A 419,443-nucleotide genomic window follows, 5' to 3' on the forward strand; every position below is an offset into this window, starting at 1 on the left:
ACATGAACGCCGACGGCGCCTCGCTGGCGCCGCTGGCCCGCGACCTCACGGAGGCCTACGCCGCCCGTGCCGCGGGTCGTACGCCGCGGCGTCCCGACGGCCCGGGCGTCCCCACCGAGATCGACTACGCCGACTGGACCCGTTGGCACGGTGAGCGACTCGCGTCCGCGGGTCCGGACGGTGTGACCGAGGAACAGCGCCAACTCGCCTACTGGGGTGAGCGCCTGCACGGCGCCCCCGACCGCAGTGAGCTGCCGACCGACCGGACGCGCCCCGACGGACCGGGGGAGGCCGCGGCGGTCGACGTGGTCATCCCGCCGGCGGTCCTGAACGGTCTCGAGGGCGTCGCCCGGTCACACGCCGCGACCCTGTTCATGGTCGTCCACGCCGCCTGGGCGGTGCTCCTGGCCCGGCTGTCGGGCACCACGGACGTCGTCGTCGGCACACCACACGCGGGCCGGGACGACCGTCGTCTCGACGACGTGGTCGGCATGTTCGTCACGACGGTCCCCCTGCGCACACGGATCTCGCCGCACGAGCCGTTCACCGACCTGCTCGCGCGGGTCCGCACCGAGGACCTCGCCGACCTCGCGCACGCCGACGTCCCGTTCGACCGCATCGTCGACCACGTCCTCGGGCGGTCGCCGTTGACGCTGCACACCCCGCTCTTCGGGGTGATGCTCGCGTTCCAGGACCTCGACGTCCCACCGCTGACGCTCGACGGCATCCGCGTGACACCGCGACACGCGGACACGCGGACGGCCAAGGTGGACCTCGAGATCGCGCTCTTCCCCGGTGACCTCGACGGCGTGGACCGTGCCGGCGGACTCGGCGGTCGCATCACCTACGACACGGCCCTGTTCGACCGGTCCACCGTCGAGACGCTGGTGCAGCGCTGGGTGCGGTTGCTCGAGGCCGTCGTCGCCGATCCGGCGACCCCGGTCGGCGACCTGACGCTGATGACGCCGACGGAGGAGTCCGCGTCGGTCACCGCCTCGGGCCCCGACGGTGCCGACCGGTCCGGTCGGGGTGCACTCGTGGGGGCCTCGGCGGCTGCCGGTCTGGTGTCGGCGGCGGCCGCGGCCCTGCCCGACGTCGTCGCGGTCGAGCACGACGACGTCGCGGTGACCTTCCTGGACCTCGAGGCGTCCGCGGTCGCGATGGCCACGGCCCTGCCCGACACCGATGCCGGCACCGCGCTGGTCGTCGCACTGACCAGCCTGCTGCCGACCCTCGGGGCCGACGAGCCGGACGGTGTGGAGGCCGCGATCGACGGGATCGCGCGACACGCGGCGGCGCTCATCGACGCGGTCGGACTGGCCGGGCCGGCCGTGACGGCGGCGGACGGGGCCGAGTCGGCGTGACCGTGACCGGCACCGGCGCGCATCGCGTGCCCCCGCGGTCGCGTGACCGTCCGGCGTTCGTCGACCTCCTCGCCGTCGCCGCACGGGTGGCACCGGATCTCCCGGCGATGGAGGGCGCCGCGGGCGCGGTCACCTTCGCGGACCTGCACCGACGGGTCGCGGCAGCCGCGACGGCACTGGCGTCCCGGGGCGTCGACCCCGACGCGGCCGTCCGCGCCACCGTCACCGCCCTCATGCCGCGCACCGGACTGGCGCCCGCGGACATCGCGACCGCGGCGACGTCACGCACGGCGGCCGTCGTCGACGCGGCCGTCGCGGCCGTCGGCACCTCCGACTGGCGCACCGTCCCCGGCCTGGTCCGTGGCGCTGCGCGCCGCCGACCGGACGCGATCGCCGTGACCGACACCGCCGGTGGCGAACTCACCTACGCAGCACTCGACGCCGCGGCGGACGGCCTCGCCCGCGCGCTCGTCGCCGCCGGGGCGGGCCCGGGACGATTCGTGGCCGTCGCCCTCGGCCGTGACGTCGACCTGGTCGTGACCCTGCTGGCCGTGATGCGGTCCGGTGCCGCGTATGTGCCGCTGGACCGCGCCCATCCGTCGGCGCGGCTGCGGACGATCCTCGACACGGCCCGGCCCGTCCTCGCCGTGGTGGGCGATCCCGACGACCTCGCCGGGACGACGGCGGTGCCGGTCCACACCCTCGACGAGCTGCGTGCCACCGACCCCGCCGACGACGTGACCCTCGTCGACCCGGACCCGCGCGAGGCGGCGTACGCGATCTTCACCTCGGGGTCGACCGGCGTCCCCAAGGGCGTCGTCGTAGAACACCGTCAGGTCACCTCGCTGCTGTCCGCCCTGCACCAGACGGTGCCGGCGGACGAGGACGATGTCTGGTCGATGGTCCACTCCGCGGCCTTCGACGTCTCCGTCGCGGAGCTGTGGACACCGCTCACCGGCGGCGGGCGACTCGTCGTCGTCGACACCGACACCGTCCGCAATCCCGTCGATCTCGTCGACACGCTCGACCGGCAGGGTGTGACCCTGCTGGCCGCGACGCCGTCGCTGTTCCACCCCGTCGCCGATGTGCTGCGCGCCCGGGGCATCCCGACCGCGCTGCGACGGATCGTGCTCGCCGGGGAGTCCTTCGATCCCGCCGCCGCCCGCCGCTGGCACGGCGATCACCCGGGGACGACCACCGCGCTGGAGAACCTCTACGGGCCGACCGAGGCGACGGTGTACGTGACCGGGCGGGCCATGACGGCCGAGTTCTCTCAGGCGGCAACCGAACCCGACATCGGGGTGGCGTTCCCGGGGTCCCGGGCGACCGTCCTCGACGCCCGTCTCGCGCCCGTCCCCGACGGCGTCCCGGGCGAACTCCACCTGGCCGGGGGACAGCTCGCCCGCGGCTATCTGGATCGACCCGATCTGACCGCCGTGCGGTTCGTCGCCGACCCCGCCGGACCGCCCGGATCGCGGATGTACCGCAGCGGTGACGTGGTCCGCCTCCGCGACGGGTCGCTCAGGTTCGCCGGTCGCGCCGACGACCAGATCAAGCTGCGCGGGTACCGGATCGAGCTGGGCGAGGTCGAGTCCGCGGTGTACGCCGCGCCGGGGGTCTCGTCGGCCGTGGTGACGGTCCACCGGCCCGACGGGGAGTCCCTCGACGGGTCCACCGACCGTCTCGTCGCCTACGTGACGGGGGCGGGCGTCGAGGCCGACGCGGTCCGCGCATCCGTCGCGGCGGTCCTGCCGGACTACATGGTGCCCTCGGACATCGTCGTCCTCGACCGGCTGCCGCTCACGGTCAACGGCAAGGTGGACCGCGCGGCGCTGCCGGCCCCGGCGCCCGTCGTGGTCGCCGCCGACGCCCCGCCGGCGACCGCCACCGAGGAGACCCTCGCCGCGATCGCCGCCGAGATCCTGGGCGTGCCGGACCTCCCGGTGACCGTGTCCGTCTTCGACCTGGGCGGCAACTCGTTGGCCGCCGCCCGGTGGGCGGTCGCGGCCTCCGAGCGTCTCGGCGTGGCCGTCTCCGTGCGCGACGTGTTCGCCCACCCGAGTGTGCGCGCCCTCGCCGCCGCCGTCGCCGGCCGCGCCGGCGGTCCCGACCGCGCGCCGCTCGTGCCGATCGACCGTGACCGCACGGTGCCGTTCGAGAGCCCGTTGTCGCCGGCACAGCAGCGCATCTGGTTCCTCGACACGATGGACCCCGGCGGCCCCGGTTACGTCATCCCGTTCGCGCTGCGACTCACCGGCGCACTGCGACCGGACGTCCTCGCCGCGGCCGTCCGGGACCTCGTGGACCGCCACGAGACGCTGCGTACCCGGTTCGTCGCGCACGACGGCACGCCCGTCGCGGTCGTCGCCCCGTCCGGGATCGACACTTCTGGGGTCGATGAGCACGCCGCCGACGTGGTGGTCGACCCGCCGATCGAACTCCGCTCGACCCCCGACGCGGTGGATCGGGTGATCGCCGAGACCGCCTGTGCCGGATTCGACCTCGCCGAACGCCCCCCGCTGCGGGTGCGACTGGCCCGCGTCGCCGACGACTCCTGGGTGCTCGTCGTCGCGATCCACCACATCATCGGCGACGGCGCGTCGGTCGCACCGATGGTCCGCGACCTCATGGCGTTCTACCGTGCGCGGCTCACGGGCACACCCGCGGACCTGCCCGCCCTGCGCGTGCAGTACACCGACCACGCCGCATGGCAGCGCGACCTCCTCGGCGACCCGACCGACCCGTCGTCCCTCGCCGCGGCACAGCTCGCCCGCTGGCGCATGCGGCTCGGTGACGTCGAGGGGGTGACGGACCTCCCGCTCGACCGCCCTCGACCGCCGGTGTGGACCGATTCCGGTGCGCAGCTGACGTTCTCGATCGACGGCGACACGTGGACCGCGCTGTGCCGCCTGGCGCACGACCACGGCGCGACACCGTTCATGGCGATGCACGCGCTGCTCGCGGTCACGCTGGCGCGGTCGGGCACCGACGACGACATCGTGGTCGGCAGCCCCGTCGCCGGCCGGGGAGCATCCGGTGTCGACGACCTGATCGGCATGTTCGTCACGACCGTCGCGCTGCGGACGCCGGTCGACCGGTCCGCGGGGTTCGTCGACCTGCTGCACCGTGTCCGCGACGTCGACATCGAGGCGATGGCCGACGCCGACGTCCCGTTCGAGATGGTCGTCGCGGACCTCGCCCCCGAACGCAGCACCGCCCACCCGCCGATCTTCGGTGTGGCACTCGCGTTCCAGAACCACGACCGGCCCGATCTGGACCTGCCCGGGGTCACCGTCGACCTCGTCGACGTCCCGACCGGCACCACGAAGGTCGACCTCCAGATCACCGTCGACGCGCCGGACGGCGATCCCGACGCCGACACACCCGTCTCCGGGGTGATCACCTATGCGACGGCGCTGTTCGACGCGGAGACCGTCGCCGAGTTCACCGACCGCATGCGGGCGCTCGCCGCGGAGATGGTCACGGCACCGCACGCGCCGGTCGGGGATCTGCCGCTGCCAGGCGCTGTCGCACCTGCGGTCGGCACACCCGACGCCGTCTCGACCGGTCGACGGCTCGCGGACGTCCTCGACGCCGCTGTCGCAGCCCATCCCGAGCGGGTCGCTGTCGTCGGTGGGGGAGAGAGCCTGACCTACGCCGAGATGTCGGCGCGGGCGAATGGGCTGGCCGGGCGCCTCACCGCGATCGGGGTCGGCCGGGGCGACGTCGTCGCGGTGGTACTGCCGCGCGGGGTCGACGCGACGGTGGCGTTCTGGGGCATCACACGCACCGGAGCCGCCGTCCTCCCCATCGATCCGACCGCACCGATCGAGCGCATCGCCGCGATGACGTCGCTCGCCGCCGTGCGCGTGGCCGTCACGGACACGGACGTGCTGCCCAACGGAGTGACCGGTGTCCCGGTGCGCGGAGGGGAGGGCGAGGCCCCTGCCCGGCCGCATCTCACCCCAAACGACGTCGCCTACGTCGTGTTCACGTCCGGATCCACCGGCATGCCGAAGGGTGTCGAGGTCACCCACGCGGGCATCGCCGCCCTCGCGGCCGAGGCGGTCCGTCGCCTGGCGCTCACCGAGGAGTCCCGGGTGCTGCGGCTCGCCGCACCGGGTTTCGACGCGGCCGTCTTCGAGACCGTCATCGCGGCCGCGGCGGGCGCCGCGCAGATCGTCGTCGACCCCGGCGTCGTGGGTGGTGCGGAGCTGGCCGACGTCCTGCGATCCGAGCACGTGACCCACGCCGTGATCACACCGGCCGCACTTGCGACGGTGCCGCCGGACGGACTCGACCACCTCGCCGTGCTGTGTGTGGCCGGTGACGCATGCGGTCCGGAACTGGTGCGTGCCTGGGCGCCCGGCCGCACCATGCTCAACCTGTACGGCCCGTCGGAGGCGACGGTCTGGTCGACGGCGAGCACTCCGATGACGCCCGACCGCCCGCCGACCATCGGCACCCCGATCGAGGGTGTCGGTGTCGAGGTGCTCGACGCGCGCCTGCAGCCGGTCCCGGTCAACGTGGCCGGCGAGCTGTACCTGTCGGGCGCCGCCCTCGCCCGCGCGTACCGCGGTCGCCCCGACCTCACCGCCGACCGGTTCGTCGCCGGGCCGGACGGTCGCCGCCGCTACCGCACCGGCGACCTCGTCCGTCGTACGCGATCGGGTGAGCTCGTGCATCTGGGGCGCAGCGACTTCCAGCTGAAGATCCGCGGTGTCCGCATCGAACCGGGTGAGGTCGACGCCGTGCTGACCGCGCGCGCCGACGTCGCCCGGGCGTTCACCGGCCCGCACCGTCTCGGCGGCGATATCGCGCTGGTCTCCTGGGTCGTCCCGGCCGGCCACGATGTCGACACCGCGGAGCTGACCACCGCAGTGGCACAGCGTCTACCGTCGGCGATGGTTCCGTCGACGATCGTCGTGGTGGACGCGCTGCCGCTCACCCCGGTCGGCAAGATCGACCGGCGCGCGCTGCCCGCCCCGGTGGCGGCGCGGGCCGTGTTCGTCGCCCCCGCCGACGAGCGCGAACGAGCCGTCGCCGACGTGGTCGCCGCTGTGCTCGACGTCGACCGGGTCTCGGTGACACGACTTCTTCGCCCTCGGTGGGACGTCCCTGTCGGCGACACGCGTGGTCGCCCGTGTCGGCGACGCCTTCGGTGTCGACGTCGGTGTCCGAGACCTGTTCGCCCACCGGAGTGCTCGAGCGCTGGCCGCAGCACTGGCGGGACGGGCCGCCGCGACGCGCATCCCCACCGGACCCCGTCCCCGACCGGACCGCATCCCGCTGTCCCACGCACAGCGCCGCATGTGGTTCGTCAACCAACTCGACACCGACTCGTCGGCGTACACGATCCCGGTCGTCGTGACGCTGCACGGCATCCTCGACGCCGCCGCGATGTACCGCGCGGTGCGCGATGTCGTCGACCGCCACGAGGTGCTCCGCACCGTGTACCCCGCGTCGTCCGACGCGGAACCGGCACAGGTCGTCCTGCCGACGTCGGCCGTCGACGACCGCCTCGACTGGGAGTCGCTGCGCGGCCCCGACTCCGAGAGCGCAGCGCGCGCCGTGCTGGGCCGCGGCTTCGACGTGACCGTGGACCTCCCGCTCCGCGGCCGGATCGCGTCGCCCACGCCGACCGACCATCTGCTGGTGCTCGCCGTGCACCACATCGCCGCGGACGGGCAGTCGGCGCCGATCCTCGCCGCGGACATCGCGACCGCCTACGCCGCGCGCGTCGCCGGCACCGCCCCGGACTGGGCGCCGCTGCCGATCCAGTACGCCGACCACGCGCTCGCCGAGCGCGAGACCCTCGGCGACGCCACCGATCCCACGTCGGACCTGGCGCGGTCGCTGTCGCACTGGCGCACCGTGCTGGACGGCGCACCCGACCTGCTGCCGCTGCCCACCGACCGCCCGCGCCCCGCCGTCGCCGACGCGCAGGGCGACACGATCACCTGGACGCTGGACGCCGAGATCCGGGACCGCCTCCGGGCGCTCGCGACCGGGCGCGGGGCGACGCTGTTCATGGTCGTGCACGCCGCTCTGGCCGCCGTCCTGGTCCGGATCACCGGAACCGACGACATCACCGTCGCCACACCGGTCGCCGGGCGGGGCCGCGCCGAGATCGACCCGCTGGTGGGGATGTTCGTCAACACCGTCGTCCTGCGCACGGTCCTGCACCCCGCCGACGACCTCGACACGCTCCTCGGTGCGGTCGCCGACGCCGACCTGGACGCGTTCGCCCACGCCCACGTCCCCTTCGAGCGTGTCGTCGACGCGCTCGACCCGGTGCGGTCGGAGTCGTTCGAACCGCTCGCCCAGGTGATGCTGGTCCTCGACGAGGGCACCACCCGAGCGGCCCTCTCCTCCACGGTCGGCGACCTGACCGTCACCCTCGCGGATCCGGGACCCGAGCCCGCCAAGGTGGACCTGACCATCGGCGTCACCGACACCTCGGATGGGCTCGACGGTGTGGTCACCGTGGCGCGCAGTCTCTTCGACGTCGAGACGGCGACGACGATCGCCCACGCCCTGACCCGGATGCTCGTCGCGCTCGTCGAGGAGCCCGTGTCGACCGCGCTCGGCGACGTGGACCTCCTCGAGTCCGAGGGACGCGTCGCCGCTCTCGCCGCGGCTGACGGCGGGCCGGGGGTCACCGGCGACGACACGCTGTCCTCCGTGGTCACCGACGCGGTCGCCCGCCACGCGTCGCAGACCGCCGTCGTCGACGGGACGAGCGGGGCGGCGCTGACCTTCGGCGAGTTCGGTTCTGCGGTGGCCCGTCTCGGACGTGTGCTGCTCGACGCGGGGGTCGGGCCGGAGACCGCGGTCGTGGTGAGCCTGCCGCGGTCGGTCGAGATGGTCGTGGCGATCCACGCGGTCCTCGCCGCAGGTGGGCGCTACGTCCCCGTCGACCCGACGTCGCCGCCGGACCGCGCCTCCCATGTGCTGGCGACGAGCGGGGCCACGCTGGCCCTGGTCGCGGGTGACCTCCCGTCGGCGCTGCGCGACAGCGGCGTCCGCGCGATCCCCGTGGTGGTCGACACCCGTCCCGCACCGACGATCACCGACGTCGAGCGCGGTGCGCCGGTGCACCCGGACGCCGCCGCCTACACCCTGTTCACCTCCGGCTCGACGGGACGCCCCAAGGGCGTCACCGTGTCTCACCGCTCGGTGCTCAACCGGATCCGCTGGGGTCTGCGGGCGTTCCCGCTCGACTCCGTCGACGCCCTCCTCCTCAAGACACCGGTCACCTTCGACGTCTCGGTCCCCGAACTGATCGCCCCGCTGGTGTCCGGCGCACGGATGGTCGTGGCCGGGCCGGACGGCCACACCGACCCCGAGCACATCGCGGCCGTGGTGGCCGAGCACGGTGTCACGTCCATCCACTTCGTCCCGTCGATGCTGTCGGTGTTCCTCGACGTCGTCGGTGCGGACCGGTTGGCCGGGTTGCGGGCCGTCCGGTACCTGTTCTGCTCCGGTGAGGCGCTCACCCCCGCAGTGGCCCGCGCCGCTCGCGCCGCGCTGCCCGGCGCCGCCCTGCACGATCTCTTCGGACCCACCGAGGCCGCTGTCGAGGTGCTCCACGCGCCCCTCCCCGTCGTCGCCGACGTCGTCCCGATCGGCCGCCCGGTCCCCGGGGCGCAGGCGCATGTACTCGACGCGCGCCTGCACCCCGTCGCCGACGGTGTCGTCGGTGAGCTGTACCTCGGTGGCATCCAGCTCGCCCGGGGGTACGCCGCCCGCCCCGACCTGACCGCCGAACGGTTCGTGGCGCACCCGTTCGCGACCGGCGAGCGGCTCTACCGCACAGGCGACCTCGTGCGACGCACCCGCGACGGGGACCTGCAGTACCTGGGCCGCAGCGACTCCCAGGTGAAGATCCGCGGCCAGCGCGTCGAGCTGGGGGAGATCGAGGCCGTCCTCGCGACCGTCCCCGGCGTCACCCACACCGCGGTCGTCGTCGCCCGCGCGCCCGCCGGCGTCGACCATCTCGCCGCCTACCTCGTCGCCCCCGATGACGATGCCGTCCTCGACACCGCGAAGGCCGCTGTGGCGCAAGCGCTTCCCGCGTACATGCGGCCGACGGTGTGGACGGTGCTCGGCGATGCGCCGATCGGGACCAGCGGCAAACTGGACCGCCGTGCACTGCCGGCGCCGGACCTCACCGTCGTCGCCGGGGACACCCAGGTCGATCCCGCGACCCGGGACGAGCAGGTCGTCGCCGACATCGTGGCCGGCGTGCTCGGCGTCGACGCCGTGTCGGTGACGACATCGTTCTTCGCCGCCGGTGGCGACTCGATCGCGGCGATCCGTCTCACCTCACTGCTGCGGTCGGCCGGGTTCACCGTCACACCACGCGACGTGTTCGCCGCCCCGACGGTGCGCGAGCTGGCCCACCGCATCCGGGGTGTGGAGACGGCCACACTGGCCGAACCCGCCGACGGACCGACGGGCACCATGCCGCTGCCGCCACAGGTGGCGTGGATGCTCGACCTCGCCGGAGACCCGGCCGATCTCGCCGCGGTACGGGACTTCTCGCAGTCGACGGTGCTGTCGCTGCCGGAGGGCGTCACCGAGGACGATCTCCGCGCGGTGCTGACCGCCGTCGTCGCCGCCCACCCGATGCTCACGGCGTCGCTGACACGGACCGACGGCATCTGGACCGTCACGGCCGGTGCCGGGGATCCGGCCGATGTGCACATCGGCCTGTCCGGTGTCAGCCAGACGGTCGGACATGACGATGTCCGGCGAGCCCACGAGACCGCCCTGTCGACACTGGATCCCGCGCGGGGCGTCCTGGTCGCAGCCGTCGGCGTCACACCGATCGCCGGTCCCGGCCGGCTCGTCGTCGCCGTCCACCACCTCGCCGTCGACGCCGTGTCCTGGCAGGCGATCGTGACCGGGCTCGCGACCGCCTGGTGGCAGCACACCTCGGGCGCGGACATCGACATCCCGGTGCGGGGGACGTCGTTCTGTCGGTGGTCGCAGGTACTCGCCGACCTCTCCGCACGGACCGACGAGATCCCGCTGTGGCGGGAGAGGTTGTCGGTGCCGGCGCTGGTCGTCGACGGGTCACCGATCGTCGTCGATCCCGCCCGCGATCACCAGATCGACGCGCGCACCGTCGCGTCGACGCTGGACGCTGAACTGTCGGAGGACCTGCTCGACGGCGTGACCGCAGCATTCGGCACCGGCATCGACGTGCTGCTGCTCGCGGCCGTCCTGGGCGCCCTCGGTGCCGGATCCGACGCGGACCGTGTCGCGGTCCTCGTGGAGAACCACGGCCGCGAGGAGAGCATCGCGCCCGGCGCGGACCTGTCGAGCACGGTCGGGTGGTTCACCGCGTTCGCCCCGGTCGCCGTGCACCTGCCACGCGCCGACCTCCCACGTACCGGGGTCGACGCCGCGATCCGTCTCGTCCAGGCGACCAAGGACGCGGTCGTCCGCACCCCCGATCGTGGTGTCGCGTTCGGATCGCTGCGCTGGTCGCCGGACTCGCCGCTCCGTGACGTCCCGCTGCCGTCGGTGACCGTCAACCACCTCGGGACGCTGCAGCGCAGTGGGTCCGACACCGCAGCGTTCACGCCCGTCGCCGACGCGCCGTCGCTGCCCGCCGTCGTCCACGGCGACATGGCCGCACTGGCGGCCGTGACGGTCACGACCGCGATCGTCCACGACGAGAACGGGCGCCGGGTGCGTGCCGAGGTCACCGTCGCCCCCGGTGCGCTGGGAGGCGACGAGGTCGCGGAGCGACGCGCCCGGGTCCTCGTCGACGGCTGGGTCGACGCACTGCGGGAGATCGTCGCGGCGGTCCGGGCGAGCACCCCCGGTCCCAGCGAGACCGACGTCGCGGCAACCGGTCTCGTCCAGGACGAGATCGACGACCTCCTCCGCCGACGACCCGGCGCCCGCCTGTGGCCGCTCACCCCGCTACAGCAGGGCCTGTTCTTCCAGGCCGAGCTGGCGGGTGGGGGGCTCCACGGACCGGAGCCGCAGGAGACCGATCCCTATGTCACGCAGTCGGTGATCACGCTCGGCGGCGGCCGGACGCCGGATGGCCTGCGCGCGGCGGCCGCACGCGCCCTCGTCCGGCACCCGGCGCTGCGGTCCACGTTCCACCGCCTCACCTCGGGTCGCGCCGTGGTCGTCGTCGACCCGGACACCCGACCGCACTGGCGCGAGGTCGATCTCACCGCCGACACCGCTGCGCAGAAGGCGATCGCCGCACTCGCCGACGACGAGCGTGCCCGTCCGTTCGACCTCGCCGCCCCGGGGCTGATCCGCTTCGTCGCGGTACGCCACGACGAGCCGGACACCGGCGAGCCGCTCGTCTCGCTGATCATCACCGCTCACCACCTCCTGCTGGACGGCTGGTCCGGGCCGGTACTCCTGACCGACCTCCTCGGGGGAGCTGCGGACGGTGAGGGAGTCGGTGACGAGGGGGACGGGGTCGCCGTCGAGGTCCTCGACTTCGAGCGCCATCTCGACTGGCTCGCGCGGCAGGACACCGCCGCCGCGCTCGCCGCGTGGCGCACGGCGTTGGCCGGGGTCGACGGACCCACCCTCGTCGGTCCCGTCCTGCCACCGCCCGACGACGCGACCGCCGGTCCCGACCACCGTGAGGTGACGCTCCGTCTCGACCGGGAGACCACCGATGCGCTCGTCACCCGCGTCCGCGACCTCGGGGCCACAGCCGGATCCGCGATCCACGCGGCCTGGGCGGTGGTGCTCGCGCGACTCACCGGCGAGGACACCGTGCTGTTCGCCGAGACCGTCGCCGGCAGGTCGCCGGAGGTCGTCGACGTCGACCGCATGGTGGGGCTGTTCATCACCACCGTCCCGGTCGCGGTCACCGCAGCCCCGGGCGACACCGTCGCCGACGTCGTCCGCGGCGTGCACCGCCACCGCACGGCTGTCGTCGACCACCAGTTCGTGGGCCTCGACGACATCGCACGGGCCGTCGACGTCGACGTGGCCGTCGACAGCCTCGTGGTCTACGAGAACTTCCCCGTCGACTCCGAATCCCTGGCGAGCGGAGCCGGCCCCGACATCCGTGCGATCCGGACGGCCGACGCGACGCACTACCCGGTCGCGGTCGTCGCGGCGCCCGGCGACGACGGGCTGACACTCACGCTGAAGTACCGGCCGTCGCTGGTCGCCGACGGGGCCGCCGCCGACATCCTCGACCAGATCACCGCGGTGCTCACCGCCCTCGTCGATCGCCCCGACATTGCGGTCGGCGATCTGCACAGCATCGACAGCGCCACCGCCGATCTCGTGGCCACGTGGGGGCGCGGACCGGCTCTCGACGTCCCCGATGCCCGCCTCCCCGACCTCGTCGTCGCCCGGTGCGCCGCGGCGCCGGAGGCGATCGCTCTGCGCCACGGCGACCGGGTGATGGACGCCCGCGGGTTCGGGGCGCATGTGGCCCGTCTCGCGCGTGACCTCATCGCCGTCGGTGTCGGACCCGATGTCGCTGTCGCCGTGTGTATCCCGCGGTCGATCGAGATGGTCGTCGCCGTCCATGCCGTCGTCGCGGCCGGTGGTCACGCGGTCCCGGTCGATCCCGATGCACCCGCCGACCGTGTCGAGTACATCTGCGCCACGGCATCGGTCGTCCGGATGCTCGTCGGACCCGACGGGCCGACAGTAGCGGCATCGGTGCCGCAGACGATCGTCGACTGCACCGGCGAGGTACCCGACACGGCACCGGTCACCGACGCCGACCGGATCGCCCCGCTGCGCGGCGCCGACGCCGCATACACGCTGTTCACCTCCGGATCCACGGGTCGCCCCAAGGGCGTCACCGTCAGCCACGACGCCGTCGTCAACCGGATCGTCTGGATGCAGCGGGATCTCGACCTCGACGACAACGACGTGGTCCTGCAGAAGACGCCGCTGACCTTCGACGTGTCGATGTGGGAGGTGTTCCTGCCGCCCATCGCGGGGGCGACGATGGAGATCGCCGACCCCGACGGACACCGCGACGCCGCCTATCTCGTCTCCCTCGTCGAGCACGCCGGGGTGACCTGCCTGCACTTCGTGCCGTCGATGATGGCCGTCTTCACCGAGACGGTGCGGGCAGCCGACACCGCGACGACAGCGGGGGATCCGCGACTGCGATCACTGCGGCACGTCATCGCGTCGGGCGAGGCCCTGCCCGCCGCGACGGCGACGGCGGTGCTGGCCGCGGCGCCGGATGCGCGGCTGCACAACCTCTACGGCCCGACCGAGGCGGCGATCGACGTGACCGCCCACGAGGTCACGATCGACGCGACCACCGTCCCGATCGGACGGCCCGTCGCCAACACGCGGGTCGCGGTCCTCGACCGTCGCCTGCACCCCGTCGAACCCGGCACGACCGGTGAGCTGTACCTCGCCGGTGTGCAGCTGGCCCGGGGGTACGCCGGACGCCCCGATCTCACCGCCGACCGGTTCGTCGCCGACCCGTCGGGTACCGGGGATCGCCTCTACCGCACCGGCGATCTCGTCCGGTGGACCGTCGACGGTGAGCTGGAGTATCTCGGGCGCAGTGACTTCCAGGTGAAGCTGCGCGGGCAGCGCATCGAGCTCGGGGAAGTCGAGAACGTCGTCGCGACGGCCGACGGTGTCGTCGCCGCCACCGCGGGCGTCGTCGCCGACCGTCTCGTCGTGTGGGTGGCCGGCCCGGGTCTCACGGCGCAGACGCTCGCCACACACACCGCGGCGATGCTCCCGCCCGGCCTGCGTCCCGACACCTGGGTCGTCCTGGACCGCCTGCCGTTCACCGCATCCGGGAAGGTGGACCGCAGGGCGCTCCCGGATCCCACGTCCACGGCGGACGAGGCGCGGGTCACGCCCTCGGGTCGCACCGAGCAGGTGATCGCCGACGTCGTCGCCGAGGTGCTCGGTCTCGACGCCGTGTCGGCGACGGCGAGCTTCTTCGACCTGGGCGGCACGTCGCTGTCGGCGACGCGCGCCACCGCTCGTATCGGCGCCGCACTGGGTACCCGGATCGGCGTCCGGGACCTGTTCGACGCGCCCTCCCCGCGGGAGTTGGCACGCCGTGTGATGACCGCGCCCGGCGCCGCCACACGGCCCATCGTGGGCGGGCCACGTCCCGAGCACATCCCGGTCTCCCCGGCGCAGCGCCGGATGTGGGTGCTCAACCGTCTCGACCCGACGTCGCCCGCCTACAACATCCCGTTCGCGCTCCGGTTGCACGGCGACCTCGACGTCGCGGCGCTGCGTGCGGCGATCGGGGACGTCATCGCCCGCCACGAGAGCCTGCGCACCGTGTTCCGGCAGGACGACGCCGGCAGGGTCGACCAGCACGTCCACGACACCGTCGACGAGGCGTCGTGGTGGGTGACCGAGGACGTCGCGGCACTCGCGACCCGGCCGTTCGACGTGACGCGCGACCTCCCGATCCGCGCGGGGATCCGCCGGATCGACGCCGGCACCCAGGAACTCGTCGCCGGAGACGAGCACGAACTCATCGTGGTGTTGCATCACATCGCCTCCGACGGCGAGTCGGTCGGGCCCTTCACCCGTGATCTCGTCGCCGCGTACCGGGCCCGCGTCGCCGGTGCCGCACCGACGCTGTCGCCGCTGCCCGTGCAGTACGCCGACGTCACCCTCTGGCAAGCCGACACCCTCGGTGACCCCGACGATCCGTCGTCGCCCGTCGCGCGCCAGATCGACTGGTGGATCGGGGAACTCGACGGGGTCGCCGACCCGATCGCCGTGCCGTCCGACCGTCCACGACCGCCCGCCCCGACGGGACGGGGTGGTGCCGTCGACATCCCGCTGTCCGATGTCGACGCCGCGGCCATCGACCGGTGGTGTCGTGACCGTGGGGTCAGCGTGTTCATGGCGGTCCACGCGGCACTCGCCGTCGTCCTGGCCCGCCGCGCGGGCCGGACCGACGTGACGATCGCGACGCCGGTGTCCGGGCGCGGTCGGGCGGAACTCGACGACCTCATCGGCATGTTCGTGAACACCCTGGTCCTGCGGACCGCCGTCACCCCCGACGCCACCTTCGACGACGTCCTCGGTGACGTCCGGGCCGTCGACCTCGCCGCCTTCGATCACGCGGATGCGCCGTTCGAGGTGCTCGTGGAGCGCATCGCCGACCGGGACGCGGACACGCCACCGCTGGCGACGGTGATGCTCTCGGTCACCGAGCACGGTCTGGGCGGTAGTGCCCTGGGCAGCATGGATGTGGACGGCCTCACCGTCACGCCGGTCGACGCGGGCCCGCCCGCCGCGCGGTTCGACCTCACCGTCGGCATCACCGCGGCCCGGCAGTCGGACGGGACGCCGTCGACGCTGGAGGGGGCGATTGCCTACGCCACCGACCTGTTCGACGTCGCGACAGTGGATGCGGTCGCGCGGGAACTCGCCGACGTCCTCGCCGAGGGAATCGCGACCCCTCACCGGGCGGTCGGTGACCTCGCGGTCCCGTCGTCGACGGGATCGCCGACGGTCCCGGACGCCGCGCCGGTAGCGCCCGTCGATCTGGCCGACGTGCTCCCCGGGCCGCGGGGACTGCGCATCACGGCCATCGCCGACGACCTCGCCCGCCGCGGTGTGCGACCCGGAACCGCGGTCGCCGTGCGGATCCCACCGTCCGACGACCTTGCCGTCGCGCTCGCGGCGACGCTGGTCGTCGGTGGACATCTCGTCTCCGGCGACCACCCTGCCGCGATCCCGGTCACCCCCGCCGACCTCGCCACGTTCGGCGCCGGCAGCGTCGCCGATCCTGCTGTCGTCGAGTCACCCCGGCCGCCCCTCGATCCGGCGCTGCCCGCAGTGGTCGTCGACGGCCACGTCGTCAGCCGTGCGGCGCTCGCCGCGTACCTCACATGGTTGGCGGAGCGGATGCCCGTCGACTCGCGCGACGAGGTCCTCATCGCCCACGCCGTGGGCCGAGATGACCTGGGCGCGTCGGGGATCGCCGCCGCGCTCTGGAGCCTGATCGGTGGGGCGACCGTCACTGCCGCGGCGGCGGGCCAGACCACGGTCGTCGTGGCCGATGCGGACCGTCTGACCGACGCCCTTCCGGCCGACGCCGATCTCCCGTTCCTGCGGCTCGCGCTTGCCACGGGCGCTGCGGCGACCGTCCGCGCGGCGACGGACGTGTTCGACCGGTTCCCGCGCGTCCGCCTGCACGTGCTGGTCCGTGCCGTCGACGGCGGTCTCGGCGTCCTGCACCGCGAGGTCTCCCCGGACGACACGACCGCCGCCCTCGGTCGTCCCGTTGCCGGTGTGGAGGTGTGGGTTCTCGACGCGCGTCTGCGCCCGGTCGCGCCCGGTGCCGTGGGTGAACTGTTCCTGGGCGGGGATGCCGTCGGGTGGACGGTCGGCGACGCCGTTGAGTCCGCGTGCAGGCTCGTCGCCGCGCCGCACGGCCGACCGGGGGAGCGGCTGGTCCGTCTCGGCCTGGCGGTGCGACGGTCGCGCACCGGGGAGCTCCTCCCCGCCGCAGCCGCGCCTGACGTCGTCCGGCACACCCCGCGCGACATCGCCGACACCCCGGCGACGGGCAGCCAGCTCGCCGAGATCGTCCGCGGCGTCGTCGCCGACGTCCTCGGTCTCGGCGTCGTCCCGGACGACGCCGGCTTCATCGACCTCGGTGGCACGTCGCTAACCGCCGCGCGGGTGGCGGGTCGACTCTCGGCGGTGCTGGGCCACGACATCGCGGTACGGGCGGTGTTCGAGGCGTCGACGGTGGCCGACATCGTCCACGCGGCCGACGCCGCCGTCGCCGCGAGTCGACCCACGCCCTCGTCGCCGGTCCCCGTCGACCGCACCGGTCGCATCCCGCTCTCCCATGCGCAGCAACGGATGTGGTACCTCAACCGTCTCGACGAGGACCGGACGACCGCCGGGTACGTCATCCCCCTCGCGGTGCGGGTGCACGGTGTCGTCGACGTCGCAGCGGTGCGGGCCGCGGTCGTCGACCTCCTCGCACGCCACGAGGTGCTGCGCACCGTCTACCCGGAGGACGCCGCCGGTCCGATGCAGCGCATCCTGGACGCGGACACCGCGGCCGGCCTCGTCGACGTGGCGACCGTCGAGAGCGAGGGCGGCGCGCTGTCCGTGCTCGGCTCACCGTTCGACCTCCGCACCGACCTGCCGATCCGCGTCCGCGTCGCACCCGGTGACCCGACCGCCCTGGTGGTCGCGGTCCATCACATCGCCGCCGACGGCGAGTCCGTCCCGATTCTCCTGCGCGACCTCCTCGCGTCCTACGCCGCGCGGATCGGCTCGCCCGCAGCACATCTGCCCCAGTTGCCCGTCCAGTACGCCGATTACGCCGTCTGGCACCGTGCCCTCGTCGAGGCGGACACCCCGGCCGACGGGGAGCGCGCCGAGGCGGGTGACCTGGCGTTCTGGACCCGGACCCTCGCCGACGCCCCGGCCGTCGTCGACCTCCCGCTCGACCGACCGCGCCCCGCGACGCCGACGGGCCGGGGCGCCACCGTCGAGATCCCGGTACCGGAGCCCGTCTCGCGCGCGGTCGAGGCGCTCGCGCGACGTCACGGGGCGTCGGTGTTCATGGTCGTCCACGCGGCGCTGGCTGCGCTGCTCGCGCGGATCGCCGCCACCGACGACGTCGTCGTCGGGACGCCGGTGGCCGGTCGCGGGCGTGCCGAGATCGACGATCTCATCGGCATGTTCGTCAACACCGTCGTTCTCCGCACGCCGGTGCACCCGCACGACTCCGTCGCCGAACTCATCACCCGGGTCCGCGGACGTGACCTCGATGCGCTCGCGCACGACCGCACCCCGTTCGAGCACCTCGTCGACCGGTTCGCCGGTGCCACCGGTCGGTCGGCGTCCGTGCCGCCGCTGGTCCAGGTGCTGCTCACGGTCGCCCACGAGACGCCGCTCGCGACGGCGTCGGTGCCAGGGGTGACCGTCGAGCCGATCGCCGTCCCCGCCGACGACGCGAAAGTAGATCTGCTGGTGGGTGTCCTGACCGCACCCGACGCCTGGCGCGTACGCGTCACCGGTGCAGCGGATCTCCTCGACACCGACTCGGTGCGGGCGCTCGCCGAGCGGTTCGTCGCGGTGCTCACGGCGTTCGCGGCCGACCCCGACGTGCGCGTCGGCGACATCGACGTCCTCCTCCCCGCCCACGACACCCCGGTGCTCGCCGGACCACCGGCACCGCCGGCGCTGCTGCTCCGCGACATCCTCTCCGGCGAGATGTGCACCGCAGGGCAGGATCCCGACGCCGTCGCCGTGGTCGACGCCGACGGCACCTGGACCCACCGGGAGCTCGACGCCGCGGCGACAGCCCTCGCGCGCGACCTCATCGACATCGGCGTCGGGCCGGAAACGGTGGTCGCCGGCCTCCTCCGCCGGTCCGCCGCGGTCCAGGTCGCACTGCGGGCAGTGGCGTTCGCGGGAGCGATCTGGTGCCCGGTCGATCCGCGGTACCCGGCAGGGCGCCGACGGATGGTCCTGGAAGAATCCGGTGCACGCGTGGTCCTCGTCGGTGCCGATGTCGACCCCGACGGCGCGAGCGGCGGACACATCACCCTCGACGCCGCCGCCCTCACCGCGCTGCGACTGAGTTCCAGTCCGCAGACGACGTGGCCGACGGTGTCGGTCGAGGCCGGCGCGTATCTGATCTTCACGTCCGGGTCGACCGGGACCCCCAAGGGTGTGCTCGTCACCCACACGGGACTCACCGCCGTGGCGGCCACACTGCGCGACCGACACGCCTCCACACCGGGTGCGCGGTGGCTGGGGATCAGTTCGCCGTCGTTCGACGCCGCGATGCTCGAGGTGCTCGGCGCCGACGTCTCGGGCGGACCACTGGTCGTCGCACCCCACGACGTCGTCGGGGGACCGGATCTGCAGCAGTGGATCTCGCGGCATCACCTCACCCACGCGTTCCTCGTCCCGTCGGTGGCGGCGTCTCTTCCCGATCCCGCGTCCCTGCCGTTGGTGCACCTGCTCGCCGGAGGCGAGGCCGTACCGCAGGCGGAGGTCGGGCGGTGGCCCGGTGCGGTCTACGACGGCTACGGACCCACCGAGACCACGATCCTCGCGGTGACCAGTTCCCCTCTCGCGGTGGACGAGTCGGTCCCTCTGGGCACGCCGATGCCCGGGGTGACCGCACGCGTTCTGGACGCCCGGCTGCGGCCCGTGCCCGACGGCACGCTCGGCGAGCTCTACCTGTCCGGGCCCGGTCTGGCGCGGGGCTATCACGGCCGCCCCGACCGGACCGCCGAACGATTCGTCGCCGCGCCCGACGGCACCCGGATGTACCGCACCGGTGACCTCGTCCGCCACCGCGGTGACGTGCTCACCTACGTCGGCCGATCCGACGGTCAGGTGAAGCTGCGTGGCCAACGACTCGAGCTCGGGGAGGTCGAGACCGCGATCCTGCGCCATCCCCGGGTGCGCCGCGCCGCGGTCCAGATGGTCGGCGACGGTGCTGCGGCATCGCTCGCCGCATGGATCGAGCCGACGAGCGGGACGGACACCGCAGGACTCGCCGCCGACGTGCGCAGTGCCCTGTCGGCGACACTGCCCGCGTACATGGTCCCCGCGACCGTCACGGTGCTGGACGCCATGCCGCTGAGCCCCGTCGGCAAGCTCGACCGGTCGGCGCTGCCCGCCCCGATCGCGACGACCACCGCGGCCGTCGCACCCGTCGACGAGTACGAGCGCGTGGTCGCGGGCGTCGTCGCCGACGTGCTCGGTGCCGCGGAGATCGGCGCGACGGACGACTTCTTCGACGTCGGCGGCACCTCGCTGTCGGCCACGCGGGTCGTCGCCCGCGTCACCGAGGCGTTCGGGGTGCGCGTCGGGGTCCGTGACCTCTTCGACGCGCCCACGATCCGCGGCCTCGCCGCCCGTGTGCGCGCGGGGGAGGGCGGTGCAGCGCTCCCGCCCATCACCCCGCAGCCCCGGCCGGAGCACATCCCGCTCACCACCGCGCAGCAGCGCATCTGGTTCCTCAACCGGTTCGACCCCGAGTCGACGGCGTACACGATCCCGCTGGTCCTGCGCGTGACGGGGACGGTCGAGGCCGATGTCCTGCGGGGAGCCCTGCTCGACGTCCTGGGTCGACACGAGGTGCTGCGCACCGTGTTCCCGGAACACGCGGGGCGCGCGACGCAGCTGGTGCTGCCGCTCGCCGAGGCGGCGCAGCGGCTCGTCCTCGAGGTCGATGCACCGGCCGCCGCGGACGGCGTGCGGGACCTCCTGGCCCGGCCGTTCGACCTCACGACCGATCTCCCGCTGCGCGCGAGGATGATCCGCGAGGGCGCCGCCACGACCGTTGCGCTCGCGATGCACCACATCGCCGTCGACGGTGAGTCGATGCGTCCCCTAATCGCCGACCTCGTCACCGCGTGGTCCGCGCGATCGGCCGGCGTCGCACCGGATCTGCCGAGGTTGTCGCTGCAGGTCGCCGACGTCGCGTTGTGGCAGGAACGAGTTCTCGGATCCGTCGACGACCCCGCGACACCGCTCGGATCGCAGGTCGCCCACCGGGTCCGCGTGCTCGACGGTCTCCCCGACGTGCTGCCGCTCCCGACCGACCGTCCGCGGCTGCCGCGTGCGTCGGAGCGCGGCGACCGAATCCGGTTCACGGTGCCTGCCGCACTCGCGGAGCAGGTGCGGTCCGCGGCGCGGCGTCACGCGGCCACCGAGTTCATGGTGGTCCACGCGGCGCTTGCGGTGCTGCTGGCACGGCTGTCGGCGACCGACGACATCGCCGTCGTGACCCCGACCGCGGGGCGCGGCCAGGCCGACCTCGACGCCGTCGTGGGGATGTTCGTCACCACCCTCGTGCTGCGCACCGCCGTCACCCCCGACACGACCGTCGCGGGGCTCCTCGCGGCGGTCCGCGAGGCCGACCTCGACGCGGTCGCCCACGCCGACGTGCCGTTCGAGCATCTCGTCGAGCGTCTCGCGCCCGCACGGTCGCAGGCGTACGCCCCGCTGGCGCAGGTGATGCTCTCGCTCGACCAGTCGCCGGCGCCGGATCGGTTCGACGGGATCGAGGTCCTCGACCCCGGCCCCCCGCCCGCAAGACTCGACCTGGCCGTCACCGTGTCGACCGCGGGTGCAGCGGACTGGCCCGGTGAGATCGTCTACGCCACCGACCTGTTCGACCCCGACACCGTCCTCGACCTCGCCGACCGACTGCTGCGTGTCCTCCACGCCGTGACCACGGGACCCGACGAGCTCGCGGTCGGCGACATCGACCTCCTTGCTGCCGCGGACCGCGCGGCCATCGCCGTCGCCGAGCAGGGCCCGGTGGTCGACCGGGCGCCGGACACCCTCGCGGACGTCCTCACTGCGGCCTACACCGCCGACCCCGAGGCCGTCGCGCTGGTGGCCGACGGGACGCCGATCACGATGGGGGCGTTCGCGGCCCGCGTGCACCGGCTCGCCCGACGGCTGATCGCCGAGGGCGTCGGTCCCGAGGACGCGGTCGCCGTGGTGCTCCGCCGGTCCGTGGACCTGGTGGTCGCGATCCACGCCGTCGTGGTCGCCGGCGGGCAGTACGTCCCCGTCGACCCCGAGGCGCCCGCGGACCGCCTGGCCGACATCCTGACCACCGCCGCTGTGCGCGTCGTCCTCACCAGCGAAGCCGACCGTCGCGACACCGGTTCCGTCCACGCGACGACCGTGCTCGTCGAATCGATCGGCGACGCCGACGATCCCGGTCCGCTGACCGCCGCCGACCGTCGATCGGTGCTCCGCCCCGACTCCGCGGTCTACACGATCTTCACGTCCGGGTCGACGGGACGACCCAAGGGTGTGACCGTCTCCCACGCCGCGGTGCTCAACCGACTCCGCTGGGGGCTGGAAACCTTCCCGCTCGATGCGGGCGACGGTGTCGTCCTCAAGACCCCCGCCACCTTCGACGTCTCCGTCCCCGAGCTGTTCGCACCGGTGATCGCGGGCGCCGCGATGGTCATCGCCGACGCCGACGGCCACACCGACCCCGCGTACCTCGTCGACCTGATCGCGGACAGCCGCGCCGTCTCGGTCCATTTCGTGCCGTCGATGCTGTCGGTGTTCCTCGACGTGGTCGACGACAGCGGGCTGGCCCGGCTGACGTCACTGCGATATCTGTTCGTCTCCGGTGAGGCACTGTCCGCGGCGACCGCCGTGCAGGTCCGCGCCCGGATGCCGTGGGTGGGCCTGCACGACCTGTTCGGCCCCACCGAGGCGGCCGTCGAGGTCACCCACCAGGCGCTGGTCGACGTCGGCGACACGGTCCCGATCGGCCGCCCGATCGACAACACCGTCACCCGCGTCCTCGACGCGCGCCTCACCCCGGTGCCCACCGGCGTGCCCGGGGAGCTGTACCTCGGCGGCGTGCAGCTGGCCCGCGGGTACGCGGCCCGGGGTGACCTGACCGCCGACCGCTTCGTCGCCGATCCGCATGGTCCGGCCGGTGCCCGGCTGTACCGCACGGGCGATCTGGTCCGTCGCGGCCGCGACGGTGCCCTCGAATACCTCGGACGCACCGACTTCCAGGTGAAGCTGCGCGGGCAGCGCATCGAACTCGGCGAGGTCGAGTCGGTGCTCCTGCGCGCCGATGGTGTCGTGCACGCTGCGGCGACCGTCGTCGAGACCGCCGGTGGGGCACAGCACCTCGTCGCGTACCTCGCCGGGCCGGCCGTCGATGTCGACGCCGTGACCGTGGTCGCCCGAGCGGCGCTGCCCGAGTACATGGTGCCCACCCGATGGGTGGTCCTCGACGACGTCGTCCTCTCGACCGCCGGAAAGCTCGACCGCCGGGCGCTGCCCCCGGTCGACGACCTCGACACGACACACGACAGCGCCGAACCGCACGGCACATCGGTGCCCCCCGCCACCGCGGACGAGCGGGTCGTCGCCGACATCGTCGCCGCCGTCCTCGGTCGCCCGTCGATCTCGGTGACCGACTCGTTCTTCGCGCTCGGCGGCGACTCGATCATGTCCATCCGCCTGGTCTCTCTGCTGCGGGCGGCCGGGTACACCGTGACCCCGCGCATGGTGTTCGACCACCGGACCGTCCGCGCGATCGCTGCCGCCGCCCGCGAGGCCGCGACGCCGGTTCTCGCAGAACTCCCCGGCGGCGCTGTCGGTCCCGTGACACCCACGCCGACCCTCGGATGGATGGCGGACCTCGTCCCCGACGACGATCCCGACGCCGTGCGCGACTTCTCCCAGGCGATGGTGTTCACCCTCCCGGACGATCCGGTCGACGTCGGCGCCGTTGTGCGGGCCGTCGTCGCCCACCATCCGATGCTCACCGCGACGCTGGTCCCGATCGACGACCGGCACCGATGGCAGGTGATGGCAGGTGGCGGCGACCCCGCGCACGTCGACGTCGTCGAGTCGGCGTCGGTCGCGGACACTGATGTGGGGCAGGCGATCCGGAATGTGCACGCCCGTGCTCTCGCCGACCTCGATCCGCAGCGAGGCCGTGTGGTCGCAGCTGCTCGCATCGCGGTCACCGACGGCCCCGACCATCTCGTGCTCGCAATCCACCACATTGCCGTCGACGCGGTGTCCTGGCAGATCCTCGGCACAGATCTCGCCGTCGCGTGGTCGGCGCTGCGCTCGCGCACCCCCCTGGTGCTCCCGGATCCGGTGACGTCGGCACGCCGGTGGGCCGACGTCGTCGCCGGTCTCGCGGACTCCGAGGACCCACGGCCCTGGCGTCGCGCTGTCGCGCCCGGGGCCATCGGCACCGGGGCGGGCCCCGAGGCGCACCTCGACCCTGCGCGCGACCGCCAGGGGACCGTCGTCGGACTGCACACCACGGTGCCGCCGGAGGTCGGCGAGGCGGTGCTGACCACCGTCGCGACGGCGTACCGCACCGGCGCGGACACGATCATGCTCGCGGCTCTGGCCCACGCCCTCGTCGACGTTCTCGGGGGAGCAGCGGGGGAGCAGCGCGTGGCGATCCTCACCGAGACGCACGGGCGGGAGGAATCCCTGGCTCCCGGTGCTGATCTGACCGGGACGGTGGGGTGGTTCACCGGACTCGTCCCGGTGGGGGTGACCGTGGCGGGGCGCGACGCCGCTGCGACGGTGAAGGCCGTCAAGGACACCCGTGCGCGGATGCGCCACCGCGGCCTCGGGTTCGGCGCATTCCGCTGGTCCGGCGACCGCGACCCGGCACTGGCGACGCCGGCGATCGCGTTCAACTACTTCGGTGCGGTCGGGGCCGCGACCGGCGACCGGCCGACCACGCCCGACGTCCCGGTCCCGGACCCGACAGCCCCCGGCCTGCCCGCCACCGTCCGCGGCACGATGCTCGCGACCGCGGCGCTCACCGCGTCGGTGACCACGACGGCGACGCCGGGGGGTCGAGCACTGCACCTCGACCTCTCCCGGCCCGCCGCCCTCCTCGACGAGGCGACCACCGCGGCTGTCGCCGATCGGTGGCAGCACCACCTGCGCGCCGTCGTCGACCACGTCGCGGCGGTGGGCGACCCCGGGCCGAGTGAGACCGACCTGGCGACCACCGGTCTGACGCAGGACGAGATCGACGCCCTGCTCGCCCAGCACCCCGGCGCGACGCTGTGGCCGGCCACGCCGCTGCAGCAGGGGATGCTCGTCGAGTCCGAGGCCGCCCGTGGCGGATCGGGCGACCGCGACGCGCTCGACGTCTATGTCATCCAGACGACGCTCACGCTGGGACCGGGCGCAGACCCGCAGCGGATGCGGGATGCCGCCGATGCGCTCGTCGCCCGACACCGCGTCCTGCGATCGGCCTTCGTGCGCGCCGCGAGCGGCCGTCCCGCGGTGGTCGTCGCACCGACCGCCCGTCCGCGCTGGACCGCCGACGACCTGACCGACCTGTCCGGCGACGAGATCGACCACACCGTCGCCGCACTCGCCGAGTCCGATCGCGTCGACCCGTTCGACCTGTCGTCGGCACCGCTTCTCCGGTTCCGTTGGATCGCCCACCCGCTGCCGGACGGGGGATCCGGCGCCTCCCTGGTCATCACGGCCCATCACCTCGTCCTCGACGGCTGGTCCGCGCCGCTGGTGCTGGCCGACCTGCTCGCCGGATACGCCGACCCGAGAGCACTCGCGACGCCCCCGGCGACCGACTTCGCCGACCACCTCGACCACCTGTCCCGGGCCGACCGCGACACGGCCGCGCGGGCGTGGGCGGAGGCCCTCGCCGACGTCGACGACCCGACGCTGGTCGCGCCCGGGGCGCGTGTCTCCGCGGGCACCGCGCCGCGCACCCTCGAGATCCCGGTCGCCGACGACCTCCCTGGAGCGCTCGCGGCCACCGGCAGACGGCTCGGCGCGACCACCAACACCCTCGTGCAGGCGGCGTGGGCGATCCTGCTGTCGCGGATGACGGGCACCGAGCGGGTCGTGTTCGGCGAGACGGTGTCCGGGCGGCCGCCCGAGCTGCCCGGCGCGGAGACGATGATCGGACTGTTCATCAACACCGTCCCGGCGACGACCCGGGTGGCCCGCGACGGGACCGTCGGCGAAATGGTCACCGACCTGCAGTGGTCGAAGACCGCGATGCTCGACCACCAGCACCTCGGACTCGCCGACATCGCGGCCGCCTCCGGTCGCGGACAACTCTTCGACACCGTGACGGTGTACGAGTCGTTCCCCGTCAGCCCGGACGCCGTCGACACCGGCTCCGGCGGGGGAGATCTCGACATCCGCGGACTCACGTCGACCGACGCCACGCACTACCCGCTCACCCTCGTCACGATCCCGACCGGCGACGGCCTCGTGATGCGACTGAAGTACCTGCCCGACGCGATCACCGATGCCCGCGCGGCGGTGGTCGCCGAAGCGCTCACCCACCTCCTCGAGACCGTCGCGCACCGTCCCGCCACCCGCATCGCCGAGGTCACGACCCTCGCCCCGTCGGCCTGGGATCGCCTGCGCGCGTGGTCCACCGGACCATCGCTGCCCCTCGGTGACGACACCCTGGCCGACCTGTTCGCCGCCCGCGTCGCGCTCGGCGGCGACGACGATGCCGTCCGCGGCGGGGGCCGCAGCTGGACGTGGTCGCAGCACGCAGCACGGGTCCACGGACTGGCCCGCGCGCTCGTCGCCGCCGGGGTCGGCCCGGACGACGCGGTGGCCGTGGCACTCCCGCGGTCACCGGAGCTCGTCGTCGCCCTGCACGCGGTCGTCGTGGCGGGCGCGCAGTACGTCCCGGTCGACCCGGACGGTCCCGGGGGCCGCGTCCGGATCATGCTCGACACCGCCGGCGTCCGCGTCGTCCTCGGCCGTGGCCTGTCGGGGGATCTCGTCGCCGGACGCACAGTCATCGACATCGACATCGACATCGACGCGACCGACGGCGCGGGCCCATACGTGCCCCTCACCGACCGTGATCGTCGGGCGCCGCTCCGCGCGGACAACGCCGCCTACACGCTGTTCACCTCCGGCTCCACCGGGACGCCGAAGGGCGTCACGGTCACCCACCGCGCCATCGTCAACCGCCTCGCGTGGATGCAGCACACCGACCCGCTGGGCTCCGGCGACCGGGTGGTGCTCAAGACCCCGGCGACGTTCGACGTCTCGGTCCCGGAGTTCTTCGGGCCCCTCGTGTCGGGTGCGACGATCGTCGTCGCCCCTCCGGACGCCCACCGCGATCCCGACGCCCTCGCCGACGTCCTGCGTCGTGAGGACGTGACGTCGGTCCATCTCGTCCCGTCGGCCATGGCGGCGTTCGCCGACGTGATGCGCGTGGGTGGTCACACCTTCCCGGCGCTGCGACACGTGTGGTCGTCGGGGGAGGCGTTGCCCGCTGCGACCGCGCGCACGATGGCCCACGCCGCCCCGAACGCGCTCGTGCACAACACCTACGGCCCCACCGAGACGATCGTCGAGGTCACCGGGCGCGCCCTCACCGCGTCCGACCTCGACGGTGACGCCGTCGCACTCGGCATCGGCGGCCCCGCGGTCAACTGCACCGTCTGGGTTCTCGACGACGTGTTGCGGCCCCTCGCACCGGGTTTCGTGGGCGAGGTCTACGTCGGCGGCGTCCAGGTCGCGCGCGGCTACGCGTCGCGACCGGACCTGACCGCCGAACGGTTCGTCGCCGACCCGTTCGGGCCGCCCGGTGCGCGGCTCTACCGCACCGGTGACCGCGTGCGGTGGACCACCGACGGCGACCTCGACTACCTCGGTCGCGTCGACACCCAGGTCAAGATCCGGGGCCATCGGGTCGAGATCGGCGAGGTCGAAGCCGTGGTCGCCACACTGCCCGGCGTGACGGGGGTCGCGGTCGCGGCGGTCACCCGCGACGCCGAGGGCAGCCGGCTGGTCGCGTCGGGGCGGGCGGACCACCTGGCCGCCTACGTGTCGGGCGATGTCGACGAGGCAAATCTCGCACAGCGTGCCGCCGATGCACTGCCCGGCGCGCTCTGCCCGGACAGCTGGACCGTCCTCGACGCCATCCCCGTCACCGCGACCGGCAAGCTCGACCGCCGCGCCCTGCCGGTGCCCGCAGCTGCCGTGGGCGCGCACATCGACGCCGTCGGGGACCTCGAGCATCTCGTCGCCGACGTCGTCGCCGAGGTCCTCGGGATCGAGACCCCCTCGGTGACGGCCTCCCTGGCCGACCTCGGCGGGAACTCGCTGTCCGCGGCGCGCATCGCCGCGCGGGTCTCGGCCGGTGTCACGGTCGCGGTCGGTGTCCGCGACGTCCTCGAGGCCGGTTCCGTCCGTGCCCTCGCCGCGCGTGTCGGTGAGCGGGGTGGTGCCCGTGCCGTCGATGTCGACGCGATCGTGGCGGGGCCGCGTCCCGACCGTGTGCCGCTCACGCCGGCGCAGGCGCGGATGTGGTTCGTGAACCGGTGGGACCCGACCTCAGCCGCGTACACCATCCCGTTCGCGCTGCGGCTCCACGGACACCTCGACGTCGACGCGCTGCGGTCGGCCGTCGGCGACGTCATCTGGCGCCACGAGGCCCTGCGCACCGTCGTCGCGCAGGATGCGGACGGGGCCGCCTGGCAGCGAGTGCTCGACGCGGACGCCGTTGTCGCCGAGGCGTCGTGGTGGATCGACCCGACCACCGACCCGACCACCGACCTCCTGGCCGTCACCCGGCGAGGGTTCGACGTCTCCCGCGACGTGCCGATCCGCGTGGGTGTCACCGGAACCGCCGACGACCACCTGCTGGTCCTGGTGCTGCACCACATCGCCGCCGACGGCGAGTCCCTCGCCCCGCTCGTCGCCGACCTCGGCAGCGCCTACGCCGCACGCGTCGGCGGACACGCACCCGCGTGGGATCCACTGCCCGTGCAGTACGCCGATGTCGCCCTCTGGCAGCTCCGGCGCCTCGGCTCCCTCGGCGATCGCCGGTCGGAACTGTCGGTGCAGGAACGGTACTGGCGGGACCGGCTCACCGGACTGCCGGACCTGCTCGACCTGCCCACCGACCGTCCGCGACCCGCGGAGGCGTCGCAGCGCGGCGGGGTCGTCCGGATCGAGATCCCGGCGGCGGTCCGCGACGGCGTCGACGCCCTGGCGCGACAGCACGGCGCGACCGTGTTCATGCTCCTGCACACCGCCCTCGACGTCGTCCTCGCCCGAACCGCGGGCACCGACGACATCGCCGTCGCCACCCCGGTCGCCGGACGCGGCCGGGCCGAACTCGACGGTCTCGTCGGCATGTTCGTCAACACCCTCGTCCTGCGCACACGGGTCGACCCGGCGCGACCGTTCGCCGCCCTTCTCCGCGACGTCGTCGCCGACGACCTCGACACCTTCGGGCACGCCGACCTGCCGTTCGAGCACCTCGTCGATGTTCTCGCCCCCGTCCGGTCGACGGCGTTCGCACCGCTCGCCCAGGTGATGCTGACGCTCACCCAGCACCGCGGGCTCACCATGGCCCTGCCCGGCCTCACGGCGACGCCCGTCGATCCCGGTCCGCCCGCCGCACGGTTCGACCTGTCGATCGGGTTCTCCGCGGACCGCGGCGACGACGGTGCGCTGCGGGGCCTCGACGGCGAGATCGTCTACGCCACCGACCTGTTCGAGCCCTCCACCGTCGAGGTCCTGGGCCGTCGGATCATCGCGGTGCTGCGCGCCGCGATCGCCGACCCCGACGTGACCGTCGGCGACATCGAGCTGCTCACCCCCGACGAGGCGACGGCCGTACGGACGCTCGCGACCGGTCCGACGCGCGAGCGGACCGCGACGACGTTCGGCACGGCGCCGTCCGACCTGACGTCTCTCGTCGCCCGTCAGGTCGCGGCGACACCCAGGGCGCCCGCCCTCGTCGCGCCCGACGGGTCCGTCGTCGACTATGCGCAGTTCTGGGCACGCGTCGGGGCGGTCGCCGACGACCTCATCGCCCGCGGCGTCGAGCCGGGGGACGCCGTCGGTGTCTGCATCGACCGGTCCGTCGCGCTCGTCGTCGCCGTCCACGCGGCGGTCGCTGTCGGCGCGCGGTACGTCCCGATCGCGGTCGACGCGCCGCCCGCCCGTGCCGGGTACATGCTGACCACCGCCGGCGCGCACGTCGTCCTGGTCGACGACGGGGTGTGGCCACCGGCACTGTGGGACAACGATGTCGACGCGGTGACGGTCACCGACCGCGCCGTGACGGCCTGGGAACCGCGACCCCACCACCTTGACGAGGGCGCCTACACGCTGTTCACGTCGGGGTCGACGGGCCGGCCCAAGGGGGTCACCGTGCCCCACCGGGCCGTGGTCAACCGCCTCGCGTGGATGCAGGACGACCACCGCATCGACACCGACGACGCGGTCGTCGGCAAGACCCCGGTCACGTTCGACGTCTCGGTGTGGGAACTGTTCTGGCCGTTCGTGGTCGGATCCCGACTGGCCCTGGTGGAACCGGGGCGACACGGCGACCCCCGACACCTCGTCGACGTCATCCGGCGCACCGGCGCCACCGTCATGCACTTCGTCCCGTCGATGCTCGGGGTGTTCGTCGACGAGATCGGCAGCAGCGTCGACGACCTCGCGTCGCTCCGGACCGTCGTCACCTCCGGCGAGGCTCTCACCCCGGCGACCGCGGACGCGCTCCTGCAGCGTCTGCCGGGGGTGGCCATGCACAACCTGTACGGACCCACCGAGGCCGCGGTCGACGTCACCGCCCACCACGTCCTCCCCGGGGGCGACACGGTCCCGATCGGCCGCCCGGTACCGAACACGACGACCTGGGTCCTCGACGACCGCCTCGCGCCGGTCCCACCGGGTGTCGCCGGTGAACTGTACCTCGGGGGCGTGCAACTCGCCCGCGGATACGAGTCGCGCCCCGACCTCACCGCCGAACGGTTCGTCGCGAACCCCCTCGGCGAGCCGGGCTCCCGGCTCTACCGCACCGGCGACCGCGTGCGATGGTCGGCCGCGGGGACCCTCGACTACCTGGGCCGCATCGACTTCCAGGTCAAGCTGCGTGGTCAGCGCATCGAGCTCGGCGAGATCGAGGCGGCGCTGGCCGCCTCGCCCGCGGTGCGGGCCGCGGTCGTGACGGTGACCGGGACCGGTGACGCGGCACGCCTCGTCGGGTACGTCGTCAGCAGCGGGGACGAGGTCGCTGAACCGGAACTCGCCGACGCCGTCCGCGACCTCCCGGCCTACATGCGCCCCGCGGTGTGGGTCCACCTCGACGCCCTGCCGCTCACCGCGTCCGGCAAGGTCGACCGTCGCGCCCTGCCGGATCCGACGCCGACCGCACCGGTCGAGGTCGTCGCACCCACCGGTCCGATCGAGGCGGGCGTCGCCCGCGTCGTCGCGGAGGTCCTCGGCGTCGACACCGTCTCGGCCACGGCCGACTTCTTCGCGCTCGGCGGCACGTCGCTGTCGGCCACCCGCGTGGTCGCGCGCCTCGGTGCGGAGTTCGGTGTCGATATCGGCGTGCGGGCGGTGTTCGACGCACCCACGGTCGCCGCGCTCGCGGCCCTGGTCGCGGCGGCGCCTCGGACCGGGCTCCCGGCCCTGACCAGACGGCCACGCCCGGACCGGGTCCCGCTGTCCCCGGCGCAGCGCAGGATGTGGTTCGTCAACCGTCTCGACCCCACCCGGGCCGTGTACTGGATCCCGTTCGCCCTCCGGATACGCGGCGGGGTGGACCCGACGGCGATCCGGGCGGCGGTGCTCGACGTCCTCGACCGCCACGAGGTGCTGCGGACCGTCTGTCCGAGCGGACCCGACGGTGAACCGTGGCAACGCGTCCTCGCACCGGCCACCGCGGCGCAGCGTCTCGACTGGGCGCTCGTCGACACCGTCGAAGACGCGCTGGCCGTGGTCGAGACCGGTGTCGACGTCACCGCCGACCTGCCCGTCCGGGTCCGCCTCGTCGACGACGACCCCGCGACGCTGGTCATCGTGGTCCACCACATCGCCGCCGACGGCGAGTCGGGTCCGGTCCTGCTCCGAGACCTGCTGAGGGCCTACGAGTCCCGCCGGGACGGCGCCGCCCCGGACTGGGCGCCCCTGCCGATCCAGTACGCCGACCACGCGCTCTGGCAGCTCGACGCACTCGCCACGGACGGCGCCCTCGACGACCACCACGCCCACTGGGAGACGACCCTCGCCGGTGCGCCCCCGGTGACCGATCTGCCCGCGGATCGGCCCCGGCCGGCGGTGGCCACCGGACGGGCCGGGACCGTCGCGGCGACGATCCCCGCCCGCGTGGCCGAGGCCGTCGAGACGGTGGCGCGGGACCACGGCACGACGCCGTTCATGGTGCTGCATGCGGCGCTCGCCGTCCTGATCCATCGCCTCGCCGGTACCGACGACGTCGTCGTCTCCACCGCGGTGGCCGGTCGAGGGCGAGCCGAACTGGACGACCTCGTCGGGATGTTCGTGAACACCCTCGTCCTGCGCACACCGGTGGTCGGCGCGCACACCTTCGCCGACGTCCTCGCCGAGGTGCGTCGTGTCGACCTCGACGCCCTCGCCCACGCGGAGGTCCCGTTCGAGGACATCGTCGACAGGGTCGGCGCCGTACGGTCCGAGGCGTTCGCGCCGCTGTCGCAGATCCAGCTGACCGTCGCCGACACCGCCGCGACCCCGACGACGATGCCGAACGTCGAGGTGATCGAGGCACCCACCACGACGACCCCGGTGGACCTCACCCTCGCCGTGGCGACCGCTCCGGCCGGCGACTGGCGCGTCGGGGTGGTGCACGCGCTCGACCTGTTCGACCTCGACACCGCCGACCGCCTGACCCGCCGATGGATCGCGCTGCTCGAGCGACTCGTCACCGCACCGGACGCGGTCGTCGGTGACGTCGACATCCTGCTCGACGGGGAGAGTGCCGCCGCCGTTCCCGCAGGTGTGCCCGGGCCGGATCCGCTGCTGCTGCCCGACGTCCTCGCCGCGGCCGCGATCCGTGACCCCGATGCCCCTGCGGTCCTCGACGCCGGCGTGCTGTGGACCCACCGCGAGATCGATGCGGTCAGCTCGGTGCTCGCCCGCGATCTGATCGCGCGGGGGATAGGCCCGGAGGACGTCGTCGTCAGCGCCCTCCCGCGGACCGCGATCGTGCAGCTGGCCGTCTGGGCGGTGGCGAAGGCCGGTGCCGTGTACTGCCCGATCGACCCGCGCCACCCCGAGAAGCGCATCCGGACCGTCGTCGCGAGCAGTGGTGCCGTTCTCGCGCTGCGCGATCCGTCGGTGCAGCTCGGCTCGACCGTCGACGACCTCGTCCTCGACGTTGCGGCCGTCGAGGAGCTCCGTCGTCGCGGCGCCGAGCACCCCGACCTCGCGGCGCCGATCGGCGACGACGACCGCGTCCGTCCGGTCCGAGACCACAACGGCGCCTACCTGATCCACACCTCCGGCTCGACCGGCGCACCCAAGGGTGTCCTCGTCACCCACACCGGACTCGCCGGGATCGCCGTGACACTGCGCGATCGCCACGGCGTCGACGACTCCACACGGTGGCTGGGCATCAGCTCGCCGGCCTTCGACGTCGCGATGCTCGAGGTGATGGGCGCCTACACCGCGGGCGGCGCGATGGTGGTCACCCCGCCCGCGGTCATCGGCGGCGACGAACTCGCCGCATGGATCTCCGCGACAGCACCCACCCACACCGCGATCGTCACCAGTGTCCTGGCGTCCCTACGGGATCCGGCCCGCATCCCCATCACCCATCTCCTGGTCGGTGGTGAGGCCGTGCCCGACGCGGAGATGCGTCGCTGGGCCGGTGACCGCGCCTTCTACGACTCGTACGGACCCACCGAGACGACGATGGCGTGTCTCACGTCTACCCCGGCCGACCCCGGATCGTCGGTCCCGCTGGGTCTTCCGATGCCGGGATCGACCGTCGTCGTGCTCGACAGCCGCCTGCGACCGGTTCCCGACGGCGTCCGCGGCGAGCTCTACGTGATCGGAGACTGCCTCGCCCGCGGCTACCACGATCGCGCCGACCTCACCTCCGACCGATTCGTCGCCTGCCCGTTCGGACCGCCCGGATCTCGGATGTACCGCACCGGCGACCTGGTCCGGCGCCGCGTCGACGGGTCCCTGTACTCCGACGGGCGCACGGACCACCAGGTCAAGATGCGCGGTCTGCGTATCGAACTCGGCGAGGTGGAGGCCGCACTGACGGCACATCCGCGGGTCGCCGCGGCCGGGGTGATCGGCGTCGGCGATCCCGTCACCGCGCTCGCCGGGTTCGTCGAGGCCACCGGACCGCTCACCACCGACGACCTCCGCGCCCACCTCGTCGAGACACTGCCCGCACATCTGGTCCCCGCCACCCTGACCGTCCTGCCCGCCCTGCCGCGCACCCCCGTCGGCAAGATCGACCGCGCGGCACTGCCGGCGTCGCCCGGTGCGACGCCTGCCGGCCCGCCGCCGGCCGCGGTCCGACCGCTCGACGACGACCTCGACCGGCGCGTCGCCACACTGGTCGCCGAGGTGACCGGTACCGATCCCGGCGCCGTGGGACCCGACCGCGACTTCTTCGCGCTCGGCGGCACGTCGTTGTCGGCGACGCGGCTGCTCGCCCGGATCGCCGACGACCTCGGCGTCGCGGTCGGGGTGCGCGACGTGTTCGACGCACCCACGATCGGCGGGCTCGCCGCGCGGATCCGGAGCCTCCCCGCGAGTGCCGGGCCACGCCCCGTCCCTGACGCCGCACGGCCCGAACACATCCCGCTGTCGATTGCCCAGGAACGCATCTGGTTCCTCAACCAGGTCGACCCCGACTCGACCGCCTACACGATCCCGATCGCCGTGCGCCTGCGCGGCCGACTCGACGTCGACGCCCTGCAGAGTGCGGTCGGTGACGTCGTCGCGCGCCACGAGATCCTGCGGACCGTCTTCCCGTCGGCGGCGGGCGAGCCGTACCAACGCATCCTCGACGCCGCCGATCCCGCAGCGGTCCCCGGCGTCGAGGTCGTCGACAGCGTCGACGCGGACCCCACAGGGGACGTGCGCGTCGCCGTCGCGCCGATCGCGCGTTTCGACGTCACCCGGGATCTGCCGATGCGGGTTCGGCTGATCCGTCGGGCCGACGACGACTGGCTGATCGCCCTCGTCGCCCATCACATCGCCGTGGACGGACAGTCCGCCCGGCCGTTGATCGGCGACCTCGTCGCCGCCTACACGGCGCGCGCAGCAGGCCGCGCGCCGCTCTTCGTGCCTCTGCCCCTGCAGTTCGCCGACCATGCGCTGTGGCAACGCGCGGCGCTGGGCTCGGCGGACGACCCGTCGTCGACGATGGGCCGCGACGTGGACTGGTGGCTGCACCGGCTCGCGGACATGCCCGACGTCCTCGCGCTGCCCACCGACCGGCCCCGTCCCGCGGTCGCGTCCGGCGCCGCGGGCGTGGTGCGGACGCGGGTCTCCTCCGATGTCGCCACCGCCGTCGACAGGGTCGCCCGTGGACACGGGGCGAGCACGTTCATGGTCGTGCACGCCGCCACCGCCGCGCTGCTCGCCCGCCTCACGGGCACCGACGACATCGCCGTCGCCACACCGGTGTCCGGACGCGGTGGCGCGAGCGTCGACGTCCTCGTCGGCATGTTCGTCGGGACACTCGTGCTCCGGACGGCGGTCGACGCCGACGCATCCCTCGACGCCCTGATCGGGTTGGTCCGCGACGACGACATCGATGCGTTCGACCGCGCCGCGGTGCCGTTCGACCACCTCGTCGAGCGCCTGGCGCCGGTGCGGTCGGAGGCGTTCGCCCCGCTGGCGCAGGTGATGCTCGCGATGAACCACGCCGACGTCATCGATGCGGGGGCTGCCATGGTCGAGCCGACAGCGGCGGGCGTGACGATCGAGCCCGTCGACGCCGGGGTTCCTGTCGCGCGGTACGACCTCGCCGTCACCGTCACCGCCGACCCCGAGGGCTGGGACGTCGAGATCGTCCACGCCACAGACCTGTTCGACACCGCGACGGTCCGCGACTGGGCCGACATGCTCACCGACGTCCTGGTGACCGTCGTCGAGCGGCCGGACACCCGAATCGCCGATCTCGATCTCGACCTCCCCGCTCTGCAGAGCCCCGTCGTCGAGCGGGCCGTGGTCGGCGCCGTCGCACGGCCCGCGGCCCCCGTCGAGGCCCCCCGGACGCAGTCCACCGACGCGGTGACGGCGACCATCGCGCGGATCGTCCACGACGTCCTCGGGGTGTCGACGGTCGACCCCGACGCCGACTGGTTCACCCTCGGCGGCACGTCGCTCTCGGCAGTACGGGTCGCCGGACGCGTCGGGGAGGCGTTCGGCGTCGACCTCGGTCTCCGGGAGTTCCTCGCGGCCCCGAGCGTCGCCGGTCTCGCCGAGACCGTCCGCAGTGCACGTCGGGTCGCGCAGCCACTGCAGCCCCACGGTCCCGGTACCGTCGTGCCCCTCGGCCTGGCGCAGCAACGGATCTGGTTCCTGAACCAGCTCGACCCGTCGTCGACGACGTACCTCATGCCGGTCGCGCTCGACATCGCCGGCCCGCTCGACGCCACGGCGATGCGGGACGCCCTCGGCGACGTCGTCGCCCGTCACCAGGCACTGCGGACGGTGTTCCCGACCGACGACGACGGCATCCCCCGACAGGTCGTCGTCGACAGTGACGTCGCACGGGATCGCCTGGTGTGGCGGGAGTGCGACAGCGTCGACGACGCGATGGCGGTGTGCAGCAGCGGCTTCGACGTCACCCGCGACATGCCGATCCGTGCCGCACTGAGTCGTCCGACGGAGTCCGGCGCCGCGTCGATCGGTCGTCTCGTCGTCGTGGTGCACCACATCGCGGGCGACGCCGCCTCGGGGGAGATCCTCGCCCGCGACCTCGCCGAGGCCTACCGACGCCGGATCGCGGGCGAGGGCCTCGCGCCACTCCCGGTGGGCTACGCCGACCACACCCTGTGGGAGCGGGCGGTTCTCGGCGATCCCGCGAACCCGACGTCGGTCCTCGCCGACCAGTCGGCGTTCTGGCAGGCCCGCCTCGACGACCTGCCGACCCGCACGGACGTGCCCACCGACCGGCCGCGCCCGCGTGTCGACGACAGCACCGGTGGACGGATCCCCGTCGACCTCGGGCCCGATCGCTCGGCAGCGCTGCTCACCCTCGGCCGCCGCCGGGGTCTCACCACCTTCATGACACTGCACGCCGCGCTGTCGGTGACCGTCGCGGCGTTCACCGGCAGTGACGACGTCGTGATCGGCGCGCCCGTCAGTGGGCGGCGACATCCCGCCACCGCCGACATGGTCGGCATGTTCGTCAACACCGTCGTGCTGCGCACGACGCACCGTCCCGACGACACCGTCGCCGACCTCCTCGCGAGGGTCCGCGAGGACGACACCGCCGCCTTCGCCCACGCCGATCTGCCGTTCGACCTCCTGGTCGAGATGGTGGCCCCCGACAGGTCCGATCGCCGCCCGCCCATCCATCAGGTCACCCTGAACGTCCTCGAGGACGCCGCCGACGTCACCGATGCCCTCGAGGATGTGGGGCTGCGCATCACCGGCGTCGACGTCGGTCCCGAACCGGCGAAGGTCGACCTCGCCGTGGGCATCAGCGAGACGGCGCACGGACTGCGCGGGTCGATCACCTACGCCGCCGCGCTCTACGACGCCGCGACCGTCGAACGGTTCCGCGACGTGTTCGTCCGCGTCGTCGACGCGATGGTCGCGGGTGTCGACCCGATCGACGCTGTCGCGGGAACGACCCTCCCGGTCGCGGCCGATCCGTCCGCACCCGTCGTGCTCGACCGGCGCCTCCGACCGGTCCGGGCCGGCCTCGTCGGCGAACTGTGGCTGCGTGGCGGCGCTGTCCCGCCGCTCGTCGCCGGTGCCGCGACCGCCCTGCGGGTCGTGGCCGATCCCGTCGGCCCGCCGGGATCGCGGATGTACTGCACCGGGGACCTCGCGCGCCTCCGGACCGGCGGCGTCGAGATCCTCGGTCGCGAGCCGGTGCGTGCCGTCTCCCCGCCGCCGGAGGTGCCCGATGTCGAGGGCACCGGCGGGGGCGTTGTCGGCGAGACCGAGCGGTGGATCGCCGACGTGCTCGCCGAGGTCGCCGGTGTGACCTCGATCGGCCCGGGCCAGAACTTCTTCGACGTGGGTGGCACCTCGCTGTCGGCGGCGCGGGCGGTGGCGAAGCTGCGCCGGCAGGGGATCGTCGTGGAGCTGCCGTGGTTCTTCGCCGACCCGACCCCGCGCGGACTCGCCGCGCGGGTGGCCGGCGGCGACGAGACCGGCCGTGTGCTGCTCACGCTGCGGTCGGAGGGCTCGGGTCCCCCGCTGTTCTGCATCCACCCGGCCGGCGGTCTGGCGTGGATGTACGGCGGGCTGGCGCCGTACCTGCCCGACCGGCCGATCCACGCCCTGCAGGACCCGCACGTGGTGGCGGGCGAGCCGGCGTTGACGTCGGTCGACGCATTCGCCGAGAGGTACGTCGCCGAGATCCGAGCCGTCGCGCCCCACGGCCCGTACCACCTGCTCGGATGGTCGCTGGGTGGACACATCGCCCACGCTGTGGCGGAGCGTCTGGAGGCCGCCGGCGAGACGGTCGCACTGCTCGGACTGCTCGACACCTGGGTCGGCGACCTCGACGTGCTCGCCCCGGCCCCCGACACCGCCCTCGACACCGACGAGGCCGTCGACCCCCTCGACGGGTGGCGCACCCTCTTCGATCTCGGCGACGACGTCCGCGCGACCACTCCCGACGAGGTCGCCGCGGTCGTCCGTGATCACCTCGCGCGCAGTGGCCTGCTGCCGGCCGACCGCGTCGACGCGATCATGGACAGCTTCGCCGGTGCCGACGCGATCGCGGCCGGACACCGACCCGGACGGGTCGTCGCGCCCGCGGTCGTCGTCGTCGCCACGGCCGACAAGTCCGACCCGGATGCGGTCGCCGCGAGCTGGGAACCGCACTGCGGCAGCGTGACCCGGGTCGACGTCGATGCCGGTCACCTCCAGATGGGTGACACCGATGTCCTCGCCGTCGTCGCCCTGAACCTCCGACCACCCCGATCCTGACCCGCCCCTCACCCGTCGAGTGGGCGTTTACCGACGTCGGTTGGGCGTTTGCGGACGTCGGTTGGGCGTCAGGTGGCCGCAACCGCCCACTCGACGTCTCCAACCGCCCACTCGACGTCTCCAACCGCCCACTCGACGGGTGGGCGCTCGACCGGTGCGGGCGTCGAGGGGTCGCTACACTCGTCCGCGACATCCGGGGGATGCGATCGGGGGGTCGATCAGATGACAGCAGGGACGCCGTTCGGGCTGACCGCGGCGCAACGCAGCATGTGGGACGCCGAGCACCTGCAGGACGACTACTCGGTGACGGTCGCGCACTACCTCGACATCCGCGACACCGGTCGCACCTTCGACCGCGACCTCTTCCGGGCCGGTGTCCGTGAGGGGTCCCGACTGCTCGAGACGGCCTACTCGCGGTTCACCGTCGTCGACGGCGAGCCCCGACAGGACGTCGACCTCGGCCGACCGTTCGACGTCGTCGACGTCGACCTGCGCCACGAGTCCGACCCCGTCGCCGCCGCCCACGCGTGGATGGCCGCCGACCACCAGGGCCTCATGGACGTCACCCGCGATCCGGTGGCGGTGTCGGCGTTCATCCGCGTCGCCGACGACCGCACCTTCTGGTACCTGCGGGGCCACCACATCGCCTTCGACGGATTCGCCGCACTCACCTGCCTGCACGAGGGCGTCGACCGCTACAACGCGGCCGTCCGCGGGGAGGACTACGTCGTCGCCCCCCGTGCGACCCTGGCCGAGGTCACCGCCGACGACGAGCGCTACCAGGCCGGGAGTCGCCGCGCCGTCGACGAGGAGCACTGGCGGGAGAAGGTGGCCGATCTGCCTGCGCCGCCGACACTCTCGGCTGTCGAACCGACGTTGCGGTACACCCCCGACCACGTCGTGTGCAGCCGGACCATGGACGCCGGGTTGCAGACCCGGCTCGAGACCGCCGCGGTCGACCTCGGCGCGTCGACCGCCGCGGTCCTCGCGGCGGCGTTCGTCGCGTACCTCGCGACCGCCGGAGGTCGGCAGGACATCGTGCTGACCCTGCCCGTGACCGGACGGGCGACCGCGAAGATCAAACGCGCCGGGGGGATGGTCGCGAACATGCTGCCCGTCCGACTCGACGGGGTGGCCACGCACACCCCCGCGTCGCTCGTCGAGGCGGTCACCCTGGAACTGACGGGATGTCTGCGCCACCAACGGTTCCCGTTCGCCGACATCGCCCGCCTCGCGGGGATCGACGACCCGCGGGTGACGGCGTTCGGACCGATCGTCAACCTGGTCTTCTTCGACAAGCCCCTCGAGCTCGACGGTGCCGACGTCGCCTACCAGATCTTGTCGTCGGGAATCCTGCAGGACCTGCGCGTCAACCTCTACCAGGCCGGCGCCGGGCTGCCGATCGTCGTCGACCTGCACGGGAACTCGACGATGTACTCCCACACCGAGATCGACGCCCACGTCGACGGCATCCTCGCCGTGCTCGCGGCGATGCTCGACGCCCCCGAGAAGACCGTCGCCGAGATCGCCGATGCCGTCGGGCTCTCCGCGGCAGCGGTGTCAGTCGGCTGAGAGCGTCCCCAGCAGCGCGCGACGCAGCAGGTGCATCGCGACGGTCACCGACCGCTCCCGGACGTCGGCGCGGGATCCGGCCAGGACGAGCCTGCGGGTGACGACGTCCCCGTCGGCGCGCGCGAGCCCGAAATAGACGGTCCCGACGGGCTTCTCGGCGGTTCCGCCGCCGGGGCCCGCGATGCCGGTCGTCGAGACGGCGATGTCCGCGCCGAGTCGCGCGAGCGCGCCGCGCGCCATCGCGGCGGCGACCTGTTCGCTGACCGCACCGTGCTCGGCGATCATGTCCGACGGCACGTCCAGCAGATCGGACTTCGCGTCGTTGCTGTAGGAGACGACGCCACCCATGACGTAGTCCGACGACCCGGCGCGATCGGTGAGGCGGGCGGCGATCATTCCGCCGGTGCACGACTCGGCCGTGGCCACGCGGTGGCCTGCGACCAACGTGGCCACCTGCTCGGAGAGGGTCGACCCGTCGGTGGAGAACACGGTGTCCCCGTGACGATCGAGCACCATGTCGGCGACGGCCCGGTAGGCCTCGGCCGCGGGCGGGGCGTGGCGGGTGACCATCTCGAGTTCGCCGTCGCGCAGGCACGTCGTGATCTCGAGCTCGGCGAACCCCGCGATCGTCTCGGCCTCACGGAGGGTCTCGGCGAGTTCGGACTCGGCGGTGCCGTACATCCGGATCGTCTCGGTGCTCAGGTCGACGCGACCGGCGATGGCGTCGACGACGGTCGCGGACGCGATCGCGTCGGGCCACATCGCCTGCAGTTCGCGGGGCGGGCCGGGCAGCACGAGGACCACCGGGGTGTCGGCGCCGGCGGGGACGACGACTCCGGGTGCGGTCCCGGCGGGGGAGAGGACGACGGCACCGTCGGGCACCATCGCCTGCTTGCGTGTGGCGGCGCGGACCGATTCCCGGTCCGGGTCGACGCCTCGCCGCAGGCTCCACGACCGCACGATGTCGGTGATCGTCGCCTCGACGGCGGAGTCGAGAACGAGGGTGCGCCCGCAGAACTCGGCCACGGTCGCCACCGTGAGGTCGTCGGCGGTGGGCCCGAGACCGCCACTGGTGACGATGAGGTCGACGCCTTCGCGCGCGAGGAACGCCAACGCCGCGGTCAGGTCGGCCGGGCGGTCCCCGCAGACGGTGATGTGGGCGACGTCGACGCCGAGATCCAGCAGCTGCGTGGCCACCCAGGGGCCGTTGCGATCGGAGATCTGGCCGGTGAGGACCTCGGTCCCGGTGACGACGATTCCCGCGCGAGCACTCACGCCGACGACACTACGCGGGCCCCCGTCACGTCCCGGCGCCGCCGGATCCGCGCAGCGCCTCCCGCGACCGCGGGTGGTCCAGGTGATCGGCCCAGTCCCCGGGCGTCGCGTCGAACCGGGCGTCACGGATCGTCGTGTCGGCGCCGTGCTCGATCAACCAGCGGATCAGCTCGACGTCGTCGCGCTCCACCGCGGTGTGCAGCGCCGTCTGCCACGGCTGGTCGATCGGAGCGTCGCCGCGTCCGAGTCCGTCGATGTCGACGCCGGCGGCGATCGCGGCGGACACGGCGGGCACACCCCGCGTCGCGGCCCACGCGGCGAGACCGGGGTGCCGTCTGCGGGCGCGCTCGCGGACCGCCGGGTCGCTCGCGTCGACGGCGTCGGTATCGCCGGAGAGGATCGCGGCGGTCAGCGCCTGCACGTCGTCGAGGGCCGGTTCCTCGGCGCCGCGCTCGCGGAGGAGGTCGACGAGGTCGGCGTGGCCACCCTGCGCGGCCACCGCGATCGGTGTGCCCCGGACGCGCAGCGGTCCCGGCCCGTCGGGAAGCGGGGAGATGACGTCGACCCCGTGGTCGGCGAGCAGGGCGACCCGGTCCCGCTGTCCGTGGACGACAGCCCACGCGAGCTGCTGACGCAGGATCACGTCGGGTGCAGGGATCAGGTCGGGGAGACGACGTCGCCACGGACCGCCGTCGCCGGTGCCGAGCCCGAACGGCAGCAGGAGACGCAGATGTCCGTCGTCGTCGCCGAACATCCGGTTGTAGAGGACCTGCGCGTCGGTCGGCTCCGCGCCCGCCCGCAGGAGCATCGGCGCGAGCACCTCGAGGTGGGGGTGGGGTGACTCGTCGTTCTCGCCACCGCCGAACAGTCCGGTGAGAACGGTGAACGGTGTCGCGTGACCGACGACGTGGCGTCCGCCGTCGGGGTCGGCTCCGGCGTCGAGGAGCGCGGCGACGACCGCGGCGGCGGCCGATTCGTCTGTGGGCCACCGGGAGTACGCGAGGTACATGAGCATCGGCCACCCGAACGGGCCACACGCTGCATCGGCCTCGTGGGTGGTCAGATGGTCGCGCACGGTCGCGACGTCACCGGTGATGGCCGCGACGGCGGGATCATGTCCGATGTCGGGATGCCCGGCCCGGATCGCCTCAGCCGCCGCTAGGTCGGGCGGCGTGCCGGTCCAGGTCTCGCAGGCCGCACGGACGAATGCGTGTTCCGGCGGCTCGTCCGCGGTGTGCGGCGTGGGCGTCCACGTGCGATCGGCGATGGCGCGCACATGGGACCGCAGACGCGGCCAACTCGCGAATCCGTGGGAGCGTGCCACCCACCGCTGCGCATCGGCGAGCCGGAAGGCCGGGTCGGGACCGTCGAGGCCGACGGTCTCCAGCACACTCGCATCGCCGCCGCGGACACCGCGCGCGATGTCGCGGGCATGCCTGCGGAGCCAGTCGAGGTCGGGTCGTTCGGGAAGGGTCGCCACCGCGCACTCCTCTCGCGTCCCCGTGGTCCGCGTGACGGGGCGAGAAGAGGTGACGACGGGCATGGGTCGAGAACCTGTGCAGGTGGGCTCTGCCCTCTCCGCGGACCCGGTGGCGTCCTGCGCGCCGGGTGCGAGAGTACCGCCGTCGGCCGCTCGCCGCGACAGCCGCCGCGACTACTCGGCGCGGTGCATGAGGGTGAGGAAGGTCAGGGCGATGATCTTCAGATCGAGTGCGATGGACCAGTTCTCGATGTAGTAGTTGTCCCACTCGGCGCGGTCGGCGATGGACGTCTGGCCGCGCAGTCCGTGGACCTGGGCCCATCCGGTGACACCGGCCTTGACGCGGTGTCGCTCGCCGTAGCGTCGGATCTGCATCTCGAACAGTTCCACGAACTCGGGGCGTTCGGGGCGCGGTCCCACCAGGCTCATGTCGCCGCGGACGACGTTGATGAGCTGGGGGAGTTCGTCCATCGACGTCGACCGCATGATCTTGCCGATCTTCGTGCGGCGGTCCACGCCCTCGACCCCGCCGGGCGCTGCGCCGGCCTTCAGTTCGAACGCCGCGTCGGCCTCGGTGGGCGGACGCATCGACCGGAACTTCAGGCACCCGAACGGGCGACCGTTGCGGCCGACGCGCTCCTGGGAGAAGAAGATCGGGCCGGGCGAGCTGAGCTTCACGAGCAGCATGAGGGTGAGGAAGATCGGTGAGATCAGCAGCAGACCCATCGCCCCGGCGACGCGGTCGAACCCGTGCTTCACGGCGAACTGCCAACTGCGGGGGTTCACCCGCGGCAGGATCAGCAGCGGGACGCCACCGAGATGATCGATACGGGCCCGTGCACCGACGGCGTCATGAGCGCGCGGGAGCACCCAGGCTCGGATTCCCCAACGGTGCGCGGCGCGTACCACGCGCGCGAGTTGGTCGTCGTCGATGTCGTCGGCGGCGATGATCACCTCCTCCGCCGCGGTGGCGGCGATCGCGTCGGCGATGGCACGGGGCGGCCCCAGGCGCGGGATGTCCGGCGACACGGCGTCACCCGCGGGCCCGCTGCCGGCGACACGCAGCGGTGCGGCGGCGAGGATGCCGACCGGACGCAGCCCGTACTCCGGCATGTCCTGCATCCGGGCGATGAGCTGGTGGGCGATGGGTCCGTCACCGACCACGAGCGTCGGCGAGAGAGAACCGCGACGTGTTCGCAGGTTGCGCTGCACCACCGTGCGGACGAAGCGCCCGCCGGTCACGAGCACGACGCCGCACACCCAGACCTTCGTGGTGGTGATGCCGGTCTGCGACGCCTGGGTGATGAACGTGACGATGTACGCGAGGGTGAGGACAGCGGCGACGGCCAACGCGGTCTGCACGGGAGCGAGTTCGTCGAGGAAGTTCCGCCGCAGCTGTCTCCGGTACATCTGCTGGAGGGCGAACGCCATCACCATGTTCGGCACGAAGAACCACAGCGCCCAGAACGGGGGGTGGTCGGGCTGGGTCGTGGCGGCCCACACCGACCCGATGGCGACGGCCACCGAGGCGGCCAGCACGTCGATGACGACGGTGACGAGCGAGTGGCCCGGATCGCGGCGGATCCTGCGGAGGAACGCCGACTGTTCTGGGTCGGCGGGCGTCGGGGACGGTGCCGCGGTGCGGGCGGGCGTGGACGTCGTCTGGAGAGCCATCGACGACTCAGCTCTCGGTGCCTGTCATGGGTTCACAATAGTGAATTGCACCATGGCAGATGGGGGATTTGCCAGTTCAGCCGTCGAGGACGTCGACGCCGAAGATGCGTTCCCGCACGATGTCGGCGAGATCCTCGAGGGTCGCGACGTGTCCGGTCGTCCACTGCCTCGGACGACCGTCCCAGGCGCAGAGGGTGCCGATGGTGTGACCGTGCGCGTCTGTCAGGGGGATCCCCGCGTAGGCGACGACGGTGCCGTCGGCCACGATCGGATGGTCGGCCAGCGTCGGGTGCAGCCGTGCGTCCTCGATGACGAGCGGGGTCCCCGCGGACACCGCGTACTGGCACAGCGACCGATCGAGGGGGACGGTCCGTGTCTCCTCCAACTCGCCTGAGATCCCGGCCGCGCTGCAGAACCACTGCTTCTCATCGGAGACGAGCGACACCCCTGCACTGGGCACGTCCAACGCATCCACGGCCATCTGGGCGATCCGGTCGTAGGTCGCGCCGGGTCGGGAGTCCATCAGGCCGGTGTCGAACAGCGCCCGCAGCCGCTCGGCATCACGGATGACGGGGTCGGTGGCGACGGCCGGCGGCGTCGCGATCGGCTGACCTCCGGAGAACAGCGTCCCCGACGACGCTGCGCCGCCCGCGGATCCACCGGTCCCGCCGGTGAGGCCGCCGTCTCGCAGCGCGGTGACGGCTGCGGCCAGATCCGGGTCGTCGGACCCGAGCAGGTCGGCGGCCAGACGTGAGGCGACGGCACGACCTATGTAGACGTCGACGTCCTCACCGGTCGACCGGGCCGCGCGGGACAGGACGTCGGCGATCACGGGATCGATCCCGGACACAGCGCTTGACATGAGGTTCACGATAGCGAACCGGGGGTGTCGGGTGGGCCGGTGTCACAGGTCGGGACAGGAATCCGGTGCGCGGACCCCCGCGGCGCGGTCGTCGACCCAGTCCTGCGGGGCGGGCCCGAGGTCGAGCGTGCCGTGCGGTTGGCCGCGGACGACCCGCAGGTCGACGACCGCCCCGGCGCGACAGGAGCGGCGCACGGCGTCGACGGTCCACCGCGGGTCGATGAGGGTGTCGTCGGTGCCGTAGGCGACGAACATCGGTGCGCTCGCGCGCTGCCCGGACACCGGGACCGCGAACCGGCCGAGCTCCTCGCGCAGGCGGTCCGCCGCCGCCGCGGACGACGGACGGAAGTCCGACACCGGTGCGGCGGTGGCGATCCCGACCTTCGCGGCCTCCTGATCGCCGGTGCACGAGAGGAACACCGGCCGTGCAGCGGCCATCGATCCCCGCAGATAGTCGGCCACCCGGAACCCGGGGGACGCCGCACTGACCCCCTCGAGCACCACCGGCAGCGCCACGCGTTGGGCAGTGCTCAGGGTGCCGGCGACCATCTTGTCGACGAGTCCTCGCAGGTCGGCCGACGGAGAGATGCTCAGCGACCCCAGCAGTCGGAGTCCCGCGCCGTAGGACGTGGCGAGCTGGTTCGCCGCCCACGAGGCCTGCCCTCCCTGCGAGACGCCATAGGCGACCCACTCGGTCGACGTCCTCGCGACGGTCGCGCGGGCGGCACGGACACCATCGATCAGTGTGTGTGCGCTGCTGTAGGGCTCGAGGAACGGATGCGGACGCCCTCCGGCCCGACCCGTCTCGGCGGAGAGCGCGCCGGAGTCGTCGGACGTCACGGGGTCCTCGGTGAACACGACCACGTAGCCCGCCGCCAGGAAGTAGGCGACGGATCCGAGACTGCCCAATAGGCCCGGGTATGACGTCGGCGCGCAGTCGCTGGAGGCGCCGGTGTTGGGGTGGGCGATCGCAGCGACGCGGTAGCCGCCCGGCGGCGGGTCGTCACGCGGGGTGAACACGATCCCGTTGGCGGTGCGTGGCGTGCCGTCCCGTGCCGTCGTGCGGTAGCGGATGGCGGAGATGTCGCGCGTGACGTCGTCGAGTGCGGGATACCCGTCGCCGCGGGTCGGCGGGCTCACCAGGGCACCGGGTGCCACGGAACTCGCCGGGGCCGCGACCTCCGCGGGAGTGTCTGTCGCACAGGCGGACACGGTCAGCAGCATCGCGAGCAACAGCGGAGCGCGAACCCTCACCGTCCCCCGCCGACCCTTACGACCCCGGCGACGTTCACGACCCTGCCGACTCCAGTACGGCGAGGGGGTCCCGGCACATCGCCGTCAGCGCTGCGGAGACGGCCGAGGCGTCGAGGACGTCGGCATGGAACGTCGCCGACATCGTGCGTGCGCCCCCGACCTCGCTGACGAGCAGCGTCAGTGCCTCCGGACCGTCCGGGTCGATGCCGGCGCCGAGCTGGGGAGGCGGCGCCGGGGGAGCGGGGATGACGCCGTCGAAGACCGACACCCGCCCGATGTCGCTGATGGACAGCCGCGTTCGCGCCGACGTCCGCACCGCGTCGGCGGTGGGCGCCGGCGAGGCGACCCCACCCGGTCGCACCCGGGCACGCGCGGAGGTGAGACCGAGGACCGCCAGAGGCCAGGCGGAGCCCGTCGCATCCCGGACGCGGCTGCGCACCGCGGCGGGGGTGACCGGAGCGGGTACGCGGATCGGCAGCGCGATGGCCAGGTTCCCCATGCCCGTGTCGGCGCGGCGTAGATATCGCCGACAGTCGACGAGGACCTGGACGACGTCGTCGGTGACGATCCCGGCCCGGTGCAGGGCGGCGACCCACATGGCGACGGTCGCCGACGCGTCCGACGCGCCCTCCATCCCCGCGATCCGCTCGCGCAGCGCGGCGACGCCGTCTTCGGGAAGCGTGGCGGACAGAGTCAGGATCTGTCGTGGGTCGACCGGTGTGGGCTCGGCGACGACGTCGGTGCGGGCGTTGTCGGATCGCTGCCGGCGGACCTCGGCCAGCCGGCCGGGGTGGCGGATGATCTGGTCCACCAGTGCCCGCCGGACCGACCCCGCGGGCGCGTCGTGGGCGAGGGCCGCGCCGACCGCGGGCGGCGCGGACCCGAGCAGGACCGCGAGAAGTGCAGGCGCCAGCCGCCCGTCGCCGAGGCCGTGGGAGTGGTCGACGACCAGGTGATCGCCGCAGACCGCGACGCGCAGCGGTACCGGGTCGTGACGGCGGACCACCGTGGCGATCTCGCCGAGCGCCGATCCGGGCAGATCGCCTGCGGCGGTGGCGGCCCTGGGGTCGTCGATGGTGTCCACGACGAGGCTGTCGGTGCGGCGCGTCCAGGTGCCGTCGGCGGAGAACGGGTCGAGTCGCAACCGGGGCACCGCCGCCGCCGCCGAGCGCAGTCGCATGGTGAGGAGATCGGGGTCCAGACCCGGCACCGGACCGAACACGGCGACGTTGCGGGAGTGTGCGAGCGCGCGGTCCAGTGCGCTCGGTCGATGCTCAGCGACGTCGCGGGGAACCGCCTGACGATCGGGTCGCCGCGCGGCCTCGGCCTCGTGCTCAGACCGCCGCGCGGGCTCGGCCTCGTGCTCAGATCGCGGCATCGACGACCTCGCGCATCCGGCGGCGGAACTCCGCCCGGGAGAAGCCTTCTGCCCACCGGCGGATGGCGTCCCGGTCGAAGGCCGCGGGATCGAAGTCCCGCATCGCCGAGGCGAACCGGTCGACGATCTCGTCGTCGGTGCCGGGGTCGACCAGCAGGCCGGTCTCGCCGGGTCGCACCGAGTCCAGGGCGCCACCCTCGCCGAGGGCGATGACGGGGGTCCCGGTCGCCATCGACTCCACCGGGACGATGCCGAAGTCCTCGATACCGGGCATCAACAGTGCGCGGGTGCGGCGGTGCAGGTCGAGCAGTTGATCGTGCGGGACCCGTCCCAGGAACGTCGTCTTCGGTCCGGCGATGGCCCGGCACGCCTCCATCGCCCGGCCGTCCCCGGCCACGACGAGGGGGACGTCGGCCCGCGCCACCGCCCGGATGGCCAGATCCGGGCGCTTGTAGGGGACAAGTCGGCCGGCGAGGAGGAAGAAGTCCTCGCGCTCGACCGCCGGGTCGGGGGTGAAGCCCTCGGTGTCGACGGGTGGGTGCACGACGACAGCGTCGCGGCCCCACCAGTCGTGCACACGGCCCGCCACGGCGGAGGAGTTCGCGACGATGGTGTGCAGTCGCGGTGCGGCGCCCACCTCGCAGCGTCGAGCCACCACCGACAGCGCCGTCAGGATCCCGGCGCCCACTGCACCGCCGCCCTCCCCGGCCCGCAGGCTCGGGTCCCAGGCCCATCGAGCGGGGCTGTGCACGTAGGCGATGACCGGTGCGTCGGTCGCGTGGACGACCTGCGTGGCGAACGCGTGGTGGCTGGTCACGACCACCTCGGGGTCGCCGCCGGGCCCGCGGAGGTCCATGTGCCGAAACGCCAGCGGCATGAGCGGCAGCGTCGGCGCATAGCTGCGGTGTCCCAACCCCCGGTACAGCCCGTTCAGCCAGGTGGTGCGGGGTGGGCTCGGCAGGTCGCGCGGGATGCCCTGCTCGCGGGCGATCGGGGCGTGGACGCTTCCCTCGGGCCATTCGAGGGCGAGTTGCTCGACGACGTGCTCGGAGCCGGCGATCTCGGTGAGACGTTCGTGGACGACGGCGACCCGCCGCGTCGCGCCGCGGTCGGCGGCCGGACTGCTCTCCGGGGCACTGGTCACTGTGTCTCCTTCGTCCCCCGACGGGACCGGCCTCCCCGCCGGGTCTGCAGCACGAGATACCGGGTGGCTCCCAGATCGGAGAGCTGCGCGAGGGTCGCCTCGGTGGCGGCGCGATCGCGGCCCTTCTGCGACACGACGACGACGGCGACGACCAGATCGCCGAGATCGATGTCGCGCCACCAGTCGTCGGAGAGGGACCCGCGTTCGACCGCCTGTCCCCGCTCCTCGGCCGTTCCGCCGGGGACGACGACGTCGACGACGTCGGTGGCCTCGCCGGTCAGCAGGACCGCGGCCCGACCACGACGGTGTCGATGGGCCAGCTCGGCGTAGAGGACCTTCGACGGGTCGAACGGTTCCGGCCCGACCACCAACAGCCGGGCGCCGTGGCGGTGGGCGATGCGACGAGCCCAGATGCGGTTGTTGCTGGTGCCGAGCCGCCCGCGGGCGAGCACCAGGAGTTCGGCGGCCACGATGACCCCGACGATCGCGGCGACCAGGGCGGTCGACATGGGCTTCGGGGACACCGGCGACGAGGACGCCGACGGCACCGACAGGACGGTCAGCTGGTTGCCGCCCGCGCCGGCGATCTGGTCGCGTTGCGCGCGGAGCTCGGCGAGGCGTGCGTCGGACTGGGTCCGGGCGTCGCTGTTCGCCGCGAGACGACCGTTGCGGGCCTGCTCGAACGCGATGGAGGCATCGATCTGGTCGACGCGTCGGGAGACGTCGCGAGCCGCGTTCGCCTCGTTGGCCTGGGCGACGGCGGCGACCATCGCGCGCGCGATCTGCTGTGCGGTGCGGGGGTTGTCGGCGGTCGCGGCGAACGTCAGCAGGGACGGCGCAGTGCCCGGCGTCAGCGTCACATGGCTGTGGAGTGTCGCGGTGTCCCAGCCGGTGTCGACCTGGGTGAGGACCTGCGCGAGCACGCCGTCGTCGTTCGCGAGTTCCTCGAACGGTGCGCGGAGTTGCTCGACGAAGGCATCGCCCGCGACGACCTCGTTCTGCGTCGTCACCTGAGTGACCACCGAGGCGGAGTACTCCTTGGTCTGCGTCGACAGGTAGGCGAAGACCGCGCCGCCGATCAGTGCGCCGATGATCAGCGCAGGGAGCAGCATGCGAGCCAGGTCGCGGAAGTGTCCGGCGAGGTCGATGGGTGGGGGCGCGTCGCGATGGTTCGTCGCGGCATCGACGGTCACCGGGGGACTCCTTCGCGCGACGGCTTACGAGATCAAGAATCTGCAGTTTGCCAATAATAACTAGCGTTCCGGGGGCAGACGGGGAAACCGACACGCGCGTGTGCGATGAGTTCCGGCCCGCCGGTGGGTCTGTCCAGGCGACTGCACCGACATCTCGAGGAGCCCGCATGGCCGTCGACTACACCGTCGACCTGTTCAGCACGCTGGACGGGTTCGCCGCTCCCGCCCCCGGGACGTGGGGCGGTTACTGGGGCAAGGACAGCGAGGAATGGCTGGCACACCGGACGGCGGGGTTCTCCGAGCCGAGTCGGATGGTGTTCGGCGCGAACACCTACCGACTGTTCCTGCACTTCCAGACCATCGGCGTCGAGCCGGACACCTGGGTCGCGCGCATGCTCGGATCGCCGACGACCGTGGTGTCGACGTCGCTGTCCGCACCGCTCGACTGGCCCGACGCCGAACTGGTGGCCGCCGACGCCGTGGACGTCGTGGCCCGCATGAAGGACGAGTCCGACCTCCCTCTGCGATCGCACGGGAGCGTGTCCATGAACCGGGCGCTGCTGGCAGCGGGTCTCGTCGACCGGCTGCACCTGACCATCTTCCCCGTCGTCACCGGACAGACCGGCGACGACCCGATCTACCGCGGGGGACCGGACCTCGACCTCGACCTGCTCGAGAGCCGCAGCTTCGCCGGTGGGATCCAGGAGCTGATCTACCGCCCGACCGTCCACCGCTGAATCCGACGCACTTCTTCCCGCTCAGCGGGAGAAACCGCGTCGGATCGGCTCAGCCAGCGGCGCGGTCATAGTGCGTGCGAACGGCTGCCGACGTCCTCAGGGTCACGTCCGATCGAACACCCTTGCGAATGTCGTACGCCTGTTCTATGATGTATGCGTTGCTGCAGTCGGGGGGAGGTGCATCGTGGACGACGGTCTGGTCGCGAGATACGAAGCGTTACATCGCCTTCTGGGTGAGATCGCGGAGGCGTCGTCGGATGCGTGTTCGGAGCGTGAGGTCGCGGAGCTGGCGATCACCCACGAGCAGGCAGTTCGAATCATGGGGTCGATCGGGCTGCGGCGGATTCTCGATGTGAGTGATCGTGATGCCCATGCGTCGGTGCAATCCCCGACATTGACGCACTTTGTCGCTGAGCGCCTGCGGGTGCCGAACCCGAAGCGGCGCCTGAAGCAGGTGCTGGCGCTGTCGGAGATGTTCTCCGTGACCGGTGACAAGCTGCCGGCGAAGTGCCCGGAGACCGCGGCGGCCATGGCCGATGGTGACCTCAGCCACGAGCACGTCGACGCCGTTCTCGGCGTAATGGACAAGGTCCCTGCAGCGACGTCACCGGAGGTGCGGGAGAGGGCCGAAGAGCAGATGGCCGACATCGCCCGACACCACTCGCCGAAAGACATTCACCGCGCTGGTGCGCGGCTGCTCGCTCACATCGACCCCGACGGTGCAGAGCCGTCGGATCGTGATCGGGCCCGGCAGCGGTCGCTGTCGCTGGGCAACCAGGATCCGCAACTCATGTCCAAGCTGCGCGGGAATCTGGACCCCGTCACCCGAGCCCTGTTCGAGGTGGTCCTCGCCAAGTGGGCCAAGCCCGGCATGAACAATCCTGACGACGAGGCCTCACCGCGCGGTGGGGTCGATGACGCCGACATCGACACCGACGCCATGAAGGCTGCTGCGGAGCGGGATTCGCGGTCGCAGCAGCAACGCAACCACGACGCGTTGCAGGCGCTATTGCGGGCAGCCGCCGATGGTGGGTTGCTCGGGGAGTCTCACCGTGGGTTGCCGCCGCACCTGATCATCTCCATCACCGACACCCAGTTGCGGGAACGGGCGGGGATCGGTCGCACCGCCACCGGCACCGATCTCCCCATGGGCGACATCATCAGCTTGGCCGCGCAAGCGCAGATGCATCTGGCCGTGTTCGACGACATCACCGGCGAAGCCCTGTTCTACGGCCGGTCACGCCGCCTCGCCTCCGAGGCACAGCGGTTCGTGTCGTTCGCCCAGTACGGCGGCTGCTCGATGCCCGGCTGCCCGGCGCCGTTCTCCCACACCGAGGCCCACCACGCCGAACAGGACTGGGCCCAGGGAGGGTCGACCGACATCACCGACCTCGCCCCGGCGTGTGGGCCGCACAACCGGGCCGTCCACGACAGACCCGGCGGATGGCAGACCCGCAAGATCACCGAGGGTCCCGACCGGGGGAAGTTCGGGTGGACCGCCAACGGCACCACCGACCCACCCCGCACGAACCACCTGCACCGACCGGATCAGATACTCGCCGACCACGCCCGACCGGACCCGCACTGGTCCGACATCGAACACCGCCTCGAACTCATCCTCGCCGAACACAACTCGGCTCGAGACGAGCCGCACATCATCCGGGTGATCGACTACCGCTCGCCCGTGTGAGCGCTCAGGTGTAGGACGCGAGCACCTGATAGGCGGGCTTGGGGGCGAAGTCGCGGTAGAGCATGCCGAAGTTCTGCTCGGGATCAGTCGGGTCGCTACCGGCGTCGCGGATGCTGTAGACGTACGCCGGGCCCAGCCAGGACGTGCCCTTCGCCGCGTCGAGGATGATCCGGACCGTGTCGGCCTGCGTCTGCGGCGTCACCGACACCGGCGACGTCCCCGTCGGTGCGCCGTACTCCGTCATCCAGATGCGTTTCGCCCCGTCACCGCGGTTGACCATGATGTCGTGCATCGGCCACATCTGTTGCGCCGCACTGAACGAACTCGTCGAGGGGTCGTTCGGCAGATAGGGATAGGTGTACGGGTGCATCGCCACCGCGTCGAACGATCCTCGCGCGCCCGCGTCGTACATACCGGCGAGAAAGGTCTGCGGCGCGATGTCACGCCCGTTGTCTGCCGCGGGCGCCATGCCCGCCGAGATCACCCCGAGCGACGTGCTGACACCCTTCACCGCCGCGTACCCCGCGCGGAGCAGTTGTGTGTAATACGCAGCATCGGTGTGGGGTTCGAAGAAGTTCAGCGTGTTCGGTTCGTTCCAGATCTCCCACGCGGACACCGCGGAGCGGTATCGCTGCGCCGCCGTCCGCACGAACTGGCCGTACCGGGCGGGATCCGCGGGCCGGTAGTGACTGTCGGTGGCGTTGTCGGCGGGGTTCGTCGCCCACTTCGGGGTGAAGCCGATCAGACCCAGCGGACACATCCCGGCGTTCGCGACCGCGGTCATCGCCCGGTCCGTCGACGCCCAGTTGAAGACGCCCGGCGCGGTCTCGATGGCGGACCAGTCGACGTCGACGCGGACCGTCCGCACACCGGCTTTGCGTGCGGCGCTCACCTCGGCGGACTGATCGGAGTTCGAGAGGTAGAGGAACCCGGCGCCGGGGGAGGCGCCCTTCACCACGCCGCCACCGCTCAGACCGGGTGCGGGGAAACACGACGACGCGGCTGCGGCACCGCCGGCACCGACGGCGCCGACCGACACGGACACGATAGCCGCGACCACGGCCACGGCCACGACACGGAACCGGTGCACCGAACCACCCCTCTGCGCTGCGACGGTCGCGACGACCGTCGGCCCGACCCCGATCAGGCGAGCAGCGCGGCGAGCATGGCCGGCAACGTCCGCGAGAGATCGTGGTCGTCTGCGACACGTCGACGCGCTGTTGTGATCATCGTCGCACGCAGCTCCGGGTCGGACAGCACCCGGCGGATCGCTGCCGCGAGCGCCTCGGGATCTCCGGGTGGCACGAGCACCCCCGCACCGCCGGTCAGGAACTCGGTGGTGCCGCCGTGATCGGTGCCGATCACCGGCTTGCCGTAGGCCATCGCCTCCAGCACCGACAGCGGTCCGGCCTCGGGTTCGACACTGGCCGAGATCACCACGTCCCAGCGCTCCAACGCGGCACGCAGATCGGTGTGCCCGAGGAACCGCACCCGACCGTCGAGGTCGGAGGCCGCGGCGCGCACGTGCAACTGCCCGACATGGTCGATGTCGCCGGGGAACTGACCGCCGGCGAACTCGACCTCCACCTCGGGTACGGTCGCCGCCGCGTCGAGCACCACCATGTGCCCCTTCCACGGTGTGAGGAGCGCGAGCATCCCCACGACGGGTGGGTCGTGGAGCTCGGTCGGCAGGGCGTCCACCGGCCAGGTCACCCCGTTGTGCGCGACCGTCACCGGCACACCCATCGCGCGCAGCGGCGCGGCCGTCGCCGAGGACACGGCCACCGCCTGCCGGATCCGCGGCGTGGCCGCACGGACCACCGCGCGCTGCCGACCGGACACAGCCGTGTCGTGCACCAGCCACGACACACCCCGTGGCCCTGCGGCCCACCGCATCGCGGGCAGCGCGTACAGCGAGTTGACGACGGTCGCGGTGTTCGACGCGGTGACCAGCGGGGCCAGCATGCGTCCGACCGACCGCCACCGTGCGACCAGCTTCGCCCCGCCGACGAGTCGTGCGGCGCCGCTCTCGCCGGTCAACCCGAGGTGGTCGATCCCGATGTGCGTGACCGTCGCCGGGAGCCGATCGACGAGAGGTCCGTCGGCGCAGGCGACCCGGACCTCGAGACCGTCGGCCAGCGCCTGCCCGACCAGGTCGAGCATGACCTTCTCCGCCCCCGAGACCTGGCCGGAGTGCGCGACGAACAGCACGCGCTCGATGGTGTCCGTCGATGCGGTCACAGCGGACTCACCTGCACTTTCGTGTGTCGGCCCGGCGTACGGGCCGCGGAGCGGAACAGGGGCAGGGCGACTGCGGCGACGACCACGACCGCCGCGGCGGACACGACGGGCCACGGCACCACGTGCGTGAGCGGGGTGCCGACGAGACAGATCGCCGTCGTCACCACCGCGAGACTCCCGAGCGCACCGAGGGGCAGCATCCCGATGATCGGCAGCGTCCGGATGACGACGATCCACAGCGCCACGAGGGTGGTGGCCAGTGTCGCGACCGTCGCGATCGCGGCCCCGTCATAGGACAGCCGGGGGATCAGCACCACGTTCAGCACGATGTTCAGGGCCAGACCGCCCAGCGCGACCAGGGGATAGCTGCGTGCCCGCCCCGCCGACGCCAGCAGGTAGATGCCCAGGACGATGAGCGCGGTCAACGCCGCGCCCAGCACGAGCAGGCGGGCGGCGAACGCACCCTGGACGAACCGGTCGCCGTAGAGCAGGCCGACGACCTGCGGGGCCGACGGCCAGAACGCGGCGACGGCCATCGCGCCGCCGGCGCCGAACGCGGCCGCGGCACTCCGGCACCGTTGGCGGAAGACGCCCGGCTCGTCCGGCCAGGCCGCCACGAGCAGCGTGGCGATCGGACCCGCCGCGGCCAGGACGAAGGTGTCGAGGATGTCGGAGAACTTGTAGCCGATGCCGTAGATGCCGACCGCGTCGAAGGTGTCCATGATGCTGAGCAGCAGCATGTCGACCTTCTGCAGGGCGACGGTGAGCGCGAACCCGATCGCCAGCGGCGCCGCGTCGAGCAGCATCGACCGCCAGCGCGCGAACTCGATGTGCCGCGACGGCCGGAGCCCGCCGTCGCGTCGGATGATCCCGACCGTCTTGGTGGTCAGGGCCAGGATCTCGTTGAGCACCGGGGCGAGCACGAAGATCAACAGATACGGCGCGACGACGGCGGCTGCGATCGTCACGGCGAGTTGCACCGCCTGGCCGAGACTCTCGGCCACCGCGGACAGCATCAGCCGGTGCCGGCTCTGGAAGACGACGGTCAGGGCGTGGCCCGGCGTCGCGAACACGATCACCAGTCCGGCGACGGCCGTCGCGCGGATCACCTCCCCGGGGTAGCCGAGGGCGACGACATAGAGCAGTGCGATGACGTATCCGCCGAGGCCCAGCACCACCCGCAGCGCGATGAACGCCGACGCCGTCCGCGCCACCTCCTCGGGGTCGTCGACGATGAGCTTGGCCATCACCGCGCGACCCACCCCGAGGTCGGTGAAGATCGCCATCAGTCCCAGCAGCGCGAACACGAACGTGTAGTGACCCCACGCCTCCGGCGACAGGATGCGCGCGATGATCACGCTGCCGGTCCACCCGAGCGCGGCGATCACGAGGCGGCTCGCGAGCATCGCCCCCGTCGCCCGTGCGGCGGCGCGACCGTCGGAGGCATCCGCGCCCGGTCCGCCCGGCCGGACGACGGCCGGGTCGAGCTCGGCGATCTCCGGGTCCGGCGGTGGCGGGGCGACCTGCGCGACCGACTCCATGCTCATGGCCGCGGCCCCCGGCCGATCACGGTGACGCCCCGGTGATCACGAGAGGATCCCTTCGCGGCGGTAGACGTCGACGGTCGCCCGCGCGGTGCGTTCCCAGGTGATCGGCGCCATCGTCGCGACGGCAGCCCGGGTCAGTTCGTCGCGTGCGGCGGCGTCGTGCACCAGCGGGCGCATGGCGGCGACCCAGTCGTCGACGTCGTCGGAGGCGACCAGATGCGCACCGTCCCCGACGACCTCGGGCAGCGCGCCGACCGCGCTGGCCACCACCGCGCCACCGCACGCCATCGCCTCGACCGGCGGCAGGCCGTAGCCCTCGTAGTGCGATGCGTAGGCGGTGACCGTTGCCGCGCGGTACAGCGCGGGCAGGTCCTCGACGTCCACGTAGCCGAGCCCGATCGCCGAGGCGGGGGCGTCCGGTCCGCGGGAACCGCCGCCCGCGAGGACGCAGGGCACCCCGAGCTCCTGCGCCGCCGCGGCCACGAGAGCCACGTTCTTGCGCGGTTCCACCGTGCCCACCTGCAGGATGAACTGCTCCGGGAGATCGTGTGCCGCCCGGACGCGGTCGACGTCGGCGTCCGACGGCGGCCGAGCCCACACCGCCGGCGCCAACTCGACGACGTGCGCGGTCCGACCGGCGATGGCCTCGATGCGGTCGGCGGTGAACCGCGACACCGCGATCAGGACGTCGGCCGAGCGCAGGGCCCGGCGCACCAGCACGTTCTCACCGGCCGCGCGGAAGCGGCTCGACGCCGACGGCATGTCGATCACCGACAGGTCGTGGACGGTCGCGACCGTCGTGCGTGGTCCGGCGAGGGGCAGGTCGACGTCGAGACCGTGGAACACCGGCGTCCGCAGCGGCGCCGCACCGTAGATCGCGCGGCGCGCCCCGTCCGCGACAGGCCGTGTGACCGCGCGCATCCCGGCGGGCAGGTCGTCGACGGCGTCGGCCTGGACGAGCGCGGTGACCGGCGTCGGCGCGAGCAGTTCAGGCATGTACCTCAGGAGCTCACGGATATAGGTCTGGACCCCACTTCCGCCGGGTCGGAGTGCGAGCGCACCGAATGTGAACCCTGCTGTGCCGTCGCGCATCCCACCACTCCCAGGAGAAGCCAGAAATGAACATCCATCGGAAAGATCTCGAAGTACGTCGCCACCAGGCTCGCGACCATCGCGGCGACGATGGAGGCGCTCACCCCCAGCGACAGGGCGCTGTCGCGGCCGGGCAGGGTCCGCGACGAGCGCACACACCAGACGAGCGCGGTGATGATCAGGGCCAGGAACACCCACAGGCCGATCGGGCCGAGCTCGAGCAGCGTCTTGATGTAGTAGTTGTCGGGCTGGTAGTTCGCCGAGCCCGACTGGATGGTGCCGCCCGCGCCCGCGGTGACCGTCGTCGTCGACTGCCCCTGGGCCGTCGAGATGCGGTCAGCCGCAGCGCCGCTCGACCCCAGGCCGCGACCCAGCGGGTGCACCAGGATGCTGGAGATGATGTCGCTCCACCCCGCGCCGCGCTGGCCCAGGCTGCTGGAGGAGAAGAACACCGACGTCGCCGACTTCGGGAGCAGTGGGAACGCCGACACCGCCACGACGGCGATCGTCACGAGCGGCGCGATCAGGTACCGGAAGCGCAGCGCGGCCAGCCAGATCACCCCGACGACGAGCCCGATGATCGCGGCCCGCACCACCGACGTCGCCATCACGACGGCCATCACCGGCCACAGGTACAGGAAGACCCGGTTGCGGCGTCGACGCGGATCCGACAGTGCGACAGCGCCGCCGACGAGCAACGCCACCATCACGTACAGACCGAACCCGAACGGCTGGTTGAACGTGCTGAAGGTGCGGAACAGCGGCCCGCTCGTGCGCACCTGTTTGCCGAACTCGTAGCCGAGGTTCACCAGCTCCCCGGGCCCGACGATCTGCTGCGCGATGCCGACGAAGCTCACGAAGATGCACATCCCCATGAGGATCGACATGAGGTGGTCACGGTCGCGGGCGTCGAACGGGGCGAACCACAGGATCAGCAGGACGAAGATCATGTAGAAGAACGTGACCTTGGCCCCGACGAGCCCGAACGGCCCGTAGGTGACCACCGCCGAGACCAGACCGAACGCCACGAACGCGGCCACCGCCGGCCAGTACGGGATGTGCAGGGGAGGCCACGACCGCCGTCGGTTACGTTGGGCGAACGCGCAGACGAGCGTCAGCGCGACGAGGCCCTCCTTCCACGCCGCCGCGACGTGCGGCACCGGGGCGATGTCGAGCAGACCGTGCAGGGGCGTGAACGCGGCCAGCAGGAGCAGCCCGCGCTGGGGGCGGATCCAGATGAACCGGATCGCGGTGACCGCCACGACGAGGACGACGACACCGAGCGCTGCGTCCAGGACGTACCGCACCGGTCACCGCCTCTCGCCGCGCCGGCAGGTCGACAACTCGCCGGATCAATTCATTTTGGCGAACTCGGCGGCCGTTCGTGTGCATTCGCCGGTACCGCGAATGTCGGCGCCGCTGCGATCGGCGGGTCAGCGCGAGGTGCGGGGAGTCCGGACGGGGACGACCACCCGCTGCCCGTCGACCGTCGCGACGGTCATCGGCACGCCGTAGACGTCGGAGAGGAGGGCGGCGGTCAGGGTCGACTCCGGGGTGCCGTGCGCGATCAGCCGTCCGCGGGCCAGTACCGCGACACTGTCGCTGTAGGCGGCCGCGATCCCGAGATCGTGCACGACCGCCACCACCGCGCACCCGTCGTCGCGGCGGGCGGAGACGATCCCCATCACCGCCTCGGCGAAGTGTGGGTCCATGGCGGCGGTCGGCTCGTCCAGGATCAGGACCGGGGTGCGTTGGGCGAGCACCCGGGCCAGGGCGACGCGGGCACGTTCGCCGCCGGACAGCGTCGCGAACGGTCGGTCCGCGAACGCCTCGACGTCACAGCGCGCCAGGGCCTCGGCCACGGCGTCGTCGTCGTCGGCGTTGCGATCGGTGCGGTTCCACGGGTAGCGGGCCATCTGCACGACCTCGCGGCAGGTGAACGCACCGCCCACCACGTGGTCCTGGGGGAGGATCGCGCGGCGCCGTGCCTGCTCCACGGGCGACAGCGCGGTCACGTCGTCACCCTCGAGCGCGACGGTCCCCGAATCGACGGTGAGCGACCCGGCCATCGCCGCGATCAGCGTCGACTTGCCCGCGCCGTTCGGCCCGACGACGCAGAGGAGTTCCCCCGCGCCGACGGTGAGGTCGACGTCCGAGAGGACCGGTGTGCCGCCCCGGCTCACCGTGAGCGACGAGACCACCAGTGGGGCGGTCACGTCCAGCCTCCGCGTCGCGACCGGGTCCGTCGGAGCAGGTACAGGAACGCCGGGCCGCCGACGAGGCTGGTGATCATGCCCAGCGGGAGGTCGGCGTAGTCGACGAGCGTGCGCGCGGCGAGGTCGGCGAGGACGAGGCCCACAGCACCGGCCAGCGTGGCCGCGGGGACCAGGACGCGGTGCGCGGGCCCGACGACCAGGCGCATGAGGTGGGGCATCACGAGCCCAACGAACAGGATGATCCCGCAGAACGCGACCGCCGCGGCGGTCAGCAGCGCGACGATCACGATCGCCACCCGGCGCAGTGCCTCGACGTCGACACCGAGGTGGCGGGCCGAGTACTCCCCGAGGGCCAACAGGTCCATCCGGCGTGCGATGGCCAGCGCGGCGACGATCCCGACGGCGACGATCCCGATCACCAGCCACACCTGGTCCCACGTCGCACGGTTCAGTGATCCCAGCTGCCAGAACACGATCTGGTCGCGGGCGGTGGGCGTCGCGCGGAACGTGAAGAAGGCGATCAGGCCGCCCGCGAAGGCGTTGACCGCGATACCGGTCAGGACGAGCGTGACCACCTCGGTCCTACCGGCCGATCGGGAGAGCAGATAGACCGCCGCAGCGGTCACGAGACCGCCCGCGAACGCGCCCCCCGCCACGGCGTAGCCCGCGATGCCGACTCCGCCGAGCGCGATGACCCCCGACGCCCCCGCGGCCGCACCCGACGAGACGCCGATGATCCCGGGTTCGGCGAGGGGGTTCGCGAACACGCCCTGCAGGACCGCGCCGGCACAGCCGAGCGCCGCCCCGACCAGCAGTGCGAGCACCACCCGCGGAAGGCGGACGTTCCACAGGGTGTTCTCGCCGACCTGGTCGGGCAGAGGGCCCACCGGCAGGTGCAGGTGGTGCAGCATCGACCCGATCACCTCGGTCACCGGCACCGGGTTCTGGCCGATCGCGGCCGCGACGACCGTCGAGGCGATCACGGCCAGGACGCCCACGACGAGCACGACGGCCAGCGGTACCCGCCGCGCGTGCGGGGCGGCTCCCCGTCGTCGGACCCTGGTCAGCAGGGCCGTCATCGCGGGCCGTACAGGGCCCGGGACAGTGCGGTCACGACGTCCGCCGTCCTGGGTCCGAAGGAGAGCAGCTCGCCGTCGTCCATGTCGACGACGGTCCGCGTCCGGCCCGCCGGCGTCTCGCTCACGCCCGGGACACGCAGCAACCCGTCGACCCCGCCGACCGAGCGCAGTCCGTCGGTCATCATCAGGATGACGTCGGGGCGGGCGCGGATCAGGCCCTCCGACGTCAGCGAGGTGAAGGCGTCGGTCAGTCCGGCAGCGGTCCCGGCGTCACGCCCACCGACGGCGTCGATGAGCGAGTCCGCCCCCGACCCCGGACCACCGAGGATGAGCAGGCCGGTTCCGCGTGCGTAGAGGAACGCGATGCGGGGACGGTTGGACTCGGCGACATCGGGTCGACGCGCGCGCTCGGCGGCGACCCGATCCTGCGTCTCCTGCGCGAGGCGGTCGCCGGCGTCGGGGACGCCGAGGGCGCGGGCCACGAAGCGCAGTTGTGCGGGTGTGCCCGCGGCGCTGCGGCTCTCGTCGCCGACGACGACCGGGATCCCGGCGGACGCGAGCTGTCGGACGACGGTCGACGCCGACGGCAAGGATGCGTCGGTCAGGACGACGGTGGGGCGCAACGCGATGATCGCCTCGACGTTGGCGTCGGTACCGCCCAGCGTGAGGACGGGGATGCGCTGCGCGGCCGGGAACTTCGTCGCGATGTCACGGCCGACGAGGTTGCCACCGAGCCCGAGGGCGAAGACGGTGGTTCCGTAGGTGCCGTACCGGTCCAGCGCGACGATCCGGCTGACGTCGGTGACGGTCACCCGCCGGCCGTCGGCGGTGTCGACGGTGACGGGCAGGCGGGGGAGCGGTGTCGGTGTCACTACCTGCGGGTCCGCGGAGGCGAGCGTCGCGGTTCGCGGCCCCTGCGTCACGCGCGGCGCCGCGGCCTGCGATCCGACGTCGAGCGGAGCCGTCGAGCAACCCGCGAGCGCGACCACCGCGGCGACCAGCGCGGCCGCCGCGGCGAACGGACGCAGGGGAGACGTGCGGGTCAGCGTGGCCCGCTCGCCATCCCGAGCAGTGACTGCACGGCATCCGACGACAACTTCCACGCCCCGGCGACCCGGGTGTACCCGTACTGCACCGAGACCGGTGCGGGGGTGTGCGGGCTTGCGACGGACACCGTCGCCTGCGCCTTGTCCGTGCCGTCGGCGCGGACACCGGTGACGGTGAACTTGTCGGGGGTGTACCCGCCCTGCGCGGCACCGCGGGCGAAGCCGTTCAGCGTGGTGCCGACGGTGGCGTCACCGGAGTCGACGAGTCCCGCGATGACCTGCGGCGACGTCGTCGGGTCGAGGACCGTACGAAGGATCTGTTGCGCGGCCGCGGAATCGAGGCCGGCGGGTGCGTCCGCATCACCGCTGGCGGGCCCGGCGGCCTGCGAGGCGGACGAACTGCCAGCGGCGGTCGACGACGAGTCGTCGCTGCAGGCGGCGACCGGCAGCGCGACCAGCAGGCCGGCGGCCGCGACAGCGACCAGACGCGCGCGACGGCGATGGGCGGCGGTGAGTGCGTGCACTGCGGACTCCTCGGGAGGGCGGATCTGACCACGGCTGACTTAGGTCATCCTAACGACCGATCCTGGCAGCGCGGTCAGCGGTCCGGGAGGAGATCCCCCGGTGGGGCCGAAGGACCCTGACAGCAACGCTTCGTAGCGTCGTCCCCAGTCCGGTCGAGGTGGCCGGTGGATGACACGAAGGTGGTTGTGCGACATGGGATTCACGAAGAACAACGGCGTCCGGAAGATCGCGGTGGGCACGATGGCGGCGGGCAGCATCGCGCTCACGTCGCTGGGGGTCGGCGCGGGTGTCGCGTCCGCTGCGCCCGCGCATCCGACCACGCAGCAGCACCAGCAGGTCGGGCAGCAGCGGCCGACGACCCAGCCGGGTGCGGTGAAGCGGCCCGACCATCGCGCGTTCACCTACCGCGGTCAGCGGGTGACGCCGCAGTACAGCGCAGCCCACCACGGCTGGGGCTTCTGGTTCTTCGGGTTCTGGATCCCCGTGGTCCCGGGCTGAACTTCCCGGGGCTGACCCGGGACGGACTTTCCGGCCGGAGGAGTCCGGTGGACCGGCGGTGCGTCCTAGCGGCCGAGCAGGCCGCCGAGCGCACCGCCGACACCGGACTGCTCGCCGGCGCCGGTGCCGCCGATCATCCCGCCCGGCGGGAGTTCGGAGGGCTGGACGATGACGAACCCCTGCCCGGAGAACGAGAGCGTGAAGCGCTCGCCGGTGCTGCGCCCGATGAGGGTGCCGAGGTTGAACGAGTCGTTCTGCTTCACCCCGGTCCGCAAGCTCGACGACCACGCGACGGCGGCCTGCGGATCGGCGTAGGTCGGCTGGTCCACGTTCAGCACGACCGGCGTCCCGTCGGTGGTGATCGCGATGCGGCCGCGGCCGGTGAACACGCAGTTGAAGAGGCCGGCGTTGCTGGCCATCGCCGCGCCCTGCACGCGCCCGATCTGGTACGACAGCGTCGACTCGAACGCGAGGACGTTGGCGCCGTTGATGGTGAGGCCGTCGCTCCCGTCGAGATCGATGAGGTGCACGTCGGACGACGCGTTGGCGAGGAACAGGTCGCCGCGGCCGACGACCTTCATCAGCGGCACACCCTCGCCGGACAGGCGTTGGCGGATCATGTTGCCGATCCCGCCGGACCCCTGCGCCTCGAACCGCAGGTCGCCCTGGTAGGCCACCATCGACCCGGTGCGGGCCATGACCTCACCGTTCATGGCTACCTTGCACATCTTGCTGCCCTGCTTCTGGATGCCGGGCTCGGAGCTCTCGGCGTACTGGGGTGCGAAGAGTTCGCTCTGCATCGGGGGACCTCCGTACGAAGCCGTCTGGTGGGCGGCAGGAACCGTCTGGTGGGCAGGCGGAGCCGCCCGTTGGGCGGCGGGGACCGTCTGTTGGGCGGCGGGAGCCGTCTGTTGGGCGGGCGGCTCGTCGTCGACGTCGATGCCGTAGGCCGACGCGATGCCGGCGAGGCCGTCGTCGTATCCCTGCCCGATCGCGCGGACCTTCCAGGCGTCGCCGCGGCGGTAGATCTCGACGCAGACGACGGCCGCCTCGGTGGTCAGCCCGGTCATCTCGAAAGTGACGGTCTCCGCACCCGACGTCACCGACGCCGTCAGCGTCGGAGCCGCGCCGAACGTCGCCGGCCCGGAGCCGTCGAGGCTGGCCGTCACCGCGACGGTGGTGACATCTGCGGGGATCGCGGCGGTGTTCACCGCGACGACATCGGCGGCGCCCGCCCCGTGGCGGTACTCGACGCCGGGGCCCACGGGATTGTTGAAGAAGACCAGGTCCGCGTCGCCGCGGACGCGGCCGTCGGCGGCGAGCAGCAGTGCGGACACGTCGACAGCCGCTGCGCACGCGACCGTGACCGACACGGTCGTGGCGGGCAACGGGCGGTTCTCCCCGGGGCGCAGGACGCTCACGCCGGCCAGTCTGTCATCGAATCCGGCGAACCGGGAGACCGATGTGACCGGGTTTGCCCCCGACCTGCACGTTCGCCTAGCATGGGGCGGTTGCCTGCGACGCCTGTGCGTCGCGAGTCGGCACACGAACCCATCGCGGTCTCTCCGGAGGTGCGGGCAGGCGTGTGCTCGATGGTGACAGACCGTGCGCGTCGGGTCGGAAATCCGGCGGGCAGACAAACCAGGTCGAGGAGACACAGTGATCCAGCAGGAGTCACGCCTGCGGGTCGCCGACAACACCGGTGCCAAGGAGATCTTGTGCATTCGGGTGCTCGGTGGCTCGTCCCGCCGCTACGCGGGAATCGGCGACGTCATCGTCGCCACCGTCAAGGAAGCCATCCCCGGTGGCAACATCAAGCGGGGTGAGGTCGTTAAGGCCGTCATCGTCCGCACCAACAAGGAGCGTCGCCGTCCGGACGGCTCCTACATTCGTTTCGACGAGAACGCCGCGGTCATCCTCCGTAACGAGAGCGATCCGCGCGGTACCCGCATCTTCGGGCCCGTCGGCCGTGAACTGCGCGACAAGCGCTTCATGAAGATCGTCTCGCTGGCTCCGGAGGTGCTCTGACATGAAGGTCCACAAGGGCGACACCGTGATCGTCATCTCCGGCAAGGACAAGGGCGCAAAGGGCAAGGTCATCGAGTCCTACCCGACCCGCCAGCGCGTCCTCGTCGAGGGCGTCAACCGGATCAAGAAGCACACCTCTGCGACGCAGACCGAGCGCGGTGCCTCCTCGGGCGGCATCGTCGTGACCGAGGCTCCCATCCACGTCTCGAACGTGATGGTCGTCGATTCCGACGGGACGCCGGCTCGTGTCGGCTACCGGAAGGACGAGGAGTCCGGCAAGAAGGTCCGCATCTCCCGCAAGACCGGGAAGGACATCTGACATGACCACCACCGAGAACGCACAGCCGCGCCTGAAGGCGCGCTACCGCGCGGAGATCAAGGACTCGCTGCAGCAGGAGTTCTCCTACGCGAACGTCATGCAGATCCCCGGCGTCGTGAAGGTCGTCGTCAACATGGGTGTCGGCGACGCCGCCCGCGACGGCAAGCTGATCAACGGGGCCGTCAACGACCTCGCCCTGATCACCGGCCAGAAGCCCGAGGTCCGTCGGGCCCGCAAGTCGATCGCGCAGTTCAAGCTGCGTGAGGGCATGCCCATCGGCGCGCGCGTCACCCTCCGTGGCGACCGCATGTGGGAGTTCCTCGACCGTCTCGTGTCGATTGCGCTGCCCCGTATCCGCGACTTCCGTGGTCTGTCCGACCGCCAGTTCGACGGTCACGGCAACTACACGTTCGGTCTGAACGAGCAGTCGATGTTCCACGAGATCAACATCGACAACATCGACCGCCCCCGCGGCATGGACATCACCGTGGTGACGACGGCGACCAACGACGACGAGGGCCGGGCGCTGCTGCGTCACCTCGGCTTCCCGTTCAAAGACAACAGCGTGAAGGACAACTGACATGGCAAAGAAGGCTCTGGTCAACAAGGCCAACAAGAAGCCGAAGTTCGCCGTGCGCGGGTACACCCGCTGCCAGCGCTGCGGCCGCCCGCACTCGGTGTTCCGCAAGTTCGGCCTGTGCCGTATCTGCCTGCGCGAGATGGCGCACGCGGGCGAGCTGCCCGGCGTGCAGAAGTCCAGCTGGTGATCTGACGCTCGAACCCCACGGCGACCCCCGACCACATCGGTCGGGGGTCGTCGTGCGTCCGGGGTCGGTCAGCGTCGGCGCCGCTTCCGCGCCCGGCGGGCAGCGCGGTTCGGTCCGCCCGCAGAGCGGATGACCCGCGGCCCCGCCGCGCGGTGGGAGGACGCCGTGTCGGGGATGCCGTGGATCTGCTGCTGCTCGGGGAGCAGCGTGTAGCCCTCATCCCACGGGAAGAGCAACTTCTCGTCGGCCCAGACGACCTGCAGCGCAGGCACATCGGGGAAGACGGCGCGGGCGTGGATCAGGTCGAGGGTGTCGACCATCTCGATGAGGCGGACCGGGGCGTCGAGGGCGTCGAGCGTGATCTCCTCGCAATCCTCGACGAGCTGCTTCCAGTCCTCGACGGCGAGGAGGTCGACCATCTCGCTCAGCACCGCGTACGCGGACGCGCACGTCAGCCCGTAGACGGCGAGTTCCGGGGAGCCGTCGAGCGTCAGGCCCACCGTGTAGGCGAAGGTGCGGTCCGGCATCTCGCCCGCGGCCTCGCAGTCCTCGCAGATGTCGGAGACGGCGTTGACGACCCATCCGAAGCGCCGGATGCGGGTGATCGTCTCGCGGACCCGCGGGTCCGGATGCCAGCGCGGCAGTCCGGGGGCGGTGATGTCGTGGTCGGCCATGGGGTCCTCCTCGATTCGAACATGCGTTCTGTTGTGAGCAGGGAATCAGGTCCCACCGACAGACCCGGGAGAGGATGATCGCGACCATGTCCGACTTCGTGTTCGCGGTCTGGGGCGACGACCGGCAGGTCCTCCTCGACCCCGCCCTGCACCGACGCGCCGGTGCCCGTGTCGTGCAGACCAACCTCGCCGGCGACCCGCGGTTCGCGGGGGCGTTCGCGCTGCAGGCGATGCCGGAACCGATCGACGCGGTGGTGACCGTCGTCGACGCCGACGACCCGGCTCGCGTCGAGTCCGCCTTGCGGGAGGTCGCACGACGCGTGGTGGGGTGGGAGGTACAGCGACGCACGCCCATCCCGCCGCCGCCCAGCGACGACGGTGAGCCCGCCGATGCGATGGCGAACGTGGCCTTCCTGCGTCGACCCGCCGACATGGCCCACGAGGCCTGGCTCGCGCGGTGGATCGGGCACCACACCCCGGTCGCGATCGCCACCCAGGGCACGTTCGGCTACGTCCAGAACATCGTCGTCGCGCCCGTCACCGACGACGTCGAGCACGTCGACGGGATCGTCGAGGAGCTGTTCCCGGTGGCCGCGGCGAGCGATCCGCACGCGTTCTACGGCAGTGGGGGCGACGAGGACGAGCTGTCACGACGGATGGCGGCCATGCTGGACAGCGTCGTGGCGATCGGTGCGCACCGCGACATCGACGTCGTCCCGACGATCCGGCGCGTGCACACGGTCCCGTCGCCGGGCTGACCTCGGCGGATCCCCGCGTGACTGATTTGGCCAGGCGGGCCCGCTTCTCTACACTTGAGCGGTTGCCCGAACCTGGGCGGGTCGCGTCATGCGCTTCTCGCTTTCTCCTGGGCGACCGACGTCTTCTCGGCCTGACGGCCGCAAGATGCCGGCGGTGCTCCTCTGCACCGTCGGAGTACGGCCCCGCACCGGCACGCCTGTCGGTGCGGAACACGAATCCGACTTCGTGGAAGGCCCACCACGTCACGGGACAGGCCGCCGGTGTCACACGACATCGACGGAACCGGCGCGAGCGTGCTGCATGGGAACCGCCGCGAGAAAGGTTGACGGTCACTCATGACCATGACTGATCCGATCGCAGACTTCTTGACACGTCTGCGCAACGCCAACTCGGCGTTCCACGACGAGGTGACCCTGCCGTCGTCGAAGATCAAGGTGAACATCGCCGAGATCCTCAAGCGCGAGGGCTACATCACCGAGTACCGCACGCAGGACGCGGCGGTCGGCAAGAGCCTCGTCGTCACCCTCAAGTACGGCCCGAGCCGGGAGCGGAGCATCGCCGGTCTGCGGCGCGTCTCCAAGCCCGGACTGCGGGTCTATGCGAAGTCCACCAACATGCCGAAGGTGCTCGGCGGCCTCGGCGTGGCCATCATCTCCACGTCCTCGGGTCTGCTGACCGATCGCCAGGCAGCGAACCAGGGCGTCGGCGGCGAAGTCCTCGCCTACGTCTGGTAAGGGGCCAACACAATGTCGCGTATTGGAAAGAACCCGGTCGCCATCCCGGCCGGAGTGGACGTGAAGATCGAGGGCCGCGATGTCCTCGTCAAGGGCCCGAAGGGTGAGCTCGCGCTCACCGTCTCGGAGCCGATCGACGTGGCGACCGAGGACGGCTCCATCGTCGTCACCCGCCCCGACGACGAGCGTCGCAGCCGTGCCCTGCACGGCCTGTCGCGCTCGCTGATCAACAACCTCGTCGTCGGTGTGACGCAGGGCTACACGACGAAGATGGAGATCTTCGGCGTCGGCTACCGCGTGCAGCTCAAGGGCCGCGACCTGGAGTTCGCACTGGGTTACAGCCACCCGGTCCCCATCACCGCGCCCGAGGGCATCACCTTCGCCGTCGAGACGCCGACGAAGTTCTCGGTCTCGGGCATCGACAAGCAGCAGGTCGGCCAGATCGCCGCCAACATCCGCCGCCTCCGGCGCCCGGACCCCTACAAGGGCAAGGGCATCCGTTACGAGGGCGAGCAGATCCGGCGCAAGGTCGGAAAGACGGGTAAGTGACATGAGTGACACGACAACCAAGAAGCACACACCGATCGGCAAGGACGTCTCGACACGTCGTCGTCGGTCCGTGGCACGTCGCCACTTCCGCCTCCGCAAGAAGATCAGCGGCACGCCCCAGCGGCCCCGCCTGGTCGTGAAGCGGTCGTCGCGGCACATCCACGTGCAGCTCATCGACGACCTCGCCGGCAAGACCCTCGCCGCCGCCTCGACCATCGAGGCCGACGTGCGGGCGTCCGGCGGCGACAAGTCGGCGCAGAGCAAGAAGGTCGGCGAGCTGATCGCCGCCCGCGCCAAGGCAGCAGGCGTCGACGCCGTCGTGTTCGACCGCGGTGGTCACGACTACCACGGGCGCATCGCGGCTCTGGCCGACGCCGCCCGCGAGGGAGGGCTCCAGTTCTGATGAGCACCCACACGATCACCACAGCTCGTTCCCACGGAAGGACCATCTGATGCCGGGACGTCAACGGCGTGACGGCGGAACCGGACCCGCCACCAGCACCGATCCCAACGCCCCCGCGGGCGCTGCCGGCGGCGGCGACCGTCGCGGCGGCGGCGGCCGGGGCGGCAACGATCGTCGCGACAACCGCGGCGGCGGACGCGACAGCGACCGCAACCAGCTCGAGCGCGTCGTCGCCATCAACCGTGTCTCCAAGGTCGTCAAGGGCGGTCGACGGTTCTCGTTCACCGCGCTCGTCGTCGTCGGTGACGGCCAGGGCATGGTCGGCGTCGGCTACGGCAAGGCCAAAGAGGTCCCCGCGGCCATCCAGAAGGGTGTCGAGGAGGCCCGGAAGAACTTCTTCCGCGTGCCGCTGATCGGCAGCACCGTGACCCACCCCGTCCAGGGTGAGGCCGCGGCCGGTGTCGTCATGCTGCGTCCGGCGTCGCCCGGTACCGGTGTGATCGCCGGTGGCGCGGTGCGTGCCGTGCTCGAGTGCGCGGGCGTCCACGACGTCCTCGCCAAGAGCCTCGGCTCCGACAACGCCATCAACGTCGTCCACGCCACCGTGGCGGCGCTGAAGATGCTGCAGCGTCCCGAAGAGGTCGCTGCCCGTCGTGGTCTGCCGATCGAGGACGTCGCCCCCGCGGGCATGCTCCGCGCTCGCGCCGGCCAGGGAGTGTGAGCACCATGGCAGAGCTGAAGATCACCCAGATCAAGGGCACGATCGGAACCAAGAGCAATCAGCGCGACAGCCTGCGCACCCTGGGTCTGCGCAAGATCCGCCAGAGCGTCGTGCGCGAGGACACCCCGGCGAACCGCGGTCTCATCAACGTGGTCCGTCACCTCGTCACCGTCGAAGAGGTTGAGAAGTCATGACCATCAAGTTGCACCACCTGCGACCCGCACCCGGGTCCAAGACCGACAAGACACGCGTCGGCCGCGGTGAGGGCTCCAAGGGCAAGACCGCCGGTCGCGGTACCAAGGGCACCAAGGCACGCAAGAACGTGCCCGCCGGCTTCGAGGGTGGGCAGATGCCCATCCACATGCGGCTGCCCAAGCTCAAGGGCTTCACCAACCGCAACCGCGTCGAGTACCAGGTCGTGAACCTCGATGACATCGCGCGGCTGTTCCCCGAGGGGGGCACCATCGGCGTCGACGACCTCGTCGCCAAGGGTGCGGTCCGCAAGAACGAGTTGGTCAAGGTCCTCGGCGACGGTGACCTCTCGGTCGCCGTGCAGGTCTCGGCCAACAAGTTCTCGGCATCGGCCACGGAGAAGATCACCTCGGCGGGTGGCACCACCACGCTGGTGTGACCCCACGCCGGCCCCGCGGGGACCTCACCGGGCGCACTCGTCGCCCGGGAGGGTCCCTGCGGGACCACTGTTAGAGTTCAGAACCATCCCTGATCGGTGCTGTCGGCCGCGCGCGGGGGCGTGTTCGTTGGGCAGGAGGAATTAGTGCGATCGTCCGTTGTCTCGGCCATCCGGACACAGGACCTGAGGCGGAAGATCCTCTTCGTCATCGGGATTCTCGTCCTCTACCGCCTGGGCGCGACGATCCCGTCGCCCGGCGTCGACTACAAGGTCGTCCGCGGCTGCATCAACGAGGTGTCCAGTGGCAACTCGGCCGGGATCTACTCGCTGATCAACCTGTTCTCCGGTGGTGCGCTCCTGCAGCTCTCGGTGTTCGCGATCGGCATCATGCCGTACATCACCGCCAGCATCATCGTGCAGCTGCTCACCGTCGTCATCCCCCGGTTCGAGCAGCTCCGCAAGGAGGGCCAGTCCGGCCAGGCGAAGATGACGCAGTACACCCGCTACCTCACGGTGGCGCTGGCACTGCTGCAGTCGACCGGCATCGTCGCCCTCGCCGACCGCGGTGACCTCCTGCGCGACTGCTCGCGCGGCACAGAGATCCTGCGCGACCAGTCCATCTTCGGGCTCATCATCATCGTGCTCGTCATGACCGCCGGCGCCTGCGTCGTCATGTGGTTCGGCGAGATCATCACCGAGCGCGGCATCGGCAACGGCATGTCGCTGCTGATCTTCGCGGGCATCGCGGCCCGCATCCCCGCCGAGGGCAAGCAGATCCTCGACACCCGCGGCGGCCTGGTCTTCGGCCTCGTCATCCTCGCGGCGATCATCATCGTCGCGGGCGTGGTGTTCATCGAGCAGGGCCAACGCCGGATACCGGTGCAATACGCCAAACGCATGGTCGGTCGGAAGATGTACGGCGGCTCGTCGACGTATCTCCCGCTGAAGGTGAACCAGGCGGGCGTCATCCCGGTCATCTTCGCGTCGTCGCTGCTCTACCTGCCGAACCTCATCGTGCAGCTGACGCAGAGCAGCACCGGCGACCAGCCGGCGTGGCAGCGCTACATCCAGCAGTACCTGGTGGACCCCAGCAACGGCGTCTACATCGCCGTGTACTTCCTGATGATCATCTTCTTCACGTACTTCTACGTGGCGGTGACCTTCAACCCGGCCGAGCGCGCCGACGAGATGAAGAAGTACGGCGGGTTCATCCCGGGCATCCGTCCCGGTCAGCCCACGGCCGACCACCTCGGTTACGTGCTGAGCCGCATCACCCTGCCGGGGTCGATCTACCTCGGTGTGATCGCGGTCCTGCCCAACCTGTTCCTCGAGATCGGCAACTCCGGCGGCGTGCAGAACCTGCCGTTCGGTGGCACCGCGGTGCTCATCATGGTGGGCGTCGGCCTCGACACGGTGAAGCAGATCAACAGCCAGCTCATGCAGCGCAAATACGAAGGGTTCCTGAAGTGAGACTCGTGATCCTCGGCCCCCCCGGCGCCGGCAAGGGCACACAGGCGGAGATGCTGTCCGAGAGCCTCGGCATCCCGCACGTCTCGACGGGGGATCTCTTCCGCGCGAACATCTCCGAGGGCACGTCCATCGGCCTCGAGGCGAAGAAGTACCTCGACGCCGGTGACCTGGTGCCGTCGCAGATCACGGTCGACATGGTCAAGGCCCGTGTGCAGGAGCCCGACGCGACCAACGGCTTCATCCTCGACGGCTTCCCGCGCTCGACCGAGCAGGCCGACGCGCTGACCGAGATCCTCGGCGAGCTCGGCACCTCGCTCGACGCGGTGCTGTCGTTCGTCGTCGACGAGGACGTCGTGGTCGAGCGGATGCTGGCCCGGGGTCGCGCCGACGACACCGAAGAGGTCATCCGCAACCGCATGCAGGTCTACGTCAAGGAGACCTCGCCGCTGCTCGAGTACTACGGCGACCAGGTCACCGTCATCGACGCCGTCGGCGACGTCGGCGAGGTGCACCAGCGGGTCCTGCGCGCCCTGCACTCCTGACCCGATGGGCCTCCGACGCACGAAGACCGTGCCCTTCCGCAGTGCCGGTGAACTCGACGCCATGGCGTCCGCCGGTGCGGTGGTGGGTGCCGCCCTCGTCGCGGTACGTGCCGCGGCCCGGCCCGGTGTCAGCACCCTCGAACTCGACGAGGTCGCCGAATCGGTGATCCGCGACGCGGGTGCCGTGCCGTCGTTCAAGGGCTACCACGGGTTCCCCGGATCGATCTGCAGCTCGGTCAACGACGTCGTCGTGCACGGGATCCCCAGTGCCGACGTGGTCCTCGTCGAGGGCGACCTCGTGTCCATCGACTGCGGGGCGATCCTCGACGGCTGGCACGGCGACTCGGCGTGGACGTTCGGCGTCGGTGACCTGTCCGCCGCCGACGAGGACTTGTCCGCGGCGACACGGGAGTCGATGGAGGCGGGGATCGCGGCCATGATCCCCGGCAACCGCCTGACCGACGTGTCCCACGCCATCGAGACCGAGACGCGCGCAGCCGAGAAGCGATACGGCCGCGGCTTCGGCATCGTGTCGGGTTATGGCGGGCACGGCATCGGACGTCAGATGCACATGGACCCGTTCCTGCCCAACGAGGGCAAGCCCGGTCGCGGGCCGCAACTCGTCGTGGGCAGCACGCTGGCCATCGAGCCGATGCTGACGCTCGGCACCACCGAGACCTCGGTCGAGGACGACGACTGGACGATCACCACCGACGACGGTTCGCGCGCCGCGCACTGGGAGCACACCGTCGCCGTCACCGAGGACGGCCCGCGCATCCTCACCGTCCGCCCGAGCTGAGCGGCGCGTCGGCCACTGTTCACCTGATGGCGGATCCGTCGTCACCATTCGTTCGATCTCTGCGTCGACGCTGCCGAGGTGCCCGCAGACACCGAACGGACCCTGCCGCGGTCCGGAGGTGGGTCGCCGTGGAACCGCCCCTGGCGTGACTGGGCACTCTTTCTCGCCATCGTCGGTCCCAACCTCGTGCTGCTGGGCGTTTTCACCTATCGCCCGCTGATCGAGAACATCCGCCTGTCGTTCTACGACTGGAACATCTCGTCGGACACCATCAGCTTCCTCGGGTTCGACAACTACGTCGAGTGGTTCACCCGCGACGACACCCGCACAATCGTCGTGAACACGGTGATCTTCACGGCCGCAGCGGTTCTCGGGTCGATGGTCATCGGTCTGGCCCTCGCGCTGCTGCTCGACCGCACGCTGCGCGGCCGGAACCTCGTGCGGTCGGTGGTGTTCGCGCCGTTCGTCATCTCCGGCGCGGCGATCGGGATCGCGTTCCAGTTCGTCTTCGACCCGAACTTCGGTCTCGTGCGCGACCTCATGCACCGCCTCGGCCTGGGCTCGCCGCCGGACTTCTACCAGGACCCGCACTGGGCGCTCTTCATGATCACGGTGACGTACCTGTGGAAGAACGTGGGCTACGCCTTCGTCATCTACCTCGCCGCGCTGCAGGGACGGCGGGAGGACCTGGCCGAGGCCGCCGCCGTCGACGGCGCGTCGCCGTGGACCTACTTCCGCCGAGTGCTCGTCCCGCAGCTGCGTCCGACCACCTACTTCCTGTCGATCACGGTGATGCTCAACTCGCTGCAGGTCTTCGACATCATCAACGTGATGACCCGCGGCGGGCCGCTCGGCACCGGCACGACGACGATGGTCTACCAGGTCTACGAGGAGTCGTTCGTCAACTTCCGTGCCGGCTACGGGGCGACCGTCGCGACGGTGATGTTCGTCGTCCTGCTGGTGATCACCGTCGCCCAGGTCCGGATCATGGACCGGGGGCGGGACTCGTGACCCGCCCGCGCGCAGCACAGCTCGCCGGCTACGTCGCGATGGTGCTCGTCGTCCTTGCCATCGCGGTGCCCCTGGCGTGGGTGGTGCTCACCTCGTTCAAGGAGCGCGGCGACATCTACTCGCAGCCCGCGATCTGGTGGCCCCGGGTGTTCGCGGCCTCGAACTACTCCGACGCGACGACGTCGGTACCGTTCTGGCGGTTCCTCACCAACTCGGTGATCGTCACCGGCGCACTGGCGATCATCAAGTTCGTGCTCGGCATCGCCTCGGCCTACGGCCTGGTCTTCCTGCACTTCCCGTTCAAACGGTTGATCTTCGTCGTCGTGATCGCCGCGTTGATGGTGCCCAACCAGATCACCGTCATCGTCAACTACTCGCTAGTCGCGCAGCTCGGCTACCGGAACACGTTGCTGGGCATCATCGTCCCGCTCGCCGGCGTCGCTTTCGGCACGTTCCTCATGCGCAACCACTTCCTGTCCATCCCGGCCGAGATCATCGAGGCCGCGCGGATGGACGGTGCCGGACACATGCGCCTGCTGTGGCGGATCATCCTGCCGCTGTCGGGCCCGACGATGGTCGCCTTCGCCGTCATCACCATCGTCAACGAGTGGAACGAATACCTCTGGCCGTTCCTCATGGCCGACGACTCCTCGGTCGCGACACTGCCCGTCGGCCTGACGAAATTGCAGAACAGCGACGGTCTGACCAACTGGGGCCCGGTGATGGCCGCGACGGTCCTCGCGATGATCCCCGTCCTCGCCGTGTTCCTGGTGCTGCAGCGCCAGATGATCCGCGGCCTGACCTCCGGTGCGGTCAAGGGATGACCGCACCGACGCACCACCCGTTGCCGTCCGGAGAGAAAGAGTCATCACCATGGTCGAACTGAGCCGTCGCGGTTTCCTCGCCGCGAGCGTCACCGCAGCCGCAGGTGCGGTCCTCACCGCGTGCGTGGGCTCCGGCAACTCCGGGAGTGGTTCCAGCGGAGGGGATTCGAACACCATCACGTGGTGGTCGAGTCATCCGGGCAAATCGACGGACGTCGAGAAGGAGCTGATCACCCGGTTCCAGCAGGCGAACCCGTCACTGACGGTGCAGCTGGTCGACGGCGGCAAGAACTACGAGGAGGTGGCGCAGAAGTTCAACGCGGCGCTCTCCGGCGGCGCCGTGCCCGACGTCGTGATGCTCTCCGACGTCTGGTGGTTCAATTTCGCGCTGATCGGTGCGATCGCGCCGCTCGACGACCTGTTCGGCAAGGCCTCGGTGAACACCTCGGACTACGTGGACTCGCTGTACAACGACTACGCGTGGAACAACAAGCACTGGGCGCTGCCGTATGCGCGGTCGACCCCGCTCTTCTACTACAACAAGGCCCTCTGGCGGCAGGCCGGACTGCCGGACCGCGGACCGACGAGCTGGCAGGAGTTCGACGAGTGGGGGCCGCGACTGCAGTCCGTCGTCGGCTCGGGCAAACTCGCCCACGGCTGGGGCAATGCCACCGACTATCTCGGGTGGACGTTCCAGGGCCCCATGCGCACGTTCGGTGGACGGTACTCCGACCAGTTCGACCTGAAGTTCACCGAGCCGGGCTCGATAGCGGCCGCGAACTACCTCCGCAGCTCGATCCACGAGAAGCGCTACGCCGCCATCTCGAACGACATCGCCAACGACTTCGGCGCCGGGATCATCGCCTCGACCATCGCGTCCACGGGTGACCTCTCGGGCATCGCGAAGAACGCGGGGTTCGACGTCGGCACCGCGTTCCTGCCTGCGCCGAACGGCCCCGGTTGCGTCACCGGCGGAACAGGTCTGGCCATCCCGGCGAAGATCAGCGACGAGCGCAAGGTCAATGCGCTGACGTTCATCGACTTCATCACGAACACCGACAACACCTCGTACTTCTCGCAGAAGGTCGGGTACATGCCGGTGCGGAAGTCGGCGTTGTCGTCGGCCTCGACGCAGCAGTTCCTCGCGAAGAATCCGAACTTCGCGACCGCGGTGAACCAGTTGCCGAAGACGACGTCGCAGGACTACGCGCGAGTGTTCGTCCCCGGCGGCGACAAGATCATCGGCACCGGGTTCGAGCAGATCGGTCTGCGCAACGCGGACGTGAACTCCACGATGACGTCGGTGCAATCGCAGATCCAGCAGATCATCGACCGGCAGATCACGCCGAAGCTGCCGAAGTAAGCCGTGGCGTCCGTCGAATTCGATTCGGTCACCCGTGATTTCGGGTCCGGCCGTCCTGCGGTCGACCAGCTCTCGCTGTCCGTCGCCGACGGTGAGTTCCTGGTGCTCGTCGGCCCGTCGGGCTGCGGGAAGTCGACCAGTCTGCGCATGCTCGCCGGCCTCGAACCGATCCAGTCGGGCCGAGTGCTCATCGACGGGACCGACGTCAGCGGCCGGGCACCGAAGGCGCGCGACGTCGCCATGGTGTTCCAGAACTACGCGCTGTACCCCAACATGACTGTCGCCGACAACATGGGCTTCGCGCTCCGCAACGCAGGGATGAACAAGGCGGACACTGCGGCCGCCGTCGACGAGGCCGCGACGATGCTCGAGCTGACCGAGGTGCTCGGACGGAAGCCGTCGGCACTGTCGGGAGGGCAGCGACAGCGTGTCGCGATGGGCCGTGCGATCGTGCGCCGGCCCAAGGTGTTCTGCATGGACGAGCCGCTGAGCAATCTCGACGCCAAACTGCGCGTGAGCACGCGGTCCCAGATCGCCTCCCTGCAACGACGACTCGGCACCACCACCGTCTACGTCACCCACGATCAGGTGGAGGCGATGACGATGGGGGACAGGGTCGCTGTGCTGCGCGACGGCGTCCTGCAGCAGGTGGCCGCACCCCGGACGCTGTACCTCGATCCCGACAACGCCTTCGTCGCCGGGTTCATGGGATCGCCGGCGATGAACCTCGTTGACAACCTCTCGGTGCACGATCGCACGATCCGCCTGGGTGGCCTCGCGGTGCGGGCGCCGTCGGCGGTGTCGACCGCGACGGCGACGGTGGGGGTTCGGCCCGAGTCGTGGGAGGTCACCGCGCCGGGTGACGAGGCGTTCGATTGCCGGATCGACCTGGTCGAGGAACTCGGCGCCGAGCAGTTCGTCCACTGCGTCCCGCTCGACGAGTCCCTCGCCGTGCGGGGCGGCAAGGTGGTGGTCCGCGTCGACCACCGCCGCATCATGACCGTCGGCGACACCGTCGGACTCACCGCAGTCGACGACGACGCCTACTGGTTCGACGCGACGTCGGGTGATCGCATCCGCTGACGCTCCACCTCTGGTGTAGCCGCTCCGCCTACAGGGGGCAACGCTGGGACCGGAGCGGGGATGTGTGTCAATCCTCGGCGCGGGCCCATCTCGCTCCCACGAAGTCGCGGTTGCGGGCGGTCTCGACGAGCGTCCACCGGGACGCGGTGGGCATGACCGGACGCCCGGAGCCGAGGGTGCACGGCGCGTAGTGGACGACCATCTCGTCGACGAGGCCCGCGGTGACGAACTGCGCCGCGAGGTCACCGCCGCCCACGACCCAGACGTCGCGGCCGTCGGCGGCGTCCACGAGCTGCGGGTGGAGGTCCACGACGTCTCCCGCGAACGTGCGCACACCGGGGGCGACGACCTCCGCCGGGTGGTGAGTGACCACCCAGGTCGGTTGCTCGTAGGGCCACACGTCCGGCTCGTGACGGATCAGCCAGCGGTGGGTGGAGGCGCCCATCGCGATCGCGCCGACGCCGGTGATGAAGTCGTCGTAACCGCCGAAACCGGTGCCGTCGACGTCGTTGCGCATGAGCCAGTCGAGGCTGTCGTCGGCGTCGACGACGAAGCCGTCGAGGCTGGATGCGGTGTAGTAGATGGTCGCCACGGCGTGTCCCTCACATCTCGACGAGGATGGTCACCGGCCCGTCGTTGACGCTGTGGACGCGCATGTGCGCGCCGAACCGGCCGGTCGAGACGGTAGCGCCGAGGTCCGACACAGCGGTCACGAACCGGTCGACGAGCGGCTCGGCGACAGGACCCGGCGCGGCCGCGTTCCACGACGGCCGGCGGCCCTTGCGGACGTCACCGTAGAGCGTGAACTGGCTGACCACGAGCAGGGGAGCGTCCCGATCCGCCGCCGACGTCTCGTCGTCGAGGATCCGCAGGGTCCAGATCTTGTCGGCCATACGCCGTGCGGTGTCGGCGGTGTCGTCGTGCGTCACGCCGAGCAGCACCACGAGCCCCTGCGCGCCGGGTGCGAGGTCGAGCGCACCGACCGTCTCCCCGTCGACCTCGACGTGTGCCGCCGTCACCCGAGTCACCACTGCCTTCATGCCGCGAACGCTAGCGAGCGCGCCGACACCCGCCGACGAGCAGGTGGTCCGGTGTCAGCACCGCGTCAAGATCGCGCCGTGGGCCGTCAGGAGAGCGTTCAGATCGTGGTCGCGCGCGGGGGAGTGGGGCGACGGTGGTGAGGTGACCACCGCGCACCGCATCCATCCGACCTGCACCTCCGACATCGCGCTCTCCGCGCGCGGGGTGGTGGTGATCCCCGTCGACGACGTGACCGCGCTCTGCCACGAGGCCGTCGTGCGGGCGCGCTGTTTCGGTCGGATGGTGCGGGCTGTGCATGTCTGCGCCCGCGGCACCGACCACCAGCAGCTGCGCCGGCTCTGGCACGGCGAGCACCCTCTGGTCGACCTCGTCGTCCTCGACGCCGACCCGGGGGAGTCGCCGGCGGCGATCCTCGCCGAGTGGGTCGCGGTCATGGGGACGTTCGACGACATCCTCGTCGTGCTGGCCGATGGATCCCGGGAGAGCGAGGCCCGCGCGGTGTCCGTCGACCTCGCCGTGCGGCTGTCGCGGGCGTTCGCGGCGACACCGGCCACCCTCGTGGCGCGGATGCACTCGGTCTGAGCCGCGTATCGACCGTGCGTGTCCCGCAGGAAGCAACCGCACGGTGCCGGCGTTGGACGACGGCATGAGCACACCGACGGACAAGCACTCATTCGGTACGCACGGACTGTGGATCTGGCACGGCGGTCTCACGCCGGACCAGGCAGCGCGGGTGGAGCAGCTCGGCTACGGGACCATCTGGCTGGGCGGGTCGCCCGAGGACCTCGCCCCGGCACGCACTCTGCTCGAGGCGACCGACCGAATCCGCGTCGCGACCGGCATCACCAACATCTGGAACACCGACCCGCTGGCCATCGCCCGGGAGTTCGCCGACCTCGACAAGGACTTCCCCGGCCGTTTCTACCTCGGCGTCGGCGTGGGCCACCGCGAGGCGACCCAGGAGTACGCGTCGCCGTACGAGTCGATGGTCGACTACCTCGACAAGCTCGACGAGGGTGGCCTGCCGGTCGAGCGGCGTGTCCTCGCCGCACTCGGCCCCAAGATGTTGCGTCTCTCCGCCGACCGCGCGCTCGGTGCGCACCCGTACCTGACGCCGCCCGCGCACACCGAGTACGCCCGCGAGATCCTCGGTGCCGACGCGTTCCTCGCCCCCGAGCACAAGATCGTGCTCGAATCCGACCCGGAGACCGCACGGTCGATCGGTCGGCCGCCCGTCGACACGCCGTACCTGCACCTGCGCAACTACGTCGCCAACCTCAAGCGTCTGGGCTGGTCCGACGACGACATCGCCGACGGCGGCAGTGATGCCCTCATCGACGCGCTCGTCGCGCACGGGACGGGTGAACAGATCCGCGATCAGGTCGACGCGCATCTGGCGGCCGGGGCCGACCACGTCGCGATCCAGGTGCTGGGGGTCGAGGACGTCACCGATGTCCTGGAGCAGCTCCCCGCGGGCTGACCGCCGGCGGGCGCGATTTGGCCCATACCAGCGCAGACGCGTACAGTGGAGCGCTGGTGCGTGTCCACCGTTGCTGCCTGCCGTTCTCGGTCGGGAGACGGGTGGATCTGCACGTACCGACAAGGTAGACGACGAGTCCGCATCGCGGGCGGTGCCGCACGGCATCCGACCGGGTGTGGACGAGATTGTGGAGGACATGGCAAAGAAAGACGGCGCCATCGAGGTCGAGGGTCGCGTGGTCGAGCCTCTGCCCAACGCGATGTTCCGCATCGAGCTGGAGAACGGGCACAAGGTGCTCGCTCACATCAGCGGCAAGATGCGTCAGCACTACATCCGCATCCTCCCCGAGGATCGCGTCGTCGTGGAGCTCTCGCCCTACGACCTCGCCCGCGGCCGCATCGTCTACCGCTACAAGTAAGCGCCACACACCCCATCCCGAGAGGCACCGACGTGAAGGTCCAGCCGAGCGTCAAGCCGATCTGCGAGAAGTGCAAGGTGATCCGTCGTAACGGTCGGGTCATGGTGATCTGCGACAACCTGCGCCACAAGCAGCGTCAGGGCTGATCTGCACCGGACCCGTCGCGGTCCCGCAGTCGCTTGAGTGACACACAACTGCATATCGAACACATGAGACTCCCAGCGCCACCGGGGACAGACGCGTCCCCGGCCACCTCCGGACGAAGGCCGGAGCCCCACACGGGGGACGGACCGGGAGCAGACCTTCGAATCGAAAAGGAATCACCACATGGCACGTGTTGCCGGTGTGGATCTCCCGCGCGAGAAGCGCCTGGAGATCGCACTGACCTACATCTACGGAGTGGGTCGAACCACCTCGCAGCAGATCCTCGCGGGTACCGGGCTCAGCCCCGACCTGCGCGCGAAGGATCTCACCGACTCCGACGTCGCGAAGCTGCGCGAATACATCGAGGCGTCCGTCCAGGTCGAGGGTGACCTGCGCCGTGAGGTGCAGGGCGACATCCGCCGCAAGATCGAGATCGGCTGCTACCAGGGCATGCGTCATCGCCGTGGTCTGCCCGTGCGCGGTCAGCGGACCAAGACCAACGCCCGTACCCGCAAGGGCCCCAAGAAGACCATCGCCGGGAAGAAGAAGTAACGCATGCCTCCGAAGTCACGCGCTGCCGGCCCCAAGAAGGGCACGTCGCGCCGTCGCGAGAAGAAGAACGTCCCGCACGGCCACGCGCACATCAAGTCCACGTTCAACAACACGATCGTCTCGATCACCGACCCCGCAGGCAACGTGATCTCCTGGGCGTCCTCGGGCCATGTCGGCTTCAAGGGTTCGCGCAAGAGCACCCCGTTCGCCGCGCAGCTCGCCGCCGAGAACGCTGCCCGCAAGGCGCAGGAGAACGGCGTCAAGAAGGTCGACGTGTTCGTCAAGGGCCCGGGTTCGGGCCGTGAGACCGCGATCCGTTCGCTGCAGGCCGCCGGCCTGGAGGTGGGCACCATCTCCGACGTCACCCCCGCCCCCCACAACGGTTGCCGCCCGCCCAAGCGGCGCCGGGTCTAGTCGGGAAGGGAAGGAACCCACTCATGGCTCGTTACACCGGACCCGCCACCAAGAAGTCGCGCCGACTGCGCGTCGACCTCGTCGGTGGAGACCAGGCATTCGAACGTCGCCCCTATCCGCCCGGCCAGCACGGCCGCGCGCGGATCAAGGAGAGCGAATACCTCATGCAGCTGCAGGAGAAGCAGAAGGCTCGCTTCACCTACGGCGTCATGGAGAAGCAGTTCCGTCGCTACTACGAGGAGGCGAACCGTCGTAACGGCAAGACCGGCGACGAGCTGCTCCGCATCCTCGAGACCCGTCTGGACAACGTCGTCTACCGCGCGGGCCTGGCCCGCACGCGTCGTCAGTCGCGCCAGCTGGTCAGCCACGGCCATTTCACCGTCAACGGTGTGAAGGTCGACGTGCCCAGCTACCGCGTCTCGCAGTACGACATCATCGACGTCCGTCCGAAGTCGCTGCAGACCGTGCCGTTCCAGATCGCCCGCGAGATCCAGGGTGATCGGCCCGTTCCGGGCTGGCTGCAGGTCGTCCCGTCGACGCTGCGGATCCTCGTGCACCAGGTGCCCGACCGCGGTCAGATCGACGTGCCGCTCACCGAGCAGCTGATCGTCGAGTTCTACTCGAAGTAACGCGTGTGCTCCCCGCCGGCCTGTCCGGCGGGGAGTGCCTCGCCCGTCGGCAGACGTCGACGGGTTCTCTCGGGCGTCATATGGCGGATGCCCACACAGGAGGAATCACCACCCAATGCTCATCTCACAGCGACCCACCCTGTCCGAAGAGGTGCTGGCCGAGGACCGCTCGAAGTTCGTCATCGAGCCGCTCGAGCCCGGCTTCGGCTACACCCTCGGCAACTCGCTGCGGCGCACCCTGCTGTCGTCCATCCCGGGCGCGGCGGTCACCAGCATCCGCATCGACGGCGTGCTCCACGAGTTCACCACCGTCCCGGGGGTGAAGGAGGACGTCACCGACATCATCCTGAACCTCAAGGGCCTCGTGGTGTCCTCCGAGGAGGACGAGCCGGTCACCATGTACGTCCGCAAGCAGGGACCCGGCACCGTCACCGGCGCCGACATCGTCCCGCCGGCGGGTGTCACCGTGCACAACCCGGATCTGCACATCGCGACCCTGAACGACAAGGGCAAGCTCGAGATCGAGCTCGTCGTCGAGCGGGGCCGTGGCTACGTGCCGGCCGTGCAGAACAAGGCGTCGGGCGCCGAGATCGGCCGCATCCCGGTCGACTCGATCTACTCGCCCGTGCTCAAGGTGACCTACAAGGTCGAGGCGACCCGTGTCGAGCAGCGCACCGACTTCGACCGTCTCGTCCTCGACGTCGAGACCAAGAACTCGATCACCGCGCGGGACGCGCTGGCCTCGGCCGGCAAGACCCTCGTGGAGCTGTTCGGTCTGGCGCGGGAGCTCAACGTCGAGGCCGAGGGCATCGAGATCGGTCCGTCGCCGGCCGAGGCAGACCACATCGCCTCGTTCAGCCTGCCGATCGAGGACCTCGAGCTCACGGTGCGCTCGTACAACTGCCTCAAGCGCGAGGGCGTGCACACCGTCGGTGAGCTCGTCGCCCGCACGGAGTCGGATCTGCTCGACATCCGCAACTTCGGGCAGAAGTCGATCGACGAGGTGAAGGTCAAGCTGCACACGCTGGGCCTGTCGCTGAAGGACAGCCCCGCCAGCTTCGACCCGACGCAGGTCGCCGGGTACGACGCGAGCACGGGTACGTGGTCCGACGACGCATCGTTCTCCGATGCCGACGCGGGCGAGGATTACGCAGAGACCGAGCAGCTCTGACGAGCTGCCCTACCCTTCCCCTCCCGGCCGAGAGGCCGTGAGCGTCTTACAAGGAGACATCGATGCCCAAGCCCACCAAGGGCGCCCGTCTCGGCGGGTCGGCTTCGCACCAGAAGGCGATGCTGGCGAACCTCGCCACGTCGCTCTTCGAGCACGAGCGGATCACGACCACCGAGGCCAAGGCCAAGCGGCTGCGGCCCTACGCGGAGAAGCTGATCACCCACGCCAAGGCGGGCAGCCTCGCCCACCGTCGTGAGGTGCTCAAGGACATCCGCGACAAGGACGTGGTGCACAAGCTGTTCGCCGAGATCGGCCCCTCGTTCGCCGAGCGTGACGGCGGGTACACCCGCATCGTCAAGACGTTGCCCCGCAAGGGCGACAACGCGCCGATGGCCGTGATCGAGCTGGTGTCCGGCCCGACCGCGTCCAGCGAGGCCAGCCGGGCCACCCGTGTGGCCGCGTCGCAGAAGGCTGCCGCGCAGCCTGCTGCCGGCAGCTCCGCCGCCGACACCGCCGCCGAGGCCGCCGAGGACGAGAACAACGTCGTCGCGCAGGTCGAGGCGCAGGCGTCCGACGAGGCCGTCGAGAACGCCGACGCGGTCGCCGAGGGCGCCACGGAGGAGTCCTGGGCCGAGAGCGCTGCGGAGATCGTCGACGAGAAGGGCGCGGTCGCGGCCGAGCAGTCCGCCGACGAGAAGTCCGCTGACGACAGCAAGTGATCTCACGCCTCACGTGAGGACATCGAGCGAGCCCGCCCCCGACACCGTCGGCGGCGGGCTCGTTCGTCTGCGCCTGCAGATCGGCTACGACGGAACCGATTTCGCGGGGTGGGCCCGTCAGCCCGGGTTGCGGACGGTGTGCGGGACGCTCGAGGAGCACCTCACGACAGTCCTGCGCGTCCCGGTGTCGCTGACGGTCGCCGGTCGCACCGATGCGGGCGTCCACGCGACGGGTCAGGTGGCGCACTGCGACGTGCCCCTGAGCAGCCTCGAGACGCGCTCGGTGGACGGTGACCCCGCACGTCTCGTACGGCGGTTGACGAAGCTCCTCCCCGACGACGTGGTCGTCAAGGCGGTCGATGCCGTCGACCCCGCGTTCGACGCCCGGTTCGCGGCGCTGCGCCGTCACTATCGGTATCGGCTGACCGACACACCGTGGGGCGCCGAACCCGTTCGCGCGCGGGACACGTCGGTGTGGACGCGGCCGCTCGACATCACGGCCATGGAGGCCGCGAGTGCCTCCCTGTGCGGCCTCCATGACTTCGCGGCCTTCTGCCGCCGCCGGGAGGGCGCCACCACCGTCCGCGACCTGCAGCGGTTCACCTGGCGTCGCGACGCCGACGGGGTGCTCGTCGCCGACGTCAGCGCAGATGCGTTCTGCTGGTCGATGGTGCGGTCGTTGGTGGGTGCGGTGGCCGCGGTGGGCGAGGGGCGGCGCGATCTCGCCTGGTGTGCCGCACTCGTGGATCGCACCAGCCGGGCGGCCGACGTCCCGGTCGCACCGGCCCGTGGCCTGACGTTGATCGGCGTGGACTACCCGCCCGCGCACGAGTGGGCCCGACGCGCCGAGGTCACGCGCGACGTGCGCGACAGCCCCGACACCCCGGGCTGTTGCTGAGCGGTCAGGACCGCAGCAGCAACCCCCGTCCGTCCCGGGGACTGCCCACGAGGATGACGATGGCGTCGATGAACGCCCACAGGGCGACCGCGAACCACAGGAACACCCCGATGATGAAGACGAACGTGACCATCGCGACCAGGAACAGCACGAGCTGACACACCGCGATGGCCGTCGACCCCATGTAGAAGCGCCCGATGCCCAGCCATCCGAGGAAGAACTGCAGAAGGCCGGCGACGACCTTCGACCTGTCCGACAGCGGCTGGCCGGTCAGCGGATCACGTCCGTACGGGGCTCCGGCGTCGTATCCGCCGACGGGATGGCCGCCCTGTGCGTACGGCTGACCGTAGGGGTTCTGCGGGTAGGGGTTCTGGGCGTACGGGTTCTGCCCGTACGCGCTCGCGCCGTACTGGTCCTGCCCGTACTGCGGTGAGCCCGACTGCGGGTGGTCCGCGGGAGGCGGGTACGCGGCGGGCGGTGGGTAGGCCGCCGGCGGGGGATACGCGTCGGGGGCGGGTGTCCATGCCGTCGGGTCCGGGTCGCCCTTGCCCAGCGACACGCGGTCGTCGCCGCCGGGGGTGTTCGGTTCGCTCATGCGTGCAGTCTGGCAGATCGCTCGGACATCGGCGCCTGTGTCGTCAGGTGGCGCTGCGCTCCGATGCGAGCTCCTCGAGCACCGCTTCCTGGACCCGACGGGGACCCGTCAGGTCGTCGGGTCGGGCGCCGATCGTCAGCAGTTCCGACCACTCGTCGGTGTCGTGCTGCATGGGGGAGGTCGACGCCATGAAGCGTCGGACCGCGGCGACGAACCGCAGCGGATCGTCGTGGTGGGGGAAGTGGCCCGCGCCCTCGAAGCTCTCCAGCAGGGAGTGGGGCATGGCCGAATGGGCCAGCAGCGCATGGTGATGCGGGATGACGGTGTCCCCGGTGCCCCAGACCAGCATGACCGGCAGACGCACCGTCAGGTAGGACCGGTCGAGCATGGTGACGACCTGACCGCGCCAGTCGACGACGGCGCGCAGGGTGCGGGTGAAGGCCGCGTGGGCCGTCGCCTCGGCGAGACCGTCGACGATGCGCATCACCTCGGGGGCGTCGTGCAGGTGTTCACGCACGCGTCGCGGCAGGACCCGGGCGACGGGCGCCACGGCCCGGCCGCCCACGGTGCCCGCGAGATGGGACGCGGGTACCAGACCCGGGATGCGCAGGCCCGCGATGGCCGCGTTCACGCCGGGCAGTGCCAGCGCGCGCAGCATCGGGCTCACGTCACGGGTGACCCCGCCGGTGGACACCAGCACCAGTCGCTCGACGAACTCGGGGAACTGGTAGCAGAACTGCATCGCCACGCCGCCACCCAGGGAATGACCGATGACCGTCACCCGTCGGATGCCGACGACGGACAACAGGTCCCGCATCGCGTTCGCGTAGGCGGCGATGGAGTAGTCGGCGCGAGGCTTGTCCGACAGGCCGTGACCGAGCAGGTCGGGAGCGATGACCGTGTGGTCCGTCGCGAGCATGTCGATGATGTCCGACCACGCCGAGGAGTTGTCGCCGATGCCGTGGATGAGCAGCACCGCGGGTCCGTGTCCGGCCATCCGGAACGCCCGCCGGTAGCCGTGGATCGTCCGGTACTCGACGGTCTGCGTGCTGTCGGGCACGGCCTGCAGCACGGCGGGCTCGGCCCCGGGGGCCGTGACGTCGCGTCGCACCATGTCCGACTCCTCTCCGTGCTCGTCGGTCGGTGTCAGTGAACCGCAGTTCACGACGATCCGCGCGGTGAGATCACCGGGGACACGGGGATGAACGCCGTGCCACGCGCCGGTGAACCCTCGCCGCGGGACCGTCCCGGGACGGGCCCGGTCGAGGTGGGCGTGCGTATCGTCGGGTGGCGTGAACCCGTTCGACGTGTCCTCGTTCCTCGCGACGGGCGGGTTGATCGGACTCTGCGTCCTGGTGTTCGTGGAGACGGGACTGTTGATCGGCTTCGTCTTCCCCGGCGACTCCCTGTTGTTCACCGCCGGGATCCTCGCCGCCGCACCCGACCCCTATGCGCCACTGTGGGTCCCGTGCGTGCTGGTCCCGCTCTCGGCGGCGCTCGGCGACCAGTGCGGCTACCTCATCGGCCGTCGTGCCGGCGAGGGCGTGCTGCGCGGGCGGGTCATGCGGTTCATCGGCGACGGTCCGGTGGAGAAGACCCACCGCTTCTTCCTGCGGTACGGCGCGACCACGGTGTTCTTCGGGCGGTTCATCGGGATCGTCCGCACCCTCGTGCCGGTGCTCGCCGGGTTCACCGGCATGCGTCACCGCGACTTCACCGTGTTCAGCATCCTCGGCAGCGTCGTGTGGGGCGCCGGGATCATCGTCCTCGGCTACCTGCTCGGCAACGTGCCCGTCGTCGCCGACAACATCGACTGGTTCATCCTCGCCTCGGCATGCACCGTGATCGTGCCCATCGCCGCGCACCTCGTCCATCGCGGACTGCGTGCGCGGCGGGGCTGATCGGACCGGGCTGATCGGACCGGGGCTGATCGGACCGGGACCGGTCGACTAGCCGAGGAACGGGTCGACCCGGCGCAGGGTCGTCGACGAGAAGTCGTCGGCGACGACCGCGGCCAACTCCACCAGCGAGCGGTGTGTGTGCTTGTTCAGCAGGTCGAGGTCGACCTCGGCCCCCTCCGCGAGATGATCGTCGAACGGGATCATCTGCACCGCGCGGCACCGCGTCAGGAAGTGTTGGATGAGCTGCTTGGTGTCGATGGTCGACGAGCCCGACCGTGACGAACTGAGCACCACCACAGCACGACTCACGAGGTGTCCGTATCCGTGCGCCTGGAGCCAGTCGAGGGTGGCGCCGGCACTGCGGGCGCCGTCGATCGCCGGTGAGCTGACCAGGATGAGCGCGTTGGCCAGGTCGAGGACACCGTTCATGGCCGAGTGGCTCAGCCCGGTCCCGCAGTCGGTGATGATGATGTTGTAGAAGCGCTGCAACACCTTCATGACGCCGCGGTAGTCCTCCTCGCTGAAGGCCTCGGCGACAGCCGGATCCCGTTCGGAGGCGAGCACCTCGAGGCGACTCGGTGACTGCGAGGTGTGGGCGCGGACGTCGGAGTACCGATAGATCGAGTTGTCCGCCAACAGATCCCGGACGGTGGACCGGGTCTGCTGCGGGACCCGCTGTCCCAGGGTGCCCAGGTCGGGGTTGGCGTCGACGGCGATCACCCGATCACCCCGCAGCGACGAGAAGATCGACCCGAGGCCGACGGCGGTGGTGGTCTTGCCGACGCCCCCCTTGAGGGAGAGCACCGCGATCCGGTAGTCGCCGCGGACGGGTCGGTTCACCCGCTCGATGAGCTCCGCATAGTGCAGTGCGTCGGGGGAGTCGCCGGGGTTGATCGAGCCGCCCGACATGCGGTGCACGGCGCGACGCCATCCGCTGTGGGGTGCGCGACGGGCCTTGCGCAGCAGGGCGACCTCGTCGAGCGCGGCCGGCGACGAGTGCTGCCCGGTGAAGGCGCCGGGATGCGGCGGCGAGCCGTACGGTGCGCCCGGCGGGGGACCCGGGAGTTCGCCGTGGCCGGGTGCGCCCGGGAACGGGCGGGGACCGGAGTCCGGATGCTGGGGCGGCGGTCCCCATGGTGCACCCTGCGGTGGGACCGGGCCGGGACCACCGGGGCCCGGCGGCGGGAACTGTTGATCGGGGAAGCCCGGGTCCCGGAAGCCCGGGTCTCTGAAGCCCTGATCGGGGAAGCTCTGGTCGGGGAATCCCTGGCCCCGGAGGTCCGGGCCCGGGAACTCCTGGCCGCGGAAGTCCGGGCCGGGGAATCGCTGGTCGGGGAAACCCTGATCCGGGAAACCCCGATCCGGAAAGTTCTGGTTAGGGAAACCCGGGTCGGGGTATCCCGGATCGGGGGCGTTCTGGTCACGCGGGCCGGGCGGCGGCTGCGGTGCGCCCGCCCACGGTGGTGGCCCACCGGGGAACTGTCCGAACGGCGGCATCGGGCCTGCCGGGGGGCCCTGCTGGAACGGGCCCTGGTCGAGCGGGGCCTCGGTGAACGGGCCCTGATCGAATCGGCCCTGGTCGAACGGGGCCTCGGTGAAGGGGCCCTCGGTGAACGGAGGGGGTCCGCCGTCGCCGGTGAACGGCGGTGGTGTCGGCTGCTGGGGCACCTGTCCGGACGGGCCGTCGGTGTGGCGGTCGGGGTCGTCGCCGGGGGACCGCCCGCCGCCGGCGTCCTCACCCGGCCACGGGGCCGTCACCCACCGAGGGGTCTCGGGCTCCCAGGGCAGTTCGGAGCGGGTGCCCACCTGATCGGACGCGTCGACGTCGTCGACGTGGCGGCCGTGGTCATCGCGCCCCGTGTCGTGGTCCGTGGGCGCCGCGTCGGTGCCGTTCCCCGCGTCGGACCCGGACGGGCCGGTCTCGGTGTGCGGGTTCGACTGCAACCACGGCGGCGTCGCCGGGATGCCTCGATTGTCGGAACTCACGTGACATCATCCCCTGTGTGAATCGGTGCGCCGCGCATCGGCGCCGATGGGTCCGCCGAACTCCCGAGCCCCTCCCCGGACCCGGAACCGGTCGGTGACCGGGCGGACGACACCGACGAGTTTACTATCGCGCAGCGGTCCGGTTCGGGCCGACGAGTGGAGAGAGGTCAGCGATGTCGTCCGAGGGCTCCACCAAGGCGATCCTCGCCGCCCTGACCGCGAACGCGGGGATCGCGGCGGCGAAGTTCGTCGGGTTCGCCGTCACGGGGTCGTCGTCGATGCTGGCCGAGGCCGTCCACTCGGTGGCCGACACCTCCAACCAGGGCCTTCTGCTCGTCGGGCAGCGGTCCGCGCGCAAGGCGGCCGACCGGTTGCACCCGTTCGGCTACGGCCGTAGCCGGTACTTCTACTCGTTCGTCGTGGCGCTGGTCATCTTCTCGCTGGGTTCGCTGTTCGCCCTGTACGAGGGCATCGAGAAGGTCACCCATCCCCACGAACTCGAGTCGCCCGTCGTCGCGCTCGTCATCCTGCTGGTCGCGGTCGCGCTGGAGGGCTACAGCTTCACCACCGCGATGCGGGAGTCCCGCCCGCTCAAGGGCCGTGCGTCGTGGTGGCAGTTCATCCGGACCTCCCGCAACCCCGAGCTGCCGGTGGTCCTGCTCGAGGACGCCGGTGCCCTGGTGGGGCTACTGTTCGCCCTCGCCGGCGTCGGGTTGGCGACGGTCACGGGTGACGCGGTCTGGGACGGTGTCGGCACGATCGCGATCGGTGTGCTCCTCGGCGCGATCGCCATGATCCTCATCGTCGAGATGAAGAGCCTGCTCATCGGCGAGGGCGCGACGCCCGAGCAGGAGCGCGCGATCGTCGACGCGCTGACCTCGGCCGACGGCGTCGAACGGGTCATCCACTTCAAGACCCAGTACCTCGGCCCCGAGGAGATGCTCCTCGCCGCGAAGATCGCGATCCCGCCGGGCGCGAGCGCCACGGCCGTCGCCGACTGCATCGACGCGGCCGAGGCGCGGGTGCGGGAAGCGGTACCCGTCGCGCGGGTCGTCTACCTCGAGCCCGACATCGACCGCGGCTGACCTCGTCGCAGTCGGGTTCGTTCCGGTCGGGCCGTCCCGGTCCGGTCACGACCCGGCGTACCGGGCACTTCGGACGGCGGGTCGTGTCTAGAGTTGCCCCTGCACCGAATCCGACATTTCCGATCGTGATCGGTCCACCCGCGACACAGGAGGTCCGCATGACGCGGTCGCAGGATCCGGGGAGGTCGTTCCTCGGCTCACTGTCCCGGACGAAGTCCGTCGAGCAGTCGATGGCCGACACCGACGAACCCGGCTCACAGCTGAAGAAGAGCCTGTCGTGGTGGGACCTCACCGTGTTCGGGGTCTCGGTCGTCATCGGTGCGGGCATCTTCACCATCACCGCCTCGACAGCCGGCGACAAGGCCGGACCGGCCATCTCCATCTCGTTCGTGATGGCCGCCATCGCCTGCGGCCTCGCCGCGCTCTGCTACGCCGAGTTCGCCTCGACCGTCCCGGTCGCCGGGTCGGCGTACACCTTCGGGTACGCGACGTTCGGTGAGTTCCTCGCGTGGGTCCTCGGATGGGATCTGATCCTGGAGTTCGCGGTCGGCGCCGCGGTGGTCTCGAAGGGGTGGTCGAGCTACCTCGGCACCGTCTTCGGGTTCTCCGGCGGCACCGCCGACATCGGGGGACTCGACGTCGACTGGGGTGCGCTCGTCATCGTCGTCGCGATCACCGCGTTGCTGGTGCTGGGCACCAAGCTGTCGTCGGGGGTCAGTGCGGTCATCACCGGCATCAAGGTCACCGTCGTGCTGCTGGTGATCGTCGTCGGATTCTTCTACATCAAGACCTCGAACTACGGCCCGTTCATCCCGAAGTCCGAGCCGACCGAGAGCGGGGGGAGCTCGGTCGAGTCGACCCTGTTCTCGCTCATGACCGGCGGCGGCGACTCGAACTACGGCTGGTACGGACTGCTGGCCGCGGCGTCGATCGTCTTCTTCGCCTTCATCGGGTTCGACGTGGTCGCGACGACCGCCGAGGAGACCAAGAACCCCAAGCGCGACGTGCCGCGCGGCATCCTCTTCTCGCTGGGGATCGTGACCGTGCTCTACGTGCTGGTCACGATCGTGGTGACCGGGATGGTGTCCTACAAGGACCTGGCCACCTCGGCGGGTGACGGCGAGGCCAAGAACCTGGCGTACGCGTTCGGGCTCAACGGCGTCACGTGGGCCGAGAAGGTCATCTCGATCGGTGCGCTGGCCGGTCTGACGACGGTCGTCATGGTCCTCATGCTCGGCCAGTCGAGGGTCCTCTTCGCGATGGCACGCGACGGCCTGCTGCCCCGCGGACTGTCGAAGACGAGCAGGTTCGGCACCCCGGCGAGGATCCAGATCATCGTCGGCGCCGTGGTCGCGCTGGTGGCGGCGTTCTTCCCGATCAACAAGCTCGAGGAGATGGTCAACGTCGGGACGCTGTTCGCGTTCGTCGTCGTGGCGGCGGGCGTGCTCGTCCTGCGCCGGAAGCGCTCCGACCTCGAGCGCGGGTTCACCGTGCCGTGGATGCCGGTCATCCCGATCCTGGCGATCGTGTCCTGCGTCTGGCTGATGCTGAACCTCTCCGCGCTGACGTGGATCCGGTTCGTGATCTGGATGGTGATCGGCGTGGCGTTCTACTTCCTGTACAGCCGCGGGCACTCCATGGTCGGTCGGCGCGAGCGTGGCGAGGTCCCGAGTGCGCCCGAGAAGACGCTCACCTGAGCCCGCCCCGGCACCGCGCGCCGACGGGACCTGTCGAGCGTGTGGTGACGCGAAGGCCGACTTCGTGATGGTGGCGGCCGCGCGTGGGTGACGATCGTTCGCCTCGCTAGGATCAATGGCGTGTCCGACCAGCAGCGATCGCCGCGCACCGCGCCCGCACGCCGGGCGCGCGGCGGGGTTCACCAGCCGGCGTCCAGGACACTGCTGCGCGACGCTGTGCTGGACGCGATGCGCGAGCGGTGCCAGGAGTCGGACTGGTCGACGGTGACGATGACGGCGGTGGCCGACGCGGCGGGCGTGTCCCGGCAGACCGTCTACAACGAGTTCGGCAGTCGGCAGGGCCTCGCGACGGCGTACGCGATCCGCCTCACCGACGAGTTCTGCCGCGCTCTCGACGCCGCGGTCGACGCCCACGTCGGCAACATCCGCGCCGCGCTGCGAGAGGGCTACGAGACATACTTCGGTCTCGCCGCGGCGGACCCGCTGGTGCAGTCGTTGCTCTCGGGGGAGGCGAAGCCGGATCTGTTGCGGCTCATCACCACCGACGCCGCGCCGCTGCTGCTGCACGCCACGGAGGCACTCGCGGCGACCCTGCACCGCTCCTGGATCGGCGCCCCCTACGACGAGGCCCGACGGGTGTCGTCGTCCATCGGTCGCATGGCGCTGAGCTACATCGCGATGCCCCCCGAGGACGACGGCGACGTCGCCGACCATCTGGCGCATCTGTTCGAACCCGTCATCGCCGCCGTGGCCCGGTCCGCCGCCTGACCGACGCGCGCCGCGCGCCGGGTCTTGTCAGAGGTCACAGCACTCGGCCCGCTGGACAGGTCGTTCATGATTCGCCTTTCGCGACCAGGGCCTGTGTTCGTTAGCCTGATAGTCGACATCCGGGTACGCCCGGGTAGCCGCCATCCGGGCCCGCCCGGGAGACGCCGGGGACGACCCCGCCGCAATCGCCAGACCAGGAGTGATCGATGACATCGGTGCAGACAACCTTGACCGCGGACAGCAAGGGGGGGATCGACTACAAGGTCGCCGACCTCTCGCTGGCCGCGTACGGCCGGCTGGAGATCGACCTCGCCGAGGCCGAGATGCCCGGACTGATGGAGCTGCGTCGTGAGTACGCCGAGGTGCAGCCGCTCAAGGGTGCGCGCATCTCCGGGTCGCTGCACATGACCACCCAGACCGCCGTCCTGATCGAGACCCTGACGTCGCTGGGCGCCGAGGTCCGCTGGGCGTCGTGCAACATCTTCTCCACCCAGGACCACGCCGCAGCCGCGATCGTCGTCGGCCCCCACGGCACCCCCGAGGAGCCCCAGGGCGTCCCGGTCTTCGCCTGGAAGGGCGAGAGCCTGGAGGAGTACTGGTGGTGCGCCGAGCAGATGCTCACCTGGCCCGGCGAGCCCTGCAACATGATCCTCGACGACGGTGGCGACGCCACCATGATGGTGCTGCGCGGCGCGCAGTTCGAGAAGGCCGGCGTCGTGCCGCCCGTCGAGGACAACGACTCGGCCGAGTACACGATCTTCCTCAACCAGCTGCGTGAGCGCTTCGAGACCGACAAGACCAAGTGGTCGACCATCGCGGAGTCGGTCAAGGGCGTCACCGAGGAGACCACCACCGGCGTCCTGCGCCTGTACCAGTTCGCCGCCGCCGGCGAGCTGACCTTCCCGGCGATCAATGTCAACGACTCGGTCACCAAGAGCAAGTTCGACAACAAGTACGGCACCCGCCACTCGCTGATCGACGGCATCAACCGCGCCACCGACGTCCTCATCGGCGGCAAGAAGGTCCTCATCGCCGGGTACGGCGACGTGGGCAAGGGCTGCGCCGAGTCGCTCGCCGGCCAGGGCGCCCGCGTCCAGGTCACCGAGATCGACCCGATCAACGCGCTGCAGGCGCTCATGGACGGCTTCGACGTCGTCACCGTCGACGACGCGATCGGTCAGGCCGACATCGTGATCACCTCGACCGGCAACAAGGACATCATCACCCTCGATCACATGAAGGCCATGAAGGACAAGGCCATCCTGGGCAACATCGGCCACTTCGACAACGAGATCGACATGGCCGGCCTCGAGAGCTCCGGCGCCAAGCGCGTCATCGTCAAGCCGCAGGTCGACCAGTGGATCTTCGACTCCGGCAAGTCGATCATCGTGCTCTCCGAGGGTCGTCTGCTGAACCTGGGCAACGCCACCGGCCACCCGTCGTTCGTGATGAGCAACAGCTTCTCGAACCAGGTCATCGCCCAGATCGAGGTGTGGACCAAGAACGACGAGTACGACAACGAGGTCTACCGCCTGCCCAAGCACCTCGACGAGAAGGTCGCCAAGATCCACGTCGAGGCACTCGGCGGCAAGCTCACCAAGCTGACCAAGGACCAGGCGGAGTACATCAACGTCGACGTCGAGGGCCCGTACAAGCCCGAGCACTACCGGTACTGAGTCGGCTCGGCCGACGCGGTACTGAGTCGGCTCAGCGGTCTGACACCGCTGCCGCGACACGAATCCGCTCCCGCGACTGTGACCACAGTCGCGGGAGCGTTTCGTTGTCGCGGGTGGAGGATCTAGGCGGGAATCGAGGCCGAGGTGCAGGTGTTGTCGCGCACCCCGACGATCACCGCCTCGAGCCGCGCCCGTGTCGCGGACAGGTCGTCGATCTGCGCCGTCAGCCGCGTGTGCGCCTCGACGAGGCGGTCCAGGGTGTTCTCGGTGGCGACCCCGGTGTGCACGCACGGCAGCATCTCGCCGATGTCCCGGGTCGGCACCCCGGAGTCGATGAGGCAGCGGATCACCGACACCCGCTGTGCGGACTCCTCGTCGAACCGCCGTTGCCCACCGACGGTGCGATGCGCCCGGATCAACCCCTGCTCCTCGTAGTACCGCAGCGACCGCACCGACGTCCCGGTCGCCTCCGACAGCTCTCCGATGCGCATGACCGCCTCCTGTGACGCACGTCTCACCGTGAGGACTTGAACCTCACATCGGTGTCAGATCCTACGGTCGAGGCATGGAACTCACCACCGCCACCGTCCTCGTCACCGGCTCCAACCGCGGCATCGGCCTCGCCCTCGTCCGCGCATTCCTCGACGCGGGGGCCGCCCGCGTCTACGCGTCCTCGCGATCGGGCGCGGCGCCCGTCGACGACGAGCGGGTCGTCCCGCTGACCCTCGACGTCACCGACGCCGCCTCGGTCGAGAACGCCGCCCGCCTCGCCGACGACGTCGACATCGTCGTCAACAACGCCGGTGTGACGGCGATGCAGTCACTGCTGACCGGCGATCTCGACGCGATGCAGCGCGAGATGGACACCAACTTCTGGGGGCCGCTCCGGGTGACCCGGGCCCTCGCCCCGACGCTGGCCCGACGCGGCGGTGGGGTCGTCGTGACCGTCGCGTCGGCGTTGTCGCTCATCACGGTGGCCCAGGCCGGCTCGTACTCGGCGTCGAAGGCGGCGGTGTGGTCGGCCTCGGACGGGTTGCGCCTCGAACTCGCCGATCAGGGGACGCGGGTGATCACGGCGTTCCTCGCCGCGACCGACACCGACATGATGGCCGGTGCCGACATCCCGAAGAACGATCCGGCGGACGTGGCCGCCGCGATCCTCGCCGCCATCCGGGACGGGTCCGACGAGGTCTTCGTCGACGACGACAGCAGGGCGGCGAAGGCGGGCCTGTCGGCGCCGGTGGACGTGCGTTATCCGGGACTGGCGCAGACGCGACGCGCCCGTGCGTCAGACCAGGGTGTGCAGAACGGCGTCGTCTGAGTCGCTGATCGCCGTCCACGGCGAGCGCCACGAGCGCGCCACCAGATCGCGGTAGACGGCGAAGGTCGCGTGCTGCAGGGCGGTGTCGCGCTCGTAGGCGTCCAGCGCGCGGGACTCGTCGTCGGCCGCGCGGGACGTCGCCCGTGCGCGGGCGAGCTCGGGATCGGTCCCGAGAAGGATCTGCCGGTCCGGCACCGGCAGGGCGAACCGGTCGAACTCGAGCCGGGCGACCCACTCCACCGCGTCACCGTCGGCGGACTCCCCGAGGCGGGCGGCGGTGTACGCCGCGTTGGAGGCGACGTAGCGGTCCAGCAGCACCACGTCGTGCGTCGCCAGCAGGTCCCGGATCGCGTCGGCGGCGTCGCGCCGGTCGAGGGCGAACAGCATCGCCATGGCGTATGCGCTGGACCGGAGGTCACCGTGCTCGCCGTGCAACGCCTCGGAGGCGATGTCGGCGTGGACGGACTCCCCGTAGCGGGGGAACGCCATGGTCGCGACGGTGCGACCGTCCGCCTCCCACCGCGTCGTCAGGGTGTCCGCCATCGTCCGCTTGCCCGCGCCGTCGAGGCCCTCGACGACGATCAGTGTGCCCACACCCCCGGATGCTAGCGGCGCGTCACCGTGGACTGGGGGTGCACCAGTGTCACGATGGACGCCATGAAGCCCAGGATCCTTGTCGTCGACGACGACGCGGCGCTCGCCGAGATGCTCACCATCGTGCTCCGGGGTGAGGGCTTCGAACCGTTCGTCGTCGGTGACGGCACCCAGGCGTTGTCCGCCGTGCGCGACATCCGGCCCGATCTGGTCCTGCTCGACCTGATGCTGCCGGGCATGAACGGCATCGACGTGTGTCGCGTCCTGCGCGCCGACTCCGGTGTCCCCATCGTGATGCTGACGGCCAAGAGCGACACCGTCGACGTGGTGCTGGGTCTCGAGTCCGGTGCCGACGACTACATGGTCAAGCCGTTCAAGCCCAAGGAGCTCGTCGCCCGCGTCCGTGCCCGCCTGCGTCGCACCGACGAGGAGCCGGCCGAGCTGCTGTCGATCGGACCCGTGGAGATCGACGTGCCCGCGCACAAGGTCACCCGCGAGGGCACCCCGATCTCGTTGACACCGCTGGAGTTCGACCTCCTGGTGGCCCTGGCGCGCAAGCCGCGTCAGGTGTTCACGCGCGACGTCCTGCTCGAACAGGTGTGGGGCTACCGGCATCCCGCCGACACCCGCCTCGTGAACGTCCACGTGCAGCGACTGCGCGCGAAGGTCGAGACCGATCCCGAGAACCCTGAGGTCGTGCTGACGGTGAGGGGGGTCGGCTACAAGGCCGGCCCGCCGTGATCGGCCGCGGACGCCGGCGGATCAACCCGGCGTTCGGGCGGACCCTGCGTCGGTTCGCACTCGTCGGCCGCTTCATCGGGCGACGCTGGCGGCGATCGCTGCAGCTGCGCGTCGTCGTGTCCACGATGGTGCTGTCGCTGGCGATGCTGCTCGTCCTCGGGTTCGTGCTCACCAGCCAGATCACCGACCGTCTGCTCGAGCTGAAGCTGCGCGCGGCGACCGAGGAGATCGACCGCGCCCGGACCTCCGTGGAGCGTGACCTGTCCGGCGGCGACTCCAACGCCTCCATCGCCAACCGGCTCCGCCAGACCCGATCCATCCTCACCGACCGTGACGTCGACACCACGCCGTCGTCGGGCGTGGTCGGCACGTTCGACACGGTGCTCCTGGTGCCCGGCGGCGGCCCACGCGACACCGCGTCGGTGGGGCCGGTGGAGGAGATCCCGGACAACCTGCAGCGGATGGTGCGCGGCGGGCGGATCGCCTACCGGTACTCGTCGGTGTCCGGGACGTCGGGGGAGCGCACCCCGGTGCTCATCGTCGGCACCCCCACCTCGACCGGGATCGCCGGACTCGAGCTGTACCTGGTGTTCCCGCTGACCAACGAACAGAACACGGTGTCGCTGGTGCGCGGGACGCTGACCACCGGTGGCGTCGTGCTGTTGCTGCTGCTCGCGGCGATCGCAGGTCTGGTGTCGCGGCAGGTCGTGATCCCGGTGCGGTCGGCCTCGCGGATCGCGGTGCGTTTCGCCGACGGCCGGCTCAAGGAACGCATGCCGGTGCGCGGCGAGGACGACATGGCGCGACTGGCCATGTCGTTCAACGACATGGCGGAGAGCCTGTCGAAGCAGATCACCCACCTCGAGGAGTTCGGCGGGCTGCAGCGGCAGTTCACCTCCGACGTCAGCCACGAGCTGCGGACGCCGCTGACGACCGTGCGGATGGCGGCAGACGTCCTCTACGAGGACCGCGAGGAGCTCGACCCGGTGCGCAAGCGGTCGGTGGAGCTGATGAACAAGGAGCTCGACCGGTTCGAGACCCTGCTCAACGAGCTGCTCGAGATCTCGCGCCACGACGCGGGTGTCGCCGAGCTCGCCGCCGAGAAGGTCAGCATGAGCGTGCCCATCGACGGGGCGCTCGCCACGGTGCGTCACCTCGCCCAGGACACCGACACGCCCCTCGTGCTGGACCTGCCCGCCGAACCGGTCATCGCCGAGATCGACCCGCGCCGCGTCGAACGGATCCTGCGCAACCTGCTGGCCAACGCCATCGACCACGGCGACCAGAAGCCGGTGACCCTGACGATGCGGTCCGACGGCGACGCCGTCGCGATCACCGTGCGCGACAGGGGGATCGGCCTGCGCCCCGGCGAGGAGAAGTTGGTCTTCAACCGCTTCTGGCGGTCGGACCCGTCGCGGTTCCGCCGCTCGGGCGGCACCGGCCTGGGCCTGGCCATCAGCATCGAGGACGCCCGTCTGCACAACGGACGTCTCGAGGCCTGGGGTGAGCCCGGGCAGGGGGCCAACTTCCGGCTCACACTGCCCCTGGTGCGCGGCCACAAGATCCTGGGCAGTCCGTTGGCGCTCAAGCCGATCGGCCCTCGTAAGGTGTCCGGGCGTGAGTGACCTCGGGGGCCGTGCGACGGCGGGTCGTCGGACGGTCGACCGCCGGCGGACGGCGGTGCTGCTGATCCTGGCCGTGGTCGCGACGGTGCTGTCGGGGTGCGTGTCCATCCCGACGAGTTCCAGTCCCCAGCCGATCGGGACGCTGCCCAGCCGCGGTCCGTCGGCGGCGGTCCCGATCCCCCGCGCGGGGATGTCGCCCGAGGCCCTCGTGCGCGACTTCCTCAAGGCGACAGCCAATCCCGGGTCGAACCACCAGGCCGCCCGGCAGTACCTGACCGAATCCGCCGCGGCCGCATGGGACGACCGTGGTGACGCGCTCATCGTCGACCAGATCAGTGTCCTCACCGACACCCGTACCGACGACTCGTACTCGGTACGGGTCATCGCCGACAACACCGGCGCGCTGGCCACCGACGGCCATCTCGCACCGTCGACGGGTCGGGTGGAGAGCAGCCTGCGGTTGACCAGCGTCGACGGTCAGTGGCGTATCGACGGTGCGCTCCCGCGCGGCGTGATGATCGACCGCACCCAGTTCACGTCGAGTTACCGCACCCACGAGGTCTACTTCCCGTCGCCGTCGGGCGATCGCCTCGTGGCCGACCCGCGGTGGGTCTACGCGACCGGCGGCAGCCTGGCCGATCAGGTGGTCGACCTCGTCGTCGGCGGTCCGTCGGCGGAACTGGCCCCTGCCGTCGACCCCGTCCTGCCCGGTTCGGACTCGGTCCGCGCCACGGTGACCTCGACGGGATCGGGCGGGCGGGCACTGCGTTTCGCCGGCCTCGGCGGGCTCGACGCCCGCGGACGCGCGCTGTTCGCCGCCCAGCTGATCTGGTCGCTCTCGGCCGCCGACATCCCGGGCCCCTATGTCATCGAGGCCGACGGCGCCCCGCTCGACGAGCGGTACGCGGACGGCTGGACCACCGCCGACGTCGCCACACTCGACCCGTCGTCGTCGCCACGCTCGGCGACCGGGCTGCTCGTGATCCGGTCCGGCTCGCTGTTCCGCGTGTCCGACACCGCGTTGACGCCCGTCGGCGGTCCCCTCGGCAGCGGCGGGACGGTCCTGTCGGCGGCGGTCTCCGCCGACGGCGAACGGGTCGCGGCGGTCACGCGCACGACCACGGGACAACAACTCGTGCTGGGCGACCTCAACGGTCCGACGACCTCGGTGGCCTCCGGGCAGGTGATCACGCGCCCGTCGTTCGGGGCGGATCGCGACACGGTCTGGGCGGTCGTCGACGGTCAGGTGCAACGCTTCCGGCGGGACGCGACGGGCGCGGTGACCGGCGGGACCCCGATCGCGTCGTCGGGCGTGGCGGCCGTCGCCCGCGGGGACATCACCGAACTGCAGGTGTCCCGCGACGGCGCGCGGGTCGCCGCGATCGCCGGTGGGGTACCCGTGCTCGGCGTGGTCGCGACCGCCGCGGACGGCACGGTGTCGCTCACCGGCGTGCGTGTGGCGGCGTTCAACATCGGGTCCCAGACCGCGTCGCTGGACTGGGTGTCCGGCGACACCGTCGTGATGGCCCGGCGGACCTCCGACTCGCCGATCATCCAGGTGACCGTCGACGGCACCCCGGCGGTCGGTCTCCTCAGCGGGAACCTGACGCCGCCGGTCACCGCCGTCGTCGGCGACAGGTCCACGCTGTACGCCGCCGACGCCCGCGGGGTGCTGCGTCTCGGGAGCACCAACGGTGATCCCGACCAGTACTGGAACGAGGTCGGCCCGACGGTCGGCACCGGCGCCGTCCCGGTGATCGCGCAGTAGCGCTGCCTCATCCGGCAGCTGTGGACGCGGTGTCATCCGGGGATCGTGGCGGTCCGTGGTGGCCGACATGACCTGACGGCCCCGGCCGGCGGGGGACAGTGATCGCATGGCGTCGCAGGTGCCTGCGGGCCGACGGACCACGGGCGTGCGCGCCGTCCTGGCCGCTGCGGCGGACCTGGCCGCGCCGGTCCGCTGCGGTGGATGTGGCGAGCACGGCGCGCGCTGGTGTCCGCGGTGCGCCGACGTCCTCGCCGACGATCCCCTCGAACTGTCCCCGCGTGTCGACCCGGGTGTCCCCACGTGGGCGATGGGCCGGTACCGCGGTGTGCATCGCGCCGCCGTGCTCGCGCTCAAGGAACGTCGCCGCGGCGATCTCGTCCCGCCGCTCGGTGACGCGCTGGCCCGCGGTGTCCTCGACCTCGCGCGCTGGTCTGAGATACCGGTCGACCGGCCCCGGCTCGCACTCGTCCCGGCCCCGACCCGGTGGCTCTCGGCGAGGCGACGCGGCGGTGACCCGGTGACCGCGCTGGCGCAGCACGCCGCGGGTCGGCTCGGACGCGGCGTGGACGTGGAACCGGTTCTGCGGACGTCGATGTGGGCCCGGGACTCGGCGGGGCTCGACGCCCGCGACCGCGTCGCGAACCTCGACGCGGCGATCGCCGCCCACGCGTCGCCGACCCGCCTGCGGGCACTCCGCGACGACCGCTGTGCGGTGTTGCTCGTCGACGACGTGATGACCACCGGGGCCACCGCGGCCGAGTCGGTCCGGGTGCTCGCCGCCGTCGGCGTGACGGTGCACGCGGTGCTCGTCGTGGCCGCTGCCTGAGCCCCGTCTGAGCACCGCCTGAGATGACGATGTCGACATGACCCCGTGGTGGATCGGTGATGTCCAAACGATGGCGGGAGGCGGTCCCGGGGGCTACGGTCGGGGCACGGTGAGCGCACCGGCCGGCACCTCGTCGGTCGTGACGCTGGAGCCACGGAGACAACCGGCAACCCTTGGAGGTGAGGCCACTCCCGCCAGAAGTGTCGTCGCGGTGCGCGCAGTCGGAATCCCCGGTGATCCCTCATCAGATCCCTCGTGCACAGGTGGAGCGTCGTGGCCTCACCGCGCGGTGGCACCGACCCCACTCGTCGGCGTCACGCCTGCCGTGTGACGCCCGACGTACACCCCACACAGGAGGTCATCGCGTGTCGACTACCACCCACGTCACCCCGTCCGCAGAGGCCGACGCCTTCGATCGCCGTTCGGCGTTCGTGGCCGACGGCGACACCACCCCCGCGCAACCGACGGCCGAACTGATCGTCACCGGACGCAACGTCGAGATCCCCGACCATTTCCGCGTCCACGTCGGCGACAAGCTCGCCCGCGTCGAGCGGTTCGATCCCTCGATCTACGCGTTCGACGTCGAGTTGCACCACGAGCGGAACCGACGACAGTCGAAGGCCTGCCAGCGGGTGGAGATCACTGCACGGGGACGGGGTCCGGTGGTCCGCGCCGAGGCCTGCGGACGGAACTTCTACGCCGCGCTGGAGGAGGCGGTCGACAAGATGCAGTCCCGACTGCGCCGCACGAAGGACCGTCGACGCGTGCACCACGGCCTCCGGACGCCGACCTCGGTCGCCGCGGCCACCGCGGAACTGCCCCCGCCGCTCGACGGGACCGAGCAGCCCGCCTGGGCCGCCGACCTCCCCGAACCCGACGAGCCCGGTCGCATCGTGCGGGTCAAGGACCACCCCGCGGTCCCGATGACCACCGACGACGCCCTCTACGAGATGGAGCTCGTCGGACACGACTTCTTCCTCTTCCACGACGCCGAGACCGACCAGCCGTCGGTGGTGTACCGCCGCCATGCGTTCGACTACGGCCTCATCCGACTGACCCCCGCGGCGCGGGGCTAGACCCGGGCGGGCCGGCCCGCGGCGGGCGCGTCACGCGACGCGCCCGCCGCGTGGATCGGCTCCCGGGCACGGGCGGCCGGGATGGTGGTGGGTCGGTCAGTACCATGGACGCGACCTGTGCGCGCATGAGGTTCTCACCTGCGCCGACACGACACAACGTCTCACGACAACACCCAGGGGATCATCAGTGCTCAACAAGATGCTGCGGATCGGCGAGGGCCGGATGGTCAAGCGCCTCGACGCGATCGCGTCGGTCGTCGAATCGCTGTCCGACGAGTTCGAGGCCCTCTCCGACGAGGATCTCCGCGCGAAGACCGGCGAGTTCCGCGACCGGTTGGCGAAGGGCGAGACCCTCGACGACCTGCTGCCCGAGGCGTTCGCCGCCGCCCGCGAGGCCGCGTGGCGCGTGCTGCAGCAGAAGCACTTCCACGTCCAGATCATGGGTGGTGCGGCACTGCACTTCGGCAACATCGCCGAGATGAAGACCGGTGAGGGCAAGACCCTCACCTGTGTCCTGCCCGCCTACCTCAACGCCCTCGCCGGCGAGGGCGTCCACGTCGTCACCGTCAACGACTACCTCGCCAAGCGCGACGCGGAGTGGATGGGCCGTGTGCACCGCTTCCTCGGCCTGGAGACCGCCGTCATCCTGACCGGCATGACGCCGGACGCCCGCCGCGAGGCCTACGCCGCCGACATCACCTACGGCACGAACAACGAGTTCGGGTTCGACTACCTGCGCGACAACATGGCGCACTCGCTCGACGAACTGGTCCAGCGGGGCCACACCTTCGCCGTCGTCGACGAGGTCGACTCCATCCTCATCGACGAGGCGCGTACGCCGCTCATCATCTCGGGTCCCGCGGACTCGTCGAGCAAGTGGTACGCGGAGTTCGCCCGGATCGCACCGCTTCTCAAGCGCGACGTCCACTACGAGGTGGACATCAAGAAGAAGACCATCGGCGTGCACGAGGCCGGTGTCGAGTTCGTCGAGGACCAGCTCGGCATCGACAACCTCTACGACGCGGCCAACTCGCTGCTCGTCAGCTACCTGAACAACGCCATCAAGGTGAAGGAGCTGTTCGAGCGCGACAAGGACTACATCGTCCGCAACGGCGAGGTCCTCATCGTCGACGAGTTCACCGGGCGCGTGCTCGACGGCCGTCGCTTCAACGAGGGCCTGCACCAGGCGATCGAGGCCAAGGAGGGCGTCGAGATCAAGGCCGAGAACCAGACGCTCGCCACGATCACGCTGCAGAACTACTTCCGCATGTACGACAAGCTCTCGGGCATGACGGGCACGGCCCAGACCGAGGCCGCCGAGCTCGACCAGATCTACAAGCTCGGCGTGCTGCCGATCCCGACCAACAAGCCGATGATCCGCGGCGACCGCACCGACCTCATCTACAAGACCGAGGAGGCGAAGTTCGACGCCGTCGTCGACGACATCATCGAACGTCACCAGGCCGGTCAGCCGGTCCTCATCGGCACCACGAGCGTCGAGCGCTCGGAGTACCTCTCGCGTCAGCTGGAGAAGCGGGGCATCGAGCACAACGTGCTCAACGCCAAGTTCCACGAGCAGGAGGCGCAGATCATCGCGGAGGCCGGCCGGTCCGCCGCCGTGACCGTCGCGACCAACATGGCCGGTCGTGGCACCGACGTCGTGCTCGGCGGCAACCCCGACATCATCGCCGACACCCGTCTGCGCAAGCAGCGCCTCGACCCGGTGGACACCCCGGAGGAGTACGAGGCCGCGTGGGACGAGGTCATCGAGACCGTCCGCGCGGAGGTCGCCGCCGACGCGGAGAAGGTGCGCGAGGCGGGCGGGCTCTACGTGCTCGGCACCGAGCGTCACGAGTCCCGCCGCATCGACGACCAGCTGCGTGGTCGCTCGGGCCGCCAGGGTGACCCGGGCGAGTCGCGGTTCTACCTGTCCCTCGGCGACGAGCTCATGCGCCGGTTCAACGGTGCCGCGCTCGAGACGATCATGAACCGCGTCAACCTGCCCGACGACGTTCCGATCGAGGCCAAGATGGTCACCCGCGCGATCCGCAGCGCGCAGACCCAGGTCGAGCAGCAGAACTTCGAGATCCGCAAGAACGTCCTCAAGTACGACGAGGTCATGAACGAGCAGCGCAAGGTGATCTACGCCGAGCGCCGCCACATCCTCGAGGGCGAGGACCACTCGGCGCAGGTCGCCAGGATGGTCGACGAGGTCATCGCGGCCTACGTGGTCGGCGCGACGTCGCAGGGCTACGTCGAGGACTGGGATCTCGAGGGGCTGTGGACGGCGATCCGCACGCTCTACCCGATCACCCTCGACCCGGCCGAGATCGTGCCGGAGAACGAGATGGGGGAGCGCGAGGACATCTCGGCGCAGGAGCTCACCGAGCTGCTGCAGGCCGACGCGCACAAGGCCTACGCCGAGCGCGAGAAGGAGATCGACGCGGTCGCCGGCGAGGGCGCGATGCGTCAGCTCGAGCGCACCATCCTGTTGTCGGTCCTCGACCGCAAGTGGCGCGACCACCTCTACGAGATGGACTACCTGCGCGAGGGCATCCACCTGCGGTCGATGGCCCAGCGTGACCCGGTCGTGGAGTACCAGCGCGAGGGCTTCGACATGTTCTCGGCGATGCTCGACGCCATCAAGGAGGAGTCCGTCGGGTTCCTGTTCAACGTGGCCGTCGAGTCGACACCGCCGTCCGAACAGGAGCCGGTCGCCGCTCCCGCGGCCCCCGTCGCCGCGGCACCGGCCCCCCGTCCGCTGCCGACCGAGGAGGCCGCCGCGGCCCAGCCGACCCGGACGAGCGCCCCGACCGCGCTGCGTGCGAAGGGGTTCGAGGACGAGCAGCGTGACCTCGTCTACACCGGTCCGGCCGAGGGCGGTGGCACCCGCGAGATCTCCGACGGCGCCGACACCGCGGGTGTGTCGGCCAGTCGGCGCGAGCGACGGGCTGCCGCTCGGCAGTCGGGTCGGTCGACCACGAAGCCGCCGAAGTCGCGGCGCCAGCGATAGAGGGGAACCGGACGCGCGTGTGCTGCGTCCAATCGCCAGAGGGACGACACCGAGGGACGGTGTCGCCGGGCGAGGGAGACGCACATGCACGCACCGACAACCACCGGACTGACGTTCCGCGAGATCCCGCGGTGTGCACCGGAACCGTCGGATCAGCCGGCGCCGGGCCTGCGCGCGGGCGCCGTCCCGCGTCGTGTGACCGACACGGTCGACCCGGCGGCGCGCGCGTTCGCGGTGTCGGCGCTGACGATGGTTCTCGAGGTGATGGACCGTCGGCGTCCGCTCGCGCACCTGACCGGTGTCGCGGTGGGGCACATCGTCGACCAGATCGCCGTCCTCACCGCCGCGCGGGTCGCCCAGGTGCGTCCGGGCGCGCCGACCCCCACGACCGCATCGTTGGCGCGGGTGCATCTGCAGTGGGCCGGTCCGGACGCGGCCGAGGTCACCGCGACCTACGCGCGGGGACCGCGGGTCCATGCCGTCGCCGCACGCATCCAGCAGATGCCGGTACGCGTGCGACCGGCCACGCCGAACGGTCCGCGTCGCACCCGGGTGCAGTGGATGCTCGTCAACGTTACGACGGTGTGAGCGCTTCGGTCGGCGACGGGGAGCGTGAGGTCGCCGCCGGCGGACTGGGGGCGGGGCACCGTCCACCTGTGGTCGACATGCGTCCGATGGTCCTGCGCCGCCTACGATGAGTGCCGAGGCGGAAGAGGTGGTCTGCGAGTGGTGACACGACTGTCGACGCAGGACGCGCTGTTCTACTACCTCGACGAGCAGAGCGCGACGTCGCATCTGGGGTCGCTGCTCATCCTCGATCGTGGCGCCGACGAGCTCCAATACGACCGGTTGCTGGCCACGGTGGAGAGTCGGCTGGGTGCTGTGCCGCGGTACCGCCAGCGGATCCGTGAGGTCGGTCTCGGTATCGGCCGCCCGGTCTGGGTGGACGACACCGGCTTCGACATCACCTATCACGTCCGTCGGTCCGCCCTGCCCAGCCCCGGAGCCGACGACCAACTCCACGATCTCGTCGCACGCCTGATGTCGCGCCCGCTCGACCGGTCGCGCCCGCTGTGGGAGATGTACCTCGTCGAGGGTCTCGCAGAGAACCGGATGGCCGTGCTGACGAAGACCCACCAGGCACTGGTCGACGGCCACGACGCCGTCGAGATCAACCAGGTCCTCGTCGACGCCCACCCCCAGGCCCCGGACGCCCCGCAGGACATCTGGCTGCCGGCGCCCGAACCGTCGGATGCCTCCCTCGTCGTCGGCGCCCTCACCGACGTCGCCTCCCGACCCTGGGAACTCGTCGGGGCCGTGCGGGTCCTGTCGGCACCCGTCGCCGGTATCGGGTCGGCGGTGTCGGGGTCGCTGCGGCGTGCCGGGTCGATGCTGCGGTTCGCCACCGACGGTGCCCCCGACAGCCCCCTGAACGGGCAGACCAGCGGACGGCGACGGTTCACCGTGTCCTCCGCCGACGCCCGCGACTGCGCGCGGATCGCGCGCCGGCACGACTGTTCGATGACCGACGTCGTGTTGGCCGCGATCGCGGGCGCCCTGCGTCGGTGGTTGCTCTCCCGCGACGCCGTCGTCGACTCCTCGGCGACGGTCCGCGCCCTCGTCCCGCTCGGCGCCTACAACGGCACCGGCGACGCCGGTCACGGCGACCGCGGCCGCGCCGACGGCCGGCGCGACGAGGGGTGGGACCAGATCGACGAATCGGAGTGGACGGCGGCCGGGGTCCGCGGGTTCGTCACCGACCTGCCCGTCGGCGAACCGAACGCCGCGGTGCGGCTGTCCCAGGTCGCCCATCTCACCGGCCGTCATTCGACGTCGGGGCGCCGCGTCGCGATGGCCGCGCGGTCGTGGCTCCCGGAGATCGGGCCCGCGACCTTCCACGCGATGACGTCGCGGGCAGCGGCGACGGTGTCCGGACGGTCCTTCAACCTCCCGATCAGCATCGCGGGTGGGGGATCGGCCCCGCAGTACCTCGCCGGCAACAGGATCGTCGCCGCCTACCCCGTCCCGGCCCTGGTGCCGCAGCGGGCACTCGCGATCGGGTTGAATCACTACAACGGTCGGATCTTCGTGGCGTTCAACGCCGACCGGGACATCATGTGGGACCTGGCGTCGATGCCGGAGTACTTCGCCGAGGCCGTGGGCGAACTCGCCGCGCGGACGTCGATCCCCTGACGCGCAGGAGGCTGCACCGGTGAGGGTCTACATCCCCGCGACGTTGACGATGGTCGCCGACCTCACGACCTCCGGGACGTTCGAGTCGGTGGGCGGGACGGCGTTCGCCCTGACCCCGGCGTTGCGGGAGTCCTACACCTCCGGCGACGACGAGGAACTCGCCGAGGCCGCGATGCGGGAGGCGGCACGCGCGTCCCTGCGCCTGCTGTCGGCCGAGGCGGACGCGCCCCCGCGCACCGCCGCCGACGACGACACCGACGGCGACCGCGCCCCGATGCCCCCGCGCCGCGTGGTGGTCGCCGCCGACGTGGAGCCGGTGACACTCCGACCGGACCTGGACACGGCCGTGGTCAAGATCCCGCCGTCGGTGCCGCGGTCGGCGATCGCCTCGGTCCACGTGGACGTGTCCGAGGCGGAGGCGGCGGTCGTGGCGGCGATGTCGGCCGTCGACGCGGCCGATCTCGGCGACGAGGACGCCGAACTCGCCGTCGGCGACGTCGACGACCACGACCTCGCCTGGTACGCGACCCAGGAGATCCCGTTCCTCCTGGAACTGCTGTAGTCGCACATCCGGCGAGTGTGTCGGCACCCACCGACGCCGCGATCCGCCTGTGATCTGTCCCGCGTCCGGGGCGACCCCGTAGACACCTACGGTTGCGTAACCTACGCTTTCGTAGGTACTGCTGCCGAGGCTCCCGGAGGACACGTGGCCATCACCAACATCCCCGAATACGCGCACCTCACCGATGCCGACATCGAGGAACTGGGTCGCAAGCTCGACGCGATCCGCGCCCACATCGAGGCCTCACGCGGCGAGCGCGACGCGCGCTACCTGCGCAACACCATCCGCTTCCAGCGCGGTCTCGAGGTCGCCGGACGGGCGATGATCGCCGGCGGTCGCAACCGCACGCTCTGGTGGGCCGGTGCGAGCGCACTGGGCGTGGCGAAGATCGTCGAGAACATGGAACTCGGCCACAACGTGATGCACGGCCAGTGGGACTGGATGAACGACCCCGAGGTCCACTCGACCAGCTGGGAGTGGGACAACGCCGGCGCGTCCGAGTACTGGAAGCACACCCACAACTTCGTGCACCACAAGTACACGAACGTCCTCGGCATGGACGACGACGTCGGCTACGGGACACTGCGCGTGACGCGCGACCAGCGCTGGCACCCCTTCTACCTCGGCAATGTCGTCTACATGACGCTGCTGCAGGTGCTGTTCGAGTACGCCGTCGCCATCCAGCACCTCGAGATCGGCCGTGCCGTGAAGGGCACGATGCCGCGCGAGGAGTTCCGGTCCCGCGGCAAGGTCGTCGCGAACAAGATCGGCCGGCAGGTCCTCAAGGACTACGTCCTGCACCCCGCCCTCGCCGGGGGTCTCACCCGCTCACGCTCGGGAGCCCGCAAGGCGCTCACCGCCACCGTCATGGCCAACGTCATCCGCAACGTGTGGAGCAACGCGATCATCTTCTGCGGTCACTTCCCGGACGGCGCGGAGAAGTTCACCAAGCAGGACGTCGACTCCGAGACCCGCGGCGAGTGGTACCTGCGCCAGATGCTGGGCAGCGCGAACTTCGAGTGCGGCCCCGTGCTGGCGTTCATGAGCGGCAACCTGTCGTTCCAGATCGAGCACCACATCTTCCCCGACCTGCCCAGCAACCGCCTCCGGGAGATCTCGCTGCAGGTCCGGGCACTGTGCGACGAGTACGATCTGCCGTACACGACGGGGTCGTTCCCGCTGCAGTACGCGAAGGCCTGGCGCACCATCGCCAAGCTGTCGTTGCCGGACAAGTACCTGCGCGACACCCGGGACGACGCGCCGGAGACGGCGTCGGAGAAGCGATTCGCCGACCTGTCGTGGGACGACGATCCCGCCGCGATCGATCCGGGCACCGGCCGCCGACGCGGTCTGGCCTCGGCCATCGCAGCGCTGCGGGCGCGTCGTCGGGACAAGCGGGCGGGGATCGTGACCATCGGTCGCCGCGCCGAGCAGGAGCGGTCCGCGGCCTGACGGCCGTCAGGCCGGTCCCACCACACATCGATCGTCCGAGAGGGCTGGTTTCCCATGGCCATCACCGACATCAACACCTACGCACACCTCAGCGAGGCAGACGTCGCCGCGCTCGGGCGGGAGCTCGACGCACTCCGGCGCGAGGTCGAGGCCGATCGCGGCGCGCGGGATGCGAAGTACCTGCGACGCACGATCACGGCACAGCGCGTCCTCGAGGCCGCGGGTCGGCTGGTGCTGTGGAACAACCGCTCCCGGACCGAGTGGCTCGCCGGTACGGCACTGCTGTCGGTGGCGAAGATCATCGAGAACATGGAGCTCGGCCACAACGTCATGCACGGCCAGTGGGACTGGATGAACGACCCCGAGGTCCACTCCTCGTCGTGGGAGTGGGACATGGTCTGCGCAGCCCCGCACTGGAAGCACTCGCACAACGTGGTCCACCACAAGTACACGAACGTGTGGGGCATGGACGAGGACCTCGGCTACAAGGTCATGCGCGTGACCCGCGACGAACCGTGGCAGCCCAAGCACCTCGGCGGTCCGTTCATCAACATCTTCCTGGCCGCGACCTTCGAGTGGGGCATCGCCCTGCACGACCTCGACCTCAAGGAGGTCGTCACCGGCAAGAAGCCCTGGGCCGAGTCCCGGGAGGAGGTGCTGACGTTCCTGCGCAAGGTCCGTCGGCAGATGGTCAAGGACTACGTCCTGTTCCCCGCGCTGTCGGGGCGTCGCGCGCCGCGGACCGTCGGTGCGAACCTCACCGCCAACCTCGTCCGCAACCTGTGGGCCTACGTCGTCATCTTCTGCGGACACTTCCCGGACGGGGCCGAGAAGTTCACGGTCGAGTCCCTCGACGACGAGACCCCCGGTCAGTGGTACCTGCGTCAGATGCTGGGGACGGCCAACTTCCGCGCCGGGCCGGCGATGGCGTTCATGAGCGGGAACCTCTGCTACCAGATCGAGCACCACCTGTTCCCGGACCTGCCGAGCAACCGGTACGCCGAGATCGGTGAGCGCGTGCGGCAGCTCTGCGACGAGTACGACCTGCCGTACACCACCGGCTCGCTCGTCGGGCAGTACGGACAGACCCTGCGGACGATCTGGAAGCTGTCGCTGCCGGATCGTTTCCTGCGCGCCACCGCCGACGACGCACCCGAGACCGCGTCCGAACGCCGCTGGGCGTCGATGCCCGAGGGCACGTCCGACGACCCGTCGCGCCGCACCCGCCGCATCCAGAGCGGGTTGAGGAGCGCGATCGCCCGTCGGCGTCAGCGCGTGGCGGCCTAGGTCCCGCTCTCCTCACCGGTCCCGATCAGGTGGCGGGTGAAGAACCTCGCGACCTCCTCGCCGGCCCAGGGCGGGACGCCGGTGTGACCGCCCATGTTGGCGGCCAGCGTCTTCTGCGCTGATCCGAGAGCGTCGAACAGGTCGAGCGCCCTCTGGCGGTCGTGGCCCGCATCGTCCCACTGGAGCAGGACGTGCATCGGGATCGTCACCGAGCGGGCCTCCTCGACGATCGACGTGGGGACGACGCTGCCGGCGAACAGGCCGGCCGCGCGGACCCGGTTGTCGACGCGCGCCATCCGGACGCCGATCGACACGACCCCGCCGGAGATCCCCACCGGCCCGCGCAGTTCGGGGAGTTCGAGCAGCGCGTCGAGTGTCGCCTGCCACTCGGGGACCGCGCGGTCGACCAGCGGCAGTATCAAGCGCTCGATGAGCGCGTCGCCCGGCGTCTCGCCCGCACCGATCGTCCTGCGAACCTCGGCGCGGGCGTCGTCGAGATCCGCGATCCGCGGCCGCACACCGCTACCGGGGAGTTCGACGGTCGCAGTGGCGAACCCGCCCAGTGCGAGCGCCCTGACGCGCGGGAGGAGCCGCGGATACATCTGCTCGAGCCCGCCCTGCTGGCCGAGCAGGATCAGCGGGGCGGGTGCCGTGATCGCAGAGGGCGGTGTCCAGAGGATCCCGGGGGTCTCGCGGAGGGTGAAGCGACTCTCGACGAGCTGGTCGTCGTGGCGGAATTCGTCGGTGATGATCATGGTCGTGCCTCTCGGGGTGCCGTGTGATCGGCGCTCCCGGGCGACCTACCGCCCGACCGTGACCTCGCTGAGGAGCACCCAGGTGTTGTGGCTCACGGGTACCACGTCCTCAGTTCGTGCACGGACCCGCCGAGGCTAGCAGCGCAGTCGGACGCAGACGCCTGTTCGACGGCCCCCACGTGGGCCGGGACGCCGTCGACAGCGGCTAGGTCCCGCTCTCCTCACCGGTCTCCGCACGACCCGATTCGGTCGGTGCCGAGCGGCCGGTGTCGCTCGTGACGGCCAGCAGCAGGTGTCGCACCGCGTCGGCGCGGCGCGCGGCCTCACCGGTCAGCTGATCCAGCGCGCACTCGGGATCCGAGGGCGGTCCGAGATGGCGACACCCCCGCGGGCAGTCGGTGACGACCTCGGCCAGATCGGCGAAGGCGCGGACGACGTCGTCGGGGGAGACGTGCGCGAGCCCGAACGAGCGGATGCCGGGGGTGTCGATCACCCACCCGCCGCCGGGCAGCCGCAACGCCACCGACTGCGTGGAGGTGTGGCGTCCCTTGCCGACGCCGGAGACCACCCCGGTGGCGCGGTGAGCGTCGGGCACCAGCCTGTTCACCAGGGTCGACTTGCCGACGCCGGAGTGTCCGATGAGGCATGTCGTCGTGCCGACGAGCATGTCGGCGACGACGTCGGTCGGGTCGTCCTGGCCGGCGAGCACGATCGGCAGGTCGAGGTCGGCGAACGACGCGGTGAACTCGGCGGGGTCGGCGAGGTCGGACTTCGTGAGGCAGAGGATGGGTCGGGGACCGCCGGCGTACGCGGCCACCAGCGCTCGCTCGACGAAACCCGTCCGCGGCGGGGGATCGGCCAGGGCGGTGACTATCAGGAGTTGCTCGGCGTTGGCCACGACGATCCGCTCGAAGGGATCGGTGTCGTCGGCGGTGCGCCGCAGCACCGTGGACCTGTCGGCGACGCGGACGATCCGTGCCAGCGAGCCCTCGTCGCCGCTGAGGTCGCCGACCACCGACACGTGATCGCCCACGACGACCGGGGTGCGACCGAGCTCGCGGGCCCGCATGCACACGACCTCGCGCGCGTCGGGGGTGTCGAGCACGCAGCCCCATCGGCCGCGGTCGCGCGAGACCACCATCGCCGAGACGGCGTCGTCGTGCGCCGGCCTGGTCTTGGTCCGGGGGCGGCTGCCCTTGCCGGGCCGGACGCGGACGTCGCTCTCGTCGTATGTGCGGGCCATGCGTCCCGGTCCGGCGTCAGCCACCGAGCATCGCCGACCACATCGCGGGGAAGTCCGGCAGCGTCTTGGACGTGCACCCGATGTCGTCGACCTCGACCCCGTCGACGGCGAGGCCGACGATCGCGCCCGCCGTCGCCATCCGGTGGTCGGCGTAGCTGTGCCACGTCCCGCCGTGCAGGGACGCCGGGTCGATGCGCAGCCCGTCGGCGGTCTCGGTGCACCGACCGCCGAGGCCTGTGATCTCCGCGGTCAGCGCCGCGAGCCGATCGGTCTCGTGCCCGCGCAGATGGGCGATGCCGGAGAGCGTCGACGGGGAGTCGGCCAGCGCGCACAGTGCGGCGATCGTCGGCGTGAGCTCACCGATGTCGCGGAGGTCGACGGCGATGCCCGACAGGCGATCCGGACCGGCGACGGTCAGTGTCCCGTTGTCGACGGATGCGGTCGCCCCCATCTGCGCGAGCACGCCGACGATCTGGGCGCCCGGCTGCGTCGTGTGGGCGGGCCACAGCGGCACCGACACCGAGCCGCCGGTCGCCGCGGCGGCCGCGAGGAAGGCTGCGGCGTTGGACAGGTCCGGTTCGATCCGCCAGTCGGTCGCGGCGATCGGCCCCGGGGCGACACGCCAGCGGTCGGCCTCGCCGTCGTCGACCACGACACCCGCGGTGCGCAGCATCTCGATCGTCATGTCGATGTGCGGTTGCGACGGGACGGGGTCACCGACGTGGTGCACGGTGATGCCGTCGTCGAATCGGGCCGCGCTGAGCAGGAGTCCGGAGACGAACTGCGACGACGAGGACGCGTCGATGGTGACCGCGCCACCACGGACCGACCCGGTGCCGGTGATGGTGAACGGCAGAGCGTCCCCGTCCACGACGACACCGAGCTCGCGCAGGGCGCGCAGGATCGTGTCGACCGGCCGGGCGCGCATCTGCTCGTCGCCGTCGACCGTGACCGCGCCGTCGGCCAGTGCGGCGAACGGCGGCACGAAGCGCATCACGGTGCCGGCCAGCCCGCAGTCGATGTCACCGCCGTGCAGCGGCCCCGGTGTCACGGTGATCGTCGTCGGGTCGGTGCCGTCGGGGTCCACCCCGGCACCCACCGCGGCGAGCGCCGCGAGCATGAGGTCGGTGTCCCGACTGCGCAGCACACCATGCAGGGTGCTCGGGCCGTCGGCGAGTGCGGCGAGGATCAGCGCGCGGTTGGTGATCGACTTGGAACCGGGCAGCGTCACCGTCGCCGAGACGGGGGTGGTCGCGGTCGGGGCGGGCCAGGAGGTCATCGGGGCCGATTGTCCCACGCCCGGGGTCGTCGACGGCGGCGGTGGACGACGGCCCACATCAGTGCGCGACGGCGACCTTGATCGCGACGATCGCGGTCGCGACGGCCGCGGTGATCAACGCCCCCACGAGCAGCTGCACCGTCATGGGCCGGTTCTGCAGTCTCTGGATCGCGACCTCCGCGACCGCGATCCGTGCGATCGGCCCGGCGCCGGCGAGGATGTACGCCCACGTCGGCGACAGCACCTCGAGCCAGCCGAGCGCCAGGATCGCGGCCGGGAACGCCCCCGACGACGCGATCGGGAGGGCGTCGCGCAGTTCCTCGAGGGCCGCCCGGGCCTGCACCGGGTGGGGCCGGTCGTCGTCGGTGTCGACCATGACGCGGTGGGCGACGATCTCGGCGAACACGTGCGCGAGGAACGTCGTGGCCGTCGTGCCGACGACGACGAGCACCGCGGTGCCGTCCTCGATCGCCGGCGGATCGACCACGACGACGGCGGCCAGCGCCAGCAGGGTGCCGTAGACGTAGGCGGACATCCGCGCCCGCGCCCGCGCCGGCTCCAGGGGGCCGTGCGCACGGTGGACCACTCGTCGGTAGCCGCGGGCGACGGCGGAGCCGGAACTCATCGTCGGATGCTCGCACGACGGCCGCTGTTCCGCGCGCATCGTGTCGGGGAGGGGTGTCAGCATGGACGCCATGTGTGGACGGTATGCGGTGACCACGGACCCGGCGACGCTCGCAGCCGAACTCGACGCCGTCGACGAGGTCTCGTCGCCGGCGTCCGCGCGGACCGAGGCGGACGTGCAGGAGGCGGCGGAGTCCGATTCCGGCGACCGGGCGGCGGCCGCGAAGCGGGCCCCGGGGGTCAACTACAACGTCGCCCCGACCACCACGATCATGACCGTCGTCTCCCGCCACGACCACGACGATCCCGACGACGACCCGCGGATGCGGGTGCGCGCGATGCGGTGGGGACTGGTGCCGCCGTGGACCAAGGACCTCGCGAAGGCGCCGCTGCTGTTCAACGCCCGCGCCGAGAGCGTCGCCGAGAAGTCGTCGTTCAAGACGTCGCTGAAAGGTCGTCGCGCGCTGATCCCCATGGACGGCTGGTACGAGTGGCGCAAGGACACCGGTGCCGACGGCAAGCCGGCCAAGACACCGTTCTTCATGTGCCCGGTCGACGGGACCCGCCTGTTCATGGCCGGACTGTGGACGACCTGGCGACCGAAGGACGCCGACGCCGACACCCCACCCCTGATGAGCTGCACCATCATCACGACCGACGCGGTCGGGGAGCTGCGCGACATCCATGACCGGATGCCGCTGATCATGCCGTCGGAGAACTGGGGGGCCTGGCTCGATCCCGACGCCCCGCCCGCCGAGTCGTTGCTGGCGCCGCCGTCGCAGGAGATCGTCGACGCGATCGCGCGACGCGAGGTGGCACCCCTGGTCAACCGGGTCGCGAACAACGGACCCGAACTCCTCGCGCCCGTCGGCGACCGCCCGGAGCAGCAGACGCTCCTGTAGCCCGGAACCCCCCGCCGAGTGGGCCACAACCCCACGCCGAGTGGGCCGACGTGGGAGGCCGGTTCAGGCGGAGATGTCGGCGACGACCGCCCCGGTCACGGCGACGAGGTCGGCCGGGGACAGCTCGATCTCGAGCCCGCGCCGGCCCCCGCTGCACAGGACGGTCGGGAACAGGGTGGCCGTCTCGTCCAGGACCGTCGGAAGAGCCCGTCGCTGACCGATCGGGGAGACGCCGCCGAGCACGTACCCGGTCGACCGGGTGACGACAGCGGCCTCCGCCATGTCGACCCGGGGTACACCGAGCGCGGCGCCGACCGCCTTCGGCGCCATCCGTCGGGGGACCGCGAGCACGGCGACCGCCAGACCGGTCCGTCCGGCCCCCGGTGCGGACACGACGAGGGTCTTCAGGACCTGCTCCTCGTCGACGCCGATGTCGCGGGTCATGTGGTCGACGGCGTCGTCCCCGAAGGACCGCCCCGACATCACGGGACGATAACGATGCACCGCGAATGCGATCCCCGCTGCCTCGAGCGCAGCGGTCGCGGGGGTGCTCACGCCCACGTCAACGTCCTTTTGTGGCTGCTCACGGACCTGAGCGTAACGGGGTGGAACATTCACGCGGGTGTCGCTGTTGTGGATTTCGACAGTCCGGATCGGCTTGCGACATCGCGAGATGTTCACCATCTCGTTATCGATTTGCCATCGCGGAACCGGCACGACCGTCCCCAGGACGGCGACAGCGAGGAGGGGCGTCATGGTCGGCAGTACCGTTATCGACCGCATCGATGTCCTGCCCATGTTCGTGCACCACATGACCTCGGTAGTCTCGGACGATGGTCGCGACCCGAACCGGTCGCGCACGAGTGGATCCGAGAGGGTGTTGGTGAGCGATCGGGAGGCGACGGCGGCGGCCGATGTGGACGTCGTCGACCAGGAGGTCGAGACGCAGGCGGAGCGGGATGCCCGCTTCGAGCGGGATGCTCTGCCCCTGCTGGACCAGATGTACGGGGCGGCCCTGCGGATGACCCGCAACCCGGCCGACGCCGAGGACCTGGTGCAGGAGACGTTCGTCAAGGCGTTCTCCGCGTTCCATTCGTTCAAGGCCGGCACCAACCTGAAGGCCTGGCTGTACCGGATCCTGACGAACACCTACATCAACGGCTACCGCAAGCGTCAGCGGCAGCCCGCGCAGTACCCGACCGACGAGATCACCGACTGGCAGCTCGCCGCCACCGCGGAACACACGTCGACCGGTCTGCGCTCGGCGGAGATCGAGGCGCTCGACGCCCTGCCCGACGACGACATCAAGAACGCTCTGCAGGAACTCCCGGAGGACTTCCGGATGGCGGTGTACTACGCCGACGTGGAGGGCCTGCCCTACAAGGAGATCGCCCAGATCATGGACACTCCCATCGGGACCGTCATGTCCCGCCTGCACCGGGGCCGCAAGCAGCTCCGGGTGCTCCTGGCCGACGTCGCCACCGAGCGTGGGTTCGTCCGCCGCTCCGGCGACGACACCTCGGAGGTGACCCGATGAGCGCCGAGAACACCGATCCCGTCGCCCCCGGCGAGCTGTCGGACGCCGAGAACGCCGAGTTCGAGCAGCTCGACTGCTCCGCGGTCATCGCCGACGTGTGGCTCCTGCTCGACAACGAGTGCGATGCCGACGTCCGTGACCGGCTGCAGTCGCACATCGACGAGTGCTCGAGTTGCCTCGCGCACTACGGCATCGAGTCGCAGCTGAAGAACCTCATCAACCGCAAGTGCGGCGGGGACCGGGCACCGGACTCACTGCGCGACCGTCTGACGGGGGAGATCCGCAAGACGGTGATCACCCGCGCGACCGAGGGCTGACGGCCCGCCACACCCAGAACGAACGAGGGCCGGACCTGTCATCAGGTCCGGCCCTCGTGGCGTCTACACCGTCTCAGGCGTTGGGGCGCTTGCCGTGGTTGGCGGCATTCTTCTTCCGCGCGCGCTTCTTGCGTCCTCGCTTACCCATGGTGACTCCCTTCGTCGCGCGCCATTCTCCCACGTCCGTGTCACCGCATCCCAATCCGTCGCGATAGGGTCGGGTGCGTCAACCGGGCCCGCGGTTCCCCACGGTGCCCCCGCAGCGGCGTGGAGGATGCTCGTGGCAGAACCAGTGGTGGCCGAGATCGTGGCGAGTGTGCTCGAGGTCGTGGTGTCGCCCGGGCAGCAGATCGCCGTCGGTGACACCATCGTGCTGCTCGAGTCCATGAAGATGGAGATCCCCGTGCTCGCCGAGGAGCCCGGCACGATCGGCGAGGTGAAGGTCGCCGTCGGCGACGTCATCCAGGCCGGCGACCTCATCGCCACCATCGACGACTGACCCGTCCGATCCCCATCGCACTCCGACCGGGAGCAGGCGGATGTCGACACTGACCGACCTCCTCGCCGACCACACCCACCTCTCGGGAGCCGTCGCGGGGCACCTGCAGCGCGTCGTCGCCGAATGGCAGCTCCTCGCCGATCTCTCGTTCGCCGACCTGCTCATGTTCGTCGCCGCCGCCGACGACACCGTCATCTGCGTGGCCCAGTGCCGGCCGAACACCGCACCCACCGTCTTCCCCGTCGACGAGGTGGGTCGATCGGTGCCGAGTGCGGTGAACCCGCAGGTCGGTACGGCGATCGCCGGTCGGCGCATCGTGCGCGACGCGGGGCCGACGACGATCGGCACCGAGGCCCGACGGGATTCCGGACCGGTGGAGGTGCGCCGCGAGGCGGTGCCGGTCACCTTCGACGGTGAGGTGGTCGCGGTGGTGACCCGGACCGCGAACCTCGCCCAGCTGCGACTGCCCTCGACGCTGGAGATGGCCTACCAGGACTGCGCCGACGACCTCTGCCAGATGCTGGCCGACGGCACCTTCCCGCAGAACGAGGGCAACCCCCGCGGCCTGTCGACGCCGCGCGCCGGCGACGGGTTCATCCGCGTCGACGCGGACGGCGTGGTGGCCTTCGCCAGCCCCAACGCGCTGTCGGCGGTGCACCGTATGGGCTGGACGGCCGAACTCACGGGCAACCGTCTCGTCGACGTGATGGCCGAACTCCTCACCGACCGCTTCGAGGCGGAGGAGGTGGCCGGGATGGTCACCGACGCCGTGGGCGGCGGGGCGGGCATGCGCACGGAGGCCGACGCCCGCCGGGCGAGCGTCCTCATCCGTGCGGTACCCCTACGACCCGGGGGGCGCCCGGCTGGTGCCGCGGTCCTGCTGCGGGACGTCACCGAGCTCAAGCGCCGCGACAGGGCGCTGATCAGCAAGGACGCGACGATCCGCGAGATCCACCACCGGGTGAAGAACAACCTGCAGAGCGTGTCGGCCCTGCTGCGGCTGCAGGCGCGTCGCACCGACAACCCCGAGGCGCGCGGCGCGTTGAACGAGGCCGTGCGCCGGGTGGCTGCGATCGCGCTCGTGCACGAGCTGTTGTCGGGATCCGTCGACGAGGCGGTCGATCTCGACGTCGTCGTCGATCAGCTGGTCCCGGTCCTGGCGGACGTGGCGGCGGTCGGGGACGGCCAGGCGGTCGTCCGCCGCGAGGGCCGACTCGGGGTGTTGCCGTCCGATCTGGCGATGCCGCTGGTGATGGTGCTGACCGAGCTCATCCAGAACGCCGTCGAGCACGGGTTCACGGCCGGCGACGAGGGCGAGGTCATCATCGACGCCGATCGCACCACCCGCCGACTCGTCGTCACCGTCCGCGACGACGGCGTGGGGCTCCCCGCGGACTTCGACCCCCGCTCGTCGGAGCGTCTCGGCCTGCAGATCGTGCACACGCTGGTGCGTATCGAGCTCGGCGGCACCCTCGATCTCGCGACCCGGGCCGAGGGCGGGACCCAGGCGGTCCTCACCATCCCGCTGCGCTGACCGCTCCACCTCCAGGTTTCCCGCTCCACCTCCAGGGCGCCAGGCTGCAGACGCTCCACATGTCGAAGGACGCTCCGCCTGCAGGCGGAGCGTCCTCGAACATGTGGAGCGGGAACCCTGGAACCGGAGCGGGAACCCTGGAACCGGAGCGGGAACCCTGGAACCGGAGCGGGAACCCTGGAACCGGAGCGGGAACCCCGGGAACGGAGCGGGCCCGGACACGAACGAACCCGGCGGAATCCGCCGGGTTCGTTCGGAACGCGATGTGCTCGAGGTGCCTAGACCGAGCTGCGGCTCCGGGTCCGTGCGTTGCGACGCTTGAGCGCGCGACGCTCGTCCTCGCTCATGCCGCCCCACACGCCCGCGTCCTGACCGGACTCGAGAGCCCACGACAGGCACTCGGCGGTCACGGGGCAGCGGTTGCAGACGAGCTTCGCGTCGGCGATCTGCGCGATGGCCGGGCCGCTCGTCCCCACGGGGAAGAAGAGCTCCGGATCCTCGTCACGACAGATCGCCTTGTGCCGCCAGTCCATTCCTGCTCCTTCGCATGCGCGTTCGCCGCGCGCCGTATGTCATGTGTTGTTCACTCGTGCGTACTCAGTGTTTCCGCACTGTTGCTTGTGAATGCTTTCACGAATCACGACGAAGTCAATGGTGTCGCCTCTACACGTGAACAAGGTCACTGCGCGCACCGGGGGTCCCCGTCATGTCCTCGAACCGTTGTACTACGGTCGGAGGAGCTGTGCCGAGATTTCGCTGATCAGGCCAGTGATCCCGGTCACGCGGTCGTCATCGCGAACCGGAGTCCAGCGGAGGTGCGACGACCTCGAGGCGATCGGGGACGCACCCGAACTCCGCCAGTGTCCGCTCCCCGATGTAGTCGCCGTCCATCTGCAGGTCGGTCGGCTCGGACGCCTCGATCCGCACCGACGCGACGTCGTCGTCACGCACCAGATGGCCGACACGGGGCGCGATGCCCAGGAGAAGCTGCGCGGCCAGCGGCAGGATCTTGCGCACCTTCATCGACCGCGCCGCGAACAGTCCCAGCCCGGTGTCGAAGTCGGTGTCCGGGTTGGTCCACACCGGCCGGTCGCCGATGAACGTCCACGGGTTGGCGTTGCTGACGAACACGAACTGCACGTCCTCGACGACCCGGCGTCCCCCGTCCGGGGCAGGCGTGGAGACGGTGAGGCGTGGCTGTCGCCGTGACCCCTTGAGGAAATGGGCGACGGTGGTGACGATGTACCGCGCGTCGCTGGCGGGTTTCCCCGCCCGGCGCTGGTCCTCGATGGAGTGGACGACCTCCGCGTCGACCCCCATCCCCGCGTTGAACAGGTACCACCGGTCGTCGACGTGGCCGAGGCTGATGCGGCGACGTGCCCGTACCGACAGCAGGGTGATCAGCTGTCCCGTCGCCTGCAGCGGGTCGGGGAGGATGCCCAGCGACCGCGCGAACACGTTGGCGCTGCCGCCGGGGACGACCGCCAACGCGGGTACCCCGTCGACCGCGACGTCCCCGTGGGCCGAGCCGGGCGGGCCGATCAGGCCGTTGACCACCTCGTTGACGGTGCCGTCGCCGCCGTGGACGATCACGACCTCGAATCCGCGACCGGCCGCACCCGCGGCGATCTCGCCCGCGTGACCCCGATGGGTGGTCAGCTCGACGGTGAGGTCGCAGCGTGCCGAGAGGGTGTGCGCCAGCGCATCGCGGCCCGCGTCGGTCGTCGACGTCGCGAACGGGTTGACGATCAGCAGGGCACGCACGATGTCCGAGCCTAGAGGGTCACGACCCGTCGCGACCCGGCCCGGTCCGCGGGCCCGCCCCGTCGCGGATCCTCCGGTCGATGTGGTCCAGCGCGGACGCGGTGAGGCGCACGTACCGGTCCGGGTCCGCGACCGGCAGGTCGTGATCGGCGTCGGCCTCGATCACGTGGGCCGAGAGGAGTCGTGCGGCCTCCCGCTGCAGTCGCGGCGGGCAGACGCGGTCGGAGCGCAGCAGGGTCACGACCACGGGCGCCGCGGGGCGCAGACGTCGATGGTCGGTGCGCCCGACGGCGGCGAACACCGTCGCGAGTCGCGCCCGGCCGGTGACGGTCATCTGCCGGTTGATCCACTGCCACCGCGCGGCGGCGTGCGGACTACGACGGGCCGCCACACGCCAGTAGCGCGCCGGCAGCGTCCGCGTCGCCTGGTCGAGGCGCAGGCGGTGCACCGCCGTGACGCCCTGCAGGAAGACGCGTTCGCGGATGTCGACGCCGTACCGCATCGCCGCGGCCTGCACGAGAATCCCCGCGATGCGCGACGGGTGTCGGTCCGCGGTCACCATCGCCGTGATCCCGCCCAGCGAGTAGCCGCACAGGATCGCCTGGGAGACCCCGAGGTGGTCGAGCACGGCCACGATGTCGTCGGCGAGCTCGGTGAAGACGAAACGGCGGACGTCGATCCCGTCGCCGTGGTTCGGCAGGTCGAAGACGATCGCCGGACGCCCACCGTCGAACAGGTCGGCCAACGCGAAGAAGTTGAGGTCGCCGGTCAGGGTGACCCCGTGCAGCAGCACGACCGGCGGCTGCGTCGCGTCGTGCAGACCGGGGGTGTGGCGGACCCGCAGACGACCGCGGGGTCCGAGGTCGACCTCGGTGATCTCGGTCCAGGGCAGGGTCGGCGGATCGAGCTGCGGCACCCCGCGCACCGGGGCGAGCATCGCGGTCACCGACCGCAGATCGGACACGAGCGGTGCGACGGTACGGATGGGGGCACGACCCTTCGTCGGTGCCGACGCGATCGGACGGCAGCAGGCGGGGTGCCGACGAGCACCACCGCACGAGTGACGTAACCACGGCACGCAGGGGGCGTCAACGCTCGAACTAGGCTGGCGCCGTGACCCCGACCGATCCGAGCGCCCCGGATGCCCGACCCCTCGACCCGCCGCCGACCGCGGTGCGCCGAGCCGGGCTCGTCGTCGCGGCCGAGGGTGTCGTCGGTGTCGTCGTCGCCGTCGTGCTCGTCGTCCGCGGGCTCAGCGGCGCGGACGACAAGGGGTTCATCAACGACTACGGGACCGCCGCCTGGTTCGCGATCCTCGGCGGCGGTGTGATCGCCGGCGGGCTCGCGCTGGTCCGCGGTCGCCGCTGGGGACGGGCCATCGCCGTCGTCGCCCAGATCCTGCTGCTGCCGGTGGCGTTCGCGTTGCTCACCGACAGCGGTCAGCCCTGGTACGGCGCGCCCCTGCTCGTCGTCGCGCTGGTGGTTCTCGTGCTGCTGTTCTCGCCGACGTCGGTACGGTGGTTGTCCGGCGGGACCCCGCCCGACGCCGACGCCGAGGACCGCTGACCCCCACTCAGCCCATCCGACGGCTCGGCCACTCAGCTCATCCGACGGCTCGGCCGTCCTGCATCGACGTAATCGGCGCTGCGGTAACCGGTGATCCCGAGTGCGGTGAGATTGCGCGACCGCCCGTCGTAGCCGAGGACGGCGATCGACGCCGGCAGCATCGTCAGGTGCTGACCCAGGGCGATCGGCGCGCCGACCCACCGCGCGAGCAGCGACCGCGAGAAGTGTCCATGCGTCACCACCACGACGTCCCCGGACTCGAGCCGGGGGATGATCGACGCGATCACCCCGTCCACCCGCCGCGTCATCGCCTCCGGCGACTCACCCCCCGGGCCGCCGTCGTCGAAGACGTTCCAGCCCGGCCGTGTCTCGTGGATGTCCGTGCTCGTGCGTCCCTCGTAGTCGCCGTAGTCCCATTCGGTGACCGCCTCGTCGGTCTCGTCGACGGTCAGTCCGGCCAGTTCCGCGGTCCGCCGCGCGCGCACCCGCGGCGACGAGATCACGACCGGCGACACCAGCGACAACCCCGCGACCGGATCCGTCAGCGATCGTGCCTGTTCGACGCCGGTGTCGGTGAGGTCGATGTCGGTGGATCCGGTGTGCCGCCCCGTCTTCGACCACTCGGTCTCGCCGTGCCGTATGACGATCAGCCGGTGGGTCGCCGCGGCCTGCGCGCCCCCGCTGTCCGCCGCGTGTCGTGTCACGTCGCCCATGAGCACATGGTGACACCCGGCACGCCTATCCTGGGACACCACGGTGCCCGCGGTGGAACAGCCGTGGCCACGCGCGAGCAGTGCCGGAGAGGGAGCAGCCCGATGACCACGTCCACGAACGTCGCCCCGCGATGAGTCGGATCCTCGCCGTCGCCAACCAGAAGGGTGGCGTCGCCAAGACCACCACGGTCGCCTCCGTCGGGGCCGCGCTGTGTGGGATGGACCTGTCGGTGCTCGTCGTGGATCTCGATCCGCAGGGATCACTCACCTTCTCCCTCGGCCACGACCCCGACCAGCTCGAGGTGTCGGTGCACGAGGTGCTGCTGGGTGAGGCGGAGATCGTCGACGCCCTGCTGTCCACCGAGGACGGCATGACCCTGCTCCCGGCCACCATCGACCTCGCCGGCTCGGAGGCGTTGCTCCTCATGCGGCCCGGCCGTGAGTACGCCCTGAAACGTGCACTCGCGCAGGTGTCCCAGGACTACGACGTCATCATCATCGACTGCCCGCCGTCGCTGGGTGTCCTGACTCTCAACGGACTCACCGCCGCCTCGGAGGTCGTGGTCCCGCTGCAATGCGAGACCCTCGCACACCGCGGCGTCGGACAGCTGCTGCGCACGGTCACCGAGGTCCAACAGATCACCAACCCGGACCTCACCCTGCTCGGGGTCGTCCCCACGCTGTACGACTCACGCACCACCCACAGCCGCGACGTCCTCGCCGACGTCTCCGACCGCTACGACCTGCCCGTCCTGGACCCGCCCATCCCGCGCACCGTCCGCTTCGCCGAGGCGTCGGCGTCGGGGACGAGTGTCATGACGGGTCGCAAGCACAAGGGCTCGCAGGCGTATCGCCAACTGGCGGAGAACCTCTGGCATCACTGGGACGCGGGCAAGCCCCTCGCCGTCGTCGGGACGGTCGCCTGACCCCTCGCTACCCGGTGGCGCGCAGGACGTGCACCGAGCCGTCGTAGGACGCCGCGATCGACGTGCCGATCGGCATGAGCCCGACAGTTCCCCCGGTGTACCCGGGCCGCGCGACGGCGATGGTGCGACGCTGCTGCCCGGTCGCGGGATCGACGACGGTGACCCCGGAGGGGCCCGGGACGACCAGATCCACGCCCATGAGCACCGCGGGACCCAGGGTCCCGGGGATCTGATAGCGGGGCGTCAGGGCCGTCGGGTCGAGGACCACGGTCGCGCTGCCGGTGAAGTAGGTGACCGCCGTGCCGCCGCCGACGCTCGTCGACGTGACCGGCAGCGAATCCGCCGGAGCCTCTGTGGCGCCGAGGACCTCGTGGGTCGAGCGCAGCGCGGCGTCGGTCCCGTACACGCGGATCTCCGGTCCCTCCGCGGCCGGTGCCCCCGCGGATGGGGTGGACCCGCCGCGGTAGACCGCCACGGCCGACGACGACACCGCGACCACCCGCGGGACGGGTCCGGCGGTGCTGTCGGTGATGAGTCGTGAGCCGAGCTGGGAGACCTTCTCGTCCTTGTCCTGCGCCGCGGAGATCACGCTGAGGCGGTAACCGGCCTCGTCGGGGCATTGCTCGACGACGGCGATCTGACTGGCGCCGGTGGCGCCCGAGAGCAGGCGACACCCGGAGCGCGGCTGGGTCCCCGGCTTCACCGGTGCGGACACACGGCCGTACTCGACGCCGCGGACCAGCGACGACCCCCAGGACTCCAGGCGTGTATCGCCCACGGAGACAACGTAATCCGATGCGGTCACCAGTGACACGGCGTCGTCGGCGGAGCTGCTGCGCGTGGCCGCGCGTCGACCGTCGTCGGCGCGCAGGGCGGTCACCTCGCCGCACCCCCGGCTGTTGCGGTAGGCGGCCACCACGCGGGGGGCGGAGGGGTAGGCCGAGACGATGCCGCACAGGTCGAGGTCCCGGCGATAGCTCCACACCGTCGACCCGTCGTCGGGATCATGCGCCACGACGGCGCCGCCGTCGCCGGTGACGACGGCAGATTCGGTCACGACAGGCATCGCCGTGACGGGGGAGCGCGCGGTCCAGCCCTGTTGGAGTCCGGCGGGTGCGCCGGTCGCGTCGGCGACCGGTGTCAGTGGCACCGGCGCCGAGTCGATGCGGGTGTGCCGCGACGGGCTGACCCACCAGATGGCCGCGGCCACCACGACGACGACGACCACGATCACCGCGGTGACGACGAGGTCGGTGCGGGTCCGACGTTCCGGACGCAGGCGTCGCGGGCCGCGGGTGCCCGGTGGCCGGGTGGTGGTCATCGGGTCACTGGTCGGACGAGCCCGTCGTCGCGCCTGCGGAGTCGCCGCCGGTCGATGCTGCACCGTCGGTGCCCGCCGCACCACCGCGGCCACGGCCGCGACGACGACGGCGCTTGGGACGCGAGGTCCCGTCACCGGACTCGCCGGACCCCTGATCGGACGGTGCCGAGGCCGGAGCCGCGGTCGCGGAGTCGGATGCCGAGCCGGACGCGGCGGTCGCGTTCCACTCGGACGGGGAGTCCCCGGTGCGGGCGCCGCGGGTACGGCGACGCTCGCGGTTCGCCCGCGGCGCACGCGGTTCGCGACGACCGCCGTCCGACGATCCGTCCCGCTCCCGCGGTGCCGGCGGGGCAGCGGGGACGATCCGGCCGGTGGTCTCGGCCGGGATGTCGAGGTCCTCGCGCAGGTGCTCCGAGCTGGAGTACGTCTCCACCGGCTCGGGGATGCCGAGGTCAAGGGCGTCGTTGATGAGCTTCCACTTGTGCAGCTCGTCCCAGTCGACGAGGGTCACGGCGATACCGGTGCGACCCGCGCGCCCGGTGCGGCCGATGCGGTGCACGTAGGCCTTCTCGTCCTCGGGGCACTGGTAGTTGATGACGTGGGTGACGTCGTCGATGTCGATGCCGCGGGCGGCGACGTCGGTCGCGACGATGACGTCGATGGTGCCGTCACGGAACCGGCCGAGGGCCTTCTCGCGGGCGACCTGGCCGAGGTCTCCGTGCACGGCACCGACCTTGAAGCCGCGCTCGGCGAGGTCGTCGGCGACCTTCTGCGCGGTCCTCTTGGTGCGGGTGAAGATCATGGTCGCGCCACGACCCTCCGCCTGCAGGACCCGGGCGACCAGTTCGGCCTTGTCCAGGGCGTGCGCGCGGTACGCGTGCTGCTTGGTGCGCTCGTGGACGGCGGAGTCCCCGGCGTGCTCGGCGCGGATGTGGGTGGGCCGGTTGAGGAAGGTACGGGCCAGGGTGACGATCGGGCCGGGCATCGTGGCCGAGAACAGCATCGTCTGACGCTGGTCGGGCAGGGCCCGCATGATGCGCTCGATGTCGGGCAGGAAGCCCAGGTCCAGCATCTCGTCGGCCTCGTCGAGGACGAGGATCTGCACCTTGCCGAGGATGAGGTGGCCCTGCTGGGCCAGGTCGAGCAGTCGACCGGGGGTGCCGACGACGACGTCGGCGCCGGCCTGCAGCTCAGCGATCTGCGACTCGTAGGGCCGGCCGCCGTAGATGGAGACGATCGACAGCTTGCGCTTGGCGTTGGGCTGCGGGTCGACCTCGATGTCCTTGCCGGCCACCTGGAGGTCGCCCGTGACCTGCAGGCAGAGCTCGCGGGTCGGGACGATCACGAGTGCGCGGGGGGTGCCGTCGAGCGGGCGGAGCGCGCCGTCGCTGCCCGGCTTGGCCTGGGTGATGCGGTGGATCAGCGGGACGCCGAACCCGAACGTCTTGCCCATGCCGGTCCGCGCCTGACCGATGAGGTCGTCACCGGCGAGGGCGAGGGGGAGCGTCAGCTCCTGGATCGCGAAGGTGTGGGTCTTGCCGTCGGCCTCGAGGGCGGCGACGATCTCGTCGCTCACGCCGAGCTCGGCGAACGTCGGGGCGACGTGGGTGTCGGTGTCGACGATGGTCGTCTGGGGGACGTCGGGATCGATGGGCGACTCGCCGGTCACGACGGTGGTCCCGTCGGCCTGGGTCGTCTCGTCGGTCGCGGTGCTGATGTTGTCGGTACTGATGTCGGTGCCTTCCGAAGTCACGTCTGCGCGTACCCGGGGTCTGGCGTGATCTCGCGCCGGCGGCGGTGCCGCCCGCGCCAGTGATGAGCGATCGGTTCTCGCCTGCGGCGGCCCGGCCGATTCGGCGGGCTCGCGCGGCGGTCGTCGTACTCGGTACGCGCGCACTTGTCGTGACGGTCGGTGCCCGCCGCGGCGACGCGGACCCGGGTCTCGTGTCGCCGGTCGCAGCGGCGACCGTCAGCGCCGAGTGTACGTCCCCGCTGCACGAACGCCGCATCGGTCGAGCAGACGAGGCCCTCCGGCGTGGCGCACGGGTCGCCTACGATCGCCGCATGGCCGACTCGACTCCCGGATCGCAATCGCACCCGCCCGCGTCCGACGGCGGCGGCGCGGCGGTGCTGCCGGGGTCCTCGGCACCCCTGGCCCCGCACGTGCGGCCCCGCGGGACCACCACGCCGTTGCCCGACGACCACCCGGGGATCACCGCGTTGTTCGGGGTGCTCCTCGCCGGTGAGATCGCCGCCTTCTACCGGCTCACGTCGGAGGCGGAGATGGCCCCGGACCTGCGGGGACGTGTCGCGATCGCGCAGATGGCCGGTGCGGAGATGGTCCACTTCGACATCCTCGCCCAGGAGCTCGTCCGCCGCGGCGCCGACATCGACGAGACGGTCGCGCGACACACACCCGTCCTCGACCGGTACCACGGGTCGACGACGCCGAACACCTGGCTCGAGTCGATGGTGAAGGCCTACATCGGCGACGGTCTCGCCGCGGACTTCTACCTCGAGGTCGCGCACACCCTGCCCAGCGACGCCGAGTCGATCGTGCAGCAGGTGATGGCCGAGACCGGCCACTCCGACTTCGCCCGCGACGAGGTCCGGGCCGCGGTTGCCGCCGATCCCGATCTCACGTCCCCGCTGCGCCTGTGGGGTCGACGGCTGCTCGGCGAGGCGATCACCCAGGCCCAGCACGTGCTCGCCTCGGAGGAGGCGCTCACCGACGTGCTGTTCAGCGAGGCCGCCGACCTCGGGCGGGTGTCGGCGTTCTTCGAGTCGATCCAGGACCGGCACGCCGAGCGCATGCGCGAGCTCCACCTCGGCTGACCCACGGCGCGCGTGCCGACGGTGCCCGACGACCGGTGCGGGGTACGCCCACAGCGGAACGCGATGGGGTGACGACGGCCCGCTCCACTAGCCTTGACGGCGAGACCCTGTACGGGGTGACGCGAGGAGGAGGACGACCGTGGCGGTTGACGTGAAGATCGGTATTTCCGACAGCTCGCGAGAGCTCGTGGTGCAGACCGATCAGACGAGCGACGACGTGCACGCCGCCGTCGAGGCCGCCCTCTCGGGCAAGGAGCCGCTGCTGCGGCTCACCGACGACAAGGGTGCCCGCTACCTCGTGCCGGTCACCAAGATCGCCTACGTCGAGGTCGGGTCGTCCGAGCGTCCGCGCGTCGGCTTCGGCGCCGTCTGACGGGGCACTTCCTGACGGGGCCCTTTCTGACGGGGCACGGTGGGCCGCCGCGGGTCAGCCCGCGGCGGACCCGACGCCCTGGAGCGGAACCCGTGAGAGCCCGCCCCACAGCAGCGAGACGGTGGTCTCGACCGCGTCGGACTTGCTGATCGGGCGCCGCGCGTCGAGCCAGTAGCGGGCGTTGACCTGGCTGGCGCCGACGAGTCCGGCGGCAAGCATGCGGGAGCGGTACGGATCGAGACCCGAGTCGTGCATGACGAGTCCGTAGACGGCGTCGACACACGCCTCCGTGGCGCTCTCCACCCGACGGATCGCCGCGGGATCGAGTGCGTCGGACTCGAAGATCAGCCGGTACCCCTGATGGTCCTGATCGATGAAGTCGAAGAAGGCCTCCACCGCCTTGCGCACGCGCTCCCGGTTGTCGGTGGTGGTCTCCAGCGCTGTGCGGACCTGCGACACCATCGCCTCGGCGTGCTCCTCGAGCACGGCCAGGTACAGGTCCAGCTTCCCCGGGAAGTGTTGGTAGAGAACGGGTTTGCTGACCCCGGCGTGGATCGCGATCTCGTCCATCCCCGCCGAGTGGTAGCCCCGTTCGACGAAGATCTCGCTGGCGGCGTCGAGCAGTTGGACCCGACGGGCGCTGCGCGGCATGCGGGTGTTGCGACGGTTCACGGATTCGCCGGCCACCCCGACGGAGTCACGCTGGGGGGCTCCTGGCATGCGACGACCCTACTCGGCCCCCCGACCAGGTGAGGCATGCTGGACCGGTGTCGACACACCGTCCCGGACAGACGGCGCAGCCGACGTCCCTGCGCGATCAGCTCGCCCCACTCGACCGCACCAGCCCTCTGTGGCCGGGATCCCGCGTCGAGCTCGGCGGGCGTCGCCTCTTCCTCCGCCGGGTGCCCCGAGCCCGGGAGGACGCCCCCGGCGGTCGCGCGCTCTACGTCCACGGGCTCGGCGGGTCGTCGCTGAACTGGACCGATCTGGGCGAGGTCCTGGCGCCGGTCGCCGACGGATGGGCGATGGACCTGCCCGGCTTCGGGTTCTCCGACCCGCCGGTCGACGGCGACTACTCGTTGCACGCCCTGGCCGACTCCGTCGTCGCCGTCCTCGAGCATCTCGGTGGCGCGCACCTCGTCGGCAACTCGCTCGGCGGTGCCGTCGTCGCCCGGGTGGCCGCGACCCGCCCCGACCTCGTCACCACCCTCACGCTCATCTCGCCGGCCTTCCCCGACCTGCGTCCCCGTGTCCGGCGCCTCAGCTTCGTCCCGCTCACGCTCGCCTCGGTGCCCCGGGTGGGGCCCGCGGTGTTCGGGTACCTCGGCCGGGCGCACCCCGAGAGGCAGGTCGCGCAGACGCTGCGCGAGATCATGGTCGACCCGTCCCGACTGGGGCCCGTCCGCACGGCGCAGGCAGTCGAGCACGCCGTCGCCCGTGCGAGTCTGCCCTGGGCGCCGGTGGCGCTGTCGCGGACGCTCGCCGCGTTGGTCGGCAGCTGGTTGTGGATGTCCGGTCGGGAGCACTGGCGTGCCGCGGCCGCGATCGAGTCGCCGACCCTCGTCGTCTGGGGTGGTCGGGACAAGCTGGTCAGCTCCGCGATCGCGCCGCGCCTGGTCCGGGCGATCCGGGACTCGCGGTTGGTCATGTTCGGGGCGGTGGGCCACGTGTGTCAGATGGAGATCCCCGTGGAGACGGCGCGGGAGATCGCCCGCCACATCGAGGTCGCGGCGGCCGTCACACCCTGACCGCACGAGCCCGCGGGACCGACAGAAGGTGTCCGGCCGACCGGGCGAGGGTCCCCGGACCGGCAGGGACTCTGTGAGATGGTGGGCCTCGTGAGCACCGGCGGCGGTGGAGATCGCCGAACCCCGACGACGCCCGGGCCCAGCGGCCCGTCGGCGCCCGGCCCCGGACACCCACAGCACCCCGGACATCCGTACGCAGGCCACCCCTCCGGACCGCTCCCGTCCGCGCCCCGACAGGGCCCGCCGGGACGGTTCCCGCCGGGTCAGATCCCTTCTGGTCAGATGCCTTCTGGGCAGATCCCCCAGGGGACGTTCCCGCCGGGACCCTCGCTGCCCCCTGGTGCCGGTCCCGCGCGACCCGGGCGCCGCCCGGACGGGACACGTCCCGACAGGCCGCGCGACGACCAGCCGCTGCGCGCGCACTGGGATCCGACGCAGGTCGACACGCGTGGGCGTCGTGGTCCCCGTCCCGAACGTCGGCGACAGAGTGCGCTCGGGCGGTTCGTCAGCACCTACGGATGGCGTGCCTACGCCATCCCGGTCCTGGTCGTGCTGACCGTCGTCCTGCTGGTGGTGACGATCGTCGACGACGGGTCCTCGTCGTCCGCGCAGCCGGCACCCACCCCGGCCGAGACCCGCAACACCGCGGTGAACTCCGAGACGACGGCGATCGGCGCGCCCAGCGGCTCGGTCGCCGCGTCGGCGCTGCCCGCCGGCCAACTCCCCGACGGCGGTGGGTTCACCACGGCGGGCGCGAAGAGCTGGCGCACCGTGCCGGGCACGACGGGTGTCGTCGGCAATCCCCGTGCGGGGCGGACGTTCACCTACACCGTCGAGGTCGAGAACGGGCTGGTGCCGCAGGACTACAGCAGCGACAGCGCCTTCGGGAAACTCGTCGACGCGACGTTGTCGAACCCGCGCAGCTGGATCGGCGGGGGGTCGGTCGCCTTCCGACGCGTCGACACCGGCACCCCCGACTTCCGGGTGTCGCTGACCTCCACCGACACCACACGCGAGCTGTGCGGGTACCAGATCAAGCTCGAGTCCAGCTGCTACTACCCGCCGGAGGCGCGGGTGACGGTGAACGAGGCACGGTGGGTGCGCGGCGCGGTCTCGTACCAGGGCGACGATCTCCTGTACCGCCAGTACCTGATCAACCACGAGGTCGGCCACGCAATCGGCTACGAGCAGCACCAGCCGTGCGGCGGTCAGAACGCGTTGGCGCCGATCATGATGCAGCAGACCTTCGGCGTCTCGAACAGCCAGATCATGGCCCTCGACCCGGAGATGCGCGCCGACCCCGACCTCACCTGCCGCGCCAATCCCTGGCCGTTCCCCCAGGCCTGAGCCGCCGGTGTGTCGCAGGCCTAACCTGAGGGCGTGACACCGCTCCCGCCCCTCGTCGACCCGGTGGCGACGCTCACCCACGACGAGGTCGCCCGCTACAGCCGTCATCTCGTCCTGCCCGATCTCGGCCTCGCCGGGCAACGTCGGCTGAAGACCGCCCGCGTCCTCGTGATCGGTGCGGGCGGACTGGGCAGCCCGGTCCTGCTGTATCTCGCCGCGGCGGGTGTCGGGACGATCGGGATCGTCGAGTTCGACGTCGTCGAGGAGTCGAACCTGCACCGACAGGTCATCCACGGCCAATCCGACATCGGGCGCTCGAAGGCGGCCAGCGCCCGCGACGCGATCGCCGAGACCAACCCGCACGTCCGCGTCGAACTCCACGAGCACCGGTTGACCGCGGAGAACGCCGTCGAGCTGTTCGGCCGGTACGACCTCGTCGTCGACGGCACCGACAACTTCGCCACCCGCTACCTCGTCAACGACGCCGCGGTGCTGGCCCGCGTGCCCTACGTGTGGGGGTCGATCTTCCGGTTCGAGGGTCAGGTGTCGGTGTTCTGGGACGCCGCCCCGGACGGTCGGGGACTGGACTACCGCGACCTCTATCCGGACCCACCTCCCGCCGGCACCGTCCCCTCGTGTGCCGAGGGCGGCGTCCTCGGGGTGCTGTGCGCGTCGGTCGGGTCGGTGATGGCCACCGAGGCGATCAAGCTGCTGACGGGCGTGGGGGAGTCGCTGCTCGGCCGGGTGATGCTCTACGACGCGATGGCCATGCGATACCGGACCGTCGAGGTCCGCCGGGACCCCGCCCGCACGCCGGTCACCGCGCTCGTCGACTACGAGGCGCTGTGCGGGGTGGCGGCAGAACCTGCGACGTCGGATGCTGCCGAGCCGGATCGCGCGGTGCAGGACACCGTCTCGGCGACGGAACTCCGGGCGCGCCTCGGTGCGGGCGAGTCGGTGGCGCTCATCGACGTCCGGGAGCCCGTCGAATGGGACATCGCCCACATCGACGGCGCCACCCTGATCCCGTTGGGGGACATCGAGTCCGGCACGGGCATCGATCGCGTGCCGCGCGACCGACCGGCTGTCCTGTACTGCAAGACCGGGATCCGGTCGGCACGCGCGCTGGCCGCGCTGCGTCGCACCGGGTTCACCGACGTGCGTCACCTCGAGGGTGGGATCGCGTCCTGGACGCGCGAGATCGATCCGTCGCTGCCGGTCTACTGACGTGAGCGACGAGCCCGCCCGCGACGAGCCCGAGTCCGACGGCGTCGACCACGGCGTCGCGCTGGCCACCGCGCAGGGCCGGTGGATCGTCGCCGCGGCGGTGCTGGGGACCGCTGTCGTCATGCTCGACTCCACCGTCGTCAACGTCGCGCTGCCGCGGATCGCCGAGGACCTCGACGCCGGCCTCGCCTCGTTGCAGTGGACCGTCACGGCCTACATGACGACGCTGTCGGCGCTCGTCCTGCTGGGCGGGTCCCTGGGTGACCGATTCGGTCGTCGGCGTGTCTTCATCGTGGGCATCGTGCTGTTCGCGGCGGCGTCACTGGCCTGCGGTCTCGCGCCCGGGATCGAGGTCCTCGTCGGGGCCCGGGCGGTCCAGGGGATCGGCGGTGCGCTGCTCACCCCGGGCTCGCTCGCGATGATCCAGTCGTCGTTGCGGCCGGCCGATCGCGCCCGTGCGATCGGGTTGTGGTCGGGGCTGGGCGGCGTCGCGTCGGCGATCGGCCCGTTCATCGGCGGCGCCCTCGCCGACGGACCCGGGTGGCGGTGGGTGTTCCTGGTCAACATCCCGGTCGCCGCGGCGTGCATCGTGGTCGCGCTCCGGCACGTCCCGGAGTCCGACGACGCCCGGACGCACCGCGGGTTCGACGTCGTCGGCGCACTCTCGGCGATCGTCGCCCTGGCCGCCACCACCGTCGCCCTCATCCGCGCCGCCGACGGCGGGTCCGGGATCGAGGTGGGGCTCGTCGCGGGTGTCGGGGTCCTGGCGGGAGTGGTCTTCGTCCTCACCGAACGGCGCGCCCGCGAGCCGATGGTCCCGCCGCGGCTGTTCGCGTCCCGCACGTTCACCGTCGTCAACGTGGTGACGTTCGCGGTGTACGCGGCCCTCGGTGGCCACCTGTTCCTCACCGCCCTGCAACTGCAGGTCGTCGCGGGCTATCCGGCCGTGTGGGCGGGCGCAGCACTGCTGCCGGTGACCGTCCTCATGCTGTTGTTCTCGGCCCGTTCGGCGGCGTTGGCCGCGCGCATCGGACCGCGCCTCCCGCTCACCCTGGGCGCGATCGCCCTGGCGGGTGGACTGCTGCTGTTCCTCCGGATCGGGCCCGGCGCCGACTATCTCACCGATGTGCTGCCCGGTGCCCTGCTCATGGGGCTGGGCCTGGTGACGCTGGTGGCGCCGCTGACCGCCACGGTGCTCGCCGCCGTCGACGACGCGCACTCCGGTCTGGCGAGCGGGGTGAACAACGCCGTCGCGCGGGCGGCAGGACTCGTCGCCGTCGCGTCGGTGCCGCTGCTCGCCGGCACGTCGGCCGCCTCCGGACTCGACCCGTCCTTCGACACCACGTTCCGCCGCGCGGTGCCGGTCTTCGCCGCCGTCGCGCTCGTCGGTGCCGCGATCGCCTGGTTCGGTCTCGGCGACACCGGTCGCCTGATCCGTCACCGCACCCGGACACCGGTGGACACCGGCACCGCACCTCCCCGGCAACGCGGGAGTCGGTCGGTAACGTGATCTCTCGTGAACGCACCGGAGCCGCCCGCGCACGTCGTCGCGACGTTCGGGCTGTCCGGCGTCGAGCCCATCGCGCTGACGCGGGAGTGGGAGGGCGGCTGGCGCATCGGTGAGGTGGTGCTCTCGCTCGTCCCGGATCATGCCCGCGCGGCGTGGTCGGCGACGATCCGCGAGGACCTCTACGTCGACGGCCTCCGGGTGGCGCGCCCGCTGCGCGGCACGGACGGCCGCTATGTCGTCTCCGGGTGGCGCGCCGACACCTACATCGCGGGGTCGCCCGAGCCCCGGCACGACGAGGTCGTCTCCGTCGCCAACCGCCTGCACCAGGTGACCGCGGCCATCGAACGTCCCCGCTTCCTGCTGCAGCCCCCGGCGCCGCCCTACACCGACGTCGACGTGTTCACCGCCGCCGACCGCGCCGCGTGGGAGGAGGTCCCGTTACGGTCCGCCCGTGCAGCCGGTTTCGGTGAACCGACGTCGCCGGACGGCGTCACCAGCATCGAGATGCTCAAGACGCTCGCGACGCTGCGCACCCCGGTGAGCGCGCCCCCACAACTCGTCCACGGCGACCTGTTCGGCACGGTGTTGTTCGCCGGTGCGGCGGCGCCGGGGATCACCGACATCGTGCCGTACTGGCGACCGGCGGCCTGGGCCTCGGCGGTGGTCGTCGTCGACGCCATCGCGTGGGGTGGCGGCGACGAGGACCTCGTCGACCGCTGGTCGGATCTGCCCGAGTGGCCGCAGATGATGTTGCGCGCGCTGCTGTTCCGACTGGCCGTGCACGCGCTGCACCCGCGGTCGTCGGCCGGGGCGCTCGCGGGTCTGTCGCGGGTCGTCGACATCGTGCGCCTGATGCTCTGAGCTGTCGGGGATCTCGATGGGACGGCGCTACTCACACCTCGCGTTCGGACCGCGGTCGTTGGACCGTCAGGTGCAGGCGGGCAGCGTCGTCGCCTATGGCGCCGACCTCGAGACGCCCGACTCCGGACCGCAGGAGATCACCGAGCGCGAGATCCGCATGCTGACGTCGGTGTTCCAGTTCCATCTCGCGAGCGTGACGCCGCAGGGGTGGCCCTACATCCAGTACCGCAGCGGGCCGGTGGGATTCCTGCACCATCTGGGCGGCAACCGGTTCGGCTTCCCCGACTTCTACGGCAACCAGCAGTTCGTGTCGGTGGGCAACATCGAGGCCGACGACCGGGTGGCCCTGTTCGTCGCCGATTTCCCGCGACGCACCCGCATCAAGGTGTTCGGCCGCGCAACCGTCGTCGACGCCACCGCCGATCCCGCGCTCGCCGACATCCTCGGCCACGTCGACGGACGGGCGATCGCGACGCCGGTCGAGCGGTGCGTGCTGATCGACGTCGAGGCGTTCGACTGGAACTGCGCGCGCAGCCTCATCCCGCAGTTCACCGCCGAGATGATCAGGGACAGGACGCAGCCCTACGCCGAGCGCATCGTCGAACTCCAGGAGGAGGTGGAACGGCTGCGAGCCGAACTCGCCGCCGCGCGGGGCGGCGACGAGCCCGGGTCGTGATCAGCTGCCGAAGCAGAACGGGGTGCAGGGTCCGTCGTAGACGATGGTGACGCGAGCACCCTCGCCGCTCTTGGCGATCTGGGTCGTCGCCGAGAACGGGAGCGGCGATCCGCCACCGCCGCCACCACCCCGGTACCCGCCGCCGCCACCGAAGCCGCCACCGCCACCGCCGCCTCCGCCGGTGGGCGAGGCCGCACCGCCGACACCGACGCGGCCGGGCTGCGAGTCACCGGCGTTGGTGCCGCCGTTCGCGGGACCACCCGCGCCGCCGCCGAGCTGGAACCCGTTGCTGTCACCGGGGCGTCCGCCGACGCCACCCTGTGTGCCCGCCGAACCGCCGCCTCCGGGTGCCGACACGAGTCGCGACGCCAGGGACACGGGGTCGAGCGCATTGCCGCCGACCGTCCGGATGTCGCTGGCACCGCCACCACCGTTGGGATAACCGGGGCCGCCGCCGTTGTACCCGCCCGCGCCGATCCGGCTGCCGGGTGCGTTGTGCTGTCCGTTGCCGCCGACGTAGACGAAGAGGCGTTGCCCGCCGACGACGTTCGCGTAGGCGTAGGTCTTGCCGGCCCTGGTCGGTGCGAAACCGGAGCCGCGCGTGTCCGCGCCACCGGCGCCGGTCGCCAGCACGAGGATCGACCGCAGTCCGCGCGGGACCGTGAACACCTGCGCCGAGCCGGTGTAGGTGTAGGTGCAGCGGATGTCGCTCTGGAACAGGGCCTGCGTGCAGTTGCGGGGCAGCGGGGCCGCCGACGCCACCGGTGCGGTGACGATGCCGGCGGTGGCCGCCGCCACGAGGGCGGCGACGACGGACAGCCGCCTACGACGTGACATCAGATGGTCCTCCTCAGGGCCGGGACGCGGGGACCCCGGCCTCCCCACAGACTGCGCTTCGTCGCTGACTCTACGAGGTGGGACGTCGCGCCGGTCACGTTTGGGCCCGGCCGGTCGCGTGGGGGTCTCACATGGGTGCCGAACCGGACGTGAGAACACGGTGACGCGAGGGTCATCGCACGACAACCCGCCGCAACACCCCGCTCCTAGCGTTGCCGACAACCTGCACCACGCCGCGCTTCGAGAGGATCTCCGTGACCACCCCCACGCGACGCAAGCACCACATCACCGACTGGGACCCCGAGAACCGGGAGGCGTGGGACAACGGCAACGCCGCCATCGCCCGACGCAACCTGATCTGGTCGGTGATCTGCGAGCACGTCGGGTTCTCGGTGTGGTCGCTGTTCTCCGTCCTCGCCCTCTTCATGGGTCCGCAGTACGGCATCTCGCTGGACCAGAAGTTCGTCATCGCGGCGACCGCCACCTTCGTCGGTGCCTGCCTGCGCATCCCGTACACCCAGGCGACGGCCCGGTTCGGCGGGCGGAACTGGGCGATCTTCAGTGCGGTGGTGCTGCTGATCCCGACGTCACTGACCCTCATGCTGATGCTGAACCCGGGCGACTTCGGGTACGGCTGGTACCTCGCCGTGGCGGCGCTCTCGGGCCTCGGCGGCGGGAACTTCGCCTCCTCGATGACCAACATCAACGCCTTCTTCCCGCAGCGGATGAAGGGATGGGCCCTGGGACTCAACGCCGCGGGCGGCAACATCGGTGTGCCGGTCGTGCAGCTCGTCGGACTCGCGGTGATCGCCTTCGCCTCCGACCGCCCCGAGATCGTCTGCGCCATCTACCTCGTCGCACTCGCGCTCGCCGGGGTCGGCGCCGCGATCTACATGGACAACCTCGACCACCAGACCTCGTCGGGCAAGGCCATGCTCGACTGCCTGAAGTACCGCGACACCTGGGTGATCTCGCTGCTCTATGTCGGCACCTTCGGCTCGTTCATCGGGTTCGGCTTCGCGTTCAGCCAGGTGCTCAACATCAGCTTCACCGCCTCCGGTGACCCCAAGCCCGCCCTGGCCGCCGCGCAGATCGCCTGGATCGGCCCGCTGCTGGGGTCCCTGTCGCGCCCGATCGGCGGTCGCCTCGCCGACCGCGTCGGAGGCGGTCGCGTCACCATGTGGTGTTTCGCCGCGATGGTGGCCTCGTCGGCGATCCTCGTCGTCGCCGGCATGACGTCCGACGCGAACGGTCACCGCGTGACCGGTGGTGTCCTGTGGGCCTTCGTCGTCGGCTTCATCCTGCTGTTCCTGATCTCGGGTGTCGCCAACGGGTCGGTCTACAAGATCATCCCGGCCGTGTTCGAGGCGAAGGCCCAGGCCAACCGTGGCCTCAACGCGCTGGGAAAGATCACGTGGTCCCGGTCGATGTCCGGCGCGCTCATCGGGATCGCGGGGGCGTTCGGCGGCCTGGGTGGTGTCGCGATCAACCTGGTGCTGCGCGCCAGCTACAAGTCCAGCAAGTCGGCGACCACCGCCTTCTGGGTCTTCCTCGCGTTCTACGTCGTCGCCGGTGCCATCACGTGGTGGTTCTACGCCCGCGGTGAGAAGGCGGCCGTCGCGCTCGCCGACGAGAAGGCCGCGCCGTCGACGGTGGGTGTCGCGTGACCGACAAGACCGTCGTCGTCGTCGGGCACGGGATGGTCGGCCACCGGTTCGTGACCGACCTGCGCCGCGCCGACATCACCGACCAGTGGCGCGTGGTGGTGCTCGGTGAGGAGTCCGACCCCGCCTACGACCGGGTGGGTCTGTCGTCGTATGTCTCCTCGTGGGACCGCACCGCGCTCGCGCTCGCCGGCAACGACTACGCCGGGGACGACCACGTGGAGGTGCGCCTGGGCGTGCGGGCCGAGGCGATCGACCGCGACGGGCGCAGGGTGGTCGCGTCCGACGGCACCGAGATCCCTTACGACGCACTGGTCCTCGCGACCGGTTCCTACGCCTTCGTCCCACCGGTCACCGGCAAGGAGCACCCTCGCTGCTTCGTGTACCGGACCCTCGACGACCTCGACGACATCCGCGCGGCGGCGGACTCCTCGGAGCCCGGCTCGGTGGGCGTCGTCGTCGGCGGTGGGCTGCTCGGCCTCGAGGCGGCGAACGCGCTGAGGTCGTTGGGCATGACCGCGCACGTGGTCGAGTTCGCGCCGCGGTTGATGCCGCTGCAGGTCGACGACGGCGGCGGCGCACTGCTGGCCAAGCTCGTCGGGGAGCTGGGGGTCACCGTCCACACGGGCGTCTCGACCACCGCGGTGCAGGCCCGCCACGACGGCGGCATCACCGTCGGTCTGTCGGACGACACCGAGATCGACGCGGAACTGCTCGTCTTCGCGGCCGGTGTCCGACCGCGCGACGACCTCGCCCGTGGAGCGGGACTCGACGTCGGCGACCGCGGCGGCGTCCTGGTCGACTCCGCCTGTCGCACGGCCGATCCCGACATCTACGCGATCGGCGAGGTCGCTGCCGTGGACGGCCGCTGCTACGGGCTCGTGGCCCCCGGGTACTCGACCGCGGAGGTGGTCGCCGACCGCCTGCTCGGTGGTGACCGCGCGTTCGCCGGCGCGGACATGTCGACGAAACTCAAGCTGCTCGGCGTGGACGTCGCGAGCTTCGGCGACGCGATGGGCGCCGCCGAGGGTGCGCTGGAGATCGTGCACAGCGACCCGGTTGCCGGCACCTACGCCAAGGTGGTCGTCTCCGACGACGCGACCACGCTGCTCGGCGGCATCCTCGTCGGCGACGCCGACGCGTACGCCACGCTGAAACCGATGGTCGGACGGGCCATCCCGGGCGACCCGGCCGCCCTGATCACGCCCGCGTCGTCGGGCGGTGGCATCGGCGTCGGGGCACTGCCCGACGACGCGGAGATCTGTTCGTGCAACGCGGTCACCAAGGGGGCGATCTGCGCGGCCATCGCCGACGGGTCGTGTGACATCGCGTCGATCAAGGGCTGCACCGGCGCGGGCACGACGTGCGGTGGATGCGTGCCCAGCATCACCACGCTGCTCGCCGATTCCGGTGTGGAGCTGTCGAAGTCGTTGTGCGCGCATTTCGCCCAGTCGCGCGCCGAGCTGTTCGAGATCGTGGCCTCGACGGGTGTCCGCACGTTCTCCGAACTCATCGCACGGTTCGGGACCGGCGCGGGATGCGAGGTGTGCAAGCCGACGGTCGCGTCGATCCTGGCGTCGACGTCGTCGGACCACATCCTCGACGGCGAACAGGCCGCGCTGCAGGACACCAACGACCACTTCCTGGCGAATTTGCAGAAGAACGGGTCCTACTCGGTGGTGCCGCGTATGCCCGGCGGTGAGGTGACCCCCGAACAGCTGATCGTGATCGGGGAGATCGCCCGCGATTTCGGGCTGTACACGAAGATCACCGGCGGCCAACGGATCGACATGTTCGGTGCCCGCGTCGACCAGCTGCCGCAGATCTGGCGTCGGCTCGTCGACGCCGGGATGGAGTCGGGCCAGGCCTACGGCAAGAGCCTGCGCACGGTGAAGAGCTGCGTCGGGTCGAGTTGGTGCCGATACGGCGTGCAGGATTCCGTCGCGATGGCCGTGCACCTGGAGAAGCGCTACCGCGGACTGCGCTCCCCGCACAAGATCAAGTTCGGGGTGTCCGGATGCGCTCGGGAGTGCGCGGAGGCCCGCGGCAAGGACGTCGGGGTGATCGCGACCGAGTCGGGATGGAACCTCTACGTCGCCGGCAACGGCGGACAGCGTCCGGCGCACGCGCAGCTGCTCGCGTCGAACCTCGACGACGACACGCTCATCGCCTACATCGACCGGTACCTGATGTTCTACATCCGGACGGCGGATCGCCTGCAGCGCACGGCACCGTGGCTGGAGTCGCTCGACGGCGGTCTCGACCACCTGCGTGCGGTGGTGTGCGACGACTCGCTCGGCATCGCCGACCACCTCGAGGCCGCGATGGAGCGTCATGTGGAGGGCTACCGCGACGAATGGGCCGCAGTCCTCGACGACCCGGAGAAGCTGTCCCGGTTCGTGTCGTTCGTCAACGCTCCCGACGAGCCCGACCCGACGGTCGGGTTCACCGAGTCCGACGGCCGTCGCGTGCCGGTGCTGTTGGGGTCGCCGGCGATGCCGGGCGCCCCGCGACACGCGGGCTGAGCTGTGGGTTCACAGCACGCCGACACCGTCGAAACGTCGCCGACACATGGCGTCGACACACTGGGCCCATCACATCGAGGAGGTCGACCATGACGCTCACGCACCACGACCACGCCGTCGACGACCTGCGGGGGACCGACGCCACCTGGGTGCCGGTGTGTCCACTGGACACGCTCGTCCCGGGTCGGGGTGTCGCCGCGATCCTGCCGGACGGGACCCAGGCCGCGGTTTTCCTCGTCCCGTCGGGCGAGGTGTTCGCCGTGGGCAACATCGATCCGTTCGGTCGCGCCGCGGTCATGTCGCGGGGACTCGTCGGTGACCGCGACGGCGAACCGACCGTCGCCTCGCCGCTGCTCAAGCAGGTCTTCTCGCTGCGGACCGGACTCTGTCTCGACGACGACTCGGTCGGGCTCGGGACGTTCGCCACGCGAGTGGTCGACAACCGGGTCGACATCGGCGCGTGATGAACCCCGCCCCGTCGGAGGAGACCGTCGACGTTCTCCCCGCCGCCGCACCCCCGTTGGCCGGGTTCACCATCGGCATCACCGCAGCGCGACGCGCAGACGAGTTCGAGGCTCTGCTGACGCGCCGTGGTGCCGAGGTGATGCACGCACCCGCGATCCGCATCATCCCGCTCGCCGACGACGCCGAGCTCGAACGCGTCACGACCCAGATCACCGACGCACCGCCGGACATCGTCATCGCGACCACCGGCATCGGCTTCCGCGGCTGGATGGAGGCCGCCGACGGATGGGGGGTCGCCGAGTCGCTGTGCGAGGCGTTGCACCGGTCGACGGTGGTCGCCCGGGGACCGAAGGCCAAGGGCGCCATCCGCGCCGCCGGACTGCGGGAGGCGTGGTCGCCACCGAACGAGTCGTCGAGCGAGGTCATCGAGCACCTGTTGGCCGACGGCGTCGACGGGTTGCGCATCGCGGTGCAGCTGCACGGCGCGACGACCGAGTGGGAACCGCTGCCGGACCTGTCCGCCGTCCTGCGGGATGCCGGGGCCACGGTCGTCCCGGTGCCGGTCTACCGCTGGACGCCGCCGAGTGACACGACGGCGATGGACGCCATGATCCGGGCCACGATCGCCCACGACATCGACGGCATCACATTCACGAGTGCCCCGGCGGTCGCGTCCTTCCTCGGCCGCGCACGGGATCTCGGTGTGCTCGAGGACTTCCTGCACGCTCTGCGGACCGTCGTCCCCGCGCTGTGCGTCGGTGCGGTGACCGCGGCACCCCTGCACGCCCTCCAGGTGCCGACGATCCAGCCCGCACGGTTCCGCCTCGGTGCACTGGCGCGGACCATCGCCGACGAGCTCCCGCGCCGCACACAGGTGCTGCGCGTGGCCGGACACGACATGACCGTGTTGGCACGCGGTGTGACCGTGGACGGTTCGGTCCGGCCGCTCACCGCCGCGGGGCAGGCGCTGCTGCGGGCGTTGACCCGTGTCCCCGGTCGTGTCGTCGATCGTCGCACCCTGCTGGCCGCGCTGCCCGGCGGTGGCGGGGACACCCACGCCGTCGAGACGGCGATGGCCCGGTTGCGGTCCGCGCTGGGCGATCCCACGATGATCCAGACGGTCGTCAAACGCGGCTATCGCCTCGCCGTCGACCTCGAATGGGAGGACGAGTGAGCGACCCGACCCTCGTGCTCGTCGCGCACGGCACCCGGTCCCCGGTGGGCGTCGCGACCGTCGCTCGTCTCGCGGAGCTCGTGGCGGACCGCATCGGCCCGGTGCGGGTGGCGTTCGTGGACGTCCTGGGACCCACGCCGTCGGAGGTGCTGTCGGAGATCGACGGCCCCGCCGTGCTCATGCCCGCGTTCCTCGCGTCCGGCTACCACGTCCGGGTCGACCTGCCCGAGCACGTCCGGCTCAGCGGACGCGACGACGTCCGCGTCACCGCCGCGCTCGGACCCGATCCCGCACTCGCGGACGTGATGATGTCGCGCCTGCGCTCCGCGGGGTGGCGCAGCGGCGACCACGTCGTGCTCGCCGCCGCGGGATCGTCGGATCCCGACGCCCTCGCCGACGTCGCCACGGCCGCGGCACATCTCGCCGAGCGGATCGGTGCACCCGTCGACGTCGGGTACGCCGCCACCGCGACGCCGACCGTCGCCGACGCGGTGAGCGTTGCACGGGCGGGTGGCGCGCGGCGTGTGGTCGTCGCGGCGTACCTGTTGGCGCCCGGTCTGTTCCACACGAGGCTGTCGGGGGCGGGTGCCGACGCGGTGACCGAACCCCTCGGTGCCGACGATGCTCTCGCCGACCTCGTCGCGGCCCGCTTCCGCACCCACGCGGCGGCACTCACCGCCCGCTGAGTCCCGCCCCGCCACAACAGGCGTGTCGATGTCAGGCCGTGCGGGCGAGGACGTCCCGGATCGTCGCGGCGGTGAGCTCCGGTCGGGACAGCGGCACCATGTGATCGCAGTCCTCGTGGTGGATCGTGAGGCTGTCGCCGAGCCGGTCGGTGAGAGCGGCGACGAAACCTGCCGACGCGTAGGGCGGCTGCACCTTGTCGGCGACGATCATCGCCGTCTCCGTCCCCGCCGGCGGGAGCGCGAACGGTCGCGCCAGTTCACTCCACGTGGTCATGATCGCGCCGGGATGCAGCCGCCACGTCATCCGGCCGTCCGCGGTGGGCAGGAGATGGGTCTCGATCTCCTCGGTCAGCACCGCGTCGTCGACCTCCCACCACGACTCGGCGCGCTTGCGGTCCCACGCGTCCTGCTCGTCGCGGACGTACCAGGAGTCGAGGGTCGACGCCGCGGCGTCGGCCATCCGGTCGCCGTCGAGGTCCACCGCGGGGTCGAGCAACACCAGCCCGCGCACACGGTCGGGAGCGGTCGCGGACAGGTGCAGCGCGAGCGCACCACCGTAGGAGTGTCCGACGACCACGACGGGACCGTCGACATCGCGGTCGAGGACCTCGAGCAGGCCGGCCACCTGGCGTTCGATGGTCCACGGCGCCTCCCACGACGAGTGGCCGTGCCCCAGGAGGTCGGGGGCGACGATGCGCAGGTCGGCGAGGTGGTCCTCGGCGAGCGGTCGCCAGCGACGACCGTGCCCGGTCACTCCGTGCACCACCAGCACCGTCTCGCCGTCCGCCGGTCCGAACGTGGTCACCGCCATCGCCGTCATGGGTCCTGATCATGCCGGGCGCCCACGGGTTCCGCGCACCGCCACCCGTTGACAGTGAGGGCCGTCTGTATCGATCATGAGACATGAGCACCGACATGTCTCACCGCCGGTTCGCCCTGCGCTCCGGCGAGACGTGGGCCGACCCGTTCTCCGACTACCGGTGGCTGCGCGACGAGGACCCGGTCCACCACGTCGTCCCCGACGACGCGCCCGACGCCGACTGGTTCGTGCTCAGCCGCCACGACGACGTGATGGCGGCGGCCGTCGACACCGACCGCTTCGTCTCGGGCGGCGGGCTCACCGTGACCTACGGCGAGCTCGACTCCATCGGCATGGCCGACAACCCGCCGATGGTGATGCTCGACCCGCCGGCCCACACCCGCTTCCGCTTGCTGGTCGCGCGGGGGTTCACCCCGACGCAGGTCCGCGACGTCGAGCCGCGCGTACGACAGTTCGTCCGGGATCGACTGCGCGACATCGCTCCCGGCGACGAGTTCGACCTCGTCGACCGTCTCGCCAAACCCCTGCCCTCGATGGTGGTCGCCCACTACCTCGGTGTCCCCGACGCCGATCGCGACCGGTTCGACGCGTGGACCGCGGCGATCGTGGGCGCCGATCCGAGTGGTGACCTCGGTGGGGCGATGCAGTCCGCCGGTGCGGCGGTGGGGGAGATGCTCGGCTACTTCACCGAGCTGATCGAACGACGACGGGCCGAACCCGGCGACGACACCGTGTCGCACCTCGTGGCCGCCGGCGTCGGCGACGACCCCACCGGGCTGCTCTCTGTACTGGCGTTCACGTTCACGATGGTGGCCGGCGGGAACGACACCACGACAGGTCTTCTCGGGGGTGCCGTCGACCTGCTGGCCGCGCACCCCGACCAGCGACGGCAGCTCGTCGACGACCCCGCGCTGATCCCGGCGGCGGTCGAGGAACTGCTCCGCCTCACCTCCCCCGTCCAGGGGCTCGCGCGCACGGCCGCCGTCGACGTCACCCTCCACGGTGTCACCATCCCCGCGGGACGAAAGGTGTTGCTGCTGTACGCCTCCGCGAACCGGGACGAGCGGTGGTGGGGTGAGGACGCCGAGCGCCTCGACGTCCACCGGCACCCCCGTCAGATCATGACGTTCAGTCGGGGCGACCACCACTGCCTCGGTGCGGCCGCCGCCCGGATGCAGGGCCGCGTCGCCCTCGAGGAACTGCTGGCAGCCGCACCCGAGTTCACCGTCGACAGCGCGGCGATCACCTGGGCCGCGGGCAACTACGTGCGCCGACCCACGTCGGTACCGGTCCGCGTCGGCGGGACACCGCGATGACCGACTGGATCGCCGAGGACCGCACCCGCGTCGCCGAACGACGACTCCTCGACGTCGCCGCGGAGCTGTTCGCCCGGCGCGGCGTCGACGCCGTGACGATGGCCGACATCGCCGCCGCCGCAGGCTGCTCACGCGCCACGCTCTACCGCTACTTCCCGACGCGGTCCGACGTCCTCACGGGCTACATCCGGGCCACCACCGAACGCATCCTCGTCCGGATCGTCCAGGACACCGATCGCGTCGACGATCCCCGCGACCGCGCGGCTGCGGCCGTCACCGCCGCGCTCGCCGCGATCCGCGCGGACCCCGCGCTCGGCCCCTGGTTCGCCACGGACGCCGGTCTGCCCGCCCGCCTCGCGGTCTCCCACCCGGCGATCGCCGACGCGGTCCGGGCCGTGATGGGCGGTGATGCCCCCGACGCGGCTGCGACCGCCCGATGGGTGACGCGGTCGATCATCGCGCTCATCGTCATGCCCGAGCCGACCCCCGACGACGAGCGACGCTGCGTGGAGCGCTTCGTCGCACCGGCGGTGGCGGCTGTCGGTGCCGGGTGATCGAATCGGGGCCGGTGATCTGATGGGCCGGTGATCTGATGGGCGAGTCCCGCGGCGGTCGCCGCCAGGGACGCCCACGATGCCCACGGGAGGGAGGCAGACGATGCGCGACGGCTCGACCGACCGTGTCCGCGACCGCCCACGCCGTGCCGCCGAGGTCCCCGCGTCGCTCGTCGCCGGAGCCGTCGCCGAGATCCCCGCCCGCACCTGGACCGACCGTGCCGCGGAGCTCGTCGCCGGACCCCTGCCCGGCGGCGGCCGCGCGTGGCAGCCGACCCGCGTCACCGGCGGTCCCGGTACGGGCAAGACCGCGCTCGTCGTCGACGTCGCGGTGTCCCGCCTGACCGCCGCCGGCGCCGATCCCGAGTCCGTCCTCGTCCTCGCGTCCGATCGTCGTGCCGCGGCCCGGCTGCGGGAGGACATCACCCGCCGGGTGCTCGCCCACCCCGACCGCGATGCCGCCCATCGGTCGACGCGCGAGCCACTCGTCCGCACCGTCCACTCGTACGCGTTCGCGCTGCTGCGCCTGCAGGCATCCACCGTCGGCAACCCGCCGCCGCGTCTGATCACGGGGTCCGAGCAGGACGCGGTGCTGCGGGAACTGCTCGCCGGTGACCTCGCCGACGGCGCGCCCGACTGGCCGGAGCGGTTGCGACCGGCACTCCACACCGACGGCTTCGCCCAGGCCCTGCGCGACCTGATCATGCGAGCAGCCGAACGGGGCGTCGGTCCCGAGCGGCTCATCGCGCTGGGACGGGCCCACGGCCGCGACGAATGGGTCGCCGCGGGCATCGCCTATCGCCAGTACGAGCAGACCAGCCTGCTCCGTGGAGCCGTCGGATCGGTGTCGCCGCAGGCCACCTCACCGGCTGTCGACGCCGCCGAGTTGATCGGTTCCGCCCTCACCGCGCTCGCCACCGACGAGGTCCTGCTCGCCGGGGAGCGTGCCCGTGTGCGCCACCTCCTCGTCGACGACGCCCACCACCTCGACCCGCAGGCCGCGCACCTGGTGCGGCTGATCGGGACCGGCGCCGCCGAGACCGTCGTCGCCGGCGACCGCGACCAGAACGTCTTCGCGTTCCGCGGTGCCGACCCGCGGTTCCTCGACGAGCTCGTCGAACCCGGGTCCGGGCACGACGTCGTCCTCGACGTCGATCACCGTGCCGTGCCCGAGATCTCGGCTGTCGTCGACGCGATCGCGGCCCGCCTCCCGGGTCCTGCACGCGCGCCGCGGAGTCCGGTCGCCGGATCGGCCGACACCGCGGGGACCCACCTCGGCGCCGGCCCGGCGGTGCGGGTCGAGGCCTACGCGTCGTCGGCGAAGGAGGCCACGGCCATCGCGGACGCCCTGCGCCGCGCGCATCTGTTCGAGGGCGTGCCGTGGTCGCGGATGGCGATCGTGACGCGGTCGGTGGCGCGATCGGTCGCCCCGTTGCGCCGGGCCCTGCGCACCGCGGGTGTCCCGGTGGTGACGCCCGCGTCCGAACTGCCCCTGCACCGCCAGCGTGCGGTGGCCGCCCTGCTCTCGGTGCTGCGTGCCGTCGACGGTGACATCGACGGCGACGAGGCACTCGCTCTGCTGGCCGGTCCTGTCGGAGGCGCTGATCCGACAGCACTGCGCCGGCTGCGACGGGGACTGCGACGCACCGGCGACACCACCGCGGACGACGGGCCCCGCTCCGAGCGCGACTCCGTCGCGGTGATCGTCGCCGTCATCGCGGGGGCCGGGGCGGATGTGACGGACGCCGACGCCGAGGAGCGTGTCGCCGCACTCACCGCCGCCGAGCGCGCACCGTTGACGCGGGTGCGCGACGTGGTGGCCGCTGCCCGCCTCGAGCAGGCCCGCGGCGGCGGCGTCGAGGACGTGCTGTGGACCGCCTGGGAGAAGACCGGTCTCGCGAGACGCTGGTCGGCGACAGCCCTGCGCGGTGGCCCCGCGGCCGACCAGGCCGACCGCGACCTCGACGCCGTCGTCGCGCTGTTCGACGTCGCCGCCGGTTTCACCGACAACCTGCCCGCCGCCGGGATCGGCGCTTTCGTCGACCACGTCTGCACGCTGCGGATCGCGGGCGAGGTGTCGCGTCGGGTGGGTGACCCGGAGGCGGTGACCATCGTCTCGGCGCACGCCGCGGCCGGGCGCGAGTGGGACGTCATCGCGATCGCGGGCGTGCAGGACGGACTCTGGCCGTCGTTGCGCAGCCGCGGCGGCATCCTCGGGACGCCCGCTCTCGTCGACCTCCTCGACGGGGTCGCGGTCGAGGGCCTGGACACGGTGTCGCGGACCGCGACGGCCCTCGCCGACGAGCGTCGGCTGTTCCTGGTGGCGTGTTCGCGCGCACGGCGCCGCCTGATGGTGACGGCCGTCGACGACGGCGGCGGCGACGCCGCACCGTCCCGCTTCATCGTGGAGGTGGCGGCGCAGCTCGCCGGCGACCGCGACGACACCGCCGACCGTGATGACGCGGCACCGGTCGTGTCCGCGGACGGGCTGCTCGAGGTCGCACCCGCCGTGCGCCGCACGTTGTCGCTGCCGTCGATCGTCGCGGCGCTGCGTGCCCAGGTCGTCGAGCCCGATCCCGACCCCCGGGTCGCCGAGATGCTGGCACGTCTGGCCGACGCCGGGGTTCCCGGCGCCCACCCCGACGAGTGGTTCGGGCTTGCCGGACCGAGCACCGACAGTCCGCTGTGGGACCCCGCTCGCGGGCCGATCACGGTGTCACCGTCCAGCGTCGAGGCGATCCAGCGGTGCGCCCTGCGATGGATGTTCGAGCGGACGGGTGGCCGCGACGGCGACTCCGCCCCGGCTGTGTCGGGGACCGTCGTGCACACCCTGGTGCAGGCGCTCGCGGGACAGATGCCCCCGGACGAGGTGACCGCAGCGCTGCGGCGCATCTGGGACCAGGTCGACGTCGGCGCCCAGTGGTACTCGTCGCACGAGCTCACCCGGGTGGAGGCCATGCTCGACCACTTCGGTCGCTGGCTCGAGCGGTCCCGCGGCGATCTCGAGGAGATCGGCGTCGAGGTCGACGTGGACGTCACCCTCCCCTCCGAGGATGCCGACGACGCCGACCCGACCGATCCGACGGCGACCGCCGGTGTCCGCATCCGGGGCCGCATCGACCGTCTCGAGCGGGATGCGCAGGGACGTCCGGTGGTGGTCGACGTGAAGACCGGCAAGACGGCGGTGACCAAGGACGACGCCGCGGTGCACCCGCAACTCGCGACGTATCAGCTGGCGGTGCACCTCGGCGGTGTCGCCGGACTGGCCGGCACCGAACCCGGTGGCGGACGCCTCGTCTACGTGAACAACTCCAACAAGACGACCGGTGCCGCCGAACGCGTCCAGCCCGCGCTGACGGCCGAGCACATCGCCGAGTGGACCCAGATCGTGCGGGACGCCGCCCGGCGCAGCGCCGGACCGCGGTTCGTCGCCACCGTCAACGCCGGGTGTTCGCGGTGCCCGGTGACGGCGTCGTGCCCGGCGTCCCTGGCGGGCAAGGCGGTGACCGATGACTGAGGTGATGACCGACCGGGCCCTGATCTCCGCCCGCGTCCTGTCCGCCGCACTCGGACTGCCCGCCCCGACCGACGAACAGGTCGAGGTCATCGAGGCGCCGATGGAACCGCTACTCGTGGTGGCCGGGGCAGGGGCGGGCAAGACGGAGACGATGGCGGCCCGCGTGGTGTGGCTCGTCGCCAACCGCATGGTCTCGCCGGACGAGATCACCGGGCTCACGTTCACCCGCAAGGCGGCCGCCGAGCTCGCAGCCCGTATCCGACGGCGCCTGGCGATGCTCGCCGGATCGCCGGCGATGCTCAACTGGGACCCCGACGGCTCGACGCGTGCGGTGCTGCGCGCGGCCGACCCCGAGGTCAGCACGTACCACGCCTACGCGGGGCGACTCATCGCCGACCACGGTCTGCTGCTCCCCGTGGAGCCCGCGTCGACGTTGCTGTCGGAGACGGAACTGTGGCAGGTCGCGTTCGAGGTGGTGTCCGGGTGGACCGACGATCTCGCCACCTCGAAGACGCCGCAGGGTGTCACCGAGTCGGTGCTGTCGTTGTACTCCGACGCGGCCGAACATCTCGTGGACCTGCAGGACATCGCGCACAGCGGGCTGGATCTGCACCGGCTGATCGACACCCTCCCGCCCGGACCGCGGCAACGCGCCGAGCCCGCCCAGGCCCTGCGGGCGATGCAGGAGGTCGTTCTCGAACGCCACCGCCTCGTGCCACTGGTGCAGCGTCTGGCCGACACGATGCGCGCGCAGAACGTCCTCGACTTCGGCAGTCAGATGTCGCTGGCCGCCCGACTCGTCCGCGACCACCCGGAGGTCGCGGCCGCGGAGCGGTCCACCGTCCGCGCGGTCCTGCTCGACGAGTACCAGGACACCGGGCACTCGCAGCGGATCCTGCTGTCGCGGTTGTTCGGTGGTCCCGCGCCGCCGGGGCGGGGTGCCGTCGCGGTGACCGCCGTGGGTGACCCGATCCAGTCGATCTACGGGTGGCGCGGTGCCTCGGCCGCCAACCTGCCGCGGTTCGCGACCGACTTCCCGACGTCGTCGGGGGAACCCGCGCCCCGTCGTGAACTGCTCACCAGCTGGCGCAACCCGAGAACCGCCCTGCGCCTGGCCAATCAGGTGTCCGAGGACCTGCGCGCCGCCGGGATCCCGGTCAGCGTGCTGCGATCCCGCGACGATGCGCCGGAGGGGACGGTCGACGTCGCCCTGCACGAGACCGTCCTCGACGAGCGCAGGTGGATCGCCGACGAGGTCGAGGCCGAGTACGCCGCCGCCGAACGCGCCGGTACGCCACCGCCCACCACCGCGGTCCTGGTGCGCCGCAACGAGGATTCCGCGCCGCTGGCCGGAGAGCTGGAGGCCCGGGGGATCCCCGTCGAGGTGGTCGGGATCGGGGGACTGCTGTTCGTCCCCGAGGTCCAGGACATCGTGGCCACGCTGCGCCTCATGGCCGACCCGATGGCGGGCACCGCGGCCATGCGTCTGCTCACCGGGGCCCGGTTCCGGCTCGGCGCAGCCGATCTCGCAGCCCTGTGGCGGCGCGCCCGGGAGCTGGCGGTGACGGGTGGACCCGGGGCCGGCGGAACGGTCGACTCGAGCGCCGCCCTGGACGACGCCCTGGAGGCGGTGCTCCCGACCGACACCGTCGACGAGGCCGGTCTCGGCGACGCCATCGCCGACCCCGGGGATCCGTCGCGGTACAGCCCGGCCGGACACCGCCGGATCGTCGAGATCGGCCACATGCTGGAGGGCCTGCGTCGCCGCATCGGCCAGTCGTTGCCGGACCTCGTCGCGGACGTGGAGTCCACGCTCGGCGTGGCCGTCGAGACCCAGGTCCGCGCCCGTCGGATGCGCGGCGTGATCACCGGGCGAGAACACCTCGACGCCTTCGCCGACCACGTCGCCACCTACGCCGAACGACCCTCGGCGACGTTGTCCGGGCTGCTCGCCTTCCTCGACTCGGCCGCCACCGTCGAGAAGGGTCTCGAGATGGGTGCGGTGGAGATCGCCGACGACCGTGTGCAGATCCTCACGATGCACGCGGCGAAGGGGTTGGAGTGGGAGGTGATCGTGCTGCCGCACGTCTGCACCGACATCTTCCCCGGCAGCAAGGCGGACGGCACCTGGCTGGGCAGCGCCCGCGAACTCCCCGCCGACCTCCGCGGTGATCTCGCCGACGCCTCCGGCGTCGGGTTCCCGCCACTGCAGCTCGCCGACGTCGACGACCGCAAGGACCTCACCGACCGCATCGACGACCACAAGCAGGCGCTGCGTGACCGGAAGCTGGAGGAGGACCGGCGACTGCTGTACGTCGCACTCACCCGCACCCAGAGACGTCTGCTCGTCTCCGGACACCACTGGACCGCCAAGCACGACAAGCCCAAGGGGCCCTCGCAGTTCCTCACCGAGATCGCCGAGATCGTTGCGGACGCCGACGATCCCGGTATGCGCATCGTGGCATGGGCCGACGATCCGGGTGACGGGGCGTCGAACCCGTTGGCGGAGAGCTCGATCGCCGTCGAATGGCCGCGTGATCCCCTCGGTGCCCACCGGGCCGCGATCGTCGCCGGTGCCGATCGCGTACGTGAGGCGTTGCGTCGTCGCGGAGCTCCGGCACTGTTCGACGCGCCCGGGCCCGGGTCCGACGAGCCCGCCCCCGACGACCCGCTCGACGCGCTGGAACGAGAGGTGGACGCGCTGCTCGCCGAGCGTGCTGCCGAGAACGTCTACGACCTCGAGGTGGCGCTCCCGCAGCACCTGTCGGTGAGCCAGCTCGTCGAACTCGACTCCGACGAGGCGGCGTTCGCGCGTCGGCTGCGACGTCCGATGCCGTTCCGCCCCAACCGATCGGCCCGTCGCGGCACGGCGTTCCACGCCTGGGTGGAGCGGCGCTTCGGCGCGACCCGTCTGCTCGACACCGACGAGTTGCCGGGCGCCGCCGACGAATCGAACGACGCCGACGCCGATCTCGCCGTCCTGCGGGAGGCGTTCCTGGCCTCGCCGTGGGCATCTCGCACCCCGGCGGAGGTGGAGGTCCCGTTCGAGACGGTCATCGGCGACACGGTCGTCCGCGGCCGGATCGACGCGGTGTTCACCGAACCCGACGGGTCGGCGGTGGTGGTGGACTGGAAGACCGGCGCCGTGCCCGACGCCGCACACACCGCGTCACTCGCGGTGCAGCTGGCGGCCTACCGCGTCGCATGGTCGGAACTGTCCGGGACGCCGCTGGACCGGGTGCGCGCCGCGTTCCACTACGTCCGTTCGAACGTCACCGTCGAGCCGTCGGATCTGCCCGACCGCGACGGGCTCGGGCAGCTGTTGGCGGTCAGGAGTCCCGACGGATCCGCAGGGCCGTGGTGATCATCGGGACCTGCAGCGGCAGGCGCGCTGCCGCGCCGGCCAGGAGCAGCGGCTTGTCCTTGAACAGGCGCAGGGTGTTGACGTTCGCGGGGAACACCGCGACGAACAGCGCCACGGCGGCCGCGGCGGCGGTCCGGCGGGTGGGCGGGTAGAGCAGCCCGACGCCGATGCCGATCTCGGCGACACCCGACGCATAGGTGAGACTGCGCGCGTCACCGGGGATCTCCCGCGGTTCGATCGAGTCGAACGGTCCGGGGACCGCGAAGTGCAGCGCACCCATCCCGATCAGCGCGCCACCCATGATGCGGGCATCACGCTTCGCCGCGGCGCGGCGCCGTCCGGGGAGCACCGGGCTCGGAAGTCTGTCCAGAAGCGTCGTCATGGCGACCACTGTGCCCGATCGGGCCGTGTGATCGGGCTAGAGTCCCCGTGATGCCTGGACCCATACGTCGCCGGTTGCGCGCCGACGACCTCACCGACATGCCCGACCACGCGCTGGTCGGTGTCGTCCGGATCCCCGAGACGCAGGCGTCGCCGGTCCGCGCCATCTCCCGCCGTGTGCTGTTCGCGCTCGTCGCGTTGTTCGCGGCGGTCTTCATCGTCTACCTCGATCGCGGCGGTTACCGCGATGTCCAGGACAGCGAGCTGTCGTTCCTCGACTGCCTCTATTACGCGACCGTCTCCCTGTCGACGACGGGCTACGGCGACATCACCCCGTTCACCCCCGAGGCGCGACTGATCAACGTCCTCGTCATCACGCCGCTGCGCGTGATGTTCCTGATCGTGTTGGTCGGTACGACCCTCGAGGTGCTCACCGAGCGGTCCCGACAGGCCCTGAAGATCCAGCGTTGGAGGAGCAAGGTGCGCAACCACACCGTCGTCGTCGGCTACGGCACGAAGGGCAAGACCGCGGTGCGTGCGATGTTGGCGGACGGCGTGAAGCCGTCGGAGGTCGTCGTCGTCGACTCGCAGCAGACCGTGCTCGACGGCGCCGCCGCGCAGGGTCTGGTCACGGTCCGTGGTGACGCGACGCGCTCGGACGTGTTGCGTCTCGCCGGCGCCCAGCACGCGGCGTCCATCGTCATCGCCGCCAACCGCGACGACACGGCGGTCCTCGCGACGCTCACCGCCCGCGAGCTCGCGCCGAGGGCGAAGATCGTCGCGTCCATCCGCGAGGCCGAGAACACCCACCTCATCCGTCAGTCGGGCGCGAACTCGGTCGTCGTCTCGTCCGAGACCGCCGGTCGCCTGCTGGGTCTCGCGACGTCCACGCCGGCGGTCGTCGAGGTGATCGAGGACCTGCTCACCCCCGACGCCGGGTACGCCATCGCCGAACGCGACGTCGAGCGCGACGAGTACGGGGCGTCGCCGCAGCATCTCGTCGACATCGTGCTCGGCGTCGTGCGCGCCGGTCGACTGCACCGCGTCGACGACAGCGAGGTGGACGCCATCGAGGAGGGCGACCGACTTCTCTACGTCCGCAAGGGTCCCGCCTGAGCCGCGAGTGCGGTAGACCTGATCACATGGCGCGCACCACAGCGGTTGTCCAAGGATTCCTGCGAGTCGGTGTCGTGGGGCCGTTCCTGCGATGGCGTGATCATCTCGAGGTGACCGGAGCGCACCACATCCCGCGCAGCGGCCCGGTCGTCCTCGTCGCCAACCATCAGGCCGTGGTCGACTCGTTCCTCGTGGCGATCGCCGCCCGTCGCACCGTCGTGTTCCTCGCCAAGGCCGAGTATTTCACCGAGACCGGCCTGCGCGGTCGACTCAAGCAGGCGTTCTTCAGCTCGGTGGGCCAGATCCCGGTGGACCGGGACGGCGGTGACGCGGCCGCGTCGGCGCTGTCGACGGCGATCGGTGTCGTGCGGTCGGGGCGGGCGTGGGCCGTGCACCCGGAGGGCTCCCGGGTGACGGGACGTCGTGTGCACCGGGGTCGCACGGGTGCGATGCGGGTGGCCATCGAGACCGGCGCGCCCGTCGTGCCGATCGCACTGATCGGGACCGCGGACGGACGACGGGTCTGGTCGCGCCGCCGGGTGACGGTCCGTGTGTGCGAGCCGGTCGACACGACGTCGATGTCGCCGTCGGACGCCCGGACGGCGACCGACCTGGTGATGCGTCGGATCGCCGACGCCGCGGGATGGCCCTACGTCGACGAGTACACCCCGAGGCGGTCCTCGACACGACCGTCACCCGGAGGCCGCTCCGCCGCCTGATCGGCGATCGTTAGGCTCGGCAGGTGGCCATCTTCGAGTTCTCCGAACCGCCGTTGCTGTCGCGGTCCACCATCGACCGGGCCGACGAGCTCCGCGGTGACGCCGACCGTCTGGCCGCGGGCTGGCCGTCGGCAAGGGTGCTCCTCGTCGACGCCGAGGGCCGTTCCGGTATCGGGTCCGACGGGCTGCGATGGGAGTCGTCGGCGACGATCGGCGACACGATCCCGCAGGACGCCGTGCTCATCGGCGTGCGCGACGGCGTCGACCTGTGGGCGATGCGCGTCGAGTCGGTCGAGGGCAAGACCGCGGATCCCCGGGGGAGCCTCGGGCGCCTGGAGCCGGACGAGGCCGGACTGTTGGTCACCGCGCTCGGGATCCTGAACTGGCATGCGTCGGCACGCTTCTCACCCGTCGACGGCAGCCCGACCGTGCCGGCGCGGGCGGGGTGGACGCGCAAGAGCACGACCACCGGACGCGAGGAGTTCCCGCGTACCGACGCAGCGATCATCACCGTCGTGCACGACGGGGCCGACCACGTCCTGCTCGGTCGACAGTCCGGGTGGCCCGACCGCTGGTTCTCGACGTTCGCCGGGTTCGTCGAACCGGGGGAGTCGCTGGAGCAGTGCGTGGTGCGTGAACTGCACGAGGAGACCGGTCTCGACGTGTTCGAGCCGCGGTACCTGGGCAGCCAGCCGTGGCCGTTCCCGCGGTCGCTGATGATGGGGTTCGCGGCGCGCGCCGATCGCGATCAACCGCTCGACTTCCTCGACGGCGAGATCACCGAGGCGCACTGGTTCCCGCGCGACGAGGTGCTCGCCGCCCTCGAGAGCGGCGACGAATGGCTGCGCGGCGAGACCGACCCCGGTGCCGGCCCACGCCTGCGTCTGCCGGGCTCGATCTCCATCGCCCGCGGTCTCGTGCACGCCTGGGCGACGACTCCCACCTGACCGCGATCGGACGCAGTTTCTTCCGCTCAGCGGGAAGAACTGCGTCCGATCACGGCCGAGACGGATCGCCGATCAGCTGCCGAGCTTGGCCAGGACCTCGTTCACCGACGGGTTCGTGGCGGTGCTGCCGTCGGCGTACTTGACGGTCGGCACGACGTGGTTGCCGTTGTTGACGCTGCCGACGAACTCGGCGGCCGACGGCTCGCGCTCGATGTCGATCTCGGTCCACTCGACGCCCTTGCTGCGCAGACCGGTCTTCAGTCGCGCGCAGAAGCCGCACCAGGACGTGGTGTACATGGTCAGGGCGGGGTTCTCGCTGCTCATGATCAGCAGAACGTACTCGTCACCGCCGTGATTCCTCTGTCGGTGGGTGCGGGGATACTGGACCCATGCGCTCGCTCGAGGGACTCGACCCCGAACAGCAGGCCGCCGTCCTCGCGCCCCGGGGACCGGTCTGTGTCCTCGCGGGCGCCGGCACCGGCAAGACGCGCACCATCACGCGGCGCATCGCGCACCTGGTCAACGAGGGCCATGTCCGCGGTGACCAGGTGCTCGCCGTCACCTTCACCGCCCGGGCGGCGGGGGAGATGCGCGGACGGCTCCGGTCGCTGGGGCTCTCCGGGTCGGGGAACGCGGTGCAGGCGCAGACGTTCCACGCCGCCGCGATGCGTCAGCTGCGGTACTTCTGGCCGCAGGCGGTCGGGTCGAGCCGGTGGGAACTGCTCGACAACAAGTTCCCCGTGGTGTCGCGGGCGGCGCGGCGCGCGGGTCTCGACACGTCCACGGAGACCCTTCGGGATCTGTCCTCGGAGATCGAGTGGTCGAAGGCGTCGCTGATCGGCGTCGACGACTATGTCGCCGAGGTCACACGACGGCACCGCGAGACACCGTTCGCGCCGGAGAAGGTGGCGGCCGTGTACGCCGGGTACGAGGCGGCCAAGGTGTCCCCCGAGGGCGACCAACTGCTCGACTTCGACGACCTCCTGCTGGTGACGGCGGGCATCCTCGCCGACAACACCGCGCTCGCGGAGGTCTTCCGCGACCGCTATCGCTGCTTCGTCGTCGACGAGTACCAGGACGTCACTCCCGCCCAGCAGAGCCTCCTCGACGCCTGGCTCGGCAACCGTGACGACCTCACGGTCGTCGGTGACGCGAACCAGACCATCTACACGTTCACCGGGGCGAGCCCGCGCTATCTCCTCGACTTCACCCGCCGCTTCCCGGAGGCGACCCTCGTGCGCCTCGAGCGCGACTACCGCTCCACGCCGCAGGTCGTCAGCCTGGCCAACCGAGCCATCGGGTCCGCCCGCGGCCGGGTGGCAGGCACCCGGCTGGCGCTCATCGGTCAGCGCCCACCCGGTCCCGAGCCCGAGTTCGGCGAGTACGACGACGAACCCGCCGAGGCCGCAGCCGTCGCCAAGCGCATCACGAAGCTCCTCGAGAAGGGGACCCCGGCGTCGGAGATCGCGATCCTCTATCGCGTCAACGCCCAGGCACAGGCGCATGAGGACGCGCTGACGGCCGCGGGGATCGCGTATCAGGTGCGGGGCGGCGAGGCGTTCTTCCAGCGGTCAGAGATCCGACAGGCCATGCGCGCCCTGCAGTCCGCCGCCGGCCGCGACGATCTCCCCGCCGACGCCGACCTCACCACCGTGGTGCGTGCGGTGCTGGTCCCGCTCGGCCTCACCGACGAGGAACCGGCGGGTACCCAGGCCCGGCAACGCTGGGAGTCGTTGCGGGCGTTGGTCACCCTCACCGAGGACCTCGTGGCCGACGTCCCCGACCTCGCCCTCACGGGTCTCGTCGACGAACTCGCCGCACGCGCGCAGGCACGGCACCCACCGACGGTGCAGGGCGTGACGCTGTCGTCGCTGCACGCGGCGAAGGGCCTCGAGTGGGACGCGGTGTTCCTCGCCGGTGTCACCGACGGGTCGCTGCCGATCAACCAGGCCATCAACGGATCCGACGAGGACGTCGAGGAGGAGCGCCGACTGTTCTACGTCGGCATCACCCGTGCCCGCGTCCACCTGCACATCTCGTGGGCGCTGTCGCGGTCGGAGGGTGGCCGCAAGAGTCGCCGCCGCTCACGGTTCCTCGCCGGGCTGGTGCCCGAGGACTCACCGGCATCGAGGATCGCCGAACCGTCCAAGCCGGGACGACGGCCGCGGTGTCGCGTGTGCGGCAAACAGCTCATCGGGAAGACGGCGTCGTTGCTCAGTCGGTGCGAGGAGTGCCCGTCCGACCTCGACGAGGACCTGCTCGTCGCGTTGAAGGAATGGCGGCGGTCGCAGGCCGCGGAGCAGAAGGTCCCCGCCTTCGTCGTCTTCTCCGACAACACCCTGCTCGCGATCGCCGAGCAGAAGCCGTCCGACGTCGCGGCGCTGGTGGCCATCCCGGGTATCGGCGCGAAGAAGCTCGACCAGTACGGCGAGATGGTCCTCGGACTCGTCGCCGACACACGCTGACGCGCAGATCCGGACCTCGCGAGAAAACCGCAGGTCAAAAATGGGTTGTGCGTCAGGCGAACGGTCTCGTACTCTTCTTCACATCGGTACGGGACATCTCCCGTGCGGCCTCGGAGAGCGGAAGGACGTGAGTCGAATGATGAACATCGTCGTCAACGGCTTCGCAGCTGCCGCATTCGCCCCCGCAGGCGCACACCGCTGGTTTGTCGAGCGTGCCCGCACCGCCTCCGCCGGCGCTGCGCACCACGCCACCTCCCTGCCGGCAGTCGCCGCCCGCGACGCGATCCCCGTGCCGATCTAGACGAGATCTCCAGCGCCCCAGCGCTGAGACTCCCAGGCCACGGCGATCGCACCCGCGAACCCCGTGGCCTTCTTCGTTCCCGGTCCCCATCGGACCACTGGAGAAGCGACCCGGGTCGCGACACACGAACACCCCGACCCGATCCGTCCCATCCAGTCAAGGAGCCGACATGACCGCCCCGGCAGTCGACACCCGACCGACCGACACCGACCTCAGACCCGAGACCGTGGCCGCCGCTCGCCGCCTGCCCTGCCGGGTCTCCGACCCCGACCTGTGGTTCGCCGACAACCCCACCGACCTGGAGCAGGCCAAGGCGCTCTGTGGTGCCTGCCCCCTGCGTGAGGCGTGTCTCGCCGAGGCACTGGCTCGCAATGAGCCGTGGGGCGTGTGGGGTGGCGAGATCCTCGAGCAGGGAATCGTCATCGCGCGCAAGCGTCCTCGCGGACGGCCACGCAAGAACCCGGTCGCCGCGTGAGCGGCAATGGGTCCGACAGCGGCGTGAGGGTGACCGGTGCCGGGTCTGTGATCAGTTCTCTGATCGCAGACCCGGCACCCACTTCTCCATGATCCTGCGGTACGGCGCCTCGGCGTCGAGCTGGGCCGCGATGCCCACACATCCGCCGAGCACGCGGAACACCATGACGTATTCGGCGGGAACGTTGAGGTGACGCGACGTCTTGTAGACGTCCCCCTTGAGATCGGTCGCCTTGCCGGCCGCCCGCTGCAACCACTTCCGGGTGAAGTGGAACGACTCCGCCAACAGCGGGTCGACGTAGGGCTTGAGGTAGTTCTCGATGTCGACGGCCGTCACGCGGTCGCGGTTGGCACCGGTGATGAAGCCGGCGTCGGCCATGGCCTCGACGAGACCGTCATAGTCCTGATCGCGCGCGAGCGCGAGGATCGGTCCGATCGCCGCGGGCAACCCGTCGGGATAGATCCCGACAGCGCCGTAGTCGAGCACGATGAGGCGGCCGTCGGCGTGGATGCGGAAGTTCCCGGGGTGCGGGTCGCCGTGGAGGAGGCCGACGCGGGACGGTGACGAGATCTCGAACTCGGCGAGCTTCGCGGCGGCGGTGTTGCGTTCCTCCGCGGTCCCCGATGCGATGACCTGCGACAGCGGGGTGCCCTCCACCCATTCGCTGACGACGACCTTGGGTGCGCTGGCGACCACCTTGGGCACGAGCACCTCGGGGTCGCCGTCGAACTCGGCCGCGAACGCCCGCTGGTTCTCTGCCTCGGCCTGGTAGTCGAGCTCGTCCTCGGTGCGGGCGATCAGCTCGTCGACGAGGGCCCGCACGTCGGTCCCGGGTGTCATCCGCTGGATGATCGACGACAGCCGCGACAGCGTCTTGAGGTCGGCCCGCAGGGCGTGGTCCGCGCCGGGGTACTGGATCTTGACGGCGACCTCGCGCCCGTCCGCCCACACACCGCGGTGCACCTGACCGATGCTCGCCGACGCCGCGGGTTCGTCGGAGAACTCGCTGAAGCGGGACCGCCAGGCGGTGCCCAGCTGTGCGTCGAGGACCTGGTGGACCTTCTTCGCGGGCAGGGGTGGCGCCTCCGCCTGCAATTTCACCAGTGCCTCGCGGAACGGCTCCCCGAACTCGTCGGGGATCGCGGCTTCCATCACCGACAGCGCCTGGCCGACCTTCATGGCCCCGCCCTTGAGCTCACCGAGGGTGGTGAAGACCTGTTCCGCGGCCTTCTCCATCAGTTCTGCGTTGATCTCGTCGCGGTCCTTGCCCGCCAGTCGCTTGCCGAACCCGGCCGCTGCGCGCCCCGCCATGCCCAGCGGTAGTGCCGCGAGTTTGGCGTTGCGCCGGCCCCGCCCCTCGGTGATGTCGGCCATGTGCCTCGTACCTCCTGGTCGACACCACGATAGTTCACCGGCGAAAACAACAACCGCAGAGCGGGTGTGGCGTCCACCTCCGCATCCGCAGCCGAGCGGGCCGACTGCGGTACTCGAGCGTGTGCCCCACGGTGGGTGGGAGCGGCAGGCGACCACCCTGTGGGTCTCGTCCGAGACGTGCGAGGCCGTCGGCGACGTGCTCGATCTGCTCGAGCGCGAGACCGGCGGTGGCGACGGCCGTCGCGGTGCCGGCGTACCCGACGCTGCCGATCATCTGACCGCTGACGACCGGCCACTCGGGGTCACGGTCGGCGCGGTGGCAGTCGGCGCAGCGGAGGCAGCTGCTCCGTCCCGGCAGCACGAGTGGCCCGACGATCCCGACGCCGCCCCGCAGGCACACCTGCAGGTGCGGGATGCCCCGCGTCATCAGCCCGGAGACCGTCGACGGATCGTGGACGAGCGCGTCGCACAGGACGACGAGCTGGTCCGACCATGCCGCGAGCGGCACCTCGTCGCCGTCCGAGGCGCGGGGGCGTGCGATCGACGTGGTCACCACGGTGCCGGTGTCCCGCAGCAGCGCCGTCAGCCGCGTCGCGAGGGGGCCGCGGCCGTGCACCCGCACGTGCAGGTCACCTCCGCGGACCGCGGTGACGTCGGAGGTGACGCCCGCGCTCGACATCCGTCGGAACAGTTCGTCGACGTCGTCGACCGCCAGCCCGAGTGCGGTTGCGGCGCGCGCGATCTCGACCGCTGTGCGGGGCGTCGACAACGACCGCACGAAGCCGACGAACGCCGCCGGGGACAGGTGGGGCGGCAGGTCCACGATGAGTCCGGCGTCGGCGTCAGCGCCGATCTGGATCGCGCGGCCGCCGCGGTGGACCACCGGGACATCGGGCCGCAGGGTGGCGGCATCGGTGCGGGACATGCCCGACACCTTCGCACCCGCATCCGTCGTCGAACGGCCGCCGAGTGCGGTTGTCCACAGGCTCAGGCGCCGGTGGGGCGGTCCTTGTCGTCGCCGTCGCCGGTGTCCTCCGGTGAGTCCGTCGCGGCGGGGTCAGCTGTGCCACCGGCTGCGGCCTCGTCGGCAATCTGCTTCTCGAGCTCGGCGATCGGGTCGTCGAACCGACCGTCTCCGCCACCGATCACCCGATCGATGAACCCGGCGGGGGAGTCGATGTCGTCGGCGTCGGGCATGAGGTCGGGGTGGGCCCACACGCCGTCGCGGGTGGCGACGTCACCGGCGTCGAGGAGCTTGTCCCACAGTGCGGCGGCCTCGCGCACCTTGCGCGGACGCAGTTCCAGCCCGACGAGCGTCGCGAACGTCTGCTCGGCGGGGCCTCCGGTCGCCCGTCGGCGACGCATCGTCTCCGCCAGCGCGCCGGCGCTGGGGATCCGGTCGGCCAGGGCCTGGTCCACGACGCGCTCCACCCATCCCTCGATCAGCGCGAGCAATGTCTCGAGGCGCGCAAGCGCGGCCTCCTGTTCGGGTGAGGTCGTCGGCTCGAACGAGGTGCCCGCCGACATCAGCTCCTCGATCTTGCCGGGGTTCGACAGCAGCTCGGTCGGGTCGATCGACTGGGCGGCCTCCTGGATCCCGGAGAAGTCCATGGTGATGCCGCGGGCGTACTCCTCCACGGACGACAGCAGTCGCTGGCGCAGCCACGGGACGTGCGCGAAGAGGCGGACGTGGGCCGCCTCGCGCGCGGCGAGGAACACGATGATCTCCTGCGCGGGCTGCTCGAGCCCGTCGGCGAAGGCGGCGATCGCCTCCGGCAGCAGCACCGCCGTGCCCGACGGCGCCAACGGGACGCCGACGTCGGTGGAGGTGAGCACCTCCTTGGCGAGGTGACCCAGTCCCTGGCCGAGCTGGGTCCCGAACGCCATCCCGCCCATCTGCGTGACCATGCCCAGCATCGGACCGGCGAACTGACGCGCCTCCTCGGGGAGTCCGGTCGCGAACATCCCCGAGATCTGGGACGCGATCGGATCGCACAGGATCTTCCACGTCGGCAGCGTCTCCTCGAGCCACTGCACCGGCGTCCACGCGAGCGATCTCGTCACACCCGCGGGCAGGGTGGTCGCGCCGTCCAGCCAGACCTCGACCAGATGCAGGGCGTCGGTGACGGCCGCGCGCTGGTTGTCGTCGAGGCGGGTGAAGTCACCGATCTGCTGGCGCGCCAACGAGGTCGCCACCTGATAGTTGACCGGTCCGCCGCCGCCGGCTCCTCCGCCCTGACCCATGCCGCTGAGCATCGAGCCGAGCTGGGAGAGCATCTGGCCCAGCTGATTCGGGTCGAAACCTCCACCGCCGAACGGATCGGCCCCGCCGAACGGGTTCCCGCCCGGGTTGGACGACGAGCCGTCGCCCTTGCGGTCGCGGTCGTCGTCGCCGTCACCGTGGCCCGAGCTGAATCCGAAAGGCAGGTCGTTCATGGCGACCACGGTACCGGCGTGACCATGCCCGATGGCCGGTGCGGAGGCGCTCGACTCACCGGTTTCGCTCTCAGCGCACTTTGCGCGCACGGTGACCGCAAGACTGTTGACGATCGGCAAGCGTCATTACATTTCGCTCGGTTTGTCCACACCCGCCTCGGCGGGCGACCGATGGAGCGGCATGACGCAGCAGCACACCACATCGAGCCCGGGTCGGGGGACCGGTCCGCTACGACGGGCGGTCGCCCTGCTGGGGGCCGCGCTGATGGCGGGGGCCATGGCGTCGATCGCCGCCGCCCCGGCGTCCGCGGCACCGACGCCGCTCGACGGTCTGTTCGCCCTCGACTCCGGTGTGTGCTCGGGCGGCTCGGTGACCGGGTCGTTCTTCCGCATGATCCTGCCCGCCGGCTCGACGAGCGGGCCCTTCCTCTCCAACAGCGACTCCGGGTGCTCCGACAAGTCGGTGACCCCGCTCGCGCCGGGCACCGACGGCGGCCTCACCTCGGGTGGGTATCAGCCGCAGCCGGCGCAGGCGTTCGACGGTGCGGGGAACGCGGTGTCCGGGCGGGTGACCCGGCCGGTCAAGTTCTACGGCGTCGGGTTCGCGACCGCGACGAACAGCACCGACCCGCAGACGGGCGGCGCCGCGGCGCTCCCGCGGATCTCCGCCGACGGCACGACGCTGAGCGGCGACCTCAGTGCCTTCGGTGTGACCTGGAACAAGCAGGTGTTCAACCAGGGTGCTCCCAAGCCCGGCGGAGGCCTGCCGGGGAAGACGACGGCTCTGCGCGGGACGATCGACCGGTCCAGCGGTGCCTTCGTGATCGAGTGGACCAGCCAGATCGTGGGCGGGCCGTTCAACAACTTCACCGGTCTGTGGCATCTCGCCGGGACCTACCGCGGCAGCGGCCTCGGGACGGTACCCGCCGCGCAGGGACCGGCCGCGGCGGGTACCGGCCAGACCCCGGCCGCCGCGGGCGGGCCGACGGGCGCGGCACCGACGGCAGCGGCCGGCGCGAGCGCGCAGGTCCCGGCCGGTCGACAGGCCCCGGCGGTGGGCGCCCAGCCGGTCGCCGGCACCGCCGGCACCGCCGTCGCCGCGGCCGACCCCGCGCTGACCGCCCGGGAGGTGAGCGTGCCCGGGAACGGGCAGCCCCGCTGGCTGCTCCCGGTGCTCGTGGTGATCACCGCGGTCGCGGCAGCCCTGCTGACCAACGCCGACCGCCTGTTCCGGCGGCATCCGACCGCGGCGGCATCGCCCGATGACGACTGAGAGAACCGGCCCGGTCATCACGGGGTCGACGAGTGATGCCCTGGACGAGTCGATGCCGGCCGTCGTCACGACGGACGACCCGCGACCACCGCCGCGGAGGTCGTGGCCGTGGGTGCTGTCCGGCGTGGTCGGTCTGCTTCTCGTGGTTGCGCCGCTGGCCGGGGGGATGCTGTACCCGGCCGCGCAGGGTCAGGCCATGCTGACGGCGTTCGCGCCGTACGTCACCGAGCAGCGTCTCGACGGGTTCCGGGCCGACCTCGATCGGCTGGACGCAGCGCATCAGGCGGTGGTCCGGCTCGACACCTCGGGCGTCGTCGACGTGGCGCGGTACCCGCAGATCGACGGGTTCGTGATGCGCTATCCCGCGATCGACGCGGACATGCGGCAGCTCGTCGACCGCATCGACGCGGGCCGTCCCGACTTCGACCGCCTCGCCGCCCTGCGACCGATCGACATCATCCCGTTCCTGCCGATCGGTGCGGGCCTGCTGATCGTCGCGGGGTCGATCTGGGCGTGGCGGCGGGCCAGAGCAGGGCGCAGCCCGGTGCCCGCCGGGCTCGTCGTCGCGGTCGTCGCCGTCGCCCTGGTGGTGACACCGCTGGTGCGCGGCATGCCCACCGACACCCGCGCCGCGACACCGCTGCTCGACCGCTTCTCCACCGTCCTGACCACCGAGAAGGTCCGCGACGTCCAGGGCTACTTCGTGGTCCTCGTCGGTGCGGTGGGTGCCGTCGACAGCGGCTATCGCGCCGACATCGCGACCGCGCCCCGGCAGGACGTTGCGGCGGTCGACGATCTCCGTGCGCAGTGGCAACGGATGTCGTCGGACTTCGCCGGTCTGATCGGGACGATGAACGACAACATCGCCAACTACCGGGGCGTCCGTGCCCTGAACGACCGGACCACCGCCCTGGGGGCGGGTGCGTTCGCGATCCTGCCGTGGTTCCTCGTCGGCGCGGGCCTGCTCACCGCGGCGACCGCGGTCGCGGGCACCACGGGCGGACCGCGGCGTCGACGAGGAGAGAGATGACACAGCCGGAGATGACGACAAGACGACAGGGTGCGGTACGGCGCGTGATGGTGGTCGTCGCGGCCCTGGCACTCGTGACGGGGATGACGGCCTGTTCGTCCGACGACGGTGCGCCCGCGTCCGGCGATCTGGTCGGACTGTTCCGACTCGATCCGGGAAAGGTCAACGGCGACACCGTGAGCGGGTCGTGGTTCAGGATGGTGCAACCCGCGGGGACGGTGAAGGACGGCCCGTTCATGCCGAACGGGGACTCCCCGGCGCAGGGCGGCACCGTCACCCTGCTCAGCCCGGGCACGGAGGGCGGGCTGCGCGTCGGCGGCTTCCAGTCCGAACCGACGCCGGGGTTCGCACCGGACGGCAACTCGCTGTCGGGGTCGATCATGGCGCCGACACGGTTCTTCGGCGTCGAGTTCGGCGCGTCGACCAATGCCGTCGACCCGCAGACCCGTCGTGCCGTCGTCGCGCCGTCCGTCCACGACGAGGGTGGGAAGCTGACCGCCAACGTGACCGCCTGGGCGGCGTCCTGGAACAACCAGGAGTTCAACCAGGGTGCGCCGAAGGCGCCTGCGGCCGCCGGTCCGCAGGTCCCGGGTGTCGCGCAGGCCACGAGGGCGTGGGACTGGGTGTCGCAGAAGTGGCTCGGTCAGGACAACGCCTCGTCGGGCGACGGCCCGCCCGCCACCGGCACCTATGACGCGTCGTCGCGTCGCTACACGCTCGAGTGGACCAGCCTGATCGTCGGCGGCCCGTTCAACGGCTTCACCGGCGTCTGGCATCTCGAGGGGCTCTACGAGCCCTCCGCCGCCGCGCCGTCCACCGCACCGCCCTCGACCGTCGGCATCGCGCCGTCGGCCACCACCCAGGAGACGAAGTGAGCGACACCGTCGATCCCCCGACCGAACCGTTCGCGGCGCAGTCCGACCCCGCACCCGCCACCCCGGTGCGCCGGCGGCGTGGCCCCTCGGCGCCGACGGTCGTGCGGACCCTGTCCGGGGTGACGGTGCTCGCGGTCCTCGCGACGGCGACGTGGGTGGCGGGTGACCAGCGCACGGTGCTCGTGAGCGAGTCGAACGCCTCGCGTGCCGCCGTGGTGCAGGGTGCGCCCGCCGCGGCGGGCGCACCGAGCGTGGCGGGACCCGCCGCGAAGCCGTCCACGCCTGCCACCCCCGCGGCGCCTGCGGGGCCGGCTCCGGGCGCCGCCGTCCCGATCACCCCCGGGGGTGGGGGTGCGACCCTGCCCTCGGCGGTGGTCCCGCCGGGAGGCGCGACGAGCCCGGGCGCGTCGACCCCCCTCGGTGCCGGGGGAGCAGGGGCGGCGACGACCCCCGGTGGTGCCACCGCGCTCGACCCCGCGACGTCGGCGTTCTCCGCCCCGGCCGTCGACACCCAGCCGCCGTGCCCGCTGGGTCTGCCCGAGCCCGCGAAGTCGGGCGGACTGTCGTCGATCGTCGAGCTGTCCCCGATGTTCGGACCGTTCGCGTCGGAGGTGTTCTCACTGGGTCCGGCCATCCAGCCGATGATGCAGCTGGCCGGGCCGCTCCTCGCCGAACTCGAACCGGTCATCCACCAGAACCTGCCGTGGATCACCCCGATCCTCAACGGCATCGCCGGCGCGGGCGAGGTGGTGCTCGCGGCGATCCTGCCGTTCTACGGGCCCTACCGCGATCAGTTCATCGCCTCGGAGGGGAAGTTCGCCGCGAGCATCGCCCCGGTGCTGACGGCCACCTACGACTCGCCCGCCGCGGCCTGCCTCACCGCTGTGCAGGGTGAGCTGATCCGACAGGCCCACGGGGGCCAGGTCACCGCCCCGTCGTTGACCCGACCCGGACAGGTCGTCCGGCTCGGACCGAAGGGGTGAGCCTCCCGCATCTACTGTGGTGCCCGTGAGAGTCGTCCCGGCCAACCGGCGCATCGTGACCCTCGCGGTCACCCTGGTGCTGCTGGTGGTGCTCGTGCTGGTCGGATCGTTCGTCCGCGTGCCCTACGTCAGTCTCGGCCCGGGGCCGACGGTGAACACCCTCGGCAGCGTGCAGGGCAAGCCCGTCGTCGCGATCGACGGGGCGCCGGTCCGCTCGACGGACGGACATCTCAATCTGACGACCGTGTCGGTCACCGACGGGTTGACACTGTTCCAGGCATTGGGGATGTGGTTCTCCGGGCGCGACACCCTGCAACCGCGGGAGGAGATCTTCCCGCCGGACCGGTCCACCGAGGAGGTCCGGCAGCAGGACCAGCAGCAGATGGGCGGCTCCGAGGACTCGGCCACGGTGGCCGCGCTGCGCTACCTGAAGCGTCCGGTGGCGCTGTCGGTCGTGGTCGATCCGCAGGGTCCCGCCGCCGGGAAGCTCACGTCGGGCGATCGTGTCACCGCCGTCGACGGTCGGCAGGTGTCCACGCCGGATCAGCTGCGGGCGGCCGTGTCGTCGGCGAAGCCCGGCACCACGGTCACCTTCCGCGTGGCGGCCGCGAGCGGCGCCACCCGCGAGGTCCCCGTCGTCCTCGGATCGCGTCCCGACGACCGCGCGAAGGGCTACCTCGGCGTCACACCGGAGCTCGTCAACGCCGACCCCGCACTGCGCATCGACTTCACCGTCGGCGACATCGGTGGACCGTCGGCCGGTCTGATGCTGACGCTGGCCGTCATCGACAAGTTGGGACAGCAGGATCTGACCGGCGGCCGGTTCATCGCGGGCACCGGCACCATCTCCGACGACGGCGACGTCGGTGAGATCGGTGGCATCACCCACAAGACGCTCGCCGCGCGGGAGGCCGGTGCCACCGACTTCCTCGTCCCCGAGGGCAACTGCGCCGAAGCCCGGTCGGACGCGCCGAAGGGACTGCGCCTGATCAAGGTCGACACCCTCACCGACGCGGTCACGGCCCTGGCCGACGTGCGCGCAGGACGCGACGCACCGCGATGCTGACGACTGTCGCGGAACCGCGCGCTCACCAGTCGTCGGGGTCGTTCTCCAGTGTGGCCGCGAGCGCCGCGACGAGGTTGGGTGCGAGCTCGGGGTGCGAGAGCAACTCCAGTGGGGCGTCCTCCTCGCCGAGGGGCGGTTTGAGCTGCAGCAGACACAGCGTCTGGCCATCGCGCAGCGCGGCGGCGATCAGTCGTCCGTCTGTCGCCTCGGGGTGCTCGCGGGCCGTCTGCCGAGCGGCCTCGTCTGCGGCGTCGGGATCGGCCAGCAGGGGTCCGAACGCCTCGTCCAGGTCGGACTCCGCGTCGGGCGGGAGCACGATGATCTCCTGCACCAGCACGCACCCGGCCACCGCAGACGGCCAGCTCGTGGTGCCGAGCACGAACTCGATCTCCGCCATCCCGCCGTCCTCGGCGACCGGGAGGGGCTCCTGCTCGATGAGCGTCAGCTCCGACTGGTCGAGGGTGTCGGCGAGATCGGGCTCGGCCTCGGCGACGAGTGAGGTGGGGACGAGCGCGAACAGCAGTGGCGGTTGCCCCCAGCCGCTCGCGTCGACGAACTCGGCGACCTCGCGCACGGCGACACCGAGGGCGTCGGGGGACAGAGGTGCGGAATCGGGGGTCGTCACGGGATCATCCTGTCATCACCGTGGCCGGGCCTCGCGAGAAGCGGTACCACCGCGGACCGTCAGTAAAGTAATGGCAAAGACGCGAGCTCACGGGCCGCGTCGTCGTATCTCAGTGGGAGCGTGACAAGTGGGCGTACGGGGCCCGGCAGGGATGCCGACACTGTCCAGACGGAGCAAGATCCTCATCGGCGTCGCGGTTGCCATCCTGGTGATCCTGCTGGTGGGGCCGCGATTCGTCGGTCTGTACACGGATCTTCTGTGGTTCGACGATCTCGGCTACAGCAATGTCTTCTCGACGATCATCTGGACGCGGGTGGTGCTGTTCGCGGTCACCGCCGTGATCGCCGGCGGCATCGTGTTCGCGGGTCTGGCACTGGCGTACCGGTCGCGACCGGTGTTCGTGCCGACGTCGGGCCCCGGTGACCCGATCGCGCGCTACCGCGCCGTGGTGATGGGCCGCATCCGCTGGTTCGCGATCCTGCCGTCGGCGCTGGTCGGTCTGCTCTCGGGCCTGGTGGCCCAGGGGTCGTGGGCGACGGTGCAGGTGTATCTGCACAGCCAGTCGTTCGGCGTGAAGGACCCGCAGTTCCACCTGGACAACTCGTTCTACGCGTTCGATCTGCCGTTCTACCGCTTCGTCCTGAACTTCCTCTTCGTCATCCTCGTGGTCACGTTCCTCGCGAGTCTGGTGACGCACTACATCTTCGGCGGCATCCACCTCGCCGGGCGCAACGGTGCGCTCACCCGTGCGGCGCGGATCCAGCTCGCCGTCATCGCCGGACTCTTCCTGCTGCTCAAGGCGGTTGCCTACTGGTTCGACCGGTACACGCTGCTCTCCAGCACCCGCAAACAGGAGATCTTCACCGGCGCGAGCTACACCGACATCAACGCGGTGCTGCCGTCGAAGCTGATCCTGCTCGCGATCGCCGTCATCTGCGCCGGTGCGTTCTTCGCCGGTGTGGTGCTGCGCGACCTGCGCGTCCCGGCGCTCGCGACCGCTCTGATGTTGCTGTCGGCGTTGGTGATCGGTGTCGGGTGGCCGGCCGTGATGGAGCAGTTCTCGGTCAAGCCCAACGCGGCACAGAAGGAATCCGAGTTCATCCAGCGGAACATCGACGCGACCCGGGCTGCCTATCAGATCGGCAACGACAGGGTGACCTACCAGGAGAACTGGACCGGCGGGCAGGTCAACCAGCAGAACGTCGACAACGACTCGTCCACGATCTCCAACATCCGTCTGCTGGACCCGAACATCGTCTCGCAGGCGTTCACCCAGCTGCAGCAGCAGCAGAACTTCTACGGGTTCCCCACACAGCTCGCCATCGACCGCTACCGGGTCGCCAACGAGCTGCGCGACTACATCGTCTCGGTGCGAGAACTCGACCCGAGCCGGTTCGCGGCGAACCAGCAGAACTGGATCAACAAGCACACCGTCTACACGCACGGCAACGGTTTCGTGGCCGCGCCGGCGAACCGCGTCAACGAGCCGGCGTCGTCGGGGACCGACGTGAACAGCGGTGGCCAGCCCGATTTTGACGTGAGCGACCTGGCCAGCATCGCCGACCCGAACTATCAGGCGACCGCGCCGATCAAGGTGAAGCAGCCGCGGATCTACTTCGGTGAGCTGATCTCGAAGGTCAACCCGGACTACGCGATCGTCGGGTCGGCGAACGGTCAGCAGACCGAATACGACACGGCCACGAGCCGGTACACGTACTCGGGCGACGCCGGTGTCTCGTTGGGCAACATCTTCAACCGGCTGGCGTACTCCATCAAGTACACCGAGCGGAACATCCTGCTCTCGGGCGCGATCAACTCGAACTCGAAGATCATCTACAACCGCGACCCCCGCGACCGCGTCAAGAAGGCGGCCCCGTGGCTCACGGTGGACTCGAAGACGTATCCCGCGGTCATGTCCGACGGTTCCATCCAGTGGATCGTGGACGGGTACACCACCCTTGACGCCTACCCGTACGCGCAGAAGACCTCCCTGCAGGACGCCACCACCGACGCGCAGGAACTCACCCAGGGTCAGACCGGACGCACGCAGGTGAACCGCCAGGTCGCCTACGTCCGGAACTCGGTGAAGGCCACCGTCGACGCCTACACGGGCAAGGTCACGCTGTACCAGTTCGACGACAAGGACCCGGTCCTCAAGACGTGGATGAAGGTGTTCCCCGGCACGGTGAAGTCGCGGTCGCAGTTCGACGCGAACACCAGCCTCAAGGAGCATGTCCGGTACCCGGAGGACCTCTTCAAGATCCAGCGGTCGCTGCTCGCGAAGTACCACGTCTCCGATCCCGGGACGTTCTTCCAGGGCAACTCGTTCTGGTCGATCCCGGCCGACCCGACCGACTCGAACGCACTGGACCAGGGTCTCGACCAGCCGCCGTACTACTTCGTGGCGTCGGATCCTCGTCGCCAGAACACGTCGAGCTTCCAGCTGACGAGCGTCATGAACACCCTCAACCGGGACTTCCTGGCCTCCTACCTCACGGTCTCGTCGGACCCGGACAACTACGGGCAGATGACGATTCGCGAGGTGCCCAGCAACCCGACGCGTGAGGGTCCGCGACTGGCGTTCTCCGCGATGTCGACGTTCGGACAGGTCAACGCCGACCTGAAGAACCTCGAGAACACGGCGTCGACGCGCTTCGGCAACCTGCTGACACTCCCGGTGGGTCAGAACGGTCTGCTGAACGTGGTGCCGCTGTATGCGCAGGCGAAGAACTCCGATGCGACGTTCCCACGGTTGTTCCGCGTGATCGTCCGCTACCGCAGCTCGGACGCCGATCCGCCGAGCATCGGGTACGCGCCGACCATCGCGCAGGCTCTGCAGCAGGCGGGCATCAGCCCTGCCGCCGCCGCCGAGCCGGACAACAACCCGAGCGGGCAGAACTCGGGCGGGACGACGGGTCAGCAGCAACAGCAGCCGACCCAGCAGGGTTCGGTCCCGACGACGGCACCGTCTACGCCGACGACGGCCGCGCCGAGCACCTCGGCCGCCGCGCCGGCCAATCGGGACGCGGCCGTCGCGCAGCTGAACTCGGCTCTCGACGCGCTGCAGCAGGCGCAGAGCTCGGGCAACTTCACGGCCTACGGTCAGGCGCTCGATCGCCTGAACCAGGCGGTGCAGCAGTACGAGTCATTGCCGAAGTAACTGCAGGTCACGGCGCGATTTGCAGTGCGCCACCCCGCGTGTGTAACGTTGCGTTCACCAACGCGGGGTGGAGCAGCTCGGTAGCTCGCTGGGCTCATAACCCAGAGGTCGCAGGTTCAAATCCTGTCCCCGCTACCAAGTGACGAAGGCCCCCGGAGTTCGCTCCGGGGGCCTTCGTCGTGTGCGGCGCATCCGCCGACTGCGCGGTGGTCGGTCCTGCGTTCTAGCGTGAGCCCATGACCTCGACACCGACCTCGTACGCGTCGGCGCCGGGTGTCCCCGATATGGCCCGCCGCCCGCGGCTCTACGGGTCGGTTCTCATCGGTGCGTTGTGTCTGTCGGTGTCCGCGGTCCTCGTGAAGCTCGCTGACGTCGACGCCGCCACGACGGCCTTCCTGCGCTGCGCCCTCGCCGTTGTCGTCCTGCTGCCGCTCGCAGTCTGGGAACGACGTCGACGCGGATCGTTGTCGATGCATGCGACGCTGTGGTCGGTGGCGGCGGGTGTCGCCCTCGGCATGGACTACGCGGCGTGGACCGCGTCGATCTATGACGTCGGTGCGGGCATCAGCACCGTGCTCATCAACGTCCAGGTGATCGTCCTGCCGGTGTTGGCGTTGGTGTTCGACCGGGAGGCGATCCCGCCGCGATTCGTCGCCGCCACACCGCTGTTGCTGGGTGGGGTGGTCCTGGTGGGCGGCGTCGGCTCGCACCACGGCGTCGGGGACAAGGTGGTGTCCGGGACGATCCTCGGCCTGCTCGCGGGGATCGGGTACGGCAGCTACCTCTATCTCACCCGGCGGGGGAGTCGGGGGCGCCACACGCTGCTCCTGCAGCCGTTGACTGTCGCGACCGGCGTCGGGGCGATCACCACGGCCGTGGTGTCGCCTGTGACAGGGGGATTGGCGTTCACGGGCATCACCGCTCTGTCGTGGGTCGAGTTGGTTCTCCTCGCCGTCCTGGGTCAGGTGATCGCGTGGCTGTTCATCCACCACGCGAGCGTCCGACTCCCGGCGACGGCGACCGCCGGCCTGCTGCTGACGCAACCCGTTCTCGCGCTCGGGCTCGCCGCCGCCGTGCTCGCGGAGTACCCGAGTCCGCTGCAGTGGGTCGGTGCGGTGCTCGTGTTGGCCGGGGTCGCGATCGCCAACCGCGTCGTCAGGCCGACGCCACCCCTACTTGCCAGCTGACGCCGAAGCGGTCCTGCACCCAGCCGAAGGGGCCGAACCCGTAGTCGCCCAGCGGCATGAACTCCTGACCGTCCTCGGCGAGCGCGGCGAAGACGCGGCGCTGGTCGGCCTCGGTGTCACAGTCGACCCAGACCGACATGCCGGGCGTGATGTCCCACGCGTGCGCGATGGCGGAATCGCTGAACCTCAGACGTAGCCCGGCGACCTCGATCTCGGCCAGGAAGACGGTCCCCTCGCCACCGGGCTCGTCGGCGGTCCGTCGTCGATCGGAGATGACCCGGCCGTCGAAGATCTCGACATAGGCCGCCATCGCCGCAGCAGCCCCGCGGTCCGGGGCGGCGGGTTGGAACGTGAGGAACGGGAGTGCTCGCATCGGCCCATCGTAGGGACTACATTCTTCTCGAATCGGGCGTTCGCCGTGGGCGACGAGAAGGGTCGAGCGATGCAACTGGTGCAGCGATCCAAGCGCGTTCTCGAGGCGCACCTCGACAATTCGTCGGTCCGTGCCCTGTCCGGGTCGATGGTGGCCTACGAGGGCCAGATCTCCTTCAAGTCGGCGGGTTTCGGCGGTGGTGAGGGAGTGCTGGCCGGGGTCAAACAGCGGGCGACGGGTGAAGGCCTGTCGCTGATGGAGTGTTCGGGCGCAGGCGTCGTCTACTTCGCCCACGACGCGGCCCAGGTCACCGTCGTCGACCTCACCGGCGACACCCTGCAGGTCGAGAGCGAACAACTGCTCGTCCTCGCCGGCGACCTGTCGACCAACGTCACCTTCGCCGGCGTTCGCGGGATGAGCACGGGCCAGGGGCTGTTCACGACGACCGTCACCGGCCGCGGACAGGTCGGCCTGCTCTCGCGCGGTGGCCCACTGATCCATCTCGAGGTGAACCCGCAGTACCCCCTCGTCGTCGACCCCGACGCGTTCGTCTGCGCCCGCGGGGCCCTGTCGCAGTCGTTCGTCACCGACGTCTCATGGCGCAGCGCCGTCGGCCAGGGCGGCGGTGAGGCGTTCTCGTTGCGCTGGGACGGCACCGGCGTCGTGTCCATCCAACCGGCCGAGCGCTGAGGGAGATCGCCGTGTTCACCGTCGTCAACAGCAAGGTGGTGTCGGTCGATCTCGCACGGTCGGGACCGGTCGTCGCCCGGCGTGGCGCCATGCTCTTCTACTCCGGCGCAGTGACGTTCGCCCCGCACCAGATCCCCGGCGCGGGCGGCGGGATGGGAGCGATGGGAGGCATGGCGGGGCGGATGATCGCCGGCGAACACGAGGCCACGATGGTCGCGCAGGGGACCGGCACGGTCCACTACGGGTTCCGCGGCATCGAGACCCACGTCGTCGACGTCGGCGCGCTCGGCGGGGTCATCCGGGTCGAGGCCTCACGCCTGCTCGCCCACACCTCGGGACTGCAGGCGTCGGTGGTGTCGGTCGCCTCCTCGGGTGGCGGTGGCGGCGGCGGTGGACTGTTCGGGTCACTGCGATCGGCCGCAGCCGGGGCGGTGACGGGTCAGGGCATGTTCACCACCCAGCTGTCGGGTCCGGGATCGGTGGTCCTGCTCGGGCACGGCGGCGTCTTCGACCTGCCCGTCACACCGGACAAGCCGGTGATCGTCGACCCGCAGGCGTACGTCGGTGCGGCCGGCCAGGTGTCGACGACGCTGCGGTCGGCGGTGAGCTGGCGCAACGTCGGGCGCAGCGGTGGCGAGGCGCTCCAGCTCGAATGCACCGGGCAGGGAACGGTGTTCGTCCAGGCGTCGGAGGAGAAGCTGTGAGCGATCTGAACACGGTGTGGACGCCGCACACGCTGCCCGCCGACGACAACGTCCCCGGCAACAGCTACGCGTTCTCCATCGACCTCACCCAGCCGTGGTTCCTGTCGAAGGGGGTGATGATCGCCTACTACGGGCAGATGTCGTTCCGGTCACTGCAGCACGGCCTCGCCGACCACCTGCTGCACATGGTGGCGCAACGGTTCTCCGCGCCGCTGTACCTCGGGGACTTCGTCATCGCCGAGGGTCAGGGGAAGCTGGTCATCGGTGACCGTGGGTACGACATCAACGCCTACGACCTCGACGACGGCAACCTGACGATCCGCGCCGCGAACCTGTTGGCGATGCAACCGCAGTTGTCGTTGAAGCAGTCCATCGTGCCGGGGTTCCTGACGCTCCTCGGCACCGGCAAGTTCCTGGCCTCGTCGAACGGCCCGGTCATGTTTGCCGAGCCCCCGCTGCGCGTCGACCCCGAGGCGCTGGTCGGGTGGGCCGACTGCCCCTCACCCAGCCACCACTTCGACGAGTCCTGGGTCACCGACCTGATCTCCGCCGCGGGCCGCCGGTTCGGTGTGCACTCCGGCGAGGAGCGTCAGTTCGACTTCACCGGCACGGGAACGGTTCTCGTGCAGTCCAGTGAGAAGGTCCGTGACGACGCCGCCGTCGTCCGGACCATCCAGGGCCAGCTCCCGGGACTGTCGGTGCCGGGCCTGCAACAGATCAACCAGCAGATCGCGCAGCAACTGCAGCAGCACCAGTAGCGGTCGACCTCAGGTGGTGCGCCTGTCGATCGTGTCCAACACCGCCGACACCTCCCGCAGCTCCTTGCGGAGCGCGGCGCGGTCGAGACGGGCCTGATCGGGGTCGGCGGGGTCCACGTCGTCGAGTGCGAGGGCGATGCGCGAGCGGTGCTCGGAGAGCAGCTGGGCGAACATCGCGGCCTGCGCGCGGTCGGCGTCGGACTGCGGGCGCGACGAGGGCGCGGGGTCCGGGGCGACCCCGTCGGAGACGAGTGGCGCTGGCGACACGTGCGTCACATCCGACCGCATGCGCGCGAAGAGATGGACCACGTCCCCCACAACCCGCTCCTGACCTCGTCGACGGTCCGGCTGTCCGAACGTCTGGTGAACGGAGTGTGGCCGATCGGTGGTGTCTCCCACCCCTTTGCGGTCAGTGAGACTCGAACGCCCCGGCGATCACCGCCGTGACAGCGCAGCCTGCATCTGACGCGCGGTGGCGGCGTCGAAGGCGACGAGGACAGCGGTCTCCACGCGGGTGTCGGTGTCGGCGATGGTGTCGACGGCAGCGGCGATCGCGTCGTCCTTCGGCCATCCGTAGACCCCGGCGCTGATGAGCGGGAACGCCACGGACCGCGCGCCGATCTCGTCGGCCACCTCCAGGCAGCGTCGGTAGCAGGACGTGAGCAACGAGCGGTCGCGCTGGCCGGCTGCGTGATTCGGGCCCACGGTGTGGATCACCCACCGGGCGGGCATGTCGCCCGCGATGGTCCAGCCGGCGTCGCCGGTGGCGAGGCCGTCGGGGAATCGCGCGATGCAGTCCTCGAGCACGGCCGGACCGCCGGCCCGGTGGATCGCCCCGTCGACACCGCCGCCACCGCGCATCCGGTTGTTGGCCGCGTTGACGACGGCGTCGACCTGCATGGCCGTGATGTCCCCGGTGATGACCTCGATGCTCGGCATGCCGGAGATTGTGCGCGCCTCAGGACGCGATGACGACCCCGTCGACGATCATCACCGAGTCCCTGTCGCCGATACGGAAGTGCTCGATGCCCTCCGCGGTGAGGCGGGCGCTGAGTTCCGCACACCGCAGGGCCTCGTCGTAGCTGCCGTCGACGTGGGGGACGGCGGGTCGGTCGATGAGCCCGAGTCCGTCGGTGGGCGGTGTCGGTCCCGCGGCCGCGGGGTCGTCGACGGCGGCCACGTAGCGCAGGTCGGGGGAGAGGACCGCGGCCCCGGCGCTGTACCCGGCCCAGGCCAGCGTCCCGGAGCGGACACGGTCGGTGATGGCGACGTCGGCGCCGGACGCGGCGAGCGCGGCGCGCAGCACGAAGGTGTTGCCGCCCCGGACCCAGACCGCGTCCAGGTCGTCGAGGCGCGCGCCGACGTCGGCGGCGCGCAGATCGAGTGCGATCGGACGCAGCCCGAGGCGTGCCATCTCGTCGGACTCCACCTCGGTGGCGAGGGTCCTGTCGGCGGCGGGCCTGTCGTCCACGGCGTTGACGACGACACCGATGCGGGCCCCGGCTCCGACGGTCTCGACGAGGCGGTCGGGGTGGTCGCCGGTGCCCAGCGAGGCGAGGAACAGTCGCATGGGTCAGCCCGGGACCACGAGGACGGGCACGGGACTCGAGCGCACGATCTTGGCGGCGCGTGAACCGAGGAAGACCCGTCGGATGGGGCCCCGTGGGGATGTGCCGAGCACGAGGATCTCGCCCGGTGCGAAGCCTGCGGCGTCGAGCGCATCGCGCCAGGAGCCGCCGGTGACGACCGTGGCGTCGACGCCCGGGCCGATGACACCGTCGGTCCGGAGGTCGTGCAGAGCTGCCGCCGACTGTTCGGAGAGGGCTGCGAGCACGACGTCCTCGGCGTGCAGTCCCGCCTCCGGCGGGTACATGGTGCGGCCGCGGACGGCGAACGTGACCACGCGGGCGGCGATCCCCAGGCGGCCGGCGAGCGACAGGCCGGCGGCGACGGCGGACCGTGATTCGGGTGTGCCGGCGTAGGCGCAGGTGATCCGGGTGAGGTGGCCCGAGCGGGCGGAGAACCCGCGGGGACTCACCGCGAGTGCGACCGAGGACGAGTGCAGCAGGCGGTCACCCGTCGACCCCAACGACACCTCGCCGTCGGGTCCGTCCGCGGATCCCAGGACCAGGGTGTGGGCGGCGCTGTCGGCGACGGCCTGCAGGAGACCACCCGATACCGACTTGTGCTGCACCGTACGGAAGTCGACGTCGACCGGGACGGCCATCCGGGCGAGCTCGGCGGCGCCGGTCCGAGCGGCATGTGCGGCGAGATCCTGCGCCCACTGCTCGAACTCGGCGTCGACGCGCGCCATCGACGGCGTGGTCCATGGTGTCGGGACCACGGTGGTGACGACGAGCGGCTCGCCCAGTCGGTGGGCGAGAAGCGCTGCGAGAGCGAGGGCGTCGGTCCCGCCACGCTCCGGGTGGTAGCCGACGACGAGGGTCACGGCTGTGCCTTCTCGCCGCCGAGCAGGCTGTGGTGTCGCCCCCAGACGAGGTAGAACCCGACGACCACACCGACCCACAGGGCGAACCAGACCCAGGTGTACCAGTGCAGTCCCGACAGCACGTAGATGCACGCGGCGATGGCCAGCACCGGGGTGACGGGATAGCCGGGGACCTTGAAGGCGCGGGGGAGGTCAGGTCGGGTGCGGCGCAGGATGATCACCCCGAGAGACACCACGATGAACGCGGTCAGCGTGCCGATCGAGACCATGTCGGCGAGCTTGTCGAGGGGGACGAACGCGGCCAACAGGCCCACGACCACGGCAACCACGATGGTGTTGTTCACCGGGGTCTGCGTGCGCGGGCTGACCTTCGCGAACCACGTCGGCAGCATCCCGTCGCGGGCCATCGCGAACAGGATGCGGGTCTGGCCGTACATGGTCACCAGGGTGACCGAGAAGATCGAGATCACCGCGCCCGCAGCGAGGATCGTGGCCGGCCAGAGACTGCCGGTCACCCTCTGCAGGATCGTCGACAGGCCCGCCTCGGTCTGCGAGGCGAAGTCCTGCCACGGTTGCGCACCGATCGCGGCGACCGCCACGAGCACGTAGGCGACGATGACGATGAGCAGCGCGGCGATCAGTGCCCGCGGCATCGCACGCTGGGGATCTTTCACCTCGTCGCCCGCGGTGGAGATCGCGTCGAGTCCGATGAACGAGAAGAAGATCGTGCCCGCGGCCACGCTGATCCCGTGGACGCCGAACGGGAGGAAGTCCGAGAAGTTGCCGGAGTCGAACGCGGTGGCGGCGACGGCGACGAACATGGCCAGCACGGCGATCTTGATGATGACCATGATCGCGTTCGCCCGCGCCGACTCGCTCGCCCCACGGATCAGCAGGACCGCGCACATCGCCACCAGGACGACGGCCGGGAGGTTGAGCACGCCGGGGGTGGCGTCGAACGGGCCCGCGGTGAGGGCGTCCGGGAGTCGTACGTGCAGAACGTTGTTCAGCAGCTCGTTGAGATACCCCGACCATCCGACGGACACCGCGGCCGTCGACACCCCATACTCCAGGAGCAGGCACGCGGCCACCCCCATCGCCACGAGCTCCCCGAGGGTCGCGTAGGCGTAGGAGTACGTCGAGCCGGACACGGGGACCGTGGAGGCCATCTCGGCGTAGCAGAGCGCCGCGAGGCCGGCTGCGACACCGGCGACGATGAACGACAGGATCACGCCGGGACCCGCCTCCGGCACGGCCTGCGCCATGACGAAGAAGATCCCGGTCCCGATGGTGGACCCGACGCCGAACATCGTCAGCTGGAAGGTGCTGATGCTGCGCGTGAGTCGGGCGCCACCCTCACCGGAGTCGACCGGTCCGGTCACGGGTTTGCGACGCAGGAGCTGCGTGCCGATCGACGTCGTCATGGATGGACTCTAGATGTCCGATCCCTGGTCCGGGCGGTTGTCGGCGTGCGGTGGGAGCTCAGGGCGCGGCGGACGCCGTGGGTGTCGCCTCCTGGGTCGTCGCGGTCGGCGCCGTCGTGGCCGGCTCTGTCGCACTCGGTGCCGTCGCCGTCGCCGCCGCTGTGGTCGCCGCCGCCGTCCTCGCCTCGGCTGCAGAGGCATCGGCTGCGGTGGCATCGGTGGTCGCGGGCTCGGTCACCGCGGGCTCCGTGGTCGTCGACGGTGTCGTGGTCGTGGACGCTGCCGGGGTCGCGACATCCGGCGTCGGGGCGGTGCTCGACGTCGAGGGGGTCGTGACCGGCGTCGACTCGGTCGGGGTGGACGCGGTCGGCGTGGACGCGGTCGGGGTGGCTGCGGATGTGCTCGCAGCGGTGGTGGTTGCCTTCGAGACCAGTGCGGCGTCGCGCGCCACCGCGGTCGACGACGACGTCCGGTGCGAGGCGATGAACGCGGCGATCACCGACGCCACCGGCTTGCCGGTGCCGTCGTCGCGGTAGATCCCGAAGGTGCTCTCCGGATCGGTCGTGTCGGCGGTGTTCCGGTCCTGGAGCGTGTACACGAACGACGGCCCGGCGTAGGGGAGCGTGCTCCAGGTGGTCAGGAAGTCGTTCATGAACGACGCCTGGTTCTGCTCCCCGACGACCCCGGTGGGCAGCCCGTACTCCGAACTCCAGATCTCCTTGCTCGCATCACCGTTCGTGCTCATGATGGTGCGGATCCGGGTGAGCTGGCCCAGCGGCGACTCCTGCGTCATCGCCGGTCCCTGGGAGAACATGAGGGTGTTCTGGTACGGGTGGAAGGACAGTGCGTCGAAGGACCCCTCCGCGCCGTCGGCGTACATCTGCTGGACGAAGTCGACGGGGTTCATCGTGTAGTTCCCCCACGTCAGGGTCGAGCCCAGGACCCCGCCAATCACCTGCGCGTCGGGGTCGCCGGCCTTGATCGCCGGGTAAGCCGCCTTGAGCAGCGCGGTGTATCCGGCCGGATCGGGCGCCGGCTGGTAGGCCACGTAGTAGTTCGGCTCGTTCCAGACCTCGTACGCACCGATCTTCCCTGCGTATCGGGAGGAGAGCGTGCGCAGGAAATCCGCCATCGTGGCGGGGTTCGTCGGTGGCGCGTAGACGTCGGAACCGGCCGCCCGTGTCCAGGTGGGGGAGGTGCTGACCACCGCGAGGATCCCCATCCCCCGGGCATCGGCCGCGTTCACCATGGCGTCCACGCGACTCCAGTCGTAGTTGCCGTCGACGGGTTCGATGCCCGCCCACGGGACCGCGATGCGGATGTTCTGGACGCCGAGGGCCTGCATCTTGTCCAGCGAATCCGTGATCGCCGCAGGGTCGTTCGCATCCCAGTACAGGTCGTTGTCCGAGATCCCCACGGTGTCCGGCGAATCGACGATGGCCGCCATGGGTGTGACCGCGAGCTGCGCACTCGGAGGCGCGAGTGCGGCAACCCCGACGATCGCGGCAACACTGGCCAATCCGGTGAGGGCCGTGGTGATCCGGGTCGTGAGGGCAGAGGGCTTGAGCGTGCGTGCTCGATGCACGTCGTTCTCCGTTTCACCCCCCGTGGGTAATCGGTCGTTCTCGCGTCGATGCGAGGGAGCGTTCGACTTTACACAGAAAATTCACTCAAGTGAATCGTTCAGGCAGATCCCATCGGCGATGAGGGGGCTCATGGTGGCGAGCCATGCGTCGTCCAACTCGGCGGTGGGGTCGATGAGGACGGCGACGATCACGGCGCCACCGATCAACTGCGACAACGTCATCGACGTCGTCGTCGGTGTCACGGCGCCCGCTCGGCGGGCTGACGCGAGATGTGTGTCGAGTACGGCCAGTGTCGGTGCGAAGCGGCTCAGGATGCGCGCCGCGACGGCCGGGTCGCCCCGGAGATCGGCGACGATCCCGGGGAGCGCAGCGCGCATGGCGGGTTCGGTGAACCGGTCACGCGTCCAGCGGAGCATCTGTGCCACGGCGAGGCGGGGGTCGTCGTCGAGGTCGGTGATGCCCTCGAGCCCCGACGGCAGGACGGCCTCGTGGACGAGTTCGGTCTTCGACGGCCACCGGCGGTACAGGGCGGTCTTGGTGGTGCCTGCCCGCAGCGCGACGGCGTTCATCGTCACCGCGGAGTAGCCGCCGTCGACCAGCAGCTCCCGGGTCGCCTGCAACACCGACTCGTCGATGGCGGCGTCCCGGGGCCTACCGCGTTGGCCGTTCCGGCCCGCGGACGATGTCGCTCGTGGTGTCATAACGCTACCCACGGTAGCGGAACAACCGAGAGCAGGCGCGCATGTCCGAGACCCCGAGCCCACCTGACATCACCTCGCTGCAGCACTCCAGTCGAGACCTGGGCGCGTTGCCGGCGGCCGTGGCGGGATGGCTGGCGGACCAGCACCCCGGCCGCGGCCGACCCGTCGTGATGCTGTCCGACGCCATCGAGGCCAACGGGCAGTCGTCGGAGACCGTCGCGATGACCGCGGCCTGGCCGGACTCGGTTGCGCCGGAGCGGCTCGTCATGCGTCTGGCGCCCACCGCCCAGGACGTCCCGGTGTTCACCGAGTACCGCCTGGACCACCAGTACGAGGCCATGCGACTCGTCTCGGAGCTGACCGAGGTCCCCGTCCCCGTGGTGCGGGGGATCGAGCCGACCGGGGCGGTGCTCGGCGTGCCGTTCCTCGTGATGGAGCACATCGACGGGGTGATCCCGCCCGACGTCCTGCCGTACACGTTCGGCGACAACTGGTTCGCCGATGCACCCGCCGATCGGCGCGCGGCCGCCCAGCGGGCGACGGTCGGGGTCCTCGCGGCGTTGCACTCGATCCCGGACGCGCAGAGCGTGTTCGGATTCCTCGACCGCCGCACGCCGGGTGAGACCGCCGTGCACCGGCAGTTGTCCTGGCTCGAGGAGTGGTACGGCTTCGCCCGCGACGAGGTGGGACCGTCCGACCGGGCGGAGCGGGCCCTGGTGTGGTTGCGCGACAATGTGCCCGCGGACGCCGCTGCGGCCGACCCCGTTCTGTGCTGGGGTGACGCGCGGATCGGGAACGTGATCTATCGCGATTTCGTGCCGGTGGGGATCCTGGACTGGGAGATGGCCGCGCTCGGCCCCCGTGAGCTCGATCTGGCCTGGATCATGTTCGCCCATCGCGTCTTCCAGTCGATCACGGAGTCGATGGGACTGCCGGGGCTGCCCGAAACGCTCACCGAACACGACGTCGTCGCGACCTACGAGGAGGCGACCGGCGTCCGGGTGGGGGACCTCCGGTGGTTCCACCTCTGGTGCGGCGTCGCGTGGTCGGCGATCCTGATGCGCGTCACCGCACGGCGCATCCGCTTCGGAGAACTGCCCGCCGGCACCGACGTGGAGGAGAACCTGCTGCACAACCCCCTGATCGACGAACTGCTGGCGGGTGTCTCGTGATCGGCCCCGCCGACGAGTACCCGGTCCACCAGGCGCCGCTGCCGATCGCGCTGCCGGCGACGACCGATCGCAACTTCTACGACCGATGCTATGTCAACGCCCACGACTCGTCGGGCGACATCTTCGTGGTCATGGGCCTCGGTCACTACCCCGTGCTCGGTGTCAGCGATGCGTTCGTCCTGATCCACCGGGGTGATGATCAGACCGCGGTCCACCTGTCGGGTGCGCTGATCCCCGACAGACTCGACCAGTCCGTGGGCGCGTTCCGACTCGACGTCGTCGAGCCGCTCCGCTCGGTTCGGCTGCGTCTGGCCGAGACCGAGGGCATCGCCCTCGACGCCACCTTCACCGGATCGTTCGACGTCGTCGAGGAACAGCGACACATCCTGCGCGCCGGCTCGCGCACCACCCTCGACGCACAACGTTTCGCCCAGGTGGGCACATGGACCGGTGCGCTCGAGATCGACGGTGAGCGGATCGAATTCGACCCGACGTCGTGGGTGGGGACACGCGACCGCTCGTGGGGGATACGTCCGATCGGTGAGGCCGAACCCGCGGGCCGGCCCGCGGACCCGCCCTTCGAGGGGATGTGGTGGATGTACCTGCCGCTCGCCTTCGACGACTTCGGGCTGGTGATGGTGATCCAGGAGGAGCCCGACGGTACGCGGACCCTCGACGACGCCGTGCGGATCTGGGCCGACGGGCGCCGGGAACAGTTGCGCAGCCCGGAGATCGCCGTGACCTACGGGGCCACGGCCCGCGTGCCGGAGTCCGCGACGGTGACCACCCGATCGGCGACCGGCGAGGACATCCACATCGAGGTCACCTCTCTGCTCGCCACCGCGCTGCATGTCGGCGGGGGGTACGGCGGCGATCCCGACTGGAACCATGGTCAGTGGCGCGGTGAGGGTTTCACCGAGCGGGTCCGCTACGACGTCGCCGATCCCGCTGTGGCCGGGCGTATCCCGTTCGGAGTGTCCGACCATGTCCCGTCGGCGACCTGGACCGAGGCCGGTGTCACCCGGCGCGGTGTCGGGATGTTCGAGCACGCCTGCCTCGGTCGTCACGACCCGTCGGGGTTCTCCGGCTGGTTCTGAGTCACGGCGAACCCGCGTCGACGAGCCGCGACGAACCGTGTCGAGGACCACCACACCACTCCCGGCGCCCACCGGTAGAGGCGCCACGCCAGCCGGGCCCGCCCGGGCACGACGAGCAGCGCCCGGTCACGGGCCATCGCCTCGAGGGTCTCCGTGGCGAGGCGGTCCGCGCTGTAGGCGTTCGCCAGGCCCTGACCCGTGAGGTAGTAGTCGCGCCCGCGGAAACCGCCCACCGAGCCGGCGTCGAGCAGAGGGGTCTCGACGGCCGCCGGGCAGAGGGCGAGCACCCGGATGCCGTGCGCCGCCGCCTCCGACCGCAACGCCAGGGACAGTCCGACCACCGCGTGCTTGGTGGCGACGTAGCTCGTGATCAGACCGGCCGGGGTCAGACCACCCATCGAGGCTGTGGTGACGATGTGGCCCTCGCCCTGCCGGATCATGTGGCGGTAGGCGGCGTCGACACCGTGCACCACACCTCGCAGGTTCACGTCGATGATCGCGTTCCAGCGATCGAGTCCGAGCAGCTCGGTGTCGCCGCCGAACGAGATGCCGGCGTTGTTCACCATGACGTCGACGCGCCCGTGCGCCGAGACGACGGAGTCGACGAGGTCGGCAACCCCGACCGCATCGGTCACGTCGAGTCGGGCCGCCGTCGCCCGTGGTCCGCAGTCCCGGGCCGTCTGTCGTGCGGCGTCGTCGTCGATGTCGGTGCACCAGACCGCGGACCCGGCCCCGGCGAACGCGCGGGCCAGGGCGGCCCCGATCCCGGACCCGGCGCCGGTCACGATGACCGAGCACTCGGCCAAGGGTCTGACATGGCGGCGACGCATGCGCCCCAGCCTCCCACCGATCCCCGCGAGAATTGACACGTGTTCTCGTTTCTGTCGATCATGAAGCGATGACCAGCGACGATCTCGACCCCCGCACCCCGGTCCTGGTCGGTGTGGGGGAGGCGTCGGAACGTATCGACGACCCCGACTACGCCGCGCGGTCGGAGGCGCAGATGGCCGCGGACGCGCTCACCGCGGCGCTCCAGGACACCGGCGCACAGCTCGCGCCCCTGATCGCGGCCATCGACGACGCGGCCATGACGCGGTCGTTCGAGGGCATGGGGTTCGCGACGCCCCTGGGCGCACCGACCAACTATCCGTGGGCGGTGTTGCGCCGCATCGGCGCCGAGCCGCGGCGCGTCGTCTACGACGCGCTCGGTGGCCAGACCCCCCAGTCCCTCGTCACCGAGATGTGCGGGCGCATCGCCGCGGGCGCCGCCGAGGTCGCGGTCGTCTTCGGCGCCGACGTCACCTCCACCACACGGCATCTGGCGAGCGACGCCACGCCCGCCGACGCGCGGCCGGACTTCACCGAGACCGTCGACGCCGGGCCGACCGAGGACCGCGGCCGCGGGACGCACCTGGTGAACACCCGCGACAACGTCCTGCACGGGCTCACCAACGCGCCGGCGCAGTACGGGATGCTGGAGAACGCGCGCCGCCACCGGCTCGGCCTCGATCGCGAGCGGTACATGCAGTCGATGGCGGAGCTGTTCGCCCCGTTCAGCGCCGTCGCCGCGGACAACCCGCACAGTGCGGCGCCCACGCAGCGATCCGTCGACGAACTGGCCACGCGGACTGAGCGCAACCGGCCGGTCGCGGACCCGTATCTGCGTTTCCTCGTCGCCCGCGACCAGATCAACCAGGGCGCGGCGTGCGTGATGACCTCCGTCGGCGCCGCCCGGCGTCTCGGCATCGACCCGGCGCGGTGGGTGTTCCTCCACGGACACGCCGATCTGCGTGAGCGTCCGCTGCTGGAGCGCCCGGATCTGTCCCGGGGCCCGGCCGCCGTCGCCGCGGTCCGCCACGCCCTCGAGCTCGCCGACGTGACGGTCGACGACGTGGACGCCTTCGACCTCTACAGCTGCTTCCCGGTCGCGGTGTGGACGGTCACCGACGCGTTCGGCCTGGCCGCCGACGACCCGCGGGGTCTCACGGTCACCGGCGGTCTCCCGTACTTCGGGGGTGCGGGCAGCAACTACTCGACCCACGCCATCGCCGGGATCGTCCGGCGCGCCCGCGCCACGCCCGGCAGCGTCGGACTCGTCGCCGCCAACGGCGGTCAGCTGAGCAAGTACTCGGTGGGCGTGTACTCGACGACCCCGCGGCCGTGGACACCGGACGAGAGCGCAGCCGTCCAGGACGCTCTCGACACCGTCGAGGGTCCCGCGACGGTCCGCCACGCGCATGGTCCGGCCACCGTCGAGACGTGGACGGTCCACCACGGGCGCCGCGGCGCTCGCGTGGCCACCTGCGTCTGCCGGGACCTCGCGGGCCGCCGTTTCCTGGCCACCGTGTGCGACGAGGACCACGCGCTGCTGGATCGACTGACCGGCGACGACGGCACCGACGATCCCGTCGGCACGACCGTGTACGCGCGCCACGTCCACCCCTGCAACCACGTCGCCACGTCGCGGGCGGCGATGGATCGGCTGCACCCGTCGACGATCCCGTCGCTCGACCGCACCTTCGAGCACGTCCGCGTCCGGCGGTCGGGACATGTGTGCGAGATCGAGCTGCACCGACCCGACGTCGGCAACGCGCTGTCGCAGGCGGCGCACGCCGAACTCGACGAGGTGGTGTCGGCGTTCCTCGCCGACACCGACCTGTGGGTGGCGATCGTCCACGGCGCCGGCGACGACTTCTGCGTCGGTGTCGACATGGATGAGGTGGGGTGGGGCTCCACGGCGGTCACCCCGCCCACCGGCGTCGCCGGGATCACGGCCCGCACCCTCGACAAGCCGATCATCGCCGCCGTCGCCGGTGCCGCCCACGACGCCGGTCTGGAACTGGTGCTGGCGTGCCATCTCGTCGTCGCCGCCCGGGACGCGACGTTCGCCCTGGGGCAGGTGTCCACCGGACTGATCGCCGAGGACGGGGGCCTCGTCCGGTTGCCGCGCATCGTGGGGGAACGCCTCGCCACCGAGATGACGATCGCGTCGCGGGTGCTCGACGCCGACGCGGCGCTGCGGGCAGGCCTGGTCAACCGCGTCGTCGGCGTCGGTGATCACCTGACGGCGGCGCGGGAGCTCGCCGAGTCCGTCGTCGAGAACTCGCCCTTCGCGGTCCGGCAGTCGCTGCGGTCGCGGTCGGCGGTCGCTGGGATCGCCGATCCGGTGGAGGCCACGCGCCGGCCCAGCACGGCTGTCGACGCCATGACGTTCTCGCAGGATCTGCTGCTCGGCATGGCCGCGCTGCGGGACGGCGACAAGCCGGTGTGGACGAACACGTAACGGTTCACGCCGCCGGACCGACGTCACGGGGAGTCCGTCGAAGGGAACACCCATGCCGCTCGCCGTCCCGGGATCACCGCAGTGGACCGTGCTGGAACCACCGACCGGGTCGAGGCGCGTGCATGTCCTGCGCGCCGTCGCCATCGCTGCTGTGCTGTCCCTCGCGGTCTTCGTCGCGACGGCGTACTTCTCGAACCAGAACCGGGCGCAGGCGCTCGTCGGACATCCCGAGGTACTGCGTGCCGGCTGCACCTGGGACGTCTCGGGCAACTTCGTGCAGAACTGCCCGGTGTACTCGCCGTCGCAGAAGAAGACGGTCATCGTCCAGATCCGCGCCTCCAACGACAGCACCCGCGGCGTCTATCTCCTCGACGGGATGCGGGCGAGTGACGCGCGGTCGGCGTGGACGACCGACGTGCAGGCGTCGAGGATCTACGACGGCTCCACCAACACCACGCTGGTCATGCCGGTCGGTGGGGCGTCGTCGTTCTACACCGACTGGAACGGTGGCGCGGGTGACAAGAACACCCCCATCAAGCAGGAGACGTTCCTGACCTCCGAGCTGCCGGCGTATCTGCAGCAGCAGTTCGGGGTGTCGCCGAACAACAACGCCATCGTCGGGCTGTCGATGTCGGCGGGCCCGGCGGTCACCCTCGCCGAGAAGCACCCCGAGCAGTTCAAGGTGGTGCAGGCGATGTCCGGGTACTACCAGACCGACAACCCGCTCGGCGCGCTCGGTGTGTTCGCCACCCAGACGATGGTGTCGAACTACACCAACGGCATCGTGAACATGTGGGGCCCTCCCGGCAGTGCCCAGTGGGCCGCGAACGACCCGTCGAAGAACCTCGCGAAGCTGAAGGAGAACGGCCAGGTGCTGGTCGTCTCGTCGGGCAACGCGTTCCTCAGCCCGACCGAGATGGCCAAGCTCGCACCACAGGACCGCATCTCGGCGATCCTGCTGGAGGCTCTCGCGGCTGTCTCGACGGTGCTGTTCCAGCTGCAGGCCGCCCAGCAGGGTGTCTCGGTGGTGTCGCTGCCGAACTTCGGCGGTCACACCTGGGAGAACTGGGGTCGCGGCCTCACCGAGGGTCGCGAGACCGTCGTCAACGCGCTGCGCTCGTCGCCGCCGGTCACGCAGAAGACGGTGGTGCTGCAGGCCGCACAGATCGGAGCCAGGACGACGACGTCGTCGAGCAGCTCGTCGTCGGCGGCCCCGACGGCCACCAGTTCCGCGTCGTCGGCCCCGGCCGCCGCCTCGTCGGCCGTGCAGGCACCGGCGACCACCACCGCGACGGTGCCCGGTTCCGTGGACGCCTCGGCACCGGGCAGCTCCGGCGTCGCGCCCTCGGAGTCGACCCCGTCGGCCTCGGATGCGTCACAGAGCGCGGACCCCTCGGACTCGTCCGTGGTGACCACCACGCCCGTTCGCTGACCCCGGACGTCCCCACCAGGGACCGGGAGGGCGGGGAGGAGCGGGTCAGGCCCGACGCCGCGCCACCACGACGACGTCGTGGCTGTGGTGCCCGCCGCCGCCCTTGCCGGAGTGCCGGCGGGCGCGCGTCTCGTGGGTGACGATCTCCCACGCTGCCGGATCGAGGAGCGCGGCGATGTCGGCCGGGGTGTGGATGTCGTCGACGGGGTAGGTCTCGTGACCCACCACGAGCAGGATCCCGCCCGGCTCGACGGCATCGAGGACCGCTGCCACCGCGGCCGCCCCTGCGGGCTTCTGGATCGGGAAGTACATCATCGAGACCAGGTCGAACGGTCCCGGCGGCACGCCGTCGGCGACGATGTCCGATCGCAGCCAGGTGATCGCGGCATCGCCCTCGACGGCGCGTGCGCGGTCGACGGCCACCTGCGAGATGTCGACGGCGGTCACGGTCCAGCCCCGCGCGGCGAGCCACCGGGCGTCGTCGCCCTCACCGCAGCCGAGATCGAGGGCGCGCCCCGGCGCCACCCCGGACACCTCGTCGACGAGGGTCCCGTTGGGGTCCCCGCTCCAGACGCGGTCGCTGTCGGCGTACTTGGCGTCCCAGTAACTCTGGTCCCACGGGGACTGCTCCGTCACGTGCATCTCCTGTGAATGGTCGGTAACACCTGTACCTCGGAACTCGCGAGCCCCTACTGTCACTGCCATGGTTGCTCCCCGCTGTCAACGACCCACACGGCGTGTCGCCGTCGCCGTTCTCGGGGTGGTCGCTGCCCTCGCGATGACGTGCAGTCCGGCGCAGGCGGAGACCGGCCCCGATGTGTCCTCCTGGCAGCACCCGGGCAACGCCCTCGTCGACTGGTTCGCCGTGAAGCGGTCGGGTCAGGACTTCGCCATGGTCAAGGCGACGGAGGGCCTGTCGTACGTGAACCCGTGGTTCGTCCCGGACTCCGTGGGCATGCGTCTCGCCGACGTCGCGCGCGGGACGTACCACTACGCCGACCCGTCGCTCCCGGCTGCGCCACAGGCAGCGCTGTTCGCGGCGGTCACGCTCGGTATCAACGGGTATGGGGACCTGCCGCCGGTGCTCGACCTCGAGAAGAGCGGGGGCCTGCCGCCGTCGGCGCTGATCGCCTGGACGCACCAGTACCTCGACACCGTGTCCGCCCTCACGGGGCGCACCCCGATCATCTACACCTATCCGGCGTTCTGGCGGACCGCCATGGCGAACACGACCCAGTTCACCCGCTATCCGCTGTGGATCGCCGACTTCACCGGCCGCTCCGCACCCGGCCCCCTGCCCGGCGGGTGGACGTCGTGGACGTTCTGGCAGTTCACCGATTCCGCGCTGATCCCCGGGGTGCCCGGACGGGTCGACAAGAACGTGTACAGCAGGGCGCAGGGGCCGTTGGGTCCGTACGCCCGCAAGTGAGTCGTGACGTACGTTTCACCCATGCGCGTCTTCACATCGTCAGCAGACATCCTCGCGGCCGCCGGAGAGGAACTCGGGTCGAGCGAGTGGCTCACCATCACCCAGGAGAGGGTGAACCAGTTCGCCGAGGCCACCGGTGATCATCAGTGGATCCACGTCGACGTGGAGCGCGCGACGGCCGAGAGCCCGTTCGGCGGGCCGATCGCACACGGGTACCTGACGCTGTCGCTGGTGCCGATGCTCGCGTGGCAGGTCTACACGATCGAGAACGCGAAACTGGCCGTCAACTACGGCTCGAACAAGGTGCGCTTCCCCGCGCCGGTCCTCGTGGGATCCGACGTGCAGCTCACCGCGACGCTCTCGTCGGCGAAGGAACTCCCCGACGGCACCACCGAGATGGTGGTCACGCAGGCGATCACGGTGCGCGACGCCGCGAAGCCCTCACTGGTGGCCGAGACCATCACGCGCGTCGCGTTCTGACGGCCGGGATGGCGCGCGGCGCCTCGGCGGGTCGTCAGACCGAGGTCGTCGCCAGCATCCAGATGACGGCGGACGCGTCGTCGGCCAGGGTGCACGGCGTGCCCTTCGCCGCGCTCTGCAGGGCGAGTCCGTCGGCGTAGGTGAGCACACGGCTCACACGGGCGGGCACGTCGTCGGCGGGGAGACCCGCGGCGGTGAACGCATGGGTCAGCAGCCGGCGGTAGGCGTCGAGCACGCGCTCGGAGACGGCCGCGACCTCGGTGCTGCGGGCGGCCTCGGTGTAGGTCTCGAGCTGGGCGAGCATCCAGGTGGTCTCGCAGTAGAAGGTGCCCATCTCGGCGAAGACGTCGCGCATGATGTCGCGGCCCGACTTGCCCTCGTACGCACTGCGGTCGATCGCCTTGTCGCAGTGGTCGGAGACCGTGTCGGCGAAACGGCTCAGCGCGGCGATGAGCAACGCGTCGCGGTCGGCGAAGTGATACGTCGTCGACCCCAGCGACAGCCCGGCCGCACCGGCGACCTCACGCAGGGTGATCGCGTGCAGGCCGCGGTCGCCGATCAGTCGTAGCGTCGCGTCCAGCAGGACATCTCGCCCGGTTCCCCGCGCGACTGTCGCGCGGCGTGTGTTCTCCACGGTTTCCACCCTCTCCCGCCGTCCGTCCAGGAGCGCGGTCGTGATTGACAATATCTACCGTACGTAAACCAACTGCGTTCCGACACGGAAAACTTTCAGGTGCACACATTGTGCCTGACAGATGACCGAACCCGGCACCGCCGTGCGGTGCCGGGTTCGGACGGACGGGCGTCCCGACGTGTCGCCGGGACAGCGGGTCAGCTGTAGAGGTTCGACCCGCACACCGGCCACGCGCCGATGCCCTGCGACGCCAGGACGTTCTCCGCGACGCGGATCTGCTCCTCGCGGCTCGCGGCGGCCGGGGTACCGGTGCCGCCGTTGGCCTGCCAGGTGCTCTGCGTGAACTGCAGGCCGCCCGAGAAGCCGTTGCCGGTGTCGATGGCCCAGTTGCCACCGCTCTCGCACTGGGCGACGGCGTCCCAGTTGTGGCCGCCCTCGGCGTGTGCGGTGCCCGCCAGGACGCCCAGCGGGGCGGCGGCGAGGACGCCGGTCATGCCGGCGCGCAGTGCGAGCTTCTTCAGTGTGGTGCTCATGTGAGTACCTCCATGCCGTCTCGAACGCCTCTTCGGCGCCCCCGACCGGCTTGTGTGTCTCTCCCGTCCACCGTGTCGCGGACGGTCGTCGCAACCGTGTCGTCCGGGTGGTCACCCGGGTCGGTCGCGAACCGTCGGCGACACTACGAACCGACACATGGGGTAGTCACATCGGCGAACGCGGTGATCACGAACAGATCACGGCTGGATCACGGCGTCTGAAAGTGGTGTTGTCGCAGCGCACTACGGCGTGTCGTGATCACGAGCAAGGCGAACGACGTGACCGCCGGCGTGACAGGGGACACGTGGTTTCTGTGGCCCCGGACACGTCCGCGGACTAGGTCCGCGGGGGGCGCAGACCGTCGACGACCACCGCCACCATCGTCGCGGTCACGGCCGGGTCGTCCCCGGGCGCCGCGGTCATCGACAGCCCGCCGATGAGGCGGGACACGGTCTCGGGGTCGACGTCGTCGCGGATCCGACCCGCCGCGCGACCGGCGTCGAGGATGCGCCCGATCATCTCCCGCGTCGCCCCGCGCACGTCACGGAAGACGGGGGCGTCGGCGCCGAGCTGGGCGAGGATGACCTCTTTCATGCCGCGCTTTGCCGCCGCGGTCCGGAGGTACTCACCGAGCAGGGCCGCGAGCGCCTCGTCGGGCGGGAGGGTCTCGGCGAACCGGTGACCCGCGTCCACGATCTCCTGGCTCTGGGCGCGGTAGGCCTCCTCCACGAGGGCCTCGCGGCTGGCGAAGTTCCGGTAGAGGGTGCCGATCCCGACCCCGGCGGTCTCGGCCACGCGTTCCAGCGCCACGTCGATCCCGTCGGAGGCGAAGAGTTCCCGGGCGGCGGTCACGATGCGCGCGCGGTTGCGGACGGCGTCGGCGCGGGGTGCGCGACGGGTCTGCACATCGGCGTCCGGCGTGGTCACGGCACCGCACCTCCGATCGGTTGCGAAGCGGAGGAAGCCTCCGTATCGTATCCGGAGGAAGCTTCCGTTTCTCGGTCCGAGTCTACCCGTCCATCTCTGGGAGACCTCATGTCGTTTCGTCCCTCCTCGTCCCTGGTGCTCGCCGCAGTGCTGGGATGCCAACTCATGGTGGTGGTCGACGCCACCATCGTGAACGTCGCACTGCCCGACATAGAACGCGCACTGGGCTTCTCGTCCGCCTCTCTGTCGTGGGTCCTCAACGCGTACACACTCTCCTTCGGCGGCCTGCTGCTGCTCGGCGCCCGCATGGGCGACATCCTCGGGCGCCGCAGGACCTTCCTGACCGGTGTCGCCGTGTTCGCCGTCGCGTCGGCAGCCGGCGGCGTCGCCACCGACGGCGCGGTGTTGCTCGCCGCCCGCGCGGTGCAGGGGGTCGGCGCGGCCGTCGCCGCACCCGCAGCGCTCGCCCTGCTCATGACCCGGTTCCCGCAGCCGGCGGATCGGGCCCGCGCGCTCGGGCTGTTCACCGCGGTCTCCCTCGGCGGCTTCTCGATCGGTCTGGTCGTCGGCGGGATGCTGGTCCAGTGGTTGACGTGGCGGTGGGTCATGTTCGTGAACGTGCCCATCGGTGTCGCGGTGCTCGTGGCCGGTGCGATCGCGCTGCCGGCCACCGCGAGGGAGCGCCGTCCCTTCGACCTCGCCGGCGCGGTGCTGTCCACCGGTGGCGTCGGCGCCCTGGTCTTCGGACTGGTCCGGGCCGCGGAAGCGGGGTGGTCGGCGCCGTCGACCCTGGCGCCCATCGTCGTCGGTGTCATCGCCCTGGGCGGCTTCGTCGTCGCCGAAAGGCATGCTGCGCAACCGATCACGCCGCTGCGGATCTTCGCCGACCTCGGCCGGTCGTCCGCCTACGCCGGACGTCTGCTCATGGTCGCCGGGTTCATGGGCATGATGTTCTTCCTGACCCAGTTCATGCAGGACGTCCTCGGCTTCGGTGCGCTGACCACCGGTCTGGCCTACCTCCCGATGACGATGGCGACCCTGACCGCGACGCAGCTGTCCGCCCGGTGGGCCTCGTCGCGGATCGGGCCACGCCCGTTGCTGATGGTGGGGTTCGCGCTCGCCGCGGCCGGTACGGGATGGCTCACCACGATCGGCCCGTCGTCCGGCTACGCCGACTTCGTCGGTGCGATGGTCCTCGTCGGATTCGGTGGGGGACTTGCGTTCTTCTCCCTGACGACGGCCGCCCTGCGCGACGTCCACCCCGAGGACGCCGGAGCCGCGTCGGGCATGGTGAGCGCCGTCCAGCAGCTCGGCGGCGCGCTCGGTCTCGCCGTCCTCGTGTCGGTCTTCGGCGCAGCCACCGCAGGCGCCACCGGATCCGCCGCAGACGTCTTCACCGCCGGGGTGCGGGCCACCTTCTGGGTGTCCACCGGCCTGTTGCTCGCCGGGATGGCGCTGATGGCAATCACGCAGCCGGCGCGCACCGCGCCCGTCCCGACCGCGGACGTGCCACCGGAGGACGCCCTCTCGGCAGCCTGACACGACGACGACGACGGCGGCGGACCCGAACACCCCCCGAAAGGGTCCGGGCCCGCCGCCGTCGTCGTGCGAGCGCTCAGTACAGCGCGTCGATCACTTCAGCTCGGCGCTCGTCTTGTTCAGCACGCGACGCGCGATCACCAGGTTCTGGATCTGCTGGGTGCCCTCGAAGATGTCGAGGATCTTCGAGTCGCGGGCCCACTTCTCCAGCAGCAGGTGCTCGGAGTAGCCGAGAGTGCCTGCCATCTCGACCGCGCGGGTGGTCACGTCGACGACGGTGCGTCCGGCCTTGGCCTTCGACATCGACGCCTCCTTGGAGTTCGGCTCCTTGTTGTCGGCCATCCACGCGGCGCGCAGCATCAACAGGTAGGCGGCCTCGAAGTCGGACTCGAGACGGATGAACTCCGCGGCGGCGGCGTGCTGGCTCTGCGCGGGCTTGTCGTAGTCGATCTCGACACCGGCCTCCTCCAGCAGACGACGGATCTCCTCCAGCGCAGCACGAGTCACGCCGACGGCCATCGCGGCCACCATCGGACGCGTGTTGTCGAACGTCTGCATGACGCCGCCGAAGCCCTTCTTGGTGTCCACCTCGGGCGACCCCAGCAGGTTCTCCTTGGGGATCCGGCAGTTCTCGAAGCGGATCGCCGCGGTGTCGGACACCTTGATGCCGAGCTTGTGCTCGAGGCGCTCGACGGTGACGCCCGGGTGCTCGCGGGGGACGACGAAGCTCTTGATGGCGGCGCGTCCGGCGCTCTTGTCGACGGTCGCCCACACCACGATGTGGGTGGCCCGCGAGCCGGCGGTCACGTAGATCTTCTCGCCGTTGATGACGTACTCGTCGCCGTCGAGCACGGCGGTGGTCGAGACCGCCGCCGAGTCGGAACCGAACCCGGGCTCGGTGATGGCCATGGCGGCCCACACCTTGCCGAAGCTCTTGAGCTGCTCGTCGGTGGCGACCGCGGAGATGGCGGCGTTGCCGAGGCCCTGGAAGGGCATGCTCAGCACGAGACCCACGTCGCCCCAGGACGTCTCGAGGACGTTGAGGCAGGCCTGCATGTTGCCGCCGTTGGCGACGGCGCCCGCGGGCAGTTCCTTCTGCGGCTGCTTGCGACCGCCGTCGGCACCCGCGCCGGCCTGCCCGGCCTCCGACAGCCCGTCGTACAGGCTGGCGAGCGTGTCGAGCTCGACCGGGTAGTCGTGCTCACGCTGGTCGTACTTGCGCGAGACGGGACGGAAGATGTTGGACGCCGCCTGGTGTGCCTGGTCGACGGTGACCAGGAGCTTCTTGGGGAGCTCGAGGTTGATGGCCATGATGTCTCTCTTTTCGAGGAAGGAGTGGTGTGCGGAGGGTCAGAGGACGACGATGCCCTCGCCGATGCTGGCGGCACGCAGGTCGCGGTACCAGCGCTCGACGGGATGCTCCTTGGTGAAGCCGTGTCCACCGAGCAGCTGCACGCCGTCGGAACCGATCTGCATGCCCTTGTCGGACACGAGCTTCCGGGCGAGAGCGGCCTCACGGGCGAACGACAGACCCTGCTCGGCACGCGAGGTGCCGCGCTGGGTGACCAGACGCAGGCCGTCGAGTTCGGTCGCCATCACGGCGACGGGGAACGCGACACCCTGACGGTTCGAGACGGGCTCGCCGAACGCGACGCGATCGTTGACGTAGGGCACCACGTAGTCGAGGACGGCCTGCGAGGTGCCGACCGCGAGCGACGCCCAGCCCAGGCGGGACAGACGCACGACGTCGCGGTAGGCGGCGAACGCGGCGTCGCCCTCCTCCTCGCCGAGGAGTCCGGACTTGGGGACGCGCACGTTGTTCAGCAGCAGGCGACCCATCCCGGCGGCGCGCACGCCCATGCCGGGGTCGGCCTCGACGATGAGGCCCTCGGAGTCGGACTCGACGATGAACAGCGCCGGGCGACCGTCGAGCACGGCGCCGACGACGAACAGCTCCGACGACCCGGCCGCGGGGGCGAAGGACTTCACGCCGTCGAGCTTGTAGCCGCTCGGGGTGCGGGTCGCGCGGGTCTGCAGCGAGAACGCGTCGAACAGTGCACGCGGCTCCGCGATGACCACGGCGGACTGCGGGACCTGCTCGCCGGCGTAGTCCGGCAGGTAGGTCTTCTGCTGGGCGTCACTGCCGAACTGGGTGAGCGTCGACGCGACGCCGCTCGGGGCCAGCAGCGGGAGCGCGAGGCCCATGTCGCCGTAGGCCAGTGCCTCGGCGACGAGCCCGTTGGTGACCACGCCGCGCTCGGAGGCGGCCCCGTCGAACTCCTCGGGGACGTTGATGGTCGTGATGCCGAGCTCGGCGAAGCGGGTCAGCAGCTCGGCCGGGGCGACGGCGGCCTCGTCGGCGTCGTGGGCTGCCGGGCGCACGATCTCCTCGGCGAACTCCTTGGCCGTGTCGGCGATCATCTGCTGCTCGTCGTCGGCCCGGAGGTTGAAGTAGTCCTTGCCCGCGGTGCTCAGACGCTTGGGCTGCCCGCCACCCTGCACCGACTTGAAGGCGCGGCTCGCGGCGCCGAGGGTCTGGAAGCCGGACTTGGTTCCCTGGAACGCCACGCGGTTGATCGGCTCACGCAGGCCGAGACGCTCGGCCAGGTCCGATCCGGTGATCGTGCTGAGCACGCGCATGGCGACGCCGATGGCGTTCTGCTTGGGTGCGGCCTTGCCCACCGCGGACGTGTCGCGGGGCTCGGTGTGAGTGGACATGTGTCACCTAACGGTTCGGTGTGGGGTTGTCGGGCTGGGCGGGTGCCGGTGCACCCGTGATCTTACTGATCGGTAAGTTCTATCTTACCGAGTGGTAAGGACGATGTCACCCCCCAGGTGGACGCAGTGTCCAACACCCGTTGTCCGGCCCCATGACCTGGTCCGATCGCCTAATCTCACCGCCATGACATTCCCCCCGATGGACAAGCAGGGCCCGCCGGCGGGGCCGCAGAACGACACGTTCTACGCCGCCGTGATGGGGCAGGAGTGGGGCCCGATGGGCTACCACGATCTGGCCGGGTTGGTCCGGTCCGGTCAGGTCCGCGCCGAGACCCAGGTGCGGACCGCCACGAGCACCTGGTTCCCGGTCACGCAGGTGCCCGGCCTGTTCTCCGACAAGGACTGGCTGACCACCGTGATCATCTCGTTCTTCCTCGGCGGCCTGGGCATCGACCGTTTCTGGCTCGGCTACACCGGCCTCGGGATCCTCAAGCTCATCACCTGCGGCGGGTTCGGCGTGTGGGCGCTGATCGACTTCATCCTGATCCTGCTGCGCAAGGTCCCCGACTCGAACGGTGTGCCCCTGCGGTGACCACCGCCGAGACGCGATCCGCGCCGCGTGGATCGGTGCGGACGACCGCTCTCGCCGCGGCGGTCGGGGCCGGGGCGGTCGTGGCGGCGGCCGTGATCCCGACGAGCGTCGTGGGAAACGGGCCGGTCCTGTGCCCGTTCCGGCTCGTGACCGGACTGCCGTGCCCGGGGTGTGGTCTGACGCGGAGCTGGGTGGCCGTCGCGCACGGTGATGTCGCGTCGGCGTTCTCCGACAACGCCTTCGGGCCGATCAGCTTCACCGCCGTCGTGGCGATGACCGTCGCGGCCGCGGTGCTGGCACTCGTGGCGCCGGCCCGGATCGGCGTCCTCGCCGCCGTCGCGCGCAGTCGTGTGGTCTACTCCGTAGCCGCGGTGTGGGTGGTCTACGGCATCGTGCGCGCGGTCGACGCGGCCGCCGGGATCGGCTGGTTCCCTGCCGTCACCTGATCGCTCAGACCTCGAGCGCGTTCTCCTTGTCGAGCGTGCGCCAGTCGGTGTCGGACCCCTTCAGTCCCTCCAGCATCGACAGGTACGCGCCCCGACCGCCGTCGGACAGGACGGCCTCGTGGATCGGGAATGCAGCGCGCGGTCCGACGGCCCGCAGGAAGTCGGCGCCCTCGCTCAGCTTCATCCACGGTGCGGCGGTGGGGATCGCGAGGACGTCGATGTGCTCCTCGGGGACGAACAACGCGTCGCCCGGGTGCATGAGCTTGCCGGGGGTCGCGTCGTCACCGAGCAGGTAGGCGACGTTGTCGATCTGGGGGATGTCCGGGTGGATGATCGCGTGCTTGCCGCCGCGGATCCGCGCGGTGACCGAGCCGATCGCGAACTCGTCGCCCGGTTGCGCCGCCGTCCACGTCCCGGCCACGTCGTCACCGTTGAGCTGCTCGGTGGTCTGCGGGTCGGCGTAGAGGACGGCGTCGGGGTTGGCGGCGACGAGGTCGGGGAGGCGGTCGACGTCGACGTGGTCGAAGTGCTGATGCGTGATCAGGATGGCGTCGAGTCCGGTGATCCCGGCGAAACCGTCGGAGAAGACACCCGGGTCGAACAGGACTGTGGTGCCGTCGATCTCGACGAGGATGCAGGAGTGGCCGAAGTGTGTGACGCGCATGATCCGAGCCTAGTCACGGACCACCCGCCGGGGGAGCGGTCGGCGATCCGCGGCGAACACGCGAACCCGCGCCGTGCTCGACGCGGGTTCGCGTGACGGGCGCGGGTCGATCCCGGATCAGGCGCGCAGCGCCTCCAGGACCCCGGCGTGGAGGTGCCCGTTGGTGGCGACAGCGCTCCCGCCGTGTGGTCCGGGTGTCCCGTCGAGTGCGGTGAACTGCCCGCCCGCCTCGCGGACGAGGACATCGACCGCCGCGAGGTCCCACAGCGACACCTCCGGCTCGACGGCGATGTCGACCGCGCCCTCGGCTACGAGGCAGTAGTGGAAGAAGTCGCCGTAGCCGCGGACGCGCCACACGGCGTCGGTGAGATCGAGGAACCGCTCCCGCAGCCCGCGCTCGGCCCAACCACTCAGACTCGCGAACGACAGGCTCGCCGACGACACCTGCGCGACACCCGACACCGCGATCGGGCGCGCCACGCCGTCGATCCCGCGGGCGTGGGCGCCCTCACCGGCACCGGCCCACCATCGACGTCGCAGAGCCGGCGCCGACACGACACCGACCGTCGGCGTGCCGTCGACGACGAGCGAGATGAGCGTCGCCCACACCGGCACGCCGCGGACGAAGTTCTTGGTGCCGTCGATCGGGTCGATGACCCACTGACGTCCCTGCAGGACCGCATCGCCGCCGAACTCCTCGCCCAGGACGGCATCGTCGGGACGTTGCGCGCCGAGCACGTCACGCAGGCGTCGCTCGGTCTCGAGGTCGGCGTCGGAGACCGGGGTGAGATCGGGTTTGTCGTCGACGCGGAGGTCGATCGCACCGAACCTCGGGAGGGTCAGGGAGTCGGCCAGGTCCGCCAGCTCCAGTGCGAGCCGCAGGTCATCCGAGGTCGAAGGCATGCCCGGTACGGTAGAAGACACGCTGATCCGGGCGTGCGAGAGGAGGTCCGCGGTGCTCTCCATCGCGTTCACGATCATGTTCGCCGCCCTGCTGGTGGTTCTCGTCCTGCAGTGGCAGCGCGGTCGCCGCGCAGGTGGCGGCGCGGCCGCGGGCGGCGGCGGTCTGTTCGGGGGCGGGACAGCCGGCTTCGTCGAGGGCACGCTCACCGTCACCGGTGTGTCCGACCCCGCGGAGCAGGGCGACAAGAACGGCGACATGTTCTGCACCGTCTCGGGCACCATCATCGGCCCCGACACCGCGCCGACCGACGTCTACGGGCATCTCGTGCTCGGTGCCGACAACCCGTGGCCGAAGATCGGCACCGACATCCCCGTCGTCTACAGGCCGGGCAAGGCCGAGACCAGCTGGCGCTTCGGATCACTGCAGGTCCCGCCGGCGGCGTGACCCGCGCGACCCCGCCACAGGACGGACACGGCGGGCGGAACCAGTAGCCTGGTCCACCGTGCAGCCTGACGTCGCGACCGACATCGAGAACCTCGACACCACCCTGACCACGGTGGAGAAGGTCATCGACCTCGAGGAGCTCCGTCGACGCATCGACGAGCTCGAGCACGAGGCGGCCGACCCCGAGCTCTGGAACGACCAGGACAACGCGCAGAAGGTGACCAGCGAGCTGTCCCATGCGCAGACCGAGTTCCGGCGCGTGACCGAGCTCCGCAGCCGTCTCGACGACCTGCCCGTCCTCTACGAGCTCGCCGAGGACGAGGAGGGTGACGCCCAGACCGCCGGCATCGCCGACGCCGACGCCGAGCGCGCCTCGCTCCGCGCCGACATCGAGGCGATGGAGGTCAAGACGATGCTCGCGGGTGAGTACGACCAGCGTGACGCGCTGGTCAACATCCGCTCGGGCGCGGGCGGCGTCGACGCCGCCGACTGGGCGGAGATGCTCATGCGCATGTACATCCGCTGGGCGGAGAAGCACCAGTACGGCGTCGAGGTCTACGACACCTCCTACGCCGAGGAGGCGGGCCTGAAGTCGGCGACCTTCGCGGTGAAGGCCCCCTACATGTACGGCACCCTCTCGGTCGAGATGGGCACCCACCGCCTCGTCCGGATCAGCCCGTTCGACAACCAGGGCCGCCGCCAGACGTCGTTCGCCGAGGTGGAGGTCCTGCCCGTCGTGGAGACCACCGACCACATCGACATCGACGAGAACGACCTGCGGGTCGACGTGTACCGCTCGTCGGGTCCCGGCGGGCAGTCGGTCAACACGACCGACTCGGCCGTGCGTCTGACCCACATCCCGACCGGCATCGTCGTCACCTGTCAGAACGAGAAGAGCCAGCTGCAGAACAAGGTCGCGGCGATGAAGGTGCTGCAGGCCAAGCTGCTGGAGGTCAAGCGCAAGGAGGAGCGCGCCGAGATGGACGCCCTCAAGGGCGACGGTGGTTCCAGCTGGGGCAACCAGATGCGCTCCTACGTGCTGCACCCGTATCAGATGGTGAAGGACCTGCGGACCGAGTACGAGGTCAACAACCCGTCGGCCGTGCTCGACGGCGACATCGACGGCTTCATCGAGTCGGGCATCCGCTGGCGGATGGCCACGGCCCAGAGCTGACCGACGGCCCAGAACTGACCAACGGCCCAGAAACCGATGGCCGAGAACTGATCCACACCGAACCGAGAGGAGACCCGTGCACGACGTCCTGTTCCTCGCGGTCGGATCCCCGCCCGGCACCGACCGACTGATCCGCGCGCTGTCGCTGCAGGGTCTGCAGATCGTCCTGTTCGTCCTGGGTGCGCTGATCCTGACCCGCTTCATCCAGTGGGTGACGTCACGCATCACGACCCGCATCGACCGCAGCTTCCAGGAGAACGACGAGCTCGTGCGGTCGGAGACCGCCAAGCACCGTCACTCCCTGGCGCAGGTGATCGCCTGGGTGGCGATCGTGATCGTCTACATCATCGCGGCGTTCAACATCATCAAGGCGCTGGGCGTCCCGATCACCGGCTTCGTCGCACCCGCGACCGTCCTCGGTGCCGCACTCGGTTTCGGTGCCCAGCGCGTGGTGCAGGACCTGCTCGCCGGGTTCTTCATCATCACCGAGAAGCAGTACGGCTTCGGTGACGTCGTCGAGCTCGCGGTGGTCGGGTCCACCGAGACCGCCAAGGGCACCGTCGAGGACGTCACCCTGCGCATCACCAAGATCCGCTCGTCCGACGGCGAGGTGATCACGGTCCCGAACGGCCAGATCGTCAAGGCGATCAACCTGTCCAAGGACTGGGCCCGCTCCGTCGTCGACATCCCGTTGCCCGTCGGTGCGGACATGGGCCGGGTGAACGACCTGCTCAGCACGGTGGGGCAGCAGACCTTCGCCGACCCGCGGATGCGGCCCCTGCTCCTCGACGAGCCGTCGTCGATGGGTGTCACCGACGTCGAACTCGACAACCTCACCGTCCGCATGGTCGCGCGCACCCTGCCGGGCAAGCAGTTCGAGGTCAGCCGAGACCTGCGCGCCCGCATCGTCCGCTCGTTCGGTCGCGCCGGCATCGCGCTCGCGCAGGGCGAGCGGATCGAGACCGGGGCGATGACCCCGTCCGGGGTGGGTGAGGCCCGTACCGACCCCGACCGCACCTCCGACCCCGAGACCTCGAGGCAGACCTCATGAGCCGCGACGAGAACCCGACCGGAACAGAGCACACCCCCGACGCCGAGCCGAAGCGCTCGTGGTGGGCGCGCATCCCGCGACACCTGTTCGGCGGTCGCGTCCGCACCACGACCGCGGTGATGGTCCTGCTGTTCGTCGGGCTGCTGGCCCTCTACGGACAACGGGTCGACCACTACGCGTCCGTGGACGCCGAGAAGGCCGCGACCAGCGTCGTTCCCCGCACGACGCCGAGCACCACCGAGGAGTACGTCCCCGAGACCACGTACTCGTCGACGCGACGCTCGACCTCCACGACGCCGTCGGTCACCTCGACGGAACCGACGACCACCGGCACCGAACCGGGCACCGGTCAGACCGAGACCGCTCCGACGACGACCACCGGCGGGCTGCAGTTCCCCACCATCCCTGGCCTGCAGTTCCCCGGTCAGACACCCACCACCGCGCCCGCCCGGTGACGCGCGCGGGCGGCGTCGGGGTCCCGGGGGCCCGGTCCCGCCGTGGCTACACTGGCCGCCGTGATCAGCCTCGACAACGTCACGATGAAGTACAAGAACTCGGGGAGACCGGCGCTGCAGGGGCTGTCGTTGGAGGTCGAGAAGGGTGAGTTCGCCTTTCTGATCGGCCCCTCCGGGTCGGGCAAGTCGACGTTCTTCCGCCTTCTGCTGAAGGAGGACAAGCCCACCGCCGGCGACATCCACGTGGGTCAGTTCCACGTCACGAAGTTGCCAAGCCGCCGTGTACCGCTCCTGCGGCAGTCCATCGGATGCGTGTTCCAGGACTTCCGGCTGCTGCAGCAGAAGTCCGTCGCCGACAACGTCGCGTTCGCCCTCGAGGTGATCGGAAAGCCCCGGACCACGATCGAGAAGGTGGTGCCCGAGGTGCTCGAGTACGTCGGGCTCGCCGGCAAGGCCGATCGCATGCCGACGGAGCTGTCGGGCGGCGAGATGCAGCGCGTCGCGATCGCCCGCGCCATCGCGAACCGGCCGCTGCTGCTGCTGGCCGACGAGCCGACCGGCAACCTCGACCCGACCACCAGTGAGGAGATCGTGGACGTGCTCGACCGCGTCAACCGGCGGGGGACCACCGTCGTGATGGCCACCCACGACCGCCACATCGTCGACGCCATGCGGCGCCGGGTCCTCGAGTTCGACCTCGGGCGACTCGTCCGCGACGACCAGCGCGGCGTCTACGGGGTCGGCTGATGCGCGCGAGTTTCATCGTCAGCGAGGTCCTCAACGGTCTCCGACGCAACATCACCATGTTCGCCGCGATGGTGCTGACCACGGCCATCACGCTGGCGATGTTCGGTGGCGGGTTGCTGGTGGTGCAGATGGCCGACAAGAGCCGCGACATCTTCCTCGACCGCGTCGAGATGCAGTTCTTCGTCTCCGACCAGGTGGCCGACGCCGATCCGGAGTGCCGGGCCGACCCGTGTGCCGCGCTGCGCACCCGCATCGAGAAGACCGACGGGGTGGAGTCGGTGCAGTACATCGACCGCGCGGCGGCCTTCCGGGACGCGAAGACGAAGACGTTCGCCAATGATCCCGACCTGGCCTCGATGATCCGCGAGAACACCCTGCCCGCGTCGTTCAAGGTCCGGGTCTCCGACGCGAACCGGTTCGGGCCCGTGCTCGACGAGTTCCGCACCGCCCCGGGCATCGACGGTGTGCTCGACCAGCGGGAGCTGGTGAAACGCATCTTCAGCGTCCTCGACGGTGCCCGCAACGCCGCGTTCACCGTCGCCCTCGTCCTCGCGTTCGCGGCCGTCCTGCTCATCGCGAACACGGTGCAGATCGCCGCGTACACGCGGCGTACCGAGGTCGGCATCATGCGTCTGGTGGGTGCGACGCGCTGGTACACCCAGCTGCCGTTCCTGTTGGAGGCGGTCGTGTCCGCGGTGATCGGCTCGGTGATCGCCATCGCGGGGCTGTTCGCGGCGAAGGTGCTGTTCTTCGACCGCGCGCTCGGTGACCTCTACGGGGTGAACATCCTCGCGCGGATCACCATGGGCGACGTGGTCTTCGTCTCGCCGTGGCTGCTGCTGGCGGGGCTCGGCCTCGCGACCGTCACCGGCTACGCGACCCTGCGGTTCTACGTGCGGATCTGACCGGGTCCGTCAGGCACGACCGTCGTCGAGCGGCCGCTCGAACAGCACGATCCGCATGTCGCGACCGAACTGCGCGGGTAGATCCGCCTCGCGCAGCACGGTGAAACCCAGCGACCGGTAGTAGTCGACCATCGTCGTGTTGTGCGCCGCGGTGTCCAGGCGCAGGAGGTCGTACCCGGCCGCTGTTGTCGCGTCGGCGGCCCACTCGATCAGCGCCCGCCCCCACCCGTGGCCGGCGTGGTCGCGGCGGACCATCAGCCCGTGCACGTACCCGGCAGGCGCGTCGTCGTCGCCCCAGAAGTCCGGGTCCGACCACGACAGCCGCACGCACGCGACCACCTCGCCGTCGAGCTCGGCGACATGCCATTCACCCCGACGCGCCCCGTCGGCGACCTGCGGGACGGTGATCTCGCCCTCCTGCCACTGGTTCACGCCGGTCGCGGCGAGCCAGCGCGCCAGCCCGTCGCGGAGGTCGACGATCGCGGCCGCGTCGTCCGGGGTGGCGACGCGCGGCGGGGGGAGCGGGAGACGGTCGGGCACGCACCGGATGCTAAAGGATTCGCCGGTGCGGTCCGGCGCTGCGTAGGCTGGACCGTCGACCCGGGGACGACCCCGGAGTCGAGATCGCGACAGGAGGAGGTGCACCGTGGTGAAGGAGAAGGGCCGCAAGGCCATCGCGACCAACCGCAAGGCGCGCCACCTCTACACGATCCTCGACGTCTACGAGGCGGGCATCGCGCTGGTGGGCACCGAGGTGAAGGCGCTGCGCGACGGCAAGGCGTCCCTCGTCGACGCCTTCGCCACCATCGACGACGGCGAGGTGTGGCTGCGAGGCCTGCACATCGGCGAGTACGGCAGCGGCAGCTGGACCAACCACGCCCCGCGGCGCAACCGGAAGCTGTTGATGCACCGCAAGGAGATCGACGGGCTCATCGGCGTCATGCAGACGCAGAACGTGACGCTGGTGCCGCTGTCGATGTACTTCAGCGACGGCAAGGTGAAGGTCGAGCTGGCCCTCGCCCGCGGCAAGCAGGCGCACGACAAGCGCCGCGACATCGCCGAGCGCGACGCCCGCCGTGACGTGATCCGCGAGATCGGTCGCCGGGTCAAGGGGATGGGCTGACACCCACGCAGGATCGGCGCCGGGAGCAGACTGAGCCGCGAAACGGGAATGATCTCTCGGTCGTCGCTTGTTAGACTGTCTTGCCTGCCGCGTCAGCGCGGTGGGTCCTACAACGGGGCTGAACGGTTTCGACTGCGTGCGTCGATGTAGGGGAAGCGTGCCGGTGCAGGCTAGAGACCACCGTAAGCGTCATAGCAACCAATTAAGCGCCGATTCCAATCAGCGCGACTTCGCACTCGCCGCCTGAGCGAGTGTGAGTCTGTCGGCCCGGGTGTGCTCCCGCCCCGGGTACCGGCATCATCAAGGGGGCTCACCGTCCGGCTCGGTCGCGGAGTCGGACGGGACAACCAACAGCGACTGGGATCGTCATCCTGGCTCGTCCGTGTGACCAGGAGATCCGAGTAGAGGCATAGCGGACTGCGCACGGAGAAGCCCTGCTGACACGACGAAGGACCCGGGTTCGATTCCCGGCAGCTCCACCCCAGAGCCGCCCACCTGCACCAGTGCAGGTGGGCGGCTCTCGTCGTAGGGGCATGTCGTGCGAACGCACGTATCCCCGTCGGCGCCGTTACGGCGGTCACGGCAAACACAACGAACCGGTCACGCGAATCCGTTTGCCGAACAAAGGGTCACCCGATGCGCCGTGTCGCCGCAGTCCTTCCGCTCGCCGCCGCCATGGTGGCGCTCACCGGGTGCTCGTCCTCGGACGACTCCGCCGACGGCGTCGCCTCGAGCAGTGCGTCTGCATCCGGGTCGGTGACGTCATCGGAGCCGACTCCGACGGAACCAGTGCAGGCGGATGTTCCCACCGGGGGAGCCGGACCGGCAGCGGTTGACACCGGTCGTGCCACCCGCCACAGCGACGGCGACCGTCACCGAGGAGCAGTCCGCCCCGGCCGCCGACGTCGACTGCGCGCTGGCGACCCCCGCTGCGCTGCTGGAGGCGGTGCAGCCCACCGAGATCTACGGGCGCATGGCGAAACCGGTGTCGTTCAGCGACATCCGGTGCGCCGGTCCGTTCGCCACGGGGCGTTCCGCGCCGCCGGAGACCCAGCCGGCTCGTGTGCTGTTCCGGTACGACGGCGGACGGTGGGTCGCGCTCGACCTCGGCTCGGCGATCGACTATCAGCGGTGGGGGGCGACGCAGGACGAGGCGTCGCGACTCGCGGGATAGGCGAGCCGACCCTGCCGGGTGTGGAATGCCACCCCCGGCGGGTCGTGTTGGACCTACCCGTGGGCCCGAGAGTCGGGCCGAGCGATCGACGCAGGAGGACGCCTCATGGCAACTGTCCCGAACCTGACCCTCAACGACGGCCGCAGCATCCCGCAGCTGGGATTCGGTGTGTTCCAGATCGAGCCCGAGGACACCGCGAAGGCCACGCGCCTCGCGCTGGAGACCGGCTACCGGCACATCGACACCGCCGAGATGTACAACAACGAGCGCGAGGTCGGGCAGGGCATCCGGGACAGTGGCATCGCCCGCGACGACATCTGGGTCACCACCAAGCTCAACAACGGCTTCCACCGACCCGACGACGCGCGCAAGGCGTTCGACGAGAGCCTCGAGAAGCTCGGGCTCGACCATGTGGACCTGTTCCTCATCCACTGGCCGCTGCCCACCCGGTACGACGGTGACTACGTGTCGACGTGGCAAACGCTGATCGAGTTCCAGAAGGAGGGGCGCGCCACGTCCATCGGCGTGTCCAACTTCCAGCCCGACCACCTCGACCGGCTCGCGAAGGAGACCGACGTGGTGCCGGCCGTGAACCAGATCGAGGTGCACCCGTACTTCGCCAACGGCACCGCACGCGCCTACGGCAAGGACCACGGCATCGCGACCGAGGCGTGGTCGCCGATCGCCCAGGGCAAGGTGCTCGACGACGCCGCGATCTCCGAGATCGCCGAGCGCGTCGGCAAGTCGACCGCGCAGGTGGTGCTGCGTTGGCACATCCAGCACGACAACATCGTGTTCCCGAAGTCGGTGACCGAAAGCCGCGTCAAGGACAACTTCGACATCTTCGACTTCGAACTCACCGCCGACGACGTCGCGACGCTCGACGGCCTCGACAAGGGTGAGGACGGCCGCACCGGCCCGAACCCCGACACGTTCGACTACATCCCCGACTGACCCATCCCGGACTGATCTGTGCCGGACTGATCTGTCCCGGACCCGGACCGGACACACCCGGTCCGGTCCGAGCAGTCGGACTCTTCGACGACCCCGTCAGATGACGGGGTCGTCGATGCGTTCGTGGAGCCAGGCGATGACCTGACCCCAGGCCTGCGCGCCGAACGACCATGTGTGCGTGCCGGCCTCGTACCGCTCGGTGGTCGTGATCCCCTCGAGACGCGCCACCTGCGCGAGCTTCGTCGCCGCGGTGATCTGCGGTGAGTGGAGCGTGCCGTCGCGCCCGCGACGTCCCTCGGAGACGAACCACCCCGCGACATCCCGGTACGGGCCGTGGCGCAGCATCACCGTCGTGGGATCGAAGCGGTTCCATGCCTCCTCGTCGTTGCCGAACAAGGTCTTGATGGTCGTCTGCTTGTCGCCGGTGTTCGGTCCGATGTCGCCGGAGATGTCGACGAAGGTCGCGAAGTCGTCGGGATGGCGGGCCACCAGGTCGATCGCGCAGGTGCCACCCATCGACCACCCCACGACCGCCCAGTTCCGTGCCGCGGGGGAGGCGCCGAAACGCTGGACGACGTAGGGGCGCACCTCGTCGACGAGGTGGGTGTCGACGTTGCCGCGGGGGCCGTCCACGCACTCGGTGTCGGTGGTGAGATTCCCCGAGGGGTCCGGCAGCACGAGAATCGGTGCGACACCGCGATGGTCGCGCGCGTAGGCGTCGACCGTCTGCAACGCGTCACCGCTGCGCACCCAGTCCTCGGGTGTGTTGATGACGCCGCCGATCATCATCACCGCCGGCAGACGCGGTGGCTGTGCGCCGGTGAACCAGGCGGGGGGCAGGTAGACGTACTCGGTACGCGCCCGGAACCCGCTGCGGCCGTGCGGCACATCGATCGCGACGATGCGGCCCTCCTTCGCCGCGGACGTCGAGTTGCGGAACGTGTTCAGTCGATCGAGCGTCGTCTCGCGGGGCAGTGGCTCGTCGGAGATGCCGGCCCACGCACGGGTGAAGGTGGGGTAGTAGCCCGACCACTGGTTCAGGCTCAGCGCCAGACAGAACACGCTCAGCAGCACGGCGACAGCGGTGACGCCGTTCTGCCACCAGCGGGCGGTACGCACCCCGACGATCGCCGCGACGAGCAGGCCGACCGCGACGACTATCCACGTCCAGAACGCAGCGGGCGCCGATCCCGGTTCGAGTCCGCGGGCGTCGAGCACGCCGAACACGGTGACCGCGGCGATGGCCCCGGCGAGCGCTCCGATCGGCAGCCAGATGACACCCCACCGCTTGGATCGCCGGATCACCGCGGCAAGCACCAGCAGCGCGGTGATCACCGAGATCGCGATCGGGAACCAGCCGTGCAGCAGGCGGACGTCGAACAGTGATCCGCCGGTGTGGGGGACGTAGGTCCAGCCCGGGTTCACGACGAGACCGCCCGCGAGACGAAGGACAACGCCTCGCGCTGCCACCACCCGACGTGGTCGAGCATGGCGTGCCCACCGTCGGGGACGGGGATGTAGGTCGCGTCCTGTCCGCGGGAGCGCAGCTCGTCGATGCCTTTCGCCGTCCGGGACGCGTAGGTGCGGGTGTCCGCTGTCCCGTGCATCGCCACCACCCGCACCCCGGGACGGATGTGACGCCAGTCGGCGTGCTGCCACCAGGGCGCGAGCGCCAGGAGCCCGTGGACACGCGGGTCCGCGGCGAGGTGCGCGGCGACGCGCCCGCCCATCGAGTGTCCGACGAGGTGCACGGGCACACCCGGCGCCGCCGCGGTCGCACGGTCGAGGGCGTCCCACGCCTGCCGCAGCGGGCTCGCCTCGTCACCGTTCCAGCCGTAGAGGGCGTAGGAGACCTGGCGAACGTGGACGCGGAGCGGATGGCGCAGGGCGATGCTCGCGGTGAAGGGATACATGCGCAGCGCCGACGGTGAACGCCAGGAGAACGGCTCCCGACTCGTGTCGGTCCCACCGGGGAGCATCAGGACGACGGCGGACGGTGAGTGAGAGATCACAACATTCCTTCCGCATGTCCTGGGCTCATGGTGGCCGGGTGACGAGACTAATGGTCGTCCGATTTGGCAGAATCCCACCGGTGGCGCACGCACGGGCCGGACTACCGGCACTCCCCGAGGATCTCGTCGACCTCACGGCCCTCGAAGATGCGTACTACTCCACAGTCCCCGATCCCGACGACCCCGTCCAGCAGGTCGTGTTCGGCACATCGGGCCACCGCGGATCCAGCCTCGACGGCGCCTTCACCGAGTCCCACATCATCGCGACCACGGCCGCGATCGTCGAACATCGGCGGGCCGCGGGCATCACCGGACCGCTCTTCATCGGTTTCGACACCCACGCCCTGTCCCGACCGGCCTGGCGCACCGCCATCGAGGTCCTCGTCGCGGCGGGGGTGACCGTGGCCATCGACGAACTCGAGCGTCACACCCCGACACCCGCTGTCAGCCATGCGATCCTGGTCCACAACGCCTCCGACGCCGGCCGGACGGCCCGGGCCGACGGCATCGTCGTGACGCCGTCGCACAACCCGCCGCGCGACGGTGGCTTCAAGTACAACCCGCCCGACGGCGGACCCGCCGGCTCCGACATCACCGCCGCGGTCGCGACGCGGGCCAACGAGTTGCTGCGGTCCGGTGTGGGGTCGGTCGCGCGGGTGCCGTTCGAGCGGGCCGTCGCCGACGAGCTGGTGATCCGCTACCCGTTCAGCACCACCTACGTCGACAGCCTGTCGTCGGTGGTCGACATGGAGGCCATCCGCTCGGCCGGGGTGCGCATCGGCGCCGACCCGCTCGGCGGGGCGTCGGTGGGCTACTGGGCCGAGATCGGCTTCATGTACAGCCTGTCGCAGCTGACCGTCGTCAACCCGACCGTCGACCCGCAGTTCGGGTTCATGACTCTCGACACCGACGGCAAGATCCGGATGGACTGCTCGTCGCCGAACGCGATGGCCTCGCTCATCGCCGCCCGGGACTCCTACGACATCGCGACCGGCAACGACGCCGACGCCGACCGGCACGGCATCGTCACCCCCGACGCCGGGCTGATGAACCCCAACCACTTCCTTGCGGTCGCGATCGACTACCTGTTCACCCATCGACCGGGGTGGGGGGAATCCGCATCGGTCGGCAAGACGCTGGTGAGCTCGTCGATCATCGATCGGGTCGTCGGCGCCCTGGGCCGACGCCTCGTCGAGGTACCGGTCGGCTTCAAGTGGTTCGTGCCCGGCCTGCTCTCCGGCGAGATCGCGTTCGGCGGCGAGGAGAGCGCCGGGGCGTCGTTCCTGCAGCGGGACGGCTCGGTGTGGTCCACCGACAAGGACGGCATCATCATGGCGCTGCTCGCGTCGGAGATCCTGGCCGTGACGGGCCGGTCGCCGTCGCAGCACTACGCCGACCTCGTCGAGCGATTCGGTGACCCCACCTACGCGCGGCGGGACGCACCGGCGACACGGGAGCAGAAGGCGGTGCTGGCGGGACTCTCGGCGTCGTCGGTCTCCGCGACGACGCTCGCGGGCGAGCCGATCACCGCCGTGCTGACGGAGGCCCCGGGCAACGGGGCGCCGATCGGCGGTCTCAAGGTCGTCACCGACAACGCGTGGTTCGCGGCCCGCCCGTCGGGCACCGAAAACCTCTACAAGATCTACGCCGAGTCGATGAACGGCCCGGAGCATCTCGCACAGGTCCAGGACGAGGCACAGGCACTGGTCGACGGCGTCCTCGCCGACTGATCCGCGGTCGAACGACCCTCAGGACGTTCTCAGCATGCCGGGGTTACCGTATCGGGCGTGAGCGATTCCCGACGTCCCCGCGTGAGCGCGAAGTACCAGCCCAGCCGCACCTCGAGCCGAGCGACCTACCTGCTCGGCGGCGTCGCCGTCGTGGTGATCGCCGTCGTCGTGATCGGCGGGATCATCTGGAACAGCCAGCGCGACAAGGGGAGCGCCGACCAGGCTGTGCTCGCCCAGAACGCGAGCCTCATCATCGGCAAGGCCGACGCCCCGCACACGATCGACGTGTTCGAAGACTTCCAGTGCCCGTACTGCAAGCAGTTCGAGCAGTCGTCGGGCCAGGCGATGGTCAACGCCGCCGACGCCGGCAAGCTGCGCGTCCGCTACCACATCCTGAACTTCCTCGACCGCAACTCGGGCTCGGGCGACTACTCGTCCCGGGCCGCCGGTGCCGCCCTCTGCGTGGCGCAGGCGGGCGGGAGCGATCAGTTCCTGAAGTACCACACGAAGCTCTTCACCGATCAGCCCGCCGAGGGCGGCGACGACCCCACCAACGCCGAGCTCGCCGCGTCGGCGAAGTCGGTCGGGGCCTCGGAGCAGACCCAGCAGTGCATCTCCTCGGGCGCTCGGGTCGACGCCGCGAAGGCCGACGCGCAGCAGTCGTTGACGCAGCTCAGCAAGGCACTCGGCGGCAACGCGGGGACGCCGACGGTGCTCAGCGAGGGCAAGCCCGTCGAGGGCGTGCTCAACGGTCCGGGCTGGTTGACCACGTTGCTGGCCGACGATTCGTCGAGCTGACGGGGATTTGGTCGCCGTGAGAGCGGTGGTGTAATTTCGATCGGGTCGCCGCGAGGCGGCACGAGCACCACGGGGCTATGGCGCAGCTGGTAGCGCACCACACTGGCAGTGTGGGGGTCAGGGGTTCGAGTCCCCTTAGCTCCACAGAACACGACGACGGCCGGTCCTCTTCGAGGGCCGGCCGTCGTCGTCTGTGGGGTCGCCCTTCGTCCGGGCGGGTCGACCCTCAGTGCGCCGCTTCGAATGCCTCCACGGCCTCGATCGGGATACGGCCGCGGTTGCTGACCTCGAAACCGTTGCTGTTCGCCCAGTCGCGGATCGCCTGGGTCTGCTCTTTGGAGCGTGTCCCGCCACCGGATGCCGGCGTTGCGCGTCGCGCACCGCGCCGACCGGCCACCGCCCGTGATGCCTCGACGTACTTCGTCAGCGAGTCACGGAATTGCTGAGCGTGCTTGGGCGAGGTGTCGAACTCGTACTGCCGACCGTCGAGAGACCAACGGACGGTTTCGAACTCGTCGAGAACCTTTCCGTCGATGTCGTCGATGAATTGCACGATCTGCTTTTTGGCCATGCCCGGGGTGAACCTCTCTGAACAGTTCTGGAGTGCTTGCGACAAAAGATTAGATGACGGTGAAGAAACGAGCAATGATGCACGAGAATGGGCATGTCCGTGTCGCGAGAAAATGTGCGAGAAATATCAGGCGTGCGTCGCAACAATCGTACGAGAAATGGACATGTCGATGATGGAGTGTCCGCCTGTGCGCATTCTGGCTGTGACCGGTGTGTCGCACGCGACTGTCACCGGCGCGCCCGATCGACCCGATCTCGCGTAGGCTCGGATCATCATCTCCGCCCGCCGTCTGTGCCGGGCGATGCGCGTCATCGGTGGCGCGCCGGAAAGGCTTCCTCATCATGACGACAGATTTCGCTGCCCTCGGTGTGCCCACACCACTCGTCGACGCGCTCGCCGCGGACGGCAAGACCGAGGCGTTCCCCATCCAGGCCGACACCCTTCCCGACTCCCTGTCGGGGCGCGACGTCCTCGGCCGCGGCAAGACGGGCTCGGGCAAGACCCTCGCCTTCGCCATCCCTCTCGTCGCCCGGATCTCGGCCGCCGGATCGGGCCCCACACGCCGTCGCGGACGCCCGCGTGCGCTGGTGTTGGCGCCGACGCGTGAGCTGGCCACCCAGATCTCGGTGGTCATCGAGCCGCTGGCTGCATCGGTCGGCCTGCGGACCACGACCATCTTCGGTGGCGTCAACCAGAAGCGTCAGGTCGACGCGCTCCAGGGCGGCGTCGACATCGTCGTCGCCTGCCCGGGTCGTCTCGAGGACCTGATGAAGCAGGGCCATCTCACCCTCGACGAGATCGAGGTGACCGTCATCGACGAGGCCGACCACATGGCCGACCTCGGCTTCCTGCCCGTCGTGACGCGCATCCTGAGCCGCACGCCCCGGGGCGGACAGCGTCTGCTGTTCTCGGCCACCCTCGACAACGGCGTGGACGCTCTGGTCAAGAAGTTCCTCGACCAGCCGGTCCTGCATTCCGTCGACGAGGCGCATTCGCCGGTGGCGGCGATGACCCACCACGTGTTCCAGGTGTCCGACCCGACGAGCAAGACCGACGTGGTGGAGAAGCTCGCCGGTGGCACCGGGCGCCGCATCCTGTTCATGCGGACCAAGCACCAGGCCAAGAAGCTCGCCAAGAAGCTGACGGCGTCGGGTATCCCCGCCGTCGACCTGCACGGCAACCTCTCGCAGGCCGCCCGTGACCGCAACCTCGCCGCGTTCGGCGAGGGGACGGTGCGCGTCCTGGTCGCCACCGATGTCGCCGCACGCGGCGTGCACGTCGACGACGTCGAGCTCGTGATCCACGTCGACCCGCCGGCCGAGCACAAGGCATACCTGCACCGTTCCGGTCGCACGGCACGCGCCGGCAACTCGGGCGACGTCGTCACGATCACGCTGCCCGAGCAGCGCGGCGACCTCACCAAGCTGCTGCGTCGCGCCGGTATCCGCGTCGACATCACGCCGGTCACCGTGTCCTCGGACGCATTGGCCGACCTCGTCGGCGAGCAGGCCGAGCGTGTGTCCCCGCCGCCGGTCACCCAGACGCAGTCGCAGCGTCCGGCATCGACGGGTGCCCGCAGCGGCTCCGGTCGTCGACGGGGCGCGCGCGGTGGCGCGGGTACCCCGGCGCGCGCCGGTGCCCACGGTGGCGGCGCCGGTCGTTCCGGTGGATCGCAGCGGTCTCGCGGACACGGCGCCGCACCGGCAGCCGGCGCCCCCGGTCGTCCCCGTCGTCAGTCGTCGGACCGGTCGCGCACAGCCTGATCCGTCGACCCGTCGCGGACCGGAGGCCTCAGTTGGTCTTCGCCGCGGCGATGATCAGCAGCAACAGGGCGGCCACGAGGCCGAGGATCATCAGGCCGATGGCGACCCATCCGAGGATGCGGCCGGCGACAGCCATCTGACGCCCGTCCTGCAGTCCGTTCGACTCGTCGATCTCGGCGATCGCCAGGTTGCCCAGCACCACGGCCGGGATGCCCACGAACAGCAGGCATGTCACCAATCCGGCGATGCCGCACACCAGTGCCCCGATCGCCTTGCCGTTCGTCTGCCGCACCATCGGGTAGGCATACGGCGGTGGGGATCCGTGCGGGGGCTGCGGTGACCCGTACGGGGGATGGTGTCCATACGGCGGTTGAGTCATGTCGGCGAGCTTAGTGCCGACGACGGTTCGTATCCTGGGACAGGTGTCGCAGTCGAAGATCGTTCTCTTCTACGTCTTCGTGCCGCTGCCGGACCCGGAGGCAGTCCGTCTGTGGCAGCTCACGCTCGCCGAATCCCTCGGGCTGCGAGGGCGGGTCGTCGTGGCGTCCCACGGCATCAACGCCACGGTGGGCGGCGAGATCCGTGCGGTGAAGCGGTATGTGCGTCGCACGCGGGAGTACCCACCGTTCGCGCGCGCCGACGTGAAGTGGTCCGACGGTGGAGCCTACGACTTCCCGCGGCTGTCGGTGCGCGTACGCCCGGAGATCGTCACGTTCGGTCGCCCCGACATCGTCGTCGACCAGGACGGCGTGGTCGGGGGAGGGCATCGCCTGGACCCGGACGGTCTGCACGCACTCGTCGACTCCCGCGGTGACGACGTCGTCTTCCTCGACGGCCGCAACGAGATCGAGTCCCGGATCGGTCGCTTCCGCGGAGCGATCACACCACCGGCGCGGGTCACCACCGACCTCGCCGCGATGGTCGACGCCGGTGAGTTCGACCATCTGCGTGAGCGCACCGTCGTGACCTACTGCACCGGCGGTGTGCGGTGCGAGGTGCTCAGCGCGCTGCTGGTGCAGCGGGGCTTCACCGATGTCCACCAGCTCGACGGCGGGATCGCCCGGTACGGAGAACGTTTCGGCGACCGGGGTCTGTGGGAGGGCTCGATGTACGTGTTCGACCGCCGCATGCGCACGCGGTTCTCCGACGACGCCGCGGTCATCGCGATGTGCGAGACGTGCGGGACCCCGACCGACCACGTCGTCGACCTCCCCGACGACGACCCCCGCGACCTCGCCGTGCTGTGCCCCACCTGTGCGGGGCAGCGGTGAGGCGCGCGGTACCGGTCATCGTGGTGTCCGGTTTCCTCGGCGCGGGCAAGACCACGATGGTCAACCACCTGCTGCGATCGCGATCCGGTGCGCGGATCGGGGTGGTGGTCAACGACTTCGGTGACGTGTCGATCGATGCGTTGCTGGTCGCCGGCGCGGTCGACGGCGCCGTGCGTCTGGGCAACGGGTGCATCTGCTGCACCGCCGACGCCGACACCCTCGGCGAGGTGCTCGGTGGACTGGTCGCGCCGGCCGCGGGTCTGGATGCCGTGCTCGTCGAGACCAGCGGGCTGGCCGAGCCCGCGGCCGTCGCCCGGATGGTGATCGCGACCGCCGATCCGCGTATCGGATACGGCGGTCTCGTCTATCTCGTCGACGCGGAGAACCTCGACGCGTTGCGACCGGACAACCCCGAGATCGACCGCCACATCGCGCTCGCGGATCTCCTCGTGGTCAACAAGGTCGATCGTGTGGACGCCCGAACCCGCGACCGCGTCCTCGACGGGGTCCGGGCGCTGAACCCGACAGCGGCCGTCGTCGCCACGGTGGACGGGGCGGTCGATCCGGGACTCCTCCTCGACATCCCCGACGACCGGGACACCGGCCCCCGACAGCTCGAGCTCGCCGACCTGCTCGTCGCCGGTGACGACGAGACAGGTCACGACGACCACCACCACGCCCACACGCGGTACGAGTCGCTGTCGGTGACGGCCGATCGCCCGCTGCACCCGCGGCGACTGGCGGCGTTCCTCGAACGCCCACCCGCCGGGGTCTACCGGATCAAGGGTGTGGTCGAGCTCGCCGGCGCCGATCGGCATCGACTCGTCGTGCACGCTGTGGGTGGACTGCTCGACGTCACGACGGCGCCGGGTCGCCGCGCGTCGGCGCAGAGGTCCGTCCGACAGAGCGATCTCGTCGCCATCGGTGCCGGGATGGATGCCCCGACGGTGCGTGCGACGTTGCAGGAGCTGGAAACGCGAACCGACGAGACCGTCGACGCGCAGGCAGCACTCGGCGTCACGAGACACCTCCGGACGCCGACACCGCGACGGGCAGGGGCACAGACATGACGACATCGCCGACACCGTCCGCCGCGGAGTTGCGCGCCGCCGTCCTCGACCTGCTCGCCCGGCGTGCGGCGACGTCGTCGATCTGTCCGTCGGACGTCGCCCGCCGACTGCGACCCGACGACTGGCGACCACTGATGGACCCCGTGCGATCGGCCGCGCGAGATCTCGTGGAGTCGGGCGACGTGGAGATCACCCAGCGCGGGGTGGTGGTGGACCCGTCCACCGCGCGCGGTCCGATCCGGATCCGTCGGCCCCGTCCGACGGGCTGACACCTCTCCGACGGGCACGGTCCGATCACCCGACGGTCACGGACCGGACACGACATGCCGCCATCGTCAATCTTCGCTTCGGCGTGTCGACGAACTTTTTGCGCTCTGCCGTTACTCGTGTGACAGTTGTGGTTGCAGTGAACCCTGTGGTTCACCTGTATGCCCGTGTTCGAGTTCCCGCCAGTGTGGAGAGAGATGCGATGACCAGCACACGCTTCCGTTCCCGGACCGTCTCGGCGATCGCCGGGGCCGCCGCGGTCGTGATCGCGGCCGGCGTCCTCACCGTGCCCGCGGTGTCGGCCGCACCCGCGGCCCCGGCCCCCGCGCCCGCTCCTGCCCCCGAGCAGAAGGATGCGCTGAAGGGTCGCACCGTCTTCCTCGACCCCGGACACCAGGGATCGGCGGCCGGGCACGACCTGCGCAAGCAGGTCCCGAACGGTCGCGGCGCGATGAAGGACTGCCAGACCACCGGGGCGACCGGCGTGAACAAGGCTGCAGAGCACACCGTCAACTGGGACGTCGTGCAGCTGGTCAAGGCCGGGCTCGAGAGCCAGGGCGCCAGGGTCGTGCTCAGTCGGCCCGACGACACCGGCTGGGGCGGATGCGTCGACGAGCGCGCCGCGGCGGCCAACGCCTCCAAGGCCGACATCGCGGTGAGCGTGCACGCGGACTCGACGTCGGCCACCGCGGACCCGGGCAAGAAGGGTTTCCACGTCATCGTCCCGCAGCTGCCGGTGCCCGACGTCGCCGTCCAACGCGCCGCGTCGACGACGGGCAAGGCGGCGTCGAACCAGATGCGCGACTCGTTCAAGGCCGCGGGCTTCCCGCCCGCCAACTACGCGGGGGTGGTGGACGGCCTCCAGACGCGCGCCGACATCGCCGCGGTCAACCTGACCCGCGTGCCCGAGGTGTTCGTCGAGATGGGCAACCTCTCCAACCCCGCCGAGGCCGACCAGCTCGCGAGCAAGGGCGGGCAGGTCAAGTACGCCGTCGCGCTGATCGACGGCATCGTGAAGTACCTGATGGCGACGCCCGCGTCGACCGCGCTGACCCCGAGCCTGCCGCAGGGCAGCCAGAACGCCCCGTCGTCGGAGGCCCCGCAGAGCACGACGCCGTCCACCGGTCTCGACCTGTCGGGGATCCAGTCGCTGCTGCCGCTCATCACCCAGATCGCGTCGTCGAAGGACCCGTCGGCGATCGCCGCGCTCATCCAGGGGCAGGGCTCCGACGCCGCCTCCGACCTGTTGAAATCGCTCCTCTCGGTGGTCTACACCGCATTCGGTGGCAAACTGCCCATCTGAGTGCCCGCTCCGGCAACCGACCGGCGCGCGTCGATCACGAGGGGACCGGCCACATGGGTGTGCGCGATCTGCTGCTCATGCGACCGCCCGTCCCCGAGATGTCCGGACGATCGATGTTCGTCACGGGCGCGGCGGGCGGTATCGGTCGGGCGCTGGCGGTCGCCGCGGCCCGCGCCGGTGCCCATGTCGCCATCACCGACATCGACGGTGACGGTCTCGCCGAGACGGAGCGCATCATCGCTGCGGCGGACGGGCACGTCCTCGACGCCTCCGCAGGCGACATCACCGATCACGAGTGGGTCGACGGGCTCGCGACGCGGCTCATCGCCGCCCACGGCGTGATCGACGTCGTCTGCAACGTCGCCGGTGTGTCGGCGTGGGGGACGGTCGAGAACCTGACCCACGACACCTGGCGACGCATGGTCGAGGTGAACCTCATGGGACCCATCCACGTGATCGAGGCCTTCGTCCCGCCGATCGTCGAGCGGGGTGGCGGCGGACACCTCGTCAACGTCTCGTCGGCGGCGGGACTGCTGGCGCTGCCGTGGCATGCGGCCTACAGCGCGAGCAAGTTCGGGATCCGCGGCGTCTCGGAGGTACTCCGGTTCGACCTGCGTCGACACCGGATCGGTGTGTCCCTGGTGGTGCCGGGCGCTGTCGCCACCCCGCTCGTCGGCACCGTCGACATCGCCGGCATCGACCGCGACCACCCGGTGGTGCGCAAGGCGATCGCGCAGTTCGAAGCGCGTGCGGTCTCACCGGAGACGGTGGCCGATGCCATCCTCGACGGCATCCGGCGCAACCGCTACCTCGTCTACTCCTCCGCCGACATCCGGGTCGCGTACTGGTTCGCGCGGAAGTTCGCCCTGCCCTACGAGATCGTCATGCGGATCGCCAACGACCGCTTCGATCGCCTCGCGGAGATCAGTCGCGCCACCAGTCGTCGAACGGGGTGACCGGCACGGTCCGCTTGTGCCGGGTCCGGTGGAACAGCGTCTCGATCTGCTCGGCGGCCTCGTCCTCGACGTCGCCACCCTCCAGGTAGGTGTCGATCTGGGCGTAGGTGACGCCGAGCGCCTCCTCGTCGGGAAGTGCCGGACGGTCGTCCTCGAGATCGGCGGTGGGCACCTTGGAGCTCAACGACTCCGGCGCATCGAGGTGGCGCAGGATCTGCGCACCCTGACGCTTGGTGAGCCCGGTCAGCGGGGTGAGGTCGACCCCGCCGTCGCCGTATTTGGTGAAGAAGCCGGTGACGGCCTCGGCGGCGTGGTCGGTGCCGACCACCAGCATCTGTTCCTGCCCGGCGATGGCGTACTGGAGGATCATGCGCTGGCGCGCCTTGACATTGCCGCGGACGAAGTCGCTGGGCCGCTCACCGAGTGCGTCGCCGACCGTGCCGACGGTCGCGTCGACGCCGGGCTTGGCGTTGGTCACCACCGACCGGTCGGCGCCGATGAAGGTCAGGGCGGTCTGGGCGTCGTCCTCGTCGGCCTGGGTGCCGTAGGGGAGACGAACCGCGATGAACTGCGAATCGACTCCGTCGGAACGCAATTCGTTCACCGCCTGCTGACACAGGTATCCGGCGAGGGTGCTGTCCTGGCCACCGCTGATGCCGAGGACGAGCCCGGCCGCACCGGTCGCACGGAGGTAGTCCTTGAGGAAGTCGACCCGACGGCGCACCTCGGCGGCGGGGTCGATCTCGGGAGCCACGTCGAGTTCGGCGATGATGGTCTTCTGCAGAGGACGCATCGCCTCATGGTAGCGACGTGACAGCTCACCCGTCAGCGCAAGAAGGGTCCGACCGTGGCGAGACCGCCCGAAGTCCATCGCAAGTCACGTCCGGGTGCGCCGGCGGGATTCTTCGCCGCGGAGGCCGCCGGCCTGCGGTGGCTGGCGGACGCGGGAGCGCCTGTCGTCGAGGTGATCGATGTCGGCGAGGACCACATCGAGCTGGTGAGACTCGCGTCCGCGAGGCCGGACACGAGCTCCGCGCGGCGTTTCGGTGCGGCGCTGGCCCGCATGCACGCAGCCGGTGCGGACGCGTTCGGCGCGCCACCGGACGGGTACACCGGCCCGACGTTCATCGGCAGCCGTGAGCAGACCTGTGTGCCCACGACGAGTTGGGGACGGTTCTACGTGCGGCAGCGCGTGCAACCCTTCGTCGATGTCGCGGTCCGCGCGGGCACCCTCACGTCCGCCGACGAGGAGGTGGTGCGGGAGGTGTGCGGTGCTGTCGCCGAGGGCGCCCTCGACGACGGTGAGACCCCCGCTCGGCTGCACGGCGACCTGTGGAACGGGAACGTCCTGTGGACGCCCGACGGGGTCGTGATGATCGACCCGGCCGCACACGGTGGCCACCGGGAGACGGACCTGGCCATGCTCGCGCTGTTCGGGTGTCCCCTCCTCGACGACGTCATCCTCGGCTACGAGGAGCAGTCGCCGCTGCGCGAGGGATGGCGGAACCGGATCGCCCTGCATCAGCTGCACCCGTTGGCGGTGCACGCCGCCGGTCACGGACCGAGCTACGGGCGGGCGCTGGGGGAGGCGGCGCGCAGCGTGCGCGACGACCTGCTCAGGGGTTGACGCCGCGGTACCGCGCGCGGGGTGCGGAGGCCGCCCCCGATCGGCGATCCACCGGGGGGACGTCGAGACCGTCGCGGTGCGCCCCGCCCGGTACGCCGCGTCCGACCGGCGGCTCGGCGCGGTACGGGCGGGCCTGGCCGGGGATCCGATCCTGTTCGCCGGAACGCAGCGTGTCCTCGGTGCGCCGGGGCGCGGGTGCGCGGCGCGGCGGTACGTCCGGGGAGCGGCGAGGCGGCGGGGTGTCGGCGGCGCGGCGGACCGGTGCGTCCCCGCCGCGACGTCGTGGCGCGTCCGCTGCGGCACGTCGTGGGGTGTCCTCGGGCGTTCGGCGCGTCGGGCGAGGTGCGTCGTCGGGTGTGCGGCGCGTGGTGCGGGGCGCGTCCTCGGCCGTGCGGCGTGAGGTGCCGGTACGCCGTGAACTCTCCGCGCGGCGGGAGGTCGCCGCACTGCGGTCTCGGCCGCCAGCGGACCGGGCCGTGCGACGGGCGTCGTTCGACGGCCGGTGCCGCGACCGCTGGGGGGTCGTCGACTCCGATCCTCGCGTCAGGAACCACCGCGCCGCCCCGAGGGCGCCGACGACGACGAACGTCCACGCCATCAGCGGGAACGTCTTCGCGATGGGCAGCATCACGTTGATGATCAGACCTTTGACACCGGAGCTCGCGTCGGCCTCGAGTGCGTACAGCGCCACGAGCGCGACCCCGAACGCCACCAGCGGGGGCTGGGTGACCGCGGTGAACAACGCCTTGCGGCGGACGGCGAGAACGGCGGCCACACACCCGATGAAGTAGAGGACCCGGAACCAGGTCGACAGGTCACCCGCTCCGCCGGCGTCGATGAGTGCGCCGACCACGGCAGGTACGAGGGCGATGAGCACAGCACCCCACCACGGCACACCGCGCAGCGTCGGCACGACCGATTGACGGCCTGTCGGGACGCCCGCGCGGGACTGGGGGGCGGAGAACACGGTTAGACCGTACCGGGTGGTCCCGTGTTCGACGGTGCACCGTCGCGGGTCACATCGGTGGTGTCACGGCACGCACAGCGGTCTCGACGGGTGCAGGTCGGTCGGGTGCGACACCTTCCGTACCGGCGTACGCGTCCAGCTCGCCGAGTGCGCGAGCGGTGACCAGGACCCTGGACTGCATGGAGGCGACGGTCGAGTTGTACGCCGTGACCGCCGATCCGAGACTCACCCCCACGCGATGAAAGTGGTCGGCCATGGTCGCGACCCGGTGGTGCAGTTCACGTCCGAGGCGGTGGATCTCCTCGGCGTCCCGCGCCACCGCGTCCTCGCGCCAGGTGAGGGCCACCGTCCGGAGGAGGGCGATAAGGGTCGACGGCGTCGCCGGGACGATGTCCCGGCCGAACGCGAACTCGAGCAGGTCGGGATCGGCGCGACAGGCCGCCTCGAGGATGGCGTCGCTGGGGACGAACAGCACGACGTACTGCGGCGATCGACGGATCTCCTGCCAGTAACTCTTCGACGACAGCGCCACCACGTGCGCCTTGAGGGCGCGGGCGTGGTCGACCATGAGCGCGGCCTCGAGTTCGGGGTCGTCGGTCGCCGCGGCATCGAGGTAGGCGTGCAGCGGGACCTTCGCGTCCACGGCGACGTCGTGTCCTCCGGGCAGGTGCACCACGAGGTCGGGGCGTTGTCCCGACGCGGTGCGCTGTTGCGGGGTGAAGTCGCAGTGGCGGCTGAGGCCCGCGGCCTCGACCGCGGCGCGCAGGTGCACCTCACCCCATCGGCCCCGCAGGTGGGGGGTGTGCAACGCCGACGCGAGGCGCCGCGCCTGCGCGCCGAGCTCGCTCGAGGCCGAGCGCATCCCGTCGAGCTGCTGGGCGAGCCCGGCGTCGGCGCTGATGCGGGCGCGTTCGACGCGCTGCATCTCCGCCGCGAGACGGTCCAGCGTGTCGTGGACAGGACCCAGCACGTCGCCGCCGCCCGCCCGCCCCCGGACGAGCCACCCGACGACGACGCCGAGCAGGACGCCCAGCACTCCCACGACGACCGTTGTGCTCATGTCGACGAGCATGCCCCGGGGGTCCGACAGATCTGCCTCAGGCGGCGCGGATGCTGTGGTGGATCTCGTGCGCCTGCAGGCGCTGCTTGAGCTCGATGCCGTAGCGGAAGCCACCCATGGAGCCGTCGGATCGTTGGATGCGGTGGCACGGGACGAACAGCGCGGCGGCGTTCTTCGAGCACGCCTGTGCCCCGACACGCCCGCCGTTCTCCTGGCCGAAGCGCGCCGCGAAGTCGCGGTAGGACAGCGGCCGTCCCGGGGCGACGCGGCGGAGTTCGGTCCACGCCGTCTCCAGGTACCGGCCGTCGCTGCGCTGCCGCACCGGGATGTCGTCCACGGCGGACAGGTCGCCGCCGTCGTACCTGCGGACCGCGTCCAGGACGGCGGGCAGCTCGCCGGCCGTCACCGTGTCGGGCCGCAGTCGCGCGTGCACCAGCGCGAGCAGTTCGTCGACGTCCTCGGTCCACCCGGACGCGACGACGACGTCGTCGACCGCGATCACGGTGAAGGGGGCGCCGAGAACGGTGGTACGGGCGCTGATCCCGCTGGTGGTGATGGTCATGTGAGCTCCTGACGTGGACGGGCCTGTACTGCATCGGACGCAGCCGGACCCCGAACGGTTCCGTCGGCGGATCGCAACTGTGGGACCGACGGCGCCAGGGCGTGGCGCCAGAGGTGCATCGAGACGTACGACCGCCAGGGCGACCACCGCCCCGAGTCGGACAGGTCGATGCCGAGCGCGGAGGCATGCCGGGCCAGCACCAGGTCACCGTCGAGGAGGATGTCGGGGTCCCTCAGCACGCGCATGACCACGTAGTCGGCGGTCCACCGGCCTATGCCGGGCCGGGCCAGCAGCGACGTGCGGAGGTCGTCGGACGTCATACCCGGGTGCAGGGTCACCTCGCCCTCGTCGACGGCACGGGCGACGTCACAGATGGCCGCCACGCGGCGCCGGGGACCGCGGAGCACGTCGGGTCCGTGTTCGGCGATCGCCGCGGGTGTCGGGAACAGGTGGGTCACGCCGGTGTCCGACGGCGCGTCGACAGGTTCCCCGAGGGTGGTGACGAGCCGACCCACATGGGTCCGCGCGGCGGCGAGACTGATCTGCTGACCGACCATCGTGCGCACCAGCGTCTCGAACGGGTCGAGCGCACCCGGCACCCGGATCCCGGACCACTCGTCGACGAGCGGCCCGATCTGCGGATCCGCGCGCAGCGCGTCGTCCACGCCCTGCGCGTCGGCGTCGGCGTCGAACAGCCGGCGCACCCGGTGGATCGTGGAACCGAGGTCGCGCAGGTCGTCGGTGCGCACCGTGGCGTCGATGTGGTCCTCGTGCAGCGTCACCGACAGCACGGAGTGGCCCCGGGGGGTCGCGATCGCACGGTGGAAGGTGGTGCCGTCGTGATGCTCGAGGCCAGCGACGACGTGGCCGGCCATGAACCAGTCCAGCCACGGCGCGGCGAACGGCGCTCGCACGCCGAGGCGGAGCCGTACCGCCGCGGCACCGGGGGAGACCGCGCCTCCGGTCACGGCGCCCCGACGCCGCAGGCCGGTCGGTGTCTCGTCGAACACCTCGCGGACCGTGTCGTTGAACTGTCGGATGCTGGCGAACCCGGCCGCGAACGCGATGTCGGACATCGACATCGCCGTGCACTGGATGAGCACGCGCGCCGTCGTCGCCCGGTTGGCCCGGGCGAGCGCGAGTGGTCCGGCACCGAGGTGGTCGGTGAGGATGCGGGTCAGGTGGCGCGGTGAGTACCCCAGTGTCCGCGCCAGCCCGTCGACGCCGCCGCGGTCGACCACGCCGTCACCGATGAGCCGCATGGCCCGCGAGGCGATGTCGGAACCGACGTCCCACAGCGGCGATCCGGGCACCGCGTCGGGGAGGCACCGCTTGCACGCGCGGAATCCGCGCTGCTGCGCCGCGGCGGCGGTGAGGACGAAGTCGACGTTCTCCCGACGTGGCCGGATCGCCGGACACGAGGGACGGCAGTAGATCCCGGTCGACCGCACCGTCACGAAGAACTGGCCGTCGAACCGGCGGTCGCGGGCGGCGAGCGCCCGGAAGTACCCGTCGGCGTCGAGCGACGGTCCGGGCGTCTGCGCCGCTGCGGTGGTCATGACCCCACGGTGCCAGGCCGCGCCGACACCCACCAGCGGGTTTCGGACACGACGGTCAGCCGCAGGTCAGCAGCAGCGTGCCCCCGGGTTCGCGTCGGCCTCGGCGTGACGATCGCGCCAGTATTCCCGCTCGGACATCAGCGGTGTCCCGGGGTGGTGCCGGCGATGGTGGGCGACGTACCGCTCGTAGTGACTGTCGCCCATGACATCCCCCACGTAGCGTCGGATCGCGGTGAGCCCGGCGAGGATCCCGCTCATGTGCGACCGACCGGCACGGCGTCTCGTGTCTTCTCGTACTCCCGCCACTGCTCGGCGACAGCGCGTTCGGCGGGTGTGGTGACGAGCCCGCTCGGGGCGAACAGCGACGACGGCACCGGCACGACCTCGGTGGTCGGCAACCCGCCGGCCCGCACCGCGCGGATGCAGACCCACAGTCCGACGGCCGCGACGATGAGCACGAGTACCGCGAACACGATCGACAGGGTCCCCTGGATGAGGGTGTTGCGGATGACGGCGTCGATCTCCTGTGCGGTCTTCGCCGTCTTGAACGACGTCTTCCCCGCGTCCCGGGCGGCGACGAAATCGCTGTGCTGCTGCCAGTACCCGATGGCCGGGTTCGACGAGAAGATCTTCTGGTAGGACGCGGTCATCGTCACCGCGAGATCCCACACCAGCGGTACGGCCGGGATCCACGCCCACCGGAACCCGCCCTTCTTCATCACCACCACGAGCACGACGGTGAGCGCGATCGCGGCGAGCAGCTGGTTGGCGATGCCGAACAGCGGGAAGAGCGTGTTGATGCCGCCGAGCGGGTCGGTGACACCCATCAGGAGGATCGATCCCCATCCGGCCACCACCACGAACGTGCAGATCCAGGCGCCCACCCGCCACGACGGATCGGCGAACCGCTTGGCGCCCTTGATGTTGCTGACCCCGTCGGACAGCATGAACCGCGCCACGCGAGTGCCGGCATCGACGGTGGTGAGGATGAACAGCGCCTCGAACATGATCGCGAAGTGGTACCAGAACGATCGCAGCGAATCCCCGCCGAACGCGCGTTGCAGCGTCTCCGACATCCCCATCGCCAGGGTGGGTGCGCCGCCGGTCTTCGAGATCAGGGACTTCTCCTCGACCCCGGCGGCGTAGGCCTGCAGTTGAGCCGCGGTCGCCGGCTCCCCGCGCAGGCCCAGGGAATTCGTGTACTCGGCCGCGCTCTGGGCGGTGCCGCCGGTGACGCCCTTGGGGGCGTTCATCGCGAAGTAGAGGTGCTGGTCGAGGATGCAGGCGGTGATCAGCGCCATGATCGCCACGAACGACTCGGTGAGCATGCCGCCGTAGCCGATGACCCGCGCCTGGCCCTCCTTCTCGAGGAGCTTGGGGGTCGTGCCCGAGGCGATGAGGGCGTGGAACCCCGACAGCGCACCGCAGGCGATGGTGATGAACAGGAACGGGAACAGCGAGCCCGCGAACGCGGGACCCTGTCCGGTGTGGGCGAACTCGCTGACGGCGGGCGCCTGCATGACCGGCCGGGCGACGAGGATGCCGACGGCCAGCAGGACGATGGTGCCGACCTTCATGAACGTCGACAGGTAGTCGCGGGGCGCCAGGACCAGCCACACCGGCAGGACCGCTGCCGCGAAGCCGTAGACGATGATCGCCCACGACAGGAAGACCGGCGACAGCGTGAACCAGTCCTCGCCCCAGGAGGTCTCGGCGACCCAGCCGCCGGAGAGGATCGCGAGCACGAGGAGCACGAACCCGATCACCGACACCTCGGAGATGCGCCCGGGACGCAGGAAGCGGAGATAGACGCCCATGAACACCGCGATCGGCAGCGTCATGGCGAGGGAGAAGACGCCCCAGGGGCTCTCGGCGAGGGCGTTGACGACGACCAGACCGAGCACCGCGATGAGGATGATCATGATGACGAACACGGCGATGATGGCCGCGCCGCCGCCGACGGCACCGAGCTCGTCGCGCGCCATCTGCCCCAGGCTGCGTCCGCGTCGGCGGGTGGAGATGGCGAGGACCAGATAGTCCTGGACCGCGCCGGCGAACACGACGCCGATGATGATCCAGATGGTCCCCGGGAGGTATCCCATCTGGGCGGCGAGGACGGGTCCGACGAGCGGTCCCGCGCCGGCGATGGCGGCGAAGTGGTGACCGAACAGCACCCGCCGGTCGGTCGGCATGTAGTCCTTGGCGTTGTCGAGCACCTCGGCCGGTGTCGCGTGGTCGTCCCGGGGGACAATCACCTTGGTCTCGATCAGCCGCGCATAGAAGCGGTAGGCGATGACGTAGGTGCACAGAGCGGCGAGGACGAACCAGACGGCGTTCACCGACTCGCCGCGGACGATGGCGATGACCGCCCACGAGACGGCACCGACGAGACCGATCGCCGCGAACAGGAGGCGCTTGCCGACCGTCATGGGTGACCGGTCGATGATCGCGACCGGGGGCTTGTCGGGATCGGTGCGGACGAGCTCGATGTGGGGGTTGTCGAGGACGTCGCCGGACGGGTCCCGGTTGGCTGACACGGGCGGATCAACTCCTGTGGGTCGGAGACAGAACAGGGCGCCGGATGTGGCCCGCGTCACTCTACATTTGCGACGACCTGGGCCGAACGCTGGATGAACGAGCGATTGCGTGCCATTCTCGTAACGTGCGCGTAACACGACGGAAGGAGCGGGAGATCCCGCTCGCCGAGTACCCGGGTTGGGCTGTCGAGGTGATGATGGGCCTCTACGGCGAGAAACAGGTGTCCGAGGCCATCGCGGCGCAGACAGCCCCGGGGCCGCCGGCCGAGGCCGTCGAGGTCGCCGATCTCGACGCCGTGGAATCGGTGTTCGCCCGCGTCCGGGCGTTCCGGCGTGGTCGGCTCAGGCGGGGCTGACCCCTCAGGCGGGACCGACGCGGAGCACCTTGTCCGCGCCGTCGCCGTTGTCGGTGGTCACCAGGAGTGACCCGTCGGGCGCGGTCGTGACGGACCGCAGCCGTCCCTGTGAGCCCTGGAGAAGGTCCACGCGCTCGGTGGTCGACCGTCCGTCGGGGGAGAGCCGCAGCAGCACCAGCCTCTGGGCCTTGAGCGCCGCGACGACGACCATCCCGGAGTACTGCTTCCACGACGACCCCAGGACGTCGAGGTCGGCGACAGCGAGTGTCGGGCTCCCCGAGGACCACACCGCGCGCTGCGCATCCGGGAACTTGCCGGTGTCGGTCATCGGGACGCTCTCGTCGTAGCTGCCGTCACCGGTGTCGGGATCCCACCCGTAGTTCGCGCCCGCCGCCTCGAGATTCATCTCGTCGTCGGTCGTCGGCCCGTGTTCGGTGGTGTACAGACGGTCGGTGCCGGGCAGGAACGCCATCCCCTGGGGATTGCGATGGCCGTAGGAGTGGATCCGCGTGCCGGGGATGGTGCCGCCCGCCGCCGACCCGTCGCCGTTGACGTGCAACACCTTTCCGCCGAGTGACCGGAGATCTTGTGCCACCGTCGGATTCGCGGTGTCGCCGGTGGAGACGAAGAGGGTGCCGTCCGGCGCCGGGAGGATGCGGCAGCCGCTGTGCCGCCCGCTCGCGCTCAACGGGATCCCGGTCAGCACGTCCTGCACGCGGGTCATCGAGGTCCAGTCGGGCGCCGCGGTCCACCGGACGACCCGCACGTCGCCGGCGGTGCTCGCGAAGCAGGTGTAGACCGACCTGCTGGTGTCGAAGTCGCGGGCCAGCGCGAGGCCCATCAGGCCGCCCTCGCCGCGAGCCCGCACGTCGCCGGTGTCCGCGCGGACCTGATCGACGCGACCATCGTTGTGGCGCACCATGATCCGACCCGACCGCTCTCCGGTCACAATGCTGCCCGCGCTGTCCAGGACGACGTCCCACGGATGATCCAGACCGGTCATCATCTCGTCGACGCGCACGGCGCCGGAGGGGGCGGACGAGGCGACGGGACCCGTCAAGGTCGACGACGGCGAGGCGTCGGTGGATCGTCCTGATGAACACGCCGCCACGACGAGCACAACCGTCACGGCCAGCGCGGCGGGGGAATACCGGGCGATCCGCGATCGGTTCACCTCTTCGACCGTACCAGCGAGAACACGTCTCACCAGGGGCGGCGAGTGTAGCGTCGGACGTACAGCCGAGAAGCGATGCTGTGCCCTGACGAACCCTGCGAGATGCCGTGTGCCATCGCATGACGAAGGGGGCCACGCGTGGCCGAGAAGAAGAACGACGACCAGCCGCAGCTCAAGGATCCCGATCTCTACGAGAAGCTCCGTGACGAGGGGAACTCGAAGGAGAAGGCGGCGCGGATATCGAACGCCGCGGCCAATCGTGGCCGATCCGAGGTCGGCCACAAGGGTGGAAAGTCCCCCTCCTATGAGGAGTGGACGGTCGACGAGCTGAAGGATCGAGCCAAAGAGCTTGACCTGCACGGCTATTCCGACAAGAACAAGGACGAGCTCGTCGAGATGCTGCGCGACCACTGAGTCGCCCGCGTCCGAGCACAACCACGAACGGAGCATGAATCATGAGTGATCAGTTGACCGGCAAGACAGTGGCCTTCCTCGTCGCCCCGGAGGGCATCGAGCAGGTGGAGTTGACCGAGCCGTGGAAGGCGGTCGAGCAGGCCGGTGGGACACCGAAGCTCGTGTCGACCGACAGCGGGACGGTGCAGGGCTTCAACCACCTCGACAAGGCCGACACGTTCGGAGTCGACTCGACGGTCTCGGACGTCTCCCCGGCGGACTTCGACGCGCTGGTCCTCCCCGGCGGCGTCGCCAATCCCGACTACCTCCGCACCGTCGACGAGGCGGTCGCGTTCACCAAGGGATTCTTCGACGCGGGCAAGCCCGTCGCGGCGATCTGCCATGCACCGTGGACGTTGGTGGAGGCGGGAGTCCTGTCCGGTCGCACCATCACCTCGTGGCCCAGCCTGCAGACCGACATCCGCAACGCCGGTGGCACGTGGGTCGACGAGGAGGTCGTGGAGTGCACCTCGGGGCCGAACACCCTGGTGAGCAGCCGCAACCCGGATGACCTCCCCGCGTTCTGCGAGCGCGTCGTCTCCGTCGTGGCGAAGGGCTGACGCGGCGATGAAGGTCGGTTTCAAGTTGATGGCCGAGGCGTTCGATCCGAAGGAGATCGTGCGGCAGGCCGTGGCCGCCGAGCAGGCGGGGTTCGACTTCGTCGAGATCAGCGACCACTTCCACCCGTGGCTCTACAGCCAGAAGCACTCGGGCTTCGCGTGGTCCATGCTCGCCGCGATCGCCACGCAGACGTCGACGCTGCAGCTCGCCACCGGTGTGACGTGCCCGATCATCCGCTACCACCCGGCGATCGTCGCCCAGGCCGCGGCGACCACCGCGGTGCTCGCCGACGGCCGGTTCACACTCGGTCTCGGGTCCGGTGAGCGACTCAACGAGCACATCACCGGGGCTCCGTGGCCGTCTGCGCACATCCGGCACGAGATGCTGCGGGAGGCCATCGAGGTCATCCGGCTGCTCTGGTCCGGCGGATACCAGTCCTACGAGGGCAAGCACGTCACCCTCGACGACGCGCGGGTGTTCGACCTCCCCGACGAGCTACCCGAGATCGTCGTCGCCGCCGGCGGCACGAACGCCGCGGAGATCGCGGCGCGATCCGGCGACGGTCTGTTCACCACCGAACCCGACGCCGATCTCGTGACCGCATATCGCGACGCGGGGGGATCGGGATCGCGGTTCTGTGAGGTTCCGATGGCATGGGCGCCCGATGTGGACTCCGCCCTGAAGGCCGCGCACTCGACCTTCCGGTTCGGACTCACGGGCTGGAAGGTGCAGGCCGAGTTGCCGAATCCGATCAACTTCGAGGCGGCGACGTCGCTGGTCCGGGAGTCGGACATCGCCGACGCCATGTCCTGCGGGCCGGATCTCGACGCGCATGTCGCGTCGGCGAAGGAGTTCGTCGACGCCGGCTACGACCACCTCACGCTGCTCAACGCCGGACCGGATGTGGACGGGTTCCTCGAGGTGTGTCGGACCGACCTGATCGACAGGGTCCGTTCGCTCGCCTGACATGTCCGGTATGTGACCATGGCGGCATGACACGCCAGGCGACCACCAGGGGTGCGGTCTACGCCTCCCACCTGCGATCGACGTCGTCGGTGGCTGTGCAGCTCGTGGTGGTCGCCGCAGCGGCGTGGGTTCTCGGCTGGGTGGTCTCGCGCACGTGGGCGATCATCCTGCCGGTCGTGCTCGCCGTCATCGTGTGCACCGTGCTGTGGCCGCCGGTGCGGTGGATGCGGTCCCGGGGTCTGCCCCCGGCGGCGGCCGCGCTGATCGCCGTAACCATCGGTGCCGCGGTCATCGCGGGTGTCATCGCCGCGGTGGCGCCGTCCATCGCCGACCAGGTGGCGCTCCTGTCGACGAAGTCGGTGGCCGGCATCCGTCAGGTCGAGGACTGGTTGCAGGGTCCGCCGCTGGACATCAGTGACGCGCAACTGAACTCGGCGGTGTCGGCCATCACCGACCGGCTGGAGTCGAGTGGCGCGCAGATCGCGTCGGGGGTGTTCACCGGGGTCGGCGCGGCGACGTCCGCGCTCGTGACGTTCTTCACCGCCGTCGTCATCACGTTCTTCCTCCTGAAGGACGGACCGCGGTTCGTCCCGTGGCTGCGACGGTCCGTCGGGAGTCCGGCGGCGCCGCATGTCGCGGAGGTGTTGTCGCGGATGTGGCGCACCCTCGGTGGGTTCATCCGGACCCAGGCGCTGGTGAGTCTCGTCGACGCGGTGCTCATCGGTATCGGACTGCTGGTGCTTGGGGTGCCACTCGCCTACGTGCTCGCGATCATCACGTTCGTCGGCGGCTTCGTACCGATCGTCGGCGCGTTCGTCGCAGGGGCGTTGGCCGTGCTGATCGCGCTGGTCTCGAAGGGGGTCGTCACCGCGGCGATCGTCCTGGCGATCATCGTCGCCGTGCAGCAGCTGGAGGGGAACGTGCTGCAGCCGTGGCTGCAGTCGAAGTCGATGAATCTGCACGCCGTGGTGGTGCTGCTCGCCGTCACCCTGGGCGGGACGCTGTTCGGGGTCATCGGTGCGTTTCTCGCCGTGCCCGTCGCCGCGTGTGGCGCGGTCCTGATCCGCTACTACGGCGAGCAGGTCAGGGCGCGCACCGAGGATCCGGAGGATGCCGAGCCCGAGCCGGTGTCACTCGAGAAGGACGAGCCCGCGGACGACGATGCGCCCTGACCGCACGGGGGGTCAGAGGACCTGGTCGCCGTACATCTCGCCGAGCGGGTCGGCGATCAACTCGATGCGGGCGCCGTCGGGGTCGCGGAAGTAGATCGACACCTCGTTGTGCTCCACCATCTCCACGCCGGCGTCGGCGAGCTTGCCGCGCAAATGTTCCCAGCGCTGGGGCTCGACGCTGATCGCGACGTGGTGCAGTCCGCCCAGCACCTCGGCGTACGGCCCGACGTCGAGTCCGGGGAAGTCGAAGAACGCGAGCAGGTTCTCGTTGCCGATGTCGAAGAAGAAGTGGGTCGACCCCGCGTAGTCACGGTTCTCGATGAGCTCGGTGAGCGGGAACTCGAGGAGCTCCTGATAGAAGCGGATGGTCCGCTCGACGTCACCGGAGACCAGGGCGGTGTGGTGTAGGCCGCGTCCGCTCGATGCGGGGCGCTCGCCGGAGGGGGACAGGTACTGCTCGCCCAGGCGTTCGCGGACGGCGGCGAACTGCTCGCGGCGGTCGGTCTCCTGCGACGTCATGACCATTCCCGTTCGTCGACGACTTCTCGACGACGACCTTACGCGGCGGCAGTGTGGGGCCGGCCCGCCTGGAAACCTAGACTGGACACCCGTGAGCCTCACCCTCGGAATCGTCGGCCTGCCCAACGTCGGCAAGTCCACCCTGTTCAACGCCCTGACGCGCAACGACGTGCTCGCCGCCAACTACCCGTTCGCGACCATCGAGCCCAACGTCGGCGTCGTCGAGCTGCCCGATGCGCGGCTGAGCCGTCTGGCGGAGATCCACAAGAGCGAGCGCATCCTCCCGGCGACGGTCTCGTTCGTCGACATCGCCGGCATCGTCAAGGGTGCATCGGAGGGCGAGGGCATGGGCAACCAGTTCCTCGCCAACATCCGCGAGGCCGACGCGATCTGTCAGGTCGTCCGGGTGTTCGCCGACGACGACGTGGTCCACGTCGACGGTCGCGTCGACCCGACCGCCGACATCGAGGTGATCGAGACCGAGCTGATCCTCGCCGACCTGCAGACGCTGGAGAAGGCCATCCCGCGCCTGGAGAAGGATGCGCGGAAGAACAAGGACCTCTCCGAGACCCTCGCCGCGGCGCAGAAGGCGTCCGAGCTGCTGAACTCCGGCAAGACCCTGTTCTCTCAGCAGGATTCGATCGACCTGTCGTCGCTGCGCGAGCTGCACCTGATGACGACGAAGCCGTTCCTCTACGTCTTCAACGCCGACGAGTCGGTCCTCACCGACGACGCGAAGAAGGAGGAGCTGCGCGCCGCGGTCGCGCCCGCCGACGCCGTGTTCCTCGACGCGAAGGTCGAGAGCGAGCTGCTCGAGCTCGACGCCGACGACGCGCAGGAGCTGCTGGACTCGATCGGTCAGACCGAGCCGGGCCTGCACTCGTTGGCACGCGCGGGATTCCACACCCTCGGGCTGCAGACATACCTCACCGCGGGCCCGAAGGAGTCGCGCGCCTGGACGATCCACAAGGGCGACACCGCCCCCAAGGCCGCCGGCGTGATCCACACCGACTTCGAGAAGGGCTTCATCAAGGCCGAGATCGTCTCCTTCGACGACCTCGACGCCGCCGGATCGATGGCTGCTGCCAAGGCCGCCGGGAAGGTGCGCATGGAGGGTAAGGACTACGTCATGCACGACGGCGACGTCGTGGAGTTCCGCTTCAACGTCTGAGTCGTCCGGCGCGGGCACACTGGAGCGATGCACATCGCACGGCGTCCGAGACGTCTCCGGTCGGCGCTCGTCACCGTCGTCCTCGCCGTGACTGGCGCAATGACGGCGGCCGCCTGTGGGAGTGATCCCGGACCCGCCGCCCCGAGCCACAACGCCACCGACGACGCATTCGTCGTGGCCATGGCGCGCCACCACCAGCGCGCGATCGAGGTCGGGCAGCTCGCGGCCGACCGGGGCAGTGACCCGCGCGCGGTCGACTACGGCCGGTTGATCGTCTCGCAGCAGACCCCGGAACTGCAGAAGCTCGACGGGTGGAAGGCGCACTTCTCGCTGCCCTCGACCGTCGCCGGTGCCGCGATGCCCGACGGGTAAATCACCGACGCGACGCTGGCCGGCCTGCGGGCCATGTCGGGTGTGGCGTTCGACCGCGCGTTCCTGCTGGACTCGGCCGACAGCGAAACCGGTGCCGCGGCGATGGCACAGCGAGAGCTGGCGTCGGGGGAGTACGCGCCGGCGCGGGAGCTGGCCGCCTCCATCGCGACCGCACCGACCACCCAGATCCCGAAACTGCGTGCCCTCGCATCGCAGTTGGGATAGCCGGTGGTCCCCCGACTACCTGACGGGCCCGCGGGCTCCGGGGCCCCGCGCCTGTCCTCCACGATGCGGATCGGCGTCGACGCGACCGATCAGTAGGTGCGGTGACTCCTCGTCGTCGGCGATCCGACGATGCTCGACGCTCAGCCCGATGTTCTTCATCGCATCGACGACCTCGGCGACCGGGCGGAGACGGAAGCCGTGCGCGGTGAACGGCAGCCGGGCCATGGCCTCGGGGTCGGCCAGGCCGACGACGAGCCGACCGGTGTCCGTCAAAACCCTGGTGCACTCTCGCAACGCGGGGTCCAGGTCTGCGAGGAAGTAGATCGTGTTGACGGTCATCAGGCTGTCCCATGCCCGGTCGGCGACGGGCAGTTCGGTCATCGACGCAGGATGCAGGACCAGCCGTCCCGCGGCGATCGCTCGGTGGTGTCGTCGTGCGGCCTGGTTGATCATCGTCTCCGACACCTCGACACCGTGGACGTGACCGGAGTTCCCGACGGCGTCGAGCAGCAACGGCAGGCCCACACCGCCGCCGAAGCCGACGTCCGCGACAACAGATCCTTCGGCGGCGTGCAGCGCATCGGCGGCGGTTCTCACCAGGTTGCGGTTGCCGCGGTTGAGTGCGGCACCGATGAGCCGCCCACCGAGTCCGCTCGGATGGCCCAGTTGCCGTGCGATGGCGGTCATGGCGGCGTCCCGAACACCCATCGGACAAAAGTAATGCTCTTCCGGCCTCACGGGAACGGCGATCGTTGAAGTCGACTGTCCGGGCGTGGGAGCGGCGGGGCCGGCTCATGGCGGGTCTACCGTGCGATGCGTGCGGACGAACGAATTCGGGCAGCCCGTCGGTGACGACGTCCCCGGCTGGCGGTCGCCGCCGGCGCCGACCGGTGTGACGCTGCGAGGGACGTACTGCACCCTCGAACCGCTCGATGCCGAGCGTCACGCCGACGACCTGTTCGCCGCCTACGCTGCTGCCCCCGACGGCCGGGATTGGACGTATCTCCCGCTCGGCCCGTTCGCGACGATCCAGGAATTCCGCGCGTGGGCGGTCCCGGCCGCCGCGGCGCAAGACCCGTTCCTGTTCGCCGTCGTCGACACCGCCACGGGGCGTGCGGTGGGCACTCTCGCGCTCATGCGACAGGACCCGAAGAACGGCTTGATCGAGGTCGGGTACGTGATGTTCTCGCGAGCTCTCCAGGGCACGCGAGCGTCGACCGAGGCGCAGTACCTCCTCATGCGGCATGCCTTCGAGCTCGGATATCGCCGGTACGAGTGGAAGTGTGACAGTCTCAACGAACCGTCACGACGGGCCGCCGCTCGTCTCGGCTTCACCAACGAGGGCACGTTCCGACAGGCCGTCGTCTACAAGGGGCGCACCCGGGACACCGCTTGGTTCTCGATCCTCGACAGCGAATGGCGCCGCATCCGAACCGCTTTCGAGGCATGGCTCGCGCCGTCGAACTTCGACGACGACGGCCGTCAACGCGAACCGCTGCGCGCAAGGTCCGCCAATTCATAGCGATTCTTCCCGCTGAGCGGGAACTTTCTCTACGCATGCAGCCTGTCCCAGAGAGATATGGCGCTTACCATCCGTCGATGGCGACGGTGCTCTTCGCGCTCGGCTTGGTCCTCCTGCTGCTCGGTCTGCTGACCGGGGTGGCGGTCCCTGCCCTCACGAATCCGCGGATGGGTCTGGCCAGCCACCTCCAGGGGATGACGAATGGTCCGCTGCTCGTGGTGATCGGGCTGCTCTGGCCTCACGTGCAGCTGCCGACATCCCTCGGTGTCATCACCGTGGTCCTGCTCGTCTACGGGGCGTACGCCAACTGGCTGGCGACGCAGCTCGCCGCGGCTTGGGGTGCGGGCCGGCGGTTCGCTCCCGCGGCCTCCGGCGACCACACCGCCTCGCGCGTCAAGGAGACCGTCGTCGACGGCCTGCTGCTGACCTTGGCGCCGGCCATGATCGTCGCCGTCGTCCTGCTCATCGTCGGCGTCCTGCGCTGACGCCGGTAGCAGTTCGTGCCGTCTGGCGACATCTACTGCTACGGATCTCGGCGGGGACGGGCGAGCGCCGTCGCGGTCTCGTGGAGCGCGACGGCGGCGAGGACTATGCCCGCGGCGGGCAGGGCGGCGAAGCTGATGCGGCCGATGCCGTTCACGGCGGCCGACACAGCGAAGACACACAACGGTGCCGCTGCGACGGTCATCACGGTGACCAGTCGACCGCGCCGCGTGAGCAGCGCATGGATCACGGCGGAGACGATGAGAACGGCTGCGATGACGGCGGACGCGGGTGTGACCCAGGCTCCGTCGCGGCCCACGTCGTACGTCATCTCTATCGTGGTGTTGTAGGTGCCCACCTCACCCCCGCCGACAGAAGATGCGTAAGTCTCCTGACTCACGAACGGCCGTTCGTCGCCGAACCTCAGCCAACTGACCCGTCCGGCGACGAGGGCGACGACGACGAACACCCACCACGCCGCGCGGCGTACCCATCGCGCGACAACCCATCCGGGGCGACCGATCATGTGCTCACCCTGACAGATGCCCGAATCGGTAGCGATGTTTCCCGCTCAGCGGGAAGAACTGCTACGGATTGTCGGGTGGGTGAGGCGCAGGAGGAGTTCGCGGCGGCGGTGCTCGACGTCGTCGACGCGATCCCACCGGGCCGGGTGATGACCTACGGGGACATCGCCGAGTACCTGCAGCGCGGGGGACCGCGCGGGGTCGGGGGAGTGATGGCCCGCGAGGGTGTCGCGGTCACCTGGTGGCGCGTGGTGCGCGCGAACGGGACGCTGCCGGCGCATCTCGTCGTCGACGCGCAGGAGCACTGGCACATCGAGGGGACGCCGTTGCGGCGTGGGGTCGTCGACGTGGCCGCGGCGCGGTGGTGGCCGGGATCGTCGGCCCGGACCTGAGGGGATCACGTCCCGGGCCCGCCGAAGATCGTTAGTGTGCAATTTGACCGGCGCCGACGACGGTGCCGCGATCCCGGGGAGCAGACATGACGATGGCACGACAGACCGTGGGTGCAGCCGCAGCGCTGGCGACGGCAGCGGTGGTCGCGACGGTGACGGCGGGCAGCGCAGCCGCCTACGACCTCCCCGACACACCGTCGCTGCCCTACACCTTCGACGGTGCCGCGACACTCACCGTCGGCCCGTCGCACCAGCGGGTCGTGTTCCCGACCGCCACGGTCAACGCCTTCACGAACGTCGCCGAGTTCACCGGCACCTTCGCGCCGCCGCCGACGACCGCGGCGGTGGGTGGGATGCAGTACTCGATCGCGATCGTCAACCCCTCGCAGATCGCGGGTACGGCGGTCGCGACGACGCCCGGATCGGCGAGTTACACGCTGACCGCCACGCAGACCTTCGCCGTCCGCGTGACGGGGATGACGCTGGCCGGTGGGACGGGCTCGGCCGGTCTGCCGACGGTCCCGACGAGCGGCACCTGCACGACCCCGCCCGTGACCGCCACGGTGACCGGCACCATCGACGCTCCCGCGCTGCTCACCGACAACCCGAGCCTCACGACGACCCTCACCGGTCCGGTGACCATCCCGGCGTTCGGCGACTGCGGTCCCCTCACCCCGATCGTGACCGCGGCGATCTCCGGGGCGGGCAACACCTATTCGGTCGGGTTGTCGAACGCCAAGCGCGGGTCGATTCAGGAGTGACGGCGGGCGGCACCCACCCGGGCGGCGATCTGCTCGAGGTGGGTGTCCCAGGTACCGCAGCACCCGCCCCAGATGTCGATGTGCGGGAAACGCTGTGCCAGTTGACCCATCAGCTCGCCGAGGTCGACGGGATCGCCCTGCTCGAGATGACCGAGCGAGCTCAGCTCGATCTTGTCGAGCAGGGCCGCGTTCGGGCGCAGGCTGCGGACCCGCTGGAACCACGGGCCGGGTTCGATGGCCGGGATGAACTCGTGCGGGTGTGAGCAGTTGATGCCGTAGAACGCCGGTGCGGCGTCGCCGGTCTCGTCGTCGACGGTCTCGACCGCCTCCCGCAACGACGGCCCCGACGCCAGGCAGTGGGTGGCGTTGTCGAGGGTGAAGGAGATGGAGACGGGAAGTCCGGCGTCGGCGGCGGCACGCGCAATCCCGATCGCCTCGGGCACGGCGCTGAGCGTCAGGGACTGCACCAGGTCGACGCCGGCGCGGGCGAGTGTCGCGATCTGCTCCGAGTGGTACCCCTGCGCCTCGTCGGCGGTCACCTGACGCGCGGGGTCGTAGGCGTCTTCGCGAGGCCCGACGACCCCGCTGACGAGGATCGACGGGATGCGATCGGCGTACGGCGCGGCGACCTCCCGCAGGAAGTCGATCCCGCGGATCTGAGCGTGCGCCAACGCCTCCGACGACCATCCCAGCCGCGCGGCCCAGTCGGGACTCGCGCGGTAGTCGACGCCTGCCATCAGGACGCCGAAGCCGTGGCGGGCGGCCGTGTCGAGGTACCGCTCGTACATGTCACGCAGGACGGCGACCGCGTCGGGATCGTCGAGCAGGGGGAACATCGCGAACTCCGGCAGGTCGAAACCGTGCCGGTAGTGGATCTCGGTCTCGGGACCTCCCTCGGTGAGGAACGTCAGTCCGGCCGTCTGGGTCGGGAACGATGACACGGGGCGTCCCTTCGTCGATGATCGACTGTGGCACATCCGGCCCGTGGCTACGCTGGAATCCATGCGCTTCGGACTGTTCGTGCCCCAGGGCTGGCGACTCGACCTCGTCGGCATCGACCCCGCCCACCAGTGGCAGACGATGCTCGACATCGCCACCGCCGCCGACACCGGTCCGTGGGAGTCGATCTGGGTCTACGACCACTTCCACACCGTGCCCGTGCCGACCGAGGAGGCCACGCACGAGGCCTGGTCGCTGATGGCCGCCTACGCCGCCACCACGTCGCGCGTGCGTCTGGGCCAGATGTGCACGTGCATGGGCTATCGCAACCCGGCGTACCTGGCCAAGCAGGCCGCGACCGTCGACCTGATCTCCGGTGGCCGTGTCGAGATGGGTATCGGTGCCGGGTGGTACGAGCACGAGTGGAAGGCCTACGGCTACGGCTTCCCGCGCGCCGGTGAGCGCCTCGCGATGCTCGACGAGGGCGTGCAGATCATGTCGCAGATGTGGCGGACCGGGTCGGCCACCCTCGATGGGGAGCACTACAAGGTCGACGGCGCCATCTGCCGTCCACTCCCGTTGCAGGAGAACGGGATCCCGCTGTGGATCGCCGGCGGCGGTGAGAAGAAGACGCTGCGAGTCGCCGCGCGGTACGCCTCCTACACCAACTTCGACGGCACCCCCGACGTCTTCGACCGCAAGTCGGAGATCCTCGCCGGACACTGTCGCGACCTCGGCACCGACTTCGACGCGATCACCCGGTCGGCCAACTACAACGTGGTCATCGGTGAGACCGAGGCGGAGGTGTCGGACAAGCTCGACCGCATCCGGGAGCAGTACCGGCCGTTCCTCTCCGGCGACGCGCTCGACGGCGCTGTCGAGTCGTTCGCGAGCGGCCCCCTGGTGGGCACGCCCGAGCAGATCGTCGAGAAGCTCCGGGCCGCGGAGAAGCAGGGGATGACCTACGCGATCATCTACTTCGTCGAGTCCGCGCACGACAGGTCGGGCATGGACCTGTTCGCGGAGAAGGTCATCGGGGAGCTGTCGTGACCATCGATCCCGCCCCGGCGGTCTCGCGCCGTCTGGCACGTCGGCTCGCGGTGTGGGGTGGGGCGTCGACGATCCTCGGCGGGGCACTCGGTGTGTTCGGCCCGACCCCGGGTGCGCGGGCCTTCGGGCAGCAGAACGCCGCCTGGGGTGCGATCGACCTGGCCATCGCCGCGATCGCGTCGCGACAGTCCACGCCACCGACCACCCCGAAGTTGCGGCGACTGCTGTGGGTCAACACCGGTCTCGACGTCGGCTACGTCGCCGGCGGAGCGTGGTTCGTCTCGGCGACACCGGACCTGGGTGGCCGGATCACCGCCGACCAGGCGCGGGGCCATGGGGCGGCGGTGATCGTGCAGGGTGCGGCCTTGTTCGTCCTCGACCTCACCCACGCCCGAGCGTTGTCGGGTCGATAGAGGTCGCCTCGACAATTCTGTGCCACAACGCGTCCCGCGCGGCGGGATCGTCGCGTCGCCATGACGGGTAGTGCGTGGGCCGCGGTGCACGGTCATGCCAGAACAGCCCGGTCGACCGTGCGGCCTCCGGCGCGGCGCACAGCCAGACGATGGTGTCGGCGCCGTCCGTGTCGGTTCGCAGGATCGGCCCCACGACCTTCGCGAAGCCGGGGATCGAGTCGGTGACACCGGGGGTGTCGGCCCACCCCGGATGCATGCTGTGGACGACCGGTGCGGACTCGGTGACGGGGGAGCGGTCGCCGGTGATCCGCTCGGCGAGCTGCTCGGCCACCACCACCTGCATCCGCTTGGTGCGGGCGTAGGCGGTCAGACCGGAGTAGTCGCCCTTCTCGTACTCGAAGTCGGTGTCGCGCAGGGGGACGGGATACATCCCGCCGCTGGAGACGAAGACCACCCGTGAGTCGTCCCTGAGCAGCGGCAGCAGGCCGACGGTGAGGGCCACCGGTCCGAGCACGTGCGTGGCGAACGCCGACTCGTGTCCCTGCGCCGAGAGCGTCCGCTCCGGGGGCATCACGCCCGCGCTGTGGACGACGGCGTGCAGGGAGTCCAGGTCGGTCGTGAGATCGGCGGCCAGTCCGCGGACGGCGTCGAGGTCGCTGATGTCGCACGGGCGGATGACGAGGTCGGCGCCGGGTACGCGGTCGCGGATGCGGCGTGCCGACTCCTCGAGGCGGTCGGCGCTGCGACCGACGAGGTGCACCCGGGCGCCGAGCCGTGTCAGCCCGACGGCGGTCGCGGCGCCGAGTCCCGAACTGCCGCCGGTGACCACGATGTCGGTGCGCTCGGCGAACGGTTCGGGATCCGGCGCCCAGAAGCGTCGGCGAACGCTTGATCCGATGCGGGAGTAGCCGGGGACGACCAACCGGTCGAGCAGCGCGTCGACGCCGGTGAGCAGAGGATTCACGTCCCCGAGGTTAGACGGCGACCGGACCTACCCGGTGCGGGTCGTCGCGGCGCGGGGGAGTCGATGCAGCACCACGTCGGCCACCTGGCCGTCGTCGACCGTCGCCGTCATGTAGGTGCAGAAGGGTTGCCGGCGGCGATCTGTCGGTGACCCGGGGTTGAGCAACCGCATCCCGCTGGGGGCCACGGTGTCCCAGGGGATGTGGCTGTGGCCGAACACGAGGACGTCGGTGTCGGGAAACGCCGTCGTCATCCGCTTCTCGCGGCCCGAGGACGCTCCCGTCTCGTGGACGACGGTGAACCGCACGCCATCCAGGGTCACGTCGGCGCGCTCGGGCAGACGGGCGCGGATGTCCGGGCCGTCGTTGTTGCCCCAGCACGCCACCAGCCGTCGGGACCTCGCCGCGAGCAGGTCGACGGTGGCGATGTCCATCCAGTCGCCGGCGTGCACGACGACGTCCGCAGCGTCGACGGCAGCGAGGACCTCGGCGGGCAACCGCTTGGCCCGCGTGGGTATGTGCGTGTCGGCGATCAGGAGCAGCGTGGTCACCCGGGGAACAGTCCTGCCTTGCCGAGCAACGCCTGCACGGGGGAGTCGAGCTCTGCGCTGATCCAGCTCGCCGCCGCGACCACGGCGTCGTGGTCGACACCGGTGGTGACACCCGACCGCTCGAGCTGGTAGCGGAGGTCCTCGGTGGCGATGTTCCCCGTCGCGGCCGGGGCGAACGGGCATCCGCCGAAGCCGCCGATGCTCGCGTCGAGAGCGCACTCGCCGAGGTCGAACGCGGTCAGGGCGTTGGCGTACCCCTGGTTGCGGGTGTTGTGGAAGTGCCAGCGCCGCAGCACGTCCGGGGCGACACGGTCCAGTCCGGCGTGCAGTGCGCGCACCTGTGCGGGGACGCCGACGCCGATGGTGTCCGCGATCGCGATCTCGTCGGGCCCCGACTGCGCCACCCGGTCGACGATCTCGATCACCGTCTCGGCCGCGACCTCCCCGCTGAACGGGCACCCGAACGACACGGCGAGCGTCGCGGTGGTGAAGACGCCCGCCTCCCTTGACCGCGCCGCGATGCGCTCCCAGCGGGCGAGGCCCTCGGCCACGTCGCAGCCCTGGTTGCGGAGGCTGAACTCGTCGGTGCAGACCACCACGACGTTGACCTCGTCGACGCCGGACTCCAGGGCCCGGTCGAGCCCGCGCTCGTTGAGCACCAGGCCGATGTAGCTGACGTCGTCGCGTCGCGGCACCGCGGCCATCACCTCTTCGGCACCGGCCATCTGCGGTACCCGCTTCGGGTTGACGAAGCTGACGGCCTCGATGCGGCGCAGGCCGGCGTCCACCGCGCGGGAGATGAAGTCGACGCGGGTGTCGACGCCGAGCGCCTTCTTCTCGTTCTGGAGCCCGTCGCGCGGACCCACCTCCACCACGTGCGTGCCGGGCTGCCTCATGGCGCCATTCAACCACCGCACGCGACGACGGACATTGCATACAAAGCGGGGGATCGTTCATTACTTTCTCGTGAATAACCCCGCAGAACCCACACGGAGTGCCTATGTTGCATACAACCGACGACAAGGGGCAGGCGTGGAGCGAGCGGTCGACAGGGCGTACGCGCTGATCCGCGCGGCCATCCTCGACGGGCGGTACGGCCCCGGCGCACGCCTGGGCGAGAGCGAGCTCGCCGACGTCACCCAGACGAGCCGCACCCCCGTGCGTGAGGCCCTGCGGCAGCTCGAGGTCGAGGGACTCGTCGAGGTGCTGCCGCACCGCGGCGCGCGGGTCTACGCGTTCACCTCCGACGATCTCGACGAGATCTACGACCTCCGGATGACGCTCGAGGCCCTGGCGGCCGGACGTGCGGCCTCACGGATCACCCCGGCGCAGGTCGAGCGGATGGCGCAGCTCTGCGACGAGATGGAGCAGGCGGCGTCGGCGGCCGATCTCGACGCCGTGGCCGCGGCGAACCTCGCCTTCCACACCGTCGTCCGGGATGCCTCGGCGAGCACCCGCCTGGCGTCGATGCTCGGTGCGGTGACGCAGTTGCCGCTCATGATGCGCACCTTCCACCGGTACGCGCCGGAGGACCTGGCCCGCAGCGCTGGACACCACCGTGAACTCGTCGCAGCACTCCATGCCGGCGACGACGTGTGGGCGGACGCCGTGATGCGTTCCCACGTCCGTGCGGCCAAGGCGGTGCTGCTCGCCTCGCTTCGTGCCGACGTCGCCGAGTCGGCGGAGGCCAGAACGGTTCTCGACGACGAGATCGGAGTGCATGCATGACAGACGAGACCCGCACCGGGCCCCTCACCGACCTGAGGGTCGTCGAGATGGGACAGCTGCTGGCCGGGCCCTTCTGCGGCCAGCTCCTCGCCGACTTCGGCGCCGAGGTGATCAAGCTGGAGGCGCCGGGTGTCGGTGACCCCATGCGGCAGTGGGGCCGGGAGAAGCCGTACGGCAGGTCGCTGTGGTGGCCGGTGGTGGCACGCAACAAGAAGTCGGTCACCTGCAACATGCGCACGGCCGACGGCCAGCGCCTGGCCCGCGACATCATCGGCCGGGCCGACATCGTCGTGGAGAACTTCCGGCCCGGGACGCTCGAGCGGTGGGGGCTGGGCTACGACGTGCTCAGCGCCGACAACCCGGGACTGATCATGGCGCGGGTCAGCGGCTACGGGCAGACGGGTCCGTACTCGACGCGCGCCGGGTACGGCTCGATCGGCGAGGCGATGGGCGGGATCCGATACGTCACCGGCGATCCCGACAACCCGCCGTCCCGGGCCGGGATCTCCCTGGGTGACTCCCTCGCGGCGGTGTTCGCGACGATCGGCGTCCTGTCGGCGCTGCACGGACGTACCGCCACCGGTCGGGGACAGGTCGTCGACTCCGCGATCTACGAGGCCGTCCTGGCGATGATGGAGTCGATGATCCCCGAGTGGGGGATAGCCGGGTACCAGCGGGAGCGGACGGGTTCGGTGCTCCCGAACGTCTCGCCGAGCAACGTCTACCCGACGGCGGGCGGGGAGATGATCCTCATCGCCGCCAACCAGGACACCGTCTTCAAGCGACTCGCCGCCGTCATGGGCCGCGACGACCTCGCCGGCGAGCCGAGGTTCGCCGGGCACGCCGCCCGCGGCGAGAACATGGACGAGCTCGACGGGATCATCGCGGCCTGGACCGCCGACCAGGAGACCGAGGCGCTGTTGGAGCGCCTGCACGACGGCGGCGTCCCCGCCGGTCGCATCTACACCGCCCGCGACATGTTCGACGACCCGCACTTCGCCGCGCGCGACGCGATCGTGCGACTGGCGCACCCCGACCTCGGTGAGTTCCCGGTGCACAACGTCGTCCCCAAGCTCAGCGAGACCCCGGGTGCCGTCCGGCATCTGGGGCCCGAGCTCGGCGAGCACAACGACGAGGTCTACGGCGGCCTCCTCGGACTGTCCGAGGACGACCGCGCCGACCTGCGCGACCGCGACATCATCTGACACCCCCGAACCGACACCACCACAGCAGTCTTCGACCCAGGGAGAACACCATGCGATACCGACTCGGAGTGGACGTCGGCGGCACCTTCACCGACGTGTTGCTGCTCGAGGAGACCTCGGGCAGCACGTATCGGGCGAAGACACCGTCGACCCCGGCGGACCAGTCCGTCGGTGTGCTCAACGGTGTGACCAAGGTGTGCACCGACGCCGGTATCGACCCCGGGGAGATCCGGCAGGTGCTGCACGGCACCACCGTGGCCACCAACGCCATCCTCCAGGGCCGGGGTGCGCGCGTCGGCCTGGTGACCACCGACGGCTTCCGGCAGGTGCTGCAGATCGCCCGGTCGTTCGTCCCCGGCGGACTCGCCGGCTGGATCATCTGGCCCAAGCCGGAACCGTTGGCACGCCTGGAGAACACCGTGCAGGTGGTCGGCCGGATCGCCGCAGACGGCAGTGAGGTGCGTCCGCTCGACGAGGAGCAGTGCCGCGCGCAGTTGCGCGGCCTGCGAGAGTCGGGTGTGGAGGCGGTCACCGTCTCGCTGATCAACTCCTACGCCAACTCCGAGCACGAGGAACAGGTCGGGCGCTGGGTCGCCGAGGAGATCCCCGACGTGCCGGTGTCGTTGTCGTCGCACGTGCTGCCCGAGATGCGGGAGTACGAGCGGACCCTGACCACGGTGGCGAACAGCTATGTGCAGCCGGAGGTCTCGCGGTATGTGCGCAACCTCGACTCCTCGTTGCAGGAGAAGGGGATCACCGCGCCGCTGTCGATCCTGCGCAGCGACGGTGGACTGGTCCAGTCGGGCAAGGCGGCCGAGGACCCCGTGTCGCTGCTGCTCTCGGGTCCGGCCGGCGGCGTCACCGGTGCGGTCTGGTTCGCCCAGCAGGCCGGCTACGCCGACTTCCTCACCTTCGACATGGGCGGGACCTCGACGGATGTCGCGCTCGTCCTCGACGGCAAGCCGCGGATCGGGCGGGAGACGAAGGTCGGCGATCTCGCGGTCCGCGCCACCAGCGTCGACGTCCGCACAGTCGGTGCGGGCGGTGGTTCAGTCGCGCACGTCCCCGAGCTGACGAAGGCGCTGCGTGTCGGACCGCAGTCGGCCGGTGCCGATCCCGGACCGGCCGCCTACGGCAACGGCGGCACCGAGCCCACCGTCACCGACGCCAACGTCGTGCTCGGGTACCTGCCTAGTGAGCTGGCCGGTGGCGAGGTCGCGCTCGACGTCGACGCGGCTCGCACCGCGGTGACAGGCGTGTCCGAGGCGATGGGCCTGGACTCGGTGGAGGCGGCGGCGTCGGGGATCGTCGACATCGTCAACGAGAACATGTTCGGCGCACTCCGGCTCGTCAGCGTCCAGCAGGGTTTCGACCCGCGTGACTTCGCCCTCGTGTCGTTCGGGGGCGCGGGGCCGCTGCACGCGAACGCCCTCGGGCGGCTGACCGGGTCGTGGCCCGTCATCATCCCCCCGTCGCCCGGCGTGCTCTGCGCCTACGGCGACGCCACCACCTGCCTGCGCTCGGAGAGCGCGCGCACCATGATCCGCGCGTTCGACGATCTGACGAGCGACGAACTGCGCGCTGTCGTGGCCGATCTCGCGGAGTCAGCGGCCCAGCGTCTCGACGCCGAGGGTGTCGCCCGCGACGACCAGACCGCGACCTATCAGGTGGATCTGCGGTATCACGGTCAGGGCTTCGAGATCCCGGTCGACCTCGACGCCGACGTCCTCACCGGCACAGGGGATCTCCTCGAGGAGCTCGGTGCCGCGTTCGACACCGAGCACAAGCGGCTGTTCTCGTTCCTGCTGCCCAACCAGCGTGAGGTGATCAACCTGCGCGTGACGGTGAGTGGCCCGCGCCCGGAGGTCGCCTGGACCGAGCTCGGTCAGGCGTCGCAGGACCCGTCCGCGGCGTTGCTGCGGGAATCGCAGGTGTGGATGGACGGGGCGTATGCCACCGCGGGGATCTACGACCGCGCGGCGCTGCTGGCGGGCAACGTGGTCACCGGACCCGCCATCGTCACCGAGATGGACTCGACGACGCTCGTCCTCTCCGGTCACGCCGCGACCGTCGACCCCAGCGGTTGCCTCATCATCCGACCCCTCTGACCCTCCGCCCCGGACGACTTCGGCGACGACCCCAGGAGAGCCCCATGGCCACCATCATCGAGACCACCACCGAGCCCGTCGAGACGACCACCGTCGACCCCGTGACGCTCGACATCATCGAGAACGCGCTGCGCAACGCCCGCTACGAGATGGACGAGGTGCTGTTTCGCACCGCGCTGTCGCCGGGCATCCGCGAGCAGCACGACGAGTTCCCGCTCATCGCCGACCCCAGCGGCAAGATGGTCGTCGGTCAGTTCGGGCTCTCGGTGCCCGACTTCCTCGACAACTTCCACGGGACCGTCGGCGAGGGCGACATCCTGCTCACCTCCGACCCCTATGCGTGCGGCGCGGCGATCAGCCACGCCAACGACTGGCTCGTCGTGCTGCCGATCTTCCACGGCGGACGGGTGGTCGGGTGGGCGTCGATGTTCGGCCACATGTCCGACGTCGGCGGGAAGACGCCGTCGTCGATGCCGGCCGACGCCCGCACGATCTTCGAGGAGGGCGTGGTGATCCCGCCGTTCAAGCTCTACGACAACGGCGAACTGAACGAGACCGCGCTCGACATCATCCTCAACCAGGTCCGCATGCCGGACTGGAACCGCGCCGACCTCAACGGTCTGGTCGCGGCGTGCACCACCGCGTCACGACGGATCGTCGAGCTGTGCGACCGGTTCGGCGTCGAGACCTACCTGTCGGCGCTCGACGCCCTGCTCGACCGCAACTACCAGGCGATGAAGGTGCTGCTCGCGACCCTGTTCGTCGACGGCGAGACCATCGAGTTCAGTGACTGGATCTGTGACGACGGGTGCGGATACGGCCCGTACCAGCTGACCATCAAGCTGACGCGGCACGGCGAGAAGATCCACCTCGACTTCTCCGAACACGCCCCGCAGGCCGTCGGGCCGATCAACTACTTCATCAACGAGAACCTCGTCCGGATGTTCTTCGGCATCTACGTCATCACGATCGGTGACCCCCAGATCCTCTGGAACGACGGGTTCTATCCGCTGATCGACGTGACCATCCCCGACAACTCGTTCTGGAAACCGGCCTACCCGGCGGCGCTCAACGGTCGCAACCACGGCATCGGTCGCGTGTTCGACCTCTTCGGTGGGCTTCTCGGCCAGAACAACCCCGAGATCCTCAACGCCGCGGGGTTCTCGTCGTCGCCGCACTTCATGTACTCCGGGCACTACGACGGCGGACCGCGTGACGGGGAGTGGTTCCAGCTGTACTCCATCGGGTTCGGCGGGATCCCCGGCCGTCCGATCGGCGACGGACCCGACGGGCACTCGCTGTGGCCGTCGTTCGTCAACATCCCCTGTGAGTACCTCGAGTCGTACTACCCGCTGCGCGTGGAACGATGGGAGACGATCCCGGACACCGGCGGCGCCGGGGTGCACCGCGGCGGCAACGGGGTCGACGTGGCCTACCACTTCGAGCAGCCGGGGACGATCGCCATCCACGACGACCGGTGGCTCACCTACCCGTGGGGTGTGAACGGCGGCAAACCCGGTGCGCGCGGCCGCAAGTGGATCGAGCGGGCCACCGGCGAGGTCGACATCCTGCCGAGCAAGATCCACGACGCGCCGGTGTACCCCGGCGACGTCCTGCACTTCGTCACCTGGGGTGGCGGCGGCTGGGGTGATCCCCTGGAGCGTGACCCCGAACTCGTCGCCCTCGAGGTGCGACGCGGGCTGGTCACCGCGGACGGTGCCGCCGGTGGGTACGGCGTCGTCTGTGACGAGCACGGAGTCGTCGACACCGCGGCCACGGAGTCACGCCGGGCGGAGATCCGTTCCGGTCGCGGTGAACTGACCACCTTCGACATGGGCCCGTCGATGCCGGAGATCCTCGAGCGGTGCGAGGAGGAGACCGGGTTGCCGGCGCCGCGTCCGCCGGTGAGCGTGGCACGGTCGGGCCGGTGACACCGCCGTCGGTGCCCATCGACGACTACCGCGCGTCGGGGTTCGCCGGCTCGGTCGGTGTCGGAGAGCGCCCGGCGGTCCTCGTCATCGACCTGGCCCGCGCTTACACCGAGGACGGCTCGGCGCTGCGGGCGCCGGTGGAGGACGCCGTCGCGGCGTGCGGACGACTCGTCGATGCGGCTCGCGGCCTCGCCGTGCCGGTGATCTTCACCCGCGTCGAGTACCAGGTGGACCCGTCGACCGGCGAGATCGTCGACGGCGGTCTGTTCGTGCGGAAGATCCCGTCGCTGAGGGTGTTCGCGGCCGGGTCGCCCCTCGGGGAGTTCGTCGACGAGCCCCGCCCCCGGCCGGGCGAGGTGGTGGTGACCAAGCAGTACGCGAGCGCGTTCAGCGGGACGCCCCTGGCCGCCACCCTCGCCGCGCGCCGCATCGACAGCCTCGTCATCTGCGGCCTGTCGACCAGTGGGTGCGTGCGGGCGACAGCGACCGACGCCATCGCCCACGGGTTCGCGCCCACCGTCGTCGCCGACGCCTGCGGGGACCGCACGGCGGCGATCCACGACGCCAATCTGCTGGACCTGCAGGCGAAGTACGCCGACGTCGTCACCTGTGACGAGGCGATCGCGCTGCTCGGTGGAGGTCGGCCGACCTAGCCCGTCACGTCCGGAACACCGCGTCGGGGCGGTCCGCGACGGCTGCGGCGATGCGTCGCTGCATCTCGTCCGACATGGGCGGCAGGTCGTCGAGGGCGAACCACCCGCAGTCGGTGTTCTCGTCGTCGCCCACGGCCGGCTCACCACCGGTCCAGCGCATCCGGAACGTCAGGTCGAGGTACTGCGACACATCGCCGTTGGGGTAGGTGATCGGGTCGGTGACGCCGACGGCGGCCAGCCTCATGGCGACCGCCGTGCAGCCGGCCTCCTCGGTGACCTCCCGGGCAGCGGCCACGGCAGGTTCCTCACCCGGGTCGATGATCCCGGTGACCGGCGTCCAGGCACCCGTGTCCGATCGTCGGACGAGCAGCACGTCGGTGTGCGGTGCGGCATCCGGGTCGCGCAGGACCACGGCGGTCACCCCGGACAGCCACAGCGGTGCATGGCCGATCTTCGCGCGCAGGTCGAGGATGAAGTCGGGAGTGGGCACGCTCGCACTCTAGGCGGCAGCGCGGTCAGCCGCGGGCCCCGGTGAGGTGCCACTGGATCGTCGGGGCGAAACGGTCCACGATCTGTTCCCGGGAGAGTCCCATTACCTCGGGCACGCGCACGGTGTACCGCAGGGTCGCCAACCCGATGAGGGTCGCGACGATGACCTCGAGGTGGCCGGTCGCACGGTGGGTCTCGCCGGCCGCGGTGAGCGCGGGGCGGACCTGGTGCTCGAACGTCGCCCGCAGTCGGGCGGCGGCCTCGGTGTCCGTGCCCGCCGCACCGAGCAGCACACGCAGGGGTTCACCGGCCGCCCCGTCCCACCGGTCGAGGAACGTGGCGACCACGGCGCGGCCGAGGTCGTCGGGGTCGACGTCGCCGAAGTCGGGCAGGTGGAGGTCGACCTGGACCGCGGCGTCGTAGAGGCCGCGCTTGCCCCCGAAGTACCGCACGATCAGCGCCGGGTCGACGCCGGCGTCGAGCGCGATCTCGCGGACCGTCGTGGCCGCGAACCCCGCGCGCCCGAACCGGTCCCGGGCCGCGGCGAGCAGTGCACCGCGGGTGGCGTCGGCGTCGCGTCGGGGAGAGGGCATGCGCGGAGTCTATGTCATCGGTCGTTGACTTCGCGGATCCGGCGGGCTTAAAGTCAACGCATGATGACATCGACGGCACCGCGGACCGCACTCGTCGTGGGCGCCGGCCCCACCGGCCTGACGGCGGCGATCGCGCTGCGGATGCGCGGCGTCGACGTCCGCGTCGTCGATGCCGCGGCGGAGGGTGCGAACACCTCGCGTGCCGCGGTGATCCATCCCAGGACCCTCGAGGTGCTCGAGCCGCTGGGCGTCGTCGAGGCGATCACCGGGCGGGCGATCCGGGTGCCGCGCTTCGACATCCGGGACGGAACCCGCACGGTCGCGCACCTCGACCTCTCGGGTCTGCCGACCCGCTATCCGTGGACGTCTATGATCTCGCAGGCCGACACCGAACGGATCCTGCGAGAGCGACTGTCCGTGGTGGGCGGGGGAGTCGAGTGGTCGACGGCGGTGACCGGTCTCGAGAACCCTGGCGACGAGCGCCCCGTGGTCCGGCTCGAGTCCGGGGAGCAGGTCCGACCCGACGTGGTGATCGGCGCCGACGGCATGCACAGCGCGGTGCGCGACCTCGTCGGCATCGACTTCCCGGGCAGCGGGTACGAGCAGTCGTTCGTCCTCGCCGACGTCGCGATGGACTGGCCGGTAGGCCGCGACACCGTGTCGTTGACCTTCGCCCCCGACGGACTGGTCGTGGTGGCGCCCCTGCCGGACAACCGGTTCCGCGTCGTCGCGACGATGGACGACGCGCCGAGGGAGCCGACGGCCCGGCAGATCGAGGACATCCTCGCCCGCCGTGGTGGGTCGACCCGCGTGCACGACGTCGCGTGGAGCGGTCGGTTCCGCGTCCACCACCGACTGGCGCAGACCTATCGTCGCGGACCGGTGTTCCTCGTCGGCGACGCCGCGCACGTCCACTCGCCCGCCGGCGGGCAGGGCATGAACATCGGCGTCCAGGACGCGGTGACCCTGGCCGACATCCTGGTGGCCGGCGACGACCCGGACTCCTACGAGGCACGGCGTCGGCCACGCGCCCGGCGGGTGCTCGCGCTCACCGACCGGATGACCCGCGCGGCGGTGGTGCGGGGGAGTGCGACGCGTCGTGCCCGCAACCGGGTCATCGCGACGGCGCTGTCGGTGCCGGCGGTGCGGACACGCGCGGCGATGGAGATCGCCGAACTCAGTCACCGGTGACCGATGCCGCACGCCCGGAGGGAATGAGCACGGCCGGTCGCCCCGTTGCACCCGTTCGTGAGTGCACCGATCCTCTTCTCCCCGCTGACCCTGCGCGACGTCACGTTCCCGAACCGGGCCTGGCTGTCCCCGATGTGTCAGTACAGCTGCTTCGACCGTGACGGCGTGCCCGGCGACTGGCACCTGGCCCATCTCGGTTCGCACGCCATCGGCGGGTTCGGCCTCGTGATGACGGAGGCGGCGTCCGTGGTGCCCGAGGGACGGATCAGCGCCGAGGACGCGGGCATCTGGAACGACGAGCAGATGCGCGCATGGGCGCGCATCGTCGACTTCCTGCACGCCCAGGACTCCCGCGCCGGCATTCAACTCGCCCATGCCGGCCGCAAGGCGTCCACCCGGTCCCCTTTCGTCGACGAGGACGGTTCACTGCCCGCGTCCGAGGGCGGGTGGGAGACGGTCGCCCCCTCGGCCATCGCCTTCGAGGGCTACGCGACCCCGCGCGCACTGACCGTCGACGAGATCGCCGGTGTCGTCGAGTCGTTCGCCGCCGCGGCCCGTCGAGCGGACGAGGCCGGGTTCGACGTCGTCGAGGTGCACGCGGCCCACGGCTACCTGCTCCACGAGTTCCTCTCGCCGCTGTCGAACCACCGCGACGACGCCTACGGCGGCGACTTCGACGGTCGCATCCGCCTGCTGCTGGAGGTGGTCCGCGCCATCCGCGACTCCTGGCCCGCGGGCAAGCCCCTCTTCGTGCGGATCTCGGCCACCGACTGGACCGAGGGCGGGTGGAGCGGCGACGATTCCGTCGCCCTGGCCCAGCGGCTCGTCGACGAGGGCGTGGACCTCGTCGACGCCTCGACGGGAGGCAACGTCCTCGCCGACATCCCCGTCGCCCCCGGATATCAGGTCCGGTTCGCGTCCGAGGTCCGGGAGAAGGCGTCCATCCCGACCGCGGGCGTCGGCCTCATCACCGATCCCGAGCAGGCCGAGACCGTCCTGACCACCGGCCAGGCCGACGCGGTGTTCCTCGCGCGCGCGGCGCTGCGCGATCCCGCCTGGCCGCTACGTGCCGCCCACGCCCTCGGGCTCGACCACCATGAGGCCCCGTACCGCCCGCAGTACCTGCGCGGGTCCTGGCGCGACTGACCTGCCCGTCGCTCAGGCCGGGCGATGGATGAGCAGGGGGAGCACCGGACCGGCTCCGGCGTCGCGCAGATGTGCTGCGGCGACCGTGACCGGCCAGCCCGACCGGGTCGCGTCGACGACGAGCAGCACGGTGCGCCCGGCGATCTCGGCGGGTGCCGGATCCATGGACGCTCGCCAGTGCGCCGCCTCATCGGCGCCGGAGGCATCCCGGTCGACCTGATCGCGCGACTCGACGGGTTGGTCCGCGCGGTCGAGTGAGCCGACCCCCGCGAGGTGGTCGGCGACGCGGGCGGCGAGATCGCTGCCCGTCAGGGTGAGCGTCACCGCGATCTCCGGTCGCGACACCCAGTCCGACCGCCACCGGGACAGGGCCTGCACCGCGGCGTCGGCGATCTCGCCGACGGCGTCGTCCTCACCGCGTAGCGCCGCGGCGAGCGTCTCCGCCCACTCGGGCGCGTCGGCGTGCACGAGCACCCGGCCCGGCTCCGCGGCGAGGTGGGCCGGGATGCGGCCCTTCGCGCCGAATGCGCCACCCGGCCACATCTTGCGGGGCGCGAGCTCCTGCGCCCCCGATCGCAGTGCGCCGGCGATCGTCCGGGCGATGTCGCCGGAGGCCGTCTCCAACAGCCCGGACGACAGCGCACCACGACACACCGAGCACCGCCCGCACGCGGCGGCGTCGGGGTCGTCGAGGGATTCGATCAGCAGCGCCATCAGACACCGCTCACCGCGGGTGTAGGCCCGCATGATGTCGGCCTCGCGGCGACGCGTCGCGATGATCCCGTCGTAGTGCTCTGCGTCGTAGCGCCATTCGGTGCCGGTGGAGCGCCACCCGCCGTCGACCCGTTCGACCGCCCCGTCGACGGCGAGTTGCTTGAGCATCAGCTCGACGCGGGTGCGCCGGATGCCGGTCGACGCCTCGACGGCGACGGCCGACGGCGCCTCGCCGTCGCCTGCGGCGGCGAGTTCGGCGAGGACGGCCTGCATCTGCACGGGGTCCGGGATGGTCGCCGTGGCGAAGTGGTCCCAGATGCCGGTGTCGGCGGGGGAGGGGAGCAACGCCACGACGGCCTCGTCGATGGCACGGCCCGCGCGGCCGACCTGCTGGTAGTAGGAGACCGGGGAGGGCGGCGACCCGACGTGCACGACGAACCCCAGATCGGGCTTGTCGTACCCCATCCCGAGTGCCGAGGTCGCGACGAGCGCCTTCAGCCGGTTGTCGCGCAGGGCGTCCTCGAGTTCATGGCGCCGCGACGAGTCGAGCTGACCGGTGTACGCGGCGACGTCGACGTCCTGTCCGTGCACGGTCCGGATGGCCGCGACGAGGCGGTCGGCGTCGGCGACGGTCAGCACGTAGACGATCCCCGATCCGGGGAGACGGTCGATGTGTTGCGCCACCCAGGCGTACCGCTCGAGCGGACTCATCGACGGCAACACGTTGAGCTGCAGCGACCGTCGCGCCAACGGGCCGCGCAGGACGAGCGTCGCCTCACCGAGCTGTCGCGCGACGTCCTCGGTGACACGGGTGTTCGCGGTGGCGGTGGTGGCCAGCACGGGCATCTGTGGATCGGTGCTCGACAACACGTCGGCGACGCGGCGGTAGTCCGGACGGAAGTCGTGACCCCAGTCGGAGATGGAATGGGCCTCGTCGATGACGAGCATGCCCAGGCGGGTGGCGACCGCGTCGAGGACGCGGCGACCGAACCCGGGGTTGGCGAGCCGCTCCGGCGAGACGAGCAACACGTCGAGGGCGCCGTCGCGCAGGTCGGCCTCGATGGCGGACCAGTCGTCGACGTTGCTGGAGTTCACCGTCGCCGCGGTCAGCCCTGCGCGGTGTGCCGCGGCGACCTGATCCCGCATGAGCGAGAGCAGCGGCGAGACGATGAGCGTCGGCCCGGCGCCCTCGGAGCGCAGGATGGCCGTCGCCGCCCAGTAGACGGCCGACTTGCCCCAGCCCGTGGCCTGCACGACGAGGACGCGCGCGCCGGGGGTCACGAGTGCGGCGACGGCGGTCAGCTGGTCGTCGCGGAGTTCGGCCCCGGGGCCCGCGAGGGCCTCGATGACACGGGTGGCGACGGCGGAGCGTTGTGTGTCGAGGGTGGCGGGGGGCTGTCGGATGTCCATCGCCGTCCGACGCTACCGCGCGCATCCGACGAGCTCGGGGTGTGTTCGACCGGCTCGGTCGCGCCGGTCGTACCGCCTAGGCTCGTGCTCATGGCCGATCCGCCGGACGTCGCGGTCGCCGTCGACATCGGCGGGACCAAAGTGCAGGCTGCGCTGGTCGATTCCCGCGGTGTCGTCGTCGAGGGCACCCTCACGCGGGCGCCGACCGGGCGCTCGGCGTCGTCCGACGAGCTCGACGCCGCCGTGCTCGGGGTCCTCGCCGAGGTCATGGCGTCCGGGGCGGCGCGGACGGCGGTGGGCGGCGGCCACCTCGTCGGGATCGGTGTCGCATGCGCGGGACCGGTCGACGACGTGGCGGGACGGGTCAGCCCGATCAACCTGCCGGCGTGGCGGGATCATCCCCTGCTGCAGGTCATCTCGTCCGCACCGGTGGTCGGGGGGATCCCGGTGACCCTGCGCCGGGACGGGGTCGCCATCGCGCTCGCCGAGCACTGGCTCGGTGCGGGCGTCGGCGTCGCGTCGATGATGGCGATGGTCGTCTCGACGGGTATCGGTGGCGGGATCCTGCTCGGCGGGCGGGTGGTCGCCGGCAACGCGGGGCACATCGGCCAGATCGAGGTCTCCGGTCATGTCGGTGAACCCAGCCTGGGCAGCCGCACGACGCTGGAGTCGGTCGCATCCGGTCCGCACACCGTCGCGTGGGCGCGATCCCAAGGGTTCCACGGCACGACCGGGGAGGACCTCGCCGTCGCCGTCCGCGCCGGTGACCCGACCGCGGCGGCTGCCGTCGACCGACTGGCAGATGTTGTGGCGCAGGGGATCTGCAGCGCGTGCGCGCTGCTGGACCTCGACCTGGTGATCATCGGTGGCGGGTTCGCCCGGGTGACCGATGATCTCGTGGCGCGGATCGGACGCAGGGTGGCGACCCACCCGTTGCCCTACGTGGCGCGGACGCGGGTAGTGCCCGCGCAGCTGGGTGACGCGGCGCCGGTGGTGGGCGCGGCGGCGTTCGTCCACCGCCCTGACCTGCTGCCGGGCTGATCCGCCGCGGACGACCGCAGACGCAACTCGGCCCCGCCACCGACCGTGAGGTCAGGGGCGGGGCCGAGGAAGATCTCGAGGGAGATCAGACGGCGTTGACGCCGACCGCCTGGGGGCCCTTGGCGCCCTGCTCGGTCTCGAACGTCACGCGATCGTTCTCGTTCAGGCTGCGGTAGCCCGAACCCTGGATCTCGCTGAAGTGGACGAAGACGTCCTTGCCGCCGTCGTCCGGCGTGATGAAGCCGAAGCCCTTTTCGGCGTTAAACCACTTCACGGTTCCCTGGCTCATGGTGTTTCTCCTACTGCTGTGTAACTGATCGGACCGTGCGGTTTGCCCGGCCCAGGGTGGTGCCACTACGGGAGCGAGGGAATTCGAGAAGAAAGTCCGACGCGCACTCGTGTGAAGTTCTGCGAGCGACAATCGAACACAAAAACAACAACCAAGGAAGAGTCAACACGGACGCCACAGCGCTGTCAAGACGGCTCGCGACCCATGGTGCTGTGTCACATGAGAGTCGTTTGCGCTCAGTGTGATCGCAGGGGTACCAGGCCCGGGTGATCTCCCCGACACTCTACGGTCGTGAGCACAGAGACGACCGTACCCAGCACCCACACCAGCGACAACGCGCCCACGGACGCCGAACTGACGGCCCGGTTCGCGCCGATCTTCGACAGGATCGCCGCCGGTGCGGTGGAACGGGAGATCGACCGCCGGCTCGCCTACGACGAGGCCCGCGAACTGCGGGAGGCCGGGTTCGGCGCACTGCGCGTTCCCGTGGAGTTCGGTGGACTCGGTGCGAGTGTTCGCCAGTTGTTCGGACTCCTGGTCGATCTCGCCGCCGCCGAGTCGAATCTCCCGCAGGCGTTGCGCGTCCACTGGAGTTTCGTCGAGGACCAGCGTCTCTCGACCGACGCGTCGGAGCGTGAGCGCTGGCTGCGCGCCGTGGCCGGGGGGACGCTCGTCGGCAACGCGATCACCGAACCCGGCGTCGGCGCCGTCGACCGCTACCGGACCACCGTCCGCCGCGACGGCGACGAGTACGTGGTGGACGGGACGAAGTACTACAGCACGGGCAGCCTCTACTCCGACCACATCCTGGTCGCCGCGGACCTCGACGGGGAGCGCGTGTCGATCCTGGTCGACTCCGATGCGCCCGGCGTCACCCAGCACGACGACTGGGACGGCTTCGGGCAGCGACTCACCGCCAGCGGGACCACCGAGTTCTCCGGCGTGCGCGTCCCGGCCGACCGCCTGCTCGGACCGGGCTACGGCGGCGCCGGCGCGACCTACGCGACGTCCTACCTCCAGCTGGTGCAACTCGCGGTGCTCGCGGGCATCGCCCGTCGCGCGACCGACGACGCCGCAGCATGGGTGCGGGACCGCACCCGCAGCTACACCCACGCCGTCGCGGACCTGCCGCGCGAGGACCCGCTGGTGCAGCAGGTGATCGGCAGGCTGTCGAGCGCCGCCTACGTCGCCCGCACGACCGTGCTGGCCGTGGCGGACACACTCGACGCCGCCCTCGACGACGCCGCGCAGCGGGGCGACTTCGACACCGCCCTGCTCGACGCCGCCGAGCTGGCCTCGTCCCACGCGCAGGCCGTCGTGATCCCGCTCGTCCTCGACGCGACCACCCAGCTCTTCGAGGTCGGCGGCGCGTCGATCACCGCCGAGCACCTGCGGCTCGACCGGCACTGGCGCAACGCGCGCACCATCTCGGTGCACAACCCGTTGATCTACAAGCTGCAGGCGATCGGTGCGCACGTCCTCAACGGCACCGATCTCCCGTACGCCTGGAGCGCCGGCAAGCGCTGACGGTCCGCCCCGGGTCGGGTGGCGTCGGCACGGCCGGCCCGTCGCCCGGCCCGGTAGCGTCGGACGGCGTGCACCGGAGACCGTCGATCGTCGGGCGGCTCACGCCGACCGACGCCCAGGCCCTGTGGATGTCGGAGGCCATCCCCAGCGACCAGTTCCTGCTGTACGCGTTCGACGGTGCCGCGCCCGGAGGCCTCGCCGCTCGGATCACGCAGCGCGCGAACGCGATCGACGATCTGTGTGTGCGTGTGGTCGACGTCCCCGGTGATCTGGACTATCCGCGGTGGTCGCCGACGACGGTGACCGCGGACGCGGTGCGTGTCCACGACGTCGGCGACTGGGCGGGGTGCCTGCGTCGACTGGGCGACACGATGTCCGTGCCGGTCGACACCCGACGGCTGCCGTGGCGGGTGCACCTGTTCCCCGGGGTCGGTGACGTTCCGGGCGCGCAGGGCACCGCCGTCGTCGCGGTGCTGCAGATCTCGCACGCCCTCGCCGACGGCACGCTGGCGTCGGCGCTCGCCCGGCAGCTGTTCGGCGACGACGATCAAGTCGGTGTGCCGGCGCGGCGTGGGCGGCCGACGCCACCGGCGCTGGTGGCCGCCGCGGGCGGCGTGGCCCGGATGCCGTTGCAGGCGACCGCGCTCGTGGCGCGAGGTGTCCGGGCACACCGTGCCCACCGCGATCGCGTCCGCGACGAGAACGCGGGCACCGTGCCGCGGAGTCGGGACGGCGTACCGCTGCTCGGGGTCAACGTGCGCCCGGACGACCGTCGGGACCTCCGGGTCGTGGTCACCGATGTCGACACCCTGCGTGCCCTCGGGGGCACGGTGACCGTCGGCGCGCTCACGGTGATCGGGCGGGCGCTGGCCGAGCATGTCGGCGCCTCCGTCCTGCGGGCCGAGGTGCTGGTCGCCGGTGTCGGGGATCGGCGGGCGCGCAACCACTTCCGGTCCGTCGGGGTCGATCTCGCCGTCGACGAACCCGACCCCGCCCGGCGGGCGACACGCATCGCCGACGACCTCGCCGCGATGGTCCGCCGGGGACACCATCCCGCGGCGCGGGCGGAGGCGTCCGCGATGGAGGCGGTGCCCGCTGTTCTCGTCGCGTCGGGCGTCCGGTCGTTCGACGCCCACGCGGTGCCCGACAGCGTCACGGGCAACACCGTGGTGTCGAGCGTGGACCGTGGCGCCGACGACCTCGTGGTCGGCGGCGGTCGCGTCGTGCTGACGGCCGGGTTCCCCGCCCTCTCGCCGGTCCAGTCGGTGACGCACGGGGTGCACGGGATCGGCGGACGTGTCGCGGTGTCGGTGTGTTCCTCGCCCACAGGCCTGCCCGATCCCGACCGCTACGCCGAACGGCTCGCCGCGGCACTGCGTTGAGGTATCGCGAAGTCCGTCACCGCACGGGTGATGCCGTCGGCGTCGAGACCCGCCGCCGCGAGGTGGTCCTCGGGTGTGCCGTAGCGCCGCGGCGCCTCGCGGTCGAACCCGAGGGCGAGCACCCGGTGTGGCCGGTCGAGGAGTGCGGCGTCGATCTCCTGCGTCGAGGTGCCCCGCAGGTAGGGCTCCACGAGGACGACGTCGGGCACAGGACCGACGAGGCGACGCAGGCCCTCGGCGTCGAACGGGCGGACCGTCGCCGTGTAGACCACCGTCGGGTCGAGGTCATGGGAGTCCGCGACACGATCGGCCGCCGCGAGCGTGGCGTCGAGGACAGGTCCGACGGCGACGATGACGAGCGACCCCGACCCGGGTCGGGCCACGTGCACCGTCGGGGTGCGTACGTCGAACGACCGCGAGTTCAGTTGTGCGGTGGCCCGGACGTAGTGGCGTCCGCGGAGACGGTGCGCGGTCCGCAGGAGCTGCTCGACCTCGTCGGCCGTGCCGGGGACGTGCACCGAGAACCCCGGGACGGCGGCCACGAGGGCGACGTCGGCGTCGGTCTGATGGGTGCGTCCCATCGACGCCATGTCGACCGATCCACCCGTGGAGACGAGCACCCCGTCGACGAGTGCGAGCGCCGTCTCGGCGAACCGGGTGCGGGGATCGGTGTTCACGCGGTCTTCCTCTCGACACGTGCGGAGACGAACGTCGGCCGCCCCGGGCGGGCGAGCAGCGCGTCCCGGATCGCGGAGTGGTCGTGGCCGTCGACCTCGCCGGCATCCCACCCCTCCAGCGCGAACCGTGCGACGAGCCGCCCGGGCCGGCCGTGGGTCGAGGACTGGTTGTCGATCGCCACGACGGTCAGGTTCTCGAGCCCGCGGGCCCCCGCGAACGCGATCGCCTCGTCGTTGGAACCCTCGTCGAGTTCGGCGTCACCGACGAGGACGTGGACGTGGGCGCCGCTGCCCCGCGACCGCAGGGCCAGGCAGGTCCCGACGGCCATCGGCAGGCCGTGCCCGAGTGACCCCGACGCGATCTCGACACCGGGGACGAGTGACCGGTCCGGGTGCCCGCCGAGCGGGGAGTCGAACGCCATCGCGGTGTCGAGCCAGTCGGCCGGGAAGAAGCCGTGCGCTGCGAGCACCGCGTAGAACGCCATGGGACCGTGGCCCTTCGACAGGAAGAACCGGTCGCGCCCGGGGTCGTCCACGCGGTCGGGGGAGACGTTCAGCACGTGGTGGTAGAGCACCCACAGGACGTCGAGGGTCGAACTCGACGAGGGCGCGTGCTTCTCGTCGCCGGTCATCCGGGTCACGAGGTCGGGGAGGTCGTCGTAGGCGAATGGCGGGGAGGTCGTCGTCATGCGACGAGCGTGCAACCTCGAGTTCACTCGAGGTCAAGGTCCGGCCATCGCCTCGCTGCCCGGACCGGGTCAGTCGTGGTGGGAGTGCCCGTTGATCTCGTGCGATCGACCGCTGTTGCGGGTGAGCCGCTTCGGCAGGCGGCCGGCGAGTTCGCCGAGCGGGGTGACGGCGTCGTTGAGGACGTCGACGGCGTCGCGCAACTCGTGCACGGTCTCCTGGATCGCCACGATGCTGGGGGCGAGTTGCCCGATGACGTCGGTCAGTTCGGAGATGCGCTCGATGGGACCGCCCGGGGCGATGACCCGTTCGACGGCGCCGTTCTCCCCGACGAGCTGGTCGAGGAGACCGCCGTCGGCGACGAGGCGGTCGATGATGCCGCCCTCCTCGGTCATCTTGTTGAGCAGCCCGTCCTGCGCGGTCAGCTTGTCGACGATGCCGCCCTCGCTGGTGAGACGCTCGAGGATGCCCTCGTTCTCGGTGAACTGATCGATCACACCGCCCTTGCGACTCAGGCGGTCGAGGGGTCCGTTCTCGGCGGTGAGGCGGATGAGGATGCCGTTCTCCTCGGCCATCTGGTCCAGCAGACCGCCGGTGGCGGTGAGCTTCTCCAGGGAACCGTCGCGGGCGGTGAGGCGGTCGACGACGCCGCCGTCGGCCAGGAGTCGGTCGAGCGGGCCGCCGGGGGCGAGGATGCGGCCGAAGGGGCGGTCGGGGCCGAGCAGCTCGGCCAGCTGGCCGATGAGCTGGAGCGGGGTGCGGGCGGAGAACGACGTGTCGTCCTCGACGCCGAGGACGGTGTTCAGCTCGTGGGCCACGTTCTCGACGGTGAGGCGCGCGATGGTGACCCCGGACTCGACCGCGGCGAGCGCGACGCCCGTCGCGGCGAATCCGAGCCGGAGGGGCAGCTCGACGGCGACCTTCACATCCATGGATGACAGCGTAGGCCATCGATGTGTGACGTAGACCGCACCTCAGCGCTGCCGGTCATTCCGCGGCGGCCTGCTTCGCCTCCGCCTTCTTCTGCTTCTTGAAGGCGCGCACCTTGCCCAGCGATTCCTCGTCGACGACGTCGGCCACCGACCGGAAGCCCTTCTTCCCGTAGTCGCCGACGGCGGTCGTCCAGCCCCGGGGCTTCACGTCGAGCTGCTTGGCGAGCAGTGCGGTGAAGATCTTCGCCTTCTGCTCGCCGAACCCGGGGAGTGCCTGCACGCGGGCGACGAGGTCCTTGCCGGACGTCGCCTCGGTCCAGATGCGGGTGGTGTCCCCGTCGTAGTCGGCGACGACGGCCGACGCGAGTGCCTGCAGACGGCCGGCCATCGACCGGCCGTAGCGGTGGATCGCCGGCGGGGTCGCGCACAGCTCGGCGAACTGGTCGGGGTCGGCGGTCGCGATGGTGGCGGGGTCGAGGGTGCCGAAGCGTTCGAGCACCTTCGCCGGGCCCGCGAAGGCGCGTTCCATCGGGAACTGCTGGTCGAGAAGCATGCCCGCCAGCAGTGCGAACGGGTCGGACGAGAGCAGCTCGTCGGCCACGGGGTCCTGGGCGATCCGCAACGTCACCATGGCGTGATCGTAATCGTCGCCGGGGCGCGACCCGGCGGGAGTAGCGTCGCGTCGGGCGAGACGCGTCGTCGGGCGACGGCGGCGGACGAGTGACAAGGCGGCGATTGTGAGCACCACCGGATCCACGGGCACCGACCAGCACGTCGGGAAGGTCATCGGCGTCACCGTCGCCGCGGCGATCGGCGGCTTCCTGTTCGGGTTCGACAGCTCCGTGGTGAACGGTGCCGTCGACTCGATCCAGGGCCACTTCGGGCTCGGTGAGTTCATGAAGGGGTTCGCCGTCGCCGTGGCCCTGCTCGGCTGTGCGCTCGGCGCCTGGTTCGCCGGACGCCTTGCGGACGTGTGGGGCCGCAAGCGCGTCATGCTCCTCGGTTCGTTCCTGTTCACCATCTCCTCGATCGGCACCGGGTTCGCCTGGAGCATCCCCGATCTCATCGTCTGGCGCGTGATCGGTGGTCTGGGCATCGGTATCGCGTCGGTGATCGCGCCGGCCTACATCGCCGAGATCGCACCTGCACGGTTCCGCGGTGCGCTCGGCTCCATGCAGCAGCTCGCGATCACCATCGGCATCTTCATCGCGTTGCTCTCCGACGCGTTGCTCGCCGACAGCGCCGGCAGTGCGTCGAGTGATCTCTGGTTCGGCATCGAGGCGTGGCGCTGGATGTTCTTCGTCGGTGTCATCCCGGCACTCGTCTACGGCGTTCTCGCACTGTTGATCCCGGAGTCCCCCCGCTACCTCGTCGGCAACCACCTCGACGAGGAGGCCGCCCGCATCCTGCGCGACGTGACCGGCGAGCCCGATCCGCTCAACCGCGTCAAGGAGATCCGGCTGACCCTGCGCCGCGAGTCGAAGGCGTCGCTCGGTGACATCCGGGGCAACTCCTTCGGCCTGCACCCGCTGGTGTGGGTGGGCATCTGGATCGCGATCCTGCAGCAGTTCGTCGGCATCAACGCGATCTTCTACTACTCGACGACGCTGTGGCAGTCGGTCGGTTTCAGCGAGAGCGAGTCGTTCAGGACGTCGGTGATCACCGGTGTCATCAACGTGGTGATGACGTTCGGCGCCATCCTGTTCGTCGACCGCATCGGCCGCCGACTGCTGCTCAAGATCGGCTCGGTCGGGATGTTCATCGGTCTCGTCCTCGCCGCCATCGCGTTCACCCAGCAGCAGGGCAGCGGTGACGACGTCACCCTCCCCGGCAGCTGGGGCGTCGTGGCGCTCATCGGCGCCAACCTGTTCGTGGTCGCGTTCGCCGCGACGTGGGGTCCGGTGATGTGGGTGATGCTCGGCGAGATGTTCCCGAACCGGATCCGCGGTGTCGCGCTCGGCGTCTGCACCGCGATGAACTGGGTCGCGAACTTCACCATCTCGCTGCTGTTCCCGCAGGTGAGCCAGAGTCTCGGCCTGGCCTACGTCTACGGGTTCTTCGCGCTCTGTGCGTTCATCTCGTACTTCTACGTGCAGTACAAGGTCCCCGAGACCACCGGCATCGAGCTGGAGGACATGGGCGGGGAATCGCGGGAGCCGGAGAAGACCCCCGTCTGACGCGAGCTTTCATCCGTCGCGAGCCCGCGTCGATTTCGCTCCACCGCGCCGTGCCTGGCGCGGGCTGAGCAGTTCGGCGCGGGTTCGCGCGATCTCCGGTGAACCCGCGCGCTGGTCGCACCGCGCGTGATGCTCCGTGCGGGACGGCGAGCTCGCCGCGGGTCGCCTCACCTTCCGCGTCACGGCGCGAAGTCCAGCGGCGCCGCGACCGTACGGATTGCAGACTGTCGGGATGCCCATCACGGTCACCGCCCCCAATTCATCGTCGTTCAACCCGTTTCCCTTCGCCGCGCGCCTGTGACCCCGACGCGGGTGATCCTCGCGGCGACGGTGGTTGCCGCCGTCGCCGTGGGGGTGGCCGTGGTCCCGCGACGATCGACCACGCCGCGCGCCGGGGGACTCATCCGCCACCCCGGTCTGTGGTCGACCGCGGTGGTCGTGGTGATGGCCGTCAACCAGGTGTTCGTGACGGCGTACGTGCACCAGGCGTGGGGCGACGACACCACCCGGATCACGCAGTACCTGCCGCCCGGGTGGTTCGACATGGCGGACCTCGGTCCGCTGTCCGATGCCCTCCCGGCATGGCCGTGGACCGTGCTCCACGTCCAGGCGGCACTGGAGTTGCCGTTCGTGATGCTCGCCTACCTGCTGGTGGCGCGGTGGTTCGGCCCGGCGGTGTTCGCGCGGGTGATGGCCGCGCGGTGGTGGATCGCCGCCTCCTGGACGGTGACGTTCTGTCTGATCGAGGAGGAGCTGAGCAACCCGTACACGACCGTCGACATCGTTATCCGTCTCGTCGCCGGGCTCGCGACCCCGCTCGCGGTGTCGAGACTGGTCGCAGGAGAGAAGGAACGGTCGACGGGGCTGGTGACGATCGCGGTGTCGGCCGGGGCTCTGGGCGTCCTGGTGCTCGCCGTGTACGACGTCCTGACGCTCTACGACCTCGGCCACGCCCCACAGTGGGTCGTGCCGGTCGCCGTCGCGGGAGTCGTTCTCGCGGCGGCACGGTGGCATGCCGGCCGTGTCGACGGGGAGATGGGCCCCGTGACCGGATCCGCCGCACGATCCCTGGGATGGTTCGTCGTGCTGTTCGCGGTGCCGGCACTGCCGGTGCGATACGGCCTGAACTTCGGCCTCGCGGGGTTGTCGATCGTCGCCGGGGTCACGACGATCGTCGCGGCCGTGTGGCGCGGGTGGGACCGCCGACGCGGGCGGGCGCTCGGCGTCGTCCTGATGACCGGGGTCGCGGGCGCGGCCGTCGGTGCGGTGGCGACGTCAACTCTTGCCGAGGCCCGCCTGCTCGGCGCCGCAGCGGGTTTCGTCGTCGTGTCGGCGGCGACCTGTGCTGCGTGCGACCGGCGCGTCAGGCGTTCGTGACGCCGACCATCGGGAGGAAGAAGCAACTGCGGCCGCCGTTGTTCACGGTGCCGAACACCGCGGACAGGACGGTGCCCTTGCCGGTGTCGACAGGGGCGAGGCGGCTTCCCGCCGGGGCAATGGTGTTCACGATGCCCGAGAGTGTGTTCGCAGCCATGGTCTTCAGCGGGGATGCCGGGACGTTCTTCAGCCATGCGTCGACGAGGGTCTGACCGGCCTTGCCCATCTGGGCGATGCCGAACTTGCCTGTTGCCGTGTTGAACCAGGCGACCTGCATCCCGGTCGCGGTCGGGTCGCTGGTGACGCCGGCGGGGACGAAGCCGTAGAGCGTCTGACCGTCCTTCACCACGTTCGGGTCGATGTTCACGAGGGGGATGTTCGGCAACGACAGGCCCGGCGCAGCCCATGGGCCCGCGATCGCACCGCCGGCGGCGGGCAGCAGGCCGAACGGGTTCGACGGTGTCGGCGTCGTGCAGTTGAACGCCACCGACGGGTTGAGGAACGGCTGGATCCCGAGCGCCCGCAACGTCTTGTTGGCCTGGTCGAGCAGGGTGACGACGTCGGCCCCGGACGTCGCGGTCAGTGTCGGCGACGCGAGCGCGGCGGCGGCTGCGCCCTCCGGTGACGCGACGGGGTCCGCCGAGGCGGGACCGGCGACCGCGACACCACCGGCGAGCAGCGATGCGGCGACGGCGCCGGCCGCGACCGCGCGCCGCAGGGAAAGGGTGAGGGCGGAAGAAGACATGGCGGTACTCCGAATCGGTCGCGATGAATGGTGCTGGGGTCGTGACCGACTCGGGTGCCGGTCAGGTCAGATGTAGGCGAGTCCCACCGTGGGGACGATCTGGCAGGCCACCGTCTTGCCCTTGGTGCGGGTGGTGACCGTGCCGTAGATGGCGGAGAGCACGCGGCCCTTGCCGGTCTGGGCGATCGCGGTGAACGTGCCGGGTCCGGCGCCGGTGTTGATCTTCTCGTTGCGCGTCAGGGTGATCTGACCTGTCCGACCGTTGTCGATGTTGATCCAGATCGCGGTCAGCGGGGCCCGGGTGTTGTTGAGCGCGGGTCCGGTGCCGAGGCTGGTGTAGACGTAGCCGGCCTGCCCGGACCTCGGACCGGGGGCGGGGGCCTCCTGCGGTCCGGCCGTCACGAGGGCGGTGCCCACCGAGTTGCCGCCGGGGATGCAGCCGACGCCGATGGTGGGGTAGAGGAACTGCTGGATCCGCGGTGCGTTCGGGCCGGTCGGGATCACCGGGTCGTTCGCCGCAGCGGCGACCTTGGCGACCTGCTTCGGCTGCGCGGAGCCGTCGAGGAAGCCGGTGACCTGACGCCAGATGGTCGACACCTGGGGCGGCATGCCCGGGGAGTCGGCGATGGCCGTGGCCTGCGAGATGAGGTCACCGTTGATCTTGCCGTCCGGTCCGGGCGTGGCCGCGGACCCGACGATGGCGGGCAGGAACGCCCCGAGCGAGTTCAGGGTGGCCTTGTCGATCTTCGGCGCCGACGGCGCGGAGAGCGGCAGCGAACCGACCAGCGTCGACGTGCTCGACGGCGCGGGCGCAGACGGCGCGGGCGCGGCGAAGGCGACAGCGGGCACCGTCATGGCGGTCAGGACTCCCAGTGCGGTCGTCCCCAACATCCGGCGGGTTCCCATGGTCAGCGCTCACATCCCATCATCGTCATCTCGAGGCCGTCGGACGGACACCCGTGGCCAAGCGGTCAGTCTAGGTCGTGGCGGCGTGTCGCTCGCCGCCCAGGGGACCATAGCGTGATACGCGTGTGGTTCCTGTGACTGGTGATGCGATTGTTACGGGGCTGTCATGCCCCGGTTGCCTGCCCGTCAGCTGCGATCTCGCTGTCGATCACCTGCGCCAGCGCGGTGTCCTTCACGGTCAGACCGCCCGCCGAGTGCGTGGACAGGGTGAACGTGAGGGTGCGCCACCGGATGTCGATGTCCGGGTGGTGGTCGCTGTCCTCGGCTGTTTGCGCCACCCTCCCGACGATCTCGATCCCGGCGAGGAACGACGACGCGTCGTACGACCGGCTCATCCGGGTGTCGTCGACCGACCAGTCCGGGAAGCGGGTGCGCGCCTGCTCCCGCTCGTCGTCGGTCAGCAGTGTGTCGTCGCGTGCGGCCATGACCCCATGCTGGCAGCCCTCTGGTTGGATCGAAAGCGTGAACGGCAGACAGATGCGACGGCCACGCCGCGCGGTGCGACTCGGCGCTCTCGTGGCGGCCGCGATGGCGGTCGTGGCGACGGCGACAGGGTGTTCGAGCTCGGACGACGCGAAGCAGGTGACGCTCCTGACGCACGACTCCTTCAGCCTGCCCGACTCCGTCCTCGCGGACTTCACGAAGCAGACCGGCCTGAAGCTGGTCGTCACCAAGTCCGGTGACGCCGGTCAGCTCGCGTCGACGGTGTCGCTGACACCCGGTCGCCCGAAGGCCGACGCGGTCTACGGCATCGACAACACCTTCGCCTCGCGTCCGGTGACCGCCGGTGCCCTCGCCGACTACACACCGTCGTCGCTGCCGGCGGGCGCGCAGGACCACGCCCTCTCCGGTGCGGCCGGCAAGCAGCTGACCCCCGTCGACCGCGGCGACGTGTGCGTCAACGTCGACACGTCCTGGTTCGCGCAGCGGAACATCCCCGCGCCCACGTCGATCGCGCAGCTCACCGACAGCCGCTACCGCGGCGAGATGGTCGCAATGGACCCCGCGACCTCGTCGCCGGGTCTCGCTTTCCTCCTCGCGACCATCGCGGCGCGGCCCGGCGACTGGCAGGACTACTGGAAGGCGTTGCGCGCCAACCAGGTCTCGGTGGTCTCGGGGTGGGATGTCGGCTACAACCAGGACTTCTCCGGGGGAGAGGGCAAGGGCCCCAAGCCGATCGTCGTCTCCTACGCCTCATCACCCGCGGCGAACCCCGCGACGAAGGCGCTGCTCGACGGGTGCTTCAAGCAGGTCGAGTACATCGGCGTGCTCAAGGGGGCGTCGAACACCGACGGTGCGCGCAAGCTCGTCGACTTCATGCTCACCGACGAGGTCCAGAAGGCCCTGCCGGACTCCATGTACGTCTACCCGGTCCGCTCGGGCGTGCCCCTGCCCGAGTCGTGGGCGAAGTATGCGCCGCTGCCGACCGACACCGTCGACCTGTCGCCGGGGTCCATCGCGAAGAACCGGGAGAACTGGCAGCGCGAGTGGCGCTCGATCATGGGGCGCTGACCCGATCGTGCGGTCGACCACGGACGAGGCGCACGCCCGCATCGTCCGCGGGACCCACGGGGTGCTCTGCACCCTGCACCCCGAGCGCGGCCCCGATCCGCTGCCGGTGGTCTACGCCGCGGTCGACGGTCTCGTCGGGATCCCCGTCGACACCGTCAAGGCGAAGACGACGGGACGGCTGCGTCGGGAGGACAACCTCGAGACCGACCGTCGTGCGGCGCTGCTCGTCGTACACTGGGATCGCGACGACTGGACCCGGCTGTGGTGGGCACGCGCCCACCTCGAGCACGTCGCGGAGCCGGCTCCGTCGGTGATCGAGGAACTGTCCGCGCGGTTGGAGGCGACCGTCCCGCAGTACGTCGGCCGCCCGTTCCGCCGTGTCCTGGTCCTGCGGATCGTGTCGGTGTCCGGTTGGTCGGCGAGCGGGTGAACCGCGACAGGCGCGCACGACTCGCAGGCGGCGTCCTCGCGACGCTCCCGCTGCTGTTCCTCGCCGTGCTCTTCGTGTGGCCGGTCGTCGCGTTGGTGCACCGTGCGGTCGACGTCTCCGACGGAGCCGGTCTCGGCGCGCTCCTCACGCGGACGAACGCATGGGGTCTGCTGGGGTTCACGCTCGCGCAGGCGGCCGCGTCGACGGTGCTGACCCTCGTCGTCGCCGCACCGCTGGTGTGGCTGGTCACGGTGGTGCCCCGGTGGGCGTCCACCCCGCTGATGGTCGTCGTCACCGTTCCGTTCGTCCTCCCGACGGTGGTGGTGGGCATCGCGTTCCGCGCGATGCTGTCACCGGGTGGGCCGCTAGGGTCGCTGGGGCTGGACGGGTCGGTCGCCTCCATCCTCGCCGCGCACGCGTTCCTCAACGTGGCCGTGGTCGTCCGCATCGTCGGATCGTCGTGGCGGGCACTCGACCCGCGTGCGGAACAAGCGGCGCGCACGCTGGGCGCCTCGGGCCCGCGTGCGTTCCTCACCGTCGTGGCGCCGCGGCTGGCGCTCCCGGTCGTCTCGGCGGCCTCGCTGGTCTTCCTGTTCTGCGCCACCAGCTTCGGGGTCGTGGTGATCCTCGGCGGTGGTCGACTGCAGACGCTCGAGACCGCGGTGTACACCCAGGCGATCGGCTACTTCGACATCCCGGCGGCCGTCGCCGTGTCCGTTGTGCAGATCGTGGTGGTCGTCGTCGCGGTGGCGGTGACACGTGTGCTGACGCCTCGAACACAGGCGGCGATCGGGGGACCGCGCGCCCGCGTGGCCCTCACCCCCGCCCGGCGGGCGTGGACACTGGCGGCCGCGCTGTGGGGGCTCGTCGTGCTCGTCGGTCCGTTGGTCGTGGTCGCCCTGCGATCGGTCCGGCCGACGGCAGGCGGGTCGTGGACATGGGAGGGGTACCGGGCGCTCACGGTGCCCGTGAACGGCGAGACACCGCTGGACACGTTGCGCAGCAGCGTGATCAGCGCACTGTGGGCGACGGTCATCGCCGTCGCCGTCGGACTCCTCGCCGCGGTCGCACTGCACCGCTCGCGCGGCCCCGCCCGCGCCGTCGGAGATGCCCTGACGCTGCTGCCCCTCGGGGTGAGCGCGGTGACGCTCGGCTTCGGGTATCTCATCGTCCTCGCGGCGCTGCCCGCGGCGGTCGCGTCGTCGCCAGTGGTCGTCCCCGCGGTGCAGGCACTGGTCGCGGCGCCGGTCGTCGTGCGTGTCCTGCTCCCGGCGCTCGCCGCGGTCCCGCAGACGGTGCGTCAGGCGGCGGCGGGTCTCGGCGCCGGGCCGTGGCGTGTCTGGCGGACCGTCGACCTGCCGGCCATCTGGCGTCCGCTGGGCGTGGCGGTGGGCTTCTCGTTCGTCATCGCGCTCGGCGAGTTCGGTGCGACCGGCTTCGTCACCCGGCCGGGCACGACCACACTGCCCGTCCTCATCGGGTCGGCACTGAACCGGCCCGGAGCGCAGTACCTGGCGACGGCGATGGCGGCGTCGATGCTGCTGATCGTCACCACGGCGGTCGTCGTGGTCGCGATGGAAGCGCTCCGCGACGTGGAGGGGAGTGAGTTCTAGATGCTGGAGATCACCGGCCTGCGGGTCACCTACGGCGGCGTCGCCGTGCTCGACGGTCTCGACCTCACCGTGGGTTCCGCCGACGCGCCGGTGACGGCGCTGATCGGCCCGTCGGGCTGCGGGAAGTCGACGTTGGTCCGCGCGGTCGCCGGCCTCGAACCCGTCGACGCGGGGACCATCCGGGTCGACGGCACCGACCTCGCCGGCGTCCCCACCCATCGCCGTGACTTCGGTGTCGTGTTCCAAGACGGTCAGCTGCTCCCGGGCCGGTCGGTGGCGTCCAACGTCGGATACGGGTTGCGCGCCCGCCGATGGTCGCGGTCCGCGACGGCGACGCGCGTCGCCGAGATGCTCGAGCTCGTCGGCCTGCCCGGGCTGGGGGACCGGCCGGTGTCACAGTTGTCCGGCGGACAGGCGCAGCGGGTCGCACTGGCACGCGCCCTCGCACCGAGGCCCCGACTCCTCCTGCTCGACGAACCGCTGTCCGCCCTGGACCGTCGCCTGCGGGAGCGCCTCGCCGTGGACATCGCGGACATCCTGCACACGACGGCGACGCCGGCGATCCTCGTCACGCACGACCACACCGAGGCGGCCGTCATCGCCGACCGGGTGGCGGTGATGGCCGACGGAGTCGTCGCACAGCAGGGTCCACCCGACGTCGTCTGGCGTCGACCGGCCACCGAGGAGATCGCCCGGTTCGTGGGGTGCACGACGGTCCTGGAGGCGCCCGTCGTCGACGGTGTCGCGCAGACCCCTCTGGGGCCTGTCGACGTCGGCTGGTCCGGCGCGCGGCCACGCTGCACGCTCGGACTGCGGGCGCGCAGCGTGATCGTGGAGGGCGAGGACCACCGGCAGGGCGGTGTGTCGGTGCGCGTCGAGTCGGTTGCGACGCTGCCCGAGGACCGTCACGTGTGGGTGCGTACGGTCGACGGGCTCCGGGTGGCCGCCGTGGCGGACCACCCCGTCGCGATCGGGGACGACGTGACCGTCGAGGTCGACCCGGCGCGCGTCGCCGTCGTCGGTGCCCAGGTCGTCGGGACCTAGGTCGTCGCCAACTGCGTGAGGTCGGTGCGCAGCATCATCACGTTGTAGTCCGCCCAGCGGGACGCGGTGAAGTACAGGTAGCGGCTGTCCCCGCCGGCGACGGGATAGATGTACGGGGCGTACACACCCGCCGACTGCCGCGCGGAGAGCAGGGTGACCGGTGCGCTCCACGGTCCCTGCGGTGCGGTCGCCGTCCGCAGGACCAGCGTCCCGTCCGTCTCGCGGCCGTGCAGCATGACGTAGCGCTGCAGGCGGTCGTTCCAGGCCACCGACATCTCGCCGACGGGCTCGCCGACGACCTTCACCGACTTCGTCGTGTCCGGCGACCAGCTCTTGACGTCCCAGTAGGTGTACTTGGTCAGGTCCGCGATGTCGCCCGGCGCGAACCGGCACAGGAACGCGGCGCCGAAGCGGCCGTTCGGCGTGCCGTACTGGTAGATGAACCCGTCGCGGCCCTTGAGGTAGGCGCTGACCTGATACTTGCCGTTGCTGTCGTCGATCTGTTCGACGCCGGGCACGGAGACCGGCGTGTTCAGGCGGATCGTCCGGGGGTCGGTGGTCCACGTCTGCCCGTTGTCCCGCGACGACGCGAGGATCGAGTAGTTGGTGACCCATCGACCGGGTGCGCCCCACTGCCGCACCGACATGATGTTCATGTACTGCACGCCGTCGATGGCGATCGCGGCCGTCGGAATGGTGGTCACCTCGGCGCCGCTGACCCCGACCGCGGGCAGGGCCTCGTTCGCGAACCGCGGTGTCGCCGCGGACACCGAGGCGCCGGAGCGGACGTCGCCGGGGACGCCGGCGGCGATGTCGACACCGTCGGACGGGTCCTTGTCGGTCGTGCGCAGCACCACGTTGTGGCGCCACTGCTGGCCGGACGCGTTGCAGTCGCCGAAGGTGTCGCCGAAGGCCATCAGTGTCTGGCCGGAGCCGTTGTCCCAGCCGATGCCGAGATCGGTGCCGGTGATGCCGAACCGACTGTCGGTGTGGTTGGGGGACTTCGGACCCGTGATCCACCGGATCGTCTGCGTGGGACCGCCGCCCAGCGAGGGCAGTGCCCCCTGTGCGCTCGACTTGCCGAGCAGTCCGCCGCTGCTGCCGGTGAACGCGCTGCCGAACAACCCGCCCAGGCTCGATCCGAGGATCCCCTGGTTGCCGCAGGGGGCTGCGCTCGCGGGCGACGCCACGGTCACGGCAGCCACCACACCGGTGGCCAGTGTCAGCACCGTCGTGAGGGTGACGCTTCGTGTGCGCCGCATGCCGGCTCCTCGTCCCGCGTCCCAGCAGCCCGTCGTTGTGACAGGAGTGACTGATGGGGTTCGGTGATCGCAGTGATCATCGCCCACGGATCGGACGTCCGTTCAGGGCGGTGGGATTCGCGGCCGAACGGTCATCCGATCGTTATCGGTCGCTGTGACGACTGTCTCTCCCGCCGACCCGATACCCTTGACGCGGCCACACACCGCGGTCGGCCGATTCCGTCGTGCCCGCGCGGTGGCCCACAGTGACAACTGCCCGCTCGATCCCCTCGAAGAAAAGATTTCTGTGAACGCTGTCCAGAACTTCCGCAACGTCGCGATCGTCGCGCACGTCGACCACGGCAAGACGACGCTCGTCGACGCGATGCTCCGTCAGTCCGGCGTGTTCGCCGAACGCGAGGAGATGGTCGATCGCGTCATGGACTCCGGTGACCTCGAGCGCGAGAAGGGCATCACGATCCTCGCGAAGAACACCGCGGTGCACCGTCGCCAGCCCGACGGCACCGAGGTCGTCATCAACGTCATCGACACCCCCGGCCACGCCGACTTCGGTGGCGAGGTCGAGCGCGGCCTGTCGATGGTCGACGGTGTCGTCCTCCTGGTCGACGCCTCCGAGGGCCCGCTCCCGCAGACCCGCTTCGTGCTCCGCAAGGCGCTCGCCGCGTCGCTGCCGGTGATCCTGCTGGTCAACAAGACCGACCGCCCCGACGCCCGGATCGAGGAGGTCGTCTCCGAGAGCCACGACCTCATCCTGGATCTCGCGTCGGACCTCGACGACTCCGAGGCCGCCCAGGCCGCGGAGCTCGCACTCGACCTGCCGGTGCTCTACGCATCGGGTCGCGCGGGCATCGCCAGCACCGTCGCGCCCGAGAACGGTCAGGTGCCCGAGGGCGAGAACCTCGACCCGCTGTTCGACATCCTCATGTCCTACGTCCCGCCGCCCAAGGGCGACCCGGACGCGCCGCTGCAGGCGCACGTGACCAACCTCGACGCCTCGCCGTTCCTCGGCCGCCTCGCGCTGGTCCGCATCTTCGCGGGCAGCATCAAGAAGGGGCAGACCGTCGCGTGGCTGCGTGAGGTCGACGGTGAGCCCGTCACCGAGCGCGCCAAGATCACCGAGCTGCTCGTCACCGTCGGTGTCGCGCGCACGCCGGGCGAGTCGGCCGTCGCCGGTGACATCGTCGCCGTCGCGGGCATGCCGGGGATCATGATCGGCGACACCCTCGCCGACGTGGACCACCCGGTCGCGCTGCCGCGCATCACCGTCGACGAGCCCGCCATCTCGGTGACCATCGGCACCAACACGTCGCCGCTCGTCGGTCGGGTCAAGGGCCACAAGCTCACCGCCCGCATGGTCAAGGACCGCCTGGACCAGGAGCTGGTCGGCAACGTCTCGCTCCGTGTGCTCGACATCGGTCGCCCCGATGCCTGGGAGGTCCAGGGTCGTGGTGAGCTCGCGCTGGCGATCCTCGTCGAGCAGATGCGGCGCGAGGGCTTCGAGCTCACCGTCGGCAAGCCCCAGGTGGTCACGCGTCAGATCGACGGCAAGCTGCACGAGCCGTTCGAGCACCTGACCATCGACGTGCCCGAGGAGTACCTCGGTGCGGTCACCCAGCTCCTCGCCGCCCGCAAGGGCCGCATGGGTGACATGACCAACCACGGCAGCGGGTGGGTCCGCATGGAGTTCACCGTGCCGTCGCGCGGTCTGATCGGCTTCCGCACCGATTTCCTCACCGAGACCCGCGGCACCGGCATCGCCAACGCCGTCTTCGACAGCTACGCCCCGTGGGCCGGCGAGATCCGCGCCCGCCACACCGGGTCGCTCGTCTCCGACCGCGCCGGCTCGGTCACCCCGTTCGCGATGATCCAGCTCGCCGACCGCGGGACGTTCTTCGTCGAGCCGGGTGCCGACACCTACGAGGGCATGGTCGTGGGCATCAACCCGCGCCAGGAGGACCTCGACATCAACGTCACCAAGGAGAAGAAGCTGACCAACATGCGTCAGTCCTCCGCCGACGTGATGGAGACCCTCGCCAAGCCGATCAAGCTCGAGCTCGAGGCGGCGATGGAGTTCTGCACCGACGACGAGTGCGTCGAGGTGACCCCCGAGGTCGTCCGCGTGCGCAAGGTCGACCTCGACGCCACCACCCGTGGCCGCGAGCGGTCGCGGGCGAAGGCACGCAACCAGAGCGTGGGCTGACCACCGTCGGGTGGGGACGACAGGCGTGAGGAGTCGGATGAGGGGTGGCCTCGCCGCCGCGACGGTGGCGGTCGTCGCCGTGCTGTCCGCGGCGTGCACCGCCGACCCTCCGCCGCCCGTACGGGAGTCCGCCGCGCCTGCCACACCCACCCAGACGACCCCGGGTCAGACGATCCAGGTCGCCACCGACAGCATCGGCGTCGGTCTGAACCCGCATCTGCTGGCCGACCAGAGCCCGGTGACCACCGCGGTGGCCGCGGCGACGCTGCCGAGCGCGTTCGTCCCGGTGTCGACCCCGACCGGTGTCGAGCTCCGGATCGACCCCGCGGTGCTCATCGGTGCCGAGGTGACCTCGCAGAGTCCGTTCACGGTCACGTACCGCATCGCGCAGGACGCCCAGTGGTCCGACGGCCTGCCGGTCACCGCGGACGACTTCGCCTACCTCTGGCAGCAGATGTCCCGGCAGCCCGGCACCATCGCCCCGGCCGGCTACCGGATGATCGACGACGTCGCCTCGCGGGCCGGGGGCAAGGAGGCCGTGGTGCGGTTCCGCGGCCCGTACCCCGCCTGGCGGGAGCTCTTCACCGCGATGCTCCCGTCGCACGTCCTGCGGGGCGTCCCGGACGGGTTCCAGTCGGGGATGGACACCGGACTGCCCGTCTCGGCGGGTCGGTACACGATCACGGTCATCGACTCGAGCCGTGACGAGGTCCGCATGCAGCGCAACGACCGCTACTGGCGGACGCCGGCCGTGGTCGACCAGATCGTCCTGCACCGCGTCGGCACGCCGACACAACTCGCGGAGTCCGTCCGCTCGGGGGACACCGGTGTCGTCGCCCTCGCGGGCGGGACGGCGGTCTCCGGTGCGCTCGACGCGATCCCCGGTGTGTCCGTCGGTCGCAGTCCCGTCGGTCGCGTCCTGGAGCTCACCGCGAACACCCGCTCGTCGCTCATGGGGGACGCGGCCGTCCGTCGCGCCGTCCTCGGCATGGTGGACCCGCAGGTGGTGACCGACGCCGCGGCGGGGGAGTCCGTCGTGACCCCGGTCGCCAACCCTGTTCTCGTACCCACGGACCCGGGGTACTTCCCGGTGGACCGGGCCCGTCCCGACGCCGCGACCATCGGTGCACTGCTCGCCGGATCCGGATGGCGTCCGACGCCGTCGGCGGTGGTGACCGCGTCGCGCGACCCGTCCGCCGGTCCGTCACCCACGTCCTCGGTCGCCGGCGCGCCCGGCGACGGGGCGCCGACCACCACCACGCCGACCAGTGCGGCGGAGGCGGGCTCGGCCGCGCGGGCATCGCTGCCCGTCGGTGTGGTGCCACTGCAGCGCGACGGCCGGACGCTGACCGTGCGGATCGGTGTGGTCGCGGGCGACGTCCGCACCCGCGCCGCCGCCGACACCGTCGCCGACCAGCTGCGATCGGCCGGTGTCGCCGCGGACGTGTCCGCGCTGTCGTCGTCGGACCTCTACGGCCGCGCCCTGACCGACCCCGACGTCGACCTCGTCGTCGGGTGGTCGGACGCATCGGTGTCGGCGGCGACGCGGTTCGCGTCGTCGGTCACCTGTGACCCGACGCCGGCATCGACGTCGACGTCGCGGTCCTCGGGGTCTTCGGGGTCCTCGGCTGCGACGACGCCGAGCACGACACCCACCACGACCACCAGGCCGTCGGGATCGGCGCCCTCCACGACGGGATCGCCCGACGACGGTGACGGCGCCGGCCGGTTCCCCAGTTCGCTCGCCGGGCTCTGCGACCCGACCCTGTCGGCCATCGCCGAGCGCGCGCTGACCGCCGTCGATCCCTCGGCGGACCTGCGAGCCGCGGAACCCGTCGTCGCGGCGCAGTCGGTGCGACTGCCGATCTTCCAGGACTCCATGCTGACCGCCATCGGACCCGGCGTCGGCGCGGTGCCGCTCGACGGACCCGTCGGCACGGGCATCTTCGGTGCCGTCGGTTCGTGGAACGTCCTCTCCCGATGACCGAGGCGCACCGCGACGTCGCGGCACGGCGACTGCTCATCGTCCACGCACATCCCGACGACGAGTCGATCCAGACCGCCGGGGTGATCGCCCGTTACCTCGACGCGGGCGCCGATGTCACCGTCGTCACGTGCACCCTCGGCGAGGAGGGCGAGGTGATCGGGCAGCGATGGGCACGTCTCGTCGCCGACGGCGGCGCCGATCAGCTCGGCGGGTACCGCATCCTGGAGCTGACCCGCGCACTGGAGATCCTCAGCCCGCCCGGCCGAGTGCTCGAACCCCATTTCCTGGGCGGGGCCGGTCGGTGGCGGGACTCGGGGATGGCCGGTTCGCCCGCGGGTGACCACCCCCGCGCCTTCGCGCGGGCCGGCGACGAGGCCGTGCAGGCCCTGACCGCCCTCATCCTCGACCGGCGGCCCCAGGTCGTCGTCGGCTACGACCCGGCCGGGACCTACGGCCATCCCGACCACATCGGCGTCCACCGCGTCAGCACCGACGCCGTCGTCGCCGCACAGACGCAGGGGTGGTCGGTGAGCAAGCACTACTGGTCGGTCACCCAGAACTCGGCTCTCGCCGACGGCCTGTCGGCGGCCGTGACGCGCGTGCCCGACGGATGGCGGATGCCCGCCGACGGTGAGCTCCCCAGCTATCCCGACGACGAGATCACCACCGAGATCGACATCCGCGCGGTCCTCGAGCGCAAGGTCGACGCGATGGCCGCGCACGCGACCCAGATCACCGTGTCGCCGAGCCGTCGGGAGTACGCGCTCTCCAACGACATCGTCCAGCCCATCGGGGACGCCGAGCACTTCATCCTCGTGCGGGGCCAGGCCCATCGCGGGCCGGGCGGGTACGAGGTGGATCTCTTCGCGGGCATCGACGGCCTGGGTGTCGACGGCGCGGGCAGCGACGCAGGGGCCGACCGTGCCGATCGCTGACCGGGCTGTCCTCGCCGCTCTCGCGTTCGACGGACTCGTCGTGGGCGTGCTGTGTGTCGCCTTCCTCAACATCTACTCCGGATCGGTCCCCGTGCCGGTGACCGCCGTGGTCGGCGGGGTGCTCGTCGCCTGGTTCGTCCGGATCGCGACCACGATCACCGCCGGTTCCGTGCGGTACGCGCCGCTCATCGCCTGGCTGGTCCCCGTGTGCGCGGGTCTGCTCGGCGGCCCCGGCGGCGACGTCCTGCTCTACGCCGACTGGCGCACACTGCTGTTGGTCGTCGTCGGTGTCGGCGCCCCGGTGATCACATCGTGGGTGTGGCGCGGTCCGGGCATGGCGGGGCCACCCTCGTCGCGGTGATGGCGCATGATCGGGGGGTGACGAGCTCATCCGCTGACCACTCCGACGACAGCACGGGATCGGTCGGGCTCCCGGCGCCGTCGTTCCCCGGTGCGGCACCCGCCGCCGAGGCGACGCCGCCCCCTGCCGCCGAGGCGATGCCCACCGCCGCGGCGCTCCGCCGGGCCCTGCGTCGCGCCCGTGACGGCGCGACGATCAACGTCGACGAGGCCGCCGTCCTGCTCGCGGCCCGCGGGGACGACCTCACCGACCTGTGCGCGTCGGCGTCCCGCGTCCGCGACGCCGGACTGGCCGCGGAGAACCGGTCCGGCCAGATCACCTACTCCCGCAAGGTGTTCATCCCGATCACGCGGCTGTGCCGCGACCGGTGCCACTACTGCACCTTCGTCACCGTGCCGGGCAAGCTCGCCCGCGACGGGCACGGTGCGTACCTGGAGATGGACGAGATCCTCGACATCGCCCGCCGGGGTGCGGAACTCGGGTGCAAGGAGGCACTGTTCACCCTCGGTGACCGGCCCGAGGACCGCTGGCCCGAGGCCGCGCAGTGGCTCGACGAGCGCGGTTACGAGTCCACCCTCGACTACGTGCGCGCCGCGTCGATCCGCGTGCTCGAGGAGACGGGCCTCCTGCCGCATCTGAACCCCGGGGTCATGAGCTGGGAGGAGATCTCGCGGCTCAAGCCCGTCGCGCCGTCGATGGGGATGATGCTCGAGACCACCGCGCGGCGACTCTTCACCGACAAGGGCGAGTGCCATTACGGCAGCCCCGACAAGGACCCCGAGGTCCGGCAGCGCGTCCTGGTCGACGCCGGCCGGCTGTCGGTGCCGTTCACCACCGGCATCCTCGTCGGGATCGGTGAGACGCGGCGGGAACGCGCGGAGTCCATCCTCGCGATCCGGTCGGTGCACAAGGCGTTCGGTCACGTCCAGGAGGTGATCGTCCAGAACTTCCGGGCCAAGGACGACACCGCGATGCGCACCGTCCCCGACGCCGACATCGACGAGTTCGTCGCCGCCGTCGCCGTGACACGGATCCTCATGGGGCCGTCGATGCGGGTGCAGGCGCCGCCCAACCTCGTGTCGGCCGAGGAGTGCGCCGCGCTCGTGGCCGCCGGCGTCGACGACTGGGGCGGTGTCTCACCCGTCACGCCCGACCACGTCAACCCCGAGCGCCCTTGGCCCGACCTGGATGCGCTCGCCGAGATCACGGCCGCCGCCGGGTACACGCTCACCGAGCGGATCGCCGCCCAGCCGCGCTACGTGCTCGCGGGGCAGCCATGGATCGATCCCCGCGTCACGGGGCATGTCCGCGCGCTGTCGGATCCGTCGACCGGTCTCGCCGCCGACGTCCTGCCGCAGGGCCGGCCGTGGCAGGAGCCCGACGAGGACTGGCAGTCGTCGGGTCGGGTCGACCTGAACACCGAGATCGACACCGACGGCCGCGCCACCGACACCCGCAGCGATCTGAACAGCGCCTTCGGCGACTGGGACACCGTCCGCGAACAGGTGCTGGCGCTGGCGGACGCCGGGGCACCGCAGCGTCTCGACTCCGACGTCGCCTCCGCGCTGCGCAACGCCGAACGCGATCCCGCGGGCTGCAGCGACGCCGACTACCTCGCGTTGGCGACCGCCGACGGACCGGGTCTCGACGCACTGACCTCGCTGGCCGACGCGCTGCGTCGCGAGGCCGTCGGCGACGACGTCACCTACGTCGTCAACCGGAACATCAACTTCACCAACATCTGCTACACCGGCTGCCGGTTCTGCGCGTTCGCGCAGCGCAAGGGCGACGCCGACGCGTTCACGTTGTCCGCCCACGAGGTCGCCGACCGGGCGTGGGAGGCGCACGTGGCCGGCGCGACCGAGGTCTGCATGCAGGGCGGTATCGATCCCGAACTGCCGGTGACCGGATACGCGGACCTGGTCCGCGCGGTGAAGGAGCGCGTGCCGTCGATGCATGTGCACGCCTTCTCGCCGATGGAGATCGTCAACGGCGCCTCCCGCGGTGGCGTCGGTGTGCGCGAGTGGCTCGTCGCCCTGCGTGAGGCCGGGCTCGACACCATCCCCGGTACCGCCGCGGAGATCCTCGACGACGAGGTGCGGTGGGTGCTCACCAAGGGCAAGCTGCCCACCGCGACGTGGATCGACGTGGTGACGACCGCCCACGAGGTGGGCCTGCGGTCGAGTTCGACGATGATGTACGGCCACGTCGACGCCCCGCACCACTGGGTGGCGCACATCAACGTGCTGCGCGGGATCCAGGACCGTACCGGCGGTTTCACCGAGTTCGTCCCCCTGCCGTTCGTCCACCAGAGTTCGCCGCTCTACCTGGCCGGCGCGTCTCGACCGGGTCCGACGCACCGCGACAACCGTGCGGTGCACGCCCTGGCCCGCGTGATGCTGCACGGACGTATCCCGCACATCCAGACGAGCTGGGTGAAACTGGGTACCGCCGGGACGCAGGTCATGCTCCGTGGCGGCGCCAACGACCTCGGCGGCACGCTGATGGAGGAGACCATCTCGCGGATGGCGGGGTCGCAGCACGGGTCGGAGAAGACCGTCGCCGAGCTGCGGGCCATCGCCACCGAGATCGGGCGCCCGGCCCGCGAACGCACGACCGTCCACGCCCGCCGCGAGTCGGCGGCCTGAACGAAGGGAACACACCGTGGCGCAGAAGGACATCCAGCGCAGGGACGCCGGGAAGAAGGACGCCGGGCAGCCGATCACCGATCGTGACGTGGCCCGTGTGCTCTACACCGCGACGGGGATCGTGAACCCGGTGCTCGACGTCCTCGAGAACGTCGACCTCCTCGGACTGAAGCGGGCCACGCGGACCGGTACGGAGCCGACGGAGGACGACTCGATCCTCGCGACCGTCGCCCACGCCATCGTGTGGGTCACCGACCAGACCGGTGCCCCCGGCACGGCGCGATGGGAGAAGTGGACCGTCGACCAGCGCACCGCGTGGTGGGTGGACCGCGTGGGCGCCCTGGGCACCCTCGCCGTCGCCTACCCGGGCGTGTTCGGTGTCCTCGCCGACCGGCTGCCCATCCAGGACCTGGTCGGGTTCGCACACCAGGCGATCATCATCTGCGCGGTCCAGCGGGTGCACGGGGTCCGCGATCGCCACGATCAGACCGACCAGCTCGCCGCCCTCCTGTGCGACCGCGTCGTCGACTCCCGCGCGCTGCTCGCCGCCGACGCCGGCGACAACCTGCCCGCCCGCCACGCCGTGCGGATCTCGTCCCCGCTCGATCTCGTGCGGTCGGTCTGGTCGGTGGTGTCGTTGCTGCGATCCATCACCGACGTCCTGTCGCATCGCCCTCAGCCCAGGCAGCCGTGGCGACTGCTGAGCAAGCTGCCCGTCGTCGGCGCTGTCGCCGACTACGTGGGGGAGCGGGCGGCGCTGTCGCGGGCAGCGGACGCCGCGACCGCGAGCCTCCGCGCGCCCGTGCACGTCTGACGGGAACCCCCGGGGCCACCCCGCCGAGCGTGCCTAAAACCCCCGCCGAGCGTGCAGAAGATCCCGCCGAGCGTGCAGACAATGCCCGCCGAGCGGGCAGACAATGTGCGCCAAGCGTGCAGACGATGCGCGCCGCGTCAGTCGGCCACGAGCCGTGAGGCGCCACCGAGCGCAGAAGACGCGCCGCGCTCGCGTTGGCGTCCGATGACATAGCGGCCCGGTGCGATCCCGGTGGCACCGTGCTCGGGATGGATCAGGTACGCGACGACCTCTGTGTCGAGGATGCCGAGCGCGAGGCCGCGGGTGTCTCGCACCGGTGTCGACCAGGTACAGGTCTGCCCGTCGGCGACCAGGCTGTGCGGGTTTCCGCCCGCCGCGCTGCGCAGCAGCTCCACCCCCGACGCCGGGACGGACACCGATCGTGTCCCCCGGAAGGTGCTGACGGCCCCGACGAGGAGCCGGTGCGGGACGACGATGAGGTCGCCCTGGGCTTGCAGTCCGTCGATCACGGGGACGGACACCGATCGGTCGAGATGGTCGAGGACGTCGAGTCCGGAGATGTCGGCGAGCGCGGACAGGGTCATGGCAGTCATGGGGTCACCGTGTGTCGAAGGGGATGGTGGGGAATCGTGTGCGTTCATGTTCTGCGGAGCAGACGGGCGTAGTCGGCAGCACTGATGCCGTAGGTCCAGCCCGCAGCCTGCAGGGCCGACGAGGTCCACGGCGGCACCGGCAGTCCGTAGCGTCGTCGACGACCGTCGCGCTCGACGGATCCGTTGGTCACCAGCAGGATCCGCTCGCGTCGGCCCCAGCCGTCGGGCGTGGCGTAGAGCGACAGCGGGTTGCCCGCGTTGCCGGGGTCCTCGACGCGGTCGATGAGTGCGAGACCGGCCGTGTCGACGTAGGTGTCCCATCCGATGCGTTCGATGGCGCATCGGCGGACCTCGACATTGCGCTCGCGTGCGATGCGCTCGACATCGGGGTCTGTCATCACCCAGCCAGGGACGACGGTGCCGTGGAGTGCGAACACGGTTGTGCCGTCGGCGAACTGCACGGCGGGCGCCTCGTCATGGTGCAGTCTGCGCTGGTCGTGAGCCTGGTTCGGGATCGACTCCATGTGCACCGCCGTCGGTCTCTCCGCCATGACGCAGATGTCGTCGAACGCCCACCACCAGCCGGTGGCGCTCGTGAGGGCGACCAGAAGATCCAGGATCTCGTCGTCCTCGGGTGTATAGCGGACGAGCTGCGATCGTCGCCAGTAGTTCTGGTAGGCAACGTGATACGCCTCCTGCTGCCCGTGCCAGGTCACGGCACCGATCGACGGGGGCAGCAGACCGCGGACGGCGGCAGCCACGCCGTCGGACAGACTCGTGTGCAGAGATTCCCAGATCGCCGCGCGGACAGCTGATCGCGGGCCCGTGCGGGTGGGTGACACGAACGACCACGAAGGTCTGCCGTCGGTGGACGCCTCCCACCATCCCCAGGTCCGGCGATGTTCTCGGTCGATCCGTGCATTGATCCGCGAGCGTGACGACGACAGCGTGTGGGCAAGGCGTCCCTGTGCGCCGTCGACGGTGCGGGTGTCGATCGAGAGGGTGCCGTGGGTGAGGTCCTCGGAGGCCATGAGATCGATCGCCGCGACAGGCGACGGTGTCCAGACGAACTCCGGTTCGACACATCCGGACCGCCGATACAGTTCCGCGACAACGGATTCCGCCACTCCGCGATCGGACGGCTCGGTACACGTCCCGCGGGCGAGCCAGTCGTCGCGGCATGTGGTGACGTCGAGCGACCAGTCGATCCCGGGAAACGGGCGAGGGGAGAACTGAACTCGGGAGGGCCCAGCGACAGGCTGGACAGGTGCGGCGCTCACGCGAGGGTGGCGGGATCCGCCTTTCCGGTTGTCATGACGACAACGGTGACACGAGATGGTGGTGAACGCAAGGTCTCTCGCTCGATGCCCGGTACCCCGGTTCATCCGGTCGACGCGACCACCCGTCCGGTCGATGCGTCCCAGACCCTGACCCCACACGGCCCGGAGCCCGTGACCCGGGTGCCGTCACCGGAGAACTGGGCGGTGGTGCCGAGGTCGCAGTGGGCTGCGTCATCGGGCGACTGCAGGAGCCGGCGATCCCGCGGGTCGGCGCTGTCGTACACCGACAGTCCGCACCCGGCGACGAGGAATGTGGTCCCGGTCGGGCTGTACTCGACGGTCTCGTCCGACTCACATGTGGTCGTCGGTGGGATGGTGGCGGTGCCGAGCCGGCGGCCGGTAGCGACGTCGGTGGTGGTCACCGTCCGGGAGACCACCGTGCCGAGACGGTCTGCGGTTTCGGCGGTCGCCACGGAGGAGACCGCGAGCCGGGTGCCGTCGGGGTGAGATCGCGGCGGAGAACGTCGTGGGATAGCCGCTGTCGAGGGCGGTCGCGACGGTGGTCTGCCGACCGGAGTAGGTGTCGACGCCCCAGACGACGGTCGAGGTCTGAGAGCCCTCAGATGGTCGGCTGATCGGACGGGTTGTCTGTCCGACGGCGACGACGCTGCCGTCTCCCCGAGGCACGACGCCGAGGACCGCGGAATCCCCCTCTCGGAGATCGCCGGTGGGAAGGACACCGTTGCGCCGACCACCGGGGCGAGCTGCTGGTTGATGCGCACGGGGTCCGCGTCCCAGAGACGGACGGTCTGACCGACGCCGTCGAAGGGTTCCGTGGCCGGCCGTGCCGCGCTGTACCCCGCGTAGGTCGCCAGTCGCCTCCCGTCAGGGCTGACCGCGACCATTGCGAGGGTGGCGGGGGTGTGGCCGGACGGTCCTCCACCGTCGGTGCCGTCCGGATTCCCCTCGCCCGACACCCCGTATCGGGCCGTCTCCTGACCGGTCGTCACATCGATCGCACGCAGCAGCGCACCCCGATGATGAGGGTTGTCGACGAGGACCCGGTCTCCGCCGGGGAGGAACGACATGGCCCGGACCGGGGCGATCGGTGCGGTCACCAGGCGGGCGCCGCTGCGGACGTCCCACACCCAGAGCTCGGTCGGCCCGCGACGCGTGATCGTGGAACCGGTGCCGTAGCCGGGCGCAGCGGCGGTCAGTCGCCCGGCGAGGGCCTCGACCACAGCTGCCATCCGAGTCCCGTCGGGCGACAGGGCGGCGGCCTCGAGCTCCCGTCCGGCGAGGTTCCCGGTCAGTGACGTAGGGGACCCGCCAGGCGACCGCGGCGACCGGTCGACGACACGCGTCGTCGACTCGCCCGCCGGCGTTGCGTCGGGCACCGGGGTCGTGCACGCGGTGAGGCACACCGCCGCGACACCCACGGCAGCGCCGACCATCCACAGCGCTCTCATGGCCGTCGATTGTCCGCCGGTGCCGGCTGCCGCGGGGGACGATCAGCCCGTCAGTCGCCGAGTTCGCGCAGCGCCTCCTGGCCCCCGATGACGTCGGTGGCGCGGTGCAGACCGAGGTCCTGCAGAGCCGCCGCGGCCAGGGACGACGTGTAGCCCTGCTGGCACACGACGATCCACCGGACGTCGTGATCGACGGCCTCGGGGATGCGGGCGTCGCTCGTGGGGTCGGCGCGCCACTCCAGCACGTTGCGTTCGATGACGAGCGCGCCGGGCACCTCGCCCTCCTCGGCGCGTTGGGCGGCCGGTCGGATGTCGACGACGACGGCACCCGCGGCGACCTCGTCGGCGAGGTCCTCGGCGGGCAGTCGCTGCAACCGCGACCGGGCCTCGTCGAGGATGTCGTCGATGGTGCGGTGATCGCTCATGGGGCAGGAGTATGCAGTGCGGTCACTCGGGCTGGTCGGTGAGCTCGGTGCGCGTCCGCCGCAGTGACTGCTCCGGCGTCACCTCGTAGTACGACATCGCGGTCAGCGGCGGCGAGTAGGCGTGGACGCTGAGCGTGGGTTCGACGGTGACGGGCGTGGACGGGTTGCGCATCACGTCGTGCACCCAGCCCAGCGGGAACGACGCCTGGTCGCCCGCGTCGAGCGTCCGCGCCCGCAGATCACGCCCGGTCCAGCGGTACTCGGTGAGCCCGCCGGAGACGACGGTCAGCGCGCCGAGCGACCCGGCGTGGTCGTGCAGTTCCGTCGACGTCCCCGGCGTCCAGCTGATGAGCCACACGTCGACGTCGTCGTCGGAGTGCAACCGCGTCGACCACCGCTCGGTGGGACTCCACCGCGCCGGCAGGACGTCGTCGTGCAGGCCGTCGAGGACGTTGGCCGCGGTCTGATCGGTCAGGCGCAGGAGATCGGCGGGGCACAAGCGTGTGGGCAGCACGCGCCGCTCGGAGAGTCGACGGGTGGCGGCGGACACGGGCGGGCGGGTCTGGGTGAGCATCAGCATCTCCGGGTGACGACGGGTCGGGGGTGTACGGCCTGCTCAGCCGTGACATCGCCGTCGGTGTCGCTGGATCTCCACACCCGACAGCGTCGGCGGCGGGGGCCCGTGAAGCGAGGGTTTGCGCCGCTGTGATCCGAACCTCGTCCGGTGTGACCCCGCTTGTCGTCGCTGCGGGCCGACGCGGATACTTGGGAGAACGCGCGTACTGCGAAGGAGAGTGTGTTGACGTACATCATCGCCGAGCCCTGTGTGGACCTGCTCGATCGGGCCTGCGTGGAGGAGTGCCCGGTGGATTGCATCTACGAGGGCGAGCGGATGCTCTACATCCAGCCCGACGAGTGCGTCGACTGCGGAGCGTGCGAACCGGTGTGCCCGGTGGAGGCCATCTTCTACGAGGACGACGTCCCCGACGAGTGGGAGCCGTACGTCAAGGCCAACGTCGACTTCTTCGACGACCTCGGCTCGCCCGGTGGCGCGAGCAAGGTCGGCGTCACGGCGAACGACCCCGCGTTCATCAAGGGTCTGCCGCCGATGAACACCGAAGAGTGACCGAGGACGTCGCCGTGGCCGGTATCGCGCCGCGTCGTGGCGTCGGCGCGACCCTGCCCGACTTTCCCTGGGACTCCCTGGTCGGGGCGAAGACCCGCGCCGCCGCGCACCCCGACGGCATCGTCGACCTGTCGGTCGGCACCCCTGTCGACCCCATCGCCGACGTCGTCCGACGCGGTCTCGACGACGGCGCCGCGTTCCCCGGGTATCCGGCGACCGCCGGTACGGCGGACCTCCGCGAGGCCGCGGCCGCCGCGCTGGCGCGCCGCTACGGCTCGACCCCCCTCGACGGTTCGGCGATCCTGCCGGTCATCGGGACCAAGGAGGCGATCGCGTCGATCGTCTCGCTGCTCGGGTTCGGTCCGGGCGACGAGATCGTCATCCCCGAGGTCGCCTACCCGACCTACGAGGTGGGCGTCCTCCTCGCCGGCGCCACCCCGGTGCGTTCCGACGCGCTCTTCGCGCTGGGTCCGTCGCGGCCGGGCGCGATCTTCCTCAACTCCCCGTCGAACCCGACGGGCAAGGTGCTCGGCGTCGACCACCTCCGCAAGGTGGTCGGGTGGGCGCGCGAGCGCGGCACGATCGTCATCTCCGACGAGTGCTACCTCGGCCTGGCGTGGGACGCCGAGGCCATCTCGATCCTCGATCCGCGGGTGTGTGACGGCGACACGACCGGCCTGCTCGCGGTGCACTCGCTGTCGAAGATCTCGAACCTGGCCGGGTACCGCGCCGGGTTCCTCGCCGGCGACGAGGCGTTGATCGGCGAGTTGCTGGCCGTGCGCAAGCACGCGGGCCTCATCGTCCCGTTCCCCGTCCAGACGGCGATGACCGCGGCGCTCGGCGACGACGTCCACGTCGCCGATCAGCGCGAGCGCTACCGCGCGCGGCGCATCGCGCTGGCGACCGCGGTGCGTCATGCGGGCTTCACCATCGACCACTCCGAGGCCGGCCTGTACCTCTGGGCCACCCGCGGTGAGCCGTGCCGCGACACCGTCGCGTGGTTGGCGGAACTCGGGATCCTCGCCGCACCCGGCGAGTTCTACGGGCCCGCGGGGGCGCGGCACGTCCGCATCGCCCTCACCGCGACCGACGAACGCATCGCCGCCGCCGTCGCACGGCTCACCCAGGCATCCGCCGAGGCCTGACCGACGGGTTCTGCCCACTCGGCGGCCGGTTTCGGCACACTCGGGGAGCGGTATGTGCCCACTCGGCGAGTGGGGCGCGGGGTCAGTCGTTGGCGTGCAGGGCCTCGTTGAGGGCGATGCCGTCGCCCTTCCACGGCACGACCTCGACGGCGCCGCTGACGCTGTTGCGCCGGAAGAGCAGGTTGCTGCGACCGGACAGGTCGCGTGCCTTCACGGTGGTGCCGTCGGGCCCGGTCACCTTCGTCCCGGCCGTGACGTACAGCCCGGCCTCGACGACGCAGTCGTCGCCGAGGGAGATGCCGCAGCCCGAGTTCGCGCCCAGCAGGCAGCGCTTGCCCAGCGAGATCACCGTCGTGCCACCGCCGGACAGGGTCCCCATGATCGACGCGCCACCGCCCACGTCGGAGCCGTCGTCGACGACGACGCCCGCGGAGATGCGGCCCTCGACCATCGAGTTGCCCAGCGTGCCGGCGTTGAAGTTGACGAAGCCCTCGTGCATGACGGTGGTGCCGCTCGCGAGGTGGGCGCCGAGCCGGACACGGTCGGCGTCACCGATACGGACACCCGACGGGACCACGTAGTCGACCATGCGGGGGAACTTGTCGACGGAGTGGACGGCGACGGGTCCGCGGGCCTTCAGCCGCGCGCGGGTCAGCTCGAATCCCTCGACCGCACAGGGGCCGTGGTTGGTCCACACGACGTTGCTCAGCAGACCGAACTGCCCGTCGAGGTTGGCGCCGTGCGGCGCGATCAGCCTGTGCGACAGCAGGTGCAGGCGGAGGTAGACGTCGTGGGCGTCGGTCGGCGGCTGCGACAGGTCGGCGATGGTCGTCCGGACCGCGACGAGCGAGACGCCGCGCGCCTCGTCGACCGACACCAGTGCGGCGAGATCGGCGGGGACGTCGTCACCCGAGAGGCGTTGCGTACCCGCCTCGCCGCCCGCACCCAGTTCGGGTGCGGGGAACCAGGTGTCGAGGACCTTGCCGTCGTCGGTGATGGTGGCGATGCCGACCCCGGACGCAGACGTTGCTTCAGTCACGGCTCGTGACCCTACCGGTCAGTCCGAGTCCACCTGGACGCGGAAGCGGTCGCGCGAGGAGTGCAGATCCCACAGCTTCTCGGCGAGGGCGGCCGGGTTCTTCTCCGGGTGGTCCTCGGAGATCGCCCCGCCGATGATCAGCTGCGAGACCTGGATGCCCTCCTCGCCGAGCACCTCGTTGAGCAGCTCCGCGTACGCGGCCTGACCGGCGAACGCGACGGACGTCCCTGTCACAGCGCGGCCGGGCTTCACCGCCGACCCGCCGTTGACGAACAGGATGGTGCCCCGGTTCTCGCCGAGGAACCGCATCCCGGGCACCACCTGGTGGACCGCGGCGATCGGACCGTAGATGGAGAACTCGACCGGACCGACCATGTCGGCGGGTGTCGTCTCGAGCACAGGCCGCATGAAGTCCTTCTGCGGCAGAGGGCTGTACTGCAGCACCTCGATCGGTCCGAGAGTCTCGGTGACCTGCTCGAGCGCGGCGGCGATGGACGCCGGGTCGCGCACGTCGGCGGTGAAGCCCCGAGCGTGGACCCCGTCTTTGCCGAGGTCGTCGGCGAGGGCGTCCAGCCGTCCCTGGTTGCGCGAGATCAGTCCGACGGAGAAGCCCTCCGCACCGAAACGGCGGGCCACCGCCGCACCGAGTCCTGCACCTGCACCGACGATCGCGAGTGTTGTCATGACAGCGACAACTCGCGTGTGCGCCAGTGGCATTCCCCGTCGGGCGCGACCGCGATTAACCTCGTGCCCTGTGAGCACCCCCGTCCTGGACCTGCACGCCGACCCCGTCGAGCTGACCGCCGCACTCGTCGACGTCCCGAGCGTGTCCGGCGACGAGGCCGCTCTGGCCGACGCCGTCGAGGCGGCACTGCGTGCGCAGACGACGGGTTTCCAGATCGTGCGGCACGGCAACCGTGTGCTCGCCCGCACCGACCGCGGTCTGCCGGGACGGGTCATCCTCGCCGGCCACCTCGACACCGTGCCCATCGCCGACAACGTCCCGCACCGTCGGACCACCGACGGCGACGACACCGTGCTGCACGGCTGCGGCACCGTCGACATGAAATCCGGCGACGCCGTGTTCCTGCACCTGGCCGCGACCGTGGCCGACCCGGCGCACGACCTGACGCTGATCTTCTACGACCTCGAGGAGGTCGAGGCGACACGCAACGGACTCGGGGTGATCGAACGCGAACTCCCCGAGTGGCTCGCCGCGGACGTCGCCATCCTCGGGGAGCCGACCGGCGGTCTCATCGAGGCCGGCTGCCAGGGCACGCTGCGGGTGCGACTGTCGGCCACGGGGGTCCGGGCGCACTCGGCACGATCGTGGATGGGGGAGAACGCGATCCACCGACTCGCCGGGGTCCTCGACGTCCTCGCCGCATACCGGCCGCGACGGGTCGACATCGACGGCTGTGAGTACCGGGAGGGCCTGTCGGCCGTCGCGATCACCGGCGGTGTCGCGGGCAACGTGGTCCCGGACGCGGCGTCGATCGACGTCAACTTCCGGTTCGCTCCCGACCGCAGCACCGACGACGCGCTCGCGCACGTCCGCGAGACGTTCGCCGGCCCCCTCGACGCCGGCGACGTCGAGCTCGCCGTCACGGACCTGTCCCCGGGTGCTCTGCCGGGCCTGTCGCATCCGGCGGCCCGGGCGCTGGTCGACGCCGCGGACGGTCGGTTCCGCGCGAAGTTCGGGTGGACCGACGTGTCGCGGTTCGCCGCGCGGGGCGTCCCCGCGGTGAACCTCGGCCCCGGCGACCCGAGCCTGGCCCACCGGCGCGACGAGAGGGTGTCCGCGGCCGAGATCCGCTCCGTGGCCGAGACGCTGCGCCGATATCTGACCACGCCGCTGCGGCACTGAACGGTGCGCGTCGGCACGTGCGCGGCGGCGTCGTGTGCGATCGCTCGACTACCGTTTCGGACGTGTCATCCGATGTCGATCCCACCCCACCCGCACCGCTGAGCTACGCCGGCGCCAGTTGCCGTCGCCGCGCCGCGGACGACCCCGCGTCGACCTCCGACCACCGCCTGCTGGACACCACCGACCTCGACGCCCGCAGTGACCTCGACGGGCGTCTGCGAGCGGACCGCGCCGAGCGGGATCCTTGGCGCGTCCTGCGGATCCAGTCGGAGTTCGTGGCCGGGTTCGACGCGCTGTCAGGGGTCTCGTCGGCGGTGACGGTCTTCGGGTCGGCCCGGACGCCGCGCGACGCACCGGAGTACGCGATGGGCGTCGAACTGGGGGCGGCGCTGGCCCGCGCCGGACTCGCGGTCATCACCGGCGGGGGACCGGGTGCGATGGAGGCGGCCAACCGCGGTGCGGCCGAGGCGGGCGGCACCTCGATCGGGCTGGGGATCGAGCTGCCGTTCGAGCAGTCGTTGAACGACTGGGTCGATCTCGGCGTGAACTTCCGCTATTTCTTCGCCCGCAAGACGATGTTCGTGAAGTACGCGCAGGCCTTCGTCTGCCTCCCGGGCGGCTTCGGCACCCTCGACGAGTTGTTCGAGGCGTTGACCCTCGTCCAGACCCGGAAGGTCACACGCTTCCCGATCGTCCTGCTGGGGACCGCGTACTGGGGTGGCCTGATGGACTGGATCCGGACGACGCTGCTCGACGCGGGCACCGTGTCACAGGCCGACGTTGATCTGTTGACCACCACCGACAGTGTCGACGAGGCGGTCGAGGTGGTCACCCGCGCCATCGCCGAGCGAGCTGCCGGCGGCGCCGCGTGAGCGCGATCTGCGTCTACTGCGCGTCGGGCCCCGTGCCGCAGCGATACGTCGACCTGGCCACGGAACTCGGTACCGCGCTCGCCGCCGGCGGCCACACGCTGGTCTCGGGCGGCGGGAACATCTCGATGATGGGTGCGGTCGCGCGCGCCACCCGCGCCGGTGGCGGCCGCACGGTGGGCGTCATCCCCCGCGCCCTGGTCGACAGGGAGGTCGCCGACGTCGACGCCGACGACCTCGTCGTCACCGACACCATGCGCCAGCGCAAGCAGCTCATGGACGACCGGGCCGACGGGTTCATCACCCTTCCCGGGGGCGTCGGGACGCTGGAGGAACTGTTCGAGACCTGGACCGCGGGCTACCTCGGCATGCACGACAAGCCGGTGGTGCTGCTCGACGCGTTCGGATTCTTCCGGCCGCTGCTCGACTGGCTCGAGCACCTGCGGGGCGACGGATTCGTGTCCGAGTCGGCGCTGGGGCACCTCCGTGTGACGGATTCTGTGACCCGCGCCATCGCGCTCTCTACCAGCCGGTAACCTCTGTCACAGCAAGTGCCATCGTCGGTGAAGTCAGTGTGGGGAGCAGCCGAGTGACGACCGAAGCCCGTTCGCGTGTCGGAGTGACAGACATGGCCAAGGGGGTGCTGGGGCTGACGACCGACGCCACCGTGATGTTGCGCCACGCCCCGGGGTTCCTGTTGCGCAAGCCGACCTCCACGCAGACGATCGGCAGCCTGTTCGCCAAGCGGGCCAAGGACCACCCGGACCGCCCCTTCCTGCGGTTCGAGGGCCGGTCGTACACCTACGGCGAGTGCAACCGGCGCATCAACCGCTGGTCGGCCCTCCTGGCCGAGAAGGGTGTGACGGAGGGCGACGTCGTCGGCGTGCTCGCCAAGAACACCCCCGAGACGGTGCTGGCGATGATCGCCGTGGTCAAGCTCGGCGCGATCGCGGGGATGCTCAACTACAACCAGCGCGGCAACGTCATCGACCACAGCCTCGGTGTCCTCGAGGCCGACGTCCTCATCCTCGATCCCGACGCGCGCGAGGCACTGGACTCCGCGTCGGAGTCGTCGGTGCCGAACCAGGTGCTGACGTTCGACGACATCGAGTACGAGTCGAAGGACAAGAGCGAGTCCGAGCCGTCGGTCACCGCGACGCTGCCGGCGACGACCAAGGCGTTCTACATCTTCACGTCGGGGACGACGGGGATGCCGAAGGCCAGCGTGATGTCGCACTTCCGCTGGCTCACGGGCATGTCGGGCATCGGCGGCATGGGTGTCCGCCTCCGCCACGACGACACCATGTACGCCTGCCTGCCGCTCTACCACAACAACGCGTTGACGGTCTCGCTGTCGTCGGTGCTCGGCGCCGGCGCCTGCCTGGCCATCGGACGCAGCTTCTCGGCGTCGAAGTTCTGGGACGACGTCATCCTCAACCGCGCCACCGCCTTCTGCTACATCGGCGAACTGTGCCGCTACCTGCTGGCGCAGCCGGAGAAGGACACCGACCGCAAGCACTCGGTGCGTGTCGCCGTCGGCAACGGGATGCGCGCGGAGATCTGGGACGAGTTCAAGAAGCGTTTCGGCATCGAGCGGATCGTCGAGTTCTACGCCGCCAGCGAGTCGAACCTGGCCTTCATCAACATCTTCAACCTCAACCGCACCGCCGGCTACTGCCCGCTGACGTACAAGATCGTCGAGTACGACGGCGAGACGGGTGACGCGGTCCGCGACGACAAGGGGCGCGTCAAGGAGGTCGGTAAGGGTGAGGCCGGGCTGCTGATCTCCGAGATCAACGATCGCATCCCCTTCGACGGGTACACCGACCCGAAGGCCACCGAGAAGAAAATCATCAAGGACGCCTTCAAAGAGGGCGACAAGTGGTTCAACACCGGTGATCTGATGCGCGACCAGGGGTTCTCGCACGTCGCCTTCGTCGATCGTCTCGGCGACACCTTCCGGTGGAAGGGCGAGAACGTCGCGACCACGGAGGTCGAGGGCGGCCTGGACGGCGACTCCCAGATCGGACAGTCGGTGGTGTTCGGCGTCGAGATCCCCGACACCGACGGCAAGGCCGGGATGGCGGCGGTGACGCTGAAGTCGGGCGACAAGCTCGACGGTGCGCAGTTGGCCAAGCACCTGTACGACGCCCTGCCGTCCTATGCGCTGCCGCTGTTCATCCGCGTGGTGGAGTCACTCGAGCAGACCTCGACCTTCAAGACGATGAAGGTCGAGCTGCGTGAGCAGGGCTACAGCGACGTCGGCGACGACCCGCTGTACGTCCTCGCGGGCAAGTCCGACGGGTACGTCGAGTTCTACGACGGCTACGTCGAGGACGTCGCCGCGGCCAAGGCACCCCGGAACTCCTGACCCGCCCGACAACTCCTGACGTGCGCCCGGAGTCGATCGACCCCGCGCCGCATACGGGGTGGTTCCCCACCCTGTGCGGCCGACCCGTCGACCCCACCCGCGCGCTCGTCATGGCCATCGTCAACCGCACACCGGACTCCTTCTACGACGGCGGCACCGCGTTCACCGACACCGGCGCGATGGACCGGGTCGCGCAGGCGGTGGACGAGGGCGCCGACATCGTCGACATCGGCGGAGTGAAGGCCGGTCCGGGCGACGTCGTCGACGCCGCCGAGGAGATCCGCCGGGTGGTGCCGTTCGTGGAGTGGGTCCGCGGGCGGTACCCCGACCTCGTCATCAGCGTGGACACGTGGCGGTCCGACGTCGCGCGCCGCGCCTGCGGAGCCGGGGCGGACCTGGTCAACGACACCTGGGCCGGCGCCGACCCGGACCTGGTGCACACCGCCGCGGACTGCGGCGCGGGGATCGTGTGTTCGCACACCGGCGGCGCGACGCCCCGGACCCGTCCCCACCGTGTGCGCTACACCGATGTCGTCGCCGACGTCCTGGCCGAGGTGACCGCCGCCGCCGAGCGTGCGGCTCGCGCGGGGGTGGCCGACGACGGCATACTGATCGATCCCACGCACGACTTCGGGAAGAACACGCACCACGGGCTCGCGCTGTTACGCCATGTGAACATTCTCGTTAACACCGGCAGACCGGTGCTGATGGCACTGAGCAACAAGGATTTCGTAGGGGAGACTCTGGGCGTGGGCCTGGAGGACAGGCTGGAGGGAACCCTCGCAGCCACCGCACTCGCCGCCTCGGCGGGAGCGCGGGTCTTCCGAGCCCATGAGGTCGCCGCCACACGGCGAGTGGTCGACATGGTCGCCGCGATAGCGGGTACACGTCCACCGGAGAGAACAGTCAGGGGACTCGCATGACCGCCAACCGAACACGGATGTGGCCGGCACCGGCCGATGTGGACCCGCAGGCCCTGGCCTGGTCGGAGACCCACACCTTCGAACGACCCGACTTCGACATCGACGAGCTGATCGCGGCCAAGCGCGGTCGCACCGTCTCGGTCGTGTTGCCCGCACTCGACGAGGAGGAGACGGTCGGCACCGTCGTCGCCTCGATCACCCCGCTTCTCGGCACCCTCGTCGACGAACTCATCGTCCTCGACTCCGGGTCGACCGACGCCACCGCCGAGCGGGCGATCGCCGCCGGGGCGCGGGTGGTGAGCCGCGAGGCCGCGGTGCCCGAGCTGCCGCCGGTCGCCGGCAAGGGTGAGGTGCTGTGGCGGTCCATCGCGGCGACCACCGGCGACCTCATCGCCTTCGTCGACTCCGACCTGATCGACCCTGACCCGCAGTTCGTCCCCAAGCTCCTCGGGCCGCTGCTCCTCGACCCGTCGGTCCAGCTGGTCAAGGGCTACTACCGCCGTCCCCTGCGCACCGGGGGCACCGCCGACCCGAACGGCGGCGGACGGGTCACCGAGCTCGTCGCACGCCCGCTGCTCGCGTCGCTGAAGCCGGATCTCACGTCGGTCCTGCAGCCGCTCGGCGGCGAGTACGCGGGTACCCGGGAGTTGCTGGCGTCGGTGCCGTTCGCGCCCGGGTACGGCGTCGAGATCGGACTCCTCATCGACACCTACGACCGGTACGGCATGGCCGGGATCGCCCAGGTCAACCTCGGCGTCCGCACCCACCGCAACCGGCCGTTGATCGAGCTCGGTGTGATGAGTCGTCAGATCGTGGGGACGTTCATGCGGCGCTGCGGTATCGACGACTCCGGGGTCGGCCTCACCCAGTTCACCGCGCAGGAAGACGGCACCTTCACGCCGTTGACCACCGAGGTGCACCTCGGTGACCGGCCGGCGATGAACACCTTGCGCCCACCCGTGTCACGAGGAGTGCGCGCGTCCTGACCGCCGGTGTGGTCCCATCTGTAGAACACGTTCCAGTTCTGGGCGTGTCCTGCACGGCGATGGGAGTGCACGCATGTCGGTCGGTTCGGTCACGGACAAGTCGATCCTCGTCACCGGAGGTGGCAGCGGCATAGGCCGCGGCATCGCGGAGACGCTGGTCGCAGGGGGTGCGCAGGTCACCATCCTCGGTCGTGGCCGCGACCGCCTCGACGCGGCGGTGAGCGAGATCAGCGCCGCGGGCGGGACCGGGACGGTGCACGCCGTCTCCGCCGACATCACCGACGAGGAGCAGGTGGCGGGCGCCGTCGCCGAGGTCGTCGAGCGCGTCGGACGTCTCGACGGTGTGGTCGCCTGCGCGGGCGGCAGCGAGACCATCGGCCCCGTCACGCAGATCGACAGCGCCGCCTGGCGCAACACCGTCGACCTCAACGTCAACGGGACGATGTACACGATCAAGCACGCCGCGCGGGAACTCGTGCGCGCCGGCGGCGGGTCCATCGTGGCCATCTCGTCGATCGCCTCGTCCAACACCCATCGATGGTTCGGCGCCTACGGGGTCACCAAGTCGGCCGTGGACCACCTCGTCCGGCTCGCCGCCGACGAACTCGGCGCCAGCAACGTGCGCGTGAACGGCATCCGGCCGGGCCTGACCCGCACGGAGCTGGTGGCCATCGTCCTGGAGTCACCGGAACTCTCCGCCGACTACGCGGCCGCGACACCGATCCCGCGTGTGGGCGAGGTCGACGACATCGCGAACCTCGCGACGTTCCTGCTCGGCGACGCGTCGACGTGGATCACCGGACAGGTCATCAACGTCGACGGCGGCCAGATGCTGCGCCGCGGCCCCGACTACTCCTCGATGCTGGAACCGCTGTTCGGCGAGGACGGCCTGCGCGGCGTCGTCGCGACCTGAGGGGGACGGCGGCAGACACCGCCCGCTACGGTCGGGTGCGTGTCGACCCTGTTGCTCTACCTGCTCGTCATGGTGGTGGTCATCGCCGTCGTGTTCGCGATCGTGTGGTTCGTCTTCGGGCGCGGCGAGGACCTCCCCGCGCTCGATCCGGACACCACGCTCACCCGGTTGCCGCGCGCCGGGATCGCCGGGTCGGACGTCCGCGCGTTGCGCTTCGCCCTGGTATTCCGCGGTTACAAGCAGTCCGAGGTCGACTGGGCCCTGGAGAAGCTGGCGCGCGAGATCGACGAGCTGCGAGGGGTCGTCCTGGACCTGCAGGGACGTGAGGCGAACGATCTCTCACGCGTCGACGCGGATGCGCCGGGGGACGACCGCGGTCCGGCCGCATAAGATCGAACCCTGACGCCGAACGACGGCGTTTTCTCGGAGGGAGCTTGTGACATGGCGGCGATGAAGCCACGGACCGGTGACGGTCCCCTTGAAGCAGCCAAGGAAGGGCGAGGAATCGTCGTACGCATCCCGATCGAGGGTGGCGGACGTCTCGTGGTCGAGCTCACCGCGGACGAGGCAGCCGCTCTCGGCGAAGAACTGCGTGGCGTCGCCGGCTGACGGCAGCCCCACGCGCGGTCGGTGACAGCGCAGTGCTCGCGGACGTCGTCGATCTCCTCGACTGCCCGGTCTGCACCGGTGATCTCGACATCGACGACCGGTCGGTCATCTGCGACCGGGGACACACCTTCGACATCGCCCGACAGGGGTACGTCGCCCTGCTGGCCGGGTCGACGGGCGGCCTGCGGTCCGACACGGGCGAGATGGTCGCCGCCCGCGACCGCGTCCAGGAGGCGGGTCACTTCGGCCCGGTGACCGATGCTCTGCTCGACGTCGCCCGCGGCCCGGTCGTCCTCGACGTCGGCGCCGGTACGGGTCACCATCTGGGTCGCCTGGTCGACGCCGAGCCCGCCCGGCGCGGGATCGGCCTCGACCTGTCCAAGCCCTGCGCGCGCGCCGTGGCGCGCCTCTCCGGGGCGGTGGGGGCGGTCGTGGCCGACGCCTGGCAACGACTGCCCGTGCGCACCGGTGTGGCCGACACGGTCCTGTCGGTGTTCTCGCCCCGCAACGTCGCCGAGTTCACCCGCGTGCTGGCGCCCGGCGGCGCGGTGGTGCTGGTGACGCCGACCCCGCGGCATCTCGGCGAGATCGTCGCACCGATGCAGATGATCGGTGTCGACCCGGCGAAACCCGACCGGATCGGCGCGACCCTGGGTGTCGCGTTCACCCGCGTCGAGCGCCGGCTGGTCGAGTACACGGTGGACGCAGACCGATCGCTGGTCGCGGACCTCGTCGCCATGGGCCCGTCGGCGCACCACATGTCCGCGGCGCAGATCGGCGAGCGTGCGGCCGCCCTCGACGACCACACGTCGGTCACCTTCTCGATGACCGTGTCGGTCTACGAGCCGAGCGCCTGACGGTAGACCGCCACGGTCTGCTCGGCGATGGAGTCCCACGAGAACTCCGCGATCGCGCGGTCGCGACCTGCCACACCCATCTCCGACGCCCGCCCGGCATCGCGGGCGAGGGAGTTCACCGATGCCGCCAGGGCGGACTCGAACCCCGGGGCGTCGGTCGCGTCGTAGTGCACCAGCAGGCCCGTCACCTGGTCACGCACGACCTCGGGGATCCCGCCGACGTCGGAGGCGACCACCGCGGTCCCGCACGCCATCGCCTCGAGGTTCACGATGCCCAGCGGCTCGTAGATGGACGGGCACACGAACACGGTTGCGGCGGTGAGGATCTCCGCGACCCGCGCGGTGGGGAGCATCTCCTGCACCCAGTGGACGCCACTGCGCTGCTCGGACAGCTCCGCCACGGCCGCAGCGATCTCGGCGCCGATCTCGGGGGTGTCGGGTGCGCCGGCGCACAGGACGAGCTGGATGTCGGGATCGAACCGGTGTGCCGCGGCCACGAGGTGCGCCACACCCTTCTGGCGGGTGATGCGGCCGACGAACACCGCGATCGGACGGTCGGGATCCACGCCGAGAGCGGTCAGTGCCGAGCCCTCGGCCCAGGGATCGGCGACAGGGGCCCACGACTGCGTGTCGATCCCGTTGCGCACCACGTGGACACGGTCGGGGTCGAGGCGCGGATAGGCGTCGCAGACGTCCCCCCGCATCCCCGCGGACACGGCGATGACCGCGTCGGCGTACTCGACGGCGTTGCGCTCGGCCCAGCTCGACAGGCGGTATCCGCCGCCGAGTTGTTCGGCCTTCCACGGTCGTCGCGGCTCCAGGGAGTGGGCGGTGAGGACGTGGGGGGCCCCGTAGAGCTGAGCCGCCAGGTGCCCGGCGAGCCCGGTGTACCAGGTGTGCGAGTGCATGATGTCGGCACCTTCGGCACCCGCCACCATGCGGAGATCCGCGGACATGGTGGTCAGCGCGGCGTTCGCACCGGTGAGCCCGGGGTCGGAGGTGTAGACGTGGGCGGTGTCCCGAGGGGCGCCCATGCAGTGCACGTCGACCGTCGCGAGCGCCCGCAGGTGCCGGACCAGTTCGGTGACGTGAACCCCCGCACCGCCGTAGACCTCGGGCGGGTACTCACGCGTCATCATCGCCACTCGCATGACAGACGACGCTAGTGCGTGGACGACGGTTCCCGCCACGCACCGGGAGGTGTGGCCGGGGCCACGGATGACCGATAGGTTGGCGGGGTGAGATCACAGCCGCATGTCCTCGGGATCGTGCTGGCGGGCGGAGAGGGCAAGCGCCTCTACCCGCTCACCCTGGACCGCGCCAAGCCCGCGGTCCCGTTCGGCGGGGCCTACCGGCTCATCGACTTCGTGCTGAGCAACCTCGTCAACGCGGGGTATCAGCGACTCTGCGTGTTGACGCAGTACAAGTCCCACTCGCTCGACCGCCACATCTCGCAGACCTGGAGGCTGTCCGGGTTCAACGACGAATACATCACCCCGGTCCCGGCGCAGCAGCGCCTCGGACCGCGGTGGTACACGGGCAGTGCGGACGCGATCTTCCAGTCCCTCAACCTCGTCTACGACGAACAGCCCGACTACATCGTCGTGTTCGGTGCCGACCACGTGTACCGGATGGACCCCGAGCAGATGGTCGCCGCGCACATCGAGTCCGGCGCGGCCGCGACCGTCGCGGGGATCCGCGTGCCACGGTCCGAGGCGTTCGCGTTCGGGTGCATCGACGCCGACGAGTCCGGTCGCATCACGCAGTTCCTCGAGAAGCCGAAGGACCCGCCCGGCACCCCCGACGACCCGGACGCGACGTTCGCCTCGATGGGCAACTACGTGTTCACCACCGACGCGCTCGTCGAGGCGATCCGGGCGGACGCCGAGGACAGCGACTCCGACCACGACATGGGCGGCGACATCATCCCGGGGTTCGTGAACCGGGGCGAGGCGCACGTCTACGACTTCAAGGACAACGAGGTCCCCGGCGCGACCGAGCGGGACAAGGGGTACTGGCGCGACGTCGGGACGCTCGACGCCTTCTACGACGCACACATGGACCTGGTGTCGGTGCACCCGGTGTTCAACCTCTACAACCGTCGCTGGCCGATCCGCGGCGCCGCCGAGAACCTCGCACCCGCCAAGTTCGTCCACGGCGGGCTCGCACAGGAGTCGGTGGTGGGGGCCGGGTCGATCATCTCCGCGGCCACCGTGCGCAACTCGGTCCTGAGCTCCAACGTCATCATCGACGACGGGGCCACCGTCGAGGGCAGCGTGCTCATGCCCGGCGTCCGGATCGGGCGTGGAGCCGTGGTGCGCAAGGCGATCCTCGACAAGAACGTCGTCGTCGGACCCGGCGAGATCGTCGGCGTCGAGCCCGAGCGGGACCGCGAGAAGTACACGATCAGTGCCGGCGGCGTGGTCGCGGTCGGCAAGGGTCAGCGCATCGGGCCTCGCTGAGCGGATCCACCGCCCACTCGACGTCTCCTACCGCCCACTCGACGCGGCTCGAAGGCGTCGAGTGGGCGGTTAAAGACGTCGAGTGGGCGTTTGTGGGCGTCGAGTGGGCGTCAGGCGACGGTCGCGCTGTGTGCGCGCAGGGCGGCGTCGACCAGTCCGAGCATCTCCTCGGTGCGGGCACTCTCCGGGAGATCGTCGACGGGCCACCACCGCAGGTCGACGGACTCGTCACTCCGGACGGCAGGCGGCGGGGTGCCGTCGGCGGTGGCGGGGGTGACGCCGAGGAACCGGACGTCGAGGTGGCGGGTCGGGACCCCGAGCGAGCAGGTGATCGGGTGCGTGTGCAGGGCAACGGGTCCCGGATGCACCGCGATCCCGTCGATGCCGGACTCCTCGGTCGCCTCCCGCAAGGCCGCGGCGGCCAGGGAGTCGTCGTCGGGTTCGCAGTGACCGCCGAGCTGGATCCACGCACCGACGCGGGGATGCAACGTCAACAGCGTGAAACGCCCGGTGTGGTCGAGGACGAGCGTCGAGGCGGTGATGTGTCCCGGTGCGCAGGATCGCAGGCAGGCGTCGTCGCGGGCGGCGAGGAACGCGAGCATCGTGTGCCGCAGCGCATCCTGACCGCCGTCCGGCGCGGGGAACGACGACAGTGCCGCGACAGTCGAGGAATGCAGGCCTGACGCGGTCACCGGTCGTGCACCAGCCCGTCGGTCTCGGCGGGTGCCCGTAGGCCGGGATCGGTGGCGGGGTGGCCGATGGCGACGGCGCCCAACGGCTCCCAGTCGCCGGGGACGTCGAGGATCCCGGGGACGAGGTCGGCCGCGAAGATGGTCGACCCGACCCAACAGCTGCCGATGCCACGGACGGACAGCGCCACCAACAGGCCCTGCACCGCCGCGCCCACGGCGACCGTGAACATCGTGTGCTCGGCCGCGGTGCGGGCACTGTCGGGGTAGTCGTGCGCGCCGTCCATGACGAGCATCGGGATGACGAGCTCGGGTGCGTCGTAGAGGATCTGGCCCCGATGCAGGCGCTTCTCGATCGACTCGGCGGTCTTCCCGTCGGCGGCCAGGTCGCGCTCCCACCGCTGCGCCATCGCGTCGAGCAGTGCGATCCGGCGCGCGCGGTCGCGGACCCACACGAACCGGACCGGGTGGGTGTGGTGTGGAGCGGGCGCGGTCAGTGCCTCCGCGAACGCGGCGCGCATGTCCTCCTCGGCGACCGACTCGTCGGCGAAGGTGCGCACCGACGACCGTGTCAGCAGCGCCTGGCGACGTCCGAGCGCGACAGCCTCGTCGGCGCCGAGCCAGAACAGGTCCTCCTCACCCGGACGGACGAGATCCCTTGCGCCGGAACCGTCGTCATGCGGCTGCAGGCCGCGGACGATCGCGACGGGTGTCTCGCCGAGTTTGCCCTTCACCAGATCGGCGGCGGCGGCGATCTCGTCGGCGACGGCGATGTCGGTGACGACGAGGTCGTTGCCCCACCGGTCGCGGGTCCCCTCGTAGGGGTGGGTGACCGCGATCCCGGCGGCACCGATGGCGGCATCGGTCTGACCGGTGCGCCACGCACGTCCCATGGTGTCGGTGATGATGACCGCGACGTCGACGCCGCGGATCTCCGCCAGACGATCGCGCAGGGCGCGTGCGCTCGCGTCCGGGTCGAGGGGGAGCAGCACCAGCTCGTCGGTGCCGACGTTGGATCCGTCGACGCCGGAGGCCGCCTGCACGATCCCCAGGGCGTTCTCGGTGATGAGGGTGCGGTTCCTGCGTGCCAGCACCCGGACCGACTCCTGCTCGACGAGGGCCCGCCGCACGGCGTCGCGCTCGTCGGGGTCCCGGGGTGCGATCACCGTGCGCCCCTCGGCCTTCGAGATGATCTTCGACGTCACGACGAGCACGTCACCGTCCCGCAGATCCGGGGCGGCGTCCGCGATGGCGGACGCGACGTCGTCACCGGCGACGAAGCGCGGCAGGCCGCGGACCGCCGTCATCGTCACGTCCGACACGGCGTGATCGCCGGCGGGTCCCTGTGCCGCGGGTGCCTGCGGTGCGGGGTCCGCGCTCACGCGGGGTCCACGCCGACGAGACGGCACGCGGCACGGACGATCTCGGCGGTGGTCGCGGGGTCGGTCATCAGCAGCGGCACGCTCGCGGTGGCGACACCGGGGATGTCGGCGGTGTCGTCGGGGGCGACGAGCCACCCGTCGAGGATCCCGGTGCCCGAGCGGGCCCCGAGGTGGGCTCCCACCGCCTCGGCGGTGGTCTCGACGCCGATCACCGACAGGCACTCGTCGGCCATGCCGCGCAAGGGGGCGCCGCCGATGACGGGGGAGACGCCCACCACCGGCGCCGAGGTGGTCCGCAGGGCTGCGCGCACGCCGGGGACGCTGATGATGGCGCCGATGCTCACCACCGGGTTGCTGGGGGCGAGCAGGACGATGTCGGCGTCGGCGATGGCCTCGGCCACACCCGGCGCCGGCGTGGCCTCCTCGGAGCCGACCTGGGCGAAGCCGTGGGTGGGTATCCGGGCGCGATGACGCACCCACCACTCCTGGAAGTGGATGGCGACCTTGGCGCCGTCGTCCTCCCGGGTGACCACGACGTGCGTCTCGTGCCGGTCGTCGGTGGCCGGGATCAACCGGACGCCGGGCTGCCAGCGCTTGCACAGTGCGGCCGTGACGTCGGAGAGGCGGTAGCCGGCGTCGAGCATCTGGGTGCGGATGAGGTGGGTCGCGAGGTCGCGGTCGCCCAGACCGAACCAGTCGGGGTCGGCGCCGTAGGCGGCGAGCTCCGCCTTGGCGTTCCAGCTCTCGTCGCGTCGGCCCCATCCGCGCTCGGTGTCGATCCCGTCGCCGAGGGTGTACATGCAGGTGTCCAGATCGGGACAGATCCGGACGCCGTGCATCCAGGCGTCGTCACCCACGTTCACGATCGCGGTTATGCTCGAATCCGACTGGGCGGCAGCGGGTTCGTCCTCACCGGCGGGGAACGGGGTGGGTCCGAGCAGATGCCGGACGCCTTGCAGGAACCGGGCGCCGCCGACGCCACCCACCAGGACCGTTGCCTTCACGTCGACCCACTGTAGTCACGCCCCCGACGGGGCGGGCGGCCGCTCGTCGCGCGCGCGACACGCCGACAGGATCGAGTGCGACACGCCACTGACGGGGATCGGCGCAAACGTGTGCGGCTGGTGGTATTGGCAATTTCGCCGTTCGGCTTGACCCCGCGACGCGCCAGCGTGTCTAATCACACCAGTGTCATTAGCGATTTGTGATCGAGATGCGTTCGGACGCACGGCTTTCGATCACATGTTCGAACGGCACCGGACGGAACGTGGTTGACGCCGACTGCCCCCCGCGACAGTCATTGCACGCCAAGCGATCCCCTGGACGGGGGATGGCACAACGGAAACTTGAGGAGGCCCGGCGATGTCGTCTGAACACATGTTGGGTGACGGATTCCCGTCGCGCACGCCGGCACCGAACACCCCCCACCTGAGTCTCGTCACCAACGACTTCGACGCGCTGTTCGACGATGCCGAGGAGCAGTGGCAGGAGCGCGCCCTGTGCGCGCAGACCGACCCCGAGGCGTTCTTCCCCGAGAAGGGCGGCTCCACCCGCGAGGCCAAGCGCATCTGTTCCGGCTGCGAGGTGAAAGCGGAGTGCCTCGAGTACGCCCTGTACAAGGACGAGCGCTTCGGCATCTGGGGTGGCCTGTCCGAGCGGGAGCGCCGGCGCCTCAAGCGCGGCATCATCTGACGACCGCTCAGCGCGGGTCGGGGTCGATGGTGTCCTCGTCGACGCCGAGGTGCGTGGCGATCTGATGCACCAGGACCTCGTGGACGAGGTCCACGAGGTCGGCACCCGAGTCCGCGCGACTCTCCAGCGGTTTGCGGAACACGACGATCCGCGCCTTCGACGGTCGGCCCTGCGCGTCGATCCCGGCAGGGAGCAACCGCGCCAACGGGATCGCGCCGTCCGCGGTCACCTCGTCCGGCCACTGCACAGTCTCCGGATCATGGGGGAGGACCCGCGGGATCTCGTCGACCGCGAGGTCGAGGTCGCCGAGCTGGTCGTGCCATCGCGCGTCGATCTCCGCGAACGCCTCCAGCACGACGAGGTCGAACGACTCCGACCGCGTGTTGGCAGCCGGCAGGTCCGGCGGGAGCAGACGCGATCGCAGGCCGCGGCCACGGCGGTCCCGGATCCGTCGGCGACGCCCCGACACCGACTCCCCGCCCCCCGGGCGCGCATGGGCGCGCGACGTCGACGAGCGGGGCGGGCGGGACATGGCGCGAGTGTAGACACGGTGTCGGCGCGGTGTGTCGGCGTCGTGGCTGTCGTGTCGTCGGGATAACCTGCCCGATGTGAGACGTCCTCGGCACTGCAGCAGGCCCGGCTGCGCGCAGCCCGCGGTCGCCACCCTGACGTTCGTCTACGCCGAGTCCGTCGCCGTCGTGGGCCCCCTGGCCTCGAGCGACGAGCCGCATTCGTGGGATCTCTGCGACGTCCACGCCGGCAGGATCACCGTTCCCCGTGGCTGGGAGATGATGCGCAGTGCGGGGGGCTTCGGTGCGCCTGTCGGCGACGAGGACGACCTGACCGCCCTGGCCGAGGCCGTCCGCGAGCGTGTCGGCCGCGATGGTGGCCGTGCCACCGCACGTTCCGCCGCTCTCGAGCACGCCCCGCTGCCCGCGTCCCCTGTGGCGGGCGCCCGCCCCCGTCCGGGCCGTCGCGGACACCTCCGGGTCCTGCCCGACCCGGTCGACTGACCCCGGCCCCGACGGGCCCGATTCCCCGCACGCGTGGGTGATTCGCGCGGACCACCTTCCTCACCCGGAGCCGGGTCATGCGCCGCCGCCACCGATTAGGCTGGGTTCGACCCTGTCGAACCATCCACCCGGCGCGGAACGCGCCCGTCCCGAGGAGCTGCACCGTGTCGGACCCGAACGGGGTGCCCACCGCAACCACCGCGAGGACCCAGGAATCCGTGGCCGCGATCGTGAAGGCCTACGACGTGCGCGGACTGGTGGGTGAGCAGATCGACGCGGCCTTCGTGGCCGACGTGGGCCGGTCTTTCGCGGCGCTGATGCGTGCCGAGGGCGCACGGTCCGTCGTCGTCGGACACGACATGCGGTCCTCCTCGCCGGAGCTGTCGCGGGCGTTCGCCGACGGTGTCTGCGACCAGGGACTCGACGTCGTGCTCATCGGGCTGGCGTCGACCGATCAGCTGTATTTCGCCTCGGGTTGCCTGGACATGCCGGGCGCGATGTTCACGGCGAGCCACAACCCGGCCGCCTACAACGGCATCAAGCTGTGCCGGGCCGGCGCCAAACCGGTGGGCCAGCAGACCGGACTGGCCACGATCTCCGACGAACTCGTGCACGGCACACCCGCCTTCGACGGCCCACGGGGGACGGTGAGCGAGCAGGACGTGCTGGGCGACTACGCGGCCTACCTGCACGAGCTGGTGGACCTCTCGGGCAGCCGTCCGCTGACGATCGCCGTGGACGCCGGGAACGGGATGGGCGGGCACACCGTCCCCGCCGTGCTCGGTTCGATCCCGGCGTTCACCGTGCGGGACCTCTTCTTCGAGCTCGACGGCACGTTCCCCAACCACGAGGCCAACCCGCTGGACCCGGCGAACCTCGTCGACCTGCAGGCCTATGTCCGCGAGACCGGCGCCGACGTCGGACTGGCCTTCGACGGGGACGCGGACCGCTGTTTCGTCGTCGACGAACGCGGTGAGCCGGTCTCGCCGTCGGCGGTGACCGGACTGGTGGCGCAGCGCGAACTGGCCAAGCACCCGGGCTCGACGATCATCCACAACCTCATCACGTCCCGCGCCGTGCCCGAGTTGGTGACCGAGCAGGGCGGGACCCCGGTGCGGACCCGGGTGGGTCACTCGTTCATCAAGCAGCAGATGGCCGAGACCGGTGCGGTCTTCGGCGGGGAACACTCGGCGCACTACTACTTCCGCGACTTCTGGGGTGCCGACTCGGGCATGCTCGCCGCGATGCACGTGCTCGCCGCGCTCGGTGAGACCGACACCCCCGCATCGGAACTGCTGGCGGAGTTCGAAAGGTATGTCGCCTCCGGGGAGATCAACTCGACCGTGGCCGACGCCGCCGCCGCGACCGAGGCCGTCATCGCCTCGTTCGCCGACCAGACGGCGTCGATCGACCGGCTCGACGGGGTCACCGTCGAGTTGACCGACGGGGCCTGGTTCAACCTGCGCGCCTCCAACACCGAGCCGCTCCTGCGCCTGAACGCCGAGGCGGCGACGACCGAGCGCGTCGACGAGATCGTCGCGTCCGTCCTGGGGACCGTCCGTCCATGACCACGTCCCGCTCGACATGATGCTCACCGGCACCACGGATCTCGACGACGTCGCGCAGCTGCAGGACGCCGACGTCGACGGTTTCCTGCGCGCCGGGGCTCTCGCGGGAGCGCAGGTGCGTGCGGTGGGGGCCGCCGTCGAGGAGGGCGTGCTCGAGCCGCTCACGCGGGCGCGCCCCCGGGCCGTGGTCATCGTCGTCGGTCGGGGGACCGCCCGCGACGCCGCGGCGTTGGTGGTGTCCACCATGGCGTCGTACACAGACGTGCCGCTCGTCGTCACCCCCGTCGTGCCCGGGTGGATCGGTCCGCTGGACGTGGTCGTCGTCGCCGGGGACGACGCCGGGGACCGTCGTCTCGCGGACGCCGCGGCGCGGGCGGTGCGCCGCCATGCCGAGCTGGTGCTCGACGTGCCCGTCGAAGGACCCGTGGCCGAGTCGGCTGCCGGGAACGGCCTGGACCTCTCGCCCCGCGTCCCCGCGCCCGCGCAGTTCCGTTTCGCCGGTCACGTCGCGGCGCTGCTCGCCGTGATCGCCGCACTGACCGAGGTCCGCACCACGGGTGCACGTTTCGACGCGGCGGCCCTGGCCGACGTCCTCGACGACGAGGCGTCCGCGGCGCATCCGGCGAACGAGTCCTTCCACAACGCCGCGAAGTCGCTGGCGGGTCGTGTCGAGGGTCGCACCGGTGTCTGGGCCGGCGCGACGCCGGCGGCCACCGCGGTCGCCGCCCATGCGGCACGGACGTTCTACGCCGTGGCGGGCCTGTCGGGAACCGCCTGCGACCTCGACGACGCGATCGTCGCCGCCTCGCGGCCGGTCGGGGGATCAGCGGCCCCGATCGACCCCCTGTTCCACGACCCCGACTTCGACCCGCCGCTGGCGACCGTCCCGACCCGGGTCCAGGTGATCACCACGCCGACGTCGGAATGGTCTGTCCACCACCGGGTGTCGGCGATCGGTGACGCCGATGTCCTCGCCGCGACGGATGCTGAGCCGCTGCCGTCGCCCACGTCGACCGGCGACTCACCCGCCGACATCGAGCCGCTGCTCGTGCTCGCACTGCGCATCGACATGGCGGCGGTGTACCTGCGACTGGTCGGGAGCCGCTGATGTGGACCCTCGAGGGTGTCGTCCGTCCCTACGCGTGGGGATCGCGCACGGCGCTCGCGGCACTGCGTGGCAAGCCCACCCCGTCGCCGCACCCCGAGGCGGAGCTGTGGTTCGGAGCGCACCCCGCGGCGCCGGCACGGTTCGTCGACGGACCCGACGGCCGCGACGACCTCCTGTCGGTGATCGACGACGATCCCGTCGGGCAACTCGGTCCCGACTGCACCGAGCGCTTCGACCGTCGACTCCCGTTCCTGCTCAAGATCCTCGCCGCGGAGGAGCCGCTGTCGCTGCAGGCGCACCCGACGCGTGAGCAGGCGCGGGCGGGGTTCGCGCGGGAGAACTCCGCGGGCGTCCCGATCGACGCGCCGCACCGCAACTACCGCGACGACAACCACAAGCCCGAGCTGGTGGTGGCGCTCAGCGAGTTCGACGCGCTCGCGGGGTTCCGCGACCCGGCTGCCACCGTCGACCTCCTGCGGGACCTCCAGGTCCCCGAACTCGACTCCTATCTGGGACTGCTTGCGGGACAACCCGACTCGCACGGCCTGCGTGCGCTGTTCACCACCTGGCTCACCCTGCCCGACTCGGTGCTGCACACGGTGATCCCCGCCGTGCTGGACGGCGCCATCGCCTACCTGAACTCCGGCGAGCGACGCTTCGCCATGGAGTTGCAGACGGTGTTGGAGCTCGGCGAGGCGTACCCGATGGATCCCGGTGTGCTCACCGTGCTCCTGTTGAACCGTCTCCGACTGCAACCCGGCGACGGTCTGTTCCTTGGCGCGGGGAACCTGCACGCCTACCTGCGCGGCACGGCGGTGGAGGTGATGGCCAACTCCGACAACGTGTTGCGGGGCGGTCTCACGCCCAAGCACGTCGACGTCCCGGAACTGCTGGCTGTCCTCGACTTCACCCCGTCGCCGCTGGGTGAGCTCGCCCCGGCGGTGCACACCGTGGGGCCGGAACGGATCTACACGACACCCGCGCCGGAGTTCCGCCTCTCGCGCATCGAGCTCGACGGCACCGGCATGCACCGCAGTTCGTCGGTGTCGTTGGACGCGGCGGGGCCGCAGATCCTGACGGTGGTGAGCGGGACGGTCGAGGTCCGTGTCCCGGGTGGCGACCCGGTCGCCGTGTCACCGGGCCGGTCGCTGTGGTTGGGGGACTCCGATCCCGATGTGGTCGTCCGCGCGGCGTCGAGTCGTGCGGTGTTCTTCCGTGCGGTCGTCCCGGGCGCCTGAGACGCACTCAGGGGCGCAGCGAGCGCACCAGTTCCTCGTACTGTCCGACGATCTGCTCGAGGGGCAGGCCCTCACGGCGCACCATGAAGGCGACCACCGCGGGGTCCAGCGGTGCCAGGACGGCCTCGCGGGTGGCGGTCGCCGGCGGGGTGAACCCCATCTCGACGAGCAGCGACTGCACGTGGATCGCGGAGACACGGCGTGCGGGGTGGTCGAGGCGCAGGATGCCGGCGGCGCCGTCGGCCTCGATGAGGATGTCGAGATGCGCGCACACCATGGCCAGGCGCGCGCGTCCGTAGGCGGCGAGCCGTTCGCGCGGCGGTGCGCCGGGACCCAGGGGCGGGGGGCCGCTGAGGAACGCACGCTGCATCTCGGCCTCGGAGTGGTCGAGCAGGGAGCGCATCAGGCCCGCACGGGACCCGAACCGACGGAACACCGTGCCCTTGCCGACGCCGGCCTCACGGGCCACCTCGTCCATGGTGACGTCGGCGGCACCGTGACGGTCGACGAGCCGATGCGCGGCCTCCAGCAGCACCGACCGGTTGCGGACGGCGTCGGCCCGCACGGCCGCGACCTCGCCGACGACAGGGAGGTCGACGGGGGACCGCCGCCGGGACGGGTCCTCCGTACCGGGTCGTGGCAGGTCGATGGGCACGTGGCGAGCGTAGCGCGACGGGCGGGACCGCCCCGGCGATCGGGAACACGACGCCGCCAGGTGCCGCCACGACCGCGCACATGTGACGTGCGACACGCCGAGACGGTGCGACGTGGCCGGGCGCGACCTGCGACTTTCACGAATGTCATTCGCAAGCTGTTGTGTCGGGAGCAGATGTGGAACACTAGGTGTAGTGATCGGGGCGAGGTGAGAGACCGCACCGCGACACTCAGCTTCCACCCCGGATCGCCCAGAATCACGCTCGAACCCCGAGGAGCCCCGATGGCCATCACCGTCTACACCAAGCCGGCCTGCGTGCAGTGCAACGCCACCTACAAGGCGCTCGACAAGCAGGGCCTGGAGTACGACGTCGTCGACATCACCGAGGACTCCGAGGCGCGTGACTACGTGATGGCACTGGGCTACCTGCAGGCCCCGGTCGTCGTCGTCGACACCGAGCACTGGTCGGGTTTCCGCCCGGACCGCATCAAGGCCCTCGCCACCGCCGCTGCCTGACCCGGTACGGCCCGCCCGTCCATCCCGTTCCATCCGAGCCGTTCCGCTCCGTCCACCGCTGGGAGGTCGACCGTGACCGACACCCTGTCGTCGGCGCCGCTGATCGTCTACTTCTCGTCGGTGTCGGAGAACACCCACCGGTTCGTCGAGAAGCTCGGACTGCGGTCGGTGCGGATCCCGCTGCGCGGTGACGTCCCCGCGCTCGTCGTCGACGAGCCCTTCGTCCTGGTCCTCCCGACCTACGGCGGCGGCAAGGCGTCGGGTGAGCGGTCGGGGTACGTCCCCAAGCAGGTCATCGCCTTCCTCAACGACGAGCACAACCGGTCCTGGATCCGCGCCGTGATCGCCGCCGGCAACACCAACTTCGGCGAGGAGTTCTGCCTCGCCGGGGACATCGTGTCCCGCAAGTGCCGCGTGCCCTATCTGTATCGCTTCGAACTGATGGGCACCGCCCACGACGTCGAGCGGGTGCGCAGTGGTCTGGCCGAGTTCGGCCGCGACAGCGCGGTCGTCGCCGACCGGGCCGTCCCCGTAGCCGTCGTCGCCTGACCTCCCCCCGCCGCGTCCACACGCACATCACCGTTCTTGCCCCGAGCACAGGAGTTCCCTCGTGACCCCCACCGCAGCAACCGTGTCCGACAACCTGACCGTCACGTCGGGCGCACACCCGAACCCGGCCGGGCACGAGCCGGGCGAGATGGACTACCACTCGCTCAACGCGATGCTCAACCTGTACGACGCCGACGGGAAGATCCAGTTCGAGAAGGATCGCGAGGCGGCGAACCAGTACTTCCTGCAGCACGTCAACCAGAACACGGTGTTCTTCCACGATCTCGACGAGAAGCTCGACTACCTCGTGGAGGAGAACTACTACGAGGCCGAGGTGCTCGAGCGCTACGACCGCGAGTTCGTCAAGGACCTGTTCGGCTACGCCTACAAGAAGAAGTTCCGGTTCCCGACGTTCCTCGGGGCGTTCAAGTACTACACCTCGTACACGCTCAAGACGTTCGACGGGAAGCGCTACCTCGAGCGGTTCGAGGACCGCGTCTGCATGGTCGCCCTGACCCTGGCCGACGGCGACACCGACCTCGCCCGCAACCTCGTCGACGAGATCATCTCCGGCCGTTTCCAGCCGGCCACCCCGACGTTCCTCAACTCGGGCAAGAAGCAGCGCGGCGAACCGGTCTCGTGCTTCCTGCTCCGCATCGAGGACAACATGGAGTCGATCGGTCGCTCCATCAACTCCGCGCTGCAGCTGTCCAAGCGCGGCGGCGGAGTCGCGTTGCTGCTCAGCAACATCCGTGAGCACGGTGCCCCGATCAAGAAGATCGAGAACCAGAGCTCGGGTGTCATCCCGATCATGAAGCTGCTCGAGGACTCGTTCAGCTACGCCAACCAGCTCGGTGCGCGTCAGGGTGCCGGCGCGGTGTACCTGCACGCCCACCACCCCGACATCTACCGCTTCCTCGACACCAAGCGGGAGAACGCCGACGAGAAGATCCGCATCAAGACGCTGTCGCTGGGTGTGGTGATCCCCGACATCACCTTCGAGCTCGCCAAGCGCAACGACGACATGTACCTGTTCTCCCCGTACGACGTGGAGCGTGTCTACGGGGTGCCGTTCGCCGACATCAACGTGACCGACAAGTACCACGAGATGGTCGAGGACCGCCGGATCCGCAAGACGAAGATCAAGGCGCGCGAGTTCTTCCAGACCCTCGCCGAGCTGCAGTTCGAGTCGGGCTACCCGTACATCATGTTCGAGGACACGGTGAACCGCGCCAACCCGATCGACGGCAAGATCACCCACTCGAACCTGTGCTCGGAAATCCTGCAGGTCTCGACCGCGTCGACGTTCAACGACGACCTGTCCTACGCCTCGGTGGGCAAGGACATCTCGTGCAACCTCGGGTCGCTGAACATCGCCAAGACGATGGACTCGCCCGACTTCGGTCAGACCATCGAGACCTCGATCCGCGGCCTCACCGCCGTGAGCGACCAGACCGCGATCACCTCGGTGCCGTCGATCCAGGAGGGCAACAACAGCTCTCACGCGATCGGCCTGGGTCAGATGAACCTGCACGGCTACCTCGCCCGCGAGCGGGTGTACTACGGCAGCGAGGAGGGCATCGACTTCACGAACATCTACTTCTACACGGTGCTGTTCCACGCGATCCGCGCGTCGAACCTCATCGCGAAGGAGCGCGGCCGGGCGTTCGGCGGGTTCGAGAAGTCGAAGTACGCCAGCGGCGAGTTCTTCGACAAGTACACCGATCGCGCCTGGGAGCCGGCGACAGCCCGTGTGGCGGAGCTGTTCTCGGAGGCCGGCGTGCACATCCCGACCCAGGACGACTGGCGTCAGCTGCGGGCGTCGGTGCGCGAGCACGGCATCTACAACCAGAACCTGCAGGCGGTGCCGCCGACCGGATCGATCAGCTACATCAACCACTCCACCAGCTCGATCCACCCGGTGGCCGCGAAGGTCGAGATCCGCAAGGAAGGCAAGATCGGCCGCGTGTACTACCCGGCGCCGTACATGACGAACGACAACCTGGACTACTACCAGGACGCGTACGAGATCGGCTACGAGAAGATCATCGACACCTACGCCGCGGCGACGCAGCACGTCGATCAGGGCCTGAGCCTGACCCTGTTCTTCAAGGACACGGCCACCACGCGCGACGTCAACAAGGCGCAGATCTACGCGTGGCGCAAGGGCATCAAGACGCTGTACTACATCCGCCTGCGCCAGCTCGCGCTGGAAGGCACCGAGGTGGAGGGCTGCGTCTCGTGCATGTTGTGATCAGTTCTCCCCCCGCCGTTTCCCCGTTCGAGTCGATCAGCAGGAGCGCACGATGACGTCCACCCAGAGCCATTCGCCGGCCGACGGCGCGCCCATCAAGCTGGTCAGCCGCGTCTCGGCGATCAACTGGAACCGCGTCCCCGACGAAAAGGACGCCGAGGTCTGGGACCGGCTGACCGGCAACTTCTGGTTGCCCGAGAAGGTGCCCGTCTCCAACGACATCCCGTCGTGGAACACGCTGACCGAGGTCGAGAAGCAGCTCACCATGCGGGTGTTCACCGGCCTGACGCTGCTCGACACCATCCAGGGCACGGTCGGTGCGGTGTCGCTGATCCCGGACGCGTCGACCCCGCACGAGGAGGCGGTGCTCACCAACATCGCGTTCATGGAGTCGGTGCACGCCAAGAGCTACAGCTCCATCTTCTCGACCCTGTGCTCCACCAAGGACATCGACGAGGCCTTCCGCTGGTCGGAGGAGAACGAGAACGTCCAGCGCAAGGCCAACATCGTCATGGACTACTACCGTGGCGACGACCCGCTCAAGCGCAAGGTCGCCTCGACGCTGCTCGAGTCGTTCCTCTTCTACTCGGGCTTCTACCTGCCGATGTACTGGTCGAGCCGCGCGAAGCTCACCAACACGGCCGACCTCATCCGCCTGATCATCCGCGACGAGGCCGTGCACGGGTACTACATCGGCTACAAGTACCAGCGCGCCCTGGAGGTGCAGACCCCCGAGCGTCGCCAGGAGCTCAAGGACTACACCTTCGAGCTGCTGTTCGAGCTGTACGACAACGAGACCGACTACACCGAGACCCTCTACGACGAGGTCGGTCTCACCGAGGACGTCAAGAAGTTCCTGCGCTACAACGCGAACAAGGCCCTGATGAACCTGGGGTACGAGGCGATGTTCCCGCGGGACGAGACCGACGTGAACCCCGCGATCCTCTCGGCGCTGTCACCCAACGCCGACGAGAACCACGACTTCTTCTCCGGGTCGGGCAGCTCGTACGTCATCGGCAAGGCCGTCAACACCGAAGACGACGACTGGGACTTCTAGGCGGGGGTTGCTGGACACCCCTCACGACGACGAACCGCCCCGAGCCACACGCCCGGGGCGGTTCGTCGTCGGTGCGCGGTGTCAGCGGTGCAGAACGGGCTCGACCACGAGGCCGACAGCGGGGGTGTCGATCCGTATCGGGGACGGACGAGCGGATGTCTCCGACTGTGCTGCGGTCCCGTGGGCGTCGTCGAACACGCAGTGGCCGAACAGGTTCAGGACGGGGCCACCCACACCGGACAGATCGGCGCGCACCGCGCCACGGAGCTCCATGGCGGTACCGGGTGGCGCGACGACCAGGTCGTGGACCCACCGCGAGAGATACGGGTGTGCGGTCACGGTCGTCGCGGGGCCGGTCGTCGCCACGACCGGATCCGGGACCTGTACCGGAGACCACGACGGCGTGACGACAGGACCGGTGACGCCGATCCCGTTCGGTGGCTGGGCGCGATCCGGGGACGGGGTGTCCGCGTTCGCCGAGGCGACGCCGAACCAGGCAACGATCGCGGCGGCGCCGATCGCCGCCGCCGTGCGTCGGATCAGGGGGTGACCTCGTTCAGCTGTCCCGTGGCGACGTCGAAGACGAATCCGCGCAGCGAGGTGGTCTTCGTGATGAACGGGCTGTTCTCGATCCGGGCGAGCGACTGCTTCACGTCCTCGTCGAGGTCCGGGAACGCCTCGGCCGACCACGCGGGCTTCACGCCGATCTCGTCCTGGATGCCGCGCTTGAACTCGTCGTCGGTGAAGGTCAGCATCCCGCAGTCGGTGTGGTGGATGAGGATGATCTCGGTGGTCCCGAGCAGGCGCTGGCTGATCGCGAGCGACCGGATCTCGTCGTCGGTGACGACGCCGCCGGCGTTGCGGATCACGTGCGCCTCGCCCTCGTTCAGGCCCAGGATGCGGTAGACGTCGAGGCGGGCGTCCATGCAGGCGACCACCGCGAGGTGCTTGCTCGGCGGCAGGGGGAGGGGTCCGGAGAACCCGGCGGCGTAGTCGGCGTTGTTCTTCAGCAGGTCATCGGTGACGGTCATGCACCCATGGTCATCAGTGCATGCCGCGCAGCTCAGGGTTGCGCCCATCCGGGGTTTTACGATCGCCGGTCGACGATCAGCGGCGGTGCGCCGACTTCGCCCCGCCCTGTCCGCCGGGCCGGACGCTCCACTTTCCTGAGGACGCTCCGCCTGCAGGCGGAGCGTCCTTCCACAAGTGGAGCGGGAACCCTGCACGTGGAGCGGGAACCCTGCAGGTGGAGCGGGAACCTAGAAGCGGAGCGAATCAGCTCGAGTAGCCGTTGATGGAGCGTTGGATGTCGTCGAGGACGACGGGTGCCGCGGCGAGGCCGCGTCGGCCGTACCAGATGTCGTCGTCGACGACGAAGACGCGCTTGCCGCCGGCGGCACCGAGGTCGAGCCATCGGTCGCTGCGGAGCACCGACGTCCCGTGCTCCTGCCCCTTCTGCGACGTGAAGCTCACATAGACGAGGTCGGCGTCGGCGTCGTCGAAGTTCTTGTCGGTAACCGTCACGGGGCCGGCACCGCGCTGCGACTGCGGCCGCTGGGCGCCCATCGCGGCCAGGATCGACCCCGCGAACGACGCCGTGCCCGCGATCTGCTCGCTGTCCGCGCCGAAGCGCACCAGGCCGATCTGGCTGTGTGATGCGTCCACCCGCGCCCCGACACGTCGTGCCTGGTCGGCGAACGTCGCGAGCCGCTTCTCGCCCTCCTCGCCCCGGCCGAGCGCATCGGCGACCTGTCGGAACTGGTCCTGCCACGTCGCGGACTCGGAGATCACGACGGAACGGCCCCCATACGGAGCGGTCTGTGCCTGCGAGCTGCCGAGGACGACCTCGGCGCGCGCGCCCGCCGCAGCTGCGGCGTCAGGTCGTGCGCCGATGGTGGGCAGCGAGGTGACCGTCGGCCCGAGATAGCGGGGGATGGTCCCGCGATCGGCCGCGACCGCCACGACCTTCGACTGGATGCCCAGTGCGCAGACGGCGTCGAGGAGTGCGGGGTCGGCCACGGCGATGCGCGCGACGTCGGACTTCCCGGGGTCGGGGCTCGACTCCGTCCCGCATGCGCGGTCGAAGTAGCGCTCGGGGGTGACGAGGTCGGCGCCGCCGATGGCGGTCGTGGTCGTGGTGACCGATCCGGGGCCGGGCGGTGAGCCGGTGTCCGCCTCGCTGCATGCGGTGACGCCGCCGACGATCACCGAGAGCGCCGCGGCCAGGGTCATCACCCGGATTCCTCCGCGCACCGTCGTCACCGCCGTCCTCCGATCACCCGTCGCGCGTCCACCGGCACGCCGGGCGCGATCGGGCATCAACCTAGCACCGCGACCTCGGCCGGAAAGCGCTGTGAGGGCGCGTCGTCGGCCCCGCCGAGCCTGCGTCGGGCGACCCGGCGCAGCTCTCCCGGCGACGCCGACCCGCCCACTACGACAAGTTGTAGGACCGGCTCGGCTCACGGGGCGGAGAGGGTTTACGATCGTGTCAGCGTTCGCGGTGTCGGTCTGCCCGATCACCCGCGTTCATCGTCGCCACATCCGGTCACCCGGTTGTGCAGGCAGGAGGATCAGTGACCGCCCTAGACCAGCCCACGCAGGTCGCCCCGGTTCGCCCCTATCCCGAGCGCACCGGCGCGAAGGGGTCGTTCATCTACAAGATGATCACCACGACCGATCACAAGGTGCTCGGCATCATGTACTTGGTCACGTGCTTCGCGTTCTTCCTGATCGGCGGCCTGATGGCCCTGCTGATCCGCGGAGAGCTGGCGCAGCCGGGCATGCAGTTCCTGTCGAACGAGCAGTACAACCAGCTGTTCACCATGCACGGCACGATCATGCTGCTGCTGTACGCGACCCCGATCGTCATCGGTTTCGCGAACGTGGTGCTGCCGCTGCAGATCGGCGCCCCCGACGTCGCGTTCCCGCGCCTCAACGCGTTCAGCTACTGGCTGTTCCTCTTCGGTGGCCTCATCGTGCTGGCCGGCTTCATCACCCCCGGTGGCGCTGCCGACTTCGGATGGACCGCGTACACCCCGCTGACCGACGCGATCCACTCGCCCGGCGCCGGCGCCGACCTGTGGATCATGGGCCTCGCGGTCGGTGGTCTGGGCACCATCCTCGGCGCGGTCAACATGGTCACCACCGTGGTCTGCCTGCGGGCGCCCGGCATGACGATGTTCCGCATGCCGATCTTCACCTGGAACATCCTGGTGACCAGCGTCCTGATCCTGCTGGCCTTCCCGCTGCTCACCGCTGCGCTGATGGGTCTCGAGGTGGACAGGCAGTTCGGCGCCCACCTGTACGACCCCGCCAACGGCGGCGTCATCCTGTGGCAGCACCTCTTCTGGTTCTTCGGACACCCCGAGGTCTACATCATCGCGCTGCCGTTCTTCGGCATCGTGTCGGAGATCTTCCCGGTGTTCTCGCGCAAGCCGATCTTCGGGTACTCGACGCTGATCTACGCCACGCTCGCGATCGCCGCCCTGTCGGTGGCCGTGTGGGCGCACCACATGTACGCCACCGGCGCGGTGTTGCTGCCGTTCTTCGCCTTCATGACGTTCGTGATCGCGGTGCCGACAGGCGTCAAGTTCTTCAACTGGATAGGCACGATGTGGAAGGGGCATCTGACGTTCGAGACACCGATGCTCTTCTCGGTCGGCTTCCTCGTCACGTTCCTCTTCGGCGGCCTCACCGGTGTGCTGCTCGCCAGCCCGCCGCTGGACTTCCACCTGTCGGACAGCTACTTCGTCGTGGCGCACTTCCACTACGTCCTCTTCGGCACCATCGTGTTCGCCACCTACGCGGGCATCTACTTCTGGTTCCCGAAGATGACCGGCCGCATGATGGACGAGAAGCTGGGCAAGGTCCACTTCTGGCTGACGTTCATCGGCTTCCACACCACGTTCCTGGTGCAGCACTGGCTGGGCAACGAGGGCATGCCGCGTCGCTACGCCGACTACCTCCCGTCGGACGGCTTCACCACGCTGAACGTCATCTCGACGGTCGGTGCGTTCATCCTCGGCCTGTCGACGCTGCCGTTCCTCTGGAACGTCTTCAAGAGCTACCGCTACGGCGAGGTCGTCACGGTCGACGATCCGTGGGGCTTCGGCAACTCGCTCGAGTGGGCGACCAGCTGCCCGCCGCCGCGCCACAACTTCACCGAGCTGCCGCGCATCCGGTCCGAGCGTCCCGCGTTCGAGCTGCACTATCCGCACATGATCGAGCGGATGCACGCCGAGGCGCACGTCGGCCAGGCGAGCAAGCACATGGAGCAGGCCAAGCGCGATCCGGTGACCGTCGGCTCGCACGAGTCGTCGACGGACGCCGATCCGCACTGACGTGACCTCGGGGGGAACCGGCACCACGGTGCTGGTGACCGTCACCGGTCCCGACCGCCCGGGTGTCACGTCGGTCCTGCTGGGTGCTCTGGCCCGGCAGGACGTGAGCCTGCTCGACGTCGAGCAGGTCGTCATCCGGTCGCGGCTCACGCTCGGCGTGCTCGTCGAGTGCTTCGGGGACCCGGAGACGCTGCAGGAGACCGTCGAACAGGCGATGAGCTCCATCGACATGGACGTGTCCGTCGATGTCGGGGCCGCGTCCGACGGTGGTCGTACTGTGTCGTCGCATGCGGTGGTGATCCTGGGCAGTCCGGTCACGGCGCGGGCATTCCGTGCGCTCGCCACCGAGCTGGCCGGCCAGGGCGGCAACATCGACTCCATCCGCGGTATCGCCGACTACCCGTTGACCGGTCTCGAGCTGATGATCAGCGTCGACCGCGACGACGTCGCCGCAGATGCCGCGTTGCGCAAGGGACTCGCCGGGGTCGCGACGCGCTACGGCATCGACGTGGCCGTCGAACGCGGTGGTCTGGCGCGCCGCGCCAAACGGCTTATCGTCTTCGACGTCGACTCCACGCTCATCCAGGGCGAGGTCATCGAGATGCTCGCCGCCCGCGCTGGCCGTGAGGCCGAGGTCGCCGCGGTGACCGAGGCGGCGATGCGGGGCGAGCTCGACTTCTCCGAGTCGCTGCACCAGCGGGTCGCCGCTCTCGCAGGCCTGGACGCGTCCGTGCTCGAAGAGGTCGCGTCGTCGATCGAGCTGACGCCCGGCGCCCGCACGACCATCCGCACACTGCACCGACTCGGCTACCACTGCGGTGTCGTGAGCGGCGGGTTCCGCGAGGTCATCGATCCGATCGCCCACGACCTCGAGCTCGACTTCGTCCGCGCCAACACCCTGGAGATCGTCGGCGGGAAGCTGACCGGCCGGGTCCTCGGCGAGGTGGTCGACCGAGCCGGCAAGGCGGTCGCACTCCGCGCGTTCGCCGATCAGGTCGGGGTGCCGCTGGAGCAGACCGTGGCGGTCGGGGACGGCGCCAACGACATCGACATGCTCACCGCGGCCGGTCTGGGGATCGCGTTCAACGCCAAGCCCGCACTGCAGGAGGTCGCCGACGCGGCCCTGTCGCATCCGTTCCTCGACGCCGTCCTGTTCATCCTCGGGGTGACCCGCGACGAGATCGAGGCGGCCGACGCCGTCGACGGCATGTCGCGCCGCGTCCCGCTGGGCTGAGACGTCGGCGGTGGGATTCGACGAGCGGTTCGGGTTGCTCACCGATCGTCTCGGTGACGCGCCGGATTCCGACGACCCCGCTCTGGTCCTGGCCATGCCGATCGTCGTCCGCATCGAGAAGCGCGACCCGCCCGGACGCCAGGCCACGCTGGTCGCGGCCGCCCGGGCCGCGGTGCTGCTGTGTCTCGACGAGCAGGCCGACGCCGACGGACCCTGGGGCGACGCGGTCGCTGCCTGGTGCGGTGCGCGGATCCGCAAGATCAGTCGCCGCGCCCGCGGGGCGCACTGGACCGCGGCCCAGGACGTCCCCGGCGTCACCGTGGCCGAGGGCGACGGTTTCGCCCGCGCGATCGTCCCCGGTCCGGTCGGTGACGTCGACAGGCGCATCGACCGCCTGCAGATCGGCGGGACCGAACTGGAAGGGCCGCTGGAACCGCCCGGCGTGGTGGGGGAGGCCCCGGTCGTCCTGTGGGTCAACCCTGGCCTCGACATGACGCTGGGCAAGCTGGCGGCCCAGGTCGGCCACGGCTCGATGCTCGCCGCCCGCCTGTTCGACGTGTCCGACGCGCGCCGCTGGTGGGAGGATGGGTGCCCGCTGGCGGTCGCGGAGCCGAGCGAGGAGCAGTGGGCGGACCTGCTTGCGCGCGACGGGAGCGACACCGTCGCCGTGCGCGACGCCGGGTTCACCGAGGTCGCCCCTGGATCGGTGACGGTCATCGCGGAGCGGCGTCGTGAGACCGACACCCCTGGACGGGAGGACGGACGATGACCGCAGGACTTCCCGACTGGGCGGACGGCCTGGACCTCGCACCGCACCCAGAGGGCGGGTGGTATCGCGAGACGTGGCGGTCGGAGGTGACGCTGCCCCGGACCGTCCTGCCGGGGGCGCACAGCGGCGACCGCCCTGCGGGCACGGCGATCCTGTTCCTGCTCCCGACGGGCGCGGAGTCGGCCTGGCACACCGTGGTGGGGTCCGAGATCTGGCTGCACCACCGCGGGTCGCCCGTGGTCCTCACCCTCGGTGGGGTCGGTGACTCGCCCGGTGACGAGACCAGCGTGGTGCTCGGCCCGGACCTCGCCGCGGGGCAGCACCCCCAGTACGTCGTCGCACCGGGGCAGTGGCAGCGCGCACGACCCCTCGACGGACATCCGGACGGCGGCGGGCTGGTGAGCTGCGTCGTGGTGCCGGGCTTCGACTTCGACGACTTCGCCCTGCTCGACCCCGGCGCCACCGACGCCGCCCCTTCCACCGACGGACGACCTCGGTGGGGCACGATGGGGACGTGACCGACATCGACCCCGATCTGTTGATCGACCTCCGCGACGTCACCCTGGTCCGCGGGGGCACGACCCTGGTGGGACCGGTCACCTGGCAGGTGGAACTGGACGAACGCTGGGTGGTCATCGGCCCCAACGGCGCCGGGAAGACCTCGCTGCTGCGGATCGCGGCCGCCGAGACGCACCCGACGTCGGGCACCGCCGTGCTCCTCGGTTCCCGACTGGGACAGACCGACGTCCGTGACCTCTCCACGCGGATCGGTGTCGCGTCGTCGATGCTCGCGGCGCGTGTCCCCGACGACGAGGTGGTGACCGACCTCGTCATCTCGGCCGGGTACTCGGTGCTGGGTCGATGGCGGGAGGCCTACGAGGAGGTCGACCGGGCTCAGGCGGTCGAGACGTTGGAATCGATGGGTGCCGAGCATCTCGCCGACCGCACCTTCGGCACGCTGTCCGAGGGAGAGCGCAAGCGCGTCATGATCGCGCGGGCCCTCATGACCGACCCGGAACTCCTCCTGCTCGACGAGCCCGCCGCCGGCCTCGACCTCGGTGGGCGAGAGGAACTCGTGGCGCGTCTGGCCCTGCTCGCGGCCGACCCCGACGCTCCGGCGACCGTGGTGATCACCCACCACGTCGAGGAGATCCCCGAGGGGTTCACGCATGCCCTGCTGCTGTCGGAGGGCGCCGTCGTCACGCAGGGTCTGATCGACGACGTGATGACCGAGGAGAACCTGACGGCCACGTTCCACCAGAACATCGCGCTGGAGCACGTCGACGGACGCTGGTTCGCGCGCCGTGCGCGTCGCGCCGGCTCACACCGGCGCGCCCGCCCGTGAGCGACGCCGAACGCGGGCAACTCCCCGAATCGTTCCGTCCCGTCGACGATCCCGACTCCGTGCCGGTCCGGGACGCCGCCACCGTCGCCCTGATCCGTGACGGGCAGCAGGACGCCGGGATCGAGGTGTTCCTCATCCGCCGGGCCGCCGCCATGGCCTTCGCCGGCGGGATGACCGTCTTCCCCGGTGGTGGTGTGGATCCCCGGGACGCCGAGGCCGGTGCAGACACCGGCGACTGGGTCGGACCCGAACCGCGCTGGTGGGCAGAGCAGTTCGACGCGACGCGATCACCCGACGACGGTGACGTCGTCCTCGCCTCGTCCCTGGTGCGCGCGGCCGTCCGCGAGACGTTCGAGGAGTGCGGGGTGCTCCTCGCCGGGTCGTCGTCCGACGACGTCGTCGCCGACCCCGGGATCCACGAGGCCGAGCGTCGTGCCCTGGAGTCCAAGGCGCTGTCGCTGTCGGCGTTCCTGGGGCAGTCGGGCCTCGTGCTCCGGGCCGACCTGCTCGCGCCGCTCGCGCGGTGGATCACCCCGCTCGGGGAGCGTCGTCGCTACGACACACGGTTCTTCCTGGCGCAGCTGCCGACCGGCCAGGCGGCCGACGACCAGACCAGCGAGGCGGCCTCAGCGGGGTGGCATCGCGTGTCCGACATCATGGCCTCGTGGCGGGCGGGCGACGTGTTCCTGCTGCCGCCCACGTGGACACAGTTGGACCATCTCGCCGGTTTCGACACCGTCGCCGACGCGATGGCCGCGACGCGCCGGATCGAACCGGTGACACCGGTGCTCATCTCCGACGGATCCGCCCTGCGGATCGAGTTCGACGGGTCGGACCGCTACACCGGCGGGTGACCGGTCACCAGATGGTGACGCGCTTGTCCGGTGCGAGCCACATCGGGTCCGACGGGCCGACCCCGAACGTCTCGTAGAACGCAGAGATGTTGCGCACCACCTGATTGCAGCGGAACTCCGGCGGCGAGTGCGGGTCGGTGGCGAGGCGCTCCTCGGCGGCGGCAGGACGGTACTTGCCCCGCCAGATCCGTGCCCAGGACAGGAACACGTCGCGGGCGCTCGGCTCGCTCTTCGCCTTCTCCGCAGCTATCCGGTAGGCCGACAGGGCGATCGACAGTCCGCCGAGATCGGCGAGGTTCTCCCCGACGGTGAGTGCACCGTTGACCTGCTTGTCGGCGGGCAACCCCTTCGGGACGAGGGTGTCGTACTGCGCGATCAACGCGTTCGAGCGCTTCGTGAACTCGGCGCGGTCCGACGCCGTCCACCAGTCGCGCAGGTTGCCGTCGGCGTCGTACTGGGAGCCCTGGTCGTCGAATCCGTGCCCGATCTCGTGACCGATCACCGCGCCGATGCCGCCGTAGTTGACCTGCGGCTCGGCGTCGGGGGAGAAGAACGGGTACTGCAGGATGGCGGCGGGGAAGACGATCTCGTTGAACGTCGGGTCGTAGTAGGCGTTGACGGTCTGCGGTGTCATCTGCCACTCGGTCTTGTCGACCTTCGTCCCCAGTTTCGCGAACTGCCGTCGGGTGGCGAACATCTGGCCGTTGCGGACCGATTCGACGAGGTCGTCGCGGCTGATCTGCAGTGCGGAGTAGTCGCGCCAGGTGTCGGGGTAGCCGATCTTGACGGTGAGCTTGTCGAGCTTGGTGTTCGCCTCCTTGCGGGTGGCGTCGCTGAACCAGGTGATGGAGGCGAAGCTGCGTCGGTAGGCCTCGACGATGGTGGCGACGAGCTCGCGCGCGTCGTCCTTGGCCGAGCCGGCGAAGTGCTTCGCGACGTACTTCTTCCCCAGTGCCTCGCCGAGCAGCGAGTCGACCAGTGCCACACCCGACTTCCAGCGTTCGGGTTCCTTCTCGACACCGTTCAGCGTGCGGGAGAAGAAGTCGAAGTTCGCCGACCGGAACGGCGTGGACAGGTACCGGGAGTAGCTGCGCAGCACCGTCAGCCGCATGTAGTCGCGCAGTGTGTCGATGGGTGTCTGCGCCCACACGGTCGCAGCGGTGGCGACCGACTTCGGACCCGCCACCACCACCCTCGACAGTGCCGTGTCACCGAGCCCGAGCCCGGAGCGCCATGCCGCCCAGTCGATGCCGGGCGCCGCGGCGGTGAACTCCGCCCATGTCCGCGGGTTGTAGGTCTTCTTGGCGTCACGGTTCTCGACGGTGGTCAGATGCCCTGCGGCCACGGCGGTCTCGACGGACATGGCCCGCTGCGCGCGCCCCTGCGGGTCGGTCAGCCCGGCGAGCCGGGCGAGGGTCGTCAGGTGCTCGACGTACTTCGCGCGGTCCTCGGCGTACGACGCCTCCCGGTAGTACGACTCGTCGGGCAGGCCTATCCCGGACTGCACGATGTTGGCGACGTAGCGGGTGGAGTCGGCCTGGTCGGGCGCGATGTAGAGGTCGACGATGCCGGTGGCACCGGCGGTGGAGAGTGCCGCGAGTCCCCGGGTGAGCGTGTTCTTGTCCGGGGCGCGGTCGATCGCGGCGAGCAGCCCCGCCACGGGCGAGACGCCCGCGGCGTCGATGCGGCCGGTGTCCATGAAGGAGCGGTACAGGTCGCGGATCTTGGCGTCCTCGCCGGTCGCGTCGTCGCCGATGCCCTCGATGATCTGCCGTAGTTGCTTCTGCGCGTTGTCGTCGAGCTCGTCGAACGTGCTGTACCCCGCCTTGTCCGCGGGGATCTGATAGCTCGACAACCATCCGCCGTTCACGTGGCGGTAGAGATCGGACTCGGCGGTGACGCTGTTGTCGAGACCGGACAGGTCGGGTGTGAGAGCCGGTCGGCGCGGGCTGTCGTCACCGCAGGCGGCCAGGAGTGCCGCGGCGGTCAGCCCGCCCAGTCCGGCCAGGAAGGCGCGACGACCCACCTGCGGCGTCACGGTGATGGCAGCGTCTCGGTCGGTCATCGTCTCCCTCGGGTCGTGTCGGAACTCGTCGGGCCGGAACTCGTCGGGTCGGTCGTGGGGGCCGGGCGGTCAGTCCTCGGTGACCTCGAGGCCGTCGCGGTCGGCCCAGGCCAGCAGGTCGTCGATGCGGTGGGCGACGTCGTCGATCTCGGCGTGCAGGTCGCCGAGGCGGGCGAACCGCTCCGGGACCGTGGCGATCGTCATCTCCGCGGGCACGATGTCGTCGAGTTCGTCCCACGCGAACGGCGTCGACACGGTGCCCTCGGGGTTGCCGCGCACCGAGTACGCCGCGGCGATGGTGTGGTCGCGGGCGTTCTGGTTGTAGTCGACGAAGACGACGTCGGGCTCGCGGTCCTTGCGCCACCACGTCGTGGTGGCCTCCCCGGCGGACCGTCGTTCGACCTCGCGGGCGAAGGCGAGCGCGGCGCGACGGACGTCGGCGAACCCCCACCGCGGTTCGATCCGCACATAGATGTGCAGCCCGGAGCCGCCGGAGGTCTTCGGGAAGCCGCGGATGCCGAGTTCGTCGAGCACCTCGTGCGCGATCCGCGCCACGCGCCGAACACGGTCGAACGGGCAGTCGGGCATGGGGTCGAGGTCGATGCGCCACTCGTCGGGTCGTTCGGTGTCGTCGCGTCGGGAGTTCCACGGGTGGAACTCCACGGTCGACATCTGCACGGCCCAGATCACGCTCGCCAGCTCGGTGACGCACACCTCGTCGGCGGTGCGGCTGTAGCGCGGGAAGAAGATGCGGACGGTCTCGAGCCAGTCGGGGGCACCGGCGGGGATGCGCTTCTGGTGGACCTTCTGTCCGGCGACACCCTTCGGGAAGCGGTGCAGCATGCAGGGCCGGTCACGCAGGGATCGCACGATGCCGTCGCCGACGGAGATGTAGTATATCGCGAGGTCCAGCTTGGTCTCGCCGCGGGCCGGGAAGTACACCCGCTGGGGGCTCGACAGCCGCAGTGTGCGGTCACCGACGGTGAGCTCGACCGGCTCGCCCGCGGACTCCGTCGCCATGCCGTTCGACCCTAGGGCATCACCGCCCGTCGAGCGCTCGTTCCACGGCCCGCGCGCGCGTCGCGAGGAACGCGCGGGCGACCGGTGTCCGGGGCGCGACGGAGTCGAACCCGTGGAACGCACCCGGGATCACCTCGACGTCGCAGGCGACGCCGGCGTCGCGGAGCCGCTGCGCGTACGCGAGGTCCTCGTCGTAGAAGAGATCGGTCGACCCGACGCCGATCCAGGCTGGGGCCACCCCCGACAGGTCGTCGTGGCGGGCGGGGACGGCGTCGGCCGGGTCGGCTGTGCCCAGGTAGGCGTTCCATGCGTACGCGTTGCTCGCCGCGCCCCACATGCGGTGCGCACGGGCGGGCGACGACGCCGTGCGGGTGCGGTCGTCCAGCATCGGGTACGTGAGCAACTGCAGCGCCGGGGCGACCTCGTCGGCGTCGCGGATGCGCAGCGACAGCGCCGCGGCGAGGCCACCACCGGCACTCGCCCCGGCGACGACCGTCTTCGCCGGGTCGGTCTGGGGGCGGGCCCGCAACCACCGCAGGGCGGTGTGGCAGTCGTCGAGCGCCGCGGGATACGGGTGCTCGGGCGCGAACCGGTAGGACACCGCGGCCACGGTGACACCGACGCGATCGGCGAAGGCGGCGCACAGGGCGTCGTCCTGGGCGGGGCTGCCCATCACGTATCCACCGCCGTGGATCCACAGCATCGCGCTGCCGTCACCACGGGGTGCGGCGGGTGTGTGCAGGCGCACCGACACCCCGTCGCCGACGTTGAGGGTCGGGACGCCCCTCGCGCCGGGGCGGGCGAGGCGGATGCCCACCCGGACCAGCGGCAACGTCGAGGCCCGGACGGGGGAGTGCGGGAGGAGACGGCTGATGCGGCGGAGGTCCGGGTGCACGTCGGCGGTGGTCATGGTGATCGATGGTGGCACGCGTCACGTCCCGGGTGAGGCGGTAACCTGCGCACCATGCCTGAATTCGTGCGTCTCGAGCACAGCGACGACCATCCCGGTGTCGCCACCATCCGTCTGGATCGCCCGCCGATGAACGCGCTGAACCGTCAGGTGCAGGACGAACTGGTCGCCGCCGCACGGGAGGCCTCGGAGGACGACGCGGTCAAGGCGGTGGTCGTCTACGGCGGTCCGAAGGTGCTCGCCGCCGGTGCCGACATCAAAGAGATGAACGCGATGACGTTCGCCGAGATGAGCAAGGTGGCGGGCTCGCTGCAGGCGGGTCTCGGCGCGATCGCGTCCATCCCGAAGCCGACCGTCGCGGCGATCACCGGCTACGCACTCGGCGGTGGCCTCGAGGTCGTGCTCGGTGCCGACCGGCGGATCGCCGGCGACAACGCGAAGCTCGGTGTCCCCGAGGTGCTGCTCGGTGTGATCCCCGGTGGTGGCGGCACCCAGCGTCTCGCCCGCCTCATCGGCCCGTCGCGGGCGAAGGACATGGTGTTCACCGGCCGGTTCGTCGGTGCGGAGGAAGCACTGTCGATCGGTCTCGTCGACGAGGTCGTCGCCCCCGACGAGGTGTACGCGGCGGCGTTGCGGTGGGCCTCGCAGTTCAGCAAGGCCGCGTCGGTCGCGCTCGCCGCGGCGAAGGCGTCCATCGACCAGGGTCTCGACACCGATCTCGCGACCGGGCTGAAGATCGAGGCCGCGCACTTCGCCGCACTGTTCGCCACCGAGGACCGGGCCATCGGCATGAAGTCGTTCGTGGAGAACGGCCCCGGCAAGGCCGAGTTCCTCGGCAAGTAGCGACCACCCCCACCGCTCGAAGGAGACGTCCGTGACCTCAGCGCCGTCCGACCCTGCGCCGAATCCCCGCGCCACCGCCGCGGAGGTCGACGCCGCCCTCGCCGACACCAAGCTCGCCCAGGTGCTCTATCACGACTGGGAGGCCGAGACCTACGACGAGAAGTGGTCCATCTCCTACGACGAACGATGCATCGACTACGCGCGGGGACGCTTCGACGCCGTCGCGGCCGGGGACGACCTGCCCTACGGGCGGGCGCTCGAACTCGGTTGCGGCACCGGCTTCTTCCTGCTCAACCTCATGCAGTCCGGGGTGGCCTCGTCGGGGTCGGTCACCGACCTGTCGCCGGGGATGGTGAAGGTCGCTCTGCGCAACGCGGAGAACCTCGGGCTCGACGTCGACGGTCGTGTCGCCGACGCCGAGACGATCCCCTACGACGACAACACCTTCGACCTCGTCGTCGGACACGCTGTGCTGCACCACATCCCGGACGTCGAGCAGGCGCTCCGTGAGGTCCTGCGCGTGCTGAAGCCGGGCGGTCGATTCGTGTTCGCCGGGGAGCCGTCGACCATCGGCGACTTCTACGCCCGCTGGCTCTCCCGCGGCACGTGGGCTCTCACGACGACGGTGACCAGGTGGTCGCCGCTGCGGAGCTGGCGTCGCCCCCAGGCCGAGCTCGACGAGTCCTCCCGTGCCGCGGCGCTCGAGGCCGTGGTGGACATCCACACCTTCGATCCCCGCGAGCTCGCGGACATCGCCCGATCGGCCGGCGCCACCGCTGTGGACACCGCGACCGAGGAGTTCACCGCCGCCATGCTGGGGTGGCCGGTGCGCACCTTCGAGGCCGCGGTACCCCCCGAGAAGCTCGGCTGGGGGTGGGCGCGGTTTGCGTTCGGCGGGTGGAAGCGTCTCACCTGGCTCGACGAGAAGGTGATGCGCAAGATCGTCCCGCCGCAGTTCTTCTACAACGTCGTCGTGACCGGTCGCAAAGCCTGACACGCAGCGGTGGAGGTCGACGACGTCGCCTGGCTGGCATCACGTTTCGGTGAGAAGGCCCTGACGACGGCGCAGGATCTGCCGCTCCGGCCTGACACGCTCATCGCTGATCTGGCGACGCTGCGAGCGCGGTACCCGGGACGGGACGCCGCGCTCGTCCAGGTGGTCCGGGGGCGACGGCGTCTGCGGGGCCGTGTGCTGGACGCGGATCGGTTGCTGGTCGACGACGCGTCGGCGCAACAGGCGACCGCGAGCCGTGTGGCCGCGCATCGTGCCCGACGGATCGCACGGGAGCATCCGGGGGCCGTCGTGCACGACGTCACCTGTTCCGTCGGGGCGGAGCTGCTCGAACTCGGTGCCGCCGCGGGCATCGGCGGCGTCCTCGGCTCCGACCTCGATCCGGCCCGGGCGGCGATGGCCTCACACAACGTCCCCGGTGCGCTGATCGCCCGGGCCGACGCTCTCACGCCGACCAGTACGGCCGACGTGGTCATCGCGGACCCGGCCCGGCGCGACTCGACGGGGTCGCGGACCTTCCGCCTGGAGGACCTGCGGCCCGGTCTGTTCGAGTTGCTGTCGGTGTACGCCGGTCGCTCTCTGGTGGTGAAATGCGCACCGGGACTGGATCACCAGCGCCTCCGGGACCGTTTCGGGTTCACCGGTGAGGCCGAGGTGGTCTCGGTCGACGGGGCCGTACGGGAGACGGCGCTGTGGTGTGGCGCCGCCGACGGACCACGCCGTCGGGCGACCGTGATCCGTTCCGGTGGCGCTGGGTTCGAGATCACCGACGACAGCGACGACGACGTGCCCGTCGGCGCTGTGGGGGAGTGGATCGTCGATCCCGACGGGGCCGTCGTGCGAGCGGGTCTCGTCCGCCACTACGCGGCTCGACACGGACTGTGGCAGCTCGACCACCGCATCGCCCACCTCACCGGTGACGCGGTCCCACCGGGCGAGCGCGGATGGCCGGTCCTCGAGCAGGTCCCGTACTCGGAGAAGGCGCTGCGCCGCCGACTCGCCGACCTCGACTGCGGGGTGCTCGAGATCATGGTGCGCGGTGTCGACGTCGACCCCGACAAGCTGCGCGCGCGACTTCGTCTGCGCGGCAGCCGTTCCCTCGCACTGGTCATCACGCGCGTCGGCACGGCGGCCACGGCCTTCGTCTGCGGACCGGGCGAGCGACACTGACCCACCCGCGCGTCGCCGAGGCCCCGTCGGCGCGGAGAACGACCGGGCGTCAGTCCTTCGGTTTGTCGAAGAAGTAGACCTCGCCGAGGTTGGTGGCGGTGGCGACGGCACCGGCCGAGGAGACCGCGACCCCGGTGGCGAACCCGAGGGCGCCGGGCATCTCGAGGCTGCGCTGGCTCGTGCCGTCCTTCGCCGAGACCTCCAGCAACGACAGGCCCTGTCGGGACCCGCTGCGCACCACGGTCCAGGCGTGGCCGTCGCGGGTCAGGGTGGACAGGCTGACGGACTGCAGATCGGTGCGCTGCCACAGTGGTTCGGCATGGTTCCCTCGGTCACGGAACGCACGCAGCGGGGCGCCGATCACGCCGGTGGGGATGATGACGCCGTCGGGCGAGACGGTCATCGTGCCGAAGCCGTAGCCCCCGACGAAGTAGTTCCAGCGGGTCGCGCCGGTGGCCGCGTCGAGGGCGTAGATGCTGCCGAGACGGTCGAACACGTACAGCGTCTTCTTGTCCGAGGACAGCGTCGGGGTGCCGATGACGCCGCTGGGGATCTGCGCGGTCCAGGCGTCGCGGAGCGCCACGGTCCCGTTGACCTCGTCGTAGCGCAGCGCCCGCACCTCCGAGGCGATGGACCGCTGCGGCCAGAACCCGATGTAGAGGCGTTTGGCGTCGGTGTCGACCGCGGGACTGGACTGCACCGCGCAGTTCGGGGCGCCGGTGACACAGTCCCCGAGGCCGAACGCGGGCTGTGACCCGTCGATGTCCGGCCGCAGGGTCACGCCGGGGGCGACGAGCTGCCCGGTCTGGGAGTTGATGAGCAGGACCTGGCCGAGGTGGGTGACGACGAGGACGACACCGGGCCCGGCGAACTTCGCCGACACCGGCACCCCGATGGTCGGGAAGCGCCACCGGATGGATCCGCCCCCGTTGTAGGCGACCAGGTTGCCCGCCTCGCCGGCGTAGACGTTGTCGTACTGGTCGACGAGCAACGACGTGAGCTCGACGCCCGCGGCCATCCGGCGGCAGAAGTTCTTGCGGCCGGCGCGCGGGTCGAACACGAAGGTGTTGCAGCCGTTGGGAGTCCGCGACGTCACGCCGACGTTCGACCGGCCGGAGACGGTCACCGGTGCGGAGACGGGACCGCCGGTCGGCCGCGACCACGAGAGCGTCAGGTCGTCGGGGACAGTCGGGTAGGCGAAGTTCGCGTTGCCGGCGTCGCCCCCGTAGCTGGGCCAGCCGGCGCTCGGGATGGACCGCACGTCGGTCTGGCCGTCCGAGCACGCCGTGACGACGGTGATCGCGGCGAGGGCCGTGATCAGCAACCGAGCGGCCACCCCGACGCGTCTCCGCGTGGTCACCGAGCTGTCCCGCATCGTTCTCCCGTCACCTGGTCACCGGCCCGTGGTGTACCCATGGCCCGATCGCATCGGTGAGCCTATCGCGGGCCGACGGGCGGGCCGGGAGGTGAGACACGCGGCGATAGGGTGACTGCCCATGACGACCATGTGGAACGCGTCGCTGCGGTCGCGCCGACGCGCCGGGCGGCGTCGGGACCCCGACCAGATCCGCTTCGTCACGCTCGCCTCGCTGCGGTGGGTGATCAGCCACCGCGCGTACACACCGTGGTACCTCGTGCGGTACTTCCGGCTGTGGCGGTTCCGCTCGGCGAACCCGCACGTGGTGCTCAAGGGCATGGTGTTCCTGGGGAGGAACGTGGAGATCCACGCCACGCCGGAGCTGGCACGGCTCGAGATCGGCCGGTGGGTGCACATCGGCGACGGCAACTCGATCCGCTGTCACGAGGGGTCCATGCGCATCGGCGACAAGACGGTGTTCGGCGCGAACAACGTCGTCAACGCCTACCTCGACATCGAGATCGGTGCGTCGACGCTCGTCGCCGACTGGTGCTACATCTGCGACTTCGACCATCGCACCGAGGACATCACGCTGCCCATCAAGGACCAGGGGATCGTGAAGGGCCCGGTGCGGATCGGCCCGGACACGTGGATCGCCGCGAAGGTGACCGTGTTGCGCAACACCATCGTCGGGCGGGGCTGCGTCCTCGGGTCGCACGCGGTGGTCCGCGGTGTCATCCCCGACTACGCGATCGCCGTCGGCGCCCCGGCGCGCGTGGTGCGCAACCGCGCCGACGACTGGGCGGCCACCGCCGAGCAACGGGCCGAACACGCCCGCGCCCTGGCCGACATCGAACGCAAGAAGGCCGCCGGGAACCTCGCGGACTGATCGACCCGGCTCGGTCCTGCGGCTCAGGGCCTCAGGGGCTCAGCGCAGCAGCTTGACCTGTCCGGCGTCGAGCATGGCGGCGAACATCTCCTCCAGCGACTCCCGCATCGGTCGGTACGAGATGCCCAGCGCCTCACGGCTCTTCGTGCTGTCGAGCCGGAGCGGTCCGCCCGAGCACCGGCGCACGAAGCGGCGGTCGCGACCGACGATCGGGGCGATCGCCACCAGCACGGGGATCGGCAACGGGAAGCGGGGGAGCGGTCGCTTGAACCCGAACTTCGGGACCAGGGCCTTGCCCATCTCCAGCAGGTCGGTGTCCGCGGCAGACAGGATGTGACGGCCTCGCGCGTCGGGTCGGAAGGCTGCGCTGACGTGCGCCAGGGCGACCTCGCGGACGTCGACGACACCGATCTTGATGCGGGGGGCGCCGAGCGCCATCAGGCCGTTGCCGAGTTGCGTGACGATCGCGAAGCTCTCCGAGGTGGGCGCGGGTCCCAGCGGCGGTCCGATGACCAGCGACGGGTTGATGACCACCAGGTCCCACCGCGACTGCGCGTCCGCGATCTCCCAGGCCTTCTTCTCCGCCAACGTCTTCGACAGGTTGTAGGGCTCGTAGTCCAGGGTGGCCGAGGTGTTCCAGTTCTCCTCGGTCAGCGTGCCGCCCGCCTTCTCGCAGTCGACCGTGTCGGTGTAGATCGCGGCGACCGAGCTCGTCAGGACGACGCGACGCACGGACTCGGTGCGATCGGCCGACTCGAGGACGGTCCGGGTGCCCTCGACCGCGGGGTCGACGAGTTCGGTCTGCGGATCCTTCACGTCCGTGGTGAACGGGGACGCGGTGTGGAAGACGATGCTGCACCCGGCCATGGCCGCGTCGTAGGAACCGTCGGTCAGCAGGTCCGCGGCGAAGAACTCGATGGTGCCGGGGGCGGCGTCGGCGAGGGCCCGCAGGTGTCCGGTCTTGCGCCGGTCGTCGGGGTTGCGCACCGCGGCGTGCACGGTGACCCCGGCGTCGAGGAGATCCTTGACGAGCCAGCCGGCGACGTAGCCGGTCGCACCGGTGACGAGCACGGGCGTCGTGGTGTCGATGTCGAGGGAGCTGAGGTACCGCGCGGGGCTGGACACCGCGTCAGGGTAGCGGTCAGGCGGGGCCGAGGTCCCGTTCGGGCAGCGGTCTCGTGACGATCTCCGGGCGCCCGACGGGATGGCGCACACGACGTTTGGCGGCGACGTACACCTCGGTGGTGCGCTGGGCGACGAGCCGCCATGAGAACTCGGCGGTGAGCCGCTCCCGGGCCGCGGCAGCCCGGCGCTGGGCGGCAGCCGGGTCGAGCAGGACGCCCCGCACCGCCGCGGCAAGCCCGGCCACGTCCCCGGGCGGGAACGCGAGACCGGTCACCCCGTCGGTCACGGCCTCACCCAGACCGCCCGCCGTGGACGTCACCAGCGGCGCACCGACCGCCGCGGCCTCAAGGGCGACGATGCCGAACGGCTCGTAGCGGCTCGGCAGGACGATCGCGTCGCAGGCCCGCATCGCGGCGAGCAGTGCGCCGTGGTCGGCGGTGCCGTGGAACCGGACCGCGCGCGAGACGCGATGGCGGCGGGCGAGGTCGCGCAGCCAGGTCTCCTGCGTCCCGTCGCCGAGGATGTCGAGGACGGTGCCGGGGTGGGTGCGTCGCAGCCGTGGCATGGCGGCGATGAGGTCCTGCACGCCCTTCTCGTACTCCAGGCGGCCGGCGTACAGCAGCCTCGGCGGGCCGTCGTGGGGCTGCCGGGGCGCGTAGGGCCAGGTGCTGACGTCGATGCCGTTGTGGATGGTGTGCACCTCGGCGAGGTCAGGACCGAACAGGCGGGTGACCTCGTCGCGCATCGAGCCCGAGCACGTGATCAGCGCGTCCGCCTCGGCGGCCAGCCACCATTCCACCGAGTGCACCTGCCGGTTCAGGGTGCCGGCGACCCACCCGCTGTGCCGGCCCGCCTCGGTGGCGTGCATGGTCGCGACGAGGGGGACGTCGTGGACCTGCGCGAGGGCGATGGCGGGGTGGGCGACGAGCCAGTCGTGGGCGTGCACGACGTCGGGTTCCCACCGACCGCCGTCGCGGTCGGTGACGGCCAGTCCGGCGCGGACCATGGCGTGTCCCATGGCCAGGGTCCACGCCATCATGTCGCGGGTGAACTCGAGGTCGGGCGGATCCTCCGCCACGGCGACGACCCGCACGCCCTCGACGACCGTGTCGGTCGTCGGATGGGTGAGAGCGTCTGTGCCGGTGGGCCGTCGGGACAGCACCACCACCTCGTGTCCCTGCGCGGCGAGGGCGACGCTGAGGTGGTGGACGTGGCGGCCCAACCCGCCGACGACGACGGGCGGGTACTCCCAGGAGACGACGAGGACCCTCACACCGCACCACCCGTCAGCCGGCGCGCGTCCAACGCCCCGAACGGGTGGTCGGCGCGCCGCCAGGCGTCGGCGAGCGCGACAGCCCGCTGGTCGTGGCGGCGGTCGGCGGCGTCGCCGATCTCGCGTGCCGCGTGCGAGTGGGTGAACGCGCGCTCGCGCGCATAGTCGGCGGCGGTGTCCTTGGACACCATGAACGCCCAGTCCGAGGCCAGGCCCAGGACCGTCTCGCGCACGATCTGGTCGGCGACAGGGTCGCGCGTCGTGGCGTCCCGATCGAGTCGCTTGGTCACCGTGTCCAGGGTCGAGGCGGTCACCTCGCGCTGCACGCGGACCAGGTCGTCCACGGCCGGGCCGTCCCAGACGCGCCAGTCCTTGCCCGATCCCCAGCTCGACGGCCCGAGATCGACTGCGTCGCCGACGAAGCCGTCCTCGATCGCCGTCTGCAGGGTCGTCACCTCGACGCCGGCGTCGGGCAGTGCCCGGAGCACCGCCTCGAGCCACCGCGGGCCCTCGTGCCACCAGTGCCCGAACAGTTCGGTGTCGAAGGCGGCCACCACCAACGCGGGTCGTCCGATCCGTTCCGACTGTTCCCGCAACCGGTCGCGGACCCGTCCCACGAAGTCGTCGACGTGGCGGGCGAGGGCGAGTTCCGCGCGGTCGGGGTCGTAGGGGGCCTTGTCCGGCCCGGGCACGGATCGGCCCGTCACCCGAGCGGCCTTGAACCCGAAACGGTGGTCCCACGTGTGGAAGTCGCGGTACGCGGGGTGACCGGGATATCCCGAGCGCGGCGACCAGACCCGGTAGCTGATCTCGAGATCGCGTCCGACCGCCAGCACGTCGGAGTCCCCGACAGGCCGTGCCAGTGCGGTGTCGCCGTGCAGGGCGGGGCCGTCGACGAGGAAATGGCCCACGCCGGCGGCGGCGTAACCGTCCTCCATCCCGGGTGCGTACGCGCACTCGGGTGCCCAGATGCCCGCGGGCCGCCGTCCGATCCGCGCGCGCGTGTCGGCGAGCCCCTCCTCGAGGCAGAACCGGCGCATCCGCGGGTCCATGGTCGGCGCGAAACCGTGTGCCAACGGACCGGACAACAGTTCGAGGACGCCGGAGTCGACGAGGTGCCGCAGTGCTCCGGATCCGCCGTGGCGCCACTGGGTCTCGAAGTCGTCGATCGCGGCGGCCGCGGCAGCGTGCTCGCGGACACCCAGTTGCAGGGCCCCGGCATCGTGTTCGGTCGTGCCGACGACCGCGGCCTCCGCGGCGCGCGTCTGCCACGAACCGAGCCACGCGTGCATCGCCGCGGCGCAGTACGGGTCGTCGAGCTGGGCGGCCAGCACGGGGGTCACACCCAGGGTCAGCTGGTCGCGCAGTCCGTCGGACGCGAGACGACGCAGCGCCGCGAACAACGGCTGATACGACGACGCCCAGGACTGATAGAGCCACTCCTCACCGACCGGCCAGGCACCGTGATGGGCGAGCCAGGGGAGATGCGAGTGCAGGACCAGCGCGAACCGACCCGGCACCGGTGAGGGGCTCATCGGAGGGTCATGCCGTGGCGACGGCCAACAGATCGAGGCTGTCGTCGATGCCACGCGCCTGATCGGGCTCGTCGGGGTGGATCTCGAAGTCGTCGGTCCGGATGCTGGCCACGTCCGCGGCGAGCGCGACCGGCCACGGCTCGTCGGCGAGGGCGCGGCCGATCTGTGCGTCGACGAAGGACCCGTTCCAGCGCTTGTCCAGCGCCCGCAGCGCCGACCCGTGGTGGACTCCGAGCATCTCGGTGACGGTGAACCCGCCGCCGACGAGCAGCTCGGTGAGCTCCGCGGCCGACAGCTCCCGCGTGTGGAAGGGGTTCAGCGGCGTGTCCCGGCCGGGGGAGAAGGTCAGCCGGTTGGGGGTGCTCATCAGCAGCACCCCACCGGGGCGCAGGACGCGACGGCATTCGGCGACGAACCGCTCCTGGTCCCAGAGGTGTTCGATCACCTGGAAGTTCACGATCACGTCGACGTCGTCGTCGGCGAGCGGGAGGTCCACGAGGTTCGCTCGGCGGACGTCGAGGCGCGGGTACGTCGCCCGCGAGTGCTGGACCGCGGACTCGTCGTAGTCGACGCAGACCACATCGGCGCCCGATGCCGCGAGCATGTCGGCGCCGTACCCCTCGCCGGACCCCGCCTCGAGCACACGTCGACCTCGGCACATCGGGGTGACGTGGGCGTAGGCGACCTCGTGCCGCCGGAACCAGTAGTTCTCCTCGGCGATGCCCGGCGCCGTCCGCTCGCCGGTGAGCGCGAGCACCGGCTCGGGGGCGTCGGTTGCGTTGGTCATCTGCGGGAGCCTAGTGGGCGCCGTCGAGGAGCCGATCCGGCGATCGTCCCGCCCCGGATGTGATCGATGTCTCCGCGCTACTGGCGGATGTGTTCAGCATCGCGGCTCACCTGCGAGGACGGCGTGTCGACGGCCTGACGGAAACGTCTAGAATGGGTCGAGGACGCTTTACCTTACCGGGCAGTAAGTTTACGGTGAGTTCACAACCGCTGAGTGGAGGTCGAAGAGGACCATGACGAACATCGTCGTACTGATCAAGCAGGTTCCGGACACCTGGTCCGAGCGCAAGCTCTCGGACGGTGACTACACGCTCGATCGCGAGGCGGCCGACGCCGTGCTCGACGAGATCAACGAGCGCGCTGTCGAGGAGGCCCTGCAGATCAAGGAGGCCTCCGGCGGCGAGGTCACGATCCTGTCGGCCGGTCCGGAGCGCACCACGGACGCGATCCGCAAGGCACTGTCGATGGGCGCCGACAAGGCGATCCACATCAAGGACGACCAGATGCACGGCTCCGACGCGGTGCAGACCGCGTACGTGCTGGCGCGTGCGCTCGGCACCGTCGAGGGCGTCGAGCTGGTCATCGCCGGCAACGAGGCGACCGACGGCCGCGGCGGCGCGATCCCGTCGATGATCGCCGAGTACCTCGAGTTGCCGCACCTGACGCACCTGCGCAAGCTCACCGTCGACGGCGAGACCCTGACGGGCGAGCGCGAGACCGACGAGGGCATCACCCACGTCGAGTCGACGCTGCCGGCCATCGTGAGCGTCAACGAGAAGATCAACGAGCCCCGCTTCCCGTCCTTCAAGGGCATCATGGCCGCGAAGAAGAAGGAAGTGCAGGTCGTCTCCCTCGCCGACATCGGTGTCGAGGCCGGCGACGTGGGCCTGGAGAACGCCGGTTCGACGGTCACCAACAACACCCCGAAGCCGCCCAAGACCGCGGGTGAGCGCGTCACCGACGAGGGTGACGGCGGCAGCAAGGTCGCGCAGTACCTCGTCGGCCAGAAGATCATCTGAGACGCCCCCACACGCATCCCGAGGAGCACACAACTCATGGCAGAAGTACTCGTTCTCGCTGAGCTCGACGCCGAGGGCGGCCTGAAGAAGGTCACCGGCGAGCTCATCACCGCAGCCCGCGCGCTCGGCTCGCCGAGCGTCGTCGTCGCCGGGAAGCCCGGCACGGCCGACAGCGTCGTCGACGCCCTCAAGGAGGCCGGCGCCGAGAAGATCTACGTCGCCGAGTCCGACGACGTCGACGGCTACCTGATCAGCCCCAAGGTCGACATCCTGGCGTCCGTCGCCGAGCAGGCCTCGCCGGCCGCGATCATCGTCGCGGCCAACGCCGACGGCAAGGAGATCTCGGGACGCCTGGCCGTGCGCCTGGGCTCGGGCATCCTCTACGACGTCGTCGACATCAAGGAGGACAAGACCGGCGTGCACTCGATCTTCGGTGGCGCGTTCACCGTCGAGGCGCAGCCCAAGGGCGACATCCCGATCTATTCGGTGCGTCCGGGTGGCGTCGAGGCCGTCCCGCAGGCCGGCGCCGGCGAGCGCGTCGACGTCGAGGTCCCCGCCCCCGCGGCCAACGCGGTCAAGATCACCAAGGTGGAGCCGATCGTCGGTGGCGACCGCCCCGAGCTGACGGAGGCGTCGATCGTCGTCTCCGGTGGTCGTGGCGTCGGCAGTGCCGACAAGTTCTCCGTGGTCGAGGATCTCGCCGACTCGCTCGGCGCAGCCGTCGGCGCGTCCCGCGCCGCGGTCGACTCCGGCTACTACCCGGGGCAGTTCCAGGTCGGCCAGACGGGCAAGACCGTCTCGCCGCAGCTGTACGTCGCGCTGGGCATCTCCGGAGCCATCCAGCACCGCGCCGGCATGCAGACCTCGAAGACCATCGTGGCCGTCAACAAGGACGAAGAGGCCCCGATCTTCGAGATCGCCGACTACGGCGTCGTGGGCGATCTCTTCGACGTCGCACCGCAGCTGACCGACGAGGTCAAGAAGCGCAAGTGACACCTGCCGGTCGCTGACCGGCACAGCACCGACCACGACCCCCGGGACACCGTCCCGGGGGTCGTGTCGCGTCTCGGGGACACGCACACGTCGGTGGGGTGTAACCCGGGCGCGCAGGAGTTCACCGCACCTCCACCGACATGACACGCCGGTGCAGCACGGCCGCCCGGTGCGCTCGATACACCTGTGCACATGGCGACGACACTGCTCGACGGCACCCACCCCACGACGCCGACCCGGCGCTCCCGCGTGCTGCTGCGCGGCCCGCGGTACAGCCTCCACCTGACGACCCGGCCCGAGGACGTCGAGGCCGCGCAACGGTTGCGGCACACCGTGTTCTCGCGAGAACCCGGTTTCGGCACCGCGATGGTCGGGACCGTCGACGGCCGTGACGCCGACCGCTTCGACGACCACTGCGACCACCTCCTGGTGCGCGACGACCACGCCGACGGTGCGGTCGTCGGGTGTGCTCGCGTGCTGACCCCGGACGCGGCGATCGCCGCCGGTGGTCTCTACGGCGCCGGTGAGTTCGACCTGCTGGAGTTGGCCCCGATCGCGGCCGAGACCGTCGAGATGGGGCGAGCGTGTGTGCTCGAGGGACACCGGTCGGGGTCGGTGATGGCGCTGATGTGGTCCGGAACGCTGCGGTATCTCGACGAGACCGGCCATCGGTACGTCGTCGGATGCACCTCGGTCCCGGTCGACCCGGTCGACGGCACCGCCCCGGGTGCGGTGATCCGTGGGACGCGAGACCTCGTCCGCGATCGACACCGCGCAGCGTGGCAGGTCTTCCCGCACCGCCCCGTGGTGATCGAGGGCAGGCGGCTCGACGAGATCGATCCGCCACCGCGGCTGACGCTGACGCCGCTGATGTCGGGCTACCTGCGGATCGGTGCGCGCGTCTGCGGGGAACCAGCACACGACCCGGACTTCGGCGTCGGGGACTTCCTGACGGTCCTCGACAAGGAGACGGCCGACCGCCGCTACCTCGAGCGGCTGCGCGGCCTGGCCGACCGGTGCGAGGTCGCGGAGGTGGCGCGGTGACCGACCACGCCTGGTTCCCGACGAGCTCCTGCGACGCGAGCTGCGTCCGCGAGCCCGCCTCCGATCCCGTGGGTCCGCTCGGTGTGGCATGCCGGGTGGCGCGGTTCACCGTGACGGCAGGAGCGGTGGTCGCCGCCGGGACCCCCGTCTCGCTGCTGCCGCGTCCGGTGCGTCGACGGTTCCTCCGCGGCTCGGCGCGGTCACTGCTGGCATCCCTGGGGATCACCGTCGAGGTCGACGACCGTCGGCCGCAGGTCGGTCGCGGGGTGGGGCTCGTGGTCGCCAACCACACCACGTTCCTCGACATCGTGGCGATCGCCTGCGTGGTGCCCGCACGGTTCGTCGCCAAGTCCGAGGTCCTCGGATGGCCGGTCGTGGGCGACCTCGCCCGCAGGCTGGGTGTGATCGGCATCGACCGGCGCTCGCTGCGATCCCTGCCCGCGACCGTCGCCGCCATGACCGAGGGCCTGTTCGCCGACGACGCCGTCGGCGTCTTCCCCGAGGGCACCACCTGGTGCGGCCACGCGGGCGGTCGTTTCCGGCCGGCCGCCTTCCAGGCCGCGGTCGACGCGCAGATGCCGGTCATCCCCGTACACGTCGGTTTCCGCGACGCCGACGGGGCTGTCGCCACCGTGTCGGCGTTCATCGGCGACGACGACCTGATGGACACCGTGCGACGCATCCTGCGGACGCGCGGACTGTCGGTGGTGGTCCGGGTGCACGAGCTGCAGCTGCCCGCGGACGACCGTCGCGAGCTGACACGACGCTGCGAGCGACTGGTGTTCGGTGACCTCGTGTCGGACGACTCGCTGGCCGCCATCCCCACGATCCCGGCGCCGGTGCGTCCGATCCGGTCGGCGGCGGGCGCGCCGTCGGCCGGACAGGTGCCCGCAGGCGCGGCATAGGGCGGTCCGCCGGTACTCTGGGTCGGTCATGCCCGCCTTCGTGAACGGCCCCGTCTACCTCGATCACGCAGCGTCCACGCCGATGCACCCCGCCGCTGTCGAGGCGATGACGCGCATCCTGGCCGACGCGGGCAACGCCGCCTCGCTCCACGGCTCGGGTCGTCGGGCCCGGCGTCACCTCGAGGAGGCGCGCGAGACGGTCGCCGCGGCGATCAACGCCCGCCCGTCGGAGATCGTCTTCACCGCCGGCGGCACCGAGAGCGACAACCTCGCGATCAAGGGGATCTTCTGGGCGCGCACGGCCGCGGACCCGCGCCGCCGTCGCCTCGTCATCTCCGCCGTCGAACACCATGCCGTCATGGACCCCGCCGCGTGGCTCGCCGACCGCGGCGACGCCGACCTCGTGGTCCTCCCCGTCGACGGTGAGGGCCGGGTGTCCCCGGCCGACCTGCGCACCGAGCTGGCGCAGCACGGTGCCGAGACCGCGCTCGTGTCGGTGATGTGGGCGAACAACGAGGTCGGGACCATCCAGCCCGTCGCCGAACTCGCCGCGGTCGCCGCCGAGTACGGCGTCCCGTTCCACACCGACGCCGTCCAGGCCGTGGGACACATCCCCGTCGATCTCGCCGCCGTCGGCGTGAGCGCCCTGACGCTCGCGGCGCACAAGTTCGGCGGCCCGCACGGCATGGGGGCCCTGGTCCTGCGCCGCGACGTGGACTGCGTCCCCCTGCTGCACGGCGGCGGTCACGAGCGCGACGTCCGGTCGGGCACCCCGGACGCCGCTGCCGCGGCCGGGATGGCCGCAGCCCTGCGGATCGCCGTCGACGAGCTGCCCGTCACCATGCGTTCCGTGGCCGCCCGCCGTGATCGCCTCCTCGACGTCGCGCGCGGGGTCGAGGGATGTGTGGTCAACGGACCGCTCGGCGTGGATCGTCTGCCCGGCAACGCCCACGTGTCCCTCCTCGGATGCGAGGGTGACTCGCTGCTGATGCTGCTCGACGCCAACGGCATCGAGTGTTCGACGGGCTCGGCCTGCACCGCGGGCGTCGCCCGGGCGAGCCACGTCCTGCTGGCCATGGGGTTGTCGACCCCCGACGCCCGCAGCAGCCTCCGCTTCTCCCTCGCGCCGTCGACCACCGACGCCGAGATCGACGCCGTCGCCGACGTCCTGGCCGATGTCGCCGACCGGGCCCGCGTCGCGGGCATGGCGGGCGCCGTCGTCGGGGAGCGCTGAGCCGTGCGTGTCCTGGCCGCGATGAGCGGCGGAGTCGACTCCGCCGTGGCCGCCGCGCGCGCCGTCGACGCCGGCCACGACGTCACCGGTGTGCACCTCGCGCTGTCGACCGCACCCGGCGCACTGCGCACCGGCAGTCGTGGATGCTGCTCGCGGGAGGACGCCGACGATGCACGACGCGCGGCCGACGTGCTCGGGATCCCGTTCTACGTCTGGGATTTCGCCGAGCGGTTCCGCGACGACGTCATCGACGAGTTCGTCGACGCCTACGCCCGCGGTCTCACACCCAACCCCTGTCTGACCTGCAACGAGAAGATCAAGTTCTCCGCGCTGGCCCACCGCGCGCGGGCACTGGGATTCGACGCGCTGGCCACCGGTCACTACGCGCGCCTGTCCGACGGAGTGCTCCGGCGCGCCGTCGACCCCGACAAGGACCAGTCCTACGTCCTGGCCGTCCTCACCGCGGAGCAGCTGGCGCACGCGATGTTCCCGGTCGGGGACACCCCCAAGCCCGAGATCCGCGCCGAGGCGGCACGGCGTGGCCTCACCGTCGCCGACAAGCCCGACTCGCACGACATCTGCTTCATCCCCAGCGGCGACACCCGCGCGTTCCTCGGTGCCCGTATCGGCGTGCGTCCCGGACTCGTGGTGGACGGCGCGACCGGGGACACCCTCGCCGAGCACGACGGCATCCACGGGTTCACCATCGGGCAGCGCAAGGGGTTGGGCATCGAGGCGCCCGCGACCGACGGAGCCCCGCGCTACGTGACCGGGATCGACCCGACCACCGCGACGGTGACGGTGGGATCGTCGCTGGACCTGCAGGTCTCGTCGATCACCGCCGAGCGCGCCGTGTGGACGTCGGGGACCGTCCCCACCGGTGCCATCGACTGCGTCGTGCAGGTGCGCGCCCACGGAGGGCTCGCCCCCGCCCGCGCCCACGCTGTCGACGCCGGGACCGGTATCGCCATCGAGCTGCACGAACCGCTGACCGGTGTGGCCGGCGGTCAGGCCGCGGTGCTCTACGCACCCGACGACGGGGCCGGGGACCGCGTCATCGGATGTGGTCGGATCAGCGCGTCTCCGACGCGGGGTCGGATCAGCGCCGCGTGAGCCCCACAGCAGCCACCCCCGCCGGGCCTCCCACCGGGATCGCCACGGGTGTCGGGTCGATGCCGGGCGTCGATCCCCGTGCCGCGGCGGACGTCGTCGCCGGTGAGGTGGCGCTCATGCACCTGCCCGAGCTCCCCGACCGCGGACCGGGCGCCGACATGATCGGACGCTGCGCGGCCCTGCTCGTCGACATGCCGATGGACATCGGCAACCACGGATACCGCTTCGCCGGCGGCGGGTCGGCTCTGGGCCGTCGTGCCCGTGACATGCTCCGCGCCGATCTCGACGCGCTCGAAGAGGTCTGGGAGACACGGGGTCTCGGCGGACCCGACTCGTGGGTGAAGATGCAGGTCTGTGGGCCGTTCACGGCCGCGGCGGGCATCGAGCTGGCCAACGGCCACAAGGTCGTCGCCGACCGGGGCGCCTGGGGCGACGTCGTCGGATCGCTCACCGAGGGCATCGTGACCCAGGTGCGTGAGCTCACGCGCCGTCTCGGTGCCCGGGTGGTCGTCCAGCTCGACGAGCCGTCGCTGGACCGGGTCATCGACGGCACCGTCCGTCCGCTGTCCCGGTTCGACACGGTGCCGGCCATCCCCGCGGCGGTCGTCGCCGAGCACCTCAGCGGTCTGTGCGACGCCGTCGCCACACCCGTCGTGCTGCACCACTGCGGACAGACGTTCCCGTGGGCGGTGGTGGCCCAGACGCCGCTGTGGGGCGTCTCCCTCGACCTCACGCCGCGGGGCGACGGTCGGCTGCCGACCGCGGACCTCGACGGGCTCGGCGAGACGATCGAGTCCGGGGTGGCCGTGATGGCGGGGGTCGTCCCCGGGGTCGGCCCTGCGACGCTGCCGTCGTCGGATGCTGTCGCCGACCGGGTCGTGGGCATCGTCGACACCATCGGTCTGGACCACTCCGCACTCACCGGGTCGTTCCTCGTGACCCCGTCATGCGGACTGTCGGGCGCCACCGGCGACCGGGCTGCCGCGGCGCTGGCCCTGTGCACCTCGGCGGCGGCCCAACTGCCGCACCGCTGAGCGCGCCGGTCAGGTCCGGATGGTGACCGTGGTGCCCAGGCCCGCCCACGTGTAGAGCCGGGCCATCATCGGTTCCGGGACGTGGACGCACCCACGCGAGCCCGAGGAGCGGTACCTCGGGTCCCCGTACGGGAAGTCCTGCCACGGCGAGTCGTGGAAGCCGTAGTCGCCATAGAACTGCAGCCAGTAGTGCACGAACACGCGGTAGTCGGGTCCGACGAGGTACCGGTCGGTCTGGCGGTCGATGATCCGCCACGTCCCCGTGGGTGTCCGGTCCACGGGCGTGTCGATCCCGGTGGTGATCGGTGAGGCGGCCGTCGTCGTGGTCCCGGTGCACAGCCACATCCGTTGGCTGCGGATGCTGACGGTGACCGTGCGCGGGGCCGAGGCCGTCCGGCAGGCCTGTGCGTCGGCGATGTCCTGGACGGAGCGTGTCGGTGTCGGTGAGGCGGACGACGTGACCGCGGCCGCCACCGTCTCGGTACGACCGGCGCCCCCGTCCCGCACCGCGCCCCCGACGAGGATCACCGTGAGGACGAGGCTGAGGGGGACGACCAACACGGCCCACCAGTAGTCCCGCACAGCCTCCCGCATGCCGCCCAGGATTCCACAGCCGCGTCGCGCGGCCACATCGTCACGCGTCGAGGATGCGGACCAACCGGGCAGGTGCGACGAGTCGGTAGCTCGCGTCGAGCAGTTCGGCGATCTCGTCCCAGTCGGCCTCGGCGGCGTCGAGGTCGAGACCGAGCCATCCGGCGGGGCCGAGGTAGGCCGGCACGAAGAAGCGGGGGTCGTCGGCCAGTGCCTGCGCCTCGGCGGGATCGGGTTTCACCAGCACCGAGTGGTCACGGCGATCGCCGCCCCGCACCGACCCGCCGTAATGAGCGAAGACCTTCCCGCAGCGGAACGTGGGGCGACCGTGCGCGATCACCTCGCCGGCCTCCGGGAACCGGAGAGCCACGGCCCTCACCCGTGCGAGCAGCGGGTCGGCGTCGTCGAACATGATCGGATGCGGCATCACCGGCGATGGTAGGGCCGGAGATGTCGGATCGCGGGACTATCGTCGAGCGGGTGGAGGACGGTGATCTGCGCGCGCAGTGGACGGCTCTGGCCGAGGAGGTGCGCGAGCACCAGTTCCGGTACTACGTCAAGGATTCGCCGACGGTCACCGACGGCGAGTTCGACGACCTGCTCAAGCGCCTGCAGCGCCTCGAGGACGAGCACCCCGAACTCGCCGTGGCCGACTCGCCGACCAAGCTCGTCGGCGGTGGTTTCGCCACCGAGTTCGCGGCGGTGGACCACCTGGAACGAATGCTGTCGTTGGACAACGTGTTCGACGCCGACGAGATGCGGACCTGGGTCTCGCGGGTCGAGGCCGACGCGGGCGCCGGCCTGGACTACCTGTGCGAGCTGAAGATCGACGGCGTCGCGCTGGCGCTGGTCTACGAGAACGGCACGCTCGTCCGGGGTACCACCCGTGGCGACGGTCGGACCGGTGAGGACGTCACCCTCAACGCCCGCACCATCGACGACATCCCGGCGAAGCTGACCGCCTCCGAGGAGTATCCGATCCCGTCGGTGCTGGAGGTCCGCGGGGAGGTGTTCTTCCGGCTCGAGGACTTCGAGACCCTCAACGCCAGCCTCGTCGCCGACGGGAAGGCGCCCTTCGCCAATCCGCGCAACTCGGCGGCCGGGTCGCTGCGGCAGAAGAACCCGCAGGTCACCGCCCGCCGCAGGCTGCGGATGATCTGTCACGGGATCGGCAAGCTCGAGGGCTGGGCGCCGGGGTCCCTGCACGACGCCTACCTGGCCCTCGCGGACTGGGGCCTGCCCGTGTCGTCGCACACCACGAAGCTGTCGAGTGTCGACGAGATCGTCGAGAGGATCGCCTACTGGGGCGAGCACCGGCACGACGTCGAGCACGAGATCGACGGCATCGTCGTCAAGGTCGACAGCACCTCCCTGCAGCGGCGCCTCGGATCGACGTCGCGCGCGCCGCGGTGGGCCATCGCCTACAAGTACCCGCCCGAGGAGGCGACCACCACCCTCGTCGACATCAAGGTCAACGTCGGCCGGACGGGCCGGGTCACGCCGTTCGCGAGCATGACGCCGGTGCTGGTCGCGGGGTCGACGGTGTCGATGGCGACCCTGCACAACGCCTCCGAGGTGAAGCGCAAGGGCGTCCTCATCGGCGACACGGTGACCATCCGCAAGGCCGGCGACGTGATCCCCGAGGTCCTGGGCCCCATCGTCGACCTCCGCGACGGCAGCGAGGTCGAGTTCGTCATGCCGACCCACTGCCCGGAGTGCGGGACCGAGCTGCGCCCGGAGAAAGAGGGCGACGCCGACATCCGGTGCCCGAACAGCCGATCGTGCCCGGCGCAGCTGCGGGAGCGCATCTTCCACATCGCCGGGCGCGGCTCGTTCGACATCGAGGCGCTCGGCTACGAGGCCGCGACCGCCCTGCTGACGTCCGGCGTCCTCGAGAACGAGGCGGACCTGTTCTCCCTCACCGCCGAGGACCTGACGCGCGTGCCGTTGTTCACCACCAAGGCGGGAGCGCTCTCGGCCAACGGCAGGCGACTGCTCGCCAACCTCGAGAACGCGAAGTCCGCGCCACTCTGGCGTGTCCTGGTGGGGTTGTCGATCCGCCACGTCGGACCCTCCGCGGCGCGCGCGCTCGCCACGGAGTTCGGGTCGCTGCAGGCGATCGAAGAGGCCGACGTCGAGGCGCTCGCGCAGACCGAGGGGATGGGGGCGACGCTCGCGCAGAGCGTCGTCGACTGGTTCGCCGTCGACTGGCACCGCGAGATCGTGGAGAAGTGGCGTGCCGCGGGCGTGCAGATGCGCGACGAACGCGACGACTCGATCCCCCGCACCCTGACCGGGCTGACGATCGTGGTGACGGGCTCGTTGGTGAACTACAGCCGCGACGGCGCGAAGGAGGCGATCCTCGTCCGCGGCGGCAAGGCGTCGGGCTCGGTGTCGAAGAAGACCGACTATGTCGTCGTCGGCGACTCGCCGGGGACGAAGGCCGAGAAGGCCGAACAGCTCGGTGTGCCGATCCTCGACGAGGACGGTTTCACGCGGCTCCTCGCCGACGGACCCCCGCCCGCCCCGGAACCCGAGGCAACCGTCGAGGAGAGCGAGGGCGACCCGGAAGCGCCCCCCGCCGACCCGGCCGGGACCGGAGTCGGCGCGACCGACTAGCTGGTGCCGAGCACCGTCGTCACGATCCGCGTGAGATGGCCCACACGCGCGAGCTCCGACTGTCGGAAGTCCGGTCCGCCGGATCGACCGAGCAGCAGCGCCTTCGACGCCGACCCGATCGGCGCGGCCGCCATCCTGGTGTCGATGTCGCGCCACGGCTGTGGGACCCAGGACGCGTCGGGGTCGAGCTGAGCGGGTTCGGCGACGGGCAGGAAGTCGACCCCGCCCAGCGGGGTCTCCGGTGCGCTCGAACTGCCGAAGAGGCGCACGGTCCCACCCGCGCCGGGTGCGATCACCATCGCCCACGAGACACGCAGCACCCGCGGGGCCAGGTCGACCAGGACCTGCAGGCGATCGGCCGCTGTCGCCCGGGCGATCTGGTCGACCAGCTCGAGTTCGCGATGCGTCTCCAACACCCCGGTGTAGGGACGGATGGAGTCCACGCGGACCCCGTCGATGTTCTCCGCCGCCGTGATCAGGGTGTCCGGCAGCGACCCGCGGGCGACCTCCACGACGATGTCGTCGACGGCGTACCCCTCGCCGCGCTCGACGACGTCGAGCGAGAGGATGTCGGCGCCGACCGATCCCAGCGAGACCGCCAACAGCCCGAGGCTGCCGGGACGGTCCTGCAGGTGGACCCGCAACAGATACGACACGCCGCACAGTCTCGCACCCACGCCGTCGCGCCGCCGTCCGCCGGCCGTGCCGCGACGCCGGCCCACTAGGGTTGTCGGGTACTCCACTCGACGTGAGAAGGGACTCTGCGTGTCTGCGATTTCCCGGGACGAGGTCGCCCACCTGGCGCGGCTGTCGCGGCTGGCGTTGACCGACGACGAGCTCGACCAGTTCTCCGGTCAACTCGACTCGATCCTCACCCACGTCGCCCAGATCGCCGAGGTGGACGTCACCGACGCCGACGGCACCGCGCACCCCGCGGGACTGGCCAACGTGTTGCGACCCGACGTACCGGTCCCGGGACTCACCCCGGAGGAGGCGCTGTCCGGCGCGCCCGCGGTGGAGCAGGAGCGGTTCGCCGTCCCGCAGATCCTGGGGGAGGAGCAGTGACCGCGATCCGTCCCGCGGGCGAGATCACCGGTCTCGACGCCGCGACGCTGGCGCAGCGCATCCACTCCCGTGACCTCTCCTCGGTCGAGGTCACCCGTGCCCACCTCGACCAGATCGCCGAGATCGACGGCGACCTCGGGGCGTTCCTGCACGTGTGTGCGGACGCCGCGATCGCCTCGGCCCAGGCCGTCGACGACCTCCTCGACGCCGGTGGACCTCCCGCGTCGCCGCTGGCGGGTGTGCCGGTCGCACTCAAGGACGTGTTCACCACGATCGACGCGCCGACCACCTGTGGGTCGAAGATCCTCGAGGGGTGGGTGCCGCCCTACGACGCGACGGTCACCCGTCGTCTCCGTGACGCGGGCATCCCGATCCTCGGCAAGACCAACATGGACGAGTTCGCGATGGGCAGCTCCACCGAGAACTCGGCGTACCAGCTGACCCGCAACCCGTGGGACACCGACCGCATCCCCGGCGGCTCCGGCGGCGGCAGCGCCGCGGCGCTCGCGTCGTTCCAGGCGCCGCTGGCCATCGGCACCGACACCGGCGGCTCGGTGCGGCAACCGGCCGCCGTCACCGCGACCGTCGGTGTGAAGCCGACCTACGGCACCGTGTCCCGCTACGGCCTGGTGGCGTGCGCGTCGTCGCTCGACCAGGGCGGCCCGTGCGCGCGCACCGTCCTCGACACCGCGCTGCTGCACCAGGTGATCGCCGGTCACGATCCGCGGGACTCGACGTCCATCGACGCCCCCGTGCCCGACGTCGTCGGCGCGGCGCGGGCCGGCGCGGAAGGGGACCTGTCCGGTGTGCGTGTCGGCATCGTGCGGGAGCTGTCGGGCGAGGGGTATCAGCCCGGCGTGCAGTCGTCGTTCAGCGCCGCCGTCGACCAGCTCGCCGCCCGTGGCGCGGACATCGTCGAGGTGTCCTGCCCGCACTTCACCTATGCACTCGGCGCGTACTACCTGATCCTCCCGTCGGAGGTCAGCTCCAACCTCGCCCGCTTCGACGCGATGCGGTACGGACTGCGCGTCGGCGACGACGGCTCGCATTCCGCCGAGGAGGTCATGGCACTGACCCGCGCGGCCGGGTTCGGTCCGGAGGTCAAGCGGCGCATCATGATCGGCACGTACGCGCTCTCCTCGGGCTATTACGACCAGTACTACGGTCAGGCGCTGCGGGTGCGGACACTGATCGCCCGTGACTTCGAGCAGGCCTTCGCCGACGTCGACGTCCTGGTGTCGCCGACGACACCGACGACCGCGTTCCCGTTGGGGGAGAAGGTCGACGACCCGCTGGCCATGTACCTGTTCGACCTGTGCACGTTGCCGGTCAACCTGGCGGGCAACTGCGCGATGAGCGTGCCGTCGGGGCTCTCGGCCGACGACGGTCTGCCCGTGGGACTCCAGATCATGGCACCGTCGCAGGCCGACGACCGTCTGTACCGCGTGGGTGCGGCCTACGAGGCGGCGCGCGGCGCGATCTGAGTCGACCGCCCGCACACCGGCGCACGCGTTCCCTGCTCGCTGCCGTACTGGTGACCGTGCCCGGCCGGGAACGACAGTGCCCCCAGCAGGTCCACGCTCGTCTGCACGAAGCTCGCCACGGGGAACCACGGCGGGCGCGGGAGGTCGGCGTGCTCGGCGCGGGCCGGCGGTGTCCACAGCAGCGACGGTGACCACCGCGCGACCGGGTCGCTGCTGTTCACGACGACGACGCGTCGATCCCCGCGGCGCGCAACAGTTCCCGCCGGTGCCCCGACGACGACGGAGGCGCACACCGGGACGTGATGGTCCCGTGCCCACCGTCTCGCCGCGTCGGCGCCGACCGCACCCAGGCTCTGCCCGTAGAGGTACAGCGACGGTCGGCGGTCTGTGTCCAGGGCGTCGAGCGCCTCGCCGATCGCGGCGGTGAGTGCGATCGCGCCGGCGGTCGCGGAGCCGGTGCCGGTCACGAAGGCCCGCCAGCTGGGCTGGTGGTCGTAGGCCAGCGACACCACAGACACGTCACCCCCGAGCCGTTCCCGGAAACCGGCGACGGCGTCCGGGTCCACCCATCCCGACCCCGTCGGCACCGCGACGACGACCGCCCGCCGCGACCCACCGCCCGCGGAGCGCCATCGCGCGACGACGTCCTGCGCCGCGCGGTGGATCGCGGCCGGGCCCGCGGTCCGGGCCTCCACCGAACCGGTGATCATGATGGGGTGCGGCACCGCGACTGCGGTTCTCGCGACGTCGGCACCGGTCGGCGCGGGCGCCGCAAGCGCCACGGGCGCCGCGCCCGTCAGACACGCCGCGACCACCGCGGCAGCGGCCAGGCGTACGGCCGAGCGCGGAGTCCGCATCGAGACCGCGGCGGCGTACAACGCGGCGATCGGGGCGACGGACCACAGCACCCATCCCGGTCCGAGTGGCGCCGCCCCGGGCATCGCCGAGCGCAACGCCGACTGCCACAGCGTGTTCGCCGCCACGAGCATCCCGACCACGACGATCGCCACGACGGTCACCGCGACGGTGGCGGCTGTGTCCGCCCTCCGCGGCCCCCGCACGGCGCGCCCGACGACCGTGCCCAGGGCGGCCCCGACGACCACCGACACGCCCAGGAGCACCATCTGGACGGACGCGTCGCGGGGGAGGGAGTTCGGGGCGAGGGCGACCGCCGCACCTGCCAGCGCGCCGAGCATCCCGGCGGGTCGGAGCGGCATCACGGCGCCACCGCGACGATGAGGCGGTCCACCACCGACGTCGCGATGGTCCGCGTGCTCTCGACCACGGGGACGCCGTCGCGTTGGCGCCACGTGTTCACCGCCAGCGCGACCCGCGCAGTCTCGGCAGCGGCACGGCACAGGGGATCCCCACAGCTGCGCTCCATGGATGCGACGAGGCTCGCGTCGATGCGCAGGCGGGCCCACGGCCCCAGGGGATGTCCGGAGCGTGCGGCGGCCCGCAACAGGTCGTATCCGAGGTCGTGGACACGACACAGCGGTTCGAACCGACCGGGCATCGGCACCGGGGACGAGCACCCGCCGTGCGGGTTCGCCGGATGGCCGTCGACGGTCGTCGGGCGGTAGCCCAGAACGCGTTCCGGATCGCCGAGCGCGGTGAGCGCGGTCATCGGGTGTGACCCGGTGAGTGCGGCCACCGCGGCCCCGGCAGGGGTGGTGAGGTCGGCGGGTTCGGGGGTCGTCGGTCTCTGGTGGCCCAGGAGCAGCGCGACGACGGCCGCGATGCCGAGAAGCGTTGCGACGAGCAGAGTTCGACGCTCGGTGAGCGGTGGATGCGAAGCCATGAGGTGACGCTAGGAACGGTCGACACCACGGCACATCACCCGCGGGGCCCGTCCGCCGACCCCCGCGCGGACGACATCGGACCTCGGTGACCGACACCGGCGGGTGAGGGGGCTGCTACCTGGGTATGACGACAGCGGGCGATGCGGGAACTACCGTCGCAGTGTGATCGTGAGCCGTGGACGTCGTCGACAGGTGCGGCGACGCCTCGATGCCATACCCCTGATGTCGGACCCCGCGGTGGTCGAGTTCCTCGGCCGCCGCATCAACCTGGTGTTCCTGCTCGTCGCGATGATCCTGTTCTCCGTCGCGTGGCCGACACTGCCGCTGACACACTCGCTGCTGGTGGTCCTGATGCCCGTCGCGGCCGGACTCGCCGCGTTCCCGGTGGCCCTGGCATGGGCGAGACCTGATCTCGGACTGGCCATCTCACTGGTGTCGGCCGCGGTGCTGGGGGTGGTCGTCCCGCGCGTCGACGGATGGGAGTGGCGGATCACCGTGGTGCACGTCATCGCGATCGTCGTGTTGGCGGGGATGACGTCGCTGCGGGGCACGCTGCGGTTGTTGCCGCTGTCCTGGGTCGGCGTGTGTGTGGTGTTCGCGATCTCGGCTCCGCCCGGTGCGCGCGCCGGATGGATCGCCGGGATGACCGTCCTGTTCGTCGTGTGCGGGCTCCTGCGTGTCGTGGTCCGCTCCCGGAGGGACCTCGCACACGAGAGTGCGATGAAGGAGGTCGCCGACGCGCGCACCGCGGTCCTGGCCGACCGCGCCCGGATCGCCCGGGACCTGCACGACGTGGTGGCACACCGGATGTCGGTCGTCGTGGTCGCGGCGCAGACGGCGCGCTATCGCGTCGAGGGCATCGGGCCCGAGGCCGACGCCGAGCTGCAGTCCATCGCCGGCATGGCTCGCGAGGCGCTCGACGAGGTGCGCCAACTGCTGGGCGTGCTGCGCGTGGACGGCGAGACCGCGCCCCCGGCACCGGCGCCCGGCGTCGACGACATCGGTGCGCTCGTCGACGCGACCCGCGCCGCCGGTGTCGTCGTCGAGTACCACTGTGACGTCGACGGACCCGACGTCGTCTCCGAGGGCGTGGCGGTCGCGACCTACCGCATCGTGCAGGAGGGCCTCGCCAACGCGGTGCGCCATGCTCCCGGCGCACCGATCACGGTGTCGCTGACAGGCGGCTCCGACGGTCTCGTGGTCCGCATCGTGAACCGCACGACGCACCCGCACGACGACACCGGATCCGTCGCGGGTGGGCACGGGATACCCGGCATGACGGAGCGCGCCCGCGCGGTGGGGGGTTCGGCGTCGATCGGCCCGCGCGGGCCACTGCACGACGGGGAACCGACGGAGTTCGTCGTCGAGGCGTCGTTGCCGGCACGGGGGCGACGGGTCGCGGCATTGCCCGTCGGACGGGGTCCGGCCGACGAGCACGTGCGATGACGACGGTCTTCATCGCCGACGACCAGGCGATGGTGCGTCAGGGATTCGGGGCGCTGCTCGCCGCGCAGAGCGACATCACGGTGATCGGCGACGCCCCCGACGGCGTGACGGCCGTCGCGGAGATCCGGCGCCTGCGTCCCGACGTCGTCCTGATGGACGTGCGGATGCCGCGCATGGACGGTCTCGCGGCGACGCGCGCGGTGCTCGGCTCCGGTTCCCGCTCGGGCTCCGAGGATCCGCCGAAGGTGTTGATGTTGACCACCTTCGACATCGACGACTACGTGTACGAGGCGTTGCGCGCCGGGGCGTCGGGCTTCATGCTCAAGGATGCGCCGGCCGACGAGCTCGTCCGTGCGGTCCGTGTCGTCGCAGCGGGAGACGCGTTGCTGGCGCCGTCGGTCACGCGACGGCTCATCGCCGAGGTCACCGCGCGTCGACCGGGATCGGTGGCCGCCGACGCCGCACTCACGTCGCTGACCGCCCGCGAGCGAGAGGTGCTCGAACACATCGCCGCCGGCGAGTCGAACGCGGAGATCGCCGCCGCGTTGTTCGTCGCCGAGCAGACCGTGAAGACCCACGTGGGCAAGGTGCTGGCGAAACTGCGCCTGCGCGACCGCGCGCAGGCCGTCGTCTTCGCCTACGAGAACGGTGTGCGCTGAGGCGTCAGAACTTGTGCGGGATGTTGTTGATGACGCCGCCGTCGACGACGAACTCCGATCCGGTCGCGTAGGACGACTCGTCGGAGATCAGGAACCGGACGAACGAGGCGATCTCCTCGGGCTGGGCGGGTCGTCCGAGGGGGATGGTCAGCATGTCGTCGGGGATGCCCTCGGTCATCGGGGTGCGGATGAGTCCGGGGTGGATCGAGTTCACCCGCACGTACGGGGCGAGCTCCGCGGCGACCGACTTGGTGATGCCGCGCACCGCCCACTTCGTCGCGACGTAGCCGTGGGCCCAGGGGGTTCCGCGCATGCCCTCGATCGACGACATGTTGACGATCGACCCGTTCTGCGAGGCGGTGAGCGCATCGGTCGCGGCCTGCATCCCCAGGAACGTGCCGGTGAGGTTGACGTCGATGATCTGTTGCCACTTGTCGTGGCGGAAGTCCTGCAGCGTCGCGCCGTTGGCGATGCCCGCGTTGTTCACCAGGCCCGTGAGAGATCCGAACGTGTCGGACGCCGCAGCGACGGCCGCGGCCCACTGCTCGGGCTGCGTCACGTCGAGATGGACGTAGCGCGCAGCGTCGCCGAGCGTCGCCGCCAGCGCCGTTCCCTCGTCGTCCAGGACATCGCCGATGACGACCGCAGCACCCTCGGCCACGAGCGCTGTGGCGTCGGCAGCGCCTATCCCGCGTGCACCGCCGCTGATGAGCACGACCTTGCCGTCGACCCGTCCCATGTGTGATCCCTTCTCGTGGTGGTGGAGCGCGCCGGTCAGAGCGTGACCGGGTCGGGCGATCGGACGATCCCGCGGGGGAGGACCAGGGGGAGGTCCAGGGTGGTGCGCAGGCCGGGTTCGGCCGCGACGACGGCGGGGATGGCGTTCACGATGCGACCCGCGGCGGCGACGATCGCGGCGTGGTTGTGGTCGCCGTGGTCGCTGGTGGGGCAGATGTCGACCACGTACGACGGCTCGCCCGTGATCTCGACGCGGTACGACCCGCCGTCCTGGGCCGACTGCGCCCAGTCCGGGCGGAGATCGGCGCGCAACCGCGTCACGTGTTCGACGGTGACGACCGGTTCGCCGGCCACCATCCCGGTGATCTCGAAGCGGATGGCGGCGGTGGTGCCCGCACGGATCGTCCCGGCGGCGATCTCGAAGTCCTCCGGCGCGGGCTCACGGTCGTTGTGGTCGACGATCTCGTCGATGGTGACCCCGAGTGCGTCCCCCAGCATCCGGATCGCCGAACCCCATGCGAGGGCCAGGATCCCGGGCTGGAGGAACAGCGGGGGGTCGTCGACGGGGCTGCCGAAACCCATGACGTCGTAGATGACCTCCGCGCCGTCGTAGGTGGCGTAGTCGGCGATCTCCATGCATCGGATCCGCTGGACGTTCTGACAGGTGCTCGCGAGCGCGATCGGGAGGAGGTCGGTGGCGAAACCGGGGTCGACACCGGTCACGTACATGCTCACCTCGTGGTCACGCCCGGCTGCGTCGATCCGCTCGATCAGCGAGTCCGGCATGATCTGCCACGGGTACTGCATCGACACCGGCGCGGACCCGACGACGTCGATGCCGGCCTCGAGCAGACGCAGGCAGTCCCGGGTGGCCTCACCCATCCGGGTGTCGCCCATAGCGCAGTAGACGACGCAGTCGGGCCGTGCCGCGATCACGGCGTCGAGCCCCGATGCCGCGGCGACGCCGGTCACCGTGTCGATTCCCGCGAGCTCACCGGCGTCCCGACCGACCTTCTCCGGCGTGGACACGCCGAGCGCGACGAGCTCGAACCGCGGATCGCAGATGAGTTGGCGCAGCGTCAGCCGCCCCACGTTGCCCGTCCCGACCTGCGCGACGCGCACCACCATGACGACTCCTCACACCCGCACCGCTGCGATCACCTGACCAGACACTAGTCCAGACAGGTGATCGGTCAAGCCTTGTGCGGACGTGAGGGGCGCTGGGAACCGGGAGTCGCGGGCAGTGTCGGCATCGGGGGCAGGGGTGGGACCGTCGGGAGGGTGGGCAGCACGACGGCGCGGCGCGAGCTGCGCCACACCGCGGTCAGGGCCCACGCGAGCAGTGCGGCGGCGGCTGCGCGGCCGACGGGTGTGCCCACGGCGTCGGCGACGCGGACCACGGGGATCCACACCAATTTCACCACCGACCCGGCGATCTGCCAGGGGGTCTCCACGCCGGGAACGCCCTCCGCCTGCCGACGGGAGTTCGTGACCACTCCCGCGCGGACGAGTTCCGCCGCGGCGCTGCACCCGTTGTCGTCGAACTCGCAGGTCGCGGTCACGCGTCGGACCAGCTGCGCGTCGATCGCCTCGCGGGCCCACGGTCCCTGGGTGGACCCGGTCATCGCGCTGTAGCGGAGGAGGTCGTAGCCGAGGTCGTGGGTCTTGCACGGCGCGTCGAACGCCGCGGGAAGGGCGATGGGTGAGGAACATCCGCCGTCCGGGTTCGCGGGGACGCCCGCGTCGACGATCGGCTGGTAGCCCTCCGCGGCTGCGAAGCCCGGGGGGATGAGTGCCTCCGCGCGCAGCGGGTGGGGTCCCACGAGAGCGGCGATCGCCATGCCGGCCGGCGTCTGGCGGCCGGCGTCGTGGGCGAGGACGAGACCCGCCGGCGTCATGCTCGGCGGTGCACCGTCGTCGGAGCGTGTGGTCGCGACCGGGGTGGTGCTCTGCGCCGACGCGGTCGTGGCCATCGACGTGACGACGACGCCCGCGGCGAGGACGAGAACGGCCAGCAGGGCGCGCCACAGCCGCAGCCGTATCTGGAGCATCCCGCCGTGTCGCACCGGTCGAGGTTACGCGTCCACTGGCCTCGTGGACGGCGAGGCGAGCAGGGTCACGCCCGGTTCCCTAGGTTTGGGGGGATCAGGGCGGGCGACGAGAGGACGAGCGCGACGTGACCAGGTTCGGCATCCTGACCTCCGGCGGCGACTGCCCCGGCCTCAACGCGGTGATCCGGGGTGCGGTCCTCAAGGGCGAGACGGTCCACGGCCAGGAGTTCGTCGGCTTCCTGGACGGGTGGCGCGGGCTCATCGAGAACGACGTGATGCCCCTGGACCGCAGTTCGGTGCGGGGCCTGTCGCATCAGGGCGGCACGATCCTCGGCACCAGCCGCGTCGGTCCCTACGCGGAACCGCACGGGGGGATCGAGGCCGTCCGACGGACGATCGCCGCGCAGTCGCTCGACGGTGTCATCGCCATCGGTGGTGAGGGGACGGCGTCGGCGTCGAAGCGGTTGCACGGCGAGGGTGTGAACATCGTCGGGGTCCCCAAGACCATCGACAACGATCTCGACGCCACCGACTACACCTTCGGGTTCGACACGGCCGTGGAGATCGCGACCGAGGCGATCGACCGGTTGCGCACGACCGGCAACTCGCACAAGCGGTGCATGGTGCTCGAGGTCATGGGTCGCCACGCGGGGTGGATCGCCCTGTACTCCGGCATCGCCGGGGGTGCCCACGCGATCCTCATCCCGGAGCAGCCCGAGAGCATCGAGCAGATCTGCGCCTGGGTCTCGAGCGTGCAGAGTCGTGGCCGGTCGCCGATGGTGGTCGTCGCCGAGGGCTTCACCCTGCCCGACATGGACTCGGCGCACTCCACGAAGGGTCTCGACGGGTTCAACCGCCCCCGGCTCGGCGGCATCGCCGACGTCCTCGCGCCGATCATCGAAGAGAACACCGGGATCGAGACGCGCGCAACGGTTCTCGGTCACATCCAGCGCGGTGGGTCGCCCACCGGCTTCGACCGTGTCCTGGCGACCCGGCTCGGCATGGCGGTCACCGACATGGTGGCCGACCGCGACTGGGGGAAGATGGTCGCGCTGCGCGGCACCGACATCGTCCGTGTCGCGTTCGACGAGGCGCTCGCCGCGCACAAGACGGTCCCGCAGGATCAGTACCAGGAGGTCCGGGTCATCTTCGGCTGACGGTGCACCCGGTCATCCGCGGGGGATGACGATCCACAGGGCGAGGTAGACCAGCACCTGCGGTCCCGGCAGCACGATCGACAGCACGAACAGCAGTCGGACCAGGCCGGGGCTGAGACCGAAGCGCTGCGCGAGCCCGCCACAGACGCCCCCGAACCACTTGTCGGTCGTCGACCGCCGCAGGCGGGGCGAGGATCCGGGGGTGGTGTACGCGGGCTGGGTCATGACACTCCTGAGCTCGGTGGCCGCTTCTCGGCCGTCCTCCCCGACGGTAGGGACCGCCGGTCCCGACGGCATCGGGGTTCACCCCCGGTTCGACCCGGAGCCGCGCTCAGCGCACCTTCGGTGACTTGGAGTCCGGGGTGAAGGGGATCGGTGTCACCGTCCCCAGTGCCGAGAGGAACGACGGATCGCGGGGCGTGCCGACCCCGGTCGCGGTGTCGTAGCCGCGCACCGACCGCAGGCTCTGGTTCGCCGTCTCGAGGGTCCGGACGCTGTAGGTCCGCCCGCCCGCCGCCGACACGCCGTCGGTGAAGTTCACCCGGAACACCGCGGGCGTGCTCCCGAACTCGGCCGGGCTCGACAGGTCGGCCGCGTCGACGTCGTACAGGGTGGTCGCGGACTGCCGGTACACCGCGTAGATCCGCGGGTTGAGGAATCCGAGGTCCCGTCCGGCGCGCTGATTCGCCACGGCCGCCATCCCCGCGACGAGCGGTGCCGCCAGCGACGTCCCGCCGATCCGGTACTCGTCGTAGTAGGTGCCGTCGGGGAAGCGCTGCGTCTGGCCGACGAGGAAGCCGGTGTTGGGGTCGGCGAGTGCGGCGATGTCCGGCACGGCGCGCCCGCTGGTGCCCGCTGCTCCCGACGAGCCGTCGCGGGCGGAGTCGGTGATGCCCCTCTGGTAACTCGGCTGCGGGAAGACGGCGCTGACTCCGCCGCCACCACCGCCGCCGAAGGTGGGTGCGCCCCCGCTCAGCGAGCCGGCGAAGGTGTACGTCGTCGCCGCGGGGGGAGCCGACCCTGTCGGTGCGGGGGTCAGCGTGCCCGTCGCGGCGGTGACGCCGGTCTGCCAGCCGACCTCGAAGGCCCGCGCCCAGCCGGGCTTGTTCACCGCGTTGTTCGGATCGTCGATGCCGTAGATGCCGCCGCCGGACACCGACGACTGCGCCGGGACGGCGGCCGGCGCGCCGCCGGGCGTGAACACCGAGCCGCCGGAACCGCGCACGATCGCCGCCGACGTCCCGCCGACCGCGGTCACGTTCGGTGTGTTCGCGTAGAAGTCGACAGCCGTCTTCCCGAGCGTGCTCGCGTTGTCGCCGTCGTCGCCGCTGGACACGAAGACCCCGACGCCGGTCGCCACGGCCTGCGCGAAGATCGCGTTGAGGCTGTTCACGAACCCCTGCGGCACGGTCTCGCCGGAGAACCCGTACGAGATCGACAGGATCGGTGCGAGGTGCTTGTCGACGACGAACTTCACGCTGCGGTCGAAGTCCTGACCGGCGTTCGAGGACGCGACGTAGAGGAGCTTCGCTCCCGGCGCCGTGGTGTGGATGGCCTCGGCGTCGAGCGTCTGCTCACCGAAGAACGAGCCCGGGTCGTTCTTGGGCGTCGTCGGCCGCTGGTAGATGCCCGGCGGGACCATCTGGCTGATCTGCGGGTCGGGCAGGTTGTGCAGACGCGAGTACTGGGTGACGTCGGCGACGATGGTCGGGGAGGCGTTCGCGCCGACGAACGCGACGGTCTGGCCGGCGCCGGTGTCGCCGCTGCCGAGCCCGTACAGGCCGCGCACCTGGGCGGGGGTGTACCCGCACGGTGCGAGCGGTTTCACGGTGCTGCCCGCGACGGCCTGGGGGAGGGTGACGGTCTTCTCGCCCCAGGAGGTGGAACACGGTGTGCCCTGGCGGAACCCGACCCCCGGGTCGGCGACCTTCGACGGCGTCACGCCCGACGGCGCCTCGTTCGGCGGCGACGCGAGCGGCCGTGCCTGCGTGCCCTCGTCGAGGCCGACCACGGCGCTGACCGTGCGCGCGAGGGAGGCGGGCACGGAGGGGGCGGTCTCGGGTGCGCGCAGCGTCGTGCCGAAGGCGCGGTACCGACCGAGGGTGGTCCCGAAGGTGCGTTGCGCCTGCGCGACGGTGCCCTCCACGGCGACGTACTGGCCGTCGCCCGCCGTCTCGACGACACGGAGACCACTGTGCTGCAACCAGTCCCGCACTCGCGTCACGTCGGAGGCCGTCGGCGCGAAACGGTCACGGAACTGCGCCGGGCTCAGGAACCGGCCGTGGTCCGCGCTGCCCGGCGTGCTGACCGCGCGGTCGAGCGCGACGAGACCGGCCGGATCGCGCCAGGGCAGGTACACCCGCGCGTGGACCGTCTCGTCGACCGGCGCGGAACCCACCAGGGCTGCGGGGTGCACCCAGCTCGGGACACTCGTCGGGAGCGGTGCCCGGGTGTGGTCGTGTGTGGCGGCAGTCGTCACACCGACGGCCAGGATCGTCGCCCCAACCATCGCCGCGATCGTCCTCCCGCTGGTCACACGCATGACGGCTGCACGCATCGCATCCCCCGATCGACTCGTCCGGACCCCGCGGTCGGCGCTCGCAGAAGTCCACCACGGCGTGAGTTGTTTCTCTGGGTAAAGACCGAAAGGTCCGAATCGGCAGCCCGCATGTCGCGGCCTAAACTGGCTCCTATGACCGCGCCGACCGTTGACCTGATGGACTACGACGACGTCGTCGCCGGATTCGACCCCGTGATGGGCCTGGAGGTCCACGTCGAACTGGGGACGCAGACCAAGATGTTCTGCGGGTGCCCGACCGCCTTCGGTGCCGAGCCGAACACGCAGGTGTGTCCCGTGTGCATCGGCCTGCCGGGGTCGCTGCCCGTCGCGAACGCCGCCGCCATCGAGTCGGCGATCCGGATCGGGTTGGCGCTCAACTGCTCCATCCGGCCGTCGAGCCAGTTCGCGAGGAAGAACTACTTCTACCCGGATCAGCCGAAGAACTACCAGATCTCGCAGTACGACGAGCCCATCGCCTACAACGGGTACCTCGACGTCGTCCTCGGCGACGGGACCACCTGGCGTGTCGAGATCGAGCGGGCGCACATGGAGGAGGACACCGGCAAGTCGCTGCACATCGGCGGCAGCGGCCGGATCCACGGTGCGAGCCACTCGCTGCTCGACTACAACCGCGCCGGCGTGCCGCTGGTCGAGATCGTGACCCGTCCCATCGAGGGCGCCGGGGAGCGCGCCCCCGAGGTCGCCCGCGCCTACGTGACCGCCCTGCGGGATCTGTTGCGCGCCACCGGGGTGTCCGACGTCCGCATGGACCAGGGCTCGCTGCGGTGCGACGCGAACCTGTCGCTGATGCGCAAGGACGCCACCGAGTTCGGCACGCGCACCGAGACCAAGAACGTCAACTCCCTCAAGAGCGTCGAGGTGGCGGTGCGGTACGAGATGTGCCGGCAGGCCGCGATCCTGGAGGCCGGCGGCGAGATCGTGCAGGAGACACGGCATTTCCACGAGTCGGACGGCACCACGTCGGCCGGTCGTCGCAAGGAGACCGCGGAGGACTACCGCTACTTCCCCGAGCCGGACCTCGCGCCCGTCCGCCCGGATGCCGCGTGGATAGAGAGCCTGCGCGAGACCCTGCCCGAGCTGCCGTGGGTCCGACGCGCGCGCATCCAGGCGGAGTGGGGCGTCTCCGACGAGGTCATGCGCGATCTCGTCAACGTGGGTGCCGTCGACCTCGTCATCGCGACGGTCGACGCCGGAACCACGCCCGAGGCGGCCCGCAGCTGGTGGGTGAGCTTCCTGGCGCAGCAGGCGAACACGCGCGGCGTCGACCTCGACGACCTCGCCATCACCCCCGCTCAGGTCGCCGCGATCGTCGCGCTCGTCGACGAGGGGAAGCTGACCACCAAGCTCGGCCAGCAGGTCGCGGTGGCGGTCCTCGACGGCGAGGGTGAGCCGGCGCAGATCGTCGCCGACCGCGGTCTCGAGGTGGTCCGCGACGACTCCGCACTGCAGAAGGCGGTGGACGAGGCGCTGGCGGCCAACCCCGACATCGCCGAGAAGATCCGCGGCGGGAAGGTCGCGGCCGCCGGCAAGATCGTCGGCGATGTCATGAAAGCGACACGTGGACAGGCGGATCCGGCCCGCGTGAAGGAACTGGTCATCGCCGCCTGCAGCTGAGCGAGGCTACCGCCCGTAGGGCATGGGCAGGACACGGAATTACCGTGTTGTCCCCTCGGTCCGCGCCGTGGTTTCGGCACGCTCGGCGAGTGGTGTCGGCACGCTCGGCGGAGGGGTTGCGGTGCCTCAGGTCAGTGGACGATCGCCTTCGTTGCACCGACGCCGGTGAGCGAGCGGACCTTCATCTCGGCTTGCTTCGCCCCGTCCTGGGTGTCCGACGACGTACGCGCCGAGCGTGCCGAAACACCGCGCCGAGCGTGCACTCGATCCCGTCGACCGTGCACATGGTTCGTCGCCCGCGGCGACTTCTGCCCACTCGACGCGATCTGGTGCACGGTCGGTGAGTGGTTGTGGCCCATTCGGCGATGGCTTTCGGCCCGCTCGGCGAGCGCGTTCGGCCCGCTCGGCGAGTGGGGAGGGGACCGCTCAGACCCTGCTCTGCGACCCGTTCGGCGGGAGGAATCGGACGACGCGGTCGTCGGTGGCCACCGGTCTGCCGGACTGCTTGTTCAGCGTCCCGACCTGGAACAGGCCCGACGGGGTCGCGGCCATGCGGCCGAGGACGCCGTACCGGCGTTCGAGCACCGTCACCGGCGGGGAGACGGTCGGGTTCTGCCGAGTGGGTTCGACGAGCAGCTCGACGCGTTGACGTCCGGCCTCCGAGACCAGCACGCTCTCGCCTGCCGCTGCGCACCCGGACACGCCGGGTCGGTCGGGCCAGGTCCACAGCGGACGCAGCGTTCCGGAGGTGTCGATGATCTGCAGCCGGTCGGCTGTCGGTGCGCGGTCGGTGAGGTAGAGCCGACCGGACGAGGCGTTGTCGCAGATGGTCGCGTTCGCCCCCAGACCGGAGGCGAGGACGCGGGGTCGGGCCGTCGAGTCGGACCGCAGCGCGGTGACCAGCAACAGCTTGCCCGCCAGCGATCCGGGGTCCGCGGCTGCCGCCGGGTCGCCGGCGTCACCCGTGGCGACGAGAAGTTCCGACGGGGACCGGAAGTGGAGTGATCCGACGTTGCCGGTGGTGCCGCGCGGGATGCCGGTGACGATCGGCTTGGGGACGTCCCCGGGGGCGATGCGGACCACCCGGTTGTCCGACGCCGTCGAGACCAGCGCGTAGATCAGACGGTCCTGGTCGTAGGTGGGCGACATCGCGAAGTCGAGCAGTCCGCCGTCCCCCGACGCGTCGACGGGGAACGTCGCGAGGACCTTCTTGGGCGCGTTGCGGGCGGTCAGCACGATGCGTCCGGTGGTGCGTTCGGCGACGATGGTCGACTCGCCCTGGGCGTCGCCGACCATCACGGCGCTGGTCGCGTCGAGGCAGGTCGCGATGACGGCCGGGTCCGGGTCGACGCAGGGCCCGGACGGCGGGGGGCCGTCGCTGGTGGGCGGTTGCGACGGGTCTGTCGGCGACGGGGCCACGGGGGCGAGGGTCTCGGAGCTGAACGGTCCGGCCGACCGCGCCCGATCCTGTGCGCCGAAATCCGCGCACCCACCGAGCGCGGTCACCGCGACGACGCCCACGACCGCGGCCGTCAGACGCAGGCGGCGCGGGCGGGCGGACATGCGCCCCAGGGTAGGTGATCGGCGGGCGACTCCCCGGCGAGCATCGCCCTCGTGCAGCTCGCGGACGCCTAGGGTGAGGGCCGTGAGCGAACGAGACCCCGAGCCCCGCGCCCAGGGCGCCAGTCCGTACGACGAGCCCACCGAGACCTTCCGCGTCCCGCGCGATCTGGCCGACGGTGGCGGCGCGTCCCGCGAGGGTGCCACCGACGACAGTGGGGTCGCGGGCTATCAGCCCTACCGTCGCGATGCGACCGAGGACTCCGATGCGACGGTCGCGACCCCGGCCGCGACCCCGGCTGCGACGAGCGACCGCGACACCGCGCCCCCCACGACCGCGATCGACCGCGACGCCTTCCATCGTGAGCACAACCGACGCGCGGCCTACGCCGACACCGACGACGCCCGGACGACCGCGTACTCCCAGAGCGACCTCGGTGAGGACGAGCTCACCCGGGACGACCTGGCCCGCGACGGTCACGATCGCGATGTGCTCGACGACCGTGACGCCGACGATCGCACCGAACGCATCGCAGCGGACGACGCACCGGCGTCCCGCCGCGGTCTACGAGGGCGCACGAAGCGCGACCGCGCGCGCTTCGACGAGGACGAACTCGCCGCGGCGCAGGCAGCAGCCCGTCGAGGCACCACCGACCTCGGGTTGCTCGCGCTGCGCGTCGCGGTCGGACTGATCGCGATGGCCCATGGCGCCCAGAAGCTGTTCGGATGGTGGAACGGACCCCGGCTCAGCGGTTTCGAGGCGTTCCTGGCCAACAACCCCAACCCGGACATCGGGTTCCGCGGCGACGCCACGAAGCCGCTGGCGATCATCGGCGCGCTGTCGGAGACGCTCGGCGGGTTGATGCTCGTCATCGGTCTGCTGACGCCGATCGCGGGCGCCGCGGTGCTGGGCGTGATGATCATCGCCGCGACCTACAAGGCCACCCTCGCCGGCGGCGTGTGGTTCTTCGCGAGCGGTCAGGCGGGGCCGGGCATCGAGTACGAGGTGTTCCTCGGCATCGCCGCCGCCGCCATTATCCTCACCGGACCGGGTCGGATCTCGCTCGACTTCGGCAGGGGGTGGGCGACGAGACCGTTCGTGGGCTCCGTCGCCTGGCTGGTGATCGGCATCGCGGCACCGGTCGCCATCTGGATCCTCCTCAACGGCACCAACCCGTTCCAGTCGCCGGGCAACCCGACATCGAACTAGCCTGGCGTCGGTGACGAGCAGGCGACGGTGATGAACGGGACGGGCCGGGTGTGAACCAGGTCCTCGACGCCGTCGGCGACTACTGGTGGCTGGTCTTCCCGTTCAGCGGGACCATCTTCGGTGGGTTCCGGGCTGTCGGTGCCGCGAACCAGCGTCGGGCTGATCGGCGCCAGGAGCGGTACCGCCTCAAGCAGCAGGCGAAGATCGCCGCCGCCGAGGCCGCCGGGAAGCGCCGTGTCGATGCCGAGGCCGAGACACGGGCGACGCGACGGTTGATGACCGAGCACGACGCGATCGACGGCCGGTGGTTCGCCTACGAGACCGACGTCGTCGCCCTGCTCGAGTACCCGATGATGACGAACATGCGGGAACCGCTGACCGTCGCGTTCCACCGCGCCCGGCGTGAGGCCGACTCCCTGCGTCCCGAGGACCCGTCCGAGACCGTCGGGGATCACGACGCGCAGGCCGCCTACCGGGCCGCGGTGCACGAGTACGGGGTCGCGTTGGACGCCGCGGAATCGGAGGCGAAGCGCCGTCGGCGCGGCGACTTCAGCGCCGAGGAGCAGTCGCGGTTGGTGCGGGCCCAGAGCCTGCTCCGGTTGGCGATGGACTCCGGCTCGACGCCGCAGGAACGGCAGAGTGCCTACCGCCGGGCGCGGGAGGAGCTCGAGGGACTCGTCGTGCTGCCCGCCGTGACCTACGCGCAGCTCGAACGACGGGTCGCCGGCGAGCTCGAGCGCTAGCGCTCGCTCATCTCGCAGCGCGCGAGGCTCACTCTCCCCTGTAGACCGGCGGGCGCTTCTCGAAGACGGCGGCGATGCCCTCGGTGAGATCCTGCGACGGCAGGAACGCGGAGTTCCATGCGGCGACGTACCGCAACCCGTCGGCGACAGGGCCACGGCGCGGGTGGTCGAGGACGTTCTTGACGCCTTCCACCACCCGGGGCGGGTTCGCGGCGATCTCGGCCGCGGTCTCCCGTGCGGCGGCGAGCGCGGCCGCCGGGTCGTCGAGGACGTCGTTGACGAGGCCGATCCGCAGTGCGCGCTGGGCGTCGATGTCCTTGCCGGTGTAGGCCAGCTCCCGCAGGGCGCCCTCGCCGATGATCGCCGGGAGTCGTTGCAGCGAGCCGATGTCGGCGACGATGCCGACCTTGGCCTCGCGGACGCTGAACTTCGCGTCGGCGGAGGCGTACCGGACGTCCGCGGCGGCGATGAGATCGACACCGCCCCCGATGCACCACCCCTGGACGGCCGCGATGACCGGAACCCGGCTGTCGGCGACCGCGGTCACCGAGGCTTGCATCGACTCGACCATCTTGTGGAAGCGGCTGCGGGGCCCGGCGAGCGCCTTGTCCGCGAGAAGGGGTGCGAACTCGCCGGCCATCTCCGCGAGGTCGAGTCCGAACGAGAAGTGCTTACCCGATCCCGCGAGCACCACGGCCCGCACGTCGGTGTCGGCGTCGAGCTCGGCGAACACCTGCGGCAGCTCCGACCAGAAGTCGTGCCCCATCGCGTTGCCCTTGGCGGGGCCGATCAGCGTCACCTCGGCGACGTGGTCGGAGATCTGGACGGTGAAGGCGCGCCACTCGGTCATGGTCGTCGAGCCTAGGGCATCGGCGCGGGGGCGCCGGTCAGCCGCCCGCGGCGATGATCTGGGCCATGTTCCGCTCGGCCAGCGCGGTGATCGTCAGCGACGGGTTGGACGCGGCGGACGATCCGGGGAGCAGAGACCCGTCGGCGACATACAGATTGCGATAGCCCTTCACCCGTCCATAGGCGTCGGTTGCCTGACCCACCGCTGCGCCGCCACACATGTGGGCCCAGAACAGGTCCGGCTCGTACAGGACGTCGGTCACCGGGAGTCCCGACCACTCGGCGAGTCGTCGACCGATCCGCAGGGAGTGGGCTTCGACCTCACGGTTGCCGCCGGCCGGCCAGTCGAGCACGACGTTCCTGCCGGCCCGGTCGTACCGGAAGGTGCCGCGGGTGCGGTCCACCGAGGTGATACCGGTCTTGAACGCCGACACGTGCGCCGCGGCCGCGAGGTCGTCGAGGGGTCCCAGGCTGTAGGTGTTGTTGACGACGACGCGCGCGAACGGCCCCGACGTGTCGTAGAAGCAGGACGCCCCGACCGCCGACTGCGGGCCCTTGCGTGCGCCACCGACCGCGACGTCGATGTTGGCGTTGCCGTTGTTGCCCCAGCCGGTACCGATGGCGGCGTCGAGGTCGGGCAGGGTGCCGGTCTCGCGAGCGGTCACCAGCAGACGGTTGGTCCCCAGTGACCCGGCGGCGAGCACGAGGCGGTCGGTGGTCAGGACACGCCTGGACAGGACATCGCCGTAGGGGCTGAGGTACTCCACCTCCAGGGCATATCGCCCCGAGGGCTCGCGGTGGACTCCGGTGACCTGGTGACGCGGGTGGATGGTCGCCCTGCCGGTCGCCTCCGCACGCGGGAGGTAGCTGAACTGCAGGGAGTTCAGCGACCCGTTCGAGTTCGTCGCGGAGGACACGATCGCCTCCGGCCGTGCGCGACCGGCGATCTCGTCACGGACGACGTCCCAGTTCCAGTTGCCCGGGACGCGGTGCGGCGCGTAACCGGCGGCCCGTGCCACGCGCTCGAAGTCGCGCACGTTGTCGAAGTGCCTGTCCCGCAAAACATCCGGCGGGACCACCGTGGCGCCCAACCCGGCGAGCGCCTTGGGGTACCAGATGCGGTGCATCTCGTCGTAGTCGACGACGCCGCGGAACACCTGCTCGAACGGGATGCGCTCGGGTTCGACGGTGATCCCGATGTAGACCGTCGAGCCGCCACCGACGGCCGCGGCACACATCAGCGCGGCGTTGTGGTGCCAGCTCAGCTCGAACAGCCCACCGAAGTCGTCGATCCCGGCCATCGCGGCGGCGGCGAACACGTGTCCGGGCAGTGCCAGGGTGGAGTCCGGCGAGCGGTCGGCCAGCGACCGTTGCGCGTGCCAGTACTGGCGTCCGTCCGAGCCGAACACCTCCCGCCGCGGATCGTGGGGCCATCGCGACCCGCGTTCCAGCACGGTCGTCGCGATGCCGGCCTCCGCGAGCCGCAGAGCACTGACCGCGCCACCGAAGCCCGAGCCGACGACGATGGCTTCGGAGTGCGCAGGTGGCGGCGTGACCGGCCGGAAGATCTCCGGTACCAGCTTCTCGTAGGTGCCCCGCGCTGCGGGTGCCGCGGCGGCCTGTCCGCCGAGTCCCGCGACGGCGCCGGCCAGCGACGGCAGTGCCGCACCGGCCGTGCCCATCGCGGACAGCTTCATGAACGTGCGGCGATCCATGCCGTGACTTCCCCCCGTGCACTTCCACCCCCGCGCCCCCCGGCGCGTTCGCGCCGTCATCCCCATGACGGCGTCGCGGCCGCCGTCTCCGGCGGTCAGCGTGGCGAGTGTACGACACACCCCGCCCTTGCGTTCGGTGTGATCGGAAGCGTTGTGGGACATACGGGGGACACGTGACCATCGCTGCATGCCTCGTCAACTGCACCTCGGTGGATTCCAGATCGCCTCGCACGTCACGCATTCGCACGCTGCCTGGCGGCACCCCGGCACCGATCCCGACTTCCTGTCGCCGGAGTACTACCACCGCATCGGGCGGACCTTGGAGCGCGGCACCTTCGACTTCGTGTTCTTCGCCGACCTCCTCGCGTCACCGACACGGTTCGGATCGGGTCTCGACGAGTCGTTGCACCGCGGGACACAGGCGACTGCGACCCTCGACCCCACGGTGGTCGCCGCGTCCATCTCCGCGGTCACCCGCCACCTCGGCATCGCGATCACGAAGTCCACCACCTACTTCCACCCCTATGAGGTGGCCCGCACGTTCGCGAGCCTCGACCACATCTCCCGGGGTCGGGTCGCGTGGAACATCGTCACCTCGTTGTCGCAGGCCGAGGCCCTCAACTTCGGCTTCGCCGACCACCTCGCGCACGATCAGCGATACGTGCGCGCGACGGAGTTCGTCGAGACGACCCTCGAGCTGTGGTCGAGCTGGGACCGTGACGCCCTCGTCCGCGACCGCGTGTCCGGACAGTTCGCGGATCCGACCAAGGTCCGCCCGATCGACCACGACGGCGAGTACTTCACCGTGCGGGGACCACTCAACGTCCCGCGGTCGCCGCAGGGGCGTCCGGTCCTCATCCAGGCGGGATCGTCGGACAAGGGCAAGGACTTCGCCGCCCGGTGGGCGGAGGCGATCTTCGAGATCGACCCGACGCCGGAAGGGCGACGTGCCTACTACGACGACGTCAAGTCGCGCGTCGTGAACCTCGGTCGCCGCGAGGACGACGTCAAGATCCTGCCGTCGTTCATCCCGTTCGTCGGTGAGACGGAGTCGATCGCCCGCGAGAAGCAGGCGTTCCACAACGAGCTGGCCGATCCGATCTCCGGGCTCATCACGCTCTCGGTGCACACCGACCACGACTTCTCGCGGCATGACCTGGACGCCCCCGTCGAGCAGGTCGAGGTGCAGGGCACACAGGGTCTGTTCGACGTCGCGCGGCGACTGTCGCAGCGGGACAACCTGACGCTGCGGGACATCGGGAAGCTCTACGCCCAGGGTGTGCTGCTGCCGCAGTTCGTCGGCACCGCGTCCGACATCGCCGACGAGATCGAGGCCGGGTTCACCGGGGGAGAGGCGGACGGCTACATCCTCTCCGCCGCGCAGTCGCCGGGGACCTTCGACGACTTCGTCGACTACGTCGTCCCCGAACTCCGGCGTCGCGGACTGTTCCGCAGCGAGTACACCGCGGACACACTGCGGGGACACCTCGACCTCGCACCGGTCGCCGACGACGAACGCGCCCGCGCCCTGATCGCCACCGGATAGCATCCGCCGCAGGCACACCGATGCGCCGGGAGCGGAGGACGTCATGCGGCCGAGCGCGGCGATCGCGATCGCGGTGACGACGGTCGCGGTACTGCTGGGCGGCACCGCGACCGCCTCGGCGCGACCCTCGGCCCACGACCTGCCGCGGCTGCCGGCCGGGTTCTCGCTCGGCGTCGCGACGTCGGGCTTCCAGGTGGAGGGCGACAACCGCGACTCGAACTGGTTGCGGTACAGCGACTCCGGGCGGGTCCCGGAACGGGTCGGGCGGGCCGTGGACTTCCACGACCGCTACGCACAGGACATCGCCCTCGCCCGAGCGACCGGCGCAACCGTGTTCCGGTTCAGCGTCGAGTGGTCGCGGGTGCAGCCGGCCCCCGGGCGGTTCGACCCCGCCGGGTGGGCGTTCTACGACCGGGTGGTGCGTGCTGTCGTCGATGCCGGCATGCAGCCGATGATCACGCTGAACCACTGGGTGCACCCCGGGTGGGAGGTCGACCGCGGGGGGTGGAACCGGCCCGGGATGGCCGACGACATGGTGGCGTTCGGTGAGGCCGTCATCGACCGGTACGCCTGGGCGCGACCGTCCTGGGTGACGTTCAACGAACCGACCGAGTACGTCCGACGGGAGGTGACGCTGGGTGGGTTGGCGCCGAGCGCCATCGGCATCATGACCGATGGGATCGTGCGTGCCCACCGGGCCCTGTACCGCCACGTCCATGCGCGTCAGCGTGATGCGGTCGTCACGTCGAACATCGCGTATCTGCCGATCCCGGGTGTCGAGCCGTTCCTCGAGGACGTGTTCCCCGCCCGGACGCGGACGACGCTGGACGTCATCGGGGTGGACCAGTACTACTCGGTGTCCGCGGGCGACGTGTCCGCCTCCGCGGCGGCGACCGGCGAGTTCTGGCGTGCGAGCCAGGCGCCCGAGGCGATGTACCTCGTCCTGCGGCGCCTGTCGCAGAGGTTCCCCGGGATCCCGCTCTACGTCGTGGAGAACGGTCTCGCGACCGACCCGTCAGGACGCCGTCCCGACGGGTACCGCCGGTCGGATCACCTGCGCGACACCGTCTACTGGCTCCAGCGGGCGATCGCCGCCAGCATCCCGGTGGTCGGCTACAACTACTGGAGCCTCACCGACAACTACGAATGGGGCGCGTACACACCGCGATTCGGTCTGTACACCGTCGACGCCACGACGGATCCGACGCTGACCCGCCGACCGACCGACGGGGTCGCCGCGTTCCGGCGGATCGCGGCGGACCGTGGTGTGCCGAACGGGTACCGCCCGACGCGGGCGCCGGTCGCCTGCTCGCTGGTCGCGGCACCCGACAGCTGCGTGCGGCCGGTCACCGTGCCCTGAACCGGGTCCGTGTCAGTCGACGCGACGGACGGCACCTCGGTCGGCAGACGTCGCGAGCTTCGCGTACGCGCGCAGGGCGGTGGTGACCTTCCGTTCGCGGTGCTCGCGCGGCTGCCACGGCCGCTCGGAGGCCTCCATCTTCGCGCGGCGCTCGGCCAGGACCTCGTCGTCGACGAGGATCTCCAGGCGACGGGTCTTCACGTCGACGAGTATCTGGTCGCCGTCCTCGACCAGGGCGATGTCGCCGCCGGCCGCCGCCTCGGGCGACACGTGGCCGATCGACAGGCCGGACGACCCACCCGAGAACCGGCCGTCGGTGACGAGCGCGCACTTCTTGCCCATCCCGGTGCCCTTCATGAAGGCGGTCGGGTGCAGCATCTCCTGCATCCCGGGCCCGCCGGACGGGCCCTCGTAGCGCACGACGAGCACCTCGCCGGCCTGGATCGTCTTGCTGAGGATCACCTGCACCGCGGCCTCCTGGCTCTCGACGACCCGCGCCGGTCCCTGGAAGTGCCACAGGTCCTCGTCGATCCCGGCGGTCTTGAGAACCGCACCGTCCACCGCGAGGTTCCCGGTCAGGACACACAGCCCGCCCTCGGCGGTGTAGGCGTGCGCCAGATCCCGGATGCACCCGCCCGCGGCGTCGGTGTCGAGCGAACTCCAGCGGTTCGCGGTGGAGAACGGTGTCGTCGTGCGCACGCCGCCGGGCGCCGCGTGGAACAGCTCGACGGCGTCGTCCGTGGCGGATCCGCCACGGATGTCCCAGTCGTCCACGAAGTCACCGAGCGTGGGGGAGTGGACCGTTCGCGTCGACGGGTCGATGAGACCGGCGTGCCGCAGCTCACCGAGGATCGCCGGGATCCCTCCGGCGCGGTGCACGTCCTCCATGTGGTAGTCGGAGTTGGGCGAGACCTTCGCCAGGCACGGCACCGAACGGCTGATCTCGTCGATGACCGACAGGTCGAAGTCCTCCACCTCGCCCTCCTGCGCCGCGGCCAGGATGTGCAGCACCGTGTTGGTGGAACCGCCCATGGCCACGTCGAGAGCCATGGCGTTGCGGAAGGCGGTCGCGGTGGCCACGCTGCGCGGCAGCACGCCCTCGTCGCCGTCGCGGTAGTACCGCATGGCGGCGTCGACGACGACCGACCCCGCCCGGGAGAACAGCGCCCGCCGGGCCTCGTGCGTGGCGAGCGTGGAACCGTTGCCGGGCAACGCGAGTCCGAGCGCCTCGGTGAGGCAGTTCATCGAGTTCGCGGTGAACATCCCCGAGCACGAACCGCAGGTGGGGCAGGCGGACCGTTCCACCTCGTCGAGGGCGGCGTCGTCGACGGCGTCGTTCGCCGACGCCGAGATGGTCGTGATCAGATCCGAGGACGGGTGCACGACGCCGCCGACCGCGACGGACTTACCGGCCTCCATCGGCCCGCCGGAGACGAAGACGGTCGGGATGTTCAGGCGCATCGCCGCGTTCAGCATCCCGGGGGTGATCTTGTCGCAGTTGGAGATGCACACCAGTGCGTCCGCGGTGTGGGCGTTCACCATGTACTCGACGCTGTCGGAGATGATCTCGCGGCTCGGCAGCGAGTACAGCATCCCGTCGTGACCCATGGCGATGCCGTCGTCGACGGCGATGGTGTGGAACTCGCGGGCGACGCCACCGGCCGCGCGGACCGCCTCGGCGACGATCTCGCCGACGTCCTTCAGATGCACGTGGCCGGGGACGAACTGGGTGTACGAGTTGGCGATCGCCACGATCGGCTTGCCGAAGTCGTCGTCCGTCATGCCCGTCGCGCGCCACAGCGATCGGGCGCCGGAGGCGTTGCGTCCGTGAGTGGTGGTGCGTGATCTCAACGGCGGCATTGGTCTACCTCGATGCGGTGATGGGGGTGGGGAGTCCGCGCGCGGACTCGTCACGACCTCCGCAAGCGCCAGGCAAGACTACGCCGCCCCACGAACCGCCCGTCGACGGTCTTGCGAGGTGGGGTGGCCTCTCCGGCGCCTCGCTCAGTCGGCGGTCTGTGACTCCGCGGTGCGGGTCTCGGGGCGGGCGGCATAAGGATCGGGGATCCTGCCGCCGCTGGCCTCCGACAGGCGCGGGAGATCCCGGAACGCCACCGCGGGCAGTCGCACGCGGGACGAGTCCTCCAGGACCGCCCGGACCGATCCCCACCGCGGGAACGACAACCCGGTCAGATCCGCCCATGCGATCTCGCGGGTCCGCAGCGAGCCGACCGCGCGGATCCCGTCGGGTGTGGCGACCGTTCGTATGCGGTACATCCAGGCGGCGACGAGCACGGGGACGACGAGGGTCCAGCCCAGGTAGACCAGCGAGGCCCCGGCCAGCACCAGCGCGCTCACCATCATCATGACGGGGCCGAAGTAGGCCATCGGCGAGATGCGGAAGACGACCGGTTCGGTGGTCGTGGTGGTCTCGGGATCGGAAGCGGACACGTGGTCGATTGTCGCACCAACCGTGCGAGTTCTCAGTATGTGAGACGGCGTTACCAGCAAGTTGACTGGTGTACGCGCCGCGACCTACCTTTGCTGCGTGATCCTCCGTGACATTCTCGTACTCGGCCGGCGCGTCAACGCCTGACCGGGTTTCTTCGAGCCCCCTCACCGAGCGACGCGCCACCCTCGCACAGCCGCTGGCTGTCGGGGGTTTTTTGTTGCCCGACATCTCGTACTCGATTCCCTGACCAGCAGAGGAAAGTGCAGTGAGCGCACCAGCATCACGTCCCACGGACGCGGCCACGGCCGTCGGCGGCACCGCGCCCTCGGCGCGGCCGGCCCCGTCGGCCCGCCCCCGCACCGTCGGTGCCACCGTGGCACCCGAGCGCGTCAGCGGCGCCAAGGCCGTGGTCCGCTCGCTCGAGGAGCTCGGTGTCGACGTGGTCTTCGGTCTCCCGGGCGGCGCCGTGCTGCCCGTCTACGACCCACTGCTCGACTCGGAGAAGGTCCGCCACGTCCTCGTCCGCCACGAGCAGGGCGCGGGACACGCGGCGACCGGATACGCGCAGATCACCGGACGCGCGGGCGTCTGCATGGCCACCTCGGGGCCCGGCGCGACCAACCTCATCACGCCGCTCGCCGACGCGCAGATGGACTCGGTCCCGGTCGTCGCGATCACCGGCCAGGTGGGCCGCAGCCTCATCGGGACCGACGCGTTCCAGGAGGCCGACATCACCGGCATCACCATGCCGGTCACCAAGCACAACTTCCTGGTGACCTCCGGCGCGGAGATCGCCCAGGTCATGGCCGAGGCGTTCCACATCGCCGAGAGCGGACGCCCCGGCGTCGTCCTCGTCGACATCCCCAAGGACGTCCTGCAGGCGCAGACCACCTTCACGTGGCCGCCGCAGATCGACCTGCCGGGCTACCGACCGGTCACGAAGCCGCACGGCAAGCAGGTGCGCGAGGCCGCCCGCATGATCTCGGCGGCGAAGCAGCCGGTGCTGTACGTCGGCGGTGGCGTGATCAAGGCCGAGGCGGCGCCGGAACTGCTCGCGCTCGCGGAGCTGACCGGTATCCCCGTCGTGACCACGCTGATGGCTCGCGGGGCGTTCCCCGACAGTCACCCCCAGCACCTGGGCATGCCCGGCATGCACGGCACCGTCGCCGCGGTCGCCGGTCTGCAGCGCAGCGATCTCCTGATCACCCTCGGTGCCCGCTTCGACGACCGCGTGACCGGCCAGCTGTCGTCGTTCGCGCCCGACGCGAAGGTCATCCACGCCGACATCGACCCCGCCGAGATCGGCAAGAACCGCCACGCGGACGTCCCCATCGTCGGCGACTGCCGCGCGGTCATCTCCGAGCTGATCGAGGCCATCCGCGACGAGCGCGCGACCAGCAACGCCGCCGCCCACCTCACGCAGTGGTGGTCGTACCTCGACGGCATCCGGCGTACCTACCCGCTGAGCTACGACCGCCCGTCCGACGGGTCGATGTCGCCGGAGTTCGTCATCTCCTCGGTCGGCAAGGCCGCCGGGCCCGACGCGATCTACTGCGCCGGGGTCGGTCAGCACCAGATGTGGGCCGCGCAGTTCATCTCCTACGAGAAGCCGCGCACGTGGTTGAACTCCGGTGGCCTCGGGACGATGGGCTACGCCGTCCCCGCCGCCATGGGAGCCAAGATGGCCGCCCCCGACACCGAGGTGTGGGCCATCGACGGTGACGGGTGCTTCCAGATGACCAACCAGGAGCTGGCCACCTGCGCCATCGAGGGCATTCCCATCAAGGTCGCGCTGATCAACAACGGCAACCTCGGCATGGTGCGGCAGTGGCAGACGCTGTTCTACGACCAGCGGTACTCGAGCACCGATCTGGCCACGCACTCCCGTCGCATCCCGGACTTCCTCAAGCTCGCGGAGGCGTTGGGCTGCGCGGCGTTCCGCTGCGAGAACGAGGCCGATGTCGACGACGTCATCGCGCAGGCCCGGGCGATCAACGACCGCCCCGTGGTCATCGACTTCATCGTCGGTGCCGACGCCCAGGTGTGGCCCATGGTGGCCGCGGGGACGGGCAACGACGAGATCATGGCGGCCAAGGGGATCCGACCCCTGTTCGACGAGGACGAGGCCGTCGCCGAGCCGATCGTCGTCGACACCGCCGCCAAGCCCGACGACTCGAACAACTCCCCGACAGGAAGTGCACTGTGAGGACGACGCACACTCTCAGCGTGTTGGTCGAGGACCGCCCCGGCGTCCTCGCCCGTGTCTCGTCGCTGTTCTCCCGGCGCGGCTTCAACATCGAGTCGCTCGCCGTGGGACCGACCGAGCTGAAGGGGATCTCGCGCATGACGATCCTCGTCTCGGTCGAGGACTTCCCGCTCGAGCAGGTGACCAAGCAGCTCAACAAGCTGATCAACGTCATCAAGATCGTCGAGCAGGACCCCGACACCTCGGTGTCGCGGGAGCTGATGATGGTCAAGGTCCGTGCCGACGCGTCGACGCGGACCGAGGTGACCGGGGTCGTGGACCTGTTCCGCGCGAAGGTCATCGACGTGTCCACCGAATCGGTCACCATCGAGGCGACCGGTACGGCGGACAAGCTCGAGGCGCTGCTGCGGATGCTCGATCCGTACGGCATCCGCGAGATCGCACAGTCGGGCGCGGTCGCGCTCGGACGTGGACCCAAGAGCATCTCGGCCACGCGCTGAGACGTAGCAATCGCACACCGCGTCTGCACCGCAGGCGCAACCGCAGTTCGACGACACCCGTCGACAAGTGAAGGGACACACCAGTGGCAGTCGAGATGTTCTACGACGACGACGCCGATCTGTCGATCATCCAGGGCCGCAAGGTCGCTGTGATCGGCTACGGCAGCCAGGGACACGCGCACTCGTTGAGCCTGCGTGACTCCGGCGTCGACGTCGCCGTGGGTCTGCGCGAGGGCAGCGCGTCGCGGGAGAAGGCGTCCGAGCAGGGTCTGAAGGTCATGTCGGCCGCGGAGGCCGCGAAGTGGGCCGACGTCGTCATGCTGCTGGCCCCGGACACCTCGCAGGCGCAGATCTTCACCGACGAGATCGCGCCCAACCTGGAGGACGGCAACGCACTGTTCTTCGGCCACGGCCTGAACATCCACTTCGGGCTCATCAAGCCCGACGCGTCGATCACCATCGGCATGGTCGCCCCGAAGGGCCCCGGCCACCTGGTGCGCCGCCAGTTCGTCGACGGCAAGGGCGTTCCCTGTCTCATCGCCGTCGAGCAGGACCCCAAGGGTGAGGGCGAGGCGCTGGCGCTCAGCTACGCCGCCGCCATCGGTGGCGCGCGCGCAGGCGTCATCAAGACCACCTTCAAGGAGGAGACCGAGACCGACCTCTTCGGTGAGCAGGCCGTGCTGTGCGGCGGCACCGAGGAGCTCGTCAAGACGGGCTTCGAGGTCATGGTCGAGGCCGGGTACGCGCCGGAGATGGCTTACTTCGAGGTGCTCCACGAGCTCAAGCTCATCGTCGACCTGATGTACGAGGGCGGCATCGCGCGCATGAACTACTCGGTGTCGGACACCGCGGAGTTCGGCGGATACCTGTCGGGCCCGCGTGTCATCGACGACGGCACCAAGGACCGGATGCGCGGGATCCTCAAGGACATCCAGGACGGCACCTTCGTCAAGCGCCTCGTCGCCAACGTCGAGGGCGGCAACAAGGAGCTGGAGTCGCTGCGCACCAAGAACGCCGAGCACCCCATCGAGGTGACCGGCAAGAAGCTGCGTGACCTGATGAGCTGGGTCGACCGGCCGATCACCGAGACCGCCTGACACAGGCTTTCCGCTCCACCCGAGAGCCCCCGCCGGACGCCGGCGGGGGCTCTCGTCGTCCGCGGTGCCGCAGCCCCCGCCGAGCGTGCCGAAACCCGCCGCCGAGCGTGCCGAAACGCGCCGCCGAGCGTGCCGAAACGCGCCGCCGAGCGTGCCGAAACCTGTTCGGACAGCGGTAGGTTGCCGGTTGCCCCGCGTTCGCAAGCCGGCTTGCTGTTCGCACGCTCGCGCGTCACTCGCATGGAGCCGGGGGCATGCGAACGTCACCGGAGCGTGCGAACGCCTCCAGGGCATGCGAAACACACTGCCGTACAGACGACGAGAGCCCCGCCGGCGTCCGGCGGGGCTCTCGTGTCGTGGTGGGGTCAGATGACGCGGAAGTTCGTCACGCCCGCCCGGCTCATCGCGTTCAGGATGGGCCCGATGTTCGATCCGGTCTCCGGACCGATGCAGGCGGTGAAGTAGTAGGCGTTCACCATGCCGATCAGGCGGTCACCGATCACCACGGGGCTGCCCGAGTCGCCCTCGGCGACACAGACCGCGCTGAAGTGGGAGACGTTGTCGGAGAAGAAGGTCACACCGCAGGTCGAGCCGGTCGTGCGGCCCGTCTTGCACAGCACCGACGGGAACTGCGGTGCCGCGGTCTGGATCCCGCGGATGGTGACGCTGCCGACGGTGCGCAGGGGCGCCACCTTGGCGCGGTCGAACGCGATCACGTCGAAGTCGAGGTCGTTGTTGGACACGATGATCCGACCGGCCTGGCCACGGTTGCCGAACCGCTCGGAGAAGACGGCCTGGCCGACCTCGCCGCAATGGCCGGCTGTGAGACCGATCAGTCGCCCGGCGCCGTCGTTGCCGATGGTCGTCAGGGTGCAGGCCGAACCGCTGTCACCGCTCTTGACGATGATGATCCCCGAACCGCCGCCGAGCGGGATGTTCGGCGCAGCGGACGCCGCACCGGCACCCAGCATCGTCAGCAGTCCGGCTGCCACGACGGCAACCATCACTGCCAGCTTCTTCACCATGGGTGCTCCAGTCCTCGTCCCCGACCCAGCAGGAAATCGATCCGTCGTACGCGGGTCAGGGGCAATGTATCCGTAACCGTCGTCACACCGCCACTTCGTGACCGGTCCGGTACCGGGCGTCACGCACCGCGCGCCTGTCGGCTGCGACGACGTGACCTCTAAGCTGATCGCGGCGCGTGCGTCCCCCGGACGCGCCGCCGCCCCCGGCACCGACATCCTCAGGAGAACCCCGCGTGAGCACTTCCGGTCGACCAGTCGTCCTGATCGCCGACAAACTCGCACCGTCCACCGTCGAGGCGCTCGGCGACGACGTCGAGGTGCGGTGGGTGGACGGCCCGGACCGTCCTGCGCTTCTCGCCGCCGTGGCCGACGCCGACGCGATCCTCGTCCGGTCGGCCACCACGGTCGACGCCGAGGTCCTCGCGGCGGCCCCGAAGCTGAAGATCGTCGCCCGCGCCGGCGTCGGACTCGACAACGTCGACGTCCCCGCGGCCACCGAGCGCGGCGTCATGGTGGTCAACGCCCCCACCTCCAACATCCACACCGCAGCGGAGCACGCGATCTCCCTGATGTTCGCCGCCGCGCGCCAGATCCCGGCCGCCGACGCCACGCTGCGCAACCACGAGTGGAAGCGCTCCAGCTTCAACGGCGTCGAGATCTTCGGCAAGACGATCGGCGTGGTCGGCCTCGGCCGGATCGGGCAGCTCGTCGCCGCGCGCCTGGCGGCGTTCGAGACGCAGATCATCGCCTACGACCCCTACGTCTCCCCGGCACGCGCCGCCCAGCTCGGCATCGAGCTGGTCTCGCTCGACGAGCTCCTCGAGCGCGCCGACCTCTTCACCGTGCACCTGCCGAAGACGCCCGAGACGCTCGGCATGATCGGGGCCGACCAGCTCGCCCGCACCAAGAAGGGCGTCATCATCGTCAACGCCGCGCGCGGCGGACTCATCGACGAGGCCGCGCTCGCCGACGCGATCCGTTCCGGTCAGGTCCGCGGCGCGGGTCTGGACGTGTTCGCCACCGAGCCGTGCACCGACAGCCCCCTCTTCGAGCTCCCCGAGGTCGTCGTGACCCCGCACCTCGGCGCGTCGACGTCCGAGGCGCAGGACCGTGCCGGCACCGATGTCGCCAAGAGCGTGCGGCTCGCGCTCGCCGGACATTTCGTCCCCGACGCCGTCAACATCACCGGTGGTCCCGTCGACGAGGAGGTCGGGGGATGGCTGGAGCTGGTCCGCAAGCTCGGCGTCCTCGTCGGTGCGGTGTCCGGTCAGATCCCGACGTCGATCACCGTGGAGGCGCGCGGTGAGCTCGCCGCCCGCAACGTCGACGTCCTGGGACTGTCCGCGCTGCGCGGTCTCTTCTCGGCGGTCCTCGAGGACCCGGTGACGTTCGTCAACGCCCCCACCGTGGCGCAGGAACGTGGTGTCACCAGTGAGGTGGTCACCGCCACCGAGAGCCCCGCCCACCGCAGCCTCGTCGACGTGAAGGCCGTCTTCGGTGACGGGACCACCACGAACGTGGCCGGCACGCTCAGCGGGCCCGCGGAGGTGGAGAAGATCGTCACCATCAACGGCCGCAACTTCGATCTGCGCGCCGAGGGCCGCAACCTCGTGGTCAGCTACGGCGACAAGCCCGGCACGCTCGGCAAGATCGGCACGCTGCTCGGCAACGCCGGCATCGACATCGCCGCCGCCGGGTTGTCGCAGGACGCCGAGGGCGGGGGCGCCACCGTGCTGCTCCGCGTGGACCGGGAGATCCCGGCCGCCGTCGTCGACGCCATCGCCGACGCCGTGTCCGCAACCCTGATCCGACAGGTGGACCTCACGTGAGACTCGCCGTCATCGCCGGTGACGGCATCGGGCCCGAGGTCATCGGCGAGGCACTGCAGGTGCTCGACGTCGTCGTCGACGGAGTCGAGACCACCGAGTACGACCTCGGTGCACGTCGCTACCACCGCACCGGTGAACTGCTGACCGACAGCGACCTGGCGTCGATCCGCGAGCACGACGCGATCCTGCTCGGCGCGATCGGTGACCCGTCGGTCCCGTCGGGAGTCCTCGAGCGCGGGCTCCTCCTGACGATGCGGTTCGCACTCGACCACCACGTCAACCTGCGGCCCAGCGTGCGGTACCCCAACGTGGCCGTGCCGCTGGTCGGTGACCCCGCGATCGACTTCGTCGTCGTCCGCGAGGGCACCGAGGGGCCGTACACCGGCAACGGCGGGGCGATCCGCACGGGCACCCCGCACGAGGTGGCCACCGAGGTCAGCCTCAACACCCGATTCGGGGTGGAGCGCGTCGTGCGCTACGCCTTCGAGCGTGCCCAGGTGCGTCGCAAGAAGCTCACCCTGGTCCACAAGACCAACGTCCTCGCCTTCGCCGGATCGCTGTGGCAGCGCACCGTCGACGAGGTGGCACGCGAGTACCCGGACGTCGCAACGGATTACTGCCACGTCGATGCCGCGACGATCCACATGGTCACCGATCCGGGGCGCTTCGACGTCATCGTCACCGACAACCTCTTCGGCGACATCATCACCGACATCGCCGCCGCGGTCAGTGGCGGGATCGGGCTGGCGGCCTCGGGCAACATCGACGCCACCGGCACCAATCCGTCGATGTTCGAACCGGTCCACGGCTCCGCGCCCGACATCGCGGGGCAGGGGAAGGCGGACCCGACGGCCGCGATCCTCTCGGTGGCGTTGCTGTTGCGCCATCTCGGCGACACCGAGGCCGCGCAGCGTGTCGAGGACGCGGTCGCGGCCGACCTCGCCGAGCGTGCGACCGGACCACTGAGCACCTCCGAGACCGGCGCCCGTATCCGCGCCCGGTTGTAGCGGGACCGCGTTCACCGTGGACGTCGGCGACAGGTCGTAGCCGTGCGAGAAGGTCAGCCGAGCGCGACCGCTCTCGGTGCGGCGCGGCACCGGGCGCTGCACCAGGATCTCGAGGGCGGAGCGGTGTTCCGCGATCCGCTCGCCTGGGCGATCCTCGGCATCGACAGGGCCGCGGTCCTCGCATCGGTCGGCGACGACCCGAACCGTGCGCTCCGGCTGTTCATCGCCGCGCGGCACCGCTTCGCCGAGGATCGCGCCCGTGCCGCTATCGCGGACGGGTGCTCTCAGGTGATCGTCCTGGGTGCGGGTCTCGACACGTTCGCACATCGTGTGAGCGGCACCGGTGTGACGGCCTTCGAGGTCGACCACCCGGCGACCGCTGCGTGGAAGCGTGACCGCCTACACGACGCCGGCATCGTGGAGGGGCCGCACGTCCGCCACGTGACGGTGGACTTCGAACGCGACGACCTGCTCGACGCGCTTCACGCCGGAGGTGTGGACGCCACCGAGCGGGTGGTGGTCATGTGGCTCGGGGTCGTGCCCTATCTCAGTCGCGACGCGGTCGCCGCGACGCTGAACGCGCTCGGCACGATGCACTGCGAGGTGGTCGCCGACTACCGCGCGCCCTTGTCCGCCGACGCCGACGACACTGCGCGACAGCGGGCGTCGCTCCTGGAGGAACGCACGGCATCGGTGGGCGAGCCCCTCTCCGAACCACTCGACCCGCTGCAGATGCGTGAACTGCTCGACGCCGCGGGCTTCGTCACCGTCGACGACCTCGACCGGTCCGCAATCCGCTCACGGCTGCTGGGGCTCCCGCCCGTCGGTGGCGCCGGGGGCGCGCACATCGTGGCCGCCTCCACCTGACCGGGACGTGTCGGACGCGTTCGGATCGGATGGGACGAGCGGCAGCGCGATGACGGGTGCGACCGCCATCGCCAGGAACGCGGCCGGGAAGCCCGCTGCACCGATCACGGCACCGAGGATCGGGGTCGTCGCCGCGGTGGCGAGGAATTGTCCGGTGTTCTGGACGGCAAGGGCGCGACCGCTCCAGCGGGGTCCGGCGTACTCGGCGATGCCGGTGAACGCCAGGCCGTTGTCCGCGACGGTGACCACCGTGGCGACCACCATCAGGACGACGGCCACCGGGCTGCCCACCCAGTCGGCGAGGGCGAGCAGCGCCGACATGACGACCGCCGCGATCGCGATGACCCGGATGGGCCGCATCCGTGACCCCCAGACGTCGGACCACCGGCCGGCGGCGATCCGGCCGGCGGCGCCGAGGAACTGCGCGACGGTCACGACGACACCCGCCGAGGCGGGCGTCCAGTGGTGGCCCACGATCAGCCACGCCGACGAGAACGTCCACAGGGTGGACTGGGGGATGACCAGCAACACGCTGACGGCATGCACCCGGGGCAGGAAGCGCGAAGTGCGGTAGGGGTTCTCGCCCTCGGCGACCGCGCCGGGTGTCGTCGCGGTCCGGGGTGGGTCGATCACGCACGCCGCCACGGCCACCAGGGCGACGACCGCGGCCACCAGGGGGACGACGAGTCCGACGGTGATCCCGTGGTCGGCGCTCAGGACCGGAATCGTCATCGCGCACAGTCCGATCCCGAGGGGCTGGGCCGTCTGGCGGACACCCATCGCCGTGCCGCGTCGCCGCGGCGGGAACCAGCCGACGACGATGCGTCCGCTCGCACCGTTCGTCGCGGCGGACACCACGCCGCCGGCCACGAGGGTGGCCGCCAGCGCGACATATCCCAGATCCGCGGCGGCCGCCGCGACGGCCGCCGCGGTCGCGACCACCGTCAGCACGAGGGAGATCAGCAGGATCCTGCGCTCACCGAACCGGTCGAGCGCGGCGCCCCACGGGATGATCGAGATCATCAGGCCCACGGTCGGGGCGGTGGCGAGGGTCGAGGCGGCCGCGATCGACAGCCCCTCCTCGGTGTGCAGCGTGGGGATGAGGAACCCGGCACCGGACACCGCGCAGGTCGTCGCCATGGCACCGAGCACCGACGCGGCGAGCATGGCCCACCGGCGCATGGCGCCCACCGTCACCGGTCGGGTCGTGTGCGTCGCCGTCGTCATCGGACCACCTCCGTCGGGTTCCCATGATGTGAGAACTCTGTCTCGGATGGTAGTACCCGTTCACCACCTCCCGCGAACGGCCGTCCCGGTCGGTGGGATAGGGTCGGCACCATGCGACTGGGACGAATCGCGAGTCCGGACGGCGTGGCCTTCGTGGCGATCGAGGGTGACGGGGACGACGCCCGCGCGCGGGAGATCGCCGAACACCCCTTCGGTACGCCGACCTTCACCGGGCGGACGTGGGCGGTGTCGGATGTGCGGATGTTGGCCCCGATCCTCGCCAGCAAGGTGGTCTGCATCGGCAAGAACTACGCCGCGCACGCCGCCGAGATGGGCGGCGAGGCCCCGGCCGATCCGGTCGTGTTCATCAAGCCGAACACCTCCATCATCGGGCCGCGCGTGCCGATCGTCCGGCCGCCGAGCTCCAACCGTGTCGACTACGAGGGTGAACTCGCGGCCGTCATCGGGCGACCGTGCAAGGACGTCCCCGCGTCGCAGGCGCGCAGCGCGATCCTCGGGTACACCGTCGCCAACGACGTGACCGCCCGCGACCAGCAGAAGGCCGACGGTCAGTGGACCCGCGGCAAGGGGTACGACACCTTCTGCCCGCTCGGCCCCTGGATCGAGACCGAGATCGACCCGTCTGACCTCGAGATCCGCACGGAGCTCGACGGCGCGGTCGTGCAGCGCAGCCGGACGTCGCTGATGCTCCACGACATCGGCGCGGTCGTGGAGTGGATCTCGTCGATCATGACCCTGCTCCCCGGCGACGTCCTGCTCACCGGGACACCGGAGGGCATCGGTCCGATGACGGCGGGCCAGGAGGTGTCGGTCACCGTGGAGGGCATCGGCACGCTGACCAACCCCGTCGTCGACCGGAGCTGACGTGCCGCCGACCCCACCGAGAACGGCTGCCGTCAACGGCATCTCGCTCTCGTACGAGGACGCCGGTCAGGGTCCACTCGTGGTCATGGTGATGGGCACCGGGAGTCCGGGCCGTGTGTGGAAGGCCCATCAGCAGCCCGCGTTGGTGCGCGCCGGCTACCGGGTCGTCACCTTCGACAACCGGGGGATCGCCCCGTCGAGTGAGTGTCCCGAGGGCTTCGCGATCGCCGACATGGTCGCCGACACCGCCGCTCTCATCGAGCATCTCGGCGCCGGTCCTGCCGCGGTGGTGGGCACCTCGCTCGGCGCCCGTATCACCCAGGAACTCACCCTCGCCCGTCCCGACGTGGTCCGCTGCGCGGCGATGATCGCGACCTACGGACGCAACGGTCCACTGCAGGAGGCGATCTCCCGCGGCGAACGCGAGATGATCGACCGCGGCATCGTCCTGCCGGACGCCTACCACGCGGCGATCACCGCGCACCTGAACCTCTCGCCGCACACCCTCGCCGACGACGCGTCCGCGCGCGACTGGCTCGACATCATCGAGTTCTCGGGGCAGGCGCGGACCCCGGGTGTCCGCGCACAGTTGCAGCTGCACGACAACGAGGCCGACCGGTTGCAGGCCTACCGGTCCATCTCCCGACCGTCGCTCGTCATCGGGTTCGCCGACGACCGGACCCTGCCGCCGCACCTCGCCCGCGAGGTGGCACAGGCGATCCCGACGGCCGCGTACCACGAGGTCGCCCGCGCCGGCCACTACGGATACCTCGAGCAGCCGGACGAGGTGAACCGGCTCCTCATCGACTTCCTCGGGCGGGCGATAGCCTGAGCGCATGTCGCAACCGACCAACGTCCGCGTCCGCTTCTGCCCGTCCCCGACCGGCACCCCGCACGTCGGCCTCGTGCGGACGGCGTTGTTCAACTACGTCCACGCCCGACACACGCATGGCCGGTTCGTGTTCCGGATCGAGGACACCGACGCCAGCCGTGACTCGCAGGAGTCCTACGACGCGCTCCTCGACGCATTGCGATGGCTCGGGTTGGACTGGGACGAGGGACCGGAGGTCGGCGGACCCTATGCGCCCTACCGGCAGTCCGAGCGCGCCGGGTTCCACCGCGAGATCGTGCAGGAGCTGCTGGCCGCGGGTGAGGCGTACGAGGCGTTCTCGACCGCCGAGGAGGTGGAGGCACGTCACCGGGCCGCGGGCCGCGATCCGAAGCTCGGCTACGACAACTTCGATCGCGACCTCACCGAGGAGGACCGTGCGCGGTACCGCGCGGAGGGGCGCACCGGGGTGGTCCGGGTGCGCATGCCGGATCACGACATCATGTTCGACGACCTCGTCCGCGGCCCCCAGACGGCGCGGGCGGGGACGGTGCCGGACTTCGCGGTCACCCGTGGTGACGGGCGCCCGCTGTACACACTGGTCAACCCGGTGGACGACGCCGCCATGAAGATCACCCACGTGCTGCGCGGCGAGGACCTGTTGTCCTCGACGCCGCGGCAGATCGCGCTGTACGAGGCGCTCATCCGCATCGGCCGCGCGGACGCCGTGCCGCAGTTCGGTCACCTGCCCTTCGTCATGGGGGAGGGGAACAAGAAGCTGTCCAAGCGCGACCCGCAGTCGAGCCTGTTCCATCACCGCGACCGCGGCTTCATCCCCGAGGGTCTGCTGAACTATCTCGCCCTGCTCGGCTGGGGCATCGCCGACGACCACGACGTCTTCTCCCTCGATGAGATGATCGCGGCGTTCGACGTGCGCACGGTGAACTCCAACCCGGCCCGCTTCGACGAGAAGAAGGCGGAGGCGATCAACGCCGAACACATCCGCCGCCTCGCCCCCGCCGACTTCGCCGGTCGACTGCGCGCCTTCCTCGACTCGGCGGGGCTCCTGCCGGCGTCGATCGACGAGGCCGCGTTCGCCACCGTCGCCGAGCTGGTGCAGACGCGGATCCAGGTGCTCGGTGACGCCTGGGGGCTGATCGCGTTCCTCTACACCGACGACGCCGATCTCACGATCGACGAGACCGCCGCACGCAAGAACCTCGGACCGGATGCCGCGCCGGTCCTCGACGCGGCGCACGCCGCGATCGGGGCGGTGACGGACTGGACGACGGAGGCGATCGAGTCGGCACTGAAGGCAGCCGTGGTCGACGGTCTCGACCTCAAGCCGCGCAAGGCGTTCGGTCCTGTCCGCGTCGCCGTCACCGGTTCCCACATCAGTCCGCCGCTCTTCGAGTCGATCGAGCTCCTGGGCCGCGACAGCACCCTGGCGAGGCTGTCCGCGGCGCGACGTGACCACTGCGAAAACGGGGCCTGAACTGCCGGTTTGTGGTGAGGGTGCACGCCCTTGCTATCCTCTTCCACGGCGCTCACCCCGGTCGCGAGTCGATCGAGGAGAGCATCCATTGGGGTATGGTGTAATTGGCAACACAGCGGTTTCTGGTACCGCCATTCTAGGTTCGAGTCCTGGTACCCCAGCGTCGCGCGAGTTCCGATCGGACTGATTTGGTCCGGTCGGGTCGCGCCGATACGCTTCTCGGAGCCCGCCGGGGGTCACCCCCGCCGAGCCGAGCAGCACAGAACGAAAGTTCCTGGCCCCGTCGTCTAGCGGCCTAGGACGCCGCCCTCTCAAGGCGGTAGCGCGGGTTCGAATCCCGTCGGGGCTACAACGCACGAGCCCCCCGACATCGTTGGGGGGCTCGAGTCGTCTCCGGGGTCGGCTCAGCCGGCGCGCCGAGCGCGCACGGGGCGCGAGGCATCCAGGTACTGCTGCATCTCGGCGCGGAACCGCTGCGCGGAGTCGGCATCCAGGTCGACCTCGTACTCGACGCCGTCGACGCCCCAACTGACCGTCTCCACGGCACCCTCGCCGCGCGAGCGCGACCTCTCCTCGAACGTGGACATGGTTCATCCCCCTCGTTTCCGACACAGCGTGAAACGGACGTTACCGACTGGGCCCGACACCCACACTCCATCGTTCGCGGTACACGCCCCGCCGGGGGCCCGGTCAGAGGAAGGCGGCCGTGCTCCCCGCGACCGGCATCTCGGGCAGGCCGAGCTTGGCGTGGTCCCAGCTGCGGACGCGGTCGGCGACCACACGCACCGCGACCCGCTTGTTCATCATCTGGTCGACGAAGGGGCGTACCTCGTCGGTGTACTCGCCGTTGTACCGCTCCCACACACTGATGCCGACCCGCAGGATGGTGTCGGGGTCGTCGACGATCTCGGCGGTGCCCTCGATGGCCACGCCCCGCAGGCGGTCGTAGGTCACGCCGTCCTCGACCATCACCGACACCGCCGGGTCGCGGCGGATGTTGACCGCCTTCTGCGACTTCGCCTTGGTCTCGAACCAGATCTCCCCGTCGAGCAGCGCGTACCACATCGCGACGAGGTGGACAGCGCCGTCCTTGCCGCGGGTCGCCAGCGTCGCTGTGCGACTCCGCTGCAGGAACTGATCGATCTCGTCGTCGGCCATGACGATCTGTGCGCGCTGGTTCGATCCCACGACGGGGCCTCCTCGGGTCGGGTTCTCCCGTGAACCTACGCGCCGGCCCACAGGCCTCGGCCGATGTGTGGGTCGCGTCAGCCGTGGACGAGTCGCGAGTGGATCGCCTCTGCCGCGGCGAGCAGATCGGCGGCCCATCGGGCGCCCGGTCGGCGGCCCATCCGGTCGATCGGCCCGGACACGGAGATCGCCGCCACCACGTCGCCGCGGGCGTCACGGACGGGGGCGGAGACACTCGCCACCCCCGGCTCGCGTTCGCCTGCGCTCTGCGCCCAGCCCCGCCGGCGGATGTCGACGAGGGAGCGGTCGGTGAACGTGCTCTCGCCCAACAGGGTGCGCTGCGTCGCCGGATCCGCGTACGCCAGCAGCACCTTCGCCCCGGACCCCGCGGTCATCGGGAGTCGTGCGCCCACCGGCACCGTGTCCCGCAACCCGGTCGGCGGTTCCATCGCCGCGACGCAGACCCGCTGCGCGCCCTCGCGTCGGTAGAGCTGCACCGACTCCCCGGTGATCTCACGCAGTCGGGGCAACACCATCAGCGCCGCGTCGCGCACGGCGTCGCCCGCGCCCGCCGCCAGTTCGGCCAGCGCGGGACCCGGGCACCAGCGGCCGGCGCTGTCGCGCACCAGGAGACGATGGGTCTCCAGTCCCATGGCGAGGCGGTGGGCGGTCGCCCGCGGCAGACCGGTGCGCCGGCACAGTTCGCCGAGATTGCGTGGCTGCTCGGCGATCGCACGCAACACGGCCACCGACTTGTCCAGGACGCCGACGCCGCTGACCGTCATCTCCGAGACGTCTCCGGGGGCGTCCAGGGGTGCGCTAGGATGTCCCATAGGCCGATACTAGCCTCCCGAATAGTGAAACACCGCTCGAATGTGGGGACGGACATGAGTACTCCGGAGACGACAGCTCCGCGGACGCTGGCCGAGAAGGTCTGGGACGAGCACGTCGTCCGGGCCGGAGAGGCGGATGCGAGCGGTCAGCGCGATCCCGATCTGATCTACATCGACCTGCACCTGGTGCACGAGGTGACCAGCCCGCAGGCATTCGAGGGTCTCCGCCTCGCCGGTCGCCCGGTGCGTCGGCCCGACCTCACCATCGCCACCGAGGACCACAACGTCCCCACGGTCGACATCGACAAGCCCATCGCGGACCCCGTCTCGCGCACGCAGGTGGACACCCTGCGCCGCAACTGCGAGGAGTTCGGTGTGCGTCTGCACCCCATGGGCGACGACGAGCAGGGGATCGTCCACATCATCGGCCCGCAGCTGGGTCTGACCCAGCCGGGCATGACGATCGTGTGCGGTGACAGCCACACCTCCACCCACGGCGCGTTCGGCGCGATCGCGATGGGGATCGGCACATCCGAGGTCGAGCACGTGCTCGCCACCCAGACGTTGTCGTTGCGGCCCTTCAAGACGATGGCGATCACCGTCGACGGGGAGCTGCCCGTCGGGGTCACCAGCAAGGACCTGATCCTGGCGATCATCGCCCAGATCGGTACCGGCGGTGGGCAGGGGCATGTGCTCGAGTACCGCGGCAGCGCCATCGAGAAGCTCTCGATGGAGGCGCGGATGACGATCTGCAACATGTCGATCGAGGCGGGCGCCCGCGCCGGGATGATCGCGCCCGATCAGACCACCTACGACTATCTCGCCGGACGCCCGCACGCCCCGAAGGGTGCGGACTGGGACGCCGCGGTGGCCCACTGGGATTCGCTGCGCACCGACCCCGGTGCGACGTTCGACGCCGAGGTCCACATCGACGCGTCGACGTTGACGCCGTTCGTCACCTGGGGCACCAACCCCGGACAGGGTGCCCCCCTCGGCGCCTCCGTCCCGGACCCGGCCCAGATGGCCGACGAGACCCAGGCGCAGGCGGCCGAGAAGGCGCTGACGTACATGGATCTCGTGCCGGGCACCCCGTTGCGGGACGTGACCGTCGACGCGGTCTTCCTCGGGTCGTGCACCAACGGCCGCATCGAGGACCTGCGGGCGGCGGCCGGCGTCCTGGACGGCAACCATGTCGCCGACGGCGTCCGGATGTTGGTGGTACCGGGTTCGATGCGGGTCAAGAAGCAGGCGGAGGACGAAGGTCTCGACGCGGTGTTCCGTGCCGCGGGCGCCGAGTGGCGACAGGCCGGGTGCTCGATGTGCCTGGGCATGAACCCCGACCAGCTGGCCCCCGGTGAGCGGTGCGCATCCACGTCGAACCGGAACTTCGAGGGCCGCCAGGGCAAGGGTGGTCGTACACACCTGGTCTCGCCGGCCGTCGCCGCGGCCACCGCGATCCGGGGGCGTCTCGCCGCACCCGCCGATCTCGTCCACTGACACCGAGAGCATCGAGAGGCACCGTCATGGAACCCGTCGTCACACACACCGGGATCGGCGTCCCGTTCCGTCGCAGCAACGTCGACACCGACCAGATCATCCCCGCCGTCTACCTGAAGCGCGTCACCCGAACGGGATTCGAGGACGGCCTCTTCGCCGCCTGGCGCACCGACCCGGACTTCATCCTCAACAACGAGCCGTGGTCGCGCGGGTCGGTCTTGGTGGCGGGCCCCGACTTCGGGACGGGGTCCTCGCGGGAGCACGCGGTGTGGGCGCTCTCGGACTTCGGTTTCCGTGTCGTCATCTCCGCGCGCTTCGCCGACATCTTCCGCGGCAACGCCGGGAAGGCGGGTCTGGTGGCCGCCGAGGTTGAGCAGTCGGACGTCGAACTGATCTGGAAACGCCTCGAGGAGACCCCGGGCACGGAAATCACGGTCAGTCTTGAGGATCGGACGGTGACCGTCGGTGACCTGGTGGTGCGCTTTGCGATTGACGACTACACGCGGTGGCGTCTGATGGAGGGTCTCGACGACATCGGACTGACGTTGCGCCAGGTAGAGGCGATTTCGGCGTTCGAAACCGCACGGCCGCAGTGGAAGCCGACGACCCTCTAGACGGGGGTCGAGGAGCGCTGCGGGGGAGCGCATTCTAAGCTCGACGAGGCCATATTCTCGCGCCACGCCAGGAAATTCGTGCCTGGATCATGGAACTTTGCCATCTCGACGTTTACCGTGTGCTGTAGCTGGCTCAACGTGGGCCACCAGCTTGCGGAGGTTGAACCCATGAACAAGGCAGAGCTCATCGAAGAGCTGACGAAGAAGTTGGACACCGATCGCCGCACGGCGACCGACGCCGTCGAGCACGTCGTCGACACGATCGTTCGCGCGGTGAACAAGGGTGAGAGCGTGACGATCACCGGTTTCGGCGTGTTCGAGAAGCGCAAGCGCGCCGCCCGTGTGGCTCGTAACCCCCGCACCGGTGAGACCGTCAAGGTCCGTCCCACCTCGGTCCCGGCGTTCCGTCCGGGTGCCCAGTTCAAGGCCGTCGTCGCCGGCAAGCAGAAGCTCAGCGCCACCGGTCCCGCCGTGAAGCGCGGCAGCACCGGCACCGCGACGGCGACGAAGACCGCCGCCAAGAAGGCGACCACGGCGGCGAAGAAGACCACTGCCGCAGCGAAGAAGACGGCCACCGCGGCCAAGACGACCGCCGCGAAGAAGACCACCGCGGCCGCCAAGAAGACGACCACCGCGGCCAAGAAGACCACTGCGGCGGCGAAGAAGACCACGCCGGCGAAGAAGGCCACGACCGCGGCCAAGAAGACCACGACGGCGGCGAAGAAGACCACGCCGGCGAAGAAGGCCACGACCGCGGCCAAGAAGACCACGACCGCGGCCAAGAAGACCACGCCGGCAAAGAAGACTGCCGCCAAGAAGGCGCCCGCCAAGAAGGCTCGCGCGCGCTAGATCGGTTCTCCCAGAACGACCTCACGACCCCCGTGCGGGACTTCCCACCGCCCGGGGGTCGTGTCGTCTGTGCTGCCGGGCCCCGCAGGGGTCAGCGCAGCGGGCTGTCCACGTGGTCGGCGGCGACGATCACACCGTCGAGCATCGACACCACCCACATGCTGGCCTTACGGTTTCGTGCCCGGGGCAGGGTGACGCCGTGCTCCGCGGTCCATGCGTGCACCAGGCCCGGGATGACCTTCCCCTGGCTGCACACGATGTGGACACCGTCCGACGCCGCGAGCTCCCGGATCCGTGACAGGGCGGGCCCGGGATCGTCCCGGTACGCCTCCTCGGAGAGCGAGCGCTCGACGACGATGGGAGCGTTGAGCGAGAGGGCCAGCGGTTCCACGGTCTGCAGGCACCGCGTCCTGTCCGCCGAGTGGACGTGCTCGGCCCCGAAAGCGAGCCCCTGGTCGACGATCTTCTCCGCCTGCAACCGGCCCACCCGCTCCAACGGGCGGAGTCGGTCGTCTCCGCGGTAGCGCGACGCCCGTCCCGCCTTCGCGTGGCGGACGATGAGGACGGTGTGCAGATCGGCCGGCAGTCGCCCGAACTCCTTGAGCACCTTGCGGTCCGCGGGATAACTGGCGAGCGCGGCCGCCTCCGCGGGGTCGACCCACCGCATCTCGTCGACCTCGTCGTTCTCGACGAAGTCGCCCTCCAGCCACCGGGCCGACCAGTAGTGGACCACCTTGCGGCCCGCCGAGACGTCATAGGAGACGGTCGTCAGTCGCCGACCGAGACGGGTCAGACAGCCGGTCTCCTCGGCGATCTCCCGTATCGCCGTGGCGACGAGGTTCTCGCCGCTCTCCCGTTTGCCTTTCGGCAGTGTCCAGTCGTCGTAGTGGGGACGGTGGATCATCGCGATCTCGACCCCGCCGTACGACGACACCGGACGCCACACGACACCGCCCGCGGCGAACACCCTGCGCTTCTGCGTTGCCATCCCTGCGACGCCTCAGTCGGCCCTGCTGTGATGCCGGCGCATCAACTGCTGTTGGTGGTCACGGACGTCCTCGCCCGCGGCGGGGGACGCGGTCCAGCCGCCGTTGGACTCCAGCACCCAGCACCGCGTGGTGGGATCCAGTGCGGATGCGAAGATCTCGCCGAGCTCGCGGGTCAGCCGCTGGTCCTTCACCTGCGCCATCACCTCGATCCGACGGTCGAGGTTGCGGTGCATCATGTCCGCCGAGCCGATCCAGTACTCGTCGAGCGCGCCGAAGTGCAGGATGCGCGAGTGCTCGAGGAACTGGCCGAGGATCGAGCGCACCGTGATGTTGTCGCTCACCCCGGGCATCCCGGGTCGCAGTGCGCAGATACCGCGCACGACGACCTCGACGGGCACACCCGCCTGAGACGCACGGTAGAGCGCGTCGATGACCTGCTCGTCGACGAGAGCGTTGGCCTTCAACTGGATCCGGGCACGGGTGTCGCCCGCGGCGTGCCGTTCGATCTCCGCCTGGATCCGCGCGACGATCCCCGATCGCACGCCGTGCGGCGCGACCAACAGGTTGCGGTACTCCCGTTTGCGGGAGTACCCCGTCAGCGTGTTGAAGAGGTCGGTCAGGTCGGCGCCGATGTCCGGGGCGGCGGTGAGCAGGCCCACGTCCTCGTAGAGCCGGGCGGTCTTGGGGTTGTAGTTGCCCGTGCCGATGTGGCAGTAGCGGCGGATGGTCGACCCCTCGCGACGCACGACGAGGCAGGTCTTGCAGTGCGTCTTCAGGCCGACGAGCCCGTAGACCACGTGGACGCCGGCCTGCTCGAGTTGGCGCGCCCACTTGATGTTGGCCTGCTCGTCGAACCGGGCCTTGATCTCGACGAGCGCGACGACCTGCTTGCCCGCCTCGGCGGCGTCGATGAGCGCGTTGACGATCGGGGAGTCACCGGACGTGCGGTACAGGGTCTGCTTGATCGCCAACACCTGCGGGTCGGACGCCGCCTGCTCGATGAAGCGCTGCACGCTGGTGGAGAACGAGTCGTAGGGGTGGTGCACCAGCACGTCGCCCTCGCGCAGTGTCGCGAACACCGACTTCGGCGTCTCGCGTTCGCCGAACGCGGGGTGTGTCGCCGGGACGAACGGACGGTCCTTGAGGGTCGGGCGGTCGAGGCCGAACACCTGGAACAGACACGACAGGTCGAGCAGGCCGGGCACCTCGATGACGTCCGCGGGGTTGACGTCGAGTTCCCGCAACAGCAGCTCGAGCATGTGCTCGCTCATGTCGTCGGCGACCTCGAGCCGCACCGGTGAGCCGAAGCGACGCCGGGCGAGTTCGCGTTCGAGTGCCTGCAGCAGGTCCTCGTCGCGGTCCTCCTCGACCTCGAAGTCGGCGTTGCGGGTGATGCGGAAGACGTGGTGTTCGACGATCTCCATGCCCGGGAACAGGTGATCGAGATGCGCGGCGATGAGGGTCTCCATCGGCAGCAGCAGCGTGCGTGGGCTGCCCTCCGACGGCGGCATGAGGCGGTCGACCTCGACGAAGCGACTGACGTTGTCGGGCACCTTGACCCGGGCGAAGTGCTCGCCGCCCTCGTTGACGTCGCGCACCGTCACGGCCAGGTTGAGCGACAGGCCGGAGATGTAGGGGAACGGGTGGGCCGGGTCGACGGCGAGCGGGGTGAGGACCGGGAACACCTCCTCGTGGAAGTACTCCGCCATCCGATCGCGCTCGGCGTCGGAGAGGTCCGACCAGGAGGTGACGTGGATGTCGTTGTCGGCGAGCGCAGGACGGACCGAGTCGAGGAAGACCCGGGCGTGGCGTTCGGCGATGGTCTGCGTCCGACGCGCGATCATCGACAGCTGGGCGCGCGGCGACAGACCGTCCGCCGACCGCACGGACAGGCCCGTCTCGTCGCGGCGCTTCAGGCCGGCGACGCGGACCATGAAGAACTCGTCGAGGTTGGACGCGAAGATCGCGAGGAACTTGGCCCGGTCGAGCAGGGGCAACGACGTGTCCTCGGCGAGCGCCAGCACGCGCGAGTTGAAGTCGAGCCAGCTCAGTTCGCGGTTGAGGTAGCGGTCGTCCGGGAGATCGGCCGTCTCGTCGGGCAGGAGGGTCGCCGCGGGGGGCGCGACGGGCAGCGTGTCGGTGTCCGCCGGCGTGGTCGGGGCGTCCGGCGAGGTCATCTCCCCGCCGTCCGGCGGGGAGTCGGTCTGCGGGCTGTCCGGTGAACTCACGGGTACATCATGACCCATCCCGGTGCGTCCGCGCCGGGGCACGGGGCTCCGTCGTCGGCGGACGGCAGAGTCGCGGTCAGTGGGGGCAGAGCGCGGCGCCGAGGCCCCGGACCACCGCGTCGGTGCGGGGACCCACGCCGAGCCGGGTCGCTGCGGCGAGGTCGTCGACGGTGTCGACGTCGGTGCGCAGATCCGCCCACCGGTCGACGCCGACGGTCAGGTCGATCGCGCCCGAGAGCCGGTGCGCCTCAGCGGATTCGCGGCCGAACAGCACCGTGCGGTCCAGGGGGTCGGCCAGCACGAGCGCCGCCGTCCCCTCTCCGGACCGATCGGGGACGACTGCACGCGGGTGACCGTCCGCGGCGGCGAGCGCCTCGCGGACCGACGCGGCGCGGATCGCGGGGAGGTCGGCCTGGACCACCATCACCACGGCGTCGGGGACCGCCATGCGGACGGTGTCCACGCCATGGGCGAGGGCGGTGTTCAGCGGACCCGGCGCGCCGGGCCGGGCGCCGGGCGAGGGGTCGGCGACAGCGCGGGCACCGACGGCCTGGGCGGCCGCGGCGACGGTCGCGTCGGGCGTCACCACCACCACGTCCCGGGCGCCTGCGGCGTGGACGACGGCGACGGTGTCGGCGGCCATCGCCAGGACGAGGTCACGGCGGTCGTCGGCGGACAGGACCGGGGCGAGGCGTGTCTTGGCGTCCGACAACCCCTTCACGGCGAGGACCACCGTGAACGCGCGGACTTCCCGGTCGGGCATCCGCCCATGATGCGCCCCGGGACGACTCCGTCGGCCACAGGGGGACTCCGATCGACGCCGGCGGCGGGTGTGAGCCGACCCACTATGGTGTCGGGCAGCGCGCCCACGCCGGGGTGTGCAGTCGTGAGGGGAGGCCACGGTGTCCGCCACCGTCGACGACACAGTCATTGCCCGCGCCGCCGTCCTGGGGTCGGGTTCGTGGGGCACCGCCATGGCTGCCGTCCTCACCGACGCCGGCACGCGCACCACCCTCTGGGCCCGCCGCGACGAGCTCGCGCGGACCATCACCGACGACCACGTGAACCCCGACTACCTCCCGGGGATCGAGTTGCCGGAGGGACTCTCGGCCGTCTCGGACATCGACGAGGCCCTCGACGGGGCCGACCTCGTGGTCTGTGCGGTGCCATCGCAGTCGTTGCGCGACAACCTGTCCCGGTGGAACGGCAGGATCCCCGCCGGCGCGGCGCTGCTGTCGTTGGCCAAGGGAATCGAGAGCGAGACGCTGTCGCGGATGACCGAGGTCATCGCCGACGTCACCGACAGGCCCGACGACCGCATCGCCGTCCTCTCGGGGCCGAACCTGGCCCGCGAGGTCGCGCTGCGGCAGCCGGCGGCGACGGTGGTGGCCTGCCGGGACGAGTCCGTGGCCCGATCCATCCAGAACGCCTGCACCACGGCCTATTTCCGGCCGTACACCAACACCGACGTGGTCGGGTGCGAGATCGGGGGCGCGGTGAAGAACGTCATCGCCCTGGCCTGCGGGATGGCGTCGGGGGCGGGGCTGGGAGAGAACACGCTCGCCTCCATCATCACGCGCGGGTTGGCCGAGACCATCCGTCTCGGTGAGGCGCTCGGCGCGCGCGCGGAGACGTTCGCGGGGCTGGCCGGCGTGGGCGACCTGGTCGCGACCTGCTCGTCGCCGCTGTCGCGCAACCGGTCGTTCGGCGCGCGCCTGGGTGAGGGGCGGTCACTCGAGGAGGCGCAGCAGGCCACGCACGGTCAGGTCGCCGAGGGCGTGAAGTCGTGCTCGTCGGTGCGGGCGCTGGCGGCGGCGCACGGCGTGGACGTGCCTCTGACCGATGCGGTGCACCGTGTCTGCCACGAGGGGCTCCCGGTCCGGGACGCGATCATCGCCCTGTTGAGTCGCAGCACCAAGCCGGAGTGATCGGGCCCCTCACCCCGGGTCGAGCATCGCGAGACCCCATCAGCCCGGGTCGAGCATCGCGAGACCCCATCAGCCCGGGTCGAGCATCGCGAGACCCCCGTCACCCCGGGTCGAGCATCGCGAGACCCCATCAGCCGAGGTCGAGTGATGCCCGCGGCAGGATCTTGTCGATGACGGCGGACACCTCGGAGATGGGCCCGTTGCCGACGTTCAGCGGCAGCCACAGCGCGACATAGGGCCGGTGGTCGACGGCCACCCACAGCGTCCCCCGCGAGTCCTGGGTGGACGAGAACCACTGCACGGGATCGACGACCTGCAGCGCGGCCGTCGGGGCGAGCCCGGGCGGACGGGGCACACCGCACCGCAACTGCACGGGACCGGTGTCGTCGGCGCCGCTGCTCGTCGACGGCCACTCGATCAGGCCGTCGCGCTCGGTCCGGTCGCCGTGGGCGGGGAACGACTTCGGCAGCGCCGCGACCAGCTTCGTGCAGTCCGCGGAGGGTGTCGCGGTCGCCGAGGCGAGGGGGAGTGCGGCGTCGGAGGACGACCCGCCGCGGCCGGCCGCGATGACGATGAACACCACGATGACCACGACCGGGATGGCGACGATGGTCGCGATCAGGGCGGGACTGCGGCGGTCGTCGGCCACTGCGTCTCCCTCCCGGTCGTGCGTCGACGCCGATGGTCGGCGGGATGCATACACTGGCGCCCATTCTCGCCGACCGGTCGTGTACACGGCCACCCCGGGTCGGTGTCGGTGAGCGGAGGCGTGTGCGATGGACGACGCGTGGTCGGGGCGGACCGTCGCCGACGTCGGCGAGCGCGCGGTACTCGCCCGTCTGCGCGAGGTCGCGCAGGTCCATCGGGCGACCGTCGGTTCCGCCGACCCGGTGGTGGTGGGCCCGGGGGACGACGCGGCGACGCTGACGGTGCCCGCCGACCTCGTCGTCAGCACGGACACCGTGGTGCAGGACAGGCACTTCCGCCTCGAGTGGACGTCGGCCTTCGACGTCGGACGCCGCGCGGCGACCCAGGCAGCCGCGGACATCGCGGCCATGGGGGCGGTGGGGACGGGGATGGTCGTGTCGATCGGATGCCCGTCGTCCACGCCCGCCGGGGTCGTCGTCGAGATCGACGAGGGGATCAACGTCGCCGCGTCCGACTGGGGGGTCCGGGTGATCGGCGGGGACCTGGTCTCCACCACCGAGATCGTCGTCACGGTGACCGTCCTGGGCACCACGAACGGCCGCGCCGCGGTGCGCATCGACGGCGCCCGCCCGGGTGAGCGTCTGGCCGTGAGCGGTCCGCTCGGGTCCTCTGCGGCGGGGTTGGCGATCCTGTCCTCCGCGGCGGGTGGGTACCCGGACCTCGTTGCCGCCCACCGTGTCCCGATCGTGGACCTGGCTCAGGGCGCGACGGCCGCGGACGCCGGCGCCACCTCCATGACCGATGTCTCCGACGGGCTGGTGGAGGAGTTGATCACGATGGCTGCGGCGGCCGGTGTCGGGTTCGAGGTCGACGCGCAGAGCATCCCGACGGATCCGCAGCTCGCGGACGCGGCGGGCGCCCTCGGCGTCGACGCGGTGCAGTGGGCGCTCGGGGGAGGCGAGGACCATCAGTTGCTGGCGACGTTCCCCGCGGCGGTGCCCGACGGGTGGACGGTGATCGGGTCCGTCGTCGAGCCCGCCGCCGCCGTGGACGACCGCGTCCGTGTCGACGGGCGTCCGCCGCACGTGCATGGATGGAGCAGCTTCGGCGACCGATAGATTGCCCCCATGGCCATCTACGCCCTCGGCGACCGCGTGCCGGACATCGCCGACGACGCCTACGTCCACCCCGACGCGTGTGTGATCGGAGCCGTCGTCCTCGGCCCGGGGTCCTCGGTCTGGCCCGGCGCCGTGCTCCGCGGCGACTACGGCACCATCACCGTCGGCGCGATGACGAACATCCAGGACGGGACGGTGGTGCACTGCACCCCCATCCATCCGGCGGTGATCGGAGAGCGGTGCGTCCTCGGGCACAACGCCCACCTCGAGGGAGCGACGGTGGGCGACGACTGTCTGATCGCGTCGGGGTCGGTGGTGCTCAACGGCGCGACGGTCGGCGACGGTGCGGTGGTCGGGGCGGGTGCGGTGGTGCCGTTCGACTTCGTCGTCCCCGCCCGCGCCATGGCGCTCGGGGTCCCCGCGCGGATCCGCCAGGGTCACGAGGTCGCGGAGGGGCACGTCGCGATGAACGTGGAGATGTACCACGCGAACGCCGAGTACTACCGCAGCGAGTTGCGGCGGATCGACTGATGGGCAGGACCGTCTGATGGCCTCCACCGCACGACCGTTGTCCGACCTCGTCGACGCCGAATGGGCGCAGGCGCTCGCCCCGGTCGAGGGGCGCATCGCCGAGATGGGGGAGTTCCTGCGCGCCGAGGTCGCGCAGGGGCGTCGGTATCTCCCTCCCGGCGACGCTGTGCTGCGGGCCTTCACCCGGCCGATGAGCGCGGTGCGCGTGCTGATCGTCGGGCAGGACCCGTACCCGACCCCCGGACATGCCGTCGGTCTCAGTTTCTCCGTGGCACCCGACGTCCGGCCGGTCCCGCGCTCACTGCAGAACATCTTCACGGAGTACTGCGAGGACCTCGGTCATCCTCGTCCGCAGAACGGTGACCTGTCGCCGTGGGCGGACAACGGGGTGCTGCTGCTCAACCGTGTCCTCACCGTCGCGCCGGGATCGCCGGCGTCCCATCGCGGGAAGGGGTGGGAGGCGGTCACCGAGTGTGCGATCAAGGCACTCGTCGCCCGCGACGCACCGTTGGTCGCGATCCTCTGGGGCAAGGACGCCGGCTCATTGCGGGAGTGGATGCCCGACGTGCCCACCATCACCTCGGCGCACCCGTCGCCGATGTCGGCCTCGCGGGGGTTCTTCGGGTCGCGTCCGTTCTCTCGGGCGAACGACGCTCTCGTCGAACTCGGTGCGGATCCGGTCGACTGGCGACTGGCCTGATCGCAGCGGTTCAGCGCGAGAAGTCGGGGCGACGCTTCTCGACGAACGCGTCGACCCCTTCGACGCCGGTCGGGGTGCCCGCGAGACGGGAGATCGATTCCGCCTCGGCGTCGAGCTGGTCGTGCAGGGTCGCATCGGGCGATGCGGACAGCAGTCGGCGGGCGGCCCGCAAGGCGGGACGGGGTCCGGTGGCCAGCGACGACGCGATGGTCTCGGCGGTCGACAGCACGTCGTCGTCGGCGTCGACGAGTGATCCCACCAGTCCCCAGGATGCGGCGTCGGACGCGGTGATCACGGCGTCGGTGAGGATCACGAGGTGGGCGCGTCCGCGCCCGATGATCCGGGGCAGCATCCACGTCATGCCGCCGTCGGGTGAGAGGCCGATGCCCGGGTAGGCGGGTCGGAAGCGGGTGCCGGGTCCGCCGACGACGATGTCGGCGTGGCAGGCGATGCTCATCCCGGCGCCGGCGGCCCACCCGCGGACAGCAGCCACGACGGGGACGTCGGCCGCGGTCAGTGCACGCAGGAATGCGTGGAACGCGTCGGCGACCGACCGGATGAAGGCGGGGCGGTCGTCGGCGGCCGCGAACGAGCGGACGTCGCCACCGGCGCAGAAGTTCGACCCTGCTCCGTGGAGCAGGACGACGGCAGCATCGAGGTCGCCGGAGGCGACGCGATCCAGCTCACGGGTGGCGGCGAGAAGCGCCTCGGCATCCAGGGGATTGCCGGGGGCGGGCGACGAGACCCGGATGAACAGGACGCCGTCGGTGAGACGGGTGACGTCCTGCGGTTCGGTCACGGCAGCGTCAGCCGCGGGTGACCTTGCCGGCCTTCAGGCACGAGGTGCACACGTTGATGCGCTTGCGATTGCCGGGCGAGACCTGGGCGCGAACGGTCTGGATGTTCGGGTTCCAGCGTCGGTTGGTACGGCGGTGCGAGTGGGAGACCGACTTGCCGAAGCCGGGGCCCTTGGCGCAGACGTCACAGACGGCAGCCATCGTCGAACTCCTCGAGTGGGGGACAGTGTGCTCGTCGGGGCAGGTGGGACGGTGTCCGACGCGCCGCACGACAACCCTGCAAGGATAGCGGCATGACCGCGATCGGGCCAAATGACGCCGACGCCGGCGGACGCGTGGGCTCGTCCGGCGGCCCCGCGGCGGCAGGTCTGGACGCCGGCGTCCTGCGGGACTGGTTCGAGGCGTGCACCGACGCCCTCGCCGCGGTCCGCGCCGAGATCAACGACCTCAACGTCTTCCCGATCCCCGACTCCGACACCGGCAGCAACATGCTGCACACCATGACGGCGGCAGCCGACGCACTCGACGAGGTCGACGTCGCCGCACCGGCGGCGACCGTCCTGCGGGCTGCGGCCGACGCGGCCGTGGCCCAGGCGCGGGGCAACTCGGGGATCATCCTGTCGCAGGTGCTGGTGGGGCTCGCCGACGCGGCCGGGATCGAGACCGTCGACGGCGTGCTGTCCTTCAACCGGCTGTGGGCGGCCGGACTGGGTCTGGCGACACTCGCGGCGACGCGCGCGGTGAGCGAACCCCGCGAGGGGACGGTGCTGACCGTGCTGCGCGAGACGGCGCGGACCGCGACCGCGGAGGCCGCGACATCGTCGCCCGGTGACCTCGCGCGTGCCGTCGCCGACGCCTGCGCCGACGCCCTCGACCGCACCACCGGTCAACTCGCCGAGCTCGCCGCCGCGGGTGTCGTCGACGCGGGTGGCCGCGGTCTGCTGGTCCTCCTCGACGCGATGGTCGAGGTGCTCACCGGGGTCGCGGCCCCGCGCCGCCGGTACGAGGGCGCGCTGGTCGGGGGTGGCGACACCCGCTCGCATGCGATCGCCACCGACGGCTGCGACGACGTCTCCTCGGAGATGGACTACGAGGTGATGTACGCGATCACCGGGGCCGATGCCGCGCGCATCCCCACGCTGCGGTCGGCTCTCGACGAGCTCGGCGACGCCGTCGTGATCGTCGGCGACAGCAGCGGTGACACGGGGGAACGCTTCTCGGTCCACGTGCACACCTGCGACGCGGGCGCCGCGGTGGAGGCGGGCCTCGCGGTCGGCCGCGTCGGCGACATCCGGATCACCTGTTTCGTCCTCGACGCGCACAAGGCCTCCACGGGCCCGGCCGATCGGTTGCCCACCCGTCGTCGTGCGGTCGTCACGGTGGCGTCCGGTGACGGCGCGGCGGAGCTGTTCGCCTCCGAGGGTGCGCACGTCGTGCGGTCGGGACCCGACGGCGCCGTGGTCGACGCCGAGCAGATCGCGCAGGCGATCGTCGACGTGGACGCGGCCCACGTGGTCGTGATGGCCAACGGCTCGGTGCCCGCCCCGGATCTGGTCACGGTGGCGGCGTCGGCGCGCTCGGCGCACCGCGCGGTGGTGTTCCTGCCGACGCTGTCGATGGTGCAGGCCCTCTCGGCGCTGGCCGTCCACGACATCACCGCCGCCCCGGACGCCGACGCGTACGCGATGGCCGAGGCCGCCGCGGCGACCCGACGGGGTTCGGTGGTGACGGCGACCGAGACCGCGCTGACCCTGGCCGGGACGTGCGAACCCGGTGATCTGCTGGGACTGATCGGCGTCGACGTCCTGGTGATCGGGCCCGACCAGGTCTCGGCGGCCACCGCGCTGGTCGACCTGATGCTGGGGACCGGTGGGGAACTGGTGACCCTGCTTGCCGGCGCCGACATCGACGACGGCGTCGTCGAGGCCGTCGAACGGCACGTCGCGAGCGCCCACCCCGGCGTCGAGTTCTCCGCCTACGAGGCGGGTCAACCGGGTGAGGTGCTGCAGGTGGGCGTCGAATGACGGTGCGTCACGCCGACTCTCCCGCAGTTGTCGTCGGAGATGCTCTGGCGCAACGCCTCTCCGAGGAGCTCGGCGTCCAGACGGTCGGTGAGCTCCTCCGCTACACGCCGATGCGCTATGTGCGACGGGGGGAGTCGAGCGGGGCGAGTCTGCCCGAGAAGGGGGAGTGGCTGACCCTCGTCGGCACCGTCACCCGCGCCGACGAACGTCGGATGAAGCAGCGGTCCGGCACGTTCCTGTCGGTCACGGTCGACGACGGGCTCCGGACCTACGGCGTCACCTTCTTCAACCCCCGTGTGATCAAACGCGTCCTGCGCCCCGGGGTGCGGCTCGTCGTCGCCGGGACGGTGGGCTACTTCCGGGACCAGATCCAGCTCACGCACCCGGACTGGCTGGTCCTGCCCGACGCCGGCGCCCCCGCGCTGGACGCGGTCGGGTCGCCGATGCTGGCGGCGATGGCCGCGGACGCCACGAAGGGCACCGGTGTCAACGGGGAGGGTGCAGAGGGAACGAGTTCGGGCGGCCTCGAGATCGACCCCGCCGACTTCGACAGGCCCGTGCTGCCGATCTACCGCGCGACGAAAGCGCTGCAGACGTGGACCATCTGGAAGGCGATCCAGCTGGTCCTCGACGCGGTGGCGTTCGACGACGACGCCCTCACCGAGTCCGAACGGGCGGAGCGGGAGCTCATCACCACCGCCGAGGCGATCCGCCGGATCCACATGCCGGAGTCGCAGGAGGACATCGACGCCGCGTCCACCCGCCTCCGGTTCGACGAGGCGCTGGCCATGCAGGTCGCCCTCGCGCAACGCCGATTCGCCGACCGGGGACGCGTCGGCCCCGCCTGCGAGCACGTCCCCGGACGCCTCGAGGACAGGTTCGTCGAGCGGCTGCCGTTCACCCTCACCGCCGGCCAGCGGACGGTCCTCGACGAGATCTGCGCCGATCTCGACGGCGGTGAGCCGATGAGCCGGCTCCTGCAGGGCGAGGTCGGCTCGGGCAAGACCCTCGTGGCACTGCTGTGCATGCTGCGGATGGTCGACAACGGACGCCAGTGCGTCCTGCTCGCGCCCACGGAGGTCCTCGCGGCGCAGCACCACCGCACCATCAGTCGCATGTTGGGCGAGCTGGCGATCGCCGGGGAGCTCGGTGCCGACCCCGACGCGACCGCGATCGCGCTGCTGACGGGGTCGCTGAAGACCCAGGCACGAAGGGAGGCGATGCTCGCGACTGTGACCGGCACGGCAGGGATCGTGATCGGGACGCACGCGCTCCTCGAGGAGAAGGTCGAGTTCTTCGACCTCGGGCTGATCGTCGTCGACGAGCAGCACCGGTTCGGCGTGGAGCAGCGCGACACCCTGCGCTCCCGTGGACGCGGCGACGCGATCCCGCACATGTTGGTGATGACGGCGACGCCCATCCCGCGGACCATCGCGATGACCGTCTACGGCGACCTCGAGACCTCCACGTTGCGTGAGCTGCCTGCGGGACGACAGCCCATCACCACCAACGTGGTCCCCGCGGCCAGGGAGAAGTGGGAGCGACGCCTCTGGGAGGTCGTCGACGAGGAGGTGCGGGAAGGACGTCAGGTGTACGTCGTGTGCTCCCGCATCGGCGACGACGGCACGCCCGAGGGTGCGCGGTCGGCGAAACGGGCGGCCGAGGGTCAGGGCGACGACCGGTCGGGTCGGCCGACCACGTCCGCCGTTGACATGTTCGCCCAGCTCACCGGGGGACCACTGGGACGGCACCGGATCGAGCTGTTGCACGGGCGTCTGCACCCGGAGGACAAGACGGCGGTCATGGACGCGTTCACCCGCGGCGAGGTCGACATCCTCGTGTCGACGACGGTCATCGAGGTGGGCGTCGACGTCGCCAACGCCACCACGATGGTGATCGTCGACGCGGACCGCTTCGGTGTCAGCCAACTCCACCAGTTGCGGGGTCGCGTCGGCCGCGGTGGCCTGCCCGGGCGCTGCTTCCTGCGCACGTCCGCCTCGGACGGTTCGCCCTCGATGGAACGGTTGACCGCGGTCGCTGCGTCCAATGACGGGTTCGAGTTGGCGCGCATCGACCTGATCACGCGCCGGGAGGGGGATGTGCTCGGTGCGGTGCAGTCGGGATCGACCTCCTCCCTGCGGTTCCTCTCCCTCGTCGACGACGTCGACGTCATCGACGACGCGCGGGGGTTCGCCGCCGACGTCGTCCGGGACGACCTCACCCTCGCCGAGCACCGACCTCTCGCCGACCTCCTCGACGCCGTCATGGGACCGGCGCGGGTCCGGTACCTGGACAAGTCCTGACGATCCGCCGCGACGCAGTCGCCGCCGTCCACTGTCGGTGCGGGCCTGGATCACACTCGCCGTCTGCGCCGCGCTGGCGGTCGTCGTCGCCGCGCAGACCGTCACCTCCCGCCCGCCGCGCGGTCCCCGCGTCGACGCCGGTCCTGCGCTCGCCGTGCTCGCACAGATCGCCACCGTGCCGACGCGGGTGCACCGGGACGACTACGACCGCACGGCGTTCGGACCGGCCTGGGCGGACGGGTCGCAGGCGGCGTCGGCCGGGAACGGGTGTGACACCCGGGACGACATCCTCGACCGCGACCTGACCGACAAGACCTACGTCGCGACCCCCGCCTGCCCGCGCGCGGTCGCGGCGGGCGAGATGCACAGCCCCTACACCGGCGACTTCATCGCGTTCCGGCGCGGCCGGGACAGCGGGGGGACGGTCCAGATCGACCACATCGTCCCGCTGGCCTATGCGTGGGACATGGGGGCGTCGGGATGGGATGCGCCGCTGCGGCTGACGTTCGCCAACGACCCCGCGAACCTCGTGGCGGTCGACGGCCGGTCCAACCAGGACAAGAGCGACTCGCCGCCGGGGGAGTGGCTGCCGCGGCGGCGGTCGTTCCGATGTCGGTACGCGGTGCAGTTCGTCGTGGTGACGGCGACCTACCGCCTCACCGTCGACGCCCGCTCGGCGGGCGTCCTGCGGTCGGAGTTGCGCCGGTGTTGACCGCGGTGGAGCGGGATCGATGGTCGGGCGGCGCCGCGTTAGTCTCGTGCGGTGAGTGCCACCACCGTCTCCGCCGGTCTCGACGCGGCCGCAGCAGTCCCCGACCTCGACATCACCGCGCAGGTGGACTCCGCCGCCCGCGCCGCCCGGGTCGCCGCTCGTGGACTGGCCCGTGCGACCACCGTGACCAAGAACGCGGTGCTCACCACCGCGGCCGGTCTGCTCCTCGACCGCACCGACGAGATACTCGCCGCCAACGCGCGGGACCTCGCGCGCGCCGAGGCAGCCGGGACCTCGGGGAGCCTGCTGGACCGGCTGCGTCTGACCCCGGAGCGCGTCGCCGGGATCGCCGGCGGGCTGCGACAGGTCGCGGGCCTGCCGGATCCGATCGGTGACGTGATCGCGGGCAGGACACTGCCCAACGGCCTGCGACTGCGTCAGGTGCGGGTCCCGCTCGGCGTGATCGGGATGGTCTACGAGGCCCGTCCCAACGTGACCGTCGACGCGTTCGGCATCGCGTGCAAGTCCGGCAACGCCGTGCTGCTGCGGGGGTCGTCGTCCGCGGCGGACTCCAACGCCGCACTCGTGGCGATCCTGCGTGCGGCCCTCACCGAGCACGGCCTGTCGCCCGACGCGGTCACGTTGCTCCCGTCCGCCGACCGGTCGAGCGTCACCGCGCTGATCCGGGCGCGGGGTCTCGTCGACGTCGTGATCCCCCGCGGCGGAGCCGGTCTCATCGCGTCTGTCGTCCGGGACGCCACGGTCCCGACCATCGAGACCGGGACCGGCAACTGCCATGTGTACGTCGGTGCCGCCGCGGATCTCGATGTGGCCGAGTCGATCGTCGTCAACGCCAAGACGCGACGCCCGAGCGTCTGCAACACCGCCGAGACCCTCCTGGTGGACGCCGCGATCGCGCCGACCGCCCTGCCGCGGTTGCTGTCCGCGCTGCAGGCGCACGGCGTGGTCGTCCACGGCGACGAGGAGGGGATGACGCCGGCCGACGACTCCGACTGGGCCGACGAGTATCTCAGCCTCGACATCGCGGTCAAGGTGGTCGACGGGCTCGACGCCGCCATCGACCACATCGAGCGCTGGGGAACCGGTCACACGGAGGCGATCGTCACCGAGGACCTCGCCGTGGCCACCGAGTTCACCGACCGCGTCGACGCCGCGGCGGTGATGGTCAACGCCTCCACCGCCTTCACCGACGGCGAGGAGTTCGGTTTCGGTGCGGAGATCGGCATCTCGACCCAGAAGCTGCACGCCCGCGGGCCCATGGGGCTGCCCGAACTGACCTCGACCAAATGGGTCGTGTGGGGCGAGGGACAGGTGCGCGCATGACCGGGACGCCCGTCGCGGGCGGGCCCGTGGTCGACCCGTTCTTCACCGACACCACCTCGGTCCGCACCCGACTCGCCACGACGGGCTACCTCGCCGACGACGCGACGACCACCGCGGTCTTCCTCGCCGACCGGCTCGGCAAACCGCTGCTGGTGGAGGGCCCGGCCGGCGTCGGCAAGACCGAACTGGCACGGGCGATCGCGACCACCGCGGGCGCGGAACTGATCCGGCTGCAGTGCTACGAGGGCATCGACGAGGCGCGGGCGCTCTACGAGTGGAACCACGCCAAGCAGATCCTGCACATCCAGTCCGTCGGCAACCGTGGCTGGGACGAGACGAAGGCCGACATCTTCTCCGAGGAGTTCCTGCTCCCGCGTCCGCTGCTGCGGGCCATCGCGCGCGAGGAGCCGACCGTCCTGCTCATCGACGAGGTGGACAAGGCCGACGTCGACGTCGAGGGTCTGTTGCTCGAGGTGCTCAGCGACTTCGCCGTCACCATCCCGGAGATGGGGACCGTGACCGCCCGTCGTCGGCCTGTCGTGCTGCTGACGTCCAACGCGACGCGCGAGTTGTCCGAGGCGCTCAAGCGGCGGTGTCTGTACCTCTACATCGACTTCCCGGACCCGACACGGGAGCGGGAGATCCTCGCGTCCCGTGTCCCACAGCTGCCGGAGTCGTTGGCGCGCGAGATGATCCGGATCATCGGGGTGCTGCGGTCGCTGGACCTGCGCAAGAAGCCGTCGGTCGCCGAGACCATCGACTGGGGCCAGACCCTGCTCGCCCTCGGCGTCCCCGACAGCCGCCGTGGCCGGCTCGACGACTCGGTGCTCGAGCGCACGCTCGGCGTGGTGCTCAAGCACCGAGCCGACCTCGCCGCCGCGGCCGCGGAGCTGAAACTCGGCCGATGACCCGTCCCGGCCCCGAGCCCCTCGTCGACCACCTCACGGGGTTCGTCGACGCCCTCCGGGACCGGGGGATCGAGGTCGGGCCCTCGGCCCTCATCGACGCCGCGTCGGCGACATCGGTCCTCGACCTGTTGGACCGCAGCGCATTCCGTGAGGGTCTGGCGTGCACCCTGCTGACCGAGCAGATGCACCGGCCGACGTTCGACGCCACCTTCGACCTGTGGTTCCCGGCGGGCACGGGGGCGCGCACCGGGGTCGAGGACCTCCCCACCGACGACGACGGCACGCACGACGTCGACGCCATCCGGCAGATGGTGGCCGATCTGCTCGCCGACGGTGAGGCGGAGACCGACGGCCGCCTGTCGGACATGATCGCGGCGATCGTGGACCAGATCGGTCGGTACGAATCCGCGCGGGGGGAGGCGTTCTCGACCTATCAGGCGATGTCGACGATCCGCCCGCAGACGCTGATCGCCCGGATCGCCGCGGCGATGGCCGCCGCCGCGGGGGACGACGAGGACGGGGGCACCGGCGCGCGGTACCGCCGCGCCGCCGCCGGACGGGTGGACCGCCTCGGCGAGCTGGTCTCGGAGGAGACGCGCCGACGGATGGTGGAGCGGTCCGGACGCGACCGCGTCGCGGAGTACGCGGTGCCGACGCTCCCCGAGGACATCGCGTTCCTGTCCGCCGGGAGGTCCGACGTGCTCGAGCTCCGCAAGACCATCGACCCGCTCGCCCGGTTGTTGGCGGCGAAGCTGGAGATCCGACGTCGACGCGCCCGGCGCGGGGTCGTCGACGTGCGCAAGACGTTGCGCGCGTCGATGTCGACCGGCGGTGTCCCGATCGAGCTCACCTACGCCCGCCCCCGCCCGGGTCGGCCCGAGCTCGTCATCCTCTGCGACGTGTCCGGCTCGGTGTCCGGCTTCTCGCAGTTCACCCTGCAGCTCGTCGCGGCGCTGCGTCAGCACTTCTCGGCCGTGCGGGTGTTCGCGTTCGTCGACACCGTCGACGAGGTCACCGACTGGTTCGACCGCAGCGCCGACAGTGACGTGCACCTCGGCTCGGTCATCCACGACATGCTGTCGAAGGCCCGTCTGATCACCCGCGACGGTCACTCCGACTACGGCCACGCCCTCGAGGGATTCGTCGCCGACCACCTCGACTCGCTCACGCACCGGGGTGCGCTGCTCATCCTCGGCGACGGTCGCACGAACTACCACGACCCCCGGTTCGCCGCGCTGCGCACGCTGGTGGACCGCGCGCGGCACGCGTACTGGCTCAACCCCGAGTCGGAGGCGCTGTGGGATTCGGGCGACTCCGTGGCCTCGGACTACGCGCGGATCATCGAGATGCACGAATGCCGCAACGCCCGTCAGCTCGCCGGGGTCATCGGCGGGTTGCTGCCGGTGTGAGCGTGTCGAGCACCCCCGTAGACTCCGCAGGCATGCCCGACGAGCGCGACCAGTCGCCACAGCCCGCCGCCGGGCGCCGGCGTCGCATCGGCGTGATGGGCGGCACCTTCGATCCCATCCACAACGGTCACCTGGTGGCGGCCAACGAGGTCGCGGACCGGTTCGATCTCGACGAGGTGGTCTTCGTCCCGACGGGCCGACCCTGGCAGAAGCTGGGGGCCGACGAGGACGCGGCCGCCGGGGTCGCGGACGGTCAGGTGCCCGCGCACGTGCAGTCGACACGACCGGTGAGCCCGGCCGAGGACCGGTATCTGATGACCGTGATCGCGACGGCGGCGAACCCCCGTTTCTCGGTCAGTCGCGTCGACATCGACCGCGCCGGTGACACCTACACCGTCGACACGCTGCGCGACCTGCACCGCATCCACCCCGACGCGGACCAGTTCTTCATCACCGGTGCCGACGCCCTCGGGTCGATCCTGACGTGGCACGACTGGGAGGAGCTCTTCTCGCTGGCCACCTTCGTCGGCGTGAGCCGTCCCGGGTACGAACTCGGTGCCGCGCACCTCGGCGCCCACCTGCAGACGCTGCCCGCGGACTCGCTGCACCTCATCGAGGTGCCGGCGTTGGCGATCTCGTCCACCGACTGTCGCGACCGCGCCCGCGACGGCCGCCCCGTCTGGTATCTCGTCCCCGACGGTGTGGTGCAGTACATCACCAAGCGACGCCTCTACCGCACCCGTCCGGGTCGACGCGGGGTGTCGGGTCCGTCCACCGACGCCGTCGATGCGAGCCATCCCGAGACGACGTCCGGCACACCCGGTCCCGCGACGTCGTTCACCACGAAAGGAACACCGTGACAGCGACTCCCGAGGCGTTGGCGATGGCCAAGATCGCCGCCGACGCGGCGTCGGACAAGCTCGCCGACGACGTCGTCGTGATCGACGTGTCCGAACAGCTCGTCATCACCGACCTCTTCGTCATCGCCTCCGCGGGCAACGAGCGGCAGGTGGGGGCGATCGTCGACGCCGTCGAGGAGAAGCTCCGCGAGGCCGGCCACAAGCCGCTGCGTCGTGAGGGGGCACGCGAGGGCCGATGGACCCTGCTCGACTACGCCGACATCGTCGTGCACATCCAGCACAGCGACGAGCGCGAGTTCTATGCGCTGGAACGGCTCTGGAAGGACTGCCCCGTCGTCGATCCCGAGACGCTGCGGTGACCCGTCCCGGCGACGGCGGGAGCCGCGTCGAGACGCCCGCGGTGCGCCGGTTGATCCTGTTGCGCCACGGGCAGACCGAGTACAACGCGACCGGTCGGATGCAGGGTCAGCTCGACACGGATCTGTCCGAACTCGGTGTCCGGCAGGCGAAGTCGGTCGCCGCGGTGCTGGCGGCGCGGTCGCCGGCGACGATCATCTCCTCCGACCTGCGCCGCGCCTACGACACAGCGGTGGCTCTCGCCGACGCCTGCGGGGGTGTCGTGACCACCGACCGACGCCTGCGTGAGACCCACCTCGGTGAGTGGCAGGGGTTGTCGCACGTCGAGGTGGACGGTCGGATGCCGGGCGCGCGGGGGACCTGGCGTGACGACGCGAGCTGGCGGCCGCCGGGTGGCGAGAGCCGGGTCGACGTCGCCGACCGCAGCGCGCCCCTCGTCACCGAGCTGATCGACCGGTTGCCGGAGTGGGGGACCGGGCCCGCTGCCGACAACCCGGTGGTGCTCGTCGCGCACGGTGGTGTGATCGCCGCGATGACCGCCGCGCTCCTCGGACTCCCGGAGGCGTCCTGGCCTGTCTTCGGTGGTCTCGCGAACACCAGCTGGGCTCAGCTCAGCGGATACGGCGACAGGCCCGTGTGGCGTCTGGACGTGTGGAACGCCTCGGCGGCCGTCGCCGACGCCGCCGTGCAGTGACCCCGTCGGAGCACGTCCTGGTCCTGTCGGACTCTCTCGCGTACTACGGGCCGACGGGTGGTCTGCCCGCCGACGACCCCCGCATCTGGCCGAACCTCCTCGGAGCCGCGGTCGGCAGGCCGGTCGAACTCTTCGGGCGCATCGGATGGACCTCGCGCGACATCTGGTGGGCGCTCATCCAGGACCCCCGTGTCTGGGCCGCGGTCCCGCGGGCGTGCGTCGTCGTGCTCGCCATCGGTGGGATGGACACCCTGCCGTCCCCGCTGCCGACCGCCCTGCGCGAACAGATCCGGTACATCCGCCCCGCCTGGCTGCGGCAGCGGGTGCGCGACGCCTACGGGTGGATGCAGCCTGCGATGGCGCCCCTTGGGTGGCCGGTGGCGCTGCCGGCCGGGGTCACGGTGGAGCACCTCGAGAAGGTGCGCGACGCGCTCGCGGCGGTCCGCCCCGACCTGCCGGTGGTGCTCTGCCTGCCCTCCACGCACGACAGCGAGCACTATGCGCGGGTCCACACCGCCCGCGCCGGACACACCGCGGCCATGCGGCGGTGGGCCGATGCGCACGGCGTCGCCACGGCCGACTTCTACCCGGCCACCGCACACTGGTTCGGCGTGCCCGGGGCGCAGAACCCCGACGGCATCCACTGGGGTTTCGACTGCCACCGCGACATCGCCGACGAGGTCACGCGCGTCGTCGGCCCGATCGTCGCATCGCCTAGGCTGGCGCCGTGACCGTCGTCGTCGTGACCGACTCCTCGTCGCGACTGCCTGCGCCGATCCGCGAGCTCTACGACATCCGTCAGGTCCCGCTGCACGTGCTGACCGGTGACGACGACCTGTCGGAGGGTGTCGACGAGATCGGCACCGACGTCTATGACCGGCCGGGCACGACCACCTCCGGCGCGACCCCCGCGGACCTGGCGTCGGTGTTCGAGTCCGCCGTGGCCGACAGCGACGGCGACGGGGTCGTCGCCGTGTCGATGAGCCGCAAGCTCAGCGGGACCTGGAGTTCGGCGCGCCTGGCCGCCGAGAAGTTCCCCGGACGCGTGCGTGTGGTCGACTCCCGATCGGTCGGACTGGCCGTCGGGTTCGCGACCGTGGCCGCGGCGCAGGCCGCGCGCGCCGGTGGCGAGATCGACCGCGTCTACGAGGCCGCGATCCGCGCCGCGTCGACCAGCGAGACCCTGGTGTGTGTGGCCGACCTCGGGCGGCTGCGCGCCAGCGGCCGGATCGGTGCCGCCACACGACTGTTCGGGACGGCACTGTCCATCAAGCCGGTGCTGCGGGTGGTCGACGGCGGACTGGTGCTCGCCGAGCGCCAGCGCACCTTCTCCAAGGCCATCGCCTCCATGGTCAGCGCGGCCGTCGCTGCCACCGACCGACAGCCGACGACCGTCGGTGTGGTCCACGCGGATGCGGCCGACACCGCGGCCGAGGTCACCGAGATGCTCACCGACCGGCTGCGCGTGGTCACCTCCACGGTCGTCACCGACCTGGGTCCGGTGTTGACCGCCCACACCGGTCGCGGCGCCGTGGGCGTGGTGGTGTGTCCCGGGCTCGACCCAATCGAGGGATACGCGGTCGGCGCCGACTGATCCGCGGACCGCTGTCTCGCGCTGATCCCCAGGTGGACCACCGTGCACAGCGGTGGCCTCACGGGGCCGCGATCACCGGATCGGGCGCTCGCGGCACCCCTACCGTCGCGGCATGTACCACCGGACCATCCGGGACCGCCGTCCCGACGTGCTCGACCGGCTGGGGCCCGTCGCGCCCCGGCTCGCGATGCCACCCGGCTCGTCGAGCGTCCTGCCGACATCGACCCTGCCCGCGGACGACGACGATCCGTCGGACGACTGGTCCTGGGACCCCGACCCGGATGGGGACGACGATGCCGGCGACGAGGGTCCGCTCGTCGAGGCCACCGGGCCACCCATCCCGCGATGGGTCGACGACGTGCCGGGTGTGCGTCCGCGAGCCGACGACGACCCCGACCCCGGGCGACTGCGCAGGCCGCGTCGGGACCGGGTGATCACCGCACCTCCGGCCGCGATCGCACTCGTCGTCGTCGGACTGCTCGCCTGCGTGGTCACCGTCGTCACGGTGGTGTCGGGCTCGTCTGACGAGATCCCGGCGGCCGTGGCCTTCCCGTCGAGTGCCGGCCCCGTGCGTCCGGGCGCCGACGGGGGAAACACGGCGGCCGGCACATCGGCGTCGACATCGGCATCGGTTCCGCCCGCGGCGTCGGCTCCCGTCGAGATGGTGGTCAGCGTGGTGGGTCTGGTGCGCACACCCGGATTGGTGCGGTTGCCGCCGACGGCACGGATCGCCGATGCCATCGCCCGCGCGGGTGGCGGCCGGCCGGGTGCGGATCTGTTGGGGCTCAACATGGCTGCGCCCCTGCATGACGGGGACCAGGTGTTGGTCGGGTACGCCGACCCCGACGGTGGGCCGGCGCTGCGCAGCGCGGTCGTCAGCGGTGGCGCGGCGAGCGGCGGAGCGGGTGGCGGACCGTCCGGCGCGGCCGATACGAGGGGATCGGGGCGGGCGTCGACGTCGGCGGCCGCGCCCGCCGGGGCCCGGGTCGACCTCAACACCGCCGACGAGGCCGCGCTCGACGCGTTGCCCGGTGTCGGTCCGGTGACAGCGGCGGCCATCGTCGAATGGCGTTCGCGCAACGGACGATTCCGATCCGTCGACCAGCTCTCCGAGGTCAACGGCATCGGTCCGGCCCGCCTGGCCACCCTGCGAGAACTCGTGACGGTCTAGGCCGTGGCGCGTCCGTCGGCCGACCTGCGGTTGGTCGGACCGGCCACCGGTTGCTGGGCGGCGACGGCGGTCGGGGTGATCGGCGGGTGGGGAGCCGCGGCCTCGGTGTGCGTCGTGGCGGTCGTCGTGGGTGCGTCGTCGGCGGTGGTCCTGCGCCGCCGGGGCGCGGCGCACATGCTCGCCTGGACGGTCCTCGCGGCGGCGGGCGTCACCGCCGGTTTCGCGCTGGCGGTCACCGTCCGGGCGTACACGGTGGACTCCGCTGCGCTCGCGACGACAGCCATGGGCCACAAGACCACGGTGGGCATCACCGTCACCGACGATCCGCAGTTCATCCGTGGGCCGGGACCGGCACGCGTCCGGCTCGCGGCGCAGGCGACCCAGGTCGGCGGGCGTGGGGGACGGGTACCGGTCACGGTCATCGCCCCGGCGACGGGATGGGCCGATCTCGTCCCCGGGCAGACAGCCGTCGCGGTGGTGAGCGTGACGCGCCCACGGCGTCGTGACCTCACCGCGGCCACACTGCGCGCCGGCGCCGACCCCCGGGCGGTCCGCGCGCCCCCGGTCCACCAGCGATGGGCGGGCGGGGTGCGGGATCGGCTGGCCACGGTGAGCCGTGCGGCGTTGGGCGCGCGGGAGTCCGGACTGCTCCCCGGGATGGTCATCGGGGACACGGCAGGGCTCGGCGACGACATGGTCGACGACTTCCGGCGGTGCGGACTGACGCACCTGTTGGCCGTGTCGGGGGAAACGAACACAATGGGGTTGTTGTCACAGCGCCGCGCCGTAGGGTTCGGTCCATGGTGATGTCTGAGGACGAGATCCAGAACGCGATTGAGAAGGCGGCTCGGCGCAGTGCCGAGGGTGCGCCGCCGCTGAACGAGAGCCAGCGTCGGCTGGTGCGACGCATTTGGTTCGGGATCCGAGATCGCGATGAGCTCGAATCACGCGACTAGGGCCGCACGTCGTCAGGGCCAGCCGTACATTCGTCGCATGAATAGGCGAGTGGTGGCGGTCCTGGCGGCCGTGATGATCAGCGGGTCTGCGGTGGCGGGTTGTGGATCGAGCGGGCCAGACGGCGACACCCAGTTCCTCGGCCATCTGAAGGATCACCAGGTTCCGACTGGTGTGACGCACGGCGCGAACCCTGCGCTCGGCGCCGCGGTGTGCAAGGACCTTCGCGGCGGCGCCGAGGGCGCGAACGAGGTCATCTCCGTCACGAACGACGGCGGGTTCACCGAGCCCCAGGCCGAGGTGATCGTCTACTACGCGATCGCCGACCTGTGCACTGACCAGTCGTCGAAGTCGCAGGACCACTGGAAGGACGGGAGCTGATGCAGCGTCGCGAGCGGATGGGCGTGCGCTGCCCAGACTGCGGGACGGAAGTGTCGATGATCTTCACTGAGTCGTCGAGTCGGGGCTACGGGAGTAGTGGCCCCCGACGAACCTTCCGCAACGTTCTGTGCGAGACCCGGGGGTGTCTCGACCGATCCTTCACGCCTGAAGTGGCGAACCTGCTGGGTTTGGAGTGGAACCCGTCGTCGTAGTTTCCCCATACGATGACCCTCACTCGTCGCGGGCCGAGGAGGTCCGTCGTGCCGTGGGTCGAGTGGAAGCCGACGTCGTGTCCAGCCTGCGGAGCCGACTGGCGTTCGTCGCGGTCGCACCTCGTCGGGTGGGCCAATCAGCGCGCCGTCCCGTGCCGCACCTGGGTGTGTCGATCGTGCGATGTCGTCACCGCGAAGGACGATCTGCCGATGGCGCCGCGGCGGTTGCGTCAGTGGGACGGGGACCGACAACCCCGAGTGTGACAGGTATTGTCTAGGGGGCTTGACTAGAAAACGTCCACCGGGTTAGACTAGAGTCATGATCGCACCGGCACCCACACGGACCATCGTGAAGCAGCTGAAGAAGGCGGGCTTCACGCCGCAGCCGGGCAAGGGCAGCCACGAGAAGTTCGTGTGCCCCTCGGGCCGTCACACGGTGTCGGTCCCGACCGGGCACTCGACGATCTCGCCGGGTGTCCGACGGCAGGTCGACGCCACCATCGCCGCCTGCGACTGCTGAGAGGCGGGCGGGACCGCACCCGCCCCGGAGGGATTGAACCCATGACGACATACGCGATCGACGTCTACCGCGACGACAAGTTCTGGATGATCCGCGTCCCCGAGCTCGACGGGACACACGGGCTCGTCGGCGAAGCGATCACCCAGGCCCGCCGGGTGGGCGATGTCGAGACTGAAGCCCGCGACTACATCTGCACCGTGATCGACGCCGCGCCCAGCGCGGTCGACGTCGACGTCCGATCGGTGACGATCGACGGGACCGACGTGCTCACCGCGGCGCGCCAGGTGCACGCCGACCGCGAACGGGCGCAGGAGATCGAACGAGCCGCAGCCGCGCGATTCGCCGAGCTCGCCCGGGACCTCGCCGACCACACCGTGCCGGTGCGCGACATCGGCTCGCTTCTCGGTGTGTCGTACCAGCGAGCACATCAGCTGGTCAGCGGAACGCCTCGCTGAGGAACTTCCGTGTGAGGGCGATCGTCGCCTCGCGGTACCAGTGCACGGCGTCATCCATCACGATGTACCCCGCATTCGCGGCGGTCACCCACGGGTCGGTGAGCCCGTCGACGAACGACACCACGTTCGGGGCAGCGGCAGCCGCGTCCCGCAGTGCGGCGTTCACCGCCGCCGCGACGGGGCCCGCCGTCACCCCGGCGGTGATGGTGGGGCTCGGCTCGACCCCCATGACCACGACGGGGACGTTGGGCATGCGAACTGCGAGTTGCGCGTACAGCGCGGTCGCAGCGTCCTTCACCTTCGCGACGGTGTTGGTGCCTGTCGTGTCGCCCAGGATCCAGCTGACGTCGTTCGCGCCGCCCCACACGACGATCCCGTCGACGTCGACGAGGGACGACAGTCCCGCGAGGCGTGCCGACGACCCGTACGGCCCGGACGGAGCGTTGCTGTTGTTGGCGCAGTAGCCGGTGCCGCCGGCGGATGCGTTGTAGACCGGCGTGCCGGTCAGAATTCCGATCGCCTCGGCCACGGCGTTGCCCATCGTGGTCTGGTTAGACGTCGCCCCGCTGCACAGTGAATCGCCGATGCAGACGTAGTGCCGCCGCTTGATGGGGGCGAAGATCTGACCACCCGAGAGGCGGCCGACGTAGGCGACCTGCCCCCCTCCCGAACGGAACAGCACGTCGTGTCGGCTGCTGGAAGAGCTGTTGCCGAACGTGAGGGTGATGATGACGCCGCCGGTGGCCCCGTAGGTGATGGGCGCCGGCGTGAGCGGCTTCCCGTCGATGACCCACTGGTAGGCCATGTTCGCATCGTTCACCGACACGAAGACGTAGCACCCGGCGCCGATGCACTCCATCTCCATGTCCGGCACCGTGTTCCACGGTGCGTTCCAGTTGACGCCGGACCCGTTGTTGCCCGAGAAGAACCCGTTCGGCGGACGGCAGGGCGATGCCGGGTCACCGGTGTCGAAGAATTGACCACCGGCAGGGATCGTCCCGCCGACGTTCGCCGACGTCGCGCTGTCCCCGGGTTGCGGTGTCCACGTCGCGGGCATCCGAGCGGCGGCGAACTGAGCGGCCATCCGCTGCGTGCGGACGCGAAGTGGATGAGTGAACGCCGCGGCGACCTGCGCGTCGGTCTGCGCGGCGGTGTACGCGGTGACAGTTGCCATGGTGGTGATCCTTACGCGGTCAGGGTGTAGGTGCCGTCGCCGTTGTCGGCGAGCGCGGTGGAGCTGGACGGAGTGAAGATCGTGAACGTGCCGTCGCCGTTGTCGGTCACGCTGTATGCCCCCGACTGCACCCGCAGGTCGAAACCGGTGGCGGACGCATTCGCGATCAACAGCGGGGTCGGCAGGTCGATTGGCGGGGGCTTCGCACCGCCACGCGGCCGCACGACGGTCAGACGCGGGGCCGCGTCCACGACGGTTCCGCGACTGTCGGCGCG

384 protein-coding genes, 4 tRNA genes, 1 other RNA gene and 2 pseudogenes (1 of these 391 running past the window's edge) are annotated in these 419,443 nt (G+C 70.9%); 243 read left to right on the forward strand and 148 right to left on the reverse strand.

Features of this window, described 5'->3' with window-relative positions:
* The 4 genes and pseudogenes from LX14_RS12345 to LX14_RS12360 all read left to right on the forward strand — a co-directional run.
* Nucleotides 1–1,364 carry the final stretch of a non-ribosomal peptide synthetase gene (locus LX14_RS12345; protein ID WP_253647479.1) on the forward strand. Its footprint begins 6,700 nt before the window's first position, so the window shows 1,364 of its 8,064 coding nt (coding positions 6,701–8,064); its start codon lies beyond the left edge, outside the window; it ends in the stop codon at nucleotides 1,362–1,364.
* Nucleotides 1,365–1,597: 233 nt separating this feature from the next.
* Nucleotides 1,598–6,265 (forward strand): annotated as a pseudogene (locus tag LX14_RS12350) (amino acid adenylation domain-containing protein); the annotation flags it as partial.
* Nucleotides 6,266–6,497: 232 nt separating this feature from the next.
* Complete coding sequence (locus tag LX14_RS12355; RefSeq protein ID WP_253647480.1) at nucleotides 6,498–38,783, forward strand: non-ribosomal peptide synthase/polyketide synthase; 32,286 nt, start codon at nucleotides 6,498–6,500, stop codon at nucleotides 38,781–38,783.
* Between the two features lie 222 nt (nucleotides 38,784–39,005).
* Entirely contained in the window at nucleotides 39,006–40,355 is a 1,350-nt protein-coding gene (locus tag LX14_RS12360) for a condensation domain-containing protein (RefSeq protein ID WP_253647481.1), read from the forward strand.
* Here the strand turns inward: LX14_RS12360 and LX14_RS12365 are convergent.
* The 8 genes from LX14_RS12365 to LX14_RS12400 form a co-directional block, all read right to left on the reverse strand.
* Nucleotides 40,344–41,630, reverse strand: coding sequence for a competence/damage-inducible protein A (locus LX14_RS12365; protein WP_253647482.1), 1,287 nt, complete (start codon nucleotides 41,628–41,630; stop codon nucleotides 40,344–40,346). The two genes, LX14_RS12360 and LX14_RS12365, sit on opposite strands and share 12 nt — an antisense overlap.
* Nucleotides 41,631–41,655: 25 nt before the next feature.
* On the reverse strand, nucleotides 41,656–43,110 hold the full coding sequence (locus LX14_RS20980; RefSeq protein WP_253647483.1) for an ankyrin repeat domain-containing protein: 1,455 nt from the start codon (nucleotides 43,108–43,110) through the stop codon (nucleotides 41,656–41,658).
* Between the two features lie 174 nt (nucleotides 43,111–43,284).
* Nucleotides 43,285–44,784 (reverse strand): sugar transferase, encoded by a 1,500-nt coding sequence (locus LX14_RS12375; RefSeq protein WP_253647484.1) that lies wholly within the window; start codon nucleotides 44,782–44,784, stop codon nucleotides 43,285–43,287.
* Between the two features lie 76 nt (nucleotides 44,785–44,860).
* On the reverse strand, nucleotides 44,861–45,646 hold the full coding sequence (locus LX14_RS12380) for a GAF domain-containing protein (protein WP_253647485.1): 786 nt from the start codon (nucleotides 45,644–45,646) through the stop codon (nucleotides 44,861–44,863).
* A gap of 42 nt (nucleotides 45,647–45,688) precedes the next feature.
* Nucleotides 45,689–46,900: a lipase family protein gene (locus LX14_RS12385; RefSeq protein ID WP_253647486.1), complete on the reverse strand. Its 1,212-nt coding sequence runs from the start codon at nucleotides 46,898–46,900 to the stop codon at nucleotides 45,689–45,691.
* Nucleotides 46,901–46,934: 34 nt separating this feature from the next.
* The gene (locus LX14_RS12390; RefSeq protein ID WP_253647487.1) at nucleotides 46,935–48,278 is read right to left on the reverse strand and encodes a hypothetical protein; all 1,344 of its coding nucleotides are present in this window, start codon (nucleotides 48,276–48,278) and stop codon (nucleotides 46,935–46,937) included.
* A complete protein-coding gene (locus tag LX14_RS12395; protein WP_253647488.1) occupies nucleotides 48,265–49,422 on the reverse strand; it encodes a glycosyltransferase in 1,158 nt (385 codons plus the stop codon). Before LX14_RS12395 ends, LX14_RS12390 begins: the two co-directional genes overlap by 14 nt.
* On the reverse strand, nucleotides 49,419–50,615 hold the full coding sequence (locus tag LX14_RS12400; protein ID WP_253647489.1) for a YveK family protein: 1,197 nt from the start codon (nucleotides 50,613–50,615) through the stop codon (nucleotides 49,419–49,421). Before LX14_RS12400 ends, LX14_RS12395 begins: the two co-directional genes overlap by 4 nt.
* A gap of 167 nt (nucleotides 50,616–50,782) precedes the next feature.
* On the opposite strand from LX14_RS12400, the gene LX14_RS12405 reads away from it, so the two are divergent.
* Nucleotides 50,783–51,352, forward strand: a complete 570-nt coding sequence (locus tag LX14_RS12405; RefSeq protein WP_253647490.1) for a dihydrofolate reductase family protein — start codon at nucleotides 50,783–50,785, stop codon at nucleotides 51,350–51,352.
* Between the two features lie 184 nt (nucleotides 51,353–51,536).
* Complete coding sequence (locus tag LX14_RS12410; protein ID WP_253647491.1) at nucleotides 51,537–53,042, forward strand: HNH endonuclease signature motif containing protein; 1,506 nt, start codon at nucleotides 51,537–51,539, stop codon at nucleotides 53,040–53,042.
* Between the two features lie 4 nt (nucleotides 53,043–53,046).
* Here the strand turns inward: LX14_RS12410 and LX14_RS12415 are convergent, their stop codons facing one another.
* The 9 genes from LX14_RS12415 to LX14_RS12455 form a co-directional block, all read right to left on the reverse strand.
* Nucleotides 53,047–54,132, reverse strand: a complete 1,086-nt coding sequence (locus LX14_RS12415) for a glycoside hydrolase 5 family protein (protein WP_253647492.1) — start codon at nucleotides 54,130–54,132, stop codon at nucleotides 53,047–53,049.
* Nucleotides 54,133–54,185: 53 nt separating this feature from the next.
* Nucleotides 54,186–55,205 carry a glycosyltransferase family 4 protein gene (locus tag LX14_RS12420; protein WP_253648001.1) on the reverse strand — a complete coding sequence of 340 codons (1,020 nt, stop codon included), beginning with the start codon at nucleotides 55,203–55,205 and terminating at the stop codon, nucleotides 54,186–54,188.
* A gap of 74 nt (nucleotides 55,206–55,279) precedes the next feature.
* Entirely contained in the window at nucleotides 55,280–56,830 is a 1,551-nt protein-coding gene (locus tag LX14_RS12425) for a flippase (protein ID WP_253647493.1), read from the reverse strand.
* A 39-nt stretch (nucleotides 56,831–56,869) separates the two neighbouring features.
* On the reverse strand, nucleotides 56,870–57,826 hold the full coding sequence (locus LX14_RS12430) for a glycosyltransferase family 4 protein (protein WP_253647494.1): 957 nt from the start codon (nucleotides 57,824–57,826) through the stop codon (nucleotides 56,870–56,872).
* A gap of 5 nt (nucleotides 57,827–57,831) precedes the next feature.
* The gene (locus LX14_RS12435; RefSeq protein ID WP_253647495.1) at nucleotides 57,832–59,229 is read right to left on the reverse strand and encodes an O-antigen ligase family protein; all 1,398 of its coding nucleotides are present in this window, start codon (nucleotides 59,227–59,229) and stop codon (nucleotides 57,832–57,834) included.
* Nucleotides 59,230–59,355: 126 nt separating this feature from the next.
* Nucleotides 59,356–60,138 carry a heme ABC transporter ATP-binding protein gene (locus LX14_RS12440; RefSeq protein WP_253647496.1) on the reverse strand — a complete coding sequence of 261 codons (783 nt, stop codon included), beginning with the start codon at nucleotides 60,136–60,138 and terminating at the stop codon, nucleotides 59,356–59,358.
* Complete coding sequence (locus tag LX14_RS12445; protein ID WP_253647497.1) at nucleotides 60,135–61,217, reverse strand: FecCD family ABC transporter permease; 1,083 nt, start codon at nucleotides 61,215–61,217, stop codon at nucleotides 60,135–60,137. Before LX14_RS12445 ends, LX14_RS12440 begins: the two co-directional genes overlap by 4 nt.
* Nucleotides 61,214–62,263, reverse strand: a complete 1,050-nt coding sequence (locus LX14_RS12450) for a heme/hemin ABC transporter substrate-binding protein (protein WP_301283637.1) — start codon at nucleotides 62,261–62,263, stop codon at nucleotides 61,214–61,216. Before LX14_RS12450 ends, LX14_RS12445 begins: the two co-directional genes overlap by 4 nt.
* Complete coding sequence (locus LX14_RS12455; protein ID WP_253647499.1) at nucleotides 62,260–62,787, reverse strand: MTB12 C-terminal domain-containing protein; 528 nt, start codon at nucleotides 62,785–62,787, stop codon at nucleotides 62,260–62,262. The genes LX14_RS12450 and LX14_RS12455 overlap by 4 nt, the downstream gene beginning before the upstream one ends.
* Before the next feature lie 193 nt (nucleotides 62,788–62,980).
* Here LX14_RS12455 and LX14_RS12460 point away from each other — a divergent pair, with 193 nt between their 5' ends.
* A complete protein-coding gene (locus LX14_RS12460) occupies nucleotides 62,981–63,286 on the forward strand; it encodes a hypothetical protein (protein ID WP_253647500.1) in 306 nt (101 codons plus the stop codon).
* Between the two features lie 65 nt (nucleotides 63,287–63,351).
* Here the strand turns inward: LX14_RS12460 and LX14_RS12465 are convergent, their stop codons facing one another.
* On the reverse strand, nucleotides 63,352–64,716 hold the full coding sequence (locus LX14_RS12465; RefSeq protein WP_301283638.1) for an AIM24 family protein: 1,365 nt from the start codon (nucleotides 64,714–64,716) through the stop codon (nucleotides 63,352–63,354).
* A gap of 229 nt (nucleotides 64,717–64,945) precedes the next feature.
* Between LX14_RS12465 and rplN the strand changes: the two genes are divergently transcribed.
* Genes rplN through LX14_RS12485 form a run of 4 tightly spaced genes read left to right on the forward strand, consistent with a single transcriptional unit; the run spans nucleotide 64,946 to nucleotide 66,400 of the window.
* Nucleotides 64,946–65,314, forward strand: coding sequence for a 50S ribosomal protein L14 (rplN, locus tag LX14_RS12470; protein WP_253647502.1), 369 nt, complete (start codon nucleotides 64,946–64,948; stop codon nucleotides 65,312–65,314).
* A gap of 1 nt (nucleotide 65,315) precedes the next feature.
* Nucleotides 65,316–65,633, forward strand: coding sequence for a 50S ribosomal protein L24 (gene rplX / locus LX14_RS12475; protein WP_253647503.1), 318 nt, complete (start codon nucleotides 65,316–65,318; stop codon nucleotides 65,631–65,633).
* A gap of 1 nt (nucleotide 65,634) precedes the next feature.
* The gene (gene rplE, locus LX14_RS12480; RefSeq protein ID WP_253647504.1) at nucleotides 65,635–66,213 is read left to right on the forward strand and encodes a 50S ribosomal protein L5; all 579 of its coding nucleotides are present in this window, start codon (nucleotides 65,635–65,637) and stop codon (nucleotides 66,211–66,213) included.
* Nucleotide 66,214: 1 nt separating this feature from the next.
* The gene (locus LX14_RS12485) at nucleotides 66,215–66,400 is read left to right on the forward strand and encodes a type Z 30S ribosomal protein S14 (protein ID WP_253647505.1); all 186 of its coding nucleotides are present in this window, start codon (nucleotides 66,215–66,217) and stop codon (nucleotides 66,398–66,400) included.
* A 68-nt stretch (nucleotides 66,401–66,468) separates the two neighbouring features.
* Here the strand turns inward: LX14_RS12485 and LX14_RS12490 are convergent, their stop codons facing one another.
* On the reverse strand, nucleotides 66,469–67,074 hold the full coding sequence (locus LX14_RS12490; protein ID WP_253647506.1) for a DUF4262 domain-containing protein: 606 nt from the start codon (nucleotides 67,072–67,074) through the stop codon (nucleotides 66,469–66,471).
* 86 nt (nucleotides 67,075–67,160) lie between these two features.
* On the opposite strand from LX14_RS12490, the gene LX14_RS12495 reads away from it, so the two are divergent.
* From LX14_RS12495 to LX14_RS12560, 14 genes are all read left to right on the forward strand, one after another.
* Entirely contained in the window at nucleotides 67,161–67,832 is a 672-nt protein-coding gene (locus LX14_RS12495; protein WP_253647507.1) for an EthD domain-containing protein, read from the forward strand.
* 336 nt (nucleotides 67,833–68,168) lie between these two features.
* On the forward strand, nucleotides 68,169–68,567 hold the full coding sequence (gene rpsH / locus LX14_RS12500) for a 30S ribosomal protein S8 (protein WP_253647508.1): 399 nt from the start codon (nucleotides 68,169–68,171) through the stop codon (nucleotides 68,565–68,567).
* Between the two features lie 12 nt (nucleotides 68,568–68,579).
* A complete protein-coding gene (rplF, locus tag LX14_RS12505; protein WP_253647509.1) occupies nucleotides 68,580–69,116 on the forward strand; it encodes a 50S ribosomal protein L6 in 537 nt (178 codons plus the stop codon).
* A gap of 1 nt (nucleotide 69,117) precedes the next feature.
* Nucleotides 69,118–69,519 (forward strand): 50S ribosomal protein L18, encoded by a 402-nt coding sequence (gene rplR, locus LX14_RS12510; RefSeq protein ID WP_253647510.1) that lies wholly within the window; start codon nucleotides 69,118–69,120, stop codon nucleotides 69,517–69,519.
* A 49-nt stretch (nucleotides 69,520–69,568) separates the two neighbouring features.
* Nucleotides 69,569–70,240, forward strand: coding sequence for a 30S ribosomal protein S5 (gene rpsE / locus LX14_RS12515; protein WP_253647511.1), 672 nt, complete (start codon nucleotides 69,569–69,571; stop codon nucleotides 70,238–70,240).
* Between the two features lie 5 nt (nucleotides 70,241–70,245).
* On the forward strand, nucleotides 70,246–70,434 hold the full coding sequence (gene rpmD / locus LX14_RS12520; RefSeq protein ID WP_214242625.1) for a 50S ribosomal protein L30: 189 nt from the start codon (nucleotides 70,246–70,248) through the stop codon (nucleotides 70,432–70,434).
* Nucleotides 70,431–70,871 (forward strand): 50S ribosomal protein L15, encoded by a 441-nt coding sequence (gene rplO, locus LX14_RS12525; RefSeq protein WP_253647512.1) that lies wholly within the window; start codon nucleotides 70,431–70,433, stop codon nucleotides 70,869–70,871. Before rpmD ends, rplO begins: the two co-directional genes overlap by 4 nt.
* Nucleotides 70,872–71,015: 144 nt before the next feature.
* Entirely contained in the window at nucleotides 71,016–72,341 is a 1,326-nt protein-coding gene (gene secY, locus LX14_RS12530; protein WP_253647513.1) for a preprotein translocase subunit SecY, read from the forward strand.
* The gene (locus LX14_RS12535; RefSeq protein ID WP_253647514.1) at nucleotides 72,338–72,883 is read left to right on the forward strand and encodes an adenylate kinase; all 546 of its coding nucleotides are present in this window, start codon (nucleotides 72,338–72,340) and stop codon (nucleotides 72,881–72,883) included. Before secY ends, LX14_RS12535 begins: the two co-directional genes overlap by 4 nt.
* A 4-nt stretch (nucleotides 72,884–72,887) precedes the next feature.
* Nucleotides 72,888–73,682, forward strand: coding sequence for a type I methionyl aminopeptidase (gene map, locus LX14_RS12540; protein WP_253647515.1), 795 nt, complete (start codon nucleotides 72,888–72,890; stop codon nucleotides 73,680–73,682).
* A gap of 78 nt (nucleotides 73,683–73,760) precedes the next feature.
* Nucleotides 73,761–74,693: a carbohydrate ABC transporter permease gene (locus LX14_RS12545; RefSeq protein WP_253647516.1), complete on the forward strand. Its 933-nt coding sequence runs from the start codon at nucleotides 73,761–73,763 to the stop codon at nucleotides 74,691–74,693.
* Between the two features lie 38 nt (nucleotides 74,694–74,731).
* Nucleotides 74,732–75,517: a carbohydrate ABC transporter permease gene (locus LX14_RS12550; protein WP_253648002.1), complete on the forward strand. Its 786-nt coding sequence runs from the start codon at nucleotides 74,732–74,734 to the stop codon at nucleotides 75,515–75,517.
* Nucleotides 75,518–75,566: 49 nt separating this feature from the next.
* Complete coding sequence (locus tag LX14_RS12555; protein WP_253647517.1) at nucleotides 75,567–76,880, forward strand: ABC transporter substrate-binding protein; 1,314 nt, start codon at nucleotides 75,567–75,569, stop codon at nucleotides 76,878–76,880.
* A 3-nt stretch (nucleotides 76,881–76,883) separates the two neighbouring features.
* The gene (locus LX14_RS12560) at nucleotides 76,884–77,963 is read left to right on the forward strand and encodes an ABC transporter ATP-binding protein (protein ID WP_253647518.1); all 1,080 of its coding nucleotides are present in this window, start codon (nucleotides 76,884–76,886) and stop codon (nucleotides 77,961–77,963) included.
* A gap of 67 nt (nucleotides 77,964–78,030) precedes the next feature.
* Here LX14_RS12560 and LX14_RS12565 read toward each other — a convergent pair whose 3' ends face one another.
* Nucleotides 78,031–78,555 carry a dihydrofolate reductase family protein gene (locus LX14_RS12565; RefSeq protein ID WP_253647519.1) on the reverse strand — a complete coding sequence of 175 codons (525 nt, stop codon included), beginning with the start codon at nucleotides 78,553–78,555 and terminating at the stop codon, nucleotides 78,031–78,033.
* Nucleotides 78,556–78,565: 10 nt separating this feature from the next.
* The gene (dtd, locus tag LX14_RS12570; protein WP_253647520.1) at nucleotides 78,566–79,003 is read right to left on the reverse strand and encodes a D-aminoacyl-tRNA deacylase; all 438 of its coding nucleotides are present in this window, start codon (nucleotides 79,001–79,003) and stop codon (nucleotides 78,566–78,568) included.
* Between the two features lie 142 nt (nucleotides 79,004–79,145).
* Between dtd and LX14_RS12575 the strand changes: the two genes are divergently transcribed.
* The 10 genes from LX14_RS12575 (at nucleotide 79,146) to truA (ending at nucleotide 85,429) form a co-directional block, all read left to right on the forward strand.
* On the forward strand, nucleotides 79,146–79,586 hold the full coding sequence (locus LX14_RS12575; RefSeq protein ID WP_253647521.1) for a hypothetical protein: 441 nt from the start codon (nucleotides 79,146–79,148) through the stop codon (nucleotides 79,584–79,586).
* A gap of 64 nt (nucleotides 79,587–79,650) precedes the next feature.
* Nucleotides 79,651–80,484: an LLM class F420-dependent oxidoreductase gene (locus LX14_RS12580; protein ID WP_253647522.1), complete on the forward strand. Its 834-nt coding sequence runs from the start codon at nucleotides 79,651–79,653 to the stop codon at nucleotides 80,482–80,484.
* A gap of 196 nt (nucleotides 80,485–80,680) precedes the next feature.
* Complete coding sequence (infA, locus tag LX14_RS12585) at nucleotides 80,681–80,902, forward strand: translation initiation factor IF-1 (protein WP_007616247.1); 222 nt, start codon at nucleotides 80,681–80,683, stop codon at nucleotides 80,900–80,902.
* A gap of 32 nt (nucleotides 80,903–80,934) precedes the next feature.
* Nucleotides 80,935–81,048 (forward strand): 50S ribosomal protein L36, encoded by a 114-nt coding sequence (gene rpmJ, locus LX14_RS12590; protein WP_040515091.1) that lies wholly within the window; start codon nucleotides 80,935–80,937, stop codon nucleotides 81,046–81,048.
* A 181-nt stretch (nucleotides 81,049–81,229) separates the two neighbouring features.
* Nucleotides 81,230–81,598: a 30S ribosomal protein S13 gene (rpsM, locus tag LX14_RS12595; RefSeq protein WP_253647523.1), complete on the forward strand. Its 369-nt coding sequence runs from the start codon at nucleotides 81,230–81,232 to the stop codon at nucleotides 81,596–81,598.
* Between the two features lie 3 nt (nucleotides 81,599–81,601).
* Complete coding sequence (gene rpsK, locus LX14_RS12600) at nucleotides 81,602–82,012, forward strand: 30S ribosomal protein S11 (RefSeq protein ID WP_253647524.1); 411 nt, start codon at nucleotides 81,602–81,604, stop codon at nucleotides 82,010–82,012.
* A gap of 23 nt (nucleotides 82,013–82,035) precedes the next feature.
* Entirely contained in the window at nucleotides 82,036–82,641 is a 606-nt protein-coding gene (gene rpsD, locus LX14_RS12605) for a 30S ribosomal protein S4 (RefSeq protein WP_253647525.1), read from the forward strand.
* 115 nt (nucleotides 82,642–82,756) lie between these two features.
* The gene (locus tag LX14_RS12610) at nucleotides 82,757–83,812 is read left to right on the forward strand and encodes a DNA-directed RNA polymerase subunit alpha (RefSeq protein ID WP_253647526.1); all 1,056 of its coding nucleotides are present in this window, start codon (nucleotides 82,757–82,759) and stop codon (nucleotides 83,810–83,812) included.
* 62 nt (nucleotides 83,813–83,874) lie between these two features.
* Nucleotides 83,875–84,531 (forward strand): 50S ribosomal protein L17, encoded by a 657-nt coding sequence (rplQ, locus tag LX14_RS12615; protein ID WP_253647527.1) that lies wholly within the window; start codon nucleotides 83,875–83,877, stop codon nucleotides 84,529–84,531.
* 13 nt (nucleotides 84,532–84,544) lie between these two features.
* Entirely contained in the window at nucleotides 84,545–85,429 is an 885-nt protein-coding gene (gene truA / locus LX14_RS12620) for a tRNA pseudouridine(38-40) synthase TruA (protein ID WP_253647528.1), read from the forward strand.
* Nucleotides 85,430–85,433: 4 nt separating this feature from the next.
* Here truA and LX14_RS12625 read toward each other — a convergent pair whose 3' ends face one another.
* Both LX14_RS12625 and LX14_RS12630 read right to left on the reverse strand, forming a co-directional pair.
* A complete protein-coding gene (locus LX14_RS12625) occupies nucleotides 85,434–86,024 on the reverse strand; it encodes a TM2 domain-containing protein (RefSeq protein WP_253647529.1) in 591 nt (196 codons plus the stop codon).
* Nucleotides 86,025–86,067: 43 nt separating this feature from the next.
* Nucleotides 86,068–87,138: an alpha/beta fold hydrolase gene (locus tag LX14_RS12630; RefSeq protein WP_253647530.1), complete on the reverse strand. Its 1,071-nt coding sequence runs from the start codon at nucleotides 87,136–87,138 to the stop codon at nucleotides 86,068–86,070.
* Between the two features lie 178 nt (nucleotides 87,139–87,316).
* On the opposite strand from LX14_RS12630, the gene LX14_RS12635 reads away from it, so the two are divergent.
* On the forward strand, nucleotides 87,317–87,925 hold the full coding sequence (locus LX14_RS12635) for a DedA family protein (RefSeq protein ID WP_253647531.1): 609 nt from the start codon (nucleotides 87,317–87,319) through the stop codon (nucleotides 87,923–87,925).
* A 48-nt stretch (nucleotides 87,926–87,973) separates the two neighbouring features.
* On the opposite strand, the gene LX14_RS12640 is transcribed toward LX14_RS12635, so the two are convergent.
* Nucleotides 87,974–89,422 carry a MinD/ParA family ATP-binding protein gene (locus LX14_RS12640; protein ID WP_253648003.1) on the reverse strand — a complete coding sequence of 483 codons (1,449 nt, stop codon included), beginning with the start codon at nucleotides 89,420–89,422 and terminating at the stop codon, nucleotides 87,974–87,976.
* Between the two features lie 662 nt (nucleotides 89,423–90,084).
* On the opposite strand from LX14_RS12640, the gene LX14_RS12645 reads away from it, so the two are divergent.
* From LX14_RS12645 to ahcY, 4 genes are all read left to right on the forward strand, one after another.
* Nucleotides 90,085–90,996, forward strand: a complete 912-nt coding sequence (locus LX14_RS12645) for a cation diffusion facilitator family transporter (RefSeq protein ID WP_253647532.1) — start codon at nucleotides 90,085–90,087, stop codon at nucleotides 90,994–90,996.
* Between the two features lie 158 nt (nucleotides 90,997–91,154).
* Entirely contained in the window at nucleotides 91,155–92,693 is a 1,539-nt protein-coding gene (locus LX14_RS12650; protein WP_253647533.1) for an APC family permease, read from the forward strand.
* A gap of 120 nt (nucleotides 92,694–92,813) precedes the next feature.
* Nucleotides 92,814–93,461, forward strand: a complete 648-nt coding sequence (locus tag LX14_RS12655; RefSeq protein ID WP_253647534.1) for a TetR/AcrR family transcriptional regulator — start codon at nucleotides 92,814–92,816, stop codon at nucleotides 93,459–93,461.
* A 206-nt stretch (nucleotides 93,462–93,667) separates the two neighbouring features.
* Nucleotides 93,668–95,137, forward strand: a complete 1,470-nt coding sequence (gene ahcY, locus LX14_RS12660; protein WP_253647535.1) for an adenosylhomocysteinase — start codon at nucleotides 93,668–93,670, stop codon at nucleotides 95,135–95,137.
* Between the two features lie 122 nt (nucleotides 95,138–95,259).
* Here ahcY and LX14_RS12665 read toward each other — a convergent pair whose 3' ends face one another.
* A complete protein-coding gene (locus tag LX14_RS12665; protein WP_253647536.1) occupies nucleotides 95,260–95,628 on the reverse strand; it encodes a MerR family transcriptional regulator in 369 nt (122 codons plus the stop codon).
* 74 nt (nucleotides 95,629–95,702) lie between these two features.
* Here LX14_RS12665 and LX14_RS12670 point away from each other — a divergent pair, with 74 nt between their 5' ends.
* The gene (locus LX14_RS12670; RefSeq protein ID WP_253647537.1) at nucleotides 95,703–96,458 is read left to right on the forward strand and encodes an SDR family oxidoreductase; all 756 of its coding nucleotides are present in this window, start codon (nucleotides 95,703–95,705) and stop codon (nucleotides 96,456–96,458) included.
* Here the strand turns inward: LX14_RS12670 and LX14_RS12675 are convergent.
* Complete coding sequence (locus LX14_RS12675) at nucleotides 96,426–97,052, reverse strand: dTMP kinase (RefSeq protein WP_253647538.1); 627 nt, start codon at nucleotides 97,050–97,052, stop codon at nucleotides 96,426–96,428. The genes LX14_RS12670 and LX14_RS12675 overlap by 33 nt on opposite strands.
* Before the next feature lie 54 nt (nucleotides 97,053–97,106).
* On the opposite strand from LX14_RS12675, the gene mtrA reads away from it, so the two are divergent.
* The 11 genes from mtrA to LX14_RS12730 all read left to right on the forward strand — a co-directional run bounded on the left by mtrA (nucleotide 97,107) and on the right by LX14_RS12730 (nucleotide 111,595).
* The gene (gene mtrA, locus LX14_RS12680) at nucleotides 97,107–97,793 is read left to right on the forward strand and encodes an MtrAB system response regulator MtrA (RefSeq protein ID WP_253647539.1); all 687 of its coding nucleotides are present in this window, start codon (nucleotides 97,107–97,109) and stop codon (nucleotides 97,791–97,793) included.
* A complete protein-coding gene (mtrB, locus tag LX14_RS12685) occupies nucleotides 97,790–99,418 on the forward strand; it encodes an MtrAB system histidine kinase MtrB (RefSeq protein ID WP_308214100.1) in 1,629 nt (542 codons plus the stop codon). Before mtrA ends, mtrB begins: the two co-directional genes overlap by 4 nt.
* The gene (locus LX14_RS12690) at nucleotides 99,411–101,186 is read left to right on the forward strand and encodes an LpqB family beta-propeller domain-containing protein (protein WP_253647540.1); all 1,776 of its coding nucleotides are present in this window, start codon (nucleotides 99,411–99,413) and stop codon (nucleotides 101,184–101,186) included. Before mtrB ends, LX14_RS12690 begins: the two co-directional genes overlap by 8 nt.
* A 106-nt stretch (nucleotides 101,187–101,292) precedes the next feature.
* A complete protein-coding gene (locus tag LX14_RS12695) occupies nucleotides 101,293–102,012 on the forward strand; it encodes a ComF family protein (RefSeq protein ID WP_253647541.1) in 720 nt (239 codons plus the stop codon).
* 365 nt (nucleotides 102,013–102,377) lie between these two features.
* A complete protein-coding gene (hpf, locus tag LX14_RS12700) occupies nucleotides 102,378–103,088 on the forward strand; it encodes a ribosome hibernation-promoting factor, HPF/YfiA family (RefSeq protein WP_253647542.1) in 711 nt (236 codons plus the stop codon).
* Between the two features lie 187 nt (nucleotides 103,089–103,275).
* Entirely contained in the window at nucleotides 103,276–106,101 is a 2,826-nt protein-coding gene (gene secA / locus LX14_RS12705; protein WP_253647543.1) for a preprotein translocase subunit SecA, read from the forward strand.
* Nucleotides 106,102–106,185: 84 nt separating this feature from the next.
* On the forward strand, nucleotides 106,186–106,689 hold the full coding sequence (locus LX14_RS12710) for an Rv3235 family protein (protein WP_253647544.1): 504 nt from the start codon (nucleotides 106,186–106,188) through the stop codon (nucleotides 106,687–106,689).
* Nucleotides 106,690–106,827: 138 nt separating this feature from the next.
* Complete coding sequence (locus LX14_RS12715; protein ID WP_253647545.1) at nucleotides 106,828–108,294, forward strand: wax ester/triacylglycerol synthase family O-acyltransferase; 1,467 nt, start codon at nucleotides 106,828–106,830, stop codon at nucleotides 108,292–108,294.
* Between the two features lie 19 nt (nucleotides 108,295–108,313).
* Nucleotides 108,314–108,856 (forward strand): DUF6912 family protein, encoded by a 543-nt coding sequence (locus LX14_RS12720; RefSeq protein WP_253647546.1) that lies wholly within the window; start codon nucleotides 108,314–108,316, stop codon nucleotides 108,854–108,856.
* 144 nt (nucleotides 108,857–109,000) lie between these two features.
* A complete protein-coding gene (locus tag LX14_RS12725) occupies nucleotides 109,001–110,308 on the forward strand; it encodes a fatty acid desaturase family protein (protein WP_253647547.1) in 1,308 nt (435 codons plus the stop codon).
* Between the two features lie 54 nt (nucleotides 110,309–110,362).
* The gene (locus tag LX14_RS12730; RefSeq protein WP_253647548.1) at nucleotides 110,363–111,595 is read left to right on the forward strand and encodes a fatty acid desaturase family protein; all 1,233 of its coding nucleotides are present in this window, start codon (nucleotides 110,363–110,365) and stop codon (nucleotides 111,593–111,595) included.
* On the opposite strand, the gene LX14_RS12735 is transcribed toward LX14_RS12730, so the two are convergent.
* The 4 genes from LX14_RS12735 to LX14_RS12750 all read right to left on the reverse strand — a co-directional run bounded on the left by LX14_RS12735 (nucleotide 111,592) and on the right by LX14_RS12750 (nucleotide 115,569).
* Complete coding sequence (locus tag LX14_RS12735; protein ID WP_253647549.1) at nucleotides 111,592–112,350, reverse strand: dienelactone hydrolase family protein; 759 nt, start codon at nucleotides 112,348–112,350, stop codon at nucleotides 111,592–111,594. The genes LX14_RS12730 and LX14_RS12735 overlap by 4 nt on opposite strands.
* 205 nt (nucleotides 112,351–112,555) lie before the next feature.
* The gene (gene rsgA, locus LX14_RS12740; protein WP_253647550.1) at nucleotides 112,556–113,593 is read right to left on the reverse strand and encodes a ribosome small subunit-dependent GTPase A; all 1,038 of its coding nucleotides are present in this window, start codon (nucleotides 113,591–113,593) and stop codon (nucleotides 112,556–112,558) included.
* A gap of 16 nt (nucleotides 113,594–113,609) precedes the next feature.
* Nucleotides 113,610–114,872: a 3-phosphoshikimate 1-carboxyvinyltransferase gene (aroA, locus tag LX14_RS12745; protein WP_253647551.1), complete on the reverse strand. Its 1,263-nt coding sequence runs from the start codon at nucleotides 114,870–114,872 to the stop codon at nucleotides 113,610–113,612.
* 58 nt (nucleotides 114,873–114,930) lie between these two features.
* Nucleotides 114,931–115,569: a hypothetical protein gene (locus LX14_RS12750; protein ID WP_253647552.1), complete on the reverse strand. Its 639-nt coding sequence runs from the start codon at nucleotides 115,567–115,569 to the stop codon at nucleotides 114,931–114,933.
* On the opposite strand from LX14_RS12750, the gene LX14_RS12755 reads away from it, so the two are divergent.
* Nucleotides 115,568–116,398, forward strand: coding sequence for an SOS response-associated peptidase (locus LX14_RS12755; RefSeq protein ID WP_253648005.1), 831 nt, complete (start codon nucleotides 115,568–115,570; stop codon nucleotides 116,396–116,398). The genes LX14_RS12750 and LX14_RS12755 overlap by 2 nt on opposite strands.
* A gap of 63 nt (nucleotides 116,399–116,461) precedes the next feature.
* Here LX14_RS12755 and LX14_RS12760 read toward each other — a convergent pair whose 3' ends face one another.
* Entirely contained in the window at nucleotides 116,462–116,959 is a 498-nt protein-coding gene (locus LX14_RS12760; protein WP_253647553.1) for an aminoacyl-tRNA deacylase, read from the reverse strand.
* Between the two features lie 235 nt (nucleotides 116,960–117,194).
* On the opposite strand from LX14_RS12760, the gene LX14_RS12765 reads away from it, so the two are divergent.
* Together LX14_RS12765 and rsrA are read left to right on the forward strand one after the other, a co-directional pair.
* Entirely contained in the window at nucleotides 117,195–117,935 is a 741-nt protein-coding gene (locus tag LX14_RS12765; protein ID WP_372505382.1) for a sigma-70 family RNA polymerase sigma factor, read from the forward strand.
* Nucleotides 117,932–118,252 (forward strand): mycothiol system anti-sigma-R factor, encoded by a 321-nt coding sequence (gene rsrA / locus LX14_RS12770; protein WP_253647554.1) that lies wholly within the window; start codon nucleotides 117,932–117,934, stop codon nucleotides 118,250–118,252. Before LX14_RS12765 ends, rsrA begins: the two co-directional genes overlap by 4 nt.
* Before the next feature lie 73 nt (nucleotides 118,253–118,325).
* Here the strand turns inward: rsrA and LX14_RS21055 are convergent, their stop codons facing one another.
* Complete coding sequence (locus LX14_RS21055) at nucleotides 118,326–118,400, reverse strand: 50S ribosomal protein bL37 (protein WP_369758845.1); 75 nt, start codon at nucleotides 118,398–118,400, stop codon at nucleotides 118,326–118,328.
* 132 nt (nucleotides 118,401–118,532) lie between these two features.
* Between LX14_RS21055 and LX14_RS12775 the strand changes: the two genes are divergently transcribed.
* Nucleotides 118,533–118,751 carry a biotin/lipoyl-binding carrier protein gene (locus LX14_RS12775; RefSeq protein ID WP_253647555.1) on the forward strand — a complete coding sequence of 73 codons (219 nt, stop codon included), beginning with the start codon at nucleotides 118,533–118,535 and terminating at the stop codon, nucleotides 118,749–118,751.
* Between the two features lie 40 nt (nucleotides 118,752–118,791).
* A complete protein-coding gene (locus LX14_RS12780) occupies nucleotides 118,792–120,285 on the forward strand; it encodes a sensor histidine kinase (RefSeq protein WP_253647556.1) in 1,494 nt (497 codons plus the stop codon).
* Nucleotides 120,286–120,563: 278 nt separating this feature from the next.
* Here the strand turns inward: LX14_RS12780 and LX14_RS12785 are convergent, their stop codons facing one another.
* The 3 genes from LX14_RS12785 to LX14_RS12795 all read right to left on the reverse strand — a co-directional run bounded on the left by LX14_RS12785 (nucleotide 120,564) and on the right by LX14_RS12795 (nucleotide 123,013).
* Entirely contained in the window at nucleotides 120,564–120,818 is a 255-nt protein-coding gene (locus tag LX14_RS12785) for a WhiB family transcriptional regulator (RefSeq protein WP_253647557.1), read from the reverse strand.
* Between the two features lie 256 nt (nucleotides 120,819–121,074).
* Nucleotides 121,075–122,049 carry a diacylglycerol/lipid kinase family protein gene (locus LX14_RS12790; RefSeq protein WP_253647558.1) on the reverse strand — a complete coding sequence of 325 codons (975 nt, stop codon included), beginning with the start codon at nucleotides 122,047–122,049 and terminating at the stop codon, nucleotides 121,075–121,077.
* Nucleotides 122,050–122,068: 19 nt separating this feature from the next.
* Entirely contained in the window at nucleotides 122,069–123,013 is a 945-nt protein-coding gene (locus LX14_RS12795) for an alpha/beta fold hydrolase (RefSeq protein WP_253647559.1), read from the reverse strand.
* 149 nt (nucleotides 123,014–123,162) lie between these two features.
* Between LX14_RS12795 and LX14_RS12800 the strand changes: the two genes are divergently transcribed.
* Entirely contained in the window at nucleotides 123,163–123,615 is a 453-nt protein-coding gene (locus LX14_RS12800) for a hypothetical protein (protein WP_253647560.1), read from the forward strand.
* 32 nt (nucleotides 123,616–123,647) lie between these two features.
* On the opposite strand, the gene LX14_RS12805 is transcribed toward LX14_RS12800, so the two are convergent.
* A complete protein-coding gene (locus LX14_RS12805; RefSeq protein ID WP_253647561.1) occupies nucleotides 123,648–124,328 on the reverse strand; it encodes an acid phosphatase in 681 nt (226 codons plus the stop codon).
* Between the two features lie 131 nt (nucleotides 124,329–124,459).
* Between LX14_RS12805 and LX14_RS12810 the strand changes: the two genes are divergently transcribed.
* Nucleotides 124,460–125,254, forward strand: coding sequence for a ParA family protein (locus LX14_RS12810; RefSeq protein WP_253647562.1), 795 nt, complete (start codon nucleotides 124,460–124,462; stop codon nucleotides 125,252–125,254).
* Nucleotides 125,255–125,261: 7 nt separating this feature from the next.
* On the opposite strand, the gene LX14_RS12815 is transcribed toward LX14_RS12810, so the two are convergent.
* Together LX14_RS12815 and LX14_RS12820 are read right to left on the reverse strand one after the other, a co-directional pair.
* Nucleotides 125,262–126,575, reverse strand: coding sequence for an Rv3212 family protein (locus tag LX14_RS12815; RefSeq protein WP_253647563.1), 1,314 nt, complete (start codon nucleotides 126,573–126,575; stop codon nucleotides 125,262–125,264).
* Between the two features lie 4 nt (nucleotides 126,576–126,579).
* Nucleotides 126,580–128,244, reverse strand: coding sequence for a DEAD/DEAH box helicase (locus LX14_RS12820; protein WP_253648007.1), 1,665 nt, complete (start codon nucleotides 128,242–128,244; stop codon nucleotides 126,580–126,582).
* A gap of 395 nt (nucleotides 128,245–128,639) precedes the next feature.
* Here LX14_RS12820 and LX14_RS12825 point away from each other — a divergent pair, with 395 nt between their 5' ends.
* Together LX14_RS12825 and LX14_RS12830 are read left to right on the forward strand one after the other, a co-directional pair.
* Nucleotides 128,640–129,410, forward strand: a complete 771-nt coding sequence (locus LX14_RS12825) for a ferritin-like fold-containing protein (RefSeq protein ID WP_253647564.1) — start codon at nucleotides 128,640–128,642, stop codon at nucleotides 129,408–129,410.
* A 139-nt stretch (nucleotides 129,411–129,549) separates the two neighbouring features.
* The gene (locus tag LX14_RS12830; RefSeq protein WP_253647565.1) at nucleotides 129,550–129,783 is read left to right on the forward strand and encodes a DUF3107 domain-containing protein; all 234 of its coding nucleotides are present in this window, start codon (nucleotides 129,550–129,552) and stop codon (nucleotides 129,781–129,783) included.
* Nucleotides 129,784–129,837: 54 nt separating this feature from the next.
* On the opposite strand, the gene fasR is transcribed toward LX14_RS12830, so the two are convergent.
* A complete protein-coding gene (fasR, locus tag LX14_RS12835; RefSeq protein ID WP_253647566.1) occupies nucleotides 129,838–130,503 on the reverse strand; it encodes an HTH-type transcriptional activator FasR in 666 nt (221 codons plus the stop codon).
* Nucleotides 130,504–130,550: 47 nt separating this feature from the next.
* On the opposite strand from fasR, the gene LX14_RS12840 reads away from it, so the two are divergent.
* From LX14_RS12840 to LX14_RS12865, 6 genes are all read left to right on the forward strand, one after another.
* Nucleotides 130,551–131,531, forward strand: coding sequence for an alpha/beta fold hydrolase (locus LX14_RS12840; RefSeq protein WP_253647567.1), 981 nt, complete (start codon nucleotides 130,551–130,553; stop codon nucleotides 131,529–131,531).
* 282 nt (nucleotides 131,532–131,813) lie between these two features.
* A complete protein-coding gene (locus LX14_RS12845) occupies nucleotides 131,814–132,878 on the forward strand; it encodes a DUF3152 domain-containing protein (protein WP_253647568.1) in 1,065 nt (354 codons plus the stop codon).
* A 33-nt stretch (nucleotides 132,879–132,911) separates the two neighbouring features.
* Nucleotides 132,912–134,105: an adenylyltransferase/sulfurtransferase MoeZ gene (moeZ, locus tag LX14_RS12850; RefSeq protein WP_253647569.1), complete on the forward strand. Its 1,194-nt coding sequence runs from the start codon at nucleotides 132,912–132,914 to the stop codon at nucleotides 134,103–134,105.
* A 1-nt stretch (nucleotide 134,106) separates the two neighbouring features.
* The gene (locus tag LX14_RS12855) at nucleotides 134,107–135,615 is read left to right on the forward strand and encodes a DHA2 family efflux MFS transporter permease subunit (protein WP_253647570.1); all 1,509 of its coding nucleotides are present in this window, start codon (nucleotides 134,107–134,109) and stop codon (nucleotides 135,613–135,615) included.
* Nucleotides 135,616–135,621: 6 nt separating this feature from the next.
* The gene (locus LX14_RS12860) at nucleotides 135,622–136,476 is read left to right on the forward strand and encodes a TIGR02569 family protein (RefSeq protein ID WP_253647571.1); all 855 of its coding nucleotides are present in this window, start codon (nucleotides 135,622–135,624) and stop codon (nucleotides 136,474–136,476) included.
* A gap of 16 nt (nucleotides 136,477–136,492) precedes the next feature.
* Nucleotides 136,493–137,152 (forward strand): pyridoxamine 5'-phosphate oxidase family protein, encoded by a 660-nt coding sequence (locus LX14_RS12865; protein ID WP_253647572.1) that lies wholly within the window; start codon nucleotides 136,493–136,495, stop codon nucleotides 137,150–137,152.
* Here the strand turns inward: LX14_RS12865 and LX14_RS12870 are convergent, their stop codons facing one another.
* Nucleotides 137,153–137,989 carry a glycine-rich protein gene (locus tag LX14_RS12870; RefSeq protein WP_301283201.1) on the reverse strand — a complete coding sequence of 279 codons (837 nt, stop codon included), beginning with the start codon at nucleotides 137,987–137,989 and terminating at the stop codon, nucleotides 137,153–137,155.
* 254 nt (nucleotides 137,990–138,243) lie between these two features.
* On the opposite strand from LX14_RS12870, the gene LX14_RS12875 reads away from it, so the two are divergent.
* The 5 genes from LX14_RS12875 to LX14_RS12895 all read left to right on the forward strand — a co-directional run bounded on the left by LX14_RS12875 (nucleotide 138,244) and on the right by LX14_RS12895 (nucleotide 144,503).
* The gene (locus tag LX14_RS12875) at nucleotides 138,244–139,656 is read left to right on the forward strand and encodes a nitrate/nitrite transporter (protein ID WP_253647573.1); all 1,413 of its coding nucleotides are present in this window, start codon (nucleotides 138,244–138,246) and stop codon (nucleotides 139,654–139,656) included.
* A complete protein-coding gene (gene nirB / locus LX14_RS12880; protein ID WP_308214101.1) occupies nucleotides 139,653–142,178 on the forward strand; it encodes a nitrite reductase large subunit NirB in 2,526 nt (841 codons plus the stop codon). Before LX14_RS12875 ends, nirB begins: the two co-directional genes overlap by 4 nt.
* Nucleotides 142,179–142,267: 89 nt before the next feature.
* Nucleotides 142,268–142,642, forward strand: coding sequence for a nitrite reductase small subunit NirD (gene nirD, locus LX14_RS12885; RefSeq protein ID WP_253647574.1), 375 nt, complete (start codon nucleotides 142,268–142,270; stop codon nucleotides 142,640–142,642).
* Entirely contained in the window at nucleotides 142,642–143,817 is a 1,176-nt protein-coding gene (locus LX14_RS12890; RefSeq protein WP_253647575.1) for a uroporphyrinogen-III synthase, read from the forward strand. The genes nirD and LX14_RS12890 overlap by 1 nt, the downstream gene beginning before the upstream one ends.
* Nucleotides 143,814–144,503: a sirohydrochlorin chelatase gene (locus tag LX14_RS12895; protein ID WP_253647576.1), complete on the forward strand. Its 690-nt coding sequence runs from the start codon at nucleotides 143,814–143,816 to the stop codon at nucleotides 144,501–144,503. The genes LX14_RS12890 and LX14_RS12895 overlap by 4 nt, the downstream gene beginning before the upstream one ends.
* Before the next feature lie 31 nt (nucleotides 144,504–144,534).
* On the opposite strand, the gene LX14_RS12900 is transcribed toward LX14_RS12895, so the two are convergent.
* Entirely contained in the window at nucleotides 144,535–145,323 is a 789-nt protein-coding gene (locus LX14_RS12900) for an alpha/beta fold hydrolase (protein WP_253647577.1), read from the reverse strand.
* Nucleotides 145,324–145,406: 83 nt separating this feature from the next.
* Between LX14_RS12900 and LX14_RS12905 the strand changes: the two genes are divergently transcribed.
* The 4 genes from LX14_RS12905 to LX14_RS12920 all read left to right on the forward strand — a co-directional run bounded on the left by LX14_RS12905 (nucleotide 145,407) and on the right by LX14_RS12920 (nucleotide 154,074).
* Nucleotides 145,407–146,639: a cytochrome P450 gene (locus tag LX14_RS12905; RefSeq protein ID WP_253647578.1), complete on the forward strand. Its 1,233-nt coding sequence runs from the start codon at nucleotides 145,407–145,409 to the stop codon at nucleotides 146,637–146,639.
* On the forward strand, nucleotides 146,636–147,193 hold the full coding sequence (locus LX14_RS12910) for a TetR/AcrR family transcriptional regulator (protein ID WP_253647579.1): 558 nt from the start codon (nucleotides 146,636–146,638) through the stop codon (nucleotides 147,191–147,193). The genes LX14_RS12905 and LX14_RS12910 overlap by 4 nt, the downstream gene beginning before the upstream one ends.
* A gap of 103 nt (nucleotides 147,194–147,296) precedes the next feature.
* On the forward strand, nucleotides 147,297–150,710 hold the full coding sequence (locus LX14_RS12915; RefSeq protein ID WP_253647580.1) for an ATP-dependent helicase: 3,414 nt from the start codon (nucleotides 147,297–147,299) through the stop codon (nucleotides 150,708–150,710).
* Nucleotides 150,703–154,074: an ATP-dependent helicase gene (locus LX14_RS12920; protein WP_253647581.1), complete on the forward strand. Its 3,372-nt coding sequence runs from the start codon at nucleotides 150,703–150,705 to the stop codon at nucleotides 154,072–154,074. Before LX14_RS12915 ends, LX14_RS12920 begins: the two co-directional genes overlap by 8 nt.
* On the opposite strand, the gene LX14_RS12925 is transcribed toward LX14_RS12920, so the two are convergent.
* Nucleotides 154,040–154,456 carry a DoxX family protein gene (locus tag LX14_RS12925; RefSeq protein ID WP_372505329.1) on the reverse strand — a complete coding sequence of 139 codons (417 nt, stop codon included), beginning with the start codon at nucleotides 154,454–154,456 and terminating at the stop codon, nucleotides 154,040–154,042. The two genes, LX14_RS12920 and LX14_RS12925, sit on opposite strands and share 35 nt — an antisense overlap.
* A 50-nt stretch (nucleotides 154,457–154,506) precedes the next feature.
* Here LX14_RS12925 and LX14_RS12930 point away from each other — a divergent pair, with 50 nt between their 5' ends.
* From LX14_RS12930 to nudC, 3 genes are read left to right on the forward strand one after another with little or no spacing between them, the layout of a single operon-like run.
* The gene (locus LX14_RS12930) at nucleotides 154,507–155,571 is read left to right on the forward strand and encodes a potassium channel family protein (RefSeq protein WP_253647582.1); all 1,065 of its coding nucleotides are present in this window, start codon (nucleotides 154,507–154,509) and stop codon (nucleotides 155,569–155,571) included.
* A 26-nt stretch (nucleotides 155,572–155,597) separates the two neighbouring features.
* Nucleotides 155,598–156,290 (forward strand): lysophospholipid acyltransferase family protein, encoded by a 693-nt coding sequence (locus LX14_RS12935; protein ID WP_253647583.1) that lies wholly within the window; start codon nucleotides 155,598–155,600, stop codon nucleotides 156,288–156,290.
* Nucleotides 156,291–156,313: 23 nt separating this feature from the next.
* Complete coding sequence (nudC, locus tag LX14_RS12940) at nucleotides 156,314–157,237, forward strand: NAD(+) diphosphatase (RefSeq protein WP_253647584.1); 924 nt, start codon at nucleotides 156,314–156,316, stop codon at nucleotides 157,235–157,237.
* A gap of 72 nt (nucleotides 157,238–157,309) precedes the next feature.
* Here nudC and LX14_RS12945 read toward each other — a convergent pair whose 3' ends face one another.
* Nucleotides 157,310–157,561 carry a mycoredoxin gene (locus LX14_RS12945; RefSeq protein ID WP_253647585.1) on the reverse strand — a complete coding sequence of 84 codons (252 nt, stop codon included), beginning with the start codon at nucleotides 157,559–157,561 and terminating at the stop codon, nucleotides 157,310–157,312.
* A gap of 65 nt (nucleotides 157,562–157,626) precedes the next feature.
* Here LX14_RS12945 and LX14_RS12950 point away from each other — a divergent pair, with 65 nt between their 5' ends.
* The 3 genes from LX14_RS12950 (at nucleotide 157,627) to LX14_RS12960 (ending at nucleotide 160,478) form a co-directional block, all read left to right on the forward strand.
* Nucleotides 157,627–159,702 carry an ATP-dependent DNA helicase UvrD2 gene (locus LX14_RS12950; RefSeq protein ID WP_253647586.1) on the forward strand — a complete coding sequence of 692 codons (2,076 nt, stop codon included), beginning with the start codon at nucleotides 157,627–157,629 and terminating at the stop codon, nucleotides 159,700–159,702.
* Between the two features lie 136 nt (nucleotides 159,703–159,838).
* Nucleotides 159,839–160,003: a hypothetical protein gene (locus tag LX14_RS12955; protein WP_253647587.1), complete on the forward strand. Its 165-nt coding sequence runs from the start codon at nucleotides 159,839–159,841 to the stop codon at nucleotides 160,001–160,003.
* 169 nt (nucleotides 160,004–160,172) lie between these two features.
* The gene (locus LX14_RS12960) at nucleotides 160,173–160,478 is read left to right on the forward strand and encodes a WhiB family transcriptional regulator (protein WP_253647588.1); all 306 of its coding nucleotides are present in this window, start codon (nucleotides 160,173–160,175) and stop codon (nucleotides 160,476–160,478) included.
* A 51-nt stretch (nucleotides 160,479–160,529) separates the two neighbouring features.
* Here the strand turns inward: LX14_RS12960 and LX14_RS12965 are convergent, their stop codons facing one another.
* From LX14_RS12965 to LX14_RS12975, 3 genes are all read right to left on the reverse strand, one after another.
* Nucleotides 160,530–161,852 (reverse strand): ABC1 kinase family protein, encoded by a 1,323-nt coding sequence (locus tag LX14_RS12965; RefSeq protein ID WP_253647589.1) that lies wholly within the window; start codon nucleotides 161,850–161,852, stop codon nucleotides 160,530–160,532.
* A gap of 34 nt (nucleotides 161,853–161,886) precedes the next feature.
* Nucleotides 161,887–162,777 (reverse strand): hypothetical protein, encoded by an 891-nt coding sequence (locus LX14_RS12970; protein WP_253647590.1) that lies wholly within the window; start codon nucleotides 162,775–162,777, stop codon nucleotides 161,887–161,889.
* Between the two features lie 62 nt (nucleotides 162,778–162,839).
* Nucleotides 162,840–164,288 carry a zinc-dependent metalloprotease gene (locus LX14_RS12975; protein ID WP_253647591.1) on the reverse strand — a complete coding sequence of 483 codons (1,449 nt, stop codon included), beginning with the start codon at nucleotides 164,286–164,288 and terminating at the stop codon, nucleotides 162,840–162,842.
* Nucleotides 164,289–164,553: 265 nt separating this feature from the next.
* Between LX14_RS12975 and LX14_RS12980 the strand changes: the two genes are divergently transcribed.
* The 5 genes from LX14_RS12980 to LX14_RS13000 are packed head-to-tail and all read left to right on the forward strand — an operon-like array spanning nucleotide 164,554 to nucleotide 169,515.
* Nucleotides 164,554–165,561 carry a hypothetical protein gene (locus LX14_RS12980; RefSeq protein WP_253648010.1) on the forward strand — a complete coding sequence of 336 codons (1,008 nt, stop codon included), beginning with the start codon at nucleotides 164,554–164,556 and terminating at the stop codon, nucleotides 165,559–165,561.
* Nucleotides 165,551–166,591, forward strand: a complete 1,041-nt coding sequence (locus LX14_RS12985; protein ID WP_253647592.1) for a hypothetical protein — start codon at nucleotides 165,551–165,553, stop codon at nucleotides 166,589–166,591. Before LX14_RS12980 ends, LX14_RS12985 begins: the two co-directional genes overlap by 11 nt.
* Nucleotides 166,588–167,466, forward strand: coding sequence for a hypothetical protein (locus tag LX14_RS12990; protein ID WP_253647593.1), 879 nt, complete (start codon nucleotides 166,588–166,590; stop codon nucleotides 167,464–167,466). Before LX14_RS12985 ends, LX14_RS12990 begins: the two co-directional genes overlap by 4 nt.
* The gene (locus LX14_RS12995) at nucleotides 167,463–168,449 is read left to right on the forward strand and encodes a hypothetical protein (protein WP_253647594.1); all 987 of its coding nucleotides are present in this window, start codon (nucleotides 167,463–167,465) and stop codon (nucleotides 168,447–168,449) included. Before LX14_RS12990 ends, LX14_RS12995 begins: the two co-directional genes overlap by 4 nt.
* Before the next feature lie 25 nt (nucleotides 168,450–168,474).
* Nucleotides 168,475–169,515: a YlbL family protein gene (locus LX14_RS13000; protein ID WP_253647595.1), complete on the forward strand. Its 1,041-nt coding sequence runs from the start codon at nucleotides 168,475–168,477 to the stop codon at nucleotides 169,513–169,515.
* A gap of 22 nt (nucleotides 169,516–169,537) precedes the next feature.
* Here LX14_RS13000 and LX14_RS13005 read toward each other — a convergent pair whose 3' ends face one another.
* Nucleotides 169,538–170,140, reverse strand: a complete 603-nt coding sequence (locus LX14_RS13005) for a PPA1309 family protein (protein ID WP_253647596.1) — start codon at nucleotides 170,138–170,140, stop codon at nucleotides 169,538–169,540.
* Between the two features lie 127 nt (nucleotides 170,141–170,267).
* On the opposite strand from LX14_RS13005, the gene LX14_RS13010 reads away from it, so the two are divergent.
* The 3 genes from LX14_RS13010 (at nucleotide 170,268) to LX14_RS13020 (ending at nucleotide 174,487) form a co-directional block, all read left to right on the forward strand.
* Nucleotides 170,268–173,300 (forward strand): UPF0182 family protein, encoded by a 3,033-nt coding sequence (locus LX14_RS13010; RefSeq protein WP_308214102.1) that lies wholly within the window; start codon nucleotides 170,268–170,270, stop codon nucleotides 173,298–173,300.
* A 61-nt stretch (nucleotides 173,301–173,361) separates the two neighbouring features.
* A tRNA-Met gene (locus LX14_RS13015) sits at nucleotides 173,362–173,438 on the forward strand.
* A 98-nt stretch (nucleotides 173,439–173,536) separates the two neighbouring features.
* Nucleotides 173,537–174,487 carry a DMT family transporter gene (locus LX14_RS13020; protein WP_253647598.1) on the forward strand — a complete coding sequence of 317 codons (951 nt, stop codon included), beginning with the start codon at nucleotides 173,537–173,539 and terminating at the stop codon, nucleotides 174,485–174,487.
* Here LX14_RS13020 and LX14_RS13025 read toward each other — a convergent pair.
* On the reverse strand, nucleotides 174,456–174,860 hold the full coding sequence (locus LX14_RS13025; RefSeq protein ID WP_253647599.1) for a VOC family protein: 405 nt from the start codon (nucleotides 174,858–174,860) through the stop codon (nucleotides 174,456–174,458). The two genes, LX14_RS13020 and LX14_RS13025, sit on opposite strands and share 32 nt — an antisense overlap.
* A gap of 69 nt (nucleotides 174,861–174,929) precedes the next feature.
* Here LX14_RS13025 and LX14_RS13030 point away from each other — a divergent pair, with 69 nt between their 5' ends.
* The 3 genes from LX14_RS13030 to LX14_RS13040 are packed head-to-tail and all read left to right on the forward strand — an operon-like array spanning nucleotide 174,930 to nucleotide 177,012.
* A complete protein-coding gene (locus LX14_RS13030) occupies nucleotides 174,930–175,550 on the forward strand; it encodes an AIM24 family protein (RefSeq protein ID WP_253647600.1) in 621 nt (206 codons plus the stop codon).
* Nucleotides 175,551–175,561: 11 nt separating this feature from the next.
* Nucleotides 175,562–176,254 carry an AIM24 family protein gene (locus LX14_RS13035; RefSeq protein ID WP_253647601.1) on the forward strand — a complete coding sequence of 231 codons (693 nt, stop codon included), beginning with the start codon at nucleotides 175,562–175,564 and terminating at the stop codon, nucleotides 176,252–176,254.
* Nucleotides 176,251–177,012 carry an AIM24 family protein gene (locus LX14_RS13040; protein WP_253647602.1) on the forward strand — a complete coding sequence of 254 codons (762 nt, stop codon included), beginning with the start codon at nucleotides 176,251–176,253 and terminating at the stop codon, nucleotides 177,010–177,012. The genes LX14_RS13035 and LX14_RS13040 overlap by 4 nt, the downstream gene beginning before the upstream one ends.
* Before the next feature lie 9 nt (nucleotides 177,013–177,021).
* Here LX14_RS13040 and LX14_RS13045 read toward each other — a convergent pair whose 3' ends face one another.
* The 7 genes from LX14_RS13045 to LX14_RS13075 all read right to left on the reverse strand — a co-directional run bounded on the left by LX14_RS13045 (nucleotide 177,022) and on the right by LX14_RS13075 (nucleotide 183,172).
* The gene (locus tag LX14_RS13045) at nucleotides 177,022–177,279 is read right to left on the reverse strand and encodes a hypothetical protein (RefSeq protein ID WP_253647603.1); all 258 of its coding nucleotides are present in this window, start codon (nucleotides 177,277–177,279) and stop codon (nucleotides 177,022–177,024) included.
* Nucleotides 177,280–177,447: 168 nt separating this feature from the next.
* Nucleotides 177,448–177,951: an O-acetyl-ADP-ribose deacetylase gene (locus tag LX14_RS13050; RefSeq protein ID WP_253647604.1), complete on the reverse strand. Its 504-nt coding sequence runs from the start codon at nucleotides 177,949–177,951 to the stop codon at nucleotides 177,448–177,450.
* Between the two features lie 19 nt (nucleotides 177,952–177,970).
* Nucleotides 177,971–178,582 carry a Type 1 glutamine amidotransferase-like domain-containing protein gene (locus LX14_RS13055; protein WP_253647605.1) on the reverse strand — a complete coding sequence of 204 codons (612 nt, stop codon included), beginning with the start codon at nucleotides 178,580–178,582 and terminating at the stop codon, nucleotides 177,971–177,973.
* A gap of 3 nt (nucleotides 178,583–178,585) precedes the next feature.
* The gene (locus tag LX14_RS13060; RefSeq protein WP_253647606.1) at nucleotides 178,586–179,461 is read right to left on the reverse strand and encodes a universal stress protein; all 876 of its coding nucleotides are present in this window, start codon (nucleotides 179,459–179,461) and stop codon (nucleotides 178,586–178,588) included.
* Nucleotides 179,458–180,885, reverse strand: a complete 1,428-nt coding sequence (locus LX14_RS13065; protein WP_253647607.1) for an amino acid permease — start codon at nucleotides 180,883–180,885, stop codon at nucleotides 179,458–179,460. Before LX14_RS13065 ends, LX14_RS13060 begins: the two co-directional genes overlap by 4 nt.
* 58 nt (nucleotides 180,886–180,943) lie before the next feature.
* Complete coding sequence (locus tag LX14_RS13070; protein WP_253647608.1) at nucleotides 180,944–182,470, reverse strand: cellulase family glycosylhydrolase; 1,527 nt, start codon at nucleotides 182,468–182,470, stop codon at nucleotides 180,944–180,946.
* An 81-nt stretch (nucleotides 182,471–182,551) separates the two neighbouring features.
* Complete coding sequence (locus tag LX14_RS13075) at nucleotides 182,552–183,172, reverse strand: TetR/AcrR family transcriptional regulator (protein WP_253647609.1); 621 nt, start codon at nucleotides 183,170–183,172, stop codon at nucleotides 182,552–182,554.
* Between the two features lie 41 nt (nucleotides 183,173–183,213).
* Between LX14_RS13075 and LX14_RS13080 the strand changes: the two genes are divergently transcribed.
* Together LX14_RS13080 and LX14_RS13085 are read left to right on the forward strand one after the other, a co-directional pair.
* Nucleotides 183,214–184,344, forward strand: coding sequence for a phosphotransferase family protein (locus LX14_RS13080; protein ID WP_253647610.1), 1,131 nt, complete (start codon nucleotides 183,214–183,216; stop codon nucleotides 184,342–184,344).
* Nucleotides 184,341–185,441 (forward strand): Rv3169 family protein, encoded by a 1,101-nt coding sequence (locus LX14_RS13085; protein ID WP_253647611.1) that lies wholly within the window; start codon nucleotides 184,341–184,343, stop codon nucleotides 185,439–185,441. Before LX14_RS13080 ends, LX14_RS13085 begins: the two co-directional genes overlap by 4 nt.
* Here the strand turns inward: LX14_RS13085 and LX14_RS13090 are convergent.
* A complete protein-coding gene (locus LX14_RS13090) occupies nucleotides 185,408–186,271 on the reverse strand; it encodes an SDR family NAD(P)-dependent oxidoreductase (RefSeq protein WP_253648011.1) in 864 nt (287 codons plus the stop codon). The genes LX14_RS13085 and LX14_RS13090 overlap by 34 nt on opposite strands.
* Before the next feature lie 68 nt (nucleotides 186,272–186,339).
* Here LX14_RS13090 and LX14_RS13095 point away from each other — a divergent pair, with 68 nt between their 5' ends.
* Together LX14_RS13095 and LX14_RS13100 are read left to right on the forward strand one after the other, a co-directional pair.
* The gene (locus LX14_RS13095) at nucleotides 186,340–188,724 is read left to right on the forward strand and encodes an enoyl-CoA hydratase-related protein (protein WP_253647612.1); all 2,385 of its coding nucleotides are present in this window, start codon (nucleotides 186,340–186,342) and stop codon (nucleotides 188,722–188,724) included.
* A 52-nt stretch (nucleotides 188,725–188,776) separates the two neighbouring features.
* Nucleotides 188,777–190,156, forward strand: coding sequence for an alpha/beta hydrolase (locus LX14_RS13100; protein WP_253647613.1), 1,380 nt, complete (start codon nucleotides 188,777–188,779; stop codon nucleotides 190,154–190,156).
* Nucleotides 190,157–190,201: 45 nt separating this feature from the next.
* Here LX14_RS13100 and LX14_RS13105 read toward each other — a convergent pair whose 3' ends face one another.
* Entirely contained in the window at nucleotides 190,202–190,798 is a 597-nt protein-coding gene (locus LX14_RS13105) for a class I SAM-dependent methyltransferase (RefSeq protein ID WP_301283205.1), read from the reverse strand.
* A 61-nt stretch (nucleotides 190,799–190,859) separates the two neighbouring features.
* Between LX14_RS13105 and LX14_RS13110 the strand changes: the two genes are divergently transcribed.
* Complete coding sequence (locus LX14_RS13110; RefSeq protein ID WP_372505331.1) at nucleotides 190,860–191,585, forward strand: glycoside hydrolase family 25 protein; 726 nt, start codon at nucleotides 190,860–190,862, stop codon at nucleotides 191,583–191,585.
* A gap of 21 nt (nucleotides 191,586–191,606) precedes the next feature.
* Nucleotides 191,607–192,065 (forward strand): MaoC family dehydratase, encoded by a 459-nt coding sequence (locus LX14_RS13115; RefSeq protein WP_253647615.1) that lies wholly within the window; start codon nucleotides 191,607–191,609, stop codon nucleotides 192,063–192,065.
* A 34-nt stretch (nucleotides 192,066–192,099) separates the two neighbouring features.
* Here LX14_RS13115 and LX14_RS13120 read toward each other — a convergent pair whose 3' ends face one another.
* The 3 genes from LX14_RS13120 to LX14_RS13130 form a co-directional block, all read right to left on the reverse strand.
* Nucleotides 192,100–192,699, reverse strand: a complete 600-nt coding sequence (locus LX14_RS13120) for a TetR/AcrR family transcriptional regulator (protein ID WP_253647616.1) — start codon at nucleotides 192,697–192,699, stop codon at nucleotides 192,100–192,102.
* 197 nt (nucleotides 192,700–192,896) lie between these two features.
* Nucleotides 192,897–193,232, reverse strand: coding sequence for a transglycosylase family protein (locus tag LX14_RS13125; protein WP_253647617.1), 336 nt, complete (start codon nucleotides 193,230–193,232; stop codon nucleotides 192,897–192,899).
* A 337-nt stretch (nucleotides 193,233–193,569) separates the two neighbouring features.
* Nucleotides 193,570–194,160 (reverse strand): TetR/AcrR family transcriptional regulator, encoded by a 591-nt coding sequence (locus tag LX14_RS13130; RefSeq protein WP_253647618.1) that lies wholly within the window; start codon nucleotides 194,158–194,160, stop codon nucleotides 193,570–193,572.
* Nucleotides 194,161–194,268: 108 nt separating this feature from the next.
* Here LX14_RS13130 and LX14_RS13135 point away from each other — a divergent pair, with 108 nt between their 5' ends.
* Nucleotides 194,269–195,699, forward strand: a complete 1,431-nt coding sequence (locus LX14_RS13135; protein ID WP_253647619.1) for an MFS transporter — start codon at nucleotides 194,269–194,271, stop codon at nucleotides 195,697–195,699.
* A 93-nt stretch (nucleotides 195,700–195,792) separates the two neighbouring features.
* Here the strand turns inward: LX14_RS13135 and LX14_RS13140 are convergent, their stop codons facing one another.
* Both LX14_RS13140 and LX14_RS13145 read right to left on the reverse strand, forming a co-directional pair.
* Nucleotides 195,793–197,010 carry an acyl-CoA dehydrogenase family protein gene (locus LX14_RS13140; protein ID WP_253647620.1) on the reverse strand — a complete coding sequence of 406 codons (1,218 nt, stop codon included), beginning with the start codon at nucleotides 197,008–197,010 and terminating at the stop codon, nucleotides 195,793–195,795.
* 39 nt (nucleotides 197,011–197,049) lie between these two features.
* Entirely contained in the window at nucleotides 197,050–198,417 is a 1,368-nt protein-coding gene (locus LX14_RS13145) for an acyl-CoA dehydrogenase family protein (RefSeq protein WP_253647621.1), read from the reverse strand.
* Nucleotides 198,418–198,601: 184 nt separating this feature from the next.
* On the opposite strand from LX14_RS13145, the gene LX14_RS13150 reads away from it, so the two are divergent.
* The gene (locus tag LX14_RS13150) at nucleotides 198,602–199,009 is read left to right on the forward strand and encodes a TM2 domain-containing protein (protein ID WP_253647622.1); all 408 of its coding nucleotides are present in this window, start codon (nucleotides 198,602–198,604) and stop codon (nucleotides 199,007–199,009) included.
* Nucleotides 199,006–199,455, forward strand: a complete 450-nt coding sequence (locus LX14_RS13155) for a DUF2752 domain-containing protein (protein WP_253647623.1) — start codon at nucleotides 199,006–199,008, stop codon at nucleotides 199,453–199,455. The genes LX14_RS13150 and LX14_RS13155 overlap by 4 nt, the downstream gene beginning before the upstream one ends.
* 4 nt (nucleotides 199,456–199,459) lie before the next feature.
* Here the strand turns inward: LX14_RS13155 and LX14_RS13160 are convergent, their stop codons facing one another.
* Complete coding sequence (locus LX14_RS13160; RefSeq protein WP_253647624.1) at nucleotides 199,460–200,119, reverse strand: MBL fold metallo-hydrolase; 660 nt, start codon at nucleotides 200,117–200,119, stop codon at nucleotides 199,460–199,462.
* Nucleotides 200,120–200,236: 117 nt separating this feature from the next.
* Nucleotides 200,237–201,022, reverse strand: coding sequence for a histidinol-phosphatase (gene hisN, locus LX14_RS13165; protein WP_253647625.1), 786 nt, complete (start codon nucleotides 201,020–201,022; stop codon nucleotides 200,237–200,239).
* Between hisN and LX14_RS13170 the strand changes: the two genes are divergently transcribed.
* The 6 genes from LX14_RS13170 to ftsX all read left to right on the forward strand — a co-directional run bounded on the left by LX14_RS13170 (nucleotide 201,021) and on the right by ftsX (nucleotide 205,799).
* A complete protein-coding gene (locus tag LX14_RS13170) occupies nucleotides 201,021–201,467 on the forward strand; it encodes a hypothetical protein (RefSeq protein ID WP_253647626.1) in 447 nt (148 codons plus the stop codon). The genes hisN and LX14_RS13170 overlap by 2 nt on opposite strands.
* Before the next feature lie 58 nt (nucleotides 201,468–201,525).
* Nucleotides 201,526–202,641 carry a peptide chain release factor 2 gene (gene prfB, locus LX14_RS13175; protein WP_253647627.1) on the forward strand — a complete coding sequence of 372 codons (1,116 nt, stop codon included), beginning with the start codon at nucleotides 201,526–201,528 and terminating at the stop codon, nucleotides 202,639–202,641.
* A 76-nt stretch (nucleotides 202,642–202,717) separates the two neighbouring features.
* Nucleotides 202,718–203,692 carry a mechanosensitive ion channel family protein gene (locus LX14_RS13180; protein WP_372505333.1) on the forward strand — a complete coding sequence of 325 codons (975 nt, stop codon included), beginning with the start codon at nucleotides 202,718–202,720 and terminating at the stop codon, nucleotides 203,690–203,692.
* Nucleotides 203,689–204,147, forward strand: coding sequence for an Rv3103c transmembrane domain-containing protein (locus LX14_RS13185; protein ID WP_253647628.1), 459 nt, complete (start codon nucleotides 203,689–203,691; stop codon nucleotides 204,145–204,147). Before LX14_RS13180 ends, LX14_RS13185 begins: the two co-directional genes overlap by 4 nt.
* 60 nt (nucleotides 204,148–204,207) lie before the next feature.
* Complete coding sequence (ftsE, locus tag LX14_RS13190) at nucleotides 204,208–204,894, forward strand: cell division ATP-binding protein FtsE (protein WP_253647629.1); 687 nt, start codon at nucleotides 204,208–204,210, stop codon at nucleotides 204,892–204,894.
* Nucleotides 204,894–205,799 (forward strand): permease-like cell division protein FtsX, encoded by a 906-nt coding sequence (gene ftsX, locus LX14_RS13195; RefSeq protein WP_253647630.1) that lies wholly within the window; start codon nucleotides 204,894–204,896, stop codon nucleotides 205,797–205,799. The genes ftsE and ftsX overlap by 1 nt, the downstream gene beginning before the upstream one ends.
* 9 nt (nucleotides 205,800–205,808) lie before the next feature.
* Here ftsX and LX14_RS13200 read toward each other — a convergent pair whose 3' ends face one another.
* Nucleotides 205,809–206,339: a GNAT family N-acetyltransferase gene (locus tag LX14_RS13200; protein WP_253647631.1), complete on the reverse strand. Its 531-nt coding sequence runs from the start codon at nucleotides 206,337–206,339 to the stop codon at nucleotides 205,809–205,811.
* A 109-nt stretch (nucleotides 206,340–206,448) separates the two neighbouring features.
* On the opposite strand from LX14_RS13200, the gene smpB reads away from it, so the two are divergent.
* The 4 genes from smpB to LX14_RS13220 all read left to right on the forward strand — a co-directional run bounded on the left by smpB (nucleotide 206,449) and on the right by LX14_RS13220 (nucleotide 209,050).
* A complete protein-coding gene (gene smpB, locus LX14_RS13205) occupies nucleotides 206,449–206,922 on the forward strand; it encodes an SsrA-binding protein SmpB (protein WP_253648014.1) in 474 nt (157 codons plus the stop codon).
* A gap of 114 nt (nucleotides 206,923–207,036) precedes the next feature.
* Nucleotides 207,037–207,404, forward strand: a transfer-messenger RNA (tmRNA) gene (gene ssrA / locus LX14_RS13210).
* Between the two features lie 362 nt (nucleotides 207,405–207,766).
* A complete protein-coding gene (locus LX14_RS13215; RefSeq protein ID WP_253647632.1) occupies nucleotides 207,767–208,096 on the forward strand; it encodes a hypothetical protein in 330 nt (109 codons plus the stop codon).
* A 105-nt stretch (nucleotides 208,097–208,201) separates the two neighbouring features.
* Entirely contained in the window at nucleotides 208,202–209,050 is an 849-nt protein-coding gene (locus LX14_RS13220) for an aldo/keto reductase (protein WP_253647633.1), read from the forward strand.
* A gap of 96 nt (nucleotides 209,051–209,146) precedes the next feature.
* On the opposite strand, the gene LX14_RS13225 is transcribed toward LX14_RS13220, so the two are convergent.
* Both LX14_RS13225 and LX14_RS13230 read right to left on the reverse strand, forming a co-directional pair.
* Nucleotides 209,147–210,475 carry an alpha/beta hydrolase gene (locus tag LX14_RS13225; RefSeq protein WP_253647634.1) on the reverse strand — a complete coding sequence of 443 codons (1,329 nt, stop codon included), beginning with the start codon at nucleotides 210,473–210,475 and terminating at the stop codon, nucleotides 209,147–209,149.
* Nucleotides 210,472–211,029 (reverse strand): alpha/beta hydrolase, encoded by a 558-nt coding sequence (locus tag LX14_RS13230; protein ID WP_253648015.1) that lies wholly within the window; start codon nucleotides 211,027–211,029, stop codon nucleotides 210,472–210,474. The genes LX14_RS13225 and LX14_RS13230 overlap by 4 nt, the downstream gene beginning before the upstream one ends.
* Nucleotides 211,030–211,142: 113 nt before the next feature.
* Here LX14_RS13230 and pgm point away from each other — a divergent pair, with 113 nt between their 5' ends.
* From pgm to LX14_RS13245, 3 genes are all read left to right on the forward strand, one after another.
* Complete coding sequence (pgm, locus tag LX14_RS13235; RefSeq protein WP_253647635.1) at nucleotides 211,143–212,792, forward strand: phosphoglucomutase (alpha-D-glucose-1,6-bisphosphate-dependent); 1,650 nt, start codon at nucleotides 211,143–211,145, stop codon at nucleotides 212,790–212,792.
* A 57-nt stretch (nucleotides 212,793–212,849) separates the two neighbouring features.
* Nucleotides 212,850–213,590, forward strand: coding sequence for a DsbA family protein (locus LX14_RS13240; RefSeq protein WP_253647636.1), 741 nt, complete (start codon nucleotides 212,850–212,852; stop codon nucleotides 213,588–213,590).
* Between the two features lie 71 nt (nucleotides 213,591–213,661).
* Nucleotides 213,662–213,734 (forward strand) — tRNA-Ala (locus LX14_RS13245).
* An 82-nt stretch (nucleotides 213,735–213,816) separates the two neighbouring features.
* Here the strand turns inward: LX14_RS13245 and LX14_RS13250 are convergent.
* Nucleotides 213,817–214,161, reverse strand: coding sequence for a histone-like nucleoid-structuring protein Lsr2 (locus LX14_RS13250; protein WP_253648016.1), 345 nt, complete (start codon nucleotides 214,159–214,161; stop codon nucleotides 213,817–213,819).
* 341 nt (nucleotides 214,162–214,502) lie between these two features.
* Between LX14_RS13250 and LX14_RS13255 the strand changes: the two genes are divergently transcribed.
* Entirely contained in the window at nucleotides 214,503–215,924 is a 1,422-nt protein-coding gene (locus tag LX14_RS13255; RefSeq protein WP_253647637.1) for a DEAD/DEAH box helicase, read from the forward strand.
* Nucleotides 215,925–215,952: 28 nt separating this feature from the next.
* Here LX14_RS13255 and LX14_RS13260 read toward each other — a convergent pair whose 3' ends face one another.
* Nucleotides 215,953–216,303: a DUF4190 domain-containing protein gene (locus tag LX14_RS13260; protein WP_253647638.1), complete on the reverse strand. Its 351-nt coding sequence runs from the start codon at nucleotides 216,301–216,303 to the stop codon at nucleotides 215,953–215,955.
* A 43-nt stretch (nucleotides 216,304–216,346) separates the two neighbouring features.
* Here LX14_RS13260 and trhO point away from each other — a divergent pair, with 43 nt between their 5' ends.
* The 5 genes from trhO (at nucleotide 216,347) to LX14_RS13285 (ending at nucleotide 220,791) form a co-directional block, all read left to right on the forward strand.
* On the forward strand, nucleotides 216,347–217,195 hold the full coding sequence (gene trhO, locus LX14_RS13265; RefSeq protein WP_253647639.1) for an oxygen-dependent tRNA uridine(34) hydroxylase TrhO: 849 nt from the start codon (nucleotides 216,347–216,349) through the stop codon (nucleotides 217,193–217,195).
* The gene (locus LX14_RS13270; protein ID WP_253647640.1) at nucleotides 217,192–218,265 is read left to right on the forward strand and encodes a CobW family GTP-binding protein; all 1,074 of its coding nucleotides are present in this window, start codon (nucleotides 217,192–217,194) and stop codon (nucleotides 218,263–218,265) included. The genes trhO and LX14_RS13270 overlap by 4 nt, the downstream gene beginning before the upstream one ends.
* On the forward strand, nucleotides 218,262–218,534 hold the full coding sequence (locus LX14_RS13275; protein ID WP_253647641.1) for a DUF3253 domain-containing protein: 273 nt from the start codon (nucleotides 218,262–218,264) through the stop codon (nucleotides 218,532–218,534). Before LX14_RS13270 ends, LX14_RS13275 begins: the two co-directional genes overlap by 4 nt.
* 200 nt (nucleotides 218,535–218,734) lie before the next feature.
* Nucleotides 218,735–219,835, forward strand: a complete 1,101-nt coding sequence (locus tag LX14_RS13280) for an N-acetylmuramoyl-L-alanine amidase (RefSeq protein ID WP_253647642.1) — start codon at nucleotides 218,735–218,737, stop codon at nucleotides 219,833–219,835.
* A gap of 53 nt (nucleotides 219,836–219,888) precedes the next feature.
* Entirely contained in the window at nucleotides 219,889–220,791 is a 903-nt protein-coding gene (locus tag LX14_RS13285; protein ID WP_253647643.1) for an SDR family oxidoreductase, read from the forward strand.
* Here LX14_RS13285 and nadE read toward each other — a convergent pair.
* Nucleotides 220,760–221,584: an NAD(+) synthase gene (gene nadE, locus LX14_RS13290; RefSeq protein ID WP_253647644.1), complete on the reverse strand. Its 825-nt coding sequence runs from the start codon at nucleotides 221,582–221,584 to the stop codon at nucleotides 220,760–220,762. The genes LX14_RS13285 and nadE overlap by 32 nt on opposite strands.
* Before the next feature lie 54 nt (nucleotides 221,585–221,638).
* Here nadE and LX14_RS13295 point away from each other — a divergent pair, with 54 nt between their 5' ends.
* Nucleotides 221,639–222,418: a fructosamine kinase family protein gene (locus tag LX14_RS13295; protein WP_253647645.1), complete on the forward strand. Its 780-nt coding sequence runs from the start codon at nucleotides 221,639–221,641 to the stop codon at nucleotides 222,416–222,418.
* Here the strand turns inward: LX14_RS13295 and LX14_RS13300 are convergent.
* The 6 genes from LX14_RS13300 to LX14_RS13325 form a co-directional block, all read right to left on the reverse strand.
* Nucleotides 222,408–223,385 (reverse strand): DUF6542 domain-containing protein, encoded by a 978-nt coding sequence (locus LX14_RS13300; RefSeq protein ID WP_253647646.1) that lies wholly within the window; start codon nucleotides 223,383–223,385, stop codon nucleotides 222,408–222,410. The two genes, LX14_RS13295 and LX14_RS13300, sit on opposite strands and share 11 nt — an antisense overlap.
* 49 nt (nucleotides 223,386–223,434) lie before the next feature.
* A complete protein-coding gene (locus LX14_RS13305; RefSeq protein ID WP_253647647.1) occupies nucleotides 223,435–224,445 on the reverse strand; it encodes a DNA recombination protein RmuC in 1,011 nt (336 codons plus the stop codon).
* Nucleotides 224,446–224,482: 37 nt separating this feature from the next.
* Entirely contained in the window at nucleotides 224,483–225,007 is a 525-nt protein-coding gene (locus tag LX14_RS13310) for a methylated-DNA--[protein]-cysteine S-methyltransferase (RefSeq protein WP_253647648.1), read from the reverse strand.
* On the reverse strand, nucleotides 225,004–226,566 hold the full coding sequence (locus tag LX14_RS13315; RefSeq protein ID WP_253647649.1) for an Ada metal-binding domain-containing protein: 1,563 nt from the start codon (nucleotides 226,564–226,566) through the stop codon (nucleotides 225,004–225,006). The genes LX14_RS13310 and LX14_RS13315 overlap by 4 nt, the downstream gene beginning before the upstream one ends.
* A gap of 66 nt (nucleotides 226,567–226,632) precedes the next feature.
* Nucleotides 226,633–226,824 (reverse strand): YbdD/YjiX family protein, encoded by a 192-nt coding sequence (locus tag LX14_RS13320; RefSeq protein ID WP_253647650.1) that lies wholly within the window; start codon nucleotides 226,822–226,824, stop codon nucleotides 226,633–226,635.
* Nucleotides 226,821–229,103 carry a carbon starvation CstA family protein gene (locus LX14_RS13325; RefSeq protein ID WP_253647651.1) on the reverse strand — a complete coding sequence of 761 codons (2,283 nt, stop codon included), beginning with the start codon at nucleotides 229,101–229,103 and terminating at the stop codon, nucleotides 226,821–226,823. Before LX14_RS13325 ends, LX14_RS13320 begins: the two co-directional genes overlap by 4 nt.
* A gap of 125 nt (nucleotides 229,104–229,228) precedes the next feature.
* Between LX14_RS13325 and LX14_RS13330 the strand changes: the two genes are divergently transcribed.
* Nucleotides 229,229–229,459 (forward strand): hypothetical protein, encoded by a 231-nt coding sequence (locus tag LX14_RS13330; protein ID WP_253647652.1) that lies wholly within the window; start codon nucleotides 229,229–229,231, stop codon nucleotides 229,457–229,459.
* Nucleotides 229,460–229,463: 4 nt separating this feature from the next.
* Here LX14_RS13330 and LX14_RS13335 read toward each other — a convergent pair whose 3' ends face one another.
* Nucleotides 229,464–230,633: a PQQ-dependent sugar dehydrogenase gene (locus LX14_RS13335; protein WP_253647653.1), complete on the reverse strand. Its 1,170-nt coding sequence runs from the start codon at nucleotides 230,631–230,633 to the stop codon at nucleotides 229,464–229,466.
* A gap of 138 nt (nucleotides 230,634–230,771) precedes the next feature.
* Here LX14_RS13335 and LX14_RS13340 point away from each other — a divergent pair, with 138 nt between their 5' ends.
* The 4 genes from LX14_RS13340 to LX14_RS13355 are packed head-to-tail and all read left to right on the forward strand — an operon-like array spanning nucleotide 230,772 to nucleotide 233,785.
* On the forward strand, nucleotides 230,772–231,047 hold the full coding sequence (locus LX14_RS13340) for a DUF7218 family protein (RefSeq protein ID WP_253647654.1): 276 nt from the start codon (nucleotides 230,772–230,774) through the stop codon (nucleotides 231,045–231,047).
* 41 nt (nucleotides 231,048–231,088) lie between these two features.
* Nucleotides 231,089–231,646 carry a type 1 glutamine amidotransferase domain-containing protein gene (locus LX14_RS13345; RefSeq protein ID WP_253647655.1) on the forward strand — a complete coding sequence of 186 codons (558 nt, stop codon included), beginning with the start codon at nucleotides 231,089–231,091 and terminating at the stop codon, nucleotides 231,644–231,646.
* 7 nt (nucleotides 231,647–231,653) lie between these two features.
* Nucleotides 231,654–232,613, forward strand: coding sequence for a TIGR03557 family F420-dependent LLM class oxidoreductase (locus tag LX14_RS13350; RefSeq protein ID WP_253647656.1), 960 nt, complete (start codon nucleotides 231,654–231,656; stop codon nucleotides 232,611–232,613).
* Between the two features lie 26 nt (nucleotides 232,614–232,639).
* Nucleotides 232,640–233,785, forward strand: a complete 1,146-nt coding sequence (locus tag LX14_RS13355; RefSeq protein ID WP_253647657.1) for an AI-2E family transporter — start codon at nucleotides 232,640–232,642, stop codon at nucleotides 233,783–233,785.
* 12 nt (nucleotides 233,786–233,797) lie between these two features.
* Here LX14_RS13355 and LX14_RS13360 read toward each other — a convergent pair whose 3' ends face one another.
* The gene (locus LX14_RS13360) at nucleotides 233,798–234,304 is read right to left on the reverse strand and encodes a VOC family protein (RefSeq protein ID WP_372505335.1); all 507 of its coding nucleotides are present in this window, start codon (nucleotides 234,302–234,304) and stop codon (nucleotides 233,798–233,800) included.
* A gap of 91 nt (nucleotides 234,305–234,395) precedes the next feature.
* Here LX14_RS13360 and ychF point away from each other — a divergent pair, with 91 nt between their 5' ends.
* Together ychF and LX14_RS13370 are read left to right on the forward strand one after the other, a co-directional pair.
* Complete coding sequence (ychF, locus tag LX14_RS13365) at nucleotides 234,396–235,475, forward strand: redox-regulated ATPase YchF (protein ID WP_253647659.1); 1,080 nt, start codon at nucleotides 234,396–234,398, stop codon at nucleotides 235,473–235,475.
* Between the two features lie 99 nt (nucleotides 235,476–235,574).
* Nucleotides 235,575–236,072 (forward strand): annotated as a pseudogene (locus LX14_RS13370) (DUF305 domain-containing protein).
* A 15-nt stretch (nucleotides 236,073–236,087) separates the two neighbouring features.
* On the opposite strand, the gene LX14_RS13375 reads toward LX14_RS13370, so the two are convergent.
* Complete coding sequence (locus LX14_RS13375) at nucleotides 236,088–236,780, reverse strand: class I SAM-dependent methyltransferase (RefSeq protein WP_253647660.1); 693 nt, start codon at nucleotides 236,778–236,780, stop codon at nucleotides 236,088–236,090.
* Nucleotides 236,781–236,889: 109 nt separating this feature from the next.
* Between LX14_RS13375 and LX14_RS13380 the strand changes: the two genes are divergently transcribed.
* Both LX14_RS13380 and LX14_RS13385 read left to right on the forward strand, forming a co-directional pair.
* A complete protein-coding gene (locus LX14_RS13380; protein ID WP_253647661.1) occupies nucleotides 236,890–237,594 on the forward strand; it encodes a GNAT family N-acetyltransferase in 705 nt (234 codons plus the stop codon).
* 77 nt (nucleotides 237,595–237,671) lie between these two features.
* A complete protein-coding gene (locus LX14_RS13385; protein WP_253647662.1) occupies nucleotides 237,672–238,079 on the forward strand; it encodes a styrene oxide isomerase in 408 nt (135 codons plus the stop codon).
* A gap of 38 nt (nucleotides 238,080–238,117) precedes the next feature.
* Here the strand turns inward: LX14_RS13385 and LX14_RS13390 are convergent, their stop codons facing one another.
* Entirely contained in the window at nucleotides 238,118–238,603 is a 486-nt protein-coding gene (locus LX14_RS13390; protein WP_253647663.1) for a hypothetical protein, read from the reverse strand.
* A 75-nt stretch (nucleotides 238,604–238,678) separates the two neighbouring features.
* Between LX14_RS13390 and LX14_RS13395 the strand changes: the two genes are divergently transcribed.
* The gene (locus tag LX14_RS13395) at nucleotides 238,679–238,993 is read left to right on the forward strand and encodes an MGMT family protein (protein ID WP_253647664.1); all 315 of its coding nucleotides are present in this window, start codon (nucleotides 238,679–238,681) and stop codon (nucleotides 238,991–238,993) included.
* A gap of 86 nt (nucleotides 238,994–239,079) precedes the next feature.
* Nucleotides 239,080–239,754 carry a hypothetical protein gene (locus tag LX14_RS13400; RefSeq protein ID WP_253647665.1) on the forward strand — a complete coding sequence of 225 codons (675 nt, stop codon included), beginning with the start codon at nucleotides 239,080–239,082 and terminating at the stop codon, nucleotides 239,752–239,754.
* Here the strand turns inward: LX14_RS13400 and LX14_RS13405 are convergent.
* Complete coding sequence (locus LX14_RS13405) at nucleotides 239,745–240,695, reverse strand: homocysteine S-methyltransferase family protein (protein WP_253647666.1); 951 nt, start codon at nucleotides 240,693–240,695, stop codon at nucleotides 239,745–239,747. The genes LX14_RS13400 and LX14_RS13405 overlap by 10 nt on opposite strands.
* A 61-nt stretch (nucleotides 240,696–240,756) precedes the next feature.
* Between LX14_RS13405 and LX14_RS13410 the strand changes: the two genes are divergently transcribed.
* Together LX14_RS13410 and LX14_RS13415 are read left to right on the forward strand one after the other, a co-directional pair.
* The gene (locus LX14_RS13410; RefSeq protein WP_253647667.1) at nucleotides 240,757–241,743 is read left to right on the forward strand and encodes an LLM class F420-dependent oxidoreductase; all 987 of its coding nucleotides are present in this window, start codon (nucleotides 240,757–240,759) and stop codon (nucleotides 241,741–241,743) included.
* Entirely contained in the window at nucleotides 241,740–242,156 is a 417-nt protein-coding gene (locus tag LX14_RS13415; RefSeq protein ID WP_253647668.1) for a DUF6992 family protein, read from the forward strand. Before LX14_RS13410 ends, LX14_RS13415 begins: the two co-directional genes overlap by 4 nt.
* On the opposite strand, the gene LX14_RS13420 is transcribed toward LX14_RS13415, so the two are convergent.
* The 3 genes from LX14_RS13420 to LX14_RS13430 are packed head-to-tail and all read right to left on the reverse strand — an operon-like array spanning nucleotide 242,125 to nucleotide 244,565.
* Nucleotides 242,125–243,120: an SDR family NAD(P)-dependent oxidoreductase gene (locus tag LX14_RS13420; protein ID WP_253647669.1), complete on the reverse strand. Its 996-nt coding sequence runs from the start codon at nucleotides 243,118–243,120 to the stop codon at nucleotides 242,125–242,127. The two genes, LX14_RS13415 and LX14_RS13420, sit on opposite strands and share 32 nt — an antisense overlap.
* A 27-nt stretch (nucleotides 243,121–243,147) precedes the next feature.
* Nucleotides 243,148–243,669, reverse strand: coding sequence for a metallophosphoesterase family protein (locus LX14_RS13425; protein ID WP_253647670.1), 522 nt, complete (start codon nucleotides 243,667–243,669; stop codon nucleotides 243,148–243,150).
* Nucleotides 243,666–244,565: a hydroxymethylglutaryl-CoA lyase gene (locus tag LX14_RS13430; RefSeq protein ID WP_253647671.1), complete on the reverse strand. Its 900-nt coding sequence runs from the start codon at nucleotides 244,563–244,565 to the stop codon at nucleotides 243,666–243,668. The genes LX14_RS13425 and LX14_RS13430 overlap by 4 nt, the downstream gene beginning before the upstream one ends.
* A 136-nt stretch (nucleotides 244,566–244,701) precedes the next feature.
* On the opposite strand from LX14_RS13430, the gene LX14_RS13435 reads away from it, so the two are divergent.
* From LX14_RS13435 to LX14_RS13455, 5 genes are read left to right on the forward strand one after another with little or no spacing between them, the layout of a single operon-like run.
* A complete protein-coding gene (locus tag LX14_RS13435) occupies nucleotides 244,702–245,397 on the forward strand; it encodes a GntR family transcriptional regulator (RefSeq protein WP_253647672.1) in 696 nt (231 codons plus the stop codon).
* The gene (locus tag LX14_RS13440) at nucleotides 245,394–246,602 is read left to right on the forward strand and encodes a CaiB/BaiF CoA transferase family protein (RefSeq protein ID WP_253647673.1); all 1,209 of its coding nucleotides are present in this window, start codon (nucleotides 245,394–245,396) and stop codon (nucleotides 246,600–246,602) included. Before LX14_RS13435 ends, LX14_RS13440 begins: the two co-directional genes overlap by 4 nt.
* Nucleotides 246,603–246,652: 50 nt before the next feature.
* A complete protein-coding gene (locus LX14_RS13445) occupies nucleotides 246,653–248,710 on the forward strand; it encodes a hydantoinase/oxoprolinase family protein (protein WP_253647674.1) in 2,058 nt (685 codons plus the stop codon).
* 44 nt (nucleotides 248,711–248,754) lie between these two features.
* Nucleotides 248,755–250,641, forward strand: a complete 1,887-nt coding sequence (locus LX14_RS13450; RefSeq protein ID WP_253647675.1) for a hydantoinase B/oxoprolinase family protein — start codon at nucleotides 248,755–248,757, stop codon at nucleotides 250,639–250,641.
* Nucleotides 250,638–251,294 carry an isochorismatase family protein gene (locus LX14_RS13455; protein ID WP_253647676.1) on the forward strand — a complete coding sequence of 219 codons (657 nt, stop codon included), beginning with the start codon at nucleotides 250,638–250,640 and terminating at the stop codon, nucleotides 251,292–251,294. Before LX14_RS13450 ends, LX14_RS13455 begins: the two co-directional genes overlap by 4 nt.
* A 4-nt stretch (nucleotides 251,295–251,298) precedes the next feature.
* Here LX14_RS13455 and LX14_RS13460 read toward each other — a convergent pair whose 3' ends face one another.
* Nucleotides 251,299–251,784, reverse strand: a complete 486-nt coding sequence (locus tag LX14_RS13460; RefSeq protein WP_253647677.1) for an NUDIX hydrolase — start codon at nucleotides 251,782–251,784, stop codon at nucleotides 251,299–251,301.
* Nucleotides 251,785–251,809: 25 nt separating this feature from the next.
* The gene (locus tag LX14_RS13465; protein ID WP_253647678.1) at nucleotides 251,810–252,376 is read right to left on the reverse strand and encodes a TetR/AcrR family transcriptional regulator; all 567 of its coding nucleotides are present in this window, start codon (nucleotides 252,374–252,376) and stop codon (nucleotides 251,810–251,812) included.
* A 60-nt stretch (nucleotides 252,377–252,436) separates the two neighbouring features.
* Between LX14_RS13465 and LX14_RS13470 the strand changes: the two genes are divergently transcribed.
* A complete protein-coding gene (locus LX14_RS13470; RefSeq protein WP_308214103.1) occupies nucleotides 252,437–253,567 on the forward strand; it encodes an FAD-dependent oxidoreductase in 1,131 nt (376 codons plus the stop codon).
* A 57-nt stretch (nucleotides 253,568–253,624) separates the two neighbouring features.
* Nucleotides 253,625–254,713, forward strand: coding sequence for an NADH:flavin oxidoreductase/NADH oxidase (locus tag LX14_RS13475; RefSeq protein ID WP_253647679.1), 1,089 nt, complete (start codon nucleotides 253,625–253,627; stop codon nucleotides 254,711–254,713).
* Nucleotides 254,714–254,725: 12 nt separating this feature from the next.
* On the opposite strand, the gene LX14_RS13480 is transcribed toward LX14_RS13475, so the two are convergent.
* Complete coding sequence (locus LX14_RS13480; protein ID WP_253647680.1) at nucleotides 254,726–256,837, reverse strand: DEAD/DEAH box helicase; 2,112 nt, start codon at nucleotides 256,835–256,837, stop codon at nucleotides 254,726–254,728.
* Nucleotides 256,838–256,927: 90 nt separating this feature from the next.
* Between LX14_RS13480 and LX14_RS13485 the strand changes: the two genes are divergently transcribed.
* Nucleotides 256,928–257,878, forward strand: a complete 951-nt coding sequence (locus LX14_RS13485) for an ROK family protein (protein WP_253647681.1) — start codon at nucleotides 256,928–256,930, stop codon at nucleotides 257,876–257,878.
* Nucleotides 257,879–257,963: 85 nt separating this feature from the next.
* On the opposite strand, the gene LX14_RS13490 is transcribed toward LX14_RS13485, so the two are convergent.
* Entirely contained in the window at nucleotides 257,964–258,167 is a 204-nt protein-coding gene (locus LX14_RS13490; protein ID WP_253647682.1) for a cold-shock protein, read from the reverse strand.
* A 291-nt stretch (nucleotides 258,168–258,458) separates the two neighbouring features.
* Between LX14_RS13490 and LX14_RS13495 the strand changes: the two genes are divergently transcribed.
* Together LX14_RS13495 and LX14_RS13500 are read left to right on the forward strand one after the other, a co-directional pair.
* Entirely contained in the window at nucleotides 258,459–259,694 is a 1,236-nt protein-coding gene (locus LX14_RS13495; RefSeq protein WP_253647683.1) for an acyl-CoA dehydrogenase family protein, read from the forward strand.
* Nucleotides 259,695–259,762: 68 nt separating this feature from the next.
* Nucleotides 259,763–261,076 (forward strand): WS/DGAT domain-containing protein, encoded by a 1,314-nt coding sequence (locus tag LX14_RS13500; protein WP_253647684.1) that lies wholly within the window; start codon nucleotides 259,763–259,765, stop codon nucleotides 261,074–261,076.
* On the opposite strand, the gene LX14_RS20985 is transcribed toward LX14_RS13500, so the two are convergent.
* The 4 genes from LX14_RS20985 to LX14_RS13520 all read right to left on the reverse strand — a co-directional run bounded on the left by LX14_RS20985 (nucleotide 261,043) and on the right by LX14_RS13520 (nucleotide 264,003).
* On the reverse strand, nucleotides 261,043–261,753 hold the full coding sequence (locus LX14_RS20985) for a transketolase C-terminal domain-containing protein (RefSeq protein ID WP_253647685.1): 711 nt from the start codon (nucleotides 261,751–261,753) through the stop codon (nucleotides 261,043–261,045). The genes LX14_RS13500 and LX14_RS20985 overlap by 34 nt on opposite strands.
* Nucleotides 261,750–262,442, reverse strand: coding sequence for a thiamine pyrophosphate-binding protein (locus LX14_RS13510; RefSeq protein WP_253647686.1), 693 nt, complete (start codon nucleotides 262,440–262,442; stop codon nucleotides 261,750–261,752). Before LX14_RS13510 ends, LX14_RS20985 begins: the two co-directional genes overlap by 4 nt.
* Before the next feature lie 69 nt (nucleotides 262,443–262,511).
* Nucleotides 262,512–263,372, reverse strand: a complete 861-nt coding sequence (locus tag LX14_RS13515; RefSeq protein ID WP_253647687.1) for a hypothetical protein — start codon at nucleotides 263,370–263,372, stop codon at nucleotides 262,512–262,514.
* A gap of 55 nt (nucleotides 263,373–263,427) precedes the next feature.
* The gene (locus LX14_RS13520; protein ID WP_253647688.1) at nucleotides 263,428–264,003 is read right to left on the reverse strand and encodes an HhH-GPD-type base excision DNA repair protein; all 576 of its coding nucleotides are present in this window, start codon (nucleotides 264,001–264,003) and stop codon (nucleotides 263,428–263,430) included.
* A 106-nt stretch (nucleotides 264,004–264,109) separates the two neighbouring features.
* On the opposite strand from LX14_RS13520, the gene LX14_RS13525 reads away from it, so the two are divergent.
* Together LX14_RS13525 and LX14_RS13530 are read left to right on the forward strand one after the other, a co-directional pair.
* A complete protein-coding gene (locus LX14_RS13525; RefSeq protein ID WP_253647689.1) occupies nucleotides 264,110–265,549 on the forward strand; it encodes a sugar porter family MFS transporter in 1,440 nt (479 codons plus the stop codon).
* A gap of 297 nt (nucleotides 265,550–265,846) precedes the next feature.
* On the forward strand, nucleotides 265,847–266,926 hold the full coding sequence (locus LX14_RS13530) for a hypothetical protein (protein WP_253647690.1): 1,080 nt from the start codon (nucleotides 265,847–265,849) through the stop codon (nucleotides 266,924–266,926).
* Here the strand turns inward: LX14_RS13530 and LX14_RS13535 are convergent.
* The 3 genes from LX14_RS13535 to LX14_RS13545 all read right to left on the reverse strand — a co-directional run bounded on the left by LX14_RS13535 (nucleotide 266,913) and on the right by LX14_RS13545 (nucleotide 269,062).
* A complete protein-coding gene (locus tag LX14_RS13535) occupies nucleotides 266,913–267,671 on the reverse strand; it encodes a hypothetical protein (protein WP_253647691.1) in 759 nt (252 codons plus the stop codon). The two genes, LX14_RS13530 and LX14_RS13535, sit on opposite strands and share 14 nt — an antisense overlap.
* 66 nt (nucleotides 267,672–267,737) lie before the next feature.
* Nucleotides 267,738–268,562 carry an Rv1157c family protein gene (locus LX14_RS13540; protein WP_253647692.1) on the reverse strand — a complete coding sequence of 275 codons (825 nt, stop codon included), beginning with the start codon at nucleotides 268,560–268,562 and terminating at the stop codon, nucleotides 267,738–267,740.
* 179 nt (nucleotides 268,563–268,741) lie between these two features.
* The gene (locus LX14_RS13545) at nucleotides 268,742–269,062 is read right to left on the reverse strand and encodes a 4a-hydroxytetrahydrobiopterin dehydratase (protein WP_253647693.1); all 321 of its coding nucleotides are present in this window, start codon (nucleotides 269,060–269,062) and stop codon (nucleotides 268,742–268,744) included.
* 52 nt (nucleotides 269,063–269,114) lie between these two features.
* Here LX14_RS13545 and LX14_RS13550 point away from each other — a divergent pair, with 52 nt between their 5' ends.
* Genes LX14_RS13550 through LX14_RS13565 form a run of 4 tightly spaced genes read left to right on the forward strand, consistent with a single transcriptional unit; the run spans nucleotide 269,115 to nucleotide 273,236 of the window.
* Nucleotides 269,115–270,149 carry a thiamine ABC transporter substrate-binding protein gene (locus LX14_RS13550; protein ID WP_301283677.1) on the forward strand — a complete coding sequence of 345 codons (1,035 nt, stop codon included), beginning with the start codon at nucleotides 269,115–269,117 and terminating at the stop codon, nucleotides 270,147–270,149.
* Nucleotides 270,150–270,156: 7 nt separating this feature from the next.
* A complete protein-coding gene (locus tag LX14_RS13555) occupies nucleotides 270,157–270,579 on the forward strand; it encodes a PNPOx family protein (protein WP_253647695.1) in 423 nt (140 codons plus the stop codon).
* A complete protein-coding gene (locus LX14_RS13560) occupies nucleotides 270,561–272,192 on the forward strand; it encodes an ABC transporter permease (protein ID WP_253647696.1) in 1,632 nt (543 codons plus the stop codon). The genes LX14_RS13555 and LX14_RS13560 overlap by 19 nt, the downstream gene beginning before the upstream one ends.
* Nucleotides 272,193–273,236, forward strand: a complete 1,044-nt coding sequence (locus LX14_RS13565; RefSeq protein ID WP_253647697.1) for an ABC transporter ATP-binding protein — start codon at nucleotides 272,193–272,195, stop codon at nucleotides 273,234–273,236. It abuts the gene before it with no gap.
* On the opposite strand, the gene LX14_RS13570 is transcribed toward LX14_RS13565, so the two are convergent.
* Nucleotides 273,233–274,498 (reverse strand): glycoside hydrolase family 183 protein, encoded by a 1,266-nt coding sequence (locus LX14_RS13570; protein WP_253647698.1) that lies wholly within the window; start codon nucleotides 274,496–274,498, stop codon nucleotides 273,233–273,235. The two genes, LX14_RS13565 and LX14_RS13570, sit on opposite strands and share 4 nt — an antisense overlap.
* 286 nt (nucleotides 274,499–274,784) lie before the next feature.
* On the opposite strand from LX14_RS13570, the gene typA reads away from it, so the two are divergent.
* Genes typA through LX14_RS13600 form a run of 6 tightly spaced genes read left to right on the forward strand, consistent with a single transcriptional unit; the run spans nucleotide 274,785 to nucleotide 283,443 of the window.
* Nucleotides 274,785–276,698 (forward strand): translational GTPase TypA, encoded by a 1,914-nt coding sequence (typA, locus tag LX14_RS13575; RefSeq protein ID WP_253647699.1) that lies wholly within the window; start codon nucleotides 274,785–274,787, stop codon nucleotides 276,696–276,698.
* A gap of 37 nt (nucleotides 276,699–276,735) precedes the next feature.
* Nucleotides 276,736–278,682 (forward strand): ABC transporter family substrate-binding protein, encoded by a 1,947-nt coding sequence (locus tag LX14_RS13580; RefSeq protein WP_253647700.1) that lies wholly within the window; start codon nucleotides 276,736–276,738, stop codon nucleotides 278,680–278,682.
* A complete protein-coding gene (mshB, locus tag LX14_RS13585) occupies nucleotides 278,679–279,620 on the forward strand; it encodes an N-acetyl-1-D-myo-inositol-2-amino-2-deoxy-alpha-D-glucopyranoside deacetylase (protein ID WP_253647701.1) in 942 nt (313 codons plus the stop codon). The genes LX14_RS13580 and mshB overlap by 4 nt, the downstream gene beginning before the upstream one ends.
* On the forward strand, nucleotides 279,607–279,981 hold the full coding sequence (locus tag LX14_RS13590) for a facilitated glucose transporter (RefSeq protein ID WP_253647702.1): 375 nt from the start codon (nucleotides 279,607–279,609) through the stop codon (nucleotides 279,979–279,981). The genes mshB and LX14_RS13590 overlap by 14 nt, the downstream gene beginning before the upstream one ends.
* Complete coding sequence (locus LX14_RS13595; protein ID WP_372505336.1) at nucleotides 279,981–282,629, forward strand: bifunctional FO biosynthesis protein CofGH; 2,649 nt, start codon at nucleotides 279,981–279,983, stop codon at nucleotides 282,627–282,629. The genes LX14_RS13590 and LX14_RS13595 overlap by 1 nt, the downstream gene beginning before the upstream one ends.
* A gap of 16 nt (nucleotides 282,630–282,645) precedes the next feature.
* Nucleotides 282,646–283,443, forward strand: coding sequence for a hypothetical protein (locus LX14_RS13600; RefSeq protein WP_253647703.1), 798 nt, complete (start codon nucleotides 282,646–282,648; stop codon nucleotides 283,441–283,443).
* 137 nt (nucleotides 283,444–283,580) lie between these two features.
* Here LX14_RS13600 and LX14_RS13605 read toward each other — a convergent pair whose 3' ends face one another.
* The 5 genes from LX14_RS13605 to LX14_RS13625 form a co-directional block, all read right to left on the reverse strand.
* Nucleotides 283,581–284,036, reverse strand: coding sequence for a DUF8820 family protein (locus tag LX14_RS13605; protein ID WP_253647704.1), 456 nt, complete (start codon nucleotides 284,034–284,036; stop codon nucleotides 283,581–283,583).
* A gap of 44 nt (nucleotides 284,037–284,080) precedes the next feature.
* Nucleotides 284,081–285,067, reverse strand: a complete 987-nt coding sequence (locus tag LX14_RS13610; protein ID WP_253647705.1) for a DUF6745 domain-containing protein — start codon at nucleotides 285,065–285,067, stop codon at nucleotides 284,081–284,083.
* A gap of 350 nt (nucleotides 285,068–285,417) precedes the next feature.
* Entirely contained in the window at nucleotides 285,418–286,785 is a 1,368-nt protein-coding gene (locus tag LX14_RS13615; RefSeq protein WP_253647706.1) for a WD40 repeat domain-containing protein, read from the reverse strand.
* Between the two features lie 50 nt (nucleotides 286,786–286,835).
* Nucleotides 286,836–287,210: a rhodanese-like domain-containing protein gene (locus LX14_RS13620; protein ID WP_253647707.1), complete on the reverse strand. Its 375-nt coding sequence runs from the start codon at nucleotides 287,208–287,210 to the stop codon at nucleotides 286,836–286,838.
* A gap of 22 nt (nucleotides 287,211–287,232) precedes the next feature.
* Nucleotides 287,233–287,784: a cysteine dioxygenase gene (locus LX14_RS13625; RefSeq protein ID WP_253647708.1), complete on the reverse strand. Its 552-nt coding sequence runs from the start codon at nucleotides 287,782–287,784 to the stop codon at nucleotides 287,233–287,235.
* Between the two features lie 225 nt (nucleotides 287,785–288,009).
* On the opposite strand from LX14_RS13625, the gene fdxA reads away from it, so the two are divergent.
* Nucleotides 288,010–288,336 carry a ferredoxin gene (fdxA, locus tag LX14_RS13630; protein WP_253647709.1) on the forward strand — a complete coding sequence of 109 codons (327 nt, stop codon included), beginning with the start codon at nucleotides 288,010–288,012 and terminating at the stop codon, nucleotides 288,334–288,336.
* On the forward strand, nucleotides 288,333–289,481 hold the full coding sequence (dapC, locus tag LX14_RS13635; RefSeq protein ID WP_372505338.1) for a succinyldiaminopimelate transaminase: 1,149 nt from the start codon (nucleotides 288,333–288,335) through the stop codon (nucleotides 289,479–289,481). Before fdxA ends, dapC begins: the two co-directional genes overlap by 4 nt.
* Before the next feature lie 82 nt (nucleotides 289,482–289,563).
* Here dapC and dapD read toward each other — a convergent pair whose 3' ends face one another.
* Nucleotides 289,564–290,520, reverse strand: coding sequence for a 2,3,4,5-tetrahydropyridine-2,6-dicarboxylate N-succinyltransferase (gene dapD, locus LX14_RS13640; protein ID WP_253647710.1), 957 nt, complete (start codon nucleotides 290,518–290,520; stop codon nucleotides 289,564–289,566).
* 18 nt (nucleotides 290,521–290,538) lie between these two features.
* The gene (locus LX14_RS13645; RefSeq protein ID WP_253647711.1) at nucleotides 290,539–291,204 is read right to left on the reverse strand and encodes an SDR family NAD(P)-dependent oxidoreductase; all 666 of its coding nucleotides are present in this window, start codon (nucleotides 291,202–291,204) and stop codon (nucleotides 290,539–290,541) included.
* A 70-nt stretch (nucleotides 291,205–291,274) separates the two neighbouring features.
* Between LX14_RS13645 and dapE the strand changes: the two genes are divergently transcribed.
* The 10 genes from dapE to LX14_RS13695 all read left to right on the forward strand — a co-directional run bounded on the left by dapE (nucleotide 291,275) and on the right by LX14_RS13695 (nucleotide 299,915).
* Entirely contained in the window at nucleotides 291,275–292,387 is a 1,113-nt protein-coding gene (gene dapE / locus LX14_RS13650) for a succinyl-diaminopimelate desuccinylase (protein ID WP_253647712.1), read from the forward strand.
* Nucleotides 292,388–292,449: 62 nt separating this feature from the next.
* Nucleotides 292,450–293,259: an LOG family protein gene (locus tag LX14_RS13655; RefSeq protein ID WP_372505339.1), complete on the forward strand. Its 810-nt coding sequence runs from the start codon at nucleotides 292,450–292,452 to the stop codon at nucleotides 293,257–293,259.
* A complete protein-coding gene (locus LX14_RS13660; RefSeq protein ID WP_253647713.1) occupies nucleotides 293,256–293,792 on the forward strand; it encodes an LOG family protein in 537 nt (178 codons plus the stop codon). Before LX14_RS13655 ends, LX14_RS13660 begins: the two co-directional genes overlap by 4 nt.
* Nucleotides 293,793–293,845: 53 nt before the next feature.
* Nucleotides 293,846–295,627, forward strand: a complete 1,782-nt coding sequence (locus LX14_RS13665) for a long-chain-acyl-CoA synthetase (RefSeq protein WP_308214104.1) — start codon at nucleotides 293,846–293,848, stop codon at nucleotides 295,625–295,627.
* A gap of 110 nt (nucleotides 295,628–295,737) precedes the next feature.
* Entirely contained in the window at nucleotides 295,738–296,550 is an 813-nt protein-coding gene (folP, locus tag LX14_RS13670) for a dihydropteroate synthase (RefSeq protein WP_253648021.1), read from the forward strand.
* 17 nt (nucleotides 296,551–296,567) lie between these two features.
* Nucleotides 296,568–297,536 (forward strand): glucosyl-3-phosphoglycerate synthase, encoded by a 969-nt coding sequence (locus tag LX14_RS13675; RefSeq protein WP_372505385.1) that lies wholly within the window; start codon nucleotides 296,568–296,570, stop codon nucleotides 297,534–297,536.
* Nucleotides 297,537–297,609: 73 nt separating this feature from the next.
* Nucleotides 297,610–298,449, forward strand: a complete 840-nt coding sequence (locus LX14_RS13680; RefSeq protein ID WP_253647716.1) for an SDR family oxidoreductase — start codon at nucleotides 297,610–297,612, stop codon at nucleotides 298,447–298,449.
* Between the two features lie 39 nt (nucleotides 298,450–298,488).
* A complete protein-coding gene (locus LX14_RS13685; RefSeq protein ID WP_308214105.1) occupies nucleotides 298,489–298,839 on the forward strand; it encodes a DivIVA domain-containing protein in 351 nt (116 codons plus the stop codon).
* A 51-nt stretch (nucleotides 298,840–298,890) separates the two neighbouring features.
* The gene (locus LX14_RS13690; RefSeq protein ID WP_005171222.1) at nucleotides 298,891–299,058 is read left to right on the forward strand and encodes a DUF3117 domain-containing protein; all 168 of its coding nucleotides are present in this window, start codon (nucleotides 298,891–298,893) and stop codon (nucleotides 299,056–299,058) included.
* Between the two features lie 32 nt (nucleotides 299,059–299,090).
* Entirely contained in the window at nucleotides 299,091–299,915 is an 825-nt protein-coding gene (locus LX14_RS13695; protein ID WP_253647717.1) for a putative RNA methyltransferase, read from the forward strand.
* Here LX14_RS13695 and glgA read toward each other — a convergent pair.
* The gene (glgA, locus tag LX14_RS13700; RefSeq protein ID WP_308214106.1) at nucleotides 299,897–301,105 is read right to left on the reverse strand and encodes a glycogen synthase; all 1,209 of its coding nucleotides are present in this window, start codon (nucleotides 301,103–301,105) and stop codon (nucleotides 299,897–299,899) included. The two genes, LX14_RS13695 and glgA, sit on opposite strands and share 19 nt — an antisense overlap.
* Nucleotides 301,106–301,153: 48 nt before the next feature.
* Here glgA and glgC point away from each other — a divergent pair, with 48 nt between their 5' ends.
* Nucleotides 301,154–302,377 carry a glucose-1-phosphate adenylyltransferase gene (gene glgC, locus LX14_RS13705; protein WP_253647719.1) on the forward strand — a complete coding sequence of 408 codons (1,224 nt, stop codon included), beginning with the start codon at nucleotides 301,154–301,156 and terminating at the stop codon, nucleotides 302,375–302,377.
* Between the two features lie 110 nt (nucleotides 302,378–302,487).
* Here the strand turns inward: glgC and LX14_RS13710 are convergent, their stop codons facing one another.
* Genes LX14_RS13710 through cofD form a run of 3 tightly spaced genes read right to left on the reverse strand, consistent with a single transcriptional unit; the run spans nucleotide 302,488 to nucleotide 305,452 of the window.
* A complete protein-coding gene (locus tag LX14_RS13710; protein ID WP_253647720.1) occupies nucleotides 302,488–303,069 on the reverse strand; it encodes an NUDIX hydrolase in 582 nt (193 codons plus the stop codon).
* Nucleotides 303,066–304,448 (reverse strand): coenzyme F420-0:L-glutamate ligase, encoded by a 1,383-nt coding sequence (locus LX14_RS13715; RefSeq protein ID WP_372505340.1) that lies wholly within the window; start codon nucleotides 304,446–304,448, stop codon nucleotides 303,066–303,068. Before LX14_RS13715 ends, LX14_RS13710 begins: the two co-directional genes overlap by 4 nt.
* On the reverse strand, nucleotides 304,445–305,452 hold the full coding sequence (gene cofD, locus LX14_RS13720; protein WP_253647721.1) for a 2-phospho-L-lactate transferase: 1,008 nt from the start codon (nucleotides 305,450–305,452) through the stop codon (nucleotides 304,445–304,447). Before cofD ends, LX14_RS13715 begins: the two co-directional genes overlap by 4 nt.
* A 358-nt stretch (nucleotides 305,453–305,810) precedes the next feature.
* On the opposite strand from cofD, the gene LX14_RS13725 reads away from it, so the two are divergent.
* Nucleotides 305,811–306,140, forward strand: a complete 330-nt coding sequence (locus tag LX14_RS13725; protein ID WP_372505341.1) for a WhiB family transcriptional regulator — start codon at nucleotides 305,811–305,813, stop codon at nucleotides 306,138–306,140.
* Nucleotides 306,141–306,147: 7 nt separating this feature from the next.
* Here LX14_RS13725 and LX14_RS13730 read toward each other — a convergent pair whose 3' ends face one another.
* A complete protein-coding gene (locus LX14_RS13730; RefSeq protein ID WP_253647722.1) occupies nucleotides 306,148–306,672 on the reverse strand; it encodes a metallopeptidase family protein in 525 nt (174 codons plus the stop codon).
* Nucleotides 306,673–306,748: 76 nt separating this feature from the next.
* Here LX14_RS13730 and LX14_RS13735 point away from each other — a divergent pair, with 76 nt between their 5' ends.
* The 4 genes from LX14_RS13735 (at nucleotide 306,749) to manA (ending at nucleotide 311,067) form a co-directional block, all read left to right on the forward strand.
* Entirely contained in the window at nucleotides 306,749–307,153 is a 405-nt protein-coding gene (locus tag LX14_RS13735) for a DUF3499 domain-containing protein (protein ID WP_253647723.1), read from the forward strand.
* A gap of 164 nt (nucleotides 307,154–307,317) precedes the next feature.
* Entirely contained in the window at nucleotides 307,318–308,721 is a 1,404-nt protein-coding gene (locus tag LX14_RS13740; protein ID WP_253647724.1) for a phosphomannomutase/phosphoglucomutase, read from the forward strand.
* 19 nt (nucleotides 308,722–308,740) lie between these two features.
* Entirely contained in the window at nucleotides 308,741–309,829 is a 1,089-nt protein-coding gene (locus LX14_RS13745) for a hypothetical protein (protein ID WP_253648024.1), read from the forward strand.
* Nucleotides 309,829–311,067: a mannose-6-phosphate isomerase, class I gene (gene manA / locus LX14_RS13750; RefSeq protein WP_253647725.1), complete on the forward strand. Its 1,239-nt coding sequence runs from the start codon at nucleotides 309,829–309,831 to the stop codon at nucleotides 311,065–311,067. The genes LX14_RS13745 and manA overlap by 1 nt, the downstream gene beginning before the upstream one ends.
* A gap of 7 nt (nucleotides 311,068–311,074) precedes the next feature.
* Here manA and LX14_RS13755 read toward each other — a convergent pair whose 3' ends face one another.
* The gene (locus LX14_RS13755) at nucleotides 311,075–311,722 is read right to left on the reverse strand and encodes a TetR/AcrR family transcriptional regulator (protein WP_308214107.1); all 648 of its coding nucleotides are present in this window, start codon (nucleotides 311,720–311,722) and stop codon (nucleotides 311,075–311,077) included.
* Nucleotides 311,723–312,004: 282 nt separating this feature from the next.
* On the opposite strand from LX14_RS13755, the gene nrdH reads away from it, so the two are divergent.
* The 4 genes from nrdH to nrdF all read left to right on the forward strand — a co-directional run bounded on the left by nrdH (nucleotide 312,005) and on the right by nrdF (nucleotide 316,098).
* Nucleotides 312,005–312,238, forward strand: a complete 234-nt coding sequence (gene nrdH / locus LX14_RS13760) for a glutaredoxin-like protein NrdH (protein ID WP_253647726.1) — start codon at nucleotides 312,005–312,007, stop codon at nucleotides 312,236–312,238.
* Nucleotides 312,239–312,310: 72 nt separating this feature from the next.
* Nucleotides 312,311–312,787 (forward strand): class Ib ribonucleoside-diphosphate reductase assembly flavoprotein NrdI, encoded by a 477-nt coding sequence (nrdI, locus tag LX14_RS13765; protein WP_253647727.1) that lies wholly within the window; start codon nucleotides 312,311–312,313, stop codon nucleotides 312,785–312,787.
* Between the two features lie 61 nt (nucleotides 312,788–312,848).
* Complete coding sequence (nrdE, locus tag LX14_RS13770) at nucleotides 312,849–315,041, forward strand: class 1b ribonucleoside-diphosphate reductase subunit alpha (RefSeq protein ID WP_253647728.1); 2,193 nt, start codon at nucleotides 312,849–312,851, stop codon at nucleotides 315,039–315,041.
* A 52-nt stretch (nucleotides 315,042–315,093) separates the two neighbouring features.
* Nucleotides 315,094–316,098, forward strand: coding sequence for a class 1b ribonucleoside-diphosphate reductase subunit beta (nrdF, locus tag LX14_RS13775; RefSeq protein ID WP_253647729.1), 1,005 nt, complete (start codon nucleotides 315,094–315,096; stop codon nucleotides 316,096–316,098).
* Nucleotides 316,099–316,179: 81 nt separating this feature from the next.
* On the opposite strand, the gene LX14_RS13780 is transcribed toward nrdF, so the two are convergent.
* Nucleotides 316,180–316,464, reverse strand: coding sequence for a hypothetical protein (locus LX14_RS13780; protein WP_253647730.1), 285 nt, complete (start codon nucleotides 316,462–316,464; stop codon nucleotides 316,180–316,182).
* Nucleotides 316,465–316,501: 37 nt separating this feature from the next.
* On the opposite strand from LX14_RS13780, the gene LX14_RS13785 reads away from it, so the two are divergent.
* A complete protein-coding gene (locus LX14_RS13785) occupies nucleotides 316,502–316,648 on the forward strand; it encodes a hypothetical protein (RefSeq protein WP_253647731.1) in 147 nt (48 codons plus the stop codon).
* On the opposite strand, the gene LX14_RS13790 is transcribed toward LX14_RS13785, so the two are convergent.
* Nucleotides 316,638–317,129 (reverse strand): beta-class carbonic anhydrase, encoded by a 492-nt coding sequence (locus LX14_RS13790; protein ID WP_253647732.1) that lies wholly within the window; start codon nucleotides 317,127–317,129, stop codon nucleotides 316,638–316,640. The two genes, LX14_RS13785 and LX14_RS13790, sit on opposite strands and share 11 nt — an antisense overlap.
* A 244-nt stretch (nucleotides 317,130–317,373) precedes the next feature.
* Nucleotides 317,374–318,417 (reverse strand): ABC transporter substrate-binding protein, encoded by a 1,044-nt coding sequence (locus tag LX14_RS13795; RefSeq protein ID WP_253647733.1) that lies wholly within the window; start codon nucleotides 318,415–318,417, stop codon nucleotides 317,374–317,376.
* A 254-nt stretch (nucleotides 318,418–318,671) separates the two neighbouring features.
* Between LX14_RS13795 and ctaD the strand changes: the two genes are divergently transcribed.
* The 6 genes from ctaD to LX14_RS13825 are packed head-to-tail and all read left to right on the forward strand — an operon-like array spanning nucleotide 318,672 to nucleotide 324,640.
* Nucleotides 318,672–320,438, forward strand: a complete 1,767-nt coding sequence (ctaD, locus tag LX14_RS13800; protein WP_253647734.1) for an aa3-type cytochrome oxidase subunit I — start codon at nucleotides 318,672–318,674, stop codon at nucleotides 320,436–320,438.
* 1 nt (nucleotide 320,439) lies between these two features.
* The gene (gene serB, locus LX14_RS13805; RefSeq protein ID WP_253647735.1) at nucleotides 320,440–321,672 is read left to right on the forward strand and encodes a phosphoserine phosphatase SerB; all 1,233 of its coding nucleotides are present in this window, start codon (nucleotides 320,440–320,442) and stop codon (nucleotides 321,670–321,672) included.
* A gap of 10 nt (nucleotides 321,673–321,682) precedes the next feature.
* A complete protein-coding gene (locus LX14_RS13810; protein WP_253647736.1) occupies nucleotides 321,683–322,441 on the forward strand; it encodes an aminoacyl-tRNA hydrolase in 759 nt (252 codons plus the stop codon).
* The gene (locus LX14_RS13815; protein WP_253647737.1) at nucleotides 322,438–322,959 is read left to right on the forward strand and encodes a cupin domain-containing protein; all 522 of its coding nucleotides are present in this window, start codon (nucleotides 322,438–322,440) and stop codon (nucleotides 322,957–322,959) included. Before LX14_RS13810 ends, LX14_RS13815 begins: the two co-directional genes overlap by 4 nt.
* The gene (locus LX14_RS13820; RefSeq protein WP_253647738.1) at nucleotides 322,956–323,786 is read left to right on the forward strand and encodes an ABC transporter ATP-binding protein; all 831 of its coding nucleotides are present in this window, start codon (nucleotides 322,956–322,958) and stop codon (nucleotides 323,784–323,786) included. The genes LX14_RS13815 and LX14_RS13820 overlap by 4 nt, the downstream gene beginning before the upstream one ends.
* Nucleotides 323,783–324,640, forward strand: coding sequence for an NUDIX hydrolase (locus LX14_RS13825; protein ID WP_372505343.1), 858 nt, complete (start codon nucleotides 323,783–323,785; stop codon nucleotides 324,638–324,640). Before LX14_RS13820 ends, LX14_RS13825 begins: the two co-directional genes overlap by 4 nt.
* A gap of 4 nt (nucleotides 324,641–324,644) precedes the next feature.
* On the opposite strand, the gene LX14_RS13830 is transcribed toward LX14_RS13825, so the two are convergent.
* From LX14_RS13830 to LX14_RS13840, 3 genes are all read right to left on the reverse strand, one after another.
* Nucleotides 324,645–326,705, reverse strand: a complete 2,061-nt coding sequence (locus LX14_RS13830; RefSeq protein ID WP_253647739.1) for a M13 family metallopeptidase — start codon at nucleotides 326,703–326,705, stop codon at nucleotides 324,645–324,647.
* A 69-nt stretch (nucleotides 326,706–326,774) separates the two neighbouring features.
* The gene (gene ligD, locus LX14_RS13835; RefSeq protein WP_253647740.1) at nucleotides 326,775–327,725 is read right to left on the reverse strand and encodes a non-homologous end-joining DNA ligase; all 951 of its coding nucleotides are present in this window, start codon (nucleotides 327,723–327,725) and stop codon (nucleotides 326,775–326,777) included.
* Between the two features lie 19 nt (nucleotides 327,726–327,744).
* Entirely contained in the window at nucleotides 327,745–328,635 is an 891-nt protein-coding gene (locus LX14_RS13840) for an alpha/beta hydrolase (RefSeq protein ID WP_253647741.1), read from the reverse strand.
* Between the two features lie 54 nt (nucleotides 328,636–328,689).
* On the opposite strand from LX14_RS13840, the gene LX14_RS13845 reads away from it, so the two are divergent.
* Genes LX14_RS13845 through LX14_RS13855 form a run of 3 tightly spaced genes read left to right on the forward strand, consistent with a single transcriptional unit; the run spans nucleotide 328,690 to nucleotide 331,660 of the window.
* Complete coding sequence (locus LX14_RS13845) at nucleotides 328,690–329,478, forward strand: enoyl-CoA hydratase/isomerase family protein (RefSeq protein WP_253647742.1); 789 nt, start codon at nucleotides 328,690–328,692, stop codon at nucleotides 329,476–329,478.
* Nucleotides 329,479–329,509: 31 nt separating this feature from the next.
* A complete protein-coding gene (locus LX14_RS13850) occupies nucleotides 329,510–330,472 on the forward strand; it encodes a class I SAM-dependent methyltransferase (RefSeq protein ID WP_253647743.1) in 963 nt (320 codons plus the stop codon).
* 9 nt (nucleotides 330,473–330,481) lie between these two features.
* A complete protein-coding gene (locus tag LX14_RS13855) occupies nucleotides 330,482–331,660 on the forward strand; it encodes a THUMP-like domain-containing protein (RefSeq protein ID WP_253647744.1) in 1,179 nt (392 codons plus the stop codon).
* A gap of 49 nt (nucleotides 331,661–331,709) precedes the next feature.
* On the opposite strand, the gene LX14_RS13860 is transcribed toward LX14_RS13855, so the two are convergent.
* Nucleotides 331,710–333,035, reverse strand: a complete 1,326-nt coding sequence (locus LX14_RS13860) for an outer membrane protein assembly factor BamB family protein (protein ID WP_372505344.1) — start codon at nucleotides 333,033–333,035, stop codon at nucleotides 331,710–331,712.
* Between the two features lie 121 nt (nucleotides 333,036–333,156).
* Here LX14_RS13860 and LX14_RS13865 point away from each other — a divergent pair, with 121 nt between their 5' ends.
* Nucleotides 333,157–333,906 (forward strand): acyltransferase, encoded by a 750-nt coding sequence (locus tag LX14_RS13865; protein WP_253647745.1) that lies wholly within the window; start codon nucleotides 333,157–333,159, stop codon nucleotides 333,904–333,906.
* A gap of 39 nt (nucleotides 333,907–333,945) precedes the next feature.
* On the opposite strand, the gene LX14_RS13870 is transcribed toward LX14_RS13865, so the two are convergent.
* Genes LX14_RS13870 through LX14_RS13885 form a run of 4 tightly spaced genes read right to left on the reverse strand, consistent with a single transcriptional unit; the run spans nucleotide 333,946 to nucleotide 338,626 of the window.
* Nucleotides 333,946–335,031: an NAD-dependent epimerase/dehydratase family protein gene (locus LX14_RS13870; RefSeq protein ID WP_253647746.1), complete on the reverse strand. Its 1,086-nt coding sequence runs from the start codon at nucleotides 335,029–335,031 to the stop codon at nucleotides 333,946–333,948.
* 16 nt (nucleotides 335,032–335,047) lie between these two features.
* Nucleotides 335,048–336,304, reverse strand: coding sequence for a glycosyltransferase family 4 protein (locus LX14_RS13875; RefSeq protein WP_253647747.1), 1,257 nt, complete (start codon nucleotides 336,302–336,304; stop codon nucleotides 335,048–335,050).
* Nucleotides 336,301–337,839, reverse strand: a complete 1,539-nt coding sequence (locus tag LX14_RS13880) for a 1,4-alpha-glucan branching protein domain-containing protein (protein WP_253647748.1) — start codon at nucleotides 337,837–337,839, stop codon at nucleotides 336,301–336,303. The genes LX14_RS13875 and LX14_RS13880 overlap by 4 nt, the downstream gene beginning before the upstream one ends.
* A 7-nt stretch (nucleotides 337,840–337,846) precedes the next feature.
* Nucleotides 337,847–338,626, reverse strand: coding sequence for a class I SAM-dependent methyltransferase (locus LX14_RS13885; RefSeq protein ID WP_253647749.1), 780 nt, complete (start codon nucleotides 338,624–338,626; stop codon nucleotides 337,847–337,849).
* 232 nt (nucleotides 338,627–338,858) lie between these two features.
* Between LX14_RS13885 and LX14_RS13890 the strand changes: the two genes are divergently transcribed.
* The 7 genes from LX14_RS13890 (at nucleotide 338,859) to LX14_RS13920 (ending at nucleotide 345,967) form a co-directional block, all read left to right on the forward strand.
* Nucleotides 338,859–339,644: an electron transfer flavoprotein subunit beta/FixA family protein gene (locus LX14_RS13890; RefSeq protein WP_253647750.1), complete on the forward strand. Its 786-nt coding sequence runs from the start codon at nucleotides 338,859–338,861 to the stop codon at nucleotides 339,642–339,644.
* Between the two features lie 36 nt (nucleotides 339,645–339,680).
* Nucleotides 339,681–340,637, forward strand: coding sequence for an electron transfer flavoprotein subunit alpha/FixB family protein (locus LX14_RS13895; RefSeq protein WP_253647751.1), 957 nt, complete (start codon nucleotides 339,681–339,683; stop codon nucleotides 340,635–340,637).
* A 186-nt stretch (nucleotides 340,638–340,823) separates the two neighbouring features.
* Nucleotides 340,824–341,681: a GNAT family N-acetyltransferase gene (locus LX14_RS13900; protein ID WP_253647752.1), complete on the forward strand. Its 858-nt coding sequence runs from the start codon at nucleotides 340,824–340,826 to the stop codon at nucleotides 341,679–341,681.
* Entirely contained in the window at nucleotides 341,678–342,586 is a 909-nt protein-coding gene (locus LX14_RS13905) for a lysophospholipid acyltransferase family protein (RefSeq protein WP_253647753.1), read from the forward strand. Before LX14_RS13900 ends, LX14_RS13905 begins: the two co-directional genes overlap by 4 nt.
* 28 nt (nucleotides 342,587–342,614) lie before the next feature.
* A complete protein-coding gene (locus LX14_RS13910; RefSeq protein ID WP_253647754.1) occupies nucleotides 342,615–343,820 on the forward strand; it encodes a cysteine desulfurase family protein in 1,206 nt (401 codons plus the stop codon).
* A gap of 3 nt (nucleotides 343,821–343,823) precedes the next feature.
* The gene (gene mnmA / locus LX14_RS13915) at nucleotides 343,824–344,933 is read left to right on the forward strand and encodes a tRNA 2-thiouridine(34) synthase MnmA (RefSeq protein WP_253647755.1); all 1,110 of its coding nucleotides are present in this window, start codon (nucleotides 343,824–343,826) and stop codon (nucleotides 344,931–344,933) included.
* Nucleotides 344,930–345,967, forward strand: coding sequence for a uroporphyrinogen decarboxylase/cobalamine-independent methonine synthase family protein (locus tag LX14_RS13920; protein WP_253647756.1), 1,038 nt, complete (start codon nucleotides 344,930–344,932; stop codon nucleotides 345,965–345,967). Before mnmA ends, LX14_RS13920 begins: the two co-directional genes overlap by 4 nt.
* 9 nt (nucleotides 345,968–345,976) lie before the next feature.
* Here LX14_RS13920 and LX14_RS13925 read toward each other — a convergent pair whose 3' ends face one another.
* Together LX14_RS13925 and LX14_RS13930 are read right to left on the reverse strand one after the other, a co-directional pair.
* Entirely contained in the window at nucleotides 345,977–346,561 is a 585-nt protein-coding gene (locus LX14_RS13925; RefSeq protein WP_253647757.1) for a L,D-transpeptidase, read from the reverse strand.
* A gap of 40 nt (nucleotides 346,562–346,601) precedes the next feature.
* Nucleotides 346,602–346,985 (reverse strand): MmcQ/YjbR family DNA-binding protein, encoded by a 384-nt coding sequence (locus tag LX14_RS13930; protein WP_253647758.1) that lies wholly within the window; start codon nucleotides 346,983–346,985, stop codon nucleotides 346,602–346,604.
* A gap of 23 nt (nucleotides 346,986–347,008) precedes the next feature.
* Here LX14_RS13930 and ligA point away from each other — a divergent pair, with 23 nt between their 5' ends.
* Nucleotides 347,009–349,177, forward strand: a complete 2,169-nt coding sequence (gene ligA, locus LX14_RS13935) for an NAD-dependent DNA ligase LigA (protein ID WP_372505346.1) — start codon at nucleotides 347,009–347,011, stop codon at nucleotides 349,175–349,177.
* Here the strand turns inward: ligA and LX14_RS13940 are convergent.
* The gene (locus LX14_RS13940) at nucleotides 349,174–349,842 is read right to left on the reverse strand and encodes an ACT domain-containing protein (RefSeq protein WP_253648028.1); all 669 of its coding nucleotides are present in this window, start codon (nucleotides 349,840–349,842) and stop codon (nucleotides 349,174–349,176) included. The genes ligA and LX14_RS13940 overlap by 4 nt on opposite strands.
* A gap of 100 nt (nucleotides 349,843–349,942) precedes the next feature.
* On the opposite strand from LX14_RS13940, the gene gatC reads away from it, so the two are divergent.
* Together gatC and gatA are read left to right on the forward strand one after the other, a co-directional pair.
* Nucleotides 349,943–350,242: an Asp-tRNA(Asn)/Glu-tRNA(Gln) amidotransferase subunit GatC gene (gene gatC, locus LX14_RS13945; protein WP_253647760.1), complete on the forward strand. Its 300-nt coding sequence runs from the start codon at nucleotides 349,943–349,945 to the stop codon at nucleotides 350,240–350,242.
* The gene (gene gatA / locus LX14_RS13950; protein WP_253647761.1) at nucleotides 350,239–351,726 is read left to right on the forward strand and encodes an Asp-tRNA(Asn)/Glu-tRNA(Gln) amidotransferase subunit GatA; all 1,488 of its coding nucleotides are present in this window, start codon (nucleotides 350,239–350,241) and stop codon (nucleotides 351,724–351,726) included. Before gatC ends, gatA begins: the two co-directional genes overlap by 4 nt.
* Here the strand turns inward: gatA and LX14_RS13955 are convergent.
* Both LX14_RS13955 and LX14_RS13960 read right to left on the reverse strand, forming a co-directional pair.
* Nucleotides 351,699–352,943 carry an alpha/beta-hydrolase family protein gene (locus tag LX14_RS13955; RefSeq protein WP_253647762.1) on the reverse strand — a complete coding sequence of 415 codons (1,245 nt, stop codon included), beginning with the start codon at nucleotides 352,941–352,943 and terminating at the stop codon, nucleotides 351,699–351,701. The two genes, gatA and LX14_RS13955, sit on opposite strands and share 28 nt — an antisense overlap.
* Entirely contained in the window at nucleotides 352,943–353,527 is a 585-nt protein-coding gene (locus tag LX14_RS13960) for a hypothetical protein (RefSeq protein ID WP_253647763.1), read from the reverse strand. The genes LX14_RS13955 and LX14_RS13960 overlap by 1 nt, the downstream gene beginning before the upstream one ends.
* Before the next feature lie 223 nt (nucleotides 353,528–353,750).
* Here LX14_RS13960 and LX14_RS13965 point away from each other — a divergent pair, with 223 nt between their 5' ends.
* Together LX14_RS13965 and LX14_RS13970 are read left to right on the forward strand one after the other, a co-directional pair.
* A complete protein-coding gene (locus LX14_RS13965; protein WP_253647764.1) occupies nucleotides 353,751–354,974 on the forward strand; it encodes a sensor histidine kinase in 1,224 nt (407 codons plus the stop codon).
* Nucleotides 354,971–355,633, forward strand: a complete 663-nt coding sequence (locus LX14_RS13970) for a response regulator (protein WP_253647765.1) — start codon at nucleotides 354,971–354,973, stop codon at nucleotides 355,631–355,633. The genes LX14_RS13965 and LX14_RS13970 overlap by 4 nt, the downstream gene beginning before the upstream one ends.
* A gap of 4 nt (nucleotides 355,634–355,637) precedes the next feature.
* Here LX14_RS13970 and LX14_RS13975 read toward each other — a convergent pair whose 3' ends face one another.
* The 3 genes from LX14_RS13975 to LX14_RS13985 all read right to left on the reverse strand — a co-directional run bounded on the left by LX14_RS13975 (nucleotide 355,638) and on the right by LX14_RS13985 (nucleotide 358,437).
* Nucleotides 355,638–356,372: a glucose 1-dehydrogenase gene (locus LX14_RS13975; RefSeq protein ID WP_253647766.1), complete on the reverse strand. Its 735-nt coding sequence runs from the start codon at nucleotides 356,370–356,372 to the stop codon at nucleotides 355,638–355,640.
* Between the two features lie 35 nt (nucleotides 356,373–356,407).
* A complete protein-coding gene (locus tag LX14_RS13980) occupies nucleotides 356,408–357,499 on the reverse strand; it encodes an NAD(P)H-dependent amine dehydrogenase family protein (protein ID WP_253647767.1) in 1,092 nt (363 codons plus the stop codon).
* Between the two features lie 65 nt (nucleotides 357,500–357,564).
* Nucleotides 357,565–358,437: a hypothetical protein gene (locus LX14_RS13985; protein WP_253647768.1), complete on the reverse strand. Its 873-nt coding sequence runs from the start codon at nucleotides 358,435–358,437 to the stop codon at nucleotides 357,565–357,567.
* A gap of 110 nt (nucleotides 358,438–358,547) precedes the next feature.
* On the opposite strand from LX14_RS13985, the gene LX14_RS13990 reads away from it, so the two are divergent.
* Nucleotides 358,548–359,579, forward strand: a complete 1,032-nt coding sequence (locus LX14_RS13990; RefSeq protein ID WP_253647769.1) for a 6-phosphofructokinase — start codon at nucleotides 358,548–358,550, stop codon at nucleotides 359,577–359,579.
* A gap of 12 nt (nucleotides 359,580–359,591) precedes the next feature.
* Here the strand turns inward: LX14_RS13990 and LX14_RS13995 are convergent, their stop codons facing one another.
* Nucleotides 359,592–359,804: a PspC domain-containing protein gene (locus LX14_RS13995; protein ID WP_253647770.1), complete on the reverse strand. Its 213-nt coding sequence runs from the start codon at nucleotides 359,802–359,804 to the stop codon at nucleotides 359,592–359,594.
* Between the two features lie 106 nt (nucleotides 359,805–359,910).
* Nucleotides 359,911–362,121, reverse strand: coding sequence for a S53 family peptidase (locus LX14_RS14000; RefSeq protein WP_253647771.1), 2,211 nt, complete (start codon nucleotides 362,119–362,121; stop codon nucleotides 359,911–359,913).
* 150 nt (nucleotides 362,122–362,271) lie between these two features.
* On the opposite strand from LX14_RS14000, the gene gatB reads away from it, so the two are divergent.
* The gene (gene gatB / locus LX14_RS14005) at nucleotides 362,272–363,774 is read left to right on the forward strand and encodes an Asp-tRNA(Asn)/Glu-tRNA(Gln) amidotransferase subunit GatB (RefSeq protein ID WP_253647772.1); all 1,503 of its coding nucleotides are present in this window, start codon (nucleotides 362,272–362,274) and stop codon (nucleotides 363,772–363,774) included.
* Between the two features lie 426 nt (nucleotides 363,775–364,200).
* Here the strand turns inward: gatB and LX14_RS14010 are convergent, their stop codons facing one another.
* Nucleotides 364,201–365,337 (reverse strand): PQQ-dependent sugar dehydrogenase, encoded by a 1,137-nt coding sequence (locus LX14_RS14010; protein ID WP_253647773.1) that lies wholly within the window; start codon nucleotides 365,335–365,337, stop codon nucleotides 364,201–364,203.
* A gap of 82 nt (nucleotides 365,338–365,419) precedes the next feature.
* On the opposite strand from LX14_RS14010, the gene LX14_RS20990 reads away from it, so the two are divergent.
* Together LX14_RS20990 and LX14_RS14020 are read left to right on the forward strand one after the other, a co-directional pair.
* Nucleotides 365,420–366,544 (forward strand): DoxX family membrane protein, encoded by a 1,125-nt coding sequence (locus tag LX14_RS20990; RefSeq protein ID WP_253647774.1) that lies wholly within the window; start codon nucleotides 365,420–365,422, stop codon nucleotides 366,542–366,544.
* A 50-nt stretch (nucleotides 366,545–366,594) separates the two neighbouring features.
* A complete protein-coding gene (locus LX14_RS14020) occupies nucleotides 366,595–367,287 on the forward strand; it encodes a hypothetical protein (protein ID WP_253647775.1) in 693 nt (230 codons plus the stop codon).
* Between the two features lie 28 nt (nucleotides 367,288–367,315).
* Here the strand turns inward: LX14_RS14020 and LX14_RS14025 are convergent, their stop codons facing one another.
* Nucleotides 367,316–368,137 carry a crotonase/enoyl-CoA hydratase family protein gene (locus LX14_RS14025; protein ID WP_253647776.1) on the reverse strand — a complete coding sequence of 274 codons (822 nt, stop codon included), beginning with the start codon at nucleotides 368,135–368,137 and terminating at the stop codon, nucleotides 367,316–367,318.
* Nucleotides 368,138–368,174: 37 nt separating this feature from the next.
* Complete coding sequence (locus LX14_RS14030; protein WP_253647777.1) at nucleotides 368,175–369,851, reverse strand: GMC oxidoreductase; 1,677 nt, start codon at nucleotides 369,849–369,851, stop codon at nucleotides 368,175–368,177.
* Nucleotides 369,852–370,038: 187 nt separating this feature from the next.
* Here LX14_RS14030 and LX14_RS14035 point away from each other — a divergent pair, with 187 nt between their 5' ends.
* Both LX14_RS14035 and LX14_RS14040 read left to right on the forward strand, forming a co-directional pair.
* The gene (locus tag LX14_RS14035; protein ID WP_253647778.1) at nucleotides 370,039–371,397 is read left to right on the forward strand and encodes an LLM class flavin-dependent oxidoreductase; all 1,359 of its coding nucleotides are present in this window, start codon (nucleotides 370,039–370,041) and stop codon (nucleotides 371,395–371,397) included.
* A gap of 43 nt (nucleotides 371,398–371,440) precedes the next feature.
* Nucleotides 371,441–372,757, forward strand: coding sequence for a family 1 glycosylhydrolase (locus tag LX14_RS14040; RefSeq protein ID WP_253647779.1), 1,317 nt, complete (start codon nucleotides 371,441–371,443; stop codon nucleotides 372,755–372,757).
* Between the two features lie 12 nt (nucleotides 372,758–372,769).
* Here the strand turns inward: LX14_RS14040 and ilvD are convergent, their stop codons facing one another.
* Nucleotides 372,770–374,617, reverse strand: a complete 1,848-nt coding sequence (gene ilvD, locus LX14_RS14045) for a dihydroxy-acid dehydratase (protein ID WP_253647780.1) — start codon at nucleotides 374,615–374,617, stop codon at nucleotides 372,770–372,772.
* Nucleotides 374,618–374,761: 144 nt separating this feature from the next.
* Nucleotides 374,762–375,208: a PH domain-containing protein gene (locus tag LX14_RS14050; RefSeq protein WP_253647781.1), complete on the reverse strand. Its 447-nt coding sequence runs from the start codon at nucleotides 375,206–375,208 to the stop codon at nucleotides 374,762–374,764.
* Nucleotides 375,209–375,474: 266 nt separating this feature from the next.
* Here LX14_RS14050 and LX14_RS14055 point away from each other — a divergent pair, with 266 nt between their 5' ends.
* The 3 genes from LX14_RS14055 (at nucleotide 375,475) to ilvC (ending at nucleotide 379,012) form a co-directional block, all read left to right on the forward strand.
* Nucleotides 375,475–377,415 carry an acetolactate synthase large subunit gene (locus tag LX14_RS14055; RefSeq protein WP_253647782.1) on the forward strand — a complete coding sequence of 647 codons (1,941 nt, stop codon included), beginning with the start codon at nucleotides 375,475–375,477 and terminating at the stop codon, nucleotides 377,413–377,415.
* Nucleotides 377,412–377,915: an acetolactate synthase small subunit gene (gene ilvN, locus LX14_RS14060; RefSeq protein ID WP_253647783.1), complete on the forward strand. Its 504-nt coding sequence runs from the start codon at nucleotides 377,412–377,414 to the stop codon at nucleotides 377,913–377,915. The genes LX14_RS14055 and ilvN overlap by 4 nt, the downstream gene beginning before the upstream one ends.
* Nucleotides 377,916–378,010: 95 nt before the next feature.
* Entirely contained in the window at nucleotides 378,011–379,012 is a 1,002-nt protein-coding gene (gene ilvC, locus LX14_RS14065) for a ketol-acid reductoisomerase (RefSeq protein WP_253648029.1), read from the forward strand.
* Between the two features lie 365 nt (nucleotides 379,013–379,377).
* Here ilvC and LX14_RS14070 read toward each other — a convergent pair whose 3' ends face one another.
* Nucleotides 379,378–380,037 carry a chymotrypsin family serine protease gene (locus LX14_RS14070; protein ID WP_253647784.1) on the reverse strand — a complete coding sequence of 220 codons (660 nt, stop codon included), beginning with the start codon at nucleotides 380,035–380,037 and terminating at the stop codon, nucleotides 379,378–379,380.
* Between the two features lie 233 nt (nucleotides 380,038–380,270).
* On the opposite strand from LX14_RS14070, the gene serA reads away from it, so the two are divergent.
* The 3 genes from serA to LX14_RS14085 are packed head-to-tail and all read left to right on the forward strand — an operon-like array spanning nucleotide 380,271 to nucleotide 383,740.
* Complete coding sequence (gene serA / locus LX14_RS14075; RefSeq protein ID WP_253647785.1) at nucleotides 380,271–381,866, forward strand: phosphoglycerate dehydrogenase; 1,596 nt, start codon at nucleotides 380,271–380,273, stop codon at nucleotides 381,864–381,866.
* Complete coding sequence (locus tag LX14_RS14080) at nucleotides 381,863–382,873, forward strand: 3-isopropylmalate dehydrogenase (RefSeq protein WP_253647786.1); 1,011 nt, start codon at nucleotides 381,863–381,865, stop codon at nucleotides 382,871–382,873. The genes serA and LX14_RS14080 overlap by 4 nt, the downstream gene beginning before the upstream one ends.
* Nucleotides 382,874–382,915: 42 nt before the next feature.
* Nucleotides 382,916–383,740, forward strand: a complete 825-nt coding sequence (locus LX14_RS14085) for a class I SAM-dependent methyltransferase (RefSeq protein ID WP_253647787.1) — start codon at nucleotides 382,916–382,918, stop codon at nucleotides 383,738–383,740.
* On the opposite strand, the gene LX14_RS14090 is transcribed toward LX14_RS14085, so the two are convergent.
* Nucleotides 383,672–384,967, reverse strand: a complete 1,296-nt coding sequence (locus LX14_RS14090) for an MFS transporter (protein ID WP_253647788.1) — start codon at nucleotides 384,965–384,967, stop codon at nucleotides 383,672–383,674. The two genes, LX14_RS14085 and LX14_RS14090, sit on opposite strands and share 69 nt — an antisense overlap.
* Before the next feature lie 111 nt (nucleotides 384,968–385,078).
* On the opposite strand from LX14_RS14090, the gene LX14_RS14095 reads away from it, so the two are divergent.
* The 5 genes from LX14_RS14095 to LX14_RS14115 all read left to right on the forward strand — a co-directional run bounded on the left by LX14_RS14095 (nucleotide 385,079) and on the right by LX14_RS14115 (nucleotide 388,525).
* A complete protein-coding gene (locus tag LX14_RS14095; RefSeq protein ID WP_253647789.1) occupies nucleotides 385,079–385,852 on the forward strand; it encodes a fumarylacetoacetate hydrolase family protein in 774 nt (257 codons plus the stop codon).
* 1 nt (nucleotide 385,853) lies between these two features.
* Complete coding sequence (locus LX14_RS14100; protein WP_253647790.1) at nucleotides 385,854–386,684, forward strand: alpha/beta fold hydrolase; 831 nt, start codon at nucleotides 385,854–385,856, stop codon at nucleotides 386,682–386,684.
* A gap of 4 nt (nucleotides 386,685–386,688) precedes the next feature.
* A complete protein-coding gene (gltX, locus tag LX14_RS14105; protein WP_253647791.1) occupies nucleotides 386,689–388,176 on the forward strand; it encodes a glutamate--tRNA ligase in 1,488 nt (495 codons plus the stop codon).
* Between the two features lie 89 nt (nucleotides 388,177–388,265).
* Nucleotides 388,266–388,337 (forward strand) — tRNA-Gln (locus LX14_RS14110).
* A 115-nt stretch (nucleotides 388,338–388,452) separates the two neighbouring features.
* Nucleotides 388,453–388,525: transfer RNA gene (locus LX14_RS14115), tRNA-Glu, on the forward strand.
* 55 nt (nucleotides 388,526–388,580) lie between these two features.
* Here LX14_RS14115 and LX14_RS14120 read toward each other — a convergent pair.
* From LX14_RS14120 to LX14_RS14130, 3 genes are all read right to left on the reverse strand, one after another.
* Nucleotides 388,581–388,763: an Lsr2 dimerization domain-containing protein gene (locus LX14_RS14120; RefSeq protein WP_253647792.1), complete on the reverse strand. Its 183-nt coding sequence runs from the start codon at nucleotides 388,761–388,763 to the stop codon at nucleotides 388,581–388,583.
* A gap of 103 nt (nucleotides 388,764–388,866) precedes the next feature.
* A complete protein-coding gene (locus tag LX14_RS14125; RefSeq protein WP_253647793.1) occupies nucleotides 388,867–389,364 on the reverse strand; it encodes a PPOX class F420-dependent oxidoreductase in 498 nt (165 codons plus the stop codon).
* 77 nt (nucleotides 389,365–389,441) lie between these two features.
* Nucleotides 389,442–390,197 carry an IclR family transcriptional regulator gene (locus LX14_RS14130; RefSeq protein WP_253647794.1) on the reverse strand — a complete coding sequence of 252 codons (756 nt, stop codon included), beginning with the start codon at nucleotides 390,195–390,197 and terminating at the stop codon, nucleotides 389,442–389,444.
* Between the two features lie 54 nt (nucleotides 390,198–390,251).
* On the opposite strand from LX14_RS14130, the gene leuC reads away from it, so the two are divergent.
* The 3 genes from leuC (at nucleotide 390,252) to LX14_RS14145 (ending at nucleotide 393,157) form a co-directional block, all read left to right on the forward strand.
* Entirely contained in the window at nucleotides 390,252–391,694 is a 1,443-nt protein-coding gene (leuC, locus tag LX14_RS14135; protein ID WP_253647795.1) for a 3-isopropylmalate dehydratase large subunit, read from the forward strand.
* 26 nt (nucleotides 391,695–391,720) lie between these two features.
* Nucleotides 391,721–392,308 carry a 3-isopropylmalate dehydratase small subunit gene (gene leuD / locus LX14_RS14140; RefSeq protein ID WP_253647796.1) on the forward strand — a complete coding sequence of 196 codons (588 nt, stop codon included), beginning with the start codon at nucleotides 391,721–391,723 and terminating at the stop codon, nucleotides 392,306–392,308.
* Nucleotides 392,309–392,476: 168 nt separating this feature from the next.
* On the forward strand, nucleotides 392,477–393,157 hold the full coding sequence (locus LX14_RS14145) for an HU family DNA-binding protein (protein WP_253647797.1): 681 nt from the start codon (nucleotides 392,477–392,479) through the stop codon (nucleotides 393,155–393,157).
* A 91-nt stretch (nucleotides 393,158–393,248) separates the two neighbouring features.
* Here the strand turns inward: LX14_RS14145 and LX14_RS14150 are convergent, their stop codons facing one another.
* The 3 genes from LX14_RS14150 to cofC all read right to left on the reverse strand — a co-directional run bounded on the left by LX14_RS14150 (nucleotide 393,249) and on the right by cofC (nucleotide 397,137).
* Nucleotides 393,249–394,145, reverse strand: a complete 897-nt coding sequence (locus LX14_RS14150) for an NUDIX hydrolase (RefSeq protein ID WP_253647798.1) — start codon at nucleotides 394,143–394,145, stop codon at nucleotides 393,249–393,251.
* Nucleotides 394,146–394,157: 12 nt separating this feature from the next.
* Nucleotides 394,158–396,323 (reverse strand): RNA degradosome polyphosphate kinase, encoded by a 2,166-nt coding sequence (locus LX14_RS14155; RefSeq protein ID WP_253648030.1) that lies wholly within the window; start codon nucleotides 396,321–396,323, stop codon nucleotides 394,158–394,160.
* 127 nt (nucleotides 396,324–396,450) lie between these two features.
* Entirely contained in the window at nucleotides 396,451–397,137 is a 687-nt protein-coding gene (gene cofC / locus LX14_RS14160; protein ID WP_253647799.1) for a 2-phospho-L-lactate guanylyltransferase, read from the reverse strand.
* 166 nt (nucleotides 397,138–397,303) lie between these two features.
* On the opposite strand from cofC, the gene LX14_RS14165 reads away from it, so the two are divergent.
* The gene (locus tag LX14_RS14165; RefSeq protein ID WP_308214119.1) at nucleotides 397,304–398,302 is read left to right on the forward strand and encodes an NAD(P)H-dependent glycerol-3-phosphate dehydrogenase; all 999 of its coding nucleotides are present in this window, start codon (nucleotides 397,304–397,306) and stop codon (nucleotides 398,300–398,302) included.
* Between the two features lie 130 nt (nucleotides 398,303–398,432).
* Here LX14_RS14165 and LX14_RS14170 read toward each other — a convergent pair whose 3' ends face one another.
* Nucleotides 398,433–398,951: a DUF3515 domain-containing protein gene (locus LX14_RS14170; protein ID WP_253647800.1), complete on the reverse strand. Its 519-nt coding sequence runs from the start codon at nucleotides 398,949–398,951 to the stop codon at nucleotides 398,433–398,435.
* Between the two features lie 127 nt (nucleotides 398,952–399,078).
* Between LX14_RS14170 and LX14_RS14175 the strand changes: the two genes are divergently transcribed.
* From LX14_RS14175 to LX14_RS14185, 3 genes are read left to right on the forward strand one after another with little or no spacing between them, the layout of a single operon-like run.
* Entirely contained in the window at nucleotides 399,079–400,068 is a 990-nt protein-coding gene (locus LX14_RS14175; RefSeq protein ID WP_253647801.1) for a thiamine-phosphate kinase, read from the forward strand.
* A 9-nt stretch (nucleotides 400,069–400,077) separates the two neighbouring features.
* Nucleotides 400,078–400,599 carry a gamma carbonic anhydrase family protein gene (locus LX14_RS14180; RefSeq protein WP_253647802.1) on the forward strand — a complete coding sequence of 174 codons (522 nt, stop codon included), beginning with the start codon at nucleotides 400,078–400,080 and terminating at the stop codon, nucleotides 400,597–400,599.
* A 16-nt stretch (nucleotides 400,600–400,615) separates the two neighbouring features.
* Nucleotides 400,616–401,299, forward strand: a complete 684-nt coding sequence (locus tag LX14_RS14185) for a uracil-DNA glycosylase (RefSeq protein WP_253647803.1) — start codon at nucleotides 400,616–400,618, stop codon at nucleotides 401,297–401,299.
* A 10-nt stretch (nucleotides 401,300–401,309) separates the two neighbouring features.
* On the opposite strand, the gene LX14_RS14190 is transcribed toward LX14_RS14185, so the two are convergent.
* Together LX14_RS14190 and rpmB are read right to left on the reverse strand one after the other, a co-directional pair.
* On the reverse strand, nucleotides 401,310–402,098 hold the full coding sequence (locus tag LX14_RS14190) for an enoyl-CoA hydratase-related protein (RefSeq protein WP_253647804.1): 789 nt from the start codon (nucleotides 402,096–402,098) through the stop codon (nucleotides 401,310–401,312).
* Nucleotides 402,099–402,105: 7 nt separating this feature from the next.
* Complete coding sequence (gene rpmB / locus LX14_RS14195; protein WP_253647805.1) at nucleotides 402,106–402,297, reverse strand: 50S ribosomal protein L28; 192 nt, start codon at nucleotides 402,295–402,297, stop codon at nucleotides 402,106–402,108.
* Between the two features lie 92 nt (nucleotides 402,298–402,389).
* Between rpmB and LX14_RS14200 the strand changes: the two genes are divergently transcribed.
* The 17 genes from LX14_RS14200 to LX14_RS14280 all read left to right on the forward strand — a co-directional run bounded on the left by LX14_RS14200 (nucleotide 402,390) and on the right by LX14_RS14280 (nucleotide 417,994).
* A complete protein-coding gene (locus LX14_RS14200) occupies nucleotides 402,390–404,120 on the forward strand; it encodes a DAK2 domain-containing protein (RefSeq protein ID WP_253647806.1) in 1,731 nt (576 codons plus the stop codon).
* Nucleotides 404,117–406,423 carry an ATP-dependent DNA helicase RecG gene (locus LX14_RS14205; protein ID WP_253647807.1) on the forward strand — a complete coding sequence of 769 codons (2,307 nt, stop codon included), beginning with the start codon at nucleotides 404,117–404,119 and terminating at the stop codon, nucleotides 406,421–406,423. The genes LX14_RS14200 and LX14_RS14205 overlap by 4 nt, the downstream gene beginning before the upstream one ends.
* A 31-nt stretch (nucleotides 406,424–406,454) precedes the next feature.
* Nucleotides 406,455–407,135 (forward strand): HNH endonuclease family protein, encoded by a 681-nt coding sequence (locus LX14_RS14210; RefSeq protein ID WP_253648032.1) that lies wholly within the window; start codon nucleotides 406,455–406,457, stop codon nucleotides 407,133–407,135.
* Between the two features lie 111 nt (nucleotides 407,136–407,246).
* Nucleotides 407,247–408,479 carry a glutamate-5-semialdehyde dehydrogenase gene (locus tag LX14_RS14215; RefSeq protein ID WP_253648033.1) on the forward strand — a complete coding sequence of 411 codons (1,233 nt, stop codon included), beginning with the start codon at nucleotides 407,247–407,249 and terminating at the stop codon, nucleotides 408,477–408,479.
* Complete coding sequence (locus LX14_RS14220; protein ID WP_253647808.1) at nucleotides 408,476–409,387, forward strand: AAA family ATPase; 912 nt, start codon at nucleotides 408,476–408,478, stop codon at nucleotides 409,385–409,387. Before LX14_RS14215 ends, LX14_RS14220 begins: the two co-directional genes overlap by 4 nt.
* Nucleotides 409,384–410,796, forward strand: a complete 1,413-nt coding sequence (locus tag LX14_RS14225; protein ID WP_253647809.1) for a VWA domain-containing protein — start codon at nucleotides 409,384–409,386, stop codon at nucleotides 410,794–410,796. Before LX14_RS14220 ends, LX14_RS14225 begins: the two co-directional genes overlap by 4 nt.
* Before the next feature lie 95 nt (nucleotides 410,797–410,891).
* Nucleotides 410,892–411,656, forward strand: a complete 765-nt coding sequence (gene nadD / locus LX14_RS14230; protein WP_253648034.1) for a nicotinate-nucleotide adenylyltransferase — start codon at nucleotides 410,892–410,894, stop codon at nucleotides 411,654–411,656.
* Nucleotides 411,653–412,015: a ribosome silencing factor gene (rsfS, locus tag LX14_RS14235; protein ID WP_253647810.1), complete on the forward strand. Its 363-nt coding sequence runs from the start codon at nucleotides 411,653–411,655 to the stop codon at nucleotides 412,013–412,015. The genes nadD and rsfS overlap by 4 nt, the downstream gene beginning before the upstream one ends.
* Complete coding sequence (locus LX14_RS14240; RefSeq protein ID WP_308214108.1) at nucleotides 412,012–412,707, forward strand: histidine phosphatase family protein; 696 nt, start codon at nucleotides 412,012–412,014, stop codon at nucleotides 412,705–412,707. The genes rsfS and LX14_RS14240 overlap by 4 nt, the downstream gene beginning before the upstream one ends.
* Entirely contained in the window at nucleotides 412,704–413,438 is a 735-nt protein-coding gene (octT, locus tag LX14_RS14245) for a diglucosylglycerate octanoyltransferase (protein WP_253647811.1), read from the forward strand. Before LX14_RS14240 ends, octT begins: the two co-directional genes overlap by 4 nt.
* Nucleotides 413,435–414,301, forward strand: a complete 867-nt coding sequence (locus LX14_RS14250) for a DegV family protein (RefSeq protein WP_253647812.1) — start codon at nucleotides 413,435–413,437, stop codon at nucleotides 414,299–414,301. The genes octT and LX14_RS14250 overlap by 4 nt, the downstream gene beginning before the upstream one ends.
* 112 nt (nucleotides 414,302–414,413) lie before the next feature.
* Nucleotides 414,414–415,472 carry a ComEA family DNA-binding protein gene (locus LX14_RS14255; protein WP_253647813.1) on the forward strand — a complete coding sequence of 353 codons (1,059 nt, stop codon included), beginning with the start codon at nucleotides 414,414–414,416 and terminating at the stop codon, nucleotides 415,470–415,472.
* Nucleotides 415,473–415,475: 3 nt separating this feature from the next.
* The gene (locus LX14_RS14260) at nucleotides 415,476–416,279 is read left to right on the forward strand and encodes a ComEC/Rec2 family competence protein (RefSeq protein ID WP_253647814.1); all 804 of its coding nucleotides are present in this window, start codon (nucleotides 415,476–415,478) and stop codon (nucleotides 416,277–416,279) included.
* Nucleotides 416,273–416,428 (forward strand): hypothetical protein, encoded by a 156-nt coding sequence (locus tag LX14_RS14265; protein WP_253647815.1) that lies wholly within the window; start codon nucleotides 416,273–416,275, stop codon nucleotides 416,426–416,428. The genes LX14_RS14260 and LX14_RS14265 overlap by 7 nt, the downstream gene beginning before the upstream one ends.
* 37 nt (nucleotides 416,429–416,465) lie before the next feature.
* Nucleotides 416,466–416,807, forward strand: a complete 342-nt coding sequence (locus tag LX14_RS14270; protein WP_253647816.1) for a DUF732 domain-containing protein — start codon at nucleotides 416,466–416,468, stop codon at nucleotides 416,805–416,807.
* Nucleotides 416,808–417,338: 531 nt separating this feature from the next.
* Nucleotides 417,339–417,539 carry a type II toxin-antitoxin system HicA family toxin gene (locus LX14_RS14275; RefSeq protein ID WP_253647817.1) on the forward strand — a complete coding sequence of 67 codons (201 nt, stop codon included), beginning with the start codon at nucleotides 417,339–417,341 and terminating at the stop codon, nucleotides 417,537–417,539.
* A 41-nt stretch (nucleotides 417,540–417,580) separates the two neighbouring features.
* Nucleotides 417,581–417,994 (forward strand): HicB family toxin-antitoxin system, encoded by a 414-nt coding sequence (locus tag LX14_RS14280; RefSeq protein ID WP_253647818.1) that lies wholly within the window; start codon nucleotides 417,581–417,583, stop codon nucleotides 417,992–417,994.
* On the opposite strand, the gene LX14_RS14285 is transcribed toward LX14_RS14280, so the two are convergent.
* Nucleotides 417,975–419,168: an SGNH/GDSL hydrolase family protein gene (locus LX14_RS14285; RefSeq protein ID WP_253647819.1), complete on the reverse strand. Its 1,194-nt coding sequence runs from the start codon at nucleotides 419,166–419,168 to the stop codon at nucleotides 417,975–417,977. The two genes, LX14_RS14280 and LX14_RS14285, sit on opposite strands and share 20 nt — an antisense overlap.
* Nucleotides 419,169–419,179: 11 nt before the next feature.
* The coding region (locus tag LX14_RS14290; RefSeq protein ID WP_253647820.1) for a hypothetical protein at nucleotides 419,180–419,443 on the reverse strand (264 nt) is incomplete at its 5' end.

The organism is Williamsia deligens (assembly GCF_024171765.1).
In the GTDB taxonomy this organism is placed as follows: domain Bacteria; phylum Actinomycetota; class Actinomycetes; order Mycobacteriales; family Mycobacteriaceae; genus Williamsia_A; species Williamsia_A deligens.

Excerpts from the sequence above, each read along its gene's own strand:
- LX14_RS13450 (WP_253647675.1), top strand. The coding sequence starts at position 248,755 with ATGGCCACCATCATCGAGACCACCACCGAGCCCGTCGAGACGACCACC.
- LX14_RS13980 (WP_253647767.1), bottom strand. The coding sequence starts at position 357,499 with ATGGTGGTGCGCGTCGCGCAGGTCGGGACGGGCAACGTGGGGCGGCTG.
- LX14_RS14090 (WP_253647788.1), bottom strand. The coding sequence starts at position 384,967 with ATGACGACGGCGACGCACACGACCCGACCGGTGACGGTGGGCGCCATG.
- LX14_RS13520 (WP_253647688.1), bottom strand. The coding sequence starts at position 264,003 with ATGGTGACGTTGCGGATCGCCCAGGACCCCGTGGCCGACGAGCTGCTC.
- LX14_RS13930 (WP_253647758.1), bottom strand. The coding sequence starts at position 346,985 with ATGCCGCATCCGATCATGTTCGACGACGCCGACCCGCTGCTCGCACGG.
- LX14_RS13970 (WP_253647765.1), top strand. The coding sequence starts at position 354,971 with ATGACGACGGTCTTCATCGCCGACGACCAGGCGATGGTGCGTCAGGGA.
- LX14_RS12755 (WP_253648005.1), top strand. The coding sequence starts at position 115,568 with ATGTGTGGACGGTATGCGGTGACCACGGACCCGGCGACGCTCGCAGCC.
- LX14_RS14265 (WP_253647815.1), top strand. The coding sequence starts at position 416,273 with ATGGTGATGTCTGAGGACGAGATCCAGAACGCGATTGAGAAGGCGGCT.
- LX14_RS13545 (WP_253647693.1), bottom strand. The coding sequence starts at position 269,062 with ATGGCCGCACGCGACGACACACTGCTGACCGACGACGAGCGGGAGCAG.
- LX14_RS13620 (WP_253647707.1), bottom strand. The coding sequence starts at position 287,210 with ATGAGCGATCACCGCACCATCGACGACATCCTCGACGAGGCCCGGTCG.
- LX14_RS12955 (WP_253647587.1), top strand. The coding sequence starts at position 159,839 with ATGATGAACATCGTCGTCAACGGCTTCGCAGCTGCCGCATTCGCCCCC.
- LX14_RS13375 (WP_253647660.1), bottom strand. The coding sequence starts at position 236,780 with ATGGGTGTTCGGGACGCCGCCATGACCGCCATCGCACGGCAACTGGGC.
- LX14_RS13305 (WP_253647647.1), bottom strand. The coding sequence starts at position 224,445 with ATGAGCACAACGGTCGTCGTGGGAGTGCTGGGCGTCCTGCTCGGCGTC.
- mshB (WP_253647701.1), top strand. The coding sequence starts at position 278,679 with ATGACCGAGGCGCACCGCGACGTCGCGGCACGGCGACTGCTCATCGTC.
- rpsH (WP_253647508.1), top strand. The coding sequence starts at position 68,169 with ATGACCATGACTGATCCGATCGCAGACTTCTTGACACGTCTGCGCAAC.
- LX14_RS13845 (WP_253647742.1), top strand. The coding sequence starts at position 328,690 with ATGCCTGAATTCGTGCGTCTCGAGCACAGCGACGACCATCCCGGTGTC.
- LX14_RS12780 (WP_253647556.1), top strand. The coding sequence starts at position 118,792 with ATGTCGACACTGACCGACCTCCTCGCCGACCACACCCACCTCTCGGGA.
- LX14_RS13565 (WP_253647697.1), top strand. The coding sequence starts at position 272,193 with ATGCTGGAGATCACCGGCCTGCGGGTCACCTACGGCGGCGTCGCCGTG.
- LX14_RS12640 (WP_253648003.1), bottom strand. The coding sequence starts at position 89,422 with ATGCCGCCGTTCGGACAGTTCCCCGGTGGGCCACCACCGTGGGCGGGC.
- nrdF (WP_253647729.1), top strand. The coding sequence starts at position 315,094 with ATGACGTCCACCCAGAGCCATTCGCCGGCCGACGGCGCGCCCATCAAG.
- LX14_RS12910 (WP_253647579.1), top strand. The coding sequence starts at position 146,636 with ATGACCGACTGGATCGCCGAGGACCGCACCCGCGTCGCCGAACGACGA.
- LX14_RS12935 (WP_253647583.1), top strand. The coding sequence starts at position 155,598 with ATGGCGCGCACCACAGCGGTTGTCCAAGGATTCCTGCGAGTCGGTGTC.
- LX14_RS13815 (WP_253647737.1), top strand. The coding sequence starts at position 322,438 with ATGACCGCAGGACTTCCCGACTGGGCGGACGGCCTGGACCTCGCACCG.
- LX14_RS13795 (WP_253647733.1), bottom strand. The coding sequence starts at position 318,417 with ATGCCCGATCGCGCCCGGCGTGCCGGTGGACGCGCGACGGGTGATCGG.
- LX14_RS13955 (WP_253647762.1), bottom strand. The coding sequence starts at position 352,943 with ATGCCGCTCCGACCCGCCGGGATGCTCGGCGCGCTGGCAGGTGCGGCG.
- LX14_RS13055 (WP_253647605.1), bottom strand. The coding sequence starts at position 178,582 with ATGCGACTGTTCCTCGCCTCGCTGGGCACCGGCGACCACCCCGACCGC.
- LX14_RS13080 (WP_253647610.1), top strand. The coding sequence starts at position 183,214 with ATGTCCGAGACCCCGAGCCCACCTGACATCACCTCGCTGCAGCACTCC.
- folP (WP_253648021.1), top strand. The coding sequence starts at position 295,738 with ATGGCCATCGTCAACCGCACACCGGACTCCTTCTACGACGGCGGCACC.
- LX14_RS14255 (WP_253647813.1), top strand. The coding sequence starts at position 414,414 with ATGTACCACCGGACCATCCGGGACCGCCGTCCCGACGTGCTCGACCGG.
- rpmB (WP_253647805.1), bottom strand. The coding sequence starts at position 402,297 with ATGGCTGCCGTCTGTGACGTCTGCGCCAAGGGCCCCGGCTTCGGCAAG.
- LX14_RS13285 (WP_253647643.1), top strand. The coding sequence starts at position 219,889 with ATGGGTGTGCGCGATCTGCTGCTCATGCGACCGCCCGTCCCCGAGATG.
- LX14_RS13885 (WP_253647749.1), bottom strand. The coding sequence starts at position 338,626 with ATGACCAACGCAACCGACGCCCCCGAGCCGGTGCTCGCGCTCACCGGC.
- nadE (WP_253647644.1), bottom strand. The coding sequence starts at position 221,584 with ATGCGTCCTCTGCAGAAGACCATCATCGCCGAACTCGACGTGGCTCCC.
- LX14_RS13255 (WP_253647637.1), top strand. The coding sequence starts at position 214,503 with ATGACGACAGATTTCGCTGCCCTCGGTGTGCCCACACCACTCGTCGAC.
- LX14_RS12810 (WP_253647562.1), top strand. The coding sequence starts at position 124,460 with ATGAGTCGGATCCTCGCCGTCGCCAACCAGAAGGGTGGCGTCGCCAAG.
- leuC (WP_253647795.1), top strand. The coding sequence starts at position 390,252 with ATGAGTACTCCGGAGACGACAGCTCCGCGGACGCTGGCCGAGAAGGTC.
- LX14_RS14275 (WP_253647817.1), top strand. The coding sequence starts at position 417,339 with ATGATCGCACCGGCACCCACACGGACCATCGTGAAGCAGCTGAAGAAG.
- LX14_RS14035 (WP_253647778.1), top strand. The coding sequence starts at position 370,039 with ATGCCTCGTCAACTGCACCTCGGTGGATTCCAGATCGCCTCGCACGTC.
- LX14_RS12900 (WP_253647577.1), bottom strand. The coding sequence starts at position 145,323 with ATGACGGCGATGGCGGTGACCACGTTCGGACCGGCGGACGGCGAGACG.
- LX14_RS13605 (WP_253647704.1), bottom strand. The coding sequence starts at position 284,036 with ATGACTGCCATGACCCTGTCCGCGCTCGCCGACATCTCCGGACTCGAC.
- LX14_RS13090 (WP_253648011.1), bottom strand. The coding sequence starts at position 186,271 with ATGCGTCGCCGCCATGTCAGACCCTTGGCCGAGTGCTCGGTCATCGTG.
- dtd (WP_253647520.1), bottom strand. The coding sequence starts at position 79,003 with ATGAAGGCAGTGGTGACTCGGGTGACGGCGGCACACGTCGAGGTCGAC.
- LX14_RS12490 (WP_253647506.1), bottom strand. The coding sequence starts at position 67,074 with ATGGCCGACCACGACATCACCGCCCCCGGACTGCCGCGCTGGCATCCG.
- LX14_RS12985 (WP_253647592.1), top strand. The coding sequence starts at position 165,551 with ATGACGACTGAGAGAACCGGCCCGGTCATCACGGGGTCGACGAGTGAT.
- LX14_RS13065 (WP_253647607.1), bottom strand. The coding sequence starts at position 180,885 with ATGACGACGTCGATCGGCACGCAGCTCCTGCGTCGCAAACCCGTGACC.
- LX14_RS13025 (WP_253647599.1), bottom strand. The coding sequence starts at position 174,860 with ATGCGAGCACTCCCGTTCCTCACGTTCCAACCCGCCGCCCCGGACCGC.
- LX14_RS13570 (WP_253647698.1), bottom strand. The coding sequence starts at position 274,498 with ATGCGGCGCACACGAAGCGTCACCCTCACGACGGTGCTGACACTGGCC.
- LX14_RS14285 (WP_253647819.1), bottom strand. The coding sequence starts at position 419,168 with ATGGCAACTGTCACCGCGTACACCGCCGCGCAGACCGACGCGCAGGTC.
- LX14_RS13675 (WP_372505385.1), top strand. The coding sequence starts at position 296,568 with ATGTGGCCGGCACCGGCCGATGTGGACCCGCAGGCCCTGGCCTGGTCG.
- LX14_RS13355 (WP_253647657.1), top strand. The coding sequence starts at position 232,640 with ATGACACGCCAGGCGACCACCAGGGGTGCGGTCTACGCCTCCCACCTG.
- nrdH (WP_253647726.1), top strand. The coding sequence starts at position 312,005 with ATGGCCATCACCGTCTACACCAAGCCGGCCTGCGTGCAGTGCAACGCC.
- LX14_RS12710 (WP_253647544.1), top strand. The coding sequence starts at position 106,186 with ATGCACGCACCGACAACCACCGGACTGACGTTCCGCGAGATCCCGCGG.
- LX14_RS14070 (WP_253647784.1), bottom strand. The coding sequence starts at position 380,037 with ATGGTGAAGAAGCTGGCAGTGATGGTTGCCGTCGTGGCAGCCGGACTG.
- LX14_RS12390 (WP_253647487.1), bottom strand. The coding sequence starts at position 48,278 with ATGCCGCGATCTGAGCACGAGGCCGAGCCCGCGCGGCGGTCTGAGCAC.
- LX14_RS13865 (WP_253647745.1), top strand. The coding sequence starts at position 333,157 with ATGACGACCATGTGGAACGCGTCGCTGCGGTCGCGCCGACGCGCCGGG.
- LX14_RS13580 (WP_253647700.1), top strand. The coding sequence starts at position 276,736 with ATGAGGGGTGGCCTCGCCGCCGCGACGGTGGCGGTCGTCGCCGTGCTG.
- LX14_RS13790 (WP_253647732.1), bottom strand. The coding sequence starts at position 317,129 with ATGACCGTCACCGATGACCTGCTGAAGAACAACGCCGACTACGCCGCC.
- LX14_RS13310 (WP_253647648.1), bottom strand. The coding sequence starts at position 225,007 with ATGACCATCACCACCAGCGGGATCAGCGCCCGTACCACCGTTCTCGGC.
- LX14_RS14010 (WP_253647773.1), bottom strand. The coding sequence starts at position 365,337 with ATGTCCGCCCGCCCGCGCCGCCTGCGTCTGACGGCCGCGGTCGTGGGC.
- LX14_RS12975 (WP_253647591.1), bottom strand. The coding sequence starts at position 164,288 with ATGAACGACCTGCCTTTCGGATTCAGCTCGGGCCACGGTGACGGCGAC.
- LX14_RS13125 (WP_253647617.1), bottom strand. The coding sequence starts at position 193,232 with ATGAGCACCACACTGAAGAAGCTCGCACTGCGCGCCGGCATGACCGGC.
- LX14_RS12695 (WP_253647541.1), top strand. The coding sequence starts at position 101,293 with ATGGCGTCGCAGGTGCCTGCGGGCCGACGGACCACGGGCGTGCGCGCC.
- LX14_RS13595 (WP_372505336.1), top strand. The coding sequence starts at position 279,981 with ATGGCGCATGATCGGGGGGTGACGAGCTCATCCGCTGACCACTCCGAC.
- LX14_RS13925 (WP_253647757.1), bottom strand. The coding sequence starts at position 346,561 with ATGCGGGAGGCTGTGCGGGACTACTGGTGGGCCGTGTTGGTCGTCCCC.
- rplE (WP_253647504.1), top strand. The coding sequence starts at position 65,635 with ATGACCACCACCGAGAACGCACAGCCGCGCCTGAAGGCGCGCTACCGC.
- LX14_RS12625 (WP_253647529.1), bottom strand. The coding sequence starts at position 86,024 with ATGAGCGAACCGAACACCCCCGGCGGCGACGACCGCGTGTCGCTGGGC.
- LX14_RS14150 (WP_253647798.1), bottom strand. The coding sequence starts at position 394,145 with ATGGCAACGCAGAAGCGCAGGGTGTTCGCCGCGGGCGGTGTCGTGTGG.
- LX14_RS13480 (WP_253647680.1), bottom strand. The coding sequence starts at position 256,837 with ATGGACATCCGACAGCCCCCCGCCACCCTCGACACACAACGCTCCGCC.
- LX14_RS12555 (WP_253647517.1), top strand. The coding sequence starts at position 75,567 with ATGGTCGAACTGAGCCGTCGCGGTTTCCTCGCCGCGAGCGTCACCGCA.
- rpsE (WP_253647511.1), top strand. The coding sequence starts at position 69,569 with ATGCCGGGACGTCAACGGCGTGACGGCGGAACCGGACCCGCCACCAGC.
- LX14_RS12670 (WP_253647537.1), top strand. The coding sequence starts at position 95,703 with ATGGAACTCACCACCGCCACCGTCCTCGTCACCGGCTCCAACCGCGGC.
- LX14_RS14025 (WP_253647776.1), bottom strand. The coding sequence starts at position 368,137 with ATGACCGAGTGGCGCGCCTTCACCGTCCAGATCTCCGACCACGTCGCC.
- LX14_RS13490 (WP_253647682.1), bottom strand. The coding sequence starts at position 258,167 with ATGAGCCAGGGAACCGTGAAGTGGTTTAACGCCGAAAAGGGCTTCGGC.
- LX14_RS12645 (WP_253647532.1), top strand. The coding sequence starts at position 90,085 with ATGTCGTCCGAGGGCTCCACCAAGGCGATCCTCGCCGCCCTGACCGCG.
- LX14_RS12945 (WP_253647585.1), bottom strand. The coding sequence starts at position 157,561 with ATGAGCAGCGAGAACCCCGCCCTGACCATGTACACCACGTCCTGGTGC.
- LX14_RS13360 (WP_372505335.1), bottom strand. The coding sequence starts at position 234,304 with ATGACGTCGCAGGAGACCGACCGCCGCGAGCAGTTCGCCGCCGTCCGC.
- LX14_RS12785 (WP_253647557.1), bottom strand. The coding sequence starts at position 120,818 with ATGGACTGGCGGCACAAGGCGATCTGTCGTGACGAGGATCCGGAGCTC.
- LX14_RS12845 (WP_253647568.1), top strand. The coding sequence starts at position 131,814 with ATGCCTTCTGGGCAGATCCCCCAGGGGACGTTCCCGCCGGGACCCTCG.
- rplX (WP_253647503.1), top strand. The coding sequence starts at position 65,316 with ATGAAGGTCCACAAGGGCGACACCGTGATCGTCATCTCCGGCAAGGAC.
- LX14_RS14000 (WP_253647771.1), bottom strand. The coding sequence starts at position 362,121 with ATGCGTGTGACCAGCGGGAGGACGATCGCGGCGATGGTTGGGGCGACG.
- LX14_RS13220 (WP_253647633.1), top strand. The coding sequence starts at position 208,202 with ATGGCAACTGTCCCGAACCTGACCCTCAACGACGGCCGCAGCATCCCG.
- LX14_RS13730 (WP_253647722.1), bottom strand. The coding sequence starts at position 306,672 with ATGTCCCGCCCGCCCCGCTCGTCGACGTCGCGCGCCCATGCGCGCCCG.
- rpsM (WP_253647523.1), top strand. The coding sequence starts at position 81,230 with ATGGCACGTGTTGCCGGTGTGGATCTCCCGCGCGAGAAGCGCCTGGAG.
- LX14_RS13550 (WP_301283677.1), top strand. The coding sequence starts at position 269,115 with ATGCGACGGCCACGCCGCGCGGTGCGACTCGGCGCTCTCGTGGCGGCC.
- LX14_RS12360 (WP_253647481.1), top strand. The coding sequence starts at position 39,006 with ATGACAGCAGGGACGCCGTTCGGGCTGACCGCGGCGCAACGCAGCATG.
- LX14_RS14225 (WP_253647809.1), top strand. The coding sequence starts at position 409,384 with ATGACCCGTCCCGGCCCCGAGCCCCTCGTCGACCACCTCACGGGGTTC.
- LX14_RS12430 (WP_253647494.1), bottom strand. The coding sequence starts at position 57,826 with ATGCCTGAACTGCTCGCGCCGACGCCGGTCACCGCGCTCGTCCAGGCC.
- ligA (WP_372505346.1), top strand. The coding sequence starts at position 347,009 with ATGTCGGATCGCGGGACTATCGTCGAGCGGGTGGAGGACGGTGATCTG.
- LX14_RS14280 (WP_253647818.1), top strand. The coding sequence starts at position 417,581 with ATGACGACATACGCGATCGACGTCTACCGCGACGACAAGTTCTGGATG.
- rpsK (WP_253647524.1), top strand. The coding sequence starts at position 81,602 with ATGCCTCCGAAGTCACGCGCTGCCGGCCCCAAGAAGGGCACGTCGCGC.
- ilvD (WP_253647780.1), bottom strand. The coding sequence starts at position 374,617 with ATGCCGCCGTTGAGATCACGCACCACCACTCACGGACGCAACGCCTCC.
- LX14_RS13465 (WP_253647678.1), bottom strand. The coding sequence starts at position 252,376 with ATGCCCTCTCCCCGACGCGACGCCGACGCCACCCGCGGTGCACTGCTC.
- LX14_RS13260 (WP_253647638.1), bottom strand. The coding sequence starts at position 216,303 with ATGACTCAACCGCCGTATGGACACCATCCCCCGTACGGGTCACCGCAG.
- LX14_RS13315 (WP_253647649.1), bottom strand. The coding sequence starts at position 226,566 with ATGACCACCGCAGCGGCGCAGACGCCCGGACCGTCGCTCGACGCCGAC.
- LX14_RS13095 (WP_253647612.1), top strand. The coding sequence starts at position 186,340 with ATGACCAGCGACGATCTCGACCCCCGCACCCCGGTCCTGGTCGGTGTG.
- LX14_RS12930 (WP_253647582.1), top strand. The coding sequence starts at position 154,507 with ATGCCTGGACCCATACGTCGCCGGTTGCGCGCCGACGACCTCACCGAC.
- LX14_RS14205 (WP_253647807.1), top strand. The coding sequence starts at position 404,117 with ATGACGGTGCGTCACGCCGACTCTCCCGCAGTTGTCGTCGGAGATGCT.
- LX14_RS13280 (WP_253647642.1), top strand. The coding sequence starts at position 218,735 with ATGACCAGCACACGCTTCCGTTCCCGGACCGTCTCGGCGATCGCCGGG.
- LX14_RS13645 (WP_253647711.1), bottom strand. The coding sequence starts at position 291,204 with ATGACAACACTCGCGATCGTCGGTGCAGGTGCAGGACTCGGTGCGGCG.
- LX14_RS13960 (WP_253647763.1), bottom strand. The coding sequence starts at position 353,527 with ATGGCTTCGCATCCACCGCTCACCGAGCGTCGAACTCTGCTCGTCGCA.
- LX14_RS12650 (WP_253647533.1), top strand. The coding sequence starts at position 91,155 with ATGACGCGGTCGCAGGATCCGGGGAGGTCGTTCCTCGGCTCACTGTCC.
- LX14_RS13390 (WP_253647663.1), bottom strand. The coding sequence starts at position 238,603 with ATGATCGGTCGCCCCGGATGGGTTGTCGCGCGATGGGTACGCCGCGCG.
- LX14_RS13625 (WP_253647708.1), bottom strand. The coding sequence starts at position 287,784 with ATGCTCACCCAGACCCGCCCGCCCGTGTCCGCCGCCACCCGTCGACTC.
- LX14_RS13230 (WP_253648015.1), bottom strand. The coding sequence starts at position 211,029 with ATGCTCCCCGGTGGGACCGACACGAGTCGGGAGCCGTTCTCCTGGCGT.
- LX14_RS13350 (WP_253647656.1), top strand. The coding sequence starts at position 231,654 with ATGAAGGTCGGTTTCAAGTTGATGGCCGAGGCGTTCGATCCGAAGGAG.
- LX14_RS13690 (WP_005171222.1), top strand. The coding sequence starts at position 298,891 with ATGGCGGCGATGAAGCCACGGACCGGTGACGGTCCCCTTGAAGCAGCC.
- LX14_RS12550 (WP_253648002.1), top strand. The coding sequence starts at position 74,732 with ATGGTGCTCGTCGTCCTTGCCATCGCGGTGCCCCTGGCGTGGGTGGTG.
- LX14_RS13975 (WP_253647766.1), bottom strand. The coding sequence starts at position 356,372 with ATGGGACGGGTCGACGGCAAGGTCGTGCTCATCAGCGGCGGTGCACGC.
- LX14_RS12905 (WP_253647578.1), top strand. The coding sequence starts at position 145,407 with ATGAGCACCGACATGTCTCACCGCCGGTTCGCCCTGCGCTCCGGCGAG.
- LX14_RS13385 (WP_253647662.1), top strand. The coding sequence starts at position 237,672 with ATGGCGACGGTGCTCTTCGCGCTCGGCTTGGTCCTCCTGCTGCTCGGT.
- LX14_RS13185 (WP_253647628.1), top strand. The coding sequence starts at position 203,689 with ATGAGCCGCGACGAGAACCCGACCGGAACAGAGCACACCCCCGACGCC.
- LX14_RS14030 (WP_253647777.1), bottom strand. The coding sequence starts at position 369,851 with ATGGATCGCCGCACGTTCATGAAGCTGTCCGCGATGGGCACGGCCGGT.
- LX14_RS13135 (WP_253647619.1), top strand. The coding sequence starts at position 194,269 with ATGTCGTTTCGTCCCTCCTCGTCCCTGGTGCTCGCCGCAGTGCTGGGA.
- map (WP_253647515.1), top strand. The coding sequence starts at position 72,888 with ATGGGCCTCCGACGCACGAAGACCGTGCCCTTCCGCAGTGCCGGTGAA.
- LX14_RS14120 (WP_253647792.1), bottom strand. The coding sequence starts at position 388,763 with ATGTCCACGTTCGAGGAGAGGTCGCGCTCGCGCGGCGAGGGTGCCGTG.
- LX14_RS13880 (WP_253647748.1), bottom strand. The coding sequence starts at position 337,839 with ATGAGCCCCTCACCGGTGCCGGGTCGGTTCGCGCTGGTCCTGCACTCG.
- aroA (WP_253647551.1), bottom strand. The coding sequence starts at position 114,872 with ATGACCTCCTGGCCCGCCCCGACCGCGACCACCCCCGTCTCGGCGACG.
- LX14_RS13150 (WP_253647622.1), top strand. The coding sequence starts at position 198,602 with ATGACATTCCCCCCGATGGACAAGCAGGGCCCGCCGGCGGGGCCGCAG.
- LX14_RS13910 (WP_253647754.1), top strand. The coding sequence starts at position 342,615 with ATGCCCGCCTTCGTGAACGGCCCCGTCTACCTCGATCACGCAGCGTCC.
- LX14_RS12815 (WP_253647563.1), bottom strand. The coding sequence starts at position 126,575 with ATGACCACCACCCGGCCACCGGGCACCCGCGGCCCGCGACGCCTGCGT.
- ftsX (WP_253647630.1), top strand. The coding sequence starts at position 204,894 with ATGCGCGCGAGTTTCATCGTCAGCGAGGTCCTCAACGGTCTCCGACGC.
- LX14_RS13535 (WP_253647691.1), bottom strand. The coding sequence starts at position 267,671 with ATGTCTTCTTCCGCCCTCACCCTTTCCCTGCGGCGCGCGGTCGCGGCC.
- LX14_RS13965 (WP_253647764.1), top strand. The coding sequence starts at position 353,751 with ATGTCGGACCCCGCGGTGGTCGAGTTCCTCGGCCGCCGCATCAACCTG.
- nirD (WP_253647574.1), top strand. The coding sequence starts at position 142,268 with ATGACGCTCACGCACCACGACCACGCCGTCGACGACCTGCGGGGGACC.
- LX14_RS13860 (WP_372505344.1), bottom strand. The coding sequence starts at position 333,035 with ATGCGGGACAGCTCGGTGACCACGCGGAGACGCGTCGGGGTGGCCGCT.
- LX14_RS13995 (WP_253647770.1), bottom strand. The coding sequence starts at position 359,804 with ATGACCCAGCCCGCGTACACCACCCCCGGATCCTCGCCCCGCCTGCGG.
- LX14_RS14175 (WP_253647801.1), top strand. The coding sequence starts at position 399,079 with ATGGACGACGCGTGGTCGGGGCGGACCGTCGCCGACGTCGGCGAGCGC.
- LX14_RS13100 (WP_253647613.1), top strand. The coding sequence starts at position 188,777 with ATGCCGCTCGCCGTCCCGGGATCACCGCAGTGGACCGTGCTGGAACCA.
- nadD (WP_253648034.1), top strand. The coding sequence starts at position 410,892 with ATGGGCGGCACCTTCGATCCCATCCACAACGGTCACCTGGTGGCGGCC.
- LX14_RS13345 (WP_253647655.1), top strand. The coding sequence starts at position 231,089 with ATGAGTGATCAGTTGACCGGCAAGACAGTGGCCTTCCTCGTCGCCCCG.
- LX14_RS13540 (WP_253647692.1), bottom strand. The coding sequence starts at position 268,562 with ATGTTGGGGACGACCGCACTGGGAGTCCTGACCGCCATGACGGTGCCC.
- LX14_RS13170 (WP_253647626.1), top strand. The coding sequence starts at position 201,021 with ATGCCCGGTACGGTAGAAGACACGCTGATCCGGGCGTGCGAGAGGAGG.
- LX14_RS14040 (WP_253647779.1), top strand. The coding sequence starts at position 371,441 with ATGCGGCCGAGCGCGGCGATCGCGATCGCGGTGACGACGGTCGCGGTA.
- LX14_RS14200 (WP_253647806.1), top strand. The coding sequence starts at position 402,390 with ATGACCGCGATCGGGCCAAATGACGCCGACGCCGGCGGACGCGTGGGC.
- LX14_RS12805 (WP_253647561.1), bottom strand. The coding sequence starts at position 124,328 with ATGGGCGACGTGACACGACACGCGGCGGACAGCGGGGGCGCGCAGGCC.
- LX14_RS12965 (WP_253647589.1), bottom strand. The coding sequence starts at position 161,852 with ATGGCCGACATCACCGAGGGGCGGGGCCGGCGCAACGCCAAACTCGCG.
- LX14_RS12485 (WP_253647505.1), top strand. The coding sequence starts at position 66,215 with ATGGCAAAGAAGGCTCTGGTCAACAAGGCCAACAAGAAGCCGAAGTTC.
- LX14_RS13105 (WP_301283205.1), bottom strand. The coding sequence starts at position 190,798 with ATGCACGTGACGGAGCAGTCCCCGTGGGACCAGAGTTACTGGGACGCC.
- LX14_RS12445 (WP_253647497.1), bottom strand. The coding sequence starts at position 61,217 with ATGACGGCCCTGCTGACCAGGGTCCGACGACGGGGAGCCGCCCCGCAC.
- LX14_RS13445 (WP_253647674.1), top strand. The coding sequence starts at position 246,653 with ATGCGATACCGACTCGGAGTGGACGTCGGCGGCACCTTCACCGACGTG.
- LX14_RS12495 (WP_253647507.1), top strand. The coding sequence starts at position 67,161 with ATGTCCGACTTCGTGTTCGCGGTCTGGGGCGACGACCGGCAGGTCCTC.
- LX14_RS12865 (WP_253647572.1), top strand. The coding sequence starts at position 136,493 with ATGGGACGGCGCTACTCACACCTCGCGTTCGGACCGCGGTCGTTGGAC.
- LX14_RS12580 (WP_253647522.1), top strand. The coding sequence starts at position 79,651 with ATGAGCACACCGACGGACAAGCACTCATTCGGTACGCACGGACTGTGG.
- LX14_RS14270 (WP_253647816.1), top strand. The coding sequence starts at position 416,466 with ATGAATAGGCGAGTGGTGGCGGTCCTGGCGGCCGTGATGATCAGCGGG.
- LX14_RS12665 (WP_253647536.1), bottom strand. The coding sequence starts at position 95,628 with ATGCGCATCGGAGAGCTGTCGGAGGCGACCGGGACGTCGGTGCGGTCG.
- LX14_RS14095 (WP_253647789.1), top strand. The coding sequence starts at position 385,079 with ATGCGACTGGGACGAATCGCGAGTCCGGACGGCGTGGCCTTCGTGGCG.
- ligD (WP_253647740.1), bottom strand. The coding sequence starts at position 327,725 with ATGGCGACGGAGTCCGCGGGCGAGCCGGTCGAGCTCACCGTCGGTGAC.
- LX14_RS13110 (WP_372505331.1), top strand. The coding sequence starts at position 190,860 with ATGGTTGCTCCCCGCTGTCAACGACCCACACGGCGTGTCGCCGTCGCC.
- LX14_RS12890 (WP_253647575.1), top strand. The coding sequence starts at position 142,642 with ATGAACCCCGCCCCGTCGGAGGAGACCGTCGACGTTCTCCCCGCCGCC.
- LX14_RS13320 (WP_253647650.1), bottom strand. The coding sequence starts at position 226,824 with ATGAGCGGGATCCTCGCCGGGCTCACCGCGATCCGACGCTACGTGGGG.
- gltX (WP_253647791.1), top strand. The coding sequence starts at position 386,689 with ATGTCGCAACCGACCAACGTCCGCGTCCGCTTCTGCCCGTCCCCGACC.
- LX14_RS12420 (WP_253648001.1), bottom strand. The coding sequence starts at position 55,205 with ATGCTCGACCTGGTCGGGCAGGCGCTGGCCGACGGTCTCGAGGTCCGG.
- manA (WP_253647725.1), top strand. The coding sequence starts at position 309,829 with ATGTGGACCCTCGAGGGTGTCGTCCGTCCCTACGCGTGGGGATCGCGC.
- LX14_RS13020 (WP_253647598.1), top strand. The coding sequence starts at position 173,537 with ATGACCTCGACACCGACCTCGTACGCGTCGGCGCCGGGTGTCCCCGAT.
- LX14_RS13410 (WP_253647667.1), top strand. The coding sequence starts at position 240,757 with ATGCGCTTCGGACTGTTCGTGCCCCAGGGCTGGCGACTCGACCTCGTC.
- LX14_RS13610 (WP_253647705.1), bottom strand. The coding sequence starts at position 285,067 with ATGGCCTCCGAGGACCTCACCCACGGCACCCTCTCGATCGACACCCGC.
- LX14_RS12990 (WP_253647593.1), top strand. The coding sequence starts at position 166,588 with ATGACACAGCCGGAGATGACGACAAGACGACAGGGTGCGGTACGGCGC.
- LX14_RS13615 (WP_253647706.1), bottom strand. The coding sequence starts at position 286,785 with ATGAGAGCGCTGTGGATGGTCGGCGCTGCCGTGGGTGTCGCGGCGGTG.
- LX14_RS13840 (WP_253647741.1), bottom strand. The coding sequence starts at position 328,635 with ATGACCACCGCCGACGTGCACCCGGACCTCCGCCGCATCAGCCGTCTC.
- LX14_RS13160 (WP_253647624.1), bottom strand. The coding sequence starts at position 200,119 with ATGCGCGTCACACACTTCGGCCACTCCTGCATCCTCGTCGAGATCGAC.
- mtrA (WP_253647539.1), top strand. The coding sequence starts at position 97,107 with ATGGACGCCATGAAGCCCAGGATCCTTGTCGTCGACGACGACGCGGCG.
- LX14_RS13050 (WP_253647604.1), bottom strand. The coding sequence starts at position 177,951 with ATGCCGAGCATCGAGGTCATCACCGGGGACATCACGGCCATGCAGGTC.
- LX14_RS12460 (WP_253647500.1), top strand. The coding sequence starts at position 62,981 with ATGGGATTCACGAAGAACAACGGCGTCCGGAAGATCGCGGTGGGCACG.
- rsrA (WP_253647554.1), top strand. The coding sequence starts at position 117,932 with ATGAGCGCCGAGAACACCGATCCCGTCGCCCCCGGCGAGCTGTCGGAC.
- LX14_RS12950 (WP_253647586.1), top strand. The coding sequence starts at position 157,627 with ATGCGCTCGCTCGAGGGACTCGACCCCGAACAGCAGGCCGCCGTCCTC.
- LX14_RS12915 (WP_253647580.1), top strand. The coding sequence starts at position 147,297 with ATGCGCGACGGCTCGACCGACCGTGTCCGCGACCGCCCACGCCGTGCC.
- LX14_RS14145 (WP_253647797.1), top strand. The coding sequence starts at position 392,477 with ATGAACAAGGCAGAGCTCATCGAAGAGCTGACGAAGAAGTTGGACACC.
- gatB (WP_253647772.1), top strand. The coding sequence starts at position 362,272 with ATGACCGCGCCGACCGTTGACCTGATGGACTACGACGACGTCGTCGCC.
- rplO (WP_253647512.1), top strand. The coding sequence starts at position 70,431 with ATGACCATCAAGTTGCACCACCTGCGACCCGCACCCGGGTCCAAGACC.
- LX14_RS12960 (WP_253647588.1), top strand. The coding sequence starts at position 160,173 with ATGACCGCCCCGGCAGTCGACACCCGACCGACCGACACCGACCTCAGA.
- LX14_RS13515 (WP_253647687.1), bottom strand. The coding sequence starts at position 263,372 with ATGGATGTGAAGGTCGCCGTCGAGCTGCCCCTCCGGCTCGGATTCGCC.
- ilvC (WP_253648029.1), top strand. The coding sequence starts at position 378,011 with ATGTTCTACGACGACGACGCCGATCTGTCGATCATCCAGGGCCGCAAG.
- LX14_RS13470 (WP_308214103.1), top strand. The coding sequence starts at position 252,437 with ATGATGACATCGACGGCACCGCGGACCGCACTCGTCGTGGGCGCCGGC.
- LX14_RS12825 (WP_253647564.1), top strand. The coding sequence starts at position 128,640 with ATGGCCGACTCGACTCCCGGATCGCAATCGCACCCGCCCGCGTCCGAC.
- LX14_RS13680 (WP_253647716.1), top strand. The coding sequence starts at position 297,610 with ATGTCGGTCGGTTCGGTCACGGACAAGTCGATCCTCGTCACCGGAGGT.
- leuD (WP_253647796.1), top strand. The coding sequence starts at position 391,721 with ATGGAACCCGTCGTCACACACACCGGGATCGGCGTCCCGTTCCGTCGC.
- cofC (WP_253647799.1), bottom strand. The coding sequence starts at position 397,137 with ATGCCCGACCGGGAAGTCCGCGCGTTCACGGTGGTCCTCGCCGTGAAG.
- rplF (WP_253647509.1), top strand. The coding sequence starts at position 68,580 with ATGTCGCGTATTGGAAAGAACCCGGTCGCCATCCCGGCCGGAGTGGAC.
- LX14_RS12920 (WP_253647581.1), top strand. The coding sequence starts at position 150,703 with ATGACTGAGGTGATGACCGACCGGGCCCTGATCTCCGCCCGCGTCCTG.
- LX14_RS13275 (WP_253647641.1), top strand. The coding sequence starts at position 218,262 with ATGACGACATCGCCGACACCGTCCGCCGCGGAGTTGCGCGCCGCCGTC.
- LX14_RS13830 (WP_253647739.1), bottom strand. The coding sequence starts at position 326,705 with ATGACCGACCGAGACGCTGCCATCACCGTGACGCCGCAGGTGGGTCGT.
- LX14_RS12730 (WP_253647548.1), top strand. The coding sequence starts at position 110,363 with ATGGCCATCACCGACATCAACACCTACGCACACCTCAGCGAGGCAGAC.
- LX14_RS12980 (WP_253648010.1), top strand. The coding sequence starts at position 164,554 with ATGGCGGGGGCCATGGCGTCGATCGCCGCCGCCCCGGCGTCCGCGGCA.
- LX14_RS13890 (WP_253647750.1), top strand. The coding sequence starts at position 338,859 with ATGACGAACATCGTCGTACTGATCAAGCAGGTTCCGGACACCTGGTCC.
- LX14_RS12870 (WP_301283201.1), bottom strand. The coding sequence starts at position 137,989 with ATGTCACGTCGTAGGCGGCTGTCCGTCGTCGCCGCCCTCGTGGCGGCG.
- LX14_RS14185 (WP_253647803.1), top strand. The coding sequence starts at position 400,616 with ATGGCCTCCACCGCACGACCGTTGTCCGACCTCGTCGACGCCGAATGG.
- LX14_RS12735 (WP_253647549.1), bottom strand. The coding sequence starts at position 112,350 with ATGATCATCACCGACGAATTCCGCCACGACGACCAGCTCGTCGAGAGT.
- LX14_RS12970 (WP_253647590.1), bottom strand. The coding sequence starts at position 162,777 with ATGTCCCGCACCGATGCCGCCACCCTGCGGCCCGATGTCCCGGTGGTC.
- rpsD (WP_253647525.1), top strand. The coding sequence starts at position 82,036 with ATGGCTCGTTACACCGGACCCGCCACCAAGAAGTCGCGCCGACTGCGC.
- LX14_RS13510 (WP_253647686.1), bottom strand. The coding sequence starts at position 262,442 with ATGACGACGACCTCCCCGCCATTCGCCTACGACGACCTCCCCGACCTC.
- ahcY (WP_253647535.1), top strand. The coding sequence starts at position 93,668 with ATGACATCGGTGCAGACAACCTTGACCGCGGACAGCAAGGGGGGGATC.
- LX14_RS13725 (WP_372505341.1), top strand. The coding sequence starts at position 305,811 with ATGTCGTCTGAACACATGTTGGGTGACGGATTCCCGTCGCGCACGCCG.
- LX14_RS13075 (WP_253647609.1), bottom strand. The coding sequence starts at position 183,172 with ATGACACCACGAGCGACATCGTCCGCGGGCCGGAACGGCCAACGCGGT.
- LX14_RS13440 (WP_253647673.1), top strand. The coding sequence starts at position 245,394 with ATGACAGACGAGACCCGCACCGGGCCCCTCACCGACCTGAGGGTCGTC.
- rsgA (WP_253647550.1), bottom strand. The coding sequence starts at position 113,593 with ATGGCCCGCACATACGACGAGAGCGACGTCCGCGTCCGGCCCGGCAAG.
- LX14_RS13140 (WP_253647620.1), bottom strand. The coding sequence starts at position 197,010 with ATGGCCATCAACCTCGAGCTCCCCAAGAAGCTCCTGGTCACCGTCGAC.
- rpmD (WP_214242625.1), top strand. The coding sequence starts at position 70,246 with ATGGCAGAGCTGAAGATCACCCAGATCAAGGGCACGATCGGAACCAAG.
- rplQ (WP_253647527.1), top strand. The coding sequence starts at position 83,875 with ATGCCCAAGCCCACCAAGGGCGCCCGTCTCGGCGGGTCGGCTTCGCAC.
- LX14_RS13250 (WP_253648016.1), bottom strand. The coding sequence starts at position 214,161 with ATGGCCAAAAAGCAGATCGTGCAATTCATCGACGACATCGACGGAAAG.
- LX14_RS13115 (WP_253647615.1), top strand. The coding sequence starts at position 191,607 with ATGCGCGTCTTCACATCGTCAGCAGACATCCTCGCGGCCGCCGGAGAG.
- rplR (WP_253647510.1), top strand. The coding sequence starts at position 69,118 with ATGAGTGACACGACAACCAAGAAGCACACACCGATCGGCAAGGACGTC.
- LX14_RS13895 (WP_253647751.1), top strand. The coding sequence starts at position 339,681 with ATGGCAGAAGTACTCGTTCTCGCTGAGCTCGACGCCGAGGGCGGCCTG.
- LX14_RS14220 (WP_253647808.1), top strand. The coding sequence starts at position 408,476 with ATGACCGGGACGCCCGTCGCGGGCGGGCCCGTGGTCGACCCGTTCTTC.
- fasR (WP_253647566.1), bottom strand. The coding sequence starts at position 130,503 with ATGCCAGGAGCCCCCCAGCGTGACTCCGTCGGGGTGGCCGGCGAATCC.
- LX14_RS12610 (WP_253647526.1), top strand. The coding sequence starts at position 82,757 with ATGCTCATCTCACAGCGACCCACCCTGTCCGAAGAGGTGCTGGCCGAG.
- LX14_RS12750 (WP_253647552.1), bottom strand. The coding sequence starts at position 115,569 with ATGGCGTCCATGCTGACACCCCTCCCCGACACGATGCGCGCGGAACAG.
- LX14_RS13030 (WP_253647600.1), top strand. The coding sequence starts at position 174,930 with ATGCAACTGGTGCAGCGATCCAAGCGCGTTCTCGAGGCGCACCTCGAC.
- LX14_RS12925 (WP_372505329.1), bottom strand. The coding sequence starts at position 154,456 with ATGACGACGCTTCTGGACAGACTTCCGAGCCCGGTGCTCCCCGGACGG.
- LX14_RS12630 (WP_253647530.1), bottom strand. The coding sequence starts at position 87,138 with ATGGTGCGACGCGACGTCACGGCCCCCGGGGCCGAGCCCGCCGTGCTG.
- LX14_RS14130 (WP_253647794.1), bottom strand. The coding sequence starts at position 390,197 with ATGGGACATCCTAGCGCACCCCTGGACGCCCCCGGAGACGTCTCGGAG.
- infA (WP_007616247.1), top strand. The coding sequence starts at position 80,681 with ATGGCAAAGAAAGACGGCGCCATCGAGGTCGAGGGTCGCGTGGTCGAG.
- LX14_RS13485 (WP_253647681.1), top strand. The coding sequence starts at position 256,928 with ATGGCCGATCCGCCGGACGTCGCGGTCGCCGTCGACATCGGCGGGACC.
- LX14_RS12425 (WP_253647493.1), bottom strand. The coding sequence starts at position 56,830 with ATGAGCATGGAGTCGGTCGCGCAGGTCGCCCCGCCACCGCCGGACCCG.
- LX14_RS13745 (WP_253648024.1), top strand. The coding sequence starts at position 308,741 with ATGCTCACCGGCACCACGGATCTCGACGACGTCGCGCAGCTGCAGGAC.
- LX14_RS14155 (WP_253648030.1), bottom strand. The coding sequence starts at position 396,323 with ATGACCTCGCCGGACGCCCCGACCACGCCGGCGGACACCGACACGCTG.
- LX14_RS12380 (WP_253647485.1), bottom strand. The coding sequence starts at position 45,646 with ATGTCAAGCGCTGTGTCCGGGATCGATCCCGTGATCGCCGACGTCCTG.
- hisN (WP_253647625.1), bottom strand. The coding sequence starts at position 201,022 with ATGCCTTCGACCTCGGATGACCTGCGGCTCGCACTGGAGCTGGCGGAC.
- LX14_RS13400 (WP_253647665.1), top strand. The coding sequence starts at position 239,080 with ATGACGATGGCACGACAGACCGTGGGTGCAGCCGCAGCGCTGGCGACG.
- LX14_RS12765 (WP_372505382.1), top strand. The coding sequence starts at position 117,195 with ATGTTCGTGCACCACATGACCTCGGTAGTCTCGGACGATGGTCGCGAC.
- LX14_RS13145 (WP_253647621.1), bottom strand. The coding sequence starts at position 198,417 with ATGTCCACTCACACCGAGCCCCGCGACACGTCCGCGGTGGGCAAGGCC.
- LX14_RS12375 (WP_253647484.1), bottom strand. The coding sequence starts at position 44,784 with ATGGCTCTCCAGACGACGTCCACGCCCGCCCGCACCGCGGCACCGTCC.
- LX14_RS12405 (WP_253647490.1), top strand. The coding sequence starts at position 50,783 with ATGGCCGTCGACTACACCGTCGACCTGTTCAGCACGCTGGACGGGTTC.
- LX14_RS14180 (WP_253647802.1), top strand. The coding sequence starts at position 400,078 with ATGGCCATCTACGCCCTCGGCGACCGCGTGCCGGACATCGCCGACGAC.
- LX14_RS13430 (WP_253647671.1), bottom strand. The coding sequence starts at position 244,565 with ATGAGGCAGCCCGGCACGCACGTGGTGGAGGTGGGTCCGCGCGACGGG.